This is a genomic window from Streptomyces sp. NPDC050997 (assembly GCF_040660135.1).
Lineage (GTDB): Bacteria > Actinomycetota > Actinomycetes > Streptomycetales > Streptomycetaceae > Streptomyces.
In genome coordinates this window covers 210,492-534,227 of the sequence record NZ_JBFAGK010000004.1, presented here as the reverse complement: position 1 = coordinate 534,227, position 323,736 = coordinate 210,492, and the positions used below count along the sequence as shown (strand labels likewise).

Annotated in this window: 276 protein-coding genes, 13 pseudogenes and 1 riboswitch (1 of these 290 cut by a window edge); of the genes and pseudogenes, 133 read left to right on the top strand and 156 right to left on the bottom strand. The window is 71.2% G+C overall.

Annotation, left to right across the window (positions count from 1 at the left end):
* Positions 1–369: 369 nt before the first annotated feature.
* Positions 370–894 carry an ATP-binding protein gene (locus tag AB0H86_RS12370; RefSeq protein ID WP_362436275.1) on the bottom strand — a complete coding sequence of 175 codons (525 nt, stop codon included), beginning with the start codon at positions 892–894 and terminating at the stop codon, positions 370–372.
* A 120-nt stretch (positions 895–1,014) separates the two neighbouring features.
* Positions 1,015–1,677, bottom strand: a complete 663-nt coding sequence (locus AB0H86_RS12365; protein ID WP_362436273.1) for a TetR/AcrR family transcriptional regulator — start codon at positions 1,675–1,677, stop codon at positions 1,015–1,017.
* Positions 1,678–1,867: 190 nt separating this feature from the next.
* Here AB0H86_RS12365 and AB0H86_RS12360 point away from each other — a divergent pair, with 190 nt between their 5' ends.
* On the top strand, positions 1,868–3,124 hold the full coding sequence (locus AB0H86_RS12360) for a YncE family protein (protein WP_362436271.1): 1,257 nt from the start codon (positions 1,868–1,870) through the stop codon (positions 3,122–3,124).
* On the opposite strand, the gene AB0H86_RS12355 is transcribed toward AB0H86_RS12360, so the two are convergent.
* Entirely contained in the window at positions 3,117–4,982 is a 1,866-nt protein-coding gene (locus tag AB0H86_RS12355; RefSeq protein WP_362436269.1) for a cellulase family glycosylhydrolase, read from the bottom strand. The two genes, AB0H86_RS12360 and AB0H86_RS12355, sit on opposite strands and share 8 nt — an antisense overlap.
* Before the next feature lie 87 nt (positions 4,983–5,069).
* Positions 5,070–5,893, bottom strand: a pseudogene (locus AB0H86_RS12350) (hypothetical protein).
* Positions 5,894–6,512: 619 nt separating this feature from the next.
* Here AB0H86_RS12350 and AB0H86_RS12345 point away from each other — a divergent pair.
* Positions 6,513–7,616 carry an XdhC family protein gene (locus AB0H86_RS12345; RefSeq protein WP_362436267.1) on the top strand — a complete coding sequence of 368 codons (1,104 nt, stop codon included), beginning with the start codon at positions 6,513–6,515 and terminating at the stop codon, positions 7,614–7,616.
* A 238-nt stretch (positions 7,617–7,854) separates the two neighbouring features.
* Here AB0H86_RS12345 and AB0H86_RS12340 read toward each other — a convergent pair whose 3' ends face one another.
* A complete protein-coding gene (locus AB0H86_RS12340; protein ID WP_362436265.1) occupies positions 7,855–8,355 on the bottom strand; it encodes a metallophosphoesterase in 501 nt (166 codons plus the stop codon).
* A gap of 257 nt (positions 8,356–8,612) precedes the next feature.
* On the opposite strand from AB0H86_RS12340, the gene AB0H86_RS12335 reads away from it, so the two are divergent.
* A complete protein-coding gene (locus tag AB0H86_RS12335) occupies positions 8,613–10,559 on the top strand; it encodes a glycosyltransferase family 2 protein (RefSeq protein ID WP_362436263.1) in 1,947 nt (648 codons plus the stop codon).
* A 281-nt stretch (positions 10,560–10,840) separates the two neighbouring features.
* On the opposite strand, the gene AB0H86_RS12330 is transcribed toward AB0H86_RS12335, so the two are convergent.
* The 6 genes from AB0H86_RS12330 to AB0H86_RS12305 all read right to left on the bottom strand — a co-directional run bounded on the left by AB0H86_RS12330 (position 10,841) and on the right by AB0H86_RS12305 (position 17,597).
* Positions 10,841–11,644 (bottom strand): class I SAM-dependent methyltransferase, encoded by an 804-nt coding sequence (locus AB0H86_RS12330; RefSeq protein WP_362436261.1) that lies wholly within the window; start codon positions 11,642–11,644, stop codon positions 10,841–10,843.
* On the bottom strand, positions 11,641–12,516 hold the full coding sequence (gene rfbD, locus AB0H86_RS12325) for a dTDP-4-dehydrorhamnose reductase (RefSeq protein ID WP_362436259.1): 876 nt from the start codon (positions 12,514–12,516) through the stop codon (positions 11,641–11,643). Before rfbD ends, AB0H86_RS12330 begins: the two co-directional genes overlap by 4 nt.
* Positions 12,513–13,490 (bottom strand): dTDP-glucose 4,6-dehydratase, encoded by a 978-nt coding sequence (gene rfbB, locus AB0H86_RS12320; RefSeq protein ID WP_362436257.1) that lies wholly within the window; start codon positions 13,488–13,490, stop codon positions 12,513–12,515. The genes rfbD and rfbB overlap by 4 nt, the downstream gene beginning before the upstream one ends.
* Positions 13,487–14,554: a glucose-1-phosphate thymidylyltransferase gene (locus AB0H86_RS12315; RefSeq protein WP_362436255.1), complete on the bottom strand. Its 1,068-nt coding sequence runs from the start codon at positions 14,552–14,554 to the stop codon at positions 13,487–13,489. The genes rfbB and AB0H86_RS12315 overlap by 4 nt, the downstream gene beginning before the upstream one ends.
* Positions 14,555–14,650: 96 nt before the next feature.
* Positions 14,651–14,830, bottom strand: coding sequence for a hypothetical protein (locus tag AB0H86_RS12310; protein WP_362436253.1), 180 nt, complete (start codon positions 14,828–14,830; stop codon positions 14,651–14,653).
* Between the two features lie 301 nt (positions 14,831–15,131).
* Complete coding sequence (locus tag AB0H86_RS12305; protein ID WP_362436251.1) at positions 15,132–17,597, bottom strand: SpoIIE family protein phosphatase; 2,466 nt, start codon at positions 17,595–17,597, stop codon at positions 15,132–15,134.
* 188 nt (positions 17,598–17,785) lie between these two features.
* On the opposite strand from AB0H86_RS12305, the gene lanKC reads away from it, so the two are divergent.
* The 4 genes and pseudogenes from lanKC to AB0H86_RS12285 all read left to right on the top strand — a co-directional run.
* Positions 17,786–20,503 (top strand): class III lanthionine synthetase LanKC, encoded by a 2,718-nt coding sequence (lanKC, locus tag AB0H86_RS12300; RefSeq protein WP_362436249.1) that lies wholly within the window; start codon positions 17,786–17,788, stop codon positions 20,501–20,503.
* A 41-nt stretch (positions 20,504–20,544) separates the two neighbouring features.
* On the top strand, positions 20,545–20,661 hold the full coding sequence (locus AB0H86_RS12295; RefSeq protein ID WP_362436246.1) for a SapB/AmfS family lanthipeptide: 117 nt from the start codon (positions 20,545–20,547) through the stop codon (positions 20,659–20,661).
* A 144-nt stretch (positions 20,662–20,805) separates the two neighbouring features.
* Positions 20,806–22,614, top strand: coding sequence for an ABC transporter ATP-binding protein (locus AB0H86_RS12290; RefSeq protein WP_362436244.1), 1,809 nt, complete (start codon positions 20,806–20,808; stop codon positions 22,612–22,614).
* A 380-nt stretch (positions 22,615–22,994) separates the two neighbouring features.
* Positions 22,995–24,161: pseudogene (locus AB0H86_RS12285) on the top strand (ATP-binding cassette domain-containing protein); the annotation flags it as partial.
* A gap of 288 nt (positions 24,162–24,449) precedes the next feature.
* Here AB0H86_RS12285 and AB0H86_RS12280 read toward each other — a convergent pair.
* The gene (locus AB0H86_RS12280) at positions 24,450–25,058 is read right to left on the bottom strand and encodes a response regulator transcription factor (protein WP_362436242.1); all 609 of its coding nucleotides are present in this window, start codon (positions 25,056–25,058) and stop codon (positions 24,450–24,452) included.
* Positions 25,059–25,382: 324 nt separating this feature from the next.
* Between AB0H86_RS12280 and AB0H86_RS12275 the strand changes: the two genes are divergently transcribed.
* Positions 25,383–27,536, top strand: a complete 2,154-nt coding sequence (locus AB0H86_RS12275) for a SpoIIE family protein phosphatase (RefSeq protein WP_362436240.1) — start codon at positions 25,383–25,385, stop codon at positions 27,534–27,536.
* A 485-nt stretch (positions 27,537–28,021) separates the two neighbouring features.
* On the opposite strand, the gene AB0H86_RS12270 is transcribed toward AB0H86_RS12275, so the two are convergent.
* Positions 28,022–29,437, bottom strand: coding sequence for a S1 family peptidase (locus AB0H86_RS12270; protein WP_362436238.1), 1,416 nt, complete (start codon positions 29,435–29,437; stop codon positions 28,022–28,024).
* 190 nt (positions 29,438–29,627) lie between these two features.
* Here AB0H86_RS12270 and AB0H86_RS12265 point away from each other — a divergent pair, with 190 nt between their 5' ends.
* The 11 genes from AB0H86_RS12265 (at position 29,628) to AB0H86_RS12215 (ending at position 41,752) form a co-directional block, all read left to right on the top strand.
* A complete protein-coding gene (locus AB0H86_RS12265; protein WP_362436236.1) occupies positions 29,628–29,915 on the top strand; it encodes a hypothetical protein in 288 nt (95 codons plus the stop codon).
* A 542-nt stretch (positions 29,916–30,457) separates the two neighbouring features.
* Positions 30,458–30,673, top strand: coding sequence for a type A2 lantipeptide (locus tag AB0H86_RS12260; RefSeq protein WP_362436234.1), 216 nt, complete (start codon positions 30,458–30,460; stop codon positions 30,671–30,673).
* 130 nt (positions 30,674–30,803) lie between these two features.
* Entirely contained in the window at positions 30,804–31,610 is an 807-nt protein-coding gene (locus tag AB0H86_RS12255) for an HlyD family efflux transporter periplasmic adaptor subunit (RefSeq protein ID WP_362436232.1), read from the top strand.
* A complete protein-coding gene (locus tag AB0H86_RS12250) occupies positions 31,607–33,829 on the top strand; it encodes an NHLP family bacteriocin export ABC transporter peptidase/permease/ATPase subunit (RefSeq protein ID WP_362436230.1) in 2,223 nt (740 codons plus the stop codon). Before AB0H86_RS12255 ends, AB0H86_RS12250 begins: the two co-directional genes overlap by 4 nt.
* A gap of 1 nt (position 33,830) precedes the next feature.
* Complete coding sequence (locus AB0H86_RS12245; RefSeq protein ID WP_362436228.1) at positions 33,831–36,647, top strand: NHLP bacteriocin export ABC transporter permease/ATPase subunit; 2,817 nt, start codon at positions 33,831–33,833, stop codon at positions 36,645–36,647.
* Positions 36,648–36,804: 157 nt separating this feature from the next.
* Positions 36,805–38,307, top strand: a complete 1,503-nt coding sequence (locus AB0H86_RS12240; protein ID WP_362436226.1) for an MFS transporter — start codon at positions 36,805–36,807, stop codon at positions 38,305–38,307.
* Between the two features lie 200 nt (positions 38,308–38,507).
* Entirely contained in the window at positions 38,508–39,512 is a 1,005-nt protein-coding gene (locus AB0H86_RS12235; protein ID WP_362436224.1) for a Ppx/GppA family phosphatase, read from the top strand.
* 121 nt (positions 39,513–39,633) lie between these two features.
* Positions 39,634–39,819 (top strand): hypothetical protein, encoded by a 186-nt coding sequence (locus AB0H86_RS12230; RefSeq protein ID WP_362436222.1) that lies wholly within the window; start codon positions 39,634–39,636, stop codon positions 39,817–39,819.
* A 55-nt stretch (positions 39,820–39,874) separates the two neighbouring features.
* Positions 39,875–40,888: an iron-containing redox enzyme family protein gene (locus AB0H86_RS12225; RefSeq protein ID WP_362436220.1), complete on the top strand. Its 1,014-nt coding sequence runs from the start codon at positions 39,875–39,877 to the stop codon at positions 40,886–40,888.
* A 59-nt stretch (positions 40,889–40,947) separates the two neighbouring features.
* Complete coding sequence (locus AB0H86_RS12220) at positions 40,948–41,574, top strand: HemK2/MTQ2 family protein methyltransferase (RefSeq protein ID WP_362436218.1); 627 nt, start codon at positions 40,948–40,950, stop codon at positions 41,572–41,574.
* Complete coding sequence (locus AB0H86_RS12215; RefSeq protein WP_362436216.1) at positions 41,555–41,752, top strand: CDGSH iron-sulfur domain-containing protein; 198 nt, start codon at positions 41,555–41,557, stop codon at positions 41,750–41,752. Before AB0H86_RS12220 ends, AB0H86_RS12215 begins: the two co-directional genes overlap by 20 nt.
* Positions 41,753–41,927: 175 nt before the next feature.
* On the opposite strand, the gene AB0H86_RS12210 is transcribed toward AB0H86_RS12215, so the two are convergent.
* Positions 41,928–42,362 carry a protease inhibitor gene (locus AB0H86_RS12210; protein WP_362436214.1) on the bottom strand — a complete coding sequence of 145 codons (435 nt, stop codon included), beginning with the start codon at positions 42,360–42,362 and terminating at the stop codon, positions 41,928–41,930.
* Positions 42,363–42,688: 326 nt separating this feature from the next.
* Between AB0H86_RS12210 and AB0H86_RS12205 the strand changes: the two genes are divergently transcribed.
* The 4 genes from AB0H86_RS12205 (at position 42,689) to AB0H86_RS12190 (ending at position 47,029) form a co-directional block, all read left to right on the top strand.
* Positions 42,689–43,240 (top strand): hypothetical protein, encoded by a 552-nt coding sequence (locus tag AB0H86_RS12205; RefSeq protein WP_362436212.1) that lies wholly within the window; start codon positions 42,689–42,691, stop codon positions 43,238–43,240.
* Positions 43,241–43,460: 220 nt separating this feature from the next.
* Positions 43,461–45,053, top strand: a complete 1,593-nt coding sequence (locus AB0H86_RS12200; protein WP_362436478.1) for a cytosine permease — start codon at positions 43,461–43,463, stop codon at positions 45,051–45,053.
* Entirely contained in the window at positions 45,050–45,742 is a 693-nt protein-coding gene (locus AB0H86_RS12195) for an alpha/beta hydrolase (protein ID WP_362436210.1), read from the top strand. Before AB0H86_RS12200 ends, AB0H86_RS12195 begins: the two co-directional genes overlap by 4 nt.
* Before the next feature lie 126 nt (positions 45,743–45,868).
* A complete protein-coding gene (locus AB0H86_RS12190; protein ID WP_362436208.1) occupies positions 45,869–47,029 on the top strand; it encodes a lactate 2-monooxygenase in 1,161 nt (386 codons plus the stop codon).
* A gap of 267 nt (positions 47,030–47,296) precedes the next feature.
* On the opposite strand, the gene AB0H86_RS12185 is transcribed toward AB0H86_RS12190, so the two are convergent.
* The 3 genes from AB0H86_RS12185 to AB0H86_RS12175 form a co-directional block, all read right to left on the bottom strand.
* Complete coding sequence (locus AB0H86_RS12185; RefSeq protein WP_362436206.1) at positions 47,297–48,925, bottom strand: RICIN domain-containing protein; 1,629 nt, start codon at positions 48,923–48,925, stop codon at positions 47,297–47,299.
* 503 nt (positions 48,926–49,428) lie between these two features.
* Entirely contained in the window at positions 49,429–49,809 is a 381-nt protein-coding gene (locus AB0H86_RS12180; RefSeq protein ID WP_362436204.1) for a toxin Doc, read from the bottom strand.
* 3 nt (positions 49,810–49,812) lie between these two features.
* Entirely contained in the window at positions 49,813–50,058 is a 246-nt protein-coding gene (locus AB0H86_RS12175; RefSeq protein ID WP_362436202.1) for a hypothetical protein, read from the bottom strand.
* Between the two features lie 190 nt (positions 50,059–50,248).
* On the opposite strand from AB0H86_RS12175, the gene AB0H86_RS12170 reads away from it, so the two are divergent.
* Positions 50,249–50,971, top strand: a complete 723-nt coding sequence (locus AB0H86_RS12170; protein ID WP_362436200.1) for a 2OG-Fe(II) oxygenase — start codon at positions 50,249–50,251, stop codon at positions 50,969–50,971.
* Positions 50,972–51,030: 59 nt separating this feature from the next.
* On the opposite strand, the gene AB0H86_RS12165 is transcribed toward AB0H86_RS12170, so the two are convergent.
* Both AB0H86_RS12165 and AB0H86_RS12160 read right to left on the bottom strand, forming a co-directional pair.
* Positions 51,031–53,274 (bottom strand): glycoside hydrolase family 9 protein, encoded by a 2,244-nt coding sequence (locus AB0H86_RS12165; protein WP_362436198.1) that lies wholly within the window; start codon positions 53,272–53,274, stop codon positions 51,031–51,033.
* A 143-nt stretch (positions 53,275–53,417) separates the two neighbouring features.
* The gene (locus AB0H86_RS12160; RefSeq protein WP_362436196.1) at positions 53,418–56,513 is read right to left on the bottom strand and encodes a glycoside hydrolase family 2 TIM barrel-domain containing protein; all 3,096 of its coding nucleotides are present in this window, start codon (positions 56,511–56,513) and stop codon (positions 53,418–53,420) included.
* A gap of 266 nt (positions 56,514–56,779) precedes the next feature.
* Here AB0H86_RS12160 and AB0H86_RS12155 point away from each other — a divergent pair, with 266 nt between their 5' ends.
* From AB0H86_RS12155 to AB0H86_RS12145, 3 genes are all read left to right on the top strand, one after another.
* Entirely contained in the window at positions 56,780–59,176 is a 2,397-nt protein-coding gene (locus tag AB0H86_RS12155) for a SpoIIE family protein phosphatase (protein WP_362436194.1), read from the top strand.
* Positions 59,177–59,370: 194 nt separating this feature from the next.
* A complete protein-coding gene (locus AB0H86_RS12150; RefSeq protein WP_362436192.1) occupies positions 59,371–60,060 on the top strand; it encodes a DUF4232 domain-containing protein in 690 nt (229 codons plus the stop codon).
* Between the two features lie 233 nt (positions 60,061–60,293).
* Complete coding sequence (locus AB0H86_RS12145; RefSeq protein WP_362436476.1) at positions 60,294–61,550, top strand: arsenic transporter; 1,257 nt, start codon at positions 60,294–60,296, stop codon at positions 61,548–61,550.
* 15 nt (positions 61,551–61,565) lie between these two features.
* On the opposite strand, the gene AB0H86_RS12140 is transcribed toward AB0H86_RS12145, so the two are convergent.
* Together AB0H86_RS12140 and AB0H86_RS12135 are read right to left on the bottom strand one after the other, a co-directional pair.
* A complete protein-coding gene (locus tag AB0H86_RS12140) occupies positions 61,566–63,500 on the bottom strand; it encodes an RICIN domain-containing protein (RefSeq protein WP_362436190.1) in 1,935 nt (644 codons plus the stop codon).
* Between the two features lie 284 nt (positions 63,501–63,784).
* Entirely contained in the window at positions 63,785–64,738 is a 954-nt protein-coding gene (locus tag AB0H86_RS12135) for a helix-turn-helix domain-containing protein (RefSeq protein WP_362436188.1), read from the bottom strand.
* Positions 64,739–64,807: 69 nt separating this feature from the next.
* Between AB0H86_RS12135 and AB0H86_RS12130 the strand changes: the two genes are divergently transcribed.
* Positions 64,808–65,626 (top strand): phytanoyl-CoA dioxygenase family protein, encoded by an 819-nt coding sequence (locus AB0H86_RS12130; RefSeq protein WP_362436186.1) that lies wholly within the window; start codon positions 64,808–64,810, stop codon positions 65,624–65,626.
* An 84-nt stretch (positions 65,627–65,710) separates the two neighbouring features.
* Here the strand turns inward: AB0H86_RS12130 and AB0H86_RS12125 are convergent, their stop codons facing one another.
* The 5 genes from AB0H86_RS12125 to AB0H86_RS12105 form a co-directional block, all read right to left on the bottom strand.
* Positions 65,711–66,679, bottom strand: coding sequence for an aldo/keto reductase (locus tag AB0H86_RS12125; protein ID WP_362436184.1), 969 nt, complete (start codon positions 66,677–66,679; stop codon positions 65,711–65,713).
* A 63-nt stretch (positions 66,680–66,742) separates the two neighbouring features.
* On the bottom strand, positions 66,743–67,270 hold the full coding sequence (locus AB0H86_RS12120) for a flavoprotein (protein ID WP_362436182.1): 528 nt from the start codon (positions 67,268–67,270) through the stop codon (positions 66,743–66,745).
* Positions 67,271–67,279: 9 nt separating this feature from the next.
* A complete protein-coding gene (locus AB0H86_RS12115; protein WP_362436180.1) occupies positions 67,280–67,738 on the bottom strand; it encodes a nuclear transport factor 2 family protein in 459 nt (152 codons plus the stop codon).
* Between the two features lie 121 nt (positions 67,739–67,859).
* Positions 67,860–68,060, bottom strand: coding sequence for a ferredoxin (locus tag AB0H86_RS12110; RefSeq protein ID WP_362436178.1), 201 nt, complete (start codon positions 68,058–68,060; stop codon positions 67,860–67,862).
* A gap of 12 nt (positions 68,061–68,072) precedes the next feature.
* The gene (locus AB0H86_RS12105) at positions 68,073–69,272 is read right to left on the bottom strand and encodes a cytochrome P450 (RefSeq protein ID WP_362436176.1); all 1,200 of its coding nucleotides are present in this window, start codon (positions 69,270–69,272) and stop codon (positions 68,073–68,075) included.
* Between the two features lie 227 nt (positions 69,273–69,499).
* Between AB0H86_RS12105 and AB0H86_RS12100 the strand changes: the two genes are divergently transcribed.
* The 3 genes from AB0H86_RS12100 to AB0H86_RS12090 all read left to right on the top strand — a co-directional run bounded on the left by AB0H86_RS12100 (position 69,500) and on the right by AB0H86_RS12090 (position 70,866).
* On the top strand, positions 69,500–69,628 hold the full coding sequence (locus AB0H86_RS12100; RefSeq protein WP_362436174.1) for a hypothetical protein: 129 nt from the start codon (positions 69,500–69,502) through the stop codon (positions 69,626–69,628).
* Positions 69,625–70,257 (top strand): LysE family transporter, encoded by a 633-nt coding sequence (locus tag AB0H86_RS12095; RefSeq protein ID WP_362436172.1) that lies wholly within the window; start codon positions 69,625–69,627, stop codon positions 70,255–70,257. Before AB0H86_RS12100 ends, AB0H86_RS12095 begins: the two co-directional genes overlap by 4 nt.
* A gap of 159 nt (positions 70,258–70,416) precedes the next feature.
* Positions 70,417–70,866 carry a nitroreductase family deazaflavin-dependent oxidoreductase gene (locus AB0H86_RS12090; protein ID WP_362436170.1) on the top strand — a complete coding sequence of 150 codons (450 nt, stop codon included), beginning with the start codon at positions 70,417–70,419 and terminating at the stop codon, positions 70,864–70,866.
* Positions 70,867–70,927: 61 nt separating this feature from the next.
* Here AB0H86_RS12090 and AB0H86_RS12085 read toward each other — a convergent pair whose 3' ends face one another.
* Complete coding sequence (locus AB0H86_RS12085) at positions 70,928–71,899, bottom strand: cation diffusion facilitator family transporter (protein ID WP_362436168.1); 972 nt, start codon at positions 71,897–71,899, stop codon at positions 70,928–70,930.
* Positions 71,900–72,030: 131 nt separating this feature from the next.
* On the opposite strand from AB0H86_RS12085, the gene AB0H86_RS12080 reads away from it, so the two are divergent.
* Both AB0H86_RS12080 and AB0H86_RS12075 read left to right on the top strand, forming a co-directional pair.
* Positions 72,031–73,056: a glutathione S-transferase C-terminal domain-containing protein gene (locus AB0H86_RS12080; protein WP_362436166.1), complete on the top strand. Its 1,026-nt coding sequence runs from the start codon at positions 72,031–72,033 to the stop codon at positions 73,054–73,056.
* Positions 73,057–73,100: 44 nt separating this feature from the next.
* The gene (locus tag AB0H86_RS12075; RefSeq protein ID WP_362436164.1) at positions 73,101–73,403 is read left to right on the top strand and encodes a DUF4235 domain-containing protein; all 303 of its coding nucleotides are present in this window, start codon (positions 73,101–73,103) and stop codon (positions 73,401–73,403) included.
* Between the two features lie 32 nt (positions 73,404–73,435).
* On the opposite strand, the gene AB0H86_RS12070 is transcribed toward AB0H86_RS12075, so the two are convergent.
* Positions 73,436–73,828 (bottom strand): VOC family protein, encoded by a 393-nt coding sequence (locus tag AB0H86_RS12070; RefSeq protein ID WP_362436162.1) that lies wholly within the window; start codon positions 73,826–73,828, stop codon positions 73,436–73,438.
* A gap of 112 nt (positions 73,829–73,940) precedes the next feature.
* Positions 73,941–74,117 carry a hypothetical protein gene (locus tag AB0H86_RS12065; protein ID WP_362436160.1) on the bottom strand — a complete coding sequence of 59 codons (177 nt, stop codon included), beginning with the start codon at positions 74,115–74,117 and terminating at the stop codon, positions 73,941–73,943.
* A gap of 71 nt (positions 74,118–74,188) precedes the next feature.
* On the opposite strand from AB0H86_RS12065, the gene AB0H86_RS12060 reads away from it, so the two are divergent.
* Entirely contained in the window at positions 74,189–74,551 is a 363-nt protein-coding gene (locus AB0H86_RS12060) for a DUF1304 domain-containing protein (RefSeq protein WP_362436158.1), read from the top strand.
* Positions 74,548–75,111 carry a TetR/AcrR family transcriptional regulator gene (locus AB0H86_RS12055; protein WP_362436156.1) on the top strand — a complete coding sequence of 188 codons (564 nt, stop codon included), beginning with the start codon at positions 74,548–74,550 and terminating at the stop codon, positions 75,109–75,111. Before AB0H86_RS12060 ends, AB0H86_RS12055 begins: the two co-directional genes overlap by 4 nt.
* 16 nt (positions 75,112–75,127) lie before the next feature.
* Here the strand turns inward: AB0H86_RS12055 and AB0H86_RS12050 are convergent, their stop codons facing one another.
* Positions 75,128–76,087 (bottom strand): helix-turn-helix domain-containing protein, encoded by a 960-nt coding sequence (locus AB0H86_RS12050; protein ID WP_362436154.1) that lies wholly within the window; start codon positions 76,085–76,087, stop codon positions 75,128–75,130.
* Positions 76,088–76,157: 70 nt separating this feature from the next.
* Here AB0H86_RS12050 and AB0H86_RS12045 point away from each other — a divergent pair, with 70 nt between their 5' ends.
* Positions 76,158–77,108, top strand: a complete 951-nt coding sequence (locus AB0H86_RS12045; protein WP_362436152.1) for an NADP-dependent oxidoreductase — start codon at positions 76,158–76,160, stop codon at positions 77,106–77,108.
* A gap of 45 nt (positions 77,109–77,153) precedes the next feature.
* Here the strand turns inward: AB0H86_RS12045 and AB0H86_RS12040 are convergent, their stop codons facing one another.
* On the bottom strand, positions 77,154–78,260 hold the full coding sequence (locus AB0H86_RS12040) for an NAD(P)-dependent alcohol dehydrogenase (RefSeq protein WP_362436150.1): 1,107 nt from the start codon (positions 78,258–78,260) through the stop codon (positions 77,154–77,156).
* 24 nt (positions 78,261–78,284) lie between these two features.
* Positions 78,285–79,739 carry an aldehyde dehydrogenase family protein gene (locus tag AB0H86_RS12035; protein WP_362436148.1) on the bottom strand — a complete coding sequence of 485 codons (1,455 nt, stop codon included), beginning with the start codon at positions 79,737–79,739 and terminating at the stop codon, positions 78,285–78,287.
* Between the two features lie 103 nt (positions 79,740–79,842).
* Here AB0H86_RS12035 and AB0H86_RS12030 point away from each other — a divergent pair, with 103 nt between their 5' ends.
* The gene (locus tag AB0H86_RS12030) at positions 79,843–80,280 is read left to right on the top strand and encodes a MarR family transcriptional regulator (RefSeq protein WP_362436146.1); all 438 of its coding nucleotides are present in this window, start codon (positions 79,843–79,845) and stop codon (positions 80,278–80,280) included.
* A gap of 134 nt (positions 80,281–80,414) precedes the next feature.
* A complete protein-coding gene (locus AB0H86_RS12025; protein ID WP_362436144.1) occupies positions 80,415–80,795 on the top strand; it encodes an anti-sigma factor antagonist in 381 nt (126 codons plus the stop codon).
* Positions 80,796–80,819: 24 nt separating this feature from the next.
* Here the strand turns inward: AB0H86_RS12025 and AB0H86_RS12020 are convergent, their stop codons facing one another.
* Entirely contained in the window at positions 80,820–81,773 is a 954-nt protein-coding gene (locus tag AB0H86_RS12020; protein ID WP_362436142.1) for a ribose-phosphate pyrophosphokinase, read from the bottom strand.
* Positions 81,774–81,971: 198 nt separating this feature from the next.
* Between AB0H86_RS12020 and otr(A) the strand changes: the two genes are divergently transcribed.
* Entirely contained in the window at positions 81,972–83,831 is a 1,860-nt protein-coding gene (otr(A), locus tag AB0H86_RS12015; protein ID WP_362436140.1) for a tetracycline resistance ribosomal protection protein Otr(A), read from the top strand.
* 182 nt (positions 83,832–84,013) lie between these two features.
* Here otr(A) and AB0H86_RS12010 read toward each other — a convergent pair whose 3' ends face one another.
* Positions 84,014–85,204 carry a cytochrome P450 gene (locus tag AB0H86_RS12010; protein WP_362436138.1) on the bottom strand — a complete coding sequence of 397 codons (1,191 nt, stop codon included), beginning with the start codon at positions 85,202–85,204 and terminating at the stop codon, positions 84,014–84,016.
* A 143-nt stretch (positions 85,205–85,347) separates the two neighbouring features.
* Here AB0H86_RS12010 and AB0H86_RS12005 point away from each other — a divergent pair, with 143 nt between their 5' ends.
* Entirely contained in the window at positions 85,348–86,010 is a 663-nt protein-coding gene (locus tag AB0H86_RS12005) for a DUF4230 domain-containing protein (protein ID WP_362436136.1), read from the top strand.
* A gap of 34 nt (positions 86,011–86,044) precedes the next feature.
* Here the strand turns inward: AB0H86_RS12005 and AB0H86_RS12000 are convergent, their stop codons facing one another.
* The gene (locus AB0H86_RS12000) at positions 86,045–86,269 is read right to left on the bottom strand and encodes a hypothetical protein (protein WP_362436134.1); all 225 of its coding nucleotides are present in this window, start codon (positions 86,267–86,269) and stop codon (positions 86,045–86,047) included.
* A gap of 75 nt (positions 86,270–86,344) precedes the next feature.
* Between AB0H86_RS12000 and AB0H86_RS11995 the strand changes: the two genes are divergently transcribed.
* Positions 86,345–86,923 (top strand): VanZ family protein, encoded by a 579-nt coding sequence (locus AB0H86_RS11995; protein ID WP_362436132.1) that lies wholly within the window; start codon positions 86,345–86,347, stop codon positions 86,921–86,923.
* A 56-nt stretch (positions 86,924–86,979) separates the two neighbouring features.
* Here AB0H86_RS11995 and AB0H86_RS11990 read toward each other — a convergent pair whose 3' ends face one another.
* The gene (locus tag AB0H86_RS11990) at positions 86,980–87,216 is read right to left on the bottom strand and encodes a hypothetical protein (protein ID WP_362436130.1); all 237 of its coding nucleotides are present in this window, start codon (positions 87,214–87,216) and stop codon (positions 86,980–86,982) included.
* Positions 87,217–87,401: 185 nt separating this feature from the next.
* On the opposite strand from AB0H86_RS11990, the gene AB0H86_RS11985 reads away from it, so the two are divergent.
* The 4 genes and pseudogenes from AB0H86_RS11985 to AB0H86_RS11970 all read left to right on the top strand — a co-directional run bounded on the left by AB0H86_RS11985 (position 87,402) and on the right by AB0H86_RS11970 (position 91,962).
* Complete coding sequence (locus AB0H86_RS11985; protein ID WP_362436128.1) at positions 87,402–88,445, top strand: PHP domain-containing protein; 1,044 nt, start codon at positions 87,402–87,404, stop codon at positions 88,443–88,445.
* A 62-nt stretch (positions 88,446–88,507) separates the two neighbouring features.
* Positions 88,508–89,164, top strand: a complete 657-nt coding sequence (locus AB0H86_RS11980) for an HAD family hydrolase (RefSeq protein WP_362436126.1) — start codon at positions 88,508–88,510, stop codon at positions 89,162–89,164.
* Between the two features lie 49 nt (positions 89,165–89,213).
* Positions 89,214–90,368, top strand: a pseudogene (locus AB0H86_RS11975) (aromatic acid exporter family protein); the annotation flags it as partial.
* A gap of 565 nt (positions 90,369–90,933) precedes the next feature.
* Complete coding sequence (locus AB0H86_RS11970) at positions 90,934–91,962, top strand: SDR family oxidoreductase (protein ID WP_362436124.1); 1,029 nt, start codon at positions 90,934–90,936, stop codon at positions 91,960–91,962.
* A 67-nt stretch (positions 91,963–92,029) separates the two neighbouring features.
* Here AB0H86_RS11970 and AB0H86_RS11965 read toward each other — a convergent pair whose 3' ends face one another.
* From AB0H86_RS11965 to AB0H86_RS11955, 3 genes are all read right to left on the bottom strand, one after another.
* Positions 92,030–92,302 (bottom strand): hypothetical protein, encoded by a 273-nt coding sequence (locus tag AB0H86_RS11965; protein WP_362436122.1) that lies wholly within the window; start codon positions 92,300–92,302, stop codon positions 92,030–92,032.
* Between the two features lie 152 nt (positions 92,303–92,454).
* Positions 92,455–93,486, bottom strand: a complete 1,032-nt coding sequence (locus AB0H86_RS11960; protein ID WP_362436120.1) for an aminoglycoside phosphotransferase family protein — start codon at positions 93,484–93,486, stop codon at positions 92,455–92,457.
* Between the two features lie 27 nt (positions 93,487–93,513).
* Positions 93,514–96,681 carry a cytochrome P450 gene (locus tag AB0H86_RS11955; RefSeq protein WP_362436118.1) on the bottom strand — a complete coding sequence of 1,056 codons (3,168 nt, stop codon included), beginning with the start codon at positions 96,679–96,681 and terminating at the stop codon, positions 93,514–93,516.
* 192 nt (positions 96,682–96,873) lie between these two features.
* Between AB0H86_RS11955 and AB0H86_RS11950 the strand changes: the two genes are divergently transcribed.
* Positions 96,874–97,554 carry a PAS domain S-box protein gene (locus tag AB0H86_RS11950; RefSeq protein WP_362436116.1) on the top strand — a complete coding sequence of 227 codons (681 nt, stop codon included), beginning with the start codon at positions 96,874–96,876 and terminating at the stop codon, positions 97,552–97,554.
* A 209-nt stretch (positions 97,555–97,763) separates the two neighbouring features.
* Here the strand turns inward: AB0H86_RS11950 and AB0H86_RS11945 are convergent.
* A pseudogene (locus AB0H86_RS11945) lies at positions 97,764–98,618 on the bottom strand (DUF3626 domain-containing protein); the annotation flags it as partial.
* Positions 98,619–98,703: 85 nt separating this feature from the next.
* On the opposite strand from AB0H86_RS11945, the gene AB0H86_RS11940 reads away from it, so the two are divergent.
* The 3 genes from AB0H86_RS11940 (at position 98,704) to AB0H86_RS11930 (ending at position 101,932) form a co-directional block, all read left to right on the top strand.
* Entirely contained in the window at positions 98,704–99,198 is a 495-nt protein-coding gene (locus AB0H86_RS11940) for an FBP domain-containing protein (RefSeq protein WP_362436114.1), read from the top strand.
* A gap of 146 nt (positions 99,199–99,344) precedes the next feature.
* The gene (locus AB0H86_RS11935; protein ID WP_362436112.1) at positions 99,345–100,598 is read left to right on the top strand and encodes an aromatic acid exporter family protein; all 1,254 of its coding nucleotides are present in this window, start codon (positions 99,345–99,347) and stop codon (positions 100,596–100,598) included.
* A gap of 140 nt (positions 100,599–100,738) precedes the next feature.
* Positions 100,739–101,932: a lactonase family protein gene (locus AB0H86_RS11930; RefSeq protein WP_362436110.1), complete on the top strand. Its 1,194-nt coding sequence runs from the start codon at positions 100,739–100,741 to the stop codon at positions 101,930–101,932.
* On the opposite strand, the gene AB0H86_RS11925 is transcribed toward AB0H86_RS11930, so the two are convergent.
* Positions 101,900–102,622, bottom strand: a complete 723-nt coding sequence (locus AB0H86_RS11925; protein ID WP_362436108.1) for a DUF2470 domain-containing protein — start codon at positions 102,620–102,622, stop codon at positions 101,900–101,902. The two genes, AB0H86_RS11930 and AB0H86_RS11925, sit on opposite strands and share 33 nt — an antisense overlap.
* Positions 102,623–102,764: 142 nt before the next feature.
* On the bottom strand, positions 102,765–103,373 hold the full coding sequence (locus AB0H86_RS11920; RefSeq protein WP_362436106.1) for a helix-turn-helix domain-containing protein: 609 nt from the start codon (positions 103,371–103,373) through the stop codon (positions 102,765–102,767).
* Between the two features lie 106 nt (positions 103,374–103,479).
* Here AB0H86_RS11920 and AB0H86_RS11915 point away from each other — a divergent pair, with 106 nt between their 5' ends.
* The gene (locus AB0H86_RS11915) at positions 103,480–105,201 is read left to right on the top strand and encodes a cytochrome P450 (protein WP_362436104.1); all 1,722 of its coding nucleotides are present in this window, start codon (positions 103,480–103,482) and stop codon (positions 105,199–105,201) included.
* Here the strand turns inward: AB0H86_RS11915 and AB0H86_RS11910 are convergent.
* Positions 105,163–105,993, bottom strand: coding sequence for a pentapeptide repeat-containing protein (locus tag AB0H86_RS11910; RefSeq protein ID WP_362436102.1), 831 nt, complete (start codon positions 105,991–105,993; stop codon positions 105,163–105,165). The two genes, AB0H86_RS11915 and AB0H86_RS11910, sit on opposite strands and share 39 nt — an antisense overlap.
* Before the next feature lie 26 nt (positions 105,994–106,019).
* Here AB0H86_RS11910 and AB0H86_RS11905 point away from each other — a divergent pair, with 26 nt between their 5' ends.
* The 4 genes from AB0H86_RS11905 (at position 106,020) to AB0H86_RS11890 (ending at position 109,870) form a co-directional block, all read left to right on the top strand.
* Positions 106,020–106,157, top strand: a complete 138-nt coding sequence (locus AB0H86_RS11905; RefSeq protein ID WP_362436100.1) for a hypothetical protein — start codon at positions 106,020–106,022, stop codon at positions 106,155–106,157.
* A gap of 62 nt (positions 106,158–106,219) precedes the next feature.
* On the top strand, positions 106,220–107,422 hold the full coding sequence (locus AB0H86_RS11900; protein WP_362436098.1) for a tyrosine-type recombinase/integrase: 1,203 nt from the start codon (positions 106,220–106,222) through the stop codon (positions 107,420–107,422).
* Positions 107,415–107,585 carry a hypothetical protein gene (locus AB0H86_RS11895; protein WP_362436096.1) on the top strand — a complete coding sequence of 57 codons (171 nt, stop codon included), beginning with the start codon at positions 107,415–107,417 and terminating at the stop codon, positions 107,583–107,585. The genes AB0H86_RS11900 and AB0H86_RS11895 overlap by 8 nt, the downstream gene beginning before the upstream one ends.
* Before the next feature lie 98 nt (positions 107,586–107,683).
* Positions 107,684–109,870, top strand: coding sequence for a tyrosine-type recombinase/integrase (locus AB0H86_RS11890; RefSeq protein WP_362436094.1), 2,187 nt, complete (start codon positions 107,684–107,686; stop codon positions 109,868–109,870).
* 107 nt (positions 109,871–109,977) lie between these two features.
* Here the strand turns inward: AB0H86_RS11890 and AB0H86_RS11885 are convergent, their stop codons facing one another.
* Positions 109,978–110,793, bottom strand: a complete 816-nt coding sequence (locus tag AB0H86_RS11885) for a nucleotidyltransferase domain-containing protein (protein WP_362436092.1) — start codon at positions 110,791–110,793, stop codon at positions 109,978–109,980.
* 96 nt (positions 110,794–110,889) lie between these two features.
* Between AB0H86_RS11885 and AB0H86_RS11880 the strand changes: the two are divergent.
* Positions 110,890–110,976, top strand: a pseudogene (locus tag AB0H86_RS11880) (DUF5999 family protein); the annotation flags it as partial.
* A 25-nt stretch (positions 110,977–111,001) separates the two neighbouring features.
* Here the strand turns inward: AB0H86_RS11880 and sigJ are convergent.
* From sigJ to AB0H86_RS11835, 9 genes are all read right to left on the bottom strand, one after another.
* The gene (sigJ, locus tag AB0H86_RS11875) at positions 111,002–111,901 is read right to left on the bottom strand and encodes an RNA polymerase sigma factor SigJ (protein ID WP_362436090.1); all 900 of its coding nucleotides are present in this window, start codon (positions 111,899–111,901) and stop codon (positions 111,002–111,004) included.
* A 159-nt stretch (positions 111,902–112,060) separates the two neighbouring features.
* Positions 112,061–112,804, bottom strand: a complete 744-nt coding sequence (locus AB0H86_RS11870; protein WP_362436088.1) for a PIG-L deacetylase family protein — start codon at positions 112,802–112,804, stop codon at positions 112,061–112,063.
* A gap of 288 nt (positions 112,805–113,092) precedes the next feature.
* Positions 113,093–114,118: a LacI family DNA-binding transcriptional regulator gene (locus tag AB0H86_RS11865; RefSeq protein WP_362436086.1), complete on the bottom strand. Its 1,026-nt coding sequence runs from the start codon at positions 114,116–114,118 to the stop codon at positions 113,093–113,095.
* Positions 114,119–114,197: 79 nt separating this feature from the next.
* Positions 114,198–115,619 carry a BNR repeat-containing protein gene (locus AB0H86_RS11860; protein ID WP_362436084.1) on the bottom strand — a complete coding sequence of 474 codons (1,422 nt, stop codon included), beginning with the start codon at positions 115,617–115,619 and terminating at the stop codon, positions 114,198–114,200.
* Between the two features lie 16 nt (positions 115,620–115,635).
* On the bottom strand, positions 115,636–115,956 hold the full coding sequence (locus AB0H86_RS11855) for an L-rhamnose mutarotase (RefSeq protein ID WP_362436082.1): 321 nt from the start codon (positions 115,954–115,956) through the stop codon (positions 115,636–115,638).
* Positions 115,957–115,973: 17 nt separating this feature from the next.
* Positions 115,974–117,056, bottom strand: a complete 1,083-nt coding sequence (gene rhaS, locus AB0H86_RS11850) for a rhamnose ABC transporter substrate-binding protein (protein ID WP_362436080.1) — start codon at positions 117,054–117,056, stop codon at positions 115,974–115,976.
* 116 nt (positions 117,057–117,172) lie between these two features.
* On the bottom strand, positions 117,173–118,168 hold the full coding sequence (locus AB0H86_RS11845) for an ABC transporter permease (protein ID WP_362436078.1): 996 nt from the start codon (positions 118,166–118,168) through the stop codon (positions 117,173–117,175).
* Positions 118,161–119,201, bottom strand: coding sequence for an ABC transporter permease (locus tag AB0H86_RS11840; protein ID WP_362436076.1), 1,041 nt, complete (start codon positions 119,199–119,201; stop codon positions 118,161–118,163). The genes AB0H86_RS11845 and AB0H86_RS11840 overlap by 8 nt, the downstream gene beginning before the upstream one ends.
* Entirely contained in the window at positions 119,198–120,715 is a 1,518-nt protein-coding gene (locus AB0H86_RS11835) for a sugar ABC transporter ATP-binding protein (RefSeq protein WP_362436074.1), read from the bottom strand. Before AB0H86_RS11835 ends, AB0H86_RS11840 begins: the two co-directional genes overlap by 4 nt.
* A 236-nt stretch (positions 120,716–120,951) precedes the next feature.
* Here AB0H86_RS11835 and rhaI point away from each other — a divergent pair, with 236 nt between their 5' ends.
* The 6 genes from rhaI to AB0H86_RS11805 all read left to right on the top strand — a co-directional run bounded on the left by rhaI (position 120,952) and on the right by AB0H86_RS11805 (position 128,723).
* On the top strand, positions 120,952–122,112 hold the full coding sequence (gene rhaI, locus AB0H86_RS11830) for an L-rhamnose isomerase (protein WP_362436072.1): 1,161 nt from the start codon (positions 120,952–120,954) through the stop codon (positions 122,110–122,112).
* Positions 122,113–122,263: 151 nt separating this feature from the next.
* On the top strand, positions 122,264–124,303 hold the full coding sequence (locus AB0H86_RS11825) for a bifunctional aldolase/short-chain dehydrogenase (protein ID WP_362436070.1): 2,040 nt from the start codon (positions 122,264–122,266) through the stop codon (positions 124,301–124,303).
* Complete coding sequence (locus tag AB0H86_RS11820) at positions 124,300–125,748, top strand: rhamnulokinase family protein (RefSeq protein ID WP_362436068.1); 1,449 nt, start codon at positions 124,300–124,302, stop codon at positions 125,746–125,748. The genes AB0H86_RS11825 and AB0H86_RS11820 overlap by 4 nt, the downstream gene beginning before the upstream one ends.
* Before the next feature lie 70 nt (positions 125,749–125,818).
* Entirely contained in the window at positions 125,819–126,574 is a 756-nt protein-coding gene (locus AB0H86_RS11815) for a (Fe-S)-binding protein (RefSeq protein WP_362436066.1), read from the top strand.
* Positions 126,571–128,082 carry a LutB/LldF family L-lactate oxidation iron-sulfur protein gene (locus tag AB0H86_RS11810; protein WP_362436064.1) on the top strand — a complete coding sequence of 504 codons (1,512 nt, stop codon included), beginning with the start codon at positions 126,571–126,573 and terminating at the stop codon, positions 128,080–128,082. The genes AB0H86_RS11815 and AB0H86_RS11810 overlap by 4 nt, the downstream gene beginning before the upstream one ends.
* Positions 128,079–128,723 carry a lactate utilization protein C gene (locus tag AB0H86_RS11805; protein ID WP_362436062.1) on the top strand — a complete coding sequence of 215 codons (645 nt, stop codon included), beginning with the start codon at positions 128,079–128,081 and terminating at the stop codon, positions 128,721–128,723. The genes AB0H86_RS11810 and AB0H86_RS11805 overlap by 4 nt, the downstream gene beginning before the upstream one ends.
* A 22-nt stretch (positions 128,724–128,745) precedes the next feature.
* Here the strand turns inward: AB0H86_RS11805 and AB0H86_RS11800 are convergent, their stop codons facing one another.
* The gene (locus AB0H86_RS11800; protein ID WP_362436060.1) at positions 128,746–129,360 is read right to left on the bottom strand and encodes a hypothetical protein; all 615 of its coding nucleotides are present in this window, start codon (positions 129,358–129,360) and stop codon (positions 128,746–128,748) included.
* Between the two features lie 220 nt (positions 129,361–129,580).
* Between AB0H86_RS11800 and AB0H86_RS11795 the strand changes: the two genes are divergently transcribed.
* Positions 129,581–130,366 (top strand): ABC transporter ATP-binding protein, encoded by a 786-nt coding sequence (locus AB0H86_RS11795; RefSeq protein ID WP_362436058.1) that lies wholly within the window; start codon positions 129,581–129,583, stop codon positions 130,364–130,366.
* Positions 130,367–130,369: 3 nt separating this feature from the next.
* A complete protein-coding gene (locus AB0H86_RS11790) occupies positions 130,370–131,680 on the top strand; it encodes an FtsX-like permease family protein (protein WP_362436056.1) in 1,311 nt (436 codons plus the stop codon).
* Positions 131,681–131,768: 88 nt separating this feature from the next.
* On the opposite strand, the gene AB0H86_RS11785 is transcribed toward AB0H86_RS11790, so the two are convergent.
* Positions 131,769–132,332 carry a TetR/AcrR family transcriptional regulator gene (locus AB0H86_RS11785; protein ID WP_362436054.1) on the bottom strand — a complete coding sequence of 188 codons (564 nt, stop codon included), beginning with the start codon at positions 132,330–132,332 and terminating at the stop codon, positions 131,769–131,771.
* 144 nt (positions 132,333–132,476) lie between these two features.
* On the opposite strand from AB0H86_RS11785, the gene AB0H86_RS11780 reads away from it, so the two are divergent.
* Both AB0H86_RS11780 and AB0H86_RS11775 read left to right on the top strand, forming a co-directional pair.
* On the top strand, positions 132,477–133,334 hold the full coding sequence (locus tag AB0H86_RS11780) for a MoxR family ATPase (protein WP_362436474.1): 858 nt from the start codon (positions 132,477–132,479) through the stop codon (positions 133,332–133,334).
* Positions 133,331–134,689: a VWA domain-containing protein gene (locus tag AB0H86_RS11775; protein ID WP_362436052.1), complete on the top strand. Its 1,359-nt coding sequence runs from the start codon at positions 133,331–133,333 to the stop codon at positions 134,687–134,689. Before AB0H86_RS11780 ends, AB0H86_RS11775 begins: the two co-directional genes overlap by 4 nt.
* Here the strand turns inward: AB0H86_RS11775 and AB0H86_RS11770 are convergent.
* The 4 genes and pseudogenes from AB0H86_RS11770 to AB0H86_RS11755 form a co-directional block, all read right to left on the bottom strand.
* Positions 134,690–135,383: pseudogene (locus AB0H86_RS11770) on the bottom strand (SDR family oxidoreductase). It lies immediately after the preceding gene.
* 310 nt (positions 135,384–135,693) lie between these two features.
* The gene (locus tag AB0H86_RS11765; RefSeq protein ID WP_362436050.1) at positions 135,694–136,053 is read right to left on the bottom strand and encodes a cupin domain-containing protein; all 360 of its coding nucleotides are present in this window, start codon (positions 136,051–136,053) and stop codon (positions 135,694–135,696) included.
* A gap of 150 nt (positions 136,054–136,203) precedes the next feature.
* Positions 136,204–137,181 carry a threo-3-hydroxy-L-aspartate ammonia-lyase gene (locus AB0H86_RS11760; protein ID WP_362436048.1) on the bottom strand — a complete coding sequence of 326 codons (978 nt, stop codon included), beginning with the start codon at positions 137,179–137,181 and terminating at the stop codon, positions 136,204–136,206.
* On the bottom strand, positions 137,178–137,873 hold the full coding sequence (locus AB0H86_RS11755) for a PAS domain-containing protein (RefSeq protein WP_362436046.1): 696 nt from the start codon (positions 137,871–137,873) through the stop codon (positions 137,178–137,180). Before AB0H86_RS11755 ends, AB0H86_RS11760 begins: the two co-directional genes overlap by 4 nt.
* 271 nt (positions 137,874–138,144) lie before the next feature.
* Here AB0H86_RS11755 and AB0H86_RS11750 point away from each other — a divergent pair, with 271 nt between their 5' ends.
* From AB0H86_RS11750 to AB0H86_RS11725, 6 genes are all read left to right on the top strand, one after another.
* Complete coding sequence (locus AB0H86_RS11750; RefSeq protein WP_362436472.1) at positions 138,145–139,434, top strand: MFS transporter; 1,290 nt, start codon at positions 138,145–138,147, stop codon at positions 139,432–139,434.
* Between the two features lie 38 nt (positions 139,435–139,472).
* Entirely contained in the window at positions 139,473–141,233 is a 1,761-nt protein-coding gene (locus tag AB0H86_RS11745; RefSeq protein ID WP_362436044.1) for a beta-galactosidase, read from the top strand.
* Positions 141,233–143,641 carry a beta-galactosidase gene (locus tag AB0H86_RS11740; protein ID WP_362436042.1) on the top strand — a complete coding sequence of 803 codons (2,409 nt, stop codon included), beginning with the start codon at positions 141,233–141,235 and terminating at the stop codon, positions 143,639–143,641. The genes AB0H86_RS11745 and AB0H86_RS11740 overlap by 1 nt, the downstream gene beginning before the upstream one ends.
* Positions 143,642–143,775: 134 nt before the next feature.
* Positions 143,776–144,843: a LacI family DNA-binding transcriptional regulator gene (locus AB0H86_RS11735; RefSeq protein WP_362436040.1), complete on the top strand. Its 1,068-nt coding sequence runs from the start codon at positions 143,776–143,778 to the stop codon at positions 144,841–144,843.
* A 172-nt stretch (positions 144,844–145,015) separates the two neighbouring features.
* The gene (locus AB0H86_RS11730) at positions 145,016–145,987 is read left to right on the top strand and encodes an alpha/beta hydrolase (RefSeq protein ID WP_362436038.1); all 972 of its coding nucleotides are present in this window, start codon (positions 145,016–145,018) and stop codon (positions 145,985–145,987) included.
* A 32-nt stretch (positions 145,988–146,019) separates the two neighbouring features.
* Complete coding sequence (locus AB0H86_RS11725) at positions 146,020–146,736, top strand: alpha/beta hydrolase (RefSeq protein WP_362436036.1); 717 nt, start codon at positions 146,020–146,022, stop codon at positions 146,734–146,736.
* A gap of 166 nt (positions 146,737–146,902) precedes the next feature.
* On the opposite strand, the gene AB0H86_RS11720 is transcribed toward AB0H86_RS11725, so the two are convergent.
* Positions 146,903–147,613 carry a hypothetical protein gene (locus tag AB0H86_RS11720; RefSeq protein WP_362436034.1) on the bottom strand — a complete coding sequence of 237 codons (711 nt, stop codon included), beginning with the start codon at positions 147,611–147,613 and terminating at the stop codon, positions 146,903–146,905.
* A 141-nt stretch (positions 147,614–147,754) separates the two neighbouring features.
* Between AB0H86_RS11720 and AB0H86_RS11715 the strand changes: the two genes are divergently transcribed.
* Both AB0H86_RS11715 and AB0H86_RS11710 read left to right on the top strand, forming a co-directional pair.
* Positions 147,755–148,114: a DUF952 domain-containing protein gene (locus tag AB0H86_RS11715; protein ID WP_362436470.1), complete on the top strand. Its 360-nt coding sequence runs from the start codon at positions 147,755–147,757 to the stop codon at positions 148,112–148,114.
* Between the two features lie 106 nt (positions 148,115–148,220).
* Entirely contained in the window at positions 148,221–148,727 is a 507-nt protein-coding gene (locus AB0H86_RS11710; RefSeq protein ID WP_362436032.1) for a hypothetical protein, read from the top strand.
* 125 nt (positions 148,728–148,852) lie between these two features.
* Here the strand turns inward: AB0H86_RS11710 and AB0H86_RS11705 are convergent, their stop codons facing one another.
* Entirely contained in the window at positions 148,853–150,568 is a 1,716-nt protein-coding gene (locus AB0H86_RS11705) for an IlvD/Edd family dehydratase (protein WP_362436030.1), read from the bottom strand.
* 47 nt (positions 150,569–150,615) lie between these two features.
* On the opposite strand from AB0H86_RS11705, the gene AB0H86_RS11700 reads away from it, so the two are divergent.
* From AB0H86_RS11700 to AB0H86_RS11685, 4 genes and pseudogenes are all read left to right on the top strand, one after another.
* The gene (locus AB0H86_RS11700; protein WP_362436028.1) at positions 150,616–151,440 is read left to right on the top strand and encodes an IclR family transcriptional regulator; all 825 of its coding nucleotides are present in this window, start codon (positions 150,616–150,618) and stop codon (positions 151,438–151,440) included.
* Positions 151,441–151,507: 67 nt separating this feature from the next.
* Positions 151,508–151,690 (top strand): annotated as a pseudogene (locus tag AB0H86_RS11695) (fumarylacetoacetate hydrolase family protein); the annotation flags it as partial.
* Complete coding sequence (locus AB0H86_RS11690; protein WP_362436026.1) at positions 151,690–152,727, top strand: alcohol dehydrogenase catalytic domain-containing protein; 1,038 nt, start codon at positions 151,690–151,692, stop codon at positions 152,725–152,727. The pseudogene AB0H86_RS11695 and the gene AB0H86_RS11690, both read left to right, overlap by 1 nt.
* An 85-nt stretch (positions 152,728–152,812) precedes the next feature.
* Positions 152,813–153,109: a hypothetical protein gene (locus AB0H86_RS11685; protein ID WP_362436024.1), complete on the top strand. Its 297-nt coding sequence runs from the start codon at positions 152,813–152,815 to the stop codon at positions 153,107–153,109.
* Positions 153,110–153,136: 27 nt separating this feature from the next.
* Here the strand turns inward: AB0H86_RS11685 and AB0H86_RS11680 are convergent, their stop codons facing one another.
* Complete coding sequence (locus AB0H86_RS11680; protein WP_362436022.1) at positions 153,137–154,162, bottom strand: Gfo/Idh/MocA family oxidoreductase; 1,026 nt, start codon at positions 154,160–154,162, stop codon at positions 153,137–153,139.
* Positions 154,163–154,283: 121 nt separating this feature from the next.
* Complete coding sequence (locus AB0H86_RS11675) at positions 154,284–155,066, bottom strand: TIM barrel protein (protein WP_362436020.1); 783 nt, start codon at positions 155,064–155,066, stop codon at positions 154,284–154,286.
* A gap of 180 nt (positions 155,067–155,246) precedes the next feature.
* Between AB0H86_RS11675 and AB0H86_RS11670 the strand changes: the two genes are divergently transcribed.
* A complete protein-coding gene (locus tag AB0H86_RS11670; RefSeq protein WP_362436018.1) occupies positions 155,247–156,272 on the top strand; it encodes a LacI family DNA-binding transcriptional regulator in 1,026 nt (341 codons plus the stop codon).
* A gap of 125 nt (positions 156,273–156,397) precedes the next feature.
* Here the strand turns inward: AB0H86_RS11670 and AB0H86_RS11665 are convergent, their stop codons facing one another.
* The 5 genes from AB0H86_RS11665 to AB0H86_RS11645 form a co-directional block, all read right to left on the bottom strand.
* Complete coding sequence (locus AB0H86_RS11665) at positions 156,398–157,126, bottom strand: MgtC/SapB family protein (RefSeq protein WP_362436016.1); 729 nt, start codon at positions 157,124–157,126, stop codon at positions 156,398–156,400.
* 74 nt (positions 157,127–157,200) lie between these two features.
* Complete coding sequence (locus AB0H86_RS11660) at positions 157,201–158,082, bottom strand: alpha/beta hydrolase (protein WP_362436468.1); 882 nt, start codon at positions 158,080–158,082, stop codon at positions 157,201–157,203.
* 38 nt (positions 158,083–158,120) lie between these two features.
* Entirely contained in the window at positions 158,121–159,473 is a 1,353-nt protein-coding gene (locus AB0H86_RS11655; RefSeq protein WP_362436014.1) for a hypothetical protein, read from the bottom strand.
* A 125-nt stretch (positions 159,474–159,598) separates the two neighbouring features.
* Positions 159,599–160,177 (bottom strand): helix-turn-helix domain-containing protein, encoded by a 579-nt coding sequence (locus tag AB0H86_RS11650; RefSeq protein WP_362436012.1) that lies wholly within the window; start codon positions 160,175–160,177, stop codon positions 159,599–159,601.
* Positions 160,178–160,584: 407 nt separating this feature from the next.
* Positions 160,585–160,989 carry a MarR family transcriptional regulator gene (locus tag AB0H86_RS11645; RefSeq protein WP_362436010.1) on the bottom strand — a complete coding sequence of 135 codons (405 nt, stop codon included), beginning with the start codon at positions 160,987–160,989 and terminating at the stop codon, positions 160,585–160,587.
* A 92-nt stretch (positions 160,990–161,081) separates the two neighbouring features.
* Between AB0H86_RS11645 and AB0H86_RS11640 the strand changes: the two genes are divergently transcribed.
* Positions 161,082–161,816, top strand: a complete 735-nt coding sequence (locus tag AB0H86_RS11640) for an SDR family oxidoreductase (protein WP_362436008.1) — start codon at positions 161,082–161,084, stop codon at positions 161,814–161,816.
* Between the two features lie 261 nt (positions 161,817–162,077).
* Here the strand turns inward: AB0H86_RS11640 and AB0H86_RS11635 are convergent.
* Positions 162,078–162,251 (bottom strand): annotated as a pseudogene (locus tag AB0H86_RS11635) (GntR family transcriptional regulator); the annotation flags it as partial.
* 346 nt (positions 162,252–162,597) lie between these two features.
* On the opposite strand from AB0H86_RS11635, the gene AB0H86_RS11630 reads away from it, so the two are divergent.
* Both AB0H86_RS11630 and AB0H86_RS11625 read left to right on the top strand, forming a co-directional pair.
* The gene (locus AB0H86_RS11630) at positions 162,598–163,698 is read left to right on the top strand and encodes an LLM class flavin-dependent oxidoreductase (protein WP_362436006.1); all 1,101 of its coding nucleotides are present in this window, start codon (positions 162,598–162,600) and stop codon (positions 163,696–163,698) included.
* Positions 163,695–165,095: an NtaA/DmoA family FMN-dependent monooxygenase gene (locus tag AB0H86_RS11625; RefSeq protein WP_362436004.1), complete on the top strand. Its 1,401-nt coding sequence runs from the start codon at positions 163,695–163,697 to the stop codon at positions 165,093–165,095. The genes AB0H86_RS11630 and AB0H86_RS11625 overlap by 4 nt, the downstream gene beginning before the upstream one ends.
* Before the next feature lie 32 nt (positions 165,096–165,127).
* On the opposite strand, the gene AB0H86_RS11620 is transcribed toward AB0H86_RS11625, so the two are convergent.
* Entirely contained in the window at positions 165,128–166,093 is a 966-nt protein-coding gene (locus tag AB0H86_RS11620) for a pirin family protein (protein WP_362436002.1), read from the bottom strand.
* 182 nt (positions 166,094–166,275) lie between these two features.
* Between AB0H86_RS11620 and AB0H86_RS11615 the strand changes: the two genes are divergently transcribed.
* Positions 166,276–166,782, top strand: coding sequence for a MarR family transcriptional regulator (locus AB0H86_RS11615; protein ID WP_362436000.1), 507 nt, complete (start codon positions 166,276–166,278; stop codon positions 166,780–166,782).
* A gap of 74 nt (positions 166,783–166,856) precedes the next feature.
* A complete protein-coding gene (locus tag AB0H86_RS11610; RefSeq protein ID WP_362435998.1) occupies positions 166,857–167,204 on the top strand; it encodes a tetratricopeptide repeat protein in 348 nt (115 codons plus the stop codon).
* Positions 167,205–167,437: 233 nt separating this feature from the next.
* Here AB0H86_RS11610 and AB0H86_RS11605 read toward each other — a convergent pair whose 3' ends face one another.
* Positions 167,438–168,847, bottom strand: coding sequence for a PepSY-associated TM helix domain-containing protein (locus tag AB0H86_RS11605; RefSeq protein ID WP_362435996.1), 1,410 nt, complete (start codon positions 168,845–168,847; stop codon positions 167,438–167,440).
* A 148-nt stretch (positions 168,848–168,995) separates the two neighbouring features.
* Here AB0H86_RS11605 and AB0H86_RS11600 point away from each other — a divergent pair, with 148 nt between their 5' ends.
* Positions 168,996–169,643 (top strand): peptide deformylase, encoded by a 648-nt coding sequence (locus tag AB0H86_RS11600; RefSeq protein ID WP_362435993.1) that lies wholly within the window; start codon positions 168,996–168,998, stop codon positions 169,641–169,643.
* 184 nt (positions 169,644–169,827) lie between these two features.
* Here the strand turns inward: AB0H86_RS11600 and AB0H86_RS11595 are convergent, their stop codons facing one another.
* Positions 169,828–171,261 carry an NAD(P)/FAD-dependent oxidoreductase gene (locus AB0H86_RS11595; RefSeq protein WP_362435991.1) on the bottom strand — a complete coding sequence of 478 codons (1,434 nt, stop codon included), beginning with the start codon at positions 171,259–171,261 and terminating at the stop codon, positions 169,828–169,830.
* Positions 171,262–171,381: 120 nt separating this feature from the next.
* Here AB0H86_RS11595 and trxA point away from each other — a divergent pair, with 120 nt between their 5' ends.
* Positions 171,382–171,768, top strand: a complete 387-nt coding sequence (trxA, locus tag AB0H86_RS11590; protein ID WP_362435989.1) for a thioredoxin — start codon at positions 171,382–171,384, stop codon at positions 171,766–171,768.
* Positions 171,769–171,873: 105 nt separating this feature from the next.
* On the opposite strand, the gene AB0H86_RS11585 is transcribed toward trxA, so the two are convergent.
* From AB0H86_RS11585 to AB0H86_RS11555, 7 genes are all read right to left on the bottom strand, one after another.
* The gene (locus tag AB0H86_RS11585; RefSeq protein ID WP_362435987.1) at positions 171,874–173,310 is read right to left on the bottom strand and encodes a benzaldehyde dehydrogenase; all 1,437 of its coding nucleotides are present in this window, start codon (positions 173,308–173,310) and stop codon (positions 171,874–171,876) included.
* Positions 173,311–173,643: 333 nt separating this feature from the next.
* Entirely contained in the window at positions 173,644–174,261 is a 618-nt protein-coding gene (locus AB0H86_RS11580) for an SUKH-4 family immunity protein (protein ID WP_362435985.1), read from the bottom strand.
* A 134-nt stretch (positions 174,262–174,395) separates the two neighbouring features.
* Positions 174,396–176,081, bottom strand: coding sequence for a nucleic acid/nucleotide deaminase domain-containing protein (locus tag AB0H86_RS11575; protein ID WP_362435983.1), 1,686 nt, complete (start codon positions 176,079–176,081; stop codon positions 174,396–174,398).
* Between the two features lie 264 nt (positions 176,082–176,345).
* Positions 176,346–178,034, bottom strand: a complete 1,689-nt coding sequence (locus tag AB0H86_RS11570) for a hypothetical protein (protein WP_362435981.1) — start codon at positions 178,032–178,034, stop codon at positions 176,346–176,348.
* Positions 178,035–178,071: 37 nt separating this feature from the next.
* Entirely contained in the window at positions 178,072–178,941 is an 870-nt protein-coding gene (locus AB0H86_RS11565) for a nucleic acid/nucleotide deaminase domain-containing protein (protein ID WP_362435979.1), read from the bottom strand.
* Positions 178,942–179,229: 288 nt separating this feature from the next.
* Entirely contained in the window at positions 179,230–180,276 is a 1,047-nt protein-coding gene (locus tag AB0H86_RS11560) for a LacI family DNA-binding transcriptional regulator (protein ID WP_362435977.1), read from the bottom strand.
* Positions 180,277–180,386: 110 nt separating this feature from the next.
* On the bottom strand, positions 180,387–181,037 hold the full coding sequence (locus AB0H86_RS11555; RefSeq protein WP_362435975.1) for a helix-turn-helix domain-containing protein: 651 nt from the start codon (positions 181,035–181,037) through the stop codon (positions 180,387–180,389).
* A 118-nt stretch (positions 181,038–181,155) separates the two neighbouring features.
* Here AB0H86_RS11555 and AB0H86_RS11550 point away from each other — a divergent pair, with 118 nt between their 5' ends.
* Positions 181,156–181,719, top strand: coding sequence for an NAD(P)H-dependent oxidoreductase (locus AB0H86_RS11550; RefSeq protein ID WP_362435973.1), 564 nt, complete (start codon positions 181,156–181,158; stop codon positions 181,717–181,719).
* A gap of 136 nt (positions 181,720–181,855) precedes the next feature.
* Here the strand turns inward: AB0H86_RS11550 and AB0H86_RS11545 are convergent, their stop codons facing one another.
* Complete coding sequence (locus AB0H86_RS11545) at positions 181,856–181,993, bottom strand: hypothetical protein (protein WP_362435971.1); 138 nt, start codon at positions 181,991–181,993, stop codon at positions 181,856–181,858.
* 38 nt (positions 181,994–182,031) lie between these two features.
* Here AB0H86_RS11545 and AB0H86_RS11540 point away from each other — a divergent pair, with 38 nt between their 5' ends.
* The 3 genes from AB0H86_RS11540 (at position 182,032) to AB0H86_RS11530 (ending at position 184,776) form a co-directional block, all read left to right on the top strand.
* Positions 182,032–183,006, top strand: a complete 975-nt coding sequence (locus tag AB0H86_RS11540) for an alpha/beta hydrolase (RefSeq protein WP_362435969.1) — start codon at positions 182,032–182,034, stop codon at positions 183,004–183,006.
* Positions 183,007–183,178: 172 nt separating this feature from the next.
* Entirely contained in the window at positions 183,179–184,168 is a 990-nt protein-coding gene (locus AB0H86_RS11535; RefSeq protein WP_362435967.1) for a helix-turn-helix domain-containing protein, read from the top strand.
* Positions 184,169–184,317: 149 nt separating this feature from the next.
* On the top strand, positions 184,318–184,776 hold the full coding sequence (locus AB0H86_RS11530) for a MarR family transcriptional regulator (protein WP_362435965.1): 459 nt from the start codon (positions 184,318–184,320) through the stop codon (positions 184,774–184,776).
* A gap of 104 nt (positions 184,777–184,880) precedes the next feature.
* Here AB0H86_RS11530 and AB0H86_RS11525 read toward each other — a convergent pair whose 3' ends face one another.
* A complete protein-coding gene (locus AB0H86_RS11525; RefSeq protein WP_362435963.1) occupies positions 184,881–185,798 on the bottom strand; it encodes an NADP-dependent oxidoreductase in 918 nt (305 codons plus the stop codon).
* A 123-nt stretch (positions 185,799–185,921) separates the two neighbouring features.
* On the opposite strand from AB0H86_RS11525, the gene AB0H86_RS11520 reads away from it, so the two are divergent.
* Positions 185,922–187,115, top strand: a complete 1,194-nt coding sequence (locus AB0H86_RS11520; protein ID WP_362435961.1) for a CaiB/BaiF CoA-transferase family protein — start codon at positions 185,922–185,924, stop codon at positions 187,113–187,115.
* Between the two features lie 121 nt (positions 187,116–187,236).
* Here the strand turns inward: AB0H86_RS11520 and AB0H86_RS11515 are convergent, their stop codons facing one another.
* The 7 genes and pseudogenes from AB0H86_RS11515 to AB0H86_RS11485 all read right to left on the bottom strand — a co-directional run bounded on the left by AB0H86_RS11515 (position 187,237) and on the right by AB0H86_RS11485 (position 195,385).
* The gene (locus AB0H86_RS11515; RefSeq protein WP_362435959.1) at positions 187,237–187,905 is read right to left on the bottom strand and encodes an SUMF1/EgtB/PvdO family nonheme iron enzyme; all 669 of its coding nucleotides are present in this window, start codon (positions 187,903–187,905) and stop codon (positions 187,237–187,239) included.
* Between the two features lie 31 nt (positions 187,906–187,936).
* Positions 187,937–189,996: pseudogene (locus AB0H86_RS11510) on the bottom strand (beta-galactosidase).
* A gap of 54 nt (positions 189,997–190,050) precedes the next feature.
* On the bottom strand, positions 190,051–190,884 hold the full coding sequence (locus tag AB0H86_RS11505) for a carbohydrate ABC transporter permease (protein ID WP_362435957.1): 834 nt from the start codon (positions 190,882–190,884) through the stop codon (positions 190,051–190,053).
* Positions 190,881–191,834, bottom strand: coding sequence for a sugar ABC transporter permease (locus AB0H86_RS11500; protein WP_362435955.1), 954 nt, complete (start codon positions 191,832–191,834; stop codon positions 190,881–190,883). Before AB0H86_RS11500 ends, AB0H86_RS11505 begins: the two co-directional genes overlap by 4 nt.
* 8 nt (positions 191,835–191,842) lie before the next feature.
* Positions 191,843–192,934 (bottom strand): annotated as a pseudogene (locus AB0H86_RS11495) (extracellular solute-binding protein); the annotation flags it as partial.
* Between the two features lie 217 nt (positions 192,935–193,151).
* A complete protein-coding gene (locus tag AB0H86_RS11490) occupies positions 193,152–194,030 on the bottom strand; it encodes a hypothetical protein (protein WP_362435953.1) in 879 nt (292 codons plus the stop codon).
* 323 nt (positions 194,031–194,353) lie between these two features.
* On the bottom strand, positions 194,354–195,385 hold the full coding sequence (locus AB0H86_RS11485) for a LacI family DNA-binding transcriptional regulator (RefSeq protein ID WP_362435951.1): 1,032 nt from the start codon (positions 195,383–195,385) through the stop codon (positions 194,354–194,356).
* A 327-nt stretch (positions 195,386–195,712) separates the two neighbouring features.
* Here AB0H86_RS11485 and AB0H86_RS11480 point away from each other — a divergent pair, with 327 nt between their 5' ends.
* The 7 genes from AB0H86_RS11480 to AB0H86_RS11450 all read left to right on the top strand — a co-directional run bounded on the left by AB0H86_RS11480 (position 195,713) and on the right by AB0H86_RS11450 (position 203,448).
* Positions 195,713–196,732 (top strand): sugar ABC transporter substrate-binding protein, encoded by a 1,020-nt coding sequence (locus AB0H86_RS11480; RefSeq protein ID WP_362435949.1) that lies wholly within the window; start codon positions 195,713–195,715, stop codon positions 196,730–196,732.
* A gap of 216 nt (positions 196,733–196,948) precedes the next feature.
* Positions 196,949–197,800: a sugar phosphate isomerase/epimerase gene (locus AB0H86_RS11475; RefSeq protein ID WP_362435947.1), complete on the top strand. Its 852-nt coding sequence runs from the start codon at positions 196,949–196,951 to the stop codon at positions 197,798–197,800.
* A 118-nt stretch (positions 197,801–197,918) separates the two neighbouring features.
* Positions 197,919–199,118, top strand: a complete 1,200-nt coding sequence (locus AB0H86_RS11470; RefSeq protein WP_362435945.1) for a Gfo/Idh/MocA family oxidoreductase — start codon at positions 197,919–197,921, stop codon at positions 199,116–199,118.
* A gap of 25 nt (positions 199,119–199,143) precedes the next feature.
* A complete protein-coding gene (locus AB0H86_RS11465; RefSeq protein ID WP_362435943.1) occupies positions 199,144–200,157 on the top strand; it encodes a sugar phosphate isomerase/epimerase in 1,014 nt (337 codons plus the stop codon).
* A 477-nt stretch (positions 200,158–200,634) separates the two neighbouring features.
* Entirely contained in the window at positions 200,635–201,705 is a 1,071-nt protein-coding gene (locus tag AB0H86_RS11460) for a YihY/virulence factor BrkB family protein (RefSeq protein ID WP_362435941.1), read from the top strand.
* Positions 201,706–201,922: 217 nt separating this feature from the next.
* Entirely contained in the window at positions 201,923–202,717 is a 795-nt protein-coding gene (locus AB0H86_RS11455; RefSeq protein ID WP_362435939.1) for a GAF and ANTAR domain-containing protein, read from the top strand.
* Complete coding sequence (locus AB0H86_RS11450; protein WP_362435937.1) at positions 202,717–203,448, top strand: GAF and ANTAR domain-containing protein; 732 nt, start codon at positions 202,717–202,719, stop codon at positions 203,446–203,448. Before AB0H86_RS11455 ends, AB0H86_RS11450 begins: the two co-directional genes overlap by 1 nt.
* Positions 203,449–203,453: 5 nt before the next feature.
* Here AB0H86_RS11450 and AB0H86_RS11445 read toward each other — a convergent pair whose 3' ends face one another.
* Complete coding sequence (locus tag AB0H86_RS11445) at positions 203,454–204,854, bottom strand: glycoside hydrolase family 43 protein (RefSeq protein WP_362435935.1); 1,401 nt, start codon at positions 204,852–204,854, stop codon at positions 203,454–203,456.
* A 278-nt stretch (positions 204,855–205,132) separates the two neighbouring features.
* Here AB0H86_RS11445 and AB0H86_RS11440 point away from each other — a divergent pair, with 278 nt between their 5' ends.
* From AB0H86_RS11440 to AB0H86_RS11430, 3 genes are all read left to right on the top strand, one after another.
* On the top strand, positions 205,133–206,557 hold the full coding sequence (locus tag AB0H86_RS11440) for an amidase (RefSeq protein WP_362435933.1): 1,425 nt from the start codon (positions 205,133–205,135) through the stop codon (positions 206,555–206,557).
* Between the two features lie 26 nt (positions 206,558–206,583).
* Positions 206,584–206,772 (top strand): hypothetical protein, encoded by a 189-nt coding sequence (locus AB0H86_RS11435; protein ID WP_362435931.1) that lies wholly within the window; start codon positions 206,584–206,586, stop codon positions 206,770–206,772.
* Between the two features lie 74 nt (positions 206,773–206,846).
* Positions 206,847–207,302, top strand: a complete 456-nt coding sequence (locus AB0H86_RS11430; RefSeq protein ID WP_362435929.1) for a type II toxin-antitoxin system PemK/MazF family toxin — start codon at positions 206,847–206,849, stop codon at positions 207,300–207,302.
* A 76-nt stretch (positions 207,303–207,378) separates the two neighbouring features.
* On the opposite strand, the gene AB0H86_RS11425 is transcribed toward AB0H86_RS11430, so the two are convergent.
* Positions 207,379–208,203, bottom strand: coding sequence for a TIGR02452 family protein (locus tag AB0H86_RS11425; protein WP_362435927.1), 825 nt, complete (start codon positions 208,201–208,203; stop codon positions 207,379–207,381).
* A gap of 303 nt (positions 208,204–208,506) precedes the next feature.
* On the opposite strand from AB0H86_RS11425, the gene egtA reads away from it, so the two are divergent.
* The 4 genes from egtA to egtD are packed head-to-tail and all read left to right on the top strand — an operon-like array spanning position 208,507 to position 212,943.
* A complete protein-coding gene (gene egtA, locus AB0H86_RS11420; RefSeq protein WP_362435925.1) occupies positions 208,507–209,844 on the top strand; it encodes an ergothioneine biosynthesis glutamate--cysteine ligase EgtA in 1,338 nt (445 codons plus the stop codon).
* Positions 209,841–211,193, top strand: a complete 1,353-nt coding sequence (gene egtB, locus AB0H86_RS11415) for an ergothioneine biosynthesis protein EgtB (protein ID WP_362435923.1) — start codon at positions 209,841–209,843, stop codon at positions 211,191–211,193. The genes egtA and egtB overlap by 4 nt, the downstream gene beginning before the upstream one ends.
* Positions 211,193–211,984, top strand: coding sequence for an ergothioneine biosynthesis protein EgtC (egtC, locus tag AB0H86_RS11410; protein WP_362435921.1), 792 nt, complete (start codon positions 211,193–211,195; stop codon positions 211,982–211,984). The genes egtB and egtC overlap by 1 nt, the downstream gene beginning before the upstream one ends.
* Entirely contained in the window at positions 211,981–212,943 is a 963-nt protein-coding gene (egtD, locus tag AB0H86_RS11405; protein WP_362435919.1) for an L-histidine N(alpha)-methyltransferase, read from the top strand. The genes egtC and egtD overlap by 4 nt, the downstream gene beginning before the upstream one ends.
* A gap of 74 nt (positions 212,944–213,017) precedes the next feature.
* On the opposite strand, the gene AB0H86_RS11400 is transcribed toward egtD, so the two are convergent.
* A complete protein-coding gene (locus AB0H86_RS11400; RefSeq protein WP_362435917.1) occupies positions 213,018–214,463 on the bottom strand; it encodes a glycosyl hydrolase family 28-related protein in 1,446 nt (481 codons plus the stop codon).
* A gap of 61 nt (positions 214,464–214,524) precedes the next feature.
* Between AB0H86_RS11400 and AB0H86_RS11395 the strand changes: the two genes are divergently transcribed.
* Complete coding sequence (locus AB0H86_RS11395) at positions 214,525–215,226, top strand: CDP-alcohol phosphatidyltransferase family protein (RefSeq protein ID WP_362435915.1); 702 nt, start codon at positions 214,525–214,527, stop codon at positions 215,224–215,226.
* Positions 215,227–215,253: 27 nt separating this feature from the next.
* Here the strand turns inward: AB0H86_RS11395 and AB0H86_RS11390 are convergent.
* The 5 genes and pseudogenes from AB0H86_RS11390 to AB0H86_RS11370 all read right to left on the bottom strand — a co-directional run.
* A pseudogene (locus tag AB0H86_RS11390) lies at positions 215,254–215,655 on the bottom strand (adenylyltransferase/cytidyltransferase family protein); the annotation flags it as partial.
* 5 nt (positions 215,656–215,660) lie between these two features.
* Positions 215,661–217,205: a fibronectin type III domain-containing protein gene (locus AB0H86_RS11385; protein ID WP_362435913.1), complete on the bottom strand. Its 1,545-nt coding sequence runs from the start codon at positions 217,203–217,205 to the stop codon at positions 215,661–215,663.
* Between the two features lie 85 nt (positions 217,206–217,290).
* On the bottom strand, positions 217,291–218,832 hold the full coding sequence (locus AB0H86_RS11380; protein WP_362435911.1) for an oligosaccharide flippase family protein: 1,542 nt from the start codon (positions 218,830–218,832) through the stop codon (positions 217,291–217,293).
* Positions 218,829–220,409, bottom strand: a complete 1,581-nt coding sequence (locus AB0H86_RS11375; RefSeq protein WP_362435909.1) for a hypothetical protein — start codon at positions 220,407–220,409, stop codon at positions 218,829–218,831. The genes AB0H86_RS11380 and AB0H86_RS11375 overlap by 4 nt, the downstream gene beginning before the upstream one ends.
* The gene (locus AB0H86_RS11370) at positions 220,406–221,890 is read right to left on the bottom strand and encodes a hypothetical protein (RefSeq protein ID WP_362435907.1); all 1,485 of its coding nucleotides are present in this window, start codon (positions 221,888–221,890) and stop codon (positions 220,406–220,408) included. The genes AB0H86_RS11375 and AB0H86_RS11370 overlap by 4 nt, the downstream gene beginning before the upstream one ends.
* A gap of 297 nt (positions 221,891–222,187) precedes the next feature.
* Here AB0H86_RS11370 and AB0H86_RS11365 point away from each other — a divergent pair, with 297 nt between their 5' ends.
* Positions 222,188–223,168, top strand: a complete 981-nt coding sequence (locus tag AB0H86_RS11365) for an NAD-dependent epimerase/dehydratase family protein (protein WP_362435905.1) — start codon at positions 222,188–222,190, stop codon at positions 223,166–223,168.
* Between the two features lie 32 nt (positions 223,169–223,200).
* On the top strand, positions 223,201–224,400 hold the full coding sequence (locus tag AB0H86_RS11360) for a glycosyltransferase family 4 protein (protein WP_362435903.1): 1,200 nt from the start codon (positions 223,201–223,203) through the stop codon (positions 224,398–224,400).
* A gap of 86 nt (positions 224,401–224,486) precedes the next feature.
* On the opposite strand, the gene AB0H86_RS11355 is transcribed toward AB0H86_RS11360, so the two are convergent.
* The 3 genes from AB0H86_RS11355 to AB0H86_RS11345 all read right to left on the bottom strand — a co-directional run bounded on the left by AB0H86_RS11355 (position 224,487) and on the right by AB0H86_RS11345 (position 227,884).
* Positions 224,487–225,614 (bottom strand): glycosyltransferase, encoded by a 1,128-nt coding sequence (locus tag AB0H86_RS11355; RefSeq protein ID WP_362435901.1) that lies wholly within the window; start codon positions 225,612–225,614, stop codon positions 224,487–224,489.
* Positions 225,611–226,282 (bottom strand): DapH/DapD/GlmU-related protein, encoded by a 672-nt coding sequence (locus AB0H86_RS11350; RefSeq protein ID WP_362435899.1) that lies wholly within the window; start codon positions 226,280–226,282, stop codon positions 225,611–225,613. Before AB0H86_RS11350 ends, AB0H86_RS11355 begins: the two co-directional genes overlap by 4 nt.
* A 174-nt stretch (positions 226,283–226,456) precedes the next feature.
* On the bottom strand, positions 226,457–227,884 hold the full coding sequence (locus AB0H86_RS11345) for a sugar transferase (protein WP_362435897.1): 1,428 nt from the start codon (positions 227,882–227,884) through the stop codon (positions 226,457–226,459).
* A gap of 381 nt (positions 227,885–228,265) precedes the next feature.
* Between AB0H86_RS11345 and AB0H86_RS11340 the strand changes: the two genes are divergently transcribed.
* Complete coding sequence (locus AB0H86_RS11340; protein ID WP_362435895.1) at positions 228,266–228,481, top strand: dodecin; 216 nt, start codon at positions 228,266–228,268, stop codon at positions 228,479–228,481.
* 25 nt (positions 228,482–228,506) lie between these two features.
* Here the strand turns inward: AB0H86_RS11340 and AB0H86_RS11335 are convergent, their stop codons facing one another.
* Positions 228,507–228,998: a hypothetical protein gene (locus tag AB0H86_RS11335; RefSeq protein WP_362435893.1), complete on the bottom strand. Its 492-nt coding sequence runs from the start codon at positions 228,996–228,998 to the stop codon at positions 228,507–228,509.
* Positions 228,999–229,186: 188 nt separating this feature from the next.
* On the opposite strand from AB0H86_RS11335, the gene AB0H86_RS11330 reads away from it, so the two are divergent.
* Complete coding sequence (locus AB0H86_RS11330) at positions 229,187–229,591, top strand: (2Fe-2S) ferredoxin domain-containing protein (protein WP_362435891.1); 405 nt, start codon at positions 229,187–229,189, stop codon at positions 229,589–229,591.
* Positions 229,592–229,610: 19 nt separating this feature from the next.
* On the opposite strand, the gene AB0H86_RS11325 is transcribed toward AB0H86_RS11330, so the two are convergent.
* Entirely contained in the window at positions 229,611–230,339 is a 729-nt protein-coding gene (locus AB0H86_RS11325) for a nucleotidyltransferase domain-containing protein (protein ID WP_362435889.1), read from the bottom strand.
* A 161-nt stretch (positions 230,340–230,500) separates the two neighbouring features.
* Between AB0H86_RS11325 and AB0H86_RS11320 the strand changes: the two genes are divergently transcribed.
* Both AB0H86_RS11320 and AB0H86_RS11315 read left to right on the top strand, forming a co-directional pair.
* A complete protein-coding gene (locus tag AB0H86_RS11320) occupies positions 230,501–231,499 on the top strand; it encodes an LLM class flavin-dependent oxidoreductase (RefSeq protein ID WP_362435887.1) in 999 nt (332 codons plus the stop codon).
* A 93-nt stretch (positions 231,500–231,592) separates the two neighbouring features.
* Entirely contained in the window at positions 231,593–233,953 is a 2,361-nt protein-coding gene (locus AB0H86_RS11315; RefSeq protein ID WP_362435885.1) for an excinuclease ABC subunit UvrA, read from the top strand.
* On the opposite strand, the gene AB0H86_RS11310 is transcribed toward AB0H86_RS11315, so the two are convergent.
* On the bottom strand, positions 233,892–234,983 hold the full coding sequence (locus AB0H86_RS11310; RefSeq protein WP_362435883.1) for a DMT family transporter: 1,092 nt from the start codon (positions 234,981–234,983) through the stop codon (positions 233,892–233,894). The genes AB0H86_RS11315 and AB0H86_RS11310 overlap by 62 nt on opposite strands.
* An 84-nt stretch (positions 234,984–235,067) precedes the next feature.
* Here AB0H86_RS11310 and AB0H86_RS11305 point away from each other — a divergent pair, with 84 nt between their 5' ends.
* The gene (locus tag AB0H86_RS11305) at positions 235,068–235,676 is read left to right on the top strand and encodes a TetR/AcrR family transcriptional regulator (protein WP_362435881.1); all 609 of its coding nucleotides are present in this window, start codon (positions 235,068–235,070) and stop codon (positions 235,674–235,676) included.
* Here AB0H86_RS11305 and AB0H86_RS11300 read toward each other — a convergent pair.
* The 5 genes from AB0H86_RS11300 to AB0H86_RS11280 form a co-directional block, all read right to left on the bottom strand.
* Positions 235,673–236,482, bottom strand: a complete 810-nt coding sequence (locus AB0H86_RS11300; protein ID WP_362435879.1) for a lysophospholipid acyltransferase family protein — start codon at positions 236,480–236,482, stop codon at positions 235,673–235,675. The genes AB0H86_RS11305 and AB0H86_RS11300 overlap by 4 nt on opposite strands.
* Positions 236,479–237,252 carry a GNAT family N-acyltransferase gene (locus AB0H86_RS11295; RefSeq protein ID WP_362435877.1) on the bottom strand — a complete coding sequence of 258 codons (774 nt, stop codon included), beginning with the start codon at positions 237,250–237,252 and terminating at the stop codon, positions 236,479–236,481. Before AB0H86_RS11295 ends, AB0H86_RS11300 begins: the two co-directional genes overlap by 4 nt.
* Positions 237,253–237,538: 286 nt before the next feature.
* A complete protein-coding gene (locus tag AB0H86_RS11290) occupies positions 237,539–238,285 on the bottom strand; it encodes a succinate dehydrogenase/fumarate reductase iron-sulfur subunit (RefSeq protein ID WP_362435875.1) in 747 nt (248 codons plus the stop codon).
* Entirely contained in the window at positions 238,282–240,231 is a 1,950-nt protein-coding gene (locus tag AB0H86_RS11285; protein ID WP_362435873.1) for a fumarate reductase/succinate dehydrogenase flavoprotein subunit, read from the bottom strand. Before AB0H86_RS11285 ends, AB0H86_RS11290 begins: the two co-directional genes overlap by 4 nt.
* A 2-nt stretch (positions 240,232–240,233) precedes the next feature.
* The gene (locus AB0H86_RS11280) at positions 240,234–240,905 is read right to left on the bottom strand and encodes a succinate dehydrogenase (RefSeq protein ID WP_362435871.1); all 672 of its coding nucleotides are present in this window, start codon (positions 240,903–240,905) and stop codon (positions 240,234–240,236) included.
* 120 nt (positions 240,906–241,025) lie between these two features.
* Here AB0H86_RS11280 and AB0H86_RS11275 point away from each other — a divergent pair, with 120 nt between their 5' ends.
* A complete protein-coding gene (locus AB0H86_RS11275; RefSeq protein ID WP_362435869.1) occupies positions 241,026–241,910 on the top strand; it encodes a LysR substrate-binding domain-containing protein in 885 nt (294 codons plus the stop codon).
* A 110-nt stretch (positions 241,911–242,020) separates the two neighbouring features.
* On the opposite strand, the pseudogene AB0H86_RS11270 reads toward AB0H86_RS11275, so the two are convergent.
* From AB0H86_RS11270 to AB0H86_RS11255, 4 genes and pseudogenes are all read right to left on the bottom strand, one after another.
* Positions 242,021–242,230, bottom strand: a pseudogene (locus tag AB0H86_RS11270) (nuclear transport factor 2 family protein); the annotation flags it as partial.
* Positions 242,231–242,296: 66 nt separating this feature from the next.
* Positions 242,297–244,432, bottom strand: a complete 2,136-nt coding sequence (locus AB0H86_RS11265) for an EAL domain-containing protein (RefSeq protein ID WP_362435867.1) — start codon at positions 244,430–244,432, stop codon at positions 242,297–242,299.
* Positions 244,429–245,241 carry an SAM-dependent methyltransferase gene (locus AB0H86_RS11260; protein WP_362435865.1) on the bottom strand — a complete coding sequence of 271 codons (813 nt, stop codon included), beginning with the start codon at positions 245,239–245,241 and terminating at the stop codon, positions 244,429–244,431. Before AB0H86_RS11260 ends, AB0H86_RS11265 begins: the two co-directional genes overlap by 4 nt.
* Positions 245,242–245,559: 318 nt before the next feature.
* Positions 245,560–246,528, bottom strand: coding sequence for an SCO0930 family lipoprotein (locus tag AB0H86_RS11255; protein ID WP_362435863.1), 969 nt, complete (start codon positions 246,526–246,528; stop codon positions 245,560–245,562).
* 867 nt (positions 246,529–247,395) lie between these two features.
* On the opposite strand from AB0H86_RS11255, the gene AB0H86_RS11250 reads away from it, so the two are divergent.
* Positions 247,396–248,160: a hypothetical protein gene (locus AB0H86_RS11250; RefSeq protein ID WP_362435861.1), complete on the top strand. Its 765-nt coding sequence runs from the start codon at positions 247,396–247,398 to the stop codon at positions 248,158–248,160.
* A 261-nt stretch (positions 248,161–248,421) separates the two neighbouring features.
* Positions 248,422–248,934 (top strand): hypothetical protein, encoded by a 513-nt coding sequence (locus AB0H86_RS11245; protein ID WP_362435859.1) that lies wholly within the window; start codon positions 248,422–248,424, stop codon positions 248,932–248,934.
* Positions 248,935–249,103: 169 nt separating this feature from the next.
* Here AB0H86_RS11245 and AB0H86_RS11240 read toward each other — a convergent pair whose 3' ends face one another.
* Positions 249,104–249,601, bottom strand: a complete 498-nt coding sequence (locus AB0H86_RS11240) for a hypothetical protein (protein ID WP_362435857.1) — start codon at positions 249,599–249,601, stop codon at positions 249,104–249,106.
* 329 nt (positions 249,602–249,930) lie between these two features.
* On the opposite strand from AB0H86_RS11240, the gene AB0H86_RS11235 reads away from it, so the two are divergent.
* Positions 249,931–250,596, top strand: coding sequence for a class F sortase (locus AB0H86_RS11235; RefSeq protein ID WP_362435855.1), 666 nt, complete (start codon positions 249,931–249,933; stop codon positions 250,594–250,596).
* A 34-nt stretch (positions 250,597–250,630) separates the two neighbouring features.
* Here AB0H86_RS11235 and AB0H86_RS11230 read toward each other — a convergent pair whose 3' ends face one another.
* Both AB0H86_RS11230 and lysX read right to left on the bottom strand, forming a co-directional pair.
* Positions 250,631–251,494 (bottom strand): polysaccharide deacetylase family protein, encoded by an 864-nt coding sequence (locus AB0H86_RS11230; RefSeq protein WP_362435853.1) that lies wholly within the window; start codon positions 251,492–251,494, stop codon positions 250,631–250,633.
* Between the two features lie 88 nt (positions 251,495–251,582).
* On the bottom strand, positions 251,583–254,855 hold the full coding sequence (gene lysX, locus AB0H86_RS11225; RefSeq protein WP_362435851.1) for a bifunctional lysylphosphatidylglycerol synthetase/lysine--tRNA ligase LysX: 3,273 nt from the start codon (positions 254,853–254,855) through the stop codon (positions 251,583–251,585).
* 89 nt (positions 254,856–254,944) lie between these two features.
* On the opposite strand from lysX, the gene AB0H86_RS11220 reads away from it, so the two are divergent.
* Entirely contained in the window at positions 254,945–255,406 is a 462-nt protein-coding gene (locus AB0H86_RS11220; RefSeq protein WP_362435849.1) for a universal stress protein, read from the top strand.
* A 13-nt stretch (positions 255,407–255,419) separates the two neighbouring features.
* Here AB0H86_RS11220 and AB0H86_RS11215 read toward each other — a convergent pair whose 3' ends face one another.
* Complete coding sequence (locus tag AB0H86_RS11215) at positions 255,420–256,565, bottom strand: CapA family protein (RefSeq protein WP_362435847.1); 1,146 nt, start codon at positions 256,563–256,565, stop codon at positions 255,420–255,422.
* Positions 256,566–256,843: 278 nt separating this feature from the next.
* Between AB0H86_RS11215 and AB0H86_RS11210 the strand changes: the two genes are divergently transcribed.
* The 5 genes from AB0H86_RS11210 (at position 256,844) to AB0H86_RS11190 (ending at position 261,317) form a co-directional block, all read left to right on the top strand.
* The gene (locus AB0H86_RS11210) at positions 256,844–257,389 is read left to right on the top strand and encodes a sigma-70 family RNA polymerase sigma factor (RefSeq protein WP_362436466.1); all 546 of its coding nucleotides are present in this window, start codon (positions 256,844–256,846) and stop codon (positions 257,387–257,389) included.
* Between the two features lie 135 nt (positions 257,390–257,524).
* Positions 257,525–258,040, top strand: a complete 516-nt coding sequence (locus AB0H86_RS11205) for a hypothetical protein (RefSeq protein WP_362435845.1) — start codon at positions 257,525–257,527, stop codon at positions 258,038–258,040.
* A gap of 150 nt (positions 258,041–258,190) precedes the next feature.
* The gene (locus AB0H86_RS11200; RefSeq protein WP_362435843.1) at positions 258,191–258,850 is read left to right on the top strand and encodes a zf-HC2 domain-containing protein; all 660 of its coding nucleotides are present in this window, start codon (positions 258,191–258,193) and stop codon (positions 258,848–258,850) included.
* Positions 258,851–259,008: 158 nt separating this feature from the next.
* On the top strand, positions 259,009–259,401 hold the full coding sequence (locus AB0H86_RS11195; RefSeq protein ID WP_362435841.1) for a hypothetical protein: 393 nt from the start codon (positions 259,009–259,011) through the stop codon (positions 259,399–259,401).
* Entirely contained in the window at positions 259,398–261,317 is a 1,920-nt protein-coding gene (locus AB0H86_RS11190; protein WP_362435839.1) for a caspase family protein, read from the top strand. The genes AB0H86_RS11195 and AB0H86_RS11190 overlap by 4 nt, the downstream gene beginning before the upstream one ends.
* Before the next feature lies 1 nt (position 261,318).
* On the opposite strand, the gene AB0H86_RS11185 is transcribed toward AB0H86_RS11190, so the two are convergent.
* Entirely contained in the window at positions 261,319–262,182 is an 864-nt protein-coding gene (locus AB0H86_RS11185) for a DNA-formamidopyrimidine glycosylase family protein (RefSeq protein WP_362435837.1), read from the bottom strand.
* An 80-nt stretch (positions 262,183–262,262) separates the two neighbouring features.
* Positions 262,263–264,344 carry a SpoIIE family protein phosphatase gene (locus AB0H86_RS11180; RefSeq protein ID WP_362435835.1) on the bottom strand — a complete coding sequence of 694 codons (2,082 nt, stop codon included), beginning with the start codon at positions 264,342–264,344 and terminating at the stop codon, positions 262,263–262,265.
* Positions 264,345–264,543: 199 nt separating this feature from the next.
* Between AB0H86_RS11180 and AB0H86_RS11175 the strand changes: the two genes are divergently transcribed.
* The gene (locus AB0H86_RS11175; protein WP_362435833.1) at positions 264,544–265,965 is read left to right on the top strand and encodes a lipase maturation factor family protein; all 1,422 of its coding nucleotides are present in this window, start codon (positions 264,544–264,546) and stop codon (positions 265,963–265,965) included.
* 34 nt (positions 265,966–265,999) lie between these two features.
* Here AB0H86_RS11175 and AB0H86_RS11170 read toward each other — a convergent pair whose 3' ends face one another.
* From AB0H86_RS11170 to AB0H86_RS11135, 8 genes are read right to left on the bottom strand one after another with little or no spacing between them, the layout of a single operon-like run.
* A complete protein-coding gene (locus AB0H86_RS11170) occupies positions 266,000–266,836 on the bottom strand; it encodes an amidohydrolase family protein (RefSeq protein WP_362435831.1) in 837 nt (278 codons plus the stop codon).
* Positions 266,821–267,135, bottom strand: coding sequence for an L-rhamnose mutarotase (locus AB0H86_RS11165; RefSeq protein ID WP_362435829.1), 315 nt, complete (start codon positions 267,133–267,135; stop codon positions 266,821–266,823). The genes AB0H86_RS11170 and AB0H86_RS11165 overlap by 16 nt, the downstream gene beginning before the upstream one ends.
* Complete coding sequence (locus AB0H86_RS11160) at positions 267,132–268,118, bottom strand: aldo/keto reductase (RefSeq protein ID WP_362435827.1); 987 nt, start codon at positions 268,116–268,118, stop codon at positions 267,132–267,134. Before AB0H86_RS11160 ends, AB0H86_RS11165 begins: the two co-directional genes overlap by 4 nt.
* Positions 268,115–268,870, bottom strand: coding sequence for an SDR family oxidoreductase (locus AB0H86_RS11155; RefSeq protein WP_362435825.1), 756 nt, complete (start codon positions 268,868–268,870; stop codon positions 268,115–268,117). Before AB0H86_RS11155 ends, AB0H86_RS11160 begins: the two co-directional genes overlap by 4 nt.
* Positions 268,867–270,219 (bottom strand): L-fuconate dehydratase, encoded by a 1,353-nt coding sequence (locus AB0H86_RS11150; RefSeq protein WP_362435823.1) that lies wholly within the window; start codon positions 270,217–270,219, stop codon positions 268,867–268,869. Before AB0H86_RS11150 ends, AB0H86_RS11155 begins: the two co-directional genes overlap by 4 nt.
* 43 nt (positions 270,220–270,262) lie before the next feature.
* Positions 270,263–271,288 (bottom strand): ABC transporter permease, encoded by a 1,026-nt coding sequence (locus AB0H86_RS11145; protein WP_362435821.1) that lies wholly within the window; start codon positions 271,286–271,288, stop codon positions 270,263–270,265.
* Positions 271,281–272,855: a sugar ABC transporter ATP-binding protein gene (locus AB0H86_RS11140; protein WP_362435819.1), complete on the bottom strand. Its 1,575-nt coding sequence runs from the start codon at positions 272,853–272,855 to the stop codon at positions 271,281–271,283. The genes AB0H86_RS11145 and AB0H86_RS11140 overlap by 8 nt, the downstream gene beginning before the upstream one ends.
* Complete coding sequence (locus AB0H86_RS11135; protein ID WP_362435817.1) at positions 272,852–273,925, bottom strand: sugar ABC transporter substrate-binding protein; 1,074 nt, start codon at positions 273,923–273,925, stop codon at positions 272,852–272,854. Before AB0H86_RS11135 ends, AB0H86_RS11140 begins: the two co-directional genes overlap by 4 nt.
* A 167-nt stretch (positions 273,926–274,092) precedes the next feature.
* Here AB0H86_RS11135 and AB0H86_RS11130 point away from each other — a divergent pair, with 167 nt between their 5' ends.
* Positions 274,093–274,794, top strand: a complete 702-nt coding sequence (locus AB0H86_RS11130; RefSeq protein ID WP_362435815.1) for a FadR/GntR family transcriptional regulator — start codon at positions 274,093–274,095, stop codon at positions 274,792–274,794.
* Positions 274,795–274,853: 59 nt separating this feature from the next.
* Here AB0H86_RS11130 and AB0H86_RS11125 read toward each other — a convergent pair whose 3' ends face one another.
* The 8 genes and pseudogenes from AB0H86_RS11125 to AB0H86_RS11090 all read right to left on the bottom strand — a co-directional run bounded on the left by AB0H86_RS11125 (position 274,854) and on the right by AB0H86_RS11090 (position 284,896).
* A complete protein-coding gene (locus AB0H86_RS11125; protein ID WP_362435813.1) occupies positions 274,854–274,976 on the bottom strand; it encodes a hypothetical protein in 123 nt (40 codons plus the stop codon).
* 13 nt (positions 274,977–274,989) lie between these two features.
* Positions 274,990–275,163, bottom strand: a pseudogene (locus tag AB0H86_RS11120) (crosslink repair DNA glycosylase YcaQ family protein); the annotation flags it as partial.
* 74 nt (positions 275,164–275,237) lie between these two features.
* Positions 275,238–278,252, bottom strand: coding sequence for a glycoside hydrolase family 38 C-terminal domain-containing protein (locus AB0H86_RS11115; protein ID WP_362435811.1), 3,015 nt, complete (start codon positions 278,250–278,252; stop codon positions 275,238–275,240).
* A 48-nt stretch (positions 278,253–278,300) separates the two neighbouring features.
* Complete coding sequence (locus tag AB0H86_RS11110; RefSeq protein ID WP_362435809.1) at positions 278,301–280,361, bottom strand: endo-beta-N-acetylglucosaminidase; 2,061 nt, start codon at positions 280,359–280,361, stop codon at positions 278,301–278,303.
* Positions 280,358–281,653, bottom strand: a complete 1,296-nt coding sequence (locus tag AB0H86_RS11105; RefSeq protein WP_362435807.1) for a glycosyl hydrolase — start codon at positions 281,651–281,653, stop codon at positions 280,358–280,360. The genes AB0H86_RS11110 and AB0H86_RS11105 overlap by 4 nt, the downstream gene beginning before the upstream one ends.
* A gap of 109 nt (positions 281,654–281,762) precedes the next feature.
* On the bottom strand, positions 281,763–282,674 hold the full coding sequence (locus AB0H86_RS11100) for a carbohydrate ABC transporter permease (RefSeq protein WP_362435805.1): 912 nt from the start codon (positions 282,672–282,674) through the stop codon (positions 281,763–281,765).
* Complete coding sequence (locus tag AB0H86_RS11095) at positions 282,671–283,597, bottom strand: sugar ABC transporter permease (protein WP_362435803.1); 927 nt, start codon at positions 283,595–283,597, stop codon at positions 282,671–282,673. Before AB0H86_RS11095 ends, AB0H86_RS11100 begins: the two co-directional genes overlap by 4 nt.
* 6 nt (positions 283,598–283,603) lie before the next feature.
* The gene (locus tag AB0H86_RS11090; RefSeq protein ID WP_362435801.1) at positions 283,604–284,896 is read right to left on the bottom strand and encodes a sugar ABC transporter substrate-binding protein; all 1,293 of its coding nucleotides are present in this window, start codon (positions 284,894–284,896) and stop codon (positions 283,604–283,606) included.
* A gap of 219 nt (positions 284,897–285,115) precedes the next feature.
* Here AB0H86_RS11090 and AB0H86_RS11085 point away from each other — a divergent pair, with 219 nt between their 5' ends.
* Positions 285,116–286,126, top strand: coding sequence for a LacI family DNA-binding transcriptional regulator (locus tag AB0H86_RS11085; protein WP_362436464.1), 1,011 nt, complete (start codon positions 285,116–285,118; stop codon positions 286,124–286,126).
* Positions 286,127–286,264: 138 nt separating this feature from the next.
* Here the strand turns inward: AB0H86_RS11085 and AB0H86_RS11080 are convergent, their stop codons facing one another.
* Together AB0H86_RS11080 and AB0H86_RS11075 are read right to left on the bottom strand one after the other, a co-directional pair.
* On the bottom strand, positions 286,265–287,800 hold the full coding sequence (locus tag AB0H86_RS11080) for an alpha-L-fucosidase (protein WP_362435799.1): 1,536 nt from the start codon (positions 287,798–287,800) through the stop codon (positions 286,265–286,267).
* A gap of 18 nt (positions 287,801–287,818) precedes the next feature.
* The gene (locus tag AB0H86_RS11075; RefSeq protein WP_362435797.1) at positions 287,819–289,654 is read right to left on the bottom strand and encodes a family 20 glycosylhydrolase; all 1,836 of its coding nucleotides are present in this window, start codon (positions 289,652–289,654) and stop codon (positions 287,819–287,821) included.
* Positions 289,655–289,938: 284 nt separating this feature from the next.
* On the opposite strand from AB0H86_RS11075, the gene AB0H86_RS11070 reads away from it, so the two are divergent.
* Complete coding sequence (locus AB0H86_RS11070; protein WP_362435795.1) at positions 289,939–291,282, top strand: amidase family protein; 1,344 nt, start codon at positions 289,939–289,941, stop codon at positions 291,280–291,282.
* Between the two features lie 24 nt (positions 291,283–291,306).
* On the opposite strand, the gene AB0H86_RS11065 is transcribed toward AB0H86_RS11070, so the two are convergent.
* Both AB0H86_RS11065 and AB0H86_RS11060 read right to left on the bottom strand, forming a co-directional pair.
* Positions 291,307–291,789 carry a GNAT family N-acetyltransferase gene (locus tag AB0H86_RS11065; RefSeq protein WP_362435793.1) on the bottom strand — a complete coding sequence of 161 codons (483 nt, stop codon included), beginning with the start codon at positions 291,787–291,789 and terminating at the stop codon, positions 291,307–291,309.
* A 55-nt stretch (positions 291,790–291,844) separates the two neighbouring features.
* Positions 291,845–292,018 (bottom strand): hypothetical protein, encoded by a 174-nt coding sequence (locus tag AB0H86_RS11060; RefSeq protein ID WP_362435791.1) that lies wholly within the window; start codon positions 292,016–292,018, stop codon positions 291,845–291,847.
* A 449-nt stretch (positions 292,019–292,467) separates the two neighbouring features.
* On the opposite strand from AB0H86_RS11060, the gene AB0H86_RS11055 reads away from it, so the two are divergent.
* Both AB0H86_RS11055 and AB0H86_RS11050 read left to right on the top strand, forming a co-directional pair.
* Positions 292,468–292,920, top strand: coding sequence for a hypothetical protein (locus tag AB0H86_RS11055; protein ID WP_362435789.1), 453 nt, complete (start codon positions 292,468–292,470; stop codon positions 292,918–292,920).
* A 25-nt stretch (positions 292,921–292,945) separates the two neighbouring features.
* Positions 292,946–293,743 (top strand): SDR family oxidoreductase, encoded by a 798-nt coding sequence (locus AB0H86_RS11050; protein ID WP_362435787.1) that lies wholly within the window; start codon positions 292,946–292,948, stop codon positions 293,741–293,743.
* Between the two features lie 40 nt (positions 293,744–293,783).
* Here the strand turns inward: AB0H86_RS11050 and AB0H86_RS11045 are convergent, their stop codons facing one another.
* The 6 genes from AB0H86_RS11045 to AB0H86_RS11020 all read right to left on the bottom strand — a co-directional run bounded on the left by AB0H86_RS11045 (position 293,784) and on the right by AB0H86_RS11020 (position 302,895).
* The gene (locus AB0H86_RS11045; RefSeq protein WP_362435785.1) at positions 293,784–295,277 is read right to left on the bottom strand and encodes an SDR family NAD(P)-dependent oxidoreductase; all 1,494 of its coding nucleotides are present in this window, start codon (positions 295,275–295,277) and stop codon (positions 293,784–293,786) included.
* 103 nt (positions 295,278–295,380) lie between these two features.
* Positions 295,381–296,721 carry a wax ester/triacylglycerol synthase family O-acyltransferase gene (locus AB0H86_RS11040; RefSeq protein ID WP_362435783.1) on the bottom strand — a complete coding sequence of 447 codons (1,341 nt, stop codon included), beginning with the start codon at positions 296,719–296,721 and terminating at the stop codon, positions 295,381–295,383.
* 167 nt (positions 296,722–296,888) lie between these two features.
* The gene (locus tag AB0H86_RS11035) at positions 296,889–299,492 is read right to left on the bottom strand and encodes a PA14 domain-containing protein (RefSeq protein ID WP_362435781.1); all 2,604 of its coding nucleotides are present in this window, start codon (positions 299,490–299,492) and stop codon (positions 296,889–296,891) included.
* Positions 299,493–299,677: 185 nt separating this feature from the next.
* Complete coding sequence (gene glgC, locus AB0H86_RS11030; RefSeq protein ID WP_362435779.1) at positions 299,678–300,898, bottom strand: glucose-1-phosphate adenylyltransferase; 1,221 nt, start codon at positions 300,896–300,898, stop codon at positions 299,678–299,680.
* A 51-nt stretch (positions 300,899–300,949) separates the two neighbouring features.
* Positions 300,950–302,101 (bottom strand): glycogen synthase, encoded by a 1,152-nt coding sequence (glgA, locus tag AB0H86_RS11025; RefSeq protein WP_362435777.1) that lies wholly within the window; start codon positions 302,099–302,101, stop codon positions 300,950–300,952.
* A gap of 38 nt (positions 302,102–302,139) precedes the next feature.
* The gene (locus AB0H86_RS11020; protein WP_362435775.1) at positions 302,140–302,895 is read right to left on the bottom strand and encodes a (2Fe-2S)-binding protein; all 756 of its coding nucleotides are present in this window, start codon (positions 302,893–302,895) and stop codon (positions 302,140–302,142) included.
* A 209-nt stretch (positions 302,896–303,104) separates the two neighbouring features.
* On the opposite strand from AB0H86_RS11020, the gene AB0H86_RS11015 reads away from it, so the two are divergent.
* Entirely contained in the window at positions 303,105–304,364 is a 1,260-nt protein-coding gene (locus AB0H86_RS11015) for a DMT family transporter (protein ID WP_362435773.1), read from the top strand.
* Here AB0H86_RS11015 and AB0H86_RS11010 read toward each other — a convergent pair.
* Positions 304,354–305,604 carry a transglycosylase family protein gene (locus tag AB0H86_RS11010; RefSeq protein ID WP_362435771.1) on the bottom strand — a complete coding sequence of 417 codons (1,251 nt, stop codon included), beginning with the start codon at positions 305,602–305,604 and terminating at the stop codon, positions 304,354–304,356. The genes AB0H86_RS11015 and AB0H86_RS11010 overlap by 11 nt on opposite strands.
* 294 nt (positions 305,605–305,898) lie before the next feature.
* Here AB0H86_RS11010 and gndA point away from each other — a divergent pair, with 294 nt between their 5' ends.
* The gene (gene gndA / locus AB0H86_RS11005; protein ID WP_362435769.1) at positions 305,899–307,338 is read left to right on the top strand and encodes an NADP-dependent phosphogluconate dehydrogenase; all 1,440 of its coding nucleotides are present in this window, start codon (positions 305,899–305,901) and stop codon (positions 307,336–307,338) included.
* 795 nt (positions 307,339–308,133) lie between these two features.
* On the opposite strand, the gene AB0H86_RS11000 is transcribed toward gndA, so the two are convergent.
* The 8 genes from AB0H86_RS11000 to AB0H86_RS10965 form a co-directional block, all read right to left on the bottom strand.
* Positions 308,134–308,805: an arylsulfatase gene (locus tag AB0H86_RS11000; RefSeq protein ID WP_362435767.1), complete on the bottom strand. Its 672-nt coding sequence runs from the start codon at positions 308,803–308,805 to the stop codon at positions 308,134–308,136.
* Positions 308,806–308,839: 34 nt separating this feature from the next.
* Entirely contained in the window at positions 308,840–309,184 is a 345-nt protein-coding gene (locus AB0H86_RS10995; protein WP_362435765.1) for a GNAT family N-acetyltransferase, read from the bottom strand.
* 28 nt (positions 309,185–309,212) lie between these two features.
* Positions 309,213–309,632, bottom strand: coding sequence for an aspartate 1-decarboxylase (gene panD, locus AB0H86_RS10990; RefSeq protein WP_362435763.1), 420 nt, complete (start codon positions 309,630–309,632; stop codon positions 309,213–309,215).
* Between the two features lie 712 nt (positions 309,633–310,344).
* Positions 310,345–311,310, bottom strand: coding sequence for a PfkB family carbohydrate kinase (locus AB0H86_RS10985; protein ID WP_362435761.1), 966 nt, complete (start codon positions 311,308–311,310; stop codon positions 310,345–310,347).
* A complete protein-coding gene (locus AB0H86_RS10980) occupies positions 311,307–312,782 on the bottom strand; it encodes a cytosine permease (protein WP_362435759.1) in 1,476 nt (491 codons plus the stop codon). Before AB0H86_RS10980 ends, AB0H86_RS10985 begins: the two co-directional genes overlap by 4 nt.
* A gap of 49 nt (positions 312,783–312,831) precedes the next feature.
* The gene (locus tag AB0H86_RS10975) at positions 312,832–313,857 is read right to left on the bottom strand and encodes an ADP-ribosylglycohydrolase family protein (RefSeq protein ID WP_362435757.1); all 1,026 of its coding nucleotides are present in this window, start codon (positions 313,855–313,857) and stop codon (positions 312,832–312,834) included.
* Positions 313,854–314,573, bottom strand: coding sequence for a GntR family transcriptional regulator (locus tag AB0H86_RS10970; protein WP_362435755.1), 720 nt, complete (start codon positions 314,571–314,573; stop codon positions 313,854–313,856). The genes AB0H86_RS10975 and AB0H86_RS10970 overlap by 4 nt, the downstream gene beginning before the upstream one ends.
* Before the next feature lie 320 nt (positions 314,574–314,893).
* Positions 314,894–315,928 (bottom strand): glycoside hydrolase family 5 protein, encoded by a 1,035-nt coding sequence (locus tag AB0H86_RS10965; protein ID WP_362435753.1) that lies wholly within the window; start codon positions 315,926–315,928, stop codon positions 314,894–314,896.
* A 472-nt stretch (positions 315,929–316,400) separates the two neighbouring features.
* On the opposite strand from AB0H86_RS10965, the gene AB0H86_RS10960 reads away from it, so the two are divergent.
* Positions 316,401–317,888 carry a glycosyltransferase family 2 protein gene (locus AB0H86_RS10960; protein WP_362436462.1) on the top strand — a complete coding sequence of 496 codons (1,488 nt, stop codon included), beginning with the start codon at positions 316,401–316,403 and terminating at the stop codon, positions 317,886–317,888.
* A gap of 129 nt (positions 317,889–318,017) precedes the next feature.
* Here the strand turns inward: AB0H86_RS10960 and AB0H86_RS10955 are convergent, their stop codons facing one another.
* Complete coding sequence (locus AB0H86_RS10955; RefSeq protein WP_362435751.1) at positions 318,018–318,500, bottom strand: OsmC family protein; 483 nt, start codon at positions 318,498–318,500, stop codon at positions 318,018–318,020.
* 1,015 nt (positions 318,501–319,515) lie between these two features.
* Here AB0H86_RS10955 and AB0H86_RS10950 point away from each other — a divergent pair.
* The gene (locus AB0H86_RS10950) at positions 319,516–320,283 is read left to right on the top strand and encodes a DUF1775 domain-containing protein (protein WP_362435749.1); all 768 of its coding nucleotides are present in this window, start codon (positions 319,516–319,518) and stop codon (positions 320,281–320,283) included.
* Between the two features lie 71 nt (positions 320,284–320,354).
* On the opposite strand, the gene AB0H86_RS10945 is transcribed toward AB0H86_RS10950, so the two are convergent.
* The 3 genes from AB0H86_RS10945 to AB0H86_RS10935 are packed head-to-tail and all read right to left on the bottom strand — an operon-like array spanning position 320,355 to position 323,199.
* Positions 320,355–321,146: an ABC transporter ATP-binding protein gene (locus AB0H86_RS10945; RefSeq protein ID WP_362435747.1), complete on the bottom strand. Its 792-nt coding sequence runs from the start codon at positions 321,144–321,146 to the stop codon at positions 320,355–320,357.
* The gene (locus tag AB0H86_RS10940; protein ID WP_362436460.1) at positions 321,143–322,144 is read right to left on the bottom strand and encodes an iron chelate uptake ABC transporter family permease subunit; all 1,002 of its coding nucleotides are present in this window, start codon (positions 322,142–322,144) and stop codon (positions 321,143–321,145) included. Before AB0H86_RS10940 ends, AB0H86_RS10945 begins: the two co-directional genes overlap by 4 nt.
* Positions 322,145–322,167: 23 nt before the next feature.
* On the bottom strand, positions 322,168–323,199 hold the full coding sequence (locus AB0H86_RS10935; protein ID WP_362435745.1) for an ABC transporter substrate-binding protein: 1,032 nt from the start codon (positions 323,197–323,199) through the stop codon (positions 322,168–322,170).
* 37 nt (positions 323,200–323,236) lie between these two features.
* A riboswitch (cobalamin riboswitch) is annotated at positions 323,237–323,419 on the bottom strand.
* 158 nt (positions 323,420–323,577) lie between these two features.
* On the opposite strand from AB0H86_RS10935, the gene AB0H86_RS10930 reads away from it, so the two are divergent.
* A protein-coding gene (locus AB0H86_RS10930) for a methylmalonyl-CoA mutase subunit beta (RefSeq protein WP_362435743.1) crosses the window boundary here: on the top strand, positions 323,578–323,736 show its start. It continues 1,659 nt past the right edge of the window; 159 of the gene's 1,818 nt are visible here — the first part of the coding sequence; it begins with the start codon at positions 323,578–323,580; the stop codon falls past the right edge of the window.

Below are 323,736 nucleotides of genomic sequence, written 5' to 3'. Positions count from 1 at the left end.
CAGGCACTCCGCGTAACGGGAGCGGGCATAGGCACTGGGCGCACGCATCCGCGCCGAGGACGGCGTCGAGCCCGTGCGGGACCCGGTGAGCCGACTGACGGACCAGGCCTACTGACCGGGCGCTGTGGGGCCGGACACGCACGCGAAGGACGGCCACCGATCACGCGGCGGCCCTCGTCCGAGCCACCAGGCACTCCGCGTAACGGGAGCGGGCATAGGCACTGGGCGCACGCATCCGCGCCGAGGACGGCGTCGAGCCCGTGCGGGACCCGGTGAGCCGACTGGCGGACCAGGCGTACTGACCGGGCGTTGTGGGGCCGGACACGCACGCGAAGGACGGCCACCGGTCATGCCCAGGACGGCCACCGGTCACGCCGAGGAAGGCCACCGATCCGCGGCCCACTCCGGCCATCCCGGCCACCCGGGAGGCGGACCGCCCACCTCGCCTCCGGCGAGTTCCGCGGCGTCGGGCTCCTCGAAGCGTGTTCTCCAGTGCACGAGGTCGGCCTCGCTGATCGGGAAGGTCTGCTCCGGGGTGGTCGACCAGCGATGGGCTATCCGGGCCAGTTGGGTCTCGTGGTCCACCGGCACATACACCAGACGGCAGGTCCCGCCGACGGACTCGGTCAGCCGGCGGATCGCGGATCTCTCGTCACGGGACCAGCATCCGAAATCCAGGACCACGTCGGTGCCCAGTGTCAGCACCTCCAGGCCGAGCCGGAGCAGCCGTCCTTCCAGCACATCGCGCTTCCCGTCGGCCTCCGACTCGCCGAACAGGGGAATCATCCACTCGTCGGGCGTCAGCCGGAGCGCGCGGTGCTCCTCGGCGAGCCGGCGAGCCGTCGTGGTCTTTCCGGCCCCTGGCAGGCCGACCGTCAGGAACAACGTGGTCACACCCGGATCGTGTCAGGAATCCGGGCGGAGAACACACCGAACGGTCACCTCGACATCGTGCGCGAGCCGGCCGGCGCACGGACGGGCGTCCAGCCCGCGGGGACACCCGCCCCGAGGCGATCACACGGCAGGAGGCTCCCAGCCCGGCGGGCGCAGGATTCCCAGCAGTTGCCGGACCAGTTCCTCGACGACCTCGTCGAGGGTCGCGTCCACCCATCCGGCGTTCCAGTCGTGGAGCAGTCCGTTGACGCTACCGATGAACGCCGTCGCCGCGAGCCGGTAGTCGCGGGGCGCCGCCTCCCCGCGGGCCACGGCCGCCCCGGCCTCGGCACACACCAGGTCTACCCACAGGGCACGGCGTGCCAGACGCTGTTCCTCCAGTCTCGGGCTGACCCCGATGATCTCGACGAAGGTGATGCGGATGCGGCGCGGGTCTCCCGTGACGCTCGCGGCGTACGCGCGAAAGATCGCGGCCGCGCGCTCGGGAAGCGGCAGGTTCTCCGCACCGGCCACGGCGAGCCGAACCGCCTCCTCGGCCCAGTCGTTGACCTCCAGATGGAGTGCGGTCAGGACGTCCTCAAGGGTGCGGAACTCCTCGTAGAACTGGCGGGTGGACAGGCCCGCGGCCTCGCTGAGCGCGGCGACGGTGGTGGCGCGGTAGCCGGGAGTGTCGCCGAAGAGCTGGAGCGCGGCGTCCATGAAGCGGCGGCGCCGCTCGGCCTGCCGCTCCACCGCCGACTTGCCGCCGTATCGCCCGGTCGGCGTCCTGAGCCTGCCTGCCACCGAGCCTCCTTGTCCCGCCCGACCGGCGGACGTTTCGTTCGAACTCCCATTTTGTCGTGTACGCAGTCTTGTGGAGAAGGGCACCCCTTCCTTACTTTGCAGTAAGTTGACTCTGAATCCACTCGTGTTCAGATTCGCCGTGCCGTTTGGCATGCCCCACTCATGAGCCCTCTCAGAGGAAAGAGCAGTCATGCCTGCTTTCAGATCCAGGCACCTTTGCTCCGTAGCCGCCGCCCTCGTGCTCACCGTCACCGCCCCCGCCGCCGCCGCGACGGCCGCCCCGGACACCTCGGCCGCCGCCCTGCGCGAGGTGATGTTCGTGGGCAACAACTGGGACGGCACCGCCGATGTCATCAAGTCCAGCGGTGACTTCGCCAAGATCGGCCGGATCAACGTCGTCCCGGACAAGGCGGAGCGGATCGCGGCGATCAACGCCGATCCGATCAAGTGGATCTACTACACGGCCATCCGCAACGGCGTCGGCGAGGGCCACGACCAGCTCGTCGACGACATGTACTCCACGCCGGACGGCAGGTCGATGGTCGTCTCCCGTCCCAGTTTCGCCGACGTCGTCTCCATCGACCTGGCCACCGGCCACATCAACTGGCGCTTCCCCGTGTCGGGTTACCGCTCCGACCACATGGCCGTCTCCCCCGACGGCACGCGCGTGGCGGTCTCGGCCTCGACCGCGAACACCGTGCACGTGCTGGACATCGACACCGGCAAGCAGCTGGGCTCGTTCGCGACGGGCGACAAACCGCACGAGAACATCTTCACGAAGGACGGCAAGTACATCTGGAACATGGCCATCGGGGACGTCAACACCTCCCTCGACGAGCCGTGGCAGGACTGGACGAAGGGCGACCGCAAGGTCACGGTCGTCGACGCCACCACCTTCAAGCAGGTGAAGGTGGTCGACATGCGGGAGCGGCTCGACGCGATCGGCCTGACGGACTACTCGGACGCGGTCCGCCCGGCCGCCTTCAGCCCGGACGAGTCGAAGCTCTACTTCCAGGTGTCGTTCTTCAACGGCTTCCTGGAGTACGACGTCGCCACGGACAAGATCACCCGTGTCAAGACCCTCCCGAAGAACCCCGCGACCAGCACGGACCGCACGACCTGGGTCAACGACTCGCGCCACCACGGCATTTCGATGAGCCCCGACGGCAGCAAGCTGTGCGTGGCGGGCACGATGGACGACTACGCGACCGTCGTGGACCGCTCGACCCTCCAGGAGGGCCCGCTCGTCACCGCCTCCAAGCCCTACTGGGCCACGGTGAGCGGTGACGGCAAGAACTGCGTCATCTCGGAGAGCGGCGCCGACCAGGTCACGGCGATCGACTTCGCGACAGGCCAGAAGGTCCTCTCGGTCCCGGTCGGCGACCACCCCCAGCGCGTCCGCCTGGCGCACGTGCCGACGGACTGGACAGGGCCGTCCGCTAGCTGATCTTCGAAGCCGCCCAGGACGACAGCTCCGCCCGCGCCGCGCTCAACAGGCTCGCGGACGGAGCTGTCGCTCCATTCGTGACCAGTGCGTAGTGCACGGTGCCCGAGTCGGACGCGGTCAGCAGCAGACGCCGGGTGGCGGTGCCGCCCGGTTCGTTAGCTGCGGCGATCGGGGTCGTGGTCGTGTACGAGGGCGGGCCCGAGACCGTGCCCAGGTCGGAGACCACCGTCGTGGACGCCGTCGGGAACGATGCCGGGAGATGGAGTTCCGAGGGCGCCGTGGAGCCGTTCGAGCGCCAGACGAGCAGGCCGTACTGGCCCGTGCCGACCAGCCGCGAGACGTTCGGCAGGGAGCTGGGGACCGGGTTCCAGCTCAGGGTCGTCGTGCCGTCCCGGGAGCGGTCCTCGTAGGTGAACGCGACCGTCGTGCCGGCCGTCGCGCTCGGGTAGAGGCGGTCGAGGAGCCGGGTGTCCTGGCGCAGCACGGCGGTTCCCGAGTCGTCGAGTCGTACGGCCGACAGGTCCTCGTCGTTCCAGGCGTCGCCGGAGGTGAGCACCTTGTCGGCGTTGCCGTTCATCAGCTCGTGGTGGCGGCCGTTGTAGATGTCCCACTGCCACTGCGTACCGGAGAGCACCGAGCCGGAGGCGGTCGGGTTCGACCACCAACTCGCCCCGGTCACACGGGAGTCGAGCGCCTGGTACATCGCCTTGAGGACGGTGGGGGCCTTGTCGGAGACGGTGCCCGCCAGCGGGTGCCCGAACTCGCTGACCATACCGGCCGTGTCGGTGGCCGCGGCGCGGTCGCGGACCGTGCCGAAGTCGGCCGAGTACTGGCCGTCCCCCGCCTTGCCCGGCATCAGGATCCCGGAGATGGCCTTCTGGTCGTAGAAGTGGGTGTTGAAGACGTAGTCCGGGCCGAGGGCACCGGCGTCCAGCAGGCCGCCCTCCTGCTTCTGGAAGCTGATGTTGGAGTTCCAGAACAGGTTCGGCTCCACGAAGGCGGGCTTGTCCTGCCAGCCCGCGGTGTCCATCCGGGCACGGAACTTCTCATAGAACGGCCACAGCACGTCACGTTCCCAGGCGCGACTGGTCTGGCCCGAGTCGTACACACCGGCGTGCGGCTCGTTGTAGGGGTCGAAGCCGACGACACCCGCGAACTCGGCGGCGCTGACGTGCTGTTTGACGTACGCCATCGTCTTCTGGGCGGTGGTGAGGAACGCGTCCTGGAGACCGTAGGCGTTGTGCCAGAAGTCGTACGTCGCCTGCTTCACGGCCTCGTTCTGGGTGATGTTCTGGCCCCAGAACAGGCAGATCCCGCAGCTCTCGTCCGGGTAGCTCCCGGCGTCCACGGCCCACTGGGGGGCTCCGTCGCCCGTGTACCAGCTGTCGGGATCGAACAGGTAGCGGGAGTAGAGGTCCTGGTGGAAGTCGGGGTAGACGCGGATGCCTGCGTCGAGGAACGCACGCATCTGCTCGGTGGCGGCCGCCAGGTAGGCGCTGTCGACCTGGCCGCGCACGGGTTCGGCCTGTGCCCAGGAGAGCAGGAAGCGGACCGAGTTGCCGCCGCCGAGCGCTCTCAGCGCGGTCGCGGACTTCTTCGCGTCGGCGGTCGAGGCGAAGGGCAGGCCTTTGTTCTCGGCCAGTTTGGTCTCACCGGAGACGTTGTAGCCCCGCAGCACGACCTCGCGGCCGAGGCCGTCGGTGAAACGGCCGTCCTGCGCGGTGACGGGGGTGTCGTCGAACCAGAGGGAGTCGGGGAGGGCTTCGGCGGTGGCGGGTCGCACGCCCGCCGCCGTCAGGAATCCGGAGAGGACAACCAGAACAACGAGCAGACGCGCGCGTATATTCGGCATGTCCATTACAGTCCGGCGATTTCGTGAAACAGTCAACAGCTTCTGACTGATGAGTAAGTTTCACTTTTGCCGACGGTCACCTCGGTCGGAGTGTCATCCGCCGGTCCGGCGCGTCACCCTCAGCAGATACTCCTTCCTGTTCAGCGGGTTGTGGTCGGTGCGCGTCCGGCTCGGCACCGCGCTTCGCCCGACCGGTGCGTAGTGGTCGAAGGAACTCTCCAGTTCGCCCTCACCCCGGGTGAGCCCCGGAAGCCGCTGCTCCAGTTCATGTACCCGGTCAGCCGGAATGGCACCCTCCAGTACGGCGGAGTCGCCGTGTGTCCCGGTGGTCTGCGGTACGGCCCGCAGGGCGGCCAGCACGGGCAGCAGCGCCCCGAGGGTGTCCGCGGGGGCCTCGACACGGAAGCGGTGCATCGGCTCGTGGACCGTGCTGCCGGCCCGGCGCAGTGCCTCGATCAGCACCAGCGGGGTCAGTCCGCGGAAGTCGGCGCCGGTGCTGGACATGCTCTTGTCGAAGCCCTGGTGGGCGTGGCTCTGCCGGGCCGAGTAGCCGCAGTCGGTCAGGGTGACGGTGCAGTCGGCGACCTGCCAGCCATGCAGGCCCTGGCCCAGGGTGTCCTCGATGGCCTTGAAGAAGGCGTACGGCATGGAGCCCAGTTCGACCTCCAGCCGGAAGTCCACCCCCGCTCCGGCCGGGGCGGGCTCGACGCGCAGGCCGACGGTGGCGAGGAAGGGGTTGTCGTCCTTCCCGTTGAACTCGACCGCCGTGCCCGCACCGTCACGTCGTCGAGCGCGAAGGACACGACCGCGGACTTGATGGTGATCCCGCGCCGGCGCTCCAGCGCGAGGGTGTCGGTCTGCGTGTTTCCGATGTCGACGCTGCCGATCTCGTCGATCACACCGACCGAGTGCAGCAGGCGCTCGGTCAGGCTGGTCTTACCCGCGTCGACATGGGCGAGGATTCCGAGGTTGAGCAAGTGCACGAAGCGTCATGTCCTTTGAAGAGGGGGCCATTCCTTCCGGGGCGGACATGAACGGTGCGCGCATTGCTGCTCCTGGATCGTGCGGCGACAAGGTCATGTGAAGTGCAACAGTTCCGGCGTCACGAGGCAACGGAATAACGTTCAACCACTACCGGTCACGGCGCCCCTCGGTCCCGCCCGGGCCCCGCGCACGGCCGACGGGGACGCGAGCGCCTCACGGGTGCACGCCTCCCTACGGGCGGTGGACGTGCTGGAGCCCGGACCTGGCCCGCGCCGTGGCGGCCGTACCGGACCGGCGTGAGCGGGGTACCCGGCTCGGTGAGCTGTTGCGTGCGTTCCTGGACGGCCGGGGCGGCGCGGCGTGGTCCGTGGCGCGGTCGTCGATCTGCGGCCGGACGGCTGGGAGCGTGGCGATCCGGAGCCGCTCGCGAACCGGATGCGACGCTTGCGTCGGCGGGCGAACCAGGCGTTCCGCGCTGATCCGGGCAAGGTGCGCCACCCCCGGCTACGCGCCCCTGACGGCCCTGGACGGCGGCGGTGAGAGGAGCCGAGGATGCGTGAGATTCTCCCGGTGCTGAGCGACTGGTACGCGGCTCGGGCACCCTTCGGACTGGCCACGGTGGTGGCGGTCAGCAGCAGCGCGCCACGCGACCCGGGGGCGGCCATGGCCGTCGGGCCGCACGAGGAGGTCGTGGGCAGTGTGTCCGGGGGCTGCGTGGAAGGGGCGGTCTTCGAGCTCGCCCGGGAGGTGGTCGAGAGCGGCCAGGCCCGTCTGGAGACCTTCGGGTACAGCGACGAGGACGCCTTCGCGGTCGGGCTGACCTGCGGCGGCGAGATCACCGTGCTGGTCCGGCCCGTCACCCCTCGGACCGACCCGTCCTTCGGCGCGGTCGCCGAGGCGGTCGCCGCGGGCCGCCCGGTGACCCTGGCCACGGTGACCGACGGGCCCGCGCCGCGCGGCGCCACACTCGCCGTGTGGCCGGACCGGATCGAGGGCACGCTCGGCACGGCCGGCCTGGACGTCGCCGTCACCGCCGACGCGCGCGGCGAACTGGCCCTCGGCGCCACGGGATCGCGGCACTACGGGCCGCGCGGCGAGCGCCGCGAGGACGCGGTCAGCGTGTTTCTGCACTCCTTCGCTCCCCCGCCGCGCATGCTGGTGTTCGGCGCGATCGACTACGCCGCCGCGGTCGCCCGGATCGGCGACTTCCTCGGCTACCGGGTCACGGTCTGCGACGCCCGCCCGGTCTTCGCCACCCCGAAGCGCTTCCCGGAGGGCGTGGAGGTGGTCGTGGACTGGCCGCACCGCTACCTCCGGGGCACCGACACCGATGGGCGCACGGTGATCTGCGTCCTCACCCACGACCCGAAGTTCGACGTACCGCTGCTCGAGGAGGCCCTGCGCCGGCCGGCCGCGTACATCGGGGCGATGGGCAGCCGCCGTACGCACGACGACCGGCTGGAGCGGCTGGCCGAGGCGGGACTCACCGAGGCCGAGTTGTCCCGGCTGCGCTCGCCGGTCGGCCTCGACCTCGGCGCCCGTACGCCGGAGGAGGTCGCCGTGTCCGTCGCCGCCGAGATCATCGCCCTGCGCTGGGGCGGCAGCGGCACTCCGCTGACGGCGACGGCGGGGGCGATCCACCCGACCGACACCTAGGAGGAATCGGGGGTTGGCAGCTGCTCGCGGGAGTGTGCGCACGAGAAACGGTGTGGAATCCGCCCTCAGGGGTACCCGCCCGGCACGGAGGAGGGCGTCCGAGTCCTCCCCCTCCCCTCCGTCGGAAGGAGGTCCGTGACAGCGCACACACTCGCAGCGTCCGGGCCGCTTCCGCGCACGTGGAGCGGCCCGGACCCTCGTTCACGGGTACTGCGCGTGCGCCCGGACGGGCGGCCCGCTAACGCGGTGGCAGCGGGTGCAGGGTCACGTCCGTGAGCGTGCCGTCGGTGACGGACGCGGTCATGTAGGTGTGGTGGGGCTGGCGGCGGCGGTCGGTCGGGGAGCCCGGGTTGAGCAGCCGGAGGCCGGTACCGGCGGTGGTGTCCCAGGGGATGTGGCTGTGCCCGAAGACCAGGACGTCCGTGTCCGGGAAGCGGGCGGCGCAGCGTGCCTCGCGCCCCTGGGCGGGGCCCGTCTCATGGACGACGGCGAAACGCAGGCCACCCAGATCGACGTGGGCGATCTCGGGCAGCCGGGCCCGCAACGACGGTCCGTCGTTGTTGCCGTACACGGCGACGAGTCGGCGGCTGCGGCTCTCCAGCAGGTCGAGGGTGGCGGTGTCGACCCAGTCCCCGGCATGGAACACCACGTCGGCACGCGGGAGTTCGGCGAGCAGCGGCGCGGGGAGTTCCTTGGCGCGTTTGGGAAGGTGAGTGTCGGACATCAGGAGCAGACGCACGGAACCAGCCTAGAGCGAGTGGAAGGTCAGGGCTCGGCACCGACCCCGCACCGAGTGGACCTTCCCTCGTCCCGGTGAGATCGGGACGACGGCTCAGACCCTGGAACCGCTGGCCAACCCGCTGGGCCGAGCGGGCCACTTGGGTGCGTTGTCGGGGGGCCGGAGGTGGACGGCGTGCCCGGTGGCGTTAGCATCTGCCCACGCGTAGCAGCACATATCGCCACGCGGAAAGCGACTCAAGGGGGGCCCGGAGGCCGATGCCGGTCAAGGTCAGCGTCATTGTTCCCGTCTACAACCCGGGGATCTACATCGAGGACTGCATCGCCTCACTACTGAGGCAGTCGCTGCCGCCCGACGAGTACGAGATGGTCTTCGTCAACGACGGCTCCACCGACGACACGCCCGCCCGGCTCGACGCGCTCGCCGCCGAGAACCCGCGGGTCAAGGTGATCCACCAGGAGAACTCCGGCTGGTCGGGCAAACCCCGCAACGTCGGCCTCGACGCCTCCGAGGGCACGTACGTCATGTACGTCGACAACGACGACTACCTCGGCGACGAGGCCCTCGAGCGGATGTACGACTACGGCGTGGCCAACAGTGCCGACGTCGTCGTCGGCAAGATGGCCGGCAAGGGCCGTCCCGTGCCGGTGGAGTTGTTCCGCCGCAACCATCCGCACGCCACCGTCGAGAACGCTCCGCTGATCGACAGCCTCACCCCGCACAAGATGTTCCGGCGGGCGTTCCTCGACGACATCGGGCTGCGCTACCCCGAGGGCCGACGGCGGCTGGAGGACCACGTCTTCGTCACCGAGGCGTTCCTGCGAGCGGACAACGTCTCGGTGCTCAGCGACTACGTCTGCTATTACCACGTCAAACGCGACGACGCCTCCAACGCGGGTTTCCAACGCTTCGACCCGGTCGGCTACTTCAAGAACCTGCGTGAGGCCCTCGACGTCGTCGAGCGCTACACCCAGCCGGGCGCCCTGCGGGACCGGCTCCACCGGCGCTGGCTGCGCAACGAGATGGTCGAGCGGATGCGCGGCCGACGTCTGCTGAACGCGCCCGAGGACTACCGCAAGGAGCTCTTCGAGGAGATCCGCGGTGTCGTCGTGGAGCGTTTCGCGCCCGGCGTCGCGGCCGGGCTGCCGCTGGCCCAGCGGATCATCGCCGGCCTGATCGCCGCCGACCGGTTCGACGACGTCGTGGCGTTCGCCGAGTGGGAGGCCTCGGTCGCCCTGCGCGCCGAGCCCGGACCCGTCCGGTGGGAGGACGGTGCGCTGAAGGTCGACCTGACCGCCGAGTACCGGGTCGGCGGGCAGCCGATGACGTTCCCGGTCGGCCGGGCCGGCGCCGCGCCCGCCGGTCCGCCCCGGGATGTGACCGAGGCGGTCGGGCAGGTGAGCGCCGACAGCGTCGAACAGTTCAGGAAGGCCACGGCGGACCTGCTGGTGCGCGAACGCGCCAGCTCCGCGCAGTACTTCCAGCCGGTCGAGTTCACCCGGGAGATCCTCCCGGTGGAGGACGGCGAGGGGTCCCGGCTGGTACTGCGGGCCACCGCCACCGTCGATCCCGCCACCGCGGCCGGCGGCATCGCGCCCGGCAACGGCCTCTGGGACGTCTTCGTACGCGTCAAGCTGGGCGGCTGGACGAAGGAGTGCCGGCTGGGCCCGGTGCCCCGTAGGAGCCGGGCGGCCGCCTCCGCCGGTGTGGTGGCCGGCCGGGTGGTGCTGCCGTACTGGACCGACCGGGGTCATCTGGCCCTGGACGTCGACCGCGCGTACAAGCGCCTGGGCCTGTCCGGGCTCGCCCCCGGGGACGTCTCCGTCACCGGCGACCGACTGCGCGCGTCCCTGCCGCTGTACGTCCCCGTCGACACCGAGGTGCTGCTGGGGCTCACCGGCCCGGCCTGCTCGGACATCCCCGGCACACTGTCCCCGGACGGCTCCGGGGCGGCGCTGCTGGAGGCCGTGCTGCCCGTTGGTGAGCTCAAGGGCGTGGCCCGGCGGGTCACGCTCTGTCCGGCGCCGAAGGCGGACGAGCGACGTTTCCTCGGGCTGCCGTTCGCCGTGCGCGCCGGGGCGGGCGGAGTGCAGGTGGTACGTCCGTCCGGGCCGAGCGTCGTGGGGCGGCTCGCGCGGCGGGCGCGGAAGGTCCTTGTCCGGGTCCGTGCCACGGCGTCCCGGGTCAGAGCAAGGAGGGCGTGAGCCCGCTCGGTCACGGAAGCCGGAGGGCGCCTGGGTGCTGAAGCCCCGGGCGCTCCCGGACGAGCGGGGCGTGTTCCACGGGTGGATCCGTGGCGAGGAGTATCGCGAGGCCACCGGGTAGGACCTGTGCCTCGCGCGGGGCGACTGCGCGGTGTCCCGCCCCGGGCGTCTCCCACCTGGGCGTCTCCCGCCGAGGCGTCGCTCGCCGAGGCGGAGCGGGTCCGGTCCGCTGTCGGACCGGACCCGCTCCGCCTGCTACGAGGACCTGCGTGGCCGGGGGGTCAGCGGCCGGCGGCGACCTGGTCCAGCGCCTTGCGCAGCGGCTCCCAGCCCCGGGAGCGCCGGATGCCGAGGTTGCGGGCCTTCACCAGCGGACGCCAGAAAGGCGCCTGGACCAGCGCCTCGGGCGTCACCGCCTGCACCCGCTCCAGGATCGCCTCGGGCACCTTCTGCGGGTCGGGCACCTCGAACTCGGCGATGATCTCGTCGTACTTGTCGTCCAGCACGGTGTTGTTCGGGTCGGCGCCGAAGACGACAAGCTGGCCGGTGGGCTGTGTGTCGACCAGGACGGTGACCAGGTCGGGGCGGTACCGGTTGAGGATCTCCACGACCTTGTAGACGTCACCGGTCCAGGCGCCGGTGTGCCGGTCGCGGGCGGCCTCGTCGATGTTGCGCGGCAGCATGTCGTCGAGGACGATCACGCTCGCCCAGTCGGAGTGCTTCTCCACGTTCATGAAGTCGCGCAGCGCGTACTCGAACAGGTGCATGCCGTCGATGAACGACAGGTCGAGGGTGGTGCCCCGCCAGTAGCCGATCGGGCTGCGGCCGCGGCGCAGGTTGCGCACCGGGTGTCGGCCGCCCTTGAGGTGCGCGAGGGGGTTCTCGCGGGCGAAGAAGTCGTCGCTGGTGGCCTTCACCAGGTGGACGTCGGCGCGGATCTCGCTGACCACCTTGAAAGCGGGGTCGATGGCGATACTGGGGACGCGGGACAACGTCAGGCTGCGGCCGTCGTTGACACCGATCTCCAGGTAGTTGCGGTTGGCGCTGACCTTGTGCAGCTCCCGGAGGAACTCATGGCGTTTCACGCGGGGGACTCCTTGCGGATCCGGGGAAGGGCTTCGGGCAGGGCGGAACGCCAGTCACGCAGCGGCGGCAGGCCAAGGTGCTGCCAGCGGCCGTGCGCCAGGGCGCTGTAGGCGGGTCGGGGTGCGGGCCGGACGAAGGCCGCGCTGCCGACGGGGCGCACCCGGTCCGGGTCGGCCCCGAGGAGGCGGAACACCTCGCGGGCCAGGTCGTACCAGGTGGTCTCGCCGGAGTTGGTGGCGTGCAGGATACCGCTCGCGTCCCGGCCGATCCGGGGGCCGAGGTCGGCGACACGCTCGGCGACGTCCGCGCTCCAGGTGGGCTGCCCGCGCTGGTCGTCGACGACGTCCACGGTGTCGCGACGGGCTTCGAGTTCGGTCATCGTACGGACGAAGCTGCGGCCGTGCACGCCGTACAGCCACGCGGTGCGCAGGACGACGCCCGCGCCGGGGAGCTCCCGCAGCACGGCGCGTTCCCCGGCGAGCTTGGTGCGGCCGTAGGCGGTGCGGGGCGCGGGTTCGTGCTCCTCCGGGTACGGGGTGGTGCGGGCCTCGCCGGGGAAGACGTAGTCGGTGGAGACGTGGACGAGCCGTGCGCCCTGTCCGGCGGCGGCACGGGCCAGCAGGCGCGGTCCGTCGCCGTTGATGGCGAGGGCGCGTTCCTCGTCGGTCTCGGCGTCGTCGACGGCGGTGTAGGCCGCGCAGTTGACCACGATGTCGGGCCGGTGCTCGGCGAAGGCATCCTCGACGGCCTCGGGCCGGGTGATGTCGAGGGCGGCCCGGTCGAGGCCGATCACCTCTTCGTCACGGCCGCGGAGTTCCTCTACGACATCGCGGCCGAGCATGCCGCCGGCACCGGTGACCAGCCACCTCATGACAGGCCCTGCGCGCGGCGCTTCAACGGCTCCCACCAGGCGCGGTTGTCCCGATACCAGGCGACGGTGTCGGCGAGGCCGGCCGCGAAGTCGTGCCGGGGCCGGTAGCCCAGCTCGTCGCGGATCTTCGTCCAGTCGACGGAGTAACGCAGGTCGTGCCCCTTGCGGTCGGTGACGCGGTCCACGCGGTCCCAGTCCGCGCCGCAGGCTTCGAGAAGCAGACCGGTCAGCTCCTTGTTGCTGAACTCGGTGCCGCCGCCGATGTTGTACACCTCGCCCGCGCGGCCCCGGGTGCGCACCAGGTCGACGCCCTGGCAGTGGTCCTCGACGTGCAGCCAGTCACGGACGTTGAGGCCCTCCCCGTAGAGCGGGACGTTCTTCCCGTCGAGGAGGTTGGTGACGAACAGCGGGATGACCTTCTCGGGGAACTGGTGCGGCCCGTAGTTGTTGGAGCACCGGGTGACGCGGACGTCCAGCCCGTGGGTGCGGTGGTAGGCCAGGGCCAGCAGGTCGGAGGAGGCCTTGGAGGCGGAGTACGGGGAGCTGGGCCGCAGCGGGTGTTCCTCGGGCCAGGAGCCCTGCTCGATGGAGCCGTAGACCTCGTCGGTGGAGATGTGTACGAAGGTCCGCACGCCCTGGCGCAGGGCCGCGTCCAGGAGGGTCTGGGTGCCCACCACGTTGGTGAGGACGAAGTCGTCCGCACCGGTGATCGAGCGGTCCACGTGCGACTCGGCGGCGAAGTGCACGACCTGATCGGCGTCCGCCGCCAGCTTGTCGACGAGTTCGGCGTCACGGATGTCGCCCTGCACGAACTCCAGCCGGGGATGGTCGAGTTCGAGGTTGTCGAGGGTGCCGGCGTAGGTGAGCTTGTCCAGCACGGTGATGCGGGGGGCGTCGGGTTCGTCGGACGCGAGGAGCGTACGCACGTAGGTGGAGCCGATGAACCCGGCGGCGCCGGTGACAAGAAGGTTCATGAATGGATCTGCACCTTGCTGTGATCTCCGAGGACGAGACGGTGGGCACTGGGCACGCTGGGGGCCGGGGTCACCTCGACGTGACGGCCGATCAGTGAGGCCTCGATCCTGCCCACGCCGCGGATCGAGGAGTCCCGCAGCACGATGGAGAACTCCAGCTCGCTGTCGGTGATCCGGCAGTTCTCCGCGACGGAGGTGAAGGGGCCGACGTAGGAGTCACTGACCACGGTGCCGGAGCCGATGATGACGGGTCCGACGACACGCGAGTTCTCGATGCGCGCGCCCTCCTCCAGCACCACCCGTCCGATGGTCTCGGACTGCTCGTCGATCTCGCCGTCGATGCGGCGGTCCAGGGTCTCCAGGACCCGCCGGTTCACCTCCAGCATGTCGCCGACGTTCCCGGTGTCCTTCCAGTAGCCGTTGATGACCGTGGAGCGGACGTCGGAGCGGTTGTCGATGAGGTGCTGGATGGCGTGGGTGATCTCCAACTCGCCCCGCCAGGACGGCTCGATCGCGCGCACCGCCTCGTGGATCAGCGGCGTGAACAGGTACACGCCGACCAGGGCGAGGTCGCTGCGGGGGTGCTCCGGTTTCTCCTCCAGGCCGATGACCTGTCCGTCCGGGTCGAGTTCGGCGACGCCGAAGGACCGCGGGTCGACCACCTGGGTGAGCAGGATCTGGGCGTCGGGCCGGTTGCCGCGGAACTCGTCGACGAGGTCGCTGATGCCGCCGACGATGAAGTTGTCGCCGAGGTACATCACGAAGTCGTCGTCGCCGAGGAAGTCCCGGGCGATCAGCACCGCGTGGGCGAGTCCCTGTGGCCGTTCCTGGGGAATGTAGGTGATTTCCAGGCCGAACTTCGAGCCGTCCCCGACGGCCTCCTGGATCTCCGCGGCGGTGTCCCCGACGATCATGCCCACCTCGGTGATCCCGGCGGCCGCGATGGACTCCAGGCCGTAGAAGAGGACGGGCTTGTTCGCTACGGGGACCAGCTGCTTGGCGGAGGTGTGCGTGATCGGTCGCAACCGGGTGCCGGCGCCGCCGGACAGCACGAGTGCCTTCATCTGCTTCACCTTAGTGCGTTGCCCGACAAAGGGGGAACGCACCATGGCGATCGGGCGGCTCGTCGGTTAAGAGGACGACAGGAGGAGCGGGAGGGTTCAGTCCTCGCCCCGGAAAATGTTCCCCTCGGAGCCGGTCTGCGCCGGGCGGGGCACGTTCGTCTCCTCGACGGCCGGGAGGCAGGTGCGCAGGGCGCGGACACCACGCAGGCGGCGGGCCCTCGACCAGCCCGTCTCGGGCCTGCGGACTACTGGTTGCTCACTGATCTGCGCGGTCACGGCGCTTCATCTTCCTTCTGTGTCCTGTCCTGCTTCCGGCCCACCCCGGGCCGGGGCGGCTTCGTCCTTCCGTGCCGTGCATCCGGGTCCCCACCGAAGGTCCGGGCAAACCCGCCGCCCCGGTCGGCGCCGCGTCGACCGGGGCGGCGAGTGTCGAACAGCAGAGCGAGGTCCGGATGTACCCGTTCGGGTGCTCAGGTGTTGGGCCGGGCCGGGTCATGATGTCGCTGACGTGCTGGGTCATGACGTACCTCTCCGCTCGGGACGGGGCGCCCCGGGTACCCGTCCGGGCCGGACGTCGTCACCCGCTCAGTGCGATCTCGCTCCACACCTGTTTGCCACCGCTGACGGGCATGGCCCCCCAGGCCGTCGACACGGCCTCGACGAGGAGGATGCCGCGGCCGCCGGTGGCCTCCCAGCTGATGCTGGTCGGCTTGACGGGGGTGCGCGGGGAGGAGTCGGCGACGGCCACGCGCAGCAGGTGGTTGATGCGGGTGAGGTCGAGGCGGACCCGGCCGTCGGTGTGCACCAGGGCGTTGGTGACGAGTTCGGAGACGACGAGGAGGACGGTGTCCAGGGCGTCGTCCGGGACGCCCCAGGAACGCAGGGTGCGGCGGGTGAACCGGCGGGTGTGTCCGACGGCCTGGGGGACGCGCCACACCGTCCAGCTCTCGCGTTGCGGGCGGGCGGCCATGCCGTCGTAGCGCACGAGGAGCAGGGCGACGTCGTCGCTGCGGCGCGCGTTGCCGAGGAGGGCGTCGGCGACGAGTCCGAGATCAGCGGGGTCGGAGGCGGCCAGGTCGCGGGCGAAGCGTTCCATGCCTTCGTCGATGTCGGCCTCCACGGACTCGACCAGGCCGTCCGTGGTCAGCGCGAGGACCGTTCCGGGCTGCAGCCTGAGGGGGCTCATCGGGAAGTCGGCCTGTGTCAGCACGCCGAGCGGCGGGCCGCCCTCCGCCTCGGCGATCTCCGTTGCGCCGTCCGGGTGACGCAGCACCGGCGGCGGATGCCCGGCCCGCACGCACCAGGCGGAGCCCTCCTCCAGGTCGACGTCGACATAGGCGCAGGTGGCGAAGAGGTCGGTCTCCAGGTCCGCGAGAAGCCGGTTGGCGCGCGAGACCACCACGTCGGGCGGGTGTCCCTCGACGGCGTAGGCGCGCAGCGCGGTACGCATCTGGCCCATGAGGGTGGCGGCGCCCGCGCTGTGGCCCTGGACGTCGCCGATGACGAGGGCGACATGGTTGTCGGGCAGCGGGATGACGTCGTACCAGTCGCCGCCGAGCTCCAGACCGGCCGTGCTCGGCAGGTAGCGGGCGACCGCGACGGCGCCGGGCAGCTCGGGCAGCCGGCGGGGCAGCAGCTGGCGCTGGAGCATGCCGACGAGTTCGTGCTCGGCGTCGAAGGCGTGGGCACGCATCAGTGCCTGGCCGGCGAGACCGGCGGAGGCGGTGAGCAGGGCGCGTTCGTCGGGGCCGAAGTCGTGCGGGGCGTCCCAGCCGATCAGGCAGGCGCCGGCCATGCGGCCCACGGCGGGCAGCGGCAGTACGGCCAGGCCGCCGGGGCCGACACCGGCGAGAGCGGGCTCCAGGACGGTGCCGGCGGGCCAGATCTGGGCGCGGCCCTCGCGCAGCGCGGCGGCGAGGGTGGGCATCGTCCGCACCGGGGCGTCGGGCCACTCGCTGCGCCACTCCTGCCGCCACAGCTGGGGCCAGGCCTCCTGTTCGGGCGGGTCGAGGACGGTGACGACGAGCCGGTCGTTCTCCAGCTCGGCGAGCGCGATCCGGTCGGCCAGCAGCGGGCCCCGCAGCGCGGAGACGACCGCCTGGCTGACGTCGCGGACCGTGCCGGCGATGGCGAGGGCCGCGGCCAGGCGCTGCACCCGGGCCACGTCGGTGACGTCGGAGCGCAGCTTGGAGGCGTCACCGACGGTGCCCACGAGCCGTGCGGGCCGGCCCTCGCCGCCCGGCAGGAGACGTCCGCGCAGCCGCAGCCACTTGGGCGGGCCGGAGGGCTGGAGCACCCTGAACTCCAGCTCGCGGTCACCGATGGACATGTGGCCGGCCTCGACGACGGACATCAGCGAGGGCAGGTCCTCCGGCACGGTCAGTGCGAGCAGCGTCTCGACCTTGCCGTCGAAGCCCTCGGCGTCCTCGGCACCGAGCCCGAACAGCTCCAGGACCTCCTCCCCCACGTCCACCCGGCCGCTGTCCATGGCGAGGCTGAAGGCGCCCGCGGGCAGCTCGGCGCCCTCGGCGGGCCGGGCGAGGGTGGGGTGGGAGACGGCGTCGGCGAACAGTTCGAGGCAGGCTCGCTCGTCGGGTTCGAAGCCGGCCGACTCCTCGCTCACGGCGACAAGACAGGCCCCACCGCCGTCGCCCCGGGCGGGCAGCGCCGCGAGGAAGAACTCGCGGGACGGCGCCCGCCGGGACTCCGGGCAGTCGGCGATTTCGTCGGGCCCAAGCCACACCGGCCGCCCGGCGCGCAGGGCCTCGGCCGCCGGGGACCGGCCGGAGCGCGGATAGGTGTCGCGCAGCCCGTACAGGTTCCTCGGCACGCCCACCGACTCCACCAGGCGCAGCGCGTCTTCGCCCTCTTCGGGGGCGTACACGGCGGCGAACGTCGCCCCGGCGAAGACGAGCGCCAGTTCCAGGACACGGCGCAGCCGCTCGGGTGAGTCGGGATCGGTCGTGAGCGTTTTCAGGGCAACTTCGGCACGCGGCGTTCGCCTTCCGCCTTCCGCAGTGCCCTCACTGACCACATTCGCCATTACAGCGCGTATACGGCGGCCGCGCAGCCCCTGTGGGCGTTCCGTGGAGCGCAGGGGGAGCCGGCGCTCGAAACCGTCCGAACATGACTTGACGCATGCGTTCCGCACGGTGAGCTCGTGACAGGCGTGACTGTCCGTGGCCACAGGCTCACTGGAAGGCTCGTTCCCGTCGCCACGGAGGGGGACGCATGGACAAGCGGTACGAGGTGTACGCGCTCGCCGACAGACACTTCTACGAGACGCCGGACCGGCTGTCCGTGGGAGGGCAGGAGGCGGCGCCCGGATACGAGACGGCGCGGCGCCCGGTGCCCGAGGGGTGGGACGCGGCGCGGATCGGTGACTGGCTCACGCTGACGCCGCTCGACGCGGACGGCTCGCCGGTGCCCGGCCCGGCGCAGGGCTGGAAGATCCACGCCTCGGCCACCCGGGCGAACGCCGAGGAGATCGCCGCGATCGTGTGGGACTACTGCGTGCCCCGGCGCGTCCCGTTCAAGTTCGTGCCGGGCCCGCACCTGCTGCACCTGCGCAACACCAAGTACGCGGGCCGCGACACGAGCGGCAAGTTCGTCACCGTGTACCCGGCCGACGAGGAGCAGCTGCACCTCGTACTGCGTGAGCTGGGCGAGCTGCTGAAGGGCTACGAGGGGCCGTACATCCTCACCGATCTGCGCTGGTACGACGGTCCGCTGTATGTCCGCCACGGCGCCTTCGCGCGCACCTTCGTCGTCGACGAGCGCGGTTCACTGGTGCCGGCGGTGCGGGACGGCGAGGGCCGGCTGGTGCCGGACCGGCGGGCGCCGTCGTTCCAGGTGCCTGAGTGGGTGACCCTGCCGGCCTTCCTGGAGCCGCATCTGGCGGCGCGGAACACCACGACGGTGGGCGAGCTGCCGTACCGGATCGAGAAGGCGCTGCACTTCTCCAACGGCGGCGGGGTCTACGCGGGCACCGACACCCGGGACGGACGCAAGGTCGTCCTGAAGGAGGGGCGGCCGCACGCGGGGCTGGCCTCGGACGGGGCCGACGCGATCGCCCGCCTGGAGCGGGAGAAGTACGCCCTGGAGCAGGTGTCGGGGACCGGTGTGGTGCCGGAGGTGCGGGACTGGTTCACCCTCGGCGACCACCGCTTCCTGGTCATGGACTTCCTGGAGGGCCGTCCGCTCAACTCGTTCTTCGCCGAGCGGCACCCGCTGCTGACCCCGGATCCCGATCCGGGGGCGGTGGCCGCCTACGCGGCATGGGCGGTGCGGATCCACGGGGCGGTGGAACGGGCGGTGCGGGCGGTGCACGCGTGCGGGATCGTCTTCAACGACCTGCATGTCTTCAACATCATGGTGGCGCCCGACGAGGAGTCGGTGTCCCTGCTCGACTTCGAGGCCGCGGCCCCCGTCTCCGAACAAGGCCGCCAGGTGGTCGCGCACCCGGGGTTCTTCGCCCCGCCGGACCGCACGGGCGTCGATGTCGACCGGTACGCGCTGGCCTGCCTGCGGCTGGCCCTGTTCCTGCCCGTCACCACGCTGTTCGTGGTCGACCGCGGCAAGGCGGCCCACCTGGCGAAGGTGATTGCCCGTCAGTTCCCGGACGTACCACGGGAGTTCCTCGACGAGGCGGTCGCGGAGATCACGCGGGACGTGGGCGTGCGCCCGTCGTCACCGTCGGCCTCGTTCACGGAGACCGCTGCCTCTGACATGGAGCGCGTCTCCTCCACGCAGCCCGTCTCCTCCGTGGGCGCCGCCTCCTTCGTAGATCCTGGGGACTGGCCCTACAGCCGTGACTCGATGGTCAAGGCGCTCCTCGCCTCGGCCACCCCGGAACGCGACGACCGGCTCTTCCCCGGTGACATCGCCCAGTTCTCCGACGGCGGTGGCCTCGGCCTCGCGCACGGCGCGGCCGGCGTGCTGTACACGCTGGACGCGGTCGGGGCCGAGCGGTACGAGGAGGGCGAGCGCTGGCTCCTCGCCCGCACCGCGCCGCCGCCCGCGGGCACGCCGCTCGGGCTGTACGACGGTCTCGCGGGCGTCGCCCACGTCCTGGACCGGCTCGGCCACCGGCAACGGGCCCTCGACCTGATCGACGGGATCCTGAAGGAGCGGTGGCAGAACCTCTCCTCCGACCTGCACGGCGGACTCGCCGGTCTCGGTCTGGTCCTCGGTGAACTGGCCCGCACGACCGGTGAACCGGAGCTGCGGGAGCGTGCCGCTCAGGCCGCCGACATCCTCGTACGACGACTCGCGGAGCCGCTGCCGGACACTGCCCGGCGACGCCGGGCGGGGCTGCTGCGGGGTGCCGGCGGGCCCGCGCTGTTCCTGCTGCGGCAGTACGAACTCACCGGCGAACGGCGGCTGTTGGCGGCGGCACGGGTGGCGCTGAGCCGGGACCTGGAGTGTTGCGCGACCCGCGAGGGCGGCGCGCTGGAGGTCGACGAGGGCTGGCGGACCCTGCCCTATCTCGGCGACGGCAGCGTGGGCATCGGGATGGTGCTGGACGACTGGCTCGCCCAAGTAGCCGACACGGGCGGCGAGTTCGCCGACATCGTCGACGAGTTCGAGCGGGCCCGCGCGGGCGTGCTGACGGCCGCCACCTCCCGCTTCTACGCGCAGCCCGGCCTCTTCCAGGGCCGCGCCGGGATGATCCTGCACCTCGCCCGGACCGGCACGCCCGGCGCCGACACCGAACGGCTCGGCGAACAGATCGCAGGTCTCGGCTGGTTCGCGATGTCCTACCAGGGCCAACTGGCCTTCCCCGGGCACCAGATGATGCGGCTGTCGATGGACCTGGGCACCGGAACGGCAGGGTGCCTGCTCGCACTCGGCGCGGCCCTCGACGCCCGGGAATCCGCTCACCTGCCGTTCCTGCCGCCGCTCCGGCGGCCCCCACAGCACGGTTCCGCAGACCTGTCGGAGTCGTGATTCAACCCCGTCCCCACGGACGACACAGAAGGAGAAACGACATGGCACTTCTCGACCTGCAGACGATGGAATCCGAAGAGCACACCGACGGCGGCGGCAACAGCACGGTCAGCCTGCTGTCCTGCATCAGTGCGGCGAGCGTTCTGCTCTGTCTCTGACGACACCGCATGTCACGGCTCCGGGCGGTCCGCTCCCGCGAGGGAGGGACCGCCCGGCGTCCCCTTTCCGCGATGCCCGCGATTCCCGCGAGTTCCGCCTTTCCGCCAATGGACTCCGCTATCGGATGCGAGGCCGGCAGCCGCATGACGACGCGCAACGCCGACTCCTCGGCGCCTCCCGGAGCACTCGGCCCGGCAGCCCGGCACAGCGCCGGCCGCTGTGCGGTGCTGTGCCTGGTGAGCACCGCCGCGACGGGGGCCGGACTGTTGCTGCCGACCGCCCTGGGCCGGACCCTCGACCTGCTGCTCGCGCGCGTCCCGGCGAACCGCTGGGTGCTGTACTGCGCCGGGCTCGTCCTGCTGCTGGCTCTTCTCGACGCGTGCCAGACCGTGCTGAGCGGCACCGTGGACGCCCGGACCACCGCCTGGCTGCGGCGCCGGCTGACCGGACACGTCCTGGCCGTCGGCCCACGGGCGGCCGCCCGCTTCGGGTCCGGCGACCTCGTCGCCCGCCTCGTCGGCAACGCCGCGCAGGCCGGAACGGCACCGGCCGCCCGCGCCGCGCTGCTCGCCGCGCTCGCCGGACCGGTCGGCGCGATGGTGGCACTGGCCCTGATCGACCCGTGGCTCGCGGCGGTGTTCCTCGCCGGGGCACCGGTGCTCGCCCTGCTGCTGCGCACCCTGGCCCGGGACACCACGCAGTGCGTGGCCCGCTACCAGGAGGTGCAGGGACGCATCGCGTCCGCGCTCGCGGAGGCCCTCGGCGGCCACCGCACGATCCGGGCGGCCGGTACGGCGGACCGGGAGACGGCACGGATCCTGCGGCCCCTGCCCGAACTGTCCCGCTCCGGCCACCGTATGTGGCGGGTGCAGGGGCGAGCCGCCGGGCAGGCCGTCGCCGTGGCCCCGCTGCTCCAGCTCGGGATCGTCGCCGTGGCCGGTGCGCTGCTCACCCGGCACCGGCTGACGGTCGGCGAGATGCTCGCGGCCTCCCGGTACGCGGTCCTCGCCACCGGCGTCGGCATGCTGGTCGGACAACTCGCGGGCCTGGCCCGGGCCCGGGCGGCGACCGGACGCCTCGGCGAGGTCCTGACGGAACCCGCACCCGCCTACGGATCGCACCGGCTGCCGGCCGGCCCGGGACGGCTGGAGCTGCGCGGTGTGGTCGCCCGGCGCGGTGGGCGGGCCGTGCTCGACGGCGTCGACCTGGTCGTACCCGGCGGGACGACCCTCGCGGTGGTCGGCCGGTCGGGCGCGGGCAAGTCGCTGCTCGCAGCGGTCGCCGGGCGGCTCACCGACCCGGATGCCGGGGAGATACTGCTGGACGAGGTGCCGCTGCGTGAACTGACCCACGCCGAGCTGCGCCGCGCGATCGGTCACGCCTTCGCACGCCCCGCGCTGCTCGGCGCCACCGTCGAGGACGCGATCGGCCTCGGTCTGGCGTCCCCCTCCCCCGCGCGCGTCCGTGACGCCGCCCGCACAGCCCGCGCGGACGACTTCGTCCGCCGCCTGCCCGACGGCTACGCCACCGCCGTCGCCGACGCGCCCCGCTCCGGCGGCGAGTCCCAACGCCTGGGCCTGGCAAGGGCGTTCGCCCACGACGGACGACTGCTCATCCTCGACGACGCCCTCTCCAGCCTCGACACGGTGACCGAGGCACACATCACCCGGGCCCTGGTGGACGACGGCCCGGGCGCCACCCGACTCCTGATCGCCCACCGCGCGGCGACGGCGGCCCGCGCGGACGCGGTGGCCTGGCTGGACGGGGGACGCGTACGGGCGGTGGGACCGCACGAGGAGCTGTGGCGGGATGCGGGGTATCGGGCGGTGTTCGGGGAGGGCGGAGAGTTCAGCGAGGCCGACAGGCACGGGTCACCCTCGGAGGCCGGCGGACTCCGGGAACCGGGCATGCCCGGGGCGCCCGGCACGCCAGGGAAAACGGTGTCGCCGTGACCGAGGGGCTGTCTCGGCTCGGGCTTCGCTTCCTGCGGGAAAGGTGGCGGGTTCTCGTGCGGCTCGGGGGCTGGTCCGTGCTGGAGACGGGGCAGACCTTTCTCACCGGGTACGCGCCCGCCCGTGCTCTGGACGAGGGGTTCCTGGCCGGGCGGACGGAGGTCGGGCTCGGCTGGCTCGCGGTGGCCGGGGTCGGGGTGGTCGTCGGCGCGTACGGCACCGCCCGTGTGTACGCGGCGGTGGCCGCGCTGGTGGAACCACTGCGGGACCGGCTCGTCACACGGGTCGTGGCGCGCGGGGTGCGGGAGGCCGACGGCGGGGCGCTGTCCGGGCTCACCCAGCAGGTGGAGATCGCCCGGGACACGTTCGCCGGGCTGGTCATGGTGTCGCGTTCCTTCCTGTTCACCACGGTCGGCGCGCTCGTCGGTCTGTTCTCGCTCGACCCGCTGCTCCTGCTGGTCGTGGGCCCTCCGCTGGTCGCCGGAGTGGCCCTGTTCGCGGCGACGCTCCGCCCGCTGGCCCGCCGCCAGGAGGCGTTCCTCGTCGCGGACGAGGCGCTGGCCGACGGTCTCGGGGCCGTCTGTCCGGGGCTGCGGGACATCACCGCGACCGGCGCGGAGCAGCAGATCGCCGCCGGGACGGGCGACCGGATCGACGCCGAGCTGCGGGCCGCGCGCTCACTCGCCCGCTGGAGCGTGCTGCGCGTGGCGTCCCTCGCGGTCGGCGGCCGGCTGCCGATCGTGCTCCTGCTCGCCACCGCGCCCTGGCTCCTCGCCCGCGGGGTCACCACGGGCGCCCTGGTCGGCGCCCTCGCCTACGTCACCCAGTCCCTGCTGCCCGCCCTGGGCAACCTGGTGCACGGCCTGGGCACCAGCGGCTCCCGCCTGGTGGTGGTACTGCGACGACTGGTCCGGGACGGCGGCGACACACCAGGCACGGGCGGCCACGAACAGCCGACTCCGCACGAGCCCGCCGAGCAGCACGGCTCGCCGGACCGACGGCCCGACGACCCGCGCGGCCCCGCCGAAGACCCCGCCACGCGACCACCAGGACCACCGAGCCCACGGAGGACCAGCCCCACAGGGGCCCGCACCGCAGCCTCCCCGACACCGCCCCACCCCGCCCTGTCCCTCACCTCCGTCACCTTCGCCTACGGCCCGCACAGCGCACCCGTCGTCGAGGACCTCGGCCTCACGCTCCTCCCCGGCGCCCACCTGGCCGTCGTGGGCCCGAGCGGTATCGGGAAGTCCACGCTCACCGCACTGGTCGCCGGACTGCTCACACCCCGCCGCGGCACGATCCGTATCCACGGGAAACCGGTCCCCGGCCCGGAAGCCGCCGCACTGCGTGTGCTCCTCCCGCAGGAGGCCTACGTCGTCACCGGCACCCTCGCCGAGAACCTCGGCATGTTCCGGCCGGACCCCGTCCCCGAGCCGGAGCTGCTCGCCGCGGCGGAGGCGGTCGGACTCGTCCCGCTGCTCGAAGCGCTCGGCGGTCCCTCGGCCCCCGTGGACCCGGCGGCGCTGTCCGCGGGCGAGCGGCAACTCGTCGCCCTGACCCGGGCCTATCTGTCGTACGCCCCGCTCGCCCTGCTCGACGAGGCCACCTGTCATCTGGACCCGGTGGCGGAGGAACGAGCCGAGCGGGCCTTCGCGGCACGCCCCGGCGGCACCCTGGTGGTCGTCGCCCACCGCATCAGCTCGGCCCGGCGGGCCGGCCGGGTGCTGGTCATGGACGGGCGGCAGACGGCGTACGGCACCCATGACGAACTGGTGCGCCGCTCGACGCCGTACCGCGAACTGGTCGGCGGCTGGACGCCCGTGTCCCCGGGGCGGTCACAGCCAGCCCTCCCCCTGCGAGATCCGGATCGCGTCGATACGGTTGCGGGCCCCGGTCTTGCGGGTGATGGCCGCCATGTAGTTGCGCACGGTCCCGTGGGACAGATGCAGGTTCCCGGCGATCTCCGCGACGGAGGCTCCCTCCGCCGCGAGGGTTAACACGCTGAGCTCCCTACGGGTCAGCGGCATCTGCGCGGCCTTGAGGAAACCGAAGCCGAGCGAGTCGTCGACGAAACGTTTCCCCTCGGCGACTCGCCGGATTCCGCGGACCAGGTTCTCCGGCGAGCCCTCCTTGTCGACGTAGCCGAGTGCCCCCGCCTCGACCGCCCGCTTCAACAGTCCGGGACGGTTCGCGGAGGCCAGCACGAGCAGCGCCGGCGAGCTCGGGTCAGGGCCCCGCACGGACAGGTCGCCGAACGGCGGGATGCCGTAGGAGTCCGAGCACTCCAGGTCGGCCGCGCAGACGTCCGGCCGGACGGACCGCACCCGGCCCTGCGCACCGCGCCACGGGGTGTCGGACACCCGTAACTCGGGGTCCCGGCACAGCCACTCCGCCAGTACCGATCTCAGCAGACACTCGTCGTGCACCAGAAGCACCCGGATCACTGCCACCCCTTCAGCTCGCCGTACGCCGGTTCATGGTGTGGAACGCGTGCCCCATTGTTCGCGCCCCTGACTCTTCGCGGGCACGGAGATCCGGCCATCAGGGTGCGCGGGGGCGCAAGCACGGCGCCCGCACATCGCCGCGCGCATCGACTGTGGGGGCATGTACCGGACGCGACTGGGTACCCACGGCCTCTCACCGCGCCCCGGGCATCCCTGTGCCCATATACACGCCGTTGTCGGACGGCCCGCGCCGCTCGCCGTGCGCGACGGGCCGCCAAGGAGGAGATTTGATCCCGGAGACCCGTCGCGCGGCCGGGCGAGGAGGTGGTCCGCGTGTCCGACGGACAGACGTCCGCCCAGGCGCCGGTGACCGCCAGGACGCGGGTCGGCCGGCCGCTGCTGTCGCTGGCGCTGGCCTCGATGATGGACGAGGTCCACGCGCACTCCGGCGCGGTCTATCTGCTGGCGGCCGACGGGGCGGCGCTGGAGATGTCGGTGATGGCGGGGCTGCCCCGCGCGTTCGCGGCGCCCTGGGAACGGGTGGGGCTGAGCGCGCCGATCCCGGTGGCGGAGGCGGCGCGCGAGCGGCGGCTGGTGTGGGTCAGTGGGGAGCAGGAGATGGCGGCCCGCTATCCGCGGATCGCGGTGGTGCTGCCGTACCCCTTCGCGCTGGCCGCGGTTCCGGTCGCCACCGAGTCGACGGTGTACGGGGCGGTCTTCGTGACCTGGCCCGGGGCGCACCCGCCGGAGCTGTCCAACCGGGAGCGGGACCATCTGACGGCGTCCTGCGACCGGCTGGCGGTGCGGCTGGAGCGCGCCGTCGAGGAGAGCGTGCCGCTGCACACCGAACCGGACCTGCCCGCCGCGCCCGCGCTGGGCGGCCCGGCCGGGACGCTCGGCACCGTGGAGGCGGCGCGGATGGTGGCGCGGCTGCCGTACGGGCTGTGCTCACTCGATCTGCACGGGCGGATCACCTTCGCCAACACGGCCGCCGCCGAACTGATCGGCGTCCCGGCCCGCGATCTGCTCGGTTCCCCGCTGTGGGCCACGGTGCCCTGGCTCAACGACCCGGTGTACGAGGACCGTTACCGGGCCGCGCTGATCAGCCAGCACAGCACCTCGTTCCTGGCACCGCGGCCGCCCGGCGAGTGGCTCTCGTTCCGTCTCTATCCGAGCACGAACGGGCTGAGCGTGCGGATCAGCCGGGCGCGGGCCGTGGCGGAGACGAGCCGGTCCGGACCGCGGCCCGGCGACTCCTCGCCCCGGCTGGTCACCATCTCCCAGGTGCTGAGCCTGGCGGGCGCGCTCACCGAGGCGGCGGGTGTGCAGGACGTGGTGCAGTTGGTCGCGGACGAGATCGCGCCCGCCGTGGGCAGTCGCGCCCTGGTGGTCCTGGGTTCCCAGGCGGGCCGGCTGCACGTGCTGGGGCATCGCGGGTACCCGGACCCGCACGTCGTTGAGCGGTTCGACGGGCAGCCGCTGACGGAACGGACCCCGGGCACGCATGTCCTGACCAGCGGGGCGCCCGGCTTCTTCGAGTCCCGGGAGCAGGTGGAGCGCCTGTACCCGGAGCGGCAGGCGACTGCCGACGGGTTCGCCGCCTGGGCGTATCTGCCGCTGATCGCCTCCGGCCGTCCCGTGGGCATCTGTGTGCTGGCCTTTCCCGAGCCGCACTCCTTCACGGCGGACGAGCAGGCCGTGCTGACCAGTCTGGGCGGGCTGATCGCCCAGGCGCTGGAGCGGGCGATGCTCTACGACGCCAAGCAGCAACTGGCGCACGGTCTGCAGGAAGCCCTGTTGCCGCACTCGCTGCCGTCGTTGTCGGGCATCGAGGCGGCGGCGCGCTATCTGCCGGCCACTCAGGGCATGGAGATCGGCGGTGACTTCTACGACCTGGTGCCGACGCAGGGGCTCGCGGCGGCCGTGATCGGGGACGTACAGGGCCACAACGTGACCGCGGCGGGGCTGATGGGACAGATCCGTACCGCCGTACGCGCCTACACCACGGTCGGGCAGCCGCCGGAGGATGTCATGCGCAGCACCAACCGGCTGTTGATCGACCTCGGCTCGGATCTGTTCGCCAGCTGTCTGTATCTGCGGCTCGACCCGGGGCGGGGGCGGGCCGTGATGGCCCGGGCCGGGCATCCGCCGCCGCTGCTGCGCCGGCCGGACGGGCGGGTACGGGTGCTCGACCTGGCGGGCGGACCACTGCTGGGCATCGACGGCGCGGCCACCTATCCGACGACGGAGGTGAACCTGGCCCCCGGCTCCGTCCTCGTCCTCTACACCGACGGGCTGATCGAGTCGCCCGGCCTCGACATCGAGGACGCGCTCGCGGATCTCGGGCGCCGACTGGCCGAGGCCGGGGACCGCCCGCTCGACGAGCTGGCCGACGATCTCGTCCGGCACAGCGCGGCCACCCACGAGCGGGTCGACGACGTGGCAGTGCTGCTGCTCAGGGCCCACAAGCCCGGCTGACCGAACGAACGGCACCCTGGGCCGGGTGGTCGGGATCCGGTAGTGGCGTGCCGGCGTCGCTCGTTCACCGAGTCCTGAGGCACCCGGGCGCGGTGGTCGAAGGGCTGGCGGGTGACCCGGCCGCGTGACCTGTCGGTCGGTGGCCGCCGACCGCGGCGCCGCTGAGTCGCCGTCCGGCAGTGGGCGAACCGTGAGGCGCCGAAATGGGGCATCCGCCGCCGCGTCGGTCACAGGGGTGGGCGGCTCGCAGTTCGACGCCCCCTGTCCGGCACCTGAGCGGGTGTCGTACAGGGGGCGTCGTGAACGGACCGGTCCGGCCCTCCCGCCGGAGGGCCGGACCGGTCCACCACCGGCCGGAACCCACGGGTGGGGCCGGGGTGGGTCCGTACCGTCGAGAGCGGCTCAGTGGGGGCGAACCGCTCTTGACTCGGCCGGGGAAGCCGAGGCGGCCGGACTCCGGGTCCGGACCGCCGTCAGCGGTGGGATCAGTGGGACTCGGTCAGACCCGAGCCGCCCTCGACACCGGTGTCCTCGCCCGTGCCGGTCTGGTCCTCGGCACCGGCCTCTTCCCCGGCGCCGGCCTCCTCGCCGCCTACTTCCTCACCAGCTCCGGCTTCCTCACCGGCACCAGCTTCCTCGCCAGCACCAGCTTCCTCACCGGCACCGGCTTCCTCACCAGCACCAGCTTCCTCACCGGCACCGGCTTCCTCGCCAGCACCAGCTTCCTCGCCAGCACCAGCTTCCTCACCGGCACCGGCTTCCTCGCCAGCTCCGGCCGCGTCACCCGCGCCGAGCGTCGCGCCGACCGCCTCCAGCGCGGTGGTGACCGGCTGGAAGAAGGTCTCGCCGCCGGCCGTGCAGTCACCGCTGCCGCCGGAGGTCAGGCCGATGGCCTGGCCTTCCTCCGTGAACAGCGAGCCGCCGCTGTCGCCGGGCTCGGCGCAGACGTCGGTCTGGATGAGCCCGGTGACGGTGCCCTCCGGGTAGTTCACGGTGGCGTCGAGTCCGAGCACCTGGCCGTCGTTGAGCCCGGTGGTGCTGCCCATCCGGGACACTGCCTGGCCGACCGCCGCTTCGGCTGCCTCGGCGATCTGGACGGTCTGTCCGCCACCGACGTTGACCTCGCTCGGGGCCTCGGTCGCCGCGTCGTCGTACTTGACGAGCGCGAAGTCCCCGTCACCGGGGAAGGTCGCCTGGTCGACGGTGGCGATCGGCTCGCCGTCCTGGGCGTCCGCCCACTGCTCGGCCGCGACCCCGCAGTGACCGGCGGTCAGGAACGCGGGGCTGCCGTCGCCCGCGGTGACGTTGAAGCCGAGCGAGCAGCGCGCGCCGCCGCCGAAGATGGCGTCACCGCCGGAGACGAACGTCTTGAGGGTGCCGGCCGACTTCTTGATGGTGGCCATGCTGGAACCGAGACCGTCGACGGTCGATTCCAGTCTGTCCCACTTGGCGCCGGTGACCGTGCTGTCGGCGGTCACCAGAATCTTGTTCGTCTTCGGGTCGACGGCCCAGGAGGTGCCCGGGATGGTCGCCTTGGCCTTCAAGGTCTGCGCGCCGGACTCGAGTTCGGTGAGGCTGTTCTCGACCTCGCGGACCTTCGCGCCCGCCTTCTCCGCCTGGACGATCACATTGTTGTTGTCGCCCGATATGACGTTGACGACGAGTTGCTGGCTGTCCGACTCGTAATAGGAACCGGCGAAGGCGTCACCGAGCAGACCTGCGAGCTGCGAGGCGAGGTCCGAGGCATCCGCCGCCTTCAGAGTCCTCGGCGCGGCGGCGGCGTCGTTCGAAGCGTCCTGGGACGCGTTGGCGTTGGGGAGCAGAATTGCGGCTGCTCCGAGCGCCACGATGCCGCCTGCCGCTATCGCGGCCTTGCGCTTCGGAATTCGCTTGTGACTCAAACTTCTCGACCTCCTGAGGGACCGGAGTCTGCTGCCTGGTGCGGCAGTTGTTGGGGCGCCTGGATGGCTGGAGGTACGCACGGGGTGCGCGGGGCGTTCAATTCCGATTTCACGCGCCCGGCTCACGACACCAAATCGGCCATGGCCCGCGACCGCCGGTCCGGCGCGCGAAACAACCCCCCATATGCCGATGACCACCGCCGAAGCCGACACGATCCCCGCCGCCGACTTCGCCCCTTGGTTCCCCGAACCGGGCCTACCCGTAGAGGCGTTGGCCGACGACCGCGCGACGGCGCGTCTTCCCTGGTCGGACCGGGTGTCCCGGGAGAGCCGCGAGGTGTGGGCGCGGTCTCTGGCGGCCGCCGTCGGCACGGCGATCGTGGTCGCCGCGCCGACGGCCCGGGGTGTCTGCGAACTGCCGCCGACAGAGCGGCGATCGGCGCCCGTCGGCGTTCGACGGCCGGTACGGATGTCTTGATCGAAGCGGTGGCCACCATTCCGGGCCACCGAACGGCGTGGCCCTGGTAGCGACAACGGCGAGCACGCTCCGCGCACTTCCGAACGGACACGGTCGGTGCTCGATCAGCAACGCTCCGTCGCGATCGTCGCGCCGAATCCTCTCTTCGAGGAATCTGCACATCGACCACCCAAGGCAGTCACCTCACGCGAAAGTTCTGCACACCCCGGTGACGCACGCCGCCCCTTGGGCGCGGAGTGTCGGATTCGCTCCGGAGGTCGCAGGCGCTCGTATGAATTGAAGCCGCACACCGTGTGAAGAAGTCGCCACCAAGGCGTGCGCACACCTGCACCGAACGGTGCTCTTGAGGCACAAGTGCGCTGGTGGGACCAGTGGTTGATTGGAAGCGCGGACCCGCCACGTGCTTTGATCCATCGCACCGCAGGGACCGCCAAGGGCTCTTCGGCAACGGGCGCCCGGCACCTGCGGTCGCGGCGGTCCATCTGTCCCCCAGAGGGGGCCGCTCCCCCCTTGTGAATATCCATATGAAGGGAAGTTCCCCCATGAACTCCACCCCCCAGGTTGCGACCGTCGAGATCTCCGACGCCGAGCTCGACAACGTCTCCGGCGGCCTTGCCGTTAACGCCCTCGGCACCGTCACCGGCCTGGTGGACGGCATTGCCCCGGTTTCCGGCCTGGTCAACACCGGTGTCAGCACGGTCGAGGGTGTCACGGGCCTGAACACCGCCCCGGTCACCAGCCTCGTCGCTGGCGTCTGATCGCACCTTCTGTGATCTCTGAGTCCCGGAGCCGCTCTGCGGTTCCGGGATTCTCGGGTGCTCCGACCCAGCCGGCTCGCGTGAGCCGGTCCTCTCTCTTTCGCAGCTTTCGCAGGTGAGGGAAAGTTCCGTGCAGTTCCGCCAACAGGCCCTCGCCAAGCTCCAGTCACCCGAAGAGCTGGACCTCCCGGTGCGCTTCGCCCGCCCCCAGGGCTGGCTCGTGCTGGCCGTGACGGTGGTCGTGATCGCGGCCGCGTCCGTGTGGGCGGTCACCGGCTCGGTGGCCTCGACGGTGAGCGCGCCCGCGATCCTCACGCACGGGCAGGGCAGTTACATCCTGCAGAGCCCGGTGGCCGGCCAGGTGACCGAGGTCATCGCCGAGCAGGGCGAACGGCTGCCTGCCGACGCACCCGTACTGAAGGTCCGTACGGCGGACGGCGTGACCGTGGTCCGTACGGTCGCCGCGGGCCGGATCACCGGACTCGCCGCGACCATCGGGCAGATCATCCAGACCGGCGCGAACGTCGCCGCCGTGGAGAAGATCGCCCGCACCTCCGATCCCCTCTACGCGACGGTGTACGTGCCCGCCGAGAACGCGGCCTCCATCCCGGCGGACGCAGCCGTGGACCTGACCGTCCAGTCGGTGCCGACGCAGGAGTACGGCGTGCTGCACGGCAAGGTGAAGACGGTGGACCGTTCCGCCCAGTCGGCGCAGCAGATCTCCGCGTTCCTCGGCGACAGCCAGCTCGGCGAGCAGTTCACCAAGAACGGCAGGCCGGTGGCCGTGCTGGTGCGGCTGGACAAGTCGTCCGGCACGAAGAGCGGTTACGAGTGGTCGTCCGCGGACGGGCCGCCGTTCGCCCTCACCTCCATGACGACGGCCACGGGTTCGATCCGGCTGGCCGATCAGCATCCCGTCGATTGGCTGCTGCCGTGACCACCGCGCAGGACACCCGCGGCAGGCGCCGCGCCGCCCCGCCGAAGCGCCCCGTCCCCAAGGGCAAGGCGAAGACCGTCCGTACACCCACCGTGCTCCAGATGGAGGCGGTGGAGTGCGGCGCCGCCTCCCTCGCGATGGTGCTGGGCCACTACGGAAAGCACGTCCCGCTGGAGGAGCTGCGCATCGCGTGCGGTGTGTCCCGGGACGGTTCGCGGGCCAGCAACCTGCTGAAGGCGGCCCGCAGTTACGGCCTGACCGCCAAGGGCATGCAGATGGACACGGCCGCCCTCGCCGGGGTGCGGACGCCGGCCGTGCTGTTCTGGGAGTTCAACCACTACGTCGTCTACGACGGCATGGGCCGCCGTTTCGGCCGCCGGGGCGTGTACATCAACGACCCCGGCAAGGGCCGTCGCTTCGTGCCCATGGAGGACTTCGACGGCAGCTTCACCGGTGTGGTGCTGGTGATGGAGCCCGGCGAGGACTTCACCAGGGGCGGACGCAAGCCCGGGGTGCTGGGCGCGATGCCGGCCCGGCTGCGCGGCACCGCGGGGACCATGCCGGCGGCGGTGCTGGCGAGCCTGCTGCTGGTGCTGGTCGGCGCGGCCGTCCCGGCGCTCAGCCGCACCTACATCGACATGTTCCTGATCGGGGGCCAGACCTCCCTGCTCGGCGTGCTGTTCGCGTCGATGGGGGCGTCGGTGCTGCTCACCCTCGTGCTGACCTGGCTGCAGCAGACGAACCTGCTGCACGGCCGCATCATCTCCTCCACCCTCTCCAGCGCCCGCTTCCTGCGCCATCTGCTGCGGCTGCCGGTCACCTTCTTCTCCCAGCGCAGCCCTGCCGACCTGGTGCAGCGCCTGCAGTCGAACGACCAGGTCGCCGAGACCCTGGCCCGCGACCTCGCGGCGGCGGGCGTCGACGCGGTGGTCGTCGTCCTGTACGCGCTGCTCCTCTACACCTACGACCCGCAGCTGACGTACGTCGGCATCGGCGTGGCCCTGCTGAACGTCGTGGCCATGCGGGTCGTCATCAAGCTGCGCGCCACCCGTACCGCGAAACTGCGCGCCGACAGTGCCCGGCTCACCAACACCGCCTACACCGGGCTGCAGTTGATCGAGACGATGAAGGCGACGGGTGGTGAGGACGGCTACTTCCGCAAGTGGGCGGGGCAGCACGCCACCACCCTGGAGGAGCAGCAGCGGCTCGGCGTGCCGAGCGCCTGGCTGGGCGTGGTCGCGCCGACGCTGGCGTCGCTGAACAGCGCGCTGATCCTGTGGATCGGCGGGATGCGGGCGGTGGAGGGCGGCATCTCGGTCGGTCTGCTGGTCGCCTTCCAGGCGCTGGTCACCCGCTTCACCGCCCCGATCACCCGACTCAACGGTGTCGCGGGCCGCATCCAGGACTTCGCCGCCGACGTGGCCCGGCTGAAGGACGTGGAGAACTTCCAGGCCGATCCGCTCTACGACCGTCCCGGCGGCGGCGAATCGACGCGCCGTCTGCAGGGCCATGTCGAGCTGGAGAACATCACCTTCGGCTACAGCCCGCTGGACAAGCCCCTGCTGACCGGCTTCGACCTGACCGTGGGCCCGGGCCGGCAGGTCGCGCTGGTCGGCGGCTCGGGCAGCGGCAAGTCGACGGTGTCCCGGCTGATCTCGGGTCTGTACACCCCTTGGGAGGGCGTGATCCGTATCGACGGGCAGCGTCTGGACGACATCCCGCGCGGGGCGCTCGCGGCCTCCGTCTCCTTCGTCGACCAGGACGTGTTCCTCTTCGAGGGCACGGTCCGCGACAACGTGGCGCTGTGGGACCCCTCGATCCCGGACGACGCGGTGGAGGACGCGCTGCGCGACGCGGCCCTGTACGACGTCGTCGTGCGGCGACCGGGCGGCATCCACAGCAGGGTCGAGCAGGACGGGCGCAACTTCTCCGGCGGTCAGCGTCAACGCCTGGAGATCGCGCGGGCGTTGGTGCGCCGGCCCAGCATCCTGGTGCTGGACGAGGTGACCAGCGCGCTGGACGCGGAGACCGAGCTGGTCGTGATGGACAACCTGCGCAGGCGTGGCTGTGCCTGTGTGGTGATCGCGCACCGACTCAGCACGGTGCGCGACAGCGACGAGATCGTCGTACTGGAGCACGGCACGATCGTGGAACGCGGGCGGCACGAGGAGCTGGTGGCGCGCGGTGGCGCGTACGCCGAGCTGGTCAGGGAGCGGTGAGATGACGACCGCACACGAGGGAGACCTCGTTCTGGGCGCGCTCGGGTCCATGGGTACGCCTCTCGACTGCACCGGCCTCAACCGCCTCGATCTGCAGGGGCCGCAGGTGCTGTGGCTGGTCGCGGCCGGCGCCGTCGACCTGTTCGCGGTGGACGCCGACGAGCAGGGCCACTGGCACCATCTGGGCCGCCTGGAGGCGGGCTCACTGCTCCTCGGCCCGGTGCCCGGGCCTCACCACACCCTCGTGGCACGGCCGCTCAGGGACTGTGTGGTGCGCCGGATCGGCCTGCGTGAGCTGTACCAGCCCGCGAACACCGAGACCTGGTCCTACGACGAGTACGGCAACCCGCAGTACGTACCGCCGACGACGAGCCCGCTGGAGTACGCCTTCGCCCTGGGCGTCGGCCGCAGCCTGTCGATCCTCTTCCAGGCGCCGATGGCCACCGACCGGGCCGCCGCGCTCACCGACGACGATGTGTTTTGGATGCAGGTCCCGCCGGGCAGCGTGCAGTACGGCTCGCTGTACGGAGCCGAGGCGGCCGCCGATCTGCTGATGGACCCCGCGGTGTGGCAGAGCATGGTCGACCAGCAGTACCGGCTGCTGACCACGCTGGATCGCTGGATCGAGCAGTTGGAGCACACCCACGAGACCCGCACGGCGGCCGGCATCAAGGCCGGTGAGGCGGTCCGCGCCCAGGCCGACCGGACGCTGCTGGCGTCGATCGGCAAGCGGTCCGCACGGCGCACGACGGCCGCCGACGCGGACGCGAGTCATGCCGCGTGCAAGTTGGTCGCCGAGGCGGCCGGGATCACGCTCGCCGAGCCGGCGCAGTCCGGCACCGAGAGCGACCGTCTCGACCCGGTCGAACGGATCGCGATCGCCTCCCGCGTGCGTACCAGGGCCGTACGGCTGGACGGGCGTTGGTGGCACGACAACGTCGGCCCGCTGGTGGGTCACCGGGCCCTGTCCGGCGCGCCGGTCGCGCTGCTGTGGCGGCGCGGCGGATATGTGGCCGTCCATCCGGCGACCGGCCGGGAGACGCCGATCGAGAAGGCCAACGCGGAGGAGTTCGAGCCGCGTGCGGTGATGTTCTACCGTCCGCTGCCCGACCGGCAGCTCACGCCGCTCGGGCTGCTCCGCTTCAGCATGCGCGGCTCGGGCGGCGACCTGCGGAACCTCCTGGTCAGCGGTCTGGTGACGGTCGCGATCGGCGCGCTGGTGCCCATCGCGACCGGCAAGGTGCTCGGCGAGTACGTGCCGAAGGCGCAGAGCGAGCTGATCGTGCAGGTCTGCCTCGCCGTGATGGTCAGCAGTGTGGTGGCGGCGGCCTTCATGCTGATGGAGAACCTGACGATCCTCCGTCTGGAGGGCCGTATCGAGTCCACGCTGCAACCGGCGGTGTGGGACCGGCTGCTCCGGCTGCCGACGAAGTTCTTCACCCAGCGCTCCACCGGCGAGCTGGCGAGCGCCGCCATGGGCATCAGCTCGATGCGCAGGATGATGGCGGGCATCGGTCCGGTGCTCGCCCAGTCGGTGACCGTGGGCGCGATGAACCTGGGGCTGCTCTTCTGGTACAGCGCCTCGATGGCGCTGGCGGCGATCGGCATGCTCGTCGTCATCGCCGCGCTGTTCCTGGGGCTCGGGCTGTGGCAGGTGCGCTGGCAGCGGCGGCTGGTGGTGCTCGGCAACAAGCTGAACAACCAGGCCTTCCAGACGCTGCGCAGCCTGCCGAAGCTCAGGGTCGCGGCGGCCGAGAACTACGCCTACGCGTCCTGGGCCTCGGAGTTCGCACGCAGCCGGGAGCTCCAGCAGAAGGTGGGGCGCATCAAGAACCTCACCACGGTGATGGGCGCGGTGTACCTGCCGCTGTGCACCCTGTTGATGTTCATGCTGCTGGCGGGCCCGGCGCGCGGGGCGATGTCGGCGTCCGCGTTCCTCACCTTCAACACCTCGGTGACGATGCTGCTGACGGCCGTCACCCAGCTGACCGGCTCCTTCGTCTCGGCGGTGGCCGCGCTGCCGTTGTTCGAGGAGATCAAGCCGGTCCTGGAGGCCACGCCCGAGGTGCGCACGGCGAGCACCCGGCCCGGCCGCCTCTCCGGGGGCATCGAGGCCCGCCGGCTGTCCTTCCGTTACTCGGACGACGGTCCGCTGGTCCTCGACGACGTCTCGTTCGACATCCGGCCCGGCGAGTTCGTGGCGGTCGTCGGACCGAGCGGCTGCGGCAAGTCGACCCTGCTCAGACTGCTGATCGGCTTCGACCCGCCGGTCTCGGGCAGTGTGCTGTACGACGGTCAGGACCTGGCCGCGCTGGACCAGTCCGCCGTACGCCGGCAGTGCGGGGTGGTGCTCCAGCACGCGCAGCCGTTCACCGGTTCGATCCTGGACGTCATCTGCGGCACCGAGCCGTACACGCCGGAGGAGGCGCTGGCGGCGGCCGAGATGGCGGGGCTCGCCGAGGACATCAAGCGGATGCCGATGGGCCTGCACACGATCGTCTCGGGCAGCGGCGCGATCTCCGGCGGCCAGCGGCAGCGTCTCATGATCGCCCAGGCGTTGATCCGCCGCCCGCGCATCCTCTTCTTCGACGAGGCGACCAGCGCCCTCGACAACGAGACCCAGCGCACGGTCATCGAGAGCACCAAGGCCCTCCACGCCACCCGCATCGTCATCGCGCACCGCCTGTCGACCGTCATGGACGCCGACCGCGTGATCGTGATGGAGGACGGCAAGGTCGCCCAGCAGGGCGCGCCCGCCCAGCTCCTCGCGGACACCGGTGGCCGGCTGCACGAGCTGGTGCGGCGCCAGATGGCGTGACGGGTCGGGCGTCCGAACCGAGGCGGGCGTGTTCGAGCTTCCCCTTCCAGCGAAACGTTGCCGTTTCGCTGGAAGTGCTCTAACCTCGAGGTGTACGAAACCGTTTCGTTTACACGCCCTTTGCCTTTGAACTACTTCCCTGGAGTGGGTTTCCCCGATGTCACAGAAAACCCTGTCTGAGAGCGGCCAGGAGGGCGTCGTCACGGCACCGGACGCCGCCGCGTCGAAGAAGTGGTGGATCCTCGCGGTCGTCGCCCTGGCCCAGCTGATGGTGGTCCTGGACGCCACCATCGTGAACATCGCGCTGCCGTCCGCGCAGGCCGACCTCGGGTTCTCCGACGGCAACCGGCAGTGGATCGTCACCGCGTACGCGCTGGCGTTCGCCTCGCTGCTCCTGCTGGGCGGACGCATAGCCGACCTCTTCGGCCGCAAGCCGGCCTTCCTCATCGGCGTCGTCGGCTTCGCGGCCGTCTCCGCGCTCGGCGGCGCCGCCACCAACTTCGAGATGCTGGTCACGGCTCGCGCCCTGCAGGGCGCCTTCGGCGCGCTTCTCGCACCCGCCGCGCTCTCCCTGCTGAACACGACGTTCACCGACGCCCGCGAGCGCGCCAAGGCGTTCAGCGTGTACGGCGCCATCGCCGGCGCGGGCGGCGCGGTGGGTCTGCTGCTCGGCGGCGTCCTGACCGACGCCCTCGACTGGCGCTGGACGCTGTACGTCAACGTCGTCATCGCCGTCGTCGCCTTCGCGGGCGGCTGGGTTCTGCTGTCCAACAAGCGCGACGCCTCGAACTCCAAGCTGGACGTACCGGGCACCATCCTGGTCGCCGCCGGTCTGTTCTCCCTGGTCTACGGCTTCTCCAACGCGGAGACGCACGACTGGGACTCCCCCGCGACCTGGGGCTTCCTGATCGCGGGCGGGGTCCTGCTGGCCGCGTTCACCTGGTGGCAGACCCGTGCCGCGCACCCGCTGCTGCCGCTGCGCATCCTGCTGGACCGCAACCGCGCGGCCTCCTTCTTCGCCGTGCTGATCTCCGGCGCGGGCATGTTCGGCGTGTTCCTCTTCCTCACCTACTACCTCCAGCTGAACCTGGGCTTCAGCCCCACCAAGACCGGTGTGGCGTTCCTGCCGATGGTGGCCGCGCTGATGGTGGCGGCGCAGGCCGGCACGACGATGCTGGTGCCGCGGATCGGGCCGAAGGCGATCATCCCGCTGGGCTTCGCGATCGCCGGCGTCGGTATGGCCTGGCTGACCGGGATCGGTGTCGGCTCGTCCTACACGACCGCGGTGCTGCCGCAGCTCATCGTGATCGGTATCGGTCTCGGCCTGGTGATGCCGCCGGCCATGCAGCTGGCCACCGGCGGAGTGGAGGCCGAGGACGCGGGCGTCGCCTCCGCCACGGTCAACGCCATGCAGCAGGTGGGCGGCTCGATCGGAACGGCGCTGCTGAACACGCTGGCCGCGAGCGCCGCCACCGACTTCCTGACCGGGAAGGACGCGACCAGCAAGCTGGTCCGGGCCCAGGCGACGATCGAGAGCTACACCACCGCCTTCTGGTGGTCGGCGGGCTTCTTCGCCGCCGGTGCGCTCATCGCGTTCGTGCTCTACCGGCCCGGGGTTCAGGAGCAGGACGCGGACGCCGCGCCCGTCGTCCACATGTGACCCGAACCGTCTGAGCTGCCAGGTCCGAGGGGCCGCCGTCCGCAGGGAGACGGCGGCCCCTCCGCACGCTCCCGGCGGGCTCGGTGGCTCCCCGGCCAGGTGCTGCCCAACCGATCTGCGGGGCCGGGCGGTTGGCCGAGGTTCGACCCCCGGGTCGGTCATGGGCGTTGAGCGACCCGCCGAATGGGTACCCACCGGCCATGCGAATCAGCGTGGTGGATGTGGGGTCGAACACCGTCAGACTTGCGGTCGCGGACGCGGAGGGCGGGGTTCCACTGCCGGTCCACACCGCCAAGTGGCGTCTGCGGCTGTCCGATCAGGTGCGGCCCGGGGGTTCGATTCCGGACGAATCCGTCGAGCGGCTGGTGGACGCCGTGGCCGAGGCGAGCCGGACCGCGACCAGGTGGGGTGCGGCGGGACCGCTCGCCTTCGCGACCGCGGTGGTACGCAACGCCCCGAACCGCCAGGAGGTACTGCGGACCGTCCGGGCGCGGACCGGGGTCGAACTGTGCACCCTGCCGGGTGAGGTGGAGGCGGAGCTCACCTTCCTCGGCGCGCGCCGTTGGATGGGCTGGCGGTCCGGGCCGCTCGCCCTGCTGGACATCGGCGGCGGCTCGCTGGAAGTCGCCTTCGGCCGCGGCCGGATGCCGGACTTCGTGGCCTCGCTGCCGCTCGGAGCGGACCGGCTCACCCATGAGTTCTTCGAGGGCCAGGACCCGCCGCCCCGGGAGCTGGTCCGGGCGCTGCGCCGCAAGGTCCGCCACCAACTGCGGGACGCGGCGGCGCGGATCCGCTGGGAGGGACCGCACACGGCGGTGGCCACCTCGCGCACCTTCCAGCAACTGGGCCGCCTGTGCGGGGCCCCGCCCGGGCGGCACGGCCCGTTCATGGAACGGCGGTTGCACCGGGAGGACCTGCGGAACGCGGTCGTCAGCCTCGCCGCCCTGCCCGCCGCCGACCGCGCCCTGCTGCCCGGCATCTCCGCGCCGCGCGCCGCCCAGAGCCTGGCCGGCGCGGTGGTCGGGCACACCGCGATGAAGCTGACCGGGATCAGGACGCTCACGCTCTGCCCCTGGGCGATCCGTGAGGGAGTGCTGCTGCGGCACATCGAGGACGGTCCGTCCTGGTGGGCGGAGATCACTCGCCGCGACGAGTCCGCTCCACCGGACCCGGTACCGCTGCGTATCGCGACCGCCACGAGCTGAACCGGGAAAGCACCGAGAGACGGGCCGGACGGGGGGGGACCGCAGGAGCAGAACCCAGACAGACACGACAGTCATGAGCGGACGTAGAGCAGAGAGAAGACGGAAGAGAAGGGAACCGATCGTGTCCGACACCGGGAAGAACGACCGGAACGAGCCGCCCGAGACCGCACTCGAACAGGTCCTGCGCGAGATCGAGGACGCCGAGACCCGCCCCCGGGACTCCGACGAGCGTCGCCGGCACGAGGGCGAGGCCGGTGAGGCCATCACCCCGAACACCCGCGCCCAGGAGGAGTCCGAGGACGACTGACCTGCTCGGGCGGCGGCCCACGGGTGGCCCGCGACCCGCGGGGTACCCGGCGCGCATGCCACACCAGAGCCAGGAGCCGCTTCTGCCGCCCGCGCGAGGGCCGGTCTCGGCAGCCGTCGCGGAGTATCTGCGGGGCTCCGGACCGCTGCCGCGCCCCGAGGACATCGCGGACGCGGCCGTCTACGGCGACGACCTCCAGCTGGCCCTGTACCTATGCTACGAGCTGCACTACCGCGGCTTCGCGGGCGTGGCCCCCGAGTGCGAGTGGGACCCGGACCTGCTGCGCACCCGGGCCGCGCTGGAACACCGTTTCCTGTCCGCGCTGCGTGCGGACACCCCCGTCCACGACAGCGTCCAGGACGCGCTCGCGGGGATCCTGGTCGAGCCCGTCGACGGCACGGGCGTCTCCCACCATCTGCGCGACCGGGGCGAACTGTGGCAGCTGCGCGAATACGCCGCCCAGCGCTCCCTCTACCACCTCAAGGAGGCGGACCCGCACGCCTGGGTGCTGCCGAGGCTGTGGGGCCGGGCCAAGGCGGGGATGGCGGCGGTGGAGTTCGACGAGTACGGCGGGGGCCGCGCCGACCGCGTACACGCCCGCCTGTTCGCCGACCTGATGGCGGACCTGGGCCTGGACACGACGTACGGCCGCTACCTGGACGCGGCCTCGGCCGAACTGCTGGCCACGGTGAACCTGATGTCGCTGTTCGGCCTGCACCGCGCCCTCCGGGGCGCCCTGGTGGGCCACTTCGCGGCGGTCGAGATCACCTCCTCCCCCGGTTCCCGCCGAATGGCCGAGGCGATGCGGCGCACGGGGGCCGGGGCCGCCGCCGAGTTCTTCTACGACGAGCACGTGGAGGCCGACGCGGTCCACGAGCAGGTCGTACGCCATGAGGTCATCGGTGGTCTGCTCGACGAGGAGCCGCACCTCGCGCCGGACGTCGCCTTCGGCATCGATGCCACCGGACATGTCGAGGACCGTTTCGCCGCCCGTCTGCTGGCCGACTGGGACGCGGGCCGGTCGTCCTTGCGCACGCCTCTGGCTTCCGAAATATCAGGTATCTCCTGAATGCCAGGGGGTACTCGGGGCGGGTGAATCCACTGGTGCTTCCACTGGTCCTCCCTGGTGTGTACATCCCTCAGGAGGACACCGCTCTGCTCGCCGGGGCCCTGTCCGAAGAACCGCTCGCGCCGGGCGCGGACGTGCTCGACGTGGGCACCGGGAGCGGGGCACTGGCCATCGAGGCCGCCCGCCGCGGCGCCCGGGTGACCGCGGTGGACGTGTCCTGGCGCGCGGTGTGCACCGCACGCCTGAACGCCCGGGTGGCGGGGGTATCGGTCCGAATCCGGCGCGGGAACCTCTTCGCCCCGGTACGGGGCCGGTCCTTCGACCTCATCCTCACCAACCCGCCGTACGTGCCCTCCCCGGCGGGCCTCAGGCCTCGCGGCCGGGCCCGGGCCTGGGACGCGGGGCACGACGGGCGGGTCGTCCTGGACCGGATCTGCCGGGAGGCGCCCACGCTGCTCAGGCCCGGCGGGGTCATGTTGATGGTGCACTCAGGGCTCAGCGACCCCGGCCGCACGCTCGATCACCTGCGCAGCGCCGGGCTGAAGGCCTCCGTGACCCGACGGAGCCGGATCTCGTTCGGTCCGGTGCTGCGGGGGCGGGAGAACTGGCTGCGGGGGCGCGGGCTGTTGTCCCCCGCCGACGAGCAGGAAGAGCTGGTGGTCGTCCGTGCCGAACTCCCCGTCTGACCCGCCCCGCAGGATCTCGATGCGGCGCCGGGGGCCGCTGCTCGTCGACGGTCCGGTGGAAGTGGAGCTGGAGGACGGCACCACGGTGTCCTCCGACCGGTTCCGCGTGGCCCTGTGCACCTGCCACCGCAGCCGCCGCTACCCCTGGTGCGACACCAGCCACCGCGACCGGGCCTGAATCCGTACCGGGCCTGAATCGCGACCGGGCCTGAATCCGGAAACGGGGGTCGGCGGACGGCCCCACTCCGTCCGCCGACCCCGGTTGCGGGATCACGGGTCTTCGCACCGGGGGCCGGCACTCCCCAACTGCGGGCCCCTCGGGAGGATCACGAGGACCGCGCGATCCCGGTCTTTCAGAACGTGAAGACGCTGCTGCCGTAAGCGCTCTTCACGCACTCGTTGGGGAAGGTGCGTTCGTAGGAGACGCGCTGTCCCCGCCAGACACCTTGGACCGTGACGACCACCGGGTCGTACTGCTTGGTGCACTGGACGCCGCTTCTGGCCGTCAGGGCGTCGAAGTCCCCGCCGACGGTGCGGAGTTCGGCGCAGGCCGGCGCCGCGGCCGGGTGGGTCCCGGAGGCCGTCGGAGCGCAGGTCAGAGTGACCGCGCGTTCCGGAGTGGCGAGGGTTGCGCTGTCGCCGTGGCCCACGGTGAGCACCAGGGCCGTGGGGGCGTAGAGCCCGGTCGGGGCGGTGGGCGGGGCGGCGAGCGCGGTCCCGGTGAGGGGGCCGCAGACGGCGGTGGCCGTCAGGCCGATGGTCGCTGCCCAGCGCGCGGTGTTCCGCATTGTGTGCATCCTTCCGCTCGATTCGAGGGTGTACCGCCGACCGACTCGATCGGTGCCGGAGGCGGCGAGCGCGAGTCTGCCGAGTCCGCAGCCGAAACTCACATCGGACCCACAGGTTTCAGTAACCTTGCGTATTGAATCAGTGGCGTGAAGTAACAGAATTCGAACGCCGCACCCCCCAAGGTGAGCGGTTCTTGATCGTCCGATCGGACCCGTTGGCCGGATTCACCCTGCTCGGCAATAGGCCTGAAACATTCCGCTTCAGCCCTGAGCACACCCCTCCGCGACCCCTTGTGTTCATGTTCGGTCGGAGTAATCCTGATTACATGATTACTACAGAGCAACGAGAGAAGCTGCGCGGCTGGTTCGCCGGCCGCCTCCCCGACGACCTGTTCGAGGAACTGGTCGAGGTGACGGTGGACCGGGAGGAGATCACCGTGATCGGCCGGATCGCCGAGCCCCGGCTGGCCGACGACGCCTCTGACGCCGAGCGGGAGGCCGCCGTACAGGGTCGTGTCCAGGAGTTCCGGGAGCGGACCCGGGACGCCCGGATCGCGGTGGCACGGGACGCCGAGCACCGGTTCGGCCGGAAGGTCTCCTGGGGCGTGGTGTGCGGCACCGAACGCGCCCTGTTCACCCATATCGCGGCGCCCGTGATGACCCGGCTGCGCCAGCCGGAACGCCAGGTCCTGGACACCCTCATCGCGGGCGGTGTCGCCCGCAGCCGCAGTGACGCGCTCGCCTGGTGCGTACGCCTCGTCCAGAGCCACACCGACGACTGGCTGGCCGAGCTGCGGGAGTCCCTCGAACACGTCCAGCGGGTGCGCGCACAGGGACCCGACGCCGAGCCGGAGGACACGCCGGAAGACGAGAAATGATGGAGGTTTCACCCACTGACGGCTCGACAGATGGATGAATCGTCCCCTGGTGCGGATCTTGCGCGGAGCGTTACGGTCGCCAGACCCCCCATGAGGACGGCATCCGTTCGCGGCGGCACACCCCGGCGACCGCGACGGGCCGTCCGCCCCGCCGCGCCACCCCGCGCTCCGCATCCGCCCCCTCGCTGGAGCCCCCGTGTCCCCGAAGCCCGAGCAAGCCGTGCAGCCCGAGCAGACCGCCCCCTCCCCCGCGCCGTCCCTCACCGAGGTCGAGACCCACGGCGTGGAGCGCATCCCGGACAGGGACCGCACGGCCAGTCCGCTCGACCTGTTCCGGCTCGCCTTCGGCGGCGCGAACACCTTCTCCACCTCTGTCCTCGGCGCCTTCCCCATCCTGTTCGGCCTCTCCTTCTGGCAGGGCCTGGCGGCCACCCTCCTCGGAGTCCTCACGGGTGCGCTGATCCTGTGCCCGATGGCGGTGTTCGGCCCGGTCAACGGCACCAACAACGCCGTCTCGTCGTCCGCGCACCTCGGCGTGCACGGCCGCGTGATCGGCTCGTTCCTGTCGCTCCTGACGGCCGTCGCGTTCTTCTCCATCTCGGTCTGGAGCTCCGGCGACGCCCTCGTCGGCGGAGCGCATCGGCTCTTCGGCCTGGAGCGCGGCAATCTGTCGTACGCCGTCGCCTACGCGCTGTTCGCCGGGCTGGTCCTCGCGGTGTGCGTGTACGGCTTCCGGTTCATGCTGTTCGTCAACAAGGTCGCGGTGACCTCGGCGACCCTGCTGTTCCTGCTCGGCGCGATCGCCTTCGCGGGCGACTTCGACCCCTCGTACGCGGGTGTCTTCACGGATTCGGCGGACGCGGCCACCGAGGCGCTGTTCTGGCCCTCGTTCATCGGCGCGGCCCTGATCGTGCTGTCGAACCCGGTGTCGTTCGGGGCGTTCCTCGGCGACTGGTCGCGCTACATCCCGGCGAACACCCCGCGCCGCCGGGTGATCGCGGCCGCCTTCCTGTCGCAGCTCGCGACGCTGCTGCCGTTCGTCTTCGGCCTGGCGACCGCGAGCATCATCGCCCAGCAGGCGCCCGAGTACGTCGATCCGGCCGCCCCCGACTTCGTGGGCGGGCTGCTCGCGATCTCGCCGGGATGGTTCTTCCTGCCGGTGTGCCTGCTGGCGCTGATCGGCGGCATGTCGACGGGCACCACCTCGCTGTACGGGACGGGGCTCGACTTCTCCTCGGTGTTCCCGCGGCTGTCCCGGGTGCGGGCGACGCTGCTGGTCGGCGTCCTGTCGATCGCGTTCATCTTCGTCGGACGGTTCGGGTTCGACCTGGTGCGGTCCATCTCGACCTTCGCCACGGTGATCATCACCTGCACCACGCCCTGGATGGTCGTGATGATGCTGGGCTTCTACACCCGGCGCGGCTGGTACGACCCGGAGGCACTGCAGGTCTTCAACCGCCGTCAGAGTGGCGGCCGTTACTGGTTCACGCACGGCTGGAACTGGCGGGGCATGACCGCCTGGTGGGTCTCGGCGGTCGTCGGCGTGCTCTTCACCGACATCCCGGGGCAGTTCGTCGGCCCGCTCGGTGATCTCGCCAACGGCGTCGACATCAGTCTGCCGTTGTCGCTGGTGGTCGCCGCGGTGCTGTTCCTGTCGCTGCTGTGGCTGTTCCCCGAGCCGCGGGCGGTGTACGGGCCCGAGGGCGCGCGACTGGCGCGGACCGTCGACGTACCGGTGCCGCCGATCACCGGGCCGGGCGCACCGGGAGCGGAGGCGTCGTTGTCAGACCCCTCCGCTACCTTCGGGGCATGACCAACTTCGTACTCGTGGCAGGTGCGTGGCTCGGCGCGTGGGTGTGGGACGAGACGGCGGCCGGGCTGCGCGAGGCAGGGCACGACGTCCATCCCCTCACCCTGTCCGGCCTCGCCGAGAAGCGGGGCATGCCCGCCGGACAGCGGACCCATGTCCAGGACATCGTCGACGAGGTCGAGCGCCTCGACCTGCGGGACGTCGTCCTGGTCGGCCACAGTTACGCCGGCGTTCCGGTCGGCCAGGCCGCCGAGCGGCTGGACGACCGGCTGACCCGGATGGTACTCGTCGACGCGAACGTCCCGGTCGACGGCGAGTCGGCCCTGTCCGGCTGGTCAAGCGACCAGGTGCGGGAGGCGATCGAGGCCCACGGGTTCTGGCCGCCTCTCACCGCGCCCGACTTCGCGGGCCAGGGGCTGACGGACGAGCAGATCTCCCGGATCGTCGACGGCTCCACTCCCCACCCCGGCGCCACGGTCACCGAACCGGCCGTTCTCACCCGCCCCCTCGGCGATCTGCCGGGCACCTACGTCAAGTGCCTGCTCGACGGGGACGAGCCGATGCCCGCCGTCGCCGAGTTGCTCAAGAGCGAACACTGGGAGCGGGTCGACATGGACACCGGTCACTGGCCGATGTTCTCGCAGCCCGCCGAACTGGCCCGGATCCTGGACGAGTCGGTCCGCAGACCCTGACCGTCGCGGGTCCGCTCACCGGCGCTCCCAGGGAGCGGACCCGCACGTACTCGCCGGTATGGTCGGCGCACGGCGCGGACTCGACGACGAGCGGCGAGCGGCGCGGCGGCGAAGGGCGGGATGTACGTGGCCAAGCACTGGGCGGACTTCCAGTACGAGATCTATCTCAACGGGATGTCGGGTGCCGTTCCGCGCCTGCCCACCGATCTGACCCGGCTGGAAGAGCTGACCGAGCGGCGGCTCGGCCCCGGACCGGTCGGCTATGTGGCGGGCAACGCCGGCGACGGCAGCACCGCCCGCGCCAACCGGGCCGCGCTGGAGCGCCGCCGGATCGTGCCGCGCATGCTGCGGGACGTACACGAACGCGATCTGTCCGTCGAGATCCTCGGCCGCGCCCTGCCCGCCCCGCTGGCCCTGGCGCCGGTCGGAGTGCTGTCGATCATGCATCCGGAGGCGGAGTCGGCCGCCGCCCGGGCCGCCGCCGCGCAGGGCGTGCCGTACATCCTGTCGTCGGCGTCGAGCACGCCGATGGAGCAGGTCGCGGAGGCGATGGGGGACGCCGAACGCTGGTTCCAGCTGTACTGGCCGAAGGATCCCGAGGTTGCCCGCAGTTTCCTCGACCGGGCGAAGGCGGCCGGGTTCACCGCGCTGGTGGTCACGCTCGACACGCCGTTGCTGTCCTGGCGCCCGCGCGACCTCGACCAGGCCTATCTGCCGTTCCTGCACGGCGTCGGCACCGCCAACTACTTCTCGGACCCCGCGTTCCAGGCGGGCCTGGCCAAGCCGGTGCACGAGGATGTGAACGCGGCCGTCCTGCATTTCGTCGGTATGTTCTCGGACCCGGCCAAGACCTGGCCGGACCTGGCGTTCCTCAGGGAGCACTGGGACGGACCGATCGTCCTCAAGGGGATCCTGCACCCGGACGACGCCCGGCTCGCCGCCGACGCCGGAATGGACGGCGTGGTCGTGTCCAACCACGGGGGCCGCCAGGTCGCGGGTTCGGTCGCGGCGGCCGACGCGCTGCAGCGGGTCGCGGAAGCGGTCGGCGACCGGCTGACCGTCCTGTTCGACAGCGGCATCCGCACCGGCGACGACATCTTCAAGGCGCTGGCGCTCGGCGCGCGGGCGGTGCTCGTCGGACGGCCGTACGTCTACGGGCTCGGCCTCGACGGGCAGGCGGGCGTGGAACACGTGATCCGCTGCCTGCTCGCCGAGTTCGACCTCACCCTCGCCCTGTCGGGCCACGCAGGCCCGGCCACCGTGGGCCCCGCCGACCTCGTGACCTAGCAGGACGACGGTCCTGGTCCCGCCTTCTCCTGCATAGTGCCGTGGCGGGCAATGTTCGCCCCGTCGCGACGCCTGGCACGCTCCCCCACTGCCTTAAGGGCGTGGGAGGTGCCCCCACTCGCCGCACCGAGCGAAAGCCCAAGTACGTCCAGTACGAGGGCTTCCGCCCGGCACGCCGAGAGCACGCTCCCCCACTCTCGGCTGCGCTCGAGCGGGGGGACCCCCACGACGCCGCTCCTTCACGGGCAAACATTGCCCGCCACGGCACTAGTTCCCGTCCGACAGCTCAGCGAGCCGCGCCGTCGGCTTCTCCGTCCCGGTGATGGACAGGGAACCCGGGGTGGCCGTCGACGTCGGGTCGGTCAGCCAGCGCTGGTCGGCGGCGCCGCCGCGGACCTTGACCACGATGTCGGCGCCCACGTCGTCGTTGCTGAAGGTGATGGCGAGCTGCTCCTCCCAGCGGGGCAGCAACTCCCCCCGCACGGTGAGGTCGTAGCGCACGTCGTCGGCCCGCTTCGCCTTCGCGTCGGCGCAGCCGCCGAGGATCACCACACCGGCGTCCACGTGCGAGTCCAGACACAGGTCGGGGTCGGCCACGCTGCGCAGCAGCCCGTCGTTCTCGTACGACCACTGCTGGGTCGGCGCGGTGGAGCACGCCGCCAGTTCGGTCCCGGCCCCGTCCTTCGGCTTGCCCTCGATGTCGAGGCACAGGTCGGCGTCGGCGTTGCGCAGCCTGGTCCGCCCCGGGGCCTTGGGGAGTTGGGCGGTGCCGGAGGATGCCGTCGGCGGGGACTGGGAGCCGGATTCCGGCCCGCCGAGGCCGCCGTTCGCGCTGGTGGAGGCGGCAGGGTCGACACCGTCGTCCGTCGACCAGAGGCCGGCCACCAGCACCGTCGCCAGCAACCCGCCGGAGGCGAGGCCCACACCCGTGAGCAGTGTCCGCGAGGAGCGCAGACCGCCCGGGATCCGGCGGTGCAGCGCGGGTGCGCCCGCGGCGCCGGGCAGGAGACGGCGGCGTCCGCGACCGTGCCGGGCGGCGCCGTGCGTCGTCTCCACGGACCGACGGCGGCCCGGGCGGGTGTCGAGGTAGCTGCGGGCACCCCAGCCGATCACCGACTCGGCGAGCAGGACCCCCAACCCGCCCTCGAAATGACTCAGTTGTTCGGCGGCGTTACGGCAGTATCGGCACTCCCCCAGATGGTGCTGGACATCCGGCAGCAGTGCTCCGCCCCGTCGAATCGGAACGTCGAGGAGGCGGTTGTAGAAGCGGCAATCCTTGGACGACGCGAGTTCCCGATGGGCATGTACACATCCTTGGCGGAATTTTTCACGCGCCTGTTCGAGTGCCGCCGACGCGGTCTCGGTGTCCATGCCCAACAGAGCGGCGGGGACGGTTATGGGCTCCGCCTCCACCTCCACGTGCCAGAGCACACAGCGGGAGAGTGCGGGAAGAGCATGAAATGACCGTTCGGCGAGCTTGCGGTTTTCCGGCGTCATGGACTTCGCCGTACGCATCCCGCGGGCGCCCGCGGGTTTCCCGAGGTTCGGCAGAACACCGGATATCCGGTCCTCGGCGGCCCACTGCCGGACTGTGTCCCGCACGGCCAGCAGCAGCCGGGGGCGTAACGCCATGGCCGTTTCGCCGAGGGCCACCCGGTCGAGGACCTGGTGGAAGGCGGCGGCGGTGGCCATGGAGGCACTGTCCGCCGAAGCGGCCAGGCAGATCACCGCGTACTCGTGGGCCGACTGCCAGTGCCGGGCCATCAGCAGCGCCACGGTGGGGCTGCTGTCCCGGTCCGGGCGGTTTCTGAGTGTCGCGCCGAGTCTGTCGTCGGATTCTTCCGAAGGCCCGCCGAGCGGAGGGTAGGGAGGACGAGGGGGGTGGGGGGTGAACACGGAGCGGATTCCTTCCCACGCGCATAGGGAACACAGAAGTTCTGGTCGCCGAAAGGAGCCAGGGGAGTGCGGCACCTTTCGGGCTCGGGCGCGGGGAGCGCGAATTCACCAACGTCCATCCACCCCGGTTCCCCACGGGACGAATGCCGGCCGGCCTCTACCCCCACGCCGGTGGTTCACCCTTGCACAACTCACTCATGACCAACAAGGCACTCGGGCAACCTGCACACCATTGAAAGAAAGTCAGAAACGGCGGCGGGTCCGTGACAACTCGTCTGCCCCGTACCGGATTTGGGCATTGCATGCGCCCCGTGTGAAACAGTCGCACGCGCGGGAGCGCCACGCACTCTCCCGGCGCGGGGGCCCGCGTAGTGCACTGGAAGCGGCCTTCCTCAAAGGCCCCGCGCGGGACGGCGGCTCTCCGCGCGACGACGGCCGCCGACCCCGATCCTCCCGCCCTCGGTCGGCGGCCCCGAGGGCGGGGCGGCAGCTCGCGGTGAACGTCAGATCTGCCAGGAGCGCAGCCGGTCGGCGGCGCCGTACACATCCGTCTTGCCGGAGATCAGGTCGCGGGCGAGGTCGACGAGAGCGCCGTAGGGCGGGTCGATGCCTACGTCGCTGACGAACATGTACGCCACGGCCGTCGCGCAGGCGAAGCGGGCGTTGGCCGACGGCAGCGGCTTGAGCAGGGCGAGGGTGTGCAGCAGGGCCGCGGCCCGCCAGGCCGGGTCGGAGTCCACGCCGAGGCGCGGCGGGTCCACGCGGTGCCGGGCGACGGCGGCCACCAGAGCGGAGAAGTCGTTGACGGTGGGCTGATCGGGCAGGACCTCTTCATGCCGCTGGAGCAACCAGGGCACGTCGATGTGGAGGACTGGAGCAGCCATCGGTCAGGCGACCCGCCCCTCGCTCCGGGGGTGTGGTTCGTCCTCGGGGAAGGCGGCCGCGAACTCGTCGGCGTGCGAGGCGAAGAACCGGCGGAAGGCCTCGGCGCCCTCCTGCAGGGCCCGGTGCCGGGCGATGTCGGCCGCGGCGGCCTCGCGCACGAGTGCCTTCATCGACGTACCGCGTTCCTTGGCGATCTGCCGCAGGTCCTCCAGCTCGCGGTCGCTGAATTCCACGTTCAGAGCAGGCATGGCTCCACGGTACCTCGCGGGTACTCACCCGTAAATACCGCCAGGTCAAGACGGGGTGCGGGCGGTACCGGAGGGTCGAGAACTCCCTGTCCGATTCCCGCCGGACCAGGGCCGGCGCGGGCCGCAGACTCGGGAGGGAGAACACCGACGGAGTATCACCCGCACAGGACGAGGAGAAGGGGCGGACCTCATGACCCTCACCACCGACGGGGCCGTGCGGCGGGCCGACGGGACCGACTGGGCCGCGCTCGCCGAGGACCTGGACACGCACGGCTGCGCCACCACGGCACGGCTGCTGACGCCCGCCGAGTGCCGCGACCTGGCGGCGCTGTACGAGAAGCCGGAGCTGTTTAGGACGACGGTCGACATGGCGCGGCATCGCTTCGGCTCCGGGGAGTACCGCTATTTCACGCACGATCTGCCCGAACCGGTCGCCGCGCTGCGCGAGTGCCTCTATCCGCGGCTGCTGCCGATCGCCCGGGACTGGGCTGCCCGGCTCGGCCGTCCGGCTCCCTGGCCGGACTCGCTCGGCGAATGGCTGGAGCGCTGCCACGCCGCCGGGCAGAACAGGTCGGCGCAGATCCTGCTGCGGTACGGCGAGGGCGACTGGAACGCACTGCACCGTGACGTGTTCGGGGAGCTGCTGTTCCCGCTCCAGGTGGTCATCGGCCTCGACGCGTACGGCACCGACTACACGGGCGGCGAGTTCCTGATGGTGGAGCAGCGTCCCCGCGCGCAGTCCCGCGGCACCGCCACCGCGCTGCGCCAGGGCCACGGGCTGGTCTTCACCACCCGGGACCACCCGGTGCGTACCCGGCGCGGGTGGTCGGCCGGAGGGATGCGGCACGGCGTGAGCGTCGTGCGCTCCGGCAGCCGGCACGCTCTCGGGATCGTCTTCCACGACGCGTCCTGAGGGGGTGGCCGGCCACGCGCCCCGGTCACCATGAGCGGCCGGGGCGCGTGGGAGAGCCGTCAGCCCTGATCGGCGACGAAGGACGCCATCCGGGTCAGGGCGGAGTTCCAGTTGATGGTGTGCTCGTTGGTCGACCAGGACTGGATGTCGTCGATGTAGCAGAACTGGCCGACGCAGCCCTGGAGTTTGCTCTGTGCGTAGGGGTCCTGGATGGACGAGTTCGGGCCGCCCGCAAGGGTCCCGACGGGCGGGGCCGGCAGGCCGGGGTCGAGCTGATGGGCGTACCAACGGCTGTGCTGGTTGTGGGAGTTGACCTCGCCGTAGCCGGTCACGTACGACATGTTCAGCGCGTTGCGGCCGAAGACGTAGTCCATGCTCTGGACGGCCCCGTCACGGTACTTCGAGGCGCCGCCGATGTCGTACGCGGTGGCGATGACGACGGCGTTGTGCAGGATCTGGTGGTTGGAGCCCCAGTCGTACTGGTTGTCGGCGGGGGCGTAGGGCATGCCGTACGGCTGTGACTTCAAGGTGGTGAGGTAGCGGTCGGCGCCCTTGATCACCGACTGGCGCACCTTGTCCCGGCCGGGCAGGGCGCTCGGTACGGTCGCGAGGTCGAGGCGGGCCGCCGCGGCGGTGCGGGCCCAGTCGTAGCCCAGGGAGCCGAAGATGTCGGCCGTGTGGACCGGCGAGGCGAGCACGTGGTCGGCGAACGCCTTCTCCCCCGTGGTCAGATACAGCTCGGCGGCCGCCCAGTAGAACTCGTCGGTGGCGTCGGAGTCCGAGTAACTGCCGCCGCCGATGCCGTCGTTCGGGTCGGCGTACATCTCGGGGTGGGCGAGCGCGGCCGTCCAGGCCTTGCGGGCGGCGGCGAGTGCCCGCGCGGCGAACTCCCGGTCGTAGGGCCGGTACAGGCGTGCCGCCTGCGCGGCGGTCGCCGCGAGGTTCAGCGTGGCCTGGGTGCTCGGCGGGTGCAGTTCGCGCTTCTGCGGGTCGTCGCTGGGCAGCAGCGGCAGGCCGGTCCACTGTTCGTCGTGCATCTTGTGGTGGGCCATGCCCGCCAGCGGCTGCCCGTCCGGAACCTGCATGCTCAGCAGGAAGTCCAGTTCCCAGCGGACCTCGTCGAGGATGTCCGGGACCTTGTTGCCGCTCTCCGGGATGGCGAGCGAGCCGTCGCCCAGCTTGGCCGGCTGTCCGGTGCGGGCCGTCAGGGAACGCTCGTAGGTGCTCAGCAGCTCCCACACGGAGATGCCGCCGTTGACGACGTACTTGCCGTGGTCGCCGGCGTCGTACCAGCCGCCGGTTGTGTCGAGCGTGTAGTCGCACACGCCCGGTTGGCACGGCACGTTCGAGTCGCCCTGGTTGGGCGCGGCGTCGACGTGGCCGGCGGGGCGGGCGTAGCCCGGGCGCAGGTCGTCGCGGATCGCGATGCCGCTGCGCTGCGTGTAGTAGTACTTCGCGGCGTCCAGGCGCAGCTTCTCGTAGGCGCCCGTGCCAATGTCGAAGGGCCGGCCGGCCTCGCCGTCGGCGACCAGGGTGAAGCCGGTGCCCCGCTTCTTGTAGGCGCCGAAGTCGATGGAGTGGACGTTCTGCCCGGAGGAGGCGTCCGTGCCGCGCGGGACGGTCCAGCCGTTGGCCACGACCGCGCCGGCGGAGTTCTTCAGTTGCCAGGGCAGCTTCGTGGTGGCGTCGGTGACGAGGGTCGCGTTCTTGGGCCCCGAGGGCAGATAGGCGACCTGGTTGACCCGCACCCGGGGCCCGGTGTCGGGCTCGTACACCTCGGGCGGCACCCCGCCCAGCAGGGACACGTCGTCCACGCAGAAGCGGAACGGGTCCGCGCTGCCGCCGAGTTGGAGACCGACCTGGCCCTGTGTGGTGTCGACGGGCGCGGTGAACGTGTAGGAGTACGAGTTCCCCGACACGCTCAGCTCCGGGCTCACCTCGAAGTAGGTGTCGTACGGCGCCACCGACAGGCCGACGATCGCGCGCACGACGTGTTTGTCGGGCGAACTCTTCGCGGTGAAGGAGAACCGGTACGACTCCCCCTTGACCAGGGTGATGTCGTTCTGGCCGACGGCGGCGTCCCAGCGGTTGGCGGTGCCGCCCGGCACGTCCGCGCAGAGCTGCCCCTCGGACAGGCCCGCGGTGACGTTGCCGGTGGCCCACCAGGGCGCGGTGGTCGTGTCGAAGCCGCCGTTCCTGACCTGTTCGACCTCGTCGGCGGCGGCACCGGGGGCGGGGAGCCCCACCAGTGCCGCCCCCAGCAGGGCCGTCAGGGACAGCAGGGTGGTTCTGCGTCGTTTCACGTCTGGGCTCCTCGGGGGAGGTGCGGGTGACGCTCGCATGGGAGCGCTCCCAGATGCGGACGCAGCCATGCTTGTTGGAAGCAAGACACTCCGTCAACGGTCCGGACGGGACTGACCCGGTCCGGACCGTGTGCGCAGTCGTTTCAGCCCGCCGGGACCTCCAGCTTGCTGATGCGTACCGCACCTCGGGCCTCGCCGGGGTGGGCGCTGTCCAGCGTAAGCCGCAGTCGGGATCCGCGCGCGGCGTCGAAGGTGATGACCGTCGGCGCGTCCGAGGCGGTGGCCCATCGGACGACCGTGCCCGTCACCGGCACGTACGCATCGCCGTCCCCCACCTCGACCCTGACCGCGGCGGGCAGGCTGTGGGTCGCGCTCAGCGTGAACGAGACCTCCGCCCGGTCGAAGGTCCTGGTGCGCCCGAAGTCCACCGAGACCCAGTCCTCGGCCCTGGCCCCGGTGAACGCGGGCAGCAGGGGCGTGGCCGCCTTGCCGAAGGCGTTGGACCAGCCGGTGGCCGCGTCGCCGTCGAGCATCGCGGCGGGCAGCGTGTCGGGGCGGCCGGAGTAACTGGCGTCCGCGTAGGGGTGGTTCACCGGCGCCGGATGGTCGGGCTCGAACCTGGCCGCCGGGGTGGTGGCGGACGACCGGGCGGGCGTGGTGCGCACGGTCACGGAGCCCGACCGCAGGCCCTCCACCCGGGCGGTCACCTTCAGCGGTCCCGGTCGCGCGGAGGACCGTACGATCGCCAGCGCCTTGCCGTGGAAGGCGGTCCGGGTACTGGCCTGGTAGCGCTCGGCACTCTCCTCCCGGCCGTTGTCGAGTCCGGCGAGCGAACCGCCCGTCACGTCGAAGGAGAGCAGGTGCTCGGCGTCGGGCACGACCACCCCGCGGGCGTCGACGATGTCGGCGGTGACGAAGACCAGCGCACGGCCGTCGGCGGCCAGGGACCGGCGGTCGGCGGTGAGGCGTACGGCGTGCGGTCTTCCCGCGGTGCGCAGCACGTCGGTGGCGACCACATGGCCGTTCCTGCGGGCGACCGCCTTCAACTCGCCCGGCCGGTACGGCACTTTCCAGCCGAGGTGGAGCTTGCCCGCGCTGCCGTTCGGGCTGGTGTAGCTGCCCGGGTAGGGGCCGTCGGTGAAGGTCTTGTCGTCGCCGGTCGCCTCGGTGGTCTCCAGGTAGGCGCGGCCGTCGGCGGTCTTCTTGGTGTCGAAGGTCCGGGTGCCGAGTGACGTGCCGTTGAGGAACAGTTCGACGGTGCCGACGTTGGCGTACGCCCATACGTCGACGGTGTCGCCCTCCTCGTGGTTCCAAGTCATCGGCAGCAGGTGGACCATGGGCTCGGCGACCCACTGGCTGCGGAACAGGTGGTACATGTCCTTCGGGAAGCCGGCCGTGTCGACGGCGCCGAAGAAGGACCCCTTCACCGGGAAGACGTCGTACGGCGTCGGCTCCCCGATGTAGTCGATGCCCGACCACAGGAACTGCCCCGCGAACCACTTCCGGTCCCGGTCCTTCTTGAGGCCGTACTCGCCGCTCATGGTCCAGGAGGCGAGGTTGTTGTCGTACGACGACGTGGCCCGCTTGCCGGGGGTGTGGTTCTCGCCGGTGTTGAGGTGCTCGGGCTCCTGGTAGGCGCCGCGTGTCGCGGTCTCGGAGGACGACTCCGACTCGAAGAGGAACAGGTGCGGATAGCGGGCGTGCAGGGCGTCCACCGACTTGGCGGTGTTGTAGTTGAGGCCGAGGCCGTCCAGCTTGGCCAGGATCAGGTCGGCCGGGGAACCCTCGGCGGGCACGCTGCGGTGGCGGTGGGATCCGATCACGACGGGACGGGTGTCGTCGAGCGCCTTGATGCCGGCGATGAGGCGGTCCGCGATGGTGAGGCCGGCCGTGGAGGTGAACTCCGGGATCTCGTTGCCGATCGACCACATCAGCACGGCGGGCGAGTTGCGGGCCGCCAGCACCATCTCGGCGATGTCCCGGTCGGACCACTCGTCGAAGAACCGGCCGTAGTCGTACCGCGTCTTGGCGCCGCGCCAGCAGTCGAACGCCTCCACCAGCATCACGATGCCCAGTTCCTCGCAGACCTCGATCATCTCCGGGGAGGGCGGGTTGTGTGAGGTGCGGAAGGCGTTGACGCCCATCGACCGCATGATGGTCATCTGCCGTCGGATCGCGTCCTTGCTGACCGCGGCGCCGAGCGCGCCCAGGTCGTGGTGCAGGTCGACGCCCTTGAGCTTGTGGTACGTGCCGTTGAGGTGGAACCCATCGTCCGGGTCGAAGCTGAAGGTACGGAAGCCGAAGGGGGTGCGGTAGGTGTCGACGGTCTTGCCGCCGACGCGCAGTTCGGTCTCCAGGGTGTAGCGGCGGGGCGTTTCGAAGTCCCACAACAGCGGTCGCCCGACGGTGAGTTCATGGGTCTCGGCGGCCTGCCCGGCGACGTCGACCGTGCTCGCGGTGCGGGCCACCGTGCGGCCGCGCGGGTCCTTGATCCGGGACCGGATCTCGACCGGGCCCGCGGTGCCGGACTCGTTCAGCACGGAGGTCCGCACCTCGACCGTGGCGCGTTCCGCGGTGATCTCGGGCGTGCTGACGCGGGTGCCCCAGCGGGCCACGTGGACCGGTTCGGTGACGACCAGGCGGGCCTCGCGGTAGATGCCGCTGCCCGAGTACCAGCGGCTGCTGGGGAGCCGGTTCTGCACCTTGACCGCGATCACGTTCTCCGTGCTGCCGTCGGTGTGCAGCAGGTCGGTGAGGTCGAAGGCGAAACCGGTGTAGCCGTAGGGGTGCCGGCCTACCTCGGTGCCGTTGCAGTGGACGTACGAGTCCATGTGGACGCCGTCGAACTCCACCGAGATCCGCTTGCCGGCCAGGGCGGGCGGCAGGGTGAAGGCGAGGCGGTACCAGCCGAGCCCGCCGGGGAGGAACCCGGTGCCGCTCGTGGTGCCGTTCCGCGTGGTCGGCGCCAGCTCGATGCTCCAGTCGTGCGGCACCGCGACCTCGCGCCATCCGGAGTCGTCGTAGCCGGGCGCGGCGGCGTCGGTGTACTCACCCGTCGTGTCGGTGAGCCCGCCCGGGTCGACCAGCGCGAAGCGCCAGCCGTCGCGCAGGGCGACCGTACTGCGGCCGGACGCGCCCGCGGCGGCCTCGGCGGCGCGTGCCACCGGGGTGCCCAGCAGTGCTCCGGCGGCCGGTGCGGCCGCGGAGGCGAATAAGACCGATCGGCGAGTGACCTGCATGACGGCTCTCCCTCATCAGGGCCCAGAAGTACTCACAACTGATCGTGAACAAACAGATTCTGGCGGCCGACCACTCAGGCCCGTCAAGGGTGCGGAAACGGCCTTCTGCCCCAGGGGACACAACGGCCGGATTTCCCTCTTGACCCAGGTCCGGTCACCGGACCGCCCGCACCGGGGCTCCCGTCCGCGGGAGAACGCGACGCACTACCCTGGAGCCCAAGTGAAAGCACCTGTTCACTGTGAGTGTGCGCGATGGAGTGGCACCGATGAGACCTGGGTACCCGTACGACGACGCCGCCACCGCGCGGGCGGTCATCGACGACACGGGCACGCTCGTCGAGTGGAACGACGGGGCGCGCAGGCTCCTGGGCCATACGGCCGCCGAGGTCGTGGGCCGCCCCGCCGCCGAACTCCTGGCCGACTCATCCGCGCCGCACATGCCGGACGGGTCTCGCGGAGACGGCGTACTCACGCTGCGTCACCGCGACGGCTCGACGGTGACCGTATGGCTGCTCGCCCACCACCGGGGCACCGACGGCACCACACCGGGACAATGGCTCGTGGTCACGCCGCTGCGGAGCGACGGATCGCTCCCGCACGACGATGACCCCCTGGAGCAGGCCCAGCTCCTCCAGTCCCCCTGCGCGGTCGCGATCTACGACGAGCGGCTGCGGCTGCGCCGGATGAACCCCGCCATGGCCGAGGTGCTCGGGCTGCCCGAGGAGCGGGTGCGAGGGCTCAGGGTGACCGAGATGAGCGGCCGGGCCCACAACTCGGACATCGAGCGGCATCTGCACCAGGTGCTCACCACCGGCCGGGGCCACGACGTCCGCACGTACCTGCCGATCGGCGACGACGGCCATATGAACGCCTGGCTGGCCCGGATGGCCCCGATCACCGACGACACCGGCCGGGTACGGGGCGTGTGCGTCGCCGCCCACGACTTCACCGAGCAGCACCGCGCCCAGGAACGGCTGCGGCTGGTGAACGAGGCGAGCGTCCGCGTCGGCACCACCCTCGACGTCACCCAGACGGCCCAGGAACTCGCGGACGTCTGCGTCCCCGCCCTCGGCGACTTCGTCAGCATCGATCTGCTGGACCCTCCGGAGGGAGGCGGCGAGTCGTTCACCGACCGGCTGACCGCACCGATCAGTCTGCGCCGGGCGGCCCATCAGTCGGTCAACCCGGACAGCCCGGAGGCGGTGGCCAAGCCGGGCCAGGTGGAGGTCTACCCCGCCTCGTCCCCGCAGGCCGACTCCATGGTCGTGGGGCACAGCATCGTGGCGTCGATGGACACCGGCGACCTCGCCGACTGGCTCTCCTGGGACAAGGTACGGCTGGACCGGATAAAGCAGTACGGCATCCACTCCACGATGTCGGTACCGATCCAGGCGCGCGGCCAGACCCTCGGGGTGGCCGTCCTCACCCGCTTTCGGCGCGCGGACAGGTTCACGCCGGACGACGTGCTGCTCGCCGAGGAGATCACCGCCCGGGCGGCGGTCTGCATCGACAACGCCCGCCGCTACTCCCGCGAGCGGGAGACCGCCCTCACCCTCCAGCGCAGTCTGCTGCCCCGGTCACTGCCGCGCACGGCCGCCGTGGAGGCGGCCTCCCGCTATCTCCCGGCGGCCCGGGCGGGGGTGGGCGGCGACTGGTTCGACGTGATCCCGCTGTCCGGGATGCGGGTCGCGATGGTCGTCGGGGACGTCATCGGCCACGGCATCCAGGCATCGGCGACGATGGGCCGGCTGCGTACCGCCGTGCGCACCCTCGCCGACATCGACCTGGCACCCGACGAGCTGCTCACCCACCTGGACGACCTGGTGGTACGGCTGTCCGCGGAGGCGGGCAGCAGCGACAGCCCCGGCGAGGTGGGCGCCACCTGCCTGTACGCGGTGTACGACCCGGTGTCCCGGCGCTGCACGCTCGCCCGGGCCGGGCATCCGGCGCCGGTCATGCTCCCGCCGGGCGGCGCACCCCAGGAGATCGACCTGCCCCCGGGGCCACCGCTGGGGCTGGGCGGGCTGCCGTTCGAGTGCACGGAGGTCGAACTGCCCGAGGGCACCGTGCTGTCCCTCTACACCGACGGCCTGATCGAGACCCGGGAGCGGGACGTGGACGCCAGCCACGCGCTGCTCTGCGAGGCACTGGCGACCGGCTCCGGCTCCGGCTCCGGCTCGCTGGACGAGACCTGCGACCGCGTACTGCAGCAGCTGCTCCCGCCGGGCGGCGCCCTCGACGACGTGGCCCTGCTGCTGGCGCGCACTCTGGGGCTGCCCGCCTCCCAGGTCGCCACCTGGGACATCCCGGCCGACCCGGCGCTGGTCTCGCCGATCCGCAAGCAGGTCGTCACCCAGCTCGACCTGTGGGACCAGAGCGACGCGGCGTTCACCGTCGAGCTGGTGGTCAGTGAGCTGGTCACCAACGCCATCCGGTACGGCGCCCACCCGATCCGGCTGCGGTTGATCCATGACGCGAGCACGCTGATCTGCGAGGTGTCCGACACCAACCACACGGCCCCGCATCTGCGCCGGGCCAAGACGTGGGACGAGGGGGGCCGCGGTCTGCTGCTGGTCGCCCAGCTCACCCAGCGCTGGGGCAGCCGGCACACGGCGGACGGCAAGACGATCTGGGCGGAGATCTCTCTCGTCGACGAGGAGTGAGGACGGCGCCGCCTCGGCGACCGACCGCGTCCTGAGGCCGTAGGCGTCGGAAGCTGACACGATTCGTTGTGGGCGACGCGCGAACTTTTTGGCGCCCGTCCGCATCGGACCTCTGTGACGGGGCACAGCGCACCGTACACACGTGGGTCACCGACGTCCCCGTGTGCGAGGCATCTCCGGGAGTGTGGACAGACATGGCGAAGACGTCCCACGGCACTGGGCGGGCGGCCAGGCTCGCGGGCGCGGTCGCGGTGCTCGGCCTGCTGACCGCGTGCGGCAGCGGCGACGACACGGCGGGCGCTGAGCGGACGGTGTCCGGCGGCGCCACGACCGCCACGGCCACCCCCTCCGACACCGGCCCCACCGACACCGGCCCCTCCGCGAGGACCGCGACACCGGGCACCGATTCCGGTGACTCCACCGCACCTGCCGCCACCGGGACCGCCGACACCCCGGCCACGGCCCGCGCTCGCTGCCACACCTCCGAGCTGCGCGCGTCCGTCGGCCGCGAGAACCCGGGCGCCGGGCAGGAGAACTTCCCGATCGTCCTGACCAACGCGTCCAGCCGTACCTGCACCGTGCGCGGCTACCCGGGGGCCGCCTTCCTCGACGCGTCCGGCAAGCAGCTCGGGCCGGACCCGAAGCGGTCCTCCGGTACGCCCGAGACGGTGACGCTGACTCCGGGCAAGAGCGCGTGGGCGGGGCTTTCGTTCGCCAACCCCGAGGTCAGCGGGGCGCGCGCGGCCACTCCGGCGACGCTCGTGGTCACCCCGCCGGACGAACGGGACCCGTTGAAGGTGACGTGGCGGGCCGGAGAGGTCCCCGTGTCCGGAAACGAGTCGTCGGTGCGTCTGATCCCGTTCAGTCCCGGCACCGGAGCGTGACCGGCGGCTCCCGGGGGCAGGCGTTCCCTCCCGGCGGTCACCGCTGGAAGGGTTCGGTACGGCTGCCCGCGGGCGGAGTGGTCACGGTGATCCGGGGCAACGGCTCCATGCAGACGTACCCGCCGCACAACCGCCCCTGCCGGTGAGCGGCCCGGCACGGGGTAGTCGCGGGGCCTCTTACCCTCGCCTGCTTTCATGGCGGGCCCCGCCTCATCGCGTTCGAAGGATCCGCCCTGAACACCCCGCTCGCCGAGACCCTGTCCGTCGTCCTGCTCGTCGCCGTCCTGGCGTGGGCCGTGCTGCGCCCGTTCGGATGGCCGGAGGCGGTGGTGGCGGTGCCGGCGGCGGGGGTGGCGATCGCAAGCGGGGCGATCTCGCTGGAGCACGCGCGGCAGGAGGCCGAGCGGCTGGGTCCGGTGGTCGGGTTCCTCGCCGCGGTGCTGGTGCTCGCCCACTTCTGCGACGTCGAGGGGCTCTTCCAGGCGTGCGGGGCGTGGATGGCCCGCCGGGCGGCGGGCTCGCCGGGGCGGCTGCTGGCGGCGGTGTTCGTGCTGGCATCGGCGATCACGGCCGTCCTCAGTCTGGATGCCACCGTGGTGCTGCTGACGCCGGTGGTGTTCGCCACGGCCTCCCGGATGGGGGTGGCCGCAAAGCCGCACGCCTACGCGAGCGCGCACCTGTCGAACACGGCCTCGCTGCTGCTGCCGGTCTCGAACCTCACCAATCTGCTGGCGTTCGCGGCGAGCGGGCTGAGTTTCACCCGGTTCGCGGCCCTGATGGCGCTGCCGTGGCTGCTCGCGATCCTCGCCGAGTACGTGGTGTTCCGGCGTTTCTTCCACCGCGAACTGACGGGGACCACGCACTCCCCCGATCCTGCCGACCAGCCCGAGCTGCCGCTGTTCGCACTGGTCACCGTCGCCTGCACACTGGCCGGGTTCGTCGTGACCTCGGCCCTCGGTGTCGAGCCGGCCTGGGCCGCGCTGGCGGGGGCCCTGGTGCTGGCCGGCCGGGCCCTCGTGCGTCGGCGGGCCACCCCGCTCTCCGTGGTGCGGGCGGCGTCGCCCGCCTTCCTTGCCTTCGTCCTCGCGCTGGGCATCGTCGTACGCGCGGTCGTCGACAACGGCCTCGCCGACGCACTGCGCCATGTGCTGCCGGGCGGGTCGGGGCTCGCCGCACTGCTCGGCATCGCCGTGCTGGCCGCAGTGCTGGCGAACCTCATCAACAACCTGCCCGCGGTGCTGGTCCTGCTGCCGCTGACCGCGGCGGCCGGACCCGGTGCGGTGCTCGCCGTGCTGCTCGGGGTGAACATCGGCCCGAACCTCACCTACGCCGGGTCGCTGGCCACGCTGCTGTGGCGGCGCATCGCGCACGGGCACGCGCACGATGTCCAGTTGGGCGAGTTCACCCGGCTCGGACTGCTCTCCGTACCGGCCGCCCTCGTACCCGCGGTGTTGGCGCTGTGGGCGTCGCTCCAGGTCATCGGGGCCTGAACCACGGGGGCTCGGTCAGCGGCGCCCGCCGGTGCCGTGGTGCGAGCCGTAGCCTCCGTAACCGCCGCCGTACCCGCCGCTCCCGTACCCGCCGCCCCCGTACTCGCCCGTGGGATACGAGTACGACGGCGTCGGTGTGGGCGTGGCCGGCGGGGTCGACGGAGTCGCGGACGGCGTCGCCTCGGGTGTGGACGTGGGTGTCGGGCTCTTCGACGCCTTGGGGGCGGGCGGGGCCTGCGGTGTCCGCGAGAGGGTGCTGTCGGCGTCCCAGTTGACCACCTCCATCTGGAGGTCGGTCTTCGAGGTGTCGATGGCCCAGCGCTGGGCGGCCGAGCTGTCGTCGCGGGCCTTCAGGACCAGCGCGCCCGACGCGTCGGTGGCCGCGGGAGCGAGCGCCTGGTCCTGGTCCCAGCGGGGGACGAGGGCGCCCTGGACGGTGAAGTCGTAGTGGATGTTCTGGCTGTCGGACTTGGCACCGCCCTTGCAGGGGGCCAGCACCACCGAGTAGCCGAGGTGGGAGTCCATGCAGAGGTCGGGAGCGTCCGCGCTGCGCAGCAGGCCATCGGGTTCGTACGACCACTGCTGGTCCCGGTCCGAGGAACAGGGGGTCAGGGCGGTCTCCGCGCCCTCGACGGACTTCTCGCCGACGATGCCGACGCAGAGTCCGGACGTGACGTTGTGCAGCCGTCCGCGCACGGTGCCCTGCTCCGCGTCGCCGGCTTCGACCCAGGACGGGTCGGACGTCGACTTGTCCGAGGCGGTGTCGGGCTCGGCGGAGCGGCCGTCGTCGGCCTGCTGGGCGCCCTCCGAGGAGCCCAGGGAGGACCACAGGACCAGCGGCAGGACGATCAGCCCGCTGACGGTGAGGACGGCCGCGGTGAGGTTGCGGCGGGAGGCACGGCGGGCCGCCCTGTGGGCGGACCTGCGCGAAGCGCGGCGAGGGCCGGTACGGGTGCCGGTGCCGGTACGGGTGCCGGTCGCCGGCGTGGAGGACGCGGGCGCGGTCGTGAACGGCGCGAAGTCCTCGCCGGGGAACGGGGGCGGCGGGGTCAGCGGCACCGGACCGAACAACTCGCCCGGGACCGGCGCGGGCGGCGTCTCGGTCTCGTGCGGGGCGGCGTGCACGCGCACGCGGCCCTCCAGATAGGCGTGGGCTCCCCAGCCGAGTACCGCTTCGGCCAGCGCGGCGCCGAGCCCCTCGTTGAACTGGTGCAGTTGGCCCGCGGTGTGGCTGCAGTGCCGGCACCGCCCCAGATGCCCACGCAGATCGGTGTCGATGTCCACGCCGCCGCGCCGGTAGGTCACGTCCAGCAGCCGCAGATAGTGCCGGCACTCCTGCTCGGGGGCGAGTTCGCGGTGGACCTGGAGGCACTCCTCGCGCAACCGCTCGCGGGCCCGCCGCAGTTCGACGCGGGCGCTCTCCTCGTCCAGGCCCAACAGCGCGGCGGGTACGGCGAGCGATTCGGCCTCGACCTCGGTGTGCCAGAGCAGGCAGCGGGCCGACTGGGGCAGCCTCTGGAACGCCCCGGACAGCACTCTGAGGTCCGGGGACGGCAGCAGGCGGTCGGCGACCCGGCCCCCGCCGCCCTCGGCTCTCAGTTCCGGGTGCAGCTGTTCGCGTCTGCCGTCGGTGTCCCACTCCGCCGCGATCCGGCGCACGGTGACCAGGAGATGAGGGCGCCACGCGGAACTCGGCCCGGTCTGGCGCAGGGACTCCCCGAACAGGCGGGTGAACGCGGCGGTGGTGAGCATTCCCGCGGGACGCGGACCGTCGGCGCACAGCCTGGCGTAGGCGAAGGCCGCTTCCCAGTGCCGGTCGAGGAGTTCTCCGACGGGTTGCAGTGCGGGTGTCGCCCCACTCCACTTCTTGAGCTCGGCGCTCAGTTGCTCGTCCGTGGCGTCGCCCGGGCGAGCGGGAGTGGGGGAATTCGACAGGCCTGCGTCATACACTGCGGCATTCCTCCGAGGGCAAACTGCCCAAATCCATACCAATGGGTATGCGGTGCCGTCAAGTAGGCGACGGTATCCATCCGCACAGGGTTCGGCATCTCGTACGCCCGCCAGGAAAAGCTCTTTTGAAGCCTGGGGAGTGAACGGGAGCGGCCTCGCGCGCACAGAGGAGTCGTTATTGTCCATGCGCCGACAAGGCACACCTTGGCACAGGCCAGCGAGTTGTAACAAGAGACCTCGCTGTTTTGTGCATTGCGTGCACGTCGGGGCGATTTGACGAAACGTCAACCCTGGACCTTTGGGGATTGACCGGCATCGATGCCGTATTCGGAAATGGTTGGGCCATTCGACCGGTAGGCGCCGGGCGGCAGGCCGTAGCGCTCGTGGAAGACCCGGTTGAAGTGGCAGGGGCTCGCGAAACCGGAGGCGGCCGCCACCCGTCCCACGGGCAGGTCGGTGCCCTCCAGCAGCTGGGCGGCGTGCCGCAGACGCGCCTCGCGCAGTTCCCGCATCGGCGAGCGGCCGAACTGCTGGGAGAACAGGTGCGCGAACCGGGAGGGGGGCAGCGCGACGTCGGCGGCGAGTGAGCGGACGGTGTGCGGGGCCGCCGGGTCGGCCGCGATCAGCTCCTGGGCATGGCGTATGCGGGGGTCGACGCCGGGCCGGGGTGTCGGTGCGCGGGCGGCTCCGGCGGTGAGCAGGACGACCTCCTCCAGCGCGCAGAGGGCGAGTTCGCGGGCCGCGGTGCCGTGCGCCACGGCGACCTGTTCCCGGTCGTCCTCGGTGGCGGGCGGTGCCCCGGTGCCCGTCCAGCGGGCGTCGGAGAGCATCCGGCGGAACGCGGCCTCGATCCGGTCGTGCGCGTCCGCCGGGGTGGAGGTGATCACATGCAGGCCGTCGCCGGTGGCGTACGGACGCAGCCAGGCCCGCCAGGACGGTCTGGCCCGGCAGTGCGCCCACCAGAACCGCCAGTGCGGGGCGCCCGGCGCGACGCCGTAGTCGTGCCGTACGCCCGGCGCGAGCACCACCAGATCCCCGACACCCGCCCGTGTCCGCGTCGCTCCTTGGCTCAGCCGACCCTGTCCGCCGGTCGTCCAGGTGAAGAGCCAACTGTCGGCTCCGCGCGGCCGGTTGACGCCGTAGCCCGGGCTCTGGTCGTAGCGGCCGACCACCACCGGGCCCGGCGGCGGGGCGGGATCGCCGGGTGCGGCAGTCCTGGGCAATCCGTCAGCGCTCATGTGCATCCCCCTTCGGCGGGCGGCGGCCTAGCGTGTCGTAGCGACGACACCCGACCGAGGAGTGGACGTATGACAGTCACGGACAACAAAGCCGCCGACGTTCCCATCCTGCCCGAGGAGGGACAACAGGCGTTCCGGGAGGACGGCTTCACCGTCGTGCGGGGGCTGTTCGGGTACGACGAGATCGACCGGTTGCGCGCCGAGTTCGCGGCGCTGCACGCGGCCGGGCCGGTGCCGGGGCACTTCGAGCCCCGTGACTCGGCGGATCCGCTGCACCGGTATCCGAGGGTGATGCAGCCGCACGAGATCAACGGCCTCGCGCGGAGCGTGCTGCTGGATCCGCGGCTGCGCACCGTGCTGGAGGCGCTGCTGGGCGAGGAGGTGCTGGCCGCGCAGAGCATGTTCTACTTCAAGCCGCCGGGGGCCCGGGGGCAGGCGCTGCACCAGGACAACTTCTTTCTGCGGGTCGAGCCGGGCACGTGTGTGGCGGCGTGGATCGCCTGCGACGAGATCGACCGGGACAACGGCGGTCTGGAGGTCGTGCCCGGCACCCACCGGATGGAGGTGTTCTGCCCCGAGGAGGCGGACGCCGAGCTGTCGTTCGCCCGGGAGTACGTGCCCCCGCCGCCGGGGCTCACCGCCGTACCGGTCGACATGCGTCCGGGGGACGTGCTGTTCTTCAACGGCAGCCTGGTGCACGGCTCGCAGCCCAACCGGACGGCCGACCGGTTCCGTCGGGCGTTCATCGGCCACTACGTGGGGCGTTCGACCGAGCGTATCGGGCACTTCTACCGCACGCTGTCGATGAGCGGCGACCGGGTGCCGCTGCCGGAGAGCGAGGGCGCGGGTCCGTGCGGCACGGAGTTCGCACCGCACGGTCCGCACTAGGTCGGCGCTGGGCGCCCGCACCGGGTCCGCGACAGGTCCGACGGGACGCTGTGTGTTCGTGGCTGGTCGCGTCCCGCCGGGGGCTCAGTGGCCGACAATCGGACGTGCCGTGTACGGCTGCTCCAGCTCCTCGATCTCCTTGTCGCTGAGTTCGAGGTCGGCGGCGGCGACGGCGTCCTCGATGTGCCGTGGCTTGGCCGCGCCGACGATCGGGGCGGCCACCGTGTCCCGGTGCAGCAGCCAGGCGAGGGCGACCTGGGCGCGCGGGACACCACGGTCGTCCGCGATACGGGTGACGGCCTCGACGATGGTGCGGTCGCCCTCCTGATAGAGCCGGCCGCCGAAGTCGTCGCTGGCGCTGCGCTCGGTCACCGTCCCCCAGTCCCGGGTCAGCCGCCCCCGGGCGAGGGGGCTCCACGGCAGCGCGCTCACGCCCTGGTCCGCGCAGAGTGGCAGCATCTCCCGTTCCTCCTCGCGGTAGAGGAGGTTGTAGTGGTTCTGCATGGACACGAACCTGGTCCAGCCGTGCCGCTCGGCCGTGTACTGCATCTTGGAGAACTGCCAGGCGTACATCGAACTCGCCCCGATGTAGCGGACCTTGCCCGCCTTCACCAGGTCGTGCAGCGCCTCCATGGTCTCCTCGACCGGGGTGTGCGGGTCGAAGCGGTGGATCTGGTAGAGGTCGACGTAGTCGGTGCCGAGGCGGGCGAGGCTGTGGTCGATCTCGGTCATGATCGCCTTGCGGGACAGTCCGGCGCCGTTGGCTCCGGGCCGCATGCGCCCGTGCACCTTGGTGGCGAGCACGACCTCGTCACGGTGGGCGAAGTCGGCGAGCGCCCTGCCGACGATCTCCTCGCTGGTACCGGCCGAGTAGACGTTGGCGGTGTCGAAGAAGTTGATCCCCTCGTCCAGCGCCTGCCGGATGAGCGGACGTGACGCCTCCTCGTCGAGGGTCCACTCGTGCGCGCCGCGGTCGGGCAGGCCGTAGGTCATACAGCCCAGAGAGATCCGCGAGACGTCCAGGCCCGTCGAACCGAGCTTCACGTACTGCATCGTTGCTGCTCCTGCCTTCGGGATGGGTACGAGGCTACGAAGGGGAGCGTACGACTGTCCGCCTCACGCCAGCAGGTCCAGTGCCCGCTCCCAGCCGAACTCGGGCCGCCCGCCGTCCTCCCCCGCCTCGCCGGAGTACGGCTCGCCGAACCTCACGTCCATCCCGCGCAGCCGTATCAGGCTGTCCTGGTAGGCGGGATGGGCGGTCAACGCGTCGGCCACGCACGGGAGTACCGCGACCGGGACGCCCAGCCCGTGGGCCTCGCACAGGGTGGCCACGGCGAGGGTGTCGGCGAGTCCGGCCGCCCACTTGTTGATCGTGTTGAAGGTGGCGGGCGCGACGACCACGGCGTCGGGCGGCGGGAAGGGGCGCGGCTCACCGGGGGTGCGCCAGGCGGAACGGATCCGTCGTCCGGTGAGCGTCTCGACGGCGGCGGTGTCGAAGAAGCCGTTCATGGCGACGGGCGTCGCGATGACACCGACCGCCCAGTCCCGCTCCTGGGCGGCGGTGATCAGCCTGCCGACGTCCGCCGCGATCCCGGCGGCGCAGACGACGACGTAGAGGAAGGGCCTGGCGGCCTGTTCGGTCACCCGCGCACCCTACTGAAGCGGGACGGACAGCCCCCGCTCGGCCTGTGGCCGTGGGCCGATGATTCGCCGCTGCTCCTCCTGGATGGGCACGTCGTTGATGCTGGCCTCGCGCCGGGTCATCAGTCCGTGCTCGTCGAACTCCCACAGCTCGTTGCCGTACGACCGCCACCACGTGCCGTCGGAGTCCCGGCACTCGTACTGGAAACGGACCGCGATGCGGTTGCCGTCGAACGCCCACAGGTCCTTGCGCAGCGCGTACTCGTGCTCGCGCGCCCACTTCGCGGTGAGGAACTCGACGATCTCGGCACGGCCGGTGACGAAGGTGTCGCGGTTTCGCCAGACCGAGTCCGGGGAGTAGGCGAGCGCCACCCGGTGGGGATCGCGGGTGTTCCAGGCGTCCTCGGCGGCCTGCACCTTCTGGGACGCGCTCTCGCGGGTGAAGGGCGGCAGGGGCGGGCGGGCGGTCATGTCAGCCTCCGTGGCCGAAGAGGGAGAACGGGCGCCTGGACGTTCAAGTGGGCGCCCTGTGCCACCTTACGGCTGTACCGGTCGTCCCCTTCGGCACGGGGCGGACGAGGCAGGTCAGGGCTCAGCCCACCGTCTCGTGCACCGTGATGGCGGCGACCGGGCAGGCCCGGGCCGCCTCCCGGACCATCAGGTCGCCCGCGCCGTCCTCCCGGCCCGGCAGCAGGGTGCTGAGCCCGTCGTCGTCCTGGGTGAAGACGCCCGGGGCGGCCAGGGCGCACTGGCCCGCGCCGATACAGGCGTCCTTGTCGATGTCGATGTGCATGACCGGAGCCTCTTACCAGGTCACGGGGAGTTCCAGCATCCCCTGGATCGTGTCGCCGGGCTTGAAGGGGATCTCGTCCGCCGGGGCGGCGAGGCGGAGCGTGGGCAGCCGGTCGAAGAGTGTCCTGAGGGCGATCTCCAGTTCGGCGCGGGCCAGGTTCTGGCCAAGGCACTGGTGGATGCCGAAGCCGAAGCCCACGTGGTGGCGGGCCGACCGTTGCCAGTCCAGGGTGTCGGGGTCGGCGTAGACACCCTCGTCGCGGTTGATGACCGAGGTCGCGAAGATCACGCCGTCGCCGGCCCGGATCGTCGTCCCCGCCACCTCGATGTCGTCGGTGGCCAGCCGCAGCAGCCCGTCGGCGATCGACAGCATCCGCATGAGCTCCTCGACCGCGGTGGGCAGCAGCGCGGGGTCGGCGCGCAACTCGGCCAGCCGCTCGGGGTGTCGCAGGAGCGTGTAGGTGCCCAGCGAGATCATGTTGGCGGTGGTCTCGTGACCCGCGACCAGCAGGATGATCGCCAGGGAGATCACCTCCTGACGACCGAGTTCGCCGTCGCGCAGCCGCTGGTGGACGAGTTCGTCCAGCACGCCGTCCCCGGGCTCCGGCTGCTTCTGTTTGCGGTCGATCAACTCGCCGATGTACGCCTCCAGTCGGTCGCGCGCGTCCGAGGTGTCCTCGGCCGTCGGTCCGCGCAGCAGCCGTCGGGACTGGTCCTCGAAGAAGTCGTGGTCGGCGTAGGGGACTCCGAGCAGCGCGCAGATCACCGTCGAGGGCACGGGCAGTGCGAAGGCGCTCACCAGCTCGGCGGGCGGTCCCTGCGCGATCATCGCGTCGAGGCGTTCGTCGACCACCTGCTGGATGCGCGGACGCAGTTCGGTGGCGCGTTTCAGGGTGAAGGCGGGGATCATCATCCGCCGTTGCGTCTGGTGTTCCGGGCCGTCGACGCCCAGCAGCGCGGTCTTCCGGTTCCGGAGCGCGGCGAAGCGGGCCGTGGGCGCGGGGAAGTCGGGGTGGGTGCGGTCAGCGGACAGGCGTTGGTCGGCCAGCAGGGCGCGGGCTGCGGCGTGCCCGCTGACCAGCCAGGCCGGGCGGCCGTCGAAGAGCGCGACCCGGGTCAGCGGCCGGGTCTCGCGCAGCGGGTCGTAGGCGGTCGGCGGGTGATAGGGGCAGGTGCGGTCCTGCGGGAAAGCGACGGATTCCGTTTCTGGCATGGAGACCTCGCAGACAGGGAGAACGTCGTGCAGATCTTCATTAGATGCTCCGGGCATCTATGAGGCGACGACAAGTTCGGCCAGATCAGTGACGCGCGCGATCTGGCCGGGGATGATCGCTTCGCGGGCGCGAATCGGAGGGCGGTATTCGCCCCCGGTGCCGAGTCGGCGACCGCACCTCGGAAAACGGGTTGTCGCCGCGCGGTCCCCACCCTCAGGATCTGGCCATGTCTACGACCGACGCCCTTCTGCCGCCGACCGACGCCCTTCTGCCGCCGACCGCCGCCGCCATCCGTCCGGTGCGCCTCCAGCAGCAGTCCGGCCGACCGTGGGGTCCGATGCACCCGCGCTCGTGACCGCTGTGCTCGTGGCGGGGCTGCTCGCGGGATACGGCATCGCCGTGCCCGTCGGCGCGGTCGGAACCTACCTGGTCTCCCTCACCGCTCGTACGTCCCTGCGGACCGGGAGCTGCGCCGCGCTCGGCGTCGCGAGTGCCGACGGCCTGTACGCCCTGGTGGCCGCAGTCGGCGGCGCCACCCTCGCCGGCGCCCTGCGGCCGGTGCTCGGACCGCTGCGCTGGGTCTCCGCGCTGGTGCTGATCGCGTTGGCGGCCCGGGGCGCGATCACGGCCGTGCGGCGGTACCGCGACCACCTCCTCGCCACCCGTTGCGACCCGCCTCCGCCGAGCCCCGCACGGGCCTTTCTGGGACTGCTCGGGATCACCCTGCTCAACCCGACCACCGTGATCTACTTCGCCGCGCTGGTGCTGGGCACCCGGGCCGAGGAGGCCGTACGGCCCCTGGAACAAGGGGTGTTCGTGCTGGCGGCCTTCACCGCGTCCGCGAGTTGGCAGTTGCTGCTCGCCGGGGGCGGTGCCTTGCTGGGCCGGGCGCTGACCGGGCACCGGGGGCGGCTGATGACGGCGCTGCTGTCGAGCGGTGTGATGACGGCCCTGGCGGTGCGGATGCTCGTGGCTCCGGCGTGAGCGGGCCGGTGGTCACAGCGGTGCGCTCGCCGGTGAGGTGGCGGACCGGTGGGGCGCCCTTCGGGATCGTGGGGGAAACCGGTAAGGATGAATCCTGCAGGGTTCGACGTTGAACCTTGCTGCCAGCAAGCCGTAGTCGATGACGATGGGACGGATGCCATGCCTCTCAAAGGCGAGTACGAACCCAGCCCGACGCAGTGGGTGCGCGACCAGGTGGAGCTGTACGAGAGCTCCGGCGGCACCAAGGGGACGACCCTGCAGGACACGGGGAGGCCGGTCATCCTGCTGACGACACGGGGCTCGAAGAGCGGCAAGATTCGCAAGACGCCGCTGATGCGCGTGGAGCACGAGGGGCGCTACGCCGTGGTCGCCTCCCTGGGCGGGGCGCCCAAACACCCGGTCTGGTACTACAACGTCCAGGCCGATCCTCAGGTGGAGCTCCAGGACGGGCCGGTGAAGCAGGACCTGACGGCCCGTGAGGTCACCGGGACGGAGAAGGCCGAGTGGTGGGAGCGTGCCGTCGCGGCCTTCCCGCCGTACGCCGACTACCAGAAGAAGACAGACCGGGAGATTCCGGTCTTCGTCCTCGAGCCCGTCGACGGGAACTGAATCGGCCGGAAAATTCTCGCCCGGGGGACGCATGGAGCCGCGTCCCCCGGGCACCTGACCGTCAGGCCCCGCCGCGTCCCCCCGTCGCGGCGGGGCTTTCTGGTTCCTCCGCGGCAGGTCGGTCGGTCACGTCGAGGAACACCTGGTCCGCCTCGGCGACGGCGCCGGCGATCGACCGCTTGATCCGTACGGCGACCTCCTCGACCCGTTCGCTGTCCATTCCGGGCATCAGGTCGACGCGGGCGGCCACCAGGACGGAGTCCATCCCCATCTTCATCGTGAACAGCGCCTCCACGCTGTCGATCTCGGGCTGGGCGTCCAGCAGGGCCCGGATCCTGTCACTGGACTCCGTATCGGCCGCCTCGCCGATCAGCTGGTCCCGTGCCTCGCGTCCCAGCCGGTACGCGACGTAGACGAGCAGCGCGCCGATCGTCAGCGACGCGGACGCCTCCCACACGACCTGCCCGGTGACCATGTGCAGCGCCATGCCGATCATCGCGAGCGTGACGCCCAGCACCGCCGTGCCGTCCTCGGCGACGACCGTGCGCAGCGCCGGGTCACGCAGGCCGTCCATGCCCCGGCCCTGCCGGCGCACCTGGTACAGCGCCCTGATCAGCGACGTCCCCTCGGCGAGGAAGGAGACGCCCAGCACGATCAGGCCCACCACGTATCCGCTGTGTTTCTCCTCGGCCCCGTTGTGGAGCGCCTCGATGCCCTGGAAGAAGGAGAAGCAGCCGCCCATCACGAAGATCCCGACGGCCGCGAGCAGCGACCAGAAGAAGCGCTCCTTGCCGTAGCCGAAGGGGTGGCGCCGGTCGGCGGGGCGGTGGCTGCGGCGCAGCGCGGCCAGGAGGAAGACCTCGTTGAGGCTGTCGGCGACGGAGTGCGCGGCTTCGGAGAGCAGTGCCGGTGAGGCGGCGAAGATCCCGCCCACGGCTTTGGCGACCGCGATCACCAGGTTCGCGGCGAGCGCCACGAGCACCGTGACTCGTGTCTTCCGGTCGGCCTTCTGACTTGACGGTGTCCCTGTCACCTCCGCCGACTGCCCCGGTCATTTCGACTCACACCGTGCCGTCGGCGGAAATCGGGGAACGCGTTCACCAGGGAAGGCGTACCGCGGAGCACGGTGGCGGGCGTACCGCAGGGGACAGCAGGGAGGACAGCATGACCGCCGGTGAGGACGGCAACAGCGAGTACGGAAGGAAGGCGTTCAAACGGTCGAAGAGCCACTTCGCGGACCGGATCACCGTGGACGGCCGCGACGGCTGGCCGGTGGAGGCCGGCCGCTACCGCCTGGTGGCCAGCCGCGCCTGTCCGTGGGCGAGCCGGGCGCTGGTCTCCCGGCGCCTTCTCGGTCTGGAGGACGCCCTCTCCCTCGCGATCGCCGATCCGATCCAGGACGACCGCAGTTGGCGCTTCACCCTGGACCCGGACGACCGCGACCCGGTCCTCGGCATCCGCTATCTCAGTGAGGCCTACGACGCGCGGGAGCGGGACTATCCGGGCGGGGTGAGCGTGCCCGCGATCGTGGACGTGCCCAGCGGGAAGCTGGTCACCAACGACTACCAGCGGATCACCCTGGACCTCGCCACCGAGTGGACGGCCCTGCACCGGGAGGGGGCGCCCGACCTGTATCCGCGTGCGCTGCGCGACGAGATCGACTCGGTGATGGCGGAGGTCTACGAGGACGTCAACAACGGCGTGTACCGGGCGGGCTTCGCGACCGACCAGGAGGAGTACGAGGCCGCCTGCGCCGGTGTCTTCCGTCGGCTGGAGCTACTGACACCGCGTCTTGCCCTGCAGCGCTATCTCGTCGGCGACACCCTCACCGAGGCGGACATCCGGCTGTTCACCACGTTGGTCCGTTTCGACGCGGTCTACCACGGTCACTTCAAGTGCAACCGCTGGAAGCTGGCGGAGAACCCGGTCCTGTGGGCGTATGTCCGCGATCTCTACCAGACTCCCGGCTTCGGCGACACGGTCGACTTCGATCACATCAAGCGGCACTACCACCAGGTGCACACCGGTATCAATCCGACCGGCATCGTGCCCCTGGGACCCGATCTGTCGGGCTGGTCGGCGCCCCATCACCGGGAGGAACTGGGCGGCCGGCCGTTCGGCGACGGGACACCGCCGGGCCCGGCCCCGGCGACCGAGACGATTCCGGCAGAGCACCGACCCGCCCACTGACGACCGACCCGCTGAAGAGCCACCCGCTGACTAAGGAGACTCACATGGCGAAGACGAAGAAAAAGAAGATGCCCCTCGCCTACAAGCCCCTCGGCTTCGTGCTGGGCTGGACGAGCGGAACGCTGGCCGGACTGGCCTTCCAGAAGACCTGGAAGGTGATCCGGCACGAGGACGACGCGCCCGACGCGCTGGACCGGGACCGCGGCTGGGGAGAGATCCTCTTCGCCGCCGCGGTCCAGGGCGCCATTTTCGCCGTGGTGCGCAGCGCGGTCGATCGCGCGGGCGCCAAGGCCATCGAGCGCTCCACCGGTGCCTGGCCCTCCGACGAAAAGGGCGGCCGGGACTGAGAACACTCCCCGGCCGCCTGTTCGGACGGCGCTCAGCCCTGCTTGGGTGCCGTCGACGGGACCAGGCGAAAAGTGAACGAGTGGCCGGCCGGGTCGGCGAAACCGCGTTCCTCGTACGGCCCTGAGACGTCCTTGGTCTCCAGCGGCCGCCCGCCGAGCCCGATGACCCTGCGCTCCGCCTCGTCGAGGTCCTCCACCACGAAGTCCAGGTGGGCCTGGAGGGCGTTCTCGGGGCGGGGCCAACTCGGCGGCGTCGCGTTCACATCACGCCGGAACGCCAGCCGGAGCCCGTCGCCGCCCCTGATCTCCACCCGGTTGGCGCTCTCGTGCGTCTGCTCGGCCTCCAGTAGTTCCTTGTAGAACACCGCGAGCTTCTCCGGCTCGGCACAGTCGAGCACGATGACTCCCGCTTTCACCAAGACCATGTCTCCTCCGAAGGATCCGGGGCGCGGGACGTCCGTGCCCGGCCCTGTACCTTGCGGATATCCAGAGCCGCCCGATTCAGTCGGTGACCGGCCACTTCCCGTGGCCCGACGGTTACGCCCCGAGCGCGGCCGGCCGTGCCGCCGCCGCGTCCAGCAGCAGGTCCAGGGCCGCCGGATAGGAGCTGCGGGGCATCTCGGCGACCAGGAGACGGGCTGTTTGCGGGGCGAGCGCGTGTACGCGGTGCAGGAAGAGTGGGCGGACGAGAGGAACTTCTGGACAGGTGTCCATGTATGGTGGACACCTGTCCAAGAGTTTGCCCGATGCCTCGATATGAACTCGATACGAAGGAGCCCCCGCGCGTGGAGACGGTCGCGAATGTGCTGGTCGGACTGGTGGCCGCCCTGCACGCCTACATCCTGGTGATGGAGATGTTCCTGTGGCAGAAGAAGCCCGGCCGGGCTCTGCACGGCTTCGACCCTGAGATGGCCCGGGCGACCGCCCCCATGGCCGCCAACCAGGGTCTCTACAACGGCTTCCTCGCGGCGGGTCTGGTGTGGGGTCTGATCGCCGCCGATCCGACCGGCTTCCGCGCCCAGGTCTTCTTCCTGTGCTGCGTGGTGGTCGCGGGTGTGTACGGAGCCGTCACGGCGAACCGTCGCATCCTGTTCGCGCAGGCTCTGCCGGGCGCGCTCGCCCTGGGCGCCGTCCTGCTCGCCCGATGAGCCGCGGCGGGCCCGAGGATCCGCGGGCCGCGCGCACCCGGGAGCGGCTGCGCCGGGCTCTCCTCGACGAGTGCGCCGAACGCCCCCTGGCGGAGGTCGGCGTGGCCGCGCTGGTGCGGCGGGCGGGGGTCGGCCGGGCCACGTTCTACGTCCACTACGCCGACCTGGAGGCGCTGGCGGTCGACGCCTGCGCGGACGTCGTACGCGAGGCCGTGGAGGCGCTGCACGCCTGGCGCGGGCGGCCCGATCCGGTGCACGCGCCGCCCGCGCTGGCGGAGTTCTTCGCCTCCCTCGCCCCGCATGCCGCGCTGTACCGGGCCCTGCTCGCTCCGGGTGGCGGCGGCCCGCTGGGGCGTGTCCTGAACCGGGATCTGCGGGCCTACAGCCTCCGCGAGCGCGAACTCGCGGGCGCGGCCGACGCCCCGCTGGTCGCCTCCGCCGTCGCCGCCACCTTCGCCGGAGTCCTGGCCGACTGGCTGCACGGCCTCCTCGAAGCCGACACCGCCGACATCGCCGACCAGGTGTGGCAGCTGCTGGTCGCCCTGCACGCGAGCAGATGAGAGCCGCTCGCGACGGTCAGCGGGCGGCCTCCTTGAACGTGCGCCGGTACGTCTGCGGCGAGACCCCGATCGCGGCCCGCAGGTGCTGGCGCAGCGAGGCGCCCGTGGCGAACCCGACCCGGCCGGCGACCTGGTCCACCGACAGGTCGCTCGCCTCCAGCAGATGACGGGCCCGCGCGACCCGCTGCTGGATCAGCCAGCGGCCGGGGCTGAGACCGACCTCGTCGTTGAAGCGGCGGGCGAAGGTGCGCAGGCTCATCCGCGCGTGGGCGGCGAGGTCGCCCAGGGTCAGGGGTTCGTCGAGGCGTTCCAGCGCCCACGCGCGCGTGGCGCCCGTGCCTGCGGCTCCGAGCTCGGGGACGGGCTGCTCGATGTACTGGGCCTGGCCGCCCTCCCGGAAGGGGGGCACCACGCAGCAGCGGGCCACCCAGTTGGCCAGTTCGCCGCCGTGGTCGGTGCGGACGATGTACAGGCAGACGTCGACGCCGGAGGCCGCGCCCGCCGAGGTGAGGATCCGGCCGTCGTGGACGAAGAGCACGTCGGGGTCGAGGTCGACGTTCGGGTACGTACGCCGGAACAGATCGGCGACATGCCAGTGCGTGGTGGCCTTGCGGCCGTCGAGGAGCCCCGCCGCGGCCAGGACGAAGGCGGCGGTGCAGATGGACACGATCCGCGCGTCCGGGCGGATCAGGGCGAGCGCGGCGGCGACCTCGGCGGGCAGCTCGGTGGGGATGCGCGAGGACGTCACGGAGGCGACCACGACCGTGTCGGCCGTCGCCAGGATCTCGGGTCCGTGCTCGACACCGATCGTGAAGTCGGCGCTGGTGCGCACGGGTTGTCCGTCGATGCTGCAGGTCAGCACCTCGTACCGGCCCCCGGCCGCGCCGAAGATCCGGCTGGGGATGCCCAGCTCGAAGGGATACACACCGTCCAGGGCCAGCACCACGACCCGTTCCGCCTGCCGTTCGCCACTCATGGCACGATCTTATCGAAGGTTGGCAATCGTGCCATTTTTAGTGCGGTACTCCTCGGGCAGGCTGGTTCACATGAGTACTGAGAACACGATGCGAGCCATCAGCCAGGACGTCCTCGGCGGTCCCGAGGTATTGAAGGAAGTGGAGCTGGCGCGTCCCGAGCCACGTGCGAACGAGGTACTGGTGCGGGTCCGTGCCGCCGGGGTCAACCCGACCGACTGGAAGCACCGCGCGACGGGCGGTTTTCTGGGCGATCCGCCCTTCGTCCTGGGCTGGGACGTCTCCGGCGTGGTCGAGGCGGTGGGCATCGGTGTGGCCCGCTTCGCGCCCGGCGACGAGGTCTTCGGAATGCTGTCCTACCCGTACGGTCACGGCTCGCACGCCGAGTACGTCACCGCTCCGGCGCGCACCTTCGCGCACAAACCGGCCTCGATCGACCACACCCAGGCGGCCGCGCTGCCGCTGGTCTCGCTGACCGCCTGGCAGGCCCTGACGGAGTACGCCGACCTGCAACCGGGGCAGCGGGTACTGATCCACGCGGCGGCCGGCGGTGTCGGACACGTCGCCGTGCAGATCGCCAAGGCGCGCGGCGCGTATGTGATCGGCACCGCGAGCGCGGGCAAGCACGACTTCCTGCGCGGGATCGGCGTGGACGAGGCGATCGACTACCGGGAGACGGACTTCGTCGACGCGGTGAAGGACGTCGACGTCGTGCTGGACACACTGGGCGGCGAGACCTCCCTGCGCTCGCTGCGCGTCCTGCGGCCGGGCGGGATCGTGGTCTCGATCGTGCCGATCGGCTCGCAGGAGTTCCCCGAGGAGGCCGAACGGCTGGGCGTACGGGCTCTCAGGATGCTCGTGGACGCCGACCGGACCGGGATGAGGGCGATCGCGGACCTCGTCGAGCAGGGGAAGCTGAGGGCCACGATCGCCGGCACCTTCCCGCTGGCCGATGCCGCCGAGGCGCACGCACTGGGCGAGACCGGCCGGACCACGGGGAAGCTGGTCCTCACGGTCGACTGAGCCGGACCCCGGTCCGTGGCGTCGGAACGTGAGTACGGGACCGGGTCAGAACGTGAGCACGGGCTTGATCGCCTTGCCCGCGCCCATGTCCCGCACCGCCTGGTCGATGTCCGCGAACGGATAGGTGCTGATCAGGCGGTGCAGCGGAAGCCGCCCCTCCTTCACCAGCCGGACCAGGGCGGGGATGAAGCTCTGCGTCTCGGCGTCACCGAGCGTGAGCCCGACGACCCGCTTGCCGCCGAGCAGCCCGTTGACGTCCAGGGCGACCTCGGTACCGAACGGCGGGGCGCCGACGACGACCAGGGTGCCGCGGGCGGCGAGCGCGTCGACACCCTGGCGAAGGACACCGACGTTGCCCGTGGTCTCCACCACACCGTCCGCGCCCTGGCCGCCGGTGATCTCCGCGAGCGTCTCACCGAGGTCGCTCTCGCCCGCGGTGACGGTGTGGGTGGCGCCCAACTCCTTGGCGAGTTGCAGGCGTTCGGCCACCCGGTCGACGGCGACGATGGTGGTGGCGGGGCTGAGGGCGGCCGCCATGACCGCCGACAGACCGACGGCTCCGGCACCCAGGACCACGATCGTGCTGCCGTTGACCGGCTTCAGCACGTTCCAGACGGCACCGACACCCGTCTGGACGCCGCAGCCCAGCGGGGCGATCGACTCCAGCGGTACGTCCGGGTCGACCTTGACGAGGCCGCGCTCGTCGACCAACGCCCGTTCGGCGAACGAGGACTGGCCGAAGAAGTGGCCGCCGAGCGGCTCGCCGTCGCGGCTGATGGTGCTGGTGCCGTCGGCGCGCCGGCCGCCGATGAGGTTCAGCGGCAGCCAGGTGGCGCAGTACGCGGGGTGGCCGCCCCGGCAGTTGCGGCAGTCGCCGCAGGAGGTGAAGGACAGAACGACGTGGTCGCCGGGGGCGACGCCGGTGACGGCGGACCCGACGGCCTCGACGACACCCGCACCCTCGTGCCCGAGGACTCCGGGGAGGGGAAAGGGCAGTCCGCCGCTCGCCACCCCGAGGTCGGTGTGGCACAGGCCGGTGGCGACCATACGGACGACCGCCTCGTGCGCACCGGGCTCGTCGAGCTCGACGTCGCTGAGGGTGAAGGGCGCACCGCCGGACTCGACGACGGCGGCGCGGGTGGTGAGGGACATGCGGGAACTCCTTGGAGAGCGCGCTCAGTCGAGCGAGACGACGACGGACTTGACCTTGGTGTAGGCGGCGAGCGCCTCGGGCCCGTACTCCCGGCCGAAGCCGGAGTCCTTGACCCCGCCGAACGGCACCGCGGGGTCGAGCATCGCCCAGTCGTTGATCCACACGATGCCCGCCTGGAGCCGTGCGGCGACCCGGTGGGCACGGGCGAGGTTGCTGGTCTGGACGCCGGAGGCCAGCCCGTACGGCGTGGAGTTGGCGAGGACGACGGCCTCTTCCTCTGAGTCGAAGGGCTGCACGGTGAGGACCGGACCGAAGACCTCCTCCTGCACCACACGCGAGTCGTTGGGGAGGTCCGCGATCACGGTGGGCTTGTAGTAGTAGCCGCCGTCCAGGTCGAGACGCTCGCCGCCGCAGACGATGCGGCCGCCCTCCTTGCGGGCCAGGGCGACGTACTCCTCGACCTTCCTCAGGTGCTTCTCCCCCGCCATCGGCCCGACGACGGTCTCGGCCCGGCGCGGGTCGCCGACCGGCACACCGGGGACGGCGTCGGCGAGGATGCCGAGGAGGGTGCTGTACACCGGGCGCGCCACCAGCAGCCTGGGGCCGCCCATGCAGAACTGTCCGGTGTTGAAGACGAAGCCCTTGATGACCGCGCCGACCGCCTTCTCCAGGTCGGCGTCCTCGAAGACCACGTGGGCCGCGTTGCCGCCGAGCTCCATGGTGACGGGCTTGAGGGCCGCCCCGGCGACGCTCGCGGCGTGCCGGCCCACGGCGGTGGAGCCGGTGAAGGCGATCTTGTCGACGCCGCTGTGCCGCAGCAGTGCCTCTCCGGCCACCGGGCCGGCGCCGGTGACGACGTTGACCACACCGTCCGGGACCCCCGCCTTCTGGAAGAGGCGGGCCATGTAGAGGGCGCTGAGCGGGGTCTCGTCGGCCGGCTTGTGCACGACCGTGTTGCCGGCCGCCAGCGCCGGGGCGATCTTGGAGCCGGCCAGGATCAGCGGGAAGTTGAACGGCGTGATCGCGGCGACCACACCGATCGGCTCGCGCCGGGTGTAGGCGAGAGCGTTCATGGGGGTGTCACGGTTCGAGCCGTGCAGGGAGTGGGCGAGGGCGGCGAAGTGCTCGTAGTCGTTGGCCGCGTTGGCCACGTCGACGGCGTGGCACAGCGTGATCGGCTTGCCCACGTCGAGGCTCTCCAGGTACGCGATGTCGTCGGCGTTCTCCCGGATCAGCTCGGCGACGCGATGCAGGATCCGGCCCCGCTCGCGGCCGCTCAGCCCTGACCAGGCGCCTCCGTCGAAGGCCTCGCGGGCGGCGCGCACGGCGGCGTCCACGTCGGCCGCGCCCGCCTCCGCGACCGTCGTGACGACCTCACCCCGGGACGGGTCGACCACGTCGGTGCGCGCTCCGTCGGCGGCCTCGCGCCACTGCCCTGCGATGAACAGCCGGCCAGGTTCGATCTCGAAGGTGCTCATCACCACTCCTCAGCCTCATTGCCAAGTTTTCAACAAACAGGATTCCTGTTGGTTCGCAGTCTCTTTACAGACAGGTTTCCTGTCAATGCTCTAGGGTGAACTCATGCTCGATCCCCAGGCAGCCAAAGCGGCCCCGTCGCTCCTCTACATGGTGAAACAGGTGGAGCTCGTCGCGCGCTCCCGCCTGGACGAGCTGGTCAAACCGTCGGGTATCACCGCTCTCCAGTACACCGCGCTCACCGTCCTGGAGCGACACGACGGACTGTCGGCCGCGCAACTGGCCCGGGACTCGTTCGTGACCGCCCAGTCGACCGCCGATCTCGTACGGTCCCTGGAGAACCGCGGACTGGTGCACCGGGAGCGCAACCCCCACAACCGTCGCGAGCTGCTGATCCTGCTGACCGACGCGGGCCGCGAACTGCTCGCACACCACGAGGGGCACGTCCGGGAACTGGAGGAGCGGATGGTGCGCGACCTCACACGGCACCAGACACAGCAGTTCCGCGAGGCGCTCATCAGGGCCTGGCACGCCCTGTCGTAAGTTGTCCATCGCAATTCGATGACATATGTCAATCGAACATGCTCAAATTCACTCCATCGAAGGTAACTTGCAGGGCGGGCAAGGGACTTGCGCTTCCCCTGCCGCCCGAGGAGCCGGTTGGAGGCGATGGAGTCGTGCAGCAGGAACCCGCACCGCTCGCCCGGCATCTGCGCGTCCACCAGGACCGGGGACACACGGTGCTGGAGTTCCACGGAGAGATCGACATCGCCGCGGCCATGGAGATCATCCCGTATCTGGACCATGTGACGGGGCAGCCCGACACCCGTCTGGTGATCGACCTCAGCGGGGTGGAGTTCTTCGACTGCTCCGGGCTGCGGCTGCTCTACCGTGCCCGGGCCCGGGTGCGGGACGGGGGCGGACGGCTGCTCCTGGTGTGCACGCATCCGCTCACCCTGCGCGTCCTGCGGGTCACCGGGCTGGCCCGGCTGCTGCCGCCGATGCCGACCCTGGACGCGGCCCTGGAACAGCCGGAGGCCACGTCCGGCTCGGTGTGACCACGAGCCCCTTCGCGCGCCGCGCTAATCGGTGGGCGGCGCGTCGAACAGGGCGCTGACGGACTCGCCGTTGTGGATACGCCGTACGGCCTCGGCGAGCGCCGGGGCGACGGTGAGGATGCGCAGCTTCTCGGTGCGCTCCTCCTCGGGGACCGGCACGGTGTTGGTGCACACGATCTCCAGGACGTCGGGCTGCTCCCCGATCCGCTTCAGCGCTCCGTCCGCGAACAGCCCGTGCGTGCAGGCCACCCGGATCGAGCGCGGCCCCAACTCCCGCAGCCGGGCGAGGAGTTCCAGGACCGTGCTGCCCTTGGCGATCTCGTCGTCCAGCACGATGACGTCCCGTCCGGCGACCTCGCCGATGACGGAGTTGATGCTGACCCGGTCGTCCGCGAACCGCTGTTTGGCGCCGGCCGCCACCTGGGCGCCGATCATCCGGGCGAACGCGGCGGCCTCCTTGGCGTTGCCGAGGTCCGGCGAGACGACGGTGGTGCGGGACAGGTCGTACTGCCGGAAGTGGGCGGCGAGCTCGCGCAGCGCGTGCAGGTGGTCCACCGGGACCGAGAAGAAGCCGTGGACCTGCGGCGAGTGCAGGGTCATCGCCAGGACCCGGCTGGCGCCCGCGGCCACCAGCAGATCGGCGACCAGCCGCCCGCCGAGGGAGATACGGGGCTCGTCCTTCTTGTCGGAGCGGGCGTAGGAGTAGTGCGGCATCACGACGCTGATCCGGCCCGCCGAGGCCCCGCGCGCCGCGTCGCACATCAGCAGCAGCTCCACCAGATGCTCCTGGACCGGCTTGACCAGCGGCTGGATGAGGAAGACATCGCGTTCCCGGCAGTTGGCCTGAAGTTGTATCTCCAGACAGTCATTGGCGAACCGGCTGACCCGGGTGGGGCTGAGCGGCACATCGAGATGCGCGCAGACCTCCTGGGCCAGCTCGGGATGGGCACTCCCGCTGAACACGGCGATGTCTCGCACGATCCGCTCCTAGCATGATCATTCCGGCTGCTGGGGCCATGCTACGGGCCCAGCGAAAACCAGTTGCGGACCGTCCACGGGGGCACGCCATGATGGGCGCGTCCGTGCCGCCTCACGTCAGGAACACTCGCATGCGCCGACTCCTCGGAATCTCCCAGCGCCCCTACTGGACGACGGTTCTCGAGGACACGACCCCGCATGCACACCCTGAACATCGGCATTCTGGCCCACGTCGACGCCGGTAAGACCAGCCTGACCGAGCGGCTGCTCTTCGACAACGGCGCGATCGACCGGCTCGGCAGCGTCGACGCCGGTGACACCCGCGCCGACGACGGCACCATCGAGCGGCAGCGCGGCATCACCATCCGCTCCGCCGTCGCCGCCTTCACCGTCGGCGACACCCAGATCAACCTCATCGACACCCCGGGGCACTCCGACTTCATCGCCGAGGTCGAGCGTGCCCTGGAGGTCCTGGACGGCGCGGTGCTGCTGCTGTCCGCCGTGGAGGGCGTGCAGGCGCAGACGCGCGTGCTGATGCGGACCCTGCGGCGGCTGCGGCTGCCCACCCTGGTCTTCGTCAACAAGATCGACCGGGCGGGCGCCCGCTCCGACGCCCTGCTCGCCGACATCCGGCGCAGACTGACCCCGCACATCGCGCCGCTCAACGAAGTGACCGGCATCGGCACAGCCGGGGCCCGGGTGGCGCCGCTGCCGGCCGACCGCCGCGGGGCCGAGGCCCTCGCCGAGGTCGACCCGGACATCCTGGCGGCACTCGTCGACGGTCCCGAGCCGACGCTGGACGACCTGCGCGGGGCCCTCGCCGCGCGCACCGCCGACGGCTCATTCCACCCCGTCCTCTTCGGCTCGGCCCTCGGCGGCCAGGGCGTCGCCGAGCTGGCGGAGAGCCTGATCCGGCTGATCCCGCCGGCGCCCACCACCCCCGCCCCCGAACCCGGCGGCACGGTGTTCGCCGTACGGCCCGGTCCCGGCGGCGAGCGGACGGCGTATCTGCGGCTGTACGAAGGCATGGTGACGGGGCGTCAGCGACTGACGTTCCGGCGGCGGGAGGCCGACGGCCGGACCACCGAGGTCACCGGAAGGGTGACGCGTCTCGATGTGGTCGGCCGGCCCGAGCCGCTCACCGCCGGGAACATCGCGGCTCTCACCGGAGTACCCGGCATCCGGGTCGGCGACCGGCTCGGCGACCTCACCGAACGGGCCCCGCAGTTCGCCCCGCCGACACTGGAGACCCTGGTCCGGGCCCGGCACCCCGAGCAGGCGGCGGCGCTGCGCTCCGCCCTCCTCTCCCTCGCCGACCAGGACCCGCTGATCCACGCCCGCCCCGCCGCCTCCGGCGCGACCGCGCTGCTCCTGTACGGCGAGGTCCAGATGGAGGTCCTGGCGGCGACACTGGCCCAGGACTTCGGGGTCGAGGCCGACTTCGAGCCGGGCCGGGTCCGGTACCTGGAGCGTCCGCGCGGCACGGGCGAGGCCTGGGACGAGCTGCCGCGGTACGACCACACCCGCTACTGGGCGACGATCGGGCTACGGGTGGAGGCGGGGCCGCGCGGCTCCGGCGGGGTCTTCACGTACGAGACGGAACTCGGCGCGCTCCCCCGCGCCTTCCACCAGGCCGTCGAGGAGACGGTCCACGCGAGCATGGACACCGGGCTGTGCGGCGCGTCGGTCACCGACTACCGGGTCACGCTGATCCGGTCCGGTTTCGTCGGGCCGCTCAGTACCGCGGCGGACTTCCGCGGGCTCACCCCGATCGTGCTGCGGCGCGCACTGGAGCGTGCGGGGACCCAGCTGTACGAGCCGTACCACGCGTTCGAGGCCGAGGTCCCGCTGGACGCGCTGGCTCCGGTGACCTCTCAACTGGCCTCATTCGGAACGGAGTTCACGGGCACCACGGGTGGCGAGACGGCGTGGCTGATCACCGGGGAGCTGCCGGCCCGACGGGTGCGCGAGGTCGAGCTGCGGCTGCCCGGGCTCACCCACGGGGAGGGGGTGTGGTGGTCGCGACGGTCCGGAGACCGTGAACTCAAGCCGCACTGAGGCCTGTCCGGCGGATCAGGTCGCGGGAAGTCGCCGGTGCCTCATCGGCACCGGTGAGCGGAGTCCGGTGCGTGCGGCTGCGAGGCGGAGGACAGGGAGTACGTCCCGGAAGCCCAGGGCCGTCGGGCCGGGGGCGTCGGGCCGGGGCCGGCACCCAACACCTCGTACGCTCGGCGGGTTTCTCACCAGGACACCGGCAGCCGTCGTGGACTGCGCGTCATCTGGCCCTCCCGCCACTCGATCGTGTCGGGCGTGAACTCGGCGCGCAGGCGGGGGAAGCGGACGGCCAGGCGGTGCAGGGCGAGGCCGAGTTCCAGGCGGGCCAGCCAGGCGCCGAGGCAGTGGTGAGGGCCGGCGCCGAAGACCACGCTGGGCGGGTTCAGCGGGGCGAACAGGTCGGGCGGGCCGGGTGGGAAGACGTCCGGGTCGCGGTTGGCCGAGTTGGTCTGGGCCGCGACCACGCTGCCCGCCGGGATCGTCACTCCGCCGATCTCGACGTCCGTGAGGGCCCGGCGGATCAGCCCGGGAAGCACCCTGCCCTCGCTGAGCGGGACGGTCCGCAGCAGTTGTTCGACCGCCCTCGCCGCGGCCTCCTCGTCCTCGGCCAGCCCGGGCCAGGCCTCCTTCCCGTCGGTGAGGAGGTGGACGACGATGTTGCCGAGGGCGGTCATGGTCGTCTCGTGTCCGGCCACGACCAGCCCCAGGACCAGGATCACCAGGTGCCGTTCCTCGATCCCGATCCCGTCGCCCGCCGTCACCAGCCCGCTCACCAGGTCGTCGCCCGGATCCTCGCGGCGCTCGGCGACCAGGCCGGCGGTGAAGGCGGAGAACTCCCGCATCGCGAGGCCGACCTCCTCGGCGGTGTGCGCGCCGCCGGACAGGGCGTGGTCGGCCCAGGAGCGGATGCGTTCCCAGTCCGCGTGGCCGAGACCCATCAGCCGGGAGACGACCGAGACCGGCAGCGGACGCGTGAACCCCTCGATGACGTCCGCGGGGCGGGGCCGCTCGGCGAACTCGTCGAGGAGGGTGTCCACCACCGAGGCCACCCAGGGCCGCCAGCGGGCGACGGCACGGGGTGTGAACGCCCGCTGGACCGTGCCGCGCAGCCGCTGGTGGGCGGGGCCGTCCTGGTTGAGGAGCCCGTCCGGGGCGTCCAGCAGGTTCGGTACGACGAGCAGCGGCGGCGCGTCCTCGGCGCGCAGGGACCGCCGATCGAAGCGGGGGTCCATGAGTACCTGACGCACTTCGGCGTACCGGGTCACGAGCCATACCGGGGTGCCGGTGGCGAGGGTGACCGGCCGGGGTGGTCCGGACTCGGGGAAGGTCATGTGGTGCATGGGGCACAGAGGTCGGGAGGTGCTGTCTGCGCTCATCCGGGTCTCCAGATGCGCCGGTAGGGAGGTTTTCTTCACGCTAGTGCGCCCCCTTGCCCCCGTCAGCGGTGTCAATCGGCCAACGAGTCTGTCTGCCAAGGCCTTTGAGGGGAATCCGAACGGTAGGAAGGAGGGCCGTCGCCATGACGACTCCCATCAGGCGCATGTCCGGGCGCATGCCCGGCTGGGCGAAGGCGGTGAGCGCGGTGGTACTCGTGCTCGTCGTGTTCTTCGCGGGGATCCGGCTGAGCGTGCTGCCGGGCCTCAAGGACCTGTTCGGCACCGAGACCCACGACCGAACCGGCCCCGCACTGCTCCAGTCCATCCAGGACATCAGCCGTTACGACGCCGCCTCCGGCAATTTCCAGGTCGTCGTGGACCTGGAAAAGGACACCAAGTACCTGCCCGACGCGGTCCGCGGCTCCCGCACCCTGTACGTGGGGGCGGGCTCCGTCGACGCCTACGTCGACCTGGGCAAGGTCGGCAAGAACGACGTGACGGTCAACGCCGACCGTACGTCCGCCACGCTGCGGCTGCCGCACGCCCGACTCGGCAAGGCAGCACTGGACGCCGACCGCTCCTACGCCGTCTCCAAGCAGCGCGGTCTCCTCGACCGCCTCGGCGACTTCTTCTCGGACAACCCCAACAGCGAGCAGGCCGTCCAGAAGCTCGCCGTGCGGCACATCACCTACGCCGCGAAGGAGAGCGAGCTGACCAAGCGTGCCGAGACCAACACCACCACCATGCTCAAGGGCCTGCTCGGCTCCCTCGGCTTCAAGGAGGTGAAGGTCGCCTACGGCACCTGATCATCTACGGCACCGGGTCATCCACGGCACCTGATCAGCCGCCGTGGATCCCCGGCAGGGCGAGGGCGCCGAGCAGGGTGGCGCCCACCAGCACCCAGGCCACGTAGTCACCGACGTGGCCTGACCGCAGGCGCCTGAGCGGCAGCGCCGGCTTCGGCGGGGCGAGCGGTCCGGGGCGGGTGACCGCCACGGCCGCGAGGCCCGCCGCCGGCGGGGTCGAGGCGAGGCCCAGCAGGACGCCGACGGGGGTCCAGTGCACGGAGGGAGGTGCATCGTCGGGCCGTTCGCGGGTAACCGCGCTACCACACGGGCAAGTTGAGGTCTGGAGGACTGAATGGCCTGGGCAGCTTCACGAACGCGAGCGGTGTTGCGCACTCGCACCGCCAAGTCCGAGCGTCCTAAGCCGAAACCGAGCCGGGAACGGCGCTCCGCCCAGCGGCCGAGCCTGGAACGGCGTCCCCTGCCCTGGCCCCTGCGTCTGCTGGCGATGCTCTGCGCGTTCGCCTTCATGGTGGCGTTCGCCGTCGTCCTGGCGCGGCTGACCCTGGAGCCCTCCCCCGCGTCGGTGGACCTGACGCACACCAACGTCCATCCGGGCCGCTCCCTGCGGGCCTATCTGGATCAGCCCGAACTGCGCGACGCCGTCAAGCAGATTGGCGGCAACCTGCTGCTGGGCATCCCCTTCGGCATCCTGGTGCCGATCGTGGCTCCACGTACCCGCGGGATCCTGCGCATCCTGCTGCTGACCGCCGTCGTAATGCTCATGGTGGAGTTCGCACAGGGCGCGTTGATCACGGGGCGGGCCTTCGACATCGACGACGTCATCCTCAACACCGCCGGGGCGCTCATCGGCTACCTCCTGCTGGGGCGGCGGCTGAGCCGGGCGGTACACGCGCGCAAGCCGAAGGTGTGACCGCGGCGGCCATCGCGCACCGGTGGTCCCTACCAACGGCCTGCCGGCCCGGTCGGTCAGTGCCGGTGCCAGGTGAACTTGTCCCCGCCCACCCAGCGGACCACCGCCGGGTCGTCCAGATCGTGGACCGTGATACCGAACGCCGCGGCGGCCTCCAGAACGTCGGTGACGGTCTTCGCCTCTCCGACCACCTCCCCGTCGATTTCCACGATCCGGAACGGCGGCGTGCCCGGCTGCACCCCGAGTACCAGGATCCGCGGGTTGGAGATGTACGGGCTCGCGATTTCGGTCATGGATAGAGCGTAGAGCGCATCCCGCGGGAGGGAGAGGCGTACGTCACCCGACCAGCGGGCCGGGTACCGCCCTCTCGACCGCGCCACGTACCGACGTCCCGTTCCCCCCGACCGCGTACCGAACGAGCCGCCCACCCGTCGTGCGGTCCCCGGGCAGCTGGGGAACTCTGGAGGTGGAGGTGGCGATGGATCCCGTCGAGGCTTTGGACCGGATCGCCTTTCTGCTGGAGCGGTCCCGCGCGCCCACCTACCGCGTGCGCGCCTTCCGTACGGCGTCCCGTGTGCTGTCCCCGATGTCCGACGCGGAGGTGCGCGAGCGGGCGGACGCCGGCACGCTGGAGTCCCTCAAGGGGGTCGGCCCGAAGACGGCGCAGGTGGTGCGTGAGGCGCTGGCGGGGCGGGTGCCCGGCTATCTGGAGAACCTGGAGGGCGAGGCCGACGCCGAGGCGCCGTCGACGTCGGGCGGGGAGGCGCTGCGGGCCCTGCTGCGCGGGGACTGCCATCTGCACTCGGACTGGTCCGACGGTGGCAGCCCGATCGACGAGATGGGCCGGGCGGCGGCGGCGCTCGGCCACGAGTGGGCCGCGCTGACCGACCACTCGCCGCGGCTGACCGTGGCTCGCGGGCTGTCGCCCGAGCGGCTGCGCCACCAGCTGGAGGTGGTGGCGGAGCTGAACGAGACGTGGGCGCCGTTCCGCCTGCTGACGGGCATCGAGTGCGACATCCTCGACGACGGCTCGCTCGACCAGGAACCCGAGCTGCTCGATCAGCTGGACGTCGTGGTGGTGTCCGTGCACTCCAAGCTGCGGATGGACGCCCGCTCGATGACCCGGCGCATGCTGGCCGCCGTACGCGATCCGCACGCGAACGTCCTCGGGCACTGCACCGGACGGCTGGTGACGGGGCGAGGGCGGCCCGAGTCGGAGTTCGACGCCGACGAGGTGTTCGCGGCGTGCGCCGAGTCCGGTACCGCGGTGGAGGTCAACAGCCGCCCCGAGCGCCTTGATCCACCACGGCGACTGCTGCGTGCGGCCGTGCGGGCGGGCGTGCTGTTCTCGATCGACACGGACGCGCACGCGCCCGGCCAGCTGGACTGGCAGATCCACGGCTGCGCCCGCGCGGAGGAGTGCTCAGTGCCCGCCGGGCGCGTGGTCACGACCTGGTCCCTGGCGGAGCTGCTGGCCTGGACCCGGCAGGGCCGGATTCCGGACCGCGTGGCGAGCGGCTGACGTGGTACCTGACGTTGAACCCGACGCGGTGATCGGGCCGTGTGGGACGAAAGGACGGGCATATGGGACGGGCCGCGGTGTTCGACGTCGACGGGACCCTCGTCGACACCAACCACCTCCATGTGGCGACCTGGTGGGAGGCCCTCCGACAGGCCGGGCACCGGGTGCCCACGCACGCCATCCACCGGGCGATCGGGCTCGGTTCCACCGACCTGATCGCCCATCTCCTCGGCGACGCCCGGGACCCGGACCGGGACGCGGCACTGAGCGCCGCCCACAAGGCGCTGTACGGGCAGTACTTCGACCGGCTGCCCGCGTTCCGGGACGCCGGGCGACTGCTGCGGCGGCTCGACCGGGACGGCTGGACGGTGGTGCTCGCCACGTCGGCGGGCGGTGCCGAGCTGTCCGCGCTGCGTCACGCGATCGACGCGGACGACGCCATCACCGACACGGCGAGCGCCGACGACGTCGCCGAGGGCAAGCCCGCGCCCGAGCCCGTCGAACACGCCCTGGAGCTGGCCGGTGTCCCGCCCGAGCAGGCGGTCTTCGTCGGCGACACCGTCTGGGACATGCGCGCGGGCAGCCGGGCCGGGGTCCGCTGCGTCGGCGTCCTGTGCGGCGGCATCCCGCGGGCCGACCTGGAGGGGGCGGGGGCGAGCGAGATCTACGACGACCCGGCTGACCTGCTCGCCTCCTTGGCGGACAGCCCGCTGGCATGATCCGGCTCGATCGAGGTGAGGGGCCCCTCGACGCGGATACCCACCGTCCATGACGACTGTGACAGATGCGGTACGACCAAAGGGTGGCCGTCCGGCCGACGCGCTGCGGCGGGAGGCCCGCGCCGTCGCCCGGGCAGGCCGGGCCGTCTGGCGCGGGCCCGGCCGGGAGCGCGATCTGTTCGTGCAGTCGTTGAAGGCCGCCGCGGCGGCGCTGATCGCCTGGTCCGTGGCGAGCGTCTGGCTGGGCGACCCGATGGCGTTGATGGCTCCCTGGGTGGCGATGGTGCTGGTGCAGGCCACCGTCTACAGCTCGCTGCGGCAGGCCGCGCAGCAGTGGGTGGCCCTCTGTGCCGGAACCCTGCTGGCGTCGGCGGCCCAGGCCCTCACCGGCGACACGCTGGGCGCGCTGGCCCTGTCCGTGCCGGTGCTGATGCTGCTCGCGAACTGGTCCCGCTTCGGCGACCAGGGGATCTACGGCGCGACCACCGCCGTCTTCACTCTCGCCGCGGGCACCGTCTCGGTGTCCGCGGTCGGGCACCGCGTCGGACAGGCCCTGCTGGGCGCGGTGATCGGACTCGCGATCAACGCCTTCGTCCTGCCGCCGATCCATCTGCGGGACGTGCGGGAGAACCTCGGGGCACTCGCCCAGGAGACGGGCGACGTGCTGCACGTCGTCGCGGCGGATCTGTGTGAGACCGAGTGGGACGCGCAGTCCGCGTCCCGCTGGTCGAGCGCCTCGGCCCGGCTGGAGTGGCGCCTGGACGCCCTGCGGGCGGCCCGGGCCTGGAGCCGGGAGAGCCTGCGGCTGACCGCGGGGCCGCTGCGCGCCGTCCGCAGGCCCCCGCGGCCCGTGCCGTCAGAGGACGAGGACGAACGCTGGAGCCGGGTCACCGGCCACGTCAGAGCACTGACCCGGTCCCTGAGCATCGCGGCCGACGACGCCCGCGCGCCCGACGGCCCGGCGCTGCGTTCGTACGGCCGTCTCCTGGAGCTCATCGGGGACGCGTGCCACGCGCAGAGCCGTCGGCTGCTGGACCCGCGCGAGGACACCCGGCCGGAGGACGGCGTCGAGGACAGGATGCGGGAGCTGCATGAACGGCTGCAGCACGGTCTGCGGGAGCACGCCACCCATGGAGCCACCCGGACGGCCGTCCTGGGAACCCTGTTGTTGCAGGCCGAGAACATCTGGTCCGAGACCGTTCCCGACACCCAGACCGTTCCGGACACCGGGACCGTCCCCGACACCGAGCCCGTTCCGGACACCAAGACCGTTCCCGACACCCAGACCGTTCCCGGCACCGAGCCCATTCCGGAGACCAAGACCGTTCCCGACACCCAGACCGTTCCCGACACCGAGCCCATTCCGGAGACCAAGACCGTTCCCGACACCGAGCCCGTTGCGGGCGCTCACGAGCGGTGACACGGATCACCCCGTTTCGGGGCAGAGCGCGGAACACCAAGGGGCGGTTGCCCGTTGAACAGACCGTGGGTGTGGATGGGACAGTGTCCCCGGGCCTCACCTTTTGCCCACAGGGACGATCGTTCGGCTGAAGCCCTGTGGAGCGTTCCGCCGAGAGGCGACCGCCATCCGCGCCCACACCTGACCAGCCCCGACCGTGATTCCCCCGTCCGGTCGGGGCTTCCCTCTGTCCGGACACCGCGGCGCCCTGTGGGACCTGTCAGCCGAGCGGCCGGGCATCGCGTGTATCGCTTTCGGCTGGGTACTCGGAGCAGCCCCCTGTCGACCCACAGGCCGTGAGGAGTCGAAGGTGAGCACTTCAACGGGCAGCAAGATCATCTTCACGGGCGCCACCGGCAATGTCGGCACCAGTCTGGTGCGCCTTCTCTCCGAGGATCCGGAGATCGGGGCCGTGCGGGGGCTGGCCCGCCGGATACCGGACTGGGCGCCGCCGAAGACGGACTGGTCGTCGGTCGACCTGGCATCCGACCAGTCCGATCTCGTCAAGGAGTTCGAGGGCGCCGCCGCGGTCGTCCATCTGGCCTGGGCGTTCCAGCCCACTCATGACCCGGCGGCTACCTGGCGCACCAATGTGCTCGGTTCGATCCGGGTGTTCGAGGCGGTGGCCTCGGCGGGCGTGCCGACACTGGTGCACGCGTCGTCGGTCGGCGCGTACTCCCCGGGGCCGAAGGAGCACACGGTCGACGAGTCGTGGCCCACCCACGGCTGGCCGGATGCCGCGTACTGCCGGGAGAAGGCCTATCTGGAGCGTGCCCTGGACACGTTCGAGCGCGACCACCCCAAGGTCCGGGTGGTCCGGATGCGCCCGGCCTTCCTCTTCAAGCGGGAGTCGGCGAGCGAGCAGCGCCGTATCTTCGGCGGGCGCTTCCTGCCCGGGCCGCTGGTGCGGCCCGAGCAGCTGCCGTTCCTGCCCGACATTCCCGGTCTGCGCGTGCAGGCGCTGCACACCGACGACGCGGCACAGGCGTACCGTCTCGCGCTGCGCTCCGACGTCCAGGGCGCCTTCAACCTGGCCGGCGAGCCGCCCGTCGACGCGGAGCTGCTCGGGGAGATGCTCGGCGCCCGTCCGGTCCGGTTGCCGCGCACCGCGGCCCGCTCGGCGGTCGCCGCCGCGTGGGGGCTGCGTCTGCTGCCGGCCTCTCCCCATCTCTTCGACGCGGTGCTGAGGCTCCCGCTGATGGACTGCACCCGCGCCCGCACGGAACTCGACTGGCACCCGGACCACACGGCGGCGGAGGTGCTGGAGGAGTTCCTGCACGGTATGCAGCAGGGCGCGGGGACGCCGACGGAGCCGATGCAGGGCCACAAGGTCGGCTGACCTCGACGGCGGCACGCGTGCGGTGCGGGCAGGCGGTGCAGGCGGTCAGGACACCTCGGGCGGCCGGTCAGGCGGTGGGTTCGTCCGGTACCGGGTGCTCGGGGTGTACGGCGCCCGAGTGCGCGGCGCCCCGCCTGCCCGTTCCCGACTCGTCGGTGTCGGGGACGTCGGCGGCCGCCTCGTCGGGCTCCTCGGCCTCGGTGGTGTCGAGGGTGTCGCCCCGGGCGCTGCCGTCGCCCACCTCCCAGGGGTCCTCGCCCTCGTGCGCCTGCTGGTCCGGCAGGTCACGCGGTACCGGCTCACCGTTCTCACCGGGTCCTTCGCTGCGGTGCTCGTCCACGGCGCACTCCCTTCGTTTGTGTCGGGGCGCCACGCGAGTACCTCCCCGCTGATCAGCGAAACGTCGATGCGGCGCCCTTCCGCCGACGCCGTGCGCCGAGGGGGTGCCGGGCAGGAACCGGTTCGCCCGCCCGGCGCCGGCCCGGCCGCCGATCAAGAGGCGCTGCGGTGGGAAGGCGCCTCCCTGTCGATCTCCTCCAGGGCCGCGACGAGTTCCGGGGCGACCTTCTCCTGGACCCATCGCTGCTGGTCGGCGTCGACCGCGCGGGGCACTGTCTCCGTGAGCATGATCAGGTAGAGGTAGGCGCGGTAGAGGGCGAGGCGCAGGCGGGCCGGGCCGTCGAACTCCGCCCGGCCGCCTTCCGCCCGGTAGCCCGCGAGGAAGGCCTCGTCCCGCTTGATGTCCCCGAGCAGCGCGAGGGAGACGAAGTCGGCCAGGGGGTCGCCCCAGAACATGCGCTCCCCGTCGATGAGTCCGCCGATCCTGGGTGCCTTGCCCGCCGGGCGGTCCACCAGGATGTTCCCCGGCCACAGGTCGAAGTGGACCAGGCGGGGGACGGTGACCTCGTCCAGGGAGCTGTGGGCGGACCGCAGGGTACGGGCGACCTCGTCGACGGGGCGGGGCAGGCGGGCCCGGTAGTGGCGGGCGTCCGCGAGGACGGCCTCGGTCATGGTCGTGAAGGCGGTGCGCCAGTCGGGGGCGAGCGGGCCGAGGGCGCCGGACGGGTAGCCGAAGCCGGGTCCGGTCACCTCGTGCAGGCGGGCGAGCTGACGGCCCAACTCGGTGCGCAGAGCGGTCTGTTCGGTGGGCGTGAGCGAACCGTTCCAGGGTTCGCCGGGACAGGCCGTCATCAGCAGGTGCCCCGCGGCGGTGTCCGTGTGCCCGCCGAGCGCGAGGACGTGCGGCGCCGCGACACCGGCCCCGGCGGCCGCACGGTAGAACTCCGCCTCGGAGAGCAGCAGTCGGCGCTCGTGGCGCAGACCGGGGACGGTCGCGGCGGGAGGGACCTTCAGCACGTAGCGGCTGCCGTCGGTGAGGAGGAGTTCCTCGACGGTGTTGTACGTGCCGCCGGTCAGGGGGCGTAGCCGGGCGAGCCGGTCGGGGGCCAGGCGGGCGTCTTCCAGTATGTGCCGCGCCCGTCTCCAGGAATCCGATGTGCCCGCCAGGTCCTCGGAGTTGGCCACCTGTGCCCGCCCTTCCCTGTCTCCCGGTCAGCCGGCCGCGTACACGTCCTCGACGTAACGGCCGTCCCGCACCAGCCCGTCGAGCCATCGCTCGGCGGCCGACTCGTCGGCGTCCGGCGTGCGCTCCCGGTACAGGGTACGGAACGCGTCCCGCACCCCCGGCGCCATGCGCGAGCCGTCGCCGCAGACGTACACCCGGGCGCCCGCGTCGAGCAGTTCCCAGACCTCGGCGGCCTCGGCGGCGACCCGGTGCTGCACGAAGGTCACCCCGGCCTGTGGGGCGGCGCTGAAGGCGGGGCGGAGTCGTACCGCGCCGACGGTCTCGGCGGCGCGCAGTTCGTCGGCGTGCAGGAAGTCGGCGTCGGGAGCGTCGCAGCCGAAGTAGCAGAGTGCGGGCGGGAGTTGCTCACCCCGGCCCAGGGCGGCGACCCGGTCGGCGACGGCTCCGCGGAAGGGGGCCAGGCCGGTGCCGGCCGCGATCATGACGACCGGCCGGGTGTGGTCGACGCGGAAGGCGTCCCGGCAGGGCTGGACGCGGGCCAGGACGGTGTCCCCGGGCCGCACGCCGACCAGATGACCCGAGCCGACACCCCGGTAGGTGCCGTCGCCGGAGAGGGCGGGTGCCTCCAGGAGGGAGACCATGAGGTCGACGTGGCCGGGTGCGGCCGCCGGGGACGAGGATATGGAGTAGTGGCGGGGGCGCAGCGGCGTGAAGAGGTCGAGCAGGGCGGGCCAGTCGAGGCAGCCGCGCAGGGCGGGGTAGGACTCGAAGAGTTCCACGAGGGTGCGCGGGTCGTCCACGAGGGCGGCCAACTGCGCGCGCTCCGGCGGGCAGGGGTTGGCGGCGGCCAGCGCGGACAGCTGCTCGGTGGTCGGGCGCTGCCGCAACTCCACGTGGTGGGTGAGTAGTTGACGTACCGTCAAGGGGCGGTCCGCGGCGATTCCGTCGCGGCGCGGGCGGGTGGGACGGATGTCGAGGACGGCGTCGAGGTCGACGCCGAGGGCGTCCGCGGACCGCTCGACAAGCGTCTTGTCGTTGACCGGCAGGACGGTGACGTGGTCGGCGGTGCGATAGGTGGTGCCGGCGGGCAGCGCGAGCCGGACGAACCGCTTGAGGCGGGGATACCCGGGCGCGGTGAGGTCGTACGCCTCCGTCACGGTCGTCGGGACCAGGTCGTGCCGCTCGGCCAGGGCGTCCAGTGGGCCACCGGTCAGGGTCCGGACCTCGTACCCGGCGGTCGGCTCCGGCTCGGCCGCGACGGGGGCGTCCGGGTCGCCGTACGCCTCGAGGAGCGCAGTGCGCAGCCCGGCGGTGAAGGCGCGGACGGTGCCGGTGAGGTCGCCGGAGGCGTCCGCGGCTGTGCGGTCCAGGAGACGGGTGGCGCCGAGGCCGGCGAGGCGTTCGTCGATGCGGGTCGGGACGTGCTGGTAGGTCGCGGCCCAGTTGCGGTCGCCGACGCCGAGGACCGTGTAGTGGACGCCGGTCGCGTCGGTGATCTCGTCGAGCCGGGCGGCGAACTCCCGGGCGTCGTCCGTGGGTTGGCCGTTGTAGGAGGCGGCGGTGATCACGACCGGGCGGTCCGTGGGAAGTCCCCCGGCGTACGCGTCCAGGGGCGCGACCTCCGTCTCGCAGCCCAGTGCGGCGGCCTCGTCGGCGAGTTGCGCGGCGAAGTCGCGGCAGGTGCCGTAGTTGCTGCCGTGCAGGAAGAGGGCGCGGGTGCCGGCGCGAACCCGGGCCGGGAGGTTGGCCTCGACCAAGGTGTCGTCCGCGGTCGTCGGGACCGCGCCCGGCAGGGGCGGGTGGGCGCGGTCGGCGGTGGTGCGCGGGGCCAGGGTGAGGGTGAAGCCGTCCGGCTTGAGGGTGAGGGCCTCCTTGATGGTGAGCCGGTAGTCGGCGTGGTCGTTCAGCCGGTAGCGGTGTACCAGCAGGGCGAGCAGCATGGTGGCCTCGTGCAGGGCGAACTGCCGCCCGATGCAGGCCCGTTCGCCGGTTCCGAAGGGCTTGAAGGCGTGCGGGGAGCGGGCGGTCTCCGCCTCGGGGGTGAAGCGGGAGGGGTCGAACAGTTCGGGGTTGTCGCCCCACACCGGCTGCCGGTGCAGCATCGGGGCGACCACGGTGAGGGTCTGTCCGGCGCGCAGCGGGATGCGCCCGCCGAGCAGGGTGTCCTCGCGGGCCTGCCGGCTGAAGGCGGCGGCGGTCGGCCACAGCCGCAGCGCCTCGTTGAGGACCTGGCGGGTGTAGGTGAGCCGCCCGACCTCGTCGAAGGTCGGCTCGGGGTCGGCGGTGTCGCCCCACAGCTGGTCCACCTCGCGCTGGACGAGCTGGAGCACGGCCGGGTGCTTGGCCAGGTAGTACATCGCGAAGGACATCGCGCCGGAGGTGGTCTCGTGTCCGGCGATCAGGAAGGTGATGACCTGGTTGCGGATGTTGGTGGTGTCGAGGGTGGTGCCGTCGGCGGGGTGCGTGGCGGTGAGCATGAGCCCGAGGAGGTCGTCGGTACCGGTCTCGCCGGAGGCCACCCGGGCGCTGATCACGTCGTCGACGACCTGCGCCAGGTAGCCGGCGTCCGTACGGAACGCCTCGTCGGCGGCCGTGTAGTCGCCCCCGGGGGTGCGGGCCAGGCGGGTCATGGCCCACTCCAGGCAGCGCACCATCGACTCGACGAAGGGGTGCGCCTCGTCCCGGTCGAAGGAACCGAAGTCGTAGCCGAACCCGGCGAGCCCGATGGTGTCGAGGGTCATCCGGGTCATGTCGTCGGGGATGTTCACCGGCTGACCGGCGCGGGCGGCCCGGTCCCAGGAGCCGATCAGGCGCTGGGCGACGCGCAGCATCACCGGGTGGTAGGTGCGCATCGAGCCGAGCGCGAAGGCGGGCATCAGGATGTCGTGGGCCTTGGCCCAGTTGGGCTCGTCGTTGTACGCGGTGAACAGTCCGTCGGCGGCGAACTCGCGGACGTTCTCCAGCGCGGGGCCGATGGCCTTTCCGAACCGGGTCTCGTCGGCGAGTTCGGTGACCAGGTCGAGGTCGGCGACGAAGGTGACGTCCCGCCCGTACAGCCGCCGTACGAGCACGGGGCCGTGTTCCCGCATCAGCCCCATCACCTGCTGGAGAGGTGTCCGGCCGGGGCCGGTGGCTGAGATGTCGACGAGGGGAACGCCGGGGAGGGACGATGCGGTCTGCGCGGTGGGGGGCATGGCGCGACAACTGCCTTTCGCGGTACGGGAGTACTCCGATCCAGGTTGATCCACCGAGCCCACCGGTCCGTACCGACCGCCTACATGATTGTGTAGTACATACAGGCGCCTCGCTCTTGCGCCGGGCGACCCACCGTGGCAGGGCGCGGCCCCCGGCGGCGAGCGGACACCGAGGCGGGAGGTGCGGGGGGAATGCGGGTGACAGCGGACCGGCGGGACGTCGTGATGTGGCGCAACCGCGCGCTGATGGTCTTTGACCGGGTGTCGGTTCCGGTGGCGGTGTGCGACGTCTACGGCGCCGTCCTGCTCGCCAATCCCGCGATGGCGGCCGAGTGCGGTACGACTCCGGGGCGGTTGCGCGGCCGTGAGGTGCTGGAGCTGTTCCGGCCGCAGGAGGTGACCCAGGTGGACCGGATCGCGCAGGCGCTGCGGCTGCGGCACCGGTCGCGCTACCAGGTGTCGGTGCGCTGGGAGGCACCCGGCGGCGGCGAGCGGTACGGGGAGCTGACGGCGGACCCGGTGAGCGACACGGTCGAGGAGACACCCGCCCTGCTGGTGATGCTGCGTGTCCTGGGCGGGCGCGAGCACCGCGCCGAGGAACCGGTGCGGGTGGGCGCGACGGAGGCCCGGATCCTGGCGCTCCTGGCCGGCGGGGCGACCACGGCCCGGGCGGCCCGCGAGACCGGCCTGACGACCGACGGCGTCACGTATCACCTGCGGCGCCTGTCCGCGCGCTGGGGCGCTGGCAACCGTACGGAACTGGTCGCCCGCGCCTACGCGCTGGGGGTGCTGACCCCGGGGGTCTGGCCGCCGGCACCTGCCGCGGTGCCCTCGGACGCCGCCGCCTCGGAGGCCACCGCGCCCGCGGAATAGGCCGCGTCCGAGGCGAGGACGATGTCGGGGGAAGGGGCCGCGATCCTGGCCGCACCGCCGGCCGCGGCCCTGGACGCACCTCTGGACGCACGGGTGGACGCACCTGTGGACGCGCCTCTGGGCGGACCTGTGGACGCGCCCCTGGCCGCACCGCTGGCCACACCCCTGGCCGCACCGCTGGCCACACCCCTGGCCGCACCCCTGGAGCAGGCCGTTCCGGCGCCTTCCGGGGCGCCGAAGCGGGCGAGGGTGTGCCACACCATCTTCAGGTCCTGGAGTTCGTGGCGCCCGGTGCGGGCCGCGTCGCCGATGATCCGCGGGTCGATGCGGCCGTCCTCGGCGATCCGGGCGCCCAGGTCGGCGTACTCCCGGCCGCGGTAGTCGGCGTGGCGGTACAGGTCGGCCACGGTGACGCGGTATCCGGGGTGCCACTCGACCGGGCAGGGCAGCAGTCGGGCCGCCGTCTCGACGGGTGTGCCGCGGTAGCTCGCGTCGAGGACGAGTGCTTCGACGTCCCGGTCGAGGACGACCCCGGCGTGGACCTGGGCCTCGATGTAGTCGTTGAGGGCGTCCTGGTCGTCCGCCTCGGCCAGCGCGATCAGCGACATCGCGGCCGCCACGCCGAAGTCGCCCGGCTCGGCCGCGCTGTCCGGGTAGCAGAAGGTGGTCCGGGCGAGCACGGCACCGGTGAGCCGGAAGTGCGAGGAGCCGAAGCGCGGGGCGGCGCCGACCACCTGGCGGCGGAAGTTCAGCGCGCCGTACACGGGACGCTCGGCGGCGGCCGCGTCGTCGTAGACGCCCCCGAAGATCCGGCTCTCCCAACGATGGCGGTCGCCGCCCGGGTGCGCGGTGAGCCCGCCGTTGCTGGTGCCGGTGACGAACTGCGAGTGGTACAGGCCGTCCCCGGCCAGCGCGCGCAGGATGGGCAGCCCGCGCACCAGCCGGTCGGGGTGGAAGTTCAGCGTGACGCGCGGACCGGGATCGAGGGCCGGCCCCTCGGAGAGTGCCGCCACATGGAGCAGCGCGGCCCGCGCCCGCTGTGATCCGATGTCCCCGAAATCCATTGGCTCTCTCCCCACTTGCCTGCGTACCGTAGCCGCGAACCTAGCCCTCCTAGGTTTCAGCCACAGGACCCCCCAGGAGACATCCATGAGATCACTCACCGAGCAGGACATCCGCGACTCGTTCGTCAACTGCTCGAAGGGGGAGGCCAAACGCCTGGCCACGCCCCGGGAACTCGACGAACTCCCCTGGGACCACCTGGACTTCCTGGGCTGGCGGGACCCGGGCGCGCCCGACCGCGGCTATCTGGTCACCGAACGGGTCGGGACCCTCGTCGGCGTGACGCTGCGCTTCCCGTCCTCGCGGCGCGGGTTCCTGCACCGCAGCATGTGCTCCCTGTGCCTGACCACCCATCCCGGAGGCGGAGTCTCCCTGATGACGGCCCGTAAGACCGGTCCGGCGGGCCGCGAGGGCAACTCCGTCGGCCTGTACATGTGCACCGACCTCGCCTGTTCCCTCTATGTGCGCGGCAGGAAGGTGCCCGGCGGCGGAGCCCGCCTCGAGGAGAGCCTCACCGTGGCGGAGCAGATCGCCCGTATGACGGACAACCTGTCCGCCTTCCTGGACAAGCTGTACGACTGAGACGCGGCCACTCCCGCGTCGACGCCCCGGCCGTGCCGTAGCCGTACGGCACACTGTGGCAGCGGAACGACAACCTACGCTTCCTTGCGGACAGTTCCGGTCATATGCGTACCTTCGGTACATCTATGGAAGGGAACAGCCCGAGGATGCGAGATGTACGGGAGTGGGCGGCACCCCTCGTGCGGTTCGTGAAACTGCACCGGGACCCGGTGGTCGTCCGGGCGCTGCGGTCGGCCGCCGCGGCGACGGTCGCCTATGTCATCGCGTTGCGTCTCAGCCCCGAGGCGGCGCCGCTCACCGCACCGCTGACCGCGCTGCTGGTCGTCCAGGTCACGCTCTACTCCACGCTCACCACCGGTATCCGCCGGGTGAACTCCGTGGTGGCCGGCGTCCTGGTCGCCATCGCCTTCAGCCTGCTGGTGGGTCTGACCTGGTGGAGTCTCGGGCTGCTGATCGTGGCGGCGCTGGCCGTCGGGCATCTGGTGCGGGTCGACGAGTTCGTGCCCGAGGTGGCGATCAGCGCGATGCTGGTACTCGGGGTCACGACCGTCGGGGACACGGCGTGGGCGCGCGTTTTGGAGACGCTGATCGGCGCGGTCGTCGGGCTCGGCTGCAATCTGCTGCTCGCTCCCCCGGTATGGGTGGGCGAGGCCGGTGAGTCGATCGAGGGGCTGGCCCGCCGACTCAGACAGCTGATGCTGCGCATGGGCGAGGAGGCCGCGGGCCGGACACCCGTCGAGCACGCGACCGAGCGCCTGCACGAGGCGCGCCGCCTCGACCACGACATCGTCGAGGTGGACGCGGCCCTGCGGCAGGCCGAGGACAGTCTGCGGCTCAATCCCCGGGTGCGCGAGGGACTGCTGCACCGGGTGGTGCTGCGTACGGGGCTGGACACCCTGGAGATCTGCACGGTCGTACTGCGGGTGCTCGCGCGCACCCTCACCGACCTCGCGAAGAGACGCGATCCCGACCCGCTGTTCGCGCCGGGGAGCGGTGCCGCCGTGGAACAGCTGCTGTCGGAGATCGCCGACGCCCTGGTCAGCTTCGCGGTGCTGGTCACCACGCATGTGAGCCTGAACGCGGACGCGGCGGAGTCCCGGCTGACCGCCGAACTGCGGCAGGCCGCGGCCACCCGCGACAAGCTGGCCCAGCTGCTCCTGGCAGAGGTCCAGCGCGACGCGAGCCAGTGGCAGTTGCAGGGCGCGGTACTGACCGAGGTGAACCGCATCCTCGACGAGCTGGACACCGAGCACCGCTCGCGGCGGCTGCTGGAGGAACTGGACCGTACCTCCCGTGAGCAGCGGGAGCGCATGCCGCGGCTCACCCGGCTGCGGGAGAACCTGCGGGTGCCCGAGCCGCTGCGCCGCGACCGCGGGATGTCCGAACGCCGTTCCGGCTGAGGCCGTTCTCCAGTACCGAGCCGGGCACGCCTGTGGCGAACGGTTGCGTCCCGTGCGATGCGAGGTGCCGTTGTTGCGCCTGACGGGTGATCCACGTCAAGGTGGCTGTCACGGCACTAGCGAGGACCTGAGGTGGAGACATGGACCGCGGCGGCTGGACCAGGCGGCGCTTCGTCGGCACCCTGACGGGGACGGCCACCGCGGCCGCGCTGCCCGCCTGCGGCACCGAGTCCGAGCCGACCGCCGCCTCCACTCCCGAGGCGAGCGCGAGTGGCTCGACCGCGCCGAGCACGTCCGCGCGTCCCACCGGCCCCCGGCCTCTCTACGTCGGCACCTACACCACGGTCGAGGGCGGCGGCACGGGCATCGGCCTCGCCACCTACGACGCCGGCAGCGGCCGTATCAAGAGCACCGGGACCCTCACCCGGGTGGCCGACCCCTCGTACCTCGCGGCGCACCCCGACGGCCGCACCCTGTACGCGGTGAACGAGCGCGACGACGGCGCGGTGACCGCCGTGCGACCGGCCGACCGCACGATCCTGGCGAGCCGGAGCACGGGCGGCGCGGGCCCCTGCCATCTGTCCGTGCATCCGGGCGGGCGCTGGCTGCTGAGCGCGAACTACGGATCCGGCAGCGTGGCCGTGCATCCCATCGACGCCTCGGGCTCGCTCGGCGAGCGCACCGACCTGGTCACGCACTCCAGTCCGGCGCCCGGGCCGGGCCAACAGGGCCCGCACGCGCACCAGTTCGTCACGAGTCCCGACGGCGGTCATGTGCTCGCCGTCGACCTGGGCACGGACACGGTGTACACGTACCGCCTGAACGAGCGCACCGGCAGGCTCACCGAGGTCGCGCAGGCCCACACCCGTCCCGGCGCCGGGCCGCGCCACCTCACCTTCCATCCGAAGGGCCGGTACGCCTACCTGGCGAACGAGGTCGACAACACGGTCGCGGTCTGCGCCTACGATCCGGACACCGGCCGCCTCACCGTGGGCGAGGCCCAGTCGACGGGCACGGGGTCCGGCACCAACTACCCGGCGCAGTTCCTGGTGACCTCGGACGGCGGGTACGCCTATCTCGCCAACCGGGGCCACAACAGCCTCACGCGCTACGCGGTGGAGGCCGACGGCGCCCGGCTCAGGCTGCTGGACACGGTGCCGGTGTCCGGCGACTTCCCCCGGCAGATCGCCTTCTCGCCGGACGGGAGGCTGCTGTTCGCGGCGAACCAGAAGTCCTCCACCGTCAGCGTGTTCCAGGTGGGTGCGAACGGAAGCCTCAAGCTCGCGGGCGAGCCGTTCGCCTCACCCGTCGCCGTCTGTGCGCTGCCGCTGTAGTGCCCGCGGGCGGGAGGCGGCGGCCTGGGTGAGCAGGACGTGCATGCGTTCGGTGAGCCGGGCGACGTCGTCGGCCGGCGCGTGGAACGCCAGTCGTACGTCGCCGTGGGAGCGGGCGCGCTCGATACGCAGCGTCACGCCGTGCCGGTCGACCGCGAGGGGCTGCACGCGGACCGCGCCGTGCAGGCTGTCGGGGTCGACGAGGCGGGTGAGCCGCTCGACCGCGTCGGCGTGACAGTCCGCGAGGTGGGTGAGCAGCCGGGCCTCGGCGGCGGCGAGCGGGTCGGGCGCGGCGGCGGCGAACTCGTCGAGGTCGACGAGGACCGCGCCGGACTCCCCGCGCAGCACCACGCGCGTGGCCCGGAACGCCATCGGGCCGCCCTCGGGAACGAACCAGCCGGCCATCCAGAGCCGGGCGCGGATCCGGCTGCGCACAGGGACGGGCGCGACATCGGCGAACTCCAGTACGGCCGAGGGCTCGCCGCGGGGCGCGCAGACCGCCGCCGTGAGCAGCTTGCTGTCCTCGGGCACGTCGAGGAGCACCCCGCCGTCCTCGGCCACGGTGTGCGCGCCGACGAACTCCTCGCGGCCACCGTCCCCGGTCACCGCGCAGGACCACGCGGAGGCGAGCACCGACCGGGCCCGTTCCGCCGCGGAAGGCGCGGCCGTCCAGCTTTGGCTGTCACCCATCCCAAACCTCCTTAGGTAAGCCTTGCCTAACTTATCGAAGATCGGCGACGAAGCCAACCACGGGGGGCCGTGAATCGGGTTCGCGCCTCTGATCGGGGGCGACCGGACACGATCGACGGAACGCGGTCGACGGGACACGCTTTCAGGGTGCGATGACCCCCAGCAGCGCCCGTGCGCACAGGTCCCGTACCTGGTCGTGGGAGAGGTTCGAGCCGCGCAACCACTCCAGGCAGACGGCCGTGGTGAAGGCCAGCCAGCCGCGGACGGCCAGGACGAGGTCGGGGCGCGCCTCGGAGAGGGGACCGAACTCGGGGTCCGCGGCGAGCGCGGCGAGGATCTGGCGCTCCTGCGCGGCAAGCGCCCGCCGGTAGACCCTGCGTACGGTGCGATCACCGGCCGCGTCGGCGCGATGGAAGGCGCGGTAGCCGTGCGCGTGGGCCCTGACGTACTCCAGGTATGTGTCGAGGCCGGAGGTGAGCTGCTCGCGGATCGGCATGCCGGGGACGGCCTGCGTCATGCGCAGCATGCGCGCGCTCTCACGTTCCACGACCGCCGCGAAGAAGTCCCGTTTGGTCGGGAAGTAGTGGTAGAGCAGCCCGCGCGAGACTCCCGCGATCTCCGCCACCTGCTCGATGCGGACCTCGTCGTACGGACTCTCCGAGAACAGTCGCGCGCCCACCGAGAGCAACTGGCCCCTGCGCTCCTCGGTGCTGAGCCGACGGCGCGCGCGCTCGCCCTGTTCCGCGGACATGCCCGCACTGTACTTGACCTCGATTCACTAGCCGGACGACACTGAGGCGCTATTGAACCCGTGTACAACATGGTCGACCTGCGGCTGGACCAAGGGAGATGGCGTCATGGCGGAGACGAGGACAGGCAACGGGCTGCCGACGGGATTCCGTGGCGCGGAGCTCGGCTGGCCGGAGCTGCACCGCATCCCGCATCCGCCCCGTCGGCTGCCCCTGCTGGGTGACGTGATCGGCGCCGGCGCGCGCACACCGCTGCAGGACACTCTCCGCCACGCCCGCCGGCTGGGGCCGATCTTCCGCCGCAAGGCCTTCGGCCGGGAGTTCGTGTTCACCTGGGGCGCCGATCTCGTGGCCGACCTGGCGGACGAGTCGCGGTTCGCCAAGCACGTGGGACTCGGGGTGGCCAATCTGCGGCCGGTGGCCGGGGACGGGCTGTTCACGGCGTACAACCACGAGCCCAACTGGCAGCTGGCGCACGACGTTCTGGCACCCGGCTTCAACCGGGAGGCCATGGAGGGCTACCACGCGATGATGCTGGCGGTGGCCGGCCGGCTCACCGACCACTGGGACCGCGAACTGACCACGGGCCGGGCGGTGGACGTGCCCGGGGACATGACCAAGCTGACCCTGGAGACAATCGCGCGGACCGGCTTCGGGCACGACTTCGGTTCCTTCGAACGCTCCCGCCCGCATCCCTTCGTGACCGCGATGGTGGGCACCCTCACCTACGCACAGCTCCTCAACAGCGTGCCCTCCCCGCTGCTGCTGCGCGGGGCCGCCCGTCGCAACCAGGCCGACGTCGCCCACCTCAACCGCACGGTGGACGAGCTGATCCGGGCCCGGCGCGCCGGCCCGGGCGGGGGCGGGGACCTGCTGGACCGGATGCTGGACACGGCTCATCCGGAGACCGGGGAACGGCTGTCGCCTCAGAACGTCCGGCGCCAGGTCATCACGTTCCTGATCGCCGGCCACGAGACCACCTCCGGCGCGCTCTCCTTCGCCCTGCACTACCTCTCCCGCCATCCCGAGGTCGCCGCCCGCGCCCGCGCCGAGGTGGACCAGGTGTGGGGCGGCGCCGAGGTGCCCGGCTACGACCAGGTGGCCAAGCTGCGCTACGTGCGCCGGGTGCTGGACGAGTCGCTGCGGCTGTGGCCGACGGCGCCCGCCTTCGCCCGGGAGGCCCGCGAGGACACCGTGCTGGCCGGGTCGCATCCGATGCGGCGGGGTGCTTGGACGCTGGTCCTGATGCCGATGCTGCACCGGGATCCCTCGGTCTGGGGCGCCGACGCGGGACGGTTCGACCCGGACCGCTTCGAGGCGAAGGCGGTACGGTCCCGGCCGCCCCACACCTACAAGCCGTTCGGGACCGGGGCGCGGGCCTGCATAGGCCGACAGTTCGCGCTGCACGAGGCCACGCTGGTCCTCGGCCTGCTGCTGCGCCGCTACGAGTTCCGGGCCGACCCGGCGTACCGGCTGCGGGTGGCCGAACGGCTCACCTTGATGCCGGACGGGCTGCGGCTGCGCCTGGAGCGGCGGCCCGGTCCGGCGACGGCCCCCGCCGAAGCGCACACGCCCGCTGCCTCCGCGTCGCCTCAGGCCCGACAGACTCGGCCCGCGGCTGTCTCCCACGGGCCGGAGGACCGACGCGCTCACCCTGCCGACGTGTCCCACGCGCCGGAAAACCAGCCCGTGTGCCCCGCCCAGGTGCCGCGGCAGGGTCGCACCGGCGACGCCTCCCCCGGGCCGCGTCCCGTGGATGTGTCGTCCGGGGCGGACGTGTCCGAGGTTCCGTCAGGGCTGCGGTGTCCAGTGCACCGGGCGGGTGACTGACCCGGGAAGCCTGGTGCCGGGCCCGCCCCTGGCCGCGTTCAGCTGGGGCTGGGTGAGGAAGAACGCGCCGGTCAGGTCCGCGTCCGTGAGGTCGGTGTCGCGCAGGTCGGCGCCTATCAGGTCCGCCCCGCGCAGATCGGCTCCGGTGAGGTCGGCGGCGATGAGGTAGGCGCCACGCAGGTTGGCACCCCTGAGGTCGGCGCCCCTGAGGCGGGCCCCCATCAGGTCCGCGCCCCGGCGGTTCTTCTTCCGGCCGCCCACCCCTGCCCGTACCAGCTCACTGGTCCGCAGCAGATGGACGTTCACCTCCTGCCGGTGCGCGCCCACGTCCAACGCGTCGAGTTCCTCCGGCGTTCCACGGGTGAGCGCCTCGGTCCGCTCCAGCGCTTCGCGCAGGTCGGCGTGGACCGGGCGGGCCGCCGGGAGGGTGAGGGCCTCGGTGAGATACCAGAGCAGTTCGTGGAGCTGCCGGACGACCGGGAACACGTCGACCATACGCCGGGCCCGCTCGCCGGGGCCCGTGCGCCAGTCCTGCCCGCCGAAGGTGACCTGCGAGACCTTCTGGCCCGCGCCGAAGCAGTCGTAGACCGTGCAGCCGTTGAACCCCTTCGTCCGCAGTTCGGCGTGGATGCCGCAGCGGTTGTCACCCTGAAGGTTCGGGCAGGGCGTTCCCGCCTCCTTGTCGAGGGCGAAGTCCGCCGACGCGGCGAACGGCAGGGCGACGCAGCACAGGCCGAAGCACCGCTCGCAGTCGCCGCGCAGGTCGGCCCGGTCCAGAGTGTGGTCTCGCATCCCACCAGCGTACTTACCCTCGAGCCATGCCCCGGACCCCGCCCGTCCGCGACGACAACTCACCGCTGGATCTCCGGCGCTGTGGGGGTCCCCTCATCCAACGAAACCGCCCGGACCACCAGGCCGCCGTCACCGTCTGGGCCCACCCCGAGCAGGGCTGGTGAGTTAACTGCACCTTCTTGGAGTCGTTGGGCACTGCGATGTCCGACTGCCCAAGGAGTTCTGTGTGACGTCGCATTTGCGCAATGAGCTGATGGAGGGGCGGGCCCGCTTGCCTCGCGTCGGCTCTGTCGTCGAGTTGGAGACCCAGCACCCGCCGTACGCCGTCATCGGCCCGGACAACGAGCCGGTGGTGCCTGTGGTGCCGTACCTGCGGGATCTCGCTCTGAACGACAACAGCCCAGCAACCGCCCGGAGTTACGCCAACGATCTGCTGCGGTGGTTCCGGTTTTTGTGGCTGCTGAATGTGTCCTGGGACAAGGCAACGGAAGGGGAGGTGTCGGTGATAGTGGGTTGGCTGCGCACGGCGCCGAATCTGCAGCGCCGCCGTACCCGACCAGACGCGCCGGAGCCGGGGTCGGTCAATCCGCGCACCGGCAAGCGGTATCTGAAGGCCGGGTACGCGCCCGCCACCATCAACCACGCCCTGACCGTGGTCGGCAGCTTCTACGACTTCCACCGCGACCTGGGCCGCGGTCCGTTGGTGAACCCGGTGCCGGTCTCCGAGGCGCGGCGCCGTGCCCTGGCACACCACAGCCCGATGGAGACCGTGCCGGTCTTTCGGCGGGGGCGGCTGCGCCAGCGCGTCCCGTCCACCGAGCCGCGAGCGATCCCGGACGCCATGTGGGACGAGTTTTTCGCCGCCATGAACCACGACCGGGACCGCGCGGCCGTGCTGCTTTACGTTGCCAGCGGCGCCCGCGCCTCGGAACTGCTCGGCGTGACCCCGGCGGACATCGACTGGCCTGGCCAGATCTTCTACGTCGTCTCCAAGGGCACCAGGCTGCGCGAGCCCATCCCGGCCAGTCCCCAGGCCCTGGTGCTGCTGGCTGCCTACCTCGACGCGATGGGCATGCCGGCCGCACACGAGCCGGTGTTCCGCACCCGTCGCGGCCCCGACAAGCCGTTGACCTACTGGGCGATGCGCCGCGTCATCCAGCGCGCCAACGACAAGCTCAAGACGAACTGGAGCCTGCACGACCTGCGCCATACGGCGGCCGAGAGGATGGCCAACGACCCCCACCTGACGCTGGTCGAGGTCCGGGCGATCCTGCGCCACGCCGACCTGGCCACCACCGGCCGCTATCTGCACGCCCGGGTCGAGGACCTCTTCGACGCCCTCCAGGCCCACTACCAGCGGCCCCGCATCCAGCTCAGCATCGCGCCCGGCTACGACGCGGACGACTTCAAGGTGGTGTTCGGTGGCTGACACACAGACCTTCACCACCCGCAACCGTCACTCCCACTACCGCGACAAGCCCTTCGTCCCCGCGCCCGCGACCCGGTTCGCGGGCGCGGAGCTGAAGGCGGCCCCGGCGCACTGCCAAGCACACCGCCGGGTCCCTTCGGGGATCTGTCCCGGGCGCCGGTGAGGGAGATCCTGCGGATCGTCGAGCAAGAAACGAAAGGGCGGCCCAACCCCGGGCGGCGGCGCCATGCCGTCCGGCGGTTCTTCGCGGTCCTGGAGGAGATGCCCGGGGCCACGTGGCAGGAGCGATGGCAGGCCAGCGGCTTCGATGGTGAAGGCGCCGACTCCGTCCGTGTCCTGGCTCGGGACGGAGACCGCATCGACAGCGCCGACCTGATCGCCGGCCTCAAGCTTGCCTGCTGCCTGCGGGTCATCCGCCCCTCGATCTCAGGTCTCCGCGCGAACAGGTTCGCCGAATACCCCGCTCTGTTCCGGAAGCTGCAACACGATCCCTGCCTGGAGAAGTTCTTCGTGGCGGCGGACTCCTGCGGATTCAGCCACGTGCACCGGCAGCGGGCGAAGTTCGACGTGACGGCCGCGCTGACCACGCAGGGCATCGCCCTGGACGACCTCACCCCGTCCGCATTCCTGCACTACGCGCTGGAGTCCAAGCGCCTGGGGCTCACGCACGGCTGCACGGACGGCAAGACCCGCTTCGCCGGCGTGGGCGCCTGGCAGGTGCTGCACCAGATGGGCCACTTCCCGCCCGGCACCCCGCCGACCCTGCGGGCCTATGTCTACCGCGGACAGCTCACCATCGAAGAACTCGTCGACCGCTACCCCATCCAGCACCAGGGCGTGCGGCAGCTGCTGATCGACTACCTCACCCGCCGCCGGGCCTCGACCGACTACACCACCATCACGGCCCTGGCTCGCCAGCTCGCGAGCACGTTCTGGGCCAAGATCGAGAAGATCAACCCGGGGCAGCAGGACCTGGCGCTGAGCCCGGAGGTCTACGACCAGTGGCGCGAGGCCATCAAGCGGTGGGACCGGGACGAGCGCCGCACCCGCGCGGATGATTCCGGCATCCTCCTGGCCGTCCGCGCGCTCTACCTCGATCTGCACAGCTGGGCCATCGACGAGCCCGAGCAGTGGGCGCAATGGGTCGTTCCCTGTCCGGTCCGGCCGAAGGAGCTCAAGGGGTTCGCGAAGCGCAAGCGGGAGATCCACCAGCGGATGTCCGACCGCATCCGGGTCCGCCAGCCGCTGCTGCCTACCCTTGTCGCGCACGTCGAAGGCCGCTACGAGCACCTGACGGGCCTGCTCAAGAAGGCCCGCGCCATCGAGCTCGGGGAGCACTTCCAGTACGACGGGCACACCTACCAGCGCACGGACACCGAACGAGACCGCACCTGGGCCAAGAGCCAGGACGAACCACCGGTCCGTGTCACCGACGAGGACGGGCAGGTCCTCAACGTCACGCTCACCGAGGACACCGCGTTCTGGGAATGGGCCGGCCTGGAGATCCTGCGGCACAGCGGCATCCGCGTCGAGGAGCTCTGCGAGCTCACCCACCTGAGCATCCGCCAGTATCGGCGCCCGAACGGCGAGGTCATCGCCCTGCTCGTCATCGCCCCGTCCAAAAGCGAGCGCGAGCGTGTCATCCCGATGTCCGCGGACCTGTTCCACACCATCGCCCAGATCATCCGCCGTCTAACTCCCGATGGTCGGCCGGTCCGCCTGCTCAACCGCTACGACCCGCACGAAAAGACCTGGTCAGAGCCCATGCCGTTCCTCATGCAGCGGCAGCACGGCACGCAGCGATCAGTGATCTCACCGACCACCTTCATCCACATGTTCGCCCGCAGCTGCGAGGAACTCGCCGAGTTCCACCGCCCCTTCGCCGACATGACCTTCACGCCACACGACTTCCGAAGGCTCTTCGCCACCGAGATCGTTAACGGCGGCCTGCCCATCCACATCGGCGCCGCCCTCCTGGGCCACCTCAACCTCCAGACCCTCCAGGGCTACGTCGCTGTCTTCGCCGAAGACATCGTCGCCAACTACCAGCGGTTCCTCAACCACCGCCGCTCGCTCCGACCGGAGATCGAATACCCCGAGGTCACCCCCGATGAGTGGGCCGACTTCGAGGAGCACTTCGACAAACGCAAGGTCGAACTCGGCAACTGCGCCCGCCCATACGGCACCCCCTGCAACCACGAACACGCCTGCATCCGCTGCCCGATGCTCCAGGTCAACCCCAAGATGCTTCCCCGTCTCGCGGAGATCGAGAAGGACCTCCTCCTGCGCCGCAAACGGGCCCAGGAGGAGCACTGGCTCGGCGAGGTCGAAGGCATCGACTCGACCCTGACGTTCCTCCGCGCCAAGCAAGCCGAGGCCGCGCGCCTCGTCAAGCGGCCCGTCACCGACCTCGGCATTCCCCGCCCCCGCCCCGAGGAGACGCAGTGATCCGCAACGAAACCCGGCCCTCCAAAGGGCACAAATCTCGCGGGCACCACACCAGCCGGTCGTGCTCGACCATGACAGGCTGGTCGACTACGTCTCCATGGCTTCCTTCAGGAAATGAGCCGCCTGCATACCTCGGCAGCCAGCGCGTCAGCGTGATCGAGCACGGCGGACAGAACGTCTGGAGTCGTGCCGGGCATGGCGAACAACCCGTGAGCGCGCACCGCGAAGTCCTCGGGAGCAGCCGGGAGTTTTCCAGCAGCCTGAACAGCTCCCTTTTCGTTCAGCACCCAGCAACCCGCGTGAGCATGAAGGCCCTGCACGAGAAGTCCCACCGCGCGGAAGAGGCAGCCGGCGACATAAAAGGCGTCTCCGCGAGCCGCTCCCTTGCGGGCGTTGGCCAGGGTGAAGGCGGCCTCCCACTGCGCGTTGGCGATCAGCGCCTCGCGCAACGGCTCCGGATAGCGGCGAGTCTTCTGTTGCAGGGCCCGCAGTTCGCCGCGGGGATCAGCGAGAACGCGTCCAACGGCCACCTCGCCGACATAGGCGTGGGAGTACACCCCAAGCGGGTGACCGGCCTGAATGCCTACTTCGAAGTTCCCCGCCTGGCACTCTTCCCAGATCCGGTGAACGCGGTCCAGATCGCGGTAGATCCAGTCGACACGGCAGCCGTCAACGGTCAGCCATGCCCCACCGTCCACCCACGGCCCCCAGCCGCCCGGTTCCGTTACTTCGACCTCATCGCCAGTGAGCTCGGACGCGAGGCGGCGCAAGGCGTCAGTGTCCAGCCGCGACCGGTAGTACAGACCCAGATCGAAATCAGAGTCAGGACGGTGTGTTCCCCTCGCTCGGCTGCCGCCCAGGCACACGCCAACCACTCCGCCGACGTCGGCCAACCGATCCGCAATCTCCATCAAACGATCCACAGCCCAGAGTCTGCAGAACCGGATCACTCACTGCGACCCCATTTCTCATCGCCCTCCGCCCTCGGGCCCACCCATCCGGGTGAAGTGCAGAGAAGGAACCTGCTCTGCGACGGCACCATCGTCTTCGACGAAACCGGTGAACTCCTGCCGGACGGACGGGCGGTGGGCCCGCGACGTATCCCGGGCATGCCGGTCGTGGGCGCCTGGGTCACCCGAGACCGAGTGTGTCGGGCAGGTCGAGGTCCGCGAGGCGCTCCGGGTCGGCCAGGATGTACATCTCGACGATCCGGCCGTCGGCGACGGTGACTCCCATGACCGACTGCAGCCGCCCGTCGGGGGCGTTGACCATGCCGACCCCTCCGTTGACGAGTGCCAACCGGGCGAACGGGGCGAACTGCCGGAACAGCATGGCCTGTTCGGCCACCGTCCGCGCCCCGCGCACCAGCTTCGACGCGGCCGCGCCGCCGACCAGGGCGCCGGAGTCGACCCGCAGCACGATGTCCGGGTGCAGCACCGCGAGCAGGGCGTCGAAGTCGCCCGCCACCGAGGCCGCCATGAACGCGTCGACGACCTCACGCTGCCGACCGAGGTCCAGGTCGGCCGAGGGAGTGGCCCCCTGGACGCGGCGCCGGGCCCGGCTGGCGAGTTGGCGGGTCGCGGCCGAACCGCGGTCCAGGATCGGGGCGATGTCGTCGAAGGGCACGGCGAACATGTCGTGCAGGACGAACGCGAGCCGCTCGGCGGGCTCCAGCGTCTCCAGGACGATCATGAGCGCGAGGCCCACCGAGTCGGCCTGGAGGACCTCCTGCTCCGGGTCGCCCTGGGCCAGCGGCCGGATCACGGGGTCCGGGACGAAGGTGTCGTCCAGCGGGTCCTCGCGGCGTGCGGTGCGCGAGCGCAGCAGGTCGAGGCAGACCCGGCCGACCACGGTGGTCAACCAGCCGCCGAGGTTGCGGATCTCCCCCGCGTCGACGCGGCCCAGCTTCAGCCAGGTCTCCTGGACGGCGTCCTCCGCCTCGGACAGCGAGCCGAGCATGCGGTAGGCCACCGCCTGCAGTCGCCCACGGTGTTCCTCGAAGCGGTCCGCCAGCAGTTCCGTCTCGTTCACGCCGTCTCCCATACCGTCCCCCCGTGTCCAGCCCGGTGCCGTGCGAAGGCCTGATGATCCAATCACGCCCGCACCGCGCCGTGAACGCCGTTTTCGCGCCCGGCGACCGCTCCTGATACCGCTGCGCCCTGGCGCACTTCGGCGTCCCCCCGCCCCGCACTATCGGCCGAAGACCTCGAACGCGACAGCCGGCTTCCCGCCGAAGCGCTTCCCGGTCGCGGCGGCGTTGCCCGTCAGGAAGCCGCGGACGTATGTCTCCGGATCCTCGTCGGTCAGCGCCTGGATGTAGGTGCGGTGTTCCAGCAGCGAGTGCACGGACCGCTCCAGGCCCGGCCCCGCGTCCACGGCATGGGTGGGCGTGCTGGAGCCCGCGACGGCGACCCAGCGGACGCCGTCCCAGGGCCGCAGGCCCTGCTCGCCGAGCTCCGGGAAGATCCAGCGGTTGCCCGCGTCGCCCGCCGCGTCCAGCGTGGCACGCCCCACCGCCACGTGGTCCGGGGTGTTCCAGGCGACCCCACCCCAGGTGTCCCGGTGGTTGAGGGTGATCACCAGCTCGGGCCGGTGCCGGCGGATCGCGGCGGCGATGTCCCGGCGCAGCGCGGTGCCGTACTCGATGGTCCCGTCCCGGTGGTCGAGGAACTCCACCACCGACACGCCCACCCTGGCCGCGCTCGCCCGCTGCTCGCGCTCGCGCAGCGGGCCGCACTCGGCGGGCTCCAGCGTGTCGATGCCGGCCTCGCCGCGGCTGGCGAGGACGTAGGCGACCTCGCGGCCGGCGTCGGTCCAGGCGGCGATCGCCGCCGAGCAGCCGTACTCGAGGTCGTCCGGGTGCGCCACGACCGCGAGGGCACGCTGCCAGTCGTCGGGCATGGGCTGGAGCTGAGTGGTCTTCGGCTCGGTCATGGCCGCAGATTAGGACCTGTCCGGCCGATCATGCCGCAGACGCGGGGTGTGGCACGCACATCTGCCGCGTTGTCGTCGGTCGCCGACGCTCCGCGTCGACTCCCTCCTCCGCCTTGCAGCTGCACGCACCACACCCCGCTCACCGGCGCTTAGCAGGCACCGCCGATTTCCTGCGACTTGATCGGCCGGACAGGTCCTAATGCGAGCCGACGGCCTCGGCAGGCGTGAGCGTTTCAGCGCGCCGAGAGACCCGGACCGGTTCAGCGCGCCGAGAGACCCCAGGCCGGTTCAGCGCGCCGAGAGGCTGGAGCGTCGGACCACCAGCTCGGGCTGGAGGACGACCCGCCGGTGCTCGTGGACCCGCGGCGCGCTCTCCGCCTCCGTCTCCTCCAGGAGGAGCTCGGCGGCCAGGGCGCCCATGGTGACGGCGGGCTGGCGGACCGAGGTGAGCGGGACGGCCGCGGCGGCCGCGAACTCGATGTCGTCGTAGCCGACGATCGCGAGGTCGTCGGGGACGCCGACGCCGGCCGCGTACATGGCCTGCAGGACACCGAGGGCGAGCAGGTCGTTGGCGCAGAACACGGCGGTCGGACGGTCGGCGAGGCCGAGCAGACGGGCGCCGGCGTCGCGTCCGGCGGCCACGTCCAGCCGTTCGGTGGGCAGCTCACGCAGACACTCCGGTCCCAGGCCCGCCTCGGCAAGCGCGTTCAGGGTGCCGATACGGCGGTCCCGGACCTGGTTGAGTCCGGGCGGGCCGCTGACGTACGCGAGGGAACGGTGTCCCGCGTCCACCAGGTGGCGCACGGCGAGCGCGCCGCCCGCCACGTCGTCGACGGAGACCGAGCACTCGGTGGTGCCCTCGGCGACCCGGTCGACGAGGACGAAGGGGATGCCGTGGCGCCGGAACGACTCGATGTTGCGGCCGGTCGCGTCCGCGGGCGTCAGCAGCACACCCCGCACCCGCTGCTCGGCGAACAGTGAGAGGTACTCCGCCTCCTCACCGGGGTTCTGGGCACTGTTGCAGACCATCACGCCGAGTCCGGCCTCGCGCGCGGCCCGCTCGGCACCGCGCGCGACATCGACGAAGAAGGGGTTGCCCATATCGAGGACGAGCAGCCCCATGATCCGGCTGCGGCCCGCGCGCAGCTGGCGCGCGGACTCACTGCGGACGTAACCGAGCCGGTCTATCGCGGAGAGCACCCGGGCCCGGGTCTCGGTCGCGACCGTGTCCGGGCGGTTGATGACGTTCGACACCGTGCCGACGGAGACTCCGGCGGCACGGGCGACGTCCTTGATACCGACCGACTGGGCCATCAGGCAGAGACCTCCACGAGGGTGAGGGGTGGCCGGGAGGCCCTCACATTACCGTCATCACACCGCGTATCCGGCCCGGTCACGCGGGGAGTGCGAAGTCGACGACGTGCAGCGCCGAGGGGGTCGTGCCGCTCGACTTCTCCTGGTACATGAACGACAGGACGTTGTCGGCCCTGACCCGCAACTCGTCGATCACGACCTCGCCGAAGGCGTTGAGGCCGCTGCCGTCGAAGAGGATCTTCCAGTCGGTGTATCCGGAGGCCGCGGACGCTCCGGCGATCCGGCCGAAGGGGAAGATCGCGTACGCGTTGTCGTACTTGTCCAAGACCAGTTTCGTACGCTGGCTGGAGTTCAGCGGGACCGGGATCTCGGTCTTCTGCCAGCTGCCGGAGGCGTTCCTGCGGAGGTGGAAGGCGCGGCCGTTGGATGTGCGGTCGGTGACGTAGTTGGTGGTGCACTGGCCGAAGCGGCCGGGGACGTAGCTGATGATCGCGTGCGGTCGGCCGGCCGAGTCGGTGGTCTGGCTCTCCTGGTTCATCAGGGAGTGGTCCGGGTTGAGCGCGTCGACGACGAGGCCCGTGTCGGTGACCGAGACCGTGTCGGAGCCGCCGGTCGTGCCGACGACGGTGCCCGCGTTGTTGCGCCAGGTCCGGCCGCGGTCGTCGGAGTAGACGTAGCCGGTGTCGTGGTTGGTGATGCCGCCGCCGTTGCACATCACGGCGCCGTTCTGCTCACGCCAGGTGAAGAAGGAGTGCAGTCGGCCGTTGACGTCGTAGTCGATGCCGTGCAGGTACATGTTGCGGGCCGTGCTGGAGCCATGCTCGCTGGTGTAGGTGCCGGTGGAGCCGGACCACGCGCCGAGCGCCGTCCAGCGCGAACCGTCGTACTCCGCGAGCGCGTTGCGGCCGTTGCCGGAGATCGCGACCCGGTAGCTGAGCTGGAGCTTGCCCTCGGGGGTCGAGACGAACTGGGGGTACGTGAACTGCGTGGTCAGCGCGAGTCCGTCGAGGGTCGACTGAGGTGCGCCGAAGCGGGCCGCCGACCAGCTGAGCCCGGACGGGTTGTCCATCAGCCCGGCCACCGACTTGACGTAGGTGAAGCCGTCGCTGTGCGAGTCCATGTTGAGGTGGAGGCGGCCGTCGACCTTGGAGACGCCCATGGAGATGACGTTGTGGGAGTCGCTGGCCTTGAGCGTGTGGCCGACCTGGAGTGTGGCCCAGGTGCCGCCGAGGACACGGCGGGCGACGACGGCGTTGCGGTCGGCGGTGTACCAGGCGGCGTACTGGTAGCCCTTGTAGGTCAACAGCCCGTTCTTCTGGAACGAGTTGTTGTTGACCAGTCCGTCGTACGACACGAAGAAGACGGCCTGGCTGTCGAGCGTGGTGGTTCCGGTGCGGGTGACCGAGGGGCCGGGGTCGGCGGCGCGGGCGGTGCCGGCAGCGAGGGCGGGGCTCACCACCGCACCGGCGAGGGCGGCGCTCAGGAGGGTGCGTCTGTTCATCTCGGGGACTCCGTTGTCATACGAGGTGGAACACTTCGGTGAGCGGTTTCATGGCCTCGTCGGGCCGGGCGCCGTCCAGCGATTCGAAGAACGGCGCCATCTCCGCCTGCCAACGAGCGTTGACGTCTGCGGCTTCCATACCGGCCTGGGCGGCTGCGAAGTCCTCGGTCTCCAGGTAACCGACGAGCAGGCCGTCCTCGCGCAGGAAGAGCGAGTAGTTGTGCCAGCCGGTGGCCGAGAGGGCTTCGAGCATCTCGGGCCACACGGCGGCGTGCCGCTCGCGGTACTCGTCGAGGCGGTCCGCCCTGACCTTCAGCAGGAAGCACACGCGCTGCATCAACAACCCTCCGGGGATCAGAAGTTGAACTGGTCGATGTTCTTCGCGTCGAAGACGGTCGGCTTGCCGAGGCTGATCACGCCGTCCTTGCCGATGGTGTACGAGCCCATGTCACCGGCCTTGAAGGTCTCGCCCTCCTTGCCGGTGATCTGCCCGGAGGACAGCGCCACCGCGGTACGCGCGGCGAGCTCGCCGAGCTTCGCCGGGTCCCACAGCTCGAACGCGTCGACCGTGCCGTTCTTGACGTACTTGCGCATGTCGTTGGGGGTGCCGAGGCCGGTCAGCTTGACCTTGCCCTTGTACTTGGAGCCGGACAGGTACTGGGCGGCGGCCTTGATGCCGACGGTGGTCGGGGAGATGATCCCCTTCAGGTTCGGGTGCTCCTGGAGCAGGCCCTGGGTCTGCTGGAAGGACTGCTGGGCGTCGTCGTTGCCGTACGCGACCTTGACCAGCTTGACGTTCTTGTACTTCGGATCCTTGAGCTCGTCCTTCATGAACTCGATCCAGGTGTTCTGGTTGGTCGCGGTCTGCGCGGCGGACAGGATCGCGATCTCGCCCTTGTAGCCGATCTGTTCGGCGAGCAGCTGCACCTCGGTGCGGCCCAGGTCCTCGGCGCCGGCCTGCGAGACGAAGGCGTTGCGGCAGTCGGGCTTGGTGTCGGAGTCGTACGTGACGACCTTGATGTCGTTCTTCATGGCCTGCTTGAGCGCGGTGCACAGGGCGCCCGGGTCCTGCGCGGACACGGCCATCGCGTCGACCTGCTGCTGGGTGAGCGTGTTGACGTAGCTCACCTGGCCCGAGGTGTCCGTGGCATTGCTGGTGCCGACCTCCTTGTACTTGGAACCCAGCTCCGTCAGGGCCTTCTCGCCACCCTTGTCGGCGGAGGTGAAGTACGGGTTGTTCACCGCCTTGGGCAGGAAGCCGACGGTCAGGCCCTTCTTGGTGGCCGCGTTCGGGTCGGCCTTGCCGGCGGCGGCGTTCGAGCCGCTCTCCTCCTTGACGTCGTCCTTGGAGGTACCACCGCAGGCGGTGGCGGCCAGGGCGAAGGAGGTGACGGCGGCGAGGGCCGCACAGGCACGGCGGATCGATGACTTGCGCATGGCGGGTCCTTTACGGAGGTGAGTACGGTGCGCCCCAAAGGGGCGCGGAGCAGTGTTGATATGCGGCTCCGCCGCGGGGCGCGACCAGCCACAACCGGCCCGCAGCTTTCAACGGCCTATCCAGCGGAGCGTGCCGCCCGCGCGATGGAGATCTGCCGTGCCACCCGAGGGCCGAGCACGGAGAGGACGAGCAGAACGCCGGTGACGACGATCTGCGACTGGGCGGAGACATCCTGGAGGCTCATCACGTTCTGCAGAGCGCCGAGCAGGAAGACTCCCGCGATCGCGCCGCCGAGCGTGCCCTTGCCGCCGTCGAAGTCGATGCCGCCGAGCAACACCGCGGCGATGACGGAGAGTTCGAGGCCGGTGGCGTTGTCGTAGCGGGCGCTGGCGTAGTGCAGAGCCCAGAAGACGCCGGTGAGGGAGGCCATCAGGCCGGTCAGCGTGAACAGGATCAGCTTCTGCCGCTTGACGCGGATGCCGGCGAACCGCGCGGCCTCCTCGCTGGCTCCGATCGCGAACACCGACCGGCCGAACGGCGTGGCGTGCAGGGCGACCACGGCGATCGCGAGCAGCACCAGGAAGGGGAGGAAGGCCTGCGGGACGAACGTGTCCCCGATGCGTCCTGCCGCGAAGTCCAGGTACTGCGTGGGGAAGTCGGTCACGGCGTCCGAGCCGAGCACGATCTGCGCGATGCCCCGGTAGGCGGCGAGGGTGCCGATGGTGACGGCGAGGGACGGCAGTCCGAGCCGGGTCACCAACAGGCCGTTGATCAGCCCGCACACCACACCGAGGAGCAGACAGATCGGGATGATCGTCTCGATCGTCATGCCCTCGTTCCAGAGGGCACCCATCACCGCGCCGGACAGGCCCGCCGTCGAGGCGACGGACAGGTCGATCTCGCCGGACGCCACAAGCAGGGTCATGGGCAGGGCGATCAGCGCGATCGGGAGCGTGTTGCCGATCAGGAACGACAGGTTGAGGGCGTTGCCGAAGCCGTCCACCGTGGTGAAGGACAGCAGCAGGACCACGATGAGGAGGGCCCCGACGGCCGCATCCCACCTTTTCAGGGCGGGCCAGCGGACGGCGCGCGCGAGAGCGGAGTCAGCCATGGCGGGCGTTCCTCTTCTTCAGTGCGGTCGCCACGCGCAGGGCCACGATCCGGTCGACCGCGATGGCGAGGATGAGCAGAACGCCGTTGATGGCGAGCACCCAGACGGAGCTGACACCGAGGGCGGGCAGCATGCTGTTGATGGAGGTCAGCAGCAAGGCGCCGAGCGCGGCCCCGTACACGCTGCCCGAGCCACCGGTGAAGACCACGCCACCGACCACGACCGCGCTGACCACGGTCATTTCGTAGCCGTTGCCGGTGCCGGAGTCGACGTTGCCGAACCGGGCCAGGTACATCGCGCCGGCAAGCCCGGCGAGGGCGCCACAGAAGGTGTAGGCCGCCAGGATCCGCTTGCGTACGGGGATGCCGGCGAGACGGGCGGCCTCCGGGTTGGAGCCGAGCGCGTACAGCTCACGGCCGCTGCCGAAGTGCTTGAGGTAGTACGCCGTGGCGACGAGGACCGCGAGCGCGATGAGCGCCAGGTACGGCACCGCGGAGAGGCCGCCGGAGCCGAAGTCGATGAACCCGTCCGGAAGGCCCGCCGCGGTGATCTGCTCGGAGCCGACCCAGATGGAGTCGATGCCGCGGATGATGTACATCGTGCCGAGGGTCACGACGAGTGCGGGCACCTGGCCGAAGCTCACGAGCAGGCCGTTCAGGAGCCCGAAGCCGATGCCGAGCAGGACCGCGAGGGCGATCGCCACGACGGAGCTGCCGCCGCCCTGGAGATATGTACCGGCCGCGAAGGCGCTGATGCCGAGCGTCGAACCGACCGACAGGTCGACGTTCCGGGTGATCACGACCAGCGACTGGCCGGTGGCGACCAGCACCAGGATGGTCGCGTTCAGCAGGAGGTCCTTGATGCCCTGCTCGGAGAGGAACTGGCTGTTGCCCAGCTGGGTGATGACGATCATCGCCAGGAAGACGACCAGGATGGCGAGTTCCCGCATCTTGAAGACGCGGTCCACCAGCCGGGTGCCACTGGACTTGGGCACCTCGGCGGTGGGGGCGGGATTGGGGGCGGTCACCGTCACGCGGCTGCCCTCCCGGTGGCTGCGGCCATCACGGATTCCTCGGTGGCGTCGGAGCGTGGGATCTCGGCGGTGAGCCGGCCCTCGTGCATCACGAGGACGCGGTCGGCCATGCCGAGGATCTCGGGCAGGTCGGAGGAGATCATCAGGACGGCCACGCCGTCGGCTGCCAGCCGGCTGAGCAGCCGGTGCACCTCGGCCTTCGTACCGACGTCGATGCCGCGGGTCGGCTCGTCGACGATCAGCACCTTCGGGCCGGTGGCGAGCCACTTGGCGAGGACGACCTTCTGCTGGTTGCCGCCGGAGAGCGTGTTGACGGTGTCGGCGATCCGCGCGTACTTGACCCGGAGCTTGACGGCCCAGTCGAGGGAGCGGTCGCGCTCGGCGCCGCGGTCCATCAGACCTGCCTTGACCGTCGTACGCAGTCCGGTCAGGCCGATGTTGCGCTCGATGGACATGTCCATCACCAGGCCCTGGGCGCGGCGGTCCTCGGGCACGAGGGCGAGGCCCGCGGCCATGGCCGTGGAGGGCGCGCCGTTCGTCAGCTTCCGGCCGTCGATCTCGACCTCCCCGGCGTCCCAGCGGTCGACGCCGAAGACGGCCCGGGCGACCTCCGTGCGCCCGGCGCCGACGAGCCCGGCGAGACCGACGATCTCGCCGCGCCGGACGTCGAAGGAGACATCGGTGAAGACGCCCTCGCGGGTCAGCCGCCGTACGCTCAGGGCGACTTCGCCGGCGTCGACGTCCTGCTTGGGGTAGAGCTCTTCGAGGTCGCGGCCGACCATGCGGCGTACGAGGTCGTCCTCGGTCATGCCGTCGATCGGCTCGCTGGAGATCCAGGCGCCGTCGCGCAGGGTGGTGACGCGCCGGCAGATCTGGAAGATCTCCTCCAGCCGGTGCGAGATGAACAGCACGGCCGACCCCTGCTCGCGCAGGGTGCGCACGACGCCGAACAGCCGGGCCACCTCGGTGCCGGTGAGGGCGGCGGTCGGCTCGTCCATGATCAGGACGCGGGCGTCGAAGGAAAGGGCCTTGGCGATCTCGACGATCTGCTGGTCGGCGATCGACAGGCCGCGGGCGGGACGGTCGGGGTCGAGTTCCACGCCTAGGCGCCGCATCAGGGCCAGGGTCGCCGCGTGCGTGGCCTTGTGGTCGATCCTGCCGAGCGCGCGCCGCGGCTGGCGGCCCATGAAGATGTTCTCGGCGATCGACAGGTCCGGGAAGAGCGTGGGCTCCTGGTAGATCACGGCGATTCCCGCATCGCGGGCGTCGCCGGGGCCGTGGAAGTGGACGGGCTCGCCGTCGAGGAGCACCTGACCTGCGTCCGGTCGGTGCACCCCTGCGAGGGTCTTGATGAGGGTCGACTTGCCCGCGCCGTTCTCGCCGGCGAGGGCGTGGACCTCACCGGGGAACAGCTCCAGGGACACGTCCCGCAGGGCGCGCACCGCTCCGAAGGACTTCGAGACGTCCTTGAGCGACAACACCGGGGCCGGACCCGCTTCGGACAGGTGGGTCATGAGGGGCTCCTCGACGGCGCCGGCGGAATCCGTCACAGCGTCGTGAAAGGTTTCAACTTGGTTGCCGGGACGTTAGGCGCGTCCCGCATGTCACGTCAATGGGTCCGTCTCGAAAAAGTTTCGATAGTCAAAGGTCACCGTCAGGACACGACGGAAGAGCTGTGCCTTACCTCTTGACACCCCTACGGGAGCCTCATAGCTTCACGCTCTGAATCGATTCATACAGAGGAGCCCCGATGACCGAGCTCGCCGCGGTGAAGTCCGCTCTCAGGACCCAGGCAGTCGAAACGCCGTCATGGGCGTACGGGAACTCGGGCACACGCTTCAAGGTGTTCGCCCAGCAAGGCGTTCCGCGGACACCGCAGGAGAAGCTGGACGACGCGGCGAAGGTGCACGAGTTCACCGGGGCGGCGCCCACGGTCGCCCTGCACATTCCCTGGGACAAGGTCGACGACTACGCCGCGCTGGCGAAGCACGCCGAGGACCGGGGCGTGCGGCTCGGCGCGATCAACTCCAACACCTTCCAGGACGACGACTACAAGCTCGGCAGCATCTGTCACCCGGACGCAGCAGTGCGGCGCAAGGCGCTGGATCACCTGCTGGAGTGCGTCGACATCATGGACGCCACCGGTTCGCGGGACCTGAAGCTGTGGTTCGCCGACGGGACGAACTATCCCGGTCAGGACGACCTCCGGGGACGCCAGGACCGGCTCGCCGAGGGTCTGGCCGAGGTGTACGAACGGCTCGGTGGCGACCAGCGGATGCTGCTGGAGTACAAGTTCTTCGAGCCCGCCTTCTACGCGACGGACGTGCCGGACTGGGGCACGGCGTACGCGCACTGCCTCAAGCTCGGCGAGAAGGCACAGGTCGTGGTCGACACCGGGCACCACGCCCCGGGCACCAACATCGAGTTCATCGTCGCCACGCTGCTGCGCGAGGAGAAGCTGGGCGGCTTCGACTTCAACTCGCGGTTCTACGCGGACGACGACCTCATGGTCGGAGCCGCCGACCCCTTCCAGCTGTTCCGGATCATGTACGAGGTCGTCCGCGGCGGCGGGCTCTCGTCCGAGGTCGCGTTCATGCTGGACCAGTGCCACAACATCGAGGCGAAGATCCCCGCGATCATCCGGTCCGTGATGAACGTCCAGGAGGCCACCGCGAAGGCGCTCCTCGTGGACGGGGCGGCACTGGCCGAGGCCCAGCGGTCCGGAGATGTGCTGGAGGCCAACGCCGTGATCATGGACGCGTACAACACGGACGTACGGCCGCTGCTTCGTTCGCTTCGCGAGGACATGGGGCTCGACCCCGACCCGATGGCCGCGTATCGGCGGTCCGGGTGGGCCGCGAAGATCGCTGAAGAGCGGGTCGGTGGGCAGCAGGCGGGTTGGGGGGCGTGAACGGCTGCATCGCGTCTGCCGGGTAATACCGGTTGCAGGCTGCGGGCCGCATGTGGCTGGTCGCGCCCACACGGCGGAGCCGCATATCGACACAGCCCCGCGCCCCTGGGGAAACGTACTCACCCTCCTTTGACGTAAGGACTGGAAGTTCATGGCACCGCACTCCGAAGCCGCCGCTCTCCTCGCCCGGTCCCACCGGCTCGGCGCCGATCCCCGCAATACCAACTACGCGGGCGGCAACACGTCCGCGAAGGGCACCGACACCGACCCCGTGACCGGCGGGGACGTGGAGCTGATGTGGGTGAAGGGGTCCGGTGGGGATCTCGGCACCCTCACCGAGGGCGGTCTTGCCGTGCTGCGGCTGGACCGGATGCGGGCGCTCGTCGACGTCTACCCGGGGGTGGAGCGCGAGGACGAGATGGTCGCCGCGTTCGACTACTGCCTGCACGGCAAGGGCGGGGCCGCTCCCTCCATCGACACGGCCATGCACGGCCTCGTCGAGGCCGCGCACGTCGACCATCTGCACCCGGACTCCGGGATCGCGCTGGCATGCGCGGCCGACGGGGAGAAGCTGACGACGGAGTCTTTCGGCGACACGGTGGTGTGGGTGCCGTGGCGCCGGCCCGGCTTCCAGCTCGGGCTGGACATCGCGGCGGTGAAGGAGGCCAACCCGCGGGCGATCGGCTGCGTCCTCGGCGGGCACGGGATCACGGCGTGGGGTGACACGTCCGAGGAGTGCGAGCGCAACTCGGTGCACATCATCCGGACCGCGGAGGCGTTCCTGGCCGAGCGGGGCAGGCCCGAGCCGTTCGGTCCGGTGATCGACGGGTACGAGGCGCTCGCGGAGGGCGAGCGGCGGGAGCGGGCCGCGGCCCTGGCGCCGTACGTCCGTGCCGTGGCCTGCCAGGACAGGCCGCAGGTCGGGCACTTCACGGACTCCGACGTCGTACTCGACTTCCTGGCCGCCGCCGAGCATCCGCGGCTCGCCGCGCTCGGTACCTCCTGCCCCGACCACTTCCTGCGGACCAAGGTCCGTCCGCTGGTCCTGGACCTGCCGCCGACGGCTCCGCTCGACGAGGCGATCGCCCGGCTGAAGGAGCTGCACACCGAGTACCGCGAGGAGTACGCGGCCTACTACCAGCGGCACGCCGAGCCCGACTCCCCCGCGATGCGCGGCGCCGACCCGGCGATCGTGCTGGTCCCGGGCGTCGGCATGTTCTCCTTCGGCAAGGACAAGCAGACCGCCCGGGTGGCCGGCGAGTTCTACGTCAACGCGATCAACGTGATGCGCGGGGCGGAGGCGGTCTCGACGTACGCGCCGATCGAGGAGTCGGAGAAGTTCCGTATCGAGTACTGGTCCCTCGAGGAGGCCAAGCTCCAGCGGATGCCGAAGCCCAAGCCTCTCGCGACGCGCGTCGCGCTCGTCACAGGTGCGGGCAGCGGGATCGGGAAGGCGATCGCGCGGCGGCTGGTCGCCGAGGGCGCGTGTGTGGTGATCGCGGACCTCGACGCCGGGAACGCCGCTCAGGTCGCCGAGGAGCTCGGCGGGGCCGACAAGGCCGTCGCCGTGACCGTGGACGTCACCTCCGAGGAGCAGATCGCCGACGCGTTCAAGGCGGCGGTGCTGGCCTTCGGCGGCGTCGACCTCGTGGTGAACAACGCCGGCATCTCCATCTCCAAGCCGCTCCTGGAGACCTCGGCGAAGGACTGGGACCTCCAGCACGACATCATGGCGCGCGGTTCCTTCCTGGTCTCGCGCGAGGCGGCCCGGGTGATGATCGCGCAGGAACTCGGCGGTGACATCGTCTACATCGCCTCGAAGAACGCCGTGTTCGCCGGACCCAACAACATCGCCTACTCGGCGACCAAGGCCGACCAGGCCCACCAGGTGCGGCTGCTGGCCGCCGAGTTGGGCGAGCACGGCATCCGTGTCAACGGGGTCAACCCGGACGGTGTGGTGCGCGGCTCGGGCATCTTCGCGGGCGGCTGGGGAGCCAAGCGGGCGGCCGTGTACGGCGTGCCGGAGGAGAAGCTGGGCGAGTTCTACGCCCAGCGGACCATCCTCAAGCGCGAGGTGCTGCCCGACCACGTCGCCAACGCGGTCTTCGCGCTGACCGGCGGGGAGCTGACGCACACCACCGGGCTGCACGTCCCGGTCGACGCCGGCGTCGCGGCCGCCTTCCTGCGATGAGCGCGACCGTCAAGTCGTACGCCGCGGTCGACCTCGGCGCGTCCAGCGGACGTGTCATGGTCGGCCGCGTCGGCCCCGACAGCCTGGAGCTGACCGAGGCGCACCGCTTCTCCAACCGGCCCCTCCGGGTGCCGGAGGGGCTGCGCTGGGACGTGCTCGGGCTGTACGGCGGTGTCCTGGACGGGCTGCGCGCGGCCGGGCAGGTCGACTCCGTCGGCATCGACAGCTGGGGAGTGGATCACGGTCTGCTCGACGCCGACGGGGCGCTGCTCGGCAACCCCGTGCACTACCGGGACTCCCGGACCGAGGGGGTCGCGGAAAAGGTGTGGGCGACCGTGCCCGCGCCCGAGCTGTACGCGGCCACCGGCCTGCAGTACGCCCCCATCAACACCCTCTACCAGTTGGTCGCGGCCCGCTCCGCCGACCAACTGGCCCACGCCAGGCGGCTGTTGCTCATCCCCGACCTGCTGACCTACTGGCTCACGGGCGAGCAGGGCACCGAACTGACCAACGCGTCGACCACCCAGCTGATCGACCCGCGCACGCGCGGGTGGTCGTACGACATCGCCTCCCGTCTCGGCATCGACCTCGGCCTGTTCGCGCCGCTGCGGCAGCCCGGTGATCCGGCGGGCGTGCTGCGGCCGGAGGTGCTGGAGGAGGTCGGGCTGAAGGGTCCGGTGCCGGTCACGGCGGTCGGCTCGCACGACACCGCGTCCGCGGTCGCGGCGGTCCCGGCGGGCGGCGAGCGGTTCGCGTACATCTGCACCGGCACCTGGTCCCTGGCCGGCCTGGAGCTGGCCGCGCCGGTGCTGACGGAGGAGAGCCGACTGGCCAACTTCACCAACGAGTTGGGGCTGGACGGCACGGTCCGGTATCTGCGCAACATCATGGGCCTGTGGCTGCTCCAGGAGTGCGTACGGGCCTGGGGGGAGACCGATCTGGGAGCGCTGCTCCTCGACGCGGCCAAGGTGCCGGCGCTGCGGTCGGTGGTGGACGCGGGGGACGCCGCCTTCCTGGCGCCGGGCCGGATGCCGGAGCGGATCGCCGAGGCGTGCCGCGCCTCGGGCCAGCCGGTGCCCGAGTCGCCCGCCGAGATCACACGCTGCATCCTCGACTCCCTCGCCCTGGCCCACCGCAGGGCCGTCGAGGACGCGCAGCGGCTGGCCGGCCGGCCGGTCGACGTCGTGCACATCGTGGGCGGCGGCACCCGTAACGCGCTGCTGTGCCAGCTGACCGCCGACGCCTGCGGGCTGCCGGTGATCGCGGGTCCGACCGAGGCGGCGGCCCTCGGGAACGTGCTGGTGCAGGCCCGGGCCCACGGACTCGTGGGCGACCTGGCGGAGATGCGCGAGCTGCTTGTCCGTACCCAGCCGCTGACCCGCTACGAGCCGCGGGGCGACCCGGCCCGGTGGCGCGAGGCGCAGGCCCGGCTCGCCCTGGGGTGACCGGGACTCCCCCCGGCTCCCGGCCCGGACTAGGCTTCACCCATCCGATGACCGACCACAAGGAGCCGCGATGCGTGTCGCCCTGTTCCTGACCTGCGTCAACGACACGCTGTATCCGGACACCGGGCGTGCCGTGGTGAAACTGCTGACCAGGTTGGGCGTCGAGGTCGACTTCCCGATGGCCCAGACCTGTTGCGGGCAGGCGCACTACAACACCGGATACCGGCATGAGGCGGAGCCGCTGGCCCGGCATTTCTCCGATGTCTTCCGGGACTACGAGGCGATCGTGACACCGTCCGGGTCATGCGGGGCGATGGTGCGGGAGCTGTATCCACGGATGGGTGAACGGGCCCGGGCCGAGGGGCGCGGGGGCACCCTCGCGGCCACCCTGGCGCCGGTGGTGCCGAAGACGTACGAGCTCACGGAGTTCCTGGTGGACGTGCTGGGGGTGACGGACGTCGGGGCGTACTACCCGCACACGGTGACGTACCACCCGACCTGTCACGGTCTGCGCGGGCTGGGGCTGGGCGACCGGCCCCAGCGGCTGCTCCAGGCGGTGAAGGGGCTGGACCTGGTCGAGTTGCCGGGCGCCGACGAGTGCTGCGGCTTCGGCGGTACGTTCGCGTTGAAGAACCCGGATGTCTCGGCGGCGATGGGCACGGACAAGGTGCGCAACGCCGAGTCGACGGGCGCCGAGGTGCTGTGCGCGGCCGACAACTCCTGTCTGATGCACCTCGGCGGGACGATGACCCGGCTGAGGACGGGCATGCGGCCGGTGCACATCGCGGAGATCCTGGCGAACACTCAGGAGGAGGCGGCGGTATGAGCGGCACGTTCGTAGGAATGCCTGTGTTTCACCCGTCCACCCTCCCAGCCTTCCCCGAGGCCGCGCACGAGGCGGTCGGGAACCAGACCCTGCGCGGCAATCTGCGCCACGCCACGCACACCATCCGCGCCAAGCGCGAGAAGGCCGTGGCCGAGGTGTCCGACTGGTCCGCGCTGCGGGAGGCGGGCAAGCAGATCAAGGACCACACGCTGCGCCATCTGGACCGCTATCTGGTTCAGCTGGAGGAGGCGGTGACGGCCGCGGGCGGCACGGTCCACTGGGCCGCCGACGCCGACGAGGCCAACCGGATCGTCACCGAACTCGTCCAGGAGACGGGCGAGTCGGAGGTCGTCAAGGTCAAGTCGATGGCCACGCAGGAGATCGGCCTCAACGAGGCTTTGGAGGCCGCGGGCATCCGCGCCTACGAGACCGATCTCGCCGAGCTGATCGTGCAGTTGGGCAAGGACCGGCCCTCGCACATCCTCGTGCCGGCGATCCACCGCAACCGGGGTGAGATCCGGGACATCTTCGCGCGCGAGATGAGCGAGTGGGGGCGCCCGGCCCCCGAGGGTCTCACCGACACGCCCGCCGAACTCGCCGAGGCGGCCCGGCTGCACCTGCGGGAGAAGTTCCTGCGCGCCAAGGTCGGCGTCTCCGGCGCCAACTTCATGGTCGCCGAGACCGGCACGCTGGTGGTCGTGGAGTCGGAGGGCAACGGGCGGATGTGCCTGACCCTGCCCGAGACGCTGATCTCCGTCGTCGGCATCGAGAAGATCGTGCCGACCTGGCGGGACCTGGAGGTCTTCCTGCAGACCCTCCCCCGCTCCTCGACGGCCGAGCGCATGAACCCGTACACGTCCATGTGGACCGGAACGACGGACTCCGAGGCCGCTGACGGGCCGCGGACCTTCCATCTGGTCCTCCTCGACAACGGCCGCACCGACACCCTCGCCGACGAGGTCGGCCGCCAGGCCCTGCGCTGTATCCGCTGCTCGGCGTGCCTGAACGTCTGCCCGGTGTACGAGCGGGCCGGCGGGCACGCCTACGGCTCGGTCTACCCGGGCCCGATCGGCGCCATCCTGAGCCCTCAACTGCGGGGTACGGGAAGCGCGATCGACGCCTCCCTGCCGTACGCCTCGTCGCTGTGCGGGGCCTGTTACGACGTGTGCCCGGTGGCCATCGACATTCCCGAGGTGCTGGTGCATCTGCGGGAGCGGGTCGTGGAGGGCGGCCAGGTGACACGGGAGGGCAACAAGGTGGTCCTCAAGCCGGCCAAGGGGCACGCCGCCGAGCGGGCGGCGATGCGCGCGGCACGCTGGGCGTTCTCGCGCCCGGGGGTGCTGCGCACCGGCCAGCGGCTCGCTTCGCGCACCCGTCGCTTCCATCCCCGCACCCTGCCCGGCCCCGGCAGCGCGTGGAGCGGCACCCGGGATCTGCCGCCGGTGCCGGCGGAGCCGTTCCGCGACTGGTGGCAGCGCACGCACGGCGGAAAGGACAGCGCGAAGTGAACAGCAGGGACCGGATCCTGGGCCGGGTGCGGCGCGCGCTGACGGACGTACCGCAGGACGACGCGCCGTACGAACAGGCGGTCTCGCGGGACTACCTGCGCGAGCACGGCGCGCTGGATGTCGAGCGGACGGTGGATCTGCTGGCCGAGAACCTGGCGGACTACCGGGCGATCGTGCACCGCACGGACGAGACGGAGCTGCCCTTGCTCATCAGGCGGCTCCTCGCCGAACGCGGGCCCCAGTACGTGCTGGTGCCCCCGGGGCTCCCCCCGGCATGGATGTCGGCCGCGGATCCGACCCGAGTCCACGACCGTGCCGTGAGCACGCCTCGTGAACTGGACACGGTCGAGAGCGTGGTCACCGGCTGCGCGCTCGCCATCGCCGAGACCGGCACCATCGTCCTGGACGGCTCGCCCGACCAGGGTCGCCGCCGGATCACCCTCGTCCCCGACCACCACATCTGTGTCGTACGGGTGCCCGATCAGGTCGTCTCCTCAGTGCCCCAGGCCCTCGAACGCCTCGACCCGACCCGCCCGTTGACCTGGATCTCCGGTCCGTCGGCGACCAGCGACATCGAGCTGGACCGGGTCGAGGGGGTGCACGGCCCGCGCACCCTGGAGGTGGTGCTGGTGACGGCCTGATCCGGCGACCGTCCCGGGCGTCTCAGTGGCCGGGGACGGGTTCGACGCAGCCGCCCTCCAGGTAGGGTCCGTGCGCCTCGATCGTGTTCCGGTGCGCCGGCGTCAGTGTCCCCGTGACACACACGCCGTCCAGGCCGATGGCGAACCGAACGGTGTCGTCCACGGACTGGATCCGCTCGACCGCGTCGCCGTAGCCGAGGCGGGACAGTTCGGTGTCGACCCGCGCCCTGTCCACGGGGGCCGTTCCGAGGTTCGCCGTCAGTCGTGCGACATGGGCCTCGCCCCGGCAGCCGGCCAGGCCCTCGATGGGCAGGGTCCGCCGGTAGGCGTGGTTGTCGGCGTAGTTCGGGGGCCGGTCCTCCATCGCCTCCGTCGCGGGCGGCGAGGAGGACTCCTCGGCCGTCGGCTGGGGCGTCGTCGTCCCGCAGGCCGTGTCCTCCAGCCGCCGCAACTCGGTGCTGACGCGACGCGTCGGCCGCGGTGACGACGCGGGAGCGGAGGTGCCCGGCGCGCTCGGGGTGGCGGCGGGCCCGGTCGTGCCGCCGTCCACGCGCGTGTCGCCGCATCCGGCGAGGGTGAGGAGGGCCCCGGAGGCCAGGGTCGCCAGGGCTGTGCGACCCACCGTGCTTCTGCGCATCCGCCGAGTCGACCAGGGCGGGACCGGTCGGGGCAATGACGGAAGCCATACCTCCGGTCACAGACGGGTCACGGCGCACGCCGACACCCCGGGCTGCCGGGGTCGCGAGGTGTCACTGAGTACACCCCCCGATACGGGTTCTGCGCCCCATGTGCCCCGCCCCTGGTCTCCGTAGCTTCTTCAGCAGGGCACACGGCGTGCCGGACGGAGAGGGTTGACGATGTTTCGCACAGGCTCGCGACGTACGCACGACACGGAGCCCGCCGCCGAGGCGCTGCGGCTGGTCAAGGTCAGCAAGACCTACGGCACGGACGACAGTGCCGTGACCGCGCTGGACGGAGTCACCCTGTGCCTCGGTCGCGGCACCTTCACCGCGGTGATGGGGCCGTCGGGCTCCGGCAAGTCCACGCTGCTGCAGTGCGCGGCCGGGCTGGACCTCCCCGACAGCGGGATCGTGCGGGTGGACGGCACCGAGCTGACCGGCTCAGGCGAGGCCGAGCTGACGAGGTTCAGGCGCGGCCGGATCGGGTTCGTGTTCCAGCAGTACAACCTGCTGGACACACTGACCGTCGCGCAGAACACGGTGCTGCCCCTCAAGCTCGCCGGGCAGCGCGTGGACCGTCGGCGGACCCGGGAGATCCTGACGGCCGTCGGCCTGGGCGACCGTCTCGGCCACCGGCCCGACCAGTTGTCCGGCGGCCAGCGGCAGCGCGTGGCGATCGCCCGTGCCCTGGTCACCGAACCCCGGGTGATCTTCGCGGACGAGCCGACCGGCGCCCTGGACACACGCAGCGCCCGGGGTGTGCTGAGGCTCCTTCAGGACGCTGTGCGGGTGCACGACCGGACCGTGGTGATGGTGACCCACGATCCGGTCGCCGCGTCCTACGCCGACTCCGTGCTGTTCCTCGCCGACGGCCGGCTGGCCGGGCGGATGGACGACCCGACGCCGGACGCGGTGGCCGAGCGACTGGCACACCTGGGCGACGACACGATGGCGGGGGTGTGAGCGATGTTCATGCTGGCGATGCGGTCGATACGGCGACGGCCCGGACGGTTCCTCGCGACGCTGCTGTCCGCCTTCCTGGGCGCGGCGGTCATCATGATGTTCAACTCGCTGTACGACACGGCCGGACAGGCCGGCGTGGACTCGGTGAGCGCGGAGACGCTGACCACGTCGGCGAGCGTGGTCGGCGGCTACGGCACCCTGCTGGTGTTCTTCGCCGTCGCCTCGACACTGACGGTCAACGTGCGCCAGCGGGCGGCGGAGTTGGAGCTGCTGCGCTGCTCGGGAGCGACCCCGGCGCAGCTCAGGCGGATGGTCGTGGGTGAGGCGGTGGCGGTGGCCCTGCTGGGCGCCGTGCCGGCGATCGGCCCGGCCATGCTCGGCGGACAGGCCCTGCTGGGGATGTTCCAGGACAGCGGGCAGGTCGCGCGGTCGGTCGACCACTCCTTCGGGCCTCTCGCGCTGATGTCGGGCGTCGGCATCACGCTGCTCGCCGCGGTGGGCGCCGCGTTCCTCGCCGTACGGCGGGCGACGCGCGGGCACCGGCGCCGGGGCGGGGCACGGAGGTTCCTCGCGTACGCCGCGCTGCTGGCGGGTGCCATGGGGGCGCTGTCCACCTTCGCGTTCTCGGCGACGGACGCGGCGTTGATGGCGGCGCCGGCGTACGGGGCGATCCTGCTGTCGGTGGGCTTCGCGCTGCTGTCGCCGCGACTGCTGAAGGGTGTGCTGGACCGGCTGCCGCTGACCGGCGCGAGCGGGTGGCTGGCGGTGCGCAATCTGCGCCGACGGGCGGACCACCTCGCCGGGATCCTGATGTCGCTGATCCTGTTCACGGCGGTGGCCACGGCCACCTTGTACATGCAGGCGGTGGAGAGCGATGCCGTCGAGGCCTCGGGCCTGACCAAGTCGGTCGAGGCCAAGAACCTGGAGACGCTGAACCTCACGGTCGTCGGAATCATCGTGGTGTTCGTCTGCGTGATGCTGGTCAACTCCCTGTACGCGGCGACCACTTACCGTGGCCGGGAGTTCGGTCAGCAGCGCCTCGCGGGAGCGACTCCGGGACAGGTACTCAGCACGGTGGGTGTCGAGGGGCTGATCCTGACGGTCATCGGTCTGTTCTTCGGGACGGTGGCCGCGCTGGCCGGGATCATTCCGTTCACCGTCGTCCGTACCGACTCGGTACTGCCCGACCAGGGCCTGGGCATCTGGCTGACGGTCGGCGCGATCGCGGCGGCGGCGACGCTGGGGACCGGTCTGGTCACGGCCCGGCGGGTGCTGCGCACCCCGGCGGTGGAGGCGGTGGGGCTGGCCGCGTGAGCGGGGCAGGACAGGCAACAGGGGCACAGGGGCAGTCACTGCGGTGGCTGCCCTTTCTCCGCTCGCTTCGGTGCTGCCCCTTCTCCGCTCACATGCCCGCCGCGTCCAGCAGCGCCGTCACGGTCTCCGTGGTCAGTCCGTCCAGGCTCTCGACGCGGGCGCCGGCGCGGGCGCTCGCCCCGTCGAAGACCAGCATCAACTGGCGGGCGAGGAACTCGGGGTCACGCGCCCCGCCGAGCTCCGCCTGGACCCGGAACACCGTCTTCAGTGTCTCCTTGGCCTCGCGGGCCACCAGGTTCGCCGGGTGTTCGGGGTCCTTCAGCTCGATCAGCGCGGCCAGATAGGGGCAGCCCCGGTAGTCGGGCTCGGCCGATGCCTTCTCCAGCGCCTCGAAGACGTACAGGACGTTTTCACGCGGCGTACCAGAGTCCTCCGGCGGCGAGAGCCGTGCCGTGTACCCGGGCAGGCGCTGCTCCAGGCTCGCCGCGAGAACCTCGTCCTTGCTCGCGAACAGCTGGTACATCGACCGCTTGGAGACACCAGCGGCACGGCACAGCGCCTCGACGCCGATGGAGACGCCCTCGCGGTAGGAGAGCTCGGCCGCCGCGTCGAGCAACCGGTCCCGCGTGGACGCCTTGTCTGTCGTGGTCATACGCCGAGATTACCTCGCCGGCCGAAGCACGGAAACCGATCGGTATACCGATGAGGCGGGAGACGCCATTCCCGTGACATCATCGGTGAACAAGCGCTTAGATAGTGATACGACCTGGTCCGCGCCCAGCTGGAGGCCCCGTTGCTGTTCACTTCCGTCGACGACGTCTCCACACGCCTGGCCGGGACCGGCTATCTGGCCTCCCCCGCCGTCGCCACCACCGTCTTCCTCGCCGACCGCCTCGGCAAGCCACTCCTCGTCGAAGGCCCCGCCGGTGTCGGCAAGACCGAGCTCGCGAAGGCCGTGGCCCAGGTCGCTCAGGCGCGACTGGTACGTCTGCAGTGCTACGAGGGCGTCGACGAGTCCCGCGCGCTGTACGAGTGGAACCACGCCAAGCAGCTGCTGCGCATCAGCGCGGGCCGCGACGAGAGCTGGGACGAGACCCGCACCGACATCTTCAGCGAGGAGTTCCTGCTCCCCCGCCCGCTGCTGACCGCGATCCGGGGCGACGAGCCGAAGGTGCTGCTGATCGACGAGACCGACAAGGCGGACGTCGAGGTGGAGGGCCTGCTTCTGGAGGTCCTCAGCGACTTCCAGGTGACGGTGCCCGAGCTGGGCACGGTCACCGCGACCCGCCGCCCCTTCGTCGTCCTCACCTCGAACGCGAGCCGCGAACTGTCGGAGGCGCTGCGCCGCCGCTGTCTGTTCCTGCACATCGGCTTCCCCGAGGAGGAACTGGAGCGCAGGATCGTGCGGTTGAAGGTTCCGGGCCTGGACGAAACGCTGGCCGAGTCGGTGGTACGGGTCGTCGGCGCGCTGCGGGCGATGGACCTTCGGAAGGTGCCGTCGGTGGCCGAGACCATCGACTGGGCGCACACCCTCCTCGCGCTCGGTGCCGACACCCTCGACGAGACCGTCGTACGCGACACCCTGGGCGTGCTCCTGAAGCACCAGGACGACATCCTCAAGGCCGGTGCGAAGCTCGATCTGGGCGCCCTGTGACCACGCCGGCCGGTGTCGCGGAGCGGCTGACGTCACTCGTCGGGGCGCTGCGCGCGCACGGCATCCGGGTCGGCACCGGCGAGAGCGTGGACGCGGCGCGGGCGGTGGAGGAGCTGGGCCTGGCCGACCGGGAACTGCTGCGTGAGGGGCTGGCGGCGACCCTGCTGCACGGTGCGGCCCAGCGGCCGGTGTTCGACCCGGTCTTCGACCTGTACTTTCCGCGGGGCGTCGGCGCGCCCGGGACCGAGTCCGCGGACCGGGACGACCTGCGCGAGCGGCTCGCCGCCGCGCTGGCCGCGAACGACCGGGCGCTGCTCGACCGGTTGGCGGCCGAGGCGGTCGACGGGTTCGGCGGCTACGGTTCCTCGCCGGCGTCGGACGGCTGGTCGTCGCACCAGGCGCTGGACCGGCTGCGTCCGCAGACGCTGCTCGCGCGCGTCCGGGAGAGCGTCCGCGCGCAGGACGGCGGTTCGGGGTTCACCGCCCGGCTGCTGGAGGACGAGATCCGGCGGCGCATCGAGGTCTTCCGCCGGATGGTGGCCGCGGAGGCGCGGCGCCGGGTGGCCGAGCGGCGCGGCCGGGACGAGATCGCCCGGCGGGAGGTCGCCCCGACCGCCGACCGGGTCGACTTCCTGTTCGCCGGGAAGGCCCAGCTCGCCGAGTTGCGCAGGACGGTGCAGCCGCTGGCCCGCAAGCTGGCCACAAGGCTGGCGGCACGCCGGCGCAGGACCTCGCGGGGCACGATCGATCTGCGGCGCACCCTGCGCGGGTCGCTGTCCACGGGTGGGGTGCCGATGCGCCCGGTGCTGCGCCGCCGCCGTCCCGCTCGCCCCGAACTGGTGCTCCTGTGCGATGTGTCGGGCTCGGTGTCGGGGTTCTCCGACTTCACGATGCTGCTGGTGCAGGCGCTGCACGACCAGTTCAGCAAGGTGCGGGTGTTCGCCTTCGTCAACCGGATCGACGAGGTGACCGGGCTGCTCGTGCACGGCGCGGCCGACCCGGAGGGGCTCGGCGCCCGGATCCGCTCGCAAGCCGTGCTCACCGGCTGGCACGGCAGCAGCGACTACGGCGTGGCGCTGGGCGAGTTCGCCGAGCGGTACGGCGACACGGTCGGCCCGAGAACGACCGTGCTGATCCTCGGTGACGCCCGCACCAACATGAGCGACCCGAACCTGCCCGCCCTGCGGCGGATCGCCGAACGAGCCCGTCGCATCCACTGGTTGAACCCGGAGGCGGGCGCGCAGTGGGGCACCGGCGATTCCGCCGCACCCGCCTACGCCGAACTGGTCGAGATGCACGAGTGCCGGACCGCCCGGCAGCTCGGCGCCCTGGTCGGGCGCCTGCTGCCGGTCTGACTACGCGGCCAGCTGCGGGTACAGCGCGCCGAGATCGGCGGCCAGCCCCGACTTCACCTGTCGGGTCAGGTCGTCGGCCAGCACCTCGAAGGCACCGGCCTCGATGCCGTCGAGGGCCTGGGCGGCCACGCCCTCGGGAGTCGACTTCGGTGCGTCGATGGCCGCGGTCATGTCCGTGTCGACGTAGCCGACGTGCAGACCGGTGACCTCGATGCCGCGCGGCTTCAGGTCCAGGCGCAGGGAGTTGGTCTGCGACCACAGGGCGGCCTTGGAGGCGCTGTAAGAGCCGGCGAGGCCTAGCCAGGAGAGCACCGAGTGAACGTTCAGGATGTGGCCGCCGCCGTTGCGCTCGATGACCGGGACGAAAGCGCGCGCGACGAGGAGCGGGCCGTAGAAGTTCGTCTCGAACTCTCGGCGGATGTCGTCCACGGACGAGTCGAGGAAGTTCGCGTTCACACTCGCGCCGGCGTTGTTGATCAGCAGGGTGACGTCCTGCGCCTGCGGCCGCGACGGACGCGGGGTCGCTCACCTCCAGAGCCAGCGGTACCGCGTCCTGGTGCGTGACGGTCCGCGGGTCGCGGTCGGTGGCGTAGACCTTCTTCGCGCCGCGCTCGTACAGCGCGGCGACCAGCGCCCGGCCGATGCCGCGGCTGCCGCCGGTCACCAGGGCGACGGAACCTTCGATGGTGGTCATGAGTCTCTCCCGCAGTCGAAAACCGATCGGTTTACCCTCGTGCGACAGGGTAAACCGATCGGTTTCCGCAATGCAAGCGCGACAGAGCGGCGGATCCTCCCGGAGAAGCAAGGCCCATGAAGGCAGTGGTCAGCGACCCGTGTCCGGTGCCGGGGAAATGCGGGTGAGGTGCGGGGGCGGGTGCGGGTGCGTGCGGCCGCAGTCAACGCGCACTACTGGCATCCCACGCGCGGGCGAAGACCGTCGTCATGGGGTGACACGCGCGCCTGCGGGCGGGGACGCTCTCCCGGGTCCCCGCCCGCGGCAGGTCTTACTTGGCCTTCGCGTAATCCGTGGCCATTTCGCCCGCGAAGTCGTACACCACGGCCGGTTCGTCGCCCACGACCCAGGCGTCGTGTCCTGGCGGGCAGACGAAGACGTCGCCGGGGCCCACCTCGCTCTCGGCACCGTCGTCCATACGGATGCGCATACGTCCCTGGACCATGTAGCCGTTGTGGTGCACCTGGCAGCTGTCCGTGCCCGCTATCGGCGCCACGGACTCCGTCCAGCGCCAGCCCGGCTCGAACGTCGCCACGGCGAAGTCGAGGCCCGTGAGGTGGACGGCTTCGAGGTGCCCCCGGGGGAAATCGCGCCGCTCGTCAGCCTTTTCGAGTGTCTTTATCTCCAGCATGACGGCTCTCCCTTCCGGCCGTTGTCCGTACGGCCCGGGCAGGTCTCCGTCTCCCCGCCCACCACGAGCGGAGCCGGCGGGGGCCCGACCCCACCTCTCTATCGTCCGCCCGTCCGTCTGGTACCGCCATCCGGGTGAATGTGCCTGGAGTCAGGCCCCGGCCGCGCACAGCCGCGCGAAACGTTCCGCGTCGATGTTCCCGCCGGAGACGATCACTCCGATCCTGCGCGGGAGCGGACCCGCCCGCCCGGCGAGCAGGGCGGCCAGCGGGGTGGCTCCGCTGGGCTCGACGACGATCTTCAGGCGCTCGAACGCGAACCGCATCGCCTCCCGGATCTCGTCGTCGGACACCAGGGCGATCTCGTCGACGAGCCGCCGGTTGACGGAGAAGGTCAGCTCCCCCGGGGTCTCCGCGGCCTGGCCGTCGGCGATGGTGCGGGGCACCGGGATGGTGACCCGACGGCCCGCCTCCAGTGACCGCCGGGTGTCGTCCCCCGCCTCCGGTTCCACGCCGATCACTCGGATACCGGCGTCCAGACCCTTGGCCGCGGTGGCACTGCCGGCGATCAGTCCGCCGCCGCCTACCGGTGTCATCAGCGCACCCAACTCCCCTATCTCTTCGAGGAGTTCCAGTGCCGCGGTGCCCTGGCCCGCTATGACGTGCGGGTGTTCGTAGGGCGGGATGAGGGCGAGATTCCGCTCGGCGGCCAGGGCCTCGCCGATGGCCACGCGGTCGCCTGTGTAGCGGTCGTACGTCACGATCTCGGCGCCGTAGCCGGCGGTGGCCGCCCGCTTGGAAGCCGGGGTGTCCTCCGGCATGACGATCACCGCGGTGGTGCCGAGTTCACGGGCGGCCAGGGCGACGGCCTGGGCGTGGTTGCCGGAGGAGTAGGCGGCGATGCCCCTGGCCAGCTGCTCCGGGGTGAGCCGGGAGGCCGCGTTGTAGGCGCCGCGGAACTTGAAGGCGCCCACGCGCTGGAAGTTCTCGCACTTGAGGAAGACCTCGGCGCCGACCAGTTCGTCGAGGGTGCGCGAGCGCAGGACGGGGGTGCGGTGGGCGACGCCCTTGAGTCGGGCGGCCGCGTCACGGATGTCGTCGAGGGTGATCGGCGGAGTGGTAGTCGTCACGCGTGTCCTCCATGGGAATCGGATGCCGCGTCGGTCGCGGCCCGGGCCTGAGAGAGGTAGCTGTACGCGGAGGCGCGGGAGATGCCGAGCCGGGCGGCGACCTGTTCGACCGCGCGCCGCACGGCGAACACTCCGCGGCCGTCGAGACCGCGGAACAGCTCCAGGCGCTCCGCACGGTCCAGTACCGCCCAGGGGCGGTTCTGGTGGAGCTGATGGGCGTCGAGTATCACGTCGACGACGGAGTCGATGTCGTTGCCGAACGCGGTCACCGGCAGTTCGTCCGGCTCCCGGCCGATCCCGGCCAGTGCGCCGAGGAGACTGTGGGCCTCGGTGATGGCGGAGACGTCGAGGTTGACACAGACCGCGCCGAACACCGCGCCCGTCGAGTCCCGCAGCACCATCGTGGAGGACTTGACGATCTGTCCGGTGCCGGTGCGGGTGCGGTAGTTCAGCTCGTCGGCCGCCTCGTCGCCGCGCGCGACCATCCGCATGCCGATCTCGCTCATCGCACCGCCCACCGCACGCCCCGTCACCGAACCGGCGAGGGCGACCACCGATCCCTCCGGGCGCCGGTAGTCATGAAGGACCACCTCGCACATCGGCCCGAAGGTCGCCACAAGCCCGTCCGCGACCGGCTTCAGCGCGGCCAGGATCGCGTCCCGCTCGGCTTCCAGGCCCTCTTCGATCGACATCACGCCCCCTCTCTCGACCAGAAATCCAGACTACACGTCCAAGCCTTGGACTGAAAGTCCAATCCGCCCTCGACTTTCTCCCCGCGCGCCCGCTGTTCACGGCTTCCCGGGATCTTGACGGCGCGGATGTTACCGGTAACATCACTGAGTCGGAGTAGACGAGAGGTGTGCCGTGCCGGGGGAAGAACACGTCGTCGAGAACAACAAGCAGGTGTCCTCCACAAAGGCCACCGAGGCCAGAGAGACCACCGAGACCCGGCCGAACACCCCGATCTTCAGTCCCGCCGCCGTGGTGGCGTCCTGCGCGGGCTTCGTCCTCATCGGCGCCCTCCAGGCCCTCTACGGACCGGCCATCCCGGCGTTCCGCGAGGAGTTCGGCCTCACTCCCACGGCCGCCGGCCTGGGGCTGAGTGCCCACTTCGTCGGCGGGGTGGCCGGTGTGCTGCTGTTCGACCGGCTCTACGGCCGGTTCGGCAACCGGCAGATCCTCGGCGCCTCGTACCTCCTCATGGCGGTCGGCGCGGCGGGCTTCGCGCTGGCGCCGAACTGGCCGGTCGCACTGGCCGCGGCCCTGTTCGCCGGGCTCGGCTTCGGCGGCATCGACTACGGCCTCAACCAACTGTTCGCGATCGGCTTCGGCCACCGTTCGACCGCGATGCTGAACATCCTCAACGCGCACTTCGGCGTCGGCGCGATCCTCGGTCCCGCGCTCGTCGGCGCGGTCGGCTCCGCGCACTATCCGGCGGTCTTCCTCGGCTTCGCCCTCGCCAACCTGCCACTGCTGCTCTGCCTGAAGGGTGTCCGCGACCGGGTACCGCGGCCGGCCGGTGTCCCGGAGTCCGGCGGGGCGCGGGTCCTCGGCCGCAGCCTGGGTTCCGTGCTGGCCGTGTTCGTCGCGCTCTACGTCCTGCACGTGGGCGTCGAGGCGGGCGTCGGCGGCTGGGAGCCCACCCATCTGGAGACCGTCGGGTACGGCGCCGGGGTCGCCGCGACCGCCACCTCCGTGTACTGGCTGATGCTGACCGTCGGCCGGTTCCTGGTCGCTCCGATCGCGCTGCGTTTCTCGGCGCAGACCATCATCACCGTCTCGTGCGCGTGCATGACGGTCTGTCTGCTGCTGGCGTCGGTCCCGGCCCTCGCGCCGTACGCCTACGCCGGTGTCGGTCTGTTCATGGCTCCGATCTTCCCCACCGGCCTGCCCTGGCTGCACCGGGCGGCCCCCAGTGCCCGCCGGGCCGGTGCCCTCGTCATCGCCGCGTGCATGGTCGGCGGGGTCGCCGCGGGCCCGGCGCTCGGCGCGGCCATCGAGGCGTCCGGCGTCCGCGCGGTCCCGCTCCTGCTGTGCGGGATCTCGGCGCTGTGCCTGGCCGCGACACTCTGGCTGATCCGCGCCACCCGCCCCACCGACACCCCTCGCACTACTGACCCCTCCGGCGCCTCCCGAACGCCCAGCGCCTCCCGCACGCCCAGCGCCCCAGACACCCCGGGTCCTCCCAGCACCTCCGACACCCCCTGCACTCCCGGTACCCCCGGCACTGCCCGCACCCCCGGCAACCGCTGAACCGGTCCTGTCGCACCGACCCGAAGGGAAGCCCCCGCATGCCCGCTCTGTCCACGTCGTCCGACGGTTTCCTCCTGAACGGCGAGCCGTTCCGGATCATCTCCGGAGCTCTGCACTACTTCCGCGTCCACCCCGACCAGTGGACCGACCGGCTGCGCAAGGCACGGCTGATGGGGCTCAACACCGTCGAGACGTACCTGCCGTGGAACCTCCACGAACCGGAACTCGGCACGCTCGTCCTCGACGGTCTGCTCGACCTGCCCCGCTTCCTGCGGCTGGCGCAGGCGGAGGGCCTGCACGTGCTGCTGCGCCCCGGCCCGTACATCTGCGCCGAGTGGGACGACGGCGGGCTGCCCGCGTGGCTGATCTCGGACCCCGATATCCGGCTGCGCACCAGCGATCCGCGGTTCACCGACGCCCTCGACCGCTACCTGGACCAGCTCCTGCCCCCGCTGCGGCCGTATCTCGCCGCGAACGGCGGGCCGGTGATCGCCGTACAGGTGGAGAACGAGTACGGGGCGTACGGCGACGACACCGCGTACCTCAAGCACGTCGAACAGGCACTGCGTTCCCGGGGAGTCGACGAACTGCTGTTCACCTGCGACCAGGCCAACGCCAAGCACCTGGCCGCCGGCAGCCTGCCCGGCACGCTCAGCGCCGGCACCTTCGGCGGCCGTGTCGACGAGCACCTGGCCGCGCTGCGCGCGCATCAGCCCGAAGGTCCGTTGATGTGCGCGGAGTTCTGGATCGGCTGGTTCGACCACTGGGGCGGCCCGCACCATGTGCGGTCGGCCGAGGAGGCCGCGGCGAACCTGGACCTGCTGCTGTCCGCCGGCGCCTCGGTCAACATCTACATGTTCCACGGCGGCACCAACTTCGGCTTCACCAACGGCGCCAACCACCACCACACCTACGCGCCCACCGTCACGTCGTACGACTACGACGCCCCGCTCACCGAGAGCGGCGACCCCGGCCCCAAGTACCACGCCTTCCGCGAGGTCATCGCCCGGCACGCGGCGGTCCCCGACGAACCGGCCCCCGCCCCCGGCCCCAAACTCCCGCCGGTCACCGTCGACCTGGACCACCGGGTGCCGCTGCTGCCGTACGCCCGGACGCTGGAGGGGGTCGTGCGCGCGCAGGACCCGGTCACGATGAACGAACTCGGCGTGCACGGCGGCCATGTGCTGTACCGCACCACCGTTCCCGCCGCGGGAGACGGGCTGTTGCACTTCGAGGGCGGGGTCGGCGACCGCGCGCAGGTCTTCGTGGACGGCGCCGCCGTCGGCGTACTGGAGCGCGAACGCCGCGACGAGACGCTGCCCGTGCGGGTGCCGCATGCCGGTGCCGTGCTGGAGGTTCTGGTGGAGAACCAGGGCGGGGTCAACTACGGGCCGCGCATCGGCGCGCCCAAGGGCCTGCTCGGTCCGGTGTCCTTCCAGGGTGTCGCGCTGCACGGCTGGGAGTGCCGGCCGGTGCCCCTGGGCGACCTGGACGCGCTGCCGTTCGCACCGTCCGCCGCGGTCACGGACGCCGTGCCCGCCTTCCACCGGGGCACGTTCGCGGTGGACGTCCCGGCCGACACGTTCCTCGCGCTGCCGGGCTGGACCAAGGGCCAGGCGTGGGTCAACGGCTTCCACCTCGGCCGTTACTGGAACCGGGGTCCGCAGCACACCCTGTACGTCCCCGGCCCGGTGCTGCGTCCCGGCGCCAACGAACTCGTCCTGCTGGAGCTGCACGCCACCACCGGCACCCGCGCCCAGCTCACCGACACCCCCGATCTCGGACCGGTGGGCGAGTGATGCCCCGCCCCCACCGCCTGCGCGTCCCCGCCCCCGCCGGTCCGCCGCTGACCGGTCATCTGCCCTTCGCCGACGCCCCCGGCGTGCCCGATCCGATCGAGGTCAACAGCCGTTGGCTCACGCGCGGCGGGCGCCCCTGGTTCCCGGTCTCGGGCGAGTTCCACTACTCCCGCTACCCGGCCGCCGAGTGGGAGGAGGAACTGCTGAAGATGAAGGCGGGCGGGGTCACCGCCGTCGCCGGCTACATCATCTGGATCCACCACGAGGAGATCGAGGGAGGGGTCCGCTTCGACGGCGACCGCGACCTCAGGCGTTTCGCCGAGCTGTGCGCACGGCACGGCCTGGACTTCGTCCCGCGCATCGGCCCCTGGTCCCACGCGGAGGTCCGCAACGGCGGCCTGCCCGACTGGCTGCTGGCCCGCGACTGCGTCCCGCGCACCGACGACCCCGCCTATCTGGAGCCGGTGCGCGGCTGGTTCGCCGCCGTCGCCGAGCAGTTGCGGGGCCTTGACCGGGCGCACGGTGGCCCGATCGTGGCGATCCAGATCGAGAACGAGCTCTACGACCAGCCCGGCCACCTGCTCACCCTCAAGCGGATGGCCCAGGAGGCCGGACTGAGTGCCCCGCTGTGGACGTCGACCGCCTGGGGCGGGGTCCGCCTGCCGCCCGACGAACTGCTTCCGCTGTACGGCGGCTACACCGAGACGTTCTGGACCGAGGCGGACGGCGGCTGGCCCGACACCTGCCGCAAGCACTTCTTCTTCACCCACCAGCGCGACGACGAGGGCATCGGCGCCGATCTCAGACCCACCACCGTGCGGGGCGGCGAGCCGGACGCGTTCGCGGACCGATTCCCTTGGGCCACCTGCGAGTTGGGCGGCGGCATGGCGGTGTCGTACCACCGCAGGCCGCGCGTCGACGCCGACGACATCGGCGCGCTCGGCCTCACCAAGATCGGCTGCGGATCGATCTGGCAGGGCTTCTACATGTTCCACGGCGGCACCAATCCCGCCGGTGAGCTCACCTCTCTGCAGGAGTCCCACGCCACCGACTATCCCAACGACCTGCCCGTTCTGACGTACGACTTCCAGGCGCCGCTCGGCGAGTACGGCCAGTACCGGCGGACGTACCACGAACTGCGGCTGCAGAACCTGATGTTGGCGGACTTCGGGCATCGCGTCGCGCCGATGGAGTCCGTGCTGCCCGAGCTGCGGCCCGCGGGCCAGGGCGACCGGGAGACCCTGCGCTGGGCGGTGCGCGGCGACGGCGGTTCGGGCTTCCTGTTCGTCAACAACCATCAGCCCCACGAGCCGCTGCCGGACCATCCGGACACCTCGTTCACGGTCGAATTCCCCGATGTAGCCGGGGAGTTGACGCTGCCGAGCAGCCCCGTCACCGTCCCGACGGGCGCCTACTTCTGCTGGCCGTTGCGGCTCGACGTCGCGGGGCTGCGGCTGGAGTGGGCCACCGCGCAGCCCGTGTGCCTGCTCGAATTGGACGGCCGTACGGTCCTGGTGCTGGCCGCCGTCGACGGCATGGCTCCCGAACTCGCCCTGGACGCGGCCACGGTGACGTCTCTCAGCACACCGTCCGGGGACACCACCCACGTCGCCGACCGGCTGCTGGTGACCGGGCTGCGGCCGGGTACCGACGCCCTGGTCGAGGTGGAGACCGTGGCCGGCGAGCGGGTCGGCCTGCTCGTCCTGGACGCGGCGACGGCACGCACCGCCTACCGGGGCCGGGCGTGGGGTGCCGAGCGGCTGGTGCTGAGCGAGGCGGGCGTCGTCTTCGACCGGGAAGAGGTACGGCTGCACGGCTCGGCCCCCGATGTCTCGTTCGCGGTGCTGCCCGCTCCGCCGCGGGCTCCGGTGGTGGACGGGGCGGCGGTGACGCAGTCGGCGGACGGCGTGTTCACGCGGTACTCGGCGCGCGCCGAGGCGGGGGCCGGGGCGAGGGCCGGGGCGAGGGCCGGGGACGCTGACGCTCGGGTCGTGCTGCTGCGGCCTGCGGGGCCGGCGCCGGAGCCGACGACGGGCGTCCAGGGCCGGGCGAGCGCGCCCGCGGAGAAGCACTTCGACAGCGTGGCCGCCGAGTACCGGATCGACGTCCCGGACGGCCTGCCGCCGGGGACGCTGCTGCGGCTGCACTGGACCGGTGACGTGGGACGGGCGTACGTCGGGGAGACGCTGGTCGCGGACCAGTTCTTCTCCGGGCGGGTCTGGGACATCGGCCTGGACCGGCTGCCCGGCGAGACCCTGCGGTCGGAGGGCCTGCGGCTGCGGGTGCTGCCGTCGCACGCGGACGCGGCGGTGTACGTGCCGCGGGAGGCGGGCGACCGGGGACGTACGGCGGCGGTGACCCGCGCCGAGTGGGTCACGGCCCGTACCTGGACGCTACGGCCCGGCTGAGCCTCCCGCCCGGGCGTGGTTCCGGGGGCCCGGCGCCCCGAGTCCCCGGAACCGTCCCGTCGTACGCCCCGCCTATGCTGTGGGCCTGCCGGGCCAGACAGAACCCCCGCACCGACGTCGAGGAAACCGCCACCATGACCCGAAGCGCCGCCGACGGAGCCGTTCCGAAGTGGCGCAGCAGACGGAACTTCGCGGGGTCGCGCCCCGTGATGGACGACGTGGCCCGGCTGGCCGGTGTCTCCAAGCAGACCGTCTCCCGCGTGCTCAACGACCATCCGTCCGTCCGCGCCGAGACGCGCCAGGCGGTACTGGAGGCCATGCGCACGCTCGGCTACCGCCCCAGCCGCAGTGCCAGGTCGCTGGCCAGCGGCCGGACCCGGATGCTCGGTGTGATCTCCTTCGACGCGGCCCGTTACGGGCCCGCGTCGATCCTCACGGCGATCAACACGGCGGCGCAGGACGCCGGCTACCTGGTGAGTTCCATCGCGCTCGACACCGCCGACCACGACACGGTCGTGGAGGCGGTGGACCGGCTCTCGGCCGAGGGGGCGGACGGGGTGATCGCCATCGCGCCGCAGCTGTGGGTGGGGCGGGCGCTGGCCGACACCCACCTGGACATTCCGCTGGTGGTCCTGGAGAACGGCCTCGACACCGAGACCCCGCTGGTCACGGGCGACTCACGGGCCGGGGCCCGGAAGGCCACCGAGCATCTGCTGCGGCTCGGGCACGCCACGGTCTGGCACATCGCGGGTCCGACCGGCTGGACCTCCGCCGACCATCGGCTGGCCAGCTGGCGGTCGACGCTGGAGGACGCCGGGGCGAGGATCCCCGAACCCCTGGTGGGTGACTGGAGCGCCGACTCGGGGTACGAGCTCGGCCGCCGACTGGCCGCGCGCACGGACGTGACGGCGGTGTTCGTGTCCAACGACCAGATGGCACTGGGTCTCCTGCACGCCCTCCACGAGGCCGGACGTTCCGTTCCCGGCGAGGTCAGCGTCGTCGGCTACGACGACATCCCGGAAGCCGCACACCTCCTGCCGCCCCTGACCACGGTCCGCACGGATTTCGCGGAGATCGGCACCCGCTCCCTGCGTCTCCTCCTGAACCGCATCGACGGCTCCACCGAACCGCCCCGCCCCGAGTCCCTGGTGCCGGTCGACCTGGTGATCCGCGCCAGCAGCGGGCCCGCGCCGGGACGCTGACCGCGAGGCCTCCCGTTCCCTGCGCTGTGAGGCCAGTACCGGTGCGCTGACAGTCGTGCGCCCCCGCGCTCACAGGCTTAGCGTGGAGATCGGCGGCCCCGCAGATTCCGTGTCTGCCCGAAGCCGCCCCGCCGGAGAGACCGGCGCATCGCACGAAACGCAGGAGACACTCATGTCCGACGTCGCTGAGCCGGTTCAGCCGGTCCTGGAGCCGGCGGCGGCCGCGTTCGCCGCGGCGACCGCCAACCCGCCCTATCTCTTCGACCTGCCGCCCGCGGAGGGCCGCAAGGCGGTCGACGAGGTGCAGTCCGGCGACATCGAGAAGCCGGCCGTCGACGAGGAGTGGATCACCGTGCCCGGTGGCCCGACGGGCACGGTGCGGGCTCGGCTCGTCAGGCCGGCCGGCGCCACCGGGACCCTGCCGGTGATCCTCTACATCCACGGCGCGGGCTGGGTGTTCGGCAACGCGCACACCCATGACCGCCTGGTGCGGGAACTCGCCGTGGGCGCGAACGCCGCCGTCGTCTTCCCGGAGTACGACCTCTCGCCCGAGGCCCGCTACCCGGTCGCCATCGAGCAGAACTACACGGTCGCGCGCTGGATCGTGGAGCAGGGCGCGTCCAAGGGCCTGGACGCCTCCCGGCTGGCGGTCGCCGGTGACTCCGTCGGCGGCAACATGGCCGCCGCGCTCACGCTGATGGCCAAGCAGCGCGGTGACGTGCCCCTGGTCCAGCAGGTCCTCTTCTACCCGGTCACCGACGCGAACTTCGACACCGGTTCCTACCACCAGTTCGCCACCGGCTACTTCCTGCGTCGCGACGGCATGCAGTGGTTCTGGGACCAGTACACGACCGACGAGGCCGAGCGCGCGCAGATCACCGCGTCGCCGCTGCGCGCCGACACCGAGCAGCTGACCGGTCTGCCGCCCGCTCTGGTCATCACCGGTGAGGCCGACGTGCTGCGCGACGAGGGCGAGGCCTACGCCAACAAGCTGCGTGAGGCCGGGGTCCCGGTGACCGCGGTGCGCTTCCAGGGCGTCATCCACGACTTCGTGATGCTCAACGCCCTGCGCGAGACCCATGCCGCCGAGGCCGCGATCACGCTGGCCGTCGGCACCCTGCGCGGCGCGCTGCACGGCAACTGAGACATCCAGAAGGCCAGGAGGAGAGCTTTTCCATGTCCACCACCCCCACCGCCCTGCTCGTGCACGGCGCCTTCGCGGACGCCGGCAGCTGGTCCGGCGTCATCGCTGAGCTGCAGAACCACGGTATCCCCGTGGTGGCGCCGCCCAACCCGCTGCGCGGTCTCGCCTCGGACGCCGCGTACGTCGCCTCCGTGGCCGCCCAGATCGACGGTCCCGTCGTGCTGGTCGGCCATTCCTACGGCGGTGCGCTCATCACCGTGGCCGGCACCACGGAGAATGTCGTCGGTCTCGTCTACGTCGCGGCCTACGTGCTCGAGGAGGGCGAGAGCCTCGGTGAGTTGCAGGGCCGCTTCCCGCTCTCGCCGCTCGTCGAGAACCTGAAGCAGTGGACGTACCCGGTCGAGGGCGCTGAGCCCGCGGTCGAGGTCACCATCAAGGCCGAGGAGTTTCCGGCGATCTTCGCCGCGGATGTTCCGGCCCCCGTCACCAAGGTGCTGGCCGCGGCCCAACGCCCGCTCGCCGTCGCGGCGTTCGAGGAGACCGCCGCGGCCGCCGCGTGGCGGACCAAGCCGTCCTGGGCCCTGGTGGCCGCCGCCGACCAGGCGATCAACCCCGAGGTGGAGCGCTTCGGCGCCAAGCGGGCCGGGGCCACGATCGTCGAGTTGGAGGGCGCCTCGCACGCCGTGGCGGTGTCCCGGCCGAAGGAGGTCGCCGACCTGATCCGCGACGCGGTGCGGGCGACTGGCTGACAGCTGACGCGGGGGCGGGCGGCGCGGACGGATGCCCATGCGGTGTCCGTCCGCGCCGCCCGCTGTCGCGGGGCGTGGCGTGGCGTGGCGTGGCGTGGCGTGTCACGGTTGTTCCTGGCGTGGCGCGGTCACCGCGACGACCGGCGTGCCCCTCTGGCCGGCCCGGTCACCCGTGCAGCCAGATCCGCAGCGGGCCGACCGGCTCGAAGCCCTGTCGGACGGCTGCCGTCAGGTCGTCGCCGTGCTCGTAGCCGACCACAGGCAGGGTGGGGAAGAGCCGGTGCACCGCACCGAGGACGACCGGCCAGGCCAGGTCGGGGCCGCCGTCACGGGCGAAGACGTTGGAGACGCCGACCACGTCGTCACCGCGGCTCGCCACCGCTCCGGTGACGATCCGGCCGTCGGCGGAGTGTCCGGCGAGGACGAACGTGTCGGGGTCGTCGAGGAGTTCCGGGCGGAAGAGGTCCGCGGCACCGCCCTCGTCGTCCCAGGCGAGCGCCCACGCGCGCAGCGCGTCCCGGTCCTTCGCCACGTCCCAGCCGAGATCCGGCGCGAGTGAGGGCGCGCCCGCCGGACGGTGGATCCACCGCGCGTCGAACAGGACCCGATAACCGGCCTCGGTCAGGTCGAGGTCGGCGAAGCTGTCCTTCACCGAGGCGCCGGGAGTGGTGGTGTCGATCCGGGCGGCGAGCGCGTCCGGGTCGGCGCCCGGCACCAGCGTCACCGCGTCGGGGTAGTACGGCGGTGTGCGGGCGGCCGCGGCCCAGGCCTGCGCCTCGAACCCGCCCGCCACCCCGTGCGATCGGCTCATCGCCGCACACCACTCGGCGTTGTTGCGGGCGGCGGCCCGGACCAGGAACTGCTTCGACGTCGTCACGAGTGCGGATCATGGCCGGTGACAGGCAGGTTGGTCGAACCCTTATCCAGCAGCTCGGTCAGGCCGCGGTGCGGCGAGCAACTAGTTTGGATCTCTCGCCCGCACCCCGGAGGGACCCCGATCGTGTCCAGCCGTACCACCATCCAACACGTGGTTCCACTCGAAGAATGGAACGCCGACCCCGATCGCCCGTACGCTCCCGCTTCCCTCACGGAGGACGGATTCATCCACTGCTCCCCGGACGCGGAGACCACGCTGGCCATCGTCAACGCCTTCTACCGGACGGCACCGAGGCCGCTGCTGACGCTGGTCCTCACCGAGGACCGGCTGGCCTCCCGACTGGAATGGGAGGCCGCGGCGCCCGTCCCGCCGCCCGGCGTCCCGGCGAGCACCTTGTTCCCGCACGTGTTCGGCCCCCTCAACCGCGACGCCGTCGAGCGGGTCCTGGAGGTCCAGTGGGACGACCAGGGACAGGCGACGGGGTTGCGGGACGTGAGCTGACGGAACTCGAACGGAGAGCCTGTGCCGGCTCACCGAGAAGCTCTCGCCACGGTGAGACGCACCGACGATCCGAGCAGGCCGGTCCGTAGGGTCACGCGGCCGGGTGGTGCGTCGGAGTCGAACACCCGCCCTCCACGCTGCCTACGACTGCGCTGCCGCCGCCCGTCGTGTCGCCTACCTGGGTGCGATCACCGGAGCCGGGGGCGACGTCGAGCGCGCTGTGGGGTACCGCTGGAGCCCGGAGGGGAACGAGACGCACGCCCTGCGCTCCCGGGTCCTGCTCGACGTACGCGCCGCGGGAGCGCCCCACCCGGTGGCCGGCCTGTGGACCCGCGTGCACGACCTCGACGGCCTGCGTGCCTTCGCCGAGCAGAACCGCGCCCTCGGCTACACGGGGATGATGGCCATCCACCCGTCCCATGTCCCCGTCCTCAACGAGGTGTTCTCGCCCTCTCCCGCGGAACTCGCCCGCGCCGTACGGCTGATCGCCGCTCTGGAGGAGGCACAGGCCCGGGGCGAGGGATCGGTCGCCTTCGAGGGCGAGATGGTCGACGAAGTCATGGCCACGACAGCGCGCGCGGTCCTGCGGGCCGAGTCCCGCCGCCCGGTGTGAGCGTGCGGTTCAGTACGTCGCGCGCCCGCCGCCGGCGATGACGCTGACGCTGACGCTGACGCTGACGCTGACGCTGACGCTGACCAGGATGCCGCTGGTGGCCGGTTCCGTGCCCACGGACTCGGTCAGTGCGATTCGCGGCTGACCTCCGAGCCGCTGGAGCCGACGAGGAAGTCCAAGTCGGCTCCGGTGTCGGCCTGGAGGACGTGGTCGACGTAGAGGCGTTCCCAGCCGCGCCCGGGCTTGGCGAAACCGGTGAGGGTGGCCTCGTCGGGGGTCCGGGCGGCGAGTTCGTCGTCCGGGACCTCCACGTCGATGCGGCGGGCTTCGACGTCGAGGGTGATGACGTCTCCGGTCCGCACCAGGGCGAGGGGACCGCCGGCCGCGGCCTCGGGTGCCACGTGCAGGACGACGGTGCCGTAGGCGGTGCCGCTCATACGACCGTCGCAGACCCGGACCATGTCACGCACGCCCCGTTCGAGGAGTTTCCTCGGCAGCGGCATGTTCGACACCTCCGGCATGCCCGGGTAGCCCTTGGGGCCGCAGCCACGCAGGACGAGGACGCTGTCGGCGTCGACGTCGAGATCCGGGTCGTCGACGCGGGCGTGGAAGTCCTCGATGCTGTCGAAGACGAGCGCCCGGCCGCGGTGGCGCAGCAGGTGCGGGGAGGCGGCGGCCGGCTTGATGAGGGCCCCGGCGGGGGCGAGGTTGCCGCGCAGGACGGCGATGCCGCCTTCGGCGACCAGCGGTTCGGAGCGGGTGCGGATGACCTCGGAGTCCCAGATGGGGGCGTCGTCGAGGTGGTCGACCAGTGGCTTGCCGGTGACGGTCAGCGCGTCGGGGTCGAGCAGGTCGCGGACCTCACGCAGGACGGCGAGCAGACCGCCCGCGCGGTGGAAGTCGTCCATGAGGAAGCGGCCGGCCGGCAGCAGGTCGACAAGCACCGGTACGCGGGAGCCGATGCGGTCGAAGTCGTCGAGCGTCAGGTCGACGCCGAGTCGGCCGGCTATCGCGAGCAGGTGGACGACCGCGTTGGTCGACCCTCCGACGGCGGCCAACGCCACGATCGCGTTGTGGAAGGACGCCTTGGTCAGGAAGGTGCGCGGCCGGCGGTCCGCGGCCACCAGGTCCACCGCCAGCCGGCCGGTGTCGTGGGCGGCCTCCAGCAGGCGGCTGTCGGGAGCGGGGGTGCCGGCGACTCCGGGGACGACCGTGCCCAGCGCTTCGGCCACCAGCGCCATCGTCGAGGCGGTGCCCATGGTGTTGCAGTGCCCGCGGCTGCGGATCATCGACGACTCGGACCGGGTGAACTGTTCCTCGGAGAGCGTGCCGGCCCGCACCTCCTCCGACAGCCGCCACACATCGGTGCCACAGCCCAGCGGCGCACCGCGGAAGGTCCCGGTCAGCATCGGGCCCCCGGGCACGACGACGGCGGGCAGGTCCACCGACGCCGCGGCCATCAGCAGCGACGGGATCGTCTTGTCGCAGCCGCCGAGCAGCACGACACCGTCGATGGGGTTGCCCCGGAGCATCTCCTCCGTGGCCATCGCCGCCATGTTGCGCCAGAGCATGGCGGTGGGCCGCAACTGCGTCTCCCCCAGCGACACGACGGGCAGGTCCAGGGGAATCCCGCCCGCCGCGTGCACACCGTCGCGGACGGAGGCGGCCACCTCGTTCAGGTGTGCGTTGCAGGGGGTCAGGTCCGAGGCGGTGTTGGCGATGGCGATCTGCGGCCGCCCGGTGAAGGCGTCCTTCGGCACACCGCGGCGCATCCACGCCCGGTGGATGTAGGCGTTGCGGTCCTGACCCGCGTACCACTGGGCGCTGCGGAGCGTCACCATCGAGCTCCTTCCAACAACCGACACATGGGTCTAATCTTTGGAACGCCATGAAGCATACGCAGGTGTCCCACGGACCGACACCCCTCGGTGATGACCACTCAACTGACGGCGAGAGCAGCCGACTTGTCGGTTCGGACCGCGTACTCGCGGTCCTCAAGGAGCTGGCCCGGTATCCCGACGGGGTGGGGCTGGAGGAACTGACCCGGGTGATCGGCAGCCCCAAACCGACCGTGCACCGGGCGCTGGGTGCGCTGCGCCGGGCCGGTCTGGCCGACCAGAACGTCCGTGGCCGCTATGTGCTCGGCGACGAGTTGCTGCGGATGGCGTTCGCCCATCACGAGGCCCGTCCCGAGCACGTCCGCGTCCGGCCCGTCCTCGAAGCGCTGGCCCACCGGTTCGGGGAGACCGCGCACTACGCGGTCCTCGACGGCCGTGAGGTCGTCTACCGCGCCAAGGTCGATCCGCCCACCGGTGCCGTCCGCCTGACCTCGACGGTGGGCGGCCGCAACCCCGCGCATGCCACCGGCGTCGGAAAGCTGCTGCTCGCCCACCGCCTGGGCACCCTGCCGGAGGTGGAGGCGTGGATCGGGGACGCGTCCCTGGAGCCCCGTACGCCTCGGACCCGGTGCACGGCCGCCGCCCTGCACGGTGACCTGCGGGCCACGCGCGAACGGGGCTACGGCCTCGACGACCAGGAGAACGAGACCGGGGTCAACTGCCTCTCCCTGCCGGTGTACGCGACCTCGCCGACGATGCCCTCCGGCGCCTTGAGCATCAGCGCGCTGGTGTACCGGACGCCACTGCACACCCTGGTCGACGCGGTCGACGAGATCCGCGCCGTGCTCGGCCCACTGGGCGAGCCGCACCGATGAACACGGGCGTACGCGCCCCCACCCGCCTGACCCATCCGGCCGGCCGAACACAGGAGGCTTCACCGTGTACCTCAGCCAGTTCCTCGTCCTGGAGCCCGGCGACCTGATCAACACGGGCACCCCGCCCGGCGTCGGCATGGGATTCGACCCGCCGGTGTGGCTGCGGCCCGATGACGTGATGGAACCGGGCATCGAGGGTCTCGGCGCGCAGCGCCAGCCGGTACTCGGGCCACAGTCAGCATCCGCCTGATGCGCGCGTTCGTGCTGGTGGCTCCCGGGGAGTACGAGGTCCAGGAGGTCCCGGCGCCGGTAGCGGCCCCCGGCGAGGCCGTCGTCGATGTCGAGCGGGCCGGTGTGTGCGGTACCGACGCGGAGTTCTTCACCGGCGAGATGGCCTATCTCCACCAAGGGCACTCCACCTACCCGATGCGCCCCGGTCACGAGTGGGCCGGACGCGTCGCGTCGGTCGGCGCCGGCGTCGACCCCGCCTGGATCGGCCGACGCGTCATGGGCGACACCATGCTCGGCTGCGGCACCTGCCGCCGCTGCCTGCGAGGCCACCAGCACGTGTGCGAGAAGCGCCAGGAGGTCGGCGTACGCGACGGCCGACCCGGCGCCCTGGCCGAACAACTCGCCGTGCCGGCCACCTCGTTGCACGCCCTGCCCGACACGGTCGACGCCGTACTCGGCGCGCTGGTCGAGCCCGGCGGTAACGCCCTGCGCGCCGCACAGGCCGCCGAACTGCGCCCCGGTAAACGGGTGTTGATACTCGGGCCGGGGACCATCGGCCTCCTCGTCGCCCTGTTCGCCCGCGCCGCCGGGGCGCAGGTGCATCTGATGGGCCGAACCGACAGTTCGCTCGCTTTCGCCCGCACCCTGGGCTTCGAGAACGTGTGGCGGGAGAACTCGGTCCCGGATCTCCCGTTCGACGCGGTCGTCGACGCGTCCAACGCCGCTCACCTGCCGGCCCTGGCCCTCGACCTGGTCGAACCGGCCGGCCGTGTGGTCCTCGTCGGGCTGGCCGGGACGCCCAGCAGACTCGACACCCGCACGCTCGCCCTCAAGGACGTGACCGCGGTCGGTGTCCTGTCCGCCTCACCGGGCCTGGACGCCACCATCCAGGCGTACGCCGACGGATCCGTCGACCCGAGGCCCCTGGTCTGCGCGACGGTCGGCCTCGAACAGGTCGGCGCCGTCCTGCGCGGCGAGCGCCCGCCCGGCTCCGGTCCGGGCCCCAAGACCCACATCGACCCCCGTCCGAGCCCACCGGTCGACAGCCCTCCGTGAGTCGACGTTTCCGGTGGTGGCGGTGGAGCCGACGTAGTTCCAGCTCTACGGGGCGATCGCCGCCACGAAGGCGGTGCTGCCGGCGATGCGCGAGGCCGGCGCGGGCACCCTGCTCTACACCACCGGCGCCGGCTCCCTCGACCCCGTGCCGCTGGTCGGCAACGTCAACGCCGCCGCCGCGGCGCTGCGCAACTGGGCGGTCAACCTGCACAAGGAGCTGGACGGCACCGGCATCCAGGCCGCCCACATCGGCATCGACGTGTCGATCGGCACCGCCGTCATGCCCGGCCGGCCGGTGATCCAGCCCGAGGACATCTCCCCCGTCTACTGGGAACTGCACACCACCAGGCGCGACCAGGCCGAGCTCGTCTTCAACGGCTGATCACACCTGTCCCCCAGGGTCCGCACCTCACACGTCCTGGATCCGGTCGACCCGGACGGGCCCGCCGCTGGTGACGGACTCGATCGCGGCGAGGGCGATGGACAGGGCACCGCGGGCGTCCTCACCGGTGACGGAGGGGGCGCGGCCGGTGCGGACACTGTCGGTGAAGTCGGCGAGTTCGGCCACGTAGGCGTCATGGAAGAGATGCTGGTCGTAGGTGACGCACTCGGCGGCGGAGCCGTCCGGGCCGTATGCGGTCAGGTGGGTGCGGCGAAGGTCGCCCATGGTGAGCATGCCGGCCGAGCCGAGGACCTCGGCACGTACGTCATAGCCGTAGACGGCCTGGAAGCTGGCCTCGGCGGTGGCGAGGGCGCCGTTGTCGAAACGGATCGTGACGACCGCGGTGTCGAGCAGGCCGCGGTCCTTGAAGTCGGGGCGGACCAGGGCGTCGGCCATGGCGTGCACCTCGACGGGTTCGGCGCCGGGGTTGAGGTAGCGCAGGATGTCGAAGTCGTGGATGAGGGTTTCCAGGAAGATCGTCCACGGCGGTATGCGGGACGGGTCGGCCAGCTTGGGGTCGCGGGTGAGCGACCGCAGGAGGTGCGGGGTGCCGATGGCGCCGGCGGCGATCTTCTCGTGGGCGGCCCGGAAGCCCACGTCGTATCGGCGTTGGAAGCCCACCTGGAGCGGCATGCCCGCGTCGGCCGCGGCCTTGATGGCGCGGTCGGCCTCGGCGAGGGTGACGGCCATGGGCTTCTCGCAGTAGACCGCCTTGCCCGCCTCGGCCGCCGCCTGGACGAGGTCGGCGTGGGTGCGGGCCGGGGTGACGATCACTACGGCGTCGATCCGCGGGTCGGAGAGCAACTCGCCGATGTCCGTGTAGGTGGTGGCACAGCCGAGGCGGTCACCCAGGCGCCGCGCGGCGCCCGGGGCGGGGTCGGCGACGGCGCCGAGGTGGACACCCGGGAGGCGGTGGGCGAGGGTCTCGGCGTGGAGGGAGCCCATCCGTCCGGCGCCGATGAGGCCGACGGAGAGAGGCTGGTGCGTGGTCATGCGGGTACTCCGTACGTCACTTGTTGTCACTTGTCGTCAGAGGGCTTCAGAGGTTCAAGAGGTTCAGAGAGATCCGGCGGGGTTCGGCGGACTTCAGCGGGCTTCAGCGGACTTCAGCGGTTCAGAGAGTGAAGGCGGCGCGGAAGCGCTCCAGGGCCTCATCGCTGTCGCCGGAGGCCCACGCCTCCATCGCGACCGTGCCCTCGTAGCCCAGCTCCTTCAGGGCGCGGGCGATGGCGGGGTAGTTGATCTCCCCGGTCCCGGGTTCGCGGCGGCCGGGGACGTCGGCCACCTGGATCTCGCCGATCAGGCCCAGGCCGTGGGCCCGCCGGACCAGTTCGATCAGGTTCCCCTCGCCGATCTGCGCGTGGTACAGGTCCAGGTTCATCCGCAGCCCGGGCCGGTCCACCGCCTGGACCAGGGCCAGGGTGTCCGCGGCCGTCGCGAACGGCACCCCGGGGTGGTCGACGGCCGTGTTGAGGTTCTCCAGGGTGAAGGTGACCCCCGCGCTCTCACCCAGCTCGGCGAGCCGGGTGAGAGCGCGGCGCGCGGCGTTCCACATCTCCCCCGTGGCCGCGCAGGTCACCGGCACCACCGGCAGGCCCTGACCGTCCAGTCCGGTGCCGTGCAGGTTCAGTCGAGGACAGCCCAGGTGCTCGGCCGCCCGGACCGACTCCTCAGCGGTGCGCAGGAGTTCGGCCGCGCCCTCCTCGTCCGTCAGAGTCCCCCGGATGTAACCGGTCATGGAGGAGAACTCGGCCGGTGTCCGGGCCAGAGCGTCCACGTCGTGCCGGGTCCAGTCCCAGATCTCCACCTGGAAGCCGGCGTCGTGGATGCGCCGCACCCGCTCATCGATCGGCAGATCCAGGAACACCATCTCGGCGCAGACCGCCAGTGTGTACATCGCCCTCACCCTCTCTCCGCTGTCGCAACTAGAACGTTCTAAAATCTAGAACGTTCTAGAGCACCTGTGCGCAGCAGTACGCCAGCCGCCGTGCACCCCTGTCAAGACTTCGGTGGCCGACGAATCCTAGAACGTTCTATAGTCGGCCTCTGCGGAGACGGCCCAGACCAGGGAGTACAGGTGTCAAAAAACCCCGCGTCCCCCGAAAAAAAGCGGCCGACCCTCGCGGACGTCGCGGCGCGGGCCGGTGTGTCCACGGCGCTGGTCTCCATCGTGATGCGCGACGCCAAGGGCGCCAGCGCGGCCACTCGCGAGCGTATCCTCCACGCCGCGCGGGAGATCGGATACCGCCCGGACGCCCGGGCACGGCTGCTGCGCAGCCGGCGTTCCCGGCTGCTCGGGGTCCAGTTCGGCCTCCAGCATCCGTTCCACGCCGACCTGGTGGACGGCATCTACGCGGCGGCCGAACCGGCCGGCTACCAGATCGCGCTGAGTGCGGTGACCGCCGGGCGCGGCGAGCAGCGCGCCGCCGAGACGCTGCTCGCCGACCGCTGCGAGGCGTTGATCCTGCTCGGCCCGCAAGCCCCGGCCGCGCGACTGGCGGAGCTGGCCGGGCAGTTGCCGGTCGTCTCCGTGGCCCGTCGGCTACGGCCGCCTCTCCCGGGCCTGGAGGTCGTACGGACGGCCGACGACGAGGGCGCCCGGCAGGCGGTGGACCACCTCGTCGCTCTGGGCCACCGCGACATCGCCCACATCGACGGCGGCCGGGCGCCGGGCGCGGCCGACCGGCGCCGGGGCTACCGCACCGCGATGAACCGGCACGGCCTGGGCGCACACATCCGCGTCCTGCCCGGCGGCCTGACCGAGGAGGAAGGCGCCGCAGCCGCACGTACCCTGTCGACCGCCCGCCCACGCCCCACCGCCGTACTGGCCTTCAACGACCGCTGCGCGACCGGCGTCCTCGACACCTTCCTCCGCAACGGCATCGCCGTCCCCGGAGACATCTCCGTGGTCGGCTTCGACGACAGCCACCTGGCCCGCCTCGCCCACATCGACCTCACCACCGTCGGACAGGACGTCCGACGCCTTGCCCGCCTCGCCGTCAGCCGGGCCGTCGCACGCCTGGAGGGCGACGAGGCCGCGAGCGGGGAGGACGTCATCGCCCCCCATCTCGTCGTCCGGGGCACGACCGCACCGCCCGGGTGAGCCCGGGCCACGTCGGTCGAGTCCCTCGGGCGACGTGGGCGAAGCGCGCGACCTTCTCGGTGGCGAGGGCTTCCGTCAGGGTGCGGCGTGCGAGGCTCGCCGCAGTCGTGGCCCACCTGTTGTGGCTACTCATCGTCGCCGGTGGACATCTCGACATCGAGCACCCCCTCGCTCTCGAACAACTCGGAGGCGAGTCGGCCGGTCTCCGCGCTGCCCTCCAGCTCCAGCAGGACCCGGGCCGCCAGATCCGTACGGCCGGGCAGCCGTTCCGCCCTGACCTGCAGAATCCGAAACCCGCTGCGGGTGCAGGTCTCCAGCAGTCTCGGCAGCAGCGCGCGGCCCGTGAGATACGTCAGCCGGACCTCCACGGTGGCGACCGCCGTACCGGGGACGAAGCGCGCGGCCAGCCGGGGATAGCCGCGCGCCACGAGGAAGTGCAGCGCGGTCACCACCAGGGCGAGGATCGGCAGCCCTCCCCCGCAGGCCATCCCGACCGCGCACGTCAGCCAGATCGTGGCCGCGGTCGTCAGCCCGCGCACCGCGTCCCGCCGTACGAAGATCAGGCCGCCGCCGATGAACCCGATACCGGAGACGATCTGGGCCGCCACCCGGGACGGGTCGAAGGACACGTTCTCCAGCCCGAGCACATCGCTGAAGCCGTACTGGGAAACTTCCATCATCAGCGCGCTGGCGATCCCGACCAGCGTGTGCGTGCGCAGGCCCGCGCTCTTCTGCTGCGCCGCCCGTTCCCAGCCGATGAGGCTCGACAGCAGCAGCGCCAGCCCGAGCTCGGCGAGTTGCCGTAGCCCTTGCCCGTTGTTGACGTCCCACAGGGGAACCGCATGTACCGTCATGCGCACCTCCCTGCCTGCGAGTCTTGCCCGTGGAGCGCCGACCATGCCTGTGGCCGCCCGACGTCCGGGTGCGGCTACGGGTGCCCGAGCAGGAACGGCAGGACCACGTCCGCCATTTCGTCGGGCACTTCCTCGGCGAGGTCGTGTCCGGCGTCGAAGACGTGGCCGGTGACGTCGTGGGCCATGAGCCGCATCTGCGACTCGTTGCGGTCGCCGATGAACGCCGACCCTCCGAGCGCCAGCACCGGGATGTCCAGCTTCTTCCGCGCGGTCTGCCTGTTCTGTTCGGCGTCGACGAGCATCGCCCGGTAGATCGAGAGCATCGCGCGGATGCCGCCGGGCATGGAGTAGCAGCGCACGTATTCGTCGACCGCGTCGGGGGTGGCACTGTCGGGACGGCCGCGCTCGAATTTGATCATGTAGGTGATCAGCTCGCGCTCGTGTCCGGCGATCAGCATCTCGGGCACGTCGGGTTGGAAGTAGAAGCCGAGATGCCACAGGTGCATGCCGCTGGAGACGTTCTCGGGGGTGAGGGCGGTGTGGTCCTCGAAGCCGAATCCGGGGAACAGCGCCTCGGCGAACACGAGAGCGTTGACGTGGTCGCGGTGGCGGGCGGCGAGCTGGTAGCCGATCACCGCTCCCCAGTCCTCACCGATCACGGCGTACGTCTCATGTCCGAGGTGGGTCATCAGCTCGGCGATGTCGTCGCTCATCGCCGCGGAGTCGTAGCCGTCCGCGGGACGGGCGGAGTCGCCGAGGCCGCGCAGGTCCGGTACGACGACGGTGCGATGGGGCGTCAGCTTCGGCACGAGGTGCCGCCAGTGGTAGCCGGTCTTGGGCACGCCGTGCAGCAGCACCACCGCGGGTCCGTACCCGGCCGTCCGGTAGTGCAGACTCGTCCCGTTGACGGTGGCACGGCCCGTGCGGACGGGCGTCCCTTCATGGTCGAACATCATTTCCATCCCAGCTTTCTGATTGCTTCGCGGCGCGGGCGTCAGCGGGCCTGCGGCGGGTCGACGAGGGTCACGAGGCGGCTCGGTCCGCTGCCGCCCGCGGTCGTCCGACGGGCGCTGTGGCCGGCGGGGTGCAGGGCGACGTTCTCCGGGTAGAGCCGGCCGAGCAGGGCCAGCACGACGAGGTCGTCCTGGCCGGCGGCGTCCAGGGTGACGCCGCCGCTCTGCGTCCACACCAGTCCGGGTGCGTGCAGCGCGGACCACACATCCGCGGTGCGTGATGCGGCCTCGGCGGATGCGTCGTCGGCGGATACATCGCCTGCCGATGCGTCGCCTGCCGATGCGTCGCCTGCGGATGCGTAGCCTGCGGCGGGGTCCTCGCGGTGGGCGAAACGGTGGCCACGCAGGGCCTGGCCGAGATCGACCCGGGCGGTGGTGCCGCCGTGGGCAACCTCGATGCGGGCGGTGCGCGCCCCGTCGGCGAGCGGCCCGGTGACGGTCCGGGCGGTGAGCGGCCCCGCTACGGCGGCGGGCGGCAGGTCCTCGACGAGGGTACGGGGTGCGGCGTAGTAGTCCTTCACCTCGGCGACGTACGTGGCGGTTTCCTCGGCGGCGGCCTTGGGACGCCAGGTCAGCAGGTGCCGGGGCGCGGTCAGGGGAGGCTGGTCGAGGACGGCGGGCAGGGCGGTGCCGCCGGTCGCGTCGAAGCCGTAGCCGGCCGCGCCGGAGGTTCCGGTGACGACATGGTGGGCGAAGTCCACGATGCCGGTGTGGCGGATCTGGCGGACCAGCAGTTCGGTGAGGAACGCGTCGCGGGCCGGTTCGATGTGCCGCAGTCCGGCCGGGGTGACCAGGAGCGGGACGTCCTGCCAGTTGGTGAAGGGCAGCAGGGCGTCGCGCAGCAGGACCATCTGGTGCAGCCACTCGTTGTAGAGCTGCATCGTGACGGGCCCGCCGCGTCGGCCGCGGAGCAGATCGGCTGCCGCGGGGGTGAGCAGGTGGCCGTAGCAGTGGCTGCGGACGACCAGCGGGCCCGCGGGCAGCGGTATCCGGTCGGCGAGCAGCCTCTCCAGTGCTTCGGTGGCCCAGGAGGCGATCTCCCGGCCGATCCTCTCGGCCTGCCCGCCCAGTTCACGCACGGCCGAGGCACTGTCCGGCCCGATGACCGCCGGCAGGGAGCTCTCCCGGGCGCCAAGGGCGAGTGTCGCGTGGATCTGGTCCTCCAACACCTCACCGTCCGCGCTGGTGAGGGCGTTGTCGTCGATGATCCCCTGCAGCAACGGCTCGGTGGCGATGAGGAATTGCCGGGCGGTCAGGGTGGTGCCGACCGCGGGGAAGGTGTTCCAGCGGCTGCCGCCGAGGGCGGGTGCGGTCACAGTCGGTTCGGGGGGCATGGTGGGTCCTCCTGAGTGGTCGATGAGTGGTCGATGAATCCGGGGTGGGTCGCGCCGGATCCCCTGCCGCGTGGGCTCCAGATGACTTTTCTGGATCATCCGATACAGATTGAGGGCGTGAAAAGTCAGTCGAGGACGGTCAGCGCGACCTCCACGAGGGGTTCGAGGGCGCGGACGTCCGGCGTGACCTTCGAGGAGACCAACAGCCCGTTGAGGAAGGTGACGAGGAAACCGGCGAGCGTGTACGGGTCGTGCCGCGCCGCGATCTCGCCCCGCTCCGTCGCCACCCGCAGCACTTCGGCGAGTGCTTCCCGGCTGGCGTCCTGCATGTCGCGCACGGTGCGCCGCGTCGCCGGGTCCTGCGGCAGGCGCTCACAGGCGGCGTTGACCGCGAGGCAGCCCCGTCCGTGGTCTTCTACGGCGATCCGGACCCGCTCGACCAGCATCGCGCGGATCGCCGACCGGGCGTCCGCCCCCTCCTCCAGGTCGCGCAGGGCGGCAGCCGCGAGGGTGGTGCGATAGTGCTCCAGCGCCGCCCGGTACAGGCCGTCCTTGTCGCCGAACGCCGCGTACAAGGACCCCTGCCCGATCCCCAGATGCTGTGTCAGGTCGCGCACCGAGGTCGCCTCGTAGCCGCGCGCCCAGAACAGCTCCATCGCACGGCTCACCGCCGCCTCGGTGTCGAACTCTCGGGTCCTTGCCATGACCCCACCGTAACTTATCTGGATCGACTGTTCAAGAAAGAGCCTGCCGGGGAAGCATGGCATGACGCCCCTTGCCCTGTGGTGGTCATGTACAGCTCCTGAAGAGGCGCGTGGATCTCCGGTTCACCCTTCAGGCAGCCAGAGTGCCCTGGTGAAAGTGCACGCGCCAGCCCGTCTCCGTCTGGCGCCAAAGGGAGCTCCGGCTCCGATCTCTGTGAACCGCGGATCCAGAAGCTCCCGAACAAGGGCCGGAGCGTCGCACCGGGCAGCGATCTGAACCCGGCGCGCGAGGCGGACGTCGAGGGCGTCCCAGTGGAGATGCGCCCAGGAGTTGCTGGGCCGCAACCAGCGCTGTTGGCAGTCACGACCAGACCGGTGCGATGCTGTTCCAAAACCGTGAGGAGAGTTCAGCGCTCGCCGAGCACGGCTGCCAGGGCGGCGTAACGTGCCCGGTCTTCCGATGTCAGATGGGCGAATCGGTCCGTGACCGAGGAGGCGAACCGCTGCCGGATCCGGTCGCGGAGTTCCTCTCCTGCCTCCGTGAGCACGACGCGGTTGATCCGCCGATCCTTCGAGTCCTGCTCTCGGGCGAGCAGTCCGCGCTTCTCCAGCCGGTCGACCATGCCGGTCACGTTCGTCTTGTCGCAGCCGAGTGTGGCGGCCAGCCCGCTGAAGGACGGCCGTTGGGCGAGGGTGCACAGCAACTGGGTCTGCTGGCTGGTCAGTTCGAAGTCGCGGGCGATCTCCGCGTAGAGCAGGGCGGCCTCGCGGTGCAGTGCGGCCACCGCCGCGACGAGGTCATCAGACGTCATGGCGTCAGTCTACTCAGTGGATGGTTGACATTCTCGACCAATAAAGTCGATGATCTAAACCATCGAGCATCTCGACGAGTGGAGGCTGGAACGTGTTGGCAGGAAAGGTCGCCCTGGTCACCGGGGCATCGCGGGGAATCGGGCGGGGTGTCGCCGAGCGGCTGGGCTCGGACGGGGCGCAGGTCATCGTGAACTACCGGTCCGATGCCGAGGCGGCGGCCGAGGTCGTGGCCACGGTCGAGAAGGCCGGCGGCCACGCGACGGCCGTACGCGCCGACGTGTCCGACCCGGTTCAACTGCGCGGGCTGTTCGAGACCGCCGAGGACACTTACGGCGGTCTGGACATCCTGGTCGGCAACGTGGGAGTCGCCCGGTTCGCCCCGCTGGCCGACGCCACGGACGAGGACTTCGAGCTGGTTTTCGCGACGAACACGCGTGCCACCTTCGGGGCGTTGCGCGAAGCGGCCCGCCGGCTGCGCGACGCAGGGCGCATCGTCGTGATCTCCAGTGGCACGACCGTCACGGCCCGACCGACCGGCGGACTGTACGCGGCCAGCAAGGCCGCCGGCGACCAACTCGTGCGGGCGGCGGCGCAGGAGCTCGGGCCGCGCGGGATCACCGTGAACAGCGTCCTGCCCGGCGCGACCCGCACCGACGCCCTGGAAGCAGGCATGACCGCCGAACGACTGGCGGCCATCCGCGGGCAGACTCCGCTCGGACGCCTCGGGGAGCCCGCCGACATCGCCGCGGTCGTCGCCTTCCTGGTCTCGGAGGACGGTGGCTGGATCACCGGCCAGACCATCCACGCGGGCGGCGGCCTCTTCTGACCGGACCATCCCGACCACGAACGGCTCACGCCGAGAATCCCTGCGCCCAGCCGGGCTCCCCAACCCGGTGAGGAGTTCGGTCAGCGCTTCCGGGGAGCCGGTATGGCGCAGTCGGCCGGTCTCCGGCCAGGTGACCGTGCCGTTCAGCTCGGCCGGCCGGTCGGCGCCGGGACGGCGGTGTCGAGTACGACGTCCACCTCGGCGAAGACCATGGGTGAGTGGCTGTCCCATCACCGGAGTACCACCGGTGCGAGGCCGCTCTCAGGTCGTCGGGGGTTCGCCCCCGGTGTCCCGGCGGACCTTCTGCCCCCGGATGCGCGTGTCCCGGTCGTGTTCGTGGGGCTCCAGCATGCGCAGCCGGGCCGCCTCGGCGTCCCGCTCGCGGATCGCCGCGGTGAGGGCCCGGTGTTCGGCGAGGGTCGCGTCGAGGGTGTCGTCGACCGTGCGGGTCTGCCACGGCGGAACGGGAGCCGTGGGCCCTGTCCGGGGCTGGGGGCTGACGCCTCTCCATCAAGTGCCCTTGACACTCGCAGGGGCGGACGACGTACTTTGAGCTCGCGGTTCTCTGACGGGTGGAGGCAGTTTCATGCACGTAACCGGCGCGGCACCGCAGTGTGCGTGCACCGGTGCGCGGCTGATCACCCGGCGGCATGTCGACTACTGCCGTACGTCCTCCGCCGTCTGTCCTTCCGTACACGTCTGACCCCTGCCGGCCCGTCCCGTCGGCCGTCTCGTCGTGGCCCTGCGGCCCCGAGCTCTCGTGTTTCTCGGAAGGAACCCCATGTCCGGCCCTGCCCTGCACCTCGCCGTGGAGATAGACGGCGACGGCGCCCACCCCGCGGCCTGGCGCCGCGCCGCCCACTCGCCCGACCAGTTGCTCAGCCCGCGCCGCGTGGCCCGGGTCGCCGCCGTGGCCGAGAACGCCGGGTTCACTCTGATCACCCTGGACGACGGCGTACTGCCGCCCGGAGCCGCACCGGATCCCGTGGGCCGGATCGGCGCGGTGGAGCGTGCGGCCTTCGTCGCGGCGTCCACCAGCACCGTCGGGATCGCCCCTGTCGCCGCGCTCACGTATGCCGAACCCTTCCATGTCTCCAGCCAGTTGGCGTCCCTGGACCACATCTCCGGCGGCCGCGCCGGATGGGTGGTGACGGAGGAGGAAAGCCCCGAGGCGGCCCGCGCCTGGGGGCGGCCCCTGGTCGCCGACGCCGCCGCGCGGGCCCAGGAGTCCCGGGACGGTGTGGAGGTGGGCCGGGCCCTGTGGGATTCGTGGGAGGACGACGCGGTCATCCGGTCCGTGGCCACGAGCCGCTACCTCGACCGCGAACGGCTCCACTACATCGACTTCACCTCGGAGGCGTACGCCGTCAAGGGCCCGGCGATCGTGCCGCGCCCGCCCCAGGGGCAGCTCGTCGTCCTGGGCGGGCCGGACCGGGTTCCCGCCGCACAGCTCGACGTCGCTCTCGTGGCGGGCCGCGACCTCACTGCGGTCACCACGGCCGCCGCTGCCGCGGGCACACCCCGCGTCTTCGCCGAGGTCGAGGTGGCGCTGGACACCGCGGAGGCCACCGCCGTCGAGCGCGTCGCCGACCTGGAACGGCACGCGTCGTGGACCGACCGGGAAAGGCTGCGACACATCGGCTCCGCCGACCAACTCATCGCCCTGCTCGGCGAGTTGAGCCGTCATGTCGATGGCGTACGGCTGCATCCGCTGGTGCTGGACGAGGACCTGCCCGTCCTCTCCCGCCTCGTCCTGCCGGCGCTGTCCGAGCGGCGCCTCGTCGCCCGCCCCCTGCCCGGCACATCCCTGCGCTCGACCCTGGGGCTGCAGCGCCCCGCCAACCGCTTCGCCGCCGCGGCCGTTCAGGAGGAAGCCCGATGACCCGCACCGATCCCTTCGATGTCCCCCGGCCGCACGCCCAGTTCCACTTCGGGGTGTTCTTCCAGGGGGTCAACCACTGGACCATCTGGTCCGCCCCCGACAGCGGCTCCCAGATCGACCCCGCATCCTTCCGCCGGGTCGCCCAGACCGCCGAACGGGGCCTGTTCGACGCGTTCTTCCTCGGCGAGGGGCTGCGGCTGCGCGAGGTCGACGGCAAGATCCACGACCTCGACGTGGCCGGACGGCCGGACGCCATCACCCAGCTCGCGGCGCTGGCCGCGGTCACCCGCCGGATCGGCCTGGTCAGCACCTCCAACTCCACGTTCAACGAGCCCACCGATCTCGCCCGCCGTCTGTCCGGCCTCGACCTGCTCTCCGAAGGCCGCGCCGGCTGGAACGTGGTGACCACGGACAACGCCTGGACGGGCGCCAACTTCCGCCGCGGCGGCTATCTCGACCACGCCGACCGTTACCGGCGCGCCGAGGAGTTCCTCACCGTGGCCCGCGCGCTCTGGGACGGTTGGGAGGACGGAGCCGTCGCCGACTCCGCGGAGGCACCCGCCTGGTCGACGCCCGGTGCCGTACGCCAAGTACGCCACCGTGGGCCGCAGTTCGACGTCGACCTCGCCCCGACCCTGCCGCGCAGCGCCCAGGGGCACCCGGTCATCTTCCAGGCCGGCGACTCCGGTGAGGGACGCGACTTCGCGGCCCGCAACGCCGACGTCATCTTCTCCGCGCACGGCAACGACTTCGACGACGCACTGGCCTTCGCCGAGGACATCCGCAACCGCCTGCGTGCCGTCGGCCGGCCCGACGACGACCTGCGGATCCTGCCCGGCACCGAGATCATCCTCGGCGCCACCGAGGAGGAGGCCCAGGAGAAGAAGCGCTGGATCCGACTCCAACAGGTCACCCCTGCCACGGCCTTGGGGATCGCCGGGCTGTTGTGGGGTATCGATCTGTCCGATCGTGACGCCGACGGGCCGTTGCCCAAGGAGGATCCGGTCGTCGCCGACAACGACGGCTCCTTCGGCGCGCGGCGCATCGCCGACCCGCGCGAGGTCGTGGCCGAATGGCGTGCGAAGGCGGAGGCGGGCGGCTGGTCGCTGCGCGAGACCGTCATCGCGCTCGGCCCGCAGCGCGGCCATGTCGGTACTCCGTCCGCCCTGGCCGACAAGTTCGCCCACTTCGTGCGGCACGGCGCGATCGACGGCTTCAACGTCACGCCCTACCTCATCCCCGACGGTCTCGACGACATCGTCGAGCTGCTCGTCCCAGAACTCCAGGAACGCGGGGTCTACCGCACCGAGTACAGCGGCACCACGCTCCGCGAACACCTCGGCCTGCGCGAACCCCTCACCCACCGATCGGCGCCCGCCCGACGGGAGGCAGGCTGACCGTAGATGGGTATGTGGCTCCTGGGGGTCGGTCAGCGCACCCTCCCCCGCGGCTTCAGCGCCACCGGCGGAAGCTGCGGAGCGGGCAGCGGCGCCCCGTCGTACCCCTTCACCTCTCCGAATCGCGACCCGGTCATCCAGTCCTCACGAGCTTGGACGATCTCCTCCTGGGACCGTCCGATCCAGTTCCAGAACATGATCAGCTCCTCGTCGAACGGCTCGCCGCCGAGGAGCATCAGGGCCGCGTCCGACTCGGCGCGCAGCGGGAGTTCGCGGCGTCCGCAGCCGAGGTAGAGCATGGAGCCCGGCAGGACCTGCACGCCGTCCACGTGGGCCTCGCCGGACATGGACAGGACGGCGTACTCGAAGTCCGGCTCCAGCGGCAGGCGTACGTCCGTTCCGCGGGCGAGGGCCAGGTCGGCGCCGACGATCGGGGTGTACGTCGTACCGGGCGAGGTCGCGCCGTCGAGATCGCCGAGGACGAGCGTGGCTGTGAGACCGGGCGCCGTGACACGGGGCAGGTCGGCGTGGTGCTCGAAGCGCGGGTCGGTGTGACGGTGGCCATCGGGAAGGGCGACCCACAACTGTGCGCCGTGCAGCAGGCGCGCGTGCGACGCGGGGCTCTCCTCGGAGTGGCTGATGGCCCGGCCGGAGGTCATCAGGCCCAGTTCGCGGGGGCGGATCGTCTGGAGGCTGCCGGTGGAGTCGCGGTGCAGCACCTCGCCCTCGTGCAGCCAACTCACGGTCTGCAGGCCCATGTGCGGATGCGGGGGCACCTGCATGCCGGGCTCGTCGGCGATGTCGTCCGGGCCGTAGTGATCCACGAAGCACCAGGCGCCGACCATGCGTCGGCCCAGGTTGGGCAGCAGACGGCGGACCTCGGTGGATTCGCCGAGCTTGACGCGTCGCGGGCTGAGGAGCTCACGCACGGGTTCCGCCACCACGAATCCGCGGCCGCCACACAGTGCTGGAACCGCCTCGCGATCAAGATTGCTCATGCACCTCAACCTAGCCCCGCGCGGGCGCCCGCGTCAGGTCAACAAACCCTCGATCATTAGTAGCCATGGACATTATATCCATGTACCGTATTTGCATCGCGACACCCTCCGCTCGGACATCGCCGGGAATCACCAGGGCGGAGCGCGACATCACTAGGCAGAGCGAGATACCGAGGAGAGCCATGACCGCCGCGAACGCACCCACCATCACAGCCGCCACCAGCGGGTCCAGCGCCGAATCCGCCACCGCGCCCCCTCTCGACAGCCGTGCCATCGCCCTCGCCCACTACGCCGCCCGAGCGGTCCTGGAGACCGTCCTGGCGCGCCACGGCCTCACGTTCCAGGAACTGGTGACTCTGCGGCTCTTCGCGATCGCCGACACCGCCGTCGACCGCGACACCGTCGGCAGCCAGGTCGTCGACGCCCTGAAGATCGACCCGGTGCGGGCACGGGGCGTCATCGAGGAACTGATCGCAAAGGAGCTGGTCGCGTCCGACGCGTCCGAGATGTCCCGACTGCGGGCCACGGATGCCGGGCGGGTCCTGTACACCGAGGCCGGCGCCGAGACGGCACCGATCTCGGCCCGGATCTACGCCGGCATCCCGGCGGAGGACCTGGCGATCGCCGGTCGCGTCCTGGCCCAGGTCACCGAGCGGGCGAACACCGAGCTGGCCGCCCTCTCCCAGTGACCCCCAGCCACCCTTTCCAGGTAGTGGAATGTTTGACCATCTCGCGGAGTTGTAGGCCGCGAAGGAGGTCAGCAGTGGACATGAAGTACTACGACCACGGAACACCGGCGGAGCGCTGGGAGCGCGCCCGGATGTTCTTCGACGCGAAGGACTACGCCGCCGCCGCGCGCGTCCTGGGCGGGCTGGTCGAGGAGGTGCCGGAGCAGACCGGACCACGGCTGCTGCTGGCCCGTGCCTACTACCACTCGGCTCAACTGAAGCGCGCCGAGAGCGAGTTGCGGATCATCGTCGAGCGCGACCCGGTGGAGCACTACGCCCGGCTGATGCTCGGCCGCACCTTGCAGCGGCAGGGCCGAACGGACGACGCGGAGCCGCATCTGCGCCTCGCCTCGGCGCTCGCGGGTGACTTCGAACAGCTCTGATCCCACCGTCGCGATCCGACCGTGCCTCGGGCCCGGCTCCACCGCGGAGCCGGGCCCGAGGCACGCCTTGCCATGCCGGACGTCGCCCCCGGCCCGCCGGGCGGCGCCGAGGGATCGCCCGCTTCTCGCAGGCCCACCACGACGGACCGTGCGAGGACGGCGACGTCGGCGTCACGACCGGCCTCGATCCGCTACCTACGAACCGTTCCCACCACCGGGTACCAACCCCACCATCACGCATCCGCTCCGCTCGTCAGTGCCCGCCGGCCCCGCCGGTGGGCGGCCTCACCGAGGATGACGTCCACGGCGATGAAGGCGGCCAGCGGGATGCCGAGCAACGGCACGAAGTAGCCGACCACGACGATGGCCACCACGCACGGCAGCAGGATCTGCGGCGGGACCTGCTGCCAGGCACCGCGCGGGATCGGCCGGCCGAAGGCGGAGCCACGGCCGCGCTGCCACCACATGCGGTAGCCCCACACGATCAGCAGGACCAGGGAGAGCGCGAGGAACATCAGGGCGATCTGGTTGACCAGCCCGAAGAGGGAGCCGGTGTGCAGGTCGATGCCCCAGCGGGTCAGCTTCGCCAGCAGCGGGTAGTCCGCGAACCGCAGGACGTCGGTGACCTCGCCGGTGTTCGGGTCGATCGCGACGGAGTCCTGCTTCTCGGGCCAACTGCGCTGGATCTGCTTCACCACGTACGCGGACGAGGCGTCGGCGGGCGGGACGATCTCGACGGGGTCGCCGAGCTCTTCGGAGCGGGCGGCCGCCAGGACCTTGTCGAGGCCGACGCCGTGCTCCGCGTCCCCGGCCGACGCGGAGTCGCCGTGGCCCGCGTGGTCGCCGCCCGCCGTGGCCGTGACGGACGGGGTGGCCTGGCCGAGGGAGGTGCGCAGTTCGTCGATGTTCGCTCCGGCGTACGTCGACCAGGTCAGCCCGGTCGCCGAGAGGAACAGGAACCCGGCCGCCGCCCAGGCACCGACGGTGCCGTGCAGGCCGAGGGTGCGGCGCCGCCCGCTGGTGCCGCGCAGCTTGCGCAGGGCGCGGCGGCGGGAGAACCACAGCGCCAGACCGCCGAGCGCGATCACTCCGAGCCAGCTCGCCGCGAACTCGCTGTAGAGGCGACCCGTCTCGCCCAGGTGCAGATCGCGGTGGAGGTCGTCGATCCAGGTGCGCAGCGGCAGCGCGCCGGTCGAGCCGTACTGCTCCAGCGCACCGCGCACCTTCGCGGTGTACGGGTCGACGAACACGGCGAGCGTGTGGTCGGCGCCGACGCCCTTGACGCCGGACAGCAGCACCCTGGTCGTCGCGTCGGCCTCCGGAGAGGGACGGACGGCGCTCACCGTGCCCTCGGGGTGCGCTTCGCGGGCGGCGGCCACCTGCTCGGATATCGGCAGCTTGGCGTCACCGACGGCGGAGACGGTCATCTCGTCGGCGTACACGAACTTCTCGGCCTGGAACGAGCCGGCGTACAGGAAGCCGGTGACGGCGGCGACGAGCAGGAACGGGGCGACGAGCGCTCCGGCGTAGAAGTGCAGGCGCAGCACCAGTGGGCGCAGCGTGGCCCAGCTGCTGGGGGACGACGCCGGGGCGGCGGCGCGTTGCGGGGCCTCGTCCGTGGTGGTCGAGGGAGCGGTGGACATCGGCGGACTTCTCCCGGGGCAGGGGACGTTTCTCGGGTGTAGCGGTCCAGTAGTCGGGAGGAAGGAGTGCCCAGTTCCCGGGTACGTGAGTGCCGCGCGTCACACTGAGGGTTCGGGGTGTCCCGGAGTGCCGTGGCATGCTGTCGCGATGGCATCTCCCCGTGATCGCGCCCCCGTTGCCGAGTTGGTCGAGGAACTCCTGGCCACGGACGGTCCGTTGCCCATCATCGCGGCCGGCGATCCCGTGCTGCGCCGGGGCGCGGACCGCTTCGACGGCCAACTGGGCCCCGCGCTCCTGTCCCGTTTCGTCGAGGCCCTGCGGGTGACCATGCGCGCGGCACCGGGCGTGGGCCTGGCCGCACCGCAGGTGGGGGTGGAGCTGCGGATCGCGGTGATCGAGGACCCCGCGCCCGTACCGGAGGAGGTACGGCTGGCGCGCGGCCGGGTCCCGCAGCCGTTCCGGGTCCTGATCAATCCGTCGTACGAGCCCGTCGGCACCGCCCGTGTCGCGTTCTTCGAGGGCTGCCTGAGCGTGCCGGGGTGGCAGGCGGTGGTGGCACGGCCTGCCCAGGTGCGGCTGACCGGCGAGGACGAGCAGGGCCGTGCGTTGGACGAACAGTTCACCGGCTGGCCCGCTCGGATCGTCCAGCACGAGACCGACCACCTCGACGGCACCCTGTACCTCGACCGCGCGGAGTTGCGCTCCCTGTCCTCGAACGAGGCGATGGCGGCGCGGTGGACGCAGCCGACGTCGGAGGAAGCGGCGCGCGAACTGGGTTTCGGCCTACCGGGCTGATCGGAGCCCCGGCGGCGGGTCCTTCGAGCCCGACCCGCCGTCCTCCGTCCGTCGGCGACGGGCCTCCGGGTCCGCCCTGCCGCCCTCCGTTCGTCGGCTGCGGGCCGCCAGGTCCGCCCTGCCCGTCCTCCGTCCGTGGCCGTCCCGCGACCGACGGGACGGCCTCGGAGAGGGCCGAGCGGCGTCAGTTGTCCCGATAAGCCTCCAGCAACCGCAACCACACCTCGCTGATCGTCGGAAACGACGGCACCGCGTGCCACAGCCGGTTGATCGGGACCTGGCCGGCGACCGCGATCGTCGCGGAGTGGATGAGTTCGCTCACGCCGGGACCGACGAAGGTGACTCCGAGGAGGACCTCGTCGTCCAGGTCGACGATCATGCGGGCGCGGCCCCGGTAGCCGTCGGCGTAGAGGCCGGCGCCGGAGACCGAGGCGAGGTCGTAGTCGACGGCGCGGACACGGTGGCCTGCCTGTTCCGCCTCGGCGAGGGAGAGGCCCACGGCGGCCGCCTCGGGGTCGGTGAAGACGACCTGGGGGACGGCCGCGTGGTCGGCGGTGGCCGCGTGGGCGCCCCAGGGGTCGGATTCCAGGAGGGGGACGCCCGACGCACGGGCGGCGATGGCGGCGCCCGCGATACGGGCCTGGTACTTGCCCTGGTGAGTGAGCAGAGCGCGGTGGTTGACGTCGCCGACGGCGTAGAGCCACTCGCTGCCGGTGACGCGCAGGCTGTCGTCGACGTCCAGCCAGGACCCGGGTTCGAGACCGACGGTGTCGAGACCGATGTCGCCGGTGTGCGGGGAGCGTCCGGTGGCGAAGAGGATCTCGTCGGCCTCGATGCGGTCACCGGTGTCGGTGACGACCACGACCGTGCCGTTCTCCCGGGTGACCGACTCGACGGACGTCCCGGTGCGGATGTCGGCGCCCGCCTCGGCGAGGCTCTCGGCGACCAGCTCGCCGGCGAAGGGCTCCATGCGGTTCAGCAGGCCCTTGCCGCGGACGAGGAGGGTGACCTGCGAGCCGAGGGCCTGCCAGGCGGTGGCCATCTCGGTGGCGACGACTCCCCCGCCGACCACGACCAGGCGGCCGGGCGCCGCTTTCGCGCTGGTGGCCTCCCGGCTCGTCCATGGCGCGACCTCGGCGAGGCCGGGCAGCTCGGGCAGGACGGCGCGGGTGCCGGTGCAGACGGCCACGGCGTGCCGGGCGGTCAGCACCTTGCTCTCACCGTCGCTGCCGGTGACCGTCACCGTGCGCGATCCGGCGAGGCGGCCGTGGCCGCGGTAGAGGTCGGCCCCGATGCTGTCGAGCCAGCCCACCTGGCCGTCGTCCTTCCAGTGGGAGGTGTAGTAGTCGCGGTGGGCCAGGATCGCGGCCGCGTCGAGGGGGCCCTGTACCGACTGGCTCAGGCCGGGCGTGCGGCGGGCGTCGGCGCGGGCGATGACCGGGCGCAGCAGGGCCTTGCTGGGCACGCACGCCCAGTACGAGCACTCGCCGCCGACCAGTTCGCTTTCCACGACCGCGGTGGAGAGGCCGGCCGCACGGGTGCGGTCGGCGACGTTCTCCCCCACGGGCCCGGCACCGAGCACCACAACGTCGTAGGCGATGGATTCCGTTTCCGTCATAGGGCCAGTCTGGTGGGTGGTGTGCGCGGAGGCCACACGGGTACGTGCGCGGAATACGGACCAGGGCTGCCGCGTTGTGCCCGACGGCTTCGCCCCGACACCAGGAAGAGGGATCACGCCATGAGCAGCACCGTGGAGCTCACCAAGGAGAACTTCGACCAGACGGTCACGGACAACGAGTTCGTTCTGATCGACTTCTGGGCGGAGTGGTGCGGTCCGTGCCGGCAGTTCGCGCCGGTCTACGAGAAGGCGGCCGAGGGGAACCCCGACCTGGTGTTCGGCAAGGTGGACACCGAGGCGCAGCCGGAGCTGGCCGCGGCCTTCGGTATCCAGTCGATCCCGACGCTGATGATCGTCCGTGACCAGGTCGCCGTGTTCGCGCAGCCGGGCGCCCTGCCCGAGACCGCTCTGACGGACGTCATCGGGCAGGCCCGCAAGCTGGACATGGACGAGGTCCGCAAGTCCGTCGCCGAGCAGCAGGCCCAGGCCGAGCAGAACGGCGAGTAGGGCCGACGCTCGTGCCCGCTCGAGGGCACGTGCCCGCCGACGAGCGCGTACCCGCCGGCTATGCGCCCGCAGGTCGCGTGCCCGCTGAAGGCCGCGTTCCCGTGTCTAGAACGGATACGTGGCCACATCCCCGCGCACGGTCGTCCAGCGCAGCTCCGTGAAGGCCTCCAGGTTGGCGTCGCCGCCGAAGCGGGCGCCGGTGCCGGACGCGGCGATGCCACCGAAGGGGGCGACGGCCTCGTCGTTCACGGTCTGGTCGTTGATGTGGACGATGCCGGTCGGAATCCGGTCGGCGAGATCGAGGCCGCGGGCCGCGTCCCGGGTGACGATGCCGAGCGACAGGCCGTAGGGGCCGGCCGCCGCCAGCGTGGCCGCCTCGTCGGGCGTACGGAACGACCTGACGGGTGCCACGGGGCCGAAGACCTCCTCCGTGTACGCGGGGGTCCGGTCATCGACGTCGACCAGGACCGTCGGCCGGTAGAAGCGCCGGTCGTGGGTGCCGCCCGCGGCCAGCCTGGCACCTTGGGCCGTGCTCGCCTCCACCAGGCCGCGTACCTTGGCGAGTTGGCCGTCGTCGATGATCGGACCGAGGTGGACCTGCTCGCGGTGCGGGTCGCCGACGGCCAGCGAGTCGGCCCGTGCGGCCAGCCGCTCCACGTAGTCGCCGTAGAGGGACTCGTGCACCAGGTGACGGCCGGTCGTCATGCAGATCTGGCCCTGGTGGAAGAAGGAGCCCCAGGCCGCCGTGGAGATCACCGCGTCCAGGTCCGCGTCCTCCAGCACGATCAGGGCGGAGTTGCCGCCCAGCTCCAGATGGGCGCGCTTGAGGTGGCGGCCGGCCGCCTCGCCGACGGCGCGGCCCGCCGCGGTCGATCCGGTGAACGAGATGACGGGGATCCCTGGGTCGGCGACCAGGGCCTGGCCGGCGTCGGGGCCGCCGGGCAGCACGTGCAGCAGGCCCTCGGGCAGCCCGGCCTCGGCGAGGATCGCGGCGAGGGACAGTCCGCCGCAGACCGCGGTGCGCGGGTCCGGCTTCAGGACGACCGCGTTGCCGAGGGCCAGCGCCGGGGCGACGGAGCGGATGGAGAGGATCAGCGGGGCGTTGAAGGGGGCGATCACACCCACCACGCCGGCCGGGACCCTGCGGGTGTAGGACAGTCGGGCCGCCTCGCTGGGCAGGACCTGTCCGGCCGGGCGGGAGGCGAGCGCCGCGGCCTCGTAGCACTCCTGGGCGGCGACGTGCAGTTCGAAGTCGGCCTTGCCGGGTATGGACCCGGATTCGCGTACCAGCCACTCGCGCAGTTCGTCGGCGTGCGCGGTGAACAGGTCGCCTGCCTTGCGCAGCACCCCGGCCCGGACGAAGTGCGGAAGGCGGGACCACTCATTCTGGGCACTGTGGGCCGTCTCGGCGGCCGCGGCGACGTCCTCGGCGGTGGCGAGGGTGACGGTGCCGAGCGTGTCACCGGTGGCGGGCTCGGTGACGGCGTGTTCGGGTCCCGACAGACTGCGGGACTGCCAGGACTTGGGGTCGAGCAACGACATGACGGCTCTCCGTTCGGTCACCGGTGGACGCACAGGGGCAACGGCAGTCACGTGTCCCATGCCCATATGGTTGAGCATGCAACATGCTAGATGCCGTTTCTGATGGCGAGACGAGCTCGGCATGTGCGGCGATCTGGACTGGTCGCGGTGCGCGATCGACTCTGTCAGCCTCTCGTCCGCGGCATTCCACCCGATCGCTCACGGCGGGGACCTCGACGCCGACGCCCGGCGAAACCGCACGCTGACAGGCAGGTCGTGGAGGAGACAGGTCCGCAGGCAGGCGGCCTGCTCACCGCGCGGCCCTCGCGGTGCGTGGGCGACGTCGGCCGACGATCACCCGTAGAGCGAGCGGGCTCCCGGGCTGTTGCCCTTGAAGCGCTGGCCCGCGGCGATCTCGTCGCCCACTACCGACCAGACGGTCTCGTCGTCCTGGAAGGGGAGCGGGTCGGTGCTGCTCGTCTCCGCACGGATGCGATCGACCTCGCCGTCCAGACGCTCGAAGTCGGCTTCCTCCTCGTCCTCGTCGCCGCTGAAGGTGAACTCCTCGAGCAGACGCTGGAGCCGGAGGGTGACCTGGACGAGGGAGGAGACGTCCGTGTGGAGTTCGACCACGGTCTCCTCGTCGGCGTCGAAGGCGTGCACCTTGCCGGAACCGGGGTCGAGGGCGAGGTGGGCGTTGAGCAGCCAGCCGATGACGGGCCATTCGCCCGCGTCCTGAGAGGCGTCCTCGAAGTCCTCGGCGTCGACGACGTCCTGGACGAGGGGCAGCCGACCGGAGTCCTCGTCGGGCTCACGCAGCCGGAGTGTCCCGGTGGGGACGCCGACGGTCTGCAGGAGGCGGGCGCCCTCGGTGTCCGCGGCGGCGGGCGGGAAGGCGCTGGCGGGCACGGTCGCGATCCGGTCCTCGCCGAAGATGTCGACGAGCTCGCTGCGGGTGACATCGAAAAGCACTGCCGGAACTCCGAACTCGGCGGCGGCACGGGCGCCGTGGGACTCTTAGCGGACGGAAGCGGTCACAACAACAGCGTTGCGGATCGAGGCGCTTGAGGCGACTCCGATTCCGCCCGGACCGCTGACCCGCCCTCTTACGGAACGAACTTGTTGTCCGAGGGCGAGAGATTCATGACTGTATCAGTGCGTCCACCGGCGACACCGTGCTGGTCCCACTGGTTGTGCAGCCACTTGACGTAGGCGCGGTGCTCGCGGTCCTTCTTGTACTTGCTGAGCTCTTCGCCGTCCGGACCCTTTTCCGACTGGTCGTATTTCGAGCTGTGGGTGACCTCGAGATTGTCGGGGAATTCCCTCGCGAGGTACTTGTCGCACTTGGGATTCTTCTGGCAGGGCTCACGTTCCGTGTAGAGCTCGCCGACGTTGCCCTCGTTCCCCTTCTTGATCAGCGGGTGTCCGATGGAACGTTCGGAGTGTGCCTCACCGCTGGCGCCGACCAGGACGAAGCGGTTCCCCTTGCCGTCGTCGTGCAGCGCTGAGGCGTAGTTGCCGCCGGCAATGTAGGAATCGGGGCGTTCGGTGCGGTTGGCGTAGCGGCCGAGCTGGGCGGCGCGGGCCAGGTCGGTGGAGCCGGGCGCGACCTTCGTGGAGTCGACCGTGGTGCCCGTGTTGGGCTTGTTCTTGCGCTGCTTCTCCCCCTTGTTGTTCCACGGGTACCAGGCCTTGTCGCCGAGTACGTCGTTCACTCCGGAGGAGTCGTTGTGGCGGACGGGACTGGTGGTCCCGTCGTGGTGCAACTGTCGGATCGAACCGTCGTCGCTGAGAAGGTACATGGGCGTGTCGCCGTCACGCTTGACCTTCTTGACGTCGACCTTGTCGGCCTCGTCGCCGATGTCGTGGTCCTTGCGCTTCTGGTGCCGGGAGGCAGCCTTCACCCGCTCCGGGATGGTGTCGGTGACGTGGTCGGTCGCCTTCTTGGCTGCCTTCTCCATGCCGTCGATGGCAGCTTCGAGGATGCCGTCGAAGGCCTCGGTGAACGTGTCTTTGCCCTTGGTCCTGCCGAAGGAGTTCTTCGACTTGCCGAGGTGGATCCCGGACTGGCCGCCCATCTCGCTGCCATGGCGGGAGACCTTGCCGGCGCCGTCCTCGAACTCGACGTGGTCGATGACCGTCTTCTTGCCCTCGCTGCCGGAGCCGTCGCTGTCGCCCGCGGAGGCCAGTTGCATGCCGCCCGGCTTGTCACCGGGGTTGAAGGCTCCCTCGGCGAGGTCGAGGACCATGTCGGAGACGAGTTCCTGGAGTTTTCCGGTGACGGGCTCGGTGACCTTCGCGATGAGCGCTTCGACTATCTGATCGACCGCCTCGTCGATGAGCCGCTTCACGATGGTGCGCATCAGCGCGATCTCACCGGCGGCGACCGCGGCGGAGATGCCCAAGGTCACGGGCGCGGCGGCGAGTTCGGCGACGATGGTGCCGGCGAGTATCGCGAGTTCGACGCCCGCCTTGACCTTCATGCCGCGGATGATCTGGCCGACACCGTCGCAGGCGTCCGCGAACAGCCGTGCCACCTCGGGGATCTTCTCCAGGTGACCGATCTTCACGTGCGACCAGTGCTTCTGCATGGACTCCACGGCCCAGCCCTCGGAGGAGGTGAGGATGCGGGTCACGGCTTTGTCCGCGTCGCCGCCGCGGCCCTCGAACTGCTCGGCGAAGTCCCGCATGGACGTCGCCATCTCGAAGTAGTCGTCCTCGTCGACGTTGGGCCAGCTGACCCCGATGAGGTCGAGTGCCTCGTCGATGATGCTCGACAGTACCAGACCCATGCCCGCGCGCTCCGTCCCCCGTCAACTACATCTCCTGCCCCAAGCTAACGGGCCAGGTTGTCAGGTGCACAAGCGAAACCGGGCCGCGTCAAGGTTCTGTGACAAGAGTCCTATCTGATGGTGACGGCAACGGAGTTGACCGGGCTGGCGCAGGGCACGGAACGCAACGAAACGCAACTGTCAGGCGCATTGCCGGCGGGTGTCCGGTACGTACCCAGATGGCCGGCGCCACGCGGGTGTCCACCGTTCACCGCGTCGCAGCTGTCACCGCACCCGCATCCGCACGAGTGCCTCGTCCGTCCCCACCACCAGGTCCCCTTCCGCCGTGAAGGCAAGGGCGTGGGCCTGGCTGCCGGGGTGGAAGGTGCGCAACCGGTCGTCGTCCAGGGCTCGGTGTTCGACGAGGCCGTCGGCCCAGGCGATCGCGAGGACGAGCCCGGCGTCGGTCGTCGCCACCGCCACCGCGTTGACGGCGCAGTTGCGGGCGGCCACCGGCTCGGGCATGGGGGTGGTGTGGGGCGCCCATGCGCGTATGGTGCCGTCGGCGCCGCCCGTGTACAGCAGGATGACGGTGTCACCCTCCGCGGAGACGGGCAGGGCGGTCCCGGCGACCGCGGTGACGCGCCCCCGGTGCAGAGCGGCGGTACGCGGCTCCGCGTCGGCGGTCACCACGTGCACTGTTCCGGCGGCGTCACCGAGCACTACACGGTCCCCGGCGCCGGTCAGCGCGGTGACCGTCTCCTGCTGACGCCGCGTGTACTCCTGTACGGCTTTCAGGAGTTGCTCCTGCACGGAGAGGCCGTCGTCGAGGAGGGCGGCGAGCCCCTTGGGCTTTGCGGACTCGGCGGCGCGCTGCGTGTGCAGGAGCCCGTGCTCGTCGAGGACGCTGACGGTACCGTCGCCGTGCTCGGCAGTGGCGCGGACTCCGGGCGCGGAGTGCGGGAGGCGTCCGGCGGTGCGGGCGCTCTCCGCGTCGAGGACGCGCACGGTGCCCTGGTGGTCGGCGACGACGAGCCGCCCGGCCAGGGGGCCGGTACCGGCCGCCAGGGAGCGGACCGGGCCGGGCCACGGTGGAGTGACGTCGCCGCGCACCCGGTGCCAGACGACGCTCCAAGAGGCCTCTTGAGCAGCGGAGTCGAGGGTGGCGGGCAGTCGCGGATCACCGGCGTCACCGAGGGCGGCGAGGAGGACCAGGGCGCGTTCGGCGGCCGGCTGCTCGCGGGTCAGGGAGGCGCCGGCCCGCAGCCAGGCGGCGCGCAGTCCGCCGTGACTCTCCTCGGAGCGTTCGTACGCGGTGGTCACGCTCCAGGGGTCGGCGGCGCAGACCGAGGCGGGATCGTCCAGGTCGAACGGTTCCTCCGGCTCCGGGTCCTGCCCCGCGGGCCCGGCCGGGCCGACGGGTTGGGCCGCGTCCGAGGATTCGTGGTGGGTCTCGTCGGTCCACTGGGGCTCGTCCAGGTCCATGCGGGCGCAGGGTCCGGCGGTGAGCGCCTGCGCCCATTCCGTACCTGAGCGGACCTCGACAAGTACCCGGACGTGCTCCAATGAGGCGATATCCAGGGCGAGTTCGACGAGTGAGCCGGGCTGCTCGGCGGAGTGCAGTTCGGGCAGCGCGATGACGGTGCGGCGCCGGTCGGCGGCCAGCGCGGCCAGCAGGTCGCCCGGGGAGCGGGCGGCGATCGACAACTGTTCGCCGAGCATCCAGGCGGCCGTGGTCGCGGTCTGGCCGGGCAGCGGTACGAAGCCGTGGATGCGGCGTTCGCTGACGGTGCCGGGCCGGGTGCCGTGGCCGATCAACCAGGCGAGGAGCCGTGACTTGCCGCTGCCCTCGGCGCCGGTGACCACGGCGAGGCCGGGGGCGCGGGGGTCGCCGAGCCAGGAGAGCAGGGCGGCCGCGGCGGGCTCCCGCCCGGAAGCGGGCCGGGGCCAGCGCGGGGCGGGACCGGCGGTCATGAACCCACCTGCGTTCCTGCGGCACCCGGGCGGCGAGTCACTGCCGGGCCTGCTGCGCGGCGTGGGTGATGAGTTCCTTGAGGCCTTCCTCGCGGGACTCCGCGGTGTTGCCATAGTCGAAGCTGTGCGTGAACTCGGCGTGCGGGAGGACGGCTTGGAGCCAGGCGGAGCAGTAGTGGCCCGGCATCATGCACGGTTCGAGTTCGCAGTAGACGCGGCGGACCTGCTCGGGCTCCACCCCGGCGGAGGAGAGCTGCTGCCACAACTGCTCCTCGGGGTGCAGGCGGCCAGGACCGGTCTGGGCGGTGACGATCTGCTTCGCGCCGTCCTCACCGATGTACTCGAAGGCCGACGAGAAGGGGAAGTTGAGGGTGTGGCGGACGTCATCGAGCACCCGCGACCACCAGTTCTCGCGGCCGGCGACGGCCTCTGGGTCGATCTGCCGGATCTCCTGGACCAGCGCGGCGAACGTCTCAGCGGCGGACTGGAGTCCGTCGGAGGCGGCAATCACCGGGAGGGCGCGGTCCAGGGCGGCGGCGCAGTGAGTGAAGGCGGCAACGTCCGAGTTGACGAACAGGGCGGCTTCGCCGCGGCCGAGGAAGAGGGCCTGCACGGCGCCGTCGGTGCGGACACACAGGTTCGCCAGCCGGTCGGTGCCGATGCGCACCCACTCCGCCCAGTCACCCTGCAGGGCGACGCCGCGGTGGCCGGTGTACATCCCGAGGGTGGGCCCGTCGGTGTCGTCCGCCGCGATGAAGTACGGGCCGACGTGCAGCGGCACACCGACCTGCGCGAGGTGGGTGCGGGCGGATGCCGGCACGGTCCCGTACGAGGCAGGCACGCTGATGCGGCGCAGCCCCTGGGGGCCGAACTGTGCGACGGCGGGGTCCGAGGGAAGCTCGGGCATCACAGACCTCTCACGGTGACGGACTTACTGGCTCCACCCTATGCGCAGGCCGGCCGGGCCCGGGCGCTGTGACGAATCCGAGACGAGGCCGGGACGGGGTCGCCCCGTCGTGCGGCCCCCGCCGCGGACCGCCGAGGCAAACCAGGCCGCTGTACCGACCGTGGCAAGAAGCCCGATCCCTATGTCGACGCCCTCGAGAGGGCGTTTTCCTCGGGTGGGCTTCGTGGTCGCGGGCCGGGCGGCGGTGGTTCATGAGCCCACCCAGGGCCGACGCGGGGCCCGTCGGCGTCAGCTGGAGTCGCGGTGCACCGTCGACGCCCCGAGCACCTTGTGCGCCTCGAGTGCGGCGTCCGGATCGCGTACCGCGCGGTCGACCAGGTCGGCCAGGTCGCGGCCGGACGGAAGTTCGATGTGGACCGTGCTGAGCCGTGGCCGCACCAGCCGTCCGAGCATGAGGTCGTCGGCGCCGATCATCGCCACGTCCTCGGGGATCCGGACACCCTCGTCGTGCAGGGCGCGCATCAGCAGCATCGCGTACTCGTCGTTGTACGCGAACACCGCGTCGAGGCCGAGGTCGGGCCAGCGGGCGGCGAGCCGGGCGGCGGACGACTCCTCGTAGGCGAGGGGCAGTTCGGTGACCGTGGCGTCCGTACCGCGCAGCGCGTCCCGGACGCCTCCGATCCGGGGTGCGGAGAAGGAATCCAGCCCGGTCTCCTGCGGTACGACGACACCGATACGGCGCCTGCCCCGGGCGTACAGGTGGGTGCCCGCGCAGTGGCCGACGGCTTCGTGGTCCATGAGCAGGGCGTGGGCCCCCTCGACGGTGTCGGGCCCCAGCGTGATCACGGCGCGGGCCCCGGAGCGCTTGAGCACCGTCACGCCCTCCGGGCCGATGTCGGAGCCGGGCAACAGCACGGCGACCGGCCGCAGTTCGGCCCAGGCGCGGGCGGCGGCGTCGCCGTGGAGTCCGACCGCGCCGTACTGCACGACCGTGTAGTCGAGGCGCCCCAGCTCCCACTGGAGCTCACTGAGGAACCGGGCGTAGAGCGGGCCCACCGGGAAGGTCGGCGCGGGCATCAGCACCATCCGGCTGTGTCCGGCGCGCAGGCTGCGGGCCGCGGCGTGCGGCACGTACCCGAGTTCCTTCGCGGCCTCGTGGACGCGACGGCGGGTGGGCTCGCTGATGCGGACGGCACTGGTGTTGTTGAGGACGTAGGAGACGGTCGCGCGTGAGACTCCGGCCAGGCGGGCCACATCGGCGCTCGTGGGTACAGCGCGCGGTAAGGGCGACGCGGGCGCGGGTGTTTTCGGTATCTGCACCATGACGTACCGCATCTTTGCAGAACCTGTGTCCGGGCTTTCGAGTGGGGGAACTTTGCGACCGAATCGGTTACGGAGGGCAGGCCGGCCATGCCGGGCGAGCAGGCCCCGCGCCGCCCCTCGGGTCAGCCCGTCACCCGGTCGACCAGATCGTCCCAGCCGGTCTCCAGCCGCTCCAGCGGCATCCCGCACTGCCGGGTCAGGTGGTGGATCAGGCCAGGGCTCAGGTATCCCATGAGCGTCTGGGAGAGAAGTTCACTGTCCGCGTCCGGCGCCGCCTGGCGCAGCAGCAGGGCGACATGGCTGCGCAGTACCACTCGGGCCGGCACGGAGAAACGGCGGTCCGGGCTCGGCTCGGCCGCCAGTTGGAGGTCCAGTTCGTCGACCGAGCGACGCAGCAGGGCCCGCCCGAAGGCCCGCAGCCGGTCCGCGGGCGGCGCGCCCGGCCCAAGCGGGGCCGGGCCGCTGAGGAAGGCGGCCTGGAACTTTTTCTCGGAGTGGTCGAGCAGCGCCGTCAGCAGGCCCGTGCGGTCACCGAACCGGCGGAAGACAGTGCCCTTGCCGACGTTCGCCGCGGCTGCCACCGCCTCCATCGTCACCCCCGCCGCCCCGTGCTCCGCCACCAGTCGTGCGGCGGCCTCCAGCAGCCTGGCCCGGTTGCGGGCGGCGTCGGCACGCAGGCACGGCTCGTCCTCGGTGCCGCCGAGCTGAAGCAGCTCGGGCGTGTCGACGGCCGGCCGCTGCGACTCGGCGAACGGGGACGGAAAAACGGACATGACGCCAGCGTAAAGCATCGGGAAGAAAACTGGACCTCGGTCCGCTTAGGGTGCTACAACATTAAACGGACCTCGGTCCGGATCGTAACGGCAGTGTTTCAGCCCTTTGGAGTTTCGTATGTCTGTTCGCATCCTTGCGCTCGTCGGCAGCCTTCGCGCCGGTTCGCACAACCGTCAGCTCGCCGAGGCTGCCGTCAAGCTCGCTCCCGAGGGCGCCGACGTGGTGCTGTTCGAGGGCCTGGCCGACATCCCCTTCTACAACGAGGACATCGACGTCGAGGGCAGCGTGCCGGCCGCCGCCGCCAAGCTGCGTGAGGCCGCTCAGGCCGCCGACGCCTTCCTGCTGTTCTCGCCCGAGTACAACGGCACCATCCCGGCCGTTCTGAAGAACGCCATCGACTGGCTGTCCCGTCCGTACGGTGCCAGCGGGTTCGGCGGCAAGCCGGTCGCCGTGGTCGGCACCGCCTTCGGCCAGTTCGGCGGCGTGTGGGCGCAGGACGAGACCCGCAAGTCCGTGGGCATCGCCGGCGGCAAGGTGATCGAGGACATCAAGCTCTCCATCCCCGGCTCCGTGACCCGCTTCGCCGAGACCCACCCGGCCGACGACGCCGAGGTCGCCGAGCAGCTGACCGAGGTCGTCGCCCGTCTGCACGGCCACGCCGGCGACGCCGCTGCCGCCTGACCCGTGCCCTGAGGTCCCGGGAGGGGGCCGGAGTTCGTGAGACGCGGCAGGCCCGCGACGTTCCACGAACTCCGGCCCCCTTCGCGTCGTCCGTCTCGCCGACCCGCTCCGGACGAGGCCGGGACGGGGCCGCCCGTCAGGCCACCCGCTCCGCTTCCGTGGCCTCCTGCTTCTTCGACGCCCGCAGACTGGGAAATCGGGGTGCCACCCGCCAGACGGCGGGCAGCTTCCGCCGGACGGCGGCGCCCCGGAACGCGGCCGATGTGCGGAACATGGCGCCACGACCCGCCGTGCTTCGCGTGAGGAGACGCCATGAGTCACGTGCCACCCCCGTTCGACCCCGAACTGGCCGCCGCCCTCGATCTGATCAAGGACGTCGTGTCACCCGGTCTCACCCCGGACGAGATCGACGCCGTGCGCCAGGGCCCGGGCATCCAGATGTTGGCCGAACTGGACCTGACCATGGGCGCGTTCTTCGAGGTCGAGGACCGTACGGTGCCGGGACCCGAGAACGCTCCGGAGATCTCGCTGCTGATCTGCCGCCCCGCCGGCCGGGCGCTCGGGTCTCCACTGCCCGTCCTGTACCACGTGCACGGCGGCGGCATGATCCTCGGCAACAACCGGGTAGGGGTGGACGGCCCGCTGGCCTGGGCCAAGGAGCTGGGCGCGGTCGTGGTGTCCGTGGAGTACCGGCTGGCGCCCGAGCATCCCCATCCGGCGCCGGTCGAGGACGTCTACGCCGGGCTGGTGTGGACGGCGGAACACGCCCTTGAGACAGGGGGCGACCCGGAGCGGATCGTCATCGCGGGGGCCAGCGCGGGCGGGGGGCTGGGCGCGGCACTGGCCCTGCTCACCCGTGACCGCAAGGGGCCGCGGCCGATCGGCCAACTGCTGATGTGCCCCATGCTGGACGACCGCAACGACACTCCGTCGTCCCACCAGATGGCGGGCCTCGGCGTCTGGGACCGGACGGCGAACGAGACCGGCTGGTCGGCCCTGCTGGGTGAACTGCGCGGCGGACCGGACGTGCCCGCGTACGCGGCACCGGCCCGCGCGGAGGATCTGTCCGGCCTTCCTCCGGCCTACCTCGACGTGGGCTCCGCGGAGACCTTCCGGGACGAGGTCGTCGCCTACGCCTCCGGTATCTGGCAGGCCGGCGGGGTGGCCGAGCTGCACGTGTGGCCCGGCGGTTTCCACGGCTTCGACGGCTTCGCACCACAGGCCGCCCTGTCACAGTCCGCCCGCGCGGCCCACCTGACATGGCTGCGGAGGCTGCTGGGCGACTGAGGCTCATCGGAGGCGTCGGTGGGCTGTCGGACACGTACGGCCGCGGGCTTGTGGGCGAGCCGTTCCACACGTACGGCCGCCGCCCTGCGAGCCACCGCGCGTTCCGCGCCCGCCCCGCGGAATCCCACCGCAAGGCTCCACGGAACGTGACCGCATGCCGCACCATGGGCGTATGAAAGAGCTGGCCGGGCGCCTGACCGCGCTGGACCCGGACGCTGGTGCCGCCGTCCAGGTCATCGCCTACTTCGACCGACTGGCCGAGTCCCGGGCCGGTCTGGAGGCACTGGTGCGCGGGGCCGCGGTGCTGGCCGGGGTGCCCGCCCGACTGGTCGACGCCGAGCGGCGGGTGCAGGTTCGCGTCGAGGCCGACGGCACGCGCCGGGACACCGACGGCCCGCCCGACCCCGCGTGGCCGTCCGCCGCACTGGCCCCGGGCGGACCGCCCGCCCTGTGGCTGGAGCGGGCGGAGGCCGGGCCCAGCGTCGTCGACGCGGTGATCCTGGAGCGGGCCGCCGGCGCCGTACGTCTCGTCCTCGACCGCACCCGGGGCCGGGCCCCCGCCGACGACCCCGCGCTCGTCGAGACGGTCCTGGACGCCACGGCTCCGGAACAGGCCCGCCTGCACGCGGCCCGTGGGCTGGGCCTGGACCCCACGGCACCCGCACGCGCGTTGGCGCCTCGCGAGGGGAGACCCAGGATCGTCGCCGCGCACCCGGACGCCGTGCTGCCCGCGGGACGCCTCGGGGTCGGCCCCGCCGTCCCGGTGCTCGACCTGCCGCGCTCCTGGACCGCGGCCCGTACCGCCCTGCGCTTCACCGCCGACGGCACCGCCCGGGACCCGGGCCAACGAGTGGTGTACGCCGACGAACTCGGCGGGGTCGCCCTGCTGGCCGACCTGGTCGCACCGGGCGCCGAGCCGCCGCCGGACGTCCGCGCCCTGGACGCGGCCGCCGCGGCCACGCCCTGGCTGCTGCCCACCCTGCACGCGGTCGCCTCGACGGCGAGCCTGCGCGCGGCCGCCGCTGAGGCCAACGTCCACCACTCCACACTCCAGGACCGCCTGACCCACGCCGAGCACCTGCTCGGCTGGCCGGTGCGCACGCCCCAGGGCCGCCTCCGACTCCATCTGGCCCTGACGATGCGGCACTTGGCGCGACCGTAGCCGCCCGCTCCCGGACGGTCACCGAGACCAGCCACCGGCACTCTCACAGCGCCTGCTACTTGCAGGCGCGCTATAGCCGCACTCGCCGGAATTTTCGTTCATGGCATATCCTGGAGGATCAGTCACCTCGGGACGGAGGAACAGGCCCCATGACCGCGACAGACCCCGCACTCACCGCCCTCGCACAGGGCTGGTGCGCGCTCTCCCTGCTGCACGGCAGGATCGAGGCCCACATCGAGCGGGCACTGCAGGCCAAGCACGACCTGAGTGTGCGCGAGTACTCCCTGCTCGACGTGCTCAGCCGCCAGCACGACGGGACGGGCGGCCATCTGCAGATGAAGCAGGTCGCCGACGCGGTCGTATTGAGCCAGAGTGCCACGACCCGCCTGGTGACCCGGCTGGAGGACCGCGGACTGCTCGCCCGTTACCTGTGCCTCACCGACCGCCGCGGCATCTACACGAACGTCACGGAGGCGGGCCTCAAGCTGCTCGGAGAGGCGCGCCCCACGAACGAGTCCGCACTGCGCGAGGCCATGGACCAGGCGGAGCGGAAGCCCGAACTGGCCCCGCTCGTCCGGGCCCTGGAGACGCTCGGCGCGCCGGCCTGAGACCGACGGAACGTCGACGCCCCCCGGCGTCACCGCTCCCCCGGCCTCGCCGTCCACCGGCCCTCGGCGTGCGCCGAGCCGCACCGTTCGAGCGACCGTCAGCGTTAGCCGACCGTCAGCACCAGCTTCCCGCGCGTGTGGCCCTCGCGGCTGAGGCGCCAGGCCTCCGCGGCCTCGGCGAGCGGCAGTGCCCGCTCGACGGTCACGGAGAGCCTGCCCTGGTCGGCCAGTTCCGCGAGCGCCGTCAGGCCGGCCGAGTCGGGCTGTACCCAGACGTAGTGGCCGCCGGCCTCGGCCGCGGCCGCCTCGACGACCGACGCGAGGCGCTCGGGGCTCTTCAGAACCTGCCGTGAGACCTCCACCGCGTCCCCGCCCACGAAGTCGAGGGCCACGTCCACACCGTCCGGGGCAAGCTCACGGATCCGGTCGACGAGTCCCTCGCCGTACGTCACGGGCTCCGCGCCCAGGCCGCGTACGAAGTCGTGGTTGCGCTCGCTCGCGGTGCCGATGACCCGGGCGCCGAGGGCCGCGGCGATCTGGACGGCGCACATTCCGACCCCGCCGGCCGCGGCGTGGACCAGGACGGTGTCACCGGCGCCGACCCCGACCCGCTTGATGGACTGATAGGCGGTGAGTCCCGCCAGCGGGAGCCCCGCGGCCTCCTCCCAGCTGAGGGAGGCCGGCTTGCGGGCGAGCATCCGTACATGGGCGGCGGCGAACTCGGCGTAGGAGCCGAGCTGCACCCAGTCCTTGCGGATGTAGCCGTACACCTCGTCGCCGGGCGCGAACTCCTCGACGTCCAGGCCGACCTGTTCGACGACTCCGGCCACGTCCCAGCCGGGAATCACCGGGAAGCGCACCTCCATGATGGGGTCGAGGTACCCCGCTCCCACCTTCCAGTCCACCGGATTAACTCCGGCTGCCTTCACGCGGATGAGCACCTCGCCAGGGGCCACCTTGGGCTCCGGGTGGTCCACCAGCTCCAGGTCCTGACCGTACTTCTGCAGTGCTATGGCCTTCATGGGTCACCATGAAATCACACGCCCCGCGTTCGCAATTACCCCCTGGCGAGCCGGGAAAAGCACAGGTCAGCGGTGCTGGATGCCGTTGACAGCGTCTTCGGCCCGCCCGTACAAATGGGCCCCATGAGCCTCCCTCAGCGTCCCCTGTCCGGTATCACGGTGGTCAGCCTGGAGCAGGCCGTCGCCGCCCCCTTCGCCACCCGCCAGCTCGCCGATCTAGGCGCCCGGGTGATCAAGGTGGAGCGGCCCGGTGACGGCGACTTCGCCCGCCGCTACGACACGACCGTCCACGGACAGTCCAGCTATTTCGTCTGGCTCAACCGGTCCAAGGAGTCCCTCACCCTTGACCTGAAGGACCCCCGGGGCCGTGAGATCCTGCGCCAACTCCTGGACGGCGCCGACGTGTTCGTACAGAACCTGGCCCCGGGAGCCGCCGACCGCCTCGGGCTCGGCGCCGGCGCGCTCGGCGAGCTCCACACCCGGCTGATCCCGTGCACGATCTCCGGATACGGCACCTCCGGGCCCTGGGCCGACCGCAAGGCGTACGACCTGCTGGTGCAGTGCCAGACCGGCCTGGTGTCCCTCACCGGCACCGCCGAGGAGACCGCCCGGACGGGGATCTCCGTCGCCGACATCGCCGCCGGGATGTACGCCTACAGCGGCGTCCTCACCGCCCTGTACACCCGCGCCACCACCGGCACGGCACATCCGGTCGAGGTGTCCCTGTTCGAGGCGCTGGCGGAGTGGATGAGCCAGCCCGCCTACTACACCCTGTACGGCGGCAACCAGCCGCCGCGCCTGGGCACCCAGCACGCCACCATCGCGCCCTACGGCGCCTTCACGGCCGCCGACGGCAACGACGTGTTGTTCTCCATCCAGAACGAACGTGAGTGGATCGCTCTGTGCGCACGCTTCCTCGGTCGGCCCGAGCTGGCCGAGGACCCGCGCTTCGCCACCGGATCCGACCGGGTCGCCCATCGCGAGGAACTCAACGCCATCGTCGCCGAGCGCGTCGCCCGCTCCGACGCCGAGCGGATCCTGGAGGAGCTGGAGGGCATCGGCATCGCGTGCGCCGGCGTCAACGACGTGGCCGCGTTCCTCGACCACCCGGTCCTGGCCGGTCGCGACCGCTGGCGCGAGGTGGGCGTGCCCGGCGGCGAGCGGGTGCGGGCGCTGCTGCCACCGGCCGACCTGGCGGGTCTTCCGGCACGCATGGACCCGGTACCGGCGGTGGGCGAGCACACCGAGGCGATCCTCACGGAACTCGGCCACGGCCACGACGACATCGAGGCACTGCGCGCCGACGCGGTGATCTGAACGCCTCCCGCGGCGGACGCGGTCAGCCGGCCATGTCGCGCGGGACCGCCGGCTCGTCGTGCGCGAACAGCGAACAGCCGGGTCAGGGCCGCCGGGTCCTCGGCACCCAGAGCCTGGTCGGCTAGAGCCTGCCCGTCATGGAGCGCGCGACGCGGAACCCCACGTCGTCGACGCGGAACGTCGGGTGGCTGCGGCGGCGTACCGAGGCCCGGCAGCTCCAGTGTTCGTCGAACCAGCCGCCGCCGCGCAGTACCCGGTAACTGCCGTAGACCTCGGGGTCGTAGAGGTCCCAGCACCACTCCCAGACGTCGCCGAGCATGTCGTACAGGCCCCAGGGGTTGGGTCGTTTGCCGCCGACCTCGTGGATCCGTTCGTCCGCGTTGCCGCGGTGCCAGGCGATCTCGTCGAGGGGGCCGTAGCGCGGTCCGGTCGTGTCGGCGCGGCAGGCGTGCTCCCACTCCGCCTCGGTGGGCAGCCGGTATCCGTCGGCGTCCGGGTCCCACTCGGGGTCCTCACCGTCGGCGGAGAGGCGGTAGGCCGACGGCAGTCCGGCGCGCTCGGACAGGGCGTTGCAGAACCGGATCGCGTCCCACCAGGAGACGCCCTCGACGGGCAGCCGGTCCCCCCGTGCGGTGCTCGGACGGTCGCCGGTCACCCGGGCGTACTGCTCCTGGGTGACCGGGTGGGCCGCCAGCCGGAAGGACGCGAGCGGCACGTCCCAGCGTCGCTCGGTGCGCCGGTCGGACAGCGTGACCCGGCCGGCCGGAACGGTGATCATCTCGTCGTCCATGTCCGGATGATCTCACCAAGCGGCGTATGCCCTACGGGAGCTCGTCCGTGAGCACCTTGACGTCCCAGGGGCCGAGCGGGACCTCCCGCGTGTACTCCGTGTCCGAGAGCACATCCCGCACGGCCGTCGGTACGGGCACGGACGCAGGCTCCCAAGACCAGTTGTGCAGGAAGCGCACACGGCGGCCGTCGCGTGCCGTGGCCGAGGCCGAGGTGACGCTCGGGTGGGACGGTCGCCACGGGTCGGCGGGGGCCACCCACTCGAACAGGGCGCGGGCGAAGGCGGCGTCGGGGACGGTACCGACGTAGGTGATCCGTCCGCTGCCGTGGCGGTGCGTGGTGGCGGCGGGCCAGCGGCCGAAGTGCGGGTGCTGGTAGGTCGCCAACTGCTCGGCGCCCTGCGGTCGGAGACCGTCGGCCCAGTGCAGGGCCCGCGCCCCCGGCGGCAGGGGCAGGGTGGTTGTGCCCGTCACCGGGAGCCCCTCGGCCAGATTACTGAACTCGTCGTACGTCACCCCCGCCGCCTCCGCCAGCCGCGCGGGCTGGACGTCCGTGCGCGCCCTGGCCTCGGTGTCGCCGTAGGCGGTACGCGGCCCGAGCACCAGGTGGCCGCCCGCCTCGGCGTACGCCCTGAGCCGGTCGAGGATGTCGTCGTCGGCCGCGTAGAACGCGGGGACGACCAGCACCGAGGGCAGCCCGCCGTCGGCGAGTCGGCCGGGGTGCAGGACGCGGGCCTGAAGGCCGGCGTCGAAGGCGCCCCGGTAGAAGGCGTCGAAGATCCTCTCGTACGACCGCCCGTCCGGCCCCCCGTCGGCGGCGGCCAGCGGTGGCTGCGCCTGGAGCGCCCACTTGCTGGGGGTGTCGTACAGGAAGGCCACGTCGGCGTCCGGGGTGAGCGCTGCCACCAGGTCGCCCGCCTTCTCCAACTCGGCGCCCAGCGCCGCGAGTTCACGGTAGACGCGGCCGGGCCGGCCGTTGTGGGCAGGATTCCGCCCCAGTAGGTCTCGGTGCCGAAGTGCAGGGTGTGCCAGTGCCAGTACTCGATCATCGAGGCGCCCCGGGAGACCAGCGCCCAGGCGGCCTGCCGCCACTGGCCGTCGTAGGCCGGGCGGTTGTTCCAGGGGTAGCTGATGGCCTGGGCGTTGGTCTCCGTGACCAGGAAGGGTTCCTGGCGGGAGGCGTACATGCGGTCGGCACTGCGGTACAGGGCCCAGGTCCCGTTGGTCGTCCAGTCCTGGCCCGCGCCGCCCCCGTCCGGCAGTTCCAGGGCGTCCTGCATCGTGTAGTACGGGTTGCCCGCGGTGACGTCGAGTCGTTCGGTCAGCTTGTCGTCCTCGACGGCGGGGCGGTCGTAGGAGATGCAGGTGGTGACGAACTGGCCTGGGCGGGTGTACTCGCGCACGATGTCGGCCTGCCAGGCGATGAACTCGGTGACGAGCTTCGCCTGGAAGCGCCGCCAGGCCAGGTCGTACTGCGGCTGGGCGTTGCCCTCCGGGGTCCACAGGTCGGCCCAGGTGGACAGGCGGTGCGACCAGTAGACCAGGCCCCACTCGCGGTTCAGGGTCTCCACATCCCCGTACCGCGCCCGGAGTTCGTCGATGAAGCGCTGGAACACGCCGTGGTTGTGCAGGAGATGCAGGCCCGGTTCGTTGTCGACCTGGAAGCCGATCACGGCGGGGTGGTCGGCGTACCGGGCGACGATCTTCCGGATGATCCGCTCGGCGTGGAAGCGGAACGCCGGGTGCGTGAGGTCGACCTCCTGGCGGCCGCCCCAGTCGATGCGCTCACCCGTGCGCCCCTCCCCCGCGATCTCCGGGTACTGCCGGGCCAGCCAGAGCGGCACGGCGTAGGTCGGGGTCCCGAGGATCACCGAGATGCCCCGCTCGTGCGCGCCGTCCAGGACCGGCCGCAGCCAGTCGAGGTCGAAGCGGCCGTTCTCCGGTTCCCAGGTCGACCACACGGACTCGCCGACCCGGATCACCGTGAAGCGGGCCTCGGCCATCAGGTCGAGGTCGTCCTTCAGCCGCTCGTACGGCTGGTACTCGTGGTAGTAGGCGGCGCCGAACAGAACCCGGCGGGGAAGCTCGAACATCCTTCTCCAATACGGTAGGTGAGGGGTCGTCAGGGCGGTCAGGGGTCAGTGCGGTCAGCCCTTGACGGCGCCCGTGGACAGGCCTTCCAGGAGCTGCCTGCGCAGGACGACGAAGAGGGTGACGGCGGGCAGGACGGCCAGCACGGCGCCGGCCAGGACCAGGTCGTACTGCCGCTGCTCCGACACGAACAGGGTCTGCAGGCCGAGCGGCAGGGTGTACTGGGAGCTGTCGGTGACCAGCACCAGCGGCCACAGGAAGCTGTTGTAGCTCTGCAGGAAGGTCCACACGGCCAGCGCGCCGAGCGAGGGCCGCAGCAGCGGCAGCACGATCCGCCGGAAGATGCCGAACTCGCCCGCCCCGTCGATGCGGGCGGCTTCGAGCACCGAGTCCGGGATCGACTGCACGATGTACTGCTGCATCATGAAGATCCCGAACGCGGGCGCCACCCACGGCACGATCAGCGCGAACCACGGACTGCCGAGGCCGGTCTTCACCAGCATCACGAACAGCGGCACCAGGATCACGGCGAACGGGATGGACAGCGAGCTGAACATCACGTTGAACAGCAGTGCCCTGCCCGCGAAACGGAACTTGGCGAAGCCGTAGCCGGCCAGGGCGCACACGAACACCGACACGACCGTGGCGACGACCGCCACCACCGTGCTCATCAGGAACCAGCGCATGAAGGGCTGGTCGGCGAGGAGAGAGCGGTAGTTGTCGAGGGTGAACGGGTCGGGGAACAGGTCGGGCGGGTAGCCGAAGATGTCGCCGCGCGGCTTGAACGAGCCACTCAGGGCCCACAGCAGCGGAGCGAGGAAGGCCAGGAGCAGCAGGCTGAGGGTGATGTGGAGCAGGGCACGCCCGCTCCTGGTGCAGGCGGTGTTCATGCGGCGGCCCTCCCGATGCCGAGGACACGGTTGAAGAGCTGACTGAGCCCGAAGACGAGGACGAACAGCACGACGGCCGCGGCGGCCGCGTATCCGAACTGCTGGCGCTCGAAGGCGGCCCGGTAGATGAACATCGACACCGACAGCGTCGACTCCGCCGGCCCGCCGCCGGTCAGCAGATACGGCTCCTCGAAGATCTGCGCCGCGCCGATGAAGGAGGTGACGACGACAAAAGCCGTCACCGGTTTCAGCGCCGGCAGGGTGACGGTGCTGAAGGTGCGCAGCCGTCCGGCGCCGTCGAGGGCGGCGGCCTCGTACAACTCCCTTGGCACCGCCTGGAGTCCGGCGAGGAAGAAGATGGTGAGGTAGCCGGTCCAGCGCCACAGCATCACCAGGCCGATGCTCACCTTGGCGAGCTCCGGATCGCCGAGCCAGTCGACGCCGCCGGTGCCGAACAGAGCGCGCAAAACGGAGTTCAGGAGACCGAACTGCCGGTCGAAGAACAGGCCGAAGACGAGCGCGACGAGGATCGGGGAGACGACGATCGGCACGAAGTAGGCGGTCCGCCACAGGTCGCGGGCGCGCAGCCCACGGGTGTTGAGTGCCTGGGCGATCAGCAGGGCGAGCGGGACGATCACGAAGACCGCGACCAGCACGAAGACGGCCGTGTTGCCGAGGGCCCGGTGGAAGCTGATGTCGGTGGCGAGGAGCCGGTAGTTGCGCAGGCCGACCCAGCGCGGGGTGCCGAGGCCGACCCACTCGGTCAGGCTCAGCCACAGCGAGACGCCGACGGGGACCAGCATGAACAGGACGTAGAGGACGTAGAAGGGCGAGATGAAGAGATAGGGAGCCCAGGTCCGCTTCGGGCGGACCGGGGTTGCCGTGCCGTCGGGTTCACGCGCGGTGCGTGCCGTGCGGCCGACTCCTGTTCCGGTGAGGGCGGTGGTCATGGGGCCTCCTAACGTCCCGCCTGGTCGCGGAAGTCGGCCGCGGTCCGCTTCAGCGCCTGACGTGGGGTCAGGTCGCCGTGGTAGGCGCGCAGTAGGTTGCCGGCGAGCACGTCGAAGAGGATCGGCTGGTCGGGGCTCTGATGGACGGCGGGCACGTCCGGGAGCAGGGTGCGGTACAGGCTGAAGAGACGTTGGCCACCGCAGAACTCGTCGCGTACGGCGTTGAGTCGGGGGTCCTCGTAGACGGATCGGCGGGTGGGGAGGTAGCCGGTCTCGGTGAAGCGGCGGACCTGGCCGTCGTGGGTGAGCCAGGTGGCGAGGAGGAACTCGGTGGCGGCGCGGGTGTCGGCCTTGTCCGTCAGGACGCCGAAGCCGGTGCCGCCCAGGGTGGCTGTCGTGCTGCCGTCGTCGGTGAACCGGGGCAGTGCCCTGATCCGCCATCTCCCCTTCTGCTCGGGCACGTTGGGCATCAGCCCGTAGTTCTTGTACCAGACGGCCATGGGCAGGCCGATGACCTTGCCCTGCTTGAGCGCGGTCTGCATGGAGGCCCCGTAGTAGTCGGAGACGTCGACGACGAAGCCGGTGCGCAGCCCGTCGCACAGGAAGCGCAGCACCTCCTCGGCCTCGGGCGAGTCGAGGACCAGGTTCTGGTCGGCGTCGAAGAAGGCGCCGCCGCGCTGGTAGAGCAGCATCTGGAAGGAGCCGACGACCTGGCCGACATCGCTCCCGGCGGTGCTGACGACACACAGGGAGGCGCCGTGGTCCCGGTGCGTGCGGGTGCCCAGTTCGGCGAACTCCTCCCACGTCGGGGTGTCCTTCGGGATGCCGTACTCGGCGAAGAGGTCGTCGCGGTAGTAGTAGACGACCATCGGGGTGTCGGAGTCGAAGGCGTAGACCCTGCCGTCCTGGCTGTACGGGGCGGTGCGGGCCGGGAGCAGGTCCTCCTTGAGGCCGGGGACGGCGGCGATGTCGGCGGTGAAGTCGTGCAGCAGACGCGGGGCGATGTCGCCGCGCAGCATGCGGGGGAAGCTGCCGATCTCGAAGCCGATGGTGTCGGGGGTGCCGCGCCCGGCGACGGCCTGCGCGAGCAGCTTGGTGACGAGGTCGGCGGCTCCGCAGGGGCTGCGTGACTACGTAGTCAGACGGTGCCAGGAGGGCCGGGGTCGCGTCAATGGGCCGTACGTCGTCGAATGACGGGGCCCACGGGTGACCGGGCCCACAGGTGACCGGCCGGAGACGGCTCGGCCATCCGTGGGCGTGCGGCGGGTGAGAGGGGAGCGGGCGACCAGGGTGTCCAGCACCGTTCCTTAGGAACGGTCAGAGGCCGTAGCGGTTCTTGAGGTGGCGCCAGAAGTCGCGGAACATCCACTTGTCGAACTCCGTGATCTGCGTGGCGCTGCCCGCGTTCATGATGAAGCAGCACTGGCCGGTCGGAGTCCAGTCGTAGAAGTCGTCGAGGCCGAAGGTGTGGCCGACCTCGTGCAGATAGATGTGGATGTTCTCCTGGCTCAGCGCGCCGGTGAAGTACTCCTGACCGACCCGCTGGCCCCAGTCACCGCCGGCGCCGCCCTGGAAGCCCTTCGTCAGCCACAGCGACTGGTCGTAGTGGCGGGCCGCGCCGCCCGGACACCTTGAGTAGTTGCCGTCCTGGTGGAAGAAGCGGCCGCAGTCGGGGGAACACTGCGGGGCGCCGCCGCCGTCGAGGTTTCCGGCGTAGATGTCGACGGAGTTGTCGGTCCACTGGAGGGTGGAGCGGTTCTTCACGGCCCAGCCGACGATGTTGACGGGGACGGTGGTGTATGGCCACGCGTTGTGTCCCTTGCCGCCCTCGACCATGGCGGCCATCCACTTGGCGAACTGCTTCTTCAGCGCGGCGTGGACGCTGTCGCGCAGGGCGGCGGAGACGGGGGCGTCGGACTCCCAGCGGACGCAGTAGTTGACGCTTCCCTTGTTGGCCATGACCTGGTCCCAGCCGTAGTTGCGGAAGCCGTAGAGGTCCGGGTAGGTCGACTGGACGTGGTTCCAGACCTCGTTCAGCGGCTGGACCAGGTTGGCGGGCGGGTTCCAGTCCTCGGCGGCCCGCGCGGCGGACGTCGCCGGTGCGGCCGACGCGGCGGACGCCGCCATACCGGGTGCGGCTAACAGCACGGTCAGAGCTGCGAAGACGGCGGCCAGGCGCGCCAGTTGGTTGCGCATGGGTGAACTCCCTCGGTGGGGGACGGGATTTCACCCTCAGGTCGCCGCCGACGCCGTACAGGTTGCCGTGTTCCGCCGTCCGCTCAGCCGGACCGCGGTGCGGTCGCCGGGCCGCCCGCGACGGGCAGGACGGGAAGCTGCGGCACCCCGCCGCCGAGCGGGCCCGTGACCGGCTCGAGCGCCGGCGTCAACGGCCGGTGATCGCGGCCCGCACCGACTCCAGGGCAAGCTGGGTGAGCACCTTGAGCGGCCCGCCGGCTCTTCCCCCGGCCATCGGCGGCGCACGGGAGTCAGACGGGGCCGGCTGTGGTGCCGCACAGGCGTCAGGCGGGGCCGGCCGTGGTGCCGCGGGCGACGAGTCGCGGGGTGAGGACGACCTCGCGAGGCTCGATGCGCCCCTCGTCGAGGCGTTCGACGGCGGCGGCCACCGCGTGCCGGGCCTGGTCCCGGGCCCCCTGGCTGACCGTGGTCAGGTTGAAGCAGCTCAGCCGGGAGAGGGTGTCGTCGTCGTATCCGGCCACGGACACCTCTCCCGGGACGGCGATCCCGGCCCGGGACAGCGCGGCCAGGACGCCGATCGCCGACTGGTCGTTGAAGGCGACCACGGCGGTGGGCAGATCGCCCCCGTCGAGGAGGTTGCGGACGGCCCGCTCCCCGGCCGCCTCGGTGTTGTCACCGCGCATGATCCTGATGTGCGCGTCCAGGCCGTGGTGGCGCATGGCGGTGCGATATCCGTGGCGCCGGTCGGTGGCGATGGCCCCCTTGCCGCCGTCCACGTAGGTGATCGTACGGTGGCCGAGGTCCGCCAGGTGATCGACGATCTGGCCGACTCCGGCGTCGTCCGCGGTGCGTACGACGTCCAGGTCGGCGTCGGCGATGCGGCGGCCGACGACGATCACGGGCGACTTGCGGTCGAGGGCGGCGAGCGTGTCCGAGGGAGCGGTCGGACCGAGCAGGATCAGCGCCTCGCTGCGGAAGGCCAGCAGCGTCTCGACAGCGGTGTGCTCGTCGCGGGTACGGGTCAGGGTGCTGAGGACGAGGTCGTAGCCGATCTCCTCGGCGGCCGTGTGCAGATGCTCCACCAGTTCGGCGTGGAACGGGCTGTGGATGTCGACCATGACACCGAGCAGCCGGGTGCGCCTGCTGGCCAGCAGGCTCGCCGTGCGGTCCACCTGGTAGCCGAGGTCGGCGGCGGCCTTCAGGACGCGCTGCCGGGTGCGTTCGCTGGGACCGGGCGCGCCGCGCAGGACCAGGGACACGGACGCGGTGGACACGCCCACCCGTGCGGCCACGTCCTCCAGCCGGGGACGCTTGTGCGAGCCGTTCCGGTCACGTGCGGAACCGACATGATCCACTTGCGCCTCCCCGCGGAAATCTCGTCGCGCGACAGCCTTGACACGCTCGCGAAACAAGCCGATAGTACCAGGACTTAAAGCGCTTTAAATTGTCCTGTTGTTCCGACGAAGTCAGTCCAGACGAAGTCAGTCCAGGAGCACCGAGCCGGGCCGAGCCGAGCCGGCCTCACACCGGTACGCACGGCGGGGGCCTGCGCTCCACACGGCGGGGGCCCGCGCTCCGCACGCCCCTTCCGCGACCGTGACCGAACCCGTCACAACCGCCCCGGCCCACCCAGCGGCCGCCGATCCACTGTCCCCGCAGTTGCACAGTGAGGTGCACGCACCATGAACCAGACATCTCTTCTCCGTTCCCGCAGAGTCACCCCCGTCGTGGCGATCGCCGCCGTGGCCGCCCTGGCCCTCGCCGGCTGTTCCAGCGGCTCCGGCGGCAAGAAGGCCGAGGAGGAGGCCGGCAACGTCTCCGCCGGTAAGGCCGACACGCCCCGCATGACCATCGCGATGGTCACCCACGCGCCCTCCGGCGACACCTTCTGGGACACCATCCGCAAGGGCGCCCAAGCCGCAGCCGCCAAGGACAACATCAAGCTCATCTACTCGAACGACGAGACCGCCGGCGACCAGGCCAACCTGGTGCAGAACGCGATCGACCAGAAGGTCGACGGGATCGCCGTCACCCTCGCCAAGCCGGACGCGCTCAAGGACGTGGTCGCCAAGGCCGAGAAGGCGGGCATCCCGGTCGTCGGCCTCAACGCCGGTCTGGGCGTGTGGAAGAAGCAGGGCCTGCTGTCGTTCTTCGGCCAGGACGAGGCCGTCTCCGGCCAGGCGCTCGGGGACAAGATCGACGGCACCGGCGCCAAGCACGCGCTGTGCGTCATCCAGGCCCAGGGAGACGTCAACCTCGAAGAACGCTGCGCCGGCGTGAAGAAGACCTTCAGCGGCAAAACCGACATCCTCTACGTCAACGGCACCGACATGCCGTCCGTGAAGTCGACGATCGCCGCCAAGCTCGGCCAGGACAAGTCCATCGACGAGGTGGTCACCCTGGGCGCCCCCATCGCACTGACCGCGGCACAGGCGGTGTCCGAGTCGGGCAGCAAGGCGAAGATCGCCACCTTCGACCTCAACAAGGACCTCGTCTCCGCGATCGAGAAGGGCTCGATCCAGTTCGCCGTCGACCAACAGCCCTATCTCCAGGGCTACCTCGCCGTCGACTCCCTGTGGCTCTACAAGAGCAACGGCAACTTCAGCGGCGGCGGTGAGCAGCCCGTGCTGACCGGCCCGGCCTTCGTCGACAAGACCAACGTCGAGGCCGTCGCCAAGTACGCCGCGAAGGGCACACGGTGAGCGGTACGACCCAGCAGGCCGCGCCGGCGGTGACCACACCGCCGGCTCCCGGCCCGAAGCAGTCCGACGGCCGGATGGCTCAACGCCCCGTGATCGCCCGCCACCGCCCCGTTCGGGGAGCCTCCTGAACGCCTCGGCGCGGACGCCCTCACCTCACGCCCCACCGCTTCCCCCCTGACGCCCGACGCCCGACGCCCGACGAGAAGGCATTCCCTCATGAAGATCGCCCTCGACCCGTACATGATCCGCAACGTTCCGCTGCTCGAACTTCCCTCTGTGGTCGCCGAGTTGGGCTACGAGTGGATCGAGCTCTCCCCCCGGGAGGACTTCATCCCCTTCTTCCGGCACCCCCGCGTTGACGACGCCACCGTGCGCAAGTTCCGCAAGGCGCTGGACGCGGCAGGAGTCGGCATCTCCTCCCTGCTGCCCCTGTTCCGCTGGTCCGGCCCGGACGAGGACGCCCGGCAGGCCGCCGTACGGTACTGGAAGCGCTCCATCCGAATCGCCGCCGACCTCGGAGTGCACAGCATGATCTCCGAGTTCAACGGCAGGCCGGAGGACCCCGACCGCAGCGAGGCGCAGTTCTGGAAGTCGATGGACGAACTCCTGCCCCTCTTCGAGCAGGAGGGCATCCAACTCGCCCTGGAACCGCACCCGGACGACTTCATCGAGAACGGCTACGACGCCGTCAACCTGATCCGGGGCATCAACCACCCCAACGTCACCTTCCTCTACTGCGCCCCGCACACCTTCCACATCGGCAACGACGCCCCGGGCATCATCGAGTACGCGGGCGATCTGCTCACCCACGTCCATCTGGCCGACGCCTTGGACCACACCGCGTCCTCGGGCAACCGGTACATCCTCAACCCGCCCGGCACCGCGGCCCGTATCCACCAGCACCTCGACATGGGCGAGGGCGAGGTGGACTTCGACGAGCTCTTCCGCACCCTGCGCGCCAACGATTTCGACGGCACTCTCACCGCGTGTGTCTTCGCGTGGGAGGAACGGGCGAAGGAGTCCTCGGTGTTCATGCGCGAGAAGATCAACGCTTACCTCTCCGCCTGATCCTGGCGGACCGCGGCCCCCACCTCCGCCGGCGGTTCGCCACCTGATCACGCCCTGCCCTCCTTCTCCCCTGACCCTTCGTCTCTTTGGATCTCTGGATCTTTGGAAAGGCACCGCCATGACCATGTCCGCCAAACCCCTCTCCGTCGCGGTGATCGGAGCCGGCATGGCCGGCCGCAGCCACGCCGCCGCTTACCGCAACGTCAACACGGTCTTCGGTGCCGGTCTGCCGCCTGTCCGGCTGGCCGCGATAGCCGACGCCAACGTCGCGCTCGGCGAGGACGCCGCCCGCCGCTACGGCTTCGAGAAGGCGCTCCCGAGCTGGGAGGCCGTCGTCGAGGACCCGACGATCGACGCGGTCAGCATCGTCGTGGGAAACGATCTGCACCGGCCGATCGCCCAGGCCCTGGTCGCCGCCGGGAAGCACGTGCTGTGCGAGAAGCCGCTGGCCGGGTCGCTGGAAGACGCCCGTGCGATGGCCGAGTTGGAGCGCACCGCCGATGTCGTGACCGCCGTCGGGTACACCTTCCGGCGTTCCCCCGGTATCGCGGCGATCCGCGATCACGTCCAGCGCGGTGAGCTGGGCGCTCTGACACTGTTCAGAGGCCGGTACTGGTGCGACTACGCGACCGACCCGAACGGGCCGCTGACCTGGCGGTTCAAGGGCGGACCTGGCTCCGGCGCGCTCGGGGACGTCGGTTCGCACGTCATCGATGTCGCGGAGTACGTCGCCGGGCCCGTCGCGGCGGTCTCCGGTGCCACCCTGTCTACGCAGATCCTCAAGCGGCCGCTGCCGCTGGGCACGGTCGTCGGACACAACGCGGCCCCCGTCTCCGACGAGGTGGGCGAGGTCGAGAACGAGGACACCGCGTCCTTCACCGCCCGCTTCGAGTCCGGGCTCGTCGGCACCTTCTCGGTGACGCGCACCGGCTTCGGCCTCCCGAACGGCCTCGGCTTCGACGTCCTCGGCCTCGGCGGCCGGGCCGCGTTCGACCAGCACCGGCCCGCCGAGTACCTCTTCGACGACGCCCAGCCCGAGGCCCGCACGCGCGGCGCCCGCCAGATCATCGCCGGTCCGAACCTGCCGTACTTCGCGGGCGGGGTGCCGATGGAGGCGCCGGGGGTGGGCGCCAGCAACGCCGACAACTTCACCTACCAGGCCCGGGCCTTCCTCGACCAGGTCGCGAACGCCGCCGATCCGCGGCCGGCCTGCGCCACCTTCGCCGACGCGCTGCGGACCATGGAGATCATCCGCGCGGTCGTCGACTCCTCCCGCAACGACGGCGCGCTCACCCCGGTTCCGCCGGTCTCCGCCTGACCACCCGTATCCAAGGAGTACGTACATGGCTCTCAAGCTCGGCGCCTACACCGCCTGTCTGCACGACCGCCCGCTCACCGAGGCCCTCGACATCCTCAAGGAGAACGGACTGACCTCGGTGGAGGTCAACACCGGCGGCTTCATCCCGGCCCCGCACTGCCCGGTGGACCTGCTGCTGTCCTCGGCCGCCGCACGCGAGGAGTACCTGGCGACCTTCGCCGACCGCGGCATGGAGCTGACCGGCCTCAACTGCAACGGCAACCCGCTCAACCCGCTCCCGGGGGTCGGGCCGAAGCACGCCGATGATCTGCGTCGCACCATCCGCCTCGCGGGCCTCCTCGGCGTCAGGCACGTCGTCACCATGTCCGGCACCCCGGGCTCGGACCCCGACGCCAGGTACCCGTCCTGGGTCGTGAACCCCTGGGACGGCGTCTACATGGACGTCCTCGACTACCAGTGGGGCGTGGCCGTCGAGTTCTGGAAGGAGATCGACGCGCTGGCCCGGGCGGCCGACGTCCGGGTCGCCATCGAGATGCACCCGCACAACGTGGTGTTCTCCCCGGTCACCCTGAAGCGACTGGTCGACGAGGTCGGCGCGACGAACATCGGCGCCGAGATGGACCCCTCCCACCTGATGTGGCAGGGCATGGACGTCGTCGCCTCGATCAAGTGGCTGGGCCCGCTGGTGTTCCACGCCGCCGCCAAGGACGCCACGCTCTGTCCCGGCGCCGACATCCGCGGTGTGCTGGACACGTCGTTCACGCGTGTGCCCGCCGACGCGCCCGGCAAGGTGCCCACCGGCTACGGGTTCTGGTGCAACGCCTGGCCCCAGAACCCGGCGTGGAAGTTCGTCGCGGTCGGCGCCGGCAACGACGTTCCCTACTGGACCGAGTTCCTGCGCGCCCTCGCCGAGATCGACCCGGACATGGCCGTGAACATCGAACACGAGGACGCCGCCTACTCCCAGACCGAAGGACTCGCCCTGGCCGCCAAGAACCTGCACAGCGCCGCGTCCGCTCTCTGGACGAGGAGGTCGTAGGCAGCCCCGACCCGCGCATCGTCGGCGCGGCGGCCACCCTGCTGGAGGCCGGCGAGGACTACGTCGTCCCGGTGCGCCCCTAGAAGGGCCGGTCGGGGGCACCTACTCGCAGGACGTTCCTGGACCCGCCGGGCAGACGCCGACCGCGGCTGTTCAGGCCCGGACGAGTTCCGCCCGCCGCCGAACGCGGCCCGCACCGCACCGGCCAACTGTTCCCTCGTCGCCGCCCTGAGTGCCACGTCCCGAACCCCATCTCCGCCACCACAACCCGCGCACTCGACATCCTGCATCATCGAGAACGGGGGCCGGACGCACCGTTCGGGTCGGTCAGGACGTGGGAACCGGCGCCGCTGAGCAGTCGGGAAGCCGTCGTAACGGTCGCCGCCACGCCGCGTGCTTGGAAGCCTGAGACACAGAAAAAGTCCGATATGTACTAAATGCATGCATAGGCGGCATAAGGCCGGATACCCGTGCGCAATGGTACGGACACTGAAGCTGCATGGACGGCACGGCGGACGCGTCGAGGCCGGCCATGAAAACGAAACCGAAAACGAAACCGAGCAGACCCTGGACGCGGGGCCGGACGAGCGAGTGGAGGAGCGGGCACCGAAAAGCCCCACGGACCTGCCCAAACAATCCTGGGGGGCGGTACTGAAAGGCACCCTGAAGGAGTTCAAGAAGGACGAGCTGACCGACCGGGCAGCGGCCCTGACCTACTACGGAATCCTGGCACTGTTTCCCGCGCTGCTCGCGCTCGTGTCGCTCCTGGGCATCGTCGGACAGTCGGCGACGCAACAGGTGCTGGACAACATCCAGAAGCTCGCCCCGGGCCCCGCGCAGGACATCCTGCGAAACGCGGTGCAGCAGATGCAGGGCAACGCCGGACTGGGCTCGATCATGGCGATCGTGGGCCTGGCACTCGCGGTGTGGTCGGCGTCCGGTTATGTCGCCGCGTTCATCCGCAGCGCCAACGCGGTCTACGACGTCCCCGAGGGCCGTCCGGTGTGGAAGGTACTGCCGGTGCGGGTCGGCGTGACCGTCGTACTGATGGTGATGGCCGTGATCAGCGCGCTGATCGTCGTGTTCACCGGCGGTCTCGCCCGAGAGGTGGGCACGGCGCTCGGGGTCGGCGACGCGGGGCTGACCGCGTGGTCGATCGCGAAGTGGCCGGTGCTGCTGATCCTGGTCACCATCATGATCGCGATCCTGTACTGGGCGGCCCCGAACGCGAGGGTCCGCGGGTTCCGCTGGATCACTCCGGGCAGCTTCCTCGCGCTGCTGATCTGGATGATCGCCTCCGCCGGGTTCGCGCTGTACGTGGCCAACTTCTCCTCGTACAACAAGACCTACGGAACACTCGCCGGCGTGATCATCTTCCTGGTGTGGCTGTGGATCACCAACCTGGCGATTCTGCTCGGCCTGGAGTTCGACGCCGAGCTGGTACGCCAGCGCGCCATCGCCGGAGGCCATCCGGCCGAAGACGAGCCGTACGTCCAGCCGCGCGACACGCAGAAGTGGGACGAGGAGGACCGCCGCCGCCTCGGGTGAGCGAGGGGCAGCCTCGTCGACACCGACCGCCGTTTCCGGGCGGGCCGGCCTCACCGCCCGGCCCGCCCCACACATGGCCGAGCCGGTACCCGTACGCGAGGACTAGGCGGGTACATGACTACGCGGGTCCCAGGACTACGCGTGCGCGGCGACTACCGTGGCGCGACAGTGTCGGATCATGTTCGCCTCCAAGCGAACCGGGCAGATGGTGAGGCCTATGCAGCCCGAGCACCGCAGCGGACCCGGGGACATCGACCGGCGCCGTGTCACGGACGACCTGTCGGCCGTCACCGCCGGTGTCGACGCCCGGAAGGTGCCCGATGCTCTGTGCCTGGCGTGCGTCCGGCTGCTGCCCGTCGGCGGCGCCTCCATCACCATCGCCGCGAGTCAGGACCTGCGCGCCACCTGGTGCGCCAGTGACAGCACCGCGGCCCGACTGGCCGAGGCGCAGTACACGCTCGGCGACGGGCCGTGTCAGAGCGCGCTCGCGCTGACCGCACCGGTACTGGCCGCCGATCTCACCGGGGCCCCGGACGCACACCGCTGGCCGCTCTTCGCCCAGCACGCCATCGCACTGGGCGTGCGGGCCGTGTTCTCCCTGCCGCTCGGCACCAGCGCCCAGGCGATCGGCACCCTCGACCTGTACCGCGTCACGAGCGGCTCTCTGTCGGCGCGCGAGCTGCGGATCGCCCTGCTGATGCGGGACGCGGTCACCTTCGCCGTGCTCAATCTGGATTCGGTCGTGACCGATTCCCCCAGAGGTCACCCGGACGGAGTAGCGTCTTGGGTGGCTGCCGCAGAGGCTGATCACACGGAGGTCCATCAAGCCGTCGGGATGGTGATGGTCCAGTCGGGCCTGGCTCCGGACCAGGCTCTCGACCGGCTCCGTGCCCGCGCCTTCGCCCAGGGGCGCACGGTGAGCGAGGTGGCCGCGGACGTCGTCGCCCGCAGAGTCCGATTCGGCTCCGACGACGCGCGCGACGATCGGCCTCGTGGGAACGGTGAACGGTGATGGACCGTGAAGTACAGCTCGCCGAGGCGTTCGTCGCCCTCGCCGATCCCCTCGCCGACGACGTCGATCCGGTCACGCTGCTGGACCGGCTGGCGCACCACTGTGTGGAGATCATCGGCGCCGACGCGGTCGGCATCATGATGGCGACCAGCCGCAGCACCCTGCGCACCATGGTCGTCACCGACGGCCGGGCCGGCCTGGTGGAACTGTTCCAGACGCAGTCCGACGAGGGCCCCTGCCTGGACTGCTTCCGCACGAACGAACCCGTCAACGCCCCGGACCTGCGGGCGAGTACCGATCGCTGGCCGCGGCTGGCCCCGTTCGCGGTGCACCACGGTTACCGCGCGGCGCACGCTCTGCCGTTCCGTGTCAAACACCAGACCATCGGCTCGGTCAATCTCCTTCTCGCCGACCCCGGCGGGCTGTCGGACACCGATCTCCGCCTGGCCCAGGCGCTCACCGACGTCGCGGCCCTCGCGCTGGTCCACTGGAATCCGGACCCGCTCCGGCGCAACGACATCGCGACCCGCGCCCAGAGCGCGCTCGCCTGCAAGGCCACCATCGAGATGGCCACCGGCATGCTGGCGGAATTCGGCGGCCTCAGCACGGCCGAGGCGTACTCGGTCCTGCGGACCCATACGGCCCGCAACGGCGACCGGCTCATCAGCACCGCCCGTGCACTGGTGCGCCGTACGCTCTCACCGGACGCGCTGCTCGCCGAGCACCGCTGACACGCTCAGGCCCAGGCCGTCACCGGCACGAACGAGCTGTCCTGCCTGAAGAGGTCCGTGCCGTTCGTGCGGTCGACCCGGAGTTGGTAGTTGTAGTGACGCAGGTAGTAGCCGGGGTAGTTGTACGACTCGAAGCGGATGGAGCCCGACGCGCTGCCGGTGCGGGCGATGAACGTGGCGTCCTTGGCGAAGGTCGACGTGCCGTCGTTCGCGTCGAAGCGGGCGCGGAAGTCCCAGTGGCGCAGGTAGTTGCCGGCGGCGTCCCGGAAGGAGTAGCCGTTCGCGTCGGCGAGGCCGGCGACGACCGTGAAGGTGGACGCCTGCTTCTCGGCGGTGGTGCTGGAGCCGCTCACCACGGGGAGGTTGAGCAGGGAGGACTGCGACTGCCAGTAGCGGGTGGAGAAGTTGCCCGACTGGAAGGAACGCGTGACGTTCTTCGCCAGGCTCGGGCCGCCGGAGACGGTCTCCTTGACCACCGTGAAGTGCCGGGCCGTACCGGAGACCACGGGCAGCGCGGTCGGGGCGGACCAGGTGGCGAAGGTGTCGTAGCTGTCGCTGTAGTAGTAGGTGCCGTCGCCGTAGCCGTCGAAGAAGATCCGCCAGCCGCCGTTGTCGAGCTGCACCAGCGCCGGGCCCTCGCGGTAACTGCCCCAGCCCGCCCAGTCACCGGTGCGGCTGATGGTGTAGGGGCCGGTGAGGCTGGAGGCCGTCGCGTACTCGATGTACTTCGCCGTCTCGTTCTTGGTGAAGGCGTGGTAGGTCGAGCCGATCCTCACGATGTACGTGTCGATGTGGTTGGCGCCGATCCCGGACAGGGCGACCGGCGAACTCCAGGCGGTCAGCGCGGAGTTGGTGGCCCGCAGTCGATACGGCGTGAAGATCCACTCGTCGTTCGTCGTCGAGCAGGACACGATGACGTTCACGCTGCCGTCGCTGTCGACGAACCACTCCGGCGCCCACGCCCGGGACAGGTTGGCGATCGGGACCGTGTAGTCGTACAGGAAGGTCCAGTTGAGCCGGTCCGAGCTGCGGGCGAAGCCGATCGTGGTGCTCGGGTCCTGCCAGGTGTGGGTCGTGTAGGTGAGGTAGTAGAAGCCGTCGGTGTGCTTGAACACGCTCGCGTCGCGGATGCGGTTGCTCGGCGGCGTGTACGCGGACGACCTGGCGAGCCGGAAGTCGATGGCGTCGTCGGACTGGTAGACGTTCACGGTGCCGTCGTTGCTGTTGAGGAACGGCACGATGGTGTAGCGGGTGGCGGAGCCACTCGGCGGCGCGGCGGCGAGGGCCGTACCGAACAGGCCGGGTACCTCGCCGAGCAGCACGGCCGAAGCCGGCAGGACGGCCAGTGCGCGCAGCAGGCTGCGGCGGGACGGCGACGGAGACGACGTGGGGGGTCGTGTGCTCACGGGCGGCTCTCACTCTCGGACTCGTACGGCTTCACGTTCGGCTCAACGTGGGATTCAAGCTCGACGTTCGAATTACCGAACAAGGTTCGGAAAGTCGATCAGAAAGTAGGGGTGAGGCGCGGACTCGTCAATGGTTTGCGCACGACCTGGTGAGCCCTGTGCGCCATCTGTGGCGCCCGGCCGTTCGCGCCACCGAACACGCCACCGACGAAGACGTTCCGCCACACCCGCGCGGCCGTTACCGTGCGGTGGAGAACGCGCTCCCGGAGGTGTCCCGCATGATGCTCGACCGTTCCGCAGGCCTGGCGGAGTCCGCCCGTGCGCTGGCCGCCGGGGAGGTGACCGCCCGGGCGCTCGTGGAACAGGCCCTGGCGCGGATCGAGGCCTCTCAGCCGACCCTGAACGCCTTCCGGATCGTACGGACACAAGCGGCGCTCGCCGAGGCGGAGGCGGCGGACCGGCAGCTCGCCGCCGGGGTCCGCAGCCCGCTGCTCGGGGTACCGGTGGCCGTCAAGGACGACATGGACGTGGCGGGCGAGCCGACCGCGTTCGGCTGCCAGGGCGAGTTCCCTCCGGTCGTCGAGGACGGCGAGGCGGTACGGCGGCTGCGCGCGGCCGGGGCCGTGATCATCGGCAAGACCAACACCTGCGAGTTCGGGCAGTGGCCCTTCACCGAGGGCCCGGCCTTCGGCGCGACCCGCAATCCGTGGAGCCCGGAGCACACGCCCGGTGGCTCGTCGGGTGGTTCGGCCGCCGCCGTAGCCGCCGGTCTGGTGCCGGCCGCGCTCGGCTCGGACGGGGCCGGGTCGGTGCGGATCCCCGCCTCCTGGACCCACCTGATCGGCATCAAACCGCAGCGCGGCCGGATCTCGACCTGGCCGCGCGGCGAGTCCTTCCAGGGCATCACGGTCAACGGCACGCTCGCCCGTACGGTCGCCGACGCGGCCCTGTTGCTGGACGCGGCGAGCGGCAACCACGCGGGGGACCCGCACCGGCCGCCGGCCGTGAGCGCCGCCGAGGCCGTCGGCCGCGACCCCGGACGGCTGCGCATCGCGCTCTCCCTCAAGCCGCCGTTCACCGCCGTACCCGCCCGGCTGCGACCGGAGGTGCGCGCCCAGGTCGTCCAACTCGCCGAGCTGCTCGCCGACTTGGGGCATCACGTCGAGGAGGCCGACCCGCCGTACGGCCAGATCGGGCTGACCTTCGTCCCCCGCGCCACAGCCGGCATCGCCGAACGCGTCCGCGAGGCGCCCTTCCCGGCGCTCCTGGACCGCCGGACTCTGGGGGCCGCACGGCTGGGCGGGCTGCTCGGCGGGGCACCGCTGCGGGCGGCCCGGCGCGCCGAGGCGGTGCTGCACCGCCGTATCGGACGGTTCTTCACCTCGTACGACGTTGTCCTCGCGCCGACCACGGCCGCTCCCCCGCCGCGCATCGGGGCGCTGTTGAACCTGAGCGGTCTGGCCACCGACCGCGCGATGATCGCCGCCTGCCCCTACGCCTGGCCGTGGAACGTCCTGGGCTGGCCCGGGATCAACGTGCCCGCGGGGTTCGTCCTGGGCGGCCTGCCGGTGGGCGCCCAACTGCTCGGACCGGCCAACAGCGAGCCGCTGTTGATCTCCCTCGCCGCGCAGTTGGAGGCGCGGGCGGGCTGGCACGAAGCGTGGCCGCCGCCGGTGACGACCGCGGACGCACCGGCCGTATAAGGGCGTTGCGCGCTTGCCCTGTGGCCATGGACGACGCGTCGATGGTCGGGCTGATGGGGCGGGTCACCGGGACCATCGGGCCGGGCCGGGCCGGGCCGGGGCTGGTCGGCGAGGTGATCGTCCGCGTGCGCGGCGGCGCCGAGCGCTTCCTCGCCCACCCCGCCTCCGGCAGGGACCGCATCGAGCCGGGCATGGTGGTGACGGGCGGGGAGTGACGGACCGGGAGTGACGGCCGGAGAGCGAGGGGCGAGTGAGCCGGGTCCGGGGCGGGGGCTCTACGGTTGCCTCCGTGACTGTGTCTACCGATGAGACCGATGAGAACGTTCCCGGCCGGCTCGGCCCCTCCGCCACCGTCGAGGCCGACACCCGTGAGGTGGGCCAGGTGCGCACGGAGTACTCGCCCGCGCACGACGGTGACCCGGATCCCGGCGAGATCGTCTGGACGTGGGTCCCCTTCGAGGAGAACGACGGCCGGGGCAAGGACCGCCCCGTCCTCGTCGTAGCCCGCGAGCCCGGCGGCACCTTCCTCGCCGTCCAGCTGTCGAGCAAGCGGCACGACGGGGACCGCGAGTGGGTGCCGATCGGCAGCGGCCCCTGGGACCGGTCGGGGCGGGACTCTTGGGTCGACGTGGACCGCGTCCTGCGGCTGCACGAGGACGGCATGCGCCGTGAGGCGTGCGCCCTGGACCGGATGCGGTTCAACCTGGTCCGCCACCGGCTCGGGCAACGCTACGGCTGGAGCTGACCGAGCGTCATCCGGACCGCAGCTCACGGCCCCGACCCCGACACCGGCACCCCGTTCCGGCCCGCCGACACGCCTCTTACGGCTGAACTCGACGCTCCGGAAACGCCCGTACGAACGCCTCTCGCACCACCGCGCCCGGCGTGCGGTCGAGGACGCCGAACACCACGTGCTCGAAGGCCCCGGCGAACCGGCCGCCGGGGGCGAGCAGTGTCCGGAAGGCGCCCGCGACCCGCGCCGGGTCGTTGCGGAACACACCGCAACCCCACGCGCCCAGCACCAGCCGCCGGTAGCCGTGCGCGGCGGCGGTCTCCAGTACCCGTTCGGCCCGGACCGCGAGGGCCCGCGGCAGCCCGGCCGCCCGCTCCGGTGCCGTCCGCAGCACCACGCCCGCGTTCGGCGCGGCCGCGGTCAGGAAACCGGCGGTGTACGGCTCGTCGAGGAGACGGCCGCGGTCGTCGCGGAAGACGGGCACGGCCGGCGCGTGGATGACGCGGTCCGTGTAGAACGGGTCGCGGTGGGCGCGATGGTGGTCGTAGAACTCCCGGACCCCGACCAGGCAGGCGTACAGCGCCGAGGCCCGGCACAGGGCCTCCTCCTGGGCCTGGGCGCCGTTGAGGAAACCGCCGCCGGGATTACGGGCCGAGGCGAAGTTCAGCACCGCCACCGGTCCGGCGATCCGGCGGGCCGCCTCCAGGCTGCTCTCGCCGGTGACCTCGACCAACGTGTCGGCCGGCGGGATCGACGGCACCGCCACCGGCCCCGGCCCGTACATCCGCGTGGCGTCGCGGGCGGCCTCGACAGCCGCGGCGACGGACACCTCGTGCCCGGCCGGCGCGCGATAGGCCCCCGCCGCCACGATCTGCTCGGTCTGTCGCGCGATGCCGCGCAGGCGCGCGCTCATGGCGCCACCCCCGTGCGCGCCATGACCGCGTGCCGCGCGGCCACCCCCCTCATGGTCTCCCCCGTCGTGCCCATGCACGCATCCTGAGCGATTCTGGTCATGCTGTGCAATGAGTTTTCCCGGCCCCGGGACATCCGGAAAACTCCTCGAAAACATCCCGGAAACGGAGATCGCGGGCCCCGATTACGTCGATTTGCCCTCTTGTGCTGATCGGTGCGAGGGTCTTGGGTGGGACGGATAATGTCGGCCCGACCCATCAGAAACCAGGTCGGCGGCATGGTGGAATCTCAGGAGGATCCCGACATGTCCGATGCAATAGGTGACTGTACGGAACCCCGTACCCCAGTCACGGAGCCCGAGGTGGAGGCCCTGGTCCGGGGCATCTGCTTCAAGACCGGACCGCCCCGCACCGTCGGGGTCGAGGTGGAATGGCTCATCCACGAGCTGCGCACTCCGCAGCTCCCCGTGACACCCGAACGACTCGAAGCGGCGTATGCCGCAGCGCGTACCGTGCCCCTGAGGTCGGCGCTCACCATAGAGCCCGGCGGCCAGCTGGAACTGAGCTCGCCGCCCGCCGCCTCCCTGATGGAGTGCATCGGTACCGTCTCCGCCGATCTGACCGCCGTCCGCACGGTCCTGGCCAGAGAAAATCTCGGTCTCGTCGGCGTCGGCCAGGACCCCTGGCACCCTCCCCGCCGGTTCCTTCGCGAACCGCGCTATGACGCCATGGAGGCCTGTCTCGACCGCACCGGCCCGGCCGGCCGCGCCATGATGTGCACCTCTGCCTCCGTCCAGGTGTGCCTGGACGCCGGGTACGAGGAGCCGGGCCCGCTGGGGCTCGGGCGACGCTGGTGGCTGGCGCACCAGCTGGGCGCGGTGCTGGTGGCCGCGTTCGCCAACTCCCCCATGGCCGGATCCGAGCCCACCGGCTGGCTCTCCACCCGGCAGCTGCTGTGGACGGAGATAGGCGCCGACCGTGCGGGCGCGCCCGCACTGGACACGGACCCGCGTACCGCCTGGGCCCGGCACGTCCTGGACGCTCCGGTGATGTGCGTACGGCAGGACGACGGCCCGTGGGCCGTGCCCGAGGGCCTGACGTTCCGGGAGTGGACCCGCTCGCGGGAGCCCAGGCCGCCGATCCGGGAGGACCTCGACTATCACATCACGACGCTGTTCCCGCCGGTCAGGCCGCGCGGTCACCTGGAACTGCGCATGATCGACGCGCAGCCCGGCGACGACGGGTGGATCGTGCCGCTCGCCGTCACGACGGCCCTGTTCGACGACCCGGAGGCCGCCGAGACCGCCTATCGGACCGTGAAGCCGCTGGCCGAACGGGGCGGGTCGCTGCCCGCGCCGCACAATCCGCTGTGGATCGACGCGGCCCGGCACGGCCTGAGAGACCCGGAGCTGCACGAGGCGGCCGTGGCGTGCTTCGCGACGGCCCTCCGGGCCCTGCCCCGGCTCGGCGCCACCCCCGAGGTGACGGCCGCCGTCGCGGCCTACCGGGACCGCTATGTCGTCCCGGGCCGCTGCCCCGCGGACGACCTGCTCGACCGCCTGCGCGGCACGGACCTCTCCGGGTCCCGGCTTCCCTCGGCCGGAGAGATCCCCACCGCCCATGGGAAGGACCTCCGCACATGACCGACCCCGCCATCGACACCGATACCGCCGGCCCCGCCTCCCCCCTCGACGCCGAGGCGTTCCGCGACCGGGCGCTGAACACCCTCGTCACCGCGCGGGACCGCACCACGCTCCTCACCAGCTGCGTGGAGGAGCCCGACCTGACCGCCCAGCACTCTCCGCTCATGTCGCCGCTCGTGTGGGACCTCGCCCACATCGGCAACCAGGAGGAGCAGTGGCTGTTGCGGACCGTCGCCGGGCAGGAGGCGATACGGCCCGAGATCGACAGCATCTACGACGCCTTCGAGCACCCGCGCTCCGAACGCCCCACCCTGCCCCTGCTGGCGCCCGTGGAGGCCCGCCGCTACGCGGCGGACGTCCGCGGCCGGGTGCTGGACGTGCTGGAGCGCGCCGCGTTCCACGGCACGCGGCTGACAGAGGCCGGCTTCGCCTTCGGGATGATCGCGCAGCACGAACAGCAGCACGACGAGACGATGCTGATCACCCATCAGCTCCGCAAGGGCCCGCAGGCCCTGACCGCCCCGGATCCGGACCCGGTACCGCTGTTCACCGGTCCGGCCGAAGTCCTCGTCCCCGGCGGCCCGTTCACGATGGGCACGTCGACCGAGCCCTGGGCCCTGGACAACGAACGCCCGGCGCACCGGCGCGAGGTGGCGCCCTTCCACATCGACACGACCCCGGTGACCAACGCCGCGTACCAGGCGTTCATCGAGGACGGCGGCTATGACGAGGAGCGCTGGTGGGAACCGGCGGGCTGGGCGCACATCCGCCGGAACTCCATCCACGCGCCGCTGTACTGGCACCGGGACGGCAAGCAGTGGCTGCGGCGCCGCTTCGGTGTCACCGAGGTCGTGCCGCCCGACGAGCCGGTGCTGCACGTGTGCTGGTACGAGGCCGACGCCTACGCCCGCTGGGCCGGGCGCCGGCTGCCCACCGAGGCCGAGTGGGAGAAGGCGGCCCGCCACGACCCCGCCGGCGGCCGCTCGACGCGTTACCCGTGGGGCGACGCCGACCCGGCGCCCGAGCACGCCAACCTGGGACAACGGCATCTGCGCCCGGCGTCGGCCGGAAGCTATCCGGAGGGGGAATCCCCGCTCGGTGTACGGCAGTTGATCGGTGACGTGTGGGAGTGGACGTCCAGCGACTTCCTGCCGTATCCGGGGTTCCGGGCGTTTCCGTACAAGGAGTACTCGGAGGTCTTCTTCGGCCCGGACCACAAGGTGCTGCGCGGCGGTTCGTTCGCCGTGGACTCGGTGGCCTGCCGGGGGACGTTCCGCAACTGGGACCTTCCGATCCGGCGGCAGATCTTCTCCGGGTTCCGCACCGCCCGCTCCGCGGGAGCCGTCTGATGTGCCGTCATCTGGCGTACCTGGGACCCGAGGAGCCGCTCGGCCGGTTCCTCGTGGAGCCCCCGCACAGTCTGTACCGCCAGTCGTGGGAGCCTCGGCGCCAGCGGTACGGGACCGTCAACGCCGATGGTTTCGGGGTGGGTTGGTACGCAGAGGGCGATCCGGTGCCGGCCCGGTACCGCCGGGCCGGGCCCGTCTGGGCGGACCTGTCGTACGCGGACCTGACCCGGGTCGTGCGCTCCGGGGCCGTCCTGGCCGCCGTACGGGACGCGACCCTGGCGGGTGCCGACGCCGAGGCCGCGGCGGCGCCGTACGCGGCGGGCCCGTGGCTGTTCAGCCACAACGGTGCCGTGCCGGGCTGGCCCCGCTCCCTGGCCGGCCTCACCGAGACCCTGCCCCCGGCGGACCTGCTGTCGATGGAGGCCCGCAACGACTCGGCGTTCGTGTGGGCGCTGGTCCTGAACCGGCTGCGCGGCGGCGACGAGGAGTGCCAGGCGCTGGCCGACACGGTCCTGGAGGTCGCCGCGGCGGCCCCCGCCTCCCGGCTCAACCTGCTGCTGACCAACGGCGAGTCCATCGCCGCGACCGCCTGGGGCGACACCCTCTGGTACCTGTCGCGCCCGGGCCTGGGCACGGTCGTGGCCTCCGAGCCCTACGACGACGATCCGCACTGGCAGGAGGTGCCCGACCGCACCCTGCTCACGGCCGACCGCACCGACGTACTGCTCACCCCGCTCAAGGAACCGAGCGACACCCCGGCCCCCGCACCACCGAAGGAGCCCAGCACGTGAGTCCGTTCCTTCTCACCCGCACCCTGCCCGAGGACGCCACGGAGGCGGCCCTGCGCGCCGACGTCCTCCAGGGCCTGACCCACTCCCCCAGGACACTGCCGCCCAAGTGGTTCTACGACGCCCACGGCAGCGACCTGTTCGAGCAGATCACCGAGCTGCCCGAGTACTACCCGACGCGCGCCGAACGGGAGATCCTGATCGCCCGCTCCGGTGAGATCGCGGCGGCGACCGGCGCCCGCGCCCTGGTCGAACTGGGCTCCGGCTCCTCGGAGAAGACGCGGCATCTGATCGAAGCGCTCACGGACCTGCACACGTACGTCCCGGTCGACGTCAGTGAGAGCGCGCTCACCCAGGCCGGGCACGCGCTCATCGCCGAGCGCCGTGGTCTGCACGTCCACGCCCTCATCGCGGACTTCACCGCGCGGCTGACCCTGCCACAGACCCCGGGTCCCCGGCTGGTGGCCTTCCTCGGCGGCACGATCGGCAATCTGCTGCCGGCCGAGCGGGCCGCGTTCCTGTCCTCCGTCCGCGCCCTGCTCTCCCCGGGAGACGCGCTGCTGCTCGGCACGGACCTGGTCAAGGACGAGAAGGTTCTGGTGAACGCTTACGACGACGCGGCCGGGGTGACGGCCGAGTTCAACAAGAACGTCCTGACCGTCGTCAACCGCGAACTGGGCGCCGACTTCGATCCCGCGGCCTTCGACCATGTGGCCCTGTGGGACGCCGAGAACGACTGGATCGAGATGCGGCTGCGGTCCCGAACGGCCCAGACGGTGAAGGTCCACGCGCTCGATCTCGCCGTCGACTTCGCGGCCGGCGAGGAACTGCGCACGGAGGTCTCGGCGAAGTTCCGCAAGGAGGGTGTGCGCGGCGAACTGTCCCGATCCGGGCTGGAGTTGACGCACTGGTGGACGGACCGGGAGGGCCGTTTCGCGCTGTCGCTGAGCATGGCGCGCTGATCGCGGGGCTCACCGCGGGCCGACGTCCGGCACCTCTGTGCCGGCGTCGGCCCCGGTGAGCGTCTTCTGTACGGTCACCTGCCCGCCGCTGACGGGACGGCTTCACCGGCGGGCGGCGGCGAACTCGCGGGTGGTACCGAGCCGTTGGGCGCGGTCTCCGTGGGCGCGCCGTCGGCGGCCGGGCCGGTGGGCGCGGTCTCCGCGGGTGTGCCGTCGGCGTCGGATCCCTCCAGGCAGTCGACGAAGCTGACGAAGTCGGGCCGATCGGTGCCCTCGGCGAACACGAACTCGTTCACCGCGTGGCTACGGAGCAGGCACATGTCGTAGCGGGCGACGGTCTGGAGGGGGACCTGCCCATCGGCCGTCCGGTATTCGTGGCGGCCCATCAACTGGCAGGAGTCGTAGCGGATCAGTGGCCCTCGGGGCCCCACCGTGTAGCGGTGCGGACGTACTTCGGCGGAGTAGCCCTTGAAGGCGAGTCCGGTGTCGTCGCAGTCACTGAAGTGGATCGTTCCGCTCTTCCACACGGAGTCGATGATCCTCACGTCCGGGTTGCGCACCTCGAACCGGATGTCCTGGGCGTGGAACCGCTGCACCGAGTCGTGGTGCTGGGCGACGGGGAAGCGGAAGAACGTGCTGGTGGTGCCGTACTCCTCGGTGCTCTGGGGGCGGCTGCCGGTGATGATGTACGAGCCGCCGCGGCAGGAGATCGATCCTCCGTAGGGGAACTCGAGGAAGTTGCCCCACTCGTACTCGACCTTCATGTCCTCGAACCAGTAGTTGAGGAACTGGTCCTGGTCGTTGGGGTCCGCCTCGCGACCCGCGAGACCCGAGTACAGGAAGGCCCGGCGGTAGCGGCCGCCGACCCGGCACGCGTCCCACCGCATCTCCGAGTTGGTGTCCGTGCCGTCCAGGACGAGCCCGTACTCCCACTCCCCCATCCACTCGCACTCCGAGAACCGGTAGTCCTGCGCCTGCCCGGTGGAGTACGAGCTGAAGAAGGACGCACCCGGCGTGGCCGAGCGGAACTGCATGCGCTCGAAGGAGAGGTTCGCCCAGATGTTCTCGTTGCGGCACAGATAGGAGCCCGGGCCGACGTCCGGACGGAAAACCAGGGTGGTCATGCGTTTGCCCGCGCCGGAGAAGCGCAGACCGTTGGCCGACGGCAGTGGAGCGACACCGTTCATCAGCGCGTTCGGACGGGTGATGAGGAACTCACCGGCCGGGATCTGGATCACCGTGCGCCCGACCCCGCGAACGACCCGGTCGGCCGCGAGGCGGTAGGCCTGTTCGAACGCCGCGCTGTCGTCAGCCCGTCCGTCGCCCACCGCTCCGAGGTCGGCCACATTGATCACGAACGGCCGCAGACCGGTGAAGGGACGGCCCAGCCCGGGGCCGAATGGCGCCGCGGGGCCGCCCCCCGGTCCTACGGCGGCGGACGCGCTGTGGGCTGTCATTGCCGTCGCGGCCAGCACCGAGGCTCCGCCACGCAGAAGTTGCCGACGGCTGACACGAGGCATCCAGCCTGCCCTTTCTGTCATAATCGCCTTCTTTCCATCAATTCTTCACTTAAGGAGAAACATGTCCGAATTCGCCGACGTATTGAGACAGCTGTCAACGGCGCAGAAGCCCTCGAAGGGGGCATCGCTCTACACCCTGTTCGTCAATCGCCCGGCCGGCCGGGTACTGGCCGCACTGGCCTACCGAGTGGGCGCGACGCCCAATCAGCTGACCGTTCTGGGCGCCCTGTTCACCTTTCCGGCCCTGGCGACGGTGGCCCTGCTACCGCCCGGACCGACGATGTCGGTCTATGTCGGCGCGGCTCTGGCAGTGGGGTTCGCCCTGGACGCGGCGGACGGTCAGCTCGCGCGCGGGCAGCGCTCGGGGAGCCCGTCGGGCGAGTGGCTCGACCACGTCCTGGACTGCGTCAAGATCGTCGCCCTCCACCTGGTGGTTCTGGTGTCGTTCTACCGGTTCTTCTCCTTGCCCAGCCCGGCGCTTCTGCTGGCACCGATGGTGTTCCAGCTCGCGGCCGTGGTGATCTTCTTCGGCGGGATTCTCACGGAGAAGCTCAAGCTGCGGACATCGGGCAGCGGTCAGGCCGGGTCGACGGCGGGATTGCGGTCCGTACTGCTCCTGCCGGTCGACTACGGCCTGACCTGCATCAGCTTTCTATTCCTGGGGAGTCAGGACGTCTTCCTTTCGGTGTACTGCGCGCTGCTGCTCGCCCACGTGCTGTTCATGGCGGTCTTTCTGGTCAAATGGTTCCGGGAGTTGAGCTGAGCGGATCTCCGTCGGTTCGTGCGCGGACAGCATTTTCAGGGCACCACTCAGCAGGGTGCTGGAGGTGTGTGTGGTGTACGGGAAATAGACGACTTCGACGCCCACTTTCGCGAAACGGCGCTCGAACTCTTCCCACTTGGGCGTTCCCCGCCAGTCGTCGCCCTTGAAGATGACGTGGAATCCGACCCGTCTCCAGGTGTTCAGCTTGTCGACCTCCGACTCCACGACGGCCTCGTCGACGTAGCGCACACTGCGGACGATGTCGAGGCGTTCGGCGAGCGGGATGACCGGCACCTTGCCCTTCAGGCGCACGGTCAGGTCGTCGGTGGTCACCCCCGCGACGAGCCGGTCGCAGTTCTGGCGGGCCTCGCGCAGGATGTTGAGGTGTCCGATGTGGAACAGATCGTAGACACCGGGCGCGAATCCGATCCGGGTCACTGCGAGCCACCGGCCATGCGCGGCTCGGCCTTCGACGGCGCGGTCACGGTCAGGGCGGCGGACTTGGGCGAGGTGTTCGTCCCGTCCGTCACCTCGATCGCGTACCGGTGGCGTGCGCCGGCACTCACGGAGTCCGTGTAGCTCATCTGCGGACGGTCCCAGTACGTGGAGGACTTCGTCTGGCGTGCCACGAGCTTCCCGTCCCGGTAGATCTTGTACGTCAGCGACGCGTCGTCCCGGTCCCACGAGGCGCGCCAGGCGATGGTGACCTTGCCGGACGAGGTGGCTGCCAGCGAGAGGGCGGGAACCTTCGGCGCTCCGGTGTCCTGGCTTCCGAAGCGGGTGAGGCTCTGCTGCGGCTTCCCGTTGACCTGGGTGAACTCACCACCCACCCACAGGCGGCCCCCCGCGACCGTCAGGGCGCGCGGCCCCACGTGCTCGCCCAGTCCGTCGTTGGTGTCGGGGAACCAGTGCAGGATCCTGCGGTCCGTCAGCGACTGGGCCAGCAGGTGCTGCCGGTCTCCGCGATCGGGGAACCCTCCGGGTGTCTCGGCGCAGTCGTGCGCGTGTGAGGCGCTGTAGAGGACGCCCTGGTAGGGCACGAGGGCCTGGGTGGCGCCGCGGCAGGTGTCCTTCCACACCATGGTGCCGTTGGTGAGACGGCCGGCGATACGGCCGTCGAAGATGCCCGGCCCGTGGCCCTCGGCGCCCACGTAGAAACGGGTGGTGTCACGCGCGATCGCCTTCACCGACGACAGGGGCGGGAACCAGCCCGGATAGGAGAGCAGTGTCGAGCCGCTGGCGGCGTTGAGGGTGACCAACGAGCGGGCGTTGTTCCCGTTGACCGACTCGAAGTCGCCGCCGACGAAGACCCTGCCGTGCGAGGACGCGGCCGACAGGGCCCGCACCGGGTGGTCGAGATCCGCCTTGAACGGCAGCAGGGAGCCCTTGGGGGCGAAGGCGGCGAGGCGGTTCCTGACCTGACCGCCCGCGCGGACGAAGTCGCCTCCCAGGTACACCGCGCCGTCCGTCGCGTCGATGGCCCGGACAGTGGAGGCGACAGAGGGGCGGAAGTCCTTGCTCAGTGAGCAGTCGGCGGTCTTGATGCCGACCGCGTTGGCCACACGGGTGGATCCGACGGTGTTGAAGGATCCGCCCACGTAGAGCGTTCGGCCGTCGGGCGAGGCCTTCATGGCCCGCACGGTGTGGTCCAGGCCGGTGAACGACGGAGCACAGGGCAGCAGTTTGCCGGTCGCGGCGTCGAACGCGGCGAAGTTGCGGCGTTTCGCCTGCTGCTGGCCGGGGGCGGCACCCGGCGGACGGACGGAGCTGAAGGTTCCTCCGACGTAGACGACGCCGTTCGCCGAAGCCAACGACCAGACGATGCCGTCCGTCTGCCAGGTACTCAGCGGATCGGCGGCGAGTGGGCCGGAGCCGTCGGCGGCCGCGGCGAGAGAGGCGTCGAGCAGGGCTGCGGTGCACACGAGGGTGGTGACGGCTGCCCTGGTGACCGACTTCGTACGGAGCTTTTTCAGACGCAATGGATACCCCGGATGGCAGTGATGTGAGTGGAACGGCGGGAGAGACGCCGGCTGAGTGGGCCCGGACGGTCGACCGTGTCTGGGCTCATGCGGCGCGGCGGCGCAGCACTCCGACCAGCTCGCTCACTCTCAGCGACGTCCGATATCGCCACAAACTAATAGCAAATACACACATTCCCAAAGCCATTCCCACGGCGAGTCCTGATGGGGTGTCGCCTTCCAGCGCGCGGGCGGCCACCAGCACCACCGAGACGGCCAGCCCGAGGACGAGGGAGTTCACGTAACCGCCGTCCACGGACGTGAAGCCGAGACGCAACCTGATGAGCGCGGCCGCCGCGAGGTTCTCCACGACGATGGCCGCACCCCAGGACACGGCGGCGCCGAGGACACCCCAGGCCGGTACGGCGAAGACACCGACGGTCAGCTGGACCGTGCACGCGGCGGCGGTGACGGCCAGATGCCAGGAGCTCTTGCCGGCCATGAGGAGCACGGTCTGGGCGTTGCCGACCGCGACATTGACGATCGAGGCGGCGCACAACACCGCCAGGGCGGGCGCACCGTGGACGAACTCCGGTCCGAAGACCGACAGCACGGTCCGGGGGAACCCCGCGACGAGGAGGAACAGGGGCCAGGAGAAGAGCACGATCCAGCAGGTCGAGACGCGGTGCAGTTCGTGCGCCTCGCGGACCTTGTCGACCGCGAGCAGACGACTGATCTCCGGTGCGACGGCGAGCCGGACGGCGAGCTGGACGAGGGTGCCCGCGGTGACGACGCGGCCGATGGCGGTGTACACCCCCGCCTCGTCGGCCGTGGCCAGGACCGACAGCAGGATGACGCCGATCCACACCGCGCTGATGTCGAAGACGGAGGAGACCGCGCGGGGTGCGGAGAAGCCCCAGAAGGTCCGCCAGGGCAGGGACCCGTTCCCCGTGGGGTACGTCGTGCCGTGGCCGGCGCGGCAGCGGCGCAGGGCGAGCCAGGCGGCCACGGACCCGGCCAGTGCGGGCAGCAGCCAGGCCGAGGCCAGGGACAGCAGTCCGGGCGCGTAGCAGGCCACGGGGACGGCGATCAGCACACGCAGCAGCGGTTTGCCGATCTGCTCCACACCCACGAACGGCACCACCGTGCCGTAGCCCCGGGCCGCGCCGAGCAGGACCGCGCCCACGGTCGCGGCGGGCAGGAAGAGTCCGAAGAGCCGGACCAGGGCGACGGCGTCCGCGGGCGGCAGTTGGGGCAGGAGCGTGGTGGCCACCGAGGGGAACATGACCAGCGGCACGGCGGCCGCGGTGGCCACGACGGCCGCCGGCAGCACGGCCATGCGAAGCAGCGCTCCCACCGAACGGCCGTCGTCCACGGCGAGGTCGCGCGGGACGAAGCGGACAAGCCCGGTGTCGGCACCGAGCTTGCAGGCGTTGCTGAGAATGGTGAACAGGGCGACGCCCGTGAAGATCGCTCCCGCGCCGCTCGCTCCGACGGCACGAGTGATCAGGCCGACGAGAAGAAACGAGAAGACGGCGTTCGTGACGGAACCCGCCATCCCCCACCATCCGCCCCGGGCGGCCACGGCCACCGCGCTCGGGGCGGTGGCCCCGGCGCGGCGGCGAGCGGTCGCTTCGGGGGCGGTCATCGACGGGAGGCCGCGAGCAGGTCGTCCTGCAGGGGAAGATCCATGGACGACGCGCCGATGGGCGACGGACGATGGTGCTTCGGGCGCCGGAACAGGGCGCGCAGACGACGGCGCGGGCGCCCGGCGTCGAGCACGGCCCCGAGGAGACGTCCGCCGGCGCAGCCGATCAGTTCCTGCACCTGCCTGAGGTCGTCCCGCCGGGTGCCGTTGAGGCCGACGACCACGAGGATGCCGTCGACGCGCTGAGCGACCCCCAGAACGTCGGCGTGCGAGAGGAAGGGCCCCGAGACGACGACGGTGGACGAATCGGCTCGGGACACCGTCCCGTCGGCCTCGGAGGCGGTCGCCCGGGTGAACGGCCCGGTGCCGCCGCCCGAGGTGAAGGCGAACCGACCGGCGAGGGCGGCGTCGACGAAGACGCCGCCCTCGGTGGGGTACCCCTCGTCCGTGGCGGAGGCTTCGTACGGCATCAGCGGCAGCCGGGCGGCAAGGCCGGAGGTGTCGGGAGCGGCGTCCACCAGCCGCACCTCGCCCCCCTCCTCGGCGAGGGCCGCGGCCAGGTTGGCGGCGACCTCCTCGGCGGCGCGGGCCCGTCGCGGGGCCACGACGAGTACCTGACCGGGGCCGGAGGCGCTGCCGACCTGCCGCACCCGGAAGGCCAGGGCCCGGTACGCCTCCGTACGAGGACTGTCCGTGTGACCGACCGTCAGCAGCGCGGGGTCGCCCCCGTCGTCGGAGGGCAGGATGCCGAGCACCGGCGCACGCAGGGATGCCCGTACCTCGCCGACCGACCGGACCCGGGTGTCCAGCGCGGAGCGCACCCAGGCCAGCACGATGCCGAGGAGGAGACCGCACGCCAGCCCGAGGACGAGCAAGGTGCGCAGGCCCGGCCCCACCGGCAGGGCGGGGGCTTGAGCCGCGCGGACGACGTCACCACCGTCGGTGTCGCGGGACCGGATGTCGAGGACACGCTTCTGCAGGTTGTACAGCTGGTTCTGCGCTGCGGGCTTCGCGGTCGCACGCTCCAGTTGGTCCTTGGCCAGCCGCTGGTTCAGCACGGCGATCTGCTGCTCCAGGGCGTGGGTGGCCCGCTGCACGGTGGAACTGTTACGGATCTTGCGGTCGGCGAGGTAGGCCTGGGCGAAGGCGTTGGCGCCACGCGCCGCGCGCTGGGGCGCGTTGGCGGTGAACTCGAAGCGGAGTACCTGGGACTTCTGCGGAATGGAGACCCGTACCCGGGCCCCGAGCGTGCCGGCCTGGTGGTCGGGCCGGCCCAGGATGCGCGCCGCCTGGTGGGCGACGGCCGCGCTGGCGGCGATCCGCTGCTCCGTGCTCATGCTGACCTGGTTGTCGGCGGAGACTCCGACCGCCCCGAAGGGATCGGTGGTGGAGCGCACGAGGACTTCACTGGTGGCGATGTAGGTGTGGGCTCGCTGCACAGACAGTGCCAGCCCGCCGAGCAGTCCCAGGAGGATGCCCAGCGTGATGAGGACACGGTGGCGCAGGAGTCGGCGCAGTTGGTCGCGTAGCTGGTCCGGCTCGTCGTACCGGTCGTCGAATGGAGTGGGGCCGGTCACGGGTGCCCTCCTGTTCCGGAGATCGATGCATGACGGATGGGTCCGGTCGGCACCGCCGATGAGGGGAACCGGGATGCCCTGCCGGTAGGGGTACTGATGAGCAGCGGGATGGTCATCAGCAGCGTCAGCGGGCCCGCGATACCGAGCAGGCTGCCGCGCAGGAAGACCATCTGGTAGAAGGCGAAGGCCGGTACCAACAGCGCCGCCAGGGTGCCTCGCCGGTCCCGGAGCCGGTGGTGTACGTCGTCCATACGCCGTCCGGCCGCGCCGAACAGGCAGAACACGACGGCCACCGCCCAGGGGCCGGCCCACAGGTAACTCTCGATCCACAGGGGTGCGGAAAGGTTGACGAAGTCGTACCCCGCGTACTCGGCGAGGGTGATGCCGGTGTCATCCGGCTTCCCCGGCCACATCGAGCGCGGCACCATGAACAGCGGGGGGCCGAGCGCGTCCTGGGGGGAGAATCCGTTTTCCCGCGCGTAGTCGAGGCCGGTCTGCACCTGCTGGAACGCGTCGTAGTCCCCGTTGTCGGTGAACTGCTCGGCGAGCGAGACGACCCTGACGTCCTCCCGGTCGCTGTAGCGGAAGTAGTCGCTGTACGGGAAGACGAGCAGGAGCGCCGCGATGAGAGCGGCCCCCGCGACCCGGAAGACACGGGGCCGGCACAGGCGGGGCATGGTGAACAGCATGGTCAGCAGGACCGTGCCGACCCAGAACCGCGGCTTGCTGATCGGGTTGTTGACGACGGCGTTCAGTGCGAGGAGCACCGGCAGCAGCAGCCAGCGGACACCGCGCAGCCACCGGTCACCGCCGGGCAGGCGTGGTACGCGCAGCAGGCCCAGCAGCGCCCAGAACGCGGGTACGGACAGCGACCAGCTGAGCAACACCTGCAGGAAGGCCTCCTGCCCGTGGTCCGTGACGCCGACCTCGGTGATGGCCTGGCGACTGGTGAAGTACGCGCCCAGTCGGCCGGGTTGGTCCGAGATCAACACAAACGCGAACCCGAGGGCGCCCGCGCAGAGTGCCAGCAGGCGCCAGGGCGCGAGACGGCGGGCGAGCAGTCGTTCCACGAGTCCCGGCGCGGTGAGGGTCACCCGGCTGCGCCCCCGACGGGCGGCGAGGGCCGCTCCGGCGCTGTAGGCGACGAGCCCGAGTTCGATGACTGCCACCGCCTCGAAGGTCGTCACCTCGCCGGTCCGGTAGGGCCATGGGTACGTGTCGGTCGCGAGCATCGCCAGGGGCGCCAGGCCGAGCCAGATGTAGGCGAAGACCCAGAAGCCGAAGGCGACGAACCGCACCGTGGTCGCGGAGAGCACCCGGGCGAGCGCGCCACCGGTGTGCGCCATGACGACACCTTGCAGAGCGAGGGCGGCCGACACGTGCACGCCGTGCGACTGGAGGATCAGCCCCGGTAGCAAGACGGTCAGCACCACGGCCCAGATGGAGACCGCAGCCACACTGCGGACGCGCGCGTCCTGCATCCCGACCTCTCTGCCGAACGAGTTTTCAGGCTGAAACTTCACTGAAGGATATATAGCGCCTTTAATTCGCAAATCATCCCAGGCGCGCATGAATCATCGACTCGAACACGGTCATACCCGGACAGAGTCATCGGGTGATCTTGGATATTGAGCGGCGTGCCTTTTACCCCAAATCATGACAAATCTGCATAGCTTATCGCACAGGTCTCCGCGCTGCCCGGTGCTGGAACGGCGTCACAAGCAGCGGTGGACCGGCTGACCGCACATCAGATCTCCGGATTCCCAGAGGAGTTGCGCATGAGCAAGCAGGTCGATGTCGTCGTCGCCGGAGGCGGGGGATTCATCGGTGGTCACCTCGTGGGCGACCTACTTGCCCAGGGACTGACCGTCCGCTGCATCGACATCAAGCCCCGGCACGAGTGGTACCAGGTCCACAACGACGCCGAGAACCTGATCGCCGACCTCTCGCTCCCGGACCGTGCTCGCGCCGGAGTCCGGGGCGCCCGGCAGGTGTACATGCTGGCCGCCGACATGGGGGGCATGGGCTTCATCGAGAACAACAAGGCCGCGTGCATGATGTCGGTGCTGACCAGCACCCACATGCTCAAGGAAGCGCACGAGGCCGGTGTGGAGCGCTACTTCTACTCCTCCTCAGCCTGCGTGTACGCCGCCGGCAAGCAGACCGACGCGAACGCCACCGCCCTCAAGGAGGAGGACGCCTATCCGGCGCAGCCGGAGGACGGCTACGGCTGGGAGAAGCTCTTCTCCGAGCGCATGTGCCGCCACTACGCCGAGGACTACGGGTTCGTCACCCGCGTCGCCCGGTACCACAACGTGTACGGCCCGCACGGCACATGGACCGGGGGCCGGGAGAAGGCTCCGGCCGCGGTGTGCCGGAAGGTGGCCGAGGCGGTCTTCTCGGGTGAGCACCGGATCGAGATCTGGGGCGACGGGGAGCAGAGCCGCTCCTTCATGTACATCGACGACTGCCTCCACGGCAGCCAGATGATCATGGCCGGGGGCAGTGACGTACCGGTCAACCTCGGATCGTCGGAGCTGGTGACCATCAACCAACTCGTCGACATCGTCGAGCAGATCGCGGGCATCCGCTGCGAGCGCAGCTACCGGCTCGACGCCCCGCAGGGGGTGCGCGGACGCAACTCGGACAACACCCTGATCCGCGAGATCCACGGCTGGGTCCCGTCGATCGCCCTGGCCGACGGTCTGGAGAGGACCTACGCCTGGGTCTACGACCAGGTCAAGCGCTCCCACCAGTGACACCCGACCGAGTATCAGGACACCGAGAACCGATGAGGATCCTCGTCCACGACTACAGCGGCCACCCGTTCCAAGCGCAACTGAGCCGGGAACTGGCGCGACGTGGCCACGATGTCGTCCACTCGACCTGTACGGCCTACGTCTCCGGCAAGGGCAACCTTGCCGGAGAGGTCCCCGGCCTCCGTTTCGTCACCATCGGGGACAGCACCGCACTGCGGAAGGAGGCCTACTTCCACCGGCTCCGCCAGGAGACGCTGCTGGGCCTGGAACTCGCCCGACAGGTACGGCGCGAGAGACCCGATGTGGCGCTGCTGTCCAACCTGCCGATTCCGGTACTGGTCGTGGCGGCGGCCGTGCTGAGGCGGCTGCGCATCCCGTGGGTGCTGTGGCACCAGGACGTGACCGCCGTCGCGCTGAAGAGCTTCGCCGCCGCCGACGTCGCGAAGTCGATGGGCGTCGCCGCCAGGGTCTTCGGGGCGGGCGAGAAGTGGTCGGCACGCCGGGCCTCGGCCATCGTGGTGATCGCCGAGTCCTTCGTACGGATCCACCGGCAGTGGGGCACCTCCCGCAAGGTCACCGTCATTCCCAACTGGGCGCCGCTGGACGAGATCGTCCCGGTGGCCCGGACCAACGCCTGGTCGGCCGAGCAGGGCCTGAGCGGCGTGCGGACCCTGTTGTACTCCGGCACCCTGGGCCTGAAGCACAACCCGGTGCTGCTGGTGCGGTTGGCCGAGCGGTTGCGTGACCGCGGCACTCCGGTACGTCTCGTCGTCGTCAACGACGGCCCCGCCGTGCCCGTCCTCAGGGAGGCCGCGGCCGCCCGCGGCGTCGACCTGACCCTGCTGCCCTTCCAGCCCTACGAGCGACTGCCCGAGGTGCTGGGCGCGGGCGATCTCCTCGTCGTTCTTCTGGCGGCGGACGCCGGGGAGTTCTCGGTCCCGTCCAAGACGCTGTCCTACCTGTGCGCCGGGCGCCCCGTGCTCGGGCTGATGCCCGCCGACAACCTGGCCTCGCAGCTGCTCCATCAGGCGGGGTCGGCGGTCTTCCCACCGGAGGAGTCCTCACTGGACGACGCCTCCGCCTGGGTCCAGGAGATCCTTTCCGACCCGGTGCGCGCCGAGTCGCTGGGCAAGGAGAGCCGTGCCCTGGCCGAGCGGGAGTTCGCTCTGGCGGACTGCGCCTCCCGTTTCGAGGACATCCTGCGGGCGGTGAGCCGGGCCACCGCGCGCTGAGGGAGCGTGTCCGCTGAAGACGCCGGCCACCTCGTGCTCGCCGTTGGTCCGGCGGGTCCGAGGTGGCCGGCGTCTTCAGCGCCCTGTCACCGGTGTCCCGGTCGGTCCCGGTAGATGTCCTCCAGCTGATCCACGACCGCACGGATGGAGAAGACCTCGTCGATCGCGCGGCGGCCGGCCTCGGCGAGTCGGAGGCGCGACGCCTCGTCGCCGAGCAGTGCGGCCACCGCGTCGGCCATGGCCTGCGGGCTGCCGTCGGTGACCAGTGCGGCTTGTCTGCGCGCCAGTTCGGCGGCGATGCCGCTGCTGTCCGTGCAGACGACCGGCGTTCCCTCGGCCAGTGCTTCCAGGACCGTCATCGGGAACGGCTCGTGCACGCTCGGCAGGACGTACACGGCGGCTCTCCGGTAGGCCTCCAGCGCCGCGGAGTGCTCCAGCGCGCCGCCGTAGGAGACCACGTCGGTCAGCCCGCGGTCCGCGACGAGCCGGTTCACCGCCGGGAGGGACCCCTCGTCCGCTCCGTAGAGCGTGAACCGTGCCTCGGGGATCTCCTTGTGGACCAGGGCCGCCATCTCGACGAACGCCTCGGGGCGTTTGCGCGGGTGCAGCCGGGCGAGGAAGATCACCTCGCGGTCGTCCCTCGGCCGCGTGCCCGGCCCGTCGCCGGCCGTGCGCAGGCCGTTGGGCAGTGACACCAGCGGTGGCCCGTCCGGGCCCAGCACTGCGGTCAGTGCCCGCCGCTCCCGCTCGGTGAGTACGAGGCAGCAGCGTGCGCGGCGCAGCAGGGGCACGTACAGACGGTCGAAGACACGCGCGACGACGCCGGTGCGGGGCTCGACCATGCCGTGTGTCTGGGTGACGAAGTCCTTGCGTCGCAACCTGGCGACGGCGAGCGCGGCGAGCGAGACGAGGTCCCGGCCCGCATGGACCTGCACGGCGTCGGCGCGCCCCATGGCCCGCCACAGGTCACGCAAGAGCAGGGGATGCATGAGTCCGAGGCATCCCCGGCCCGGGACGAAGCGCCGCGCCGGACGGGAGACGAACCTGACGGCGCCGATGCGTTGTGAAGCCCGTGTCCGGCCCCGCCACAGCGACACCAGTGTCACGTCGTGACCGCGTTCGGCGCACTCCTCCAGCTGGGCGACGGCCACGCTCGTCGGGCCGCCGAAGGCCCCGTCGTCGCTGACCAGCGTGACCACATGGACCAGTCTCATGCCATGCCCCCCTTCGCGGCGGCGGGCGGAACCGTCGCCGACGTACCGCGCACGGTCAGGACCGAGTCGGGTGCGAGGTCCTGGTGGGCGACGGCGCCGGCGCCCACCACCGCGCCCCGGCCGACGGTGACGCCGCGCAGCACGACCGCACGGGCCGCGACCCAGCTGCCCGGCTCCAGCCGGATGGGGCCGTTGTCGAACTCGAACGTGGGGGACCGACGAAGATGGCTGCCGGTGCACAGCAGCGCGCTCTGGGAGACGCAGCAGTCGCTGCCGATCGTGACGGGTTCGAGGTTGAGGATCCAGGCGTCCTCGCCGACCCACACGTCGTCGCCGATGTCGAGCTTCCACGGCCAGTGGATCCGCACCCCCCGCCGGATCAGCACCCGCTGTCCGATGCGGGCGCCGAAGGCACGCAGCAGGACCGGCCGCAGGCGGGCCGGGAACCACCACTTGACGAAGAACAGATGGAGGGCGGCGAACCAGGCCGCCTGTACCAGCAGCGGTCGTCCCTTGTCGTATCCGGCACCGGTGAAGCCCCGCAGGGTTCGCGCCACGACGGGTCGGCGTGTCGTCGCCCCCGCGGCGTCACTCGGGTGCGGGGCGACTGAGGGCTGTGCCACTGCGGGCTGTTCGGCTGTGGTCTGTGCGGCTGTGGTCTGTGCCATGACGGTGTCCCTTCCCGGGGCCCAAGACGTCCACGTCCGGGATCCTTCACGTCCCCGGGGACGGATCACCCGCGATCCCTGCGTGTTGGCGGCAGACCTGCCCGGATGGAGGATCTGCACCGCGGGGCGTGCCGTCCGGTCGACGGCACGCCCCGCGCATCCACCTCTCCGTACTCAGTAGGCTCCTTGGCCGTCCACCACCGCGCGTACGGTGCGGGCCATCACGTTCATGTCTCCGGCCAGCGACCAGTTGTCGACGTAGCGCAGATCGAGCGCGACGGTTTCGCGCCAGGACAGATCCGACCGTCCGCTCACCTGCCACAACCCGGTCAGGCCCGGTTTGACGCTGAGCCGGCGCATCTCGATCCCGTTGTACTTGACGACCTCCTCGGGCACCGGGGGGCGTGGACCGACCAGGGACATGTGGCCGAACAGGATGTTGAACAGCTGGGGCAGTTCGTCCAGCGAGAAGCGGCGCAGGACGCGCCCCACGGGGGTGACCCGAGGGTCCTGGCGCATCTTGAACATGTGCCCGTCGTTCTCGTTCTCCGCCTCCAGCCCGCTCTTGAGCCGGTCCGCGTCGACCACCATCGTGCGGAACTTCCACATGGCGAACGGCGTCATGTTCCACCCGACCCGGGTCTGGCGGTAGAGAGCGGGGCCCGGTGAGCCCAACCGGACCGCCAGCGCCAACGCGAGGAGCAGCGGCGAGAGCAGGACGATCAACGCCAGGGCGCACACCCGGTCCACCACGGACTTCGCCAGCGTGTGCACGCCGCGCTGCAGCGGCGGTGCGATGTGCAGCAGGGTGAGGCCGGCCGCCGAGCTCAGCCGCACCCGTCGACGTGCCACGTCGACGATGCCGGGCAGCACCATGAGCGAGCGGCCCCTGTCGTGCAGCATCCAGGACAGCCGGCGCACCCGTTCGCCGGACAGGTACCGGCCCGGTGCCACGAAGACCAGGTCGGCCGCGAGTTCGTCGGCCGCCCCGAGTACGGCCGTGGCGTCCGCCTCGGGCGTCTCGGGCTCCTCGCAGGGCAGGCGTACGCAGACCGGAACCCCGGAGCGCAGGTCGCCCTCGCCCACCGGGCAGGATCCGACGATCACGTACTCGTGGTCGGTGCGCTGGGCGAGTTGCTCGACCACCGCGTCGACCGTCGGGGGCTCACCGACGACCAGCACGTGGCGCAGCGCGCGGGCCTGTCGGCGGGCTGCCAGCAGATGACGGTGAATCACCTTCTGGCAGACGCCCGTGAGGACCAGCGCGGGGATCAGTGCCGTGAACGCCTCGGCGGGCACGCTGTCCAGTCCGCAGACCACACGGAGCGTCGCGAGGGCACCGACCAGAACCAGCCAGTCCCGTACGACGGCCCGGAGGCCGCCTCTGTCACCCCAGGCCACGGACGTGTACCGCTTGCTCACCACGCCGATCAGCGGCCACAGCAGGGCCGCGGCGGCCGCCAGGCGCAGCGGGTGGGGTTCGTGGACCTCCACGATCGCCGCCGAGACCGGCAGGGCCGCGGCAAGCAGGTCCACACACACCGAGAAGGGGCAATACCAGCGTGCCCGGGTTTCCGCACGGTAGATGGGGCGGTGCGCCATGGAAGCTGGCGCCTGCCGGCTCATCGGGATCTTGAACCGCCGCATGGTCTCCTCTCAACCCCCAATCACAGATCACGGGCGCGGCCGCGTGGACCACCGTCGCACGCAGTCACGCCCTTCGACCTGATTCTTATATCATCAGATGGGTACCAATATCGTACTTTTACGCCTCGCGGTGAGTGGTTGATTCCAAGCGAGGTGTGGTTGGTCCCCATCGCCGCAGGACGGGAGCTCCCGCGGGCGCATGTCCCCGGACACGGCAACAGAATCCGACGCCTCGCGATCCGCCACGGCTTGGGGCACGGTGGAGTGACGCGCCCGGGCCCGCCCAGACGCGCCCGACACAGGTGACACAAGCGTCACCGTGGAGAGGAGCCCCGCATGTCGAACCACACGTATCGGGTCACGGAGATCGTCGGTACCTCGCCCGAGGGCGTCGACCAGGCCGTCCGCAACGGCATCGCTCGTGCCTCACAGACCCTCCACAACCTCGACTGGTTCGAGATCACCCAGGTACGGGGCCAGATCGAGGACGGGCAGGTGGCGCACTGGCAGGTCGGCCTGAAGGTCGGTTTCCGGTTGGACGAGACGGGCTGACGCCCCCCCGCGTCCGAGCGGCGCCTCAGGTCCGCCCCTCCCGCTCCTGCGCCACCTTGAGCTCTGCGGACGGGGCGGTCCAGCGTGCCCGTACGACCCTGAAGCCCGCCCGTTCGGCGTCCTCGCACACCAACTCGTCGTCGTCCACGAGCACCCGGACATCCCGGGTGCCGGCGAGCCGGCGGAGGGTCTCCAGCTTGGTGCGCCGGGCGGGCCTGCGGTCGTTGTCGCGCCGCATGTACACGCGCCCTTCGGGCAGGCCCTGTGCGGCGAGCCAGTCGAGCGTGTCGCGCCGACAGCGCTCGGGCCGCCCGGTGAGGTAGACGACCTCGCACTCCCGAGCGCTCTCCAGGGCCAGCGCGACGCCCTCGGCGAGCGGCGGATCCTGCGGCGCGGCGGCGAAGAAGCCGTCCCAGTCGCGCGGCTTGCGCTCCAGGAACCGCTGCCGGTGCGCCGTGTCGGCGAGGGTGTTGTCCAGGTCGAACACGGCGAGCGGGAGGCTGCTGCTGTCGGTCACGCCTTCCACCCTAGACACCCGGCGACCTGCATGCCCCGGCGGCCACCGCTGTGCGACGGCGCTGTTCGTGCCGCTGAAGACGCACGACGACTACGAGTCCGGCTTCCAGCTCCAAGGCGCCTCCGGCGACAACCGCGTTGGGCACCCCGGCGGCACCCCGTGATCAGCACAGGCCGCATGCTTCTCCCATGCCTTCGACGCCCCGAACGCCACTGACCGGCTCCGACTCCTGCACGCTCGTCGTCTGCCGGGGCTGCTGCTGCGGCAACGCCCGCAAGCAGCCCGGCACCGACCCGGCCTGGCAACTGGAGCTGCTGCGGGCCGGCGCGAGCGAACACGGCTTCCGGGTCCGTACGACCGACTGCCTGGGCCCCTGCGACCAGGCCAACGTGATCGTGGTCCGTCCTTCGGCGGCCGGGCGCCGGGCCGGCGGGCGGGCCGTGTGGATCGGGTTCGTCATGGACGACGACAGCACCGAGGAGGTCGTGCGGTGGGCGGCGGCCGGCGGGCCCGGTGTCGCCGAGCCGCCGCTCTCACTGGAGTTGCAGTTCATCCGGCCGCCCCGGGACGCGCGCGTCCGGTCCCGGCGTTGAGGTTCCCCGCCTGCGACACCTACGGCATCGACGAGGCCCGCGAGTACGGGGCGGCGACCTCGGCGGTGTAGTAGAAGTGGCGGCGGACCCGGTGCAGCCACGCCTCCACCGCCGCCTCGTCGGGCTCCTCCGGCAGCACGCCGCGGGTCTCGTCGAAGGCGGTCTCGTAGCGGCGGAGCAGGGGCAGCGCGGCCGACGGGTCGGCGGCCACCCGGTCACCGAAGACGTGGTACTCCTCGGGGTTCTCCACGCGGATCTCCAGTCGGCCGGTGGTGTACAGCTCCAGACCCTGGTGGCACAGCCGCTTCAGGTGCCGGGCGTGCTTCGCGGTGCGCCTCCGCGTGTCCGCGGAGAACGAGCCGTCGCCGCGGTTCTCCAGCCGGCGGAACTGCTGGGTGGCGTAACCGAGATAGGCGTCCCGGACGCGCTTCGCGCACAGGAACGACGTACGGATGCCGATGAGTTCCTCGCCCAGCGGGGTCCGAAGCTCGTACAGCTCGTCCGGGAGCCACACCAGCTCCATGGCGGTCGGGTTGCCGCCGAGGGCGAGCCGGCACCACTTCGCGGCCTCGTGCAGGGTGCGGTCCGGTGCCGTGGTGACGTGGGACTCCTTCGGGCCGCGCAGGCCGTGCAGGTCCGTGGTGGGCGCGGCGAAGAGACCGAGGCGGTCGACGTCGGAGCCGGCGTGGGCGAGCCCGTACGCGGTGGAGCCGACGACGCCGGACAGCAGGAGGTTCGGGACGGTCACCGTCGGCCGCCTTCCTTGGGTGTGACGAGATGGATGTGCGGCCGCCGCGGAAGCGTGTCCCATTGTGCTGACCAGCGGGATCGCGGTCACCTGGTTTTCCCGTGCCCCGTGCGGCCGACGGCGGACGGGAATGTCGCCGTGCGCCACGCGTTGAACCCCATGTGAGTTCCGTGATCGCCGCCACCCGCTTCTCCGTCCTCGACCGTTCCCGGACCCGGGAGGGCCGCACGAACGCCCAGGCGCTGCGCGACACCGTGCGCATGGCGCGGGAGCTCGAGCAGCTGGGCTACCACCGGTTCTGGGTGTCGGAGCACCACGGGGTGCCCGGGGTCGCCGGTTCCGCGCCGACCGTGCTGGCCGCCGCGGTGGCCGCCGCGACCGAGCGGATCCGGGTCGGCACCGGCGGGGTGATGCTGCCCAACCACCAACCCCTGGTCGTGGCCGAGCAGTTCGGAGTGCTGGAGTCCCTCTTCCCCGGGCGGATCGACATGGGGCTCGGTCGTTCCGTCGGCTTCACGGACGGGGTGCGCAGGGCGCTGGGGCGCGACAAGGACGTGGCCGACGATTTCGCGGCCCAGCTCGACGAACTGCTCGGCTGGTTCCGGGGCACGTCCCCCACGGGCGTGCACGCACGCCCCGCCGAGGGGCTGACCGTGCCGCCGTTCGTCCTGGCGATGGGCGAGGGCGCGACGATCGCGGCCCGGGCCGGGCTGCCCATGGTCATCGGCGACCTGCGCGACCGCGACAGGATGCGGCGCGGTATCGACCACTACCGCACGGGGTTCCGCCCCTCCCCCTGGGCGCGGGAGCCGTACGTCGTCATCTCGGGCACGATCGCGGTGTCCGGCACGCCCGAGGAGGCCCGGCGGCTGCTGATACCCGAGGCCTGGTCGATGGCGTACTCGCGCACCCACGGCACCTTCCCGCCGCTGCCGCCCGCCGAGCGTGTCGAGGCACTGACGATGACCGGGAAGGAGCGCGGCTTCTACGAGTCCGGGCTGACCGGGCACATCGCCGGCACCGAGGAGCAGGTCGCGCACGAGCTGGAGACGGTGCTGAAGGAGACGGGAGCCCAGGAGGTCCTGGTCACGACCAGCGGCTACGACCGGGAGGCCCTGCTGGACTCCTATCGGCGGCTCGCCCGGGTCATCGCAGACTGAGTCCCGCCCGCCGGGGCGACCGGCCCCCGGTTCGCATAGGATCGCGGGGTTTGTCCTCGGCTCGGCCGGAAGACCCGTACGGAGTACCTCCTCATGCCCGACTCGCACGACCCATACATCCGCGTTCGCGGTGCCCGTGAACACAATCTCCAGGGTGTCGACGTCGACATCCCCCGGGACGTGTTGACCGTGTTCACAGGCGTGTCGGGCTCGGGGAAGTCGTCGCTGGCGTTCGGCACGATCTACGCGGAGGCGCAGCGACGCTACTTCGAGTCGGTCGCGCCGTACGCGCGCCGGCTGATCCACCAGGTCGGGGCGCCGAAGGTCGGTGAGATCAGCGGTCTGCCGCCCGCCGTGTCGCTCCAGCAGCGCCGGTCGGCTCCGACGTCCCGTTCCTCCGTCGGCACGGTGACCAATCTGTCGAACTCCCTGCGGATGCTGTACTCCCGGGCCGGTGACTACCCGCCGGGCGCCGAGCGGCTCGACTCGGACGCCTTCTCCCCCAACACGACGGCCGGGGCGTGTCCCCAGTGCCACGGGCTGGGGAGGGTGCACCGTACGACTGAGAAGTCGCTGGTCCCGGACCCGTCACTGTCGATCCGCGAGGGTGCCGTCGCCGCCTGGCCGGGCGCCTGGCAGGGCAAGAACCTGCGGGACATCCTCGACGCGCTCGGGTACGACGTCGACCGGCCCTGGCGGGAGCTGCCCGCCGAGCAGCGGGAGTGGATCCTGTTCACGGACGAACAGCCGGTCGTCACCGTGCACCCGGTCCGGGACGCCGAGCGCATCCAACGGCCGTACCAGGGCACGTACATGAGCGCCCGACGGTATGTGATGAAGACGTTCGCGGACTCGAAGAGCCCGACGCTGCGGGCCAGGGCGGAGCGCTTCCTCACCAGCGCGCCCTGCCCGGCCTGCGGCGGCAGCCGACTGCGTCCCGAGGCGCTGGCGGTGACCATCACGGGCCGCACGATCGCCGACCTGGCCGCACTGCCGTTGGTGAAGCTGGCGGCGGCTCTCGACGCGGGCGCCTCGGAGGCGGCCCGGGTGCTCACCGCCGACCTCACATCCCGTATCGCGCCCGTGGTCGAGCTCGGCCTCGGCTACCTCAGCCTGGACCGGTCCACGCCCACCCTCTCGGCGGGCGAACTGCAACGACTGCGCCTGGCCACCCAGTTGCGGTCCGGACTGTTCGGAGTCGTGTACGTCCTCGACGAACCGTCCGCCGGACTGCACCCGGCGGACACGGAGGCCCTGCTGACGGTGCTGGAGCGACTGAAGGCGGCCGGGAACACGGTGTTCGTGGTGGAGCACCACCTCGATGTCGTACGCGGTGCCGACTGGCTGGTGGACGTGGGTCCGCGCGCCGGCGAGCACGGCGGGCGGGTGCTGCACAGCGGGCCGGTGGCCGAGCTGGCCGGTGTCGCCGAGTCGGCGACGGCCCGTTTCCTGTTCGACCGGTCCCCCGCACCCGACCGTGAAGTCCGCCCGGCACGCGGCGAGTTGAGGGTCGGTCCGGTCACCCGGCACAACCTGCGCGGGGTGACGGCCGGTTTCCCGCTCGGTGTGCTCACCGCGGTCACGGGCGTCTCGGGGTCCGGCAAGTCCACGCTCATCGGGGAGATCACGGAGGAACTGCCGGGCGTGCGGCGGCTGGTGTCGGTCGACCAGAAGCCCATCGGACGCACCCCGCGCTCCAACCTGGCGACGTACACGGGTCTGTTCGACGTGGTACGGAAGGTGTTCGCGGCCACCGACGAGGCCCGCTCGCGGGGTTACGGCGTCGGCCGCTTCTCCTTCAACGTGACCGGCGGGCGCTGCGAGACCTGCCAGGGCGAGGGGTACGTGACCGTCGAGCTGCTGTTCCTGCCGAGCACCTACGCCCCCTGCCCGGACTGCGGCGGGGCGCGCTACAACCCCGAGACGCTCGAAGTGACGTACCGGGGACGGAACATCGCGCAGGTGCTCGACCTCACCGTCGAGGCGGCGGCGGAGTTCTTCGCCGACACCCCGGCCGCGGCCCGCAGTCTCGGCGCCCTGCTGGACGTCGGTCTCGGCTATCCGCGCCTCGGCCAGCCCGCGACCGAGCTGTCCGGCGGGGAGGCCCAACGCATCAAGCTGGCGAGCGAGTTGCAGCGCGGGCGCGGCGGTCACACCCTCTACCTCCTCGACGAGCCGACGACCGGTCTGCATCCGGCCGACGTCGAGGTCCTGATGGGCCGGCTGCACGCCCTCGTCGACGCCGGGCACACGGTGATCGTCGTCGAGCACGACATGGCGGTCGTCGCGGGCGCGGACTGGGTGATCGACCTCGGGCCGGGCGGCGGTGACGCGGGCGGGCGGATCGTGGCGGCGGGGCCGCCGGCGGAGGTGGCGCGGGTGGAAGGGAGCGCTACGGCCACGTATCTGAGGCGCGCGCTTTCCCGGCCCGGCCGAGGCGACCGACGGGACTGACGGGGCCGGCAGGACTGACACAGCCCACCGGGCCGACCCGGCCGACCTCGTCGGCATGACCGACAGGCCGGTCGACGTCCGCCCGGCTGCGACGAGCGGACGTGACGCTCGCCTCTCCGGCGCGGGAACTTGTCTCTCCCACGCTGCGGCTCGCCTCTCCCACGCGAGGCTTCGCCCAGTGCACGACGGCGACGGCCGAGAGGGCGACCGCGAGGCCGAGAGCGGTCTGCGGGGTGAACGGTTCGTCGAACATGGCGGCGCCCCAGACGGTCGTGACGGGCGCCATCAGGAACATGAGCGTGTTGACCCTGGTGACTCCGGAGCGCCGCAGCACCAGCCAGTAGAGCCCGTATCCACCGAAGGTCGAGAGCGTGACGAGCCACCCGATGGCGATCCAGAACGACGAGGCGGCGGGCGGCTGGGCCACCCCGGTCGCGAGGGCGGCGCCGGTGAAGACGAGGGCGCTGGTGGTGCAGTGGACGGTCATCGACACCGTGGGTGTGACCGTTGTGCGGGAACGCTGTTCGAGGAACGTGGCCGCCACCAGCGACAGCATCCCCGCGAACGGCACCAGGTAGGTCCACCACGCCACGTCGCCGCCGGCCCCGGCGTCGGCCGTGGTGACCAGGGCGACACCGGCCAGGCCCAGGCACAGGCCGAGCCACTGCCTGCCCGAGACGTACTGCCGCAGGAGCGGGCCGGCGAGTGCCCCGGCGACGAGGGGCTGGGTGCCGTCGATCAGGGCGGTCGTGCCGCTCGACACGCCGAGCTGGATCGCCCAGTACACGGTGAGCAGGTAGCCGCTCTGGGAGAGCAGCCCGATCACGGCCTGCCGCCCGATGTCGCGCGCGGTCAGCCCCCGCCAGGAGGCCCGCCCGCGTGCGACGGCCGCCACGACCAGGACGAGTGCCAGGGGCAGGAACCGCCACATCAGGATCGTCACCGCACCGGCGTCCTGCGTGCCCAGCCTGGCTCCCACGAATCCCGAGCTCCAGCACAGCACGAAGGCGACGGAGAGAAGGACGTCCACGACACACCACCCACCAGGGGTCACTAAACAGATCGGTCTACCTACGGACCCGGCCGAGTATACAGATCGGTATAGTCTTGGTTCATGGGCACCAGGCGGATCACGATGACCCCCGGCGCGCGCCGTGTTCTCGCGGCCGCGTCACGGCTCTTCTACGCGCACGGCATCCACGCGGTCGGGGTGGACCTGATCGCCTCCGAGGCCGGGGTCACGAAGAAGACTCTCTACGACCGGTTCGGCTCCAAGGAGCAGATCGTCGTCGAGTACCTCGCCGACCGGGACGAGCGCTGGCGGGCGTTCCTCACGGAGCGGCTCGACCGGGTGGAGCCGGGGTCCGTCGACCGCGTCCTGACGGTCTTCGACGCCTCACAGGCCTGGATGACCGAGAGTAGCCCCAAGGGGTGCAGCATGGTCAACGCGCACGCCGAGATCAGCGATCCCTCCCATCCGGCCCACGCGATCATCACGGGCCAGAAGGAGTGGATGCTCGCGCTCTTCGCCGACCTGGTCCGGGAATTCGCCGCCGCCCGGGCCGACGGGTCGGCCCGCACGCTGATGCTGCTCCACGAGGGGGCGATGGTCGCCCACGGCCTGCGCGTCTTCCCGGACCCGATCGGCCACGCGCGCGCCCTGGCCGCCGAACTCCTCGCCGACGCCGACGGGAGCCGCACGCCGGGTCAGGACGCGCCCTAGGACACCAGGACCGTGTGGACGGGGTCCGGCTCGGGCAGGGCCTCCAGTTGTGCGGCCCGGGCCAGCGCACGGCGGTCGGGGTGGTCGCCCGGCGCGATCACCTTCCGTACCTCGACCTCGGCCACCAGCCCCCGCGCCGACACCACCCGCCACACCGAGGCGAGCAGGGAGTCCTCGCCGACGAAGGCGGGCGCGGTGCTGGCCGCTCCCCCGGCGAGCCGGTAGCGGATGCGCACCGGCTGCACCGGGACGCCCGTGTCGAGCGCGGCCTGGAACACGGCCCGGCGGAAGTGCCCCTGGGCGCGGCCGCACCAGGTGCTGCCCTCGGGGAACACCGCGACGGCCCGGCCGGACCGCAGTGCGTCCGCGATGAGGGCGACCGTGCCGGGCAGGGCACGCAGTCGGTCCCGCTCGATGAACAGGACGCCCCCGCGCGCCGCGACCGGCCCCGCCACCGGCCATCGCCGGATCTCCGCCTTGGCGAGCATCCTGGCGGGGCGGACGGCGGCGAGCAGCGGGATGTCCAGCCAGGAGATGTGATTGGCGACCAGGAGCAGTCCTCCGGCGGACGCGGCGGCGCCGGTGATCCGGACCTGGACCCCTGCGGCCCGTACGATCCACCGGAACCACCGCCTCACCGGACCGGCGGGGATCTTCCCGCCGAACGGCGACAGCACGGCCCCGGCCAGCACCAGGGCCGTGACCGCCGCCAGCCGCAGCACGGCCCGGGGTACGGCCGTGGCGGCCCCCGTCCGTTCCACACACGCCCTCGGGGTGCAGGGCGCGCCGGGCAGCCAGACGCTCATCGGGCCGGGACGAGGGAGAGGAAGTGCCGCAGATAGCGCGAGTTGACCCGGCGCATCGACAGCAGCACATACAGGTCGGCGACCCCGAAGTCCGGGTCGTGGGCGGGCTGCGCGCAGACCCAGGCGCCGAGCCGCAGATAGCCGCGCAGCAGCGCGGGGAGTTCGGTGCGCGCCGGGACACTCACGTCCTGCGGCACCCAGGGGAGCAGCGGCCGTACCCGGAACTCCTCCGGGGCCAGGTGCTTGTCCCGCACCCGGTCCCAGGTGCCGGCCGCGAGGGCACCGCCGTCCGCGAGCGGGATCGAGCAGCAGCCGGCGAGCCACTCGTGGCCCTGGCCGACCATGTAGCGGGCTATGCCGGCCCAGATGAGTCCGATGACCGCGCCGTCCCGGTGGTCGGGGTGCACGCAGGAGCGGCCGACCTCGACGAGCCCGGGGCGGATCGGGTCGAGCGGGGTGAGGTCGAACTCGCCCTCCGAGTAGAGGCGTCCGGCGACCGCGGCCCGCTCCGGCGGCAGCAGCCGGTACGTGCCGACGACCTGGCCGGTCACCGTGTCGCGCACCAGCAGGTGGTCGCAGTAGGCGTCGAAGGGGTCGACGTCGAGGCCGGGTTGCGGGGAGTTCAGGAGGGCACCCATCTCCCCGGCGAAGACCTCGTGACGCAGCCGCTGCGCGGCCCGCACATCGGCCTCGTCGCGGGCCAGGGTGACGGTGTAGCGGGTGGGAGCGGTCGACTGCTGGGGGCGGTCGAGGATGGAAACGCCGGTCATGGCTCTCTCCAGGGCACGGGCCAAGTCGGGGACGGTGGCGGTACACCCTGTTTCTTCCGACCCGGGTTGGCGTGGACGTGACCTGAGCCAGGAGCGCGGATGTGGGGATGTTGAACTGCGCGGGCCAGCGCGCGGTCCGCCCCTTTTGTGCCGTGTGCGGCCCCCGCTTCGCCGGTGATCGGCGGCCGGCGACCGCGGAATGCCAGACGGGGCCGGGGATGAGCACCACTCCCGGCCCCGCCCGTCCGCACCTTCTCGGCGAACGTTCTCCGCGCTCCCAGGGGCGCTACCGCTTGACCTTCCGCGCGGCCCGCAGCCACTCCTTGTTCATCCCGGTGATGGACACGAGCTCGATCCCCTTCGGGCAGGCGGTCGCGCACTCTCCCGCGAGGGTGCACCCCCCGAACCCCTCCTCGTCCATCTGCGCCACCATGTCCAGCACCCGTGTCTCCCGCTCGGGCGCCCCCTGCGGCAGCACGTTCAGGTGATTGACCTTGGCGGACGTGAACAACATCGCCGCCCCGTTGGGACAGGCGGCCACACAGGCACCGCATCCGATGCACTCCGCGTGCTCGAACGCGAAGTCCGCGTCCGGCTTCGGTACCGGTGTCGCGTGCGCCTCGGGTGCGGCGCCGGTCGGCGCGGTGACGTACCCGCCGGCCTGGATGATCCGGTCGAAGGCGGTCCGGTCGACGACCAGATCCTTGATCACCGGGAACGCGGACGCCCGCCACGGCTCGACGTCGATCGTGTCGCCGTCCTGGAAGGACCGCATGTGCAGCTGGCAGGTGGTCGTGCGCTCGGGTCCGTGCGCGTCGCCGTTGATGACGAGCGAACACGCTCCGCAGATGCCCTCACGGCAGTCGTGGTCGAAGGCGACCGGGTCCTCACCCGTGAGGATGAGCTCCTCGTTGAGGGTGTCCAGCATCTCCAGGAAGGACATGTCGGAGGAGATTCCGTCCACCTCGTACGTGGACATCGCGCCTTCGGCGTCGGCGTTCTTCTGCCGCCAGACGCGCAGGGTGAGCTTCATGCGTAGCTCCGCTGAGTGGGGTGGACGTACTCGAAGACCAGGTCTTCCTTGTGCAGGACAGGAGCGTCGCCGGTACCGGTGAACTCCCAGGCGGCCGCGTAGCCGAACTCCTCGTCCCGGCGGGCGGCCTCGCCGTCGGGGGTCTGGGACTCCTCGCGGAAGTGACCGCCGCAGGACTCGGCCCGGTGCAGGGCGTCGAGGCACATCAGCTCGGCGAGCTCCAGGTAGTCGACGACCCGGTTGGCCTTCTCCAGCGACTGGTTGAACTCCTCGCCGACGCCCGGGACCTTGATGCGCCGCCAGAACTCCTCGCGGATCTGCGGAATCCGCTCCAGCGCCTTGCGCAGTCCGCTGTCGGTGCGGGCCATCCCGCAGAACTCCCACATGAGTTCGCCGAGTTCACGGTGGAAGGAGTCGGGGGTACGGTCACCGTCGACGGCCAGCAGCAGGTGCAGCCGGTCCTCGGTATCCGCCAACACCTCCTGTACGACGGGGTGTTCAGCGGTGACGGTCTGGTGGTGCGGGTTGCTGGCGAGGTAGTCGTTGATGGTCGCCGGCAGTACGAAGTAGCCGTCGGCCAGGCCCTGCATGAGGGCGGACGCGCCCAGCCGGTTCGCGCCGTGGTCGGAGAAGTTGGCCTCGCCGATCGCGAACAGGCCGGGGATGTTGGTCTGGAGGTCGTAGTCCACCCACAGGCCGCCCATGGTGTAGTGCACGGCGGGGTAGATCCGCATCGGCACCTCGTAGGGATCCTCGTCGGTGATCCGCTGGTACATGTCGAAGAGGTTGCCGTACTTGGCCTCGACGGCCCCGCGTCCCATCCGCTCGATGGCGTCCGCGAAGTCGAGGTACACGCCCTGCCCGCCGGGCCCGACGCCCCGGCCGTCGTCGCAGACGTTCTTCGCGGCGCGGGAGGCGATGTCGCGCGGGACCAGGTTCCCGAAGGAGGGGTAGACGCGCTCCAGGTAGTAGTCGCGCTCGTCCTCGGGAATCCTGCTCGGCGGCCGGTCGTCGCCCTTGGCCTTCGGCACCCAGATCCGGCCGTCGTTGCGCAGCGACTCGCTCATCAGCGTCAGTTTGGACTGGTGGTCGCCGGTGCGCGGGATGCAGGTCGGATGGATCTGCGTGAAGCACGGGTTGGCGAAGTGGGCGCCGCGCCGGTGGGCCCGCCAGATCGCGGTGGCGTTGGAGTTCATGGCGTTCGTCGACAGATAGAAGACGTTGCCGTAACCGCCGCTCGCCAGGACGACGGCGTCCGCGAAGTACGTGTCGATACGCCCGGTGACGAGATCCCGCGCCACGATCCCGCGGGCCTTCCCGTCGACGACGATCAGGTCGAGCATCTCGGTACGCGGATGCATCTCGATGTTCCCGGCCGCGATCTGCCGCGACAGCGCCTGGTAGGCGCCAAGGAGCAGCTGCTGCCCCGTCTGGCCGCGGGCGTAGAAGGTCCGCGACACCTGGACGCCGCCGAAGGAGCGGGTGTCGAGCAGGCCGCCGTACTCACGGGCGAACGGCACGCCCTGCGCCACGCACTGGTCGATGATCTCGACGGAGATCTGTGCGAGCCGGTGGACGTTGGACTCCCGTGCCCGGAAGTCGCCGCCCTTGACGGTGTCGTAGAAGAGCCGGTGGATCGAGTCGCCGTCGTTGCGGTAGTTCTTCGCCGCGTTGATGCCGCCCTGCGCGGCGATGGAGTGGGCGCGGCGCGGGGAGTCCTGGTAGCAGAACTGGACGACGTGGTAGCCCTGTTCGGCGAGGGTGGCGCCGGCGGAGCCACCCGCGAGGCCGGTGCCGACGACGATCACGGTGTGCTTGCGCCGGTTGGCCGGGTTGACCAGCTTGGCCTCGAAACGGCGCTTGTCCCAGCGCTCTTGGACGGGCCCGTCGGGGGCTTTGGCGTCGACGACGGGCTCGCCGGTCGCGTAATCCGCGTAGGAAGTCATCTTCAGCTCACCACTCCGGTCATGACACCCACGGGTACGGCGATGAAACCGGCCGTGAGCAGCAGCGCGAGAAGGTTGGCGACGGTCTTCAGGGCGCGGTCGCGGGCCCGGCTGCCGACGCCGAGGGTCTGGGCGGCGCTCCAGAAGCCGTGCCGGATGTGCAGGCCGAGGGCGAGCATCGCGACGATGTAGACGACGTTGCCGTACCAGGTGGAGAAGGTGTCCACGACGTTCTGGTACGGGTGGCCCTCCTGGAAGCCGCCGGAGTGCACGGTGCCGGTCGTCAGGTCGAGGATGTGCCACACGATGAACAGGCCGAGGATGATCCCGCCCCAGCGCATGGTGCGCGTCGCGTAACTCGCCCGCGGCTTCTTGTGGACGTACTTGCTGGGGCGCGCCCTGATGTCGCGGCGGCTGAGCTGGTACGCGGACGTGGCATGGGCGACCACGGCGACCACCAGGACGACGCGGATGAGCCAGAGCGTCCACTCGTAGTGCATGAACGGTTCGCCGACGGTGCGCAGCCAGTGGGCGTAGTGGTTGAACTCGCCCGCCCCGAAGAAGATCTTCAGGTTTCCGATCATGTGGGTGACCAGGTACAGCAGCATGATCAGGCCGCTGACGGCCATCACGGTCTTCTTCCCGACGGAGGAGTCCCACACGGTGCGTGCCATGGACGGCCGTCGGTCCGTCCGCGTTGCCAGAGCCATGTGTCAGGACGTTACGGGCGAGAGGGCCGATCGGTCCAAGACATGGTCCGGCTTGATTCCATAGCCTGGGGCTATCGTACGGGTATGCAGTTCCAGCAACTCCAGTACTTCGTGGCCGTCGCCGAGACCCGGCACTTCACCCGGGCCGCCGAGCTGGTACATGTGGCCCAGCCGTCCCTGTCGCAGCAGATCAAGGCGCTGGAGCGGGAGTTGGGCGCGGACCTGTTCCTGCGGGCGCGGGGCAACATCACGCTCACCGACGCGGGCGAGGCGCTGCTGCCGCTGGCCCGGCGGATCCTGGCCGACGCGGACACCGCCCGGCACGAGGTGCTGGAGCTGGTGCAGCTGCGCGGCGGCCGGGTCCGGCTGGGCGCGACGCCGAGCGTGTGCACGGGTCTGCTGCCCGACGTGCTGCGCGCCTTCCACGACCGCTATCCCGGCATCCGGCTGCTGATCGAGGAGGGCGGCTCGCACGATCTCGTACGGGAGCTGGCCCGCGGCGCCCTCGACCTGGCCCTGGTCGTCCTCCCGCTGCCGACGCCCTCCCCGGCGCTGACCACGGTGGAACTGCTCCGTGAGGACCTGGTGGTGGTGTCGTCGCCGGAGGCCGCCGCGCCCGGCCGGGGCCGGCGGACCGTCCGCGTCGCCGACCTGGAGAGCGAACGCCTGGTCATGTTCCGGCACGGCTACGACCTGCGTGAACTGACCGTCGCCGCCTGCCGCGCCGAGGGCTTCGAGCCGGACTTCGCGGTGGAGGGCGGGGAGATGGACGCCGTGCTGGGCTTCGTGCGGGCGGGGCTGGGCGTGGCCGTCGTACCGCGCATGGTGGCGACGCGGTCGGGGCGGGGGCTGCGGGTCACTCCGCTCGCGCGGCCCGGGCTGCACCGGACGATCGCCCTGGCCCACCGCAGCGATGTGGCTCCACCACGCGCCGCGCGGGAGCTCCAGCGGATGCTGCTGGAGCGGTGAACTGGTGCCGTGGCAGGCGATGTTCGCCCCGTCGCGACGCCTGGCACGGCGCTAGCTAGTCGATCTCCGGCGGGGCCTGGTGGGGCCTGGTGGTAGTACATGAGCTGTGGGCCGGTCGCCGAGCTGCCCGGCTTGCTGGGCAGCTCGGCGACCGTTTCCTCGTAGGTGTAGCGCCGGCCCGAGGCGCCGACCTCCACGAACTCGGGGTCGATCAGGCGGGCAGCCTCGGCGGAGGTGCGGACGGCGGGGTCCAGAAGACGCAGCTCGGCCTCGATCGCCTCGTGCACGCCAACCGAGCACGCCAACCGAGCGCACGTCATCCGGTTCCTGGGTCAAGCGCCCATGATCGCGCGTGACCCGGGCGCTCCCGCAACCGGATTACGGCCTCACCCCGTCGCGTCCACCAGCGCCAGCTCGTGCAGCCGGTCCGGCGGGCCCGGGCGGGCGTAGTACCAGCCCTGTGCGGTGTCGCAGCCCAGTATCCGCAGCTGCTCGGCCTGCGCGCCGGTCTCCACGCCCTCCACCGTCACCGCGAGGTTCAGGCTGTGGGCGAGCGAGACGATCCCCTCGACGATCTTGAGGTCGACGGGGTCCGCCGGGAACTGCTGCATGCTCTGCGTGAAGGAGCGGTCCAGCTTGAGGATGCTCACCGGCAGACGGCGCAGGTTCGCGAGGTTCGAGTAACCCGTACCGAAGTCGTCCAGGGCGATGTCGACGCCCATCTCGGCGAGCCGCCGCAGCGGCTTCAACAGGTCGTCGTCCGCGCCGATCAGCGCCGACTCGGTCACTTCCAGGCAGAGCGCGTCGGGTTGGACGCCCGTGCGCTCCAGGATGTCCACGGTGTCCTGGACCAGGCCGGGGTGGGTGAGCTGGCAGGGCGAGAGGTTGACGTTGATCCGCAGCGCGCCGGCCTCGTCGTAGCGCTCCTGCCAGGCGCGGGCCTGGCGCACCGACTGTTCGAGTACCCAGCGGCCCAGCGGCACGATCAGTCCGGTGTGCTCGGCGAGCGGGATGAACTGGTCGGGGCCGAGGACGCCGTGCTGCGGGTGCAGCCAGCGCACCAGCGCCTCCGCGCCCCGCACACTGCCGTCGCCGAGGTGGACCAGCGGCTGGTACTCGATGAAGAACTCGCCCCGGTCCAGGGCCGTCGGCAGGGCCGTGGTCAGTCCGTGCCGGGTGATGGCTCGGGCGTCGGCCTCCGGGTCGGCGAGCTCGTAGCGGTTGCCGCCGGCCGACTTGGCCCGGTACATCGTGATGTCGGCGCTGCGCAGCACCTCCGCCGGGCTGCGCTCCCCCGCCGGGCCCTCGACGATGCCGATGCTGCCGCGCACGGTCAGCTCGCGGCCGTCGATGCTGACCGGAGCGATCAGCGCGTTCATGATCCGCGCGGCGAGGTCGTCGACCTCGCCCTCGGTCTGAGGTCCGGTGGTCAGCGCCACGAACTCGTCGCCGCCGAGCCGGGCGACCATCTCGCCGGGCGCGGTCGCGCAGGACTCCAGCCGGTCCGCGATCTCGACGAGCAGCCGGTCGCCGGCCGCGTGGCCGAGGCTGTCGTTGATGGTCTTGAAACCGTCCAGATCGAGGTAGCACAGCCCGAACCGCTGGCCCGCACCGGCGCCCAGCGCCTTCTCCAGGCGTTCGAAGAAGAAGGTGCGGTTGGGCAGACCGGTCAGCGCGTCGTGCGTGGCCTCGTAGCGCAGCCGGAGGTTGAGCAGACGGCGCTCGGTGGTGTCCTCCATGAGCGCCAGCTGGTACTGCGGGTTGCCGTCGGCGTCACGCAGCAGGGAGACCGTGAGGTTGGTCCACAGGGCCGTTCCGTCAGGGCGGTAGAAGGCCTTTTCGACGTGGTAGTGCTCGCGCTCGCCGCGGACGAGTTCCTCGTAGAGCCGCCGGGTCTGGGGCGCGTCGTCGGGGTGGGTCCACTCCTGGACCCGGCGGCCGCGCAGCGCCTGGTCGGTGAGCCCGAACATGCGCAGCAGGGCCCCGTTGACCTGGAGGACGTGGCCGTCCAGGTCGGCGATCCCGATGCCTATGGCGGCGCCCTCGAAGACCGCGCGGAAGCGCGCCTCGCTCGCGTGCAGCGCCTGCGCCACCACCCCCTGGGCCCGCAACGCGGCCTGGGCGATGGCCTCCTGCTCGGCGAGTGTCCGCTCTCGCAGCGCCTGCGCGAAACCGGCGGCCATGGCGTGCTGGATCCGTGCCGCGCGTGCCCGCAGATCCTCCTGGACGCCGTCCGCGCCGCAGTAGAGCACCAGATAGGCCTCGACGCAGTCCAGGGTGCGGGTCAGCGCGTCCGGGTCGGTGCAGTGCGCGGCGACCAGGGCGGCGCCCACCGACCTCGCCTCGTCCGCGTCGAAGATCCTGGCCCGGAGGGCCTCGCTCAACCGTCGTGCCAGCGGCAGCAGTTGCTTCTCGAACTCCGGCCGGGTCGCGGACGTCGAGGTCACCGGGAAGACCGCCCGGCTCCAGATCGTCGCGAACCGCCGCAGTCTGTCCTCGGGCCCGTCCTGCTCCGCGCTCACGCCGTGCGCCCCACGCCGGCGAAACCGGAGAACGCATAGGGGTCCTCGTCCTCCGGTGCGGTCTCCGGCCGCCAGTGCGGCATCGGCACCAGTCCGGGTTCCACCATGTCGTACCCCTCGAAGAACCGCGCGATCTCGTCGCGCGAACGCATGATCAGCGGGTTGCGAATGTCCTTGTACACGTCCACCGCACCCTCGGCCCGCTGTGGCGGCAGCGGAATTCCCTCGTACGAGGCGTGTGTGAGCAGCAGCAGGCTGCCGGGCGCGAGCGCGTCGCGCAGCTCGGCCACCGCCTCGTAGGGGTCGTCCGCGTCTTCCACGAAATGCAGTATGGCAACGAGAAGCACGGCCACCGGCCGATTCAAGTCGATCAAACCCCGCACTTCGGGGCTGGAGAGGATCTCCCGGGGCTTGCGGAGGTCGGCGGCGACGACCCCCGCGTCCGCGTTTCCGGCGAGGACCGCCTCGCTGTGCGCGACCGCGACCGGGTCGTGGTCCACGTACATCACCCGGGCGCCGGGACTCGCCGCCTGGGCCACTTCGTGGACGTTGCCGAAGGTCGGGATGCCGGAGCCGATGTCGAGGAACTGGGTGACGCCCTCGTCCACGGCGTAGCGCACCGCGCGGCGCATGAACGCCCGGTTCGCCTGCATGATCTTGGGAAGTCCAGGCAGGAACTCCATCGCCCTGCGGGCCGCTTCCCGGTCGACCTCGAAGTTGTGCGAACCGCCCAGGTAGTAGTCGTAGATTCGCGAAACGCTAGGCACCGAAATGTCGATGCTGCGTGGGGCCCAGGCGGGACGCTCCATCTATCTCTCCAGGCGTAGGCGATCCGGTGTTCGAGCTGAGGCTACTGATCGCCCGCCAAAGGAGCGAGCAGAAACGGAAATTGACCGTCCGTTCCCGGTCACTGCCTGCGGCACGTGCCCAAGTGATTCCCCCGTACACCACCCATGAAGCGCCTGCGGTTCGGCCATGGGAAAACGCTACGAAAAGTACGCACGGCATTCCGGAGCGTTCCCGGGCAGACGGCGAATCGCGGCGAGTTGCGGTGAATGACGGCAAACCGGTCCGCCCCCTCCGTGCGGCGCGGAGGGGGCGGGACCGGTGGACCGGATGCGCCGTGGTTACTCCTCGGGCGCTCCGATCGGCTTTCCGTCGGGTGCCGCGGCGTACCATGTGCCGCCGACGCCCTGGCCGTTGGTGTCACCCGGGGCCTTGTCACCCGCGAAGGTGTAGATCGGCCAGCAGTTGATGGTCTGCTGCTCGACGCCGTCGGGCCGGGTGAAGGTCATGTAGCCCTTCTTCTGGATCCCCTTGGTGTCGTTGATGTCGACGGGGGCCACGGCCGGCCACTTCTCCAGGCAGGCACCGGTGCATGCGGAGATCGGGTCGGGCCAGGCGGTGTCCTTGAGGAACCGGTAGACCGTGTGGCCCTTCTTGTCCACGACGATCTCACCCAGTTTGGGATCCTTACGGGTGGAAAGTCCGGCCTCTTCGACCAGATCGGCCTTCTTCGCCTTCTTGCCGTCCGGAGCGAGCGCGTACCACTTGCCGCCCACGCCCTGGCCGACGACGTCCCCGGCCTTGGTGTCCTTCGCGTAGCGGTAGGCCGGCCAGCCGCCGACGGTCAGCTGCTTGCTGCCGTCCGTGCGGGTCACCTCGCCGAGCAGCGCCTTGTCGATACCCTCGCCCGCCGTGGCGTCGTCCGCCGGGACCGGCGGCCAGGTCTTGGCGCAGTCGCCGTCACAGTTCGACTTCGGCGGCTCGGCGGTGTCCTGGTCGAAGCGGTAGAGGGTGAGGCCGGTGCCGTCGGTGAGGACGTTGCCGAGCTCCCCGTTGGTGGACACGGCCAGTTCGCCCGCGCCGGACGTCTGGGTCGCCGCGCTCGGGCTGGCCTGCGCGTCCCCGCCGGCCCCGACCCCGGCGCTGGTCCCCAGACCGGCGCCGGCGCTGCCGTAGTCGCCCGCCGCGGCCGTCGCGCCCACGTTCTGACTGCCGGTGGACGGGGCGCTTTCCTGGCCGCACGCCGTCGTCAGCGCCAGTACCGCCGCGGCGCTTGCCACGAGCGAGGCGCTCCGCCAGGAGGTCTTCATCGTCAACTCCCCATACGTTCGTAGGGTGTTGCAGCGCCCTGCTGCGCCGCCGCACGACCATGAGTACGCACGGCGGACCCGGTCGTGTTCAACGACTCACAGATTTCTTTCCGAAACCTGTGTCGGCGACGTTCCCTCTTTCGGGCTCAATCCCCCGTGCCCAGGCGCACAGCGGCGCGTTAAGCCTCATGATCTCCGTCGTGCATCGACCCGAACCGACCCAATCCGCCCCTGCCATAAGGGTGTTCGCCCTGTTGACGCTCACCTGGCTGCTCGTGGGCGCGCCGGCCGGCACGGCCCAGGCCGACGCCTGCGCCTACGCCTCGACCGGGCCGGGCGGCACAGAGGCGGTGGCGGTCGCCGGCGGCCTCACCTGGCCGACTCCCCCGATCTGCCCACCGCCCCCTCCCCCGCCGTGCCCGACCCCGACCCCCACGCCCACACCGCCACCCCCGCCGCCACCGACGCCGACCCCGACTCCGGCCCCGCCGAAGCCCACCCCCGCTCCGGAGCCCACGCCGCCGCCGAAAGCCACGCCGAAGCCGACGCCTCCGCCGCCCCCGGTACCGCAGCCGGCGCCACCCCGTTCGCGACCGACCCCGCCACCCGCCCCCGCACCCCCTCCTCCCCCTCCCCCACCCGCACCGCCATCCCCGTCCCCGTCCCCCACCCCGACCCGGTCGGCGAAGCCCGCCCCCAGCCCCTCCGCCGCCCCGGTCACCTACCCGCGGTACAGGGCGCAGCCCCGCAAGCGGACGCCCCACGGCACCACGTCACCGGTCACCTACGTCCTGCTCATCACCGCGCCCGCGGTGATCGCCGTCGCCGCGCTGCGACCGCGCTAGCGCCTGATCCTGGAGGCACCCCTTGCCGGAATGGCTTGTTCTCACCCTCGCGATGCTGGCCGCCTGTGTCGTGGTGGTCGTCATCACCCTCCTACGGCACCGCAGGGCGCCCGAGGACGAGGACCCCAACGAGACGCCGGACGTCATCGAGTACATGACGATGTGGATCGGCGTGGTGTACGCCATCGTCCTGGGCCTGGCCATCGCCGGTGTCTGGGAGGCACGCAGCGGCGCGCAGGACCATGTCCAGGCGGAGGCCCAGGCGCTGCACGAGATCTCGGAGCGGGTCCGGGTCTACCCGGCCGACGCCCGCAACCGCATTCGGGACGATGTCAACGCCTATGTCGGACACGTCGTCGACACCGAGTGGAAGCACATGGCGGACACCGGCGAGGTCACGGAGCGGGGCACCGAGCTCCTCCGCAAGGTCCGCGCGGACGTCACCGACTACAAGCCGAAGACGGACTTCGAGGCCCAGGCCTACCAGCCGGTCCTCGACCAGATGGCCGCCGCGGACCAGGCACGCAACGCCCGGGCGGACTCGGCCTCGCCGACCATGCCGGGCGTGGTGTGGTTCGGGCTGCTGGGCGGAGCCGCCGCCACCATCGGGATGATCTTCGCGCTGCAGATCCGGCGTACGCCGCGTGAGCTGATCCTCGCCGGACTGTTCTCCGCGCTGATCGCGTTCCTGCTCTTCCTGATCTGGGACTTCGACGCGCCCTACAGCCGGGGCATCACGGCGTCGGCGGACCCGTTCCTGAGCCTGTTCCCGCACATCAAGGGCTGACGCATCCTCACCCGGGGACCCAGCCGCGACCCGATCGCTGACATCCCCTCACCCCATGGGCCACCGGGGGACACCCGCCACGCCGCTCCCGTCCCCCGGTCGCAGCAACGTCATCCCCTGACCGGCCCACACGCTTGCCCCATTCGCACCAGTGCGATCGCGCGGACGTCCACACGTTCCTAGCGTTTCGGTCATCGAGGTGCATGTACAGCGCCGGCGGAAAAGGTCCGCAGCTGCTCCTCGGGGACCGGAGGAACCACCATGCGCGCGATACGCGTCGCTTCGGCCGCACTGCTGGGCTGTGCCCTGGCTCTCACCGCACCCGCCGCGCAGGCGAGCGCCGAGCGCCAGGGCTTCCGTGTCAGCGTCCTGCCCGAGATCGTCGCGCCCGGAGGGCAGGTGACCCTCCGCGCCACCGGCTGCGACCAGGACGTGCTCGTCACCTCGGGCGTCTTCGACGACGTGACCATCCGCAAGGGCCGGTCCCGGGCCGTCGCCTATGTCGACTGGGACGCGAAACCCGGCGCGTTGTACGAGGTGACGTTCCACTGCGGGACCTTCTGGCAGAACGCGGACCTCACCATCGCCGGCGGCCGGCCGGGCGGCCCCACACCGGTGCCGGTGCGGCCGTCCCGGGGTGCGCACGCCGGTGAGGGCGGCAGCCTCGCCGGGTTCGACCTCCAGGAGATCGGTCTCGGGGCCGCGCTCGTCGCGGGGTCGGTCGGGGCGGCGTACCGCCTCTCCCGCCGGCGCACCGGGGAGGACGGCGGATGACCGCGCCGACCGCCCGCGCATGGCCTTCGTCCCGGATGTCTGAAGGGGCCGGGGGCGATGGCCACCGCACGGGCGGTCGGGGTCTTCGGAGGGGGTTCGGATCCGTTTCCCCGGATCGGAGCCGTCGCTCGGATCGGAGCCGTCGCTCGGATCGGAGCCGTCGCTCGGATCAGATCTGCTTCTCGGAGCGGCGGCGCATCCAGTACAGCCCGCCCCCGATGACGGCCGCGGCCACCAGACCGCCGCCGATCGCCATGTCGGTCGGGGTCGCGCCGGTGGAGCTGCCGCCGCCGAGACCGCCCTGGACGCCTCCGATGACGGTGAAGGCGGCCGGGTTCATCAGGGTCCTGCCCGAGCAGTTGACCGTGATGCTGTGCGAACCGGGCCTCGCGTTGTTGCTGACCGTCGCCGTGCCCCTCGACGTCCCGTTGGTGCCGGGAATCGGAGACAGGGGCGCTCTCCGGAAGGCGTCCGAGGTCATGAAGCCGCCGCTGGGGCAGCCGTCGACCGTGACGGTCAGCTGACCGCCGCGGGCGATGACGCTGGGCAGGGCGACGATGTTGCTGGGGCGGGCGCCCATGCCGTCCCGTGCGACGGCTGTGGGGGTGGCGAGCCCGAGGACGGCGACTGCGGCTCCGGCGGCCGCCAGGGCACGAGTGGTACGCATGTGATCCTCCGCGGAAGACGCCCCGGGAACCGTCCCCGGTAGATCGGCGAGAAAGCGCCTCCCAGAAAGACCCTCAGATGCCGTGCGCGCGGCCGCATTTCGGGAATGGTCCGTCCTGGTGAGGGGACACGCCGAACGAACAGCGCACAATCTGATATCACCGCAGGTCACGGACCGTCTGAAAATTCCTGTTCGCGGCAACTCGGATGGCGCACCGAGGGAATCGCGGGCCACCCGTTCGTATCCGCCCCGTCGCCTCTTTCCCGCGCACGGCATAGCGTTTCCGTATGCGCGAGTGACGTGGCGACGGCCGCGAGAGGGGAAGACGAATGTATGCGTCCGATCTGGCCGACCTGGACGAGGAGGAGCCGCGGAAGAAACGCGCTCCCTGGGGCGTGATAGCGCTTGTCCTGCTGACCGGCCTCGCGCTCATTCGGAATGGTTCGGGAGAGTTCGACGTCGGGCCCCCGCAACCCGCGTCGGCGGCCGCCGAGAGCCGCCTCGCGTCCGGCGCCTTTCCGGGAACCCCCAGCCCGCTGCCGTACTCCGTGCCGGACCGGGTCAGGATCCCGACGATCCGGGTCGACGCGCCGATCATGCCCATCGGCCTGGACGCGGACGGCTGGGTCGCCGCGCCGCCGCCGGAGGACCCGAACCTGGCCGGCTGGTTCACCGGCGCGGTCTCTCCGGGCGAGAAGGGCACCTCCATCGTCGTGGGCCACGTCGACAACAGACAGGGCCCCGCGGTGTTCTACGGACTCGGGGCCCTGAAACAGGGAAGTCGCGTCGAAATGGTGCGCAAGGACAAAAAGACGGCCGTATTCGAGGTCTACGGCATCGAGGTGTTCGAGAAGAACAACTTCCCCGGCGACCGCGTCTACGCCTCCAAGGGCTCCCCCGAACTCCGGGTCATCACCTGCGGGGGCGGTTTCTCCAAGCAGAACGGTTACGACGGTAACGTCGTCGCCTTCGCCCGCCTGGTCGAGGTGCGCTGAGCGTTCCCCGACCGGGCGGGCGGCACGGCCGCGGTTATGCGCGTCGCCGTCGCGGGACGGTGATGTGGTAGCCGGAATCCAGCAGTTGCGGCAGATAGGCGCGCAGCGCCCGGACACTCTGGGTGCGGTCTCCCCCGGCGTCGTGCGAGAGCACCACGACGCCGGGGGCGGCGCCGTTCTCCACCCGGCCGACGATGGCGCGGGTGCCGGGGGTGGTCCAGTCGAGGGTGTCGATCGTCCAGGCCAGCGGTTCCATGCCGAGTTCGGCGCCGAGTTGGAAGACGGTTCGGTTCCACGCCCCGTAGGGCGCGCGGAACCACTGCGGGCGTTCGCCGCAGGCCTCCTCGATGACGTCGCTGGTGCGTTCCATCTCGTAGCGGATCCGACCGCGGCTGAGGCTGGTCAGCAGCGGGTGCGACCAGGTGTGGTTGCCGACGACGTGTCCCTCGTCGGCCATCCGGGCCAACAGGTCCTCGTGGTCGACAGCCATCGCGCCGCACACGAAGAACATCGCGTGGACGTCGTACTGCGCGAGGGTGTCCAGGATGACGGGGGTGAAGCGGGGGTCGGGTCCGTCGTCGAAGGTCAGCACCATGGTCCGGCCGCGCCCGGACAGGCGCAGGAACGGTTCACGCCGGACCAGGGGGTGGCTGGGCTCGGCCCGGGGCGGGCCGTATCCGGTCAGGGGCTGGAGGCGGTAGGCGGAGGGCTTGAGCGCGCGGTGCGCCCGGGGACCGGCTGCGGGGAGGGCGGGCCGGACCGGCTCGCCGCCCGAGCCCAGCGACAGCAGGCCGGCCGTGCCGGCCGCCCCGCAGGCCGCGCCGGTGAGCAGCGCCCGGCGCCGCGTGAACGCCGCCGCGGTCGACGACAGCCGTGTGAGCAACTGATCCTTCGTCATGACTCATCAGTCGCCCACGGCGCCTCGGGCGCACCACAGCGACACCGGGGCGGCGGCGCGGAAACACCCGCTCGGCGCAGCACTCGGGTCAGCGGCGGCGCACCAGGGGAAACGGGAGGGTCTCACGGATCGTCAGGCCGGTGAGGAACATGACCAGGCGGTCGACGCCGAGGCCGAGGCCGCCGGTGGGCGGCATGGCGTATTCGAGGGCGTCGAGGAAGTCCTCGTCGAGTTCCATCGCCTCGGGGTCTCCCCCGGCGGCGAGCAGGGACTGGGCGGTGAGGCGGCGGCGCTGCTCGACGGGGTCGGTGAGTTCGGAGTAGGCGGTGCCGAGTTCGGTGCCGAACGCGACGAGGTCCCAGCGTTCGGCGAGACGCGGCTCGACGCGGTGCCGGCGGGTGAGCGGGGAGACCTCGGTCGGGAAGTCCTTGTAGAAGGTGGGCAGCTGGGTCCGCTCCTCGACGAGGCGCTCGTACATCTCGAGTACGACGTCGCCGCGGCCGTCGTCGGCGGTGTACGGCACGCCCGCGCGGTCGCACAGCCGGTGCAGCGCGGGCAGCTCGGTGTCGGCGTCCACCTCCTCGCCCAGTGCCTCGGAGATCGCGTCGTGGACCGTCCTGACCGGCCACGGTCCCGAGATGTCGTACTCCTTGCCGCCGTTGCGGACGATCGACGAGCCGACGGCGGCGGTGGCGGCGCCCTGGATCAGCTCGCGGGTGAGGTCGAGCATCACGTCGTAGTCGGCGTACGCCTGGTAGGCCTCCAGCACCGTGAACTCGGGGTTGTGCTTGTAGGAGACGCCCTCGTTGCGGAAGGTGCGGCCCATCTCGAAGACCTTCTCCAGGCCGCCGACGCACAGCCGCTTCAGATACAGCTCGGGGGCGATGCGCAGATAGAGGTCGAGGTCGTAGGCGTTGATGTGGGTGGTGAAGGGGCGGGCGTTGGCGCCGCCGTGGATCCGCTGGAGCATCGGCGTCTCGACCTCGAGGTAGCCGCGTTCCAGCAGGCCCTGGCGCAGGGCCTGTACGGCGGTGGAGCGGGCGCGGACCACCTCGCGGGCGTCGGGGCTGGAGACCAGGTCGAGGTAGCGCATGCGGACCTTGGCCTCCGGGTCGGTCAGGCCCCGGCGTTTGTCGGGCAGTGGGCGCAGGCACTTGCCGAGGAGCTGCCAGGAGGTCACGAAGACGGTGGGCTCGCCCCGGTCGCTTCTGCCGGCCGTGCCCGAGGCCGTGATGTGGTCGCCGATGTCGGTGTCGGCCCGGAACGGGTCGAGGCCGCCGCCCGCGCGGGTGAGGGCCAGTTGGTGGTCCCCGGACCAGTCGCGCAGGGTCACGAAGATGATGCCGCCGAAGTCGCGTACCCGCATGATGCGGCCCGCGACGGTGACCTGCTCGCCCTCGTGGACGTCGGCGAGGGTGTGGGTGCGGTCGGGGAAGCCGACCGGGTAGGGGTCGGTGCCGGCGGCGCGCAGCCGTTCGAGGGTGCGGTGCCGGACGCGGACCTGTTCGGGCAGGTCCGCGTCCGGTTCCACGGCCCCGGCCTCGTCCCCTCCGTCGAGGCCGAGCGCCGAGAGCGACGGCAGACCGGCCGTGGTGGCCGGCCGTTGCCCGCTCTTCGAGTGCCCCTTTCCCCAGAGTTTGCGCAACGACGGTACGGAGACGAAGCCTTCGGCGATCCCGGAGGCGAGGCCGATACGGGCCAGGGCGCCGGTCTCGCCGTAGCAGATGAAACGGGGGCACCACTCGGGGTGGTACTTGGCGTTGGAGCGGTAGAGGGCCTCCAGTTGCCACCACCGGGAGAAGAAGAGGAGCAGCCGTCGCCAGCTCCGCAGGACCGGTCCGGCACCGATGCGGGCGCCCTCCTCGAAGGCCGAGCGGAAGACCGCGAAGTTCAGCGAGATCCGGCGGACGCCCAACTTGGGTGCCGCCGCGCACAGTTCGGCGACCATGAACTCCATGACGCCGTTGGGGGCGCTGCGGTCACGGCGCATCAGGTCGAGGGAGATGCCGTCCTTGCCCCAGGGCACGAGGGAGAGCAGGGCGAGCAGGCGGCCGTCCTCGCTGAGCGCCTCCACGAGGAGGCAGTCGCCGTCGGCGGGGTCGCCGAGGCGGTCGAGGGCCATGGAGAAGCCCCGTTCGGTCTCGGTGTCGCGCCAGGCGTCGGCCTTGTCGATCACCTCCTCCATCTCCTTGTCGGTGAGGGCCGAGTGGCGGCGGACCCGGCAGCCGGCGCCGGTGCGGCGGACCCGGTGCACGGCCTGCCGGGCCACCCGCATCTCGCGGCCGTTCAGGTCGAAGGCGGCCACCTGCAGGATGGCCTCGTCACCGAGTTGGAGGACGCCGAGTCCGGCGCGGGCGAAGGCTTTGGCGCCGTCCTCGGAGGCGCCCATCGCGGCGGGGGCCCAGGCGTGGCGGCGGGCGATGTCCAGCCAGGCGGCGATGGCGTGCTGCCAGGCCTCCCGGTCGCCGACAGGGTCGCCGCTGGCGAGGCAGACGCCGGCCTCGACGCGGTAGGTGACGGCCGCCTTCCCGCTGGGTGCGAAGACCACGGCCTTGTCGCGGCGGGTCGCGAAGTAGCCGAGGGAGTCCTGGGTGCCGTACCGGCCCAGGAGGGCGCGGATACGGGCCTCCTCGTCGCCGTGCAGGGCCGCCTCCAGGCGCTGCGAGCGGAAGAGCGTGGCGCAGGCGTTCAGCAGGGCGAGCGCGCCGAACAGGCCGAGCAGGAAGAACAGGAATCGGGGCGGGCGGCCGTCGAAGGTGCCGCCGGAGGCCAGCCCGCCGCACACCCGGTCGGCGGCCCAGGCCAGCCGTTGGCCGCGCGGCAGGGTGCCGGGGAACAGCTCGACGAGGCCCCAGCCGGCCAGGATCCCGATGACGAGCCCGGCGACCAGGACGACGAGCGCCCTGCGTACGGCGGCGCGACGGGAGGCGGCGTAGAACTCCCGGCGGGCCACGATCAGCAGGGCCAGCGCGAGGGCGCACACCCCGAGCGAGGGGATCGAGTCGCCGTACAGGCCCACGGCGATGCCGAGGACGTCGGTCAGCACGAGCAGGCCCAGGTAGACGACGACCAGCCACCAGGCGACCTTCTTGCGGGCGGCGGTGGCGGCGGCGAGCAGGAACAGGAAGACGGCGTAGGCGAGGTTGGCGCTGACGGGCACCACGAGTTGGTCGAGGAAGCGGACGACCGGGCGGAGCAGGGTGCGCAGCGGCGGGATCAGGGCGAGGAGCACACACAGCAGGCCGACGGCGCCGAGGAAGGCCGCGAAGCCCTCCGGCACCCTGCTGAGGAAGCCGTGTCCGGACGGCCGGGTAGGACCCGTGGTGTCCTTCGCCGGCGCGGCCTCCAGGGTGGCACTCATGTTCCGACTGTAGGAACACCCCGGCCGGCCCGCCCGTCGAGCGGGTCCCGGAGAGGGTGGGACCTACACCTACCGATAGCCTCGCTGCCGTGACGGAACAGCACTCGCACCAGTTCGAGCGGGGCACGGACGGGCCCAAGGTCATCGTGGTCGGCGTGGACGGCTCCGACTCCTCCCTCCGGGCGGCGGCCTATGCCGGTGGGCTGGCCCGGCGCCAGCACGCCCTGCTCGCCGTCGTCTACGTGCAGCCGGTACTCGCGTCGGGCGCGGCGCTCGGTGTCCCGGTGGCCGATACCACGGACGAGATCGCCGCGGACCTCGTGGCTCAGATCCGGGAGGCGACCGAGCAGACCCGGGGGATATTCGACGTGCGCTGGGAGTTTCACACCTTCCGCGGCGACCCCTACAACGGCCTGGTGAAGGCGGCGGACGAGTTGACGGCGGACGCGGTGGTGGTGGGCGCCTCCGAGCAGGCCGGCCACCGGATCGTCGGCTCGGTCGCGGTGCGTCTGGTGAGGGCGGGGCGGTGGCCGGTGACGGTGGTGCCGTAGGGGGCAGGGGCATCTAACGGCCCATCGTGAGGCCGTCCTGCGCGGCGCCGCGGCTCAGCACCACGGTCCGGATGCGGTCGCGCACGGCGCGCAGGTCGGCGCCCGCGGCGAGCGCCTCGTTGAGGTTCACCACCCGCCCCGCGTCGACGTCGAACAGCTGGGGGACGAACTCCGCCTTCGTGACCCGCCAGCGCTGTCCCTTCCGCGCGGGCGGGGCGAAGGTGAAACGGCCGAGGGCGGACTGGTTGCCGCGCGGGTCCTGGGCGCCCTGGTGGTTTTCCATCGCTCCGGCGATCTGGTCGCCGATCCCGTAGACGACCCAGGTGCCGTTGACCTTCTCGTACGCCTGCGGCACGTGGGCGTGGGTGCCGAGGATCAGGTCGATGTCGGGACGGTGCGCGGTGCGGGCGGCGGTGAGCCCACGGGCCAGGGACAGTTGCTGTTCGTCGGGCGTGTCCTGCCATTCGGTGCCCCAGTGCAGGGATACGACCACCACGTCGGCGCCGGCCTTCCGGGCCGCCCGGGCGTCGGCCACGATCCGGTTCTCGTCGATCAGGTTGACGGCCCAGGGCTGCCCCTGCGGGAGCGGGATGCCGTTGGTGTCGTAGGTGTAGGCGAGGTGGGCGACCTGCGCCCGGCCCGCGCGCAGCACGGTGACCGTGCGTGCCTCGACCTCGGCGCGGGCCGTGCCGGCGTGTTGGACACCGGCACGGTCGAGGGCGTCCAGGGTGCGGCGGATGCCGTCGGCGCCGTCGTCGAGGCTGTGGTTGGAGGCGGTGGAGCAGCCGTCGTAGCCGGTGGCGGCGAGGGCTTTGGCGACTTCGGGCGGGGACTTGAAGACCGGGTAGCCGGTGTAGTCGCCGTTCGCGCCGTAGACGGTCTCCATGTGACACAGCGCCAGATCGGCGCGGGAGACCACCGGTTGGACCCCGGCGAGCATCGGGCGGAAGTCGTAGCCGGTGCCGCGCGCGTCGAAGCGCGCCCGGTCGATGATGGAGCTGTGCGGGAGGACGTCGCCGGAGGCGACGAGTGTGAAGCGGCCGTCGGCGGACGGCGCCGGATGTCCGGTGGAGGGTGCGCGGCCCTCGGCCTGGCAGGCGGCGCCCGCCGTGAGCAGGGCCGTCAGGGCCAGGGCAACCTGTCGTCTGCGTGCAATCATCGGCTCACCCCACTGTGGTCATATTTACCTACGAATAGGTACGAAGGTGGAGTCGCCCGCAAACAGCCCGCACGCCCTCTTAGCCCGTCCGGAGCCCGCGAACGGCGGGGAGGGGCCCGCTCGGGCGACGCGGAGGATCGCGGCGACGTTCGCGGAGGACCGCGCGGGCCATGCGGAGGGAACCGTTCATCGAACCGTTCGCCGACCCGATCGACCGTCCGCCGCAGACCTGTGCGCCCGCCCTGTCCAGAAAGGGCCCCCTGCTGTGCCATACGGCCATGACGGCCGGAACCACACTCATGAACGGGACGACCGCCGAGCACGAGCTCGCCGCACTGCAGCGGGAGCACGGCCGGCCCCTCTTCGCGCTGTTGCTCCGGCTCTGTGACGGCGACCGACAGCGCGCCGAGGACCTCGTCCAGGAAACCCTCGTACGCGCCTGGCAGCATCCCGAGGCGCTGCGCGCCGACGATTTCGAGTCCGTACGGCCATGGCTGCTCACGGTGGGCAGGCGGCTCGCCATCGACGCACGGCGGGCCCGGCAGGCGCGGCCGGCCGAGGTCGGCGACGCCGTCCTGGAGAACGCGCGGGTGTGTGCCGATCACGCCGAGCGGGCGGCGGCGACCCTCGACGTCCGCGAGGCTGTGAAGACACTCACTCCGGAGCACCGTGAAGTCCTGGTGCTGGTGTATTTCCAGGGGGCGAGTGTGGCGGAAGCCGCCGATACCCTCGGGATTCCGCCCGGTACCGTGAAGTCCCGCGCGTACTACGCGCTGCGCGCCCTGCGCCGGGTGCTTCCGGGATACGCGGCCGACCTGCGGTGAAACCGACAGCTTAGTCAAACCTCCGTAAAGCGCCTTGCCGTTGACCCCGGTTGAGTAATCGGGTGTCCCTATCCGTGTTCCGGACTGAGGACCCGGCAACGGGCGACGCGCACGCACCGGAGGAAGGCGGAAGGGATGCTGCACAGAGGTCAAGAGAGCACGGACGGGGCCGGTGAGGGCGAACTCACCGTCCCCATGGCCTGGTTGTACGCCGAGTACATCGCCGACGAGCTGCTGCGCTCCGGCGATCTGATGCCACCGACGTCCTTCGAGTTCCGTGCCGGACGGGACGCGCTGGCGCTGACCATCTATCTGTCCGACACCGACCGTGAGCTGTCCGGCATTCAGGTCGTCTCCCAGTTGGAGAACTGGCTGTCGCTGACGGCGTACGACCAGCCGTGGCAGGACTGGGTCGGCGAGCGGCTGGCCGCGACCACCGCCGAGGCGGTCGCCGCGGGCGGTCCGGCGCCTGACCTGGAACTGGCGCGGGCGGCCTGGCGCTGGCTGGAGGAGACCGAACTGCTCGCGCCCGATCTGAACGCGGTGCCGGGCGGCGGCGGGGTGGCCGGAGAGGACGAGGGGTCCGAGGTATGGACGCCCGCGTGGCAGCTCGGGTTGCCTCTGGGACACCTCGCCATCCATCTTTTTTGACTTGTTTCGACTTGGACCAATCCTCGGGCCCGGCCGCTCCGAACCCCTTGGTTACGATTCGGTATGCGTCTTGAGTGATTCGGCTGGCTGCTGCGTACGGGTGGGAGCAAGGAGTAACCCCACCCGCACCCAAAGGCACGAGGATTCGGCATGAGGTCCCTGGAGAGGCATCGCGACGTCGGCGCGTACGCGCTCGGCGTGCTGGACGAGGCGGACGCCTTCCGCTTCGAGGACCACCTCATGGAGTGCCCCCGCTGTGCGGCACACGTGACAGAGTTCGGGCCCATAACCCGCCAGATGATGCTCTACCGGAAGGCGACCCCGCGGGTCGTCCATCCGATGGCCCAGCCGGGCCCCCGGATGCTGGAACGGCTGCTCGGCCAGGTCGCGGCCCGGCACCGGGCAGGGCGTCGGCGCCTGCTGTACGCGGTGGCCGCGTCGGTGGTGCTGGCGGTGGCCGGATCCGGGATCGCGATGATGGCGAGCGGCACCGCCCGGGGGGACAGCGGGGTGCGGGTGACCGCGACCGACGAGCGGTCGGGCGTCTGGGCGCAGGTCACCTCCGAGGACGAGGCCTGGGGCAGCGATGTGGAGCTGCAGATCAAGGACGGTGCGGGACCCCGCTCCTGCCGCCTGATCGCCATCGGCCTCGACGGCTCCGAACAGACCCTGACCAGCTGGACCGTCCCTCGTCACGACGCCAGGCCGAACACCATGCACGGCGGCTCGTCCATGCACACCGACCAGATCGACCACTACGAGGTGCGCACCAGCGCCGGGGAGCACCTGGTCACGCTCAAGTCCCGCTAGAGCGCACCACGCCGGTGCCCCTTCGAGCTCGACGCGTTTCTTCCTTCGGTGCGATTTGCCACAGTGCAGATAACGGCACAGACTGGAAGAAATGACGTGGAGCCCCTGTCGGTCCGACTCCGCGCCGCCCCAACTCGCGTAAGCAAGGGGCTGATCCGGTGGAGAACGAACTGCAGATCCTTCTTTCCGAGGAGGAAGCGGAACCCGAGCGCGTGGCCGATCTGACCGGCTATCTGCGCGAGGAACTCCTCCAACTCGACGTGGACGATGTGACGGCCGTTCCCGGCGAGGAGGTTCCGCCCGGTGCGCGGGCCGTGGACGTGACACAGATCGGCGCCCTCCTGGTGGCCCTCGGCAGTTCGGCCACCGCCCTGAGCCAGGTGGTGACCGTGCTCCGGGGCTGGCTGAGCCGATGCCATCAGGCCCGCCCGTCGCTGCGCCTGACGCTGAACGACGACGTCCTGGACATCTCGGAAGCCTCCGACGAGCAAGTCGCAAAGGCCTTCGACCTCTTCGTACAGCGCCACGCGACAGCGGGGACCGCGACATGACGGAATCCAGGCACGCACTGATCATCGCCAACGACCGTTACGACGATCAGGGGCTCAAGAAACTCCGGGCGCCGGCGCAGGACGCCACGGCCCTCGCCGAGGTACTGCACAATCCCGAGATCGGTGACTTCGACGTCGATGTCGCGCGCAACGAACCTGCCCATGTGATGCGCCGACGCATCCAGGGCTTCTTCAACGACCGCCGACGCGACGACATCGTGGTGCTGCACTTCTCCTGTCATGGCATCAAGAGCGAGTCCGGTGAGCTCTATTTCGCCGCCAGCGACACCGATCCCCGGCTGCTGGACGCCACAGCCGTCCCGGCCCAGTTCGTCCGCCAGTGCATGTCCCGCACCCGGGCCGGCAGCGCCGTCCTGTTCCTCGACTGCTGCTACGGCGGAGCCTTCTCCCGGGGGTCGTCCTCCGTGCGCGCCTCCGGGGAGGTGAACGTCCTCGAATCGTTCGAGGCCGAGAAGTCGCCCGGCGGGCGGGGCTGGGCGGTCATCACCGCGTCCAATTCCATGGAGTACGCCTTCGAGGGCCCCGACCTCGCCGCGAACTCCGCCCCCCGGCCATCTGTCTTCACCCACGCGGTGGTGCAGGGACTGGAGTCGGGCGAGGCGGATCTCGACGGGGACGGCACCGTCGAGATCAACGAGCTGTACGAGTACGTCTTCGACCACGTACGGGACCAGAACCCGAACCAGACGCCCAGCAGGACCATGGAGATGCAGGGGGACCTGCATCTGGCGCACAGTCGGCGCGGCCGCATCAAGATCGCGGGGATACCCTCGCCGCCCTATCTGCTGGACGCCGTCCACAGCGACAACCCCCTGACCCGGCAGGGCGCCGTGTACGAGCTGCGTTCCCGTCTGCACGACGACTCCCTTCCCATCGCCGAAGGGGCACGCCAGGACCTGGAGGAGATCGCGCGCAACGACATCCGGCAGATAGCCGATCAGGCGGCCGACGCCCTGCAGGAGATCCGCCTGGCGCCGTCCCCCGACCGCCTGGACTTCGGCACGGTGCCGGAAGGTTCGACCCCGCGGCCGTTGTCGGTGACCCTGCAGGGCCCGCCCCTCGCCCGCCACTGCGTGGCCCAGCCCAAGGAGTCCTGGCTGCGGGTCGAACCGTCCACGACCGGGCTGAACGTCCGCGTGGAGACGTACACCGAGGGACACCTTGCCGGGGACATCGTGCTGAAGGGCGTTGCCGGCGAGGCGGTGGTGCCCGTCGAGGTGGTGGTGAAGCCCGCGCACAAGCCTGAGACGACGCCCGAGCCGTCGACGTCCGAGCCGTCGAAGTCCGAGCCGTCGGCGTCCGACGAGGCTGAACCGCCGCCGGACAAGGACGAGATCGTCGTCCACACCCCGCCGCCGCCCGAGCCGCCACCGGAGATCCCTCCGCAGCAGCCGCCGTTGGAGCGGACACGGACGCAGACGCATACGCAGGACCAGCAGCAGACAGAAACGCAGACGCAAACGCAGGGTCCGACCGGTCGGGAGGAGCGAAGGACAAGCGGGGCTGTGTCCAGGTTCCGCCGAGCCCCCGCCGTCGCCGTCGCCGCCCTCGCCTGCGCCGTCGCCGGGGTCGTCCTGGTCATCGTGACCATCTGGGGCGGGGCCCGCGCCATCGACAGCCGGGCCGACGAAGGGCAGGGAGGCGACATCGAGGGCCCGGTCCACGACTTCGGGGTGCTCACGTCGCTCACCTGGACCCTGGTCACCGCCGGGGTGGCGCTCGTCCTCGGAATGTTCGCCCGGCACGACCTGGACGCGCGGCAGGAGGGCTACACGAAACGGGCCTCGAGCGTCACGCGGACCCTGACCTCGCTGGCGAAGGGCCTGGCGCTCCCGGCCCTGGTCCTGGCGGTCCTCCTGGGCCTCACCTACCTCGTGGGCAGTGGGTCGTGGTGACCTATTTCAGCAGCCTCGACATCCGCCGGTCCGCGAGCGGCTTGCCGCCCGTCTGGCAGGTCGGGCAGTACTGGAGCGACGAGTCGCTGAAGGAGACCTCGCGCACGGTGTCGCCGCACACCGGGCAGGGCTGGCCGGTGCGGCCATGGACCCTGAGCCCGCTCTTCTTCTCGGCCTTGAGGCGGCCGGCCGCGACGCCCCGGGAGCGCTCGATCGCCTCGGCGAGAGTGGTGCGCAGGGCCTCGTAGAGCCTCGTGGTCTCCTCCGGGGTGAGCGACGAGGTCGGCTTGAACGGGGACATCCTCGCCACGTGCAGGATCTCGTCGCTGTACGCGTTGCCCACGCCGGCGATCAGGCTCTGGTCGCGCAACGCGCCCTTGATCTGCCGTCGTTCGCCCTTCAGCAGGGCGGCGAAGCGGGCCTCGTCGAAGTCGTCGGCGAGCGGGTCCGGGCCGAGGCGGGCGATGCCCGGGACCTCTCCCGGGTCCCGGACGACGTACACCGCGAGGCGCTTCTGGGTGCCCGCCTCGGTCAGGTCGAAGCCGGCGCCCGTCTCCAGGGCGACACGCAGGGCGAGGGGGCCCTTGCCGGGGCGGGGCGGGCCGTCCGGGAGTCTGTCCTTCCAGTGCAGCCAGCCGGCGCGGGCGAGATGGGTGACGAGATACGGGCCGCCGTCCGTGGCGAGGCCCAGGAACTTGCCGTGCCGGTGCACGGCGGTGACCTCGCGGCCCTCCACCGCGGTGAGCGGAGGGTCGTACGTCTTCAGAACACTGATCGCGACGGGCAGCACGCGGACGATCTCGTGGCCGACCACATGCTCGGCCAGGAAGTCCTTGAGCGCTTCGACCTCGGGAAGTTCCGGCATACGTCCAGAGTGCCACCGGACACCGGAGTGCTCAGCTCCGTGCGCGGCACCACTCAGGACCGCCGCGGCACCACTCGGCTCTACTCCGGCACCACGAACTCGCACCACACGCACTTGCCGCCGCCGCGCGCCTCCACGCCCCACACATCGGTGAGCAGCTCGACCAGGAGCAGACCCCGGCCGGAGACACCCGACTCGCCCGCCTCGCGGCGGCGGGGCAGGGCGCTGGAGGAGTCCTCGACCTCGACCCGCAGACGGCGGTCGCTGCCGGTGAAGGCCCTGAGGGTGACGATCGCGGAGCCCTCGGTGTGCATCAGGGCGTTGGTGATCAGTTCGTCGGCGACGAGTTCGATCTCGTCGGACCGGTCACGGGCGCCCCAGGCATCGACGGCGGCGCGGATCATGTGCCGGGTCTCGGCCAGCGCCTCGGGGTCGCCGGGCACCACCCGCTGCTGGAGCCGACCGCCGGACCGGGGCGTTTCCAGACCGCGGCGGCGCAGCAGGAGCAGGGCCACGTCGTCGTCGCCGCGGCGGTCCTCGGCCACGGCGATGAGCCGGTCGGCGAGGTCCCGGACGTCCTGCGGGCCGGTGGCGATGAGTGCCTCGAGGGTCCGCATGCCGTCGTCCAGGTCGGCGCCCGGCTGTTCGACGAGGCCGTCGGTGCACAGCACCAGGGTGTGGCCGGGGTCGAGCTCGAGAGTGGTGACCGGGTATTCGAGGTGCTGGAACTCCGCGGACAGACCCAGGGGCAGGCCGCCCTCGACCGGCACCCGGCGGCAACTGCCGTCGGAATGCCGGATCAGCGGATCGATGTGGCCGGCCCGGACCACCTGGACCACGCCGGTGGCCAGGTCGGCCTCGGCGTACAGGCAGGTCGCGAAGCGGGCCGTGTCGAGTTCGTGCAGGAAGACGGAGGCGCGGGCCATCACGGTGGCCGGGGTGTGACCCTCGGCGGCGTAGGCCCTGAGGACGATGCGCAGCTGGCCCATGACGGCGGCGGCGTGCGTGTCGTGGCCCTGGACGTCGCCGATCACGGCGCCGACGCGGCCGCCCGGCAGCGGGATGAGGTCGTACCAGTCGCCGCCGATGTCCCGGCCGGGGGAACCTCCGGAGGTCGCGGCGCGGTAGCGGACGGCCAGGTCGGCACCGGGGACGCTGGGGATGGTGCGCGGCAGCATGGCCTGCTGGAGGCCCGTGGCGAGGTCCTTCTCCTGCTCGAACAGCATGGCCCGTTGCAGGCTCTGGGCGATGCTGCTGCCGAGGGTGACGAGGATGTTGCGGTCCTCCGGCGAGAAGCCGCGCCGGTCGCTGTAGAGCAGGCCCATGACCCCGATCGGGCGGGCCTCGGCGATGAGGGGCAGATAGGCGGCCGCGGTGATGTTCAGGCCGGTGACGTGCTGCCAGAGGATGGGATAGCGCTCGGCGAACTCCTCCGGCGACTCGATGAAGCAGGGGCTGAGGGTACGGACGACCTCGCTCATCGGGTAGGGCTCGTCGATCCGGGTGACAGCGGTGCCGGGGACGAAGCTGCCCGCGGGGCCCTCGGCGACCAGCCGGATCCGGCCGGCCTCGACCAGGCCGAAGACCAGACTGGTGGCGCCGAGGTGTGCGAGGCCGTGGGTGTCCTTGAGGACGTCGATCACGTCGTCGACCGTGCGGGCGTGCGCCAGTGCGGCGGTGGAGAGCTGCACGACGTTGGTCCGGTGACGCCGCGCCTCGTCCAGCGCCGCCTGGTCCCGGCGGGACTCGTGCTCGCCGAACTCCTGGGTCGCTTCCCGGACGATGCCGACGATGCGGCGCGGACGGCCCGTCCTGTCCCGCCGGATGTAGCCCTGGGTGTGGGTCCAGCGCAGTGAGCCGTCCCGGCAGCGGAGCCGGAAGTAGGCGCCGTAGTTCTCGCTGCCGTCCTTCATGGCCTGCGCGACGAGGGCGTCGAGACGATGCGCCTCCGCGCGCGGGACACGGATCGTGAGGGACGCGGGGTGGCCGTCGTATTCGTCGGGGCGCAGGTCGAAGACCTCGTGAGCCTGGGCGTCCATGTGGAAGAGACCGGTGTCCAGGTCCCAGTCGAAACTGCCCATGCGGTTGAGCGCCAGGATCGGATCCGGGTGGGCGGGCCAGTCGTCCGGGAGTGACAGGGCGCTCGCACCCTGATCAACCATGGGGGCTACCTTGCCAGCATTTGCCGGATTCTTCGACCGGTGCGACAGCTTGAAATTCGGCGGCGGGCGCCGGAGATCGGGCCGGATTATCCGCTTCACCCACTTGGGTTACGCAAGCGGAAGGGAGGTACACGGAGCGTCACGCAGATGTTCGACGACCGGGTGTTCGGCGCGAGAATGGAGACAGGAGCAGACGTCCGTGGACTGGTTCACCGCACCGGAGTACTGGATGAGCCGGCTGGTCTTCCAGCGGGCTCTGGCCGGTGTGTACCTCGTGGCGTTCCTGACGGCGGCCCTGCAGTTCCGGGCGCTGATCGGGGAGCGCGGAATGCTGCCGGTGCCCCGGTATCTGGAGCGGGTGCCCTTCAGGCGGGCTCCGGCTCTCTTCCACCTGCACTACTCGGACCGCTTCTTCGCGGCCTGCGCCTGGGTGGGCTGCGCGGTGTCGGCGGCGCTGCTGGCGGGACTGGACTCCCGGCTGCCGTTGGGGGCCGCGATGGCGCTGTGGGCGCTCCCCTGGGCGCTGTACCTGTCGATCGTGAACGTCGGTCAGACCTGGTACGGCTTCGGCTGGGAGTCCCTGCTTCTGGAGGTGGGCTTCCTCGCGGTGTTCCTCGGCAACGACGAGGTGGCCCCGCCGGTCCTGGTGCTGTTCCTGCTGCGCTGGATCCTGTTCCGGGTGGAGTTCGGCGCGGGTCTGATCAAGATGCGCGGTGACGCGTGCTGGCGGAAGCTGACGTGCCTCGACTTCCACCACGAGACACAGCCGATGCCGGGGCCGCTCAGCTGGTTCTTCCACCGTCTGCCCCGCCCCCTGCACCGGGCGGAGGTGGCCGCGAACCATGTCACCCAACTCGCCGTGCCCGTGCTGCTGTTCACCCCGCAGCCGATCGCCACGGCGGCGGCCTCGCTGATGATCCTGACCCAGCTGTGGCTGGTGCTGTCGGGCAACTTCTCGTGGCTGAACTGGATCACCATCGTGCTGGCGCTGTCGGCGGTGCGCTTCCCGGGCGATCCGCCGTCGGTGGCCGGGCCGCCCCTCTGGTACGAGGTGGTGGTGCTCGCCGTCGCCGCGCTGCTGGTGGGCCTGAGCTACCAGCCGGTCCGCAACATGCTCTCCCGCCGCCAGATCATGAACCGCTCCTTCGACCCGCTCCATCTGGTCAACACCTACGGCGCGTTCGGCAGCGTCAGCCGGATCCGCTACGAGGTGGTCGTCGAGGGCACGGCGGACGACGTACCGCGCGAGGACTCCGACTGGCGGGAGTACGAGTTCAAGGGCAAGCCGGGCGATCCCCGGCACTGGCCGCGCCAGTTCGCGCCCTACCATCTGCGGCTCGACTGGATGATGTGGTTCGCCGCGCTCTCCCCCGCGTACGCCGGGACCTGGTTCGGGGCCATGGTGGAACGGCTGCTGGAGAACGACTGCGACACCCTGAAGCTGCTGCGCCGCTCCCCGTTCCCGTCCGACGCGCCGCCCCGCCACATCCGCGCCCGTCTCTTCCGCTACCGCTACACGACCTGGCGTGAGCTGCGGGAGACGGGCGCGTGCTGGGAGCGGACATACGTACGCGAGTACCTGCCGCCGACCCGGCTGACGGGGGTGTCCCGGAGGTCGTAGACGCGTGGGGCTCCAAAGCCGTGGGGCGGGTGCCTCACAGGCCGTAGACGCGGGCGGCGGTGGTCTCGAAGATCCGGGTGCGGTCGGCGGGATCGGTCAACCGGACCGTCGCGTCCATCACTTCGCCGTAGCTCGCCGCGAGCGTGCACACCGGCCAGTCCGAGCCGAACATCAGCCGGTCCGGACCGAAGGCGTGCAACACCACCTCGGCGTACGGGCGCAGGTCGTCGACGGTCCAGGCGCCGGCGTCCGCCTCGGTGACCATGCCGGACAGCTTGCAGACCGTGTTCGGCAGGGCGGCGAGGGCGCGGACGTCACCCGCCCAGGGGTCGAGGGCGCCGGAGGCGATGGGCGGCTTGCCCAAGTGGTCCAGGACGAAGGTGAGTTCGGGCAGGGCCGCCGCCGCCTTGAGGCACGCCGGGAGCTGGAGGGTCAGCACCACGAGGTCGTAGACGAGTCCGGCGTCGGCGACGGCGGCGAGGCCGCGCCGTACGTCCGCCCGCAGCAGCCACTCCGGGTCCGGCTCGCCCTGGACCTGGTGCCGGATGCCCTTGAGGTACCGCCCGCCGGGGAGTTCTCGCAGCCGGGCCAGTTCGTCGGCGATGTCGGGGCGGGTGAGGTCGGTCCAGCCGACGACGCCCGCGATCAGCTCGTGCTCGGCCGCGAGGGCGAGGAACTCCGGGGTCTCCTCGGCGACGGTGACGGTCTGGACGAGAACGGTGCGGTCGACTCCCGCCGCGGCCGCCTCGGGCCGGAGGTCCGCCACCGTGAAGTCGCGCCGCAGCGGGCTGTCTTCCTCGATCCAGTCCTGGTCCCGTACGGACAGGTCCCACAGGTGGTGGTGCGCGTCCACGGTCACGGCAGTTCCCATACGACGGGCAGGCCGGCGTCCGCGCCCTCGCCGGAGTAGTCGTGCACCACGTCCAGCAGCCGGCCCATACGGGCCTGCCAGGCGATGTTGACCGGGAGTTTCTCCAGTTCGGCCAGGAGGCGGGCGTATTCCTCGCACTCCAGGACGTGGAAGAGGTCGGTGCCGCTGCGCCAGATGGTCCAGGAGGTGGCCCCGGCGGCGCGGATCGCGTCGGTGAGTTCGGCCGGTACCTCGCGGTGGGCGGCCTCGTACGCGTCGATCCGGTCGGCGCGGACCTTGGTGTGCAGGGCGACTCTCATGACAATTCCTCGGCGGGGACGGGGGCGTCGGCGGGCAGCAGGCCGGTGTCGCGCAGTTCCTGCCAGAAGGCGGCGGGCACCGGGGCCGCGAACTGGTCGGCGCAGTCGTGGATCTCGGCCGCCGACCGGACGCCGACGAGGACGCTCGCGACCGCCTCGGGGGCGGCGCAGAAGGCCAGGGCGGCGGCCCGCAGGGTGGTGCCGTGGCGGTCGGCGACGGATTTCAGACGCAGGGCCCGGTCCAGCAACTCGGCCGGTGCCTGGGCGTAGTTGTACGTCGCTCCGGGCCTCGGGTCCGCCAGGAGCCCCGAGTTGAAGGCGCCGCCGATGACGACGGAGGTGCCGCGTGCCACGGCGGCCGGGAGCAGTGCGGCGAGCGCGTGCTGGTCGAGCAGGGTGTAGCGGCCGGCGCACAGCACCACGTCGACGTCGGTGTCACGGACGAAGCGGGTGAGCATGCCGTCCTGGTTCATGCCCGCGCCGATCGCGCCGACCACACCTTCCGAGCGGAGCTTCTCCAGGGCCGGATAGCCCTCCCGGAAGGCCTGTTCGGCGTGGTCGTCGGGGTCGTGGAGGTAGACGGCGTCGACGCGGTCGAGGCCGAGCCGTTCCAGGCTCGCCTCCACGGTGCGTCGTACGCCGTCGGCGGTGAAGTCCCAGACGCGGCGGTGGGTGGCGGGGACCGCGAAGCCGTTCGCCAGGTCGTCACCCCCGTCCTGCGTCGGCTCAAGGCGGCGGCCCACCTTCGTCGAGATCGTGTACTCGGTGCGGGGGTGCTCCCGCAGGGCCGCTCCCAGCCGCCGTTCGGACAGGCCGAGGCCGTAGTGCGGGGCGGTGTCGAAGTAGCGCACGCCCCGCTGCCAGGCGGCGGTCACTGCCTCGTGCGCCTGCTCCTCGCCAACCTCGGTGAAGAGGTTGCCGATGGCGGCGGCGCCGAAGGCCAGGGTACTGACCTCGACACCGCTTCGGCCGAGCGTGCTCATCGCTCCACCGGCCGCAGCCGCAGGCCCTGCATGCCGCCGTCCACGGCCAGTGACGTGCCGGTGGTGGCGCCGGACAGTGGACTCGCCAGGTAGGCGATCGCGCTCGCGACCTCGTCGGCGCTCACCAGACGGCCGGAGGGCTGACGGGCCTCCAGGGCGGCTCGTTCGGCGGCCGGGTCGGCGGCCTTGGACAGCAGACGGCCGATCCACGGGGTGTCCGCCGTGCCGGGGTTGACGCAGTTGACGCGGACGCCCTCGCGGACGTGGTCGGCTGCCATCGCGAGGGTGAGGGAGTACACGGCACCCTTGGTCGCGCTGTACAGCGCCCGCTGCGGCAGGCCCGCGGTGGCCGCGATGGAGCAGGTGTTGACGATCGCCGCGTGGGTGGATTCCCGCAGGTGGGGCAGGGCGGCACGGGCCACCCGGACCATGCCGACGACGTTGACGTCCAGGACCCGGTGCCACTCGTCGTCGGCGTTGTCCTCGACGGTGCCCTGGGCGCCGATACCCGCGTTGTTGACCAGGACGTCCAGTCCGCCGAGGCCGGCGACGGCTGCCGCGACGGCCTCACGGACCGAGGCGTCGTCGCTGACGTCCGCCCGGTACCCGAGCAACGGCTTCTCGACCGACGACGGGTCCAGGTCGAGCACGGCGACATGGGCGCCGCGCGCGACGAGGAGGTCGGCGGCCGCCCGGCCGATGCCGGAGGCACCGCCGGTCACCAGGGCCTTCAGGCCCTCGAAGTCGCTCATGCCGCTTGTCCCTTCTGGTTCTTGGCGAGGTCGGCGACCCAGAAGGCGCCGTCGGGATAGGTGTACCGCGCGATCGACTCGGGCCGCATGGCGGCCGAGAAACCCGGCGTGGTGGGTGCCGTGTAGTGACCCTCGCGGATCACCACCGGGTCGAGGAAGTGGTCGTGCAGATGGTCGACGTACTCGATGACCCGGTCCTCGGTGGTGCCGGAGAGGGCCACGTAGTCGAACATCGACAGGTGCTGGACGAGTTCGCACAGGCCGACGCCGCCCGCGTGCGGGCAGACCGGGACGCCGAACTTGGCTGCCAGCAGCAGGATCGCGAGGTTCTCGTTGACTCCGGCGACCCGGGCCGCGTCGATCTGGACGACGTCGACGGCGCCGGCCTGGAGGAGCTGCTTGAACACGACCCGGTTCTGCACGTGCTCGCCGGTGGCGACCTTCACCGGGGCCACGGCCCGGCGGATGGCCGCGTGGCCGAGGATGTCGTCGGGGCTGGTGGGCTCCTCGATCCAGTACGGGTCGAACTCGGCGAGCGCCCTGGTCCAGCGGATCGCCTCGTCGACACCCCAGCGCTGGTTGGCGTCGATCGCCATGCGGATGTCGGGGCCGACGACGGAGCGGGCGACGCGGCAGCGCCGGATGTCGTCGTCGAGGTCCGCGCCGACCTTCAGCTTGATCTGCCGGAAGCCGTCGGCCACGGCCTCGGAGGCGAGCCGGGTGAGTTTCTCGTCGTCGTAGCCGAGCCAGCCCGCGGAGGTGGTGTAGGCGGGGAAGCCCTTGGCGAGCAGGGTCGTGGTGCGGTCGGCGGCGCCTTCCCGGCCCTTGCGCAGGAGCTTCAGCGCCTCCTCGGGGGTGAGCGCGTCGGTGAGGTAGCGGAAGTCGATCTGGCCGACCAGCCATTCGGGGTCGGCGTCGGCGAGCAGCCGCCACAGCGGCTTGTCGGCGCGCTTGGCCGCCAGGTCCCACACGGCGTTGGTGACCGCGCCGATCGCCATGTGCATCACGCCCTTCTCGGGGCCGAGCCAACGCAGCTGGCTGTCCCCGATCAGGTCCCGGAACAGCGAACCCGGGTCGGCGCACAGCTCGTCGACGGATCGTCCGACCACGTGGTGGCGCAGTGCGTGGATCGCGGCGACCTGAACATCGTTGCCCCGCCCGATGGTGAAGGTGAAACCGTGCCCCTGCGGCCCGCCGTCCGCCTCGTCGCTGTCCGTGCGCAGCACGACGTACGCCGCCGAGTAGTCGGGGTCGGGATTCATCGCGTCGGAGCCGTCGAGCTCGCGCGAGGTGGGGAAACGGATGTCGTAGGTGTCGACCGCGGTGATACGGGCGGGGGTCGGGGACACGAAGGGCCTTTCGGTCGTTGGCGGGGTCGGGGCGGGTCGGTCCTCAGTCCTGTGCGCGGCCTGTCGTGACGCGGGCGATCATGAGGGCGACAAGGATGATCCCGCCGTAGATCGCCTGGATCCAGAAGGACGGCACCTGGGCGAGCGTCAGCAGGTTCTGTACGACGCCGAGGAGGAGTACGCCGGTCAGGGCGCCGAACATGGTGCCCTTGCCGCCGTCGAGGCTGATGCCGCCGATCACCGCGGCCGCGAACACGGTGAAGATCATGTTCTGGCCCTGGTTGGCGCTGATCGCACCGACGTAACCGGTCTGCAGCAGTCCGCCCACCGAGGCGAGGACGCCCGCGACGACGAACACGCCGAGCATCACCCGGTCGACGCGGATTCCGGCCGCACGGGCCGCGTCCGCGTTGCCGCCGATCGCGTAGAGGGCGCGTCCGACGCGGTGGTACTTCAGCACGAACCCGGCGATCGCGAAGGCGGCCGCGGCGAGCCACACCGACATCGGGATGTTCAGGAAGGTGGTGGTGGCCAGGGAGTAGAAGCTGTCGGGCATGCCGAACAGGGTCTTGCCCTTGGTGGCGCCGACGAGCAGACCGCGCAGCACGATCAGCATCGCGAGCGTCACGATGAACGCGTTCAGCTTGAACTTGACGACCAGGATCCCGTTGAAGGCGCCGATCACCGCGCCGACGACGATGATCGCCAGCAGCGCGAGCGCGGCCGGGAACTCGGTGCCCCAGCCGGACTGGGCGGCGGGCAGCACCAGGAGCGCTCCGATGGCGGGCGCGATCCCGACCATCGACTCCAGGGACAGGTCGAACTTGCCGGTGATGAGGACCAGCGACTCGGCCAGCACCACCATCGCGAGGGCGGCGGAGGCGCCGAGGATCGAGATCAGGTTGCGTTCGGTGAGGAACGAGTCGTTGACCACCGCGCCCAGCACCATGAGCAGCAACAGGGCGGGAACGAGGGCGAGTTCACGGGCCCGCCGCAAAAGCACCGTCCTGGCGGAGCGCGCCGCGGGGGTGTGGAGCGGGGTGAGCGGCTGGGCCTTCGTCTCAGTCACCCCGGCTTCCCCCTGCCCGGCCGGGGGTCCGGGGGTCGTCCCCCGGGGAGACGCTGTAGCCATGGTCCACTCCTTCGATGGAGGCGATCAGCTCTTGGTCGCGCCAGCCCGCCAGGTGCTCGGCGACGACACGGCCGTGGAAGAGGACGAGCACGCGGTCGCAGCGCCTGAGGTCGTCGATCTCGTCGGAGACGACCAGCACGGCGGTGCCGTCCTCGCGGGCGCTGTCCACGCGGGCCAGCAGGGACTCCTTGGACTTCACGTCCACGCCCGCGGTGGGGTTGATCAGGACCAGCAGCCGCGGGTCGGAGGCGAGCGCGCGGGCCATGACGACCTTCTGCGCGTTGCCGCCGGACAGGTCGGACACGGGCTGGTCGGGGCCCTCGGTGTGGATGTCGAGGCGTTCGATCAGCTCGGTGGCGAAGCCGCGCCGGCGGTCGGTGCCGACGAAGCCGAAGCGGCCGAGCCGGTCGAGGACGCTCAGGGTGGCGTTGTCGCCGATGGTCATGCCGACGACGAGCCCCTGGACGTGCCGGTCCCGGGGCACGCAGCCGACACCGGCCTTCAGCGCGGCCGCGACATCGCCGAACGGCAGCTGTTCTCCGTCCAGTCGGGCGGTACCGCTGTGCGGGGTGTGCAGCCCGGTGAGCGTCTCGGCCAGCTCGATCTTGCCGCTGGCGCTGGATCCGGCCAGGCCGACGACCTCGCCGCGGCGGACGGTCAGGTCGACGTTCTCGTACGCGTCCGAGGTGAGCCCGCGGGCGTCCAGGAGGACGGGGGCGGACTCGTCGACGACCCTTTCCTGTACTGCCTGTTCGGCGATCGTCTCGATGCTCTCCCCCGCCATGGCCTCGATGAGGGCGGTCCTCGACAGGTCGGCGACCGGAGCGGTGGTGATCCAGCGGGCGTCCCGCAGCACGGTCACCGTCTGGCAGACCTCGTACACCTCCTGGAGGTGGTGCGAGATGAACAGGAAGGTGACGCCGGAGTCCTGGAGGGCGCGCATCCGGGCGAAGAGCCGCTCGATCTCACGGTTGTCGAGCTGGGCGGTCGGTTCGTCGAGGACGATGAAGCGGGCGCCGAAGCTCAACGCCCGGGCGATCTCCACCATTTGGCGGTCCTCGACCTTGAGGTCGGCGGTCCGCGCCTCCGGATCGACGTGCACGTCCCAGGCGTCGAGGAGTTCGACCGCCTGGGCCTTGAGCCGCCGCCAGCTGATGAAACCGCGCTGGACCGGCTGCCGGTTGATGAACAGGTTCTCGGCGACGGTGAGTTCGGGGACGACGGTGGGCTTCTGGTAGACGCAGGCGACCTTGCGGCGCCAGGCGTCCCGGTCGGTGAGCGGGGGCGCGGGTTCGCCGTCGAAAGTGATGGTGCCCGCGTCCGGTGTCTGGAGGCCGGTGAGAAGGGTGACGAGGGTGGACTTGCCGGCGCCGTTGCGGCCGACGAGGGCGTGTGACTCGCCGGGCAGGACGGTGAGGCGGCCGTCGGCCAGGGCGGTGGTGGGCCCGTAGCGCTTGACGACGCCCGACGCCTCCACGAGGGGGGTGGTCACGGCCGTACTCATTTGACCGTGTTCCCCCAGAGCTTGGGGTCGTCGACGTTCTCCTTGGTGACCAGGGGCGCGGGCAACTGGTCCTCGAGGATGCCGCTGGGCAGCTTGACGATGGTGGAGTCGTGGTCGGTCGGCCCGGGCTTGAACGTCTTCCCCTGCATCGCGGCCTTGATGTAGTACATGCCGTACTTGGCGTAGGCGTCGGCCGGCTGGGAGACGGTGGCGTCGATCTCGCCCTTGCGGATGGCGTCGAACTCCTGCGGGATGCCGTCGTTGGAGACGATGCTGATGTGGCCCGGCTGGCCGGCCTTCTTCAGCAGCCCCTTCGACTTGAGGGTCTGCAGGGTCGGCGCGAGGTAGACACCGCCGGCCTGCATGTAGATGCCCTTGAGGTCGGTATTGGCGTTGAGGAGGGTGTCCAGCTTCGAGGCGGCCGTGTCGGACTCCCACTTGGCGGGGATCTCCAGCACCTTCAGCTTGGGGAAGTTCTTCTTCACGCAGGCGCGGAAGGCCTCGGAGCGGTCCCGGCCGTTGACCGAGGCCAGGTCGCCCATGATCTGCACGACCTTGCCGGAGGGGATCTGCTTGCCGAGGTACTGGCAGGCCTTCTCCCCGTACGCGACGTTGTTGGCGCGTACGACCATGGCGACCTTGCCCTTTTCGGGCGCCACGTCCACCGCGACCACGGGCACGCCCTTGCGTTCGGCCTGGTCGAGCCCGGCCTCGATGGCGGCGCTGTCCAGCGGCGCGACGACCAGGCCCTTGACGCCCTGGTTGAGTTCGTTGTTGATGTCGGTGATCTGCTGGGACGGGTCACTGTTGGAGTTGACCGTCTTCAGGGCGTCCACGCCTTCGGACTTCGCCATCTTGGGCACGTAGTCGTTGTACGACTGCCAGAAGGGCGACGTCAGCAGGGGCAGGATCACCCCGACCTTGCCCTCGCCGTCGCCTCCCGCGCTGCCGGCGCCACCCGTGTCCTTGGTACTGCCGCACGCGGCGAGCACGAGCGCGGCTCCGACGGCCGTCGCCATCGTGCCGGCACTGCGAAACCTGTTCTGCTTCCCCACTGTCCTGCCGGGCATCTGGTGGCTCCTCGTTGAGCGGTCTTCGAGCAGATGTCCGCATACTTATCAGACCACTCGGCCAGAACAACACCCTCCGCCGCCATATTTTCCCGACTTGAGGCCGTAGTGGTAGGACCACTCTGGTGGTTAGACTGCGGCGCACCCCGCATTAGTGGAGGAACGGCGTGGACGAGACAGCCCCCCCGAAGGGCACCGTGACGCAGCGCGCCATCGAGCGGATCAAGACGATGATCGGCGAGGGCCGGCTGGAGCCGGGCCAGCGGCTGCCCACCGAACGCGACCTGGCGGTCCAGCTGGGCATCTCCCGCAGCTCGATGCGGGAGGCGATCCGCGCGCTCACGGTGCTGGGCGTGCTGGAGGCCCGGCACGGCTCGGGCATCTACGTGACCCAGCTGGAGGCCGGGGACCTGCTGGAGACCTTCGGTGTGGTCGCCGACCTCTCGCGCGGCCCGCGCCTGGTGGAGCTGCTGGAGGTGCGCCGCATCCTGGAGTCGACGGCGACCGCGCTGGCGGCGGCCCGGATCACCCCGGACCAGCTCGCCGAGGTCGAGAAGCATCTGACCGCCATGAACGCCACCGAGGACCCCGAGGTGATCCTCGCCCACGACCTGGCCTTCCACCGCGAGATCTCCACGGCCGCCGGCAACGAGACCATGGCCGCGATCCTGGACGGCCTGTCCTCGCGCACCTTCCGCGCCCGGGTCTGGCGCGGCTACCAGGAGGAGGGCGCCTTCGCCCGCACCCGCCGCGAGCACGCCGCCATCCACCGCGCCCTGGTCGCCCGCGACCCGGAGGCGGCGCGGGCGGCAGCGGCCGCGCACGTGGGAGAGGTCGAGCAGTGGCTACGGGCGCAGATCGAGAGCTGAGGTTCTGGTCGGGCGCAGGTGGAAGCCGAGGATCCCGCCGGACCCGGTCCGTACGTCGGTCACGGATCGAGTCCGCCCCCGCCACTCAGTGACAGGTCGTGGAAGGCCCTCGCCTCGATGCCGCCCTCGACCGGGCGCCGCACCCCGGCGACAAGACCGTCGACCAGCAGCGTCGGCAGCACCTCACTCGGCGTCGGCCGGGTCGAATCCGCTGACCCGGTTCCACAGCGCGAGGTACGGCGAGGCGGGCTGCTGCGCCTGGAGCGCGACGATCCGCCGCACCGCGTCGAGGAGCCCCGACGGCTCCCGACGCGGCAGCGACTGACAGCCGAGGGTGGCCCGGTTGAGTTCCCGCGCGGTCATCCTCACGACCGCGAGTGTGCCGTGGACGCCGTGGCGACCGCCAGGCCGCTCGGCGCCGCGGCCCTCGACCGGGCCCCACGTCAGGGCCGGCCGAACCGCAGGGTGACCAGCTCGAACGGACGCAGCCGCAGGGACACCCGGTTGCCCTCGTGCCCGGGTTCCGGTACGTCGGCCAGTGGGCGTTCCAGCAGGTCGGTGGCCGTCACCTGGGCGAACTCGAAGTCGGCCGTCAGGGTGGCCCGGGCGCGGCCGCCGTGCGCCTCGTGGAAGCGGACGACCACGTCTCCGCTGCCGTCGTCGGCCAGTTTCACCGCCGTGACGACCACCGCGGCCTCGTCGACCGTCACCAACGGCGCGCTCTCCCGGGCGCCGGTCACCCGCCGCTCGGGCACGTTGATCCGCCAGCCCTCGCGCACCGCGTCCCCGATGCCCGCCCCGGGCACCAGGGCGTGCCGGAAGCGGTGGACGCCCTGGTCGGTCTCGGGGTCGGGGAAGCGCGGGGCACGGAGCAGGGAGACGCGGACCGTTGTCGTCGTACCGCGGTCGCCGTCGGTGCGGACGGTTCGGGTCACGTCGTGGCCGTACGTCGAGTCGTTGACGACCGCCACGCCCCAGCCCGGCTCCTCCACGTGGACGAAGCGGTGGTTGCAGGCCTCGAACTTGGCCGCCTCCCAGCTGGTGTTGGTGTGGGTGGGCCGGTGGAAGTGCCCGAACTGCGTCTCGGACGCGTACCGTTCGGCGTGCACGTCGAGCGGGAAGGCGAGCTTGAGGAACTTCTCCGTCTCGTGCCAGTCGACCTCGGTGTCCAGGACGAGCCGCCGCTCCCCCGGGGCGAGCGACAGCACCTGGGTGACGCGGGAGGCGCCGAAGGACCGTACGATCCGCACGCCTTCCTCCCCGGCGACGATCTCGTCCGCGTCGGTCAGGTCCGTGACCGTGTTGCGGTAGAACTCGTCGACGTCCCAGGCGTCCCACTTGTTCGGGAAGTCGGGGTGGAGTTGGAGGAGGTTCGCGGCCCGGCCGGGCGCGACGGTCTCGCGGTCGGCCTCGATGTCGTACGCGGAGACGACCAGACCGCGGGCGTCGATCTCGATACGCAGGAGGCCGTTGTCGAGGACATGGCCGCCGCCGGGTCGCTCGCCGATCGTGGTCCGGCCCTCGGCGGCGGGTGTGCGGGCGCCGCCCGCCGGGACGCCGTCGCGGGTGTGCGGGGCCGCGTTGAAGACGAGGGGTGTGCTGCCCTCGCCGGCCAGCGCGCGCTGGGCGGCGGCGATGACGCCGTTCAGTTCCTCGGCGACCCGCTGGTAGGTCCTGCGGGCCTCGCGGTGCACCCAGGCGATGGACGACCCCGGCAGGATGTCGTGGAACTGGTGCAGCAGCACCGTCTTCCAGATGCGGTCCAACTCCTCGTACGGGTAGGGGAATCCGGCCCGTACGGCCGCCGTCGCCGCCCACAGTTCGGCCTCGCGCAGCAGGTGTTCGCTGCGGCGGTTGCCCTGCTTGGTCCTGGCCTGGCTGGTGAGGGTGGCCCGGTGGAGTTCGAGGTAGAGCTCGCCGACCCAGACGGGCGGGTCGGGATACTCGGCCTCGGCCTTCTGGAAGAACTCCCGCGGGGTCTCCCACACCACCGTCGCCGACCCTTCGAGGTCGCGCAGCCGGGCCGCCCTGGCGACCATCTCGCGGGTGGTGCCGCCGCCTCCGTCACCCCAGCCGGTGGGCGCGAGGGAGTGCCGGGCGACTCCCTTGTCCTTGAAGTTGCGGGCGGCGTGGGCGATCTCGCTGCCCTTCATGGAGCAGTTGTAGGTGTCGACGGGCGGGAAGTGGGTGAAGATCCGGGTGCCGTCGATGCCCTCCCAGGTGAAGGTGTGATGCGGGAACTTGTTGATCTGCGACCAGGAGATCTTCTGCGTCAGCAGCCACTTGGAGCCGGCCGCCTTGATGATCTGCGGCAGTCCCGCGGCGAAGCCGAAGGTGTCGGGCAGCCACGCCTCGTCGTTCTCGATGCCGAACTCGTCGAGGAAGAACCGTTTGCCGTGCACGAACTGACGGGCCATCGCCTCCGAGCCCGGCATGTTGGTGTCCGACTCCACCCACATCCCGCCGGCCGGCACGAACCGGCCGTCCGCCACGGCCTTCTTCACCCGCGCCCACACCTCGGGCCGGTGCTCCTTCACCCACGCCCACTGCTGGGCCTGCGACATGGCGAAGACGAAGTCCGGCTCGTCCTCCAGGAGGGCGGTCATGTTCGACGTCGTCCGGGCGACCTTGCGGACAGTCTCGCGCAGCGGCCACAGCCACGCCGAGTCGATGTGCGCGTGACCGACGGCGCTGATGCGGTGGGCGGAGCGGGCGGCGGGCACGGACAGTGCGGGTTCGAGGCGCGAACGGGCCTGTGCCGCCGTGCCGTTGACGTCCTGGAGGTCGATCGCGTCCAGGGCCCGGTCCACCGCGCGCAGGATCTCCCAGCGGCGCGCCGACTCCACCGGCAGCTCGGCCATCAGCTCACCGAGCACCTCCAGGTCGATCACCAGCTGCCACACCGTCTCGTCGAAGACGGCGAGGTCCATGCGGGTGAGCGTGTACTGCGGCTCGCTGCCCGCGGTCTCCTTGTCGCCCAACTGCGTGGGCAGGAAGGGGTGGTAGTCGAGGATGACGGGGTTGGAGGCGGCCTCGATGTGCAGGCGCACCTCCTCGCCGCCCTCGACGGGCGCGCCGACGCGCACCCACTGGTTGCGGGGGTTCAGGCCCTTCACCGGGGTGCCGTCGGGCCGGTAGACCAGGCCCTCGCACTGGAAGCCGGGCATGTTCTCGTCGAAACCGAGGTCGAGGATCGCCTCGACGGTCCGGCCGGCCCACGTCGTCGGCACGGTCCCGGTGACGCGGAACCAGCTGGTGCCCCAGGGGGCACCCCAGCGGGCGCCCACCTCGATGGGCTCGGGCGGGCCGGCGAGTCCCTCGGCGACCGGCACCGGTTCGCCGGGCGCGTGCCACACCGCCACCTGCAGCGGTACGGACTCGGGGTACACGGCGGGGCGGACGCGCTCGTCGAGGACGCGCTTGAGGCGGGCTTCGACCAGGTTGCGGTCGTCATGCATACGGGTGCTCCGTAGGAAGTCCGGGCGGAAGATGTCCGGGGCGGGTGGTTACCAGGGGTGGGTCACGAGGACAGGGGCCGACGAGGTGTACAGCTCCCCCACGGCACGCAGTTCGAACCGCGCGGCCGGCTCTCCCTGCTCGGGCTGAAGACCGCCGACGTAGTAGGCGCGCTGGCAGGTACCGCCGAGGAAGCGGCGGGTGCCGTCGGCCAGGAGGCGGTGGAGGGTGTAGTGGCGTATCTCGCCGTGGGCCGGGTTCCAGGCCAGGCGGAGGTCCCCGCCGGAGGCGGCGGTGATACGGAGGGCGGACGGGGTGGCGGGGGTGGGGGTCTCGGCCGCTTCGCGGACGGCGAGTCCGCCGAGGCGCCATCGCACCGGGCCGTTGCTCGCGGTCAACCGCACACCGATCGCGTGCACGGCACCGGTCAGGCTCGTGAGCGGAACGGTCACCGTCTGCCAGCCGTTGACCGCGTTCACCACCTCACCGCCGCGACCGCCGCCTGTGCCGTTGACCGAGTTCACAGGCAGATAGGTGTACGGCGGTGTCGTCCCCTCTCCACTCGGTTCGGCGGTCGCAACGGCCAGCTCTACGTTCACAGCGCCCGCGTCCGTTCGATGCGTCAGCTCGACAACCGTGTCAACCGTCATCGGAAGCCGTGTCGCGTACAGGTCCAGCACCACGGGAGCGTCCGGTTCACCGGCCACCAGCACGCTGCTTCCGCCCCGCCAGGCGTCCGCGAAGTCGAAGGAGACAGTCGGCCGCTCCCCGTCCGTCCGCACCACCCATCGCCGTGACGGCAGCCGGTCCTGGAGCCCGAGGTGGTTCCAGGGCGCGTCCGAGGTGACGGCCCCCTCCTCGTACCACCGCAGCCCGTGCCCGGTGTTGAACACGCTCGCGAACGGCAGCGTCGTCACCGTGGACCGGTCGGCGACGGACACGGCGGGTGCCCGCCAGCCGCCGGTGGCGTCCGGCCGCGACGGATCCAGCGAGGCCCCCGTCCAGAAGCGGTCGTCGGCGGCGTGGAAATCCCCCGGCGCCCTGCCGTCGGCGGGCAGGTGGTTGCGTGTCCACTCCGGCCGGTACAGACCCACCGACGTGACATGCGCCTTGTCCCTCGGCACGATCGCGTCCCAGTTCACCGCCGCGTTCCAGCCGTTCGCCTCCACGTCCACGCCCGCCCACAACTCGTAGCGGCTCCGCCCCAGTTGCTGGGCGTTCTGCCCTGAGGAGACGAGACTGCCCGCGCTCCAGCGGAAGTCGACGAACATGTCGTCGACGCTCTCGAAGAACGCCTGGTTGCGGCTGTTGAGCGCGCCCTGCCAGCTCACCGTCCCGCTCACGGTCATCGCGTCGTACCAGGTCACCCGCTGTCCCGCGGCTGTCGCCAGGGACTTCAGCTCCCGTATGAAACCCAGCATGGCCGCGCCGAGGGCCGCGTCCCCGCCCCCGGTCTCGGCGTTGACGAACCAGCCGTCGAAGCCGTACGCGGACGCGACCGCGACTAGTTGGGCGGCGAGCGGGTAGCGCCCGGCCGCGTCCTTCTGCACCAGGTCACGCGTCCATTGCAACTGCCCGCCGTAGGCGACCGGCGGCAGGAAGATGTTCCCCAGTACCCGCACCCCGTGTCGGTGGGCGGCGTCCACGATCGGCGCGTTGGGCGCGAGGATCAGCCCCTCGCCGGACGAGCCGCCCCAGAAGACCAGTTCGTCGATGTACGCCCAGTGGGTGAGGGCGTAGTAGTCGGCGGTGGCCGAGCCCTGCGCGGGGTTGCTCGCCGTGGGCCCGAAGGAGACCAGCGACTGGATACGGGCCTGGTCGGCGCGGGCTGTCGGGTTCGGCGGCGTCGGGGTGAAGCGGGCCGCGAGCGGTACGGAGGCCGCGTTGAAGTCCAGGTCCGGGTCATCGGCCGCCCGCCAGGCCTTGAGGCTGCGCCAGGTGATGCCGGTGCCGGGGGTGCCGGAGGGCAGCGAGTCCGGGTACCAGTAGGAGGCGTACGGCGGGAGGGCGGCGGCGGCCTTCGGGGCCGCGGTGGTCGCTCCGGCCGACTGTGACGGGAGCAGGGCGGCGCCGGCCGCCGCGAGCAGGAGGGTGCGTCTGGTGGGGTTCACGAGCGGGTGCCTCCATGGTGCCCTGGTGGGATGGGGGTTACCTGGTCGGGAGTCGGGGCGGGAAGGACCTCGTCGGGAGTGACGACGGTGGTGATGCCGCGCGCGGCGAGGTGGTCCGTGTCGTCGGCGCGCGTGTCGAGGACGGTGGTCGGGCGGACACCGTCGGCGACCAGCCGGAAGAAGGCGTCGAAGACGGGGCCGCCCGGGGCGCAGCGCGACCGGACGGCGGGGTCGGCCGGAACGACGAGCGCCGTGCGGCGGGGAGCCGGTGGCGCGGACGCGCGCTCGCTCGCCGCCCGTGCCAGGACTTGTGCCGTGTCCTTGGGCTCGCGGTCGTTGGTCAGCAGACCGAGCCCGTACTCCAGGTCCGGGAAGTCAGCGAGGTCGCGGGACACGTCGTGGGAGCACCACCAGGTGATGCCCCACAGGTCGGGACAGTCCAGGGCGCCCGCGACGGTCGCCTCGGTGAAGGCGGCGGCGTGCTCGGCCGGGATCAGGGGCGCGGGCGCGCCGACCTCCTGGAGCCAGACCGGCCGGCGCGGATCGTCGGCCCAGGCCTTGCTCAGCTCGACGAGGTACGCGGCGTGGCGCTCGGTCGGCACGGAGGTACGGCCGTGCCGCTGGGCGGTGCCGTTGAAGACCCAGGAGTGAACGGCGGTGACGGCTCCGAGGCGGGCGGCCTGGGCCGGGGTGAACGGCTGGTCGTCCTGGTACCAGGTGGCGTCGTACTCGGCGTGCAGGTGCAGCCGGCCGGGGGCGCCCTCCTCGCAGGCGGCGAGCATGCGGACGAGCCAGGCGTCGATCTGGTCGGACGAGGCCCGGTCCGGGTCCGGATGCGGGCCCGCCGAGAACTGGTTGACCTCGTTTCCGAGGGTCATTCCGAGGAAGTTGGGCCGGTCGGCGAGGGCCGCGGCGAGGGTGCGCAGATAGGCCGCCTGTCCGTCGAGGACCTCGGGGTCGGTGAAGAGGTTGCGACGGTGCCAGGTGCGGGTCCAGGCGGGCAGGAAGTCGAAACTGCTCAAGTGCCCTTGCAGACCGTCGACGTTGACATCGAGTCCGCGTTCGGCGGCGGCGTCGACGAGCTGCACCAGGTGGTCGACGGCCCGGGGCCGGATCAGCGTCCGGTTGGGCTGGAAGTACGGCCACAGCGGGAAGACCCGGATGTGGTCCAGGCCCAGTGCGGCGATCGAGTCGAGGTCGGCCCGTACGGAGTCCAGGTCGAAGTCGAGCCAGTGGTGGAACCACCCTTTGCTCGGGGTGTAGTTGACGCCGAAGCGCACGGCAGCAGGCATGCGGTGTCCTTGTGCGGCAGCAGATGGGGGTAGCAGATTCCAACCTGGTTCCGCCGGGTCCGCCGGGTCCAGGCGGTCCCGCCGGGTCCAGACGGGTCCAGCCGATGTTTCAGCCCTTCACGGCCCCCTCGCCGACCCCGCGGAAGAAGTACCGCTGCAGACAGGCGAAGAGAGCGATGAGCGGCGCCACGGCGATGACCGTGCCCGCGGCCACGAGGCGTTCGTCGCCCGCGAAGGTGCCGTGCAGATAGTTGAGGCCGATGGTCAACGTGAACTTGGACGGGTCGCTGAGCACGATCAGCGGCCACAGGAAGTCGTCCCAGGCGCCCATGAAGGCGAAGATGGCGACGACGGCGAGGGTGCCCTTCACGGCCGGCAGCGCGATCCGCAGGAACCGCTGCCAGACATCGGCGCCGTCGACGTAGGCCGCCTCCTCGATCTCGTACGGCAGGTTGAGGAAGGCGTTGCGCATCAGCAGGACGTTCATGGCGCCGACGCAGCCCGGCAGGATCACCCCGATCAGCGTGTTGTTGAGGCCGAGTTCCCGCATCGTCGTGAACTGGGCGATGATGATGCCCTCCACGGGCACGAGCATCGCCAGGATGAACACGAGCGTGGTCACACGGCGGCCCCGGTAGCGCAGCCGGGCCAGTGCGTAGCCGGCGAGCGCCGATCCGACACAGTTGGTGACGACGTTGGCGGTGGCGACCTTGAGGGAGTTGAGGGCGTAGTCCCAGACGGGGATGGTGTCGGCGACCCGCTCGTAGTTGTGCAGGGTGGGCCGGCCCGGCAGGAAGGTCGGCGGGGAGCTGTAGATGTCCTCCGTGGGGCCCTTCAGCGAGGTCGACAGCTGCCAGAGGAACGGGCCGACGGTCAGGGCGAGCACCGCGAGCAGCAGCGCGTAGCGCAGGGCGAGTTCCCACCCCCGTACCCGGCGGCCGTGTTCGTCGGTGACCCGGGGTTCGCGCACGGGCGTGGCCGGCGGGGAGGGCCGTACCGCTGTCTTCTCGACGACGCTCATGTCTCCTCCCTGCGGTCGGCGCGCAGCACGAGCAGCATCAGGGCGACGGTGATCACGAAGATGACGACGGACATCGCGGAGGCGTAGCCGACGCGGCCGGTCAGGCCGGTGCCGGTGCGTTGGACGAGCATCACGAGGGTGGTGTCCTCGCCCGCCGGGCCGCCGCTCGGGCCCGCCATCAGGTACACCTCGGAGAACACCTTGAACGCGGCGACCGAGGACAGCGCCCCGACCAGGACCATGGTGGAGCGGACCGCGGGCACGGTGACCGACAGGAAGCGGCGTACCGCGCCCGCGCCGTCCACGGCCGCGGCCTCGTGCAGCTCGCGCGGCACGTTCGCCAGGGCGGCCAGATAAATGATCATGTAGTAGCCGAGTCCCTTCCAGACCGTGACGGTCATGGCACTCAGCAGGAGCAGCCACTGGTCGCTGAGAAAGCCGACCCGGCCGACCCCGATCGTCTCCAGCAGCGAGTTGACCAGACCGCGTTCGTCGAGCAGCCACACCCAGATGAGGCCGACCACGACGATGGAGGCGACGACCGGGGTGTAGAAGGCGGACCGGAAGAACGCGATGCCGGGGATGTTCTTCCGCACCAGCAGCGCGAGCAGCAGTGGCAGGACCACCAGCGCGGGGACGACGACAAGGACGTACAGCGTGCTGTTGCGCAGGCCGATCCAGAACATGTCGTCGTGCAGCAGCTCGCGGAAGTTGTCGAGGCCGACGAACTCGCCCGGGATCAGGGTGCGGCGGTCGGTGAAGGAGTTGACCAGCGTGGAGACGAACGGGTAGAGGACGAAGACGCTGACGACCAGCAGTCCGGGCGCGGCGAACAGCCAGGGGCTGGTGGGGAGTTGGCGCCGCACCCGGGCGGTGCCCGGCGATCGCGCCCCGGTGGCACGCGGCACGGTGGTACTCGCCATGTCCGCTCAGCCCTGCTGCTGGAGAAGCCGGTCGCAGGCGCTGACAGCGTTGTCCAGCGCGTCTTCGGGGCTCTCCTTGCCCTGCAACGCCTTGGCGACCTCGTTGCGCAGCGCGGTCTTCATCTGCTCGCTGAACAGCACGGGCGTGTAGTTGGCCGCGCTCTTCAGCGACTTGGCGGCCGCCACCCGTACCCGCGTCTCGTCGGTCCCGTCCTCCTTGGTGAAGTAGGGGTCGTCGAGTGATCCCGCGGTGCTCGGGAAGATCGCCACCTGCTTGGCGAACGACATCTGGTGTTCGGCGTCGGTGACGTAGTGCGCGAAGGCGACCGCGGCGGGCTTCTTCTTGGTCTGCGCGTTCACCATCACGCCCATCACGTACATGTTGACGTGCCCGGTGCTGGTGATCTGGTCGGTGATGCCGATGTTCTTGTACAGGCTCGGGGCCTGCTTCTTGAAGTTGCCGAGGTCCAGGGCGCTGCCGGGGTTCATGGCGACGGCGCCGGTCAGGAACTTCTTGCCCGACGACTCGGGGGTGGCGGTCAGCGCCTGCGGGTCGAGCGCCTTGGCGTCGTACAACTCCTTGTACTTGGTGAGGAGTTCGACGCCCTTGGCATCGTTGAAGGAGAAGGCGGTGCCCTCCTTGTTCATGAGCTCGACGCCGTAGCGGCCGAAGTCCTCGATGGTGGGCACATTGGCGAGGGTGGCGACCTTGCCGTCAGTCTTCTTGGCCAGCTCCAGCCCCTGGGCGAAGAGTTCGTCGTACGTCTTCGGCGGCTGGTCGGGGTCGAGGCCCGCCTCGTCGAAGAGCGACTTGTTGTAGAAGAGCGGCCCGGTGTTGAGGTACCAGGGGAAGGCGTACGTACCGGTCATGCCCGGTATCTCGTGGCTGGCCCAGGCGCCCTCCAGGTACTCCTTCCGGTACTGCGGCGCCGCCTTGTCCAGGTCGAGCGCGAGGCCGGCCTTGGCGAGCGGGGCGACCAGGTCCGGGGAGACGTTGACGATGTCGGGCAGGGTGCCGCCGGCCGCGTCCGCGCTGATCTTGTCGGCGTAGCCCTCGGCGGGCTGGTCGACCCACTTCACCTGGGTGCCGGGGTACTTCTTCTCGAAGTCGGCTATCAGCCCCTCGAAGTACGGCTTGAAGTTGGCCCTGAGGTTCCAGGTCTGGAAGGTGATGTCGCCCTCGACCTTGCCGGAGGCGTCGGTGGAGCCGCCGTCGCCGTCCCCCGAGCCGCAGGCACTGAGCGACAGGGCGGCACAGGCGGCGAGGGCGACAGCGAGGGTTCTGCGGGAAACAGGCACCGTGAACCGGCCTCCTTGGCGGTGGACTTGCTGGACGTGGCAGACCTTGCACGCCGCCTCACCGGCCCGTCAATGGCTCTCGCGGAGCTAATTTCTTTAGTTACTAATACGCTTTAGGTTGACGGAGCTGAAGCGCATTAGTGCACACTGTGGCGGGAATGCGTCGCAGGAATGGGGAAGCACGTGGCAGGCAGGCGCTCACCGGCCCGCCGTCCGACCATGAAGGACATCGCCCAGCACTCCGGGGTCTCCCAGAGCGCGGTCTCCTTCGCGTTGAACGGCCGGCCCGGGGTCTCGGAGGACACCCGCGACCGGGTGCGCCGGGTGGCCGAGGAACTGGGCTGGCGGCCCAGCACGGCCGCCCGGGCGTTGTCCGGGGAGGGCGCGGCGACGGTCGGCTTCGTGCTCGCCCGGCCGGCGGAGACGCTCGGCGTGGACTCCTTCTTCCTGCAACTGGTATCGGGCATACAGGAGGTGCTCGCGGAGCGTCATCTCGGACTGCTGTTCCAGGTCGTCGAGGACATCGACGACGAGTGCGCGGTCTACCGGCGCTGGTGGGCCGAGCACCGGGTGGACGGTGTGCTGGTGGTCGACCCGCGCACCGACGACCCGCGACCCGACCTGCTCGACGAGTTGGGGCTGCCCGCCGTGGTGATCGGCGGCGCTCCGGACGAACGGCACCCCGGGCTGTCGACGGTCTGGGCGGACGACGCCGGCGCGATGGCCACGGTCGTGGACGAACTGCACGCCCTCGGCCACGGACGGATCGTGCACATCGCCGGCCTTTCGGGGCTCGCGCACACCGAACGCCGGATCCGCGCCCTGCGCGCCGAGGCCGGGCGACGTGGACTGACCGGGGTGGAGTCGGTGACCACCGACTACTCCGACGCGGCGGGCGCGGCCGTCACGCGCCGGGTCCTGGAGGCCCCCGTTCCTCCGACCGCCCTGATCTACGACAACGACGTGATGGCCGTCGCCGGGGTCGCCGCCGCCGCCGAGCTGGGCTTCTCGGTGCCGGCCGACGTGTCGGTGGTGGCCTGGGAGGACTCGGCCCTGTGCCGCATGGTCAGGCCGTGGCTGTCCGCCCTGTCCCGGGACAGTGTGGAGTTCGGCCGCACGGCGGCCACGGAACTGACCGCCCTGCTGGACGGCGGACCGGCCCGGACGGTGCGGGTGCCGGTGCCCCGGCTGATCGGACGGGACAGTACGACGGTGGCGCGGGGCGGGTGAAGCCCTCCACCGGTCCGGACGCCGTGGGTTCGCGTCGGCGTGGGCGGCATGAGTCCCCGAGCAGCCAGGAACGCTTCACCGACGCCCGGCACAACATCCGCACGCGCCGTTACGCCCGCACCCGCCCCCGCATCCCCCTCAGACCCGCGACCGGTACAGCCCGAACTCCGCGATCCGTACGACGCTCCGGGCCCCGGTCGCCCGCACCCGCCACTGTCTGGCCCGTACCGCGGTCGGCAGCGGCAGGATCCGGCTCAGGCCGATGGTCCCGGCCCTCGTCACCTCCGTCCACGCGCCGTTCACCAGGGCCTCGACCACGAAGCTCTCGACCTGCTGTCCATGCCGCACGTCCTCGGCCAGCCTGATCCGGTCCACCTCCCGTTCCCCGCCGAGGTCGACGGTCACCCGGCCAGGGCCGGTGGTGGTCCGGGCGCCGCGCGCCAGGTCCTTGGGCAGTTCGTGGTCCACGCGTTCGCGGAACTCCCGCAGCCGGACCACGTCGGCGGCGGGCAGCAACCCGTCCGTGTCGGGCGGGATGTTGAGCAGCAGGACCGAGTTTCGGCCCACGGAGCGGAAGTAGATGTCCGTCAACTCGTCGACGGTCTTGGGCTGTTGGTCGGTGTGATAGAACCATCCGTCCCGGATCGACACATCGCACTCGGCCGGCCACCACTGCAAGTAGTCGGCCACCGGCTGGGCTTTGACGAGCGCGTCCCGGCTGCCCATGTCGGCGGCGTCGTAGGCGAGGGCGTAGTCGGTACGGCCGTAGTCCTTCTCCTGGACCGGTACGACGCTCCACTCGTCCTCGCGGGCCAGTCCGCCCTCGTTGCCGACCCAGCGCACGTCGGGGCCGGAGACGGCGATCGCGGCGTCCGGTGCGAGGGAACGCACGAGGGTGTACCAGCTGTCCCAGTCGTACTTCTCGACCTTGTCCGGCGGGATCCGGCCCTGGGCGCCGTCGAACCACACCTCGTCGATCGGGCCGTACTCGGTGAGGACCTCGTAGAGCTGGTTGAGCATGTGGGCGCCGTAGTCGGTGGCGGGCAGGGTGTACGACCGGCGCGGTGAGCGGTCGTCGCCGGGGACGGGCGTGGGGATGACGTGCTCGGCGCGGGCGCTGCCGTTGGCGTACACGCCGTGCAGGTACTGGTTCTCGTCGGCGGGCGAGACGTAGACGCCGACCTTGATGCCGTGGCGCCGCATGGAGTCCGCGAACGAGCGCAGTACGTCGCCCTGTCCGTCCCGCCAGCTGCTGGACCCGACGGAGTGGTCGGTGTAGCGCGAGGGGTAGAGGACGAAGCCGTCGTGGTGCTTGACGGTGAGGACGGCGAGCTGGAAACCGCCGTCGCGCAGGGCTCTGGCCCACTGGTCGGTGTCGAGGCCGGCCGGCTGGAACACATCGGGGTCCTCGTCGCCGGTGCCCCATTCGAGGCCGGTGAAGGTGTTCACGCCGAAGTGCAGGAACGCGGTCCGTTCCAGGCGCTGCCAGGCGATCTGCCGTGCGGTGGGCCGGACTTGGGAGGCCTTGCGGACCAGGTCGGCCTCGGTGTCGTCCGGGGAGACGGGGATGCGGTAGCGGGGGTCCGCCGGGGCGGCGGACGCCGGCAGGGCCGGCCATCCGGTCACGGCGAGTGCGGTGGCGGCGGTGACGAAGAGGCGGCGGGAGACGGCCATGGGGTGGGGCTCCTCACGTCAGTGAGCGGTCAGATGCCAGACGGCGGGCGGGTGTTGGTCGGTCGGGTACTGCACGAGCCGGCCCTCGTCGGTCACGCTCAGGGCCATCTGCGTGATCACGTTGATCAGTCGGTAGCCGTCGGCGGCGGGGACCAACTGCCAGCGCTGCAAGGTGTTCGCGGGGTCGCAGCTCTGCCAGGTCGCTTCGACTCCCGGCTGGAGCGGCACGTTGAGCGTGAGCTTGCCGCCGCGTACCTCCAGGCAGCCGTCCCGGGTCCGCAGGCTCGCGTAGCCGTCCGTGGTGCGCCGCACCTCGGCGTCGAGCGTCCGGCCCGTCGCGGTGAAGGTGTACGTCCCGTCCGGCACCGGCACCCGGGTCAGGTCCCGCCATCCGGGCGCGTGTCCCACGGCCGTCCCGCGCGCGGTGAAGGCGGCGTAGGTGGCGTCGGGGTGCGGGTCGCCCCAGGTGGCCTGGGCGATGTGCCGCAGGGCGGGCCACAGTTCGCCGGAGACCTCGTTCTCGGTCTCGCCGCGCCCGTTGTCGGGCCAGAGGCTGATCTTCGCGCCGGTGACGCCGTCGGCGGAGGCGAGCTTCTCGCCCTCGAAGTCGCGCGGATCCCAGCTCTGCTCGTACAGGCCCTTGGTGTCACTGTGGAAACCGCCGCGGACGAGGTACAGCGAGTACGCCGCGTTCATCAACGGGTAGCCCTGGGCCTGGAGTCGACTGGGCTTCGTGGCCACGTTGAGCCAGTGCTCGACCGTCGTGCCGGCCGCGACCGGCACGGTGTTGGCTCCGGTGAGTCCGTCGTTCCAGATCCGCAGCTTCTTGCCCTTGGCGGCCGCGTACGCGTGGACGCGGTTGACGAAGTCGATGAACGCGTCCTGCGGGGTGGCGTTCGCGCCGTACCTGTCCTGGGCGTACCGCAGGATCTGCGGGTACTTCGCGAAGTCGGAGCCGAGCATGTACTCGTCGGCTCCCATGTGCCAGGAGGTGGAGGTGAAGACCTGCGCGTACTCGTCGATCAGGCTCGTGTAGTAGGCGAAGGCGGCCGGCTGGGTGATGTCGAGGCGCGAGGGCTGATTCGCGCCGTCGGAGTCGGTGAGCTGGAGGTCCGGCCGGTTCTCGATCCAGGGATCCATGTGACCCGGGGAGTTGATCTCCGGGATGATCTCCACGTGGTATCGCTTACCGAGGGCGACCAGGCGGCGGATCTCGTCCTTGGTGTAGTAGCCCCAGGTGTTGGCCTCGGGGTGGGTGTCGCTCTTCACCTTGAGTTCGAGGAGCAGCTGGTCGAGCTTGTGGTACGCCATCTCGCGGACGAGGTTCTCCAGCCAGGGCAGCGAGATGTGGACGTAGCAGGCGCAGACGCCGACCCCGCGTTCCTTGTAGCGCGGCACGTCGACGGTGCGCCCTGCGGGGACGCGGTCGCCCTGCGCGAGGAGCTGGAGCAGGGTGCGGGTGCCGTAGAAGACGCCGGTCTCGGTCGCGCCGGTCACCGACAGGCGCCGGCCGGCGTGCAGTTCGTAGCCCTCGGCGCCGAGAGCGGTCCTGGACGGCTCGACGTCGATGACGATGTCACCGGTGCGGGCGCCATCGCGCACCACCGGCACCCTGCCGTGGCCCGCGGCCCGGAGATCGTCGGCGAGGGTGTCGGCGACCCAGCGCTCGTCCGCACCGTCCGCCACCAGACGCGCGCCCGTCCGGTAGACGTAACTGCCGGACTCGGGCGTCCAGTCGGTCAGGGCGGGCACGGTGACCGGCGGGCTCTGCTGCTGCCGCGCGATCGCCGGAGCCGGTGCCAGGAGCAGCGTCAGCACCGCCATGACGCCGGCCAGTTTCAGCCGTTTTCTCATCAGCGACTCCCCATTCATCGGAGGCCTGATAATTGGCTTGGCCTCTCGGCCTGTCAATGGGGTCTGATGAGGCTGAAGTTGGGCCATTGATCGGATGACCTGCGGGTCAGTCGAGCGGGGCTCCTGTCCGACCGCGAAAAGTCCAAGAAGACCGGTCCGAATGTCCAAGCGTGAAGGTCCGCGCGCGAACCTTCGAAGGTCCGGGCGCGAGACCTCTCGACGCGGCGCCCACCGCCGGGCAGAGTTCTCTCGACGTACCCACCAGTAGCCTCAAGGGAGCGCCCGTGACCAGCTGGGTCGGCCGGACCGCCGTCGAGATCGCCGCCGCCGTACGCGAGAAGCGGGCCACGCCCCGCGAGGTGGTGGCCGAGCACCTCGCCCGGATCGAGCGGCTCGACGCCCGCGTCGGAGCCTTCCGCGCGGTGCGGGCCGAGGCGGCGCTCGCCGAGGCCGACGAGGTCGCCGCGCGGGGTGACCTGGACACACTCCCGCTGGCCGGGGTGCCCGTGGCCGTCAAGGACAACCTCGCCGTGCGCGGCGAGGCCAGACGCGTCGGCTCGGCCGCCACCCCGGACACGCCCGCCGACGCGGACCATGTCACCGTGGCCCGGCTGCGGGCGGCGGGCGCGGTGGTCGTGGGGCTGACCAATGTGCCAGAGCTGTGCGTCTTCGGCACCACGGAGGGCGTCCACGGCACCGCCCGCAACCCCTGGGACATCTCCCGCACGGCGGGTGGTTCGTCCGGCGGCAGCGCGGCCGCGGTCGCCGCCGGGCTGGTGCCGATCGCCCTGGGCAACGACGGCATGGGCTCCCTGCGCATACCGGCGGCCAACTGCGGCCTGGTCACCCTGAAACCGGGCCCCGGCGTGGTGCCCGCCGGCGTCAGCGACGGCGACTGGTTCGGCATGTCCGAGAACGGGCCCCTGGCGACGACGGTCGAGGACGCGCGTCTGATGCTGTCGGTCCTCGCGGACACCACGTTCGTACGCCGGGACGCGGACGCGACACACCGGGTCGCCGTCTCCCTGCGCAGCCCCCTCGCCGGGATCGTCGTCACCACGCCGTACACGACGGCGGTCCGGGAGGCGGCCGGGGCGCTGATGAAGGCGGGTCACCAGGTTCGCCGGGCCGATCCGCCGTATCCGCTGTCGCTGAGTCTCACCTCGCTCGCCCACTGGACGGCCGGCACGGCCGTGGACGCGCAGGGTCTCGACCGCGAGCGGCTGGCCCGGCGCACCCGGGTGCACGCGGCCGTCGGGCGCCGCTTCCTGAACTCCGTGCGCACCGGCGAGGGGCGCGAGGCGCTGCGCCGCCGCCTGGAGCCGTTCTTCGAGGAGTACGACGTGCTGCTCATGCCGGCGCTCGCCCGCCGCTCCCCCAAGTCCGCGCCCTGGCACGAGCGGGGCTGGCTGCGCAATGTGCTGGCGAACACGAACTACTCGCCCCTGACCCCGCCGTGGAACCTGACCGGCTGGCCCGCGATGTCGGTCCCGTCCGGCACCCTGCCCTCGGGTGCCCCGTGCGCCGTCCAGCTGGTCGGGCGGCCGGGATCGGAGGCCGATCTGCTGGAGGTGGCGGCCCAGTTGGAGGAGCGGCAGCCGTGGGAGCGGACGGCTCCGCTGGAGTAGGGGGCCGCCTGTGCCCCTCGACGCCTAGAGGGCCTTGTACATGATGTGCAGGCCGACCAGTCCGTGCCGGGGGTGTTCGAACGCGTCCGGGACCGTGCCGAGGATCGTGAAGCCGAAGGATGTCCAGAGCTTCACGGCCGGGTTGGTCTCCACGACGGCGTTGAAGACCATGCCCCGGTATCCGGCCGCCCCCGCGGCGGACAGAAGGTGTTCGGCGAGGGCGCGGCCGTAGCCGCGGCCGCCCTGCTCGGGGTCGACCATGAAGCCGGCGTTGGCGATACCGGCGGCGGGTCCGCCGTAGTTGGGGGTGAGGTAGGCGGAGGCGACCACGGTGCCCTCGTCGTTCTCGACGACGTAGACGCGTTTGGGCGGGGCCATCCACAGGGCGCGGGCCGCTTCCTCCGAGGTGTCCGGCGCCCAGGCGTAGGTCTCGGCGGCGGCGACGATCCGGTGCCAGAAAGGCCAGATCCGTGGCCAGTCGTCGGCCACGGCTTCTCTGATCAGCATGGGCGTGATTTTCGCACGCCCATGCGGTCGGCGATCGCGACGGGGTACCCCGGGGTCAGTCCACGCTGGGCAGGATGTGGTCCTCGGCGAGGTCTTCCTCGTAGCCCGCGAGGCGGATCGGAGCGGACCGGGCCCACACGTCGAGGCTGCCGATCTCTCCCGGCCTGCGGCCGGCCCGCTCCGTGCGTTCCTTGGGGCGTTGTTCGCGATTCGTCTTCTCCGGTGTCACCGCGCACTCCTTATGTGTCGGGTCACCCTCGGGGCGTCCCTGCCCAGTCTGCGACCTGGTTCCCGACGCCCGCTTGGGTATGGCTAGAGGCAGTTCGGACGCGGTGGCGCCGGTTACTCGTACGAGAGCAGACCGTTGTGAACGGGCGTGTCCCATGACGGACCGTGGGTGTGGGTTGGACCCCTTACTGCTGTCCGTCCGGTACAGATTAACCAAATGAGCGACAGGCCGCTCGATAGCGCTGAAAACAAAGGGTAACTATCCGAAGTCAACCCGTGTACAGCCAGGGATATTATGCCTCGTTTCGCCCCAATACGCCCCTTTCGTGGGTCCCCCGTTCGGCCTACCGCCGCGAACGGGCGACGCAGTTCAGATCCCGTTGGCCGGATCGCAAGCCGGCCATGATCTGCTGGCGCCCGGCAACGCTCGTCCGGCGAAAGGACTGGCGCATGGAGCTGCGCAGTGTCGAAGAGCTGATGGATCTGCTGTACGCCTGCCGGAGCGCGCTCGACGCGCCCGGCTTCCCAGGAGGCCGCCGGGTCGACCTCCACCAACACGCGCTGCGGACAGCCGCGGTGCTGCGGCGGTCCCGCCCCGCCGACAAGGAACTCCAGGTCGCGGGCCTGGTGCACGCGATCGGCCCGCTGCTGCGGCCCGGCGACCGGACCGCGCACCCGGACTGCGCCGCCGACGCGGTCCGCCCCCTCCTCGGGGAGCGGGTCGCCGGCCTGGTCCGGGGCCACCGGCCCGACAGCGGCCCCGCCGACGACGACCTGCTGCGCCTGCGCCAGGCCGACGAGGAGGGCCGCCACATCGGGTTCGCCGCCGGGGTCCTGGAGGACTGGCGCACGGTGCTGGAGCTGGTGGCGGCACGCAACTCGCGCCTGGGGGCTGTCGACTGACGGACCGTCATGAGACGGTACGGCGATGACGTCGTCGTACGGACTCGAGGGCAGGGCCGCCGTCGTCACCGGGGCGACGCGGGGGATCGGGCGGGCCGTCGCCGAGCAGTTGGCCGGGGCCGGCGCACTGGTGTGCGTGACCGCTCGTGACGGCGACGACGTACGCCGGACCGCCGAGGAGCTGGGCGGCATCGGGCTGGCGGGCAACGTCGCCGACCCGGGACATCCGGCGCGGGTCACGGAGCTGGCGCTGCGCGAGTTCGGCCGGATCGACGTGCTGGTCAACAACGCGGCGACCAACCAGCCGTACGGGCCGCTCATGGACGCCGACCCGGACCTGTGGCGTACGGCCTTCACCGTCAACGTCGAGGCACCACTGCGGCTCGTCCAGCACGCGTGGCGGGGGTGGATGCGGGAGCACGGGGGCTCGGTGGTCAACATCTGTACGGAGGGAGCCGGCCACGTCGGTCCGCATGTGGGCGCGTACGGCACGAGCAAGGCCGCGTTGCTCCACCTCACCCGGCAACTCGCGGGCGAGCTCGCGCCGAAGGTACGCGTCAACTCCGTCTCCCCCGGGCTGGTGCGGACCGAGATGGCCCGGTTCGTCTGGGAGCCGGCGGAGACGGAGATCGCGGCGGGGCTGCCGCTCGGGCGGATCGGGGAGCCCGAGGACGTGGCACGAGCGGTGCTGTGGCTGGCGTCGGACGCGGCACGGTGGGTCACGGGGGCTGATCTGCTGGTGGACGGTGGGACCCGGGTCCGCCCCGCCCACACGGCACCCATGGGGCGCGGGGAACCGCGGGACCGTACGACCCGCGGTTGACCCCGGCGCGACCGGCCGGTTCAGGCCCGGCGCGCGACTGCTACCACTTGCCCGGCGCGTAGTCCTTCAGGAAGACGCCGTACACGTCCTCGCCCTCCTCGCCGCGCACGATCGGGTCGTAGACGCGGGCGGCGCCGTCGACCAGGTCGAGCGGGGCGTGGAAGCCCTCCTCGGCGAGGCGCAGCTTGTCGTAGTGGGGGCGTTCGTCGGTGATCCAGCCGGTGTCGACCGAGGTCATGAGGATGCCGTCGGTCTGGAACATCTCCTGGGCGCTGGTCCGCGTCACCATGTTCATCGCGGCCTTGGCGGCGTTCGTGTTCGGGTGGCCCGCGCCCTTGTAGCCGCGGCCGAAGACGCCTTCCATCGCCGAGACGTTCACGATGTACGCACGGTGGCTCGTCGTCTTCCTGGCGGCCTCGGCCATGACCGGGCGGAGCTTGCTGATCAGGATGAACGGCGAGGTGTAGTTGCACAGTTGGGTCTCGAGGAGCTCCACCGGGGAGATCTGCTCGATCGTCTGCACCCAGGTGTTGCTGTCGACGACGTCGGGGACCAGGCCGCCCGCGTCGATGGCGGTGCCGTCGAGGTACCGGGCGACGCTGGCGTTGCCCGCGACCAGGGCGAGGTCGGCGACCTGCTGTGCGTCGAGGCCGCTGATACCGGCGGGCAGGGTGGCGAGACCGTCGACCGCGCCGGAGCCGAAGGCGCCGATGACGTGGTGGGCGGGCAGCTCGCCGGCGGGCAGCGGGGCGCTCTCGCCCTCCACCAGGGCGGCGTAGGCGGAGGGCAGACGGCGCACGGTCTGGGTCGCGTTGTTGATGAGGATGTCGAGGTGGCCCGCCTCGGCGACCTGGTCGGCGAGGGCCACGGCCTGCGCCGGGTCGCGCAGGTCGATGCCGACGACCTCGAGGCGGTGCAGCCAGTCCGCCGAGTCGTCCATGGCCTTGAAGCGGCGGATGGCGTCCTTCGGGAAGCGCGTGGTGATCGTCGTGTGCGCGCCGTCGCGCAGCAGCCGAAGCGCGATGTACATGCCGATCTTGGCACGGCCGCCGGTGAGCAGGGCGCGCTTGCCGGTGAGGTCGGCGCGGGCTTCCCGCCTTGCGCGGTTCAGGCCGGCGCAGTCGGGACACAGCTGGTGGTAGAAGTAGTCGACCTCCACGAACCGGGCCTTGCAGGTGTAGCAGGAGCGGGGGCGCTGGAGGATCCCCGCGATCCTGCCCTCCTCGGTGACCGACGACGGCAGGATGCCCTCCGTCTCGTCGTCGATGCGCTGGGCGGAGCCGGTCGCGGTGGCCTCCGTGACCGCCTTGTCGTGGGCGGTCTTGGCGGCCCTGCGCTCCTGGCGGCGGCGCTGCTTCACGGTGCGGTAGACGCCCGCGGTGGCCCGGCGCACGGCGATCGCGTCGGGGTGGTCGACGTCCAGCTTGTCGAGTTCGTCGAGCACGCTCAGGCAGACGGCCAGCCGCTCCGGGTCGATGCCGGGCCCGTACACCACCTCGTCCGTGGTCGCCGAGCCGTTGTCTGTCACCGTCATGGCCGCTGCCGTTCCCTGGGTCTTCCGCGCGGCGCTCCGTCGGCTCCGCTTTCGAACGGCGAATTTTACGACAGCGTCGGGCCTCGGCGCCAAACCGCGAGGGTCACACCTCGCAGGCTGTGATCAGCGTCTCGACCTCCTCGGCGAGGGCCCGGGCCAGCAGGTCCAGGTCGGGGACGGCGTGGGCGTCGGCGACGAGGCCGTAGTGGACGCGTCCGCGGTAGGTCGAGACGGCGACGGCGAGGGACTGGCCGCGGGCCAGCGGGGCGAAGGGGTAGACCTCGGTGACCGGGTTGCCGCCGAGCTTCAGTCCGATGCTCGGCAGGGGCACGCTGGTCACCAGGATGTCGAACCAGAGCCGGGCGGCCTGGCCGACCAGCGGTCCGCCGAGCCGGTGGCCGAGCGCGGGCACATGGTCGGCGAGCAGGGCGACGGCCCCGGCGCCCCGGTTGGGGCCGGCGTCCTTGTTGCGGTCCATGGCGGCACGGACCGTGGCGAGGCGCCTGAGCGGGTCCCGGTCGGCGACGGGCAGCCGCATCAGGTAGCCGGAGAGCCGGTTGCCCTGCGGGTGGGCGGTGCGCGGGCGGCGCTTGGAGACCGGGATCAGGGCCCGGGGCGCCACGCCCTCGCTGCCGTCGCCGCGTTCGTCGAGCCAGCGGCGCAGGGCGCCCGCCACGACCGCGATCAGGACGTCGTTGACGGTGCCGCCGACGACCTTGCGGACGCGGTGCACGTCGTCGAGGTCGACGACCACTCCGGCGGTGCGGCGGGTGCCGGTGGACTCTGCGGAGAGGGCCACGGAGGAGCGCACGTCCAGGGTGGAGCGGGCGACGGAGGCGCCGATGTCGAGGGCGCGGCCCACGTTCGACAGGGCACCGGACAGGGCGCCGCGCACCACGTCCGGCAGTCTGCGGACGTCCGGGAGGAGACCGCGCGGCGGCTCGACGGGACGGGGGCGGGGCGCCGGCATGTCCATCGGGTCGAGGACGGCGGCGGCGAGCGTCAGTGCTCGCAGTCCGTCGGCCAGGGCGTGGTGGAACTTGAACAGCACGGCGAACGAGAGGCCGTCCTCCCCCGGCAGCACATGTGCCTCCCACGGCGGCCGCTCGCGGTCCAGCGGCCGCTGCATGAGGCGGCCGGCCTCGGCCTGGAAGTCCGCGGTGGGAGCGCGCAGGGTGACGTGGTCGAGCGGGTCGAAGTCGGGAGCGGGCTCCCGGGCGGCCCCACCGAACGCTGTCGGGAAGCCCAGGGGCCACACGTCCCGGATCCGCATCCGCAGTCCGGGCACCGCGGCGGCCCGGGCGGCGAGCAGATCGGCGGCGTGGGCCCCGGCGGTGGGCGAAGGGGCCGCGAAGACGCCGAGTGCGCCCAGGTGCATCGGGTGGTCGGCGGATTCCATGTTCCAGAACGCCAGATCGAGAGGGGCGAGCAGATCAGACGTCAATGGCTTGCCTCGCTTCAACGACGGGTGAGTCAGCAGTCAACCGCCCACAGGCGATTACGGTCAAGCACGGTCATGCTACGCACAGTTAAAAACAGATTAAGTCCCGCCCCACGGAAGGGGCGGGACTCATGGGCCGTCTGTGGTCAGATCCGTTTCCGCGCGGCCCCTCAGGCCGCCGGGCAGCCGGCGGGTGCGGCCCGGGAAGCGTCCCGGATCAGTGCCTCGTGAGCGGCCTTCAGCCGCGCCACGTCCGGCTTCAGCACCTTCCGGTCGTAGGTCAGCAGACCGTTCAGCTCACCCTCCACATCCGAGATCTGCGTGTATACGGCGCCGTTGCCGCCCCGGCAGGCCAGGGCGTGTACCTCGTCGAGCTTGGCCAGGTAGTCGTCGGTGTAGGTCGCCGGGTCGACGTCGACGTACGACTGCTGGACCGACCAGGCGTGTCCGGGCACCGCCAGCCCCAGTCCGCCGTACTCACCGCTGACCAGGGCACGTCTGCCGTCCGGGCGGGGCGGCAGGGCGGGGCTGGGGTAGCCGTGCTCGTCCATGATGTCGCCGGCGCCGCCGTCGGCGCCGAGGTTGAGGCCCGACTGGTTGTTGACCAGGCGGGTCGGGTCCCAGGCCTTGGCCTGCTCGGCGACGCGCCCGATGTCGTACTGGCCCCAGCCCTCGTTGAAGGTCACCCACATGACCACCGACGGGCTGCTGATGTGCTCGTCGATCAGCTCCTTCATCTCCCGCTCGTACTCGGCGCGGGCGGCGGCGCTCGGGTTCACCCCCGCGGTCATCGCGGGCATGTCCTGCCACACCATCAGACCCAGCCGGTCGGCCCAGTAGAACCAGCGGTCGGGCTCGACCTTGATGTGCTTGCGGACCGAGTTGAAGCCCAGCTTCTTGTGGACCTTGAGGTCGTACGCGAGGGCCTCGTCGGTCGGCGCGGTGTGCAGTCCGTCCGGCCAGAAGCCCTGGTCGAGGGTGGCCATCATGAAGACCGGTTTTCCGTTGAGGACCGTGCGCGGGACACCGTCCACCTGTTCGACGGCGATGGAGCGCATGCCGAAGTAGCTGCCGACACGGTCGCCGCCGACGGTCACCTTCAGGCCGTAGAGGAACGGGTCATCGGGCGACCACAGACGCGGGTCGTCGATGGTCAGGGTCAGCGGCCCGCCGGTCCGGCCGCGCGCCGTGGCGACCCTGCGTTTGCCGTCGTACGCCGTCGCCGTGATCGGTACGCCCGCACGGACCCCCTGTGCCTCGACGGTGAGCCGGCCGCCGTCGACGTCCGGGGTCAGCTTGAGCGAGTCGACGTGGTCGGGCGCGACCGGCTCCATCCACACCGTCTGCCAGATGCCCGAGCTCGGCGTGTACCAGATCCCGCTCGGGTCCAGGCGCTGCTTGCCCAGGGGCGGGTTCTCACCGTTCGCCGCGTCCGTCGGGTCGTACACGCCGACGATCAGCTCCTGGGTGCGGCCGGGCTTGAGCGCGTCGGTGATGTCGGCGCCGAACTTGTCGTAGCCGCCCTGGTGCTCGACGACCTTCGTGCCGTTGACGTACACCTCGGACCGCCAGTCGACCGCGCCGAAGTTGAGCCGCAGACGCTTGCCCGAGCCGACGTGCCAGTCGGCGGGGACCGTGAAGGTACGCCGGTACCACATCCGGTCCTCGTGCCGCTCGATGCCGGAGAGCTGGGACTCGACGGGGTACGGGACGAGGACGCGCTCGGCCAGGGTCCTGCCGACGGGCGGCCGCTCACCCGCCTCGGCGGCGGCGAACTGCCAGCGCCCGTTGAGGTTGCGCCAGGCGTCACGGGTCAGCTGCGGGCGCGGATACTCGGGGTGGGCGTTGTCCGGACCGACCTCGTCGGCCCAGGGGGTGCTCAGTTGGTACGTGGAGTGGTTGGAGCCACTGCTCCAGAACGCCCCGACAACGTTGCCCTCGGCGTCGGTGATGCCGCCGCCCCCGTCGTAGCGGAGGTCGGCCGTGCCGCGTGCGGTGCCGGTCTTGTTGCCTACGACGGGTTCGTCGAGGGCGACGAGCAGGGCACTCGGGTCCGCGGGGTCCGGCTCGGCGGCGCCGAGCGGCCAGGTGGCGCCGCCGATCACCGCGTCGAGGTGGTCGGTCAGAGCGGCCGGGGGCGGGGCGAGGCGCTGGGCGAAGTCGAGCCTCAGGGTGCGGCCGTCACCGAGGACGGTGGTCGCGATCGGCCCGTCGTAGTCGAATCCGGCGGGCAGCCGGAAGGCCGACTGCGGTACGGCCTCCTTGCTGCCGCCGGGCTCGGTCCAGCGCAGATGGAGGTTGGAGCCGCCGTAGTGCTCGAAGTACTCGATCTTGATGTCGTAGGCGGTGCCGGCGGTCAGCTCGATCGGGGCGGCGGTCTGTTCGCGGTCCCAGTCGTCGACCCAGTGGTCGATGAGGAGCCGGCCGTCGATCCACAGCCGGAAGCCGTTGTCACCGATGACCGAGAAGGCGTGCGGACCGGTCAGCTCCGGCACGATCCGGCCGGTCCAGCGGACGCTGACGTCGTCCGCTCGGCCGGTGGCGGCGGCGAGGCGCGGCTCCAGGGTGTCGAAGTCGATGGTCGGGTCGAAGGTGGTGGCCTTGAGCTCGTGGAAGTCGAAGGCACCGGGGGCGGACTGGGTGTAGTACTCGCCCTTCAGGCCGCGGGCCTCGACGAAATCGTCGGCCAGGGCGGGTGCCGCGGTCAGCCCGGCGAGGCCGAGGAGCACGGCGAGCAGCAAGGAGAGTCGGTTTCTGAGGCGGGTGAGATGCACGCAACCCCCATAACAACGTTGTCATGAACCGGAGTTGGCATGACAACACGGATTCCGCCTTCCGTCCAGGGACATGACAACGTGACATCACGACAGCCCCGGTGCGCACGGGACACCGGGGCTGGTCAGGGGGCAGGGGCAGGGGCGGGGGGCAGGGGCGTCGGGCCAGGGGGCAGGGGCGGGGGTCAGGGCACCAGCTGTCCCTTCCCGAGCGCGATCACCCCGCCCTTGGAGACCGTGTAGAGCTCCGCGTCCCGCTCCGGGTTGACGCCGATCGTCGCCCCCGGGGGCACCTCGACGTTCTTGTCCAGGACGGCACCCCGCACCACCGCGCCCCGCCCGATGTGCACGTTGTCGTGCAGCACCGAGCCCTGGACGACCGCGCCCGGATCGACCACGACCCCCGGCGAGAGCACCGACCGGGTGACCTGGCCCCGGATCAGTGATCCCGCGCTGATGATGGACTCGCTGGCGATGCCACCGGCGTTGAAACGGGCCGGGGAGAGCTGGCCGGAGTGGGTGTAGATGGGCCACTGCCGGTTGTAGAGGTTGAACGCGGGCCGCTCGGCGATGAGGTCCATGTGGGCCTCGTAGTACGCGTCCAGGGAACCCACGTCCCGCCAGTAGCCCCGGTCGCCACTGGTCTCGCCGGGGACGTGGTTGGCGCTGAAGTCGTACAGGTGGGCCTCGCCGCGACCGGTGAGCTGGGGCAGGATCGAGCCGCCCATGTCATGCACGGAGTGCGGGTCCTCGGCATCCCGCTGCAGCGCCTCGATGAGGGCCTTGGTGGTGAAGACGTAGTTGCCCATGGAGGCGAACACGGACTCCGGGTCGTCGGACAGTCCGGGCGGCTCGGCGGGCTTCTCCAGGAACCGCTCGACCGTCTGGCCGTCCGAGCCGGGAGTGATCACGCCGAACGCGGACGACTCGCCGCGCGGGACGCGTATTCCGGCCACCGTCACACCCGCGCCGCTCTCGATGTGCTGGTTGACCATCTGGCGCGGGTCCATGCGGTAGACGTGGTCGGCACCGAAGACGGCGACGTACTCGGGGCGTTCGTCGTAGATGAGGTTCAGGGACTGCAGGATCGCGTCCGCGCTGCCCAGGTACCAGCGGGGGCCGAGGCGCTGCTGGGCCGGGACCGGCGTGATGTAGTTGCCGAGCAGACTGGACATCCGCCAGGTGGTGGTGATGTGCCGGTCCAGCGAGTGCGACTTGTACTGCGTGAGCACGCAGATGCGCAGGATGTCGCCGTTGACGAGGTTGGACAGGACGAAGTCGACCAGGCGGTACGTGCCGCCGAAGGTGACCGCGGGTTTCGCGCGGTCCGCGGTCAGCGGCATCAGCCGCTTGCCTTCTCCGCCCGCCAGTACGATGCCGAGCACCGAAGGACCACCACGACGCATGGCCGCTCCCCTCACCCTCGTTGATCCATCCCTGCCCTCGCACAGGGCCGCCTACGCCTGCTTGAGGATCTCCTCGTAGAGCCGGACCGTGCGGCGGGCGACCGCGTCCCAGCCGAACTCACCCACCGCGCGCTCCCGTCCGGCCTCGCCCATCGCCCGAGCGGCCGCCGGATCACCGAGGACCGCGTCCAGCGCCCGCGCGAGGCCCGTCTCGAAGTCGTCGTCCACGGGGACGAGTACCCCCGTCCGTCCGTCGTCCACGACCTCGGGGATCCCGCCGACCCGGGACGCCACGACGGGGGTTCCGCAGGCCATCGCCTCCAGGTTGACGATCCCGAGGGGCTCGTACACCGAAGGGCAGACGAAGACCGCGGCGTGGGTGAGGAGCTGGATCACCTCGGGGCGCGGCAGCATCTGCGGGATCCAGTGCACACCCTCGCGGACCCGGCTGAGCTCCTGGAACAGGTCGCGGAACTCCTGGTCGATCTCCGGTGTGTCGGGGGCGCCCGCGCACAGCACGACCTGCGCCGTCGGGTCGATGTCCCGCACCGCCCGCAGCAGATGCGGCACGCCCTTCTGGCGGGTGATACGGCCGACGAAGAGAACGTACGGGCGGGCCGGGTCGAGGCCGATGCGGCGGAGCACGTCGGTGCCGTGGTCGGGCCGGTAGAGGGTGGTGTCGATGCCGTTGTGCACGATGTGGACCTTGGCCGGATCCAGCGCCGGGTAGCAGCCGAGAATGTCCTCGCGCATGGCGCCCGAGACGGCGACCACCGCGTCGGCGCTCTCGATCGCGGTGCGCTCCGCCCAGCTGGACAGGGCGTATCCGCCGCCGAGCTGCTCGGCCTTCCAGGGACGCAGGGGCTCCAGCGAGTGCGCGGTCATCACATGCGGGATGCCGTAGAGAAGCTTGCCGAGATGGCCGGCGAGGTTGGCGTACCAGGTGTGGGAGTGGACCAGTTCGCGGCCTTCGAGGCCGGCGGTCATGGCGAGGTCCACGGAGAAGGTGCGCAGCGCGTCGTTGGCGGCGTCCAGCACCGACCAGGGGCGATGCCGGATCACGCCCTCCGCGCGGCCCTCGCCCCAGCAGTGCACGTCCAGGTCGACGAGGGACCTCAACTCCCGGGCGAGGAACTCGACATGGACGCCCGCACCGCCGTACACGTCCGGCGGGTACTCCCGGGTCAGTAGTCCCACTCGCACCCGGAACCCCCTGTCTCGACGGCTGATGACCTTCATGGTCACCCAGATGCGGCGCGTGGGGAAGAGCGCGGGGGTCGTGGGAAGCAACAGTCACCGCAGACCCCGCCGCCGGGGACGCGGTAGTAGAGGCAGCAGCTGCGGCGCCGGAACGCGGTTCCGGTGAGGGTGCCGGTGCCGGCGAGGAGGGGGTGGGCGAGGAGTTCCGCCGTGAGTTCGCGGGCCCGGTCGCCGACGTCCGTACGACCGTGCGCCCGCGCCCAGCCGTCCAGCTGACGGGCGGCGCCCGTCAGCGCGGAGGCGGCGTTGCCCCACAGCAGGCCTTCGGCGACGCGGTGGCGGGCGTGCAGGACGGCGGCCAGCGGTCGCAGGTGCGCGTTCAGGACGACGTCCGCGAGGGTCTCCGCGTCCGCGGGCAGGGGCCGTACGGCGGTCAGCCACAGGTCGTCGGGGGCGGTGCCGTCGGGGTCCCAGTGCAGCAGCCGCGGGTCGAGGTCGGGGACCTGGTCGTAGTGGGCGGCGCAGCCGAGGGCCGTCGACCACAGGCGTGCGGCGAGGCCCTGCTGGGCCACCGAGGCCGCGATCCGCATCTCGGGAGCGCGCAGGACATTCGCCACCTTGTTGACGCGGAAAGCTATAGAATGTCCATAGACGTCTGACGACCTTTCCTCGTATGCGTGCGCGAGCGTCGGCAGCGGTGGTCGGCGCCCTCCGGTCGTGCGGAGGACGAAGAAGCCGCCGAGCGGGCGGAGCGCGGCGAGTTCGGGGTCGAGGTCCACGAAGACCAGTAATAGCAAGGCCCCTAGGGGTCACAACCAGGAGACCATGCCCTGGGTTCCCCACCTTGGGGATGATGGGGCCCGTTTCGTACTCCATCGGCAGTAGGACCCATTGCCTGCTCAGGTACGACGACGGGAAGAACTTTTCACGGGATCGTGTTGCCTATGGAAGCCGACCGTTCGTCGCGCCGGGCGCCCCGCCCCCGCCTCACGCAGAGGAGCAACTCATGAGTGCCCTCGCGTTGTCCGTGCTGCTGTCGCTCGTCTCCGCCGTCGCCTACGCGGCCGGAGCGATCGTGCAGGAGCAGGTCGCGGTGTCCTCCCCCGACGAACAGTACGCACCGCTGCGCCGCACGGGCTGGTGGGCGGCGGTCGGCCTGAACGGCCTCGGCGGAGTGCTGCACGTGGTGGCGCTCGCCTACGGCCCGCTGAGCCTGGTCCAGCCGCTGGGCGCGCTGACCATCGTGTTCGCCCTGCCGATGGCGGCCCTGTTCGTGGGCCGCAGGGCCGGGTCGACCGCCTGGCGCGGCGCGATCATGGCGACGGTGGGTCTGGCCGGTCTGCTCTCCCTGGTCGGCGCGTCCGAGGCGCAGTCGCTGGACACCACCCAGCGGGTGCTCGTGGCCGTGGTCACCGCCTGTGCGGTGGTCACGCTGATGGTCGCGGGCCGGGCCGCCCACCGGCAACCGGCGGTGCGCAGCATCCTGCTCGCGACCGCGTCCGGCATAGCCTTCGGCATGTCCTCGGTGTTCACGAAGACGGTCGCCGTCGACTGGACCGGCGGCGTCTCCGCGGCCGACGTGCCGTCCCTGGCCGTGATAGGCGTGCTGGCCACGACCGGCATGATGCTGTCGCAGGCCGCCTACCGGGGCGCCGGTCTCGCGGCCCCGCTGGCCACGCTCACGGTCGTCAACCCGGTGGTGGCGGCCGCGGTCGGCATCACGATGTTCGGCGAAACCTTCCGCTACGGCACGACGGGCACCGCGCTCGCCCTGGGCTGCGGTGTGGTCGCGGCGGGCGGTCTGATCCTGCTGACCACGGAGCGGATCGCGCGCACCCACGCCGAGGAGACGGCATCGCCGACGCTCCCCGAGCCCACCGGCGCTCAGTCCAGCACCACCGAGTCCAGCACCACCGAGCCGGTCCCCGCCCGGGATCCGGCCGTGCGCACCGTGGAACTGGCCGAGGGGCTCCTGGCGCTGCTGCCGGAACAGCAGGTCGCGGCACTGCGGAGCAGCGTGCTCGTCCCGTCGCTCGCGCCCGCGGACCTCGTCCCGGCACCGACGGCCCAGGACGTGCCCGTCACGGTCCCTGCCGACACCCCGGACGGCGTGATCATCCCGGCGCCCACCGCCCAGGGCGGTGGGCACGAGGAGCCGGAGCCTTCGGTGCCCGACAACGCCCTGAACCTCTACGGCCCCTTCTACGGCGGCCCCTACATCCCGCTGCCCGTCCTGGACCGGCACCGCACGCGCGTCAAATCCTGACGCCGCCGGCCCTCAGATAGGCAACCGGGTCGACGTCCGTTCCGAAACCGGGCCCGGTCCGCACCTCGAAGTGCAGATGCGGGCCCGTGCTGTTGCCGGTGGACCCCGAGCGTCCGATGCGCTGGCCGCCGCCCACCGTCTGCCCGGACTTCACGGAGATCGCCGACAGGTGGGCGTACTGGCTGTAGCGGCCGTCGGAGTGCCGGATCACCACCTGGTACCCGAAGGAGCCCTCCCAGCCGGCACTGACGACCTTGCCCGCCCCGACCGCCTTCACGGACGTGCCGGTGGGCACGGGGAAGTCGACGCCGGTGTGGTAGCCCTTCGACCAGGAAGAACCGGCCTTGTGGTACTGCGTTCCGGTGCCCGCGCCGACCGGCGCGACCAGGGAACCGCTCCGCGTGGCCTTGTCCTCGGTGCGCTCGTCGTCCTGGGTACGGGACTGTTTGTCCTGGGTACGTTTGTCCTGCGTGCGGGACGACGTCTTCTCGGCGGACTTGCCGCCCGCGCGGGTCTTCGGGGTGGCGGTGTCCTGGCCCCGCAGCTTCAGCCGCTGCCCGGGCAGGATCAGGTCCGGGTCCGGCCCGATGGCCTTCCGGTTGGCCGTGTACAGCCCCCGCCAGCCGCCCCGGACGCGCTCGGCGTCGGCGATGACGGACAGCGAGTCACCGCGCACCACCGTGTACATCTCCGCGGTCCCGGCCCGGGACTGGGGCGTGGTCTGCGGCTGCACGTCCGGTGCGGAGGCGCCCGACTTCTTGGTGGTCGCGTTCTTGGTGGTCGCGCCGTCCGCCTTCTTGGTGCCGGCGCTCCGGGTGCCGCTGTCGCGGTTGCCGGCGGGACGGATGTCAGGGGTGTCGCCACCCCGAGTCAGCCCGGCCCGCACCGAGCACGTTGGCCAGGCGCCGGGCCCCTGCCCGTCGAGCACCTTCTCCGCCACGGCGATCTGCTGGTCCTTGGTGGCCAGATCCGCTCGGGGCGCGTACCGCGTGCCGCCGTACGCCTCCCAGGTGGACTGGGTGAACTGCAACCCGCCGTAGTAGCCGTTGCCGGTGTTGATGCTCCAGTCGTTGGTCGACTCGCAGGCGGCGACCTTGTTCCAGGTGTCCACGTCGGCGGCCTGGGCCACGCCGGTGCCGATGAGCGGGATCGCCATCCCGGCACCGCCCACCGTCACGGTCAGCGAGGCGCGGTTGATCCTGTTCGGCTGATACCGGCGGTGCCGGCCGCGTACGGCCATGGAAAGCCCCCTCGACATGCGTCAGAAGGGGCAAAAGTAAATGCTGCGAACTGGCCATGACAAGACGGCAATCGGCCGCGATTCCGTCGAAGCGAACCACGGACGAACGGCAGTTGCGAAACGTCTGAGGAAGGTGGGGCCTCCTGTGCGTATCTGCCTGCGGAACGCCGGCCGGCCCGGACGTGCGGACGGTGTACCGGCACGTCACGATGGTCGGTGAGGCAGACTGGCGAGCACGACCGATACCCACGACGACCCGGAATCCCCCACCGGATCCCTTAGGAGCCACACCGCATGAGCACTTCAGCCCAGATCGGCGTCACGGGACTCGCGGTCATGGGCCGCAACCTCGCCCGCAACTTCGCCCGCAACGGCTACACGGTCGCACTGCACAACCGGACGGCGTCGCGTACGCACGCCCTGGTCGAGGAGTTCGGCAGCGAGGGCGACTTCGTCGCGGCCGACACCGCCAAGGAGTTCGTGGCCGCGCTGGAACGGCCGCGCCGTCTGGTCGTCATGGTGAAGGCCGGCGACCCCACCGACGCGGTGATCCAGGAGTTCGCCCCGCTGCTTGAGCCCGGTGACATGATCATCGACGGCGGCAACGCGCACTTCGCGGACACCCTGCGCCGTGAGCGCGAACTACGCGAACAGGGCATCCACTTCGTCGGCATGGGCGTATCCGGCGGCGAGGAGGGCGCGCTGCACGGCCCGAGCATCATGCCGGGCGGTCCTGTCGAGTCGTACGACTCCCTCGGCCCGATGCTGGAGAAGATCTCCGCGAAGGCGGCGGACGGGACGCCCTGTGTGACGCACGTCGGTCCCGACGGCGCGGGGCACTTCGTGAAGATGGTGCACAACGGCATCGAGTACGCCGACATGCAGCTGATCGGTGAGGCGTACCAGCTGCTGCGCGATGTCGCCGGGTACGAGCCCGCGCAGATCGCGGACATCTTCCGCACCTGGAACACCGGCCGGCTGGACTCCTACCTCATCGAGATCACGGCCGAGGTGCTGTCCCACGTGGACGCGGCGACCGGCAAGCCCTTCGTGGACGTGCTGGTGGACCAGGCCGAGCAGAAGGGCACCGGCCGCTGGACCGTCCAGATCGCCCTGGACCTCGGCGTCCCGGTCTCCGGTATCGCGGAGGCGGTGTTCGCCCGCTCCCTCTCCGGCCACGCGGCGCTGCGCGAGGCCTCCCGCGGGCTGGCCGGGCCGAAGGCGTCCGCGCTGAGCGCGTCGGAGGCGGGTGCCTTCGCCGACCGGGTGGAGCAGGCGCTGTACGCCTCGAAGATCGTGTCGTACACGCAGGGCTTCCACGAGATCTCGGCCGGGAGCGAGGAGTACGACTGGAACATCGACCTCGGCTCCGTCTCCGCGATCTGGCGGGGCGGCTGCATCATCCGCGCCGCCTTCCTGGACCGCATCCGCGCGGCCTACGACACCCGCGCCGACCTGCCCAGCCTGCTGTCCGACGACACGTTCGCCCAGGAGATCGCGGCCGCCCAGGACGACTGGCGCGAGGTCATCATCGCCGCGACCCGCCAGGGCGTCCCGACCCCGGGCTTCGCCGCGGCCCTCGCCTACTACGACGCCCTGCGCGCCGAGCGTCTGCCCGCCGCGCTCACCCAGGGGCAGCGGGACTACTTCGGCGCCCATACCTACCGCCGGACCGACCGGGACGGCTCGTTCCACACCCTGTGGGGCGGGGACCGGTCGGAGGTGTCCGCTTAAGCGGCACGTCTGAACACGGCTGACCACGGCCGAACGGCGGTGGGCGACTTGAGGGTCGCCCACCGCCGTTGTGCTGGGTGCGGTGTCGTTCGCCAGGGCCGCTTACGCCGGGCGCGCCTTCGGCCGGGCCGACATCCGGGCGCCGGTACGCCCCGCGCGAGGGGAGCGCCGGGCGGCGGGAGCGCCGGGCGGCGGGAGCGCCGGGCGGCCTCACGTCAGCGGCGGGCCCGGTTCCGGTTGCGGTACGGGTTCCGGGCCCGGGGGGATCGGGGACGGGGAGGGCTCGGGCGTCGGACGGGGCTCCGGAGACGGGCCGGGGGCCGGTGGGCGTGTGGGGTCCGGAGCCGGGGGTGGTTCGGGGTTCGGTACGGGATCCGGGAACGGCTGCGGCGGTTGGGGATCCGGGCCCGGTGCGGGTCCCGGTGCGGGATCCGGCGTGGGTTCTGGATGGACGGGGTCCGAGTACGGATTCGTCATGGTGTCCTCCGGCCAGTCGGTCGACGTCGGCTCTGGACTACTCCCCCGCGTACCCGACGGCGGCGCCACCACTCACTCCCCCGCATGAAGCACCTGCCCCGGGTGGGCCGCCCGACGTGCGTCCAGCCATGGCTGCTTGGGGACTCTTCCGCCATGCCGGGCAACCCGCGCCCGGAGAGGGGTGGACACAGTCTGCGGGGGCTCGCCGCGCAGACATCGGCGCCCTGTGGGACGGCGCCCGTGCCCGCGCGGACACGCGGCTGAGGGAGTCCTCGCCTCAGCTACTCCCCCGCCTCCGCTACTCCCCAGCCTCCGCGGTTACTCCCCTGCGCCCCGCCCGGTGCTCACACGCCCTGCGGCCATCGCCTCCGCGCCCGCCGCCAGTCCGAGCCGGGGGCTGGACAGGACCGGGATCGTGGTCGTAACCAGGTGCTGGGCCGAAGCGGTCGAGACCTGGGCCAGCACGATCACGTCCGCGTCTGCCTCCTCGTCGGCCGCTGCCGCCACCAGGCGCAGCGAGCCCTCGATGTCACCCGCCTCGAAGCGCTGCCAGGCACCGGCGACGAGACGGCCGCGTACGGCGACGGGACGGCCTGCGCGGCGGGCCTCCTCCTCTATCAGGGCGGCCGTGGGGCCGAGGGTGCTCTCGACGGTGGCGAGGACGACGATCCGCGGGCCGGCGGCCACCGCCGCCGAGGCCATGGGGCGGTCCACCCGCAGCACCGACACCCCGACCGCGGGGGCTGCGGCCTCGGCGACGCCGCCGATGGACGAGCAGGTGCACAGCACAACCCGCGCGCCCAGGGCGACCGCACGCTCCAGTGCGGCGCGTACGTCGTCCTGGACTGCTTCCGGCCCCTCGGCGCGGGCCCGGCTCAACAGGTCCTCGTCGACGAAGTGCCGCAGTTCCAGGCCCTGGTGGTCCGCGTCGCGCAGGGCGTCGAAGACCGGGACGTGGCGGGGCGAGGTATGCAGAAGGGCGAGTGTCACGCGTTCTCCTCTACGTCCCTCCGCTCCTCCGGACTCAGAAACGGCCCGGGTGGGCCGCCAGCCACTGCTTCGCGGCGCGCAGCAGTTCGGGGTCGGCGGCCGGAGCCTCGTCGGGGTGGCGTTCGGCCCACTTGACGACGTACGGGCACAGCGGGGCGACGACGATTCCCTCGCGCCGCGCGATGGCGTACAGCTCGCGTGCCAGGGAGCCCGCGATGCCCTTCCCCTCGTGGGCCGGCTCGACGATCGTGTGCACGGGGACGAGCGCGCCCGCGGGCGACTCGAGGACGAAGTACTCGATGCGACCGACGACCTCACCCCCGCCGAACGCCTCCAGCCTGCCCGCCGCCCGGTCGTCGCGGATCTCTGTCTCGCTCATGGGCACGCTCCTGGTCCAAACGTCGGGGTCAGGCCACGACGGCCTGCGGGCTGCGCTCCTGGTCCGAGCCCGGCACCGGCTCGGACGGGTCGGCCCCCAGGGCCACGACACGGTTGTCCCGGTCCACGTGCACGACCCGGGGTGCGAACTCCCGTGCCTCGGCGTCGGTCATCTGAGCGTAACTGATGATGATCGCCAGATCCCCGGGGTGCACCAGATGGGCGGCGGCCCCGTTGATCCCGACGACCCCGGAGCCACGCTCGCCCTCGATGACGTACGTCTCCAGCCGGGCACCGTTGGTGATGTCGACGATGTGCACGAGCTCACCGGGCAGCAGGTCGGCGGCGTCCAACAGGTCCGCGTCGATGGTCACCGATCCCACGTAGTGCAGGTCGGCCTGGGTGACGGTGGCTCTGTGGATCTTGGACTTGAGCATGGTGCGCAGCATGGAACGGCTCCCGGTGTGTCTTCTGCTCCCTGCCTGTCTGTGCAGGTCAAAGGCGTTGTCCGGAGATTACATCGATTCGCACGTGCGGTCAGCTGTCGCCGGGTGTTCCAGGACTCACAAAATCTGCACAACCGACTGCGCTCCGGGATATGCGCCGCGGCTAGAGGCCGCTTTCGACCGACCGGATCTACCTCCTGTGGACCTGGACGACCCACAGCACGAAAAGCCCCTCCAGCATGCCTTGTTCTTGCCGCGGATGACGAGACTGCGGTGGTCGACTTCGTCCGCCGCCGGATCGTGCCCGTACTGCGGCAGATCGGCCGGCTCCCGCCGGACGACGACTGAGGAAGGCGGTACCTGTGCCGGGCCGACCGTGCCGAGGAAGTGTTCACAGGCTCAATGGCCAGACGATCTGCTTCACGGGTCGTGTTCTCGTCGACGGCCAGTGGGCGGTCAGAACGCACTGCGCCGAGAGAGCCAGGCGCCAGGGCGCAACCCCCAAGACCGACTTCTCGCAGAGGGTCACCCTTGTCGTCTATGGCGATCTGGCCAGCAAGGTCGTGACCGACGACCGTCGCACCTACAGCAGCACGCTCGTGGACGCCGAGGCCGAGCGCAGCCGGGGCCGGCACATCTTGCGTCGTCCACGGAGACGGCTTCTCGAAACTGCTGCGGGGGCGACCCGCACCGTGCCTGGAGCTGCCTGAGTCCGTCAGCTCAGTCCCAACGCACTCGATCTCTCCTCTCCCAGCAGCGCAGCCAGCTCGCCCCTGGTCGGCCCGGTCGCAGGACCCCGCCGTGTCACCGCCAACGCCGCCGCCGCGTTCGCCCCGCGCGCCGCATCGTAGGCGGATGCGCCCCGCCCCAGCAGCGCCAAAAATGCGCCAACGTGTGCGTCGCCGGCCCCGTTGCTGTCGACCGCGTTCACGGGAAACCCAGGGACGTGCACGATGTCGTGCACGCCCGGTGCCGCCAGCCAGCATCCGTCCTTGTCGGCCCGCACAATGATCCCGGCCCCGCTCCGCAGTCGCCCGCGCAGCACGTGCGCGGCTTCCCGCGGCTCCACCATCCCGGTCATCAGCTGGGCCTCCCGCGCATTGCAGCTCAGCCAGTCGGTCCGGGCCAGCACCGGGTCCAGGACCTCGGTCGGGATGTCCGCCACGAGCGGCGCGGGGTCCAGGCAGACCCGTACATCCTCCGCAAGGCTTGCGACCATACGGGACATCAGAGGGCCGTTCACCTGCATCACCAGGCTGTAGCCGGACACCTGCACCAGGTCCCCGCCGCGCACGGACGCGGCGATCGTCTCCGCCTCGTCCGAGGTCATCCGTGCGTCGACCCCGAAGCTCGTCACAAAGGTCCTCTCGCCTCCTCCGTCGACCAGCGCCACGCAGAACCCGGTGTCACCGTCCGAGCGCGCCGGGAGTACGAGCCCGATGTCCTCCGCCGCGAGCGATGCACGCACCAACTCTCCGTACGGGCCGGTGCCATGGAGCCCTGCGTAAAGGGCTTCGGCGCCGAGCCGACGCGCCGCGGTGAGTGTGTTGAAGCCTCCGCCCGCGTACAGCTCGGTGCGGGCCGCGATGACATCACCGCCGCGCTCGGGCAGCGCGGGCACATCGATGACCAGGTCGGCGATGACGTTCCCGGCGAGGACGACACGATAGTCGGTGTTCATCGGGTGGCGGCCTCCTCGAGCGTGGTGGAGGCGGTGGCGGCGTCGGCGGCCGCCGGTGGACGCCGTCCGAGCAGTGTGTAGGCCGCACCAGCCGTGACGATCGCGATGAGCCACCCGAGGCCGTTCGTACCGAGCCAGGAATCGGCCAACGGCCCGGCGAACCAGACGTCGTCCGCGCCGGTCGCCGCCTTGGTGAAGAGTAGCCCGGCTGCGATTGCGGCCAGCCACGCGACGACGGCGGGCAGGTGGAACCCACCGGTGTACCAGTAGCGGCCGCCGCGTCCCGTGTCCATCAGACCTTCCGGGTCGTAGTGCCGACCCCGCAGCATGTCGACGCCGATGACACCGATCCATGCAGAGATCGGCACGGCGAGCAGCGTCAGGAAGGTGCTGAACGGGCCGTAGAAGTCGTCTGCGATCAGCATGAAGTAGATGCCGCCGAGGAACATCAGGACGACGTCCAGAACGACAGCCCACGTGCGCGGCACCCGAAAGCCGAGCGTGATCATCGTCAATCCGGCCGAGTAGGTGGAGAGATGATTGGACATCAGCAGTCCGCCGAACGCCGCGATCAGATACGGAACCGCCATCCAGGACGGCAGCATCGCGTTGATCGCTGCGACCGGATCGGCGGAGGTGGCGAGCGTCGGATCACCAGCTGTGAGTAGTGAGCCCAGAGAGATCAGCAGCACGAGTGGAATGCCTGCACCGAGCGCCGAGGCGCGCACGAGCCGCAAGCCCGGGATCGCCTTCGGCAGGTAACGGGCGTAGTCCGCACCGGCGTTGGCCCAGCCGATGCCGGTACCCGCTGCGATGAAGCCGATGCCTGCGATGACGCTGCTGCCCGGGCCGGCCGGGTTGTCGAGCACCTTCGACCAGTCGACGGTCGCGACGAGGAAGCCCATCACGACGAGGTTCAGAATTCCGAAGGCCACTGTCGCCCACTTGTTGATCCACATGATGGTGGCGTGTCCGAGCCCACTGATCAGCAGTGTGCAGGCGATGAAGACCAGTAGACAGAGCAGTGTGAGGACGGTGCCTCGGCCGACCCCGAAGACCGTGTTGAGCAGGGCGAGCAGCGCGTACGCCGCTGTGGTCGTGGTGATCGTCTCCCAGCCGACCCGGCTCAGCCAGGTCACCAAGGTCGGCCCGTGGTTGCCGCGCTGCCCGAACACCGCACGCGAGAGCGTCAGGGCTGGGGCGCCGCCCTTCTTGCCCGCTATGCTCAGCGCGCCCACCAGCGCGAACGAGCCCACCGAACCGCCGACTGCAACGAATACGGCCTGCCAGATGTTCAGGCCGCGGAAGGCGACGAGGGTCGCGCCGAGCGGCAGCCCGAGGATTGAGATGTTGGCGGCGAACCACGTCCAGAACATCTGGCTTGCGTGACCGTGCCGTTCACCGTCGGGGACCGGTTCGATCCCACGGGTCTCCACGGTGCCGACGCGGTCGTTCTTCGTTGAAGCGGCCATCGCGGGACCTCCTTGCTTGTGCTCGGTACAGAGGGGAAATAGGGAGGATTCAGCGGGTGCGGTGGGTGAGCAGCTGCCGGGTCAGAGGTTCCAGTTCAAGATCATTGACCTCTTTCAGGGTGCGTACGGCGTCGTTGGGCAGGGCACTGAGCCCCGCCACGGCCCCGGCGATCGCACCCGCGATGGCACCGATCGTGTCGCTGTCACCACCGAGATTCGCTGCCAGTAGCGCGGAGCGCCACGGGTCACCGTCCGTGAGCGCCAGTACCGCGAACGCGGCCGGGACCGACTCCTGGCTGGCTACGCTGGTGCCGATGAGCGAGTCGATCCGGTCGAGCGCCGCTGCCGTGTCCAGGCCGGCCACCAGTTCGCGTGCCCAGGCGATACGGGCCGAGATGCTGGCGCCCGCGGTCCAGTGCCCGCGCCGGGCACCGGCCGCCGACATCGCGACCGCGGCGTCGAAGACGTCGTCGAGTGAGCCGCCGGCAATGCCTGTGGAGACAGCCGCAGCGACGGCCGCCGCCCCCGCGATCCCGACGGTCGTGTCATGCGTGACCTGGCAGGACTCGACGACCCGATCCAGGAACCGTTCCGTGTCGGTGGCATCGAATGCGATACCGACCGGCGTCACCCGCATAGCAGCGCCGTTCGTGGTGCCGTGCTTGCCTGCCTCCTTGAGGTCGGCGCCGCGTGCCACCGCGTCCAGGGCCACTTTCGTCGACGGCCCGAGCAGGTCGAACGATCCCTTGGCCTTCATCTCTTTCTCCCAGGACAGGAGTTCCTCGGCGAACCGCCGTGGATCGACGTGCCCGCCACCCTCGACCAGGAGCCGCGCCACGATCACCGCCTGGTCGGTGTCGTCGGTGACAGACCCGGCCGGCATCCCGGCGCTCACTGGGTTGTCGGACCGCGCGGGCTCGAAGCCACTCAGCGTGCCGTAGACCAGCGCGACATCGGCGTGGGACATGACCTGCGTCGGCATCCCGAGGGCGTCGCCCATGGCAAGCCCGTAAAAGGCGCCGAGGGCGCGGTCGAGCAGGGCGGGATCGGGTGTGGAAGTCGGTGTGGAAGTCACAGCTGGGCTCCTCGGCCAGTCCGTACATGCAGTTGGAACCTGGCCGGATCGAGCAGGCTGGTGACCTGTTCGACAACATCCCCGTCCGTATCCCGGTACACCTGGGCGACGCGGAGGAAGGACTCTCCGGGCGAGCGGTGCAGGATCTCGGCCTCGTCCGTGTTGAGTCCGGCGACGACGATATGCGCATCACTGGAGTCGGGGATGTGGCCCGCGGCCGTGAGGGTGCGGCTCAGGGAGCCGCCGTCGAGGCCGCGCTCGGGCAGGTCGGCGAGGCCCGCGACAGCGGGCACACGACTGAACTCCAGCGAGACTCCGTGTCCGCCGACCAACCGGCGGACACGATCGAGGGCGATGAACTGAGGTGATTCCAGGTTCAGTTCACCCGCGAGAACCTCGTCTCGTATCCGCTCGAAACGCAGGGTCTCGGTCGTCAGCTCGGTGCCCTGCTCAGCAAGTGCCCGTGTCCAGCCGAGCCGCTGGTCAAGGGGCGCCCCATCAAAGGTGACGATCGATCCGATGCCGGCGTGCGTCTCGATGAGTCCCTGCTCACCGAGGGCGCTGAGGGCCTGCCGTACCGTCGTCCGGCTCACCCCGAACCGCTCGCGCAGCACATGTTCGCCTGGCAGCTTGCTGCCGTCGACATGCACCCCCGCACGGATCTCCTCGGCCAGCACATGAGCGACACGATGATGTTTATAAACCTGTCCAGGCATGTCTAGAAGCTAGGCGCCAGATACCCAGCCTGTCTACACCTGTCCAAAACTTGTCCCGGACCCCCTGCACCCCGGAGCCAATTTTCCAACCTGGATTCCATCAGGGATCAGGCCCTGAACGAGGGCTGACCGCAGCGTGAGGGGCCCCGGGCGAATAGTGCCCGGGGCCCCTCACGCTGCGGTCAAGTGCAGGCTGATGCAACCGCTCCTTATCCCCTCGATGACAGCTTCGGTGCGTGATGCCGCACCCGGCTCGAGGGAACGTCCGCCGGGGGAACGGGAGTTGGCGGCGACGTCCGGCGTGAGGAGCGGTCAGGCGGTCAGCCCCTCGTGCGCTGCCTGATCCAGACACCGTTGGGCGTGAGGGAACTTGTGCCGAACTTGCCTGTGCTGCAGGCATCCTTCTTGAAGACCGAGAGGTCCTTGTGGTTGTCGGAGAGGCTCCAGTTCGTCCAGCCGATCTTCTTCTTCGCCATGAGATCGACGTACTTCTGCGCCATGGCGTAGTCCTTGCCCCAGCCGTTCCAGGATGCGACGGCCCACTCCGAGACAAAGATCGGGAGCTTGTCCGAGGCGCGGTCCAGACGCTTCAGGAACTGCTCCCGACCCGCTGTCGCGTAGAAGTGGAACGTGTACATGACGTTCTTGGCGCGTACGGGGTCCTTGACGATGGCCTGCTCGGTGGCCGCCTCGGCCAGGCCGAGCGTGGCCCAGCCTCTCGTCGGGACCAGAACCACGCTGCCCGGAGCGCGGGAACGGATCACCGGAATGATCTTCTCCGAGTAGCTCTTGATCGTCGGCCAGGCAACGCCGTTGGGCTCGTTGGCGATCTCGTAGATCACGTTGTGCTTGCGCTTGTGGCGTTCGGCGATCTGCTTGAAGAAGGTGCGCGCGTTGTCGAGGTCCTGGTGCGGGTCACCGGGGTGAATCGTGTGCCAGTCGACGATGACGTACATTCCGCGGGCGCTCGCCATATCGACAAGTCGGCTCGCCAGTGCGGTGTACTTCTTCGGATCCGAGCTGTACGCGCCCTCTCGCGCATACGTCGAAACACGCAGAACGCTCGCCTTCCAGTCGTAGGCCTGGGCGTCCAGCGCCGCGCCGGTCAGACATTGCGGGTACCACTGCGTGCCGTGCGTGCTCATGCCCCGCAACTGGACCGGCTTGCCGGATTCGGAGCACAGCTGCGTGCCGCAGACGTGGAGCTGGCCGTATGCCTGCACCGGCGTCTTGGCCTTGGGCTTCGGTCCGCTGTCCCCGGCGTGCGCCTGGGTCACGGGGATGAGGCCGAGCGTCCCCGCGAGAGCCAGTGAGGTCCAAGCCGCGCGACGGCTGCGGGAAGTCAGTGAGCGCATTTCTGCCTCCAGTTCCTTGAGAAAGTGCCGATGGGCAAATATGACGAAACGACACGTCATATTTGGCGCGGCGCCACCGCGATTCGTCCGAGCGGCAGGGAAAGTTCACCTTTGTGGGGGCACGGTCGGCTCTCCGAAGGCCCCGCGCCGGGCTCAGCGGCTCACCGGACTCCCCACGACAAGTCACATCAACCGACTTCGAGAAGCTCTGCGGCGACCGCCATTCCGCTCTTCGGTGGGTGCCACTCCGACACATCCTTCATTCGAGCGACCCATACAGCAATCAGCCCATCCGAACGCGCACGGCACACTCGGCGTGGCTAGTGGTTTGGGGGTGACCACCACATTCAAGGAGCCCCCTCGGTCCGAGCAGGCGGCCACCTGCGTACTCCCCCAACCCCCGGACGACCAGGAGAAGTACTCCTACGCGAGGCGCCATCTCTGGGTACTCACGGCGGCCTCGCTCATCAGCATGGGCTGCCTCGTCTTCAGCCAGTTCAGGCTGATCCAGTCGTCGACGTGGCTGTTCGTCCTGCTGCCGTGCCTGGGCTTCAGCGCCCTTTACTACATCGCCTCACTACGCGTGAACGGCTTCACAGCCGACTTCGATCTGAGGGGCCACCGCCAACTGGTGCGGAACTGGCGCCCCAAGGAATACCCGACGGTCGCCGTCTTCCTGCCGGTGTGCGGCGAGCCCGTCGACGTTCTGGAAAACACCTGGAGGCATGTGCGCCGACTCGCCGACCGATATCCCGGCAAGGCCACCCCGTACGTACTCGACGACTCCGCCACTCCGGAGCTCGCCGCCATGGCGAAGGAGCTCGGATTCGAATACGGAAGCCGGCCCAACCCCGGCTGGTTCAAGAAGGCCGGCAACCTGCACTACGGGCTTGGCATCTCCGACGAGGAGTACATCCTCATCCTCGACGCCGACTTCGCGCCCCGTGCGGATCTGCTGGAGGAACTGCTGCCGTACATGGAGCGTGACCCGCAGATCGGCATCGTCCAGTCACCGCAGTATTTCCGCGTGGCCGAACGGCAGACGTGGATCGAGCGCGGTGCGGGTTCCGTCCAGGAGTTGTTCTACCGGGCGATCCAGGTTTCTCGTCAGCGCCATGGCGGGGCCATCTGTGTGGGCAGTTGCGCCGTGTACCGGCGAACAGCCCTGGAGGCCAACGGCGGTACCACGCTGATCGAGCATTCGGAGGACGTGCACACGGGTTTCGACCTCGGTCGTCTGGGCTGGCGCCTGCGCTATGTGCCGATTCCCCTCGCCACCGGCAACTGTCCCGACAACGTGAGCGCGTTCTACCATCAGCAGTACCGTTGGTGCTCGGGTTCCATGAGCCTGCTGGCAAGCAAGAAGTTCTGGAGCACAAAGCTCGGATTCACCACCCGGCTCTGCTACTTCTCCGGCTTCCTCTACTACCTCCACACCGCGCTCTTCACCTTCGTGGCACCGCTGCTCCCGATCGTCCTGCTGGTGGCCATGCCCGAAAAACTCAAGGTCGAGTACATGCTGCTGGTCCTTCCCAGCGTCATCTACACGGTGCTGGTCTTCCCGTTGTGGCACAAATGCCCCTACCGGATCGAGGCATGGGCCGTGCGCCTGCTGTACGGCTGGGCGCACCTGTTCGCCATCTGGGACATCGCCCGGGGCAGGCGCCAGGCCTGGCGGCCCACCGGCTCGGCGGCCGCGGGCAGGAACACCAACCGGCGCTTCTGCATCGGCGTTCGGGTCTGGAGCGGCGGTACGGCCCTGTTGTGGGTGGGCGTCTCGGTCTGGCGCATGCTCACCCTGTACCCGCCCGACTTCGCACTGGTGTTGGCCTCCGGCCTGTTCTACGCCGTGATCGTGGGCCGCGTCCTCGTTCCGCACCGTGGCACGGCGGAAGAATCCGTTCCCGGGGTCGCGCGGAGAAAGATGATGGAGCCCGCGGAGAATCTCAGCGGACTGTGAAGCAGCGCGAGCAGGTCCTCAGAGCCCGGATCGGCGCGGCTCTGAGGACCTCTGCCGCGCCTGTCGCCGGGGACCGGGACGCTCTCGACGCCCCGGCCGGAGTGAGCGTCGCCGGGTCCGTCCGCGAGGTCAGGCGTCCTCGATCGTCGCGGTGACGGGCGTGCCGATCTCCACCGTGCGGCTGACCGTGCACAGCCGGTCGTGGCTGGTCTTGACCGCTCGCGGAAGGATCGCCCGGGCCCGGTCCGCGCCAGCGCCATCGCCCTCGCCCTCGCCCTCGCCCTCGCCCTCGCCCTCACCGTCCGGGAAAGCGACGGAAAAGGTGACCGTGAGGTCGGTCATCCGGTTGCCGAGCTCGTCACTGACCTTGGCGCCGGTCACCGCGACGGAGAACCTGGTGGGTTCCGCGTGGCGACTGGTGGCGACGTCGACGTCCGCCGCCGAGCACCCTCCGATCGCGGCGAGCAACAGCTCGACCGGGGTGAACGCGGTGTCCCCGGGAGCACCGGAACTCGTACCGAAGCTGATCGTGGCGCCGCGGGCGTTCGTCGCGACGAAGTGGCCGGTGCTGATTCGCTCGACGGTGACGGAGCGCAGGGAGTCCTCGGTCATACCGCCGACCCTAGGGCCCTTCTGATGCCGGGGGACAGGGACGCCATGGATGTCGGCTCGCGGGGTCGGTTTCCGCGACGGGCCGGCACTGCCCGTTCCGGTGGCCGCGTGTACCCGCCCCTCTGTGAACCGACCTGCCCGGTCCGCCGTATAGGACGAGGTGAACGCGCGCGACCTCCACCGGCCGGATCGGCGACGGCGAACGTCCGACCGCCCCGAGGACCCGGTGACCGGGACGGTCGGGGATGATGGGCGACCATGTCGCCTCGTCGCGTGAGCATGCCCTCGGTGCGGGCATGGGACTGGACTGCCGGAGCGGGTCCGGCCAGTCGCGCGGGAACGTGTGCGCGGGCCGGCCTGTTCGCCGTGCTCGGCACCGTGCTGGCGACGTTCGGGCACCACGCGGTCGCCGAAGGCACGGTGCCGTGGCGGCTGTCGGCCGGGTTGGTCGCGGCGCAGTTCGCGATGGTGTGGCCACTGGCCCGTCGCCGCTATGCGGCGGGTGCGACGATCGTGGTCACGCTGGCGGTGCAGGGAGTGCTGCATCTCGCCCTCTCCTACGCCGACGGTGACGCCTCGACGGCGATGCCACGGCACGCGATGCGCGCCGGGCACATGTCGGCGGCCGGGGACGGACACGCCTGGCATCACGCCGGGGCGGCGATGACCGTCGTACACACGGTCGCCGCGCTGGTGGTGGCCTGGCTGCTGCACCGGGCGGACGCCCGGATGGCGGCGGCGCTCGAAACGCTGCGCACGCTGGCCGGGGTCGCGATGGCCGCCCTGGCCCAGGTCCTGCCGCGGTTGGTGGCCGACCCGGAGAGGTCGGTGTCCCGGCTGTTCGACGGGCGGACGTGGCTGTCCCGCGTGAGGGCGGCGCACGCACAGCAGGAGGTACTGGAGCACGCGGTGGTTCGCAGGGGGCCACCGCGGCGGGAGCACCTTCCCGTCACCCACCGGCCCCGGAGTCCTCAGGGCCGGATTCTCCCGTTCCGTTCCAGCAAGGAGTTCCCCTGTGTCCCCGTCAACTGCGCCCCTGTCCACCCACCTGGTGGCCCATGCCGGCCGCCGTGTCGCCCTCGCCGGCGCCGCCGCGCTGACAGCCGCGCTCGCCCTGGCCTCGCCGGCCGCCGCGCACGCGGAGGTCGAGGCCGACCATGCCCAGGCGCTCGCGAAGGACGTCACCCTCAGCTTCGTCTCCGAGGCCGAGTCCGCGTCCGCGGGCTTCCGCGAACTGCGTGTCGTACTGCCCAAGGGCATCGCCCCCACGGACGTCACCCTCGACGAGGGCCCCAAGGGCTGGAAGCTGACGGCCACCGACGACGGCTACACGGTCGGCGGCCCCGCCCTGAAGTCCGGCATCGACGCCGAGCACAAGATCAAGGTCCGGCAGTTGCCGGACGCGAAGCAACTCGCCTTCAAGACCGTCGAGACCTACAGCGACGGGGAGATCTCCCGGTGGATCGAACTGCCCACCGGAGGCAAGGAGCCCGAACAGCCCGCCCCGGTCCTGACGTTGAAGGCCGCGGCCCCGGGCGCCAAGCCGGTGGAGCCCAGTCCATCGCAGAGCGCCACGCCCAGCGCGGCAGCGTCCGCTCCGTCCGCTCCGTCCGCCGAGGCGACAAAAGCGGACTCCTCACCGGCTGCCAGTGACACGGCCGCCGATGAGGACGACGGCATGTCCTCCGGCGCCCTGGTCGGGGTGATCGTCGTCGTGCTGCTGGTGCTCGGTGGCGGGGCCTGGTGGCTGGTCAAGCGCCGGGCGGTCTCGTCGGAGAGCTGACCTTCGGTGCCGGCGCCCCGGGGCGGAAACGTCCCGGGGCGCCAGCGTCCCCGGACGACAACGTCCCGGCGTCAGGCCGACCCCACGACGTCTCGCGGGAGCGTGCCGAGGAACCGTACGTGTGGCCGGTCTCCGGGAGCGTCGGGGGTCACGGCGGCGCGCACGCCGTACACCTGGGCGATCAGTTCCTCGGTGAGCACCTCGGCAGGGCTGCCCGCCGCCACCACCCGGCCCTCGTTCAGCACGACGAGCCGGTCGCAGTACATCGCCGCCAGGTTCAGGTCGTGCAGGGCGATGACGGTGGTGACGGGGAGTTCCGTGACGAGGGTCAGCAGGTCGAGCTGATGCTGGATGTCCAGGTGGTTGGTGGGTTCGTCGAGGAGGAGTTCGCGTGGTTCCTGGGCGAGGGCGCGGGCGATCTGGACGCGTTGGCGTTCGCCGCCGGACAGGGTGTGCCAGAGACGGTCGGCCCGCTCGGTGAGGTCGGTGCGGTCCAGGGCGGCGCGTACGGCCTTCTCGTCGGCCGGGGTGACGGGGGTCCAGGCGCGGCGGTGCGGGACACGGCCGAGGCGTACGACGTCCAGGACGGTCAACTCGGTCTGGGTGTCCGCCTGTTGTTCGACGACCGCCAGGCGGCGGGCGACCGCTCGGCGGCTGAACCCCCGCAGCGGGTGGCCGTCGAGGGTGATGACACCGGAGGTGGGGGTGAGAACGCCGGCGAGCAGGCGCAGGAGTGTGGACTTGCCGGAGCCGTTGGGGCCGAGCAGACCGGTGACCGACCCGGGGATCGGGGTGAAGCTGACCCCGTCCAGGATCAGCTGTCCGGCGGCGGTGCGGGACACACGGTCGGCGCTGAGGGTCATCGGGGCGCCCTTCGGGTGCGGTACAGGATGAGGACGAAGGCCGGGACGCCGATCAGGGAGGTGACGACGCCGACCGGTATCTCCTGCGGGTCGAGGGCGGTACGGGCCAGGGTGTCGACCCAGACCAGGAACACCGCCCCGGTGAGTGCGGTCACCGGCAGCAGCCGCGCGTGTCCGGGGCCGGTGAGGGCGCGGGCGGCGTGCGGCAGGACGAGCCCGACGAATCCGATGGCGCCCGCCGAGCTGACCAGGGCGGCGGTCAACAGGGCGGTGACGCAGAGCAGCACCAGCCGGGTCCGGGCCACAGAGACTCCGAGCGAGGCCGCGGCGTCCTGCCCGAAGGCGAAGGCGTCCAGCGTCCGCGCGGATCCGAGGCACACGACAAGCGCGGTCGCCAGGGCGGCCAGGCAGAGCCACACGTCGTTCCAGTCGGCGCCGCCGAGCGAGCCGAGCAGCCAGAACAGGACGCCCCGGGTGGTCTCGGCGTCGGCGGTCGTCAGCACGACGAAGGAGGTGAGTGCGGAGAACAGTTGCATGGCGGCGACTCCGGCCAGCACGACCCGGTCCGTCGTGGCGCCGAGGGTGTGGCTGAGCAGCAGCACCAGGGCGAAGGAGCAGACGGCTCCGACGAACGCGCCGCCGGAGACGGACAGCGCGCCGCCGCCCACACCGAGGACGACCACCACGACGGCGCCGGTGGACGCTCCGGAGGAGACGCCGAGGACGAAGGGGTCGGCGAGGGGGTTGCGCAGCAGGGACTGCATGACCGCTCCGCACACGGCGAGTCCGGCGCCGCAGACGGCGGCGAGCAGGGTGCGGGGCAGGCGCAGGTTCCACACGATGCCGTCCCGGATCAGGCTCAACCGCGAGGGTCCCGCGCCGAGATGGGCGGCCACCGCCGACCAGACGTCTCCGACGCCGATGTCCGCGGGGCCGATGGTGATGGCCACGGCGAGGGATCCCGCCAGCGTCAGGAGGCCGGCCACCGTCCGCAGCACCGTGGCCGTGACGGACGAGGTCGTCACCCGGCGAGCCTGTAGGCGCGCAGCGCCGCGGCCACCTTCTCGACGCCTTCGACGGTGCGGATCGTTGGGTTCATGGCCTGGCCGCTGAGCAGCACGTACCGCTTGTTCTTCACCGCGTCCATGCTCCTGGTCGCGGGATTGGACTCCAGGAAGGCGATCTTCTTCGCGGCGGTCTCGGCGGTCTGCGACTCGCGGGTGAGATCTCCGATCACCAGGACGTCGGGGTTGCGGTCCGCGACGGTCTCCCAGTTGATCTGCGGCCATTCCTCCTTCGTGTCGTCGAAGACGTTCCGCGCGCCGAGCGCTTCGGTGATGATGCCGGGGGCTCCGCAGCAGCCCGCCATATAGGGGGACTCCTGGTTCGCGAACCAGTACAGGACCGAGGTGTCGGAGGCGTCGATCCCGGAGGTGGCCTTCGCGACCCGGGTCCTCAGTGCCGCGACGAGCTTCTCGCCCCGCGCTTCGACGCCGAAGATCTTCGCCAGGTCTCGTATCTCGCCGTAGACCGAGTCCATGGTCAGCGGCTTGGTGCGGGCTCCGTCGCCGTCGCCGCTGTTGTCCTTGCCCTCGCAGTCGGCGGGAGAGAGGTAGGTCGGCACGCCCAGTTCCTCGAACTTCTCGCGCGGGGCCACGCCCCCTTCCCTCAGGGTGGAGGCGAAGGACGCGGCGACGAAGTCGGGTTCGGTGTCCAGCACCTTCTCGAAGGAGGGCTGGTTGTCGGAGAGCCGGGGCACCCGGGCGTCGGCCTTCGCGAGTCCCTTCATGACCGGGTCGGTCCAGGTGGCGGTGCCCGCCATCCGGTCGGCGAGGCCGAGGGAGAGCATGATCTCGGTGGTGCCCTGGTTCAGGGACACGGCTCGCTTCGGCGGCGACGGGATCGTGGTCCGCTGCCCGCAGTTGTCCAGGGTGAGGGCCGTCGAGGGGGTGGCCGAGTCGGGGGACCCGGTGGACGAGCCGCCGCAGGCCGTCAGGAGGAACGCCCCCAAGAGGAGCAGGGTGGAGCGGCGGACTCTACGGGTGACGGGCACAGAACATCCTCTGGCGTCGAGGGCCCGGTCGCGGGGCCCGTTCGTACGGGTCGCCAGCAGGTCTTCGGACTGGGGATCACCCGGCCGGAGCGCCTTCCCGGACCCTGGTCACATGTGACCGTCGTCCAGTGGCTCGCGTTGCCCCGCCCGTCACCCTCACCGCTGCGCGTCAGTTCCGGATTCGCACCGGATTCCCTTGACTGGCCTGGGCAAATTATCACGTCGTCACACGGGCCCGAGGGGCGGCGGAAGGCCGGGCGTCCGTCCGCCACGCGGGGACCGGGCCCGGCAGAGCAGCGCAGGTCACAGTGGCGGGGAGTGCAAGGTCACAGCGGTGTCCTCTGCCGCTCCTTTGTCGGTCTGTCCTAGCATCCGAGCATGACGGTCCTGCCTGACGACGGGCTCTCCCTGGCCGCCGAGTTCCCTGACGCGACGCACGAGCAGTGGCAACGCCTGGTGGCGGGCGTCCTGCGCAAGTCGGGCAAGGAAGTCTCGGGGGAGGCAGCGGAAGACGCCCTGTCCACCGTGTTGGAGGAC

Excerpts from the sequence above, each read along its gene's own strand:
- AB0H86_RS12360 (WP_362436271.1), top strand. The coding sequence starts at position 1,868 with ATGCCTGCTTTCAGATCCAGGCACCTTTGCTCCGTAGCCGCCGCCCTC.
- AB0H86_RS12355 (WP_362436269.1), bottom strand. The coding sequence starts at position 4,982 with ATGGACATGCCGAATATACGCGCGCGTCTGCTCGTTGTTCTGGTTGTC.
- AB0H86_RS12345 (WP_362436267.1), top strand. The coding sequence starts at position 6,513 with ATGCGTGAGATTCTCCCGGTGCTGAGCGACTGGTACGCGGCTCGGGCA.
- AB0H86_RS12335 (WP_362436263.1), top strand. The coding sequence starts at position 8,613 with ATGCCGGTCAAGGTCAGCGTCATTGTTCCCGTCTACAACCCGGGGATC.
- rfbD (WP_362436259.1), bottom strand. The coding sequence starts at position 12,516 with ATGAGGTGGCTGGTCACCGGTGCCGGCGGCATGCTCGGCCGCGATGTC.
- rfbB (WP_362436257.1), bottom strand. The coding sequence starts at position 13,490 with ATGAACCTTCTTGTCACCGGCGCCGCCGGGTTCATCGGCTCCACCTAC.
- AB0H86_RS12315 (WP_362436255.1), bottom strand. The coding sequence starts at position 14,554 with ATGAAGGCACTCGTGCTGTCCGGCGGCGCCGGCACCCGGTTGCGACCG.
- AB0H86_RS12305 (WP_362436251.1), bottom strand. The coding sequence starts at position 17,597 with ATGGCGAATGTGGTCAGTGAGGGCACTGCGGAAGGCGGAAGGCGAACG.
- lanKC (WP_362436249.1), top strand. The coding sequence starts at position 17,786 with ATGGACAAGCGGTACGAGGTGTACGCGCTCGCCGACAGACACTTCTAC.
- AB0H86_RS12295 (WP_362436246.1), top strand. The coding sequence starts at position 20,545 with ATGGCACTTCTCGACCTGCAGACGATGGAATCCGAAGAGCACACCGAC.
- AB0H86_RS12290 (WP_362436244.1), top strand. The coding sequence starts at position 20,806 with ATGACGACGCGCAACGCCGACTCCTCGGCGCCTCCCGGAGCACTCGGC.
- AB0H86_RS12265 (WP_362436236.1), top strand. The coding sequence starts at position 29,628 with ATGACCACCGCCGAAGCCGACACGATCCCCGCCGCCGACTTCGCCCCT.
- AB0H86_RS12260 (WP_362436234.1), top strand. The coding sequence starts at position 30,458 with ATGAACTCCACCCCCCAGGTTGCGACCGTCGAGATCTCCGACGCCGAG.
- AB0H86_RS12245 (WP_362436228.1), top strand. The coding sequence starts at position 33,831 with ATGACGACCGCACACGAGGGAGACCTCGTTCTGGGCGCGCTCGGGTCC.
- AB0H86_RS12240 (WP_362436226.1), top strand. The coding sequence starts at position 36,805 with ATGTCACAGAAAACCCTGTCTGAGAGCGGCCAGGAGGGCGTCGTCACG.
- AB0H86_RS12235 (WP_362436224.1), top strand. The coding sequence starts at position 38,508 with ATGCGAATCAGCGTGGTGGATGTGGGGTCGAACACCGTCAGACTTGCG.
- AB0H86_RS12225 (WP_362436220.1), top strand. The coding sequence starts at position 39,875 with ATGCCACACCAGAGCCAGGAGCCGCTTCTGCCGCCCGCGCGAGGGCCG.
- AB0H86_RS12210 (WP_362436214.1), bottom strand. The coding sequence starts at position 42,362 with ATGCGGAACACCGCGCGCTGGGCAGCGACCATCGGCCTGACGGCCACC.
- AB0H86_RS12205 (WP_362436212.1), top strand. The coding sequence starts at position 42,689 with ATGATTACTACAGAGCAACGAGAGAAGCTGCGCGGCTGGTTCGCCGGC.
- AB0H86_RS12195 (WP_362436210.1), top strand. The coding sequence starts at position 45,050 with ATGACCAACTTCGTACTCGTGGCAGGTGCGTGGCTCGGCGCGTGGGTG.
- AB0H86_RS12180 (WP_362436204.1), bottom strand. The coding sequence starts at position 49,809 with ATGGCTGCTCCAGTCCTCCACATCGACGTGCCCTGGTTGCTCCAGCGG.
- AB0H86_RS12175 (WP_362436202.1), bottom strand. The coding sequence starts at position 50,058 with ATGCCTGCTCTGAACGTGGAATTCAGCGACCGCGAGCTGGAGGACCTG.
- AB0H86_RS12170 (WP_362436200.1), top strand. The coding sequence starts at position 50,249 with ATGACCCTCACCACCGACGGGGCCGTGCGGCGGGCCGACGGGACCGAC.
- AB0H86_RS12160 (WP_362436196.1), bottom strand. The coding sequence starts at position 56,513 with ATGCAGGTCACTCGCCGATCGGTCTTATTCGCCTCCGCGGCCGCACCG.
- AB0H86_RS12155 (WP_362436194.1), top strand. The coding sequence starts at position 56,780 with ATGAGACCTGGGTACCCGTACGACGACGCCGCCACCGCGCGGGCGGTC.
- AB0H86_RS12150 (WP_362436192.1), top strand. The coding sequence starts at position 59,371 with ATGGCGAAGACGTCCCACGGCACTGGGCGGGCGGCCAGGCTCGCGGGC.
- AB0H86_RS12135 (WP_362436188.1), bottom strand. The coding sequence starts at position 64,738 with ATGAGCGCTGACGGATTGCCCAGGACTGCCGCACCCGGCGATCCCGCC.
- AB0H86_RS12130 (WP_362436186.1), top strand. The coding sequence starts at position 64,808 with ATGACAGTCACGGACAACAAAGCCGCCGACGTTCCCATCCTGCCCGAG.
- AB0H86_RS12125 (WP_362436184.1), bottom strand. The coding sequence starts at position 66,679 with ATGCAGTACGTGAAGCTCGGTTCGACGGGCCTGGACGTCTCGCGGATC.
- AB0H86_RS12115 (WP_362436180.1), bottom strand. The coding sequence starts at position 67,738 with ATGACCGCCCGCCCGCCCCTGCCGCCCTTCACCCGCGAGAGCGCGTCC.
- AB0H86_RS12110 (WP_362436178.1), bottom strand. The coding sequence starts at position 68,060 with ATGCACATCGACATCGACAAGGACGCCTGTATCGGCGCGGGCCAGTGC.
- AB0H86_RS12105 (WP_362436176.1), bottom strand. The coding sequence starts at position 69,272 with ATGCCAGAAACGGAATCCGTCGCTTTCCCGCAGGACCGCACCTGCCCC.
- AB0H86_RS12100 (WP_362436174.1), top strand. The coding sequence starts at position 69,500 with ATGTCTACGACCGACGCCCTTCTGCCGCCGACCGACGCCCTTCTGCCG.
- AB0H86_RS12090 (WP_362436170.1), top strand. The coding sequence starts at position 70,417 with ATGCCTCTCAAAGGCGAGTACGAACCCAGCCCGACGCAGTGGGTGCGC.
- AB0H86_RS12080 (WP_362436166.1), top strand. The coding sequence starts at position 72,031 with ATGACCGCCGGTGAGGACGGCAACAGCGAGTACGGAAGGAAGGCGTTC.
- AB0H86_RS12075 (WP_362436164.1), top strand. The coding sequence starts at position 73,101 with ATGGCGAAGACGAAGAAAAAGAAGATGCCCCTCGCCTACAAGCCCCTC.
- AB0H86_RS12070 (WP_362436162.1), bottom strand. The coding sequence starts at position 73,828 with ATGGTCTTGGTGAAAGCGGGAGTCATCGTGCTCGACTGTGCCGAGCCG.
- AB0H86_RS12065 (WP_362436160.1), bottom strand. The coding sequence starts at position 74,117 with ATGGACACCTGTCCAGAAGTTCCTCTCGTCCGCCCACTCTTCCTGCAC.
- AB0H86_RS12055 (WP_362436156.1), top strand. The coding sequence starts at position 74,548 with ATGAGCCGCGGCGGGCCCGAGGATCCGCGGGCCGCGCGCACCCGGGAG.
- AB0H86_RS12050 (WP_362436154.1), bottom strand. The coding sequence starts at position 76,087 with ATGAGTGGCGAACGGCAGGCGGAACGGGTCGTGGTGCTGGCCCTGGAC.
- AB0H86_RS12045 (WP_362436152.1), top strand. The coding sequence starts at position 76,158 with ATGAGTACTGAGAACACGATGCGAGCCATCAGCCAGGACGTCCTCGGC.
- AB0H86_RS12040 (WP_362436150.1), bottom strand. The coding sequence starts at position 78,260 with ATGTCCCTCACCACCCGCGCCGCCGTCGTCGAGTCCGGCGGTGCGCCC.
- AB0H86_RS12035 (WP_362436148.1), bottom strand. The coding sequence starts at position 79,739 with ATGAGCACCTTCGAGATCGAACCTGGCCGGCTGTTCATCGCAGGGCAG.
- AB0H86_RS12030 (WP_362436146.1), top strand. The coding sequence starts at position 79,843 with ATGCTCGATCCCCAGGCAGCCAAAGCGGCCCCGTCGCTCCTCTACATG.
- AB0H86_RS12010 (WP_362436138.1), bottom strand. The coding sequence starts at position 85,204 with ATGAGCGCAGACAGCACCTCCCGACCTCTGTGCCCCATGCACCACATG.
- AB0H86_RS12005 (WP_362436136.1), top strand. The coding sequence starts at position 85,348 with ATGACGACTCCCATCAGGCGCATGTCCGGGCGCATGCCCGGCTGGGCG.
- AB0H86_RS11995 (WP_362436132.1), top strand. The coding sequence starts at position 86,345 with ATGGCCTGGGCAGCTTCACGAACGCGAGCGGTGTTGCGCACTCGCACC.
- AB0H86_RS11990 (WP_362436130.1), bottom strand. The coding sequence starts at position 87,216 with ATGACCGAAATCGCGAGCCCGTACATCTCCAACCCGCGGATCCTGGTA.
- AB0H86_RS11985 (WP_362436128.1), top strand. The coding sequence starts at position 87,402 with ATGGATCCCGTCGAGGCTTTGGACCGGATCGCCTTTCTGCTGGAGCGG.
- AB0H86_RS11980 (WP_362436126.1), top strand. The coding sequence starts at position 88,508 with ATGGGACGGGCCGCGGTGTTCGACGTCGACGGGACCCTCGTCGACACC.
- AB0H86_RS11955 (WP_362436118.1), bottom strand. The coding sequence starts at position 96,681 with ATGCCCCCCACCGCGCAGACCGCATCGTCCCTCCCCGGCGTTCCCCTC.
- AB0H86_RS11950 (WP_362436116.1), top strand. The coding sequence starts at position 96,874 with ATGCGGGTGACAGCGGACCGGCGGGACGTCGTGATGTGGCGCAACCGC.
- AB0H86_RS11940 (WP_362436114.1), top strand. The coding sequence starts at position 98,704 with ATGAGATCACTCACCGAGCAGGACATCCGCGACTCGTTCGTCAACTGC.
- AB0H86_RS11935 (WP_362436112.1), top strand. The coding sequence starts at position 99,345 with ATGCGAGATGTACGGGAGTGGGCGGCACCCCTCGTGCGGTTCGTGAAA.
- AB0H86_RS11930 (WP_362436110.1), top strand. The coding sequence starts at position 100,739 with ATGGACCGCGGCGGCTGGACCAGGCGGCGCTTCGTCGGCACCCTGACG.
- AB0H86_RS11925 (WP_362436108.1), bottom strand. The coding sequence starts at position 102,622 with ATGGGTGACAGCCAAAGCTGGACGGCCGCGCCTTCCGCGGCGGAACGG.
- AB0H86_RS11920 (WP_362436106.1), bottom strand. The coding sequence starts at position 103,373 with ATGTCCGCGGAACAGGGCGAGCGCGCGCGCCGTCGGCTCAGCACCGAG.
- AB0H86_RS11915 (WP_362436104.1), top strand. The coding sequence starts at position 103,480 with ATGGCGGAGACGAGGACAGGCAACGGGCTGCCGACGGGATTCCGTGGC.
- AB0H86_RS11910 (WP_362436102.1), bottom strand. The coding sequence starts at position 105,993 with ATGCGAGACCACACTCTGGACCGGGCCGACCTGCGCGGCGACTGCGAG.
- AB0H86_RS11905 (WP_362436100.1), top strand. The coding sequence starts at position 106,020 with ATGCCCCGGACCCCGCCCGTCCGCGACGACAACTCACCGCTGGATCTC.
- AB0H86_RS11890 (WP_362436094.1), top strand. The coding sequence starts at position 107,684 with ATGCCCGGGGCCACGTGGCAGGAGCGATGGCAGGCCAGCGGCTTCGAT.
- AB0H86_RS11870 (WP_362436088.1), bottom strand. The coding sequence starts at position 112,804 with ATGACCGAGCCGAAGACCACTCAGCTCCAGCCCATGCCCGACGACTGG.
- AB0H86_RS11865 (WP_362436086.1), bottom strand. The coding sequence starts at position 114,118 with ATGGCCCAGTCGGTCGGTATCAAGGACGTCGCCCGTGCCGCCGGAGTC.
- AB0H86_RS11860 (WP_362436084.1), bottom strand. The coding sequence starts at position 115,619 with ATGAACAGACGCACCCTCCTGAGCGCCGCCCTCGCCGGTGCGGTGGTG.
- AB0H86_RS11855 (WP_362436082.1), bottom strand. The coding sequence starts at position 115,956 with ATGCAGCGCGTGTGCTTCCTGCTGAAGGTCAGGGCGGACCGCCTCGAC.
- rhaS (WP_362436080.1), bottom strand. The coding sequence starts at position 117,056 with ATGCGCAAGTCATCGATCCGCCGTGCCTGTGCGGCCCTCGCCGCCGTC.
- AB0H86_RS11845 (WP_362436078.1), bottom strand. The coding sequence starts at position 118,168 with ATGGCTGACTCCGCTCTCGCGCGCGCCGTCCGCTGGCCCGCCCTGAAA.
- AB0H86_RS11835 (WP_362436074.1), bottom strand. The coding sequence starts at position 120,715 with ATGACCCACCTGTCCGAAGCGGGTCCGGCCCCGGTGTTGTCGCTCAAG.
- rhaI (WP_362436072.1), top strand. The coding sequence starts at position 120,952 with ATGACCGAGCTCGCCGCGGTGAAGTCCGCTCTCAGGACCCAGGCAGTC.
- AB0H86_RS11825 (WP_362436070.1), top strand. The coding sequence starts at position 122,264 with ATGGCACCGCACTCCGAAGCCGCCGCTCTCCTCGCCCGGTCCCACCGG.
- AB0H86_RS11820 (WP_362436068.1), top strand. The coding sequence starts at position 124,300 with ATGAGCGCGACCGTCAAGTCGTACGCCGCGGTCGACCTCGGCGCGTCC.
- AB0H86_RS11815 (WP_362436066.1), top strand. The coding sequence starts at position 125,819 with ATGCGTGTCGCCCTGTTCCTGACCTGCGTCAACGACACGCTGTATCCG.
- AB0H86_RS11810 (WP_362436064.1), top strand. The coding sequence starts at position 126,571 with ATGAGCGGCACGTTCGTAGGAATGCCTGTGTTTCACCCGTCCACCCTC.
- AB0H86_RS11800 (WP_362436060.1), bottom strand. The coding sequence starts at position 129,360 with ATGCGCAGAAGCACGGTGGGTCGCACAGCCCTGGCGACCCTGGCCTCC.
- AB0H86_RS11795 (WP_362436058.1), top strand. The coding sequence starts at position 129,581 with ATGTTTCGCACAGGCTCGCGACGTACGCACGACACGGAGCCCGCCGCC.
- AB0H86_RS11790 (WP_362436056.1), top strand. The coding sequence starts at position 130,370 with ATGTTCATGCTGGCGATGCGGTCGATACGGCGACGGCCCGGACGGTTC.
- AB0H86_RS11785 (WP_362436054.1), bottom strand. The coding sequence starts at position 132,332 with ATGACCACGACAGACAAGGCGTCCACGCGGGACCGGTTGCTCGACGCG.
- AB0H86_RS11765 (WP_362436050.1), bottom strand. The coding sequence starts at position 136,053 with ATGCTGGAGATAAAGACACTCGAAAAGGCTGACGAGCGGCGCGATTTC.
- AB0H86_RS11755 (WP_362436046.1), bottom strand. The coding sequence starts at position 137,873 with ATGTCGATCGAAGAGGGCCTGGAAGCCGAGCGGGACGCGATCCTGGCC.
- AB0H86_RS11745 (WP_362436044.1), top strand. The coding sequence starts at position 139,473 with ATGCCCGCTCTGTCCACGTCGTCCGACGGTTTCCTCCTGAACGGCGAG.
- AB0H86_RS11740 (WP_362436042.1), top strand. The coding sequence starts at position 141,233 with ATGCCCCGCCCCCACCGCCTGCGCGTCCCCGCCCCCGCCGGTCCGCCG.
- AB0H86_RS11735 (WP_362436040.1), top strand. The coding sequence starts at position 143,776 with ATGACCCGAAGCGCCGCCGACGGAGCCGTTCCGAAGTGGCGCAGCAGA.
- AB0H86_RS11730 (WP_362436038.1), top strand. The coding sequence starts at position 145,016 with ATGTCCGACGTCGCTGAGCCGGTTCAGCCGGTCCTGGAGCCGGCGGCG.
- AB0H86_RS11725 (WP_362436036.1), top strand. The coding sequence starts at position 146,020 with ATGTCCACCACCCCCACCGCCCTGCTCGTGCACGGCGCCTTCGCGGAC.
- AB0H86_RS11705 (WP_362436030.1), bottom strand. The coding sequence starts at position 150,568 with ATGGTGACGCTCCGCAGCGCCCAGTGGTACGCGGGTCAGGACCGCAAC.
- AB0H86_RS11700 (WP_362436028.1), top strand. The coding sequence starts at position 150,616 with ATGAAGCATACGCAGGTGTCCCACGGACCGACACCCCTCGGTGATGAC.
- AB0H86_RS11690 (WP_362436026.1), top strand. The coding sequence starts at position 151,690 with ATGCGCGCGTTCGTGCTGGTGGCTCCCGGGGAGTACGAGGTCCAGGAG.
- AB0H86_RS11685 (WP_362436024.1), top strand. The coding sequence starts at position 152,813 with ATGCGCGAGGCCGGCGCGGGCACCCTGCTCTACACCACCGGCGCCGGC.
- AB0H86_RS11680 (WP_362436022.1), bottom strand. The coding sequence starts at position 154,162 with ATGACCACGCACCAGCCTCTCTCCGTCGGCCTCATCGGCGCCGGACGG.
- AB0H86_RS11675 (WP_362436020.1), bottom strand. The coding sequence starts at position 155,066 with ATGTACACACTGGCGGTCTGCGCCGAGATGGTGTTCCTGGATCTGCCG.
- AB0H86_RS11665 (WP_362436016.1), bottom strand. The coding sequence starts at position 157,126 with ATGACGGTACATGCGGTTCCCCTGTGGGACGTCAACAACGGGCAAGGG.
- AB0H86_RS11660 (WP_362436468.1), bottom strand. The coding sequence starts at position 158,082 with ATGATGTTCGACCATGAAGGGACGCCCGTCCGCACGGGCCGTGCCACC.
- AB0H86_RS11655 (WP_362436014.1), bottom strand. The coding sequence starts at position 159,473 with ATGCCCCCCGAACCGACTGTGACCGCACCCGCCCTCGGCGGCAGCCGC.
- AB0H86_RS11650 (WP_362436012.1), bottom strand. The coding sequence starts at position 160,177 with ATGGCAAGGACCCGAGAGTTCGACACCGAGGCGGCGGTGAGCCGTGCG.
- AB0H86_RS11645 (WP_362436010.1), bottom strand. The coding sequence starts at position 160,989 with ATGACGTCTGATGACCTCGTCGCGGCGGTGGCCGCACTGCACCGCGAG.
- AB0H86_RS11630 (WP_362436006.1), top strand. The coding sequence starts at position 162,598 with ATGTCCGGCCCTGCCCTGCACCTCGCCGTGGAGATAGACGGCGACGGC.
- AB0H86_RS11625 (WP_362436004.1), top strand. The coding sequence starts at position 163,695 with ATGACCCGCACCGATCCCTTCGATGTCCCCCGGCCGCACGCCCAGTTC.
- AB0H86_RS11620 (WP_362436002.1), bottom strand. The coding sequence starts at position 166,093 with ATGAGCAATCTTGATCGCGAGGCGGTTCCAGCACTGTGTGGCGGCCGC.
- AB0H86_RS11615 (WP_362436000.1), top strand. The coding sequence starts at position 166,276 with ATGACCGCCGCGAACGCACCCACCATCACAGCCGCCACCAGCGGGTCC.
- AB0H86_RS11605 (WP_362435996.1), bottom strand. The coding sequence starts at position 168,847 with ATGTCCACCGCTCCCTCGACCACCACGGACGAGGCCCCGCAACGCGCC.
- AB0H86_RS11600 (WP_362435993.1), top strand. The coding sequence starts at position 168,996 with ATGGCATCTCCCCGTGATCGCGCCCCCGTTGCCGAGTTGGTCGAGGAA.
- AB0H86_RS11595 (WP_362435991.1), bottom strand. The coding sequence starts at position 171,261 with ATGACGGAAACGGAATCCATCGCCTACGACGTTGTGGTGCTCGGTGCC.
- trxA (WP_362435989.1), top strand. The coding sequence starts at position 171,382 with ATGAGCAGCACCGTGGAGCTCACCAAGGAGAACTTCGACCAGACGGTC.
- AB0H86_RS11585 (WP_362435987.1), bottom strand. The coding sequence starts at position 173,310 with ATGTCGTTGCTCGACCCCAAGTCCTGGCAGTCCCGCAGTCTGTCGGGA.
- AB0H86_RS11575 (WP_362435983.1), bottom strand. The coding sequence starts at position 176,081 with ATGGGTCTGGTACTGTCGAGCATCATCGACGAGGCACTCGACCTCATC.
- AB0H86_RS11570 (WP_362435981.1), bottom strand. The coding sequence starts at position 178,034 with ATGACCGCCGGTCCCGCCCCGCGCTGGCCCCGGCCCGCTTCCGGGCGG.
- AB0H86_RS11565 (WP_362435979.1), bottom strand. The coding sequence starts at position 178,941 with ATGCCCGAGCTTCCCTCGGACCCCGCCGTCGCACAGTTCGGCCCCCAG.
- AB0H86_RS11560 (WP_362435977.1), bottom strand. The coding sequence starts at position 180,276 with ATGCGGTACGTCATGGTGCAGATACCGAAAACACCCGCGCCCGCGTCG.
- AB0H86_RS11555 (WP_362435975.1), bottom strand. The coding sequence starts at position 181,037 with ATGTCCGTTTTTCCGTCCCCGTTCGCCGAGTCGCAGCGGCCGGCCGTC.
- AB0H86_RS11550 (WP_362435973.1), top strand. The coding sequence starts at position 181,156 with ATGTCTGTTCGCATCCTTGCGCTCGTCGGCAGCCTTCGCGCCGGTTCG.
- AB0H86_RS11545 (WP_362435971.1), bottom strand. The coding sequence starts at position 181,993 with ATGTTCCGCACATCGGCCGCGTTCCGGGGCGCCGCCGTCCGGCGGAAG.
- AB0H86_RS11540 (WP_362435969.1), top strand. The coding sequence starts at position 182,032 with ATGAGTCACGTGCCACCCCCGTTCGACCCCGAACTGGCCGCCGCCCTC.
- AB0H86_RS11535 (WP_362435967.1), top strand. The coding sequence starts at position 183,179 with ATGAAAGAGCTGGCCGGGCGCCTGACCGCGCTGGACCCGGACGCTGGT.
- AB0H86_RS11530 (WP_362435965.1), top strand. The coding sequence starts at position 184,318 with ATGACCGCGACAGACCCCGCACTCACCGCCCTCGCACAGGGCTGGTGC.
- AB0H86_RS11525 (WP_362435963.1), bottom strand. The coding sequence starts at position 185,798 with ATGAAGGCCATAGCACTGCAGAAGTACGGTCAGGACCTGGAGCTGGTG.
- AB0H86_RS11520 (WP_362435961.1), top strand. The coding sequence starts at position 185,922 with ATGAGCCTCCCTCAGCGTCCCCTGTCCGGTATCACGGTGGTCAGCCTG.
- AB0H86_RS11515 (WP_362435959.1), bottom strand. The coding sequence starts at position 187,905 with ATGGACGACGAGATGATCACCGTTCCGGCCGGCCGGGTCACGCTGTCC.
- AB0H86_RS11505 (WP_362435957.1), bottom strand. The coding sequence starts at position 190,884 with ATGAACACCGCCTGCACCAGGAGCGGGCGTGCCCTGCTCCACATCACC.
- AB0H86_RS11500 (WP_362435955.1), bottom strand. The coding sequence starts at position 191,834 with ATGACCACCGCCCTCACCGGAACAGGAGTCGGCCGCACGGCACGCACC.
- AB0H86_RS11490 (WP_362435953.1), bottom strand. The coding sequence starts at position 194,030 with ATGCGCAACCAACTGGCGCGCCTGGCCGCCGTCTTCGCAGCTCTGACC.
- AB0H86_RS11480 (WP_362435949.1), top strand. The coding sequence starts at position 195,713 with ATGAACCAGACATCTCTTCTCCGTTCCCGCAGAGTCACCCCCGTCGTG.
- AB0H86_RS11475 (WP_362435947.1), top strand. The coding sequence starts at position 196,949 with ATGAAGATCGCCCTCGACCCGTACATGATCCGCAACGTTCCGCTGCTC.
- AB0H86_RS11470 (WP_362435945.1), top strand. The coding sequence starts at position 197,919 with ATGACCATGTCCGCCAAACCCCTCTCCGTCGCGGTGATCGGAGCCGGC.
- AB0H86_RS11465 (WP_362435943.1), top strand. The coding sequence starts at position 199,144 with ATGGCTCTCAAGCTCGGCGCCTACACCGCCTGTCTGCACGACCGCCCG.
- AB0H86_RS11460 (WP_362435941.1), top strand. The coding sequence starts at position 200,635 with ATGGTACGGACACTGAAGCTGCATGGACGGCACGGCGGACGCGTCGAG.
- AB0H86_RS11455 (WP_362435939.1), top strand. The coding sequence starts at position 201,923 with ATGCAGCCCGAGCACCGCAGCGGACCCGGGGACATCGACCGGCGCCGT.
- AB0H86_RS11450 (WP_362435937.1), top strand. The coding sequence starts at position 202,717 with ATGGACCGTGAAGTACAGCTCGCCGAGGCGTTCGTCGCCCTCGCCGAT.
- AB0H86_RS11440 (WP_362435933.1), top strand. The coding sequence starts at position 205,133 with ATGATGCTCGACCGTTCCGCAGGCCTGGCGGAGTCCGCCCGTGCGCTG.
- AB0H86_RS11435 (WP_362435931.1), top strand. The coding sequence starts at position 206,584 with ATGGACGACGCGTCGATGGTCGGGCTGATGGGGCGGGTCACCGGGACC.
- AB0H86_RS11425 (WP_362435927.1), bottom strand. The coding sequence starts at position 208,203 with ATGAGCGCGCGCCTGCGCGGCATCGCGCGACAGACCGAGCAGATCGTG.
- egtA (WP_362435925.1), top strand. The coding sequence starts at position 208,507 with ATGTCCGATGCAATAGGTGACTGTACGGAACCCCGTACCCCAGTCACG.
- egtB (WP_362435923.1), top strand. The coding sequence starts at position 209,841 with ATGACCGACCCCGCCATCGACACCGATACCGCCGGCCCCGCCTCCCCC.
- egtC (WP_362435921.1), top strand. The coding sequence starts at position 211,193 with ATGTGCCGTCATCTGGCGTACCTGGGACCCGAGGAGCCGCTCGGCCGG.
- AB0H86_RS11400 (WP_362435917.1), bottom strand. The coding sequence starts at position 214,463 with ATGCCTCGTGTCAGCCGTCGGCAACTTCTGCGTGGCGGAGCCTCGGTG.
- AB0H86_RS11395 (WP_362435915.1), top strand. The coding sequence starts at position 214,525 with ATGTCCGAATTCGCCGACGTATTGAGACAGCTGTCAACGGCGCAGAAG.
- AB0H86_RS11380 (WP_362435911.1), bottom strand. The coding sequence starts at position 218,832 with ATGACCGCCCCCGAAGCGACCGCTCGCCGCCGCGCCGGGGCCACCGCC.
- AB0H86_RS11370 (WP_362435907.1), bottom strand. The coding sequence starts at position 221,890 with ATGCAGGACGCGCGCGTCCGCAGTGTGGCTGCGGTCTCCATCTGGGCC.
- AB0H86_RS11365 (WP_362435905.1), top strand. The coding sequence starts at position 222,188 with ATGAGCAAGCAGGTCGATGTCGTCGTCGCCGGAGGCGGGGGATTCATC.
- AB0H86_RS11360 (WP_362435903.1), top strand. The coding sequence starts at position 223,201 with ATGAGGATCCTCGTCCACGACTACAGCGGCCACCCGTTCCAAGCGCAA.
- AB0H86_RS11355 (WP_362435901.1), bottom strand. The coding sequence starts at position 225,614 with ATGAGACTGGTCCATGTGGTCACGCTGGTCAGCGACGACGGGGCCTTC.
- AB0H86_RS11350 (WP_362435899.1), bottom strand. The coding sequence starts at position 226,282 with ATGGCACAGACCACAGCCGCACAGACCACAGCCGAACAGCCCGCAGTG.
- AB0H86_RS11345 (WP_362435897.1), bottom strand. The coding sequence starts at position 227,884 with ATGGCGCACCGCCCCATCTACCGTGCGGAAACCCGGGCACGCTGGTAT.
- AB0H86_RS11340 (WP_362435895.1), top strand. The coding sequence starts at position 228,266 with ATGTCGAACCACACGTATCGGGTCACGGAGATCGTCGGTACCTCGCCC.
- AB0H86_RS11330 (WP_362435891.1), top strand. The coding sequence starts at position 229,187 with ATGCCTTCGACGCCCCGAACGCCACTGACCGGCTCCGACTCCTGCACG.
- AB0H86_RS11315 (WP_362435885.1), top strand. The coding sequence starts at position 231,593 with ATGCCCGACTCGCACGACCCATACATCCGCGTTCGCGGTGCCCGTGAA.
- AB0H86_RS11305 (WP_362435881.1), top strand. The coding sequence starts at position 235,068 with ATGGGCACCAGGCGGATCACGATGACCCCCGGCGCGCGCCGTGTTCTC.
- AB0H86_RS11300 (WP_362435879.1), bottom strand. The coding sequence starts at position 236,482 with ATGAGCGTCTGGCTGCCCGGCGCGCCCTGCACCCCGAGGGCGTGTGTG.
- AB0H86_RS11295 (WP_362435877.1), bottom strand. The coding sequence starts at position 237,252 with ATGACCGGCGTTTCCATCCTCGACCGCCCCCAGCAGTCGACCGCTCCC.
- AB0H86_RS11290 (WP_362435875.1), bottom strand. The coding sequence starts at position 238,285 with ATGAAGCTCACCCTGCGCGTCTGGCGGCAGAAGAACGCCGACGCCGAA.
- AB0H86_RS11285 (WP_362435873.1), bottom strand. The coding sequence starts at position 240,231 with ATGACTTCCTACGCGGATTACGCGACCGGCGAGCCCGTCGTCGACGCC.
- AB0H86_RS11280 (WP_362435871.1), bottom strand. The coding sequence starts at position 240,905 with ATGGCACGCACCGTGTGGGACTCCTCCGTCGGGAAGAAGACCGTGATG.
- AB0H86_RS11275 (WP_362435869.1), top strand. The coding sequence starts at position 241,026 with ATGCAGTTCCAGCAACTCCAGTACTTCGTGGCCGTCGCCGAGACCCGG.
- AB0H86_RS11260 (WP_362435865.1), bottom strand. The coding sequence starts at position 245,241 with ATGGAGCGTCCCGCCTGGGCCCCACGCAGCATCGACATTTCGGTGCCT.
- AB0H86_RS11255 (WP_362435863.1), bottom strand. The coding sequence starts at position 246,528 with ATGAAGACCTCCTGGCGGAGCGCCTCGCTCGTGGCAAGCGCCGCGGCG.
- AB0H86_RS11245 (WP_362435859.1), top strand. The coding sequence starts at position 248,422 with ATGCGCGCGATACGCGTCGCTTCGGCCGCACTGCTGGGCTGTGCCCTG.
- AB0H86_RS11240 (WP_362435857.1), bottom strand. The coding sequence starts at position 249,601 with ATGCGTACCACTCGTGCCCTGGCGGCCGCCGGAGCCGCAGTCGCCGTC.
- AB0H86_RS11235 (WP_362435855.1), top strand. The coding sequence starts at position 249,931 with ATGTATGCGTCCGATCTGGCCGACCTGGACGAGGAGGAGCCGCGGAAG.
- AB0H86_RS11230 (WP_362435853.1), bottom strand. The coding sequence starts at position 251,494 with ATGACGAAGGATCAGTTGCTCACACGGCTGTCGTCGACCGCGGCGGCG.
- lysX (WP_362435851.1), bottom strand. The coding sequence starts at position 254,855 with ATGAGTGCCACCCTGGAGGCCGCGCCGGCGAAGGACACCACGGGTCCT.
- AB0H86_RS11215 (WP_362435847.1), bottom strand. The coding sequence starts at position 256,565 with ATGATTGCACGCAGACGACAGGTTGCCCTGGCCCTGACGGCCCTGCTC.
- AB0H86_RS11210 (WP_362436466.1), top strand. The coding sequence starts at position 256,844 with ATGACGGCCGGAACCACACTCATGAACGGGACGACCGCCGAGCACGAG.
- AB0H86_RS11205 (WP_362435845.1), top strand. The coding sequence starts at position 257,525 with ATGCTGCACAGAGGTCAAGAGAGCACGGACGGGGCCGGTGAGGGCGAA.
- AB0H86_RS11200 (WP_362435843.1), top strand. The coding sequence starts at position 258,191 with ATGAGGTCCCTGGAGAGGCATCGCGACGTCGGCGCGTACGCGCTCGGC.
- AB0H86_RS11190 (WP_362435839.1), top strand. The coding sequence starts at position 259,398 with ATGACGGAATCCAGGCACGCACTGATCATCGCCAACGACCGTTACGAC.
- AB0H86_RS11185 (WP_362435837.1), bottom strand. The coding sequence starts at position 262,182 with ATGCCGGAACTTCCCGAGGTCGAAGCGCTCAAGGACTTCCTGGCCGAG.
- AB0H86_RS11180 (WP_362435835.1), bottom strand. The coding sequence starts at position 264,344 with ATGGTTGATCAGGGTGCGAGCGCCCTGTCACTCCCGGACGACTGGCCC.
- AB0H86_RS11170 (WP_362435831.1), bottom strand. The coding sequence starts at position 266,836 with ATGGGAACTGCCGTGACCGTGGACGCGCACCACCACCTGTGGGACCTG.
- AB0H86_RS11165 (WP_362435829.1), bottom strand. The coding sequence starts at position 267,135 with ATGAGAGTCGCCCTGCACACCAAGGTCCGCGCCGACCGGATCGACGCG.
- AB0H86_RS11160 (WP_362435827.1), bottom strand. The coding sequence starts at position 268,118 with ATGAGCACGCTCGGCCGAAGCGGTGTCGAGGTCAGTACCCTGGCCTTC.
- AB0H86_RS11155 (WP_362435825.1), bottom strand. The coding sequence starts at position 268,870 with ATGAGCGACTTCGAGGGCCTGAAGGCCCTGGTGACCGGCGGTGCCTCC.
- AB0H86_RS11140 (WP_362435819.1), bottom strand. The coding sequence starts at position 272,855 with ATGAGTACGGCCGTGACCACCCCCCTCGTGGAGGCGTCGGGCGTCGTC.
- AB0H86_RS11135 (WP_362435817.1), bottom strand. The coding sequence starts at position 273,925 with ATGCCCGGCAGGACAGTGGGGAAGCAGAACAGGTTTCGCAGTGCCGGC.
- AB0H86_RS11115 (WP_362435811.1), bottom strand. The coding sequence starts at position 278,252 with ATGCATGACGACCGCAACCTGGTCGAAGCCCGCCTCAAGCGCGTCCTC.
- AB0H86_RS11105 (WP_362435807.1), bottom strand. The coding sequence starts at position 281,653 with ATGCCTGCTGCCGTGCGCTTCGGCGTCAACTACACCCCGAGCAAAGGG.
- AB0H86_RS11100 (WP_362435805.1), bottom strand. The coding sequence starts at position 282,674 with ATGAGCGTCGTCGAGAAGACAGCGGTACGGCCCTCCCCGCCGGCCACG.
- AB0H86_RS11095 (WP_362435803.1), bottom strand. The coding sequence starts at position 283,597 with ATGGCGAGTACCACCGTGCCGCGTGCCACCGGGGCGCGATCGCCGGGC.
- AB0H86_RS11085 (WP_362436464.1), top strand. The coding sequence starts at position 285,116 with ATGAAGGACATCGCCCAGCACTCCGGGGTCTCCCAGAGCGCGGTCTCC.
- AB0H86_RS11080 (WP_362435799.1), bottom strand. The coding sequence starts at position 287,800 with ATGGCCGTCTCCCGCCGCCTCTTCGTCACCGCCGCCACCGCACTCGCC.
- AB0H86_RS11075 (WP_362435797.1), bottom strand. The coding sequence starts at position 289,654 with ATGAGAAAACGGCTGAAACTGGCCGGCGTCATGGCGGTGCTGACGCTG.
- AB0H86_RS11065 (WP_362435793.1), bottom strand. The coding sequence starts at position 291,789 with ATGCTGATCAGAGAAGCCGTGGCCGACGACTGGCCACGGATCTGGCCT.
- AB0H86_RS11055 (WP_362435789.1), top strand. The coding sequence starts at position 292,468 with ATGGAGCTGCGCAGTGTCGAAGAGCTGATGGATCTGCTGTACGCCTGC.
- AB0H86_RS11050 (WP_362435787.1), top strand. The coding sequence starts at position 292,946 with ATGACGTCGTCGTACGGACTCGAGGGCAGGGCCGCCGTCGTCACCGGG.
- AB0H86_RS11045 (WP_362435785.1), bottom strand. The coding sequence starts at position 295,277 with ATGACGGTGACAGACAACGGCTCGGCGACCACGGACGAGGTGGTGTAC.
- glgC (WP_362435779.1), bottom strand. The coding sequence starts at position 300,898 with ATGCGTCGTGGTGGTCCTTCGGTGCTCGGCATCGTACTGGCGGGCGGA.
- AB0H86_RS11015 (WP_362435773.1), top strand. The coding sequence starts at position 303,105 with ATGAGTGCCCTCGCGTTGTCCGTGCTGCTGTCGCTCGTCTCCGCCGTC.
- AB0H86_RS11010 (WP_362435771.1), bottom strand. The coding sequence starts at position 305,604 with ATGGCCGTACGCGGCCGGCACCGCCGGTATCAGCCGAACAGGATCAAC.
- gndA (WP_362435769.1), top strand. The coding sequence starts at position 305,899 with ATGAGCACTTCAGCCCAGATCGGCGTCACGGGACTCGCGGTCATGGGC.
- AB0H86_RS10995 (WP_362435765.1), bottom strand. The coding sequence starts at position 309,184 with ATGAGCGAGACAGAGATCCGCGACGACCGGGCGGCGGGCAGGCTGGAG.
- panD (WP_362435763.1), bottom strand. The coding sequence starts at position 309,632 with ATGCTGCGCACCATGCTCAAGTCCAAGATCCACAGAGCCACCGTCACC.
- AB0H86_RS10985 (WP_362435761.1), bottom strand. The coding sequence starts at position 311,310 with ATGAACACCGACTATCGTGTCGTCCTCGCCGGGAACGTCATCGCCGAC.
- AB0H86_RS10980 (WP_362435759.1), bottom strand. The coding sequence starts at position 312,782 with ATGGCCGCTTCAACGAAGAACGACCGCGTCGGCACCGTGGAGACCCGT.
- AB0H86_RS10970 (WP_362435755.1), bottom strand. The coding sequence starts at position 314,573 with ATGCCTGGACAGGTTTATAAACATCATCGTGTCGCTCATGTGCTGGCC.
- AB0H86_RS10965 (WP_362435753.1), bottom strand. The coding sequence starts at position 315,928 with ATGCGCTCACTGACTTCCCGCAGCCGTCGCGCGGCTTGGACCTCACTG.
- AB0H86_RS10960 (WP_362436462.1), top strand. The coding sequence starts at position 316,401 with ATGGGCTGCCTCGTCTTCAGCCAGTTCAGGCTGATCCAGTCGTCGACG.
- AB0H86_RS10955 (WP_362435751.1), bottom strand. The coding sequence starts at position 318,500 with ATGACCGAGGACTCCCTGCGCTCCGTCACCGTCGAGCGAATCAGCACC.
- AB0H86_RS10945 (WP_362435747.1), bottom strand. The coding sequence starts at position 321,146 with ATGACCCTCAGCGCCGACCGTGTGTCCCGCACCGCCGCCGGACAGCTG.